335 protein-coding genes, 1 tRNA gene and 1 other RNA gene (1 of these 337 cut by a window edge) are annotated in these 433,073 nt (G+C 40.3%); 131 read left to right on the top strand and 206 right to left on the bottom strand.

Annotated features, from left to right (window positions below; translation table 11 throughout):
- The 6 genes from KF872_03210 to KF872_03185 form a co-directional block, all read right to left on the bottom strand.
- A partial coding sequence (locus KF872_03210; protein MBX2902541.1) for an Ig-like domain-containing protein occupies positions 1–3,043 on the bottom strand: 3,043 nt, incomplete at its 3' end.
- A 377-nt stretch (positions 3,044–3,420) separates the two neighbouring features.
- Positions 3,421–6,777, bottom strand: a complete 3,357-nt coding sequence (locus tag KF872_03205; GenBank protein ID MBX2902540.1) for an efflux RND transporter permease subunit — start codon at positions 6,775–6,777, stop codon at positions 3,421–3,423.
- Between the two features lie 64 nt (positions 6,778–6,841).
- Entirely contained in the window at positions 6,842–7,993 is a 1,152-nt protein-coding gene (locus tag KF872_03200) for an efflux RND transporter periplasmic adaptor subunit (protein MBX2902539.1), read from the bottom strand.
- 65 nt (positions 7,994–8,058) lie between these two features.
- A complete protein-coding gene (locus tag KF872_03195) occupies positions 8,059–9,510 on the bottom strand; it encodes a TolC family protein (GenBank protein ID MBX2902538.1) in 1,452 nt (483 codons plus the stop codon).
- A gap of 67 nt (positions 9,511–9,577) precedes the next feature.
- On the bottom strand, positions 9,578–10,204 hold the full coding sequence (locus KF872_03190; GenBank protein ID MBX2902537.1) for a TetR/AcrR family transcriptional regulator: 627 nt from the start codon (positions 10,202–10,204) through the stop codon (positions 9,578–9,580).
- A 177-nt stretch (positions 10,205–10,381) separates the two neighbouring features.
- A complete protein-coding gene (locus KF872_03185; GenBank protein MBX2902536.1) occupies positions 10,382–12,307 on the bottom strand; it encodes a T9SS type A sorting domain-containing protein in 1,926 nt (641 codons plus the stop codon).
- 673 nt (positions 12,308–12,980) lie between these two features.
- Here KF872_03185 and KF872_03180 point away from each other — a divergent pair.
- From KF872_03180 to aceA, 11 genes are all read left to right on the top strand, one after another.
- Positions 12,981–14,489: a hypothetical protein gene (locus tag KF872_03180; GenBank protein MBX2902535.1), complete on the top strand. Its 1,509-nt coding sequence runs from the start codon at positions 12,981–12,983 to the stop codon at positions 14,487–14,489.
- A 316-nt stretch (positions 14,490–14,805) separates the two neighbouring features.
- On the top strand, positions 14,806–16,215 hold the full coding sequence (locus KF872_03175; GenBank protein ID MBX2902534.1) for a hypothetical protein: 1,410 nt from the start codon (positions 14,806–14,808) through the stop codon (positions 16,213–16,215).
- A 493-nt stretch (positions 16,216–16,708) separates the two neighbouring features.
- Positions 16,709–19,177, top strand: coding sequence for a tail fiber domain-containing protein (locus tag KF872_03170; GenBank protein MBX2902533.1), 2,469 nt, complete (start codon positions 16,709–16,711; stop codon positions 19,175–19,177).
- A gap of 701 nt (positions 19,178–19,878) precedes the next feature.
- Complete coding sequence (locus KF872_03165) at positions 19,879–23,364, top strand: tail fiber domain-containing protein (protein MBX2902532.1); 3,486 nt, start codon at positions 19,879–19,881, stop codon at positions 23,362–23,364.
- Between the two features lie 297 nt (positions 23,365–23,661).
- The gene (locus KF872_03160; protein ID MBX2902531.1) at positions 23,662–26,322 is read left to right on the top strand and encodes a hypothetical protein; all 2,661 of its coding nucleotides are present in this window, start codon (positions 23,662–23,664) and stop codon (positions 26,320–26,322) included.
- A gap of 287 nt (positions 26,323–26,609) precedes the next feature.
- Positions 26,610–27,029, top strand: a complete 420-nt coding sequence (locus tag KF872_03155) for a hypothetical protein (GenBank protein MBX2902530.1) — start codon at positions 26,610–26,612, stop codon at positions 27,027–27,029.
- 103 nt (positions 27,030–27,132) lie between these two features.
- Positions 27,133–28,584, top strand: coding sequence for a hypothetical protein (locus KF872_03150; GenBank protein MBX2902529.1), 1,452 nt, complete (start codon positions 27,133–27,135; stop codon positions 28,582–28,584).
- Positions 28,585–28,606: 22 nt separating this feature from the next.
- Complete coding sequence (locus KF872_03145; protein MBX2902528.1) at positions 28,607–29,284, top strand: DUF4412 domain-containing protein; 678 nt, start codon at positions 28,607–28,609, stop codon at positions 29,282–29,284.
- Between the two features lie 5 nt (positions 29,285–29,289).
- The gene (cysQ, locus tag KF872_03140; protein MBX2902527.1) at positions 29,290–30,081 is read left to right on the top strand and encodes a 3'(2'),5'-bisphosphate nucleotidase CysQ; all 792 of its coding nucleotides are present in this window, start codon (positions 29,290–29,292) and stop codon (positions 30,079–30,081) included.
- A gap of 113 nt (positions 30,082–30,194) precedes the next feature.
- Complete coding sequence (gene aceB, locus KF872_03135; GenBank protein MBX2902526.1) at positions 30,195–31,769, top strand: malate synthase A; 1,575 nt, start codon at positions 30,195–30,197, stop codon at positions 31,767–31,769.
- 62 nt (positions 31,770–31,831) lie between these two features.
- Positions 31,832–33,112: an isocitrate lyase gene (aceA, locus tag KF872_03130; GenBank protein ID MBX2902525.1), complete on the top strand. Its 1,281-nt coding sequence runs from the start codon at positions 31,832–31,834 to the stop codon at positions 33,110–33,112.
- 159 nt (positions 33,113–33,271) lie between these two features.
- On the opposite strand, the gene rpsD is transcribed toward aceA, so the two are convergent.
- The 7 genes from rpsD to rpsC are packed head-to-tail and all read right to left on the bottom strand — an operon-like array spanning position 33,272 to position 36,341.
- Positions 33,272–33,877: a 30S ribosomal protein S4 gene (gene rpsD, locus KF872_03125; GenBank protein MBX2902524.1), complete on the bottom strand. Its 606-nt coding sequence runs from the start codon at positions 33,875–33,877 to the stop codon at positions 33,272–33,274.
- Positions 33,878–33,899: 22 nt separating this feature from the next.
- Complete coding sequence (rplX, locus tag KF872_03120; protein ID MBX2902523.1) at positions 33,900–34,202, bottom strand: 50S ribosomal protein L24; 303 nt, start codon at positions 34,200–34,202, stop codon at positions 33,900–33,902.
- A 25-nt stretch (positions 34,203–34,227) separates the two neighbouring features.
- Entirely contained in the window at positions 34,228–34,596 is a 369-nt protein-coding gene (gene rplN / locus KF872_03115; protein MBX2902522.1) for a 50S ribosomal protein L14, read from the bottom strand.
- A gap of 34 nt (positions 34,597–34,630) precedes the next feature.
- Positions 34,631–34,885, bottom strand: coding sequence for a 30S ribosomal protein S17 (gene rpsQ / locus KF872_03110; protein MBX2902521.1), 255 nt, complete (start codon positions 34,883–34,885; stop codon positions 34,631–34,633).
- 8 nt (positions 34,886–34,893) lie between these two features.
- On the bottom strand, positions 34,894–35,103 hold the full coding sequence (gene rpmC / locus KF872_03105) for a 50S ribosomal protein L29 (GenBank protein MBX2902520.1): 210 nt from the start codon (positions 35,101–35,103) through the stop codon (positions 34,894–34,896).
- Between the two features lie 27 nt (positions 35,104–35,130).
- Entirely contained in the window at positions 35,131–35,568 is a 438-nt protein-coding gene (rplP, locus tag KF872_03100; protein ID MBX2902519.1) for a 50S ribosomal protein L16, read from the bottom strand.
- A gap of 23 nt (positions 35,569–35,591) precedes the next feature.
- On the bottom strand, positions 35,592–36,341 hold the full coding sequence (gene rpsC / locus KF872_03095; GenBank protein MBX2902518.1) for a 30S ribosomal protein S3: 750 nt from the start codon (positions 36,339–36,341) through the stop codon (positions 35,592–35,594).
- 158 nt (positions 36,342–36,499) lie between these two features.
- On the opposite strand from rpsC, the gene KF872_03090 reads away from it, so the two are divergent.
- From KF872_03090 to KF872_03075, 4 genes are all read left to right on the top strand, one after another.
- Positions 36,500–37,423, top strand: a complete 924-nt coding sequence (locus tag KF872_03090) for a hypothetical protein (GenBank protein ID MBX2902517.1) — start codon at positions 36,500–36,502, stop codon at positions 37,421–37,423.
- Positions 37,424–37,448: 25 nt separating this feature from the next.
- Complete coding sequence (rfbA, locus tag KF872_03085; protein MBX2902516.1) at positions 37,449–38,309, top strand: glucose-1-phosphate thymidylyltransferase RfbA; 861 nt, start codon at positions 37,449–37,451, stop codon at positions 38,307–38,309.
- A gap of 18 nt (positions 38,310–38,327) precedes the next feature.
- The gene (locus KF872_03080; GenBank protein MBX2902515.1) at positions 38,328–39,263 is read left to right on the top strand and encodes an NAD-dependent epimerase/dehydratase family protein; all 936 of its coding nucleotides are present in this window, start codon (positions 38,328–38,330) and stop codon (positions 39,261–39,263) included.
- 227 nt (positions 39,264–39,490) lie between these two features.
- Complete coding sequence (locus KF872_03075) at positions 39,491–40,489, top strand: PorP/SprF family type IX secretion system membrane protein (protein ID MBX2902514.1); 999 nt, start codon at positions 39,491–39,493, stop codon at positions 40,487–40,489.
- 6 nt (positions 40,490–40,495) lie between these two features.
- Here the strand turns inward: KF872_03075 and KF872_03070 are convergent, their stop codons facing one another.
- A complete protein-coding gene (locus KF872_03070) occupies positions 40,496–43,453 on the bottom strand; it encodes a M1 family metallopeptidase (GenBank protein MBX2902513.1) in 2,958 nt (985 codons plus the stop codon).
- Between the two features lie 206 nt (positions 43,454–43,659).
- A complete protein-coding gene (locus KF872_03065) occupies positions 43,660–43,866 on the bottom strand; it encodes a hypothetical protein (GenBank protein MBX2902512.1) in 207 nt (68 codons plus the stop codon).
- 97 nt (positions 43,867–43,963) lie between these two features.
- Between KF872_03065 and KF872_03060 the strand changes: the two genes are divergently transcribed.
- From KF872_03060 to KF872_03045, 4 genes are all read left to right on the top strand, one after another.
- Positions 43,964–46,420, top strand: a complete 2,457-nt coding sequence (locus KF872_03060) for a PIG-L family deacetylase (protein MBX2902511.1) — start codon at positions 43,964–43,966, stop codon at positions 46,418–46,420.
- Between the two features lie 11 nt (positions 46,421–46,431).
- Positions 46,432–47,112: a tRNA (5-methylaminomethyl-2-thiouridine)(34)-methyltransferase MnmD gene (gene mnmD / locus KF872_03055; protein ID MBX2902510.1), complete on the top strand. Its 681-nt coding sequence runs from the start codon at positions 46,432–46,434 to the stop codon at positions 47,110–47,112.
- Positions 47,113–47,188: 76 nt separating this feature from the next.
- Positions 47,189–47,782: a YceI family protein gene (locus tag KF872_03050; protein ID MBX2902509.1), complete on the top strand. Its 594-nt coding sequence runs from the start codon at positions 47,189–47,191 to the stop codon at positions 47,780–47,782.
- Positions 47,779–48,924 carry an FAD-binding oxidoreductase gene (locus KF872_03045; protein MBX2902508.1) on the top strand — a complete coding sequence of 382 codons (1,146 nt, stop codon included), beginning with the start codon at positions 47,779–47,781 and terminating at the stop codon, positions 48,922–48,924. The genes KF872_03050 and KF872_03045 overlap by 4 nt, the downstream gene beginning before the upstream one ends.
- 9 nt (positions 48,925–48,933) lie before the next feature.
- Here KF872_03045 and ligA read toward each other — a convergent pair whose 3' ends face one another.
- Positions 48,934–51,033, bottom strand: coding sequence for an NAD-dependent DNA ligase LigA (ligA, locus tag KF872_03040; GenBank protein ID MBX2902507.1), 2,100 nt, complete (start codon positions 51,031–51,033; stop codon positions 48,934–48,936).
- 48 nt (positions 51,034–51,081) lie between these two features.
- Entirely contained in the window at positions 51,082–52,581 is a 1,500-nt protein-coding gene (locus tag KF872_03035; protein ID MBX2902506.1) for a LysM peptidoglycan-binding domain-containing protein, read from the bottom strand.
- A gap of 67 nt (positions 52,582–52,648) precedes the next feature.
- On the opposite strand from KF872_03035, the gene KF872_03030 reads away from it, so the two are divergent.
- The 3 genes from KF872_03030 to KF872_03020 all read left to right on the top strand — a co-directional run bounded on the left by KF872_03030 (position 52,649) and on the right by KF872_03020 (position 55,314).
- Entirely contained in the window at positions 52,649–53,995 is a 1,347-nt protein-coding gene (locus KF872_03030) for a nodulation protein NfeD (GenBank protein ID MBX2902505.1), read from the top strand.
- A gap of 19 nt (positions 53,996–54,014) precedes the next feature.
- Entirely contained in the window at positions 54,015–54,740 is a 726-nt protein-coding gene (gene kdsB / locus KF872_03025) for a 3-deoxy-manno-octulosonate cytidylyltransferase (GenBank protein MBX2902504.1), read from the top strand.
- A 64-nt stretch (positions 54,741–54,804) separates the two neighbouring features.
- Positions 54,805–55,314: a hypothetical protein gene (locus KF872_03020; protein MBX2902503.1), complete on the top strand. Its 510-nt coding sequence runs from the start codon at positions 54,805–54,807 to the stop codon at positions 55,312–55,314.
- Positions 55,315–55,322: 8 nt separating this feature from the next.
- Here the strand turns inward: KF872_03020 and KF872_03015 are convergent, their stop codons facing one another.
- On the bottom strand, positions 55,323–56,678 hold the full coding sequence (locus tag KF872_03015) for an RNA methyltransferase (GenBank protein MBX2902502.1): 1,356 nt from the start codon (positions 56,676–56,678) through the stop codon (positions 55,323–55,325).
- 45 nt (positions 56,679–56,723) lie between these two features.
- Here KF872_03015 and KF872_03010 point away from each other — a divergent pair, with 45 nt between their 5' ends.
- Positions 56,724–57,248 (top strand): flavodoxin, encoded by a 525-nt coding sequence (locus tag KF872_03010; protein ID MBX2902501.1) that lies wholly within the window; start codon positions 56,724–56,726, stop codon positions 57,246–57,248.
- A 6-nt stretch (positions 57,249–57,254) separates the two neighbouring features.
- On the opposite strand, the gene KF872_03005 is transcribed toward KF872_03010, so the two are convergent.
- From KF872_03005 to KF872_02920, 18 genes are all read right to left on the bottom strand, one after another.
- Positions 57,255–58,376 carry a glycosyltransferase gene (locus KF872_03005; GenBank protein MBX2902500.1) on the bottom strand — a complete coding sequence of 374 codons (1,122 nt, stop codon included), beginning with the start codon at positions 58,374–58,376 and terminating at the stop codon, positions 57,255–57,257.
- 3 nt (positions 58,377–58,379) lie between these two features.
- Positions 58,380–59,450 carry a glycosyltransferase gene (locus tag KF872_03000; GenBank protein ID MBX2902499.1) on the bottom strand — a complete coding sequence of 357 codons (1,071 nt, stop codon included), beginning with the start codon at positions 59,448–59,450 and terminating at the stop codon, positions 58,380–58,382.
- The gene (locus KF872_02995) at positions 59,440–60,423 is read right to left on the bottom strand and encodes a glycosyltransferase family 2 protein (GenBank protein MBX2902498.1); all 984 of its coding nucleotides are present in this window, start codon (positions 60,421–60,423) and stop codon (positions 59,440–59,442) included. The genes KF872_03000 and KF872_02995 overlap by 11 nt, the downstream gene beginning before the upstream one ends.
- A complete protein-coding gene (locus KF872_02990; GenBank protein MBX2902497.1) occupies positions 60,423–61,448 on the bottom strand; it encodes a polysaccharide deacetylase family protein in 1,026 nt (341 codons plus the stop codon). Before KF872_02990 ends, KF872_02995 begins: the two co-directional genes overlap by 1 nt.
- Positions 61,449–61,450: 2 nt before the next feature.
- The gene (locus KF872_02985) at positions 61,451–62,395 is read right to left on the bottom strand and encodes a hypothetical protein (protein MBX2902496.1); all 945 of its coding nucleotides are present in this window, start codon (positions 62,393–62,395) and stop codon (positions 61,451–61,453) included.
- 2 nt (positions 62,396–62,397) lie between these two features.
- Complete coding sequence (locus KF872_02980; protein MBX2902495.1) at positions 62,398–63,450, bottom strand: acyltransferase; 1,053 nt, start codon at positions 63,448–63,450, stop codon at positions 62,398–62,400.
- On the bottom strand, positions 63,450–64,262 hold the full coding sequence (locus KF872_02975) for a glycosyltransferase family 2 protein (protein MBX2902494.1): 813 nt from the start codon (positions 64,260–64,262) through the stop codon (positions 63,450–63,452). Before KF872_02975 ends, KF872_02980 begins: the two co-directional genes overlap by 1 nt.
- 11 nt (positions 64,263–64,273) lie before the next feature.
- On the bottom strand, positions 64,274–65,407 hold the full coding sequence (locus KF872_02970; GenBank protein MBX2902493.1) for a glycosyltransferase family 4 protein: 1,134 nt from the start codon (positions 65,405–65,407) through the stop codon (positions 64,274–64,276).
- Positions 65,389–67,254: an asparagine synthase (glutamine-hydrolyzing) gene (gene asnB, locus KF872_02965; protein MBX2902492.1), complete on the bottom strand. Its 1,866-nt coding sequence runs from the start codon at positions 67,252–67,254 to the stop codon at positions 65,389–65,391. The genes KF872_02970 and asnB overlap by 19 nt, the downstream gene beginning before the upstream one ends.
- A 9-nt stretch (positions 67,255–67,263) precedes the next feature.
- Positions 67,264–68,397 (bottom strand): glycosyltransferase family 4 protein, encoded by a 1,134-nt coding sequence (locus KF872_02960; protein MBX2902491.1) that lies wholly within the window; start codon positions 68,395–68,397, stop codon positions 67,264–67,266.
- Between the two features lies 1 nt (position 68,398).
- Positions 68,399–69,688, bottom strand: a complete 1,290-nt coding sequence (locus KF872_02955) for an ABC transporter ATP-binding protein (GenBank protein ID MBX2902490.1) — start codon at positions 69,686–69,688, stop codon at positions 68,399–68,401.
- Between the two features lie 6 nt (positions 69,689–69,694).
- Complete coding sequence (locus KF872_02950; GenBank protein ID MBX2902489.1) at positions 69,695–70,537, bottom strand: ABC transporter permease; 843 nt, start codon at positions 70,535–70,537, stop codon at positions 69,695–69,697.
- A gap of 139 nt (positions 70,538–70,676) precedes the next feature.
- Positions 70,677–71,048 (bottom strand): hypothetical protein, encoded by a 372-nt coding sequence (locus KF872_02945; protein ID MBX2902488.1) that lies wholly within the window; start codon positions 71,046–71,048, stop codon positions 70,677–70,679.
- 9 nt (positions 71,049–71,057) lie between these two features.
- On the bottom strand, positions 71,058–72,920 hold the full coding sequence (locus KF872_02940) for a carbamoyltransferase (GenBank protein ID MBX2902487.1): 1,863 nt from the start codon (positions 72,918–72,920) through the stop codon (positions 71,058–71,060).
- A 21-nt stretch (positions 72,921–72,941) separates the two neighbouring features.
- Positions 72,942–74,099: a dTDP-4-amino-4,6-dideoxygalactose transaminase gene (rffA, locus tag KF872_02935; protein ID MBX2902486.1), complete on the bottom strand. Its 1,158-nt coding sequence runs from the start codon at positions 74,097–74,099 to the stop codon at positions 72,942–72,944.
- An 81-nt stretch (positions 74,100–74,180) separates the two neighbouring features.
- Positions 74,181–77,834 carry a HAMP domain-containing histidine kinase gene (locus KF872_02930; protein ID MBX2902485.1) on the bottom strand — a complete coding sequence of 1,218 codons (3,654 nt, stop codon included), beginning with the start codon at positions 77,832–77,834 and terminating at the stop codon, positions 74,181–74,183.
- Between the two features lie 56 nt (positions 77,835–77,890).
- Positions 77,891–80,041: a hypothetical protein gene (locus tag KF872_02925; GenBank protein ID MBX2902484.1), complete on the bottom strand. Its 2,151-nt coding sequence runs from the start codon at positions 80,039–80,041 to the stop codon at positions 77,891–77,893.
- On the bottom strand, positions 80,023–80,403 hold the full coding sequence (locus KF872_02920) for a hypothetical protein (GenBank protein MBX2902483.1): 381 nt from the start codon (positions 80,401–80,403) through the stop codon (positions 80,023–80,025). Before KF872_02920 ends, KF872_02925 begins: the two co-directional genes overlap by 19 nt.
- Positions 80,404–80,474: 71 nt before the next feature.
- Between KF872_02920 and hutH the strand changes: the two genes are divergently transcribed.
- Positions 80,475–81,959: a histidine ammonia-lyase gene (gene hutH, locus KF872_02915; protein MBX2902482.1), complete on the top strand. Its 1,485-nt coding sequence runs from the start codon at positions 80,475–80,477 to the stop codon at positions 81,957–81,959.
- 32 nt (positions 81,960–81,991) lie between these two features.
- The gene (locus KF872_02910) at positions 81,992–83,674 is read left to right on the top strand and encodes a 1-acyl-sn-glycerol-3-phosphate acyltransferase (GenBank protein ID MBX2902481.1); all 1,683 of its coding nucleotides are present in this window, start codon (positions 81,992–81,994) and stop codon (positions 83,672–83,674) included.
- On the opposite strand, the gene KF872_02905 is transcribed toward KF872_02910, so the two are convergent.
- The 5 genes from KF872_02905 to dusB are packed head-to-tail and all read right to left on the bottom strand — an operon-like array spanning position 83,675 to position 87,778.
- A complete protein-coding gene (locus KF872_02905) occupies positions 83,675–84,787 on the bottom strand; it encodes a pyridoxal phosphate-dependent aminotransferase (protein ID MBX2902480.1) in 1,113 nt (370 codons plus the stop codon). It lies immediately after the preceding gene.
- 4 nt (positions 84,788–84,791) lie between these two features.
- Positions 84,792–84,986: a CcmD family protein gene (locus KF872_02900; GenBank protein MBX2902479.1), complete on the bottom strand. Its 195-nt coding sequence runs from the start codon at positions 84,984–84,986 to the stop codon at positions 84,792–84,794.
- 2 nt (positions 84,987–84,988) lie between these two features.
- Positions 84,989–86,053 (bottom strand): cytochrome c biogenesis protein CcsA, encoded by a 1,065-nt coding sequence (gene ccsA, locus KF872_02895; protein MBX2902478.1) that lies wholly within the window; start codon positions 86,051–86,053, stop codon positions 84,989–84,991.
- Between the two features lie 6 nt (positions 86,054–86,059).
- Positions 86,060–86,728 carry a heme exporter protein CcmB gene (locus KF872_02890; protein ID MBX2902477.1) on the bottom strand — a complete coding sequence of 223 codons (669 nt, stop codon included), beginning with the start codon at positions 86,726–86,728 and terminating at the stop codon, positions 86,060–86,062.
- 9 nt (positions 86,729–86,737) lie between these two features.
- Positions 86,738–87,778: a tRNA dihydrouridine synthase DusB gene (gene dusB / locus KF872_02885; GenBank protein MBX2902476.1), complete on the bottom strand. Its 1,041-nt coding sequence runs from the start codon at positions 87,776–87,778 to the stop codon at positions 86,738–86,740.
- Positions 87,779–87,880: 102 nt separating this feature from the next.
- Between dusB and KF872_02880 the strand changes: the two genes are divergently transcribed.
- From KF872_02880 to KF872_02845, 8 genes are all read left to right on the top strand, one after another.
- A complete protein-coding gene (locus KF872_02880) occupies positions 87,881–89,545 on the top strand; it encodes a hypothetical protein (GenBank protein MBX2902475.1) in 1,665 nt (554 codons plus the stop codon).
- Between the two features lie 82 nt (positions 89,546–89,627).
- Entirely contained in the window at positions 89,628–90,833 is a 1,206-nt protein-coding gene (hflX, locus tag KF872_02875; protein MBX2902474.1) for a GTPase HflX, read from the top strand.
- A 24-nt stretch (positions 90,834–90,857) separates the two neighbouring features.
- Positions 90,858–92,978 carry a S8 family peptidase gene (locus tag KF872_02870; GenBank protein MBX2902473.1) on the top strand — a complete coding sequence of 707 codons (2,121 nt, stop codon included), beginning with the start codon at positions 90,858–90,860 and terminating at the stop codon, positions 92,976–92,978.
- A gap of 135 nt (positions 92,979–93,113) precedes the next feature.
- Entirely contained in the window at positions 93,114–94,475 is a 1,362-nt protein-coding gene (locus tag KF872_02865; GenBank protein MBX2902472.1) for an alginate export family protein, read from the top strand.
- Between the two features lie 29 nt (positions 94,476–94,504).
- Positions 94,505–95,551: a nitrite reductase, copper-containing gene (gene nirK / locus KF872_02860; protein ID MBX2902471.1), complete on the top strand. Its 1,047-nt coding sequence runs from the start codon at positions 94,505–94,507 to the stop codon at positions 95,549–95,551.
- Positions 95,552–95,569: 18 nt separating this feature from the next.
- Positions 95,570–96,397 carry a formylglycine-generating enzyme family protein gene (locus tag KF872_02855; protein ID MBX2902470.1) on the top strand — a complete coding sequence of 276 codons (828 nt, stop codon included), beginning with the start codon at positions 95,570–95,572 and terminating at the stop codon, positions 96,395–96,397.
- A gap of 5 nt (positions 96,398–96,402) precedes the next feature.
- Positions 96,403–96,978: an SCO family protein gene (locus tag KF872_02850; protein MBX2902469.1), complete on the top strand. Its 576-nt coding sequence runs from the start codon at positions 96,403–96,405 to the stop codon at positions 96,976–96,978.
- Positions 96,979–97,012: 34 nt separating this feature from the next.
- Positions 97,013–97,459, top strand: a complete 447-nt coding sequence (locus KF872_02845; GenBank protein ID MBX2902468.1) for an Rrf2 family transcriptional regulator — start codon at positions 97,013–97,015, stop codon at positions 97,457–97,459.
- A 21-nt stretch (positions 97,460–97,480) separates the two neighbouring features.
- Here KF872_02845 and KF872_02840 read toward each other — a convergent pair whose 3' ends face one another.
- A complete protein-coding gene (locus tag KF872_02840) occupies positions 97,481–98,605 on the bottom strand; it encodes a glycosyltransferase family 4 protein (protein ID MBX2902467.1) in 1,125 nt (374 codons plus the stop codon).
- Between the two features lie 76 nt (positions 98,606–98,681).
- On the opposite strand from KF872_02840, the gene rnpB reads away from it, so the two are divergent.
- Positions 98,682–99,045: RNase P RNA component class A (rnpB, locus tag KF872_02835), an RNA gene on the top strand.
- Here the strand turns inward: rnpB and KF872_02830 are convergent.
- Together KF872_02830 and KF872_02825 are read right to left on the bottom strand one after the other, a co-directional pair.
- A complete protein-coding gene (locus KF872_02830; GenBank protein MBX2902466.1) occupies positions 99,046–99,918 on the bottom strand; it encodes a bifunctional 5,10-methylene-tetrahydrofolate dehydrogenase/5,10-methylene-tetrahydrofolate cyclohydrolase in 873 nt (290 codons plus the stop codon).
- A gap of 73 nt (positions 99,919–99,991) precedes the next feature.
- Positions 99,992–101,632: a T9SS type A sorting domain-containing protein gene (locus KF872_02825; GenBank protein ID MBX2902465.1), complete on the bottom strand. Its 1,641-nt coding sequence runs from the start codon at positions 101,630–101,632 to the stop codon at positions 99,992–99,994.
- Positions 101,633–101,828: 196 nt separating this feature from the next.
- Between KF872_02825 and KF872_02820 the strand changes: the two genes are divergently transcribed.
- The 5 genes from KF872_02820 (at position 101,829) to ybeY (ending at position 105,163) form a co-directional block, all read left to right on the top strand.
- A complete protein-coding gene (locus tag KF872_02820; protein ID MBX2902464.1) occupies positions 101,829–102,248 on the top strand; it encodes a nucleoside-diphosphate kinase in 420 nt (139 codons plus the stop codon).
- A 126-nt stretch (positions 102,249–102,374) separates the two neighbouring features.
- A complete protein-coding gene (locus KF872_02815) occupies positions 102,375–103,325 on the top strand; it encodes a hypothetical protein (GenBank protein ID MBX2902463.1) in 951 nt (316 codons plus the stop codon).
- Complete coding sequence (prmC, locus tag KF872_02810; GenBank protein ID MBX2902462.1) at positions 103,322–104,188, top strand: peptide chain release factor N(5)-glutamine methyltransferase; 867 nt, start codon at positions 103,322–103,324, stop codon at positions 104,186–104,188. Before KF872_02815 ends, prmC begins: the two co-directional genes overlap by 4 nt.
- 144 nt (positions 104,189–104,332) lie before the next feature.
- A complete protein-coding gene (locus KF872_02805) occupies positions 104,333–104,734 on the top strand; it encodes an ATP-binding protein (GenBank protein MBX2902461.1) in 402 nt (133 codons plus the stop codon).
- 3 nt (positions 104,735–104,737) lie between these two features.
- Complete coding sequence (ybeY, locus tag KF872_02800; protein MBX2902460.1) at positions 104,738–105,163, top strand: rRNA maturation RNase YbeY; 426 nt, start codon at positions 104,738–104,740, stop codon at positions 105,161–105,163.
- A 13-nt stretch (positions 105,164–105,176) separates the two neighbouring features.
- Here the strand turns inward: ybeY and KF872_02795 are convergent, their stop codons facing one another.
- Together KF872_02795 and KF872_02790 are read right to left on the bottom strand one after the other, a co-directional pair.
- Entirely contained in the window at positions 105,177–105,917 is a 741-nt protein-coding gene (locus KF872_02795; GenBank protein ID MBX2902459.1) for an energy transducer TonB, read from the bottom strand.
- Positions 105,918–105,960: 43 nt separating this feature from the next.
- The gene (locus KF872_02790; GenBank protein MBX2902458.1) at positions 105,961–106,416 is read right to left on the bottom strand and encodes a hypothetical protein; all 456 of its coding nucleotides are present in this window, start codon (positions 106,414–106,416) and stop codon (positions 105,961–105,963) included.
- A gap of 147 nt (positions 106,417–106,563) precedes the next feature.
- Between KF872_02790 and KF872_02785 the strand changes: the two genes are divergently transcribed.
- A complete protein-coding gene (locus KF872_02785) occupies positions 106,564–108,216 on the top strand; it encodes an amino acid permease (GenBank protein MBX2902457.1) in 1,653 nt (550 codons plus the stop codon).
- Positions 108,217–108,232: 16 nt separating this feature from the next.
- Here KF872_02785 and KF872_02780 read toward each other — a convergent pair whose 3' ends face one another.
- Positions 108,233–109,771: an N-6 DNA methylase gene (locus tag KF872_02780; protein MBX2902456.1), complete on the bottom strand. Its 1,539-nt coding sequence runs from the start codon at positions 109,769–109,771 to the stop codon at positions 108,233–108,235.
- 98 nt (positions 109,772–109,869) lie between these two features.
- Positions 109,870–110,865 carry a DsbA family protein gene (locus tag KF872_02775; GenBank protein ID MBX2902455.1) on the bottom strand — a complete coding sequence of 332 codons (996 nt, stop codon included), beginning with the start codon at positions 110,863–110,865 and terminating at the stop codon, positions 109,870–109,872.
- A gap of 106 nt (positions 110,866–110,971) precedes the next feature.
- On the opposite strand from KF872_02775, the gene KF872_02770 reads away from it, so the two are divergent.
- Complete coding sequence (locus KF872_02770; protein MBX2902454.1) at positions 110,972–111,283, top strand: helix-turn-helix transcriptional regulator; 312 nt, start codon at positions 110,972–110,974, stop codon at positions 111,281–111,283.
- A gap of 112 nt (positions 111,284–111,395) precedes the next feature.
- Positions 111,396–111,803: an EVE domain-containing protein gene (locus KF872_02765; protein ID MBX2902453.1), complete on the top strand. Its 408-nt coding sequence runs from the start codon at positions 111,396–111,398 to the stop codon at positions 111,801–111,803.
- A gap of 23 nt (positions 111,804–111,826) precedes the next feature.
- Here KF872_02765 and KF872_02760 read toward each other — a convergent pair whose 3' ends face one another.
- From KF872_02760 to KF872_02750, 3 genes are read right to left on the bottom strand one after another with little or no spacing between them, the layout of a single operon-like run.
- Positions 111,827–112,156: a nucleotide pyrophosphohydrolase gene (locus tag KF872_02760; GenBank protein MBX2902452.1), complete on the bottom strand. Its 330-nt coding sequence runs from the start codon at positions 112,154–112,156 to the stop codon at positions 111,827–111,829.
- 30 nt (positions 112,157–112,186) lie between these two features.
- Positions 112,187–114,259 carry a tetratricopeptide repeat protein gene (locus KF872_02755; GenBank protein ID MBX2902451.1) on the bottom strand — a complete coding sequence of 691 codons (2,073 nt, stop codon included), beginning with the start codon at positions 114,257–114,259 and terminating at the stop codon, positions 112,187–112,189.
- A 50-nt stretch (positions 114,260–114,309) separates the two neighbouring features.
- Positions 114,310–116,805: a bifunctional UDP-N-acetylmuramoyl-tripeptide:D-alanyl-D-alanine ligase/alanine racemase gene (locus KF872_02750; GenBank protein MBX2902450.1), complete on the bottom strand. Its 2,496-nt coding sequence runs from the start codon at positions 116,803–116,805 to the stop codon at positions 114,310–114,312.
- 240 nt (positions 116,806–117,045) lie between these two features.
- Between KF872_02750 and KF872_02745 the strand changes: the two genes are divergently transcribed.
- Both KF872_02745 and KF872_02740 read left to right on the top strand, forming a co-directional pair.
- Positions 117,046–118,989 (top strand): KUP/HAK/KT family potassium transporter, encoded by a 1,944-nt coding sequence (locus tag KF872_02745; protein MBX2902449.1) that lies wholly within the window; start codon positions 117,046–117,048, stop codon positions 118,987–118,989.
- A gap of 10 nt (positions 118,990–118,999) precedes the next feature.
- Positions 119,000–120,466 carry a beta-N-acetylhexosaminidase gene (locus KF872_02740; GenBank protein MBX2902448.1) on the top strand — a complete coding sequence of 489 codons (1,467 nt, stop codon included), beginning with the start codon at positions 119,000–119,002 and terminating at the stop codon, positions 120,464–120,466.
- A 5-nt stretch (positions 120,467–120,471) separates the two neighbouring features.
- On the opposite strand, the gene KF872_02735 is transcribed toward KF872_02740, so the two are convergent.
- Complete coding sequence (locus KF872_02735) at positions 120,472–121,872, bottom strand: hypothetical protein (GenBank protein MBX2902447.1); 1,401 nt, start codon at positions 121,870–121,872, stop codon at positions 120,472–120,474.
- A gap of 181 nt (positions 121,873–122,053) precedes the next feature.
- The gene (locus KF872_02730) at positions 122,054–125,059 is read right to left on the bottom strand and encodes a PCMD domain-containing protein (GenBank protein MBX2902446.1); all 3,006 of its coding nucleotides are present in this window, start codon (positions 125,057–125,059) and stop codon (positions 122,054–122,056) included.
- A gap of 207 nt (positions 125,060–125,266) precedes the next feature.
- On the opposite strand from KF872_02730, the gene KF872_02725 reads away from it, so the two are divergent.
- From KF872_02725 to KF872_02690, 8 genes are all read left to right on the top strand, one after another.
- Positions 125,267–126,250: an aldo/keto reductase gene (locus KF872_02725; protein ID MBX2902445.1), complete on the top strand. Its 984-nt coding sequence runs from the start codon at positions 125,267–125,269 to the stop codon at positions 126,248–126,250.
- Positions 126,251–126,328: 78 nt separating this feature from the next.
- Positions 126,329–128,020 carry a T9SS type A sorting domain-containing protein gene (locus tag KF872_02720; protein ID MBX2902444.1) on the top strand — a complete coding sequence of 564 codons (1,692 nt, stop codon included), beginning with the start codon at positions 126,329–126,331 and terminating at the stop codon, positions 128,018–128,020.
- A 74-nt stretch (positions 128,021–128,094) separates the two neighbouring features.
- Positions 128,095–129,558, top strand: coding sequence for a putative Ig domain-containing protein (locus tag KF872_02715; GenBank protein ID MBX2902443.1), 1,464 nt, complete (start codon positions 128,095–128,097; stop codon positions 129,556–129,558).
- A 17-nt stretch (positions 129,559–129,575) separates the two neighbouring features.
- On the top strand, positions 129,576–130,109 hold the full coding sequence (locus tag KF872_02710) for a TlpA family protein disulfide reductase (protein MBX2902442.1): 534 nt from the start codon (positions 129,576–129,578) through the stop codon (positions 130,107–130,109).
- A gap of 61 nt (positions 130,110–130,170) precedes the next feature.
- Positions 130,171–130,851 carry a rhomboid family intramembrane serine protease gene (locus tag KF872_02705; protein MBX2902441.1) on the top strand — a complete coding sequence of 227 codons (681 nt, stop codon included), beginning with the start codon at positions 130,171–130,173 and terminating at the stop codon, positions 130,849–130,851.
- Between the two features lie 56 nt (positions 130,852–130,907).
- Positions 130,908–131,915, top strand: a complete 1,008-nt coding sequence (locus KF872_02700; GenBank protein MBX2902440.1) for a hypothetical protein — start codon at positions 130,908–130,910, stop codon at positions 131,913–131,915.
- Positions 131,912–133,663, top strand: a complete 1,752-nt coding sequence (locus KF872_02695) for a tetratricopeptide repeat protein (protein ID MBX2902439.1) — start codon at positions 131,912–131,914, stop codon at positions 133,661–133,663. The genes KF872_02700 and KF872_02695 overlap by 4 nt, the downstream gene beginning before the upstream one ends.
- A gap of 17 nt (positions 133,664–133,680) precedes the next feature.
- Positions 133,681–134,199 carry a gamma carbonic anhydrase family protein gene (locus KF872_02690; GenBank protein MBX2902438.1) on the top strand — a complete coding sequence of 173 codons (519 nt, stop codon included), beginning with the start codon at positions 133,681–133,683 and terminating at the stop codon, positions 134,197–134,199.
- A gap of 16 nt (positions 134,200–134,215) precedes the next feature.
- Here KF872_02690 and KF872_02685 read toward each other — a convergent pair whose 3' ends face one another.
- Positions 134,216–142,321 (bottom strand): T9SS type A sorting domain-containing protein, encoded by an 8,106-nt coding sequence (locus KF872_02685; protein ID MBX2902437.1) that lies wholly within the window; start codon positions 142,319–142,321, stop codon positions 134,216–134,218.
- Positions 142,322–142,446: 125 nt separating this feature from the next.
- Between KF872_02685 and KF872_02680 the strand changes: the two genes are divergently transcribed.
- Both KF872_02680 and KF872_02675 read left to right on the top strand, forming a co-directional pair.
- A complete protein-coding gene (locus tag KF872_02680; protein MBX2902436.1) occupies positions 142,447–144,063 on the top strand; it encodes a tetratricopeptide repeat protein in 1,617 nt (538 codons plus the stop codon).
- A gap of 141 nt (positions 144,064–144,204) precedes the next feature.
- Positions 144,205–145,452: a carboxylesterase family protein gene (locus tag KF872_02675; protein ID MBX2902435.1), complete on the top strand. Its 1,248-nt coding sequence runs from the start codon at positions 144,205–144,207 to the stop codon at positions 145,450–145,452.
- Between the two features lie 53 nt (positions 145,453–145,505).
- Here the strand turns inward: KF872_02675 and KF872_02670 are convergent, their stop codons facing one another.
- Genes KF872_02670 through sufB form a run of 4 tightly spaced genes read right to left on the bottom strand, consistent with a single transcriptional unit; the run spans position 145,506 to position 150,295 of the window.
- Positions 145,506–146,732 (bottom strand): cysteine desulfurase, encoded by a 1,227-nt coding sequence (locus KF872_02670; protein ID MBX2902434.1) that lies wholly within the window; start codon positions 146,730–146,732, stop codon positions 145,506–145,508.
- Between the two features lie 7 nt (positions 146,733–146,739).
- A complete protein-coding gene (gene sufD / locus KF872_02665) occupies positions 146,740–148,017 on the bottom strand; it encodes a Fe-S cluster assembly protein SufD (GenBank protein MBX2902433.1) in 1,278 nt (425 codons plus the stop codon).
- A 19-nt stretch (positions 148,018–148,036) separates the two neighbouring features.
- Positions 148,037–148,798 carry a Fe-S cluster assembly ATPase SufC gene (gene sufC, locus KF872_02660; GenBank protein MBX2902432.1) on the bottom strand — a complete coding sequence of 254 codons (762 nt, stop codon included), beginning with the start codon at positions 148,796–148,798 and terminating at the stop codon, positions 148,037–148,039.
- 48 nt (positions 148,799–148,846) lie between these two features.
- Positions 148,847–150,295, bottom strand: a complete 1,449-nt coding sequence (sufB, locus tag KF872_02655) for a Fe-S cluster assembly protein SufB (protein ID MBX2902431.1) — start codon at positions 150,293–150,295, stop codon at positions 148,847–148,849.
- Between the two features lie 173 nt (positions 150,296–150,468).
- Here sufB and metK point away from each other — a divergent pair, with 173 nt between their 5' ends.
- On the top strand, positions 150,469–151,731 hold the full coding sequence (gene metK, locus KF872_02650) for a methionine adenosyltransferase (GenBank protein ID MBX2902430.1): 1,263 nt from the start codon (positions 150,469–150,471) through the stop codon (positions 151,729–151,731).
- A gap of 84 nt (positions 151,732–151,815) precedes the next feature.
- Here the strand turns inward: metK and KF872_02645 are convergent, their stop codons facing one another.
- From KF872_02645 to KF872_02635, 3 genes are read right to left on the bottom strand one after another with little or no spacing between them, the layout of a single operon-like run.
- Positions 151,816–154,857, bottom strand: a complete 3,042-nt coding sequence (locus KF872_02645; protein ID MBX2902429.1) for a M4 family metallopeptidase — start codon at positions 154,855–154,857, stop codon at positions 151,816–151,818.
- Between the two features lie 5 nt (positions 154,858–154,862).
- Positions 154,863–155,306, bottom strand: a complete 444-nt coding sequence (locus tag KF872_02640) for a hypothetical protein (protein MBX2902428.1) — start codon at positions 155,304–155,306, stop codon at positions 154,863–154,865.
- Between the two features lie 58 nt (positions 155,307–155,364).
- The gene (locus KF872_02635) at positions 155,365–156,504 is read right to left on the bottom strand and encodes a cystathionine gamma-synthase (protein MBX2902427.1); all 1,140 of its coding nucleotides are present in this window, start codon (positions 156,502–156,504) and stop codon (positions 155,365–155,367) included.
- Positions 156,505–156,892: 388 nt separating this feature from the next.
- Here KF872_02635 and KF872_02630 point away from each other — a divergent pair, with 388 nt between their 5' ends.
- Positions 156,893–158,185, top strand: a complete 1,293-nt coding sequence (locus KF872_02630; protein MBX2902426.1) for an aminopeptidase P N-terminal domain-containing protein — start codon at positions 156,893–156,895, stop codon at positions 158,183–158,185.
- 80 nt (positions 158,186–158,265) lie between these two features.
- On the opposite strand, the gene KF872_02625 is transcribed toward KF872_02630, so the two are convergent.
- The 4 genes from KF872_02625 to KF872_02610 form a co-directional block, all read right to left on the bottom strand.
- Positions 158,266–159,987, bottom strand: a complete 1,722-nt coding sequence (locus KF872_02625) for an OmpA family protein (protein MBX2902425.1) — start codon at positions 159,985–159,987, stop codon at positions 158,266–158,268.
- A 95-nt stretch (positions 159,988–160,082) separates the two neighbouring features.
- Positions 160,083–164,405, bottom strand: a complete 4,323-nt coding sequence (locus KF872_02620; GenBank protein ID MBX2902424.1) for a hypothetical protein — start codon at positions 164,403–164,405, stop codon at positions 160,083–160,085.
- A 34-nt stretch (positions 164,406–164,439) separates the two neighbouring features.
- Complete coding sequence (locus KF872_02615) at positions 164,440–168,249, bottom strand: carboxypeptidase regulatory-like domain-containing protein (protein ID MBX2902423.1); 3,810 nt, start codon at positions 168,247–168,249, stop codon at positions 164,440–164,442.
- A gap of 173 nt (positions 168,250–168,422) precedes the next feature.
- Complete coding sequence (locus tag KF872_02610) at positions 168,423–170,555, bottom strand: SurA N-terminal domain-containing protein (GenBank protein MBX2902422.1); 2,133 nt, start codon at positions 170,553–170,555, stop codon at positions 168,423–168,425.
- A gap of 247 nt (positions 170,556–170,802) precedes the next feature.
- Between KF872_02610 and KF872_02605 the strand changes: the two genes are divergently transcribed.
- Entirely contained in the window at positions 170,803–171,360 is a 558-nt protein-coding gene (locus KF872_02605; GenBank protein ID MBX2902421.1) for a nucleotide exchange factor GrpE, read from the top strand.
- Between the two features lie 38 nt (positions 171,361–171,398).
- A complete protein-coding gene (gene dnaJ, locus KF872_02600) occupies positions 171,399–172,574 on the top strand; it encodes a molecular chaperone DnaJ (GenBank protein MBX2902420.1) in 1,176 nt (391 codons plus the stop codon).
- 22 nt (positions 172,575–172,596) lie between these two features.
- Here dnaJ and KF872_02595 read toward each other — a convergent pair whose 3' ends face one another.
- The gene (locus KF872_02595; GenBank protein ID MBX2902419.1) at positions 172,597–173,118 is read right to left on the bottom strand and encodes an SRPBCC family protein; all 522 of its coding nucleotides are present in this window, start codon (positions 173,116–173,118) and stop codon (positions 172,597–172,599) included.
- A gap of 24 nt (positions 173,119–173,142) precedes the next feature.
- Positions 173,143–174,792 carry a CTP synthase gene (locus tag KF872_02590; protein ID MBX2902418.1) on the bottom strand — a complete coding sequence of 550 codons (1,650 nt, stop codon included), beginning with the start codon at positions 174,790–174,792 and terminating at the stop codon, positions 173,143–173,145.
- Between the two features lie 131 nt (positions 174,793–174,923).
- Here KF872_02590 and KF872_02585 point away from each other — a divergent pair, with 131 nt between their 5' ends.
- Positions 174,924–176,525, top strand: coding sequence for an SBBP repeat-containing protein (locus tag KF872_02585; GenBank protein ID MBX2902417.1), 1,602 nt, complete (start codon positions 174,924–174,926; stop codon positions 176,523–176,525).
- 13 nt (positions 176,526–176,538) lie between these two features.
- Here the strand turns inward: KF872_02585 and KF872_02580 are convergent, their stop codons facing one another.
- From KF872_02580 to KF872_02565, 4 genes are all read right to left on the bottom strand, one after another.
- Positions 176,539–177,897 carry a glutamine synthetase gene (locus KF872_02580; protein ID MBX2902416.1) on the bottom strand — a complete coding sequence of 453 codons (1,359 nt, stop codon included), beginning with the start codon at positions 177,895–177,897 and terminating at the stop codon, positions 176,539–176,541.
- 132 nt (positions 177,898–178,029) lie between these two features.
- The gene (locus tag KF872_02575; protein ID MBX2902415.1) at positions 178,030–178,833 is read right to left on the bottom strand and encodes a tetratricopeptide repeat protein; all 804 of its coding nucleotides are present in this window, start codon (positions 178,831–178,833) and stop codon (positions 178,030–178,032) included.
- Between the two features lie 6 nt (positions 178,834–178,839).
- A complete protein-coding gene (locus tag KF872_02570; GenBank protein MBX2902414.1) occupies positions 178,840–180,651 on the bottom strand; it encodes a hypothetical protein in 1,812 nt (603 codons plus the stop codon).
- 64 nt (positions 180,652–180,715) lie between these two features.
- Complete coding sequence (locus KF872_02565; protein MBX2902413.1) at positions 180,716–181,762, bottom strand: sensor histidine kinase; 1,047 nt, start codon at positions 181,760–181,762, stop codon at positions 180,716–180,718.
- A 248-nt stretch (positions 181,763–182,010) separates the two neighbouring features.
- Between KF872_02565 and dnaK the strand changes: the two genes are divergently transcribed.
- Together dnaK and KF872_02555 are read left to right on the top strand one after the other, a co-directional pair.
- Positions 182,011–183,909, top strand: a complete 1,899-nt coding sequence (gene dnaK, locus KF872_02560; GenBank protein ID MBX2902412.1) for a molecular chaperone DnaK — start codon at positions 182,011–182,013, stop codon at positions 183,907–183,909.
- 160 nt (positions 183,910–184,069) lie between these two features.
- Positions 184,070–187,117: a T9SS type A sorting domain-containing protein gene (locus KF872_02555; GenBank protein ID MBX2902411.1), complete on the top strand. Its 3,048-nt coding sequence runs from the start codon at positions 184,070–184,072 to the stop codon at positions 187,115–187,117.
- Positions 187,118–187,230: 113 nt separating this feature from the next.
- Here KF872_02555 and KF872_02550 read toward each other — a convergent pair whose 3' ends face one another.
- The 4 genes from KF872_02550 to KF872_02535 are packed head-to-tail and all read right to left on the bottom strand — an operon-like array spanning position 187,231 to position 192,105.
- Positions 187,231–187,566: a translation initiation factor gene (locus KF872_02550; GenBank protein ID MBX2902410.1), complete on the bottom strand. Its 336-nt coding sequence runs from the start codon at positions 187,564–187,566 to the stop codon at positions 187,231–187,233.
- Positions 187,567–187,583: 17 nt separating this feature from the next.
- On the bottom strand, positions 187,584–188,348 hold the full coding sequence (gene rlmB / locus KF872_02545) for a 23S rRNA (guanosine(2251)-2'-O)-methyltransferase RlmB (protein MBX2902409.1): 765 nt from the start codon (positions 188,346–188,348) through the stop codon (positions 187,584–187,586).
- 1 nt (position 188,349) lies between these two features.
- Positions 188,350–190,596, bottom strand: a complete 2,247-nt coding sequence (locus tag KF872_02540) for a patatin-like phospholipase family protein (GenBank protein MBX2902408.1) — start codon at positions 190,594–190,596, stop codon at positions 188,350–188,352.
- 45 nt (positions 190,597–190,641) lie between these two features.
- Positions 190,642–192,105, bottom strand: coding sequence for an OmpA family protein (locus KF872_02535; protein MBX2902407.1), 1,464 nt, complete (start codon positions 192,103–192,105; stop codon positions 190,642–190,644).
- A gap of 178 nt (positions 192,106–192,283) precedes the next feature.
- Between KF872_02535 and KF872_02530 the strand changes: the two genes are divergently transcribed.
- The 10 genes from KF872_02530 (at position 192,284) to KF872_02485 (ending at position 205,097) form a co-directional block, all read left to right on the top strand.
- Positions 192,284–193,333 (top strand): COX15/CtaA family protein, encoded by a 1,050-nt coding sequence (locus tag KF872_02530; protein MBX2902406.1) that lies wholly within the window; start codon positions 192,284–192,286, stop codon positions 193,331–193,333.
- Positions 193,334–193,464: 131 nt separating this feature from the next.
- Positions 193,465–198,843, top strand: coding sequence for an alpha-2-macroglobulin family protein (locus tag KF872_02525; protein MBX2902405.1), 5,379 nt, complete (start codon positions 193,465–193,467; stop codon positions 198,841–198,843).
- Positions 198,844–198,968: 125 nt separating this feature from the next.
- Positions 198,969–199,316 carry an RNA-binding protein gene (locus KF872_02520; GenBank protein ID MBX2902404.1) on the top strand — a complete coding sequence of 116 codons (348 nt, stop codon included), beginning with the start codon at positions 198,969–198,971 and terminating at the stop codon, positions 199,314–199,316.
- Positions 199,317–199,482: 166 nt separating this feature from the next.
- Positions 199,483–200,763 carry a dihydroorotase gene (locus KF872_02515; GenBank protein ID MBX2902403.1) on the top strand — a complete coding sequence of 427 codons (1,281 nt, stop codon included), beginning with the start codon at positions 199,483–199,485 and terminating at the stop codon, positions 200,761–200,763.
- A 10-nt stretch (positions 200,764–200,773) separates the two neighbouring features.
- Positions 200,774–201,304, top strand: a complete 531-nt coding sequence (locus tag KF872_02510) for a DUF4199 domain-containing protein (protein ID MBX2902402.1) — start codon at positions 200,774–200,776, stop codon at positions 201,302–201,304.
- A complete protein-coding gene (locus KF872_02505) occupies positions 201,304–202,251 on the top strand; it encodes a glycosyltransferase family 2 protein (protein ID MBX2902401.1) in 948 nt (315 codons plus the stop codon). Before KF872_02510 ends, KF872_02505 begins: the two co-directional genes overlap by 1 nt.
- Before the next feature lie 141 nt (positions 202,252–202,392).
- The gene (locus tag KF872_02500) at positions 202,393–203,136 is read left to right on the top strand and encodes an ABC transporter permease (GenBank protein MBX2902400.1); all 744 of its coding nucleotides are present in this window, start codon (positions 202,393–202,395) and stop codon (positions 203,134–203,136) included.
- A complete protein-coding gene (locus KF872_02495; protein MBX2902399.1) occupies positions 203,133–203,891 on the top strand; it encodes an ATP-binding cassette domain-containing protein in 759 nt (252 codons plus the stop codon). The genes KF872_02500 and KF872_02495 overlap by 4 nt, the downstream gene beginning before the upstream one ends.
- 63 nt (positions 203,892–203,954) lie before the next feature.
- Positions 203,955–204,839 (top strand): succinate--CoA ligase subunit alpha, encoded by an 885-nt coding sequence (sucD, locus tag KF872_02490; protein MBX2902398.1) that lies wholly within the window; start codon positions 203,955–203,957, stop codon positions 204,837–204,839.
- Positions 204,840–204,908: 69 nt separating this feature from the next.
- Complete coding sequence (locus KF872_02485) at positions 204,909–205,097, top strand: hypothetical protein (protein ID MBX2902397.1); 189 nt, start codon at positions 204,909–204,911, stop codon at positions 205,095–205,097.
- Between the two features lie 72 nt (positions 205,098–205,169).
- On the opposite strand, the gene KF872_02480 is transcribed toward KF872_02485, so the two are convergent.
- The 14 genes from KF872_02480 to KF872_02415 all read right to left on the bottom strand — a co-directional run bounded on the left by KF872_02480 (position 205,170) and on the right by KF872_02415 (position 217,646).
- The gene (locus KF872_02480; protein MBX2902396.1) at positions 205,170–205,967 is read right to left on the bottom strand and encodes an amidohydrolase; all 798 of its coding nucleotides are present in this window, start codon (positions 205,965–205,967) and stop codon (positions 205,170–205,172) included.
- A gap of 8 nt (positions 205,968–205,975) precedes the next feature.
- Positions 205,976–206,542: a peptide deformylase gene (gene def, locus KF872_02475; protein MBX2902395.1), complete on the bottom strand. Its 567-nt coding sequence runs from the start codon at positions 206,540–206,542 to the stop codon at positions 205,976–205,978.
- A gap of 7 nt (positions 206,543–206,549) precedes the next feature.
- Positions 206,550–208,121: a tetratricopeptide repeat protein gene (locus KF872_02470; GenBank protein ID MBX2902394.1), complete on the bottom strand. Its 1,572-nt coding sequence runs from the start codon at positions 208,119–208,121 to the stop codon at positions 206,550–206,552.
- A gap of 91 nt (positions 208,122–208,212) precedes the next feature.
- Positions 208,213–208,881, bottom strand: a complete 669-nt coding sequence (locus KF872_02465) for a hypothetical protein (GenBank protein MBX2902393.1) — start codon at positions 208,879–208,881, stop codon at positions 208,213–208,215.
- A gap of 67 nt (positions 208,882–208,948) precedes the next feature.
- On the bottom strand, positions 208,949–209,443 hold the full coding sequence (locus KF872_02460; protein ID MBX2902392.1) for a hypothetical protein: 495 nt from the start codon (positions 209,441–209,443) through the stop codon (positions 208,949–208,951).
- Positions 209,444–210,010, bottom strand: coding sequence for an archaeosortase/exosortase family protein (locus KF872_02455; GenBank protein ID MBX2902391.1), 567 nt, complete (start codon positions 210,008–210,010; stop codon positions 209,444–209,446). It lies immediately after the preceding gene.
- A gap of 1 nt (position 210,011) precedes the next feature.
- Positions 210,012–210,413 carry a polymer-forming cytoskeletal protein gene (locus KF872_02450; protein MBX2902390.1) on the bottom strand — a complete coding sequence of 134 codons (402 nt, stop codon included), beginning with the start codon at positions 210,411–210,413 and terminating at the stop codon, positions 210,012–210,014.
- A gap of 21 nt (positions 210,414–210,434) precedes the next feature.
- The gene (locus KF872_02445) at positions 210,435–211,304 is read right to left on the bottom strand and encodes a M23 family metallopeptidase (protein MBX2902389.1); all 870 of its coding nucleotides are present in this window, start codon (positions 211,302–211,304) and stop codon (positions 210,435–210,437) included.
- Between the two features lie 134 nt (positions 211,305–211,438).
- The gene (locus KF872_02440; protein MBX2902388.1) at positions 211,439–213,091 is read right to left on the bottom strand and encodes a thioredoxin family protein; all 1,653 of its coding nucleotides are present in this window, start codon (positions 213,089–213,091) and stop codon (positions 211,439–211,441) included.
- 495 nt (positions 213,092–213,586) lie between these two features.
- A complete protein-coding gene (gene rpiB / locus KF872_02435; protein ID MBX2902387.1) occupies positions 213,587–214,024 on the bottom strand; it encodes a ribose 5-phosphate isomerase B in 438 nt (145 codons plus the stop codon).
- A 4-nt stretch (positions 214,025–214,028) separates the two neighbouring features.
- Positions 214,029–214,838, bottom strand: coding sequence for a twin-arginine translocase subunit TatC (tatC, locus tag KF872_02430; GenBank protein MBX2902386.1), 810 nt, complete (start codon positions 214,836–214,838; stop codon positions 214,029–214,031).
- Positions 214,839–214,971: 133 nt separating this feature from the next.
- Entirely contained in the window at positions 214,972–215,265 is a 294-nt protein-coding gene (locus tag KF872_02425; protein MBX2902385.1) for a hypothetical protein, read from the bottom strand.
- Positions 215,266–215,291: 26 nt separating this feature from the next.
- Entirely contained in the window at positions 215,292–215,951 is a 660-nt protein-coding gene (locus KF872_02420) for a phosphatidylserine decarboxylase family protein (protein MBX2902384.1), read from the bottom strand.
- Positions 215,952–216,053: 102 nt separating this feature from the next.
- Complete coding sequence (locus KF872_02415; protein ID MBX2902383.1) at positions 216,054–217,646, bottom strand: ABC transporter substrate-binding protein; 1,593 nt, start codon at positions 217,644–217,646, stop codon at positions 216,054–216,056.
- 56 nt (positions 217,647–217,702) lie between these two features.
- Between KF872_02415 and KF872_02410 the strand changes: the two genes are divergently transcribed.
- The 3 genes from KF872_02410 (at position 217,703) to KF872_02400 (ending at position 221,372) form a co-directional block, all read left to right on the top strand.
- Positions 217,703–218,998: an oligosaccharide flippase family protein gene (locus KF872_02410; protein ID MBX2902382.1), complete on the top strand. Its 1,296-nt coding sequence runs from the start codon at positions 217,703–217,705 to the stop codon at positions 218,996–218,998.
- A 48-nt stretch (positions 218,999–219,046) separates the two neighbouring features.
- Entirely contained in the window at positions 219,047–219,949 is a 903-nt protein-coding gene (locus KF872_02405; GenBank protein MBX2902381.1) for a hypothetical protein, read from the top strand.
- A 199-nt stretch (positions 219,950–220,148) separates the two neighbouring features.
- The gene (locus KF872_02400) at positions 220,149–221,372 is read left to right on the top strand and encodes an MFS transporter (protein ID MBX2902380.1); all 1,224 of its coding nucleotides are present in this window, start codon (positions 220,149–220,151) and stop codon (positions 221,370–221,372) included.
- 10 nt (positions 221,373–221,382) lie between these two features.
- Here the strand turns inward: KF872_02400 and KF872_02395 are convergent, their stop codons facing one another.
- Genes KF872_02395 through KF872_02375 form a run of 5 tightly spaced genes read right to left on the bottom strand, consistent with a single transcriptional unit; the run spans position 221,383 to position 224,267 of the window.
- A complete protein-coding gene (locus tag KF872_02395) occupies positions 221,383–221,715 on the bottom strand; it encodes a hypothetical protein (protein MBX2902379.1) in 333 nt (110 codons plus the stop codon).
- An 11-nt stretch (positions 221,716–221,726) separates the two neighbouring features.
- Complete coding sequence (gene rsmI / locus KF872_02390; GenBank protein ID MBX2902378.1) at positions 221,727–222,395, bottom strand: 16S rRNA (cytidine(1402)-2'-O)-methyltransferase; 669 nt, start codon at positions 222,393–222,395, stop codon at positions 221,727–221,729.
- 41 nt (positions 222,396–222,436) lie between these two features.
- On the bottom strand, positions 222,437–222,691 hold the full coding sequence (gene purS / locus KF872_02385) for a phosphoribosylformylglycinamidine synthase subunit PurS (GenBank protein MBX2902377.1): 255 nt from the start codon (positions 222,689–222,691) through the stop codon (positions 222,437–222,439).
- On the bottom strand, positions 222,688–223,398 hold the full coding sequence (locus tag KF872_02380) for a CDP-alcohol phosphatidyltransferase family protein (protein MBX2902376.1): 711 nt from the start codon (positions 223,396–223,398) through the stop codon (positions 222,688–222,690). Before KF872_02380 ends, purS begins: the two co-directional genes overlap by 4 nt.
- 17 nt (positions 223,399–223,415) lie before the next feature.
- Positions 223,416–224,267, bottom strand: coding sequence for a hypothetical protein (locus KF872_02375; protein ID MBX2902375.1), 852 nt, complete (start codon positions 224,265–224,267; stop codon positions 223,416–223,418).
- Positions 224,268–224,366: 99 nt separating this feature from the next.
- Here KF872_02375 and KF872_02370 point away from each other — a divergent pair, with 99 nt between their 5' ends.
- The 3 genes from KF872_02370 (at position 224,367) to folP (ending at position 227,248) form a co-directional block, all read left to right on the top strand.
- Positions 224,367–225,908 (top strand): glycine--tRNA ligase, encoded by a 1,542-nt coding sequence (locus tag KF872_02370; GenBank protein ID MBX2902374.1) that lies wholly within the window; start codon positions 224,367–224,369, stop codon positions 225,906–225,908.
- Between the two features lie 96 nt (positions 225,909–226,004).
- Positions 226,005–226,400: a hypothetical protein gene (locus KF872_02365; GenBank protein MBX2902373.1), complete on the top strand. Its 396-nt coding sequence runs from the start codon at positions 226,005–226,007 to the stop codon at positions 226,398–226,400.
- A 14-nt stretch (positions 226,401–226,414) separates the two neighbouring features.
- The gene (gene folP / locus KF872_02360; protein ID MBX2902372.1) at positions 226,415–227,248 is read left to right on the top strand and encodes a dihydropteroate synthase; all 834 of its coding nucleotides are present in this window, start codon (positions 226,415–226,417) and stop codon (positions 227,246–227,248) included.
- On the opposite strand, the gene KF872_02355 is transcribed toward folP, so the two are convergent.
- On the bottom strand, positions 227,235–228,683 hold the full coding sequence (locus KF872_02355; protein MBX2902371.1) for an NAD(P)/FAD-dependent oxidoreductase: 1,449 nt from the start codon (positions 228,681–228,683) through the stop codon (positions 227,235–227,237). The genes folP and KF872_02355 overlap by 14 nt on opposite strands.
- 60 nt (positions 228,684–228,743) lie before the next feature.
- Between KF872_02355 and KF872_02350 the strand changes: the two genes are divergently transcribed.
- Together KF872_02350 and KF872_02345 are read left to right on the top strand one after the other, a co-directional pair.
- Entirely contained in the window at positions 228,744–229,376 is a 633-nt protein-coding gene (locus tag KF872_02350) for a thioredoxin family protein (protein MBX2902370.1), read from the top strand.
- Positions 229,373–230,332 carry a D-alanine--D-alanine ligase gene (locus tag KF872_02345; protein ID MBX2902369.1) on the top strand — a complete coding sequence of 320 codons (960 nt, stop codon included), beginning with the start codon at positions 229,373–229,375 and terminating at the stop codon, positions 230,330–230,332. Before KF872_02350 ends, KF872_02345 begins: the two co-directional genes overlap by 4 nt.
- Before the next feature lie 3 nt (positions 230,333–230,335).
- On the opposite strand, the gene KF872_02340 is transcribed toward KF872_02345, so the two are convergent.
- Together KF872_02340 and KF872_02335 are read right to left on the bottom strand one after the other, a co-directional pair.
- Positions 230,336–231,115, bottom strand: a complete 780-nt coding sequence (locus KF872_02340) for an enoyl-CoA hydratase/isomerase family protein (GenBank protein ID MBX2902368.1) — start codon at positions 231,113–231,115, stop codon at positions 230,336–230,338.
- Positions 231,116–231,133: 18 nt separating this feature from the next.
- Positions 231,134–232,039: an AEC family transporter gene (locus KF872_02335; GenBank protein MBX2902367.1), complete on the bottom strand. Its 906-nt coding sequence runs from the start codon at positions 232,037–232,039 to the stop codon at positions 231,134–231,136.
- A 117-nt stretch (positions 232,040–232,156) separates the two neighbouring features.
- Here KF872_02335 and KF872_02330 point away from each other — a divergent pair, with 117 nt between their 5' ends.
- Together KF872_02330 and KF872_02325 are read left to right on the top strand one after the other, a co-directional pair.
- Positions 232,157–233,104 (top strand): CPBP family intramembrane metalloprotease, encoded by a 948-nt coding sequence (locus KF872_02330; protein MBX2902366.1) that lies wholly within the window; start codon positions 232,157–232,159, stop codon positions 233,102–233,104.
- Positions 233,101–234,042, top strand: coding sequence for a CDP-archaeol synthase (locus tag KF872_02325; GenBank protein ID MBX2902365.1), 942 nt, complete (start codon positions 233,101–233,103; stop codon positions 234,040–234,042). The genes KF872_02330 and KF872_02325 overlap by 4 nt, the downstream gene beginning before the upstream one ends.
- Before the next feature lie 2 nt (positions 234,043–234,044).
- Here the strand turns inward: KF872_02325 and KF872_02320 are convergent, their stop codons facing one another.
- Together KF872_02320 and KF872_02315 are read right to left on the bottom strand one after the other, a co-directional pair.
- Positions 234,045–235,052, bottom strand: coding sequence for an o-succinylbenzoate synthase (locus KF872_02320; GenBank protein MBX2902364.1), 1,008 nt, complete (start codon positions 235,050–235,052; stop codon positions 234,045–234,047).
- A gap of 71 nt (positions 235,053–235,123) precedes the next feature.
- A complete protein-coding gene (locus tag KF872_02315) occupies positions 235,124–237,004 on the bottom strand; it encodes a T9SS type A sorting domain-containing protein (protein ID MBX2902363.1) in 1,881 nt (626 codons plus the stop codon).
- Positions 237,005–237,125: 121 nt separating this feature from the next.
- Between KF872_02315 and KF872_02310 the strand changes: the two genes are divergently transcribed.
- Entirely contained in the window at positions 237,126–237,845 is a 720-nt protein-coding gene (locus tag KF872_02310; protein ID MBX2902362.1) for an SDR family NAD(P)-dependent oxidoreductase, read from the top strand.
- 123 nt (positions 237,846–237,968) lie between these two features.
- Positions 237,969–239,588 carry a phosphoenolpyruvate carboxykinase (ATP) gene (pckA, locus tag KF872_02305; GenBank protein MBX2902361.1) on the top strand — a complete coding sequence of 540 codons (1,620 nt, stop codon included), beginning with the start codon at positions 237,969–237,971 and terminating at the stop codon, positions 239,586–239,588.
- A 3-nt stretch (positions 239,589–239,591) separates the two neighbouring features.
- Here the strand turns inward: pckA and KF872_02300 are convergent, their stop codons facing one another.
- The 13 genes from KF872_02300 to recF all read right to left on the bottom strand — a co-directional run bounded on the left by KF872_02300 (position 239,592) and on the right by recF (position 260,398).
- Positions 239,592–240,194, bottom strand: coding sequence for a ribonuclease HII (locus KF872_02300; protein ID MBX2902360.1), 603 nt, complete (start codon positions 240,192–240,194; stop codon positions 239,592–239,594).
- A gap of 53 nt (positions 240,195–240,247) precedes the next feature.
- Positions 240,248–242,293, bottom strand: a complete 2,046-nt coding sequence (locus KF872_02295; protein ID MBX2902359.1) for an OmpA family protein — start codon at positions 242,291–242,293, stop codon at positions 240,248–240,250.
- 77 nt (positions 242,294–242,370) lie between these two features.
- Positions 242,371–243,450 (bottom strand): PorP/SprF family type IX secretion system membrane protein, encoded by a 1,080-nt coding sequence (locus KF872_02290; GenBank protein MBX2902358.1) that lies wholly within the window; start codon positions 243,448–243,450, stop codon positions 242,371–242,373.
- 70 nt (positions 243,451–243,520) lie between these two features.
- Positions 243,521–248,107 (bottom strand): gliding motility-associated C-terminal domain-containing protein, encoded by a 4,587-nt coding sequence (locus tag KF872_02285; GenBank protein ID MBX2902357.1) that lies wholly within the window; start codon positions 248,105–248,107, stop codon positions 243,521–243,523.
- A 28-nt stretch (positions 248,108–248,135) separates the two neighbouring features.
- Positions 248,136–248,534: a hypothetical protein gene (locus tag KF872_02280; protein ID MBX2902356.1), complete on the bottom strand. Its 399-nt coding sequence runs from the start codon at positions 248,532–248,534 to the stop codon at positions 248,136–248,138.
- Between the two features lie 201 nt (positions 248,535–248,735).
- Positions 248,736–249,401, bottom strand: coding sequence for a zinc metallopeptidase (locus tag KF872_02275; protein ID MBX2902355.1), 666 nt, complete (start codon positions 249,399–249,401; stop codon positions 248,736–248,738).
- A gap of 116 nt (positions 249,402–249,517) precedes the next feature.
- Positions 249,518–249,919 carry a hypothetical protein gene (locus KF872_02270; GenBank protein ID MBX2902354.1) on the bottom strand — a complete coding sequence of 134 codons (402 nt, stop codon included), beginning with the start codon at positions 249,917–249,919 and terminating at the stop codon, positions 249,518–249,520.
- Positions 249,920–250,126: 207 nt separating this feature from the next.
- Positions 250,127–250,648 (bottom strand): ATP-binding protein, encoded by a 522-nt coding sequence (locus tag KF872_02265; protein MBX2902353.1) that lies wholly within the window; start codon positions 250,646–250,648, stop codon positions 250,127–250,129.
- A gap of 4 nt (positions 250,649–250,652) precedes the next feature.
- On the bottom strand, positions 250,653–253,184 hold the full coding sequence (locus KF872_02260) for a penicillin acylase family protein (protein ID MBX2902352.1): 2,532 nt from the start codon (positions 253,182–253,184) through the stop codon (positions 250,653–250,655).
- 21 nt (positions 253,185–253,205) lie between these two features.
- Positions 253,206–254,432 carry a M48 family metallopeptidase gene (locus KF872_02255; GenBank protein MBX2902351.1) on the bottom strand — a complete coding sequence of 409 codons (1,227 nt, stop codon included), beginning with the start codon at positions 254,430–254,432 and terminating at the stop codon, positions 253,206–253,208.
- Between the two features lie 42 nt (positions 254,433–254,474).
- Positions 254,475–256,097 (bottom strand): hypothetical protein, encoded by a 1,623-nt coding sequence (locus tag KF872_02250; protein ID MBX2902350.1) that lies wholly within the window; start codon positions 256,095–256,097, stop codon positions 254,475–254,477.
- A 6-nt stretch (positions 256,098–256,103) separates the two neighbouring features.
- Complete coding sequence (locus tag KF872_02245) at positions 256,104–259,196, bottom strand: tetratricopeptide repeat protein (GenBank protein ID MBX2902349.1); 3,093 nt, start codon at positions 259,194–259,196, stop codon at positions 256,104–256,106.
- A 137-nt stretch (positions 259,197–259,333) separates the two neighbouring features.
- Entirely contained in the window at positions 259,334–260,398 is a 1,065-nt protein-coding gene (gene recF / locus KF872_02240; protein ID MBX2902348.1) for a DNA replication and repair protein RecF, read from the bottom strand.
- Between the two features lie 35 nt (positions 260,399–260,433).
- Between recF and KF872_02235 the strand changes: the two genes are divergently transcribed.
- Both KF872_02235 and KF872_02230 read left to right on the top strand, forming a co-directional pair.
- Positions 260,434–262,407, top strand: a complete 1,974-nt coding sequence (locus KF872_02235) for a thioredoxin domain-containing protein (protein ID MBX2902347.1) — start codon at positions 260,434–260,436, stop codon at positions 262,405–262,407.
- A 16-nt stretch (positions 262,408–262,423) separates the two neighbouring features.
- Positions 262,424–263,356 (top strand): phosphoribosylaminoimidazolesuccinocarboxamide synthase, encoded by a 933-nt coding sequence (locus KF872_02230; protein MBX2902346.1) that lies wholly within the window; start codon positions 262,424–262,426, stop codon positions 263,354–263,356.
- Here the strand turns inward: KF872_02230 and corA are convergent, their stop codons facing one another.
- On the bottom strand, positions 263,357–264,337 hold the full coding sequence (gene corA, locus KF872_02225; GenBank protein MBX2902345.1) for a magnesium/cobalt transporter CorA: 981 nt from the start codon (positions 264,335–264,337) through the stop codon (positions 263,357–263,359).
- 25 nt (positions 264,338–264,362) lie between these two features.
- Between corA and KF872_02220 the strand changes: the two genes are divergently transcribed.
- Positions 264,363–265,163: an RNA methyltransferase gene (locus KF872_02220; GenBank protein ID MBX2902344.1), complete on the top strand. Its 801-nt coding sequence runs from the start codon at positions 264,363–264,365 to the stop codon at positions 265,161–265,163.
- Positions 265,164–265,206: 43 nt separating this feature from the next.
- Here the strand turns inward: KF872_02220 and KF872_02215 are convergent, their stop codons facing one another.
- The 5 genes from KF872_02215 to KF872_02195 all read right to left on the bottom strand — a co-directional run bounded on the left by KF872_02215 (position 265,207) and on the right by KF872_02195 (position 273,059).
- Positions 265,207–267,474, bottom strand: a complete 2,268-nt coding sequence (locus KF872_02215) for an aconitate hydratase (protein MBX2902343.1) — start codon at positions 267,472–267,474, stop codon at positions 265,207–265,209.
- A gap of 199 nt (positions 267,475–267,673) precedes the next feature.
- Positions 267,674–270,220, bottom strand: a complete 2,547-nt coding sequence (locus KF872_02210) for a DUF5011 domain-containing protein (GenBank protein ID MBX2902342.1) — start codon at positions 270,218–270,220, stop codon at positions 267,674–267,676.
- A gap of 81 nt (positions 270,221–270,301) precedes the next feature.
- Positions 270,302–270,778, bottom strand: coding sequence for a hypothetical protein (locus KF872_02205; GenBank protein ID MBX2902341.1), 477 nt, complete (start codon positions 270,776–270,778; stop codon positions 270,302–270,304).
- 2 nt (positions 270,779–270,780) lie between these two features.
- On the bottom strand, positions 270,781–272,655 hold the full coding sequence (gene yidC, locus KF872_02200) for a membrane protein insertase YidC (protein MBX2902340.1): 1,875 nt from the start codon (positions 272,653–272,655) through the stop codon (positions 270,781–270,783).
- Between the two features lie 203 nt (positions 272,656–272,858).
- Positions 272,859–273,059, bottom strand: coding sequence for a hypothetical protein (locus KF872_02195; GenBank protein ID MBX2902339.1), 201 nt, complete (start codon positions 273,057–273,059; stop codon positions 272,859–272,861).
- A gap of 117 nt (positions 273,060–273,176) precedes the next feature.
- Between KF872_02195 and KF872_02190 the strand changes: the two genes are divergently transcribed.
- Together KF872_02190 and KF872_02185 are read left to right on the top strand one after the other, a co-directional pair.
- Positions 273,177–274,457: an HlyC/CorC family transporter gene (locus KF872_02190; GenBank protein ID MBX2902338.1), complete on the top strand. Its 1,281-nt coding sequence runs from the start codon at positions 273,177–273,179 to the stop codon at positions 274,455–274,457.
- A 90-nt stretch (positions 274,458–274,547) separates the two neighbouring features.
- Positions 274,548–275,876, top strand: coding sequence for a hypothetical protein (locus KF872_02185; protein ID MBX2902337.1), 1,329 nt, complete (start codon positions 274,548–274,550; stop codon positions 275,874–275,876).
- 83 nt (positions 275,877–275,959) lie between these two features.
- Here the strand turns inward: KF872_02185 and KF872_02180 are convergent, their stop codons facing one another.
- A complete protein-coding gene (locus tag KF872_02180; GenBank protein ID MBX2902336.1) occupies positions 275,960–276,745 on the bottom strand; it encodes a 3'-5' exonuclease in 786 nt (261 codons plus the stop codon).
- Positions 276,746–276,864: 119 nt separating this feature from the next.
- On the opposite strand from KF872_02180, the gene KF872_02175 reads away from it, so the two are divergent.
- On the top strand, positions 276,865–278,601 hold the full coding sequence (locus tag KF872_02175) for a Na+:solute symporter (GenBank protein ID MBX2902335.1): 1,737 nt from the start codon (positions 276,865–276,867) through the stop codon (positions 278,599–278,601).
- A gap of 6 nt (positions 278,602–278,607) precedes the next feature.
- Here the strand turns inward: KF872_02175 and KF872_02170 are convergent, their stop codons facing one another.
- Positions 278,608–279,846: a M20/M25/M40 family metallo-hydrolase gene (locus KF872_02170; protein ID MBX2902334.1), complete on the bottom strand. Its 1,239-nt coding sequence runs from the start codon at positions 279,844–279,846 to the stop codon at positions 278,608–278,610.
- Positions 279,847–279,864: 18 nt separating this feature from the next.
- The gene (locus tag KF872_02165) at positions 279,865–280,911 is read right to left on the bottom strand and encodes a PD40 domain-containing protein (GenBank protein ID MBX2902333.1); all 1,047 of its coding nucleotides are present in this window, start codon (positions 280,909–280,911) and stop codon (positions 279,865–279,867) included.
- A gap of 157 nt (positions 280,912–281,068) precedes the next feature.
- Here KF872_02165 and KF872_02160 point away from each other — a divergent pair, with 157 nt between their 5' ends.
- Positions 281,069–281,404, top strand: coding sequence for a MerR family transcriptional regulator (locus KF872_02160; protein ID MBX2902332.1), 336 nt, complete (start codon positions 281,069–281,071; stop codon positions 281,402–281,404).
- Between the two features lie 138 nt (positions 281,405–281,542).
- Entirely contained in the window at positions 281,543–282,502 is a 960-nt protein-coding gene (locus KF872_02155; GenBank protein ID MBX2902331.1) for an arginase, read from the top strand.
- Between the two features lie 11 nt (positions 282,503–282,513).
- Here the strand turns inward: KF872_02155 and KF872_02150 are convergent, their stop codons facing one another.
- From KF872_02150 to KF872_02125, 6 genes are all read right to left on the bottom strand, one after another.
- On the bottom strand, positions 282,514–283,869 hold the full coding sequence (locus KF872_02150; protein ID MBX2902330.1) for an efflux RND transporter periplasmic adaptor subunit: 1,356 nt from the start codon (positions 283,867–283,869) through the stop codon (positions 282,514–282,516).
- Between the two features lie 18 nt (positions 283,870–283,887).
- A complete protein-coding gene (locus KF872_02145) occupies positions 283,888–285,282 on the bottom strand; it encodes a TolC family protein (protein ID MBX2902329.1) in 1,395 nt (464 codons plus the stop codon).
- 152 nt (positions 285,283–285,434) lie between these two features.
- Positions 285,435–285,716 (bottom strand): acylphosphatase, encoded by a 282-nt coding sequence (locus KF872_02140; protein MBX2902328.1) that lies wholly within the window; start codon positions 285,714–285,716, stop codon positions 285,435–285,437.
- A gap of 2 nt (positions 285,717–285,718) precedes the next feature.
- Positions 285,719–286,123 (bottom strand): hypothetical protein, encoded by a 405-nt coding sequence (locus tag KF872_02135; GenBank protein ID MBX2902327.1) that lies wholly within the window; start codon positions 286,121–286,123, stop codon positions 285,719–285,721.
- The gene (locus KF872_02130) at positions 286,124–286,738 is read right to left on the bottom strand and encodes an ATP-dependent Clp protease proteolytic subunit (GenBank protein ID MBX2902326.1); all 615 of its coding nucleotides are present in this window, start codon (positions 286,736–286,738) and stop codon (positions 286,124–286,126) included.
- A gap of 133 nt (positions 286,739–286,871) precedes the next feature.
- Positions 286,872–288,992 carry a penicillin acylase family protein gene (locus KF872_02125; GenBank protein ID MBX2902325.1) on the bottom strand — a complete coding sequence of 707 codons (2,121 nt, stop codon included), beginning with the start codon at positions 288,990–288,992 and terminating at the stop codon, positions 286,872–286,874.
- 144 nt (positions 288,993–289,136) lie between these two features.
- Here KF872_02125 and recN point away from each other — a divergent pair, with 144 nt between their 5' ends.
- The 3 genes from recN to KF872_02110 are packed head-to-tail and all read left to right on the top strand — an operon-like array spanning position 289,137 to position 292,663.
- A complete protein-coding gene (gene recN / locus KF872_02120; protein ID MBX2902324.1) occupies positions 289,137–290,798 on the top strand; it encodes a DNA repair protein RecN in 1,662 nt (553 codons plus the stop codon).
- 6 nt (positions 290,799–290,804) lie between these two features.
- Entirely contained in the window at positions 290,805–291,899 is a 1,095-nt protein-coding gene (locus KF872_02115; GenBank protein ID MBX2902323.1) for a Nif3-like dinuclear metal center hexameric protein, read from the top strand.
- Positions 291,900–291,904: 5 nt separating this feature from the next.
- Positions 291,905–292,663 carry a hypothetical protein gene (locus KF872_02110; GenBank protein ID MBX2902322.1) on the top strand — a complete coding sequence of 253 codons (759 nt, stop codon included), beginning with the start codon at positions 291,905–291,907 and terminating at the stop codon, positions 292,661–292,663.
- Positions 292,664–292,742: 79 nt separating this feature from the next.
- Here KF872_02110 and KF872_02105 read toward each other — a convergent pair whose 3' ends face one another.
- Both KF872_02105 and KF872_02100 read right to left on the bottom strand, forming a co-directional pair.
- Positions 292,743–294,977 (bottom strand): S8 family peptidase, encoded by a 2,235-nt coding sequence (locus tag KF872_02105; protein ID MBX2902321.1) that lies wholly within the window; start codon positions 294,975–294,977, stop codon positions 292,743–292,745.
- A 64-nt stretch (positions 294,978–295,041) separates the two neighbouring features.
- A complete protein-coding gene (locus tag KF872_02100) occupies positions 295,042–295,833 on the bottom strand; it encodes a hypothetical protein (GenBank protein MBX2902320.1) in 792 nt (263 codons plus the stop codon).
- A gap of 229 nt (positions 295,834–296,062) precedes the next feature.
- Between KF872_02100 and KF872_02095 the strand changes: the two genes are divergently transcribed.
- Positions 296,063–296,935 carry a sulfite exporter TauE/SafE family protein gene (locus tag KF872_02095; GenBank protein ID MBX2902319.1) on the top strand — a complete coding sequence of 291 codons (873 nt, stop codon included), beginning with the start codon at positions 296,063–296,065 and terminating at the stop codon, positions 296,933–296,935.
- An 87-nt stretch (positions 296,936–297,022) separates the two neighbouring features.
- Positions 297,023–299,842 (top strand): T9SS type A sorting domain-containing protein, encoded by a 2,820-nt coding sequence (locus KF872_02090; GenBank protein MBX2902318.1) that lies wholly within the window; start codon positions 297,023–297,025, stop codon positions 299,840–299,842.
- A 271-nt stretch (positions 299,843–300,113) separates the two neighbouring features.
- On the opposite strand, the gene KF872_02085 is transcribed toward KF872_02090, so the two are convergent.
- The 6 genes from KF872_02085 to aroB form a co-directional block, all read right to left on the bottom strand.
- Entirely contained in the window at positions 300,114–300,857 is a 744-nt protein-coding gene (locus KF872_02085) for a hypothetical protein (GenBank protein ID MBX2902317.1), read from the bottom strand.
- A 335-nt stretch (positions 300,858–301,192) separates the two neighbouring features.
- Positions 301,193–301,960, bottom strand: a complete 768-nt coding sequence (locus tag KF872_02080; GenBank protein ID MBX2902316.1) for an MBL fold metallo-hydrolase — start codon at positions 301,958–301,960, stop codon at positions 301,193–301,195.
- Between the two features lie 22 nt (positions 301,961–301,982).
- Positions 301,983–302,432 (bottom strand): GNAT family N-acetyltransferase, encoded by a 450-nt coding sequence (locus KF872_02075; protein ID MBX2902315.1) that lies wholly within the window; start codon positions 302,430–302,432, stop codon positions 301,983–301,985.
- A gap of 34 nt (positions 302,433–302,466) precedes the next feature.
- On the bottom strand, positions 302,467–305,898 hold the full coding sequence (locus tag KF872_02070) for a lamin tail domain-containing protein (protein MBX2902314.1): 3,432 nt from the start codon (positions 305,896–305,898) through the stop codon (positions 302,467–302,469).
- A gap of 66 nt (positions 305,899–305,964) precedes the next feature.
- Positions 305,965–307,182, bottom strand: a complete 1,218-nt coding sequence (locus tag KF872_02065) for a hypothetical protein (GenBank protein ID MBX2902313.1) — start codon at positions 307,180–307,182, stop codon at positions 305,965–305,967.
- Positions 307,169–308,233: a 3-dehydroquinate synthase gene (aroB, locus tag KF872_02060; GenBank protein ID MBX2902312.1), complete on the bottom strand. Its 1,065-nt coding sequence runs from the start codon at positions 308,231–308,233 to the stop codon at positions 307,169–307,171. Before aroB ends, KF872_02065 begins: the two co-directional genes overlap by 14 nt.
- 154 nt (positions 308,234–308,387) lie before the next feature.
- Between aroB and purD the strand changes: the two genes are divergently transcribed.
- Positions 308,388–309,656 carry a phosphoribosylamine--glycine ligase gene (gene purD, locus KF872_02055; protein ID MBX2902311.1) on the top strand — a complete coding sequence of 423 codons (1,269 nt, stop codon included), beginning with the start codon at positions 308,388–308,390 and terminating at the stop codon, positions 309,654–309,656.
- Between the two features lie 65 nt (positions 309,657–309,721).
- Here the strand turns inward: purD and KF872_02050 are convergent, their stop codons facing one another.
- Positions 309,722–310,951: a right-handed parallel beta-helix repeat-containing protein gene (locus KF872_02050; GenBank protein MBX2902310.1), complete on the bottom strand. Its 1,230-nt coding sequence runs from the start codon at positions 310,949–310,951 to the stop codon at positions 309,722–309,724.
- A gap of 82 nt (positions 310,952–311,033) precedes the next feature.
- Positions 311,034–311,660 carry an endonuclease III gene (gene nth, locus KF872_02045; protein MBX2902309.1) on the bottom strand — a complete coding sequence of 209 codons (627 nt, stop codon included), beginning with the start codon at positions 311,658–311,660 and terminating at the stop codon, positions 311,034–311,036.
- Positions 311,661–311,771: 111 nt separating this feature from the next.
- Here nth and hppD point away from each other — a divergent pair, with 111 nt between their 5' ends.
- Positions 311,772–312,902: a 4-hydroxyphenylpyruvate dioxygenase gene (gene hppD / locus KF872_02040; protein ID MBX2902308.1), complete on the top strand. Its 1,131-nt coding sequence runs from the start codon at positions 311,772–311,774 to the stop codon at positions 312,900–312,902.
- Between the two features lie 46 nt (positions 312,903–312,948).
- Complete coding sequence (locus KF872_02035; protein MBX2902307.1) at positions 312,949–313,728, top strand: 2OG-Fe(II) oxygenase; 780 nt, start codon at positions 312,949–312,951, stop codon at positions 313,726–313,728.
- Here KF872_02035 and KF872_02030 read toward each other — a convergent pair.
- On the bottom strand, positions 313,725–314,309 hold the full coding sequence (locus KF872_02030) for an HNH endonuclease (protein ID MBX2902306.1): 585 nt from the start codon (positions 314,307–314,309) through the stop codon (positions 313,725–313,727). The genes KF872_02035 and KF872_02030 overlap by 4 nt on opposite strands.
- A 201-nt stretch (positions 314,310–314,510) precedes the next feature.
- On the opposite strand from KF872_02030, the gene KF872_02025 reads away from it, so the two are divergent.
- Positions 314,511–315,329, top strand: coding sequence for a PASTA domain-containing protein (locus KF872_02025; protein ID MBX2902305.1), 819 nt, complete (start codon positions 314,511–314,513; stop codon positions 315,327–315,329).
- Here the strand turns inward: KF872_02025 and KF872_02020 are convergent, their stop codons facing one another.
- Together KF872_02020 and lpxB are read right to left on the bottom strand one after the other, a co-directional pair.
- The gene (locus tag KF872_02020) at positions 315,330–315,944 is read right to left on the bottom strand and encodes a rhomboid family intramembrane serine protease (GenBank protein MBX2902304.1); all 615 of its coding nucleotides are present in this window, start codon (positions 315,942–315,944) and stop codon (positions 315,330–315,332) included.
- The gene (gene lpxB / locus KF872_02015; protein MBX2902303.1) at positions 315,941–317,026 is read right to left on the bottom strand and encodes a lipid-A-disaccharide synthase; all 1,086 of its coding nucleotides are present in this window, start codon (positions 317,024–317,026) and stop codon (positions 315,941–315,943) included. The genes KF872_02020 and lpxB overlap by 4 nt, the downstream gene beginning before the upstream one ends.
- 64 nt (positions 317,027–317,090) lie before the next feature.
- Here lpxB and KF872_02010 point away from each other — a divergent pair, with 64 nt between their 5' ends.
- Positions 317,091–318,662 carry an FGGY-family carbohydrate kinase gene (locus KF872_02010; GenBank protein ID MBX2902302.1) on the top strand — a complete coding sequence of 524 codons (1,572 nt, stop codon included), beginning with the start codon at positions 317,091–317,093 and terminating at the stop codon, positions 318,660–318,662.
- 7 nt (positions 318,663–318,669) lie between these two features.
- On the opposite strand, the gene KF872_02005 is transcribed toward KF872_02010, so the two are convergent.
- The 4 genes from KF872_02005 to KF872_01990 all read right to left on the bottom strand — a co-directional run bounded on the left by KF872_02005 (position 318,670) and on the right by KF872_01990 (position 321,603).
- Entirely contained in the window at positions 318,670–319,722 is a 1,053-nt protein-coding gene (locus KF872_02005; protein ID MBX2902301.1) for a fatty acid desaturase, read from the bottom strand.
- Between the two features lie 93 nt (positions 319,723–319,815).
- Complete coding sequence (locus KF872_02000) at positions 319,816–320,196, bottom strand: group III truncated hemoglobin (protein MBX2902300.1); 381 nt, start codon at positions 320,194–320,196, stop codon at positions 319,816–319,818.
- Positions 320,197–320,207: 11 nt separating this feature from the next.
- Positions 320,208–320,861, bottom strand: coding sequence for a DUF4956 domain-containing protein (locus KF872_01995; GenBank protein ID MBX2902299.1), 654 nt, complete (start codon positions 320,859–320,861; stop codon positions 320,208–320,210).
- A complete protein-coding gene (locus tag KF872_01990; GenBank protein ID MBX2902298.1) occupies positions 320,854–321,603 on the bottom strand; it encodes a polyphosphate polymerase domain-containing protein in 750 nt (249 codons plus the stop codon). Before KF872_01990 ends, KF872_01995 begins: the two co-directional genes overlap by 8 nt.
- Positions 321,604–321,699: 96 nt before the next feature.
- Here KF872_01990 and KF872_01985 point away from each other — a divergent pair, with 96 nt between their 5' ends.
- From KF872_01985 to KF872_01975, 3 genes are read left to right on the top strand one after another with little or no spacing between them, the layout of a single operon-like run.
- Positions 321,700–325,248: a gliding motility-associated C-terminal domain-containing protein gene (locus KF872_01985; protein MBX2902297.1), complete on the top strand. Its 3,549-nt coding sequence runs from the start codon at positions 321,700–321,702 to the stop codon at positions 325,246–325,248.
- 6 nt (positions 325,249–325,254) lie between these two features.
- Complete coding sequence (locus KF872_01980) at positions 325,255–326,382, top strand: PorP/SprF family type IX secretion system membrane protein (protein ID MBX2902296.1); 1,128 nt, start codon at positions 325,255–325,257, stop codon at positions 326,380–326,382.
- A gap of 32 nt (positions 326,383–326,414) precedes the next feature.
- The gene (locus KF872_01975) at positions 326,415–328,499 is read left to right on the top strand and encodes a PD40 domain-containing protein (protein ID MBX2902295.1); all 2,085 of its coding nucleotides are present in this window, start codon (positions 326,415–326,417) and stop codon (positions 328,497–328,499) included.
- A gap of 4 nt (positions 328,500–328,503) precedes the next feature.
- Here KF872_01975 and KF872_01970 read toward each other — a convergent pair whose 3' ends face one another.
- Entirely contained in the window at positions 328,504–329,523 is a 1,020-nt protein-coding gene (locus KF872_01970; protein MBX2902294.1) for a tetratricopeptide repeat protein, read from the bottom strand.
- Positions 329,524–329,546: 23 nt separating this feature from the next.
- Positions 329,547–330,575: a UDP-N-acetylmuramate dehydrogenase gene (murB, locus tag KF872_01965; GenBank protein ID MBX2902293.1), complete on the bottom strand. Its 1,029-nt coding sequence runs from the start codon at positions 330,573–330,575 to the stop codon at positions 329,547–329,549.
- 75 nt (positions 330,576–330,650) lie between these two features.
- Here murB and KF872_01960 point away from each other — a divergent pair, with 75 nt between their 5' ends.
- Genes KF872_01960 through KF872_01935 form a run of 6 tightly spaced genes read left to right on the top strand, consistent with a single transcriptional unit; the run spans position 330,651 to position 340,350 of the window.
- On the top strand, positions 330,651–334,325 hold the full coding sequence (locus tag KF872_01960; protein MBX2902292.1) for a 1-acyl-sn-glycerol-3-phosphate acyltransferase: 3,675 nt from the start codon (positions 330,651–330,653) through the stop codon (positions 334,323–334,325).
- On the top strand, positions 334,322–335,362 hold the full coding sequence (locus tag KF872_01955) for an SGNH/GDSL hydrolase family protein (GenBank protein ID MBX2902291.1): 1,041 nt from the start codon (positions 334,322–334,324) through the stop codon (positions 335,360–335,362). Before KF872_01960 ends, KF872_01955 begins: the two co-directional genes overlap by 4 nt.
- 27 nt (positions 335,363–335,389) lie before the next feature.
- A complete protein-coding gene (mltG, locus tag KF872_01950; GenBank protein ID MBX2902290.1) occupies positions 335,390–336,433 on the top strand; it encodes an endolytic transglycosylase MltG in 1,044 nt (347 codons plus the stop codon).
- Positions 336,434–336,491: 58 nt separating this feature from the next.
- Positions 336,492–336,770: a YHS domain-containing protein gene (locus KF872_01945; GenBank protein MBX2902289.1), complete on the top strand. Its 279-nt coding sequence runs from the start codon at positions 336,492–336,494 to the stop codon at positions 336,768–336,770.
- 6 nt (positions 336,771–336,776) lie between these two features.
- Positions 336,777–337,778, top strand: a complete 1,002-nt coding sequence (locus tag KF872_01940) for a ketoacyl-ACP synthase III (protein ID MBX2902288.1) — start codon at positions 336,777–336,779, stop codon at positions 337,776–337,778.
- Positions 337,779–337,782: 4 nt separating this feature from the next.
- Positions 337,783–340,350: a TonB-dependent receptor plug domain-containing protein gene (locus KF872_01935; protein MBX2902287.1), complete on the top strand. Its 2,568-nt coding sequence runs from the start codon at positions 337,783–337,785 to the stop codon at positions 340,348–340,350.
- Between the two features lie 31 nt (positions 340,351–340,381).
- On the opposite strand, the gene KF872_01930 is transcribed toward KF872_01935, so the two are convergent.
- Entirely contained in the window at positions 340,382–341,386 is a 1,005-nt protein-coding gene (locus KF872_01930) for an aminotransferase class I/II-fold pyridoxal phosphate-dependent enzyme (protein ID MBX2902286.1), read from the bottom strand.
- A gap of 193 nt (positions 341,387–341,579) precedes the next feature.
- Between KF872_01930 and KF872_01925 the strand changes: the two genes are divergently transcribed.
- Together KF872_01925 and KF872_01920 are read left to right on the top strand one after the other, a co-directional pair.
- Positions 341,580–343,400 carry a hypothetical protein gene (locus KF872_01925; protein MBX2902285.1) on the top strand — a complete coding sequence of 607 codons (1,821 nt, stop codon included), beginning with the start codon at positions 341,580–341,582 and terminating at the stop codon, positions 343,398–343,400.
- 80 nt (positions 343,401–343,480) lie between these two features.
- The gene (locus KF872_01920) at positions 343,481–344,542 is read left to right on the top strand and encodes a flippase-like domain-containing protein (GenBank protein MBX2902284.1); all 1,062 of its coding nucleotides are present in this window, start codon (positions 343,481–343,483) and stop codon (positions 344,540–344,542) included.
- A 10-nt stretch (positions 344,543–344,552) separates the two neighbouring features.
- On the opposite strand, the gene KF872_01915 is transcribed toward KF872_01920, so the two are convergent.
- The 4 genes from KF872_01915 to KF872_01900 form a co-directional block, all read right to left on the bottom strand.
- Entirely contained in the window at positions 344,553–345,557 is a 1,005-nt protein-coding gene (locus tag KF872_01915) for an SDR family NAD(P)-dependent oxidoreductase (GenBank protein ID MBX2902283.1), read from the bottom strand.
- 36 nt (positions 345,558–345,593) lie between these two features.
- Positions 345,594–346,592, bottom strand: a complete 999-nt coding sequence (locus KF872_01910) for an MCE family protein (protein MBX2902282.1) — start codon at positions 346,590–346,592, stop codon at positions 345,594–345,596.
- 40 nt (positions 346,593–346,632) lie between these two features.
- Positions 346,633–348,684 (bottom strand): BatA domain-containing protein, encoded by a 2,052-nt coding sequence (locus tag KF872_01905; GenBank protein ID MBX2902281.1) that lies wholly within the window; start codon positions 348,682–348,684, stop codon positions 346,633–346,635.
- A 44-nt stretch (positions 348,685–348,728) separates the two neighbouring features.
- Positions 348,729–348,802: transfer RNA gene (locus tag KF872_01900), tRNA-Pro, on the bottom strand.
- A 363-nt stretch (positions 348,803–349,165) separates the two neighbouring features.
- Between KF872_01900 and KF872_01895 the strand changes: the two genes are divergently transcribed.
- From KF872_01895 to KF872_01880, 4 genes are all read left to right on the top strand, one after another.
- Positions 349,166–350,443 carry an insulinase family protein gene (locus KF872_01895; protein ID MBX2902280.1) on the top strand — a complete coding sequence of 426 codons (1,278 nt, stop codon included), beginning with the start codon at positions 349,166–349,168 and terminating at the stop codon, positions 350,441–350,443.
- 736 nt (positions 350,444–351,179) lie between these two features.
- Positions 351,180–351,923, top strand: a complete 744-nt coding sequence (locus KF872_01890; protein MBX2902279.1) for an electron transfer flavoprotein subunit beta/FixA family protein — start codon at positions 351,180–351,182, stop codon at positions 351,921–351,923.
- A gap of 61 nt (positions 351,924–351,984) precedes the next feature.
- Positions 351,985–352,962, top strand: a complete 978-nt coding sequence (locus KF872_01885) for an electron transfer flavoprotein subunit alpha/FixB family protein (protein MBX2902278.1) — start codon at positions 351,985–351,987, stop codon at positions 352,960–352,962.
- Between the two features lie 145 nt (positions 352,963–353,107).
- A complete protein-coding gene (locus tag KF872_01880) occupies positions 353,108–353,704 on the top strand; it encodes a bifunctional nuclease family protein (protein MBX2902277.1) in 597 nt (198 codons plus the stop codon).
- Between the two features lie 11 nt (positions 353,705–353,715).
- Here KF872_01880 and KF872_01875 read toward each other — a convergent pair whose 3' ends face one another.
- Positions 353,716–355,209: a hypothetical protein gene (locus KF872_01875; protein MBX2902276.1), complete on the bottom strand. Its 1,494-nt coding sequence runs from the start codon at positions 355,207–355,209 to the stop codon at positions 353,716–353,718.
- Between the two features lie 17 nt (positions 355,210–355,226).
- Positions 355,227–356,645, bottom strand: a complete 1,419-nt coding sequence (locus KF872_01870) for a hypothetical protein (protein ID MBX2902275.1) — start codon at positions 356,643–356,645, stop codon at positions 355,227–355,229.
- A gap of 127 nt (positions 356,646–356,772) precedes the next feature.
- Between KF872_01870 and proS the strand changes: the two genes are divergently transcribed.
- Positions 356,773–358,248 carry a proline--tRNA ligase gene (gene proS / locus KF872_01865; GenBank protein ID MBX2902274.1) on the top strand — a complete coding sequence of 492 codons (1,476 nt, stop codon included), beginning with the start codon at positions 356,773–356,775 and terminating at the stop codon, positions 358,246–358,248.
- A gap of 166 nt (positions 358,249–358,414) precedes the next feature.
- Positions 358,415–358,996, top strand: coding sequence for a MarC family protein (locus KF872_01860; GenBank protein ID MBX2902273.1), 582 nt, complete (start codon positions 358,415–358,417; stop codon positions 358,994–358,996).
- Positions 358,997–359,073: 77 nt separating this feature from the next.
- On the opposite strand, the gene KF872_01855 is transcribed toward KF872_01860, so the two are convergent.
- From KF872_01855 to KF872_01835, 5 genes are all read right to left on the bottom strand, one after another.
- Complete coding sequence (locus tag KF872_01855; GenBank protein ID MBX2902272.1) at positions 359,074–359,394, bottom strand: hypothetical protein; 321 nt, start codon at positions 359,392–359,394, stop codon at positions 359,074–359,076.
- Between the two features lie 250 nt (positions 359,395–359,644).
- Entirely contained in the window at positions 359,645–360,400 is a 756-nt protein-coding gene (locus tag KF872_01850) for a shikimate dehydrogenase (GenBank protein ID MBX2902271.1), read from the bottom strand.
- Positions 360,397–361,257 (bottom strand): pantoate--beta-alanine ligase, encoded by an 861-nt coding sequence (gene panC / locus KF872_01845; protein ID MBX2902270.1) that lies wholly within the window; start codon positions 361,255–361,257, stop codon positions 360,397–360,399. The genes KF872_01850 and panC overlap by 4 nt, the downstream gene beginning before the upstream one ends.
- Positions 361,257–362,573, bottom strand: a complete 1,317-nt coding sequence (locus tag KF872_01840) for an oligopeptide:H+ symporter (protein MBX2902269.1) — start codon at positions 362,571–362,573, stop codon at positions 361,257–361,259. Before KF872_01840 ends, panC begins: the two co-directional genes overlap by 1 nt.
- A gap of 95 nt (positions 362,574–362,668) precedes the next feature.
- Positions 362,669–364,699: a tetratricopeptide repeat protein gene (locus tag KF872_01835; protein MBX2902268.1), complete on the bottom strand. Its 2,031-nt coding sequence runs from the start codon at positions 364,697–364,699 to the stop codon at positions 362,669–362,671.
- Between the two features lie 123 nt (positions 364,700–364,822).
- On the opposite strand from KF872_01835, the gene KF872_01830 reads away from it, so the two are divergent.
- A complete protein-coding gene (locus KF872_01830; GenBank protein MBX2902267.1) occupies positions 364,823–365,893 on the top strand; it encodes a hypothetical protein in 1,071 nt (356 codons plus the stop codon).
- A 2-nt stretch (positions 365,894–365,895) separates the two neighbouring features.
- Here KF872_01830 and KF872_01825 read toward each other — a convergent pair whose 3' ends face one another.
- From KF872_01825 to nhaA, 25 genes are all read right to left on the bottom strand, one after another.
- The gene (locus tag KF872_01825; GenBank protein ID MBX2902266.1) at positions 365,896–367,065 is read right to left on the bottom strand and encodes an FtsW/RodA/SpoVE family cell cycle protein; all 1,170 of its coding nucleotides are present in this window, start codon (positions 367,063–367,065) and stop codon (positions 365,896–365,898) included.
- Positions 367,066–367,104: 39 nt separating this feature from the next.
- On the bottom strand, positions 367,105–368,442 hold the full coding sequence (murD, locus tag KF872_01820) for a UDP-N-acetylmuramoyl-L-alanine--D-glutamate ligase (GenBank protein MBX2902265.1): 1,338 nt from the start codon (positions 368,440–368,442) through the stop codon (positions 367,105–367,107).
- Positions 368,443–368,448: 6 nt separating this feature from the next.
- Complete coding sequence (gene mraY / locus KF872_01815) at positions 368,449–369,702, bottom strand: phospho-N-acetylmuramoyl-pentapeptide-transferase (protein MBX2902264.1); 1,254 nt, start codon at positions 369,700–369,702, stop codon at positions 368,449–368,451.
- Positions 369,703–369,751: 49 nt separating this feature from the next.
- Positions 369,752–371,218, bottom strand: a complete 1,467-nt coding sequence (locus tag KF872_01810) for a UDP-N-acetylmuramoyl-L-alanyl-D-glutamate--2,6-diaminopimelate ligase (protein ID MBX2902263.1) — start codon at positions 371,216–371,218, stop codon at positions 369,752–369,754.
- Positions 371,219–371,222: 4 nt separating this feature from the next.
- Positions 371,223–373,322 (bottom strand): transpeptidase family protein, encoded by a 2,100-nt coding sequence (locus KF872_01805; GenBank protein ID MBX2902262.1) that lies wholly within the window; start codon positions 373,320–373,322, stop codon positions 371,223–371,225.
- Positions 373,323–373,355: 33 nt separating this feature from the next.
- Entirely contained in the window at positions 373,356–373,694 is a 339-nt protein-coding gene (locus KF872_01800; GenBank protein ID MBX2902261.1) for a hypothetical protein, read from the bottom strand.
- A 2-nt stretch (positions 373,695–373,696) separates the two neighbouring features.
- Positions 373,697–374,644 carry a 16S rRNA (cytosine(1402)-N(4))-methyltransferase RsmH gene (gene rsmH, locus KF872_01795; protein MBX2902260.1) on the bottom strand — a complete coding sequence of 316 codons (948 nt, stop codon included), beginning with the start codon at positions 374,642–374,644 and terminating at the stop codon, positions 373,697–373,699.
- Positions 374,622–375,089, bottom strand: a complete 468-nt coding sequence (locus KF872_01790) for a hypothetical protein (protein ID MBX2902259.1) — start codon at positions 375,087–375,089, stop codon at positions 374,622–374,624. Before KF872_01790 ends, rsmH begins: the two co-directional genes overlap by 23 nt.
- Before the next feature lie 422 nt (positions 375,090–375,511).
- The gene (arsC, locus tag KF872_01785) at positions 375,512–375,859 is read right to left on the bottom strand and encodes an arsenate reductase (glutaredoxin) (GenBank protein ID MBX2902258.1); all 348 of its coding nucleotides are present in this window, start codon (positions 375,857–375,859) and stop codon (positions 375,512–375,514) included.
- Between the two features lie 114 nt (positions 375,860–375,973).
- The gene (locus KF872_01780) at positions 375,974–376,681 is read right to left on the bottom strand and encodes a sulfite exporter TauE/SafE family protein (GenBank protein ID MBX2902257.1); all 708 of its coding nucleotides are present in this window, start codon (positions 376,679–376,681) and stop codon (positions 375,974–375,976) included.
- 1 nt (position 376,682) lies between these two features.
- The gene (locus KF872_01775; protein ID MBX2902256.1) at positions 376,683–377,129 is read right to left on the bottom strand and encodes a FixH family protein; all 447 of its coding nucleotides are present in this window, start codon (positions 377,127–377,129) and stop codon (positions 376,683–376,685) included.
- 28 nt (positions 377,130–377,157) lie between these two features.
- Complete coding sequence (gene ccoG / locus KF872_01770) at positions 377,158–378,549, bottom strand: cytochrome c oxidase accessory protein CcoG (GenBank protein ID MBX2902255.1); 1,392 nt, start codon at positions 378,547–378,549, stop codon at positions 377,158–377,160.
- A gap of 69 nt (positions 378,550–378,618) precedes the next feature.
- Complete coding sequence (locus KF872_01765) at positions 378,619–379,737, bottom strand: c-type cytochrome (GenBank protein MBX2902254.1); 1,119 nt, start codon at positions 379,735–379,737, stop codon at positions 378,619–378,621.
- Positions 379,738–379,769: 32 nt separating this feature from the next.
- A complete protein-coding gene (locus tag KF872_01760; protein MBX2902253.1) occupies positions 379,770–379,937 on the bottom strand; it encodes a CcoQ/FixQ family Cbb3-type cytochrome c oxidase assembly chaperone in 168 nt (55 codons plus the stop codon).
- 25 nt (positions 379,938–379,962) lie between these two features.
- Positions 379,963–382,110, bottom strand: a complete 2,148-nt coding sequence (ccoN, locus tag KF872_01755; protein MBX2902252.1) for a cytochrome-c oxidase, cbb3-type subunit I — start codon at positions 382,108–382,110, stop codon at positions 379,963–379,965.
- 3 nt (positions 382,111–382,113) lie between these two features.
- Positions 382,114–382,287: a cbb3-type cytochrome oxidase assembly protein CcoS gene (ccoS, locus tag KF872_01750; protein ID MBX2902251.1), complete on the bottom strand. Its 174-nt coding sequence runs from the start codon at positions 382,285–382,287 to the stop codon at positions 382,114–382,116.
- A 392-nt stretch (positions 382,288–382,679) separates the two neighbouring features.
- The gene (gene idi, locus KF872_01745) at positions 382,680–383,237 is read right to left on the bottom strand and encodes an isopentenyl-diphosphate Delta-isomerase (GenBank protein MBX2902250.1); all 558 of its coding nucleotides are present in this window, start codon (positions 383,235–383,237) and stop codon (positions 382,680–382,682) included.
- Positions 383,238–383,278: 41 nt separating this feature from the next.
- On the bottom strand, positions 383,279–383,800 hold the full coding sequence (locus tag KF872_01740; GenBank protein ID MBX2902249.1) for a gamma carbonic anhydrase family protein: 522 nt from the start codon (positions 383,798–383,800) through the stop codon (positions 383,279–383,281).
- A 1-nt stretch (position 383,801) separates the two neighbouring features.
- Positions 383,802–384,149: a hypothetical protein gene (locus KF872_01735; GenBank protein ID MBX2902248.1), complete on the bottom strand. Its 348-nt coding sequence runs from the start codon at positions 384,147–384,149 to the stop codon at positions 383,802–383,804.
- Between the two features lie 7 nt (positions 384,150–384,156).
- A complete protein-coding gene (locus KF872_01730; GenBank protein ID MBX2902247.1) occupies positions 384,157–385,350 on the bottom strand; it encodes a pyridoxal phosphate-dependent aminotransferase in 1,194 nt (397 codons plus the stop codon).
- A 39-nt stretch (positions 385,351–385,389) separates the two neighbouring features.
- Entirely contained in the window at positions 385,390–386,376 is a 987-nt protein-coding gene (locus KF872_01725; GenBank protein MBX2902246.1) for a bifunctional phosphoglucose/phosphomannose isomerase, read from the bottom strand.
- An 82-nt stretch (positions 386,377–386,458) separates the two neighbouring features.
- Entirely contained in the window at positions 386,459–390,292 is a 3,834-nt protein-coding gene (locus KF872_01720) for a gliding motility-associated C-terminal domain-containing protein (protein MBX2902245.1), read from the bottom strand.
- Positions 390,293–390,435: 143 nt separating this feature from the next.
- Positions 390,436–391,482, bottom strand: coding sequence for a PorP/SprF family type IX secretion system membrane protein (locus KF872_01715; protein ID MBX2902244.1), 1,047 nt, complete (start codon positions 391,480–391,482; stop codon positions 390,436–390,438).
- 58 nt (positions 391,483–391,540) lie between these two features.
- A complete protein-coding gene (locus KF872_01710) occupies positions 391,541–392,476 on the bottom strand; it encodes a hypothetical protein (GenBank protein ID MBX2902243.1) in 936 nt (311 codons plus the stop codon).
- Positions 392,477–392,498: 22 nt separating this feature from the next.
- A complete protein-coding gene (gene nhaA, locus KF872_01705) occupies positions 392,499–393,698 on the bottom strand; it encodes a Na+/H+ antiporter NhaA (GenBank protein ID MBX2902242.1) in 1,200 nt (399 codons plus the stop codon).
- 56 nt (positions 393,699–393,754) lie between these two features.
- Between nhaA and KF872_01700 the strand changes: the two genes are divergently transcribed.
- Entirely contained in the window at positions 393,755–395,158 is a 1,404-nt protein-coding gene (locus tag KF872_01700) for a hypothetical protein (GenBank protein ID MBX2902241.1), read from the top strand.
- Here KF872_01700 and KF872_01695 read toward each other — a convergent pair.
- From KF872_01695 to KF872_01645, 11 genes are all read right to left on the bottom strand, one after another.
- The gene (locus KF872_01695; protein ID MBX2902240.1) at positions 395,127–396,557 is read right to left on the bottom strand and encodes an L-serine ammonia-lyase; all 1,431 of its coding nucleotides are present in this window, start codon (positions 396,555–396,557) and stop codon (positions 395,127–395,129) included. The genes KF872_01700 and KF872_01695 overlap by 32 nt on opposite strands.
- Positions 396,558–396,678: 121 nt before the next feature.
- Positions 396,679–397,266, bottom strand: a complete 588-nt coding sequence (locus tag KF872_01690; GenBank protein ID MBX2902239.1) for a GNAT family N-acetyltransferase — start codon at positions 397,264–397,266, stop codon at positions 396,679–396,681.
- 10 nt (positions 397,267–397,276) lie between these two features.
- Positions 397,277–397,630, bottom strand: a complete 354-nt coding sequence (locus KF872_01685; GenBank protein ID MBX2902238.1) for a nuclear transport factor 2 family protein — start codon at positions 397,628–397,630, stop codon at positions 397,277–397,279.
- Positions 397,631–397,635: 5 nt separating this feature from the next.
- On the bottom strand, positions 397,636–398,154 hold the full coding sequence (locus tag KF872_01680; GenBank protein ID MBX2902237.1) for a DinB family protein: 519 nt from the start codon (positions 398,152–398,154) through the stop codon (positions 397,636–397,638).
- Positions 398,155–398,167: 13 nt separating this feature from the next.
- Positions 398,168–398,758, bottom strand: a complete 591-nt coding sequence (locus KF872_01675; protein MBX2902236.1) for a DUF1572 domain-containing protein — start codon at positions 398,756–398,758, stop codon at positions 398,168–398,170.
- A 5-nt stretch (positions 398,759–398,763) separates the two neighbouring features.
- Positions 398,764–399,279: a YbhB/YbcL family Raf kinase inhibitor-like protein gene (locus KF872_01670; protein ID MBX2902235.1), complete on the bottom strand. Its 516-nt coding sequence runs from the start codon at positions 399,277–399,279 to the stop codon at positions 398,764–398,766.
- A 20-nt stretch (positions 399,280–399,299) separates the two neighbouring features.
- Positions 399,300–399,794, bottom strand: a complete 495-nt coding sequence (locus KF872_01665) for an acyl-CoA thioesterase (protein MBX2902234.1) — start codon at positions 399,792–399,794, stop codon at positions 399,300–399,302.
- Positions 399,795–399,807: 13 nt separating this feature from the next.
- Positions 399,808–401,088 (bottom strand): acetyl-CoA C-acetyltransferase, encoded by a 1,281-nt coding sequence (locus KF872_01660; GenBank protein ID MBX2902233.1) that lies wholly within the window; start codon positions 401,086–401,088, stop codon positions 399,808–399,810.
- Positions 401,085–401,594 carry a DinB family protein gene (locus KF872_01655; GenBank protein MBX2902232.1) on the bottom strand — a complete coding sequence of 170 codons (510 nt, stop codon included), beginning with the start codon at positions 401,592–401,594 and terminating at the stop codon, positions 401,085–401,087. Before KF872_01655 ends, KF872_01660 begins: the two co-directional genes overlap by 4 nt.
- A 49-nt stretch (positions 401,595–401,643) precedes the next feature.
- On the bottom strand, positions 401,644–402,246 hold the full coding sequence (locus KF872_01650; protein MBX2902231.1) for a TetR/AcrR family transcriptional regulator: 603 nt from the start codon (positions 402,244–402,246) through the stop codon (positions 401,644–401,646).
- Between the two features lie 81 nt (positions 402,247–402,327).
- Positions 402,328–403,287, bottom strand: coding sequence for an AAA family ATPase (locus KF872_01645; protein ID MBX2902230.1), 960 nt, complete (start codon positions 403,285–403,287; stop codon positions 402,328–402,330).
- A gap of 91 nt (positions 403,288–403,378) precedes the next feature.
- Here KF872_01645 and KF872_01640 point away from each other — a divergent pair, with 91 nt between their 5' ends.
- Both KF872_01640 and KF872_01635 read left to right on the top strand, forming a co-directional pair.
- Positions 403,379–403,951: a DUF3109 family protein gene (locus KF872_01640; GenBank protein MBX2902229.1), complete on the top strand. Its 573-nt coding sequence runs from the start codon at positions 403,379–403,381 to the stop codon at positions 403,949–403,951.
- Entirely contained in the window at positions 403,952–406,159 is a 2,208-nt protein-coding gene (locus tag KF872_01635) for a transglycosylase domain-containing protein (protein MBX2902228.1), read from the top strand.
- 9 nt (positions 406,160–406,168) lie between these two features.
- On the opposite strand, the gene KF872_01630 is transcribed toward KF872_01635, so the two are convergent.
- The 5 genes from KF872_01630 to mdh form a co-directional block, all read right to left on the bottom strand.
- Complete coding sequence (locus tag KF872_01630; protein ID MBX2902227.1) at positions 406,169–407,983, bottom strand: WG repeat-containing protein; 1,815 nt, start codon at positions 407,981–407,983, stop codon at positions 406,169–406,171.
- 9 nt (positions 407,984–407,992) lie between these two features.
- Positions 407,993–409,549, bottom strand: coding sequence for a CoA transferase (locus tag KF872_01625; GenBank protein MBX2902226.1), 1,557 nt, complete (start codon positions 409,547–409,549; stop codon positions 407,993–407,995).
- Positions 409,550–410,263, bottom strand: coding sequence for a DnaJ domain-containing protein (locus KF872_01620; protein MBX2902225.1), 714 nt, complete (start codon positions 410,261–410,263; stop codon positions 409,550–409,552).
- Positions 410,260–411,048 carry a prolipoprotein diacylglyceryl transferase gene (gene lgt / locus KF872_01615; GenBank protein ID MBX2902224.1) on the bottom strand — a complete coding sequence of 263 codons (789 nt, stop codon included), beginning with the start codon at positions 411,046–411,048 and terminating at the stop codon, positions 410,260–410,262. Before lgt ends, KF872_01620 begins: the two co-directional genes overlap by 4 nt.
- A gap of 106 nt (positions 411,049–411,154) precedes the next feature.
- On the bottom strand, positions 411,155–412,090 hold the full coding sequence (mdh, locus tag KF872_01610; protein ID MBX2902223.1) for a malate dehydrogenase: 936 nt from the start codon (positions 412,088–412,090) through the stop codon (positions 411,155–411,157).
- 143 nt (positions 412,091–412,233) lie between these two features.
- Between mdh and KF872_01605 the strand changes: the two genes are divergently transcribed.
- Entirely contained in the window at positions 412,234–413,823 is a 1,590-nt protein-coding gene (locus KF872_01605) for a HAMP domain-containing histidine kinase (protein ID MBX2902222.1), read from the top strand.
- On the opposite strand, the gene KF872_01600 is transcribed toward KF872_01605, so the two are convergent.
- Together KF872_01600 and KF872_01595 are read right to left on the bottom strand one after the other, a co-directional pair.
- A complete protein-coding gene (locus KF872_01600; GenBank protein MBX2902221.1) occupies positions 413,824–414,621 on the bottom strand; it encodes a DUF2797 domain-containing protein in 798 nt (265 codons plus the stop codon).
- Positions 414,622–414,653: 32 nt separating this feature from the next.
- A complete protein-coding gene (locus KF872_01595; protein ID MBX2902220.1) occupies positions 414,654–415,439 on the bottom strand; it encodes a PorT family protein in 786 nt (261 codons plus the stop codon).
- 19 nt (positions 415,440–415,458) lie between these two features.
- Between KF872_01595 and KF872_01590 the strand changes: the two genes are divergently transcribed.
- The 4 genes from KF872_01590 (at position 415,459) to KF872_01575 (ending at position 423,234) form a co-directional block, all read left to right on the top strand.
- Positions 415,459–416,232: a class I SAM-dependent methyltransferase gene (locus tag KF872_01590; GenBank protein ID MBX2902219.1), complete on the top strand. Its 774-nt coding sequence runs from the start codon at positions 415,459–415,461 to the stop codon at positions 416,230–416,232.
- Between the two features lie 181 nt (positions 416,233–416,413).
- Positions 416,414–421,009 carry a PKD domain-containing protein gene (locus KF872_01585; GenBank protein ID MBX2902218.1) on the top strand — a complete coding sequence of 1,532 codons (4,596 nt, stop codon included), beginning with the start codon at positions 416,414–416,416 and terminating at the stop codon, positions 421,007–421,009.
- A gap of 264 nt (positions 421,010–421,273) precedes the next feature.
- The gene (locus KF872_01580) at positions 421,274–421,864 is read left to right on the top strand and encodes a sigma-70 family RNA polymerase sigma factor (protein ID MBX2902217.1); all 591 of its coding nucleotides are present in this window, start codon (positions 421,274–421,276) and stop codon (positions 421,862–421,864) included.
- A 74-nt stretch (positions 421,865–421,938) separates the two neighbouring features.
- Complete coding sequence (locus tag KF872_01575) at positions 421,939–423,234, top strand: FAD-binding protein (GenBank protein ID MBX2902216.1); 1,296 nt, start codon at positions 421,939–421,941, stop codon at positions 423,232–423,234.
- An 11-nt stretch (positions 423,235–423,245) separates the two neighbouring features.
- Here KF872_01575 and KF872_01570 read toward each other — a convergent pair whose 3' ends face one another.
- The 3 genes from KF872_01570 to KF872_01560 are packed head-to-tail and all read right to left on the bottom strand — an operon-like array spanning position 423,246 to position 427,617.
- Positions 423,246–424,430: a hypothetical protein gene (locus tag KF872_01570; GenBank protein MBX2902215.1), complete on the bottom strand. Its 1,185-nt coding sequence runs from the start codon at positions 424,428–424,430 to the stop codon at positions 423,246–423,248.
- Positions 424,408–425,016 (bottom strand): sigma-70 family RNA polymerase sigma factor, encoded by a 609-nt coding sequence (locus tag KF872_01565; GenBank protein ID MBX2902214.1) that lies wholly within the window; start codon positions 425,014–425,016, stop codon positions 424,408–424,410. Before KF872_01565 ends, KF872_01570 begins: the two co-directional genes overlap by 23 nt.
- On the bottom strand, positions 425,017–427,617 hold the full coding sequence (locus KF872_01560) for a M1 family metallopeptidase (protein ID MBX2902213.1): 2,601 nt from the start codon (positions 427,615–427,617) through the stop codon (positions 425,017–425,019).
- Positions 427,618–427,807: 190 nt separating this feature from the next.
- Here KF872_01560 and KF872_01555 point away from each other — a divergent pair, with 190 nt between their 5' ends.
- The 4 genes from KF872_01555 to KF872_01540 all read left to right on the top strand — a co-directional run bounded on the left by KF872_01555 (position 427,808) and on the right by KF872_01540 (position 431,633).
- Positions 427,808–429,583 (top strand): ABC transporter ATP-binding protein, encoded by a 1,776-nt coding sequence (locus KF872_01555; protein ID MBX2902212.1) that lies wholly within the window; start codon positions 427,808–427,810, stop codon positions 429,581–429,583.
- A gap of 120 nt (positions 429,584–429,703) precedes the next feature.
- On the top strand, positions 429,704–430,012 hold the full coding sequence (gene rplU / locus KF872_01550) for a 50S ribosomal protein L21 (GenBank protein ID MBX2902211.1): 309 nt from the start codon (positions 429,704–429,706) through the stop codon (positions 430,010–430,012).
- A 31-nt stretch (positions 430,013–430,043) separates the two neighbouring features.
- Positions 430,044–430,310 carry a 50S ribosomal protein L27 gene (gene rpmA, locus KF872_01545; GenBank protein ID MBX2902210.1) on the top strand — a complete coding sequence of 89 codons (267 nt, stop codon included), beginning with the start codon at positions 430,044–430,046 and terminating at the stop codon, positions 430,308–430,310.
- 72 nt (positions 430,311–430,382) lie between these two features.
- Positions 430,383–431,633 carry an MFS transporter gene (locus tag KF872_01540; protein ID MBX2902209.1) on the top strand — a complete coding sequence of 417 codons (1,251 nt, stop codon included), beginning with the start codon at positions 430,383–430,385 and terminating at the stop codon, positions 431,631–431,633.
- Positions 431,634–431,705: 72 nt separating this feature from the next.
- On the opposite strand, the gene KF872_01535 is transcribed toward KF872_01540, so the two are convergent.
- Positions 431,706–432,968, bottom strand: a complete 1,263-nt coding sequence (locus KF872_01535) for a TolC family protein (GenBank protein ID MBX2902208.1) — start codon at positions 432,966–432,968, stop codon at positions 431,706–431,708.
- An 11-nt stretch (positions 432,969–432,979) separates the two neighbouring features.
- Positions 432,980–433,073: the final stretch of a DHA2 family efflux MFS transporter permease subunit gene (locus KF872_01530; protein ID MBX2902207.1), read on the bottom strand. The gene runs 1,472 nt beyond the window's last position; 94 of the gene's 1,566 nt are visible here — the last part of the coding sequence; its start codon lies off the right edge, out of view; it ends in the stop codon at positions 432,980–432,982.

The raw sequence follows: 433,073 nt of genomic DNA, 5'->3' as shown, positions 1-433,073 counted from the left end.
ACCACAACTCGCTAAACTCAGATACGTTCAATTCTGCATAATGGAAAGTAGAACCGGTTGTACCAAAAATTGTATCGAAACCATTTTGCTTAATTAGCATTGGATTGGTGATGTTGCCTACATTAAATACTCGGTAATAAGCACTATTGGTTGAGTTATTCAAATAATCGCCATCCTCATTACCCAACAAAGCATAATCTGAATACTTGGTTAAGTACAAAGCATTCATACTGGTAATATCATCATCTTCGGTGCATCTGTTACCCGATACATTGTTAGCAGCAGTATTGGCAACCAAAGTATCAAAATCGTCTTGGCTAAAGTATAAGCGCAGCGATACATCGGTTGGATTGCCACCTCCATCTTGAAATTTTACACTTGGATCTGAATAAGAGCCAGATTTCACTACAAAGTGCCTGCGCATGGCAGCAGCCGGAGTACCTACACAAACTGCACCGCTATTAGGCACTGTTGGCGAAGTAGCTTCTCTATAAGACTCTACTGTTACTGTTCCTAAATCTACACCATTATCTTTCACAGAAGCTATTACTTCACTTGCAGAAAACTGCTTTCTAATGTGTACCCACTCGTTGAAGCCTTTTAATATACATTGCCCCGCTGCATTTCCTGCACTACCAGTGTTAGGCAATGTATTTGGCAGCGATGCATTGGCACTCAATGTTGATACAGCCATGCAGCCATTGGCATCGGTAACTGCAAAGTTATGACTTCCGGTTCCCATTGGCACTCTAAATATCTTTAACACATCACCAGGAGAAGCAAACACTACAACTGAACCTCCGGTGCTATCTGCTACAGAATATGGACCAGAACCCAATGTCGCAGTAGTGTAAACATAATCCCACTCACCGCCACTTGCTGTACCTGCACAATCTTCCATAGTGCTCGTAAGCGATGGTGTTGGCAATATTGTTATATCAACCTCATCCATTCCTGTTGTACAGCCGGAACCACTTACATTATACTCAACTTTATACCTGTATATTTTATTAAGTGAACCACTAGGGTTGGTAAGAGGAGCTGTTTTAAATGTATCGTTGGTAGCGCCACTAATAAGAGTGTATGAACTAGTACCAAAATCATACTCATACCATTGGTAACTTGGAGAACCACCTCCACCTCCACTTACAGAAGTTTCTAGTACAAACTCATCGTTAGTACAACCAACAGAATCTCCACCGCGTGGTATAATATAAGCAACCGGAGCTGCATTTACGGTGATGGTACCTGTGGCAGTTGCACTCCCACAACCTGTTGGCGTTATGGTATAATTAAAGGTACCGCTTGCTGTTGGTGTACCGCTTATCGTTATTGTATTGGATGCATAGCTCGCTGCTACGCCTGCCGGCAAACCAGCTGAACTTCCTATTCCGGTTACTCCTGTTGTTGTATGGGTTACACTCGTCATTGATGTATTGATACATACGGTTGGTGAAGATGACGCTGTGCCTACTGTACGATCAGGTGTTACGGTATATGACGCACTTGATGTCTTAGTGCCGCCACAGCCGCCTGTTACGGTATATACTATATTACATGTGCCCGCGCCTACTGCTGTTACTAATCCTGTGCTTGGGTTTACCGTGGCTACGGAGCCATTGCTGCTGCTCCATGCGCCTATGCCTCCTCCCAATACTACACCTGATACTGTATAGGTGGTTGTGCCGCCTATACATTGTGGGCTTGTGCCGGCTGTTACTGTGCCTGCATTGGCTGTTGGTGTTACGGTATATGGTTTACTTGCTGTCTTAGTGCCGCCACAACCGCCTGTTACGGTATATACTATATTACATGTGCCCGCGCCTACTGCTGTTACTAATCCTGTGCTTGGGTTTACCGTGGCTACGGAGCCATTGCTGCTGCTCCATGCGCCACTGCCTCCGCCCAACTCTACACCAGATACTGTATAGGTGGTTGAGCCGCCTATACATTGTGGGGTTGTGCCTGCGGTTACTGTACCTGCACTGGCCGCTGGTAATCCCGTTATGGTAAAACTAGCAGTAGTACCTCCATAAGAGCGCAAATTAGGTTGAACCAATTGCCAAGTAGAAGGTTGGGAGCAGTCGGCCCATCCTTTTCTACGTACAAACGGCCCTGCACCAGAAGTAGCTCCGGCAGAAATTGTAGGAACTGAAGCCGGACCTCCACCATAATCCTGCCCAATGGTAGTATAGCCGGTATTACTATAAATAAACTCTAACTCGCCAATAGCTTTTGCACAATCACAACTCCCTGCTGCCGTGCGGTAATAATATGTAAAGTTACCACATGAACCTGCAGAGCAATTGCCGGCACCATAAGTTGCCTCACAAGCCGCCAATGCTATTTGCTGGTTGGTAGCTCCCGGATTCCACCAAAAGTAACCTCCATCGCCACGAGCATACTGGGTAGCATGAGTAACAGTAGTAGTTCCCAAGGCTGCCGCAGCACCGCTTGCCGGGCCGGCAGTTCTCGTGAGCGGATAATTACAATTACCCGAAACAGAATACGATGCTGCGCTACCTGCGCAAACTGTAATATTAGATGAATTATTTATTGTTGGTGATGCCTGCGAATTTACTCTATACTGCAATGTTGCAGAACCGGAATGCCATGTTGGCGGGCAACTTGAGTTGTAATAAAATACAATTAGCCCCCATCCACCTCCACTGGGGCTATTGATAGTAGAGGTTATATTGGCTGTGCCTCCGGTTCCACTTAATCTTGGCTGCCAAACAGACCCGGTAAATTCAAAATAAGTCCATACAGTACTGCCACTCACAAAACCGCCACTTGCAGTAAAAGTATAGTTGGTACCATACACACAATCCCACTGGTTATAGCAGGTACTTGCCAAATTTGAACTCCTTATGGTAGTATTACTGCACGAAGTAAGTGCTCCATGATATTGAGCAGCACCACTACTCCAACTAGCATTCCAACATTGTGCATACACTTCAGAGAAACCTGCAAGTATCTGCAACAAGCATACAAGGATTGCCATCCTTACAGTAGCAATTGAACGAGTAGAAATTTTCATCATAATTTTAATTTAGGTTCAGAACTAAAACTAATATAACTAAAACTGTGCCAAATTATACAAATATCAATTTTTAACAAAAAAAAATTGGAAATACATAAAAAACAAAGGAAACTAGCAATTTATACAATTGTTGAAAGAGGCGTTAAGTTAATACTGAAAAAAGAAACTGTTTTAAAAATTACACACTTTTTGTGCATTTTTCTACACGTTTTACGCAATTCTGAAACAATTGTTTCATTCCATTTAGTAAGACGTTTTACTTAGCTTGCATTTAAAGTAATAAGATTAAACCTCCTAAACTATCCAAAGAAACAAAAACCCCTAAGATGTAAAAATACACCTTAGGGGTTTCTTTAACAAGACATGCCTATAAATGGTTATGCTTTCTTTGCAAAGCGTTCACGCAAGTTATAGCCCAAAATATACATACAAGGCACTACCAATAAGGTTAAGAATGTGGCAACTACTAGGCCATACACCATTGTCCAAGCTAATGGACCCCAGAAAGAAACATTATCGCCACCGATATAAAATTTAGGATCGAACTCACTAAACAGTGTAGCAAAATCCATATTTAAACCTATTGCTAACGGAATTAAGCCAAGTATTGCAGCCGATGCTGTAAGAATTACGGGTGTCATTCTGGTAGCGCCACCTTCAACTACTGCTTCAATAACGCTATAACCGCGCTGCCTCAACTCATCAATAAATTCTATAAGCAAAATACCATTTCGTATTACAATACCGGCAAGCGAGAATACACCTACTCCCGTCATTACCACACTAAACGGCATTCTAAAGATGGTGAATCCTAAGGCAACACCAATAAGTGAGAACAATACAGTTGAGCCAATAATAATTGGCTTAGCTACACTATTAAACTGTGTAACCAATATTAAAAACATAAGTGCTAAAGCTCCCCCGAAAGCTACACCTAAAAATCTTCCGGTTTCTTGTTGCTGTTCTTGCTCCCCGGTAAGTTTAATTTCGTAGCCTTCCGGAATATCCATATTGGCAACCAGTTCTTCAATTTGCGGTACAATTTCATTGGCAGAAAAACCTTCGGTAACATCGCTGGAAACAGTAATTACACGTTTTTGATTTTTACGGTTAATAGTACTGATGGAGTTATCGTATTTCAATTTAGCCAATGATGCTACCGGAATTTGCTTAAATTGCCCCATTGTCATATCAAAGAATGAGATGTTTATATTCATCAATTCTTCTGCTTTTTGACGGTACTTTTCTTCTAAGCGAATCATAATAGGCGCATCTTCGTTATCATCACGAAACTTACTTGCTTCTTTTCCAAAGAGTGCTGTTCTAATTTCTACGGCTATTTGTGCCAACGAAATACCTTCGCGCTGTGCTTTTTCACGGTCTATTTCAAGAATAATTTCCGGTTTGCTTATTTGCAAATCGCTTTTCAGTTCATCAATTCCCTCTACTCCTGCTTTTTCTATAGTAGCTTTTACTTGTTTGCTCAGTGGCTCCAATACTTCAAAATCATCACCTGAAATTTCAATATTTATTGGCTTACCCACCGGTGGACCATTGCGCTCAGGCTCTACCGAAATAGTGGCGCCTTCCACTCCTCTTTTCTTAAACTCTTCGCGAATTGCTTTTAACCATTTGGAGGTGTGCGGATCGCTGCGCTCGGCATATTTCTTAAATGCTACTGTTACCTTCGATTTGTTTGGTGTTGGCACTCTATCGGGATTTTGCGGATCGCCAGCACCTAAACCTACATTGGTAATTACCGAAGTTACATCGGGATTATTTTCACCAATTACATCGTACACACGCTTTTCGATGCCCATTGTAATGCTATCGGTAACAATGGCATCGGTACCTTGCGGCAACAACACATATACATACACAAAGTTTGGCTCTCCACTTGGGAAAAATTGAATTACGGGCTTTGAAGCTATGAATGCTACCCAACTTAACACAAGTGCAATTAAAGTACCAAGCAATACTGCTACCGGTCTTTTTCCTTCAATTAAAACATGCAGTAACGATTTATATGCAGCAATAAAGCGTGGCCATATTTTAGTTTGCCAAGCAATAATGCTATGGTGAATTACAAAATGGTATAGCAATATCAACAGTATAAAAAATACCGATAAATTACCCAAACCGAAATGCTGGGTTGCATAGCCAATAAGTGCTACTACTGCCAACACTATTATTATTCTGTAGTAATCTTTCAATCTAGATGGTGCGCTGTGGTCGTCTTTCTTCATGAATGAAGCTGCAAAAACAGGGTTCATTACAAAGGCTACAAAGAGTGAAGCACCTAAAGTAAGAATAAGTGTAACCGGTAGGTTTTTCATAAACTTACCTACAATACCCGGCCAAAACAACAATGGAAAGAAAGGTGCCAATGTAGTAAGCGTACCTGCTAAAACAGGAATAAATACCTCTCCTGCTGCATACTTAGCGGCTTGTTCAATTTTAAACTCATACTTATTAAAAATACGGTGGGTATTTTCAATTACCACAATGGCATCGTCCACAATAATACCGAGTGCCAGCAATAGCGAGAACAGTACCATCACATTCATGGTCATACCTAAGCCCGGCATTAAAATAAAGGCTACTAAACAAGAAAGTGGCACACTTAAACCCACAAATACGGCATTGGTAAAGCCCATGAAAAACATGAGTACAAACACCACAAAAATAAATCCGAGAATTACGGTATTTAATAAGTCGTGTAATTGAATTCTGGTATTATCGGAAGTATCGCCTGTAACTTTTACGTGCAAACCTTGCGGAAAGCGGTTGGCCTTATAGTCGTCTATTATTTCATAAATTTGGTCGGTAGCATGAATTAGGTTTTCGCCACTTCGCTTAATTACATTCAGGGTAACTACGGGTTTATGATCTAAACGTGCAAAATCTTGTCTTTCTTTAAACCCATCTTCAATTTTCGCAAAGTCTTTTAGAAACACGGTATTGCCCATAAACGAGCGGATAACAATGTCTTCCAATAGTTTTGGGTCGCGAAATTCTCCACGCACACGTATGTTTCTGCGCAATTCACCTACGCGTACTTCGCCTCCACTTATATTCATATTTTCGCGCTTCACTGCATTTTCTATATCCATGAAGGTGATACCTGCGGCTGTCATCTTATACAAATCCACGTTTATTTGTATTTCGCGCGTTAGTCCGCCCACAATATCTACACGAGTTATTTCTTTTAGCGACTCAATTTTATCTTGCAAGTCTTCGCCATACTTTTTAATTTGATCCAACGGTAAATCGCCCGCCAAGTTGATATTCATAATTGGCAATTCAGAAATATCAAACTCCTGAATTTGAGGGTCGTTATCTAAATCGGTAGGCAAATCTTTTTTCCCTTTATCTACTGCATCGCTTACTTTTTGCTTACATACAGTTGGGTCTAAATTGGTATTAAACTCTGCTATAATCAAGGAGAAATCGCTAATGGAATTGCTGGTGATTTTCTTTACGCCATTTATAGATTTCAATTGCTTCTCTAATGGCTTTGTAATAAGGTTTTCTATATCCTGAGGAGTTGCTCCGGGATAAATAGTTGCCACCGAAATGGTTGGCACCACTACATCGGGGAATAGTTCTTTTGGCAAACCTTGGTAGGTGCTAAAGCCAATTAAAGATATAATGATGGTGAATACATACACCGCAGTGCGGTTATTGATACACCAACTGGTAAAACTCAGTTCTTTTAAGCGCTCGGTATTCATTAGTTTTCTTTTTGGAGAGTGTATTTATTTGGCACTCAAGGTGTGCAAGTAGTTCTTGAAAAAATTAAAATGCTATTGGTTGCCCATCTACTACTTCGCTAAAGCCGAATGTAATGATGCGATCGCCCGCATTTAATCCATTGGTAATTACGGTTTGCCCGTTGTATTCACTGCCGGTTTTAACGGCCTTTTTACGTGCTACGGTTTTGCCGCTTTCCTCCGCTGCTACCAATACATAAATACCTTCGGCTGAGCGCTGCACCACATTAGAAGGAACTACTAAAACATCCTTCAACACTTCATCGTTAATTAAAAGTTTGGCAAGCATATTTGCAGCTAATTCGCCATTGGCATTGCTTAATCCTGTTTCAACATTAAAGGTTCTTCCGGTTGGGTTTACCACTTGCCCTGCATAAGAGATTTTTGAAGCTACTGTTTTGCTTAAATCGGGGAAAAACACATTTACAATATCTCCCTGGCGCACCCTGCCAATATAGGCATCGCTTAGCTTAGCTTTAAGTGTAAGTTTAGATGTATTGATAATTCTAATTCCCGGCATTGCCTGGCTTGGCGCTGCCATATCGCCCAGTTTAAGGCGCACTTCATCTACGGTGCCGTTTATGGGAGATTTTACTTTGGTCATTTCCAATTGGGCTACTTGAGCTTTCAATTGCTTTTCCATTGTTTCTTTTTGAGTTTTGGCTTGGAGGTATTGAATTTCGCTGCCTATATTTTGTTCCCACAGGCGTTTTTGCTTTTCATACGCGGTAGTAGCTAAATCTAGGCCTGTTTGCAAGGCTTCTACACCTCTTTCGTAAGCGCTGCCATCGGTAGTGGCAAGTACTTGGCCTTTGGTTACTCTATCTCCAGGTTTTACATATATTGCCGTAACGATGCCTGGCATTTGGTTTATTGCCAATACGTTTTCATCGGCATCTACGGTTCCTTGTACTTCAATAAAGTGCTTAAATTCCGATGGTTTTAGTGTATCGGCTTTTACCAATTTCACTTTTTGTTCGGCATGGAATGAGGTATCTAATTTTGAAATTTCTTTTTCGAGGGCAGCAACTTTTGTTTGCAATTCTTTAAGCTGTGTTTTTGCTTCGCTCAATTGCTTTTTCTTCCCTGCAAGACCTTTTGCTTCGCCTCCGCCACAAGCAGAAACTACAATTGAAAGAACCAGTGCTGCAGCTACAATAGTGTGTATTTTTTTCATTTATTGAATGCGTTTAAGATGAATGTTTTTTTGTATTGAAAGAGTGCTTTTGTTTTTATCACTTCTTATTTTCCTATGGCTTTATCTAAATCTGCTTTAGTATTTAGCAAGTTCAATTGGGCTTGTATAAACTTCAACTGGCTTTGAATAAGCTCTTGCTGTGCCTGTACTAATTCAAAGCTATTGCCAATACCTTCTTTAAATTTTACATTGGTTTTAGTATATATTTTTCGACTTAACTCCACACTCTTTTTGGAGTATTGCTCTTCGTTTAATGCTTGCACAAAGAATGCCTGCGCGCTTTCGAATTGCAAGGCGCTTGCTTGCTTAAACTTTTCGAAATCGTTTTTATGTTTTTGCTCGTCCACTTTTGCTTGCTGTACGCTTGCCATTTTGTTACCACTATCGAAAATTGGGATGTTTAATTTTAAGCCTACAATGCCGGATTCGAACCAACTACTGCGTTTGCGCACATCTCCATCGGGGAAGGTAGTTTCGCTCGACTTAAAGAAATCTCCGAACTTATTTACTTGTGCTTGCCATCCATAGTTTAAGAATGCTACCAATGAAGGGAAATGACCGCTTCTGCGCTGCTGCACATCGTAATGGCGAACACGCGTTGCTACATCGAGCAATTGATATTCTATTCTTTTTCCCGGGTCGAAACTTGCTACAATACTTGGATCCATTTTAGCACGCAAATCGTCTATTTTATCGGTGAGTATAATGTCATCGGTAAGATTCAAACCCATCTGAAATTTTAGGTTGGCCACGGCTACTTGTGCTAATTTATCAGTAGTGTTTATTTGGCTTTCTAGATTACTAAGGGCTAATTCTAACCGGTTTACATCTAGCTCTTCGGTTAAGCCTTCTTTATATATTTTACGGGTATCGTTGGTTAGTTTTTCTACCAATACTTTTACTTCGTTTAAATACTGCTTGCTTTCGTTTGCAGCTTGTGCTTGGTAGTATGCTTTCATTACATTATAGCGCACATCTTGGTCGCTCATATCTTTTTGCAGACGTGCCACTTTCATAAAATCGCGGGTAGCCTTCAAGCCAATAAAATACCGTCCATCTAGCAACAGCTGGCTAATGGTGAGTCCGGTTGAAATATTGTGCGGAAGAACAAAACTTATTTTTGCGTCTTTACTGTTTACAGCATAATCGTACAGTATTTTTCTAATAACCGGATCGGATTGAGATAGGTATCCAAACACTTGTGTGGTGGGGCTATTGGGGTCGTTAAACAACTTCTCTGCTGCGGGAAAAATTGGCTGCTTAAAGTAGTAGGTATAATCTACATTGGCAGAAATTGTAGGCAATCCAACTGATTTTATCTCCCAGTTTCTCCATTTTGCTTTATTTATTTCTAAGGCTGCATTTTGGGCATCGTAGTTATTTTTTATTGCGTACTGTATGGCATCTTGCAGTGAAAATGCCTTTACAAATTCGGGCTGTTGTGCAATGGCAATTGCACTCCATAAAACAGCAGTAAGCACAGATAAAAGTTTCATCGGCATATTTTGATGTTGAGTAGTCGGTTTTTTACAAATTATATTTTGTTGAGGCATAAGATTTTTCTCAAAATGAATTACATGGATGTTTTTGCAACTCTTCTAAACCTTTAGTAGTAACTATTGAGCGTAAATGATATTGAATGTATTCTTGCAGTACCGATACAAAAGTATAATACTTAGAAGGGAATAATATTTGGTCGGAAATAATACTAACGGAACCAATGTAAAATTTCACTACCATATCTATTTTAAAGTTATTGTGGTAGTATCCATCTTTTATGCCGTTTTTAATATTGCTTTGTATAAAATCGAAGAAATAACTCTGCCGATAGTGGTGATAAATTTGCCAGCTTTCGGGATAGTATTTTTGCATATCAAAAAGCACCTGCGGGTTTAGCTCTTTAGTTTGCTGCAATACATGCGCCATTACCAATATCATTTCTTCTATTGGATTCACAGCCTTGGCTCTTATTTCTTCACTTATCTTCTTCTCATTGTTTATATAGCGCTCAATTACTTCTAAAACCAATTCAGACTTGTCACGCACGAGTACGTAAATTGTTTTCTTACTCATGCCCATTTTTTGGGCAATTTCATCCATTGTAAGGCTTTTTATTCCCTGTTTTACAAACATCTGGCGCGCTTGCTCCAACAGGTTTTCCCGTAATTCTACACTCACATTCCTTCTCATAGGGGCGCGAATGTAGAACATGAGCACCTAAAAAAGCAAGAAAAGCTCCTAAGTTTTACTTAAAACGAAAGATTAGATACTTAAAATGAAAAAAAGCAAGTTAGAATGAAACCTAACTTGCTTTTATACGTACAATATACTAAGTATGAAAATTACTTTTTACTCAACTTGTTTTGTTTAGTGTGTGGTTACAACCAATCGTCTGGTGGTAAAGAAAGTTTCGTTGCGCAAAGAAACAATGTAATTTCCGGCAGCCAATAGCGATGCATCTACAATAAAAGGTGTTTGAACTCCCGCAGGCAATTCAATAATTGAAGATTGCAATTCTTGCCCGAGAGGATTAGTCATAGACACGCTTAAACGAATATCTGTAGGCGAAGTAATGAATAATCTAGAAGAACCTTGTGCAGGATTGGGTACAAATTGACTGATAACAATGTTTTCGCTTCCGGTAATGGCAGCAGAAACAATATTGGTAAGTTCGGAAGTTCCATCAAAATCTACTTGGTTTAAACGGTAGTAATAAGTGATATTAGGCAATACATTCTTATCGTTATAAAGATAGTTGTTTACTTCGGTAGTAGTACCGTTTCCTTTCACTTCGCCCACTTTTACAAAATTAACACCATCTTCACTTCTAAGCACTTCAAACTTATTGTTGTTTAACTCTGTAGCAGTAGCCCAAGTTACACGTATAAATTCATTATTTACAGGAAATGCTTTTAATGAAATCAATTCTACAGGTAACTGATTAGATGAACTTCCACCAATTTGGAAGTGAGAAAAATCTTGGTATGGCCCACCCGGAATACCTGCACTCGTGCTGTTGTAACAAGCATTCATATTACCATTAAATAGCGTGAAAGATTCTAAGTTAGCATCGGCACTACCAACACCGGGCGTATATGGCGACCAGTCTCCGATTGGCTTATTTTCAACATCATCAGAATATTTTAACAAGCGAATATTATTACCGCTGCTAATCAATCCTGCGCTATATGCATCTAAACCATTTGGGAAAGATTTAATTACATACTTGTAGTAGCCATTATTGTTTTGGTCTGCAGTAAAACTCCAGTAACCGTGATTGGCAACAAAGGTATCGAATACAAACCATTGAGGATTGCCTCCATTGCAGCTATAACTGCTTGAATAGTGGCTGTAATTCACTCTTCCTATTGAGCTATCCGGCACATTCACAAATAATGAACGCACTTTACGAGAACCACTTGGAGGTAATGAATTAAAGTTAAGCATGGCTCCGTTGTTTCCTTTATCCAACGTACCTACCGGAAATGCGTAATCAACTCCTGTGCTTCCAATTTCGCGCGATAGACCGCCTATGCCCACACCTTGTTCGCCACGTGTTTCTACAATTTTAAGCGCATCAGCCCCATTTACTACAAATGCAGAGTAGTTTACTATTGCGTTTGTACTTGGGTTTGCCACGTATAATTCATAATCTTTTCCATTTCTGTAAGTTTTAATTCTACCGTACTTACCGCCTCTTTGGTAGCCTCCGTTTACCGCCATTGCCGCAGCTTTGTTTTCATCGTAAGTAGCCGAAGTAATACCCGGTTGAGCCGGATCCCAAACTATTGACCCGCGCACACGTGCATTTGAAGCTAAAACCACGCTAATACCGGCTTGGTCTATATCTTTATCAATACCTAAATTAAAGAAAGAAGCTTCCGGCTGGTCAAAATAGCCCTTAATTGTTTGTGGATTATATCCTCCGGAAAATACCACCATTCGCTCCTTAATTTCAGTATTAGGGATGGAATAGCTTACGCCTCTTACAGTATCAAACTTGGGGTTTCCATAGCTTTTACCATCTATAGTATCGCCAGAAAATAAATCTCCGGTTAATGAAATTACGCCATCATTGTAAATAGCTGCTTCTCCCGATACGGTAGAGTCGCCACGAAGTACCAAGTCGCCATATTCACCGTTATCAGGATCATCGCCAATATACAGCAATGCACCCGGCTGAATGTAAATAGTATCCGAAGAATTATACAAGGTGTAATTAGGAGTAAGAGCTTGACTAAAAACTGAGAAAGTAAATAAGCTCGCAATTAAAAATAGTATAGTGTTTTTCATGCAATAAAAGATTCTACAACTTGATGTACCAAACCGCGTGCCAAAAGTACAATTTCATTTTCAATAAATTAATTTTAGCGAAAATAAAATATGAGAATACAGTGTGAAAAAATATGAAAACACTACTCACTAATGAGCAAAACTTAAAAACAAATTGATTCTAAGCACTTTAAACAGATAGAACAATTAGAATATTTGTAAAACTCACAAACTAAAAAACCACTATTCTACCTAACAACCTGCTTTAAAAATACTACACCATACGTCTAGTTTTTTTATCACCCTTTATACAATACTGCCTAGTTCAGTATGCTTATTTACCATTAAAGTCTTTAGAACAATCCTTCTATTGGAGTTTACACCTCTTTCTTTCCGCATAAGTAGCCAATAACCACTATCTTAAACTTTACAATAGTAATTTAACATAAACCATATATGAAATTTAAAAAAACCGAAACCATCTGTTTAGTTTTCCGTAATACATTATCTCTTTATTCGTATGAATGTTGTTCTAACAATTATTTCATAATTTTTTATACGTACATACTTTTAACAATATATAGATCTATTTTTATTTACATTTGCATAAATTTAATTTAACAATAATATTATTTAAAAACAAAACATGAAGCAAAATCTCCTTAGCCCTGCTATATTATTAACTTTTTCTTTTATGGTTTTTTCACTTATTTTGCCTGCTCAAAGCGGCAGAGTGGGGATTGGAGAAAGTAACCCTGGTAGTAAAGGCTCTATTAAAGGAAATCTTTCGGTAGGTACTAATTATTCTAGTATTGCAGCTCCCACCAATGGGGCTATTATTGAAGGGCAAGTTGGAATTGGCGCTTCTACACCTGACGCAAGTTCCGCTTTAGACATTAGTTCCAACACAAAAGGTATTTTAATTCCACGGATGACAACCTCCGAAAGAACAAGCATTAGTAGTCCTGCAACAGGCTTGTTGGTGTACGATATAAGTCTTAACCAGTTTTGGTATTTTGATGGTTCATCTTGGGTTGCCGCAATTGGTCCTAAAGGAGATACTGGTGCTACAGGCGCTAATGGCGCTGCGGGTTCGCAAGGACCAACTGGTGCTACAGGCGCTAATGGCGCTACGGGTTCGCAAGGACCAACTGGTGCTACAGGCGCTAATGGCGCTGCGGGTTCGCAAGGACCAACTGGTGCTACAGGCGCTAATGGCGCTGCGGGTTCGCAAGGGCCAACTGGTGCTACAGGATTTTTACAAAACGGCACCGCTGCCGGACAAACCCCTTTTTGGAATGGCTCTTCTTGGGTAATTAACGATAATATTTACAACAATGGAGGTAATGTGGGGATTGGTACAGCGGCTTCTCCTTCTGCCAAATTAGAAATATATAACGGATCTTTAGGACAAACTTCTGGAAACATACAAGAAATGTTGCGTCTATCAACAACTAATTCCAACGGTAGTTACTTAGATTTTAGACAAATACGCACATCTGCGGGCACCAATTGGAACTCTGCAGGTACTCGGATCCAACAAAAGATTGATGCAACATGGATGGGGTATATGCAGTTTAACGGAACCGGTAACGATGGAGGTGTTTCTTTTGGAACAGGCACTACCACCACTGCTCCCGGAAATGTACCGGAGCGGATGAGTATAGCCAGCAATGGCAATGTAAAAGTAAACAGTCTTGCAGGCTCTGGTACTCGTTATGTAACCGCAGATGTGAATGGCATCTTAGGGGCAACTACCGCTCTGCCGTATGGCAGTAATATGTACTATGCCAAAGGAACTACAGATATTAGCATAAACACAACCACTTATACAGATATGACAAACATGTCTATTACATTTACACCACAACATAGCGTGGTATTTGTATCGTTTAGTGCAGGTGGTGAATGCGATGGCTATGTATATGGATTATTTAGACTATTGAAAGATGGAGTAAGCCAAGGTGGTAGTTTAAGCATTGCATCTGATTATGACTTTGACAATTACTATGGAGAAAGTATTATTACCGGATGGAATGCACACATGACCCAATTCCCTGTATCGGTAACTCCGGGCGTTTCTACCACTATAAAGATACAATGGATGCGCGAAGGATTTACTACTAGCTTTGGAACTACTATCCGTAATTATTGTAATACCGAAAAAGACAAGTCGCACAGAAGTTTAGTAATTATGGACTAGTTATTTTAGTACTCAAGTAATTACATCTCATGTAACTATTTACCAATCTAAATAGTTATATAACCATGGGGTTATCCTAAACAAAAAATAGGATAAGCCTGTTAAAAAGTGTTGCTTCATTGCTCCCCAAAAATGCCTCACAATTTTCCACCTTCTACTGCAACCATTGGTATTGCTTTTCGTAAGAGCAGCGGTGAAGTATATATCGAAAGTATATATGAGATAAATCACCTACCATTCAATTGGTGTCCTTCTTTCATTTTATACTTTTGCGCACGCAAAAAACAAACAGTTATTTTTCACAAAGTGTTAAATCATGTACAAGCACTATATCCTTTCTACAGCCCTACTGCTAATGGGCTTATTCGGCAATATATCTTCTTCCTCTGCACAAAGTGGCAGAGTGGGAATTGGAGAAAGTAACCCTGGTAGTAAAGGCTCTATCAAAGGAAACCTTTCAGTAGGTACTAATTATTCTAGTATTGCAGCTCCCACCAATGGGGCTATTATTGAAGGGCAAGTTGGAATTGGCGCTTCTACACCTGACGCAAGTTCTGCTTTAGAAATTAGTTCAAACACAAAAGGTATTTTAATTCCACGGATGACAACCTCCGAAAGAACAAGCATTAGTAGTCCTGCAACAGGCTTGTTGGTGTACGATATAAGTCTTAACCAGTTTTGGTATTTTGATGGTTCATCTTGGGTTGCCGCAATTGGCCCTAAAGGAGATACGGGTGCTACAGGAGCAGCCGGAGCTACAGGCACACAAGGAGTTAAAGGCGACACGGGAGCAGCCGGAGCTACAGGCGCACAGGGAATTAAAGGCGACACGGGAGCAGCCGGAGCTACAGGCGCACAGGGAGCAACAGGATTTCTACAAAACGGCACCGCTGCCGGACAAACCCCTTTTTGGAATGGCTCTTCTTGGGTAATTAACGATAATATTTACAACAATGGAGGTAATGTGGGGATTGGTACGGCCAACCCTCTATCGAGATTGAGAATAAGTGGTGGCGGACTGGGTATTAGTGGTTCAGATCAGGCTATATCTGCAACACATGGCGCCCAAAATTCTATCCAAATCAGTTCAGATACTTACTATGGTGGTGTTCATAATGAACACTCGGGTTTTTTGATGTACTCAACTATGCCTGGAGGCTGGGGCAGTTCTATGTTGCATTTTGCAGGCTCTACCGATTGGGGGCAGTATAATACCGGCACCCCTGCTATGGTTATAAGTCAGTCAGGAACAGGTCTGAGTACCACTACACCAACTGCCCAATTAGATGTGCAAGGCAGCAGAACAATACGGCAAGGCAACCTTACAACTTATGTGAGAACTTTGGATAACAGCAATGTTAACGGAACGACCACTTTTAATCTGTTCAGGCAGTTTCACGACCAAGCAAATTGGAGTGTGGGAGGGGTGCTAATAGAGGTATTTGTAACCCAATATCAGCAAAATTTATTTGACTATTCAATGTACCTTGCTCGGTATGGATATTCGGGTAACACTGCTGATGTGTTAGATAAAATTCCCGCTACAGGATATAATTTCTCATTATCATGGGGTAGTGTTGGCACAATAAGTGGGAATATTAAATACAGAGATTTTCGTATTTCCCTGTATAATTATCGAACTGCAACGGTAAGAATTACGACAGGGTTACCTATTACTACCGATATTAACAGTTCTACTCAAAACAGAATTTATTTATATCCGTAAATATGCCAACTGTGTGTTGCTACTGTATTTGTTATCTGTAGGATTTCTTGAATAGAACTATGCACTAACAAAGAGCTAAGCAATTGCACAGAATCCACATAAGCGAAAATTGGGTAAAGACTAAATGTTTAAACTTATATAAACATCATAGCCATAAGTACTTACTTCACTACTACATGTTTCTGACTTCAATTCTATTCACTTATGCACATTAAAAACTTCACTGCCTAAAGATATCTTATTGTTACGGTAGAAATCATGTGTTCAATTAGTTTGTTTTGAGTTTACAATTAAGAAACAATCCAGAACCCGCCTTTTACTGTAACCCATAACTAAGTTCTTCGTAATAGCATAAAACCTTCATTATGCCATTCGGCTATTACAAAAATACCTACCTTCTCCTAATACTATTTTTTGGCATATATTTTGTGTTTACTATTTTTACGGGCTTAATAAGCCTTACTAAATCTATATCGTATTAAAACATACATACATGAAAAAGAATTACTTTCTTCCTTCCACCTTACTGTTAGTGCTACTAAGTACTTCACTATTTGTTGCTGCTCAAAGCGGCAGAGTGGGAATAGGCACTTCTAATCCCGAACAGAAATTAGACGTAGCAGGAAGCGCCAAAGCAAACGATAAAGTTATTGGTACACGCGGCTTTGTGGCTGGCAGTGTTACTACCGATACGGCAAAAGCAGTGTTTTCTACCGATATTACAAATAAGGGTTTCTATATTCCAAGATTAACTACTACACAAAAAAACAGCTTAGGATTAACTCTTAACGCTACCAACAAAGGTTTATTGGTTTTTGATACCACTTTAAACCGAACCGATTTTTGGGACGGTACTGCTTGGAAAGCAGTGGGTGATGGTGCCGGTGGACCACCTTCTGGTGCTGCCGGTGGTGATTTAACAGGAAACTATCCTACACCTTCTATTGCCAATAATGCCGTAAACTCAACTAAAATTGTAGATAACAGTATTACAGGGAACGATATTCAAAACAATACTATTGACCTTACTTCTAAAGTAAATAATGTATTGCCCGTAGCAAATGGCGGTACAGGTGTAAACACCGTAACCGGTATTATACAAGGCAATGGTGGAGCGCCTGTAACTGGTGTAGCTGCTTCTGCAGGCAATCAAGTTCTTAGAAGAAACAATGCTAACACAGCTTATGAATTTGCACAAGTACAATACAGCGATGTTGCCGGAACACCAAGTGCATTACCGCCAAGCGGAGCAGCAGGAGGCGATTTAACAGGAAGCTATCCTACACCTTCTATTGCCAATAATGCCGTAAACTCAACTAAAATTGCTGATGGAACTATTATAGCTGCAGACCTTAATCAAATGGGTGCCGGAACAGGGCAAGTCCTTCAATGGAATGGCTCAGCATGGGTACCTACTACACCTTCTGCCGGAACGGTAACTAGTGTAAGCGGCACTGCTCCGATTGCTTCGTCTGGAGGTAATACTCCTACTATCAGCATTACTCCCGCTACAGGAAGTGCAGCAGGAAGCATGAGCGCAACCGACAAAGCAAAACTAGATGCTGCTACAGCAGCTAATAATGCAAACACAGTGGTAATGCGCGATGCATCCGGCAATTTTAGTGCAGGAGTGGTAAGTGCTAATTTAGATGGTCAATGGCAACGCATTGATGACCGTACTATTGCACCTTCTGACATCAATAGTGGTTATGCAAAATTTGGATTTACCTCATGGGCAAATAACAACAGCAGCCCTTATGCCGATTTCTTGCATTTGCGCTCTTACACCGATGCTACGGGAGGCAACGATAACTTAGTTATGTTCCGTAAAGACCAAATTGGCATGCGCATTTACCAACAAGCATGGAACAGCGCTACTCCTTATAGCAGCTATAAAGATGTTGCCTTCCAACAAGATATAGATGGCAGCTTTATTAAAAACCAGACCGCACAGCAAACTGGCGCAAACTTCAATATTAGCGGCACGGGAACCGTGGGTACTTTATCTTTTACTGCTCCAACTGGAGACCCTTCTCCATACATCACCGCACGTACCGTTCCTGCAGGACAGGGTAATGCCAATGAAAAAACAGAGCTAATTTTGTTTCATACCAATGATGGAACAAATAGCTCTGGACCCGATCAGATTACCTTGCGTGCACCTGCTTTAAGTTTTCAAACCTATAATGATGCTGCTGTGAGCGATATAAACAATAACGCAGGCTACAACGAAAGAATGTATATAACACCAACCGGAAACGTAGGGATTGGAACTACCAACCCTACCTATAAATTGCATGTGGCTGGGATAGGAAGTGGCAATGGGGTTTTAATTGGAAACTACAATGATCAGTTAGGCTGGAATGGCAGCGGGGGCAAACCCTTTTACGCCATTCGTTTTGCTGGCTATAGAGACGTAGTAAGTAATTTTACGGGAGCGATGATTTCAGCGGTTAGATCTAATCTATGCTGCAGCGGATTGTCTCAATCTATGAATTTGAGTTTCTTTGTACAGCCTTATACAGCTACTGTAAGTGGTGATGGAAATTTGTATGAAGCAGCTAGGATGGATTACGCAGGCATAATAGCAACCGATTACTACTATTTCTCTGATAAGCGACTGAAATCAAATGTGGAACCTATTCAATATGGATTGAGTGATTTGCTAAAGATGAACCCAGTAAGTTATTCTATGGCTCACCCTCGCACTTTTAATGTAAACGATGGATTAAAAGATGCTACTACGGAAAAATCATTCGGATTTATTGCACAAGATTTGAATAATGTGGCACCTGAATTAGTAAATAAACCTCAAGACCCCAACAGCTATTGGAGTGTAAGCTATGGCAAACTTACTCCTATATTAGTAAAATCCATACAGGAACAACAGAAGATGATAGAAGCATTACAAAAGCAAAACGAGATATTCAAACAAGAAATTGAGGAACTGAAGAAAAAGTAATTTTTTATTCATAGTACATAGTTGTAAAAGTGTTTGTAGCCATTCAATCTCAAACACACTTATCCTACTTTAATCATTTATCAAAAAATACTTTTCCATCCAATGGTCGGTTGCTATCGATAACTGACCATTGGGTGGATGAACGACTGCCCCCAAACCTGCGCTATGGTTTGATTGCACAAGAAATACAAAAAGTATTGCCAGAGTTAATTAGTGTAGGTACTGATTCTATGCAAACTTCAGGTGTGAACTATATGGATATTATTCCTAATTCTTACCCTTGCAGTACAAGAACAACAACGTGAAATCAATTCACTAAAGAGTTCAACTTCTAATAAAAACACAACCGAAATGATGCACTGAAAGCCAAAATTGAAGCGTTAGAGAAACAAGTAGAAGGGCTATTAAAACAAGGTACAAAATAAAATATTTTATACAATTAGCTTAGCACTTACCCTTACTAATGGCTATTTTAGATTGTTTAATTAGCTATACATCTACCGTCTAAAATAATCTGCACCATGCTATAACAGCAACCTGTATTATCGCACATAAACTATCTCAGAAATTCAACAACATATTTTACCATCAAGTAATTCCGACTCAAATCATAATACTATTTTTTGGCATATATCTTGTGTTTATTATCTTCACGTACATATTTAGCCTACTAAATATGCTCTGATTTAAATAATACACACATGAAAAAGAACTACTTCTATTCCTCAATTTTACTGCTAGTGCTGCTAAGTACTTCACTATTTGTTGCTGCTCAAAGCGGCAGAGTGGGGATTGGTACTTCTAATCCCGAACAGAAGTTAGACGTAGCAGGAAGCGCCAAAGCAAACGATAAAGTTATTGGCACACGAGGCTTTGTTGCCGGCAGTGTTACTACCGATACGGCAAAAGCTGTGTTTTCTACCGATATTACAAATAAAGGTTTCTATATTCCTAGATTAACTACTACACAAAAAAACACATTAGGAGGTTCTCTTACTCTTTCCAATAAAGGCTTATTGGTTTTTGATACCGATTCAAACCGGACTGATTTTTGGGACGGCACTGCTTGGAAAGCCATAGGCGATGGAGTCGGTGGATCACCTTCGGGCGCTGCCGGTGGCGATTTAACAGGCAGCTATCCTGCACCTTCTATTGCCAACAATGCCGTAAACTCAGCTAAAATTGCTGATGGAACTATTGTTGCAGCAGACCTTAATCAAATGGGTGCCGGAACAGGGCAAGTACTCCAATGGAATGGTTCAGCATGGGTACCTACTACACCTTCTGCCGGAACAGTAACTAGTGTAAGCGCCAGCAACGGACTAAACTCAAGCGGAGGTAGCACACCCGATATTAAATTGGGCGGTACTTTAGCTAACAATACCGATGTAGCGCTGAATGGAAATAAACTTACCTTCAGCGGAACTGGTAACAGCTCACTTTCGGTAGGTACAGGTATCGGCTCTACTACCGCTCGTCTTTATGCCGAAAGCGGCAGCAGTTCTTATGATGCTATAAGAGGAACCAATACTGCCTCATCAGGGTCTAATACTTTTGCTGCCATACGTGGAAACTTAACCATAGGTGCCGCGCCTGTTACCAATATTGCCTTCCATTCAACTACCGATAAAACTTTTGGAGTGTATAGTACCGGTGGAGATTACAGTGCATGGTTTGCCAAAGGAGTTGGAATTGGTTCTAACCAACCAACTACAACTGCTGATTTAGAGGTAAGAAATATTGCAGGCTCTAATCCTGCGAACTTTCTTCTTCGGCAAACAGCTTCCAATACAACTGCCGGAACAGTGTTAGCTAATATAAACGTAGGAGATAACTACAATACTTCGCCTCAAGCGCAAATTCAAGTATTGCGCGATGCTGCGTCTTCCGGCTCTACAGATTTGCCTACCGCTATTACCTTATCTACCACAGCCGATGGCACATCAACACTAACCGAACAAATGAGAATTGATAATGCCGGAAATGTGGGTATTAAAACGCCTTCACCAACTTCTGCATTAGATGTAAATGGCAATGTGAGAATAAGAGGCGGCAGTCCCGCAGCCGGAAAAGTATTGGTATCTACCGATGCTAATGGGAATGCAACATGGTCCGACCAAGCCATTAGTGCTTCAGCAAATGCCTCTACCGGTGGCATAGGATGGAAAAGAATTGCCCATATTGATGGAATCAATGGAAGAGGGTTTGGAACTGTTACACTCTATACATCCGGAGGTTCCTACACTCCCACCATGACAACTTTAGACTGGTTTAAAGATTGGGGTACAGTAGGAGGCATAGAAATTACATCACAAAGTACATCTGCTTATTGGTCCGATGCAAGAGTTACTTATGATGGATCGGCAAATGCCTATATTGAAGTAAATTTCACCACAGATGTTTCTTCTCTATCCTTGTTATCATCAAGCTATGGATACCACACAGCCACACTGTATTCCGGCACCCTCCCAACAGGTGGAGGCACAGTAACGGCTACTGCAAAAATTGGCAGAATGAATATTGGCGAAAACGATCTTTTTGTGGATTACGGAGGCAATGTGGGTATAGGTACATCTACTCCTGCAGCCAATTTAGAATCGTATAGCAACACCAACTGGAGTAGCGGATGGCGAAACAACTTACGCCTAAGCAGTGCCGATTATCCGGCATTGCGTTTCTTTTCTACTAGTTCCAATAAAACATCTATGATCGGGAATAATGGAGATGGCAGTCTTTGGTTTGGCATAAATGGAACCGGAGATGCCAGCGGAGGAGGCTGGGGCATGGTAATGCTGCCTGATGGAAAGGTGGGTGTTGGTATTACAGCTCCTACCGTACGGCTTCATGCAGATTGGCCAACCTATAACCAAGAAGCCATGCGAGTAAGCTATGCCAACAATGCACATTCCGGTGGTTTGGGTGTGGAGGCATACTCCACTTATTGGGGATTGGGGATATTTCAAGATGGAGTAATGACTGCCAATTTTGAAAATGGAGGTATGGCTATTGGTCCTAGTTATGCACAATTAAATGCCCCTACCAATGGGCTTGCAATACAGGGAAATGTAGGTATTGGCACCAATAACCCAGCTAGCAATTTAGATATATCTTCTACCAACGGTTCTCCAATGTACCTTCGAAGCTCTGCTGCTGAAAGCGATATCACTTATGAAGTACCCTCAGGCGCATGGCAAGTTGGATCTAATGCAAGCGGCAACGGAACAAGCGGCAACCAGTTTTATGTGTGGGATAACAATGGTGCCGGATATGTAACGACCTTTCAACGCGGAAGTGGTAATGTAGGCATAGGAAGCACCGCGCCAGGAGAACGACTAGATGTAAACGGAAACATTCGTGCAGCAGGTTCCGTTTATGCCGGCTATACCGGAAGCTATGCACAAACGTACCTGCATCAATGGGGTTTGGGTGGCAATGGCGATATTTACGTAGAACCAGCCTCGGGAAAAACACTCTACCTTACCGATTCATGGAGCCAAACAGGACAACTAAATATCCAATTTGGCAGTACCTATTTTGCCTCCGGCAATGTAGGGATTGGTGTTAGTCCCAATTACAAGTTAGATGTGGCCGGCAATATTGTTAATTCAGTACCAACAAATGGCTATTTGGCACTTACCGGAGACTTACCCGGCTATGCAAACAATATATACCCTACACTTAAAACCAATGGCAGCTATATGTATGTTTCTATTGGTGGCGTTTATTCCGCATATGTTAGTGCTGGAGGTACATGGACGGCTGTATCATCACGTAAAAAGAAAGAAAATATAGAAACTATAGACAAACAAGATATACTCAAACGCATCAATACACTCGAGTTAAAGAAGTGGAACTACAAATGTGAATCCCCCGATATAAAACATATAGGTCCTTTTGCAGAAGATTTTCACCAACAGTTTGGCTTAAATGGCACTAACGATTCAATGATTTCTTATACCGATCCGGCAGGTGTAGCTTTGGTGGGAATCCAAGCCTTAACCGCTACTCAAAATACTCATGCCAAACAAATCGAAGAACTTAATGCTAAAATACAAACTATAGAAAAAGGAGCCGGGCATTTAACGCAACAAAGTTATTCTGCCGACAATATTGAAATGCTACAACTAAAGAAAGAAATAGCTGAACTAAGAGCAATGCTTGAAAAGTATATTTCTAAACAGAAATGAGTCCTATTATTGGAATTAAGTACCTCACCTACCTAAAGATATCTTACAGTTACAGCAAAACTCATGTATTCAATTAGTTTATCTTGAGTTTACAATAAGGAACAATCCAGAACTTACCTTTTACTGTAACCCATAACTAAGTTCTTCGTAATAGCATAAAACCTTCATTATGCCATTCGGCTATTACAAAAATACCTGCCCTCTCCTAATACTATTTTTTGGCATATATTTTGTGTTTACTATTTTTACGGGCTTAATCAGCCTTACTAAATCTATATCGTATTAAAACATACATACATGAAAAAGAATTACTTTCTTCCTTCCACCTTACTGTTAGTGCTACTAAGTACTTCACTATTTGTTGCTGCTCAAAGCGGCAGAGTGGGGATTGGCACTTCTAATCCAGAACAGAAATTAGACGTAGCAGGAAGCGCCAAAGCAAACGATAAAGTTATTGGCACACGCGGCTTTGTTGCCGGTAGTGTTACTACCGATACGGCAAAAGCTGTGTTTTCTACCGACATTACAAATAAAGGTTTCTATATTCCAAGATTAACTACTGCACAAAAAAATACATTAGGGGGTTCTCTTACTCTTTCCAATAAAGGTTTATTGGTTTTTGATACAGATTCAAACCGAACCGATTTCTGGGACGGTATTGCCTGGAAAGCAGTGGGTTATGGTACCGGTGGAGCTCCTTCTGGTGCTGCCGGAGGCGATTTAACAGGCAGCTATCCTACACCTTCTATTGCCAACAATGCCGTAAACTCAGCTAAAATTGTAGATAACAGTATTACAGGGAACGATATTCAAAACAATACTATTGACCTTACTTCTAAAGTAAATAATGTATTGCCCGTAGCAAATGGCGGTACAGGTGTAAACACCGTAACCGGTATTATACAAGGCAATGGTGGAGCGCCTGTAACTGGTGTAGCTGCTTCTGCAGGCAATCAAGTTCTTAGAAGAAACAATGCTAACACAGCTTATGAATTTGCACAAGTACAATACAGCGATGTTGCCGGAACACCAAGTGCATTACCGCCAAGCGGAGCAGCAGGAGGCGATTTAACAGGAAGCTATCCTACACCTTCTATTGCCAATAATGCCGTAAACTCAACTAAAATTGCTGATGGAACTATTATAGCTGCAGACCTTAATCAAATGGGTGCCGGAACAGGGCAAGTCCTTCAATGGAATGGCTCAGCATGGGTACCTACTACACCTTCTGCCGGAACGGTAACTAGTGTAAGCGGCACTGCTCCGATTGCTTCGTCTGGAGGTAATACTCCTACTATCAGCATTACTCCCGCTACAGGAAGTGCAGCAGGAAGCATGAGCGCAACCGACAAAGCAAAACTAGATGCTGCTACAGCAGCTAATAATGCAAACACAGTGGTAATGCGCGATGCATCCGGCAATTTTAGTGCAGGAGTGGTAAGTGCTAATTTAGATGGTCAATGGCAACGCATTGATGACCGTACTATTGCACCTTCTGACATCAATAGTGGTTATGCAAAATTTGGATTTACCTCATGGGCAAATAACAACAGCAGCCCTTATGCCGATTTCTTGCATTTGCGCTCTTACACCGATGCTACGGGAGGCAACGATAACTTAGTTATGTTCCGTAAAGACCAAATTGGCATGCGCATTTACCAACAAGCATGGAACAGCGCTACTCCTTATAGCAGCTATAAAGATGTTGCCTTCCAACAAGATATAGATGGCAGCTTTATTAAAAACCAAAATTCATTAGCCCAAAGTGCCAATTTTTGGATAAATGGCAATGGCAGATATGATGTGGACAAAGGGCCGTATTGGGCGGCAAATACAGATGAAGGGTTTATCCGTTTCCATTCTACCGGTGATGCCGCAGGTGAATCTTGGTTGGAAATAGGAACTAACGATAATGGAGACGAGCCTATTACTTTTACCCAATCCAGCAGTGAGAGAATGCGCATACATACCAATGGCTTTGTGGGTATTGGTACTACTTCCCCGGCTTACCGTTTAGATGTAACCGGTGATGTACGCGCCAGTAGAGAAGTGATTGGAACCTTAGGTAGTGGCTCAGGTCAGTTTAGAGCTGTAGCAGGTAATTTTGGTTCGTTTATACGTAACGATGGCACAGACACTTACATACCTTTGCTTACTGCATCAGGCGATCAATATGGCTCATGGAATACTTTACGCCCTATAAGGGTAAACAATACCAATGGTGATGTATTTATTGCTAACAGTGCGGTAACTTTTGCGCACAGTAATGGCGCAACTACCTTAAGCAATTTAGCGGGTACAGGTAACAGAGAGGTGTATGCAGAAGCCAGTGGTTTGCTTAAAGCAGGCAGAGCTCTAGGCTCGGTAGTTTCGTTTAACTCAAGCATGAAACCAAGCCCCGATGATTTAGCTAATAGCAATACCGTTTCTGGAGATGATGTTTCTACCTTAGTAAATTTAGGATTCAACTTTACTATAGAAGGTACTACATATACACAGGTAACCATTAGTAGCAATGGCTGGGTGGCGTTTGGCGATGCAACAGCCATATCCGCTGCTTCTAGTCGCTCTAACTTACCTCTTCCAACAGCTACTTTTTCTATGCCCGTAATTTGTGCTTACTGGGATGACCTGGTAACTGAAGACGATCATATTGATGTAGAATTATTGGGCACAGCAGGAGGTCGTATCTTCATTATACAAGGTGAAGAATATGTTTACGGCAATTCGGGAAATGACGTAAATTGGCAGGTTGTAATACATGAATCGGGGCTTATTACCGTAAAGTATTTTCCTGATATAGCTCCAGCATCTTGCGGGCAGTCGGCTACTATAGGATACCAAGGCGTGGGAGGCAGTTCTGCAAAAGCATACATGGTTTCGTGCAATGCACGGGTAATAGACGATAACCAAGAACACGACCAAAGCTGGTCAGTTTACATACCGCAAGCCCAATAATTTATTGGATAGGATTCTGTGCTAACAAAAAGTTTTTCCTCCCCCGCAGCATCTCCGCTTGCGGGACTCTGCGCAACAGCAATGTGGCATAAACACATTACACAAGCTAAAAACCCTTACAAGTAAAAAAAATCATTTTCATTCACTTTCAACCAAAACTCCGAATATCACTTCATCAAAGAAGAATCTACTGGTAAAATACTTCATTATGCTAATAATACTAACAATATACTTTAGGATTTTAGCTTGCAGAAAATTGGCGAGGAAGCAGCATTTTAGCACTAAAGTTGAATAGAATTACAACTGTTCAAATTTTTGCATTAAAAGAAGATAAAGCCACTATTGAAAAAGCTAAGAAAAAAGTGATGGAATTGTCCGCTATACCCGACTCTACCATGCCATTTAAAGGCGATAAAAATTCAGAGTTTGCTATAAGCTATGAACGAGATGTACGCTTGCTTCCTTCCTTTACAATAACCTCTGTTATAGAAAATATACCAATAAATAAGTTTAGCGATTTATTGCAGGTACCGGGTTTCTTTTCTAAGGTAATGTATTATGTAGTAGATAGAGTGAGCACTAAAACAAAATCTTTTGACTCTGTGAAAGAAGACTGCTTCAACAAAGTAAAAGAAGAAAAAATACAGCGTGAAATGGTTCAACTATACAAGATAGCCACTAATTCTTTCCCTACTCCCATTAAATAGTTAAACTGCTGTATCTACTTATTTTTAGGTACGTTTGCACCTCTCTAAAATTCCCTCCTGGTTTTATATTTTTCGTTTTATTATTGTAGATATTTCTTTGCCTATGCGCTTTATTATTTTACTGCTGCTTAGTTTAGTATTGCAAAGTAGCATTGCTCAAGTGGGCATCAATATTCTAATTCCCGATAGCAGTGCTGTGCTGCAATTAGAATCTACCAAAAAAGGATTAGGGCTTACGCGGCTTACTTCTACCCAGCGCGATTCCATAAAAAATCCATTAAGAGGCTTAACTATCTTCAATGCACAGGATAGTGTAATTGAATATTGGAATGGAGATTGCTGGTTACGCACCTACGAAAGAAACTGCTATGAATGCCGCATCAATGTTTCCAATCCTAAGCCTATTGATACATTAGATAGAATAGTTGCAGATTCTGTTTTTACCAATATTGCCGTAAACCAATTAAATGGCAACCAGCAAACTACCGTTACATTTATTGCCACACCACCGCAAGGTGTTTCTGTTTACTTTGAAGGCAACAATATTTTAGATTCCAGCGGCACGGTAAAATTAGTTGTAAAGGCAGGAATCTTTGCACAATCCGGCACTTTTACAGTAATAGTACAAGCCATTTGCGATAACGAAATTAAGTTTACTACCTATACCGTTTACATTGCGCCATGTGTAGAGATAGATGTATTTACAGACCAAAGCACCTACGATTTACAAGCACGCAACAGCACACTACTTCCTGCAGGGTCTTTAAAATGTGTAATCTTTAGAGTAAACCAAGGCGCCATTTTACACAGCGATAGCGCAACCGCTCCAACTTATACTACCGGAAATTTAAACCCCAACTCTTTAGTTGGGATATTAAACAATGGGGGATTTCTCGGGCGTGGCGGCAATGGTGGTTTTGGCGGTAATTTCAACCAGTTTCCTCCGGGCAATCCCGGGCAAGATGGAGGTAATGCACTTAACCTTACTACCCGCACCATCATCCAAAATAATGGTATTATTTATGGAGGTGGTGGCGGTGGCGGCTCCGTAGGCGTTTCTTTCTCTTTTAACGTTCCTGTAATTGGTACTGTAACCATGGGCGTAGGCATGGGCGGTGGCGGTGGCAGCGAATCGGGCAAAGGCGGTTCTGCTACCAACAATGGCGGTTTAACCATTGGCTTATTCCAATCCGGGCAAGATGCCACTGCAGGCAATAACTCCATACCTGGCAACGGAGGGGCAGCTGCATTGCCCATTTCTATTCCAATAAGTATTGCTACCATCAATATTATTCCAAGTGGCGGAGGTGGTAATGGCGGAGGCTTTGCACAAGCCGGTCAACCGGGTTTTATTGATATTGCCATTCAGGCATGTGTAAGCATTCCAATTATTGGAACTACCTGTTTTAATATTCCATTAGGCGGTATAGTTCCCGTTTATGGTCCCGCAGGCGGCAATCCCGGCATGGCTATTAAGCGCAACAACCACTCCTTACAAGGCTTGCCCGATGGCACCTATAATTCTTCATTCATAAAAGGAATTATTGGACCTTAATTTATTTTTAAAAAAACTGTTTATGAATATGTATTTCCACATAAAACAACTTTCCGTTCTCAGTTTTTTACTGGCGGCATTGCTATTGAACAGCGCTGCGCAAGGCTATTCTATACAAATGAAATATACAGACAATGCCATTCAAAATATGCAAATGGAATTAGTTTGGCAGATTGATAAAAACAACTGCAAACTACAACTCAAAAATAAGTTTGAAGGCAAGAATGTTTCATCGCTCTTTTTTACCGATAGGGCAAACAATACCATAAAAATGATGGATGAAAATCCTGAAAACGGGAAGAAGATATTTTACACCATTAGCACAACTTCTTTAAAACCCGATGCCCGATTCGACTATAAACGTGGAAAAGCTGTGCTTACTTCCGAAGGTAAAACTATAGCTGGCATACCTTGCAAAAAAGTAATTTTCAATACCGAAAAGTTCAACTGCGAATTTTGGCTGGCAGAGTCGCTGCCGGATGTGAAACCTTGGGCTAGTTTTTTCCAATCCTATCCCGAACTAAATGGCATTGCAGAAAGTGAACTTTCCGGCTTTCCATTGGCATCTACCATAAAAGACGCAGCAGGCAATGTAATCGTTACCTTAGAAGCAACCAACGTACAAAAAACACCACTTACCGAAGCAGACTTTAAAGTTCCCTCAACCTATATTGATGCATCTACCTTGCAACGTAAGTAATAACGATGTTGCCCAACTATAAAGAAATAAATACCGAACTATTAGTGCAAATTGCAGCTAATGCCGCACAAGCCATTCTTGAAATATATAAAACTTCGTTTGAAGTAGAGCACAAAGAAGACAACAGTCCGCTTACCGAAGCCGATAAACATTCGCACCAAGTTATTGAAACAGCACTGCTGAAACACTACGCCCACCTTCCTGTTTTATCTGAAGAATCTAAAGAAATACCCTATAGCACCCGCCAGCATTGGCAACGCTTTTGGTTGGTAGATCCATTAGACGGCACCAAAGAATTTATTAACCATAATGGCGATTTTACAGTAAACATTGCGCTAATCGAAAATCAAAAACCAGTGGTTGGCATCGTGTATATTCCGGTTACATCTTGCTGCTATGTTGGCATTTCGGGCGTTGGCGCCTTCAAAATAGACAAAGGAAAAGAGCCTCTTAAACTCAAAAAAGCAACACCATTAATCCACCAAAGTTCAATCTTACTTAAAATAGTGGGCAGCCGATCGCACCTTTCCAACGAAACTATTGATTTTGTAAACGAACTAAAGGCGAGTGGAAAACACGTAGTATTTGTATCGCGCGGCAGCTCGCTAAAACTCTGCATGGTTGCCGAAGGCGAAGCCGATATTTATCCGCGCTTTGCACCCACTATGGAATGGGACACAGCCGCGGCACAAGTAATAGTGGAAGCCGTAGGCAAGCAAGTAGTGGACTTTAACACCAAACAACCATTAAAGTATAACAAAGAAAACCTATTAAATCCATGGTTTTTGGCACAATAACCGCTAGCGAATTTAGCGAAAATCCCTTATTAGCGAATTTTCGCTTGCATCTTTCGGTTTTACTTCCCATTTTTGCGGCTCCATAAAAAAACATCAACGAAACACTTACAAAAATGGCACTTGAAATAAACGCAGCAATTACGCCAGAATACACATCTATACTTACTCCGGAGGCATTGGCATTTGTAGAAAAACTTCAAAAAAACTTCAATAAAAGAAGATTAGAATTATTAGCAGCACGCCAAGTACGCCAAAAAGAAATAGACGGAGGCAAACTACCCGATTTCTTACCCGAAACAAAAGCCATTCGCGAAGGAGAATGGACTGCTGCACCAATTCCTGCCGATTTACAAGACCGCAGAGTAGAAATTACAGGTCCGGTAGATAGAAAAATGATAATAAATGCACTCAATAGCGGTGCCAAAATGTTTATGGCAGATTTTGAAGACTCAAACTCACCATTTTGGAGCAACAATATTGAAGGCCAAATAAACCTGCGCGATGCCAACAAAAGAACCATCTCCTTTAAAAACGAAAATGGAAAAGAATATAAATTAAACGAGCAAATTGCCACACTCCTTGTACGTCCGCGTGGCTGGCATTTAAATGAAAAACACGTAACCGTAGATGGAGAAGTAATGAGTGGCTCATTGTTCGATTTTGGCTTATATTTCTTTCACAACGTAAAACAACTATTGGCAAATGGCAGCGGTCCATACTTCTACCTTCCAAAAATGGAAAGCCATTTAGAAGCCCGCCTTTGGAACGATGTTTTTGTATTTGCACAAAACGAACTCAACATACCGCAAGGCACCATAAAAGCAACCGTTCTAATTGAAACCATTCTTGCCACCTTCGAACTACACGAAATTATTTATGAACTCCGCGAACACATGGCAGGACTTAACTGCGGAAGATGGGATTACATCTTCAGCTATATCAAGCGCCTCCGTAATGCAGCCGGCTTTGTATTGCCGGATCGCGGTCAGGTAACCATGGCAGTTCCATTTATGGCTTCATACAGCAAGCTTGTTATCCAAACCTGCCACAAAAGAAAAGTACATGCCATGGGCGGCATGAGTGCCTTTATTCCAATTAAAAACGATGAAGCAGCCAATAATGCAGCAATAGAAAAAGTACGCCAAGATAAACTGCGCGAAGTAACCAACGGCCACGATGGCACTTGGGTTGCCCACCCTGGCCTAGTTAAAGTAGCCATGGATATCTTCAACGAACACATGCCTACAGCAAACAACTACCACATTACCCGCAACGGAGAAGTTTACACCTCAAAAGACCTATTGGAAGTGCCAACAGGAACTATTACCGAAGCAGGCTTACGCATGAATATAAACGTAGGCATTTTATATATTGAAAGTTGGTTACGCGGAGTAGGTGCAGCAGCCATACACAACTTAATGGAAGATGCCGCCACAGCCGAAATTTCGCGCACACAAGTATGGCAATGGATTAAAAACGGCAGCAAACTCGATGATGGCAGAACCATTACCTACGAATTGTTTAAACAATTACTACCAAGCGAATTAGAAAATGTGAAAGCATACGTTGGCGAAGCCGCATTTAATACACCAACCATGCAACGTGCCATTGCCATGTTCGATGAACTGGTAAACCAAGGCGATTATGTAGAATTTTTAACCCTTCCTGCCTACGAAGAAATAGACTAAATGACTACTCATAAAGAAACTTCACTTCATTAAAAAACAAAAACAATCAATTTACAAAACAAATGGCAACAAAAGTAGAAAGAGCGCTCGCGCTTAAAAAAGAATGGGAAACCAACCCACGTTGGAAAAACGTTACTCGCCCATACACAGCCGAAGAAGTAATCAATATTGCAGGCTCTGTACAAGTTGAGTATTCATTAGCTCGCAACGGAGCAGAAAAACTATGGAATCGCCTACACACCGATTCTTGGGTAGCAGGACTTGGAGCCCTTACCGGAAACCAAGCTGTGCAAGAAGTAGCAGCAGGTATGAAAGCCATTTACCTTTCGGGGTGGCAAGTAGCTGCCGATGCCAATTTAGGCAGCGAAATGTATCCGGATCAATCACTTTATCCTGCAAACTCAGTTCCTGCCGTAGTAAAACGCATCAACAATGCCTTAATGCGCAGAGACCAAATTGAATACATGGATGGAGAGCCACAACGCGATTGGATGGTGCCAATCGTAGCCGATGCCGAAGCCGGATTTGGAGGCAACCTCAACGCCTTTGAGCTAATGAAAGGTATGATTGAAGCAGGTGCTGCCGGTGTACACTGGGAAGACCAATTAGCCTCTGCAAAAAAATGCGGACACTTAGGCGGTAAAGTATTGGTTCCCACACAAGAAGCTATCAACAAATTAGTTGCCGCACGTTTGGCAGCCGATGTATGCAATGTACCAACCTTAGTAATTGCTAGAACCGATGCCGAAGCAGCCAACCTTATTACTTCAGATATAGACCCTCGCGATAGCAAATTCATTACCGGCAAACGTACGTCAGAAGGCTACTACTATGTAAAAAATGGCTTAGAGCAAGGTATTGACCGTGGTCTTTCATACGCCTCTTATGCAGATTTAATTTGGATGGAAACAGGAAACCCAGATTTAGGTTTAGCACGCGAATTTGCACAAGGCATCCACGCTAAATATCCGGGCAAAATGTTGGCATACAACTGTTCGCCTTCATTTAACTGGGCAAAATTTATGGACGAAAAGCAAATGCTTACCTTCCGTGAAGATATTGCTGCAATGGGCTACAAATTCCAATTCATTACATTGGCAGGTTTCCACGCATTGAACTCTTCTATGTTTGAACTTTCTAAAAACTATGTAGAGCGCGGCATGGCAGGTTTTAGCCAAATGCAGCAACGTGAATTTGCTATGGAAAAGGACGGCTTTAAAGCTATTAAACACCAATCTTTTGTAGGAACAGGTTACTTCGATGCAGTTCAAAACGTTGTGCAGCAAGGTCAATCTTCTACTACAGCTTTAGCAGGCTCTACCGAGGCAGAACAATTCCACTAAGCAATTTATTATTGCCTTAGGCAATAAATAATCAAACAAAGCCCTTCAGCAGAAATTGTTGAAGGGCTTTTCTTTTTCCCATCTTTTCGGTTTGTTCCAATATATAATAAAAAAGGCCGCCCTAAGGCAGCCTCCGTTCTGAACAAAAGAGTTTTTATATTATTTTGAGTATAACTCTACAATTAACTGTTCATTGATATTTTCCGGAATTTGATCTCTTTCAGGAAAATCAACAAATGTACCTTCCACTGCCTTTTCGTCCATTACCAACCAATTGAACTTTTTAGAGCGACCACTCATTGCATTTTGTACAATTTCTAAATTTTTGCTACGCTCACGAAGCGCAACTTTATCGCCCGGTTTTAATTGGAAAGAAGCAATGTTAACTACTTCACCATTTACTGTAATATGCTTATGCGAAACCAACTGGCGAGCCTGCATTCTGCTGGCTGCAAATCCAAGGCGGTAAACAGTATTATCTAAGCGAGCTTCTAAGAATTTCAACAAGTTTTCACCTGTTACACCTTTTTTGCGTACAGCTTTATCGAATACTTTGCGGAATTGGCGCTCCAATAAACCATAAGTATATTTAGCTTTTTGCTTTTCACTAAGCTGCAAAGAGTATTCACTCTTTGTTTTACGTTTCTTAGAAAGTCCATGCTGACCTGGAGGGTAGCTTCTCTTTTCAAAATTTTTATCAAATCCGAAAATTGCTTCTCCGAATTTACGGGCAATCTTTGTTTTTGGTCCGGTATAGCGAGCCATTGTATATCTTTTTTACTGTTGTTTAATCTAAAACTTTTCCTGTTTTTTTGCTAACGCGTACTGTTTTTCCGCCTTCTTCTTTTCTACCAACGCGAGTTGGTTTTCCATCGCTCAATAAGGCAACATTAGAAATATGCACAGAGCCTTCGCTCTTTACAATACCTCCATTTGGATTTTGTGCATTCGGTTTAGCGTGTTTTGTTTGAAGGTTTACGCCTTCTATAAACACACGTTGTTTTTTACGGTCAATTTCGGTAATTCTACCCTGTTTTCCCTTATCGTCTCCGGCAAGCACTTGAACTGTGTCGCCTTTTTTTACATGCAATTTCATATTCTTAAACGGCTAAAATTTATAATACTTCAGGAGCTAATGAAATAATTTTCATATAACCTTTATCGCGCAATTCGCGGGCAACCGGTCCGAAAATACGGGTACCACGTGGTTCATCTTGGTTATTCAGCAGTACTACTGCATTATCATCAAAACGAATATAAGAACCATCTTTTCTGCGCAAATGCTTAGATGTTCTAACTACTACAGCTTTACTTTTGGCGCTTTTCTTTACACCACCGGTTGGTAACGCTTTTTTTACGGTTACTACCACTTTGTCTCCAATTCCGGCATAGCGTCTTTTGGTGCCTCCAAGTACTCTAATAATAAGTACTTCTTTGGCTCCGCTGTTGTCGGCTACTATTGCACGGCTTTCCTGTTGTAACATTTTTTCAGCTTAATTTATTGGTTAACAGATTATGTTATTTTGCTCTTTCTACCACTTCTACCAAACGCCAGCGCTTAGTTTTACTTAATGGGCGGGTTTCCATAATTTTTACGGTATCTCCGGCTTTTGCATCATTTTTTTCATCGTGTGCTTTAAACTTCTTTGTTTGCTTTACAAACTTTCCGTAAATAGGGTGTTTCACACGTTTTTCAATAGCTACAGTAATGGTTTTGTCCATTTTATCGCTAGTTACGATGCCCACACGTTCTTTTCTGAGATTGCGTTCCATTTTTATGCTTAGGCTTTTTTCCTTTTATTGAATTCAGTTAAAAGACGGGCAATATTTCTGCGTTTTGCAGTAATGCCTGCCGGATTATCCAAAGTGGTAATAGCGTGCGAAAACTTAGCACGTTGCAATGCTTGCTTTTCCTCGCTTACTTTAGCAGCCAAATCTTCAACAACGTATTGAGTAACGTCTTTTTGGCTTAATTTTTTATTCACTCCCATGACTTAAATTATTATAGTTTTCGTGAATTATTTTTCTGCACTTGCTATTTCTACAGCATCGTGTGCGGTTATAAATTTTGTTTTAACCGGTAATTTTTGTGCGGCAAGGCGCATAGCTTCTACAGCTACTTCGCGTGAAACGCCATCGCACTCAAATAAGATAGTTCCAGGTTTTACAACGGCAGCCCAACCTTCTGGGTTACCTTTACCTTTACCCATCCTTACCTCTAAAGGCTTGCGAGTAATTACTTTATCGGGGAAAATACGAATCCATACTTTTCCCTCACGCTTCATAAAACGAGTTACGGCAACACGAGCCGCTTCTATTTGCTTATTGGTAACATGAGCAGACTCTAAGCTTTTTAAAGCATAAGTTCCAAAAGATATTGAGAACCCGCGAGAAGCAACCCCTTTGTTGCGACCCTTCTGCAGTTTGCGATATTTTGTTCTTTTAGGTAATAACATGATGTTGTTATGATGTTATGTTCTTAATTCTGTTTTCTTTCTCCACGTCCGCGACCACCACCTGCACCGGCACCACCTCTGCGTGGTTGTCTGCGCTCTTCTCTTCCTCCTTCGTTATTTGCTGCGGCAGCAAGCGAAAGATCGCGTTTACCATATACTTCTCCACGGCAAACCCATACTTTTATGCCCAACTTTCCGTAAACGGTTAATGCTTCGCAAAGAGCATAGTCTATATCTGCTCTCCATGTATGTAAAGGCACTCTTCCTTGTTTATATTCTTCGCTACGTGCAATCTCTGCACCTCCAATTCTACCGCTTACACGCACTTTAATTCCTTCTGCGCCCATTCTCATTGCCGAAGCAATTGCCATTTTAACTGCTCTGCGGTAATTAATTCTAGCTTCCAACTGCTTAGCAATAGTTTCGCCTACAATTGCAGCTTCTAATTCCGGCCTGCGAATTTCAGAGATATTTATTTGTACATCTCTGCCTGTAATAGCCTTAATTTCTTCTTTAATTCTATCTACTTCATTGCCACCACGACCAATAATGATACCCGGACGCGAGGTGTGGATAGTTACAGTTACGCGGTTTAAAGTTCTTTCGATAGTAATCTTAGAGATACCACCTTTGTTAATACGAGCTTTCAGGTAAGTACGAATTTTTTCGTCTTCAATCAACTTCTGAGAAGCGTCTTTTCCTGCGTACCAATTGCTATCCCATCCGCGGACGATGCCAAGTCTATTGGCTATTGGACTGGTTTTCTGACCCATGAATTATTATTTTTTTGTGTTTTTTCTACAAAAAGGGCTGCAAAGATAGTATTTGCCAGTTGTGATGCAAGGGGTAAGCTAAAAAATTTCTTTTTGCACATTCTTTCCTTTATGGAAGTGTTTGTTTTTTTTGCACTTCAATTAAAACAAACTATCTGATGCGTAACGTATTAGCAATTATTTTCCTCCTATTTTTTAAGGTTGCATTTGTTCAAGAAACAACTCCCAATCAAGGTGTAGAATTTACTATTGAGCCAAAACCCATGAGTAAAGGCACTCAACCTGCATTTATATTTAACCTACCCGGAGCCAAGTTAAAAGAAATTGAAACGCTTTGGGGCAAATATGTGGCAAGGGGTTCAAAAGAAAAAGTTCAAAACAATAAAGGTGAATGGACAATTATTGGAGCCGTAGATCGCAATATTTCACCTTCTCCTTTCTTTTTATATGCTACCATGTTAGAAACTATTGAAGGTGTACGCTTAACCGCGTTTTTTGCAGAGCAAGATGTATTTTTAGCTCCGGGCACTACCACCGATGAAAAAATACTTGCCATTAAAAAATACTTGAACGACTTTGCCAATTTGGTGAAAATAGAACAAGTAAAAGCCGAATTAGAAACAGAACAAAAAGTATTAAAAGGAATGGAAGGCAACATGAAAACTTTCCAAAAAGAATTTGACAAGAGCGAAAAAAGCATTGCCGAAAGCAAAAGAAAGATTGAAAAGAACGAAGCCGAAATTAGAAGAACCGACCGCGAAATAGAACTTAAAAATGGGCAAATTGCACAACAAAAAGATGTAATTTTAAAATTAACCAATGCTTTGGGCGATGAAAAGAAAGTAGCTCAGAAAACTTTGAAAGGTTTAGAAAAAGACAAATCGAACCTATACAAACAAAAAGAAAAAATGGCAAAGGAAATTGACGAATGCAAAGCCAGCATAAGAAATGAAGAGCGTGCACAAGACAAAACCACAGGGCAAAAGAAAGCCGCACAAACCGAAATAGATAAGCAAGAAAGTAAAATAAAAAGCATTCAAGAAAAGTTAGCTGCCATACCCGATCCGGGAATTAAACTGTAACAGCTACTTATATACTATATAAAACATGAAAGGAATTATTCTAGCAGGCGGCAGCGGCACACGGCTTTATCCCATTACTTATGCCATAAGCAAACAAGTAATGCCCATTTACGATAAGCCAATGATATACTACCCGCTGAGCGTACTCATGAAAGCCGGCATAAACGAAATACTTATTATTTCTACACCACATGATTTGCCCAACTTTGAACGTTTACTGGGCGATGGAAAAAAATACGGCTGCAGGTTTGAATACAGAGTACAAGAAGTACCCAACGGCTTGGCACAAGCATTTGTAATTGGAGATACTTTTATAGAAAACGATAAGGCAGCGCTTATTTTAGGCGACAATATCTTTTATGGTTCCTCACTAGATAATCTTCTAAAATCCAAAGTAAATCCTGAGGGCGGTGTGGTATTTGCCTACCATGTAAGCGATCCGGAGCGCTATGGCGTAGTAGAATTCAATAAAGAAGGAAAAGCCATTTCTATTGAAGAAAAACCCAAGCAGCCTAAAAGCAATTATGCCGTACCCGGCTTATACTTTTACGACAACCATGTGGTAGAAATTGCAAAAGCACTGCAACCCAGCGCCCGTGGCGAATACGAAATTACCGATGTAAACAAAGTATATTTAGAGCAAAATAAACTATCGGTTGGTATTTTAGACCGCGGCACCGCTTGGCTAGATACAGGCACTTTCGATTCACTTATGCAGGCTTCGCAGTTTGTACAAGTAATTGAACAAAGACAAGGCTTAAAAGTAGGCTGTATTGAAGAAGAAGCATGGCGGCAGGGATTTATTTCTACTCAAGCATTGCGCACCTTGGCAGAGCCATTACTCAAAAGCGGTTACGGAAAATACTTAATGGAAATTTCAGCATAATTCTAAACAGATAAAAAAATGATAAAAATTTTAGTTACCGGGGGAGCAGGATTTGTGGGCAGTTGCTTAGTAGATAAACTTATTGAAAACCCCGATAACTTTGTGGTAATCGTAGATAACCTTTCTACCGGAAACCGCTCCAGACTACCGGAATCCAATACCGGAAATTGGAAATTCATAAAATGCAATTGCAATGAATACCGCGACATAAGTGCGGTAATGACCAGCTATAAATTCGATTATGTTTTTCACTACGCAGCAGTAGTGGGCGTAAAACGAACTTTAGATAATCCCGTAAGCGTGCTCAACGATATTCAAGGGATAAAATATATCCTTGATTTATGTAAAAACACCGGAGTGAGAAGAGTATTTTTCTCATCTTCATCAGAAGTATATGGCGAACCAATAGAGCATCCGCAAAACGAAATGACCACTCCGCTCAATTCGCGCCTGCCTTATGCCGTAGTAAAAAACGTAGGTGAAGCATTTTTGCGCAGCTACCAACAAGAATTTGGATTAGACTATACCATTTTCCGGTTCTTTAATACTTACGGTCCTAAACAAAGTACCGATTTTGTTATGAGTCGCTTTATTAAAGCTGCCGTAAACAATCAACCTATTACCATTTATGGCGATGGTACCCAAACCAGAACATTCTGCTATAAAGAAGATAATATTGAAGCTTGTGTAAACGCCTTTTACCATAACAAGCACATTAACGATACCGTAAATATTGGAAGCGATATTGAACTTCCGGTTATTGAACTTGCACAAACCATCCTTGAAATTACAGGCTCGTCATCTGGCTTAATACACCTACCTCCATTGGTAGAAGGTGATATGACAAGGCGCAAACCAGATATTTCAAAAATGCGCGCCTTGCTTGGTCGCCCAATGACTTCACTTAAAGATGGCATAAAAAAAACAGTAGAAAGCGGTAAATACAACTACTAAAATGGAACTACCTTTTAATCTTACTTTAAAGGGAAAAACGACAAAAATTTGCCGTAAAAAGAAATGCTGCAAAAAATATAAAAAAGATAAACGCTGTAAGGAATGTCCTAAGCGTTAACTGCTACTATTTTTTAGATCCGACCATACATATAGTTTGTTATTTACCGAAATAGACCACCATTATTTTTACTTCCTCACATTTTTACATTCGCGCTCTATTTATTGTCATGCGTATCGGTCTTATACTTTTATTCGTACTTAGTACACTGTGTGCCAAAACACAAGATGTTGCATTCTCGCAAATACATGCCATGCCCCTGCACCTAAACCCCGCCATGACAGGTTTTTTTGATGGTGATATACGCGCAGCAGCAATTTACCGAAATCAATTTTTCACCGTACATTCTAAATACGGCAGCAGCATGATGCAAACAGTAGGCGCAGCAGTGGATGGCGCTTTCTTAAAAGGAAAATACAAGCGAAATTACATGGGCGCAGGCCTATGCGTTTACAACGACTGGGCTGGCGATTTAAGCTTTAGAACCACCAATGCCACCATGAACCTTGCTTATTCAAAGGGATTTGGAAGAGGCAATGTGCGCCACTCTATTGCACTAGGCTTGCAAGGTGAACTTAGAATGTATGGTATCCAAACCGGGAAAGCAGTATTTTCTGATGGTATTCCCGAAAATATTTCTGCCAATACCATTTCTTTTGATGCAGGTGTTGGATTACGCTACCATATTGCCTTCCGCAGCAGGCTAAGTTGGTATATAGCAGGAGCATACAAGCATATTTTACAACCCAAGGAGCGGTTTGCAACAATAGGCAGCAATGTAAAAGCAAACATTACGGCACACACAGGTGCAGTAATAGACATTACACCAAGATTCAACTTATTGCCATCTGCCATGTTTATATATCAAGGAGGGCTATGGCAAGTAAATGCCGGCACTTATGCTCAATATATTTTCGATGCTTTTAGCGATGAAAGAAACGGCATTGCATTTGGCTTATTTACCCGCTTTGCCAATCCTGCACCCGATGCACTCATTGCCAGTGCGCGCTTAGATTACAAGGGATTTCAAGCCGTGGTGGGTTATGATTTTAATATAAGCCAGTTGCGCAAAGCTACGCACTTTCAAGGCTCAATAGAGGTAGGCGTTTCATACATTGTGCAATTGCAAAAAAATAAACGCGACAAGGCTCCCTGCGTAAAATTTTAGTTACTCCTACCCTACTATTCTTTTCACCCAATCTATGGGTTTTCCGAGATTAAACTTGGCGGTAAAACTTATGCGTTGAAAAAAACGCTTGTAGCCAAATATCTGCTCTTGATTGTCTTTAATATTCTTAGTGGTGGCAACCGGAATATGAATTTCCAGTATGTTTTTCCAACCGATGGAAAAGCCTACTTCGGCAGCAAAATCAAACTTGTTTTGCTCGTTTAAAATTACTGCGGTAGAAGCCCAAGGATACACAGGAACAGGAATGGGCAAAGCTGAAGAAAAATTAGCACTCAATAGAAAGTTGCGGGTGGCACCAAAAGTAGTAAGCGACCTAAATGCACCTTGCGTATATGCCACTTGCCTTCCAAGGTATTTATCGAAACCATTGCGGTCTATAAATGTTTCATCAAACATGTAATCGCGCTGCAACCAATAAATATTATTCTGCAATGTATTCATGCTTAAATAAAGCCTACCGAGTGGTGCCGAAATATCATTCTTAGGTTTAAAATACACGGGATTTCCTGCTGCGAAAATTCTAATATCGAAGCCCTTATTCTTTTGCTTATAGCTAATTCTAAAATTGGCTTCGGCACGTAACTGCATAAAGTAATCGCTTTGCTGCATTTGCACTTGCACATCAAAAGGGTGCAGGGTAGTTTTCCTTTCAAACCTATATGTAACCTCATTTACGTAATAGTGCTGTGTTCGGCTAATAATGCTCTTCATTTGCTTAAATGAATAATCGAGCCAGATATTGGTACTGCGCAACTTTAAGAAATGTGTATTGGGGCTTCGTGCATGTTTCTTTTTAAATTCTATGGCTATGGTTGGCTCTAACTTATTAAACTGCTTGGCATCGGGAAACAACAAATAACTGTATCGCTTTCCATTGATACCAAAAGCTATGTGTTGTATATTCCCTTCTTCAGGAAATAAATTATAGCTCATTTTGAAGCCCCCAATAACAGTTTTAGCAGCCACACTGTAAGCAGGTGCAATTAGGTATTGAAACTTTGAGGTAGGCAATATTGGATTGTAAAAGGCAATACCAATCTCACTTTTATCGTAGTTATTCCAGCCATACCAAGGCGCAAAACATATTTGAGTTCGCTCCGGATTTTCTATACTCTGCAAAAACTGCAGGCGCAGTGGGGGCACGCGTTTAGCAATTCTATTGGGATAATAGTAATTGTTTTTGCGGTTAATATCGAGCGAAATCATGGATGAGTCGTTCACTATTTTTTTTCCATCAAAAACAGTTGGCAATGCAGGCACTGCCGATAATTTGCTTTTAAGTGTAGCTTCTACTCTACCATCATTTTGCAATGTGGCGTGCCGCACTACTACATCGTTTTTTTTTGTGGAACCCAGCAATGTATCGAACCACCACGAAAGATTTTGTGCACTTACTTCTTCAAATACAGTTTTAAAATCTATTGGCTGCGGATGCTTAAACTGCCAACGTTCAAAATAGGTTTGCATAGCTTTATCGAATGTGGCTTCGCCTAGATGCGTTTTAAGATACTCCAGCAATACAGCAGTTTTCATATACACCATAATGCCTGTATTCATGGATGTAAATTCATAAGCCGGCAATGTGGCAGCTTGGTCGCGGTTTTCGCGTGCTTGCAGCAAGTATGCCAAGTAGTTTAAATCAGCTTGTTTCCAACGTTTGAGATCCAGCATTCCGGCAAGTTTTGTTTTTCCAAATACACCAAACAGAGGCTGATTGGGATACTTTCTTTTCATGTATATGCGCTCGTAATAGCTGTTGATGCCCTCATCCATCCACGGATTTTTCCGTTCATTGCTGCCCAAGATTCCATAGAACCAATTATGCCCAACCTCATGTGTAATTACTTCATCTAAACTAGAGGCACTGCCTGCATTTCCAATTACGGTGATAGTGGGATATTCCATACCGCCTCCGGCTTCGAGTGCGCCTTCTACTGCTGTAACTACACTGTAAGGATATTCGCCCACCTTTGCGCTATAATGCAATACAGCATCTTTTAAATACTTGGTAGCATTTTTCCAAAGCGGCAAACGCTGCTTTAAAAACATAGCAGTACAAACTACTTTTCTCTTGCTTACGGGAAGCTCTACCGTATCGCGATATATGCGATAACGCTTATCGGCAAACCATGCAAAATCATGCACTTTATTTTGCACGAACCGAATGGTTTTTGTTTTGCTATCCGATGGAGGAAACGCATCGGCAATACTGCGCTTTTTTCGCCCTGTTGGCGGCACTAAGGTATCGCTTTTAAAAACTGCAATAAGTGAATCTATCCACTGATGTTCCGAAATTGTTTGCAGTTCTCCGGTGGCGGCTACCACATAATTTTTGGGCACGGTAATACGTACATCAAACGAGCCGTATTCACTGTAAAATTCGCCCATATCTAAGTATGGCATAGCATTCCATCCGCTTATATCAAACACCGCAGGCTTGGGATACCATTGCGAAATTTGATACGATTGACCTTCGTGTCCGAGACGCGAAAATGTTTTTGGCAATTGCACAAAAAACGGAGTGCTGATGGTGATACTCTCGCCCGGTTGCAATGGTTGGTTAAGTGTGAGCAACGCAATATCAATATGCTTTTTATCGAAAGTCCACTTTACGGCTTCAGCATTTACTTTAAAATCTATTTTGCCGATGTATCCCTTTTGGTGTGGCTTGCTAAACCTAAAATCGGTTCTGCCATTTTCTAACAGCTGCTTTGCAAACGCAGTGGAATTATCTTTGTATGCATTGGGCCATAAGTGCATCCAAATTTCGTGCAGTGTTGTAGGTGAATTATTTTTATAGTGAATGGTGATAAAACCGTTGAGCGTATGCGCAGAATCGTTTAGCGTAACGTCAATATCGTAGTTTACTTCCTGCTGCCAGTAGTTTTGGCTATATGTATTTACTGTGGCAAAAAATATAAAAAGAGTGAGAAGTTGCTTCATTGAAAACGAAGAAAAAAGGTTTCTTAAACTAAGCATTAAAATAAGCGATAAATATTGAGTTGCATCCAATTGTTTTCCATATTCCAACTCAACATACTCTTTTTTGAACCAACTCTACCAACAATTGCAAGTAGAAACAAGCTTGAAATTATGGCATAAAAAAAGCGGTGATAAACACCGCTTTCGTAATAACACACAGCTATTATTTATTTCTTTTGCCATGTTCCTCCATCGGCAGCACATTGAGCCTCTGCTTGCGAATACTCATCTACTCCCAAAGCAGAAAGTGTAGTATTTTTACAAACAGCATCGCTTGTAGAACCATTTGGGTACTTACAGAATCCACACTTTTTACAAGAAGGGGCTGCGGCTAAGGTTGCTATGGCAGCAATTGCAAAGAATAACTTTTTCATGACAATTAAAATTTGGTTAATGAATTATGAAACAAAAATAATCTTTTTTGCTTCGATACTCTTTTTCGAGTAAGAAATAACCCAAAAAAGGATTCAAATGAAAAAAACAATCGCTACAATTTGGCTGCAAATCATTGTTCTAGGAGGTGTATTTGCCACATCCACTTCCGCTGAAATCTTTCACCAATTGCAATCGCTACCAGTTTGCGGAAGTGTGTTATACTTTGCTGCACATCCCGATGATGAAAACACACGACTCATTAGCTACCTTACCAAAGAACTACACTTACGCACTGCTTACCTTTCGCTTACGCGTGGCGATGGCGGACAAAATTTAATTGGCAACGAGCAAGCCGAAGCCCTGGGTTTAATTCGCACACACGAACTTTTGCAAGCTCGAAATATTGACGGTGGCAAGCAATTTTTCAGCCGTGCATTCGATTTTGGATTCTCAAAAAATCCAGAAGAAACATTTCACTTTTGGAATAAAGAGCAAGTGTTGGCAGATGCCGTTTGGGTGATACGAAAATTTCAACCCGATGTAATAATTTGCCGTTTCCCAACCACCGGAGAAGGCGGACACGGACACCACACAGCCTCTGCTATTATAGCCGAAGAAGCATTTAAAGCTGCAGCAGATTCAACACGCTTTCCCGAACAATTAAAGGATGTAACTACTTGGCAAACCAAACGATTACTCTGGAACACCTTCAACTTTGGAGGAAGGAATACTACTTCGCCCGACCAATTTCAAATAGACGTAGGAGGATACAATACACTATTGGGGAAAAGTTATGGAGAAATAGCAGCCGAAAGCCGCAGCTGCCATAGCAGCCAAGCCTTTGGCACTGCCAAAAACAGAAACTCACAAAAAGAATTCTTGAAAACCATTTTAGGAGATGCGCCAAAGCAACACCTTACCGATGGCATAGATATTTCATTCAATAGATTTGGCAGTTCGGCATTGCCTAACATGATACACGAAATTATTGCGCACTACGATTTCAAAAATCCGGCTATGTCAATTCCTGCCCTCATAAAATTATATGAAGCAATAGAGCAGCAGCCAAGCATAAGTGCAGCATGGAAAACAGAAAAGCTATACCAAATAAAGCAACTTATTGTTGCTTGCAGTGGTGTGTATATGGAAGCCATTTGCGCTAAACAATATGCAGCATTGGACGATACACTAAAGGTTACAACAAACGTAGTAAACAGAAGCGCAGAAAAAATAGTATTCAAAAATTTTTACTCCACAGGTGCTGCCATTTTACGCGACAGTGTGCTCCCGCTGAGCGAAACCACCAGCGCCACCAGCATGTTGCTGCTAAGCAAAACCGCTGATGTTTCGCAACCATACTGGTTGCAACAACAACGCACTTCCGGTATGTTTACAGTAGCTACCCCAACACTTATTGGCAATGCGCTCAGCGCACCTGCATCGGCAGTTACGCTCACTCTAAATATTGGTGGCAAAGACTTCAATTTTGACCTACCAGTACAATTCAAAAAGTTAGATCCCTCCAAAGGTGAAGTTTACCAGCCTTTATACATTACACCACCTGCAACTGTAAACTTTTCGCAAGAAGTTTTTATTACTACAGGTTTACAGAAAGAGGTAACTGTAAATGTGCGTGCATTTGCAAAAAACATTACAGGCGAAGTGCAATTACTTTTGCCACAAGGTTGGGAAAGCTCTCCCGGCAAACACGCATTTGCATTTGAAAAAGAAGGCGATGAAACTATGTTTAAGTTTACCCTGCAAGCTACAAATAGCAAAGTAAACGATAGCGTTTTTACCATAGGTGCACAGCTAAACATAAATGGTACTCTATATAAAAACAGCTTTGAAGAAATTAAATATTCACACATCCCCACATGTATTTTACTGAATAATTGCACAGCCAAACTCGCTGCCATCAATGTAAAAAACACCGCAAAAAGAGTTGGCTACATTGCAGGTGCAGGCGATAAAGTTCCCGAGCAACTCAAAGAAATTGGCGTAACCGTAACCACTATAAACACCACAGAATTTCAAAAAACAGACCTATCGAAATTTGATGCAATTGTTACAGGAGTGCGCGCTTACAATACCGATGCACATCTAAGAAATATCTATCCCGCACTTATGACTTATGTAAAAAACGGAGGCACGCTTTTAGTTCAATACAACACCAACCAAAATCTTGTTACCAACGAAATAGGACCTTACCCATTTAAAATTTCGCGCGATAGAGTAACCGATGAAAACAGCGCTGTAACTTTCTTACAACCTAAAGATTCATTACTCAATTACCCTAACAAAATATCAGAAAAAGATTTTAAAGGATGGATACAAGAACGCGGGCTATACTTTCCGAGCGATATAAGCAGCCAATACAAAACGCTCTTAAGTATGAACGATGAAGGCGAAGCACCACTTAATAATGCTATTATCTATTGCCGCTACGGGAAAGGAAAATTTGTGTACACAGGGCTTTCATTCTTTAGAGAACTGCCCGCAGGTGTACCCGGAGCATTTCGCCTGCTTGCCAATTTAATATCGAAGCCATAAACTTTTTACACATGCCCACCAATGTAGAAATTATTACTACCAAGGATGGCTCTCACACCTTGTTTTCTCCACACTTCAACGAAATTTACCATTCGAGGCACGGTGCCATTGCAGAAAGTAACCATGTGTTTATATCAAACGGTTTACAACAAGTTGCAACAACGCCCATACACCTATTTGAAGTAGGATTCGGCACAGGGCTAAATGCTTTGCTTGCGTGGGAATTTGCCATGCAGAATAAAATTGAAACGGCTTACCACGGTATAGAATTATACCCAATAAGTAACGAAACCGCGCAAGCACTAAACTATCCGCAAGCATTAAACAACAACAAAGAAGCTACTACCGTTTTTGCACAAATGCATGCCTGCGAATGGGAAAAGCAACATACCTTTTCAAACTATTTTTCTTTCAAAAAAGAACATGGAAATATTCAAGAAGCCAATCTTCCCAAGCACTATTTCGACATTGTATTTTTTGATGCATTTGCGCCAGCCGCACAGCAAGAATTATGGCACTTAGCCATATTCTCAAAACTATATGACACACTCAAAAACAACGGTATACTAGTTACTTATTGCAGCAAAGGCATTGTGCGCAGAACCATGCTGCAAGCGGGCTTTGAGGTAGAAAAAGCGCCAGGCCCACCGGGGAAAAGAGAAATGTTACGCGCTGTTAAAAAACAACGCTAAATCCGAAAAGATGTAAAGAGATTCCTAGCGATTCGCAGCTAATACTATTTTCAATTTCAAAAATAAACAACAAGTAATGAAGCAATTATTTTCAGTATTATTAGTTACCATCAGCGCATTGGTACAAGCACAAATTTTTGATGCAGATATTAAAAACTCAACTGTGGGTTGGGTTGGGAAAAAAATTACTAGCCAACACAATGGCACGGTGCAATTAAAAGCGGGATTCTTAGGTTTCAAAAATGGCAAGCTAGAAGCAGGAAAGTTTGAAATAGACCTAAACACCATTACCTGCAAAGACATTAGCGACCCACAAAAAAATGCCGACTTTGTAGAGCATCTTAAAAACGATGATTTTTTTAGTGTAAATAAATTCCCATTAGCGGTATTAACCATTACCCGCGTGGTGCCTAAAGCCGGAGCAGCAAAAGGACAACCTAATTACACTTTCTTCGGCAACCTTTCTATAAAAGGGAAAAACAACCCTGTTGAATTTCCTGCTACAGTAGAAGTAAATGGCAAAACTCTTACAGGCAAGGCAAAATTTTCTATCAACAGAACCAAGTGGGACATTACCTACAAATCCGGCACATTTTTCCCATCGTTGGCCGATAAAGCTATTTCAGACGATATTGATTTTGAAGTAAACATTAAAGCTGCGACTAAGTGATTTCCTATTGGGAAAAACAATCGCTGTTGCAAATAGATGTTGCCATTATAGGCAGCGGCATTACTGGTTTAAGTGCGGCAATTTCGCTAAAAGAAAAATTGCCGCACCTCTCAGTTGCCATTTTTGAACGTGGAGTTTTACCATCCGGAGCCAGTACGCGCAATGCAGGTTTTGCCTGCATTGGAAGCGTGGGTGAAATTGTTAGCGATTTAAAATTGCTAAGTACCAAAGAGGCTTTGCAATTGATAGAAATGCGTTTTAAAGGCCTACAACTCCTTAGACAACGTTTAGGCGATGCCAAAATTCAATATCGCGAAAACGGAAGTTTTGAACTGCTCCATACAAATGAATTGTATTTAGCAAACGAAATAGAAGTGCTAAACAAACTACTCCACAGCATCACTAACCAAACCACATTTTCCATTGCATCTACACGCCTTATTGAACAGTTTGGCTTTAACCAATCTTGCTTTGCAGGCATTATACAAAACCATTGCGAAGGCGAATTGCACACCGGAGAAATGATGAAACATTTACACTTGCTCGCCATCGAAAAAGGGGTGCAGTTATACACAGGCTGCGAAGTAAAACACATAGAAGATACCGGAGTTTGCACCAATATAAATGTAGCAAGAAACATTGCCGATGCTACAGTTTCGTTTACTGCAAAAAGAGCTATTGTAGCTACCAATGCATTTACATCATCACTCTTCCCCACCGAAGAAGCAACGCCCGGCAGAGGAATTGTGCTTATTACCAAGCCCATAAAAACACTTCCATTCAAAGGCATTTTTCATTTTAATGAAGGCTATTATTATTTCCGAGAAATAGATAACCGCGTACTATTGGGCGGAGGTAGAAACGAAGATTTTATTGAAGAAACTACTACTTCATTTAATATCAATGAACACATTTACAACTTGCTGTTGCAAAAATTAAGTACCCATATTCTTCCTAATCAACCTTTTGAAATAGACATGCAATGGAGCGGCATTATGGCATTTGGCGCAACTAAAAAACCAAACTTAAAGTGGCTTTCTACCAATACTTTTGGTGCATTTAAAATGGGAGGAATGGGTGTGGCTATAGGAAGTTTAGCAGGAGAAATTGCAGCCGAAAACATTGCAACATCTTTGCAATAAACAATCGGCCTATTCAATCATTTTCAAGAAACTATCTTCATCTATTACTTGAATTGAACTTATCTTTTTAGCCTTCTCTAATTTACTGCCGGCATCTGCGCCAGCCACTAAAAAATGTAGATTGGCAGATACACCACTCAATAGCTTCCCTCCGTTTTCTTCTACCAACTGCTTGGCTCTATCGCGGGTAAAACGCTGCAAAGTGCCGGTAAACAAGAATGTTTTTCCTTCCAGTTTATTGTTCTTTGCCAAAGTGTCTTCCGCCCTGTTTACGGTGTTTACACCAATAGCTTTTAAATGCTCCAATAGTGCGATATTAGAAGCATTGTCAAAAAAGTTGCGAATACTCTTTGCCACCTTTGGACCAATACCTTCTATGCCGGTAAGCCATGCTATGTCTGCCGATGCAAGACTGAATATATCTGCCACATGTGCGGCAATATCTTTAGATGTAGAAACGCCCACATGCCTTATGCCCAAAGCATTTATCAATCGCCAAAGCGGACGATTTTTAGCAGCCTCTACTCCTACTTTTAAATTCTCCACCGATTTTTCGCCCCAGCCTTCCAACGCCAATATTTCTTGATAGGGCAAAGCGTAAATATCTTCTATGTTCCGAATAAATTTTCGCTCAATAAAATCTATTACAATACATCTTCCCAAACCTTCAATATCCATTGCATCTTTACTTACAAAGTGAATAGCCCGCTCTTCGGTTTGTGCAGGGCAATCTACATTGTCGCAACGCCATACGGCCTCCTCTTCCGGCTTTACCAAAAGTGTTTGGCACGATGGGCAATTTCGAGGAAATTCAATGGCTGTTTCTGCGCCCGTTCGCAATGGTTCTACCACCCCCACAATGTAGGGAATAACTTCTCCGGCTCGCTCCACAATTACGGTATCGTTTACACGAATATCTTTCTCTGTAATAAAATCTTCGTTGTGCAGCGAAACAGATGAAATAGTAACACCCGCCAAAGGTACAGGCTCTATTTTGGCCACAGGCGTTACAGCACCCGTGCGCCCAACCTGAAACTCCACCTTTAGCAGTTTACTTTGTGCTCGCTTAGCTGCAAACTTAAATGCAATTGCCCAACGCGGATGATGTGAAGTACTGCCGCATAAATTCTGCTGTGTGAGTGAATTTACCTTCACCACCATACCATCGGTGTCTATATTAAAAGTATTGCGTTTTTCGTTCCAGAGGTGTAGAAAATCCGAAATTTCTTGAACGGAATCACAACATTTTAATTCATGTAAAGGAGTAATAAAACCACAGGCATTTAGTATTTCTATACAATGAAAATGGCTCTCTAACTTAGACAAAAGTAAGTTATTCCCGTGCGTATCTTCTGCAAAAGAAATGTGATATAAAATAGCTTCTAATTTTCGTGCCCGCACCTCTTCAGGATTTTTTAAACGCAGCGATCCTGCAGCTGTATTTCGCGGATTCTGAAATACTTTTTCGCCTGCTGCCTGGCGTGCTGCATTCATTTTTTCAAACACATCTCGCTTAATAACAACTTCGCCTCTTATTTCAACTTTTGAAATTCCGTGTGCCAAAAAATTTGCCGAAAGCGGAATACTTGCCAATGCTTTGGCATTGTTGGTAATGTCTTCTCCAAGGGAGCCATCGCCACGTGTTGCGGCTCGTACCAAGCGGTTATTCTCATATACCAATGCAATACTTGCGCCATCAAACTTAGGCTCTACGCAATACTGCACTTCTGCAGAAGCCACCAATTCTTTTACCCGCCTATCGAATTCAAGTAAGTCGCCCTCGCTGTAACTATTATCCAGCGAAAGCATAGAGGTGAGATGTGTTACAGTTTCAAAATTTTCGGTTAGGCCACGCGCCACTCTTTGTGTTGGGCTATCATCGGTAACAAGTTCCGGATGTTGCTTTTCAGCTTGCTTTAATTGCGCAAACAAAGTATCGTAATCAAAATCCGAAATGCGCTGTTCACTCAATACATAATAACACCAATCGTGAAATTTGATAACACGCCTTAAATCTTCTACATGCTGCTCTACAGTTTTTATTGCTTGATTTTGCAGCAATAATTGAGAGAGTTGCATTAAATTTTGTTGCGCTTCGGCAGAGTACATACAAATGATTTTTGGCGAAGGAAACAGAAAAATAAGAAAAGAAAAGTGCTATTGATTTTTTGTAAGCGTGCTTACCTCTGCTAAAAATTCGCCATCCAACACATCTAACTTCGAAGCCAACTTTGCAGATATGGTGAGTATAGCATCGCTACTGCTGCCGCCAATTACTTTTACATAAGTAGAGCGTTTGCTCATTAAGTTTGTAATTTTTATTACCGTACCCGGTTCGCAACTGCTGGAGTAAGCAAGGTACTCATTTCCGATAATGGCATCGGAAAGTGCCGCTACGCCTCTCTGCTTCTTAACTTTATAGTTTTGGCTACCCAATTTATGCTGAAACGATACTGCATATTCATCTGCAAAACTCAATACAGGCTTGGCTGAAAGAATTGGCTTTTCAATCTCCTTAGTTGCATCTACAACTACAGCATCGGTAACAATGGGTGCTGCACTTACTTCCTTTTCAACAACAACTGCTTGAGGAACTTCCTTTTTCTCCTCTTCCGCAGTTTCTTTTGCAGCAGTACTTACGGTTGCAAGCTCCGGTTCTTTTTGTGCCGCTGTGTTTGGTGGCGTAGCTTCCGGCTTTATGGCAGCAGCCATATCTAACCTTGCCTGCTCTTCATCTACCTTTTGGGTATGTTTCTCTTTATTGCTTTTTGTACTCTTTACAATGGGAGGTGCAGGAGTTTCTTCTTTTACCTCATTGGTTTTTACTTCACTTTTTGCCACTTCTTTTGCAATATCAATTACCACAGCATTTGCAGGAATTTTATCTTCATGTACTTCGGTATTGATAGGTGCTTCGGTTCGGTTTGTTACTGTTAGCTTTTGCCCTAGCGTTATATCTGTAGAAGCAAGGTTATTCAATGCTTTCAACTCGCTAGATTTCATACCGTATCGCTTTGTGATATTGTAATACGTATCGCCCTGCTTTACTATGTGAACCGCAGCATTTTTATCTGAAATTATTGCCGGAGCGCTATCTTTTTTCTTCTCTACAACAACTTCGCGTTTGGCATCTTCTGCCGCAGTGTTGGTCATAGTTACCAAAGGCGACACTTCTTTGCTTGCAGGCTTGCTGTTTTCTTCTCCCACAATTGCGGTTGCAGGCAAGATAAGGCGCTGGTTTTCTGCAATAATTGTATTGGGTAAATTATTGGTAGAAATTAAATCGTAAGCTAGTATTTTATACTTCTTGCATATTGTATAAAAACTTTCTTCCCTCTGTACGATATGAATCCATTGATCGCCCTGTTTTATGGGATTAACGGCCATAGCAGGTGCTTTAGTAGGTGCCGTAACCTTTTGAGGGCTAACACTACTTTGCGGAACAGCCGCCTGCACTCTAGGAATACAAACTTTTTGCCCTATGCGCAATGTTGGGTCTTTTCCCAATTCAGGATTTACAGCCAGAATTTCCGATACTTTTACTTTGTACTTTACAGATATGCGATACAGCGTTTCTCCTGTTTGCACTTCGTGTTCAAAACAAACAGGCGGTAAGGCGTTTAAAGCATTTACCCAAACAAGAAAAACTAACAACAAGATATTTTGTACTCGCAACATCAATTTGTTTTATAGCATTACAAATGTAGTTTTACAAAAAGGAGTTATGAAATTCATACAAGCGCTCTTAACAACCATTGTTTTTTTGCTGTGTAGTTCATTGCACACCCATGCCGAAGATATCGTTTACAAATTCAATATCAACAGCGAAATTTCACCATCGGTTACTCGATTGGTAGAAAGCGCATTGCAACAAGCACAAAGCAGACATGCTGCTTACATTCTAATTGAGTTAGATACTTATGGCGGCTTAGTGGATGATGCCGATAAAATTAGAACCATGTTGCTGCGCACTAAAATTCCCACATTGGTTTTCATAAAAAACAATGCAGCTAGTGCAGGCGCACTGATTTCTATTGCGTGCGATAGTATTTACATGGCATCCGGTGCCACTATTGGCGCAGCCAGTGTGGTAAACCAAAATGGAGAAGTAATGCCCGAAAAATACCAAAGTTATATGCGTAAAAAAATGCGTGCCACTGCCGAAGAAACAGGCAGAAATCCTTTAATAGCCGAAGGTATGACCGATGAAAACTTAGCTATTGATGGCATTAAAGAAAAGGGAAAAATAGTTACGCTTACCACCGATGAAGCTCTAAAACTAGGCTTTTGCAATGCCAAAACAGAAAACATTACAGAGATAATAAAACGCCTACCCGGTTCACCGGAATTGGTAAATCACCAATCGAGCATGGTGGAGCGTGCCACTATTTGGCTAGTAAACCCAGCTATTTCAGGTGTGTTGCTGCTGCTCATTTTTGGCGGTTTATACTTTGAATTTAAAGCCCCCGGCACTCTGTTTCCTATTGGCGTGAGCACACTTGCCGCCATGCTTTACTTTGCTCCGCTATATTTAGAAGGCTTAGCAGCCAATTGGGAAATACTTGCTTTTATTATAGGCATAGCATTATTGCTGGCAGAAATTTTTGTAATTCCGGGTTTTGGAGTAGCTGGCATTACGGGCATTTTGCTCACTATTGGCGGTTTATCTTTAGCCATGCTGCGCAATGTAGATTTCGATTTTTCTGCAGTTTCTACCGATGAGGCCGGGCGTTCATTTTTTATGGTAGTAGCTGCCATGCTTACGCCACTCATACTATTGGTTGCTTTTGGAAAGCAGCTTTTCAACTCGCCATTCTTCGAAAAACTAGCACCGAAAGACAACCTTTCTTCGCACAAAGGTTTTTCGGTAAAGGAAAACACACTACCTTCTCTTATTGGCACAGTTGGCAATACCATTACCGATCTTCGCCCGGCAGGAAAGGCAATGTTTGACCACACACGGCACGAAGTAATTTCTGAAGGTGACTTTATTGCCGTTGGCACCAAAGTAAAAGTGCTGCGCATTCAAGGAAACTACTTGGTTGTAACTAAAATAGACGAAGCATCATAGAACCTATTCAATACATTTTATGAAAACAATAGGCATTATTCCATCGCGGTACCAATCTAGCCGCTTACCGGGCAAGCCCTTGGCGCTCATTGCCGGAAAGCCCATGATTCAAAGAGTATATGAACAATGCCTGCAATCTAACTTAGACGAAGTGCTGGTAGCTACCGATGATGAACGCATTTTTAATACAGTTCAACAATTCGGAGGCAAAGTGGTACTCACCCAGCCACAACACAAAAATGGCACCGAAAGAATTGCAGAAGCCGCTCTGCATTCCAATGCCGATGTGGTTGTGAATATACAAGGCGATGAGCCGTTTATTCATCCCGAACAAATAAACACTGTACTTCAATCTTTTACCAACAATACCACACCAATTGCCACACTCGCCAAGTTTTCTGCCGATAAAATTTTGTTTGAAACCGACAGCATTGTAAAAGTTGTTTTCAACAAACAGCACCACGCACTTTTATTTAGCCGAAGTGCCATTCCTTTTCATAGAGGCAACGAAGTATTTGGCTTCTATAAACACATTGGTATTTATGGTTTTAAACGAACAACCTTACTGGAATTAGTGCAACTGCCCGCTTCGCCTTTAGAAATAAAAGAAAGCCTAGAACAGCTGCGCTGGTTAGAAAACGGATACACCATAAAAGTGGCACTCACCACCGAAGAAAGTATAGCCGTAGATACACCCGAAGATTTATTGAAAGCTGAGCAATATGCCGCTAAGCATCACCTATAAAATATTAAAGCCGTTAAAAACATTTCTGCTTTCCAAAAGTTGAAATAGTATTGCATGGTATTTTATGAAAAAACTTATTTCGCTTTTAGGCTTGGTGCTATTGTTGCATAGCAGTTGCAGCTATTCCGACACTTGGGAAGTTGTGAATGTAAACAATGAATTTTCGGCAGATATTCCTTCGTGGATGGACAAAACCGATGAACTTAAAGACGGTGCTCCGCTGCAATACAGAAACAGGTTTCGCAATGTATATTTTTTGGTAATAAAAGATAAGCAAGATTCGTTGCCAGCATTTCCGGTATATGCTGCTCAAAATATTTCGGTATTAAAAAGAGCCGTAGAGCATCCCATAGTTTCAGATTCAGCAACCGCAGAATTGGGCGGCTTAGTTGGTGTGCATGCAGAGGTAATGGGCAATATGGGTGAAGAAAAAATATTTTATACACACTACTCGCTGCAAGGAAAAAACGGCTATAACTATCAAGTTTGTATTTGGACAAGAGGCGAAGAGCGCAAACTGCGCTACAACGAAGAAATGCACCGCATGATTCAATCGTTTAAGTTGCTGCAATAATTCATAGCTTACACATCCATTCTTATTTTCCACTCTTTGGGATAATGATTATTTAGTCGGGTGCCGGTGCTTTTTGCCCAACCAAGGCAAGTATTCCCAAACACTACAGCCAGCCAGCCTTTGGGCGCTTCTATGTGCATACTTTCGTTCTTCAAAAATTTTAAAGCATCGCTTTTAGAAAGTTCTATTTGTGGCAAGTGTGTATTCCTATTCACAGAAATTGCTGCGGCATGGTTCAGTTGAATATCTTTTCCTTTTTCTTCGCCAACGGCAGTTCCTGCTTGTTTTATGTTCAAAAACTTTTCGGCAGTAAGCAACTTTTGCCATGCACTTTCTTCTATAAAAGTGTATTGGTTTTTAAACTGAAACCACTTAAAACGCTCAGCATTTTCTATAATGCTACTCAACGCAGCAGGCACTTGCTTATAGGTAAACGCCTGCACTTGTTTTTTGTAGTTTTTTATATCAAAAGATGGAGCAGTAAACGGCTTCTTTTTCCTTACACATGCTATGTAAAACCCCTCGCCCTTTACTTTATGCGGATAAAATCTGTAGCCATGTTCCGCAACCACTACACCCTCCGGAATAGCAGCCTTTATTCGTATTTCTTCCATTCCCTTTTCTTCGCAAAGCCATTTAATTTTTTCTTCGTTTTCGGCCTTTTCAAAAGTGCAGGTTGAATAAATAAGTATGCCGTTTTCCTTTAGTGAACCCACTATATTTTCAAGAATTTCTGCCTGCCGAAGGCTGCATATTTCTACATTTTTCTCGCTCCACTCTTCTATGGCACGTGCATCTTTCCTAAACATACCTTCACCGCTACATGGCGCATCTATCAGCACTACATCAAAGAAATTTTGCAGCGGCAAAAAATCGCCTGCCTCGTTCTGCGTAACAATTACATTGGCTGTTCCCCACTTGGTTATATTTTCGCACAAAACAGCATTGCGCTTCGGTATTACTTCATTACAAAAAACCGTAGATTCTTGGTGGAGCAATGCCACTAAATGAGTAGATTTTCCTCCCGGTGCAGCACACAAATCTAAAGCGGTAACTGCGGCATCGTTTGCAATATTTTCTTTTACAAATTGTTCAAGAAACATTGAACTTGCTTCCTGCACATAATAGTTTCCTGCATGAAAATGCGGATCGGCCGTAAACAACGGGCGCTCTGCAAGGTAATTTCCGGTTGCACACCACAAAATTGGCGTAGCATTTTCCCATTCCTTTTTCGGCTTTAGCGGATTCTGACGTACCGACACGGGCGATACTTCGCCTAAAGCATCGAAAAAAAGTGGACTTTCCTCTCCAATTAACGCTTCAATAGTATTTTTAAAGCCCTTAGGCAAATTTTGTGTTTTCAACTGTTAATTATCATTTACATTCGCAGCCGCAAAAAAAGAAATATTATGGCGAAGATTGGATTGTTCTACGGAACCGACACAGGAAATACCGAGCGCGTTGCAAAACGTTTAAAAGAAGTATTGGAAACTAAAATTGGAGCCGGAGAAGTAGAAGTAAAAGAAATTTACAAAAAAACTGCTGCCGATATGCAAGCCTACAACCTACTGGTGCTGGGTATGCCTACTTGGTACGATGGCGAATTGCAAGGCGATTGGGAAGAGTTTATTCCCGAAATGAAGAAAGTAGATTTTAGCGGAAAAAAAGTGGCGTTTTATGGCTTAGGCGACCAATACGGCTATGCCTCTTACTTTTGCGATGCCTTAGGATTATTTGCAGAAATTGCCGAGCAAGGCGGAGCAGAATTGGTAGGTTTTTGGCCGATAGCCGGATTTGAACACGATTTTAGCAAAGCACAACGTGGCGATAAATTTGTAGGCCTGTGCTTAGATGTAGATAACCAAGATGAACTTACCGAAGGCCGCTTACAGCAATGGAGCGCTCAAATTCTTACCGAAATGAACTTAAACTAACTACTACTATTTTTGGTATAGTTGCAACAGCTTATCTGTGTAGCTTGCAATATCGTGTTGGCGAGCATATGCCACTGCATAGTCGCTCATTTTTCTATATAATACTTTATCGGCTGCAAGTTTCAATATAGCAGTTGCAAATATTTCGGGATTTTGCTCCGTAAGCAAATACCCATTTTCTCCTTCTTCGATAATATCGCGGTTTCCGCCCCCATCTAACGATACTATCGGCAAACCTGCAGCCATAGCCTCTAGCAACACCAAGCCAAAAGGCTCGTAAGTAGCACTATGAACATATATACTTGCTTCGCTTAAATACTGCGGCACATTGGCAACATTTCCGGGTAGCGAAATATATTGTTCCAAGCCCAACTTATTTACCTTTTCCTGTACGGCTTTCCGCAAAATACCATCGCCCAACATGGTAAGTTTTACTGCTATATTTTTCTTCACCAAACAATGCACCACATCTACCAAAAACTGCTGATTTTTTTTGGCAACAAAACTTCCCACATTTACAAGGTGCAAAGGTGTGCATTCTTTAACGCTGCATACCGCATTAAAAGCGTGAAACCGAATGGCATTGTGCAGTAAAAAAATGCGATCCCTAAACTGCAATGGCAAATTAGAAAGAAAATAATCTTGCGTGTGTTTTGATATGGCAATAAACGAATTACTGCATTTACTGTACGCCTTTAGCAACAACCTACGCTCGTAATAATCCGTAAATGCTACCTTGCTTGTAAGCACATCCCACGAAAAACTTTTCAGCTGCTTCATATTATCGTGGCAATGCGAAAACCACTTTGCATTGCCATACGCCACATGGCGCGAAACCATTTCGGCTTCAAACAAATGCGAGTGGATAACATCGGGCTTAAAATCGCGTATAAACTGCGCAAGCGCTTCTATTTCCACTACTGCCTTTCCGCGCAGCGATGGAATATATTTTGATGGAATAACGCGGTAATCTATTGCTTTTGTAAAATCGCTGTATTCATTGTGTGGATTCAATGCCACCAATACTGCCTTTACACCACTTCTACTCGAAAGTTCTGTGCAAATATCCAATGCCAGGCGCTCTGCACCTCCTTTGCTAAGATTGGGAACAATATGGAGAATGCGCATGGGTTATTCTTCTAAAAATGTTTTGAGTTTAATATCTGCCATAGCATTTAATTCGGCAACATACTCTATGCCTCTTTTACTTATGGCGCTGTAATTATTCAGCACACTTTCTATTTGCTGTTTTATTGCCACTACATTATCGTAATCGCGCACCACTAAATGTGTCTCTAAAAAACTATCGCCATCAAAAATTCCGCTATTGGCAGTGGTAAGGCAAGGCGTTCCAACTGCAAGACTTTCGGTAGCTACCAAGCCCCAGCTTTCGCTGAAAGAGAGATACAGGTTTATGTCCATTTCTTGCAACCGCACCAAAAATTGACTGTGGCTCAACATACCGCTTTCGCCAATAATTCTGCTTGAAGGCAGGTACGAAAAATCGTTTTTATTCATTACATGCACCTTGCTTTCGGGCAGCAGCAGTGCCGCCAGCACCTGCGTGTGTAAATTCTTATTAAAAGTATTGCTACCAAAAACGCCCACCTTCAATTGGTGTAGTACAGGTGCTTGCTTTGCCACGGCATCGGGAGCAACATAATTCTTAACCATATACTCGCCTGCGTGCACGCCATAAATTTGTTTGAAAGCTGCGGCTAAACCTTTTTTATTAAACCCCACTTTGTACAGTATTTTACTACGCACCAAATTGGCTGCCAACTGAATATTATTGCGCTGCACTTCGCTGCTATACTCCGAAGCAGGGCCGGCAAAAAGCAAGTATAATTTTGTAGTTGTGTTTGCCTTGTTTATACTCCTAAAAAGCAATTCAAAATATGGAGGAAAACCGTTGAACACAACTTTATCGAAATTCATTTCTCCAATTTTGCTTCCCAATTTTTCGAGCAGCCGTGGGGTGAGTAAACTATTGGAATACTGCTGTGGCAACACTACTAAATTTTGAGGAAAAAGCATTTGCGCTGCCTGCTTTATTCCCATCCAGTGCTGCTGTGTATTTTGCGGGCAAACAGCCACAACAGCACTCTTATTTCGGGCATCTGCAAATGCTGCAACAGTTTCTTCAAATGCTTTTGCGGCATTTTTTTCAAACCTAATTTTTTGCAATACTCTATTTATCATACACCAGCATTTTACCCGATTTAGAAGTTTCCTTTTTAAATGAAGTGGCTACAACCTTTGAATAATGGCGCAGCAAATACATTGTGTGCTTACGCTCCTCAATAGCTGCGCTGTGCTTTTGCTTGCGCTGCTCCAGCCAATTATCTAACCAAAGATTGCACAACCAAAGTAACACATAAGCATGGTAATAAAGGGCATTGTATGTTTTAAAAACAAACAACAATTCAGAAATGAGTATTTGAAAATTTTTGCGTTCACTGCTTTTAGAACTTCCTGAATCTTTATGCAAAATATGAGTATCGGCAAAGTAATACTGCTTAAAACCTAAGCGATTAAGCCGCACACACCATTCCACATCTTCGTAGTACAAAAAGAAATCTTCGTCTAACCACAAACTGGCAGTGCTCAACTGCTGCTTATTAAACATTAAAAATGCTCCGCTCAAATGCTCCGCAAAATGGCTGGTAGCATACCATTCTGCCGTGTACGCTACAGGGCGGCTTGCACCAAAAATTTTAATCCACAAAGGATTTTTCTGCAACAACGCAGTAATATTTTTATAGGTACTGTGCACGCTTGGTAATACGGCTCCTTCAAACGATTTTATTTGGCAGCCCAGCAATCCTATTCTACATTCTTTTTCGAGTTGCTTAAACTTATTATAGCAAAACGACACAGCATCGTCTTGCAGCAACGTATCGGAGTTTATTATTAAAACATAATTATAGGAAGCTGCGCGTACTCCGGCATTATTTCCACGTGCAAAACCCGCATTGTAGCTATTGTTTATCCACTTCACAAACGGAAATGCCTCTGTAATATATGCCTGCGAATTATCTTGCGAACAATTATCTACCACTATTATTTCATACGCAACGCCTTTCGTAAATGCAACCAGCGAACGAATAGCATGGTGGAGCAAATCCGGAGTTTTGTAATTTACAAAAACAATACTTACACCTTCGGTTTGCATTAGTCGGTTACTATTTTTTTAAAGCCATTAAAAGAAAAATGAAGGGTGCCATCGGCAATAAACTTAAGGCGCTCCGCTCCGGTTGCTTCACCAATAGGATAGCGAGGAATGGCATGTAATGCAGTTGCATTGCCACTAAAGATATTTCCTTGCCTTCCGGTTACACTCATGCTAAAACCTGCTTGCGCTGCCAACTCAAATTCTCGCACACTACACTCGTTTTTAGAGCCAAACGGATATGCAAAATGCTGTACCGGAAGTTGAATATTAGCTTCTAATTCTTGCTTAGAATGTACCATCTCCTGCAAAGCATCTTCGGCTGTAAACTTTGCAAGCGGCACATGGTTTTGCGTGTGTGCGCCAATGGTACAAAGCGAATCGGACGATAACTCTTGTATTTCTTTCCAACTTAATGCCGCGCACGGTGGCGGTTGCTCATAGTGCTTAAATACCTGCTCTATCTTTTCGTTCATTACAACTACACTTTTTGAATCAAGAATAAAGTACCGAATGGCATTATAGGCATTCATTCTTGCTTCGCTCGAATGCAGGCTGTATGCAAACTCTTGCGCCTGATACGAAAATTGTATCTGCGTATGTGCAAACACTAGTTGCATAAGCGTTTCGGCCCAATTGAAAGCAGTTTTATTGGGAAAGCAATTGGTAACATAAATGGTGAAGGGCGCTTGTTGCTTTTTAAAAACAGGGTAAGCATATTCTAAGTTATCCTTCCAGCCGTCATCTAAAGTAATAACGGCAAAAGGCTTGCTATTGTGCTGTTTTAAACGTTCCGGCACTTCATTTACTGCAATAATTTCAAACCCAAATTGGCGGATAGATTGCAGCAACCATTCTAAATACTCGGGCGAAACAGACATTCCGGATTTATCGGCACTCGATGCCGGCAAAACCCTGTGCAGGCAAATAATAAAACCTTTACCCGCAAAAAAAGGCCTAGATAAAATACCATTGCTCTTTACAAATGCCCCAAGTGTTTTTTGATAAATGAAATTTGCTGCACTCATTGCTACATATCTAAAACAAAAATTTCGGAATACAAGGTGTCGTAGTCTTCGCTGCCAAGTTCGGCCGAATAAAACATTTGGCGGGAATGCAAAAAGCTACTCGTTAAGAAATACTTGGGTTGGTACTTATCTGTAAACTCCTTGCGCATACAAAAGCAGCTGTATGCTTTATATGCTTTAAAAAATGCAGCAGCAAACGCGGCAATATGCTGCATTAAAAATTTGTAATCGGAACAATAATGAATTTCCGGGCAAACCATAATGGTGTCTAACAAACTAAATCGTGCAATTTTCCGACACAGCAAATCTATATAACCAATTACCTTAGCAGTAATAAACTTACGCCTTTGGCCACTTCTATTTTTCACTACCAGCAGCACACTTTTTTCACCAACAGAAAACAGCAACACCTTACAATTATAGGCAGTGTGTGTTTGTGCTATTGCAAGTTCGGCCGTGGTGAGCCTATGCGCCATTGCTTGCCAATTTGAAGTAACAACAGCAGGCGCAGCAGTATAAAACGGAAGTTTCCAAAACACCGTTCGGTAATCGCTTACACACTTAAAGCCGTTAGATTCATACATTTTGTAAAGGCTCGGAATAGGAGTTATGGCTGTGAGCATAAAATTGCCCAACGATTGCAAATACTGCACTATGCGATGTGTAAGTTTTTGCCCCCTATACTTTTCGTCAATTACAAGGCTGGTGAGGTTGCAAAACACTACTGTGTTTCCATTAAAATTTCTTTCGCTGAATATTAAACCCAAGTAGGCAATTACAGCACCATTGTCTTCAATTTTTACTCCGCAAAAATCTATTGAAACTTTCCAGTGAATTTTAAACAACTGCCTTTTCTGCTCATCGGAAAATGCCGATTGAAATTTTTCCAACAAAGGTAAAATGGTTGAATAATCTTCCGGATATACTTTTTTAAACTCCAATGCCATACTTACCTAACCATATTTTTGAATGCCAAAAAACGCTTCTCTACCAAATGCCATGAAGCATAAGCCAAAGGAAAAGTAATACCTACCGAAAGCAAGAAAAATGGAACTATACCAATTTGTGCGCCCAATACATGTACAATAGTTTGCTGCACAGGAAATGCATAGATGTAGAACCCGTAAGAAAAATCGCCATACTTACCAAAATTATTGGTGGTGCTTTTAATAAAAGCCAGCGTAAATATTGCATAAGGAACTAGCAGGTAAGTAAAAATGCGGAGCACACTTTCCTGCTTAAAGAAAGCCACTGCAATATACAGCAATAATATAGCTGCAAGCACCTTTAAATTGAAGTTTATTTTCTCCCTAAACAAGAAAACAAGTGTGCCCGTAAGGAAGTAAAAACTCCATTCAAAGAAGTAAGTAATATTTAATCCCAATAACCAAGATGCACTGTAGCTATACACAAAGTAATTGCTGCCAACATATATTCTAATTGCCAGCATAAACAACCATAAAACAGCTATTACATTTTTACGCTGCAATATGCCAAGCAAATACGCAACTATTACTACTAAGTACATTGTAAACTCGTAAGCAAGTGTCCACAAAGAGCCATTTACGGCAGTATTAGAATTGTTTTCAAACACTCCCGGAAGATGTAAATACAAACGATACAGCGATATAGAAACAAGATGCAGATATGTATCGGGGCGTGTAAAATAACTGTGCCAGGGGAGATTGGTTACCACTGCTCCCAATACAAAAGTAGAACACAACAGCACCACCAGTAAACCCGGAAAAATACGCAGCACTCTTCGCCACAAATAGCCTTTCCATGTTTTTGAGGCAAATGCACTTTGCGAAATAAGATAACCACTTATTACAAAAAATACAGCCACGCCAAGATGGCTAAACTGTAATGTACCCAAAGTTAGTTGCCACAACCAATCGTGCTCCGATTTACCCAAAAGCGCATACGAATGTGTAACTATAACCATAATAGCTGCCACCAAGCGTATAATATCAAAATTGTTTTCGGAGCGTACTGCTGCCATTACTTAAATAGTTTTTTAATAATTCGCAATGGTGCTATTAGCATATTTCCTAAGCGATAGGCGGTGCTTTTAGGCAAGTTCTTATTTTCGTGATATAGCAATTCGTATTGCTTAGCTAAAGTAACCGCATGTTTTTTCCAAACATATTCCTTTAGCGCCTCCAAATTTTTATTGGCAACCTGAAAAGTACGCGAAGCCTCGCTTACACGTATCTTAAAAAAAGTATGGTTCACATAATAAAATTGCCAATTGGCTTCGTATAGCTTTATCCAAAATTCCCAATCCTCTAAACCCTTCTTGCTCATCCATTCATCCAGTCCTTCTACTTGTTCGTAGGCAGTTCTTCTTATTACAGAGCAAAAAGCAATGGTATTGTAAAGCAGTATTTGGCGTGGGTTAAAATTGGTTTGAATTATCAATTCGTTCTTTGCTCCAAATAATTGATTATTTCCATACACCACAGCAATACTTTCATTAGATTCTAATATGGGTATCGCTTTTTCTAATGTATCGGGAAGTATTAAATCATCACCATCTAACGGCACAATATATTTGCCCTTGCACTGCTTTACTGCCAAGTTTCGCGCTACACTCGGCCCTGCATTTTCAATACTCACTTGCTGAACATTGGCCGGCAAATTCTTTAATGCTTCAAGCGTGGCGGCATCGGTAGAGCCATCGTTAATTACCCAAACTTCAATATGGGCATACTGCTGATTAAGTGCAGACATTACCGTTTCCACAATCAAATTGCCTTGATTGTAGCAAGGAATAATAAAGGAAACCAAAGGAAGTGTGGAGCTGCTATTCATTTACAATAAACCTATACAATTAAACTCAAAAATTGCTCAATCATTTTTGGGGTTGAAAATTCCGGCAGCACCGTTTGTTGCAATTTCGCTGCCGTTTGTTGCCTCAAGTTCTCCGATTGCAGCAGCATCAATGCTTTTTCGGCAAAGTCATTTTCATCTTTTACGTGAAACAAAAAAGGATATTCCTTTCCGGTAACATCTGCAATGGCTTCGATATTGGTTGCCAATACCGGCAAACCATAATTGATATATTCTAAAACACTGTTGGGGCAACCTTCCGAAGTGCTTGACAAAACGCCCAGATGCGCCATTTTTAATACTGCTCCAACCTCACGAATGGAGTTTACGAACTTTATGTTTTCACACAACTGCAAATCAAATGCCAGCGCTTTTGTATCTCTGCCATTGTAAGAATCTGCATTGCCAACAAACAGCATTTTTATATTGGGAATTTTATGCCGCAGCAAATCTACTCCGCGCACAACGGTAGAAGCATCTTTTTCGGGAAAGAAATTAGCCACCATTACCATCACCATATCTGTAGAATCAATTCCAATATCTTGCGGCAGCAAATTGGTATTTGAGTGCGCTTGTTGCTTTATACCGTTGTGAATGATTGCTACACGCTCCTTAGCTATACCAAATCTTTCAGCAATAAATTTTTTCCCGGGGTTAGAATTAGAAACAAAGGTAAGCCTGCTTACGGGTATCAACTTCTCAACCTTGCGAATCGGCACATGCGTATCCACACTTCGCTGATTCCAAAAACATTGCCTTACACCTGCAAAGCGAAAAACTATTGCACTTAAAAAATTGCACCACCATGTAAAAGGTATAATCACATTTACTTGATGCGCCTTCAAAAATCCTTTAAAACTCCAACAGGCAGCCCACATCGAAGCTCTTCCGGCAAATACATCCATGCCAAAGGGAAGTGTTGTATATGCAATTTGGGAGGCTTCTAATTCTTGTAAAAGAGTTTCTTCACCTTGCTTTAGTTTAAACCCGCACACCAATACTTCAAACCCGTGTTGCTTTAAACCTTTAGCCAGCAACAGCCCTTGAGTTTCGGCACCTCCACGCGTGAGAAACGGCAAAAAAACAAGTATTTTCTTTCGCTGCTGCATTATTGTAGGTTTAGCCATTCATCTAAAAATAGCAATTGCCACACCACCTGCTCGGTTCCTATATGTCGCTCGTATTCGCGTTTATTTATCAGCAAATCAATGCCACTTTCGGTAAAATACTCTGATAGGCGTGAATTTTTATTGCAAAGCCGCGCTCTTATTTCCGGGAAAAGTTTTCCATTATTTACATCTAACCAATGTTGCAAGGGCATGCCAAATCCGGCTTTTCTGCGATGAATAAAATTATCGGGAAACGATGTTGCCAATAAGCTTTTCAGCAAAAATTTTTCTTGTGGTTGGTTTCCATGCTGCATATTCAGCATTACTTCGGGTGGAATAGTAGCCGCAAATTCAAACACATCTTTATCAATAATAGGCGTGCGCACTTCCAAACTATTCATCATGCTGGCAGCATCTACCTTGGTAAGCACATCGTACACCATATAACTCTTTTGGTCGGTGTGCTTTGCCTTGTTCAATTTAGAAGTATAGGCAAGCGACTTAAATTCATTTTCTATTTCTAACCAGCGTGTTTGAATGCTTGAATGAAATTCGCTGCGCCATAGCTGCTGGCGTACCGGATGTTTTAAATACTCGGTAAAGCGCAAAAAGCTATAAACATTTGGCGTGGGGCGCAACGGAGCATATCGCTGCGGAAAAAGTTTGTGCGCCATAGGAAGCAATGCAGCTTTCCATGCAGGCACAGCCAACTTTCTATCTAAATATTTCAACCATTCGGCATAGCGCGGATAACCTAAAAAGCATTCATCGCCTCCATCGCCAGAAAGCACCATTGGCACATGTTTACGCGCCATTTTGCTCACATAATAAGTGGGCACTGCCGAGCTATCGGCATAAGGTTCGCCATAGTGCTTTACCAGTTGCGGCAAAATTCCCAAGGCATCGGCTTTCACGGTTTCGTGGTGATGCTCTACACCCAAAATTTTGGCGGCTTGCTGCGCGTATGGCAACTCATTAAAGTCTTGTTCTTCAAAAGATATGGTGAACGTTTTAACCGGAGTACTGAGTAGTTCGCTCATGTACTTTACCACCAGTGTAGAATCAATACCACCCGAAAGAAAAGCTCCAAACGGCACATCGGAAACTAAATGCGCTTGTACACTTTGCTTAATTACTTCACCCGTGCGCTCAATCCATTCATGAGAGCTACGTTTGTAATTGGGCTTAAATTCAAGTTTCCAAAAACATTCGTTGCTTACAATACTGCCATTAAAATCTACTTCCATGCAATGAGCCGGAAGCAACTTTTTCACCTTTTTGTAAATTGAATAGGGAGCAGGGATATACGAAAGCCACAAGTAATAATCGAGTGAAGCAAGTTCTATACTTTGATCGAACTGCGGAATAGTTTTGAGTGCTTGAATTTCGGAAGCAAAGGCAAATACATGGTTGTTTTGATAAAATACCAATGGCTTAATACCAAGTGGGTCGCGTGCCAAAAAACAGGTTTGCTTTCTAAAATCGGCAATACAAAAAGCAAACATACCACGAAAGCGCTTTACACATTCCTTCCCCCATTTTTGGTAGGCATAAAGAATTACCTCTGTATCGGAATCTGTATTAAAGGTAAAACCCGAATGGCGCAGTTCTGCCTTTAGTTCCTTGTAGTTGTAAATTTCTCCGTTGAAAGTAATTGCCAAATTTTTATCGGCCGAAAGCATGGGTTGCTTACCAAGGCTTGGGTCTATAATAGAAAGACGTGTATGAACTAAAGAAACTGTGCTGTGTGTATAAGAACCATTACCATCGGGTCCGCGATGCTGAAGCGAATCTGCCATTTTTTGCAGCACCGCTTGGGTATGCAAATGCTGATTGGTAGAAATAATACCTGCTATACCACACATCCCTTTTACCTATTTTTTTGACACTTCCTTTTGCATAATATCGTAATGCACACGGCACATTTCATCTAAGCGAAAATGCTGCTCTATGCGTTCCTTATTGCGTTTGCCAACTTGCTGCTGCAGCGATTTATCTAAAGCCAATGCCACCACTTTAGCAGCTAAATCTTGTGCATCCTTTGGCTTTGCAAGGCAATCGTTGTTTTCATTACCCAAAGCTTCTCGAATACCCGGAATATCGGTACCCACCACAGGCAAACCCCAGCGCATGGCTTCGAGCAAAGAGTTAGGCAAACCTTCGGTATGTGAACTTAGTATATGAATATCGGATGCCAAATTTAAGCCCGAAATATCTTGCACATTACCTAAGAACTTTACATACGGATACAAGCCACTTTCTATTACCTGCGCTAATAAATGCGGAGTGGCATCGCCAAATATGCCCGCAAAAAGTATAATAGGTTGTATGCCTTTTGCCACTAATGTTTCTACCACTATTTTCCATGCCTTAATGGCGGTATCGTGGTCTTTGCGCAAAGCAATATGTGCAACCATTAAGGCTACAAAATCATTCTCTGCCAAGCCGAGTTTTTTGCGCCAGTCGCTTTTAGTATAAAGCGGCTGCACCATTTCGGGGCCGTTGAGCACTACCATTACTTTTTCTGCCGGCACATGTAATTCTTTCTTTAAAAATTCGGCTCCATTAGTAGAGTTAGATATAAAATACGGAGTGCTCTCCAAGGCAATTTTATCGGCCTTTTTACTAAACGGATAACCTGCTGCTTCTATACCTTGTTGCCCCCAAATAAATGTTTTTGCAGTAGTATGTTTCCAAACCAAACCGAGTAGCAAATTAGGTTGGTTGGTATAACCCATCAACACATCGGGCTTAAATTCATTGAATAACTTTGAGTATTCCCAAATTTGTTTGGGATAAAGAAAGCGTGCCAAACCGCGGAAATAACCAATAACGCGGGTTTTAAGTTTGTAGCGATCGCATAGTATTTTGGCAGAGCCATCTCCGGGCATAAACGCCCAAATTTCTACAGTTTCGCCTTTGGTATTCTGCAACCATTCTGCAAAAAGCAATGCTTGCTTTTCGGCACCTCCAAGGCTAAAGGCATCTAATAAAATTAGAACTCTCATCTTAATTATTGGGTTTCAAACTCCAGTTGTTTTTTACAAGTAATGTTCCTGTGGGCGGTAGTTTTCCGGTACCAAAAAAATTGCCGGATTCTACCTCCAATTTTCCGCCATAATGCACGTGATCGAAAACTTCCTGAAGGTCGCTCACAAAGAAGTGCAGGTAATAAACTCCCGGCTGTATCGGAAGGCTTTCGAAACTGCAAGCCACCGTTCCTTCTTTTACGGTATCATCTATTTTAAACTCTATCCCGTTTGCCACCGAATTCGACATGTGAAACACATTCTTATCCATATCATCGCTTGCGCGGATAGAAAAGTGAAGTGTGTTTATGTGGTTGGGTTTATTCACTTTAAAATTCAATATAATTTTGCCGCTTTGCCCTGCAAGAAAACTATCTATATGCTCACCATGTTCGTTTTGAAATTCGTAGCTTGTTATTTCTACGTTCTTATTGCCTTCGCGGTTTTGATGTTCGCGCAAATCGTAAGAGCTTTCTTGATTTCTGAAACTATTGAGGTAAGTGGTAATTACGCGCGAAGTTTCACCAAATTCTTTTACGGTTCCGTGTTGCATCAGCATGGCTTTATTGCACAATTCCTGCACTGCGCCCATATTGTGGCTCACAAACAAAACGGTGCGTCCTTCTTTTTTCGACACATCGTTCATTTTGCCTAAGCATTTCTTTTGGAATTCTACATCGCCCACTGCCAGCACTTCATCTACAATTAAAATTTCGGGTTCTAAATGTGCAGCAACTGCAAATGCCAAGCGCACATACATACCCGAAGAATAGCGCTTCACCGGAGTATCTATATAGCGCTCTACACCCGAAAAATCTACAATTTCATCGAACTTGCGTGTAATTTCGGCACGGGTCATACCTAAAATTGCACCGTTTAAATAAATATTATCTCTTCCGGTTAATTCGGGGTGAAAACCTGTGCCAACCTCCAGCAAACTGGCAATTCTTCCTTTGGCCTTTAATGAACCGGTGGTTGGAGTTGTAACGCGTGAAAGAATTTTAAGCAGAGTTGATTTCCCTGCTCCGTTTTTTCCAATTACGCCCAACACATCTCCTTTTTCTATTTCAAAATTCACATCGCGCAAAGCCCACACATGCGATGAATTTCCCTTAACCGTGCGATCATTTTCTTCGGCAAGTGCCAGTAAATCGTCTTTACCCAACAACCCTTTCCAAAAGCGCTGCAAATCTTCGGCAAGCGTTCCCGCTCCGGTAACTCCCAGCCTATACATTTTAGAAACGCCATCAACCTTTAATACTATACTCATTTCAACTTATACCGTATCAATAAAAGATTTTTCCATACGGTTGTAAACTATTAAGCCGGCAGCAAACAATACTACCGAAGAAAGCAACGCAGGAAAAAGAATTTGTAAATTAAATGCACCCATACCTGTAAAGCCAAATCGCGTACCTTCAATTACCGCACACATTGGATTGTAAAGCATGATGGCCTTTATTTTTTCGGGCACCGAACTAAGTGGATAAATTACCGGAGTGGCATACATAAAAAGCTGCACTCCAAATCCGGTAAGAAACTGAATATCGCGATACTTTATAGAAAGCGAAGTAATAATCATGCCTATACCAAGGCAACTGATTATCATAATTACAATAAGCAGTGGAAAAAACAGTAAACTGCTATTGGGCGCAACTTGGTAGGTTGAATTAAAATAGTAATAGCCTACCGCTGCTACATACAGCAATAATTGCGCAGAAAACTTTATGAGGTTTGCTATTGCCATAGACAATGGCAGTATTAAACGAGGGAAATAGACTTTCCCAAATATGTTTGCATTGCTAACAAAAGTATTGGAAGTGGCGGTAAGGCTGGTTGAAAAGTATTGCCACATTACCACTCCGCCCAAATAAAACAATATGCTTGGGCTGCCATCGGTAGGCAGCTGAGCCACACGCCCAAACACCACAATAAAAATTGCAGTTGTAAGCAGCGGCTGAATAAAAAACCAAAGCGGGCCTAACACCGTTTGCTTATAGGTTGCTACTACATCGCGCTTCACAAACATATACATGAGGTCGCGATAGCGCCACATTTCTTTAAAATTGAGTGAAAGCCAACTTTGCTTGGCATGTATTTCAATATCCCACTTATTCACCGCAACTATTTATTTTAAAATCTACCATATACTTCTCTATTAAAAAAAGACTGCCAATATCCCTTTTCTTTTGCAGCATTCCAACTATAATTATCATCTGTTTTTAAACCCACCTCTGTTTATTACTTACGCCATTACCTTACCAAACTTGCTCCAAATCTTTGCTTTGGTAAGTATGGTTGCGAGTATGATAATAAGAATCGGGCTGGCGTTTAGGCTGCATGCTGTTGTTTCCCATCAGCTTTGCCAACAGCGCAAACGGAAGTAAAAAAACATAAAATACTATGGACAGCACTACCTTACTCATTACCCAACCCATGCCCTCTGCCAACTTCATCCACGCCCAATGAATTTTTTCAGAAAGAAAATCTGAAAACATACCTACCAATCCTATTAGTACTCCGGCATACAACATCCAATTGGGATGCGATTTTGAGAGTAAATACCACACCACAAACGCTACACAAAGTGTAAGCATTGTTTCTTTTTGTTTCACTTTTGAATTATCCATGTTGTACGCTTAATCTAATGTAAATTCATTCTTCCACGTTTCCTTTTCTTGCCATTCCGGCTGCTCCGTCTTTTTAAACAAATAATCGCCCACCACCAAATAATCCATTTCGGTGCGCATAAAACACCGATAGGCATCTTCGGGCGTGCACACAGGTGGTTCTCCACGCACATTAAAACTGGTATTTACCATTACACCACAGCCTGTTTTTTGCTTAAATGTATCTAGCAACTGCCAATAGCGCGGGTTGGTTTCTTTATGTATGGTTTGTACGCGAGCGCTAAAATCTATATGTGTAATGGCAGGCAAATCGCTACGCTGCACATAAAGCCGTTCCAATAAAGGGAGCGAATTATAGCCTTCGGGCATTTTGTTTCTTCTACTTTCTTTTACAGGTGCTACTATAAGCATATAAGGCGAATTGCTCTGCAAATCGAAATACTCGGTACAATCTTCTGCCTTTACCGAAGGAGCAAATGGACGAAAGCCTTCGCGATATTTAATTTTAAGGTTTAGCTTTTTCTGCATTTCGGGATTGCGGGCATCGCCTAAAATAGTGCGGTTGCCAAGTGCCCTTGGGCCAAACTCCATTCTGCCTTGTACCCAACCAACCACATTGCCGCCATTGATTAAATCGGCTGTTGTGGCAGCAAGTGCATCAAACGATTCGAACTTTTTTGCTACGGCATTGTACTTTTGGATAGTGTGCTCCGTATCTATATTTGAAAATTCGGGACCTAAATAAGCTCCTTTCATTTCATCTTGTGCAGTACAATCTTTGCGCTCCTTACCAAAATAAATAAAGTAAGCTGCCAATGCTGCGCCTAAGGCTCCGCCTGCATCGCCTGCAGCAGGTTGAATAAATATATTTTTGAAAATACCTGAGCGCAACAGCTTGCCATTTGCCACACAATTTAAAGCTACTCCGCCTGCCATACACAATGCATCGCATCCGGTAAGGCGCTTTGCTTCTTGTGCCATTTTTTGCACTACTTCTTCGGTAACTACTTGAATTGCATAGCCCAAGTTGCAGTGATGCTGCTGTAATTCATCGGTTTCTGCCCTGCGTTTAAAGCCAAACAGCGCTTCCCACTTGGCATCGTGCACCATACGCAAACCGGTGGCATAATTAAAGTACGATTGATCTAACCATATTGATCCATCTTCTTTTATATCTACCAGTTTGGTTTTAATGGTATTGATATACGCTGCCACTTCGGGCGCATTGGGATTGCCATAAGGTGCTAAGCCCATTAGCTTATACTCTCCACTATTTACCTTAAACCCAAGAAAATAAGTAAAGGCTGAATAGAGTAAGCCCAACGAATGTGGGAATCTAAGCTCTTTTAGTATAGTAAGCTGCTTGCCTTTGCCATGGCAAATAGAAGCAGTGGCCCATTCGCCAACGCCATCAATGGTAAGCACTGCAGCTTCTTTATATGGCGAAGCATAAAATGCACTAGCTGCATGAGAAAGGTGATGCTCCGGAAACAGAAATTTTACTTTCCCTTTTTTATAGCCCTTTATTTTTGAAAGCTCTTCGTGCATTACACGTTTCAAAAACATTTTTTCTTTAAGCCACACGGGAATTGCCGTAACAAATGATTCTATTCCCTTGGGAGCAAAACCATAATACGTTTCGAGCAGGCGCTCAAACTTCAGCAAAGGTTTATCGTAAAAAACAATAGCATCGAAACTCCCAATATCTATACCCGATTGCTTTATGCAAAATTCAATAGCATTTATAGGGAAAGATTCATCGTGTTTTTTGCGCGTAAAACGCTCTTCCTGTGCGGCACAAATTATTTCCCCTTCCTTAATTACTGCGGCTGCAGAATCATGGTAGAAAGCGGAAATCCCTAATATTTTCACAAAACAAATATAGGCAAAAGATTAGCTTTCTTTACCCCAAAACGCACCAATCTCCGACACTACCAATGCCACCGACTCGCTGCTAAGTTCGTAATACAATGGCAGGCGCAATAAACACTCTTTGTACCGAATGCTATTGGGCAAATGTGGCGGCTGGTTTTGCTTTACATAAAACGGACTGGTATGGAGCGACTGGTAATGAAATGCTGCATAAATTCCTTTCTGCTTTAAATGCGCCACCAAAGCACTACGCTCCGCTTCCGTATTACATACTATGTAAAAAATATGGGCATTATTGGTAGCATAGTTGGGAATAAAAGGCAAAGAAATTTTTCCTTGTTGGGCAAGCGGTAAAAGTGCATCGTAATACTGTTGCCAAATTTGTATGCGCTTTTGCTGTATAGCGCTTATTTTTTCTAATTGTGCACATAAAAATGCAGCAATAATTTCGGATGGAAGAAAGGATGAACCAATATCTACCCAATCGTATTTTTCTACTTCACCTCTAAAAAATGCCGTGCGGTTTGTTCCCTTTTCGCGAATAACTTCTGCCCGTTTAATAAACTTTTCATCGTTAACTACCAGCATTCCTCCTTCGCCCGAAGTAATATTTTTTGTTTCGTGAAATGAGAAGGCAGCCAAATGCCCCAAAGTACCTAGTGCCTGCGGAACTTTTCCGATAGGTTTATAGTAACTATCTATGGCCTGTGCAGCATCTTCTACTACATACAATTGATGCTGCTGCGCTATGGCTGTAATTGCATTCATATTGCAAGCCACACCTGCGTAATGCACCACTATTATTGCCTTTGTTCGAGGCGTAATAAGTGCTTCTAAAGTTGTTTCATCTATGTTAGGCTCGCTGGGTTTTGAGTCGGCAAAAACGATGTTGGCACCGCGCAACACAAAAGCATTTACGGTAGATACAAATGTGTAAGACGGAGCAATAACTTCATCGCCCGGTTGAATATCTAAAAGTATGGCCGCCATTTCCAGCGCATCGGTGCAAGAAGTGGTAAGCAGAGCTTTTTTAAAGCTATAATGCTGCTCAAAATAGCGTTGGCACAACTTGGTAAAAACGCCATCACCGGAAATTTGCCCCCGCTCAACTGCCTGCTTAATATAGCTCAGTTCGTTACCTGCAATAAATGGTTTGTTGAAAGGTATTTGATAGTTCATACGGCAATTCGGCATAAAAGTAAATTTCATTCCGAAGGCATTCAAATTTAATTTACGAGCAGGGTAAATGCTGCACAACAACTATTTCATTTTAGGCAACACTACAAAAAATGAAGTGCCTTGCCCTACCACACTTTCAAACCAAATAGCACCTCCTGCACCCTCTATAATTTGCAGCGCAATAGCAAGCCCCAAGCCTGTGCCGCTCGATTTTGTGGTAAAGTTTGGAACAAACACTTTTGAGTAATTTTCTTCCGAAATACCGATGCCATTATCTATCACTTTTACCTGAATCATTTCGTGCTGCTCGCTTATGGCAATGTCTATTGTTGGGCCTTGCGATTCAGGCACTGATTGTATGCCATTCTTTACCAAATTATTAAACACACTCAGCAATTGGTTTTTATCGGCAAACACCATTGGTTTTTCTACACTAGTGGTAAAGCTAACCGATACATTTTCTTCCTTGCCAAACAACTCGCAAATACCCTGCAGCATTATATTCAAATCTACGGCTTCGTTTTCGCCTTTAGGCATCTTGGCAAACGATGAAAACGAAGTTGCAATTGCAGATAAGTTATCTATTTGCTCTACCAATGTTTGTGTAACTTTTGCTGCCAATTCATGTACGCGCGGGTTTTTCTCGTCTATAGCTTTTTGCAGGTATTGGATACTCAACTTCATGGGAGTAAGCGGGTTTTTAATCTCATGGGCAATTTGCTTTGCCATCTCGCGCCATGCGCTTTCCCTTTCTGTGCGCGCCAATTGTTCTGCACTGTTTTCCAGTTCCCTAATCATTCTGTTATACTGCCGTACCAATACGCCAATTTCATCTCTACTATTCCACTCAATTAGCTCGTTGCGCTTACCTAAATTTACAATCTGCATTTTTTCTGCAATAAAATTAAGCGGGCGCGTAACCGATTTTGAGATGAAATATGAAACCACAATTGCTCCAATCAATAGAAACACATACACATTTAGAAGAGCAATTAAGAAGGAACTTATTTCATCATCGGCAGTTAGGCTACTCTCAAAATACGGAAAAGCAAGAAACCCAACCAACGCTGTACCATGCTGCAACTTGTAGTAAGAGCAACGATAACTAAGCGCGCCTATTTGTTCGCTTATGTTTATTTGATTCTCGTTTGAATTTCGCAGATGAATAAAGGCTTCCGGATTTATCTTTTTGGATATAATTCCGCGCTCAAACAATGGAGCTTGCGATGTATATACCAAGTTGCCGGAATCATCGAAAAAATTCACATCGGCATTATTGGCAAAAGAATTTTTTTCTAACTCGGGAACAATAACTTTCTCAACTGCAAGCCACTGAAACGAAGCAATACGGCTTAAGCTAAAATTCAAAGCATTCACTATTGCCTTTTCTTTAATAACCGCTTTCTCGCTTAAATAACCATTATACTGTTCCGAAAAAAATGTAATGGTAATATAGCCAATGGCTATAAAAGATGTTACTATAATAAAGAACATGGCATAGTTTAATCTTGCCTTAAACGACTGGTAAAAAAATCTAAGAAAGGCTTCCTTACTAAGGAAAATTTTGTAATCACTTGCTGCAAGCTGCACCAATAAAATAAACAACAAAAAGAAAGTAAATATGTATGAAAGCAATGCAATTGGCTCAAACAAACTTTCTTGTTTTACGGTAACGATTACCTTCTTCTGGTTCTCACCTTTTAGGATATTGTGTTCCCAATTATCTACATCAATAAACTGCTCACGCTCACCCTTAAAATCGAATGTATTTTTCCAAAAAAGCGGGTAGCTGTAGTCGCCACGCTGCACCAATAATTTATTGCCTCTATACACTGCATAACTAAAACCTTCTTCGCTTACTTTATCTGCCATATAATTATCTGCCAGCAAGCGATTGTAAAGGTTTTCCGTTTCATAAATTCTTGGCTTCAACTCAATGGCAAAAGGTGTGGCACTATGCTGAAAAAGCAAAGCTACATAGCTTCCATAACCCGATGAATCTGTTACGAATTTCAACGAACTAAAACGCGACTTGGATGTGCCATACTTTTGTACGCTCCATGTATATTCATTGGCACTAAGCGTATCGCTGAAGTACACCGAAGCGTTGTATTTATTCAAATACTTCGTCAAATATTCCGACAGCAACTTTTCTTTAATAAAGCCTTCATTTTCCTTACTATGTGTAAGCGATGCTGCAATTACTGTATCGGCTTCTATTGCTTTTCGTGTAGCTTCAAAATTACTTTCAGTAAAATAATCGCGCTCTTGCAACAAGGTTTCTGCAACTAGCTTTCTAAGATTGCGTTCCCGTACTTCAAATAAATTTTCAAACAAATAGGTAGCCAGCACACTGTACATACCTACTATAATCAACAGGCTAGAGATACGCTTTAAAGTAAACGATTCTTGATATACAAACATGAAGATAAACAACCAGGCAGTTGTCCATAAAGCCGCAGCAATGTATATTTCAGCAATATGTAGCAACACAAAAACAGCGCTAAAAACCACAGCCAAAACCAAACCAAACACTACAAAAAATGAAACCGGAAGGGCAATGCCATTTATCAGTTTTATGGCTTTGCTGCTAATCAGAAAATGTGTAAACATCAACAGTGCCACACATAGCAGCCCTACAAAACTATAGATGCTTAGATTCAATAGATTAAACAACTGAAAAGAAATTGCCGAATCCAGCACCAATGTTTTGATGGCATAAGCAATAAACATTGAAAAACCATACACCGAAAGCATCAATAAAAACTGATAAAAACAGCGCTTCCACTTCGCATTGCCTGCTGTGTAAGCAAACCCTAACCTGGTGGTGTAGAAACTAACCATCCATAAAACAAAACCACTCAGCAGCAGCAAATCAAAAAGCGATAAAAAAGTAAATCCGGAGGAATACAATTCCGGCTGAAAAAACTCATGAAGAAAATAACTGAAATTTTGCTTCAATCCATATAAAAGCGCATAAAAACTCATAAATCCAAACACTGCCAAGGCTACAGATGCAGCAACCCCTTTAGTAGTAAAAACCCAAGCAACCAAACGATGAAAATATATGCCAACACCAAGAATAATGAGCAAGAACAACACTATAGAAAAATGGTCTGCACTGCTTTCGCTATCAGCATTTACCTTTTGGATAAAAAACAATGTAGTGCCATCCGGTGCTTTTACTGCACGCGCTGCGGTATTGGCAATTGTGTCTTCTTTTGCCCCAATATTTATCTCTGAGTAACTGAGTTTATAGAGCGGATAAAAACTATTTTTAAGTACCGTACTTTGTGGATTGAAATCAAATTTAAGTGGCAGCAATCCGAGCATTAGCTGCTGTGCCGATATGTTTTTTTTAAAAACAATGTACCAGCCATTTTGCAATTTCTGCAACGAAACATTACGTAATGTTGAAAAATCACCAAATGGTATGGCGCTGTTTTTAGTCCAAAATACAAGGCTGTCGCTTCTATAAAAAAACAAACCAAAATGCTGCTGCTCCAGATTATTCAGCAGTTTAAAATTGCTCTTACCGCTAAAACATTCATTTACCAGTGGTGCATTATCGGCTATAGATTCAAACAATTTATACTGGGTTGCAATTACATCAGAGATGCTCTCTGCCGCACCATCAATGCGCTTTGGCAATGGCTGAAACACCAAAAACAACACCAACAGCAATGGCAAAGCCAAATGCCGCAAATGCCTAAGATTAAAACTTTGATTACTCATACATGCCTATGCAGTAAAATCTAATGTAAAAGGAAAAAAGTAAAACGAAAGAAAACTTACTTTACCAAACCAATAATTCTTGCAATGTTCCAGATATTCATAAACAACGGGCGATACTGGTTTTTCTTTGCCTGCTGTTCTTCTCTATTCCAAAAGTGCAGATTCGATACCGGATACAAATAACCAAAGTGGTATGCTGTGTAATCCCATCGCTTACGTGCAATTAAATCTGTTGAATACCTATACTTTCTTTCACGATTATCTACCAACTGCATACAGTGGTTTCTAATGGCTGCCGCTTGCAACAACAAAGAATCGGCCGCAAACTTTTCCTTTGTAATGGCTGCCATTCTTTTTGCCATTATATATTGCAAAGTATAGTATCTGTGATAGGCTCGCCATGCAGTAATTTCAAGCCCGTCAATTATTTCGGCATTTAGATTTGCAGTATCTAACATAGCAGGCTGCTTGCGTCTTGCTGCCATTGCCAACTGCAAACCTTTTTCGGCAAATGAGCGAAGCTGAGGAACAACGGTAGCTTTTAGCTGTTCTATTTGTGCAAGCGAAGCCTTATTGCGAATATATTTATAGCTCCAATCTGGGCGCGGGTGATACTCGTTTGCTACTTTCTTTATTGCAATTTCATCGGTAATAGTCATAGCCGTAAGCCACTGCATTAAAGTGCTGTCTTTTAAATACTGTTGCTGCAACTGCAAAGTAGAATCGAATATCGTATGTATAGCAGAATCGGTTAAACGATGTGCATACATAGTAGCAGCGCGCTCTTGCAACTTGCCATTTGTAGTGTGCTTCCAACTCCATTGTGCTATGCTCCAATCTACTAACCAATAGCCCCACTCCCAGCCCGAAGAAAAAGTTATATGCCCGGGAATATTGTAATGTACGCAAGTATCAATATCGGCAAGTCGTGCCTGCAAATAAGGCAAAAGCAGCATAGGCACAGAATTGTCAAACGTAATCCAGTAGGCGCTTTCAGGGTAGTACCAAGTTTCGCGCTGCTTATGCTCCTCTAGCATAAAACTTAAAATATGGCGCAGATTTTCGTTCTCATACACAGGAGCTTTTTCTTCGCTCATAGTGTAAAACATAACGGTGTGAGCCAATACGCCCCGCTGCTTATCTATATCGGTAACAACAGTAGTATTTGCGGTATGTTTCTTACTTCCAAGTTCGTTTTCATGCTTTACTACATGCTGCCTTCCCATTAACTTGGTGGTAGAGTTATTTTGCAACCATTCAAGGATATATTGCCTCAACTGCTCTTTCTTCTTTTTGTTGCCTCCAATAAATTCTGCAGTAGAAAATTCCATATTTATGAAATCCCACTTAGCTTGGTTCAGCCATTCCAAATTAGCAGCAATTTGCTTCTTCTTATTAACTGAACTACCATACAGTTGAAATGTTTTTTGCTGAATCATGTGCAGCGAAACATCTACCGCAGCTAATAAACCACGCTGATGTACATAATTTGTAATAGCAGTAGCATGCGGAATCCATTCCTTTTTATTTACACTGCGCAACAAGCAAAACTCGAAATAGTTTTGGCCATTACGTGCCAACCAATCTATATATGCCTTTACATCGTTCAAAGCATTGGGCATATTTCCATTGTGCAACTGCTCGGTAAGCTCCAATGGATGTTGGGTATGTAAGTGAAATCCTTTTTTATCAAACAATGGCTCCGCTTTCCACACAAACGCTTCTTTCAACGGCCACTCCTTAAAATGCGGCACAATAGTTTGCCGAGGATGCAAAAACTTAAAATCAAGTTTTTCTTGCAACAATCCATACATGCCAAAACTTACACCCTGAAACGAAGAAGCATTCAACATCAATTGATAACGCCCCTTGCGATCTATGGCGTGTTGCCATTCGTACTGGTGTGCAGGAACATGCTTATACGGAAAGGTGGCTGCTTGCGAAAAACGAGTTGGAGCAGCAGCCATAGAATCGGTTACAAACGGCAAAAAAATATTCACCTTAGTGGTTTTGCCATTTACTGTAACCTTACAGTTACAAGCATCTTGCAAAAGGTTTTTAAAATCTACTACCGTAATGGCTGTAATAGAAGTATCTAACAACACCTGCGGCACAATAATATTGATACCCAACGTACTTTCTGCAACCGCAAAGCGCACATACAACAGTAAGAAACCAAGAATAAAAATTAGTTTTCTTGCACCCATTCTTCTGCAAGTTCGAGTTCTATAAAATACTTAGCATCTATACCCCTGTTTTGAGCAATCATTTCACCAAATTTATGTACCTCAACATGTGTTGGATATAAATCATAGAACGCAACCTTTATACCAAAATAAAATGGCACACATTCCGTAATTACTCTAAACATATCTACCTGATTCAACTTTTCCGGATTGTTTGAAACAATCATTACACGCTCCACCTTATCCGCTTTTGCGGTAACTGCCACTTCAGTTAATATCTGCTTAAAAACCTCTACCGATGCCGACTCCGATGTATAAGTTGCTTTAAGATAACCATGCAACAACTCAAATACAATCGCAAATTCTTTATTTGTAATCTCCACGCGGCATATTTACAATTTCTGTGGTGAATCAAAAATTTTCAACACGTTTGATTTTTACTTTTGCTGAAATTATGAAAGAAATAACCAACAGGGAACTTACCATTAAAGATTTGAAAACATTTCTTCAACAACCCAAAGAATCTATACATGTATCGGAAGAAAGTTTAAAAAAAGTAGCCGCCAACCGCGCTTTCTTAGAGCAAAAACTACAAGAAAAAAACGCTACCTACTATGGCATCAACACCGGATTTGGCGCATTATACGATGTTGCCATCAACGAAAACCAATTAGAGCAATTACAACAAAACCTTGTAATGAGCCACGCTTGCGGCATGGGCGATGAAGTGCGCAGCGAAGTGGTGAGGCTAATGATGCTTCTAAAAATAAAAGGGCTATCGTTAGGCCACTCTGGCATTAGCACAGAAGTAATCCAATTGCTTACTGCCATGCTCAACAACGATATCTTACCCGTAGTGTGGGAAGTTGGTTCATTAGGAGCATCGGGCGATTTGGCACCACTGGCTCACCTTTCGCTTCCTCTATTAGGCTTGGGTACTGTACGTTACCGAGGCGAAAAAATGGAGGCATCTCAAGCACTTAAACTGGCAGGACTTTCGCCCATAAAACTCAAAGCAAAAGAAGGGCTTGCCCTGCTCAACGGTACACAGTTTATGAGTTCGTGGGGCTGCTTTTCTATTATTGAAAGCGAGCGCGTAGAAAAACTAGCCGACCTTACGGCAGCCATTTCGGTAGATGCATTCAATGCGTCTTTAGCACCGTTTCATCCCGCCATACAGCGTGTGCGCAATCATAAAGGACAAATAGAAAGTGCCAAAAATGTATTGGACTTTTTATCCGGCAGCACCATTGCAAGCCAAGCAAAAGAGCACTTGCAAGATCCCTATTCTTTCCGCTGCGTACCTCAAGTACATGGTGCCGTAAAGTTTGCCGTTTCGCAAGTAAAAGAAGTGTTTGAAAAAGAGATAAATGCCGTAACCGACAATCCACTAGTTTTTCACGAAGAAAACCTCATTATATCCGGTGGAAATTTTCATGGAGAACCATTAGCCATTGCACTGGATTATTTAAGCATTGCCATGAGCGAGCTTGCCAGCATTAGCGAGCGAAGAACATTCCAACTCATTTCGGGCAAAAGAGGCTTACCAAAATTCTTGATAGAAAAGAGTGGATTAAACTCCGGTTTAATGATTCCGCAATATACCGCAGCCAGTATTGTAAGCATGAATAAACAATTAGCAACTCCGGCTTCGGTAGATACCATTACTTCCAGCGATGGACAAGAAGACCACGTAAGCATGGGCGCAAATGCAGCGGTAAAATGCTACAAGATTGTTTACAATATCGAAAAAGTATTGGCAATAGAATTTATGACTGCCATGCAAGCGCTCGAATTTAGAAAACCACTTACATCTTCGCCACTTATTGAAGAAATAAAAACAAAATATAGAACCATAGTGCCGCCACTCACTGAGGATAGAATTTTATATAACGACATTCAAGTAACCGTTGATTTTATGCGCACTATTCAACTCTAATAATAGTTTCGCTACATTGCATGCAATACAAAATGGAACAGCAGCAAAATATTTCCAGTAAATTTCCACTGCCTTATGTACTAGAAAACATAAGAGAATGGCCTATTTACAAACTAAGTGAAGACCGAGACAGCTTTATGAACGAAGTGAAAAACACCACACTTCAAAAGCTCTACGAACGCTTCCACAGCAACGATTTACTTAAAGAAGAATTAACCAAAGTACTATACCAAGAAAGAGTTCGCCTCACCGAAAAACCGTGGAAAGCAGACCCGCCCGATGAAAGAGCATTTTGGGCAAGTGTAAAAAGTAAGTTCATGAAACTTTCTGAACAAGATTCAGCTATTACACCCCACCAACTTACCGAAGAAATTCTAGACCGATATATAGAAGAAATTACCGGAAATTTTGAAGTAAACTCCTTTCAATTTGCGCGAACAGTATTACCGCAGTTTTTTAGCAGAGTACTTAATGCCGCACCCGGCAAGTGGTTTAAATCTATTAGGCAAGGTGCCAGAACCATTCACGAAAAAATACCAATTACAGGCGATGTAGAACTCATACGAAAACTATCGCAAAAAGGAACCATTGTAGTAGTGCCCACACACTTTAGCAATATGGATTCTATTATGATTGGTTGGGTGCTAAATGAATTGGGCTTGCCGGCTTTTACATACGGTGCGGGCTTAAACCTATTTAGCATAAAACTGCTGGCATACTTTATGGAAAGGCTAGGCGCATACAAAGTAGATAGAAGGAAAAAAAATACTTTCTACCTCGAAACGCTTAAAACATACTCCACCGTTGCATTACAGCGAGGCGCACACAGCATTTTCTTTCCGGGAGGCACACGCTCACGCTCCGGAATGCTCGAAAAAAGATTAAAACTCGGTTTACTTGGCACAGCCGTAGAATGCCAAAAAAATCATTTCAAAAATTTTCACCAAGATGTAGCACCCAAAATATTTGTGGTACCTATGGTAATCAACTACCATTTTGTTTTAGAAGCATCCAGCCTTATCAACGATTACCTGAAAGAAATGGGGCAGCATCGCTTTTTACGAGAAAACGATGAGTACTCCACTTCCTTTAAAATGGTGCGTTTTATATTAAAATTTCTTTCGGCAAGTTCCTCGCTTACCATCTCTTTCGGTAAAGTATTAGATGTATTTGGAAACGAAGTAGATAGCGAGGGCAACAGCTTTAACCACCTCGGTAAACCAATAGATATTAAACGCTATTTTATTACCAATGGCGAAATGACCGAAGATGCACAACGTGATGAAGAATATACCAAAATTTTAGGCGAAAAAATCGTAGAACAATACTGGCGCGCCAATACCGTACTCACCAGTCATTTGGTTTGCTTCACCCTCTTCGAACTCATAAAAAAGCAATACAAGGATGTAGATTTGTTTACCCTGCTGCGCACTCCCGAAGATGAAATTGCTATTCCTGAAGGCACGTTCTTAGAAGCCCTCAGCAATTTAAAAGAACAACTTAAGAATATGGCTACCGCAGGCGAAATACAAATTTCGCCTGAAATACGCTGGAACGTAGATAAAATTCTAGAACACGGCATGCGCAACGTGAATTTATACCATGTTTCTAATCCAATAAAACGAACTGGAAGCACCTTTGGCAGCGAAGATTTAAAACTATTGTACTACTACCACAACAGGTTGGATGGCTACAACCTGCACCAATGGATATAATTATACCTTCCGTGCTTTTTGCACACTGGCAGTTAATGCGTGTAACCCTTCTTTAAGTTCGGCTGGGGTGAGCCAAGCATAGCCAATGCGCATGTAGTGTTTTGGCATTTCAAACCAATGCCCCGGCCCCACAAATGTGCCGTATTCTTTATTCAAAATGTGGTAGAATTTATCTATATCCACACGCTCGTGATGCCTTATTCTTGGAAAGCAAACTACACCACCTGCGGGCTGCACCCATTCAAACTCTTGCTGGCTGGCGTACCAATTGCAGAGTATTTCGAACTTGGCTGCTATATCTCGCTTTATACTGCCAAATACCTCTTCTTTCTTCAGTAAAAACCTATAAGCCACTTCTTCATCCAACACAGAACCTGTAATGTGTATTTGCTCCTTAGCAGCTAGCAGTTTTTCTAACAATGCCTTATCTCTTGCCACAATCCAACCCAATCTAATTCCCGGCAACCCAAAACTCTTAGAACACGATGAAACTGAAATTACTTTCTCGGAAAAATCGGTAGCAAGCGGCAATAATTCGCCATGCACCAAATCGCGGTAAGTTTCATCTACCAATAAATAGCAGTTGCTTTTTTCTGCCAACATTGCCAATTGCCTCAACTCATCGGCTGTAAGGCACACACCTGTTGGGTTGTGCGGATGCGTAACCGAAATATATTTGGTGGTAGGTGAAATTACCTTTTCCACTTCGCTGATGTTTATCTTAAAGCCTTCTTCAAACTTTAAATCTATGTAATGTATAGCAGCGCCTATTGCCTTGGGTGTTTCGATATTGGTGGCATAATTGGGGCGAACCACAATTATTTCGCTGCCTGCATCGAGCAAAGTAGTTGCCACCATAAACAATGCCGCAGAAGCACCCACGGTAAGCAATACATTATCTGCATGTATATTTTTTCCTTCGGCCGCAATGAGTTCCCGCAGCAAACTATGCCCGCGATGATTGCCGTAGCAAAGCAGCACTTCTTTCAACTCCAGAAGTTCAAGGTTTATCAGTTGATCGCTGTAAGAACTTTCGGTAAGGTTAATTTTAATGTTGCCATAGCCCATTTCTTCAGGCGATTCAACCTCTATGGGCATTCTTACATATTGCATAGTGCTATCTTTTTTCTAACGCTTTTATGCGCTTTTCAAGCGAAAAAAGAAATGCCAATAAGCCTAGCAGAATTAGCAGCAGCACGGCTACTGCCACATACATTTTTTGATTGCTGCGCATAAAACTTTCATTACCTCCCTGAGCAAAGGTTGAAAGTGCTGTAAACACAAGAGCCGTAAACAAAGCTGTGTTTTTCATATTTAATCGTTTTGCTTTTTCAATAAATATATTCTTGCCACAATGCCGGAAACCCAAATCCCCAATAGAATCCATGCAATTACTGCCGGATAAAAAACCATGCGCAAATGGCTGTCTAAATCATACTTGCTAAATGCCGGATTGCCACCGTTGCCCGGATGCAGCGAATCGGTTTCGGGCAGGCGCGGCACAATAAAAATAAAGAGGATAAAAATTACCGAAGCAAAAATGCTGTAAACTGCCGCTAAGCGGGCGCGCTTAATTTCATCGTTTACCGAGCCGCGCAGAATAGTATATGCCAAATAAATCATAATACCAATTGCTGCACCATTCAACTTGGGATCATTTGGCCAAGGCTCGCCCCAAGTGTACGTGGCCCAAACCATTCCGGTAAAAATTCCCAACAAACCAAATACCAATGCCACATTGCCAAATGCTGCTGCCAACGCATCGTTTTGCAAATTTCCTGTTTGCAGATAGCGTATGCTAAAAAAGGTTGAAAGCAAAATCAACACCAGCATAGAAAACCACATGGGCACATGGTAAAATGTATTGCGGATACTCTCGTATAATATCTCGCGAAACGGAAACACAAATGCAGCACCTTTATTATTACTAACCTCCACCACACAATCTAATGTTTGTGGCAAAGTAGTATCGGCAGTTGCCACACTGCGCTGTATAAGCGTAAGCCCTTCACGCAGCGATATAGTGCCATCTTGGTCGTTGTTTACCACAATATCATAATTATTATCGCTCAAAGAATCGCTCAGTGCTTTGCTCATACCAAACTGAACACGTAAATGGGTAGCGTTCACCACTTCTACCTGCCTTACACAGTAGTATTCTTGCGCAGCCTTAAACCACACCTGCGTATTATTTTCTTTTGAAAAATGAGTATTGTAACCCACTACATCAAACGTATAAAGCGTATCGGCTTTAAACACAAAAGGTGCTATGGAAGTAATGCCGGGACCCAGCGGAATAAGCATTCCCGATAGAAGAATATAAACGAGTAGAATGCTGCAAAGCCACTTCCACCACATTTGTTTTAAAAAGTTAATCATGCTATTTCAATCGCGCCAAATATACGGGAACAACACATAAGTGAAAGCCCCTATTAAACAATCCAACACCAACAATAACAAAAGATTCTTTATTGCCTCACCGGAAAGTGCAGGCTCAAAACTTGCCAACGATAATTTGGCAATAAAAGCCAACATAGGAATAATAAGTGGCAAACCAAGTATTGCCGTGAGTGTGGCGGCATTTTTAGTTCCCATAGCCACTGCGCCTACCGTAGTAAAAATAATAGAATAGCCTCCACAACTAAGTGCAATGGTTGCCAAAAAGAGTTCAAAATTTTGAAGCTCGAAACCCACCATTGCATAAAAGGTAACAAACCCAAGCAGCGAAAGCAATACAGCGAACAAAAAATTGAAAACGAGTTTTGAAACTATAAACTGCTCCGGTGCTATTGCCCAACGGTAGTAAAACATGCGGCCTTCCGGTTCTTTCTGAAAGGAACTTACTACGGCATTCACTACACTAAACAGCACCGTTAGCCAAAACAATGCCATAAGCGCTGTTTCTTGCGTTTTAGAAACTTCCGAAAACTGAATTAAAAACTTTACCAACAGCACACACGATAGTTCATATACCAATAAACCGGCTATCATGTATTTGTTGCGAATTTCCTTTAGCAACTCTATATGCAATAATGAAAACAATGTTGGGTTCACGTTGCTGCTTTAATCAACTCCGGCATAATTTGCCTCTATGGGTGTTTTAATAGTTTTCATCATATTCGGATGTTGTGTGTAGTATGCTTTCAGTTCTTCCATTATTGCTTCAATCTCTTGTACGGCACCGGAAGTAACCAAGCGGCTTCTAAACAATTTTATATTCTCGAAACCTTTAAAATAAGAACCATAATGTCGTCTCATTTCCAATATACCCAACTTTTCACCTTTCCATTGTACCGAGCGGTGCAAATGGGTTAATGCAGCATTTAGCCGCTCCTCCAAAGTAGGAGGCGCCAAATGGGTTCCTGTTTTGAAAAAATGTTTTATTTCTCTAAAAATCCACGGATAACCAATGGCAGCTCGCCCAATCATTACGCCATCGGCTCCATAAGTGCGCAGCATTTCTAATGCGCGCTCCGGAGTATCTACATCACCGTTTCCAAAAATAGGAATATGAATACGCGGATTTTCTTTCACCTTAGTTATCCAACTCCAATCTGCTCTTCCGGTGTACATTTGGTGGCGCGTACGGCAATGGATAGAAAGTGCTTGAACACCCACATCTTGCAGCCTTTCGGCAACTTCCACAATGCGAATGCTACTCTCGTTCCAACCCAAACGCGTTTTTACGGTAACAGGCAGCGCAGTAGATTTCACAATCCGCTCCGTAAGTTTTATCATTTTATCAATATCGCGTAAAATGCCGGAACCTGCATTCTTACAAACCACATTCTTAACCGGGCATCCGTAATTTATATCCAACACTTCAGGCTTCGATTGCTCCACAATTTCGGCACTGCGTGCCATTGCATCTTCTTCACCGCCAAAAATTTGAATACCCACAGGGCGTTCATCCTCAAAAATATCTAACTTCTTTAAGCTTTTTTCGGCATCGCGTACCAAGCCATCGGCAGAAATAAACTCCGTGTACAGCATATCCGCTCCGTGTTGCTTACACAAATGCCTGAATGGCGGATCGCTTACATCTTCCATTGGCGCCAGCAGTAAAGGATTTTCCGGTAAATTTAGCTTGCCGATAGTTATCATGCACCTGCAAAGATAAAAGCCTTACTCAAATACCCACACCAAGAATAGGAAAGTGTGCTTTATGCCTCCTTGCTTCTTCCCGAAACTTTTACTTTTGCCGCAATGATTGTACTTCTACTAATTATTTTGAGCTGTGTATTTGGAACGGCTGTGCAAGCACAAGGCTTCTTTTCCGGCTCATTCCAATCCAATACCAATTTCTTTATTCGCGATAGCGCTATTGGTGCTGCCAACCTGCCGCATTACGACAACTTTAAAGTAGGAACCGATGCATGGCTCAACCTTAGCTACAACAACGAAAAATACGGCCTTGAAGTAGGCGCTCGGCTCGATTTTTTGTACAACACCATTTTGTGGGTACCCACCAATCCGCAAACCAATGGTGGATTAGGCATAGTATATATTAAAAAGAAAGTAAAAGACGTAACCATTACAGGTGGCTACTTTTACGACCAAATTGCTTCAGGAATTATTTATAGAAGTTGGGAAGAGCGACCGCTCGGCATTGATAATGCTTTGCTTGGCGCAAGAGTACAATACGATTTTAAGGATTATCTAAAGGTGAAAGCATTTACCGGAGTACAAAAAAACCGCTTCACCATTTACAAGCAACTCCTTACAGGATTTAATGCCGAAGGCAACGTAAGTATAAAAGATAAAGTACGACTGCAACCCGGAGTTGGCTTTTTAAATCGATCTATGGATAGAGAAAGTATGGATTTACTAGTAAGCAGAATCGAAACCTTAGACTCTGCGCAGCGCTTTGTACCTAAGTTTAATGTATATGCACTTACTTTTTACAACACACTTACTGCAGGAAATTTTTCGTGGTATATAGAAGGTGCTTTTAAAACCCGCGAAGCCGTGCGCGGATACAACGATATTCTATACAATAAACCCGGTAATATAATTTACACCACGCTTAATTATTCGCAAAAAGGATTGGGCATTACTTTTGCCTTTAAGCGTACCGAATATTTCTCGATGCGCATCTCGCCAAACGACTATAATGCACAAGGTATTTTCCAAGGCTTAATGAACTTTCTTCCTCCGGTGAGCAAACAGCACTCTATGCGCTTGCCCGCACGCTATTTTGCACCCTCGCAAGACCAACAAGAATTGGCATTTGGAGCAGATATAACATATTCTCCCAACAAAAAAATGTCGTTCAACTTTAATGGCTCCTATATCCGCGATTTCATAAAAGGAACTCCTGTGGTAGAAGCAAAGCTAAAGGATACCGATACCATGCTCACTCCCGTGCGCAACTACTTTGCAGAAGGCTTTGTGAGCGGCATTTTTAAACCCATGAGAACGCTGGAAGTTGAGGTTGGCTTTCAATACGTACGCTACAATCGCCTGCTATATTTAAACGAAGGAAACGTAACCGTAGATGCCTACTCGCCATTTGCAGAAGTAAGCTACCGTTTCAACAAAAAAATGAGTGTGCGTATGGAAGTGCAATACCAACACGTGGCAAAAGATTTTGGGCAATGGATTTACGGTTTGCTCGAATTTAATGTGGCACCGCGCTGGAGCGTAGCAGTAAGCGATATGTGGAACTTTAAACCCAACCCTGAAAACCCTGTTCCTTCTGCCCGCAAAGGCAACCATTACTACTCTGCATTCTTAGCATTCACACATCATGCCCACCGCTTTAGTATCAACTATGTAAAACAAGTAGAAGGTATTGTTTGCACCGGTGGTGTGTGCCGTTTTGAACCTGCTTTTAGTGGTGTGAAGGTGGCTATTACTTCTACTTTTTAAAACAAGCACCACCGTAAGTTTTACTCCACAAAACACTACTGTGCCCAACCACCGAACTTTCGTACATTCGCCTTTGTAACGCATGGGAACATTTCAGATAGATAATACCATTAAAGAGCAGGAAAAAGCTGTACTCATAGGCCTGGTAAGTAAAGAACAAGACGAAGAAACTACTAAAGAATATTTAGATGAATTGGAGTTCTTGGCAGAAACAGCAGGAGCCATTACGGTTAAGCGCTTTTGGCAAAAACTACCACACCCCGATGTGGCAACTTACCTCGGTAAAGGCAAAATGGAAGAAGTAGCCAATTATGCAAAAGAAAACGGTATTGATTTAATACTTATAGACGATGAAGTTTCGCCTTCACAATTGCGCAATATCGAAAAAGCCACCAAATGCAAAGTGCTTGACCGAAGCATGCTTATACTCGATATTTTTGCCCAACGTGCCAGAACCCTGCAAGCCAAAACACAAGTAGAATTAGCACAACTGCAATACATGCTACCTCGCTTAAAAGGATTATGGTCGCACCTCGACCGCGTAAAAGGCGGTATTGGCATGAAAGGTGCCGGAGAAAAAGAAATTGAAACCGACCGCAGGATTGCACAAACTAGAATTGCACTCTTAAAAAAGCAACTCAAAGAAATAGACAAACAAAATGAAACCCGCAGAAAACACCGCAGCGAAATGATTCGCGTGGCACTGGTGGGCTACACCAATGTGGGCAAAAGCACCCTAATGAATTTACTTGCAAAAGAGCAAGTATTTGCCGAAAACAAACTCTTTGCAACCTTAGATACCACCGTTAGAAAAGTAGTTTTTAACACCGTACCTTTTTTGCTGAGCGACACCGTTGGTTTTATTAGAAAACTACCGCACCACTTGGTAGAAAGTTTTAAAAGCACTTTAGACGAAACCCTCGAAGCCGATATTCTACTGCATGTGGTAGATATTTCGCACCAAGCTTTTCAAGACCAAATAAATGTGGTAAACGGTATTTTAGAAGAATTGAAAGCCAACGATAAACCCACCATTATTGTCTTCAATAAAATGGATTTATACGAACAAAAACAGTTCGATGAATTTTTACCGCAAGACATAAAGAAAAGTTTGTTGCAAGAATTAGAGCAAAGCTGGATGGCAAAAACAAACGACAATGCCATCTTTGTGAGCGCCACCTCTAACCGCAACACAGCCGAACTGCGCGAAAAAATTTTCAGAAAAGTAAAAGAACTGTATTTGGAACGCTATCCGTACAAAGCCGGCTACTGGACCGAATACTTTTAGTACTAAACTATTAAATATTGAGCAATGGCAAGCATTCTAGCAACACGCTATTTACTTAAGCAGTTGGGCAGCAAGGCAATCTATCTTGTATTGCTCTTTGCATCCTTCACGCTTTCCACCACCGCACAAAACAACGAATACGCCATTACCAACCAATGTATTCTTCAATTAAAACCCAATACTACTATTGAAGACTTCTTGCAAAACACTTCAGACATTGTATTGAAAGAAACACTCTCTGGCAGCATGAAAATTTTTCTTCTCGAAAAAAAAATCGGACATTTTAGTACAGAAGAATTAGCAGCCATAGCACAGAGCAAGCAAGTAATAGCCGCACAATACAACCACGATGTAACCCGCAGAAGTTTTATTCCCAACGATCCATATTTTACCCAGCAATGGAATATGCTCAACACAGGGCAGCTAAATGGCAAACCCGGTACCGACATAAATGCAACCAAAGCATGGGAAATAAACACTTCGCCACTTACTAAAACAGGCGATACTTTAGTAGTAGCCGTATTTGATGAATACTTTGATCTTACTCAACAAGACCTTAACTTTTTTGTAAACAGAAACGAAATTCCCAACAATGGAATAGACGATGATGGTAATGGATTTATAGACGATTACAACGGCTGGAATGCATACAACAATACAGGCGATGTGGTTGGCAGCGGAGGCAGCAATCACTCTACCGGAATTTCGGGTGTAATTGGCGCTTATACCAACAACACTATTGGAGTATCGGGAGTGGTAAGCGGTGTAAAAATTCTACCGGTTGGCGCATCTTCTACACAAGAATCGGTTGTAATAAAAGGCTACGATTATGTAATTGAAATGCGTAAACTTTGGAATCAAACAAACGGTATTAAAGGTGCTTTTGTGGTAGCAGGAAATTCTTCTTTCGGAGTAGATAAAGGTAATCCTATCAACTTTCCCATTTGGTGCGCCTTATACGATACAATGGGCAAATTAGGAATACTGAATGCAGCCGCAACTACCAATCAGGCTTTGGATGTAGATGCCCAAGGCGATATTCCAACCACCTGCCCAAGCAAATGGCTTATTAGTGTAAATGGATTTTCTGCCAGCGAATATCGCTATGGAGGATATGGTTTAAATAATATAGATGTGGCAGCTCCGGCTACCAGTATTATTTCAACTTTTGTTGGAAACAACTATGGTTCGCAATCGGGCACATCGCTTGCCTGCCCGCATGTTGCAGGAACCATAGCTGCAATGTATGCAGAGGCTTGCCCTGCTTTTATCAACCAATATTTAGCAGCACCCGACTCTTTATCGCTTTACATAAAAGATTGGATGCTTAATGCCGTTACACAATCTGCTCCATTCCGCAATAAATCTACTTCCGATGGACGTTTAAACTTGTATCAGGCAATACTCAATACTCATAATTTTGATTGTAACAATTGTAATGCAGCACCATCAACACAAATTATTCCCATTCGTTGCAAAGGTGAAAACAATGGAGCGATTAGTATTGCTTTACAAAACAGCAACAGTTTTTCGGTAGAGTGGAGCGATGGCGATACTGCACGATACCGCACAGATTTAAAACCCGGACTCTACCGCATTTCTATTACAGATGCCAATAACTGCACTAGCGAAAGTGTAGTTATTATGCAAGAACCCGACACGCTCTTTATCAGCAATGTTTCAATTGTGCCGCCTATTAATGGCACCGGAAATATTGTAGTAACTGCCAATGGAGGTGGCGATAGCTTACGCTATTCGCTAGATGGAAGCACCTGGCAACTGCTCAATATTTTCACCATTTTGCAAGTTGGAAACTATGTGGTGTATGTACAAAATGAAAGTGGCTGTATTGTTTCGCAAAATGTGGTGGTAAATCATGTTGAAAATACACCCAACGCTTACATTGTAAACATGGCACCCAATCCAACTAACCAACTACTACAGCTTACTTATTGGGCAACACAGCCACAGCAAGAACAATGGACAATTGTGGATGTTGCCGGCAAGCAAATCCTTCAGCTCAACACAACGGTTGCCGCTGGCTTAAACACCATACCCATTGCAACAGAAACACTTGCCAATGGCCTGTATTTTTTAAAAAGCAGTTCCGCAGGTTTGCTTTCAAAATTTATGGTATTGCACTAAATATATTAAACAATATTTCAATATACTTTACGCTTACAACCCAACTGTTAATAAGTGCAAAATAATCAAGGATAAATTTGTCCTTATTTCATTAACATCTACTCTTGCAGTACACATTCTTGATAGTATTTCTTTATGAATACGCATCTAAATATCAAAAGTACAGTACTGCTGTTTTTGATATTTTGCCTCCAACAAAATATCGCAGCACAAAGCGATTCTGTGCAAACTTTGCCAACAAAACAGCACCAAGTTACCTTTGCGGCACAAGTAAGACCTCGCGCAGAGATAAGGTACGGCAATTTTCAACCAATGCCTGCAAATCAAAAGATTGCAGCACTCATAAGCCAGCGCACCAGGCTATCATTTAACTACCAATATAAGCAACTGCTATCGCTACAAATTACACCGCAAAGCGTAACCATTTGGGGGCAAGAAAATCTAACGCAAGGCACTGTAACTAAAAATAGTTTAGCATTATTTGAAGCATGGTTTAAACTCTATGCAGGTTCTGCTGCATCCTTTACTGTTGGTCGCCAAGTAATCTCGCTAGACGATGAACGATTCTTTGGAGAACTAGACTGGGCGCAAGGTGCAAGAGCACACGATGCAGTGTCTTTTCAGTTTGAAAAACCCCAAGGCGCACTCCGCGTGTATGCCGCATACAATCAAAACTACAAAGCCATTTATGGCAACAACCTCAGTAACGTATCGGGCAACCTGTTTTCGCCAATAGATGCGGCTCCTTACAAGTGGATGCAAACCGCGTGGGGAAGATACAATGTTCATACACAACATGCCATTAGTGCATTGGTTACCAACTTAGGTTTTCAAGATGCAAAAGATGCAGCCGACTCTGCAAAAACATACTTCACACAAGTATTGGGGCTTAACTATTTCTACACCGGAGCACATTGGCAATTTACAGCATCAGGCTACTACCAAATGGGCAAAAATCTGCAAGGAAAAAATACCAGCGCATACTTAGCAGCTATCAACTTAAACAGAAAAATAGGGAAACAATGGAATATAGGAATTGGTGGCGACCTAGTGAGCGGCAACGATGTTGGCACCGGAAATTCAAGCATCAATAAAGCATTTGTGCCTTTCTTTGGCACCAACCACAAGTTTTATGGCTCTATGGATTATTACTATGCAGGCAATGCACATAAAAATTCGGGTTTAGTAGATGCCTATTTTAAAACAAACTACCATCCAAGTAAAAAAGTATCGCTGGCATTGGCCTTCCACCAATTTACATCGCCCAATAAACTAGAAGATGCTGGCAAAACATTAGCATCAAATTTAGGACAAGAAATAGATTTAGACTGCGCTTACAACATTCACAAATTTGTAAAACTAATTGGAGGCTATTCCATGTATGTGGCTACACCTTCCACCAACTTTCTAAAAAACGTAACACCATCAAACCCTTTGCAGCATTGGGTTTGGTTAAGCATAAATGTAAATGCCAACTTTTTAAACATGAAATTCTAATTTAATTCGTAACCAAAAAAAAGTATGTTATGCAAACCAAAGTATTATTAATGTCGGGGCTGCTCATAGCAATTGCCCTAAGTTCTTGCCAAAGCAATTCAAACTCCAATACAGCCCAATCTGGCACTGCGGGTCCGGCAGCCATTGATATGGTGGCAGAAGGAACACCGGAAGTTGCTGAAGTTACAGGAGCGCCCAATGTACCTGCTCCGGTTGGAAACAGAGGCCCCAAAAAGTGGATTGTAAATTTGGAAACAACTGAAACCGAAGGTGAAATTGCCGATGGCAAAAAATATACCTTTTGGACATTTAACCACACCGTACCCGGAAGTTTTATCCGTGTGCGCGAAGGCGATGAAGTAGAGCTTCACTTAAAAAATGATGCCAACAGTATCTTGCCTCACAATATTGATTTACACGCAGTAACCGGCCCCGGAGGTGGAGCAGAGCCAACTTCGGCAGTGCCGGGCAAAGAAGCCGTTTTTACCTTTAAAGCCCTTAATCCGGGATTATATGTGTACCACTGTGCAGCACCTCCTGTACCTATGCACATTGCCAATGGTATGTATGGTCTTATTTTGGTAGAACCTGCCGGAGGACTTAAAAAAGTAGATAGAGAATACTATATCATGCAAGGCGAATTTTATACAAAAGCCCGTGCCAATGGTGTGCTTGAATTCGATAACGACAAAGGCAATACAGAAATTCCGGATTATGTATTGTTCAACGGTAAAAAAGGCTCATTGCTTGGTAAAAATATGTTGGAAGCTAAAGTAGGTGAAACTGTTCGCCTATTTATAGGAAACGGAGGTCCCAACCTTATTTCTTCTTTCCATGTAATTGGTGAAATATTCGACAATGTATATCTAGAAGGAGGAAGCACCGTATCGCACAATATCCAAACTACCGTTATTCCTGCAGGTGGATCCGCCATTGTGGAATTTAAAGTAGAAGTGCCGGGCGAATACGTATTGGTAGATCACTCTATTTCACGAGCTTTCAACAAAGGTGCCATTGGCAAACTAAAAGTAACCGGAGCAGAAAACCCTAAGGTTTACAAAAAAGGAGCCATGTAACCCAAGCATAACACATCCATGAAAACGGTTCATCTAATTACAAATATTTTGTTCTTTTGTTTGGTAAGCTCCTCCTGCCAAAAGCAGGAGGCAGCTTCTACTGCTGAAAAAAGCACTTCGCTAACTCCTATTACAAGCCATACAAAAATGGTGAAAGTAGATGGCGGCAACTATCAGCCATTCTATGGTACCGATAGCAGCTTAGTAAAAGTTGAACCGTTTTTAATAGATGAAACACCCGTTACCAACGCAGAATTTTTACTCTTTGTAAAAGCAAATCCGCAATGGCAACGCTCACAAGCAAAACAACTCTTTGCCGATACCGCCTACCTGCGCGATTGGCAGTCCGATACCTTACTTCCCAAAAATGCCTTACCCGATGCACCCGTTACATACGTATCGTGGTTTGCAGCTAAAGCATACGCAACTGCCGTAGGCAAACGCTTGCCCACCTTAGACGAATGGGAATTTATTGCTATGGCAGACCAAACATCAATAAATGCACGGCAAAAAAAATCGTACTCCGATGCCATCGTAAATTTATACCTCATAAAAAATCGTCAGTACAACGCAATAAAACAATCGCCTCCAAACTACTGGGGGATCTACAATGTATTTGATTTAGTTTGGGAATGGACAGATGATTTTAACTCCGTACTTATTACAAACGATTCGCGCTCCGGAGACTTCGGCAATAAAAACTTAGTGTGTGCCGGCAGTGCCACCAGCGCTACCGATGTAATGAACTATGCAGCATTTATGCGCTTTAGCCTGCGCAGTAACCTCAAAGCCAATTACACCATCAGCAGTTTAGGTTTTAGATGTGCCAAAAATATTTCAAACTAGGTATTATGAAACAGTTACTTCTCATAATCATCAGCATCAGTTTGCTGTTTTCGTGCAACCGCACTACGCCCCAGAAAGCATTGCCATCCGATTCAATTTTCCACCTTCAATCTAACTGGCAAAACCAATATGGCGACACACTAAAATTGAATAAACTCAGAGGCAAAACATTGGTGGTAGTAATGATATACACAAGCTGCAAAGCTGCATGTCCATTACTAATTGCCGATATGAAACAAATAGAAAAACAAATAGACCCAAGCAACTTAAATAAAGTATCGCTTGTGCTGGTTTCTATAGACCCCGAAACCGATACACCCGAACACCTCAAAGAGTTTGCACAATCCAATAAAATGGATGCTGCACACTGGATATTTCTACGCGGCAACGATGTTGCCACTAAAGAATTTGCCAATGTACTTTCTATGAAATACAAAAAAATATCGCCCATAGATTTTTCGCACTCCAACATTATTAGTGTGTTTAACTCCGAGGGCGAATTGGTAAGCCAAGAAGAAGGTACCAACATCAATACCGAAAAAGTTGCCAAACAGGTAAATAGTATTGCAAAAACAAATTGAATTAGTAGCACATAGAAATTGTAACCGCAACTGCATGTTTTCAAAATCCACCGAATACGCTTTACGAGCAACGATTTATATTGCCATAAAATCGTCTGAAGAAAACAAAGTAGGCATTCAAGAAATAGCCGAAGGCATTGGCGCGCCCAAAGCATTTGTGGCTAAAGTTTTACAGCAACTTACCAAAAAAGAAAAAAGCATAATTGTATCTATGCCTGGCCGCTCCGGTGGATTTTACATTACAGAAGAGCAAAAGAAAAAATCAATATACAGCGTAATTGAAGCAATGGACGAAACCAACGTAATTACCGATTGTGTACTCGGCTTACCACATTGTAGCGATGAGCATCCATGTTCCATGCACAAAACATACAAAGGCATAAAAATTGAACTGCTGAATATGTTTAAACAAAAATCTATCAATGATATTGTAAACTCCAAAGACCGCTTAATTCCAATAAACCTTACTTATCCTAAGTAACTTTTGGCAATTATATTTTACTTACAAACTGCTATACAACTGCATAGTTTTCTTCGCCATTTCAGTTGCCGAAAATTGTTGCAATTGCAATTTTCCGTTTGCAATAAACGCAGCCCGTTTTGCACTATGCTCTAACAATGTTTCCATAGCTGCAAGCATATCTGAAACACTACTTGAATCAATATAAAAAGCACCATTGCCTCCGGTTTCCTCAAATACCTTTCCGTGCGAAGTTATTACCGGCACACCGCTGGCAAATGCCTCCAAAATTGGTAAACCAAAACCTTCGCTCAACGAAGGATACAGCACCATTTTGGCAGCACTGTATAATGCCGGCATATCGGTTGTTGCAATATTCTTCTTTACAATAATTTTGTTTTGCAATCCCGCAAGCGCAACTTCTCTAAGCACCTGCTTTTCTTTATTGCCTCCACCTCCGGTAAACAGTAAGAATAAGTGATTATGCTTCTTTACCAAAGAAGCAAATGCTGCAATAGAAAGTGCATGATTTTTACGACCTAAAAAACTTCCGGGCTGTAAAATAAAGTGCTCCGGCAGTTCATATTTTTCTCTTACTAACTGTATGGCTTCTTTACTGCTATGGTTGCAAAAAACATCGTTGATAGCATGAGGAATTACTTCTATTTTCTTTTCCGGCACTTGCAAAAAGCGCATTAAGTCTTCCTTCGTTTGCGTGCTGTTTACCGTTATTTTATCGGCATTCTTGGCAGCATATTTTGTTTTCAAGGCATAAAAAAAACGGTCGAATGCGGGAAAATCCTTTGGGTGTTTTAAATACAACACATCGTGAATAGTTACCACATTCTTGCAAAAAAAACGATGTGCATTCAATGGTAATTCGTTTGATAAACCATGAAAAATTTCAACCTTATGTTGTGCAAGTTGCTGTGCCAAACCCCACGAACGCCAATAGGCAGGCACAAGTTTGTGTTTACTGAGTTGTGGCAACACAATAGTAGCACCTGGTGTAAATACTTCATATAAAGCCTCTTGCACCTTGGGGGTAAAAAGGAAATAATCATTTTCCGGAAAACCCTTTTCTAATGCAGCAATAAGCGTACGGCTGTAGTTTCCTAAACCCGTAGTATTATTAAACGCTCGCTTAGCATCAAATGCAATTCGCATACAGCAAATAAGAACCGAAAAAAGGAAACAGTAAAAAGAAAGTGTAAACGGAATGCTATAATGTTATTTTTGCAGGGTTGCACACCGCTCTGCCGCCTCAATTTTGGGGGAGGAAAGTCCGGACAACACAGAGTACCGTGCCACCTAACGGATGGTTTCTGCTCATGCAGAAAAGATAGTGCCACAGAAAATAACTACCCAACGGCTTGCCGGAGGGAAAAGGTGAAAATGTGCGGTAAGAGCGCACGTTCTGCCTCTGTAAATTGGCAGGAGGGTAAACCTCACGGGTTGAAAGCTCATGTACACTTGCGCTAGAGGGTTACTCGCCCGATGCAAGGGGGTTGAGTGCTACAGGTTTTGCGTGAGCAAAATCGCAGATAAATGGCAGAGATTTGCACAAAATGCAAATACAGAATCCGGCTTATAGGTGTGCAACTTTTTTATTTCCCTTTTGCTGCTTGCAAGGTATTGAGCAATAGCGAAACCACCGTCATTGGCCCCACTCCGCCCGGCACAGGTGTAATATAGCTGCATTTGGGCGCTACCTCGCTAAATTTTACATCGCCCTTTAAGCTAAAACCCGATTTTTTGGTAGCATCTGCAACACGCGTAGTACCTACATCTATTACCACTGCTCCTTCTTTTACCATATCTGCCGTAAGAAACTCCGGTTTACCGAGTGCTGCAATAATTATATCGGCTTGCAATGTGCGCTCTTTTAAATTTTTTGTTCTGCTATGGCAAACCGTTACAGTAGCATTGCCGGTATTGCTTTGGTTGCTCAACAATATACTTGCCGGGCGCCCCACAATATTGCTCCTGCCAATTACCACCACTTCTTTTCCCGATGTTTCTATATTGTAATGCTCCAATAGTTTGGTAATTCCCAATGGAGTAGCACTTACAAACGTTGGCAAACCTAAAGTTAGCTTTCCCACATTTACCGGATGAAATCCATCTACATCTTTTTCCGGCTTTACGGCAAGCAGCACCTTATCGGCATCAATATGCTTGGGCAGCGGAAGTTGCACTATAAACCCATCTATTTCAGGATTATTATTCAACTTCTCTACTTCTTTCAGCAAGAACTCCTCTGTGATGTTATCTTCAAAATGAAGCAAGGTAGATTGAAACCCAACCTGCTCGCATGCCTTTACTTTATGCCCTACATAGGTGAGGCTTCCGCCATCGTTTCCCACCAAAATTGCTGCTAAATGTGGCGCTCTTTTTCCGCCATCAACCAGTATTTTCACCTCTGCTGCAATTGAATTTTTAATAGAATCGGCAACACCTTTACCATCAATAAGTTTCATGTGGCGAATATAAAAATTACAAGTACATGCCGCCTAAGCAGCTATAAACACTTGTAGTATAATGGTATTGCAACTATTGCTTCACAAACTTTTTACTTAATGTACCCGATGCTGTTTTTACCGAAACAAAATATACGCCTGTTCCCAATGCTGTAATATCAACTGGCGCATTGTTAAGCAATTGTTGGTGCAGTACTTTTCTTCCAAGCATATCGCTTATTTCTACAGTTTCTACGGTAGCTGCATTGGTAGTTACATATAGCATATTGCCTGCCGGATTAGGATAAATATTTAAAACTGCATTGCTATAAATTTCTTTTAAGCCTACAGTTGGATTATTATAGGTAAGGTTTAAAACAGGAGCCAGTTCCGGATTGCTTCCGTCATAGAATACCACTTTTCCACCTGTGGCGGTAGGTGCACTAACTACGAATTGAGTGGACGCATTTTTATTAATGTATGGGAAAAGTGAAGCCGGAATATCTAAGCGAATCCAGTGATTATTGCCACCATTAGAACCAAACAAACAAGGCGTTCCGGCAGCATTGCCGCTATCTGTAAAATCTGCTGCTTCTACTATTGCCGAAGCTCCAAAGTTTCCGCTTTTTACTTTTACCTCTAAATTATTGCCAATAGGATTGGTACCGCTCAAACTCTTCCTTCTTAAAAATATACTTGCCTTAGAAAGTGTAGTATCTGCCATATCGGTAGTGTTAAACGAAAGTACCATTGCAAACTTTTCGCCTGCATCTTCTCCCATTACCAAACTATCTGCCACAGTTCCTGCAGAGGAAACAGTACCCGAATTGCCATTTCCTTCAGGCAAATAGTACTTATCGTCCATTAAATATTTATGGTAAAATTTTTGTGTGTGATACTCAATTAAATCTAAAAATCCTTGGGGCGAAAGGTGAAAACAATCTTTGGTAATTAAATAATCGCGCATAGAATTTTTAGGCGATGGATAATTGGGATCTCCTTCCGGTAGTGGAACAGAAAATGCAGGATAAGTTCCGCTCGGAGCAACGCCCAGCGGTTGCAACTGCCCAAATGTATATTGCATTAAGCCCGTAGCTTTTACAAAGTCCACTTGCGGATCTGTTTGAGCAAAACTATCAACAGCATCAGAAAAGTCGTTTAGCAAACTATTGATGGTAATAAAATCCGGATTTTCCATTTTTTGCCAAGTACCATTAAATGGATGATTGTTTCCCAAACCCGAGGTTGGAATTACTTCTCCAAAATTTGGATAGCAATAGCCGCTCCAAAAAATTTTAATTCCCGGGCGACAACTCTTAATAAAATCTATTACCTGAATAAGGCGAGCAGAAACATCTTGCTTCAACGAATCTGTTTTGCTTTGCGAATAACTCACTTTCCAACTCCCCAAAATATCGTTGCCTCCAATGCTTAAATGCACTACTTCAATAGAAGGATTATCGTTCAACAACTTTCTAATTTCATTTTGCTTCGTTGCTGTAAGAAAATCATCTGTTTCAGCACCATTTTCTGCTACCGTAGAATTACTCACAAACTTAAACCCCGAATGTCCCCACTTCGTCAATGCATTATTGATAGTGCCATCCACACTCATAAAAAACGCCCAACTATCGCCCACCAACAAAACTTTGGGAATTTGTGTTTCGGTACATTGCGAATAAACAGTGGTAGAAAATAAGCTCAGTGCCATTGCAAAAGCTACAATCTGCTTCATAATTTGCTTGTGTTTGATTTTTTTAAAGGTGCTGAAAATAGCGATTTTTTATTCTCCCAGACCACATTAACATATTAAAGAGTCTTACAATTTCCTAAGATGGTTTCAACAAAAAAATCACTTAAAGTATGTAAAGGGTTTCCTTTTCTCGTTTTTCACCTTACTTTTGCCGCGCTTTTAAAAAAACATATAAAAAATGGCTTCAAACATTACACTTACCATGATAAAACCCGATGCGGTTGCAGATGGTTTTACCGGAAAAATATTAGACCAAATTATTGCTGCCGGTTACAAAATTCAAGCAATGAAACTTACACGTCTTTCTAAAGAAAAAGCGGAAGAGTTTTATGCTATTCACAAAGAACGTCCGTTTTTTGGAGAATTGGTTGCCTTTATGACCGAAGGTCCAATTGTGGCTGCTGTTCTTGAAAAAGAAAACGCAGTAGAAGATTTTAGAAAACTAATTGGAGCCACCAATCCTGCCAACGCAGAAGAAGGAACAATTAGAAAACTATATGCTAAAAATATTGAGCGCAATGCTATACACGGTAGCGACAGCAATGAGAATGCAGCTATTGAAGCAGCATTCCACTTTAGCGGAGTAGAGCGCTTCTAAACGCAACATACAACCTACGAAAACAAAGGGCTGCTATTATTGGCAGCCTTTTTAGTTTCAGTTCAACTCCCAACGCAAGCAAACGCTTTATAGAATTTCTCTATTCTTAAGGTAAACCCTATATTTGTGCCAAACGGACAAACCCATTCGCTGATGAACCCTGAGCGGAACCAAACCTTAACTAATATTGCCCTGCAATGTAAATCCTTATTAGGGCTGAATTTTGATGTGCTGCTGCAACCACTATTGGAGCAGTATAGGAAAGCTATTGAAAACTCCCAAACAGATGAAGCTGCCCAAGCAGCCTTTTCAGTTACACAAACACTTTTTAACCAGCAACAATTTGAACTGCAGCAACAATGCAGTTTATTCTTTATTCAAGATTTAAACACTCAAAAACTCAGTATTTATACCGGTGAAATTTACAGACTCTTAGCTTTAAACTATACACTAAGCAAGCAGCACGAAGCAGCAGAAAAAACATATACCGAAGCCTTCGCGCACCTAACACTTGCACCTACCGAAGACCAGCGCCTAAAATGGAAAATTTTTGGATCGCTTTGGTATAATCGAGCTTCGCCTGCCCGCTCGCAAGAGAGCAAAGAAAAACTGGTGGTGTACACGCGTAATGCACTCCACTTTTTTGAGCACTTAAACGATGTAGATGGAATGTCGCTTTGCTTAAACCGCTTAGCACTTTTATTACCCGAAAACCAATACACCGAAAAATTTGAACTCCTCCGCAGAATTTTATCTATCAATAGCGGCCCCAAGGGAAACAAAAGAAATATTACCATGGCGCGCTTTAATATTGGCTTTTGCACCTACCTTTCGGGAGAAGAAAACCTCGGTATTGCATACATGACAGAGGCAATATCGCTTATAGAGCAACACCTTACTAAGCGCCATGTAGGAATGGCTCATCTTCAAATGGCAAATGCATTTTTAAAACACCATAAAAAAGCACAAGCAATAGAGGCTTGCCAAAAAGCACTGCAAATTTTCAAAAATGTTGATATTGCATTCCATATTGCCGAAGCAGAAAGTATGCTACAAAAAATAGAATCGCTGCCATGAGTGTTGCCGATATTTTAAAAATCTACCGCGAACAATTACGCCTCATATACAATACCGCAGAAACCAGAAATATTACCAACATGGTAATGGAAGCAGTACTAAAACTCAATACCTTACAATTGGAAATGAGCCGCTACCAACTGCTTACTACTCACCAGCAAACACTACTGCATAATTACTTGCAGCGATTGATGCAGCACGAGCCCGTGCAGTATGTTTTAGGCAAAGCCGATTTTATGGGAATACAGTTAAATGTAAATAGCGCCACCCTTATTCCTCGGCCCGAAACAGAAGAACTGGTACACTGGGCAGCACAATGCTGCGGCAAACAATTTAAAGGCACCATTTTAGATATTGGTACCGGCAGCGGTTGCATAGCCATTGGCTTAAAAAAACTATTACCCACAGCCTCTGTTTTTGCCTGCGACATAAGCAATGCCGCATTGGAAATAGCAACCCAAAATGCACATATTCAGCATACAGAAATCACCTTCTTTCAATTGGATATTTTAAGCAGCAGCACACCTCCGCTAAATTTTGATGTAATAGTTAGCAACCCACCCTATATTCCCGAAAATGAACAACACCAAATGGCAAAAAATGTGGTGAATTTTGAACCCCACAGCGCCTTGTTTACACCCAATGCACAAGCACTCATTTTCTATGAACAAATTATTGCAAAATGTGCCGCAGGCATGCTGCAAAAAAATGGCAAACTTTTTTTTGAAACCCACTACCAACATGCCGAAGCGGTAAAACTGCTGATGGAAAATACCGGATTTGAATCCACTGAAATAAAAACCGATTTTTTCGGTAAAAACAGAATGGTGAGCGGCCAATGGAACAGCACCTTCCGGCACTAAACAAAATCGAATTACACTTCCAATTCAAGTCCGGTGAACGTCTTTCAAAAATATGTTAGCAAACAAAATTTTGCCATTTCAACTTGTAATTTATATTAGCATTGTGCAACAAAGCATAAACAATTCCGAATAATACCGATAAGCATGGTAAAGAAATTAGAATTCGCATCAGACATTCAGAATATAGCATTAGTAGAAAACTTTGTAGAAGAATTGCGTGCTGCCTATAACTTTGGCGATGACGCGTATGGAAATATTTTGGTGTGCCTTACCGAAGCTGCCAACAATGCCATTTTACACGGCAATAAAAACGATGCCTCAAAAAAGGTAGCTATTGCTGCCGAGCACGATGATAAACACAGCATTGTTTCGTTTACCATAAAAGACGAAGGTCCGGGTTTTGACTACAACAACCTACCCGACCCAACCAGCCCCGAAAACCTTGAAAAAACAAGCGGAAGAGGCGTGTTCTTAATTATGCAACTGGCCGATATGGTTATCTTTTCCGATAATGGCGCCACTTGCGAAATGCAGTTTAAAGTATAAACGGTGCCTGTATCTTTTCATACTGCCGATGTAGCATTTTCCATAAAAAACAAGTTACTGCTCAAGCAGTTCATACAGGAGCAATTCTTACTCAAAACCAATAAAAAAATTTCGTTATCGGTAGTGCTGTGCAGCGATGATTATTTGCTCGAAATAAACAAGCAATTCCTTCAACACGATTACTATACCGATATTATTACCTTCCCTTTAGAAGAAACCCCGCGCAAAACAGTGGCAGAAATATACATTAGCCTGCACCGCGTATGGGACAATGCAAAAAAACATCACCAAAGTTTTGACGATGAGTTTTACCGCGTTCTTTTCCACGGAGTAATTCATTTAGCCGGATTAAAAGATAAAACTAAAGCAGAAAAAAAAGCCATGACTAATGAAGAAAACGCATGGCTAACTTCATTTGCAAACCAATAACCTTTAGTAGGTTTTACTTAGTACTGCTTACCTTGGCAACAAATGTTTTCATCAACTCATCCTTAAAGTTGATTTTGTTTTCAGCCAATTCTGAGTTGAAAGAATAAATAGCAGCAGCAACCGCTTCTTCTAACTTAGTGTTACCACCTTTTAGTGCCTTTACTCTGCCCACCCAACCATCTGGATACATACCAAACCTAATTTCTACCACGCCATTAAACGAAGCATCGCTAATTTGCGCAGGCAAGCGCTGCAGTAAATAATCTTGCATTACACCTGCCAAGCGCGAAAGCGCCTGAGGAGAGCCCTCTCCTTTATTCTCGGGCGTTACCTGCACCTCCACACCCATGAGTTTTTTGGCGTCCATGCGTTGATTACCCGAAACATCAATATTGAAAGAAACATTGCACGCTACTGGTTTTCCTGCGTGTATGGCAGGTGCCCAACGTGGCATATTGGTTATCAACTGCACCACCTCCGCATCTACCTGTGGATTGATGCTTCCATGTAAATGCACATTACCTACTTTCCCTGTTTCTAAAATTGCGGCATGAACCTCCATAACTCCTCCGGCAGTTAATCCTTTTCTGCTTAATGAATTTTGCAGCGTATCGCGCAAATAATACACTAAAGATTTATCGCCACCCGGAAACTCCGGATAACTTTCGGCACTGGTACATTGGAAACTAAACACTTGCGCACTAGCAGCAAAAGAGGCTACTGCAAAGAATATTAGAATAGAAATCTTCTTCATAGAAATGGTTGAATGAAATAATCGGAAATGGTTTAACAACTTGCTAAAATTTGCGCTCAAATATAATAGAACCTATAAATGCTTCGCGCACATTTAATTGATAGCCGCTACCTTCATCTACCGGGCTTTCCAAACTTACCGAGGTAGCAGCCCTCATTCGTTCGTTGTGCAAAATTTCTTCTGCAGTAAGCTGGCGCTCATAAAGCGGCTCGGTGGCACTTCCCTCTTCAAAGGCAGCAGGTATATTTTCTCTTAGCAGTATTTCTCTTTTAGGTTTTGCTACAGGTTTAGGCTGCCTTGGCTTAGCAGGTTGGGGTTGAGTAGTTTGCAACTCACGTTTCACCTGCTCCATTGCTTCATCAAAAGTAGTGCGTGCCTTTTTGGGTGCAGCCGTAGGCTGTGCCGTTTTGGTAGGAGCTTTTTCATTTGCCTTCTTAATAGAAGTATAAATGAAATAGCCAATTCCAATGATGATGTAAATAATTACTTTGCCTTCCACGGTTTGAAAATAAGAAAGTTTCTATATCGAAAAACCTTTCTTTCTAATCTAAAGCCATGCCGGTACAATACCATGAACTGCTCTATCTTTCCAATATCTATAATCCTTGCACACACTTCCATATAATTTTATTTTTTTCACCGCCACATGAGTTACTTATTCAGAAAAAAATCGGTTGAAAAAGTATTGGCAGATGTTGCTTTAGGCAATAGCGATGCCGCACACAGCAATTCAAGCTTAAAACGTACGCTTAGCGTACGCGACCTTACTGCATTGGGTATAGCTGCCATAGTGGGTGCAGGTATATTTTCTACTATTGGGAAAGCAAGTTTCGATGGAGGTCCCGGCATTGTATTCTTATTTATTTTTGTAGCCATAGCCTGCGGCTTTTCGGCACTCTGCTATGCCGAGTTTGCCAGCATGGTTCCCGTTAGCGGTAGTGCATACACCTACGCCTACGTGGCTTTTGGCGAAATTGTTGCGTGGATAATAGGCTGGGATTTACTCATGGAATACGCCATTGGCAACATTGCTGTTGCTATTTCGTGGAGCGATTACTTTACAACACTCTTGGCAGGTTTGGGCTTTACAATTCCCGCTTACTTAACTATGGATTTTTGGACGGCACAAGCCATGCTTTCGCCCGAAGCAATTGCGGCATGGACAAATGCTCCTACCCTATTGGGCATTAAAATTATTTGCGATTTACCGGCTTTTTTTATTGTGGTTCTTATTACTTATATCACTTACATAGGCATACAGGAGTCGCGCAATAGCGCCAATGCAATGGTAGCTTTGAAACTTGCTGTAATCTTTATTGTGATAGTGGTAGGCGCCTTTTATGTAAAGCCCGAAAACTGGTCGCCATTTTTACCCAACGGCATTGCCGGAGTACTACGTGGCACTGCGGCTGTATTCTTTGCCTACATTGGATTTGACGCTATTTCTACCACTGCCGAAGAAGCTAAAAACCCACAACGCGATTTGCCGCGCAGCATGATTTATTCTCTCATTATTTGTACCGTTATTTATGTTGCTATAGCATTGGTACTCACGGGCATGGTAAACTATACGCAATTAGATGTAGGCGATCCACTTGCGTTTGTTTTTCAAAAAATAAACATGAGTTGGCTGGCCGGTATTATTGCAGTAAGTGCTGTTATTGCTACGGCTAGTGTAATGTTGGTTTTCCAAGTTGGGCAACCAAGAATTTGGTTGAGCATGAGCCGCGATGGATTGCTGCCAAAGGTATTTTCAAAGATTCATCCAAAATACCAAACACCATCTTTTAGCACTTTACTCACCGGTGTGGTGGTGGCCATCCCTGCCTTGTTCTTAAACATGAATGTGGTAATTGATTTAACCAGCGTGGGCACACTCTTTGCTTTTGTAATTGTGAGTGGCGGCATATTGAAATTACAACTGATGCCCAACCGCCCTAAGTCGAGTTTTAAAGTGCCGTATATCAACGGAAAATACATACTACCAATTTTATTTATAGTTGGTGCTGCTGTGTGGTGGATGTATTACAGCCAAAGTTTTATGGCAACAGATTTTTCTACCTGGGCAGGCATACGCCATATTATTCCTTACGTTGTGTTTGCACTGCTATGGTTCATAGTAGCGGTATTGGCTTTCTTAAAAAACCTTTCGCTTATTCCATCGTTGGGCTTACTGAGTTGCAGTTATTTATTATGCGAAAGCGGCACCAGCAATTGGGAACGCTTTTTAATTTGGCTGGTTGCCGGATTGGTAGTTTATTTTCTATACGGCAAAAAGAAAAGCAAACTGGCTGTATAAGGCAATAATAATATTGCTACACAAATTCCATCATTTTTTTCATTCGCCCGGGCTGCGCCCAATTGCATGTTCCCTGCATACGGAGCGATGCTAAATAATCTTGAATAAGCGGATTGCTTAGCTTGGTATGAATTTCTTTTGCTTTAGCGAGTGTGGAAGTACCAATAAAAGCATTGAGCGATTGGTTGCCTTGCCAGGCGCCTAAATCGCTATTAGGATATAAAATTTGGGGACTGAAAACATTATCGCCAAAGGCTTTCCACATTACTTTGTACGGTGCAAAACTATATTCGCCAATACCAAGCAATGCCCACCAAAAACCCTTCTTAATCCATGTGTTGATGAGTACACCCTTTCTGTTTTCAAGATGACTTTTGTGCCTTAATAAATATGAGCAAAGACCTTCATCGCGCTGCAATTCTTCCCAATCTATTGGCTTACCATTTTCTTGATGCGGAATAAGAATCACCTTTTCCGGCTGTGGATTTTTTTGTAAAAGAGTGGAGGCTACAGCAAGCGGAAAAACATACTTTGCACTAACCGTAACCACTTCACCCAACTTGCTTTGTAGCTCTACTTTATTTTGCCCAATGGTTTTAAAATGAGTAAAAAAGAAAATATCGTTTGCGCCACATGTATTTACACCTTGACGCGGTTGAAATTGTTTTTCCAGTATTATTTTTTGGAACCCGGTAAGCCGTTTCTCTGTTTCTTTATTATCAAACACAGTAAGTGGATCGGTTGAATTAAAAAGAGGCTTTGCCTGATGCAGATGCCACTTTCCATTTTCCAGCACATGGTATTTTATGGGAAAGGTTTGTAAACTGTTTCTGCTGAATTGTGCAACTCCGTACCTCCCAAGTATGTTTTCAAATATAGGCGTGCCATTAAAATCCATGATAGCATCCACACAAAAATCTACGCCTTTTACCTTGTAATGCCTGAATCCACTATTGGCGCCATCGTTTTGAAAGATAGAGAGTGGCAAAAAGAAAACAGCCTTGCCGCTCTCTTTTAAGTTTCCATGCAACACCTTCATGAGTATTAAAGTTGCAATATCTGTTCGTGCATTACCAAGTAGGAGATCTCTTGAATTGGCTACAAGCCTATATTCAATAAAAAGGTGTTTAATGGTTTCTTTGTATGCATCATTCAAGTCGGCAAAATTTACCCAAGGAGGATTACCCACCAAGAAATCGGCTTTAATATCCTCTTGCTGAAAAAGAATATCTCCATGCCTATAATTCGCTTGAGGAAATTGTATTGAATAGGTAGTTTCTATACGATTAAAAAAACGTTGTACAAAATCCGGATTCAACTCTACACCAAAAAGTCTTGTAAGTTTTTCCTGAGAAAGTTCAATGCCTTTTTCGCGTGCAAGCAAAAGGAATGCTTCAATAAAAACGCCCTCTCCTGCTGTGGGATCGAGTATAGTTGCCCCTTGCAGCCAAGCTTCAAAAAAATGTTTTTCAACTATTTTCTTTGCCCATACCATCGGTGTAAAAACAGCGCCAAATCGCTTACTGTAATCATCGATTGAATTTAAAATGTTCATAGTTGTTTTTGGGGAAATATACGTCATGCAAATGTAGCATTTACCACCTGAACGCGCAGTACATCTTCAATGGCAAGCACTACAAATACAAAACATTACTAGCGAGTGCTCTTATATTTCCACATAGCACCATTCTTGGTGGTTCGCTTTTCTAACTTCCCTTTTTCAACAAGTTCATTTAGGAATGCTTCGCTTTCTTTGCGGGCAGTGCCGGAGAGTTCCGAGTATTCTTTTGCAGTAAGAGAATGATACTTTAAAAAAAGCGATTCCCAATTTTTATCGTATGCTGTTTTAGATGCCGATGGATTTAATTTCTGCACTGCTGATTCATAGAATGTATAAGGTTTTGATCCATACACCATCTCTTTAAGACCTGCATTATTGGTAAAGAAAATAGTGGGAAAACCTCTTACTCCAAACTGCCTGGCCATATCTAAATCCTCCTTAAAAAGTGTTGTTGCTTTGCCTTCAAAATCGGTTTTAAGCTGAGCTGCATTTAAACCAACTTGCAGGGCTGCACTTTCTATGTGTTCCCATCTGGTTATATTTTTCTTTTGCAGAAAAAGCATTTCTCTTATTGCTCGAAGGAATAAAACCGCCTTGGCATTGTCTTGCATTTGTGCGGCCTTAAACGCAATAGATGGCGGATAAGAAGAATGTAAAGGATCTTCTAACCACACATCGCCATCAATAGGCATATCGTAATATGTACTTACTTCGTCCCAATGGTGTGCCACATCGCTTGGTTTACTTATTCCTCCGCTGTTGTAGCTCCAATCGGGCAGCAAGCCACCCATTCTGTATTCAATTTCTATACTGCTGCCATATTCTAATTTAAGCTTGCGCAATTGCGGCTCTATTGCCCAGCACGAAGAGCAGATAGGGTCTGTAAAATATACCATCTTCACAGGCTTTTCTGAGTGTATAGTTTCAACTTTTGTATTGGCTGCACTGTCGGGTATTCCGCAAACACCTTCAACCGGATTGCATAAAAGCGGATTGTTTTTTCCTTCCATTTTCTTCTTTTTTTGAGCATGGCTACAAACACTTCCAAGCATGATGATGGCTACAAAAAGTACTATTCTTATTCTCATTTTTTGGCAATTCAAGTAGTTGCTTTACTTTTTGGAAAGTCTGTTAATGCTTACTTTTATGCAAAGTTGCTCTATATAAAATTCACATACAATAAGTCAGAAATTTATGACCACCAAAAAACAAAACGAAACTGCCGAAACCTGCCCTGCACAAGGACTTTTAAAATTGCTTTCGGGTAAGTGGAAACCGGAAATTTTCCGCTTGGCGGTAGAGCAGCCTTTGCGCTTCAACAGTTTGCTTAGAACTATTAAAGATTCTAACAAGCAATCTTTATCGGTAGCATTAAAAGAATTGGAAGAAGCCGATTTAATAGAAAGGATTGTTGTAAACCAAAAACCATTGCACGTAGAATATTCTTTAACCGAAAAGGGAAAGTCGTTAATCCCTATTTTCAAACAACTAGAAATTGCACTTTAAACTTTAGAATTACTAAAGTAGTATTGTACAATACCACAAAATAAATAGTATTACACAGTATAGTATTTAAACCTAAACAGTATTCATCATCATTCAGTTAAAATAAACAAACATGGCGTATTGGCTCATAAAATCCGAACCCGGCACTTACTCTATTGACCAAATGAAAAAAGACAAACAAACCTTTTGGAGTGGTGTTCGCAATTACCAAGCACGCAACAATTTAAGAGCGATGAAAAAGGGCGACTTGTGTTTGTTTTACCACAGTGTTACGGCACCTTCTGTTGTTGGTTTAGTAGAAGTAGTTAAAGAAGCGTACCAAGACCCAACTACCGAAGAAATAGCTTGGGTAGCAGTGGATGTTTTATATAAAGAAACCTTTAAAAATCCGATAACACTTGAAACCGTAAAACAAACAAAGGCTTTGGCAGAAATGGCACTGCTTAAGAGCAGCAGGCTGAGTGTGCAGCCTGTAAAAAAAGAAGAGTTTGAATTGATTCTTGCAATAGCAAAGCAATAGCCAATACGTGTGCGGTATTCCGTTTAGCCTTTCAACTTTTCGTTGTTTTTGTGGCGCTCCGAATCGCGATTGGTTTTCTTCTCCATATTTTTGTGGAAAGCATCTGTAAGGTTTACACCTGTTTGGTTGGCAAGGCAAATGAGTACCCACAACACATCTGCCATTTCATCGGCCAACGCACTGTTTTTATCGCTTTCTTTAAAAGACTGCTCACCATACTTTCGCGCCATTATTCGGGCAAGCTCACCTACTTCTTCCATTAAAATAGCGGTATTGGTTAGCTCACTAAAGTATCGAACCCCTACAGTTTTTATCCAGTTATCTACTTGCTGCTGTGCTTCATCAATAGTCATTTCAACAATGTTTAGTTTGGTAAAGCACTACTATCTTCCACCTAATTGGCGGTAGATATTCATGTAATAATCTGCTTGATTTTTATTGCCCATTTTTTCGTAGCAAGCAGCCAGCACTTGGTAAGCTCCGGCAAAATATGGTTGCGTATTCACCAAGTTAGTAAGCACGTTTGCAGCAGTGGTGGCATCGCCTTTATAGAAGTATGCCAAGCCCAAATAATAAGCAGCATTGGTATTATCAGGATACACCTGCAAGGCTGCATTCAAGGAACGAATTGCATCGTCCCATCGGCTTACATTAAGATATGCCAATCCAAGATTTGTCCATACAGCTTCGTTTCGTTGGTACTTTTTAGCATAGCCTTCCAATAAGGAAATAGCTCCGTTCATATCGCCTTGTTGTAAAGCCTTGCTACCCAAGAAATCGTTTCTATCGGTATGTTTTACCACACATGCAATCGGGCAATCATCAACCTTCACCACAAATGCACTCTGCTCGGGAGGGAAAGCATTGGCTTGCAAAATTGTTCTATCAATAAACCTGTTATAGAAAATAAAATAGTCGGCATCCTTATCAATTCGTTCGCCATAGCGCGTATAATTGGTTGCAACCGTTGGCGTATCGTTGATAAAATACTGATAAGTAGGATCTGCAGCATTCGTAAAAATGGTTGTTTTTTTCTCTGCCGTGCCCTTATAGTTCTGTGCTTTTATCCAATCTGCACATTGCTTCACGGAGTTCATGTAATAATCTAATTCATAATTGCCATAAGCACCTTGCATGCCGCCAACTATTTCATTAAAATAAACATACTGGTTAGGATGGTTTGCTACTATATGCCTGATGGGCAACAACAATAACAATGCAGTGCCTCCAATTACAACAAATTTGCCTGCTTTAGGCAGTTTATTTATGAAATAATCTACTGCAATTGCAGCCAACATCACCAAACTTGGATACACAAAAAAGAGGTGGCGCATGGTGTCGTACAATGCACTTTTTTTATAGATAACATAAGCAATTGGAAACACCAGTGTAAAAAACAAGAACCCAATAAACAACTGCTTACCTGCTTGTTTGTAGTACTTCACAACTGCCAATGAAGCCAACAGTGCCAATAAAATTACAATTGGCGTACTTATTAAAAACCATTTAGGAATATAATACCAAGGTACTTCGGTACTGCCCATATATTTCCCTTCAAACAATATGCGAATGTTTACAGGAAACTTACTCATATACTCTAAAGTGAATAGCGGATTGGCAAAAGGTTTTACTAAACCAAACGGCCAAAACAACAAGGAGCTGAAATACGCCAACGGCACGGCCAATAGCACCCATTTAAAACTCGGCATCACAATGCGCTTAAAGCCTTCGGCAGAAAACAACTCGCTCAACTTATGAAATTGTAAAAAGTACAATCCATAAAAGAGTAAAAAATAAGGAATAAGCAACAAACCGCCTATTCTTATCCCCATTGCCACGCCAATACTTAAACCTAAGCCCACCGCCAGTTTCCAATTGGGGCTTTGTATATTTTTCCAAAACTTAATCATGAAAAAGTATGCCAACACATAACCCATTGCCAGCGGAATATCTTTTGGATTATTCATGCTTTCGCCTAAAAACCGTGGCGAACAAGCCATAAACACAAGCGCTATTATACCGGCTTGCCAGCCTGCAATTTCCACCACTACCAAGCCCGTAAAAACCATTGCCAGCCAACCTAAAATTGAGTTCCAACCGTGGCGAACACGCCATTCATCACTGTCTTTAAAAACCTTAGTTGCCAATACAGAAGCCGTACCATCGTAAAATCCACCATACAAACGCATAAGAGAATCAATAGCGCCATATTGCGTAGTAGCAGTAGTATCTTTACCCAGTGTAAGGTAAAAATCCATTACATGGTGTCCGTAAACGCGGTGGTAATTTTCATCGCCCGTAATACCATAATCTTTACTTACCCACCACATTGTAATACCCAATGCAAGTGCCAAACCCAAGAATATTTTTTTACCTAATGCCTCCGGCAGAAACGATTCCAGTGGTTGAAAAATAGTTTTATGTGCAGTAGGTTTTGCAGTATGTTGTTTTGCCATGCGAAAAAGTGAATAGATACAAACGTAAAAAAACTAACTAACCAATAAAACTACTCTTGAAAATACACGCGTTTTACGCGCTGTGATATACCGGTAAAAATCTCGTACGGAATAGTTTGTGCAGCTGCTGCCATCTGCTGAACAGGGAGTGCAGCGCCAAACACAATTACTTCATCGCCTTCCTGTGCCTCCGGAATATCTGTAATATTCAACATAGCCATATCCATACAAATCCTTCCAATTACGGGTGCTAGTTTCCCACTCACCAACATGGCGTAGTTGCCATTTCCCAATTTGCGGCTCAATCCATCGGCATAACCAATGGCAACAGTAGCAATAGTTATATCTTGTGTTGCCTTTTCTGTTCTTCCATAGCCAACAGATTCTCCTTTCTTTAAATGCTTTATTTGTGAAATAGTTGTTTTTAGTGTACTTACAGGCATTAGCTTTTTTTGCATTGTAGCATTTTCATCAACACCATACAAGCCAATTCCCAAGCGCACCATATCAAACTGTGCTGCAGTGTGGCGGCTTATGCCACTCGAATTCAAAATATGCAGCAATGGCTTATATGGAAGTGCTGCAACTATTCTTCCCGCATTCTTTTTAAAGCGCTCTATTTGCTGCTTTGTAAACGCATCTTCATCCGGGTTTTCGCTAGCAGCTAAGTGCGAAAATATTGAAGCCACTCTCAACTGCTTTTGTGTACTCAGTTTGTGGAGCAGCAATTCAATTTCATCTTCATTAAAACCCAACCGATTCATACCTGTTTCTAACTCAATGTGCACAGGAAAAGGCTCGCTACTCTTAGATTGAACCAGTTCCAACGTTTCTAAAAATGTATCGAAAATTCGATGGTTATACAAATCCGGCTCAAGCTTGTGCAGCATCATAGATTCAAAACTTCGCTGCTCGGGATTCATTACCATCATGGGAAGTGTAATGCCATTTCTACGCAACTCAATTCCCTCATCGGTATATGCCACAGCCAAATAATCTACCCTGCTAAATTGCAGCACATTGGCAACTTCGTAGCTACCACTGCCATAGGCAAAAGCTTTTACCATGCACATTACCTTTGTACCTTTCTTCAATACACTTTGGTAGGCTTTTAAATTATGCGAGAGTGCATTCAGGTTAATTTCAAGTACTGTTTCGTGTGCCTTCTTTTCAAGCAGTTTCGATATTACCTCAAAGCGAAATTTTCGGGCGGCCTTTAATAGAATTATTTCGTGTTGAAAAAGAGACATATCGAAGGACTTCAAAAACATTTCTGTATTGGCATAAAATGCCGTCTGCACTTCAGGATTTTTTTCAAACAATTTCCGCTGCCTTGTAAGCGCTGTACCTACACCAATAAATCTGGTAATTTTTGATTCTGAAATAAGCTTGGCTACTTGCTCATAAAGTTCAAACTCACCTTCGCCACTTTGCAAAATATCGGAAAGAATAAGTGTGTGCTTGGGTTGCTGTGTTTGCTGATTCAAAAAATCTACTGCAATTTTTAAAGAGCCAATATCTGAATTGTAGCTATCGTTTACTATTTGGCAGTTGTTGATTCCTTCCTTCATTTCCAAGCGCATAGAAATACGCGTGAGTTTCTTCATGCGCTCTGCAATGGCATCCATATCTACTTCGAGCAACAGCATTACGGCAGCGCAGTGCAGTGCATTTTCCACAGATGCTTTATCGGAAAAAGGAATTTCAAAATCGAAATTGCGTTTGTTGTAATAGCACGAAATAAAGGTGGAATGCTTGGCATGCAATACACTGGTAACTTTTAAATCGGCATCGGAATGTATGCTCCACGAAAAAGTTTTGATGCCATTGTTTAACGCATTCACTTCGGCAATAGCAGCATTTACTTCGGCATGGTCTTTACAATACACCAAAACATTGCTGTGCATAAACAACTTTAACTTCTCTTTTGTTTTATGCCTTTTATTTAAAAATCCTTCGCTGTGAGCATCGCCAATATTGGTAAATACGCCAATGTTGGGCTTTATTATTTTTTCGAGTTTATCCATTTCGCCCGGCTCCGAAATACCCGCTTCTATAAGTGCCAAATTGTGGCTGTTACTCATTTGCCAGAGCGAAAGCGGAACGCCAATTTGAGAATTGAAACTCTTGGGGCTGCGCACTATATTAAAATTGGGGTGCAGTAATTGATAGAGCCATTCCTTTACAATGGTTTTTCCATTACTGCCTGTAATGCCAACTACCGGATACTCGAACTTTAACCGATGGTAAGCTGCTATTTTTTGCAATGCTTCCACCACGTCTTTTACTTGCAAAAAATGCGCTTGCTCAAACGGTTCTACTTCTACTTTTTTGCTTACCACAAATACCCTCACGCCTTTTGCATACAGCTCCGATATGTATTCGTGTCCATCTAAGCGTGTTCCCGCAATGGCAAAAAATAATGAATCTTGTGCCGAAACTATTTTACGGCTATCGGTTATTAAATATTTTATTTCAGTTTCAGAAGCACCTTGTTGGAGGACTTTTGCCTTTGTAACGGCAACAATTTGAGCAATAGAGAGCATAGATGCCAAACGTAAACAAGCTAATTGGAAATAAAAAATACATGCTCAATACTTTCAATTTTTCATAAAAAAACAACTGTAATTGCTTGACTTAGCACCCCCGCACTATTTACTTACACCTACAAATTGTATTACTAAACAAACTGTGGATAGATTTTTTAAGTCTTTCCGACATACATATTCATTGTAGAATATACATTTGTATTTACATAGTTGCAGCTAAACAATAAAAATACATACATGTCATCTGACAATAGGCACCACGCCCTTTCAGCAGCAGGAGTTCTAATTACTTTAGGGATTATTTTTGGCGACATTGGCACTTCGCCCATTTACGTACTCAACGCTATTTACAGCGGACATCAAATTACCAAAGAATTAGTATTGGGGAGCATGAGTTGTGTTGTATGGACGCTCATACTGCTTACTACTGTAAAGTATGTTTGGTTAGCACTAAATGCCGACAACAAAGGCGAAGGTGGCATTTTTGCGCTATATGCATTGGTGCGCAGATACAAAGTAAAATGGACTATTATTCCTGCTATAATTGGCTGTGCCACCATGATTGCCGATGGTTTTATTACACCGCCTATCACTATTTCTTCGGCAATTGAGGGCTTGCGCTTAATTAATCCCGATATTCCAACCGTTCCTATTGTTATTATTATACTTATTGGGCTTTTTGTTTTTCAGCAATTCGGCACTAAAGTAGTGGGTGGCATTTTTGGACCGGTAATGCTTATTTGGTTTAGTATGATTGGCATACTCGGCATCATTCAAATTGTAAAGTATCCGCAAATTATAGAAGCACTCAACCCATATTATGCCATTAATTTACTTACGCATTATCCTGGAGGTTTTTGGTTTTTGGGAGCCGTGTTTTTATGTACTACCGGAGGCGAAGCGCTCTACAGCGATTTGGGTCATTGTGGTAAACAAAACATAAGAGTTTCGTGGGGCTTTGTGCTTACCTGTTTGCTGCTATGCTATTTTGGGCAAGGCGCACTTATTTTAATTACGCAAGAAGGAAGTATGTATAGCGGCTCAAGCCCATTTTATGCCCTCATGCCCAAATGGTTTATTCCTATTGGAATTACCATTACCACACTTGCCACCATTACAGCCAGCCAGGCTTTAATTTCGGGCACTTTCTCGTTGGTAAATGAAGCTATGAAGCTAAAACTATGGCCTAATTTAAAAGTACTTTATCCTACCACGCACCAAGGGCAAATGTATTTGCCTTTTATGAACTGGTTTTTGCTTGCCGGCTGTATTGTAGTAGTGCTGTTATTCCGAGAGTCTTCCAACATGGAAGCCGCCTACGGACTTGCAATTACCATTGACATGCTTATGACTACCATATTGCTTACCTACCTTATGCGTGTTCAACGCAGAGCATTGTGGTTGGTAGTTGGAATTCCTTTAATTTTCTTACCGTTAGAAGGAGCCTTCTTCACTTCTAATCTTATTAAATTTTACCACGGAGGCTGGTTTGCCGTAATGATTGCCGCTGCACTCTTTTTGGTAATGTGGGTATTGTACCAAGCACGCTTACTGCGTAAAAAACATACGGAGTTTGTAGAAATAAAAAACTACATCCCAATGCTAAAAGATTTAATGCAAGACGATAGTTTACCTAAAGAGGCCAATAACTTGGTATATATGGCTATGGCCAACGACAAGAGCCATATAGATTCAAACATTATTTATTCCATTTTTAGAAAGCGTCCTAAACGTGCCGATACTTATTGGTTTGTGCATGTTGATATTACCAATGAGCCTTATGGCGTTACCTATTTTGTAGATACACTTATTCCCAAACGCTGCTTTTTTATTGGGCTTAAATTTGGCTTTAAAATAGAGCATAAGGTTAATCTTATGTTTTCTAAAATTGTAGAAGACATGGTAAAAAGCGGTGAAGTAGATGCCGTTAGCCACTATCCGAGTTTACGTAAATACGGCTTCCCGGCCGATTTTAAATTTATACTACTCAACTCACATGTAGCCAGCGATGACAATCTTTCGCCTTACGAGCAATTTATTGTAAGAAGCTATCGCTTCATTAAATCTATTTCGCTAAGCACTGCCGAAGATTTTGGGTTAGATGTTACCAATATGGAAGAAGAAATGGTACCTATAAAAATTGCCCCATCTAGTGTAATTCAATTAGAACGTATCCGCTAATCCACTGCTTATGCGCATTTTGGCATGGCTCTCTGTTCTTGTATTCTTTGCAAAAGTTGCAAAAACCCAACACGCCATTATTCCTGCGCCACTTTCGTACAAAGAAAACAACACATCATTTTTACTTAATGAACAAGTAAGCATTGTAGGCTATGATGAGAGTTTTTTTATCCAACAAAAAATAGAAGCTATTACGCACATACTACCGCGTGGCGAAAACACTAAAAGAGTAATTCTCTTCTCCCTGCAATCCACCGATTCAAACAGCCAGAGCTATTGGCTTAAAGTTACAGCAGATACCGTTTTTATTTCAGCCTCCTGTAAAGCCGCTCAACTGTATGCGCTACACACATTGCTGCAAAATTTCAATTCAAAAAACAACACCTTTATCGGCTGCGAAGTAATAGACAAGCCACTTTTCCCATACCGCGCCATGCACTTGGATGTAAGTCGCCATTTCTTCAACAAAACAATTGTGAAGCAATACATTGCCTTGTTGGCTTCTTTAAAGATGAATACGCTGCACCTCCATTTAACCGATGACCAAGGTTGGCGTATTGAAATAAAACAATACCCGCTCCTTACCCAAATTGGTGCTTGGCGAAAAGAGAAAGATGGCAGCAACTACGGTGGCTTTTTTACACAAGATGATCTTAGAGAAATTGTATCCTACGCTACGCTAAACGGTGTAGAAATTATACCGGAAATTGAAATGCCCGGGCACGCCTCTGCAGCAATCGCAGCATATCCATTTTTAAGTTGCCATCGAAACGCTATTGAAGTTCCAAATACTTGGGGCATAAAAAACGATATACTTTGCCCAACCGATTCTACGCTTCAATTTTTCAAGAATGTATTAAACGAAGTATGTGAAATTTTCCCATCTAAATTTATTCATATCGGTGGCGATGAGGTTCCTAAAACCCAATGGCAGCAGAGTCTATTCGTGCAGCAACTTATGCAAGAAAAAAAACTGAAAAATTACACCGCAGTACATGCTTACATAATTCAAGAAATTGAAAAACACCTTACTCAAAAAGGGAAAAGAATAATAGCATGGGGCGAAGTAATGCGTGGTTATGTTTCCGATAGTGTAGTAGTTATGAGTTGGAAGAGCAAAGCCGCAGGAAATAAAGCTACCAAGTTGGGAAAGCAAGCAATTATGGCACCGCGTTTATATTGCTATTTCGATTATCCGCAAAACATTCAAGATAAAAAGAATGGTAAATGGATGGTGTACACTCCGCTTAAAAAAACTTATTGTTTTACGCCATACAGCAAACATCTTTCACCACAGGCAAGGCAGTTTATTATTGGTGGCGAAGCTGCCGTATGGACAGAACACATTGCTACCGAGCAGCAACTTTTGCATCAAATAATGCCGCGTTTAGCTGCCATAAGCGAAGCGCTGTGGAGCCACCAAAAAGATTTTAAAGACTTTGAAAGACGCCTACAACTGCTATTGAATCCGCAGTAAATCTGCTACAATTCCTTCTTCAACAATTCCAAAACGGCTGTTCCTTCGCGCACAAAAACAGGAAACTCCTCGTAAGGAAAAGTTAGCGCTACCGAAGTACCGCCATCATATACTTTTGTATTGTCGAACAAATAAACCCAACGACCGTCTGGCGGCAACTGAATTGTAACATTATTTGCCGGAACCTGCATAATTGGCTGCACAAACACATCTTTCCCTAATTGATAGCGGTAAGTAGTTCTATCTAAAAACGTGTACATAGATTTTTTGTAACGCCATGCACTATCAGCAGTGCTTTGCAAATAAGGAATCATAGCATGGTGTAGCTTAGCAAATTTTCTATATACATTTAATGCAGTAGCACTAAACTTCCACGGGCGGTGCTCTCCACCTCCACCATTTTCCATAATAGAGCAAAATGCACCAAACTGTGCCCATCTAATAAAAATATCCTCTGTTCTTCCGAGCGGCAAAGAACCATCGGAGCGGTAGCCGCCAATATCGGAGCCAAACGATAAATAACCATAGCCTGCGCTTAAATACATATTATCCAATGCTACTTTTAAGCCATTGTAATCTGGGTCTTGATCGCCAACCCAACCTGCCCAGCAATTTGCCTTATCGCTGAAAGAAAAATTTTCGGCATTAGAAAGTTGTACACCCTGCAAGCCTAGATAAGTATCTACAGGCCGTGTGGTATTTACCCTGTCTATACCTAAACGCTCTCGGGTATAATCGTGAAAGAAATTGTAATACTTCCGTGAATAATCTATCCTGCTCGGAACAGCGCCCAACCCGCGCGAATAGGGATTCTTGCCAAATAGCATATTAAAATCAGAGCCATCTACTTTCCAACCATCAATACCAATTGCCAATATTGAATCCACTTTTCCTTTCCACCAATTTACAGCCTCCGGATTGTAAAAATCTATGGGGCTTCCATTTCCTTTCCACCAACTGGCAACAAATGGTGTGGTGTCTGCCGCACTTTTAGTTAAGAAATAGCCTTTTGCAGCAGCCTCGCTATACATAGGTTGTGCATCTACATTTATTACACCGGTAATCCAAAGAAACATACGCACCCCTTTAGAGTGAAAATAATCCACCATTCCTTTGGGATCGGGATACAATGTTTTGTCCCACGAAAAAGTATTATAGCCTGTTTCCCACGGACTATCAACTATAATTGCACCTACCGGAATATCATTTGCCAAGTAATCATCTACCAACTGTTGGGCGCTTTGTTGCGTACCTTCATCTTCCCAAACCCAATGCTTAAAAATCCATTCGGGCCAAGGAGTTGTTTGCGCTGTTTTAATGGGCGAATCGGCAGGATTAAATTTATCTTTTTTACAAGCGCCCAACCCAAACAAACTCAGTAATAATACAAATGATATGTGTTTCATTTTCTAAAGAATATCAGGTGAAGTTAATCGGCTACAATTGTTTTCAAAAAAAAGTATTGCAACATTTTTCAATTTGAATTCCAAAGTTTTTAAGTGTAAACCACTCCTCAAAAAAAATCCCGAAGCAACCTGTAACGGCACTTCGGGATAAGCATACCAAGTTCCAATGGATGAAACGAACTTAGTTCTTTAGCAATTTTACCTGACGGGTTTTGCCCATAGAAATTACCTGCAACACATATATGCCTTGAGGTAACGAGGCGCATTCAACCTTATTTAAACCAGCAGTAATGTTGGCAATATGTAATACTTCGGCTCCTGCCGTATTGAATAATTTTAGCGAAGCATCTTCTATACCACTCCAATCTACATTTAAGTTTTCAGTATTGAACCAAGCGCTCATTTTTACCATCAAAGCATCGTGAATAGCATTAGGCTCTTCTACCAAATAAACCACTTCGGCAGACTGAACAGTATCGTTGCTCGCATTAACCGAACGGCAAATCACATAAGCAGTTCCCGCTCCCAAAAACACCGGGTTTACAGTTGCTCCGGTTTCTTTAGGACTAAAAGAATTATAGAAAGAACCTCCGATGAAAGACACCAACCACTCACGCGAAACGGCAGTGTGTGTTTCATTGGCTGTAAGTGTAGGCGCAGCAACATTCACTACTGCATGTTGCGTATCGCTGGGCGTTATTGTTACCTCAAAAGGAATAACGGCAAATGCAGTACCGGGTGTTCCGGTTGCCACAGGATTACTCGAAACCACACGAATTTTGTAGCCGTTTCCACCTGTTGTGTTGTTAGGAATTGTAATTGCAATAGGTGCTACAGTGGTTCCGCTTAAAGTACCTACTGCCACCGCATTAGCAAAACTACCGGCAGCATCTGAAAGCTCTGCCGTAAACTCATTGTTTTGCCCAAAAATAATATCGGAAGTAAAAGTAACCGTTCCACTTGCAGTAGCCTTAGGCGAAACATAAAACGGTGCATTGTTCACAGCAGTAGTAACCAGTTGCGAACCATTGGTTACTTCTATTTCCACCGCATTTGATGTAACAGAATCGCCATATTGGTTAAACGATGTACATACCACAAAATAAGTTCCCGGCAAAGCAAAATTAGGCATATAGCTTGCGCCAGTTACTGCTGGTGTAAATGATTGAAATGGCCCCGAAGCAGTGTTACCAAATTTCCACTTACGCGAAGTTGCATTCTGCGATTCGGTTACAGCCAATAAGTTTCCACTTGTATTGTACTGTATAGTTTGCTTAGCCGCAGAAGATACAGAGTTTGCAAACTGATCAATTTGCAAATCGGTACCATTATCGTTTCCGAAAACCGCAGGATTGCTGCCCACTACGCGTATGCGGTATTGAAGCCCGCTTGGTGTAGTATTAGCAACAACTGCATTGATAGTACCTCCTGTGGTAGCAGTAACACTTCCAATGGTTACAGGATTGTTGAAACTTCCATTAGCATCGCTCAACTCTGCGGTAAACACATTGCCTGAATTAAAACTGCCTCCTGTAACGGTATAAACAACTGCTACATTTTTATTGGGGGCGTTAGGGCTAAAATCTATTGGAAAACCACTCACAGATGTAATAGCCAACGTAACACTATTCACCGAAATTTGAACTTCGTTACTAGTAACGGTAACTCCGCTTATCACGCTTTGGCACACCACATAATAATTACCTGAAGAGGCAAATTGCGGAGTATAAGTAGTTCCTGTTTGGGCAGTTCCAAACGATTGATAGTTACTGCCGGAAGTAGTAGTATATTTCCACTCGCGCGAAGTGGCAGCGGCCGATTCGGTAACGGTTAATACATTTCCAGCAGCATTGGTTAATAAACTTTGAGGCGAAGCCGGAGCTATACTGTTGCTCACTACGTTCACTTGCACTTCATTGCTGCGCACTACAGTACCACCCGGATAGGTAGTTTCGCATACTATGTAATAGGTTCCTGCCGAAGCAAAATTAGGAGTATGCTGCGTAGCAGTACTTGCCACTGCAAACGATTGATAATTGCTACCGGAAGTAGTAGTGTACTTCCACTCGCGCGAAGCAGCTCCTGCGGTTTCCGTAACCGAAAGTTGATTACCATTGGCAGTCACCGCAATTGTTTGTACTGTGCTTGGCGCTACCGAAGTTGCAACCAACACAATGGTGGCGGTGCCTGTATCTGATTTCACTGCCGGACTACTTGAAACCACCCGAATTTTATAGCCACTTCCGGCTGCTGTACCTGCAGGAATAGTGCCGTTTATGGTTCCCGAAGCCACACCTGCCAAAGTGCCCAAACTTACAGGCGAAGCAAAACTGCCTGCAGCATTGCTCAACTGTGCTGTAAAAGTATTGCCAGCATTGTATGAGCCTGAAGCTGTATATGGAACACTTACCGATGCACCCACCGAAGCAGAAACATAAAATGTACCATAGTTTTTGCTGCCCGAAAGTGCCAGTGTAGGGTTGTAAATAACTGAAAACTCATCTAACCAAACTGTACTTCCTTGTGTTCCTCCGGTAGCATCGCCACTAGGCGTACTTGTAATTAAAATATATTGCGGAGTAGTACTTTTTCTATATACAAAAGGAACGGCAACCCTTACCCATCCTGTTTGTGCTGCATTAGAACCTGTCCAAAGTGCTCTGGCAACAATATTATTAGTATCTAACGGGTGATTATTGCCCACCGGAATTTCGGGAACCTGGCAAGTACTTTCGTGTAATCTCGCTTCTACCCTAGGATAATCTGAGCCTTGAGGTGCATACCTATACCAAAAAACAAAGCTATCGGGTTTGCCAATAAATGGCATATTAAAACTGGAGTTATTGGTTACTGTTTCTATATATCCTTCTGCCTTAGAAGTAGTTTTTGCCATTAGCCGGCCTGTAGTAAGCGCGCCATTTGCCACATTACCCAATACAATTCCCGAAACCAACTTGGCACAATAGGCACCTCCGTTTAAAGTACTGGTATCGCGCCAGCAAGTTTGGGGAACCGAACCGCCCCAAGTGCCGCCTGCTGTTTTTCCTGAATTCCAATTGCTGGGTTCTGCACTTGAAGAGCTGGGGCTATCCCAACTTTCCATAGAACCGTTCACAACGGTTGTTTGGGCGGCTACGCCTATCCATGCAGAAAAAGCCAATAAAAAGGTTGTAAATTTCTTTACCATGCTGATTTTATTTTGTGGCTGCAAAGTTGAACTTTATATGTATGCCATCCGGTGAAAAAAGTCCATTGTTGAAAAAATGGACGCGTCCAAACCTTCATTTTAGCCTCAAAATCGAATAAAAATGAACAATTCAACGCTTTTTAAGTTTTCAACAATTAAAATGATATTACGTTTGTTAGCATTCGCTGCATTCAAAAAAAACAAACAATGGAATATAGAAGACTGGGCAATAGCGGCCTGCAAATAAGTGCACTTTCATTCGGCACATGGGTAACTTTTGGGCAACAGATAAGCGATGATGTTGCTAAAGAATTGATGATAACCGCCTACGAAGCCGGCATCAATTTTTTCGACAATGCCGAAACCTATGCCAACGGAAAGAGTGAAATTGTAATGGGCAACATCCTTCGCCAACTCAATTGGGATAGAAGCACCTACCTCGTTTCCAGCAAAGTTTTTTGGGGCGGCCAGCTACCCAACCAAAAAGGCTTAATGCGCAAACATGTTGTAGAAGCATGCCATGCTGCACTAAAGCGCTTGCAAGTAGAATACCTCGATTTATTTTTTTGCCACCGCCCCGATATACACACGCCCATTGCCGAAACTGTTTGGGTAATGAATGATTTAATAAGGCAAGGAAAAATACTCTACTGGGGCACCAGCGAATGGACGGCCCAGCAAATTACCGAAGCTCATTATTGGGCAGAGCGCTATAAACTTATTGGCCCCACTATGGAACAACCACAATACAACCTTTTCCACCGCGAAAACCTCGAGAAAAACTACCTGCCGCTGTTCAAAACCTTTGGATTGGGAACTACCATTTGGAGTCCACTAGCAGCGGGATTGCTTACCGGTAAATACATAAATAATTTACAACGCTCCGATACACGCCTGAATTTAGACAGCATGCACGTGCAAAAAGAAAAAGCCTTGGGCAACACCGAAAAGTTAGAGAAGGTGCTGCAACTCTATAATCTTGCCAACGAAATTGGTATTTCGCTCACCCACCTATCACTGGCTTGGTGCCTTAAAAACCCCAATGTTAGCAGTATTATTTTAGGTGCCAGTAAAGTGCAGCAACTGCAAGAAAACATTCAATGCTTTCAAGCGCTACCACAACTTACACCTACCGTATTAGAACAAATTGAATCCATTGTAGGCAACAAACCCCTACTCACGGAATATTAGTTTTCAACTTTTAACCTTTTGTAAATATTTTTTTACATTCGTAACCTTCATCTAAAAAAGAAAACAACAACGTTCAAAATGAAACAGGTTTACCTGCTGGCGGCAGGCATTATATCAGCCGCAACACTCAGTGCCCAAAACACTTTTACCCAGGTACATCATATTTTAAACACTAAATGTTCTAACAATACGTGCCACAGCGCTTCTTCGTCAGAAACATTGAAGTTTGATGGAAGCGAAAGCGATGTGTACACTTCCATTTTAAACCAAACTCCGGAAAATAGCACGGCAAAAGCAAAGTTAGATCGCTTGGTTTTTGTTAACCAACCGTACGAGAGTTTCTTGTTGCGCAAAGCATCTAAAGACTTCGATTCCGATTTAGATTTAGAGCAAGGCGAAGGCGACATCATGTTAGATATCAACGGACAAGGGCTTTCTAAAAAAGAATTGGAGCTTATCCGCCAATGGATTATGAACGGAGCTAAAAAAACCGGCAAAACCGTTGATACATCTGTTATTAACCAATACTACGATGACCCCTACTACAACTTTTTACAAAAACCGGCTAAACCAGCCAATGGAGCCGGAAAAAGAGTGCGTTGTGGCCCTATATTTTTACCTAAATCCGGTCCCGCTCAAGAATTCGAAATGCTTCTAAAATACGAACTAAACCTTCCGTATTTAGCTGAAATAACCAAAATAGATGGCTTTATGAACAACGAAAGCCACCACTTTCTACTATTCAAATACATAGATTCTGCCAGTGCCGCCAAAGAACCCGATGGCATTAGAGTAGTAAGCCTTACTGGCGGAGTAACCTCTTTTGATGGCAATAAACTCTTAACCGGAGCTTGGCAAGATGATGAAGAAATTGATTTGCCTCAAGGAACTGCTCTCTTTTGGAATCAAAAAGCATGGCTCGATTTAAACTACCACATTAAAAACTATGGCAACCAGCATGTTTTACCTTGCGATTTTTATTTCAATATTTATTACAACCAGCGCCAGCCAAATACTATTGAAATGAAAAGTAAACTCGTAAACAGCGTTACACTTGGCGAACTTGGCAGTGGAGGCAATGCCGGATTTTTACCTGCAAATTCAGGAGCTGTAACCCGCTATATGAACGACCCCGACAATGGCAAAAATGAATTACGCTACTTGTGGATGTTTAATTCTCACACCCATAAGTTTGGTATAGATTACGATTTATTTGAGTACGACAAAACCAAACCAAATAAACTTGGCACCCAGCTTTACGAAGGCTTTTGGAACTATAAAATGAACTACGACATGGGACAATACCTTTGGGATCACCCACCAATAAAATATTGGCCCAATTTTTATCTAGTAGATATGAAAAACGGCTTGCGTGCAAAAGCAATATTTAATAATACCAGCAGCAATGTTATTCGATTTGGCTTTACTACCGAAGATGAAATGCTTTTGTATTACTACATGTACACCAACCAATTACCGCAGGGCACGGTGGGAGTAAGTGCTATTGCCGATAAAATTGCTACAGTAGCCGTACTTCCAAACCCGGCATCATCAGAAAGTGTGGTATTGGTTGAAGCTAAAGAAAGTGTGCAAACAACTGTTACCATTACCGATATTGCCGGAAAACAAATTGCAACACTCTTTAATGGCGTTACCGAAATAGGCAGCAACAGCTACCAATTGCCTGCTAATCTTTCTAAAGGCATTTACTTTGCAAACGTAGCTGCCAACGGAAGTTCTGTAAGCAAAAAATTTGTGGTAACACAGTAAACCCACAGCAAAAAATTACTTTTGAAGCCCAACCAAATGTGTTGGGCTTTTTTTATTGCACTAATTACTTCTGTATGAAATTATTCGTAATTCAGTTGAAATATATCAGACTCCTATTCTTGCTGCCACTATACACACTCTTGTACACCTCTGCAACAGCTCAGCCTGTTTTCCACGGACCAAAAATAATTGGCAGTTATCCCTCCACTCCATTTATACATACCATTGCCGCCACAGGCGAAAAGCCAATCATTTTTCATGCGCAAAGTCTGCCCAACGGCTTACAACTAGATAGCAACACAGGTATTATTTCAGGCACAGCACCCCAAAAAGGCATTTACAAGGTAAAAGTTGCCGCTACCGATAAAAATGGCACCACCACACAAACAATAGAATTAAACATTGGAGAAAAATTAGCCCTAACGCCACCTATGGGTTGGAATAGTTGGAACGTGTTTGCCCAAGATGTAGATGAAAATATAGTTATGGAAATAGCCGATGCTATGGTAAGCACCGGAATGCGCGATGCCGGCTACGAATACATCAACATTGATGACTATTGGCATGCAGACCAAAGAGAGCCCAACGGCAAACCCAAAGTAGATGAAAAAAAATTCCCGCACGGCATGAAATACGTTGCCGATTATGTTCACAGCAAAGGCCTGAAACTCGGCATATATTCTTGTGCTGCCGAATATACCTGCGGTAAAGAATTTGGCAGCTACGGTTTTGAAGAAATAGATGCTGCCACCTATGCCGAATGGGGTATAGATTTGCTAAAATACGATTACTGCTTTGCACCTTGGTCGCAAAAAGAAGCCATAAAACGCTATACAAAAATGGGAGAAGCACTCAAAAAAAGTGGCAGAAGCATTGTATTTAGCGTATGCGAATGGGGACTTCGCAAACCATGGAAATGGGCATCGCAAGCCCAAGGCAGCTATTGGCGTACTACACCCGATATTTTCGACAAATGGGGAGGAACTCACTTTTGGCAATATGGCGTTATGCAAATCCTGCGTCACCAAATAGGCTTAGAAAAATACGCTGCTCCTGGTGCATGGAACGATCCCGATATGCTTATTGTAGGCAACTACGGCACCGGCAATGCCACTTCGGCAAAAGGAAAATTTAAAGGACTTACCGATACGCAATACGAAAGCCATTTTGCCATTTGGTGCATGCTCAACGCTCCACTCCTCACCAGTTGCGATTTACGCAAAATGAATACCGCCACGCAAAACATACTGCTCCATTCCAATTTAATTGCTTTAAACCAAGATGTTGCAGGCAAGCAAGCCACTTTAGTATCAAAGAAAAATGGAATTTGGATTTACAAAAAAGAACTTTCCGATGGTGCAGCCTATGCATTCTTCAATACCGGAAACAAAACAAAAAAACTTACCGTACCGGAAACCATCCAAAAAGAATTGCAATCAAACACGCGTGCCATTCTTAATTTTAGCGAACAACAAAATCTCTCGCAACCAATTATTTTAGCACCCTATCAAACCATTGTAATAAAAAAACATCTATAAAACTTCAATTTACATTTATGATAAAAAGAGTTCTTACCATCATTGCTGTAATAAGCAGCATTTTTATTTATGCCCAAGGCAAGGAAAAAACACTTTCCGAAAAAATTTTAGGCGAAAAAACATTGCCATCGCTCACACTAAATGATGTAAATGGCAAACGAGTAACCGTAAGCGACTATGCCAAAACCGGACAAATTACCGTAGTAAGTTTTTGGGCAACATGGTGTGTACCTTGCAAAAAAGAACTGGGCAACATCAGCGAACTTTACGAAGAATGGCAGCAAAAATACAACATGAAACTAGTAGCAGTTTCTATTGACGATTCGCGCAGCAGCAGCAAAGTAAAACCATACACCGATAGCCAACGTTGGGAGTACGATATTCTTTTAGACCCCAATCAAGATCTTAAGCGTGAACTTAATATACAAAGCATTCCATTTACCATATTGCTCAATAAAAAAGGGAAAATAGTTTACACCCACACTGGCTATGTAGATGGCGATGAACTTGTGCTGGAAGAAGAAATTAAAAAATTTGCTCAAGAAGAATAAAGCGAAAGCCAACAAAAGCAAAACCATATAGCCAATAGCGCGGTAATTTTATTTTCGCTGCATGTTTCATATAGACACGCGTAGTGTTGTAATCAACCTTATTATTCTAAACGTATTGTTCTTTGCAGCAACACTGTTTAGCGAAATGTTCTTAGGCATTCACCTCAGCCGCACCTTAGGTTTGTTTTATTTTGGATCGCCTGAGTTTAAACCTATTCAGCTATTCACCCACATGTTTATGCACGGAGGTTTCCTGCATATTTTCTCCAATATGTATGCCTTGTTTTTATTTGGCACTGTATTAGAGCGCGTGTGGGGACCTCAGAGGTTTTTGCTCTTTTATTTCCTTACCGGATTTGGAGCAGAATTACTGCACTTGGGCGTACAAGCATGGCAGGTATATAACTTTACAGGCAGTATTTTTGCTACCGATACCAATCTGAATCAATTCTATACGCTTCAAGAAATTTACTTTATACCTACCGTTGGTGCCAGCGGAGCCGTGTTTGGCGTATTGGCAGCCTTTGGCATGTTGTTTCCCAACACAGAGCTTATGTTGCTATTTCCGCCAATACCTCTAAAAGCAAAAGTGTTTGTAGTACTCTATATTATTTGGGAACTCTACCGCGGCATTGCTATGCAGGCTGGCGACAACATTGCACACTTTGCACACTTAGGTGGCGCACTCATGGGTTTCTTACTTGTAAAATATTGGAATCGCGACAATCGCTTTCTGTTTTAGTTTCATTTTTCCAATAAAATTTTCTATTTACATCCATTAAATCTTTAAAAAACAAAATGAATATTATTATTCCGATGGCAGGCTGGGGTACACGCCTGCGTCCGCACTCACTCACCATTCCTAAACCAATGCTACCCGTTGCCGGAAAACCAATTGTGCAACGTTTGGTAGAAGATCTCATAAAAACCGTTCCCGAAAAAGTTGAAAATGTAGTATTCATCATTAGGCGCGATTTTGGCACAGCCATAGAAAACCAGATACAGCAAATTGGCCAATCTTTGGGCACCAATTACCACATTGCATACCAAGACGAAGCACTCGGCACAGCCCATGCTGTTTTATGCGCACAAGATTTTTTACAAGGAAAAACTATTGTTGCTTTTGCCGACACACTCTTTCGCTTCAATAACCAATTAGATACCGCACAAGAAGGCATTATTTGGGTACAAAAAGTAGAAGACCCTCGTCCATTTGGCGTAGTTAAACTAAACAGCGAAGGCGTGATAACCGATTTTGTTGAGAAGCCACAAGAGTTTGTGAGCGACCTCGCCATCATTGGCATTTATTATTTTAAAGACGGAGCTTACCTGCGCAACGAACTGCAATTTTTAATTGATAACAACATTATGCAGAAAGGTGAATACCAACTCACCCACGCGCTGGAGAACATGAAACAAAAAGGCACTCCATTTAAACCGGGCGAAGTAAGCGAATGGCTAGATTGCGGTAATAAAACAGCCACCGTAGATACCAACCAGCGCTACTTAGAATTCATTAAAAATGAAAAATTAGTTAGCGAACAAGCTGTTATAGAAAACAGCACCATTATACCTCCCTGCTATATTGCAGAAGGAGCAAAAATTGTAAACAGTGTTGTAGGGCCACATGTTTCTATTGGTAAAAATTCGGTGATAGAAAACTGTATTGTAAAGAATAGCATTGTGCAATCACAATCTTCTTTAAAAAATTATTTACTTCACAACAGTATGGTGGGAAACCACGTTAATTTACAAGGCACATTTGCCGATTTCAGCATTGGCGATTACACAGCAATAACAGAATGAATTTCCGCTTCTTAATCTCAATATCTCTTACGGTGGCTTTTTTACTTTCAAACGGAAGCACCGCAACTTTTTTGCCCCAAAAAGATAAAACCAAAAAGAAGAAAAAGAAAGAAGCAGTTCAAAGCAATGCTAACGATGCGCAAACCGAGCGCCTCTTTATAGATGCCGAAAAGGCAAAAATGATTGAAGATTACGAAAGTGCACTCCGCCAGTTTAAAGAAGTAATTGCACTCGACAGCAAAAATGCCGATGCACACTTTCAATTAGCACAATTATACTTTGGAAGCGGGCAAGTGCAAGCAGCACGCGAAGCCGCAGAAACCGCAGTACAGCTAGACCAAAGCAATATTTTTTACAAAGATTTTTTGGCAGGAATTTTATCGCGCACTTCGCCCAAAGATGCTATTCCTCTTTACAAAGAACTCATAAAACAAAACCCCAACGAACCAGACTTTTATATGAATTTGGCATTTCTACAAATTCAACATAAGCAACCACTAGATGCCATAAAAACATACGATCAGTTTGAAAGCATTTTTGGACTAGACGAAGAAATTGTAACACGCAAAAAGAGCTTATACCTCTCCGTTAACCAATTCGAAAAAGCAATGGGCGAATTAAAAAAGTTAGAAGATGCCTACCCCGATGAACCTAACTTTATACTCATGCAGGCAGATTTATACACTGCCAACAACATGCGCGAAAAAGCAAACACACTCTACAAAAAAGTATTGGAACTAGACCCCGAAAACCCACAAGCCCTTTTAGCTGTGGCCGATTACAGTACCAAAAACGGAGACTCCACCGCAAGGCGCGAAACACTGAAAAAATTATTCTCTAACCCATCGCTGAATATAGATGCCAAAGTAAAAATGCTCTTTCCTTACATACAGTACTTTGATGTAAAAAAAGACAACCGAAAAGAAGCCCTGCAATTGGCAGACATCTTAGCTGCCACACACCCAAAAGAAGCCAAAGCACATGCCATTCGTGGCGATTTATACAACTTAGATAATCAAATAGATACAGCACTGGCTGCCTATTTGCGCTCGTTAGATTTACAAAAAGATGTATTTAATGTATGGCAGCAACTCTTCTTTATTTACAACCAAAAACAAGATTGGAAAAAACTCAAAGAAGTTACCACTTACTCCCTTGAATACTTTCCAAACCAAGCCATTACTTTTCTTTTTAAAGGCATGGCCGAAAACCATTTTAAAGAATACGACCAAGCATTAAAAAGCTATGGCAAAGGCGAAAAAATGAGCGTAGAAAACAATAAACTCCGTGCTCAATTTCTGTCTAATATTGGCGATGTGCTGCACAACTTAACACGCAACGAAGAATCGGACAGCTGCTTCGACAAAGCCATAAAATTAGACCCGGATAACGCTACCGTACTCAATAATTACAGCTACTATTTAGCCCTGCGCAAAACCAATTTAGAGAAAGCAAAGCAAATGAGCGCTTATGCTAACAAACTACAAGAAAACAACGACTCGTTTTTAGACACCTATGCTTGGATTCTTTTTGTAATGGGCGACTACAAAGCTGCCAAAGAATGGCAAGAAAAAGCATTGAAAAATGAAGGCGAAAACAGCGCTACTATCTTAGAGCATTATGGCGACATACTTTCAAAATTAGGCGATACCCAAAAGGCTGTAGAGTATTGGAATAAAGCAAAAGAAGCCGGTAGCGACTCTACCACTTTAGACAAAAAAATTGCCGCTCAAAAATTTATTGATTAACCTTCTTTTAAGCATAAATGAACAACGGATATTACCAAACACTCCTTTCTAAAGTAAAGAAAGGAGCAAACGTATTTATTGCACACAATGCAGTTGTAATCGGAGATATAGAACTAGGCGACAATGTTAGCATTTGGTATGGTGCAGTACTGCGTGCCGATATGGATAAAATGATTATTGGCGCACGTACCAATATTCAAGAAGGCTGTATCTTTCATGTAGATCCGGGAAAACCTATCAACGTTGGAAGTGGAAATATTATAGGGCATGGAGCCATACTGCACGGATGCACCATTGGCAACCACAACTTAATTGGAATGCGGGCTACCGTAATGAACGGTGCAACTATTGGAAATGGCTGCGTTATTGGTGCTCATGCTTTGGTAACCGAAAATATGGTTGTACCGAACTATTCGATGGTGTTGGGTTCTCCGGGTAAAATCGTAAAACAACTTCCTGCCGAAATAATTTACCGAATTAAAGAAGGTGAAGATGAATATGTTCACGAAGCCATGAAGTATTTAACAGCTTCGTGAACATATTTTTTTTGCGCTATCGCGCTACTACAAACCGAATAGTTTTTATGCCACTTTGCTGTTTGATATGTAAGAAATAAACAGCATCACTTAAATGCTCTAATGAAAACTGTTTTGAACCAGATAGCATTTCAGTAGGAATTACTATTCTTCCTTGCATATCTGTTGCATATACTTCATGCAGTTCACTATTTGAAAACATTAGTGTAAAATTCCCATTGTTAGGATTAGGATACAAAGCCACCTGCGCTCCTCCTTCAAAATCAAACACACTCAACCCAATAATATTTACTGCTGCACTGGTATCGCTACAACCACTTGCATTAGTAACTACAACACTGTAATCTCCATTTTGCAAGGCTGTATAACTTTGGCTTGTAGCGCCAGTTATGGCAACATTATTCAGCAACCACTGGTAGCTTGCAAATGCCTGCGTAGTTAATATAGTTCCGTTTTGAACAACAACAGGTTGCGGTAAAGTATCAATGGTAAGTTGAACTATAAAGATGCTATCGCAACCGGATACAGCCTGTAAAGTATCGTAATACAAACCCGATGTATCCCAAACAAACTGCCCACTTGGCGACACATAACTACCACAAGCCGTAGCAGTTAAGTTTGTAACCGAAGTGTGATTCAATGTAAGATGAATGGTTAAGAAAGTATCGCATCCAATAGCGCTGTAAAGCGTATCGAAATAAGTGCCGGAAGTAAACCAACTATACTTGCGGCTTGGCGAAACAACACTATCGCAAGCTGCCTGCTGTATGTTTTGTGTAAAGTTTACAGCCGTACAACTATTTTGGTAAGCACCTCTATCGGGCATAGAGCCACGCGCTGCTCCGGTAATAGCCAATGCTGGCGCGCCCGATGCTGTTCCGGTTTTAATGGCAGGACTTCCGCTCTTTAATGCAAAGCCATCATCAAAAGTCATCCACTGCTGGTCGAATCCTTTTGGATGAATAGAATCTACTAAAAGAGGTATTTGGTACAAGTTGTTTCCGCTGTCTATCAACAATGCAGGCAATCCGCCTTGGAATAAACTGAACGAAGAGCGAGCCATAGCATTTTCGTTCGTTACCTGCTTGGTGTTTGCCACACCGGAGCCAGCGGTATTTCCCCAAACAATACAATTCTTAAATGTTGTATTGTTGGTTCCGCCTGTTCCTAAGTTATACACGGCACCACCTTTTGCACCTGCGCTATTGCCTGCAAAAGTACTGTTAGTAAACATGGCTGTTGCATTACTGCCACCGGAAACGCTCGTATAAACTGCACCGCCATCTAACAAAGCATTGTTTTCTGCAAACACACAGTTTACAAAAGAAGGACGCGCTGCTCCTTGGGTAGAAGCACTGTTTATTACCGCACCGCCAATGCGTGCGCTATTATTACTAAATACGCAATTCGATATTGTAGGGCTACTGTTGTTACCGGCACCAGATGCAACATTATACAATCCTCCACCTTGGTTGAATGGCGCTATGGTGCTATCTGCTTTTCCATCTACAATAATTACACCATCAATACTGCAAGCAGCACCCACATTTTTAAAAGACAACACATGAAAACTATTGTCAGTATTCACAGAGCCATCATTAATATTTCCACTTAAAATAGTATTGAATACGCCTAAATCTCTCGCCACAGAATCATTTCCCGAAAAGCCTCCAAGCAAATGAATATTGTTTCGCAACATACGGAAGCTGAGTTTTCTGTCTTCTCCCTCTTTGTAACCCGTTGGATAATAAGTTCCACCCGCTACTAAAATTGAATCAATAGAAGAGCAATAATTAGCAATATCCAATGCTTCATTCAGCGTTTTAAAAGCTGTTGCCCACGAAGCTCCATCACCACTTCCGGGCACATTAGCATTCACATACAATACACTTTTATTGTACTGTGCCATGCTATCGCAAAAAGTAAGTTCAGCACTTTCGTAAGCACCCATATCTACCGTGCCGTTTTGCAAGCGATTGAGTCCACTCACATCGGTAGTAATAGCTGTTGCCAGCGCATTACTTCCATTATTTACAAATGCAGAATAGTAAGTAGCTGTTAAACCATCATCGGCTGTAAACCAACGTCCATCAAAGCCTTCGGGCGCATGCTCGTTGTTAAACTTAGGGTTTATGCCCAAAATATTTCCCTGCCCCGTTTGCTCACTTTCTGCCATAGTGTAAGCAACCGTAGCTGTAGATGATTGGTTGAATAATTCCGCTGAAGTATTGTTCCACAAAACGCTATTGCTTATAGAAAAATTAGAGTTTGCCACATTGGCAATAAGTGCTCCATTGGCTGCTGTATTGTTGTAGCAAGTAATTTGGCGCATATCAATTACAGCACTGCTATCGTAAATTGCAGCGCCCGAAGAAGACGATTGATTACCTACAAAAACTGTATTGTAAAACTTACAAGAAGATTTCACATTCGCTACAGCACCACCATTAGCAGCTTGGTTATCTTGAAACACCAAATGATTAAAAACAGCAGCAGAAGCCGTATTCCGCAAACCTCCACCATTCCGTGAAGTATTACCATTTTTAATCACAAATCCATCTAACAAAGTACTGTTATCTGTGCTATCATTCTTCACTACCGCAGCATTGTTTCCTTTTAAAACACTATTGTAGCCATCGCTCAAACTGCGCTGCGCCAATAAACTTTCAACTGCCTTAAAACCGCCAAACACCTTCACCTTATTTTTTAAATTGAATGAAGTACCTGAAGAATCAGGCGTGTAAATACCTTGTGCCACCCACACACTATCTCCGGGTTTTGCAGCATTTACACCATCTTGAAACTTAGGGAAAGCTTTTGCCCACGATGTTCCATCGGGTTCTATACTATCTTGTGCAGCACTTACATACCAATGAGTAACCACCGCCTCGCTTTCGTAAGCGCCCGGATCTACTTTGCCGTGCTGAATTCTCGTGCTGCCAATAATATCCTTGGAATATTTTACTACCGTATTATCTCCTGAGTTAATAAGCTGCGAAGTAGGTTTCAATTTTAAACCATCATCTGCCGTAAACCACAAACCATCGGGTCCTAGAGGGTTAGCCGCATTAGAAAACTGTGGATTGATTGACTCTGCATTTCCCGTTATCGTATTAAAATCGGAACACAAGAAACTACTATCGCCATAGGTTGCATTATTCCTCCAGAAAATATTATTTGCTAAGAGCGAAGCCGCATTTGGATTGGCTTGAACAGATACGCCACCTCCATTAGCATTAGATGAGTTACTGAAGAATGTATTGTTGCTTACATTAAACAAACCGGTGGCAACATACAAAGCACCGCCTTGTCCTTTTGCACTATTAAAAGCAAACAAGTTGTTAGAAATATCGGTAAAAGATGTTGTGGATAAAAACGTAGAACTTACCGCTCCTCCAACGCTATTTACAGAGGTATCGCGCACAAAAACATTTCCCACTAAGCGAAGCGTATCGGTTGCCATATCGGCACTTACCGCACTGCCTCCTTGGTAAGAAGTATTCATATCGTACACCGAATGCTCAGAAATAAATTTGCCACTGTTTATATATACCGCACCACCTGAACCGGCTGCGTAGTTGTAAACAAATCGGCAATTGTTTACATGCACCAACGAGTTAATGCTGTATAGTGCGCTGCCCTGTGTGCGCCTAAATAATTTTCCATTGAATGTGTAGCTACCAACAACCGATGCATATCCGTTGGTAAATGTAATGCCATCAATTAGGGTTGTATCGCTTACGCCTGCTGCTACGCGCATAATGTGGTTGCTGTTATCGGTTCGTGCAGGTGTATTGATTGCACCACTTAGCACTACTGTGTTGGCAGCAACATCGCGAGTACCACCACCATTAGGATAGCCACCATATATTTTTACAGGACGGCTTATTTCAAACGCTATACTTTGGTCTGCAGTAGAATTTACATCGCCCGATGTGTAATAAGTACCCTTGGCGATTAAGATAGAATCTACCGATGAACATAGATTTGCCATTTTTAAAGCATCATTCAAATAGCGGAAAGCAGTTGCCCAAGTTAATCCATTGCCATTGAGTGTATCTACTTCTGCATCTACATATAGTTTTGTAGCATTCAAGCAACCAAAACTTTCGTATGCGCCTGCATCTACTTGCAGTTGCTTTATGCGCTCTTCACCTGTAATATCGCTTTTTACTTCTGCGGGAATAAGGGTATTGTTTCCATAGTTTATGGCGCTGCTGCCCGACTGTAATGCAAAACCATCATCGGCAGTCATAATTAAACCATCGGCACCTACGGGATTAGTAATATCAACTAAATCGTTGTTGTTTGTACCCATGTAGTTATTGCTTCCAATAACCGTTCCGCCTACATTCAATACACTTCCATTGGCTGTAGTATTATTGAGCAACAAGTTGTTGTTTAATTCCAGCACTGCCGAGCCTACTACAGGAGGTACCACGTAGGCTTCACCAAATCCTGGAGCATTAAATGCATACCCTACGTTGTTTACACCTGTGCAATTATAGAGCCTTGCTTTTACATCTATGTTGTTGCTGCCTCCTTTTTGAATATATATTGCACCTCCGCGCAGAGCCGTGTTATTGTAAAAAATACATTGTATAAAATCCATTGTACAATTAGCCAAGTTAGAGCTTATCATTACACCGCCACCATTGCTTGATGCCGAATTATCTCTAATAACACACCCATTGATTACGGGATGCGATTCCGCCACAAAACTATTGAGTTCATATATACCGCCACCACCTTTGTATGTATAATTACTTGGATGGTCGGCATTGCCTCCTTCTATAATTAAACCATCTAAACGCGGGCTTGCAGAATTAAATGTAACCACATGGTAAGCGTTATCGGATTTATCATTCTTTGTGCCTAGATCGCCACTAAGTATAGTTGGGTGTGCGGGAATATTGCGCTGTGATAATTGTGTTTCATTCCCGGCAAAACCGCCATACACCGCATTAGAACCTTTTACATAAAAAGTATTGAATCTTCCATTGCTGTTGCCATTCAGATCGCGGCTAGGATAGTATGTTCCTTCTTTCACCCACACGTCTTTTAAAAAACCGCTACTAAAAAATGCATCGTCTAAACCATCTTGCAAACTATTGTATGCAGTTGCCCAACTTTGCCCATTGCCACCATTAGGCGCATCCCAAGCCACGTAAACCAGAGGGCTGCACTCGTAAGCACCCATATCTATAGTATCTTGCACAACACGTATTCCTTGGTTTATATCAATGGGTTCTGTGTTGTATGCTTTTTCACCTCGGTTTCTGCAAGGGCTGCTTGGGTTTAGCGATAAGTTAATTAAATTGAACTGCGGATTGGTATCAATATTGTTTCCCAAATTATTGCCAAAAGAAGTATTCCAGTTAGCACTTCCACCACTTCCGTGAATGTTGCTGAATGCCGTATTCAACACTCCTGTATTAGTAACTTCATTCAACACATTATTGCTGCTATCGGCATAAAAAATACTATTGCGAATAGTAGCCGCTCCCTGATTAAACAGTGCTCCACCGGAAGTGGTAGCTTTGTTTCGTGTAAATGTGCAGTTAGTTAAATTCAACTTAGAAAAAGAAGTAGAAGCATAAACAGCACCACCTATATCTCCCGTGTTTTGAGTAAATACACAGTTCGTAAAATTCTGATTGGCATTTGAACTGGTGCTTTCCACATAAACAGCGCCACCTTTTGAACTTGCTGTGTTTTTGCTAAACATACAGTTTACAAAATCAATGCTATTGGCATTGTTGGTGTTTTGATGTTGAGCATACACAGCACTACCCGATGTGCCCATATTATTTTTAAAAGTGCAATTTCTAAAAGTGTTAGTATAAGCAGCAGTTCCTATAGAAGGTTGCTGAAAAAACACAGCTCCACCACCGGAACCCAAACCGGCACTGGCATTTCCATCGCTCAGTACAAAACCATCTAATAATGTATTGTTGCTGTTTATTGTAACAATATGGTAGCTATTATCGTTGGTAGATGCAATGTTTCCAATTTCGCCCGAAAGCACAGTAGCAAACGTAGCAGGCTTACGGTTATTAAACACATCGCCTCCCGAAGGAAAGCCACCATACAATTTGTAGTTTTCGGGAATTACAAAGGAAGCATTGCGATTACCTGTCGTAACGTTGTTTCCTCTATCGGGATAGTAAGTTCCTTGAGCTATATAAATTGCTCTATCGGCTTCGCACCCTGGTTTGAGTGCATCTTGTAAATTCTTAAACGCATTAGACCAAGAACTCCCATCGTTGTTTCCCGTAGCCGAAGCATCTACATAAAGTACAGGATAAGATTGCGCTATTATATTAAAGGTAACAGTTCCTACACTACTGCTATTCCCATCGCTATCTGTGTAATAAAATGAAACCGTTTGCGAAGTTCCTGCATGTGCACACGTAAATGTAGTAGGTGTAAAATGAATAACTACACCGCCATTGCAACCATCATAGCCTTCGGGCAAATCTGCGGCTGTTACAGTATAAGGCTCCTTGGTAACATCAATAGTAAATGGATCTTTATAGTTGGGTAAAAACGGATTGGGTGGAATAATTGGTATTGCTATCGGATGTGAGGTATCTTTAACAACAACCATGATTGTTTTAATGGTTTGGTTGCCTGCAAAATCGGCAACCGTTACCGTTACAGGTTGCGTGGTACCTACATCGCTGCATGTAAATTTTGCTTTACTGAATGTAATGGTATTCACAGAATCGTTATCAGAGCAATCATCAACGATTGTAGCGCGGCTAAGTTGAGCAGATGAATACAATACACCAAAAGTACTCTGCGGTATATAAATAGTAACAGTATCAATAGACACAACCGGAGGTGTGGTATCTGCAATAGTACGATACATAAAATAACCGCTCTTAGGAGTAGCTGTAGAGCCTCCGTTAACAATAGATGTATTTACTAAATAATCAGACAAAGCACTCAAACCCCCGTTACCTCCTGAGTTTCCGGCACCGCTGTAATGTGCCGTAGCTGTTATCTGCTGTAAGCTTCCCGTTCCGCCACCTCCGCTAGTTAAACCGGAAGTGTAGGAAAGTGCATAAGTATAAAAGTCTGTATTAGGCACACCTGCTCCGCCACCGCTAAAACCCGCTCCACCACGTCCACCATCGTTGGTAATGCTAAAGTTTGATGTTGGAGAAAAATAACCGCCAGCAGGCGATCCATTTGTTTCAGGAAAAGTAAAAGTAGAAACACCGCCACTTTGACCAAAAGTAACCGACTGCAATATTTTGTTAGATACACCCAATGCAACGGATTTAGTAAAATTAAATACATTGTGCACATAAGAGCCTGCCTTCCGCATCTTATCAAAGTTATCACAGCAAACAGGGTCGTTTAAGACAGCTGCGTCTGTTCTCATTCTGCTACCTCCGGCACCTACTGTCATTAGCTCTGCTCCCGACCCATCAGTCAACTTTTCATAATGAAAATCATAGCTATAATCAACTAAAGTAGTGTTAGATCTTTCTAAACCCATAGCTGCCTTACCGTTGGAAACATTAGCATTTGTGGCAAACCCACCGCCACCGCCTGCTGCCGCAGCTATTTTATTCCCACCCCAAAATAGCGAGCGCCATGTTTTATGCAGCGAAGCACTGTTGGCATTAGGAGATAGCCATGCCATACCGGTAGAGCCTCCGCCACCGGCACTGCAATACAAATACTTATCATAAGTACGGCTCTCACCTTTTTTGCCAAAGGTTACTAAAAACGGGCGCTTCCACATATTCAAACCCGACAAATCCACTTGATAATACAACTGTGCCCCTTTTCCGCCCTCTGCAAAATTATTGATAGCACCACTCTTAAAACGGGCGGTTCCTCCATCGGCTCCAAACAATTTAAATTCCACACCTACAACACCCATGCCTCTTCCGGGCATCTTGAATAATTGTGTTTCTATCAAATCAATATTATTGGGCTGTTGCGGATTTACGGTTACCCAATTACCATTGGTATTACTTAGTTTTACTCCACTTACATCATAAAATGCAGGTAGCGATAAACCCTGAGCATGAGCGCATTGCAACAATGCAAAGCAAGCAACCCACATGCAATAACTACGTAGTGTATAAACCTTATGAAACATATTGTGCATTTGTATTTTTTTGTGCAGCAAATCTGTAGCAACGCTCACTTTTTAGCATTACTACTAATTTACTACCGTATTGCAAGCCATAGTATTTAAAGATATGTTTGCTTTAATTCAATACCATGGCAGTTAAATTCTCGTCTTTCTATAAAGCACTCGAAACTTTTTGGAGCAGCAATAATTCCGATTCGGAAAAGCAGTATCAATCATTTCAAAATTTTAAAAAAGCAACTGCAAAAACACCTATTGGGAAAAGCGAAAAAACACTACTCGAGATTACTGCTGTATTGCTGCTCCGCCAAGCTAATCGTGTGCAAGAAGCCAACAATTTAGAGGCAAAACACAAAAAGGCTTTTAACCGCATTACACAACCACTATTTAAACACAGATGGAAACGCCTTCAACTTATTGAATCCTTTAAAACCGGCAACCAAACTGCAAATATAGAAGACGTACAAAGGCTCATTGATGAAGCACAAAAAAACAACTGGATAGAAGAACTACTGCGTGCACTTTTCTTAAAACACATGGTAGAAAAACTAACAGGGCAATTTACACTTGCATTAGAAACAGCACAACAAGTTAAACTACTCGCTACTGAACACGAACACCAGTTCTATTTACAACAAAGTGCTTGGGCAGTACCGCACATCTACTATTATTTCGGTGAAAAAAAATTAGCCTTTGAAGAATGTTTGCGCATTAAACATTTATTCACCACAGATTTTTCGCAACAGCAAAACAAAGGATTTTATGTACTGTTGGCAGATTGCTATGCCTTCTTTAAACACTATCGCGAAGCGCTCTCTATTTACGAACAATTACAGGCTTTTTTAGAACAAACAACAGAGCCGGATAATGTAAGCTACATTACTATCCTCATCAATACATCGCATGTTTTACAACAGCAAAAAAATATAGCAAAAGCCGAAAGCCAACTAAAAACGGCAGCCAAAATTGCAGCACAAATAAACTTGCCAATGTATCAACTTACAGCACTCATTGGCTTGGCAGATATTTACCTTCAAACAAAGCAATATCAAGCCATGCAGAAAGCATTGGCTGTGGCTTCTCCATTGGCAACAAAAGCCAATGTGGCTATGTATAAAATTAAACTATTGGAACTAAAAAGCGCCCACGCAAAGGCTACAGGAAAATACAAAGAGGCATTAGCACTTGCAGAAAAACACCACCACGAATTTGAAGTATGGAAACAATTAGAAACAGACGAAAAATTAAAAAACCTTGAAACCAAACAGCAATTAGAGTTACAACAACTAAAAGAACAAACCATGAAAAAAGAACTGGAACTTTTAGCTCAAAATCTGCAAGCAAGCCATGCACACATAGAGCAGAAAGATAAACTCATAAAACAGTTTGCGGCATATTTTAATGAGTTGGAACAAACCAACATTCGCAGACGTGAAATATTTGTAAAACTGCGCGAAATGGTACGCACCACCGAACAAGCACAACAAGTAGAACGCACCAATTACTCCTCTAAGTTTAATGATACCCACCAGGCCGCCATGTATAAACTAATAGAGAAATTCCCTACCATCACCAATGCAGAAGCCGGCACAGCCGTTATGCTTACCAAAGGCCTAAGCAATAAAGACATTTCATCTCTCACACTCACTTCTGTTCGCAACATTGAAAAACACCGTTTAAATCTTCGCAAAAAAATGAAACTGAAAAGAAGCGATGATTTAATACAATCTATTCTAAAAACCATTTAAGCATTATCTTGTTCACTGCAATCCTACACATCATATTTTTTTTGACAGAAACACCTCCATAAAATATATAAATTCACCATACTAAATGGAGTGTGTATGCTTTTAATTTTACAAAAAATAATTACCAAAAATACAATGCTCATGGCAGCAGTTGTATTGCTTTACTTTACTCCACAAGCCCAGCAGCAGTATTGCAATAGCGGCACACGCTTTTCTGAAATACCTATATTTACCGATTCCGATATTGCTTTCGATAGTGCAGTAGTTTATGGTAAGGCATACAACTTTCAAGGCGATAGCCAAACATTGATACTGCATGTTTTTTCGCCTAAAACAAGCGTAGATACCTTTCAAAAAAGACCTTTAATAGTATTGGTACACGGTGGAGGATTTAGCGGAGGAAGTTTAAAAGGTTTAAATACCGATTGTATTGAATTTGCCAAACGCGGCTTTGTTGCAGCAACCATCGAGTATCGCTTGGGCTGGAATCGCGGCACTACTACCTGTAATGGCGATCCCGTATCGCAACGCCAGGCACTTTACAGAGGCTTGCAAGATGAACATGCAGCCATTCGATTTCTTGCCGCCAATGCCGCTACCTACCACATTGATACTGCATGGATTTTTGCAGGTGGCAACAGTGCGGGAGCTTTTGCCTCAGCCAATATGGCTTTCTTAAAACAACAAGATATTGACTCTATGTATCCCGATTTAAAACAAACATTGGGCAACATCAATTCTTCAGGAAATAACTTAACCAATTCATTCACTTTAAAAGGTCTTTTCCACAACTGGGGAAGTGTGGTAAACATAGAAGGCATCACAGCCGCCAATGCAATTCCATTAGTGGGCTTTGCGGGTGATTTAGATAATATTTCTCCCATAGATTCCGGCTACTGGGCAGGCTGCACCAACTTTATAAAAATGTGGGGTTCCAGAGCTATTTACAACAAACTTACTGCACTTGGCGTATGCGCAGAGCTTACTGTAAAACAAGGTGGCGGGCATGGGGTTTGGAAAGACACTCCCGAACAAAATCTATTTAGAATACAACGTGCAACTTGTTTCTTTAAAAGCCTGTTTTGCGGTAATTGCTCCTCAAATTACTACACCGATAGCATTGCAGCAAACTGTTCTTTAACGTCTTCGATTGCTAAGCAAAATACGGTTCGTACAAACAAGGTATATCCCAATCCATTTACCGACAAAATAGAGTATCGCACCGAAAAAGAGAACCATTGTGAGTTTGCATTATATAGCACCATTGGTGAAATTATATGGCAAGGCACACACATTGAACAGCAAGATTTTTCGGCTCTTACACCCGGTTCTTACTTTTTACAAATAAGTAATGAAACAGAAAAAGAAACCATAAAACTAATAAAGTAAATAGCTTGCTTACTCCTACATTATCTTCCTAAAAATTGTATTGAAACAATACGCTATGAAAGTATGGCAACTGCCTTTTGGAGTGCTGCAACAAACACATCTATTTCCTCGGTAGTATTGTAGAAAGCAAACGATGCACGGCACGTTCCTTCAATACCCAAACGCTGCATGAGCGGCTGGCAGCAATGATGCCCCGTTCGAATAGCAATACCTTGTTTATCCAACAAAGTTCCAATATCGTATGGGTGAATATCGTTTACCAAAAATGAAATAACAGAACACTTTTCTTTGGCGGTACCCACTATGCGCAAGCCATCTATTTGTGTTAATGCACGAGTACCGTATTGCAGCAATTCTTCCTCTTGCGCAGCAATAAAATCCATACCCATTTGCTGCATAAAACGAATAGCTTCGCCTAAAACAATACCACCTTCTATATGCGGTGTTCCCGCCTCAAACTTATATGGAAGTTTATTATAGGTAGTTTTCTCAAAACTCACACTGTCTATCATTTCACCGCCTCCCATATATGGCGGCATAGCTTCTAAAATTGCCTTCTTACCATACAAAACACCAATACCGGTTGGTGCAAATGTTTTATGGCCGCTAAAGGCAAGAAAATCGGCATCTAGTGCCTTTACATCTACCCTTTTATGCGGCAACGCCTGTGCGCCATCCACAAAAACAACAGCGCCCACTTCGTGCGCCTTTGCTATAATATGCTGCACCGGATTAACGGTTCCAAGCGCATTTGAAACATAGCCAACAGCCACTATCTTAGTTCTTGCAGAAAGCAACTTCTCGTATGCCTCTACATCTAACTCTCCCGAATCGAAAATGGGAATAACCCTTAGCTGAGCACCTTTTTCGTTGCACAACATTTGCCACGGCACAATATTGCTATGATGCTCCATGGTACTAACAATAACTTCATCTCCGGCTTGTACATTAACTCTACCATAAGTTTGCGCCACTAAATTCACAGCTTCGGTAGTGCCTCTCACAAAGTTTATTTCTTCAACAACTGCATTCAAATGCTGCGCAATGGCAGCACGCGAATTTTCGTATGCCTCGGTAGCAAAATTTGCCATGTAATGTGCGCCACGGTGAATGTTACTATTGTACGCTGCATAGTATTGCTGAATGGCATTCAACACAACTAAAGGCTTTTGCGATGTTGCAGCATTATCGAAATAAATAAGTGGTTTGCCATTTACCTGCCGGTGCAACAATGGAAATTGCGCACGTATATCTGATATTGAATTCACGCTCGCTTGCATTATGGTTTTACCAATTCAGTTTCAACTCTTCTTTTAACTTATCGCAAAGAAATTGGCGCAATGGTTTGGTATTTATATGCTCTACTACCTCATGCACAAAAGCATAGGTAAGCAACTGCTTAGCAAGCTCTTTGGGAATGCCGCGTGCTTGCAAATAAAACATTGCACTTTCATCTAACTGCCCAATAGCGGCCCCGTGAGAACACTTTACATCATCGGCAAAAATTTCTAACTGCGGTTTGCTGTTTATACTTGCTTCACTCGAAAGTAACAATGCTTTACTCGATTGAAAAGCATTCGTTTTTTGAGCATCGGGTTTCACAAATATTTTGCCGTTAAAAACTCCGGTTGATTCATCGTTTAATACTCCTTTATACAGTTGATTACTGGTACAATTGGGAGCAATGTGATCTACCAAAATATGGCTGTCTATATGTGCAGTTTCTTTTCCAAAATATAAACCGCTTAAATCGGCATGAGCGTTTTCTCCCAACAATCTAGCAGAAATATTGTTTCGAATTACATCTGCTTCAAATGTTATGGTAGACGCATTAAAAGTGGCATCGCGCTCTATTTGTGCTTCGAGGGTATGAATGCCTTTTACGAGTTTTGTTTCCAACTGTAATTTTACTACGCCAAGTTGTGCATTTTTACCCACAAACATTTCCGAAACATGGTTGTACTGCACTGTAATATTGCTGGCATTGCGAAAATCTTCAGCTATTTGCAGCGATGATCCATCTTCTAACACCACCAAATTTCTTGTTTGTATAAATGCATTTGCATCGGTAGCCGTAAAGAAGTAATGTAGGTAAATAGGCTCTTCTATCACCACGTTTCTATGCACATGAATAAATGCGCCATCGGTTACAAACGCAGTATTTAATGCCGCAAAATGTTCTTCGTTGAAATGAACAGCCTTACCGAAATATTTCTCTGCAACAGTATTTGAAGTGCTGAATGCTTCTTTCAAATTCATTACTTGCAAACCTTCAATTTCCGGTACAATACTTAGTTCCTGCTGAAAAACTCCATTTAGAAAAACTAACCTGAAGGCATAAGGCGGCAAACTGGAGATATAGCTTTTTACCGCTGTATTCACGGCAGATTCTAAAGGCGTAAGAATAAACTCTTTACTGAGTTTTGTTTTTATGTTGGTGTATTTCCATTCTTCGTGCCTCGAAGTTGGGATACCCAATTTTTCAAAAGCGGCAAACGCATCGGTTCTTATTTTTTCCGATTGGCTTTGCTGTATGCTTTTAAATTGTTGCTCTATTGTTTCCATAACCACTGCTAAACATTCATTAAACAAATTCGCCTACTTCTTCTTTAATCCAATCGTAGCCTTTTTCTTCCAATTTTAATGCGAGTTCTTTATTGCCGCTCTTTACAATTTTGCCACCATACATTACGTGTACAAAATCGGGAATTATGTAATTAAGCAAGCGTTGGTAGTGTGTAATAACCAAAAACGCATTATCGCTGCTGCGCAGCTTATTTACACCGTTGGCTACAATGCGCAACGCATCTATATCTAAACCGGAATCTGTTTCGTCTAAAACTGCGAGTTTAGGCTCCAGCATTGCCATTTGGAAAATTTCATTGCGCTTTTTCTCTCCTCCGCTAAATCCTTCATTTAATGAACGAGAAGTAAACTCTTTGCTTAGCTCTACTATGGCGCGTTTTTCGCTCATTAATTTCAAAAAATCTTTGGCATCCATTGGCTCTAAGCCGAGGTGTTTGCGCTTGGCATTTACGGCTGCTTTCATAAAATTGGTGGTGCTTATTCCCGGAATTTCTACCGGATATTGAAATGCCAAAAACACTCCTTCGCGAGCACGCTCATCGGGACTCATTTCCAATAGGTTTTTGCCGAGGTAATAAATTTCGCCCGAAGTAACTTCGTATTCTTCTTTGCCTGCCAAAACCGATGCCAACGTAGATTTCCCTGTTCCGTTTGGTCCCATAATGGCATGTATTTCACCCTTATTTATTTGCAGGTTAAAATCCTTCAGAATTTCTTTTTGCCCTATGCGAACATTCAAATTTTTTATTTCTAACAACATAGCTATATAGTTTTATTTACTACCGCAGTAGCATTTGTAAATTAATGTTTATCCTACGCTTCCTTCTAAACTGATGCTTAATAATTTTTGAGCCTCTACTGCAAACTCCATTGGTAATTGCTTAAACACTTCCTTGCAATAACCGTTTACTATCATGTTTACGGCCTCTTCATCGCTTAGCCCGCGCTGGTTGCAATAAAAGAGTAAGTCTTCTCCAATTTTAGAGGTGGTGGCTTCGTGCTCTACTTTGCTTGAATTATTCTTTACTTCAAGATATGGAAATGTGTGCGCTCCACATTTATCGCCAATCAATAAACTATCGCACTGGCTGAAGTTGTAAGCATTATCTGCCGTGCCTTGTACTTGTACTAAACCGCGATAAGAGTTTTGCGATTTTCCTGCACTAATACCTTTGCTTACAATACGGCTGCGTGTATTTTTCCCGATGTGAATCATTTTGGTACCTGTATCGGCTTGTTGAAAATTATTGGTAACTGCTACCGAATAAAATTCTCCAATGGAGTTATCGCCTTTTAAAATACAACTCGGATATTTCCATGTAATGGCGCTACCGGTTTCCATTTGAGTCCAACTTATCTTAGAATTAACGCCTTTGCATAATCCGCGCTTTGTAACAAAATTATACACGCCTCCTTTGCCTTCTTTATCGCCCGGATACCAGTTTTGAACCGTTGAATATTTTATTTCGGCATTGTCCATAGCCACTAATTCAACCACTGCTGCATGCAATTGGTTTTCATCGCGCGTGGGCGCTGTGCAACCTTCTAAATAACTTACATAACTGCTATCTTCGGCAATAATGAGCGTGCGTTCAAATTGCCCTGTATTTTCTGCATTTATTCTAAAATAAGTAGAAAGTTCCATTGGGCAGCGAACGCCTTTGGGGATATACACAAAACTACCATCGCTAAAAACAGCACTGTTTAATGCTGCATAAAAGTTATCGCGTACGGGCACTACAGTCCCTAAGTATTGTTTTATTAAATCTGCATGCTCGCGAATGGCTTCAGACATGGAACAAAAAATGATTCCCTTCTCTTTGAGTGCTTCGCGGAAAGTGGTAACCACACTCTCGCTATCCATTACATAATCTACGGCAACACCTGCCAATATTTTTTGCTCCTGAATGGGAATACCCAACTTATCGTAAGTGGCGCGAATTTCCGGATCTATATCATCTAAACTCTTAATTTCTTTCTTCTTTTTAGGAGCAGCATAGTAGATAATACTTTGAAAATCCACTTCCGGAAAATGTACATTCTGCCATTGCGGCTGCTTCATTTTTTGCCAAGCCTTAAATGCCTGTAAGCGCCATTCGAGCATCCATTCCGGCTCATTTTTTTTGGCAGAAATAAACCGAACAATATCTTCGTTTAAACCCTTTGGTGCAAACTCTTGCTCTATGTTTGTGGTAAACCCATATTTATAGTCGGAATCTATATGCTCTTGTAAAACGTCATCTTGCTGATTGCTCATAACCTTGCTTTATGATTTTCAGAAATAATGCAAATGTAATGCTAAACGACTGCAATTTAGACGAAATCTAAACAAAATAATTTCTACCCCTTACTTTTACCAACTGTTAAGAATAAAATGAAAGCATGTTTTCTACATATTTTACTTTATTCGCCACGCTAAAAGGAATAAACATGCCATATCTATTTACATCAGAATCGGTGTCGGAAGGGCACCCAGACAAAGTTGCAGACCAAATATCCGATGCGCTTATTGATAACTTTTTGGCCTACGATCCAAGTTCAAAAGTAGCTTGCGAAACATTAGTAACTACCGGGCAAGTAGTATTGGCAGGCGAAGTAAAATCTAGTGCATATTTAGATGTGCAAGAAATTGCACGTCAGGTAATACGCGAAATTGGATACACCAAGGCAGAATACATGTTTGAAGCAAACTCCTGCGGTGTATTTTCTGCCATCCACGAGCAATCGCCCGATATTAACCAAGGCGTAGAAAGAAAAAAACCTGAAGAGCAAGGCGCAGGCGATCAAGGAATGATGTTTGGCTATGCCAGCCGCGAAACCGATAACTTTATGCCGCTGCCGTTAGAGCTATCGCATTTACTACTAAAAGAATTGGCTGCATTAAGAAGAGAAAATAAGCAAATAAAATATCTCCGCCCCGATGCCAAAAGCCAAGTAACTATTAAGTACGATGACAACAACCGACCGTTAGAAATAGACACCATCGTTATTTCTACCCAGCATGACGATTTTGGAACCGATGCCGTAATGCTCAAAAAAATTAAGGAAGATGTAATCAATATCCTTGTTCCGCGCATTAAGAAAAAATTGCCTAAACGTATTCAGGCACTCTTTACCGATAAAATTAAATACCATGTAAACCCAACGGGCAAATTCGTAATTGGTGGCCCGCATGGCGATACAGGTTTAACCGGAAGAAAAATTATTGTAGATACCTACGGAGGAAAAGGTGCACACGGTGGTGGCGCTTTCAGCGGAAAAGATCCATCTAAAGTAGATCGCTCTGCGGCCTATGCTACCCGCCACATTGCCAAACACTTGGTAGCAGCCGGAGTATGCGATGAAGCACTGGTGCAAGTTGCTTACGCCATTGGTGTTGCTAAACCTGTTGGCTTGTTTGTAAACACCTATGGCACCGCCAAAGTAAACCTTACCGATGGGCAAATTGCCGACAAAATTTTACAATTACCTGAGTTTGATTTAAGACCTTACTTTATTGAAAAACGCTTTAATCTGCGCACACCTATTTATCGCGAAACCGCAGCTTACGGACACGTTGGTCGCGAAACAAAAGAAGTCGTAAAAGTGTTTAACAAAGGCAAGAAAAACGAGACAAAAGTAAAAGTGAAACTATTCCCTTGGGAAGAACTAAACGCCTTAGCTGTTGTGAAAAAAGCTTTTGGTTTAAAATAAATAGTTTCCCAATTTTCTTACATAAAAAAAGAGGCTGTCCTTTTGAGACAGCCTCTTTTTTTTATGCCGAATGTATTAAAGGCATTACTTAGCTTTCACCAATCTGGCACTGCTTACACCCGCACTTGTGCGAATTTTCAACACATAATTTCCCGCAGCAACATCTGCAATATTGAATCTTACAAACTTAGTATCCATTGGCCTAAAGGAGCTTTCCCAAATAATCTCTCCGATAGAATTGCAAAGAGCGGCAGTTCCGCCTCCGGAAAAATCTGCACCGCTTACATTCACAATATCTTCAACCGGATTAGGATAAACCACCAATTTACTCTCCTCAGCCTCGTTTATAGCGGAAGGCAGCTGCCTGGTTCCGGTAGAGAATAGCGTTGGATAAAACGCATCGGTGAGTTTTCCCTGTGCGCTACCCGAGCTGGTAATTTTATCGTTGCCTACATTCACATAAGCAATAACATAAGCATCATTATTATCCTTTCCGGTAAAGGCTACCATGCCATCGGTTTTAGAATACGATGGCGTGCCATAAGTAAGATTCTGAGGATAAATTACACCCACATTCCCTGTTTCCATATTGCAACCAAGCACACTTAATTCTTGTGCATTCACATCTTCGAAATCAAATGCAATAATGTAAGGCGAATTCTTAGAGAATGTAGCATTACCAATGTTAATCCCCGACTCTAATGAATTAAACACCTTAAAAATAGTACCTGCACCCCAACTGTTATTTGCTTTACTCCAAGTATTTATGATGCCCATATCCCAATAATCAATATAGCCACCACCTGAATTACTCAATTTATTGTAAGCATCGTACAGCACATATTCGCCTGTGTAATCCCACTCAATGGCATCGGAATATAAAACGCCACCTACTGCTGCACCGCCCGTGGTTGGGTTATACAATCTAAATTTAGCCCACTGCTGTTTACCAAAATCATATACATAAATAGAAGTATCCTGAAACTTAGATACCGCAGCAACACGTTGCCCGTCTTTAGATACAGCAGCGTTAGACCACGATGCATCGTTGGTAAGTTGTGTTTGAGTATAAGGGCTTGATAACAGCACCGAGTAAATATTATTATCGGTACCTACAAATACTGCAACAGAACCATTATCGGTAACCGATGCTTTCTTATTTAATGGAACTTGCGAAAGTGGTTGAAAGGTTGAGAAATTTACATCAGACAAATAGAACGTATTTGGATCGCCTTGAGAGTTGGAACCATACACAATAAACTCAGTTCCTGGATTGGTGGGTAAATTAGTTGGGGTACCGCTTCCGCTTCCGTCAAAAATACCCACAGTATCAAACGCCTGCTTAGCTGTATTTACTTCGGTAGAATTAGCACCATGTATATCGGTAGCAGCTTTTACTACTGCTAATCTTAAATCGATAAATTTCGATGTTTTAGTAAGGTATTGAGAAAGTGCTTTGTAATAAATTTGCTCTGCTTTTTCTTTTCCTATTGCATTGGCAATAATGTAAAAAGCCCTGTTTACAATACCGCTATTGATGTGTACACCACCATTATCTTGTGTACCTGTGTATTTTTCATTCATGTGGTTGGGCTGCCATCCTCTATCATTTAAGCTGCTTCCTCCATTGTGTGGGTCTGCCATGTTGCGCAATGCTCCTCCGGCAAAAACACCCGGTTTTACCACATCTTCACCCATCATCCAATCATCTCTATCAACCATACACCCAAATATATCGCTGAACGATTCGTTTAATGCACCCGATTCATCTTTATATTCTAATCCGGCAGTTTCTTGTGTAACACCATGTGCCAACTCATGCCCACCAACATCTAAACCGCGAGGCAAAGGCAAAAACGAATTTCTTCCATTGCCATAAAACATGTACTGGCCGGACCAGTACGCATTATCTAAACCACCACCATCGTCATCTGCCACATTTATGAAAGAAACAATATCGCCTCCTTTATTATCGAAAGATTTACGGTTAAATGTACTCTTAAAATAATCATAAGTAGCATTGGCTATACTGTGTGCAGAAACACCTGTGGCATTCCAGCCGGTGTTGTTATTGGTAGTTATATCTTTATACGAAGTGCTTTGCTGCGTGCCGTTCTGGAAATCTAATGTAACTATGGTTCCTTTTCCTGCACCCGGTTTAGAGTTTTGTGAACCGGTGTACATGTCTTTCGATGCATTGATAAGATAGTAGATATTATCTTGAAATACATGGATAGTTTTAGATTGACCCATTAAATCTGTTGCCGTAGCCGTAGTAGCTCCCGCACCGCAATTGTGATTGTATTTATCAATTACGGCTCCGGTAAGTGCGTTAACAAAATACTCCCAACGCTTTAAGATATTGGGCTGGGTTGTAATATGCCATGCTAAAGTAAACTCATTCAGTCTTTCGCTCGAAGGCAGCAACACCAATGTACTTTTGTACGAAGCCAACGAAACGTATGCCGCGAAATCGTGTACTTTCTTTTCATTTACATAATAATCTGTAAGTGCTGCTGCTTGTGCTCCATCCATCAATACCATTGGCTTTAAGGCTGTATTGGCAGGTGTGGGGCGTGTTCTTCCATTCCAATATACAGAGCCGTCTGTATCAAAATGCAACCAACACTGTGCACCATATACTTCAATATCATTTAGCTTTTGCTGCAACTTTAAATGTGCGCGTTGCTGCTTGTCGTTTTCAAAATAAATTGGCTCAAACTCTGCCGAAGCATCCTTTACACCTAATGCTACAGACATTTGTGCCAATAGTCGCTGAGCTTCTGCTTTTACCTTAGTTTCACTGCTTAAATCTGTAATAGAAAGTTCATGTTTTATACCTTCTATTTCCATAGGCATCCCGGTATTGGGTTCGCGGTTAATTCGCCACTTTTCTTGTAAATTTTGTTTTTGCAAATTTAGCGATGGCATTGGTTTAAATGGCGTAGAATTAAGCATACTCGGCTGCTTAACTGGCTGTGCCGTAGGGTCTATAAATGTATAGTTGAATGTAGGTTCAAACTTACCTTGTTCCTTTTTCTTTTTTTCGGTAAAAGAATTTTCAGAACTCATTGCCATTACAGAAAGCAACAGCAATAAAACAGTTGGTGTGTAAATTTTCTTCATACCATTTATTTTTTGATGAGTAATAAAAGTTGTTGGTGAAAATTATTTATATCGGAATTTACGGTTGTATTTCCATCGCTCCAAAGCAGTTTAATAGTCTTATTGGGTAAAGTTACCTGAAGCTCTTTGTACATATTACCCGGCTCATTTACATCTGCTGCCGGAAACGACAGTAATGCTGCACTTTTAAAGAGTGCGGCTGCTGCCTTTTTACTTACTTTCGATAAAGCTGTATAGTTACTGCTCAAGCCGTCTTGGCTAAAAAGTTGTCCGTTTTCTAACAGCACATACATGTTTGAAACTCCGGTAAAACCACCGCCTTTACCAAACTTAATTGAATTACCTTTCCATTCTGCGGGCGATGCCACCTCTTTTTGAGATGCACATGAAGTAATGATTGCGAATAACAACAGCGTTATCCAACAAACGAACGGCCTTTGAGTATCCATAGCCAGAGAGATTTATCCAAATATAACTTTTATTGGATAAACAAAAAATTTATCAAGGCTACTTTAATGCTTGCTCTATATCGGCCAATAAGTCTTCTACATCTTCTACACCCACACTAAATCGAAGCAAGTTATCCGTTACACCTACTTTCTCTCTTTCGGCTTTGGGCACCGAAGCGTGTGTCATGGTAACCGGATGGTTTACTAAGCTTTCTACTCCTCCCAAAGATTCGGCTAATGAAAATACTTGGAACGAAGAGGCAACTTTAAAAGTTTCATCTAACGAAGCATCCTTTAGCGTAATCGAAATCATACCGCCAAAATCGCGCATTTGCTTTTTTGCAATTGCATGATTTGGATGGTCTTCTAAACCAGGGTAATACACCTTTTCTATTCGTGGATGTTGTCGTAGATAGGCTGCTATCTTCTTCCCATTCTCGCAATGGCGCTGCATACGCAGATGCAAGGTTTTTATACCGCGCAATACTAAAAACGAATCCATTGGCCCCGGCACAGCACCGCACGAATTATGAATAAATGCCAATCGCTGATGCAAGTCATCGCTATTGGTAATAAGCGCGCCCATTATTACATCGCTATGGCCACCAAGATACTTGGTAACGGAGTGCATTACAATATCAGCGCCCAAATCGAGTGGATTTTGTAAGTAAGGAGAAGCAAAAGTGTTATCAGCAACAAAAATAAAACCGTGTTGTTTTGCAATAGCGGCACAACCTTCAATATCTATAATTCGCATGGTAGGGTTGGTAGGTGTTTCCACCCAAAGCAATTTTGTATTAGCATTTACAAAAGATAAAATATTTTCCGGCTTACTTAAATCTACATAGTGAAATTTTATTCCGAAATGCGCATACACCATTTCAAACATGCGGTAAGTGCCACCATATAAATCATTACCTGTGATTACTTCGTCTCCGGGGCGTAGCAATTTTACTACTGCATCTGTAGCTCCCATACCGCTGCTAAAACATAAACAGTGTTTACCATTTTCTAATGCTGCAATATTTTTTTCCAAAGCCATGCGGGTAGGGTTTTTCCCCCTGGCATAAGCATAGCCTTTGTGCTTACCCGGGCTTTCTTGCACAAAAGTAGATGTTTGGAAAATAGGTGTCATAATAGCCCCTGTGCTTGGGTCTGGCTCTAAGCCGGCATGTATTGCCTTGGTACCAAATTTCATTGCTCTTACTATTTTATAAAAGCAAGAATAAACCATTGAGGTGGTTATGAAAAATGAAACTATAAACAGCTAAAAACTAAATGGAAAGGATACCGAAGTGCTTACCGGAATTGCAAAATAAAAAACACCGGCACAAGAGAAACCCTCCTAAAACTCTTGCCCGGTGCTGTTGGTGTATCTTTAAGTAAGATGCTTTCTTTTACTGTATTTGCCTGCAAATTGTTTCACACTTAACAAAAAAATTATACCAATAATGGTAATACTGCCATTACCAACCAACTTACAACAACTAAGGCAACAATTAGCCTTAAATAGTTTTCAGAAATAGTGGTTGGGGAATTCATACTCTTTCATACGCAAATAAAATCCAGAATGTTACCTTAGCACCATGCGTTACGATGTAATTAACAATGAACTCTTTCAACTCAATAGAAAGAACCTTTCAAAACAATTAAAGAAAAACAGTATTGCATTTATTGGCAGCAACGTGCCCATGCCCGACAGTGCCGATGCATACTATAAATGGAGGCAAAACCCCGATCTATTTTACCTTACGGGAATTGACCAAGAAGAATCTTTTGTATTGCTTTTTCCTGATGCTCCGGTAGAAGAATTGCGTGAGATATTATTTATCCGCCCAACCAATGAACTGCTTGAAACTTGGGAAGGAAAAAAACTTACTAAAGAGCAAGCCCGCACTATTTCAGGCATTAAAGAAGTGCGCTGGAGCAGCGATGTATTTCCAACATTATTTTCGCTCATGCACTTGGCAGATCATGTATATCTTAATACCAATGAGCACGATCGCGCCTCATGGAAAGTAGAAACATACGAAGCTGTATTGGTACAAAAAATTCGCCACGCGTTTCCGCTACACCGCTATGAACGCTTAGCTCCCATTATGGCAGAATTGCGCACCAAAAAATCCACCTTAGAAGTTGGCTTGCTAAACCGCGCCATAGATATTACACATAAGGGCTTCTTGCGTACACTTCAGTTTGTAAAGCCTGGCGTATGGGAATACGAAATTGAAGCCGAACTTACGCACGAGTACCTCTCCAACCGCGCTACACGACACGCTTACGAGCCAATTGTGGCAACGGGAGAGAATGCCTGCTTTTTACACTACAATGCCAATAACACTCAATGCAAAAGCGGAGAATTATTGCTAATGGATTGTGCCGCAGAATATGCAAACTACTGCTCAGATTTAACACGTACTATTCCTGTAAACGGCAAATTTTCTAAACGGCAAAAGGAAGTTTACAACGCTGTTTTGAGCGTACATAAACAGGCAGTACAACTAATGAAACCCGGCATTCAACTATTTGAATTCAACAAACAAATAGGTGAAATCATGGAAGGTGAACTTATTAAACTAAAACTCCTGAAGCCAACCGATGTAAAAAAACAAGACAAGAAAAATCCTCTGTACAAAAAGTACTTCCCACACGGTACAGCACATTTCTTAGGATTAAATACACACGATGTTGGAAGTCGCTATCATAAAATTCCGGCAGGTGCGGTACTTACCTGTGAGCCGGGTATTTACATCAGAGAAGAAAAAATTGGAATTAGAATTGAAAACAACATTTTAGTTACCAAAGACAAGCCTATCGACCTTATGGCTAACATCCCTATAGAAGCAGACGAGATTGAAGCTATTATGAACAAAAAATAATGCTATTAAAACCTTGTTGCCTCCAACAAAAAGAGGCTGTTCAAATGAACAGCCTCTCTTATTTTAACTATCGCTATTGCTTAGTGTTCTAAGAATATTTCTACTCTTCTATTAGTTTGACGATTAGCCGCAGTAGTATTTGGAACTTTTGGTTTATCGGGCCCAAAAGCCTCCGTTTTTATACGGAAATCATCTATACCTTTAGAGATAAAGTATTGTTTAACTGCTGTAACTCTATCTTGCGACAGCTTTACATTTTTATCGCGAGCACCAACATTATCGGTATGGCCACTCAGCCTAATAATAGCATCTGGATGCTTTCTTAACTTAGCAACTAAGTAATCTAAATACTGATACGAAGAAGGTTTTACGGTTGAAGCACCTGTTTCAAACTCAAGGTTATCGTAATCATCAAACACTTCAATTTTCTTACCATCTACTTCTTCAATATGCGATTTTGCACCAAAGAAAAGTGTATCTATTTTTATTACTTCAACCTGCTTTACTTTTACAATAGTATCAGCCGGTTTGTTTTTAGCGGCTTCCAACTCTAGCAATAATTGTGCATTTACTTTGTTGATAGAATCAACTTTGGCATCAGCCTCCGCTTGAATTTCATCCTTTGATTTTCTTGAAGAAGCCTTTTTCTTAGTTTCCTTTTTAGAGGATTTATCTTCATCATAAGCAGCTTTAGCAGATGGAATTTCTCCTTTTTCTTCTTTGTCTTTACCGCCCAAATTAAAGTGTAATCCCAAACTGTGGGTTCCCATATAAGGATCGGTAGATCTAAAAGAGTAATCAAGTCCTAATCTTGGCCCTGTTCCATCTTTTTTAAATGGAGCTTCTACCGTCATACCGGCAGAAAAACCGGTGTAAGCACTTTGGCGTGTTGAAGCCTTACCAATACCCGCTTCGCCACGGTAACCTCCGCGCAACATAAAGATATCTCTGTAAGAAAACTCTATACCACCACCATAGTAATCGTTACCAAAGGCATTAGAAGTAAAGTTAGCAGCAAAAGTTACACGATAATTTTGAGTTTCTTCTCCGGGAGCCAATACTACTTTATCGCCCAACAACAAATCATAGGCCGCACCAATGTTTAATTGAACCGGCAAGTCGAACTTTTGAGATTTTCTATCGAATGCCAATTGGTAGTTTCCACTTTCTGCATTTCCTTGAAAAGAAAAACCATCACCACGGAATGTCATTGGAGTGCCTACGTTTCTAAGTGCAACACCAAAGTGGATATTTTTCTTTTTTCCTGTAACATACTGCAAACCCGCATCTACCGAAAAGCCAAAAGCATTGATATTGTCTATTCCTTCATTGATTAAACGAACAGTTACACCACCATAGATGCTGCGTGAAAAAACACGTGCATACGTTAAACCTATATTGATAAAACGCGGTGTGTAGGTTCCAATACCGCCTTGTGGATTTTCTACTGTTGTGCGAATAATTTGCCCAAAGTTAAGTGCCTGTACGTGTAATGAAAATACATTGCGCTTTACTTGCTGTGCAATACCCGCTTGGATTACTCCCAAACCGGAACCTTGCATCCACAAAGAATATGCAATTTGAATATCTGTTTTACGAACAAACGCTAAACCTGCCGGGTTTATTCGTTCGGCCTCTATACCGCGAACTCTGGCACTGTTCATTCCCCACATACCAGTTGAACGCGCCCAGCCATTCATTACTAATTCGTTGGCACCACTTTCTCCGCGTCTATCGGGGTTACCAGCAAAAGCACTTGTTGCCGCGCCAACCACCAACACTAAGTATAAAATTTTCTTCATTGCCTTTCTTTTTGCTTTGTCTTTTTTATCTCCAAACATCGGCAACTAATTCGTAACCGATGCTGCTTAAGTTATGGTTTTCTAAACAATAGAATTTAGAAGTTTGAAATATCCGGTGGACGCATACCCACAAATACTTTTTGGGTGCGCTCTCCTAGTCCATCTGCTTTAATGTGAACAATGTACACACCACTACTTACCGGTACGCCTTTATCATTCTTCAAATCCCAATCTAATGAACTGTCTAAATTGATATCGCCATCTGTTAAAGCTGCACCATCGCTAATATCTACTTTAGCATTGGTAGCCGGATTTACATCAATAGCTCTTGTATATCTTCTAATAAAAGTACCATCAATACTAAAAATGCTTACAGTGCATTTATTAGGAAGATTGATAATTTTTATGCGTGTATCGAACTGTGTAGTTTCGTACTGCGAGTAGGCTAAATAAGGATTGGGTACAATTCTTATTAAATCTAATGCGTTTTTAGCTACGGCTGTTTGACCACGCTTTACACCTAAACCTGCAGTGCTAAATTGGTAACGAGGCAATGCTCTTTTTAAAGTTGGGTCGCCAGTAGCTACTGTAATAAAATCGTGCAATGGACGCTCTACGCGCAATTTTACTTTTACTACATCCGGTGGTACATTATGTACAGAACCATTTTGCTTAAACTGTATTCCTTCTTTTAAGTAAGGGATGCTAGTGTAAATTAAACTTCTGTGCAACTCTTGGATAGCTGTGCTGGTAATAGCAGTTGTTGAAGGCACATTGTAATAATTCAATAGAATATCTTGTGCTTCTTTTCCTTCATCGTAACGAGAATTCATTACATAAATAAAGTGTTTACCACCAAAGAATGGCAACTGAGGAATTGCTCCGCCTAAGTTTATTGGAGACAATACAGATGAAGTTGGATTCCACAACATATCGGCACCATTTTGCTCCGGATTATCAGATGCCTCGCCAAAAGCAATATTCAATCTTTCTCCGGTTTCTACATTGATTGCATATCCAGGGAACCATGAGCGACCTGTGTCTTCCACAAAATCGCCATTGTTATTAAATTCAAATGCTATTGAACCGTCTTTATTACGAGAGAATGCTCTGCGAATTTGACCTTTGCGTGGAGCTTTGCCATTGGGTGCAATATCTGCTCCGGCATTGGTTCCGGTTTGCTCTCCGGTTTCAAATACCACGCAGCGTGTCCATTTAGAGGTATCGGGTGTTACAACCACATCTACACTTATCAATTCATCTAAGTTGTTTTGAGGTGCCGGATGACCCAAGTTGCTGTTTTTGCAATCGGTGCTACCTTGCGATGCCGAATAGCCTGCCGAATTTTGATAGTTTCTCCACTTAAATCCAGGGCCATAGGTAAATGCAGGACCTTTCTCTGTTCCACTAGAATAGGTTAAACAAGATGTAGTATTCTCCTGAGCGAAATTTGAAGTTAAGCAATATGGTGCCCAAGTAGAATTTACCATTTTATCAAAAATCCCTTTTCTATCGGTATAGGCAGTATCGGTAATTCCTGCACGGTAACGATTAGGCTCCCATGCCAATGAAACATCTACCGGCAAAAATCCTGAACGAATCCAATTCAATACAGATTTATCGCCCTCGTCTTTCACAAAGAGTAACCAAGGGTTTACCGCATCTACATGCTCAATACTACTAGTTAGGAAATCGTAAATATCTTTACTATTTGAGTAATTAGTGTACACTGCAACCGGATTTCCAAAAGTTAATGAAAAACCATAATCTACTCTTTCATTATTGATAACTCCCGCAATAAACTGCTCATACGGACGTGAGAATCTTTCATCGAAAGTGGTGGTGGCCGGCCCTACACCATAAGAAATACGTTTGCGTTTTGAATATGGAATATTTTCAGCCTCTATTGTTTCTTCAATGTTTCCATTAGCGCCATAGCGAAGTAACTCCCAGGTAATTAAGGTATCTACCAATGTAGCCGAGTCCACTCTTAGAAGTACACCAAAATCATCATATATATTGCTGTATGTATTCACAGAATCGGTACTCATTTTAAAGCGAACCTCCCAGTTGGCTTCAAATATTTTCATTGGATCGGTTACTTTAAACTTAATTGGGTCTTTTCCTTTTTCATATACCAAAGTATCGGTATAAGCAGCAGGTGATTTTACTATTTTCTCAATTGTAGCCTCCGTCAAATCAATAATGTTTCCACCATTGCCAGCACCTTCAATTCTTTTTACTTCAACACCTTGTCCGTAAGTAGCATTCAATACTGTGCCGCTAGAAGCAACTTCCGGCTTATGAGGAATGCCGGAATACACTTTAAAGTTCTTTCTACCTACCTTGTAAGGTTCTGCCTGTGTAGAATCTATACGTGCATAATCGAATGTGGCATAATTGTTATACGCGTATGCTATGGCAGTATAGTAGTAAGTTTTGTGGTTTACCAATTTATTTTGATCCACAGATTGGGCAAATTTATCGGTAGTGATTCTAAAAGAAGATGTAATACCTTTATCTGTTCCATCGCCTTCCGGTACTTTTTCAACCGGAATATATAAGTTTAAAGATTGGTCTAACAGAAAGTTTACAATCTTACCTACACCATCTTTAATATCTACTTGCGCTATTAACTGCGCTTTGTCTGGATCTTCTAAATCTGTAGCAGAAACTCTTGAATCGGTAACTTGGTACAGTTTATATCCTTGAAAAGCATACTTAGTTCTGTTAGAGGTATCGCCAGGGAATAATACACTTGCGGTAGGAATTACCTCTTTGTAACCTTGAGCAAAGTTATTGCTGCCCGGTAGGTTCACTAAGTTTACAATAAGCTCGCGGTCTAATTCTCTAATTTCTAGAGTTGGAGCATCGGGACCGTTTGTAATTCTGAATTTTTGATTGAATAAGCCTTGCGCCTTATCAGCAGCAGGACGAATAAGCGAAAGCGGAGGACAAGAACCAACTCCTGTTCCCGGAGGGCGAACAAATACCACGCCTATGGTTACATCCTGAGTAACACCTGTGTTTAACAAGAAAGGACCTGAAGTTTGAACCATCCTACGGTCGCCTTTAGCATTGGCGCCATTTACTTGGTTATTACATTCACTCCATTTTGAAGGATCTGAAGGATCGCCTGGGAAGCAAAAATTCGTTACTGTTGTTCCACCATATCCTGTTCCGCCTTCGGTAAACAAAGTCCCATCTAACCAGCGAGACGTCATATAGTTTCTATACTCTACTGCAGAACTAGGGTCTCTTCTGGCACCCGAAGTTTCATTGTTGAAATATACGAAACTGGTAAGTCCCAATTCTTTGCCGTTCAAATCTTTTGGTCCCTCAAAAAATACGATACCGCCCATTGGAAGTTGTGAGCCATAACCGCCCACACCATTGGCTGCCTCATCAAAGTTATCGGCATTGTAAACAAAGGCCAATCTTCTTGACACATCACAACCTACGTAATCATCGGCAGCATTACCTAAATCCGGATCACTCCACTGCGAAATATATGATTGCTGTAATGATAAAGAAGATTTATTGGTGATGTTATACCGATAGAAAGTCATGTTATTGATTTCATCAGTTGTTTTAAATGCAAACGCTAATGAGTTGATTTGAACACCAATAGCTTGTCCATTTGATTCTGAGTGGATATTTCCGGCATCGTTCATTACCCAATACACCATTTGGTCGGCATAAGCACCCAAAGTATCGGGAGCAGGATATGCGCTTGAATAAATAGTTGGGTAATCGCCTTTTGTTGGGTCGTAAATACCATCTCCATTGGCATCTCTGAACGGAGCTAATACGCTACTCATATCGTAACCCTCTGATTCCAATACTGGATTACCTTTTCCCGGCCAACGCAATACATCAGTAGGAATTGAAGACTGAGGCAACGGATTACCGCCTGCTAACTCATAAGCTTGAATTACAGTTTCAATATCTTTTCCATACACGCTAAAGTGCTTATCCCACTTTACACAAGTACTTTTTGAAGTTTCACCATTCGTGTTTAATGGTCCTGCAAAAAAATCATCTCCGCTTGCTCTATAGCGCTGTGCTGCTACCTTTAAGTTGTTTCCGGCATCAACTCCCGAAATCCATATTGCCCCTGCATACAACATGTTAAGCGATGATGTATATGAAGGCGGATTAGACTTAGGTACTTCATAGCGTGCTGCTTGCGCACCTCTATCCCACCACATATCGCCACCGTTCATCAACTTACAGCGAACGTTGTTTATATCCAAATCGAATGTAGAAACCGGAGTTGCACAATCGTTTACATCTGTTTTGTAAAATGCCTCCGTCTTCTTTTGAGCTTTTTGGCTCTTAAAGTTCACATCTACATTTGCTAGTAGCGCGGCAGGAGCCATTGTTGCCAAAAGCATTAAAGAGGTTACATTTTTCATACTTTTCTTCATTTAAAAAAGTTAGCTGTTTGTATTAAAAACCAAATTGAAGTCCTAAGAATATTCTGCGAGGTAAGCTATAGTAATCTGGTTGGTTGATAAATGCACGATACAAGTCGTTATATGATTGAGCATTGTACGCTGCATTTTTAGCACCATCGCTTACAGTTGAACTTAAATAGCCATCATCGTTTGCATTGCCTGTGTAGCGATACACATTAACTACGTTGGCTGTATTCAACAAGTTCTGGATTTGCAGGTAAATTTGGAAGTTCAAATTGCGTTGCAACTCTTTGTCTTTGCTCTTATTTACAGTAACATCAAATCCTTTGAAGATTTTAAAATCCACTCTAAAAGTCCAAGGTAAACGAGAGCCGTTTATTGAACCTTGCGAAAGTCTTTTAGGTGTGCTAAGTAAACCTTCAGGAGTTACATTGGATTGAGAAGTAAATGGAGTTCCTGAACGCGCGCGGATATTGAAGTTTACACCGGTATTTGCCAAAATCTGGTAGCCACTCTTGCTTACCGGACCATCGTAATCTCTGCCCGATGCAAAGCTATAATCCAAAATTACATTTATCATGTGGCGTGCATCAAAACTCAGCGGGCTAATGGTTCTTAAATTATCGTAGCCACCAGTTGCCAAACTTCTTTGAGTAGCATCATCGGAACCGGTACCCTCTGCAAACTGCATGGTGTAATTTGCAGAGGCTCTAAAGTTTTTAATTCTTCTCAAATCTAAGTCTAACTTAAAGCCTTTTACAGTTCCAAAGTCTATATTATCAAAGGTTAAATAGCTTTGAGGGAATGCAAAGTTGAAGTACTTGATTTGCACTTGGTCTCTAAACTCACGGTAGTAAGCAGAAATGGTAAGTGCTGCAAAATTGGTGAGCTTCTGTTTAAAGCCTAACTCAAAATCAATGGTTCTTTCCGGTTTTAAGTTCGGGTTGTTGATGGCCGAACCTGTATTATCGTTAAAGTATAAATAATCCGTAGGTTGAAGAATATTTCTGTTACCTCTTGGTCTTTGGCTCAACACATCGTAGTGCGCAAAGAAGAGTGCATTCTCTGCAATATTGAAAGAAAACTGCAAACGAGGCATTACAATATATTTTGCCTTATACTTTTCAAAAGAGCCTGAAGGATCGAAGCGCTTAGTATCTTTGATTATTGTTTTCAACCCGTTGATATCAATAGTATTTCCGGCATTATCTTTTAGCTTGCCTAACTGCTCCAAGTATGGAGTAATTGCACCAGACGAAGAGTTTGCAGCTACGGTAGCACCGGTTGCCAACTCATTTCCATAAGCATCGTACCATTTTCTGCCTTCGCGATAGCCGGCAATTCCATCCGATGGTTTATCGGAGTTTTTAAGATAAACGTACGCATCGCTGGCAATGTTCGATGGGTGAGTAAATTCGCCCTTAGTTTCGCCAACTGTTTTAATTTCATAGAGTGAATACTCGTCTTTTAAAACATACTGGTTAGCATCGTATCTATCTACACGCAGACCTACGTTAAAGGTAAGGTCGCGGAAATAAAACTTATCGGAAATATATCCTGCGGCATAAAACGGACGGAAGGCATCAATTTGTCGCAATGGATTTCCATTAGCATCTGTTTTAGTAAAGAAATCAAAGAACTTAGGGCGCTCGGTAAGCACTTTTCCATAAGGATCGAAACCTCTGTAAAACACATACGAGTTATTATCGTTCAAAAGTTCTTCGGCACTAAACATAGACACATCAAAAAAACTTGGATCTAAGCCATCAATATTCACATATTTATCTTTGCCAACCCCCAGTTTAGCACGCACATTCTTATCGAAATTCGTTTGTAAACTGTCTTTATAGCTCTGCTTAAATATCACCGTATCTAAATCGCCCGGAGTAATACCAAGGTCTTTCATCTCTTGGTAAGTAAAGGTTTTTCCGGGATAGTTATTCAATACAAAATACGGGGTTGAAAAATCTAAACCTGCAATATGCTTATTCATTAGCTGGCGCGACAAGAACCATATTTCCAATGGAGAAAACTGGTAGCGTCTTTGAACACGCTGCTCCACTTCTACTCCCATTTCAAGTGTATGCTTATTTCTATCGCCAGAGCCAGGTTTCAATAAGTCTAATGTTACCTCTGCTCTGCCGCGGTATTGTTCATCGTAATTATCGTAGCCGTAACCATTGTACTGGCGACCGGTATTGTACCAAACATTGTAAGCCAAATCTGCACGCTGCCCGTTTATGAGTGCTTTGTTTGATTGAATTTCTGAAAGTGAAACAGCTTTTCCTCCCAATTCAAAAAACTGTTCAGTATATCTTGAACCATAAGGATTAAGAGTACCAGGCGTAAATACTAAAGAAGTATCTTTAAAATCCTGCTGCACAATCATGTTGCTAAATGTTTTCACATTGCCACCATCTACCACTTGGAAGGTATCGGCAGTTTCGCGAAACACAGGACCTCTAAAGGTTTCAAATTTTCCGATATATCCATAATTGAATGGATTTGAACCATGCGATTCATCTTCAAAATACTTTATATTTTTTTCATAGTCGAACTGCAAGGTATAACCTACGCTCTGTACTACCTTAGAACCCTTTTTTGCCGAAGCATTTTCTGCATTTGTTTGCCCCGGAGTAAAGAGTTGCGAAATTCTACCATAAACCCTCCAGTTGTTTTCTGTTCTGCGTGGGTTGTTTTCGTAGTTTAGAAGTGTATATCTATCTACCCATTCATGGTAACGCTTAAAAGTATAAGTTCCACCAACCGATAAATTCAAATTTTTATACGGTTTAATATCTATTCTACCTACTGCGCGATAGTTTACTTCATCGTTATTAGGTTTAGCTGCAACCTTATACATGTCTTTCATGGTTAGGTTTTCACCAGCTAGGTTAAAGCCTGTTTCGCCCGGGTTTTTAATGAGCGGATATTGGCGCATAGAGTCTAACTTTTCAGGACGCACTTTCCATACTCCAACTGCAGAAGGATCTCTATCTTTTTGTTGCAAATACTCAAATGCCAACGAAAATCCTAGAATAGGTTTCTTATCTTTCTTAGATTTAACGATGGGACCGTTTACAGTAACGTTGGCAAGGTTATAGCCAAACTTATCTAAGTATTGAGAAGTTAAAAACTCCACTCCTCCGGAAATTTTATCGGCAGGCCCGCTGGTGGTAATATTTACGATACCACCGGTAGCATCTCCAAAACGAGCCGGAATACCGCCTGCTAATACGCTCAATTCTTGCACAGCATTTTGAGGAATTACAGGTGTTCCTATTACTTTTACACCATCAATATAATACTCGGTTGCATCTTCGCGCGCACCGCCAATATTTAAGCCTTTTCCGGCATCGGATTGGAATACACCGGAAGCTGTAGCCGCTACGTCTGTAATATTACGCGTTCCTAATTTAGCAATATCATCTTTTGTAACCGTGGCTCCGCCCGTAGTTTTAGCAGGGTCTATTAACGGTACTTTATATGCCTCTACAATTACCTCGTTCAACATTTGATCCGAAGGCTTCATTTTTACATCTAAGAATGTGGCCTTACCGGAGTACACCACAATATCTTCTTTAATTACGGTGGCATAACCCATCAACTGGAATTTGAGGTTATACTTTCCTGCATCTAATGGCTTAATGGAGTAGTTTCCATCAAAATCTACCTGAGCACCGGAACCTTTTATGTTGCCGCTCTTATCTACTAAAACTACTACTGCACCAATAGCACCTTCGCCATTTTCATCTCTCACTTTACCGCTAATTTCTCCGGCTTGTGAAAATGCTGCTACTGCTAACACCAATGCGCTGAATAAGGAATAAAATTTCTTCATCTTTTTTAAATGATGCGTTTACAAAAGCGGTCAAAAATAAGAAAGTAGCATTACAAAGCTAACAGATGTTAATTGGGTTTTCCAAATGTCGATATCTGATATGACAAAATTTTGACGAAACCCTGCTTCAGCCACTATTTTTCTTGTATAATTCAATTCTATCTACTCAAAAATTAAAAGAAATCAAAACGGAAATCTTCTACAGTAGCCAGTTTTTTCTGAGCTTCCTGCACTCGGCTTCCTTTGTTTTGAATTTGTGCTTTCAAGGTTTGTGTGAAACTAGTGAAATCGGTTGCTTTAGGTGCAGCCGTTTTGTTGGTAACTTGAATGGCATACACTCCGGAACTTCCTTTTATTGGCAACACTACTTTATTAACGGCTGCTCCCAATGCTGCACCAACAACAGTTGGCTCAAACAAAGAACCATTTAAACTTGGATTGGCAAAAGTAGCACCACTTACCGCTACTGCTTCTTTTTGCAATTTAGAAGCTACAGCATCAATATTAGCCCCATTGGTATCTTCTAATTTCTTAGCCAAAAGCTCTGCTTTTTTATCGCGGATATAATCAAACTTCACGCGATCTTTTACTGCATCCAACTCCGGCAAACCTTTGGCAGAAACGGCACTCAAATAAGCAACCACATACTTTTTATCTACTCCCATAATGCTGGAAACCTCTCCCTTTTTAGCATTGAAAGCCCAACGCACTACTTCGCGGGCATTGCCTAAGCCATATACATTAAAATCGTTTTTATGTACATTATCGGCAGTGCGAACACTTAACTTTTGTGCTGCTGCTTTAAACTTCTCTTCTGTTTGATTTTCAGAAGCAAACTTGCTGGCTGCCGCGTAGATATTTCTTTCTGTTTCAGGGCTTGGCACAATAGATTTAGTAAAATATGCCACTTGAACACCCTGTTTGCTTGGCTTATCTTCAGTAACAGCAAAAATTATCAGTTCGCTTTGTGTGGCTGTTTGATATACTTTACCCTTCTGTGCTTTATAGAAAATCAAATCGTTATAGTGAGCAGGCTTTACATTGCGTTTTACCCAGCCTATATCGCCACCTTTTGCTTTTGCCTCTGCATTATCGCTATAATTAAATGCTAACTGTGCAAAATTTCCTTTTAAAGAATCTAATAATGTAAATACACTATCGAACAACTTGCGTTTGGCATCGGCTTCGGCTTGAGTTTTTACATTAGCAAAAGAGAACACAATTTCGCTTACACGCGCTGAATCGCTTAGCAATTTGCGATCTGTAACTTTTGCATATTTATACTTACCGCCTTCTACGTAAGGTCCAACAACACTGCGAACAGGTGTATTAAACAAAGTATCTGCAATTGGAGAGGTTGCCAACGCCTCTTTTTCTGAATACACAATACTAAAAGGGTCTTCGCTATATAGCTTCACAAAAACAGAATCGTCTGAAGTATTGACTCCTGAGGTAAAATCAGGTAGCTTTTCATTCAAGTATTCTAAAGCCGAAGCAGTATCGTGCGCAGATGGGTCTATATTAAAAGTAACATATTCAAAACGTCTTGTTTCATCTTCTTGCTCATACTTCTTTGCATTCTTCTTCATATAGCTTTTCAACTCATCATCGGTAGGTTTTATTTCTTCGTCTTTTACATCGCTATATGGCAACTGCACATATTTAAAATCGGCTGTAGCCAGTTGGTTATCGTAAGCATTTTCTGCCATCCAAGTAGGCACACTCAAGCCTTTGGTAATAAGGTTAGCATACTTCTGGCGCAACTGGTCTTTCTTCAACTCCTTCTCGAAGTTAGTCCACATTTTTCTTTTTGTTCCCGGCTCTGTTCCCTGCTCATCGTTATCCAATCCTTGCAAGAATAAACGCACTTGTGCAGCATCGAAGCCTCCTTGCGAATTCCCAAAACTTTGAAGAATATATGGATGCGGACTATTTCCAATCGTTATTTCAGCCAACTCTTCCGGAGTTACGGTTAAACCCAATTTACCATTATTGGCTTCAGAAATTTTATCGTTCACCACTTCGTCCCAAACTTGATTGCGAAGCATATTGCGTTGCTCATCGGTAACTTGGCCTTGTGCACCCATTCTATTTTGCAGATTGGTAACAGCATCATCTACCTTACGCATAAAATCGGTGTAAAGAATCTTGTCTCCGTTTACTTTTCCCACAGTATCTTTTCTTCCACCGCGCAAAACGCTGGTATTACTATTTAATGCATCCATGAGCAAAAAACCCACGATACTCAAGCCTATAACGGCCACTAACAAACCCGAACGCTTACGTATTGAACCAATAACTGCCATAACTAAATGGTATAATTTTTCTAAAGTTCTTTAAAAAGAGGGCGCAAAGAAATAAAAACACATGAAATTGAGAAGAAAAAAGAAAACGATTATCAACATAAGAAAATAAGAAGCAAAATATAGCCCGCTAAAAATATACATAAACTATTGTGAATCTTTACGCACAAAACAAAAAGGCTGACAACTTGTCGCGCAATACCAATTGGCAGGCTTTTTGAGTTACTATTGCCAAAATTTAAGATTGAACATGGAACAGCAACCTGAAAACATTGAAACAGTGGAAAATACCAACCATACAGAAGCAGCGCAAACTACAGACACCAACAATAGCACACCTTCGGTAGAAAATACTCAAGAAGAAGTATTGCAATTAAAACAGCAAGTAGAAGAATTGAAAGACAAATACATTCGCCTATATGCCGATTTCGACAATGCCAAAAAACGCCACGCTCGCGAACAATTGGAATTGATACAAACTGCAGGCAAAGGAGTTATCCAAGATTTATTGCCGGTTTTAGATGATTTTGAAAGAGCTTTGAAAACATTAGAAACCGCCACCGAAGTAGCCGCAGCAAAAGAAGGCATACAACTTATTCACCATAAACTTGCCGCCACTTTAACAGCAAAAGGTTTGCAACCAATGGAATCTTTGCATAAAGAGTTTAACATAAACGAACACGAAGCTCTGACAGAAATTCCTGCCCCAACAGCCGAATTAGCAGGCAAAGTGGTAGATGAAATTCAAAAAGGTTATCTCCTAAACGGAAAAATTATTCGCTTTGCCAAAGTAGTGGTGGGCAAATAAGCTATAAATGTAACAGCAGGAAAAATTGATATAAAGCGATGAAAAAAGATTATTACGACATTTTAGAAGTAACCAAAAGCGCCTCGGCAGACGAAATAAAAAAGGCCTACCGAAAAATTGCCTTAAAATATCACCCCGATAGAAACCAAGACAATAAAGAAGCCGAAGAAAAATTCAAAGAAGCCGCAGTTGCCTACGAAGTACTCAGCGACCCGGAAAAACGTAAACGCTACGACCAATTTGGACATGCCGGAGTAGATGGACAAGGTGGCGGACACTACCAAAATGCAGAAGATGTGTTTCGCAACTTTGGAGACATTTTTGGTGGCGGTGGCGGTGGTGGTTTCGATCCGTTCGAAGCCTTTTTTGGCGGTGGCGGGCGCGGCAATACGCGATCTAGAACCAAAGGTAGAAAAGGTGCCAACCTTCGTATAAAAGTAAAACTAAGTTTACACGATATTGCCTTTGGAGTTCAAAAAAACATAAAAGTAAAGAAGCATCTAATTTGCCACACATGTAATGGCAGCGGAGCAAAAGATGCCTCTTCTATTGGTAAATGTAACCACTGCGGAGGCAGCGGTGTAGTGCGTAAAGTATCGAACACCATTTTAGGGCAAATGCAAACAAGTACCACTTGCCCAGTGTGTAACGGCAGCGGAGAAAGCATTACCAAAAAATGTGGTTCGTGCAACGGTCTTGGCACAGAATATGGCGAAGATGCTTTGCAATTAGATATTCCGGCAGGCTTGCAAGATGGCATGCAACTTTCTGTTAGCGGAAAAGGAAACGCTGGCGAAAATGGAGGTCCTGCAGGCGATTTATTAGTACAAGTTGAAGTAGAAAACGATACCCAGTTAGAAATAGAAGGCCAAAATTTAATTTACAACCTTACGGTAAATTTTGCCGATGCTGTATTAGGTACACAAGTTGAAGTACCAACTATTGAAGGTAAAGCAAAATTTAAAGTTCCTGCCGGAACACCTTCTGGTAAAATTTTTAGGTTAAACGGCAAAGGTCTTCCATCGGTAAATAGCTACGGACGTGGAGATCAGCTAATTGTACTCAACATTTATTCACCCCAACACATTTCTGCCGAAGAGCGCAAACTCTTAGAAAAAATAAAAGAGTCGCCTAATTTTTCACCTAAGCCGGGAGAACAAACAGAGCGCGGATTCTTTGAAAGAATGCGCGGATTTTTTGGCAACGAAGCATAAACTTAAGCAACTTTGCAATTGCTTAATTATTGGCTTCTGCTGCAGCCTTCAGTTGCAACAAACCTTGCTCTATATCCTTGCTCATGGCTTTTTCCATAAGCAACCCAAAAGGGCGCTCAAAAAAAGAGAGGTTGCCCGATTGTATCCACCGCACTTCGCAATTTTTCGGAGCAGTTTCTTCAAACTTAAATTCCATGTAAATGGGCTTGCCAATACGCTTGGTAAAGGTTTCTATTTTTATGTAACTATAAGGCGTAAAATCAACTATTTTATTACTACCTCCACCACCATCAACATTGCTTTCCCATTGCATTTCTGCACCAACATGTGTTTCAGGCCCCTTAAATGTTATATGAATGCTCGTATCGCTCCACGGACTCCAATATTGCCAATTTCTAAAACTTGCAACTGCAGCAAAGGGCACCTCTTTTGAACGCGCAACAGCAACCTTTCTTTCAAATAAAAAGTAAGAAGGCAAAAAGGCGCAAACACACGCATACAGTGTAATTACGCAACTTAAATAGATAAGTACCTTCTTAAACATAACGCATTTAAGATTCTATCTGTTTTAAGCTACTGCCTCGCTTGCTCCCGAAAGGCGTTTTTCTTTACCCTTTTGCTTGTAATCCATAGCAGCCTTTACTAGGCCTTTAAACACGGGATGTGGATTTTCAACCGTACTTTTTAGCTCGGGGTGAAATTGCACGCCAATAAAGAATGGATGCGAAGGTACTTCAACAATTTCTACCAATCCATTATCGGGGTTGGTGCCAGTGGCTTGCATGCCTGCGGCTTTAAATTGTTCTAAATACGCATTATTAAATTCGTAGCGGTGGCGGTGGCGTTCACTTATGTTTGAACTTCCATAAAGCTGCTGTGCCAAACTATTGTTGGCTAAAGTACATTTGTAAGAACCCAAACGCATGGTTCCACCTTTATCTACAATCTGCTTTTGTTCTTCCATCATGGAAATAACAGGATGCTTGGTATCTGCACTCATTTCGGTTGAATGGGCATCGGTTAATCCTAACACATTGCGGGCAAACTCTATAACTGCACACTGCATACCCAAGCAAATTCCAAAAAACGGAATATTGTTTTCGCGCACATATCTTATAGCGGCAATTTTCCCTTCTATTCCACGCATACCAAAGCCGGGCGCAACCAACACGCCATCCAAGCCACCTAAAAGTGTATGCACATTGTGTTCATCAATATCTTCTGAATGCACGCTTTCTATATGAACGGTACATTCATTGGCAACTCCCGCATGAATAAATGACTCATGAATTGATTTATATGCGTCTTGGAGTTCAATATATTTTCCTACCAAACCAATTTTAACTTCTTGCTTTGGGTGTTTTAGTTTATACAGAAAATCTTTCCACTTATCAAGATTGCAAGTAGTATTATTTGCTAAGCGCAACTTACTCAATACAATGGTATCTAAATTCTCTTTTTGAAATTCAAGCGGCACTGCATAAATAGAATCTACATCTAGAGCCTGGATTACCGCATCGCGACTCACGTTGCAAAACAAAGCCAACTTCTTTTTAATATCCGGACTCATTTCAATTTCGGTTCTGCAAACCAAAATGTCGGGCTGCAAACCAAGTGCCTGCAATTCCTTAACACTGTGCTGTGTAGGTTTGGTTTTTAGTTCCTTTGCGCTCTTTAAATAAGGCAAGAGCGTAAGGTGGCAAATTAAAGTATCGCCTTCGGGCAGCTCCCATTCCAACTGGCGCACACTTTCAATATAAGGTTGCGCCTCAATATCACCTACCGTGCCGCCAATTTCGGTGATAACTATGTCGTAATCGCCACTTTGCCCCAACAGCAACATGCAGCGTTTAATTTCATCGGTAATATGCGGAATTACTTGTACTGTTTTCCCTAAGTAAGCGCCCTGCCTTTCTTTGGTGATAACAGAGAGGTAGATTCTCCCCGTAGTTACATTATTTGCTTGCGAAGTGGGCACATTTAGAAAACGCTCGTAATGCCCAAGATCCAAATCTGTTTCGGCACCATCTTCTGTAACATAGCATTCGCCATGCTCATAAGGATTGAGCGTTCCCGGATCTACGTTAATATAAGGATCGAATTTTTGAATAGTAACTCTATAGCCACGCGATTGCAATAGCTTTGCCAACGAAGCGGCAAAAATTCCTTTACCAAGCGATGAAGTAACTCCACCGGTTACAAAAATATATTTAGCCATAATTTTTACGGGAAATGCGCTGCAAAGGTAACTTTAAAGTAGCAGAGGAAGCAGAGCAAAAGATAAAAAAACAACAAAATGATTTTGCTATATTTGACACCCCGCAAAACTGTAACTACATAAAAAAGTTAATGCAAATTAAGCTACACCACACACTTTGGGCTATAGTTTGCGTAGTGTTTTTCAATACTGCCTCCTCTCAAAATTTCAATTGGGCTTATGCTGCCGGAGGTATGGGCAACGATGTGGGAACATCAATTGCTACCGATGCCAATGGCAATGTATATGTTTCAGGCAATGTTTCCGGAGGTGGCTACTTCGGCAACCAATATGTTTCGGGTACTGTTTTTGAAGTTTTTCTTGCTAAATACGATGCTGCCGGCAATGTGCTTTGGGCTAAAAGCTATGGTGGCTTAAAAAACGAAAAAGCATATTCTATAAGTATTACAGCTGATGCAGTTTATGTATGCGGCTATTTTGAAGACACTGCCACCTTTGGCAATACCACACTTGTTGCCCTTGGCAATTACGATGTATTTGTAATGAAAACCGATTTAAACGGCAACGAAATTTGGACAAAACAAGCAGGAGGCTTAAACGATGATATTGCTTTTGGCATTACTGCCGATGCCAACGATAATGTGTATGTATGCGGCACCTATAAAACGAAACTAACCATAGGAAATCTTGAGTTGCAAACCACCAACCCATTTACCGAGAGTTTTATTTTCAGTTTAGATAAAAACGGAAACACACGGTGGGCTAAAACATCTAAAGGCAACAATAACAATTCTGCTTTTGGCATAGCGTGGAATAAACACCAGGCAATTACCGTTGCGGGATTTTTGGGCAGTAATTTTTCATTGGATTCTACTACGATTGTTTCGCAAACTTCTAGCTACGATGCCTTTGTGGCAAGTTTCGATTTAGATGGAAATCTTAGATGGCTATCGCAAACCGGTAGTGCAGCCGAAGACCAAGCTATGGCCGTAACCTGCGACACTGCAGGCAATTCTTATGTAACCGGATACATTGGCGGTACCGCTACTATTGCCAATACAGCTTTGCCTTTTTATGGCTGGAACGATATTTTTATTGCCAAACTCAACAACGATGGACAATTCTTATGGGCAAGGCATGGTGGTGGAGCTAAGCTAGATTTAGGCACGAGCATTACCGTAGATGAGGAGAGCAACGTGTATATAGCAGGTATGTTTGAAAACAGCATCACCTTTGGCAGCACCCAACTTACCGATGCCGATCGCGGTGTTTTTTTAGCGAGTTATACTACCGATGGCAACTTTAGATTTGCACAAGCAGCTGGCGATGTGCAAACCGATGCAGCATTAGGCATAGCTGTAAAAAACAGTACGGCTTTTATTACCGGTTACTATTTATTTAAATGTAAGTTCGGGAATTTCGCAATGCCTTATGCTGACTTCTTCAATATCTTTATTGCAGCATACAGTGTTCCAAAGGTACTTTCGGTAAGCGACCATTGGGAGTCCGACATTCGCTTTTTCCCCAATCCTGCAAGCGATGTGCTATACATTTCAACTTCGGAAACAACACAGTTGTCTATTATAGATATTCAAGGAAAGGAATTGCTAAATACCACCCTTACAAATGGTACGCAAGCTGTTTCAACCACAGCGTTCCCTGCCGGAATTTTATTACTTAAATTCAATTCGGGCAATGGACTAAGCGGCACAGCAAAACTCATAAAGGAGTAACGCGTGTGTGCTGCTAGATAATTTCGAAATACCTTTTTATTTCCCAATCGGTAACTACTTTGCTATACTGCCTCCACTCCCATTCACGGCTGGCAGTAAAGTGTTCCACAAACTCTTTTCCGAAAAGTTCGGTTGCAAGTTTGCTTTCTTTCATTGCTTGTGTTGCCTCCCAAAGATTGCGTGGCAATGTGCCATTGCTTGTATCGCGATAGCCGTTTCCTACCGATGCGGGCTGCAATAATTTCAACTTGTTTTTAACACCATATAAACCGGCTGCTAAGCAAGCTGCCATTGCTAAATATGGGTTGCTGTCGCTGCCCACCACTCTTGTTTCTAAACGAGCCGATTTACTGCCACAAGGCAATGCGCGCAAAGCTACGGTGCGGTTATCTACACTCCATGTTACGGTGGTTGGTGCCCAAGCACCTTCTACCAGGCGCTTATATGAATTTACGGTTGGGGCAAACATGGGCAATATAAAGGGCAAACAATGCAATTGGCCTGCAATGTAGCTCTTCATGGTATCGCTCATTTTTTGTTTATCTTTTTCATCGTAAAAGAGATTCTTTTTAGATGCCTTATCCCACAAACTTTGGTGAACATGCCCGCTGCATCCCGGCAAATTTTCGTTCCACTTTGCCATAAAACTTGCCATAATTCCATGCTTGTATGCAATTTCTTTTACGGCAGATTTAAATAAAACGGCTCTATCGGCCGACTCTTCGATTAAACCGTAACGAATAGCCGCTTCGTAAGTACCCGGGCCGGTTTCTGTGTGCAGCCCTTCTATCGGCACATTAAATTTGCGTAGCAATTCAAACAAGTCTGTAAAAAATTCATTCTTTAACGAACTTCTTAAAATTGAATATCCAAACATTCCCGGAGTGAGCGGTGTTGGGTTGCTATAGCCTTTTTCGTGAAAAGACTCGGGCGTTTCGGCAAAGTTAAACCATTCAAATTCTTGGCTAAAATAGGCTGTAAAACCTGCCTTATCTGCTTGTTGCTTTACTTTATGTAATAATTGCCTTGGGCATACTTGTATTGGCTCGCTTTTTTCATTTACAAATGAACCGAGGAAAAATGGCACATCCATTTCCCACGGAATGGTTCTAAAGGAAGCTAAATCTACCTTTACCAATGCATCGGGGTAACCTGTATGCCAACCTGTAAACCGCACATTATCGTAAGCCACATCGTTGCTATCCCAACCAAAAACTACATCGCAAAAACCGAAAGAACTTTCGGCAATTGAAAGAAATTTTTCTGTGCTCACGTACTTCCCACGCAAAATGCCGTCTATATCGGTTATTGCCAATTTTACTTTTTGAAGCGGATGCTGCTTTACGTATTCGATAATCTGCTTGGTTGTCATGAAAATATTTTGATTGAACGTTGTGCTTGCAATTTTACTTTTTTCTCAATGCTGCTGTAAAGAAATTTCAATTTTCATCTAATACAAATCTGTACGCTGCTTTCTGAATTTTGCCAGCATTCAAAAATGTACTTAGTTGTATTTTCCTGCCTTACCGTCTTTTGCCCACTGCAAATTATTTTTTGCCAGGTTGTAATCGGGCTGAAGTTTCAGCGCCTCTTCGCAATATGGCAGTGCCTTTTCCCACTGCTTTATTTCGCAATATGACGCACATAAATTATTCAACAGCAATACGTCTTTTGAATGTTGTGCCAATCCTTTTTCAAACGTAGCAATGGCTTGTTTAAACTCTTTGCGCTGATAATAATACAAGCCCAATTCAATAAACTCACCTTTGGCAGCGTTCCCTTGCACTTTCTGCTGCAATGCTGCAATATGCTTTATTTTAGCTTCAGAAAAAGCTATGTTATTTTTTGCCAGTGTGTTGGCTGTATCCTTTTCCAATGCCTTTTTACCGAAATAGATGGCTTCTTCATAGTGTCCCAAGTTATTATAGGCTGCGCAAATATTATTCAATGCAACAGTATTATTTGTATCGGCTTGTATGATTTGCATGTTTACGGCAATAGATTCCACAAACTTTCCATTATTGAAATATGCTAATCCCAAGTTTATGAAATTATGGATATTGGGCTGCTTCTCAACGGCTTGAATTGCCACTGCTAATTGCTCTTGCGGACTCAACTGCTGCACGGTTGCCTCGGCAGTACTCTTAGACTCCGGCTTGCTTTTCTTAATAAATAAAAATGCTGCAATTCCTATACTGACTACTACCACTGCCAATAAAACAACAATGGTAAAATTAAAACCGGACTTAGGCGCTTCTTGTGAGATACTTAATTCGTGCTCCAATGAATTTTTATTTGGCTCTTCCATATACAATTACAGTGTGTATTTTTTAACTAAATCGAGTTCAAAAGAATTGAAAGATTTTTTGAGTTCAAATGGAGGTGGCAATAGCTCAAATACAGTTCCGGCTGTATTGGGCAAAGTGGCAAATGGCTTTACAAATTCACTCTGCAAAAGCATTGGAGAAAAATTTATGCTCACCAACTTATGTCCGCGAGGGAAATCGTCATCATAAATAGAAAGCGAAGGCAGATTTTCAAAAAACAGCAAATCCACCTTATTGAATTTATTATATGCCAAAAACCACGCCAATACAGCAGGATTTTGAATCTGCTCCAAATCTTTTAAAAAATCTATTCGCTGGTGAAAACGCGAAGCAGGATGCGAAAAGTGGGCATTGTTATTCAAAAAATAATGCACAGGAACTAAGGCATTTATGTATTGCCTATCGCTTATCATTACTTTATTCTTAAATGGCAACACGGCAGCCTTATTTTCTTGCAATGTAAAGGCAGTGTATTGGCTCATGGCTTGGTAGTACGAGTGGTATCTCAACTCCAAAAAGCTATTGCAACCTAAAAGCAACAGCAACAAAAACACCACCAACGGCAATTGCTTGGCTACGGTTCCATTCCATTTAATACAAGAAAAAATACCGTAGAAAAATCCCAAAGCACATGTAGCATCAATCAAGTAATGCAGTTTATTGGCAACCAGTGGCTTTTTAAGATACAGTGTAAAGAAACCCAACGTAAACCAAAATGCCATTACTGCCAACAATTTTAGCAACACAGCCATTACCGTATCGTTTCTAAAAATGAAAATAAATAGCACTCCGCTCAGCATTACCAATTGCACCAAAGGCGGCTTTTGATCTAAAAAACTATAGCGCACCATATCGCCACTCAACCACATGTTTTGCAGCGACACCACACCGTACTTCAAAAAATCCATCATAAGCGGCATCCAATAAAAACTACTGAAAACCGCAGCACACAACAACACAAAGAATGTTTGCTTCCTGCTTTTCCAAAATTGCTGTATGCCATTTTGTTTCAACTCCCACAAAAAACTCACAAACAGATAAACCGCTGCAACAAAAAACCAATAGTAATACGAAGCAAAAATGGCAGCTCCAATAATGCCGCCAACCAATACACTAAGCCAACTAAAGGCATCTTTTTTCTCAATAAACACAAGCCACCATGCCAAAAAAAGCACCGATGTAATAAACTCGTAAGGTTTAAAAAGATTATCTACCGGAAAGTTCAAAAATATAAAAAACACAAACCCAACTGCCGGCAGCGCCCCCACACTTTGGCGTAACACTAGAAACAAAGGTATGCTTACAACACAGTAAATAAAATAGTATCCCAACTGTACGGCCTTGCAAGAATCCATACCAAGCGCAGCAGCCATTTTCCCCACAATAAAATGATACAACGCAGGATAAGAAGAAGAAAGACCGAAATAATTAAAATCGGTAAGCGTATTAAAATACTTGTATTTAGTAACCATTGCCGCGCTGAAATACGCATCGCCCACCAAGCCATTTAACCCAACATTACTAGAATGAAACAGCGCATACAGCATACTAAAACTCACTAAGACAAATACATTCAGCAGCATCCATTCTTTGCTTATCCACGACTGATATTTATGCTCAAAAAACAAAGCTCCGGCAATTAAAAAAAGCCCAACTCCACACATAAACCGCGGAAAAATATCTAACACCAAATCGCCCAAAAGACTGCTATCTATTGGCAGTTTAGATACAATAAAACACAACAGAAAAGTATAGCCCAGCAATAACCAAGGTGCTATCTTCTTTAAATTCAAATTCATAAAATACTGCGAAACTTTCTACGAAACTAAAAAAAGCTGAAACTTACATTAACACCGCTTTCAACTATCGGCTACGCCTAAGTGTAAATCCAAAAGTAGTACCAATACCAATGGTGCTGCGCACATGTAATTTTTCGCCATGCGCCTCTACAATATGTTTTACAATAGACAAACCCAAACCCGTACCTCCGCCATCGCGCGAGCGTGCTTTATCTACTCTATAAAAACGCTCAAACAACCGCCCCAAATGCTGCTGTTCAATACCGGGGCCATTATCACTTATCTCTACCAGTAATTTATCTTCCATTACATAAAATCCGGCAAATACATAACCATGTTCGCGTCCGTATTTTATGGCATTGGTAATAAGATTAAACAACACTTGCGAAATCCTGCTTTTATCGGCTTCTACAAAAAATGCTTGATCGCATTCTTCCTTAAACTGAAAACGAATATCATTTTGCTGTGCCTGCATTTTTAAGCTATCAAAAACATCTTTGGTAAGTTGGTGAATATCGAAGCGATCTATATACAACTCCAACTCCCCACCTTCGTACTGCGAAATAAGCAGCAGATCTTCAACAATATTTCCCAACCTATCGGCATTTTTGGCAGCGCGCTCCACATAATCGCGTGCAATTTTTGCATCCTCTAATCCACCATCGAGCAACGTTTCCAAATAACCCTGTATATTAAAGATGGGTGTTTTAAGCTCGTGCGATACATTGCCTAAAAAATCTCTCCTATACTTTTCCATCTTTTTCAACTCCTCAATTTCGGCACTTTTCTTTAAGCTAAATTCAATTACCTGCGCCTTTACATCATCTAAAATATTAGGCGATTCCAGCTTTTCGCGCAGTACATCTTTTCCTGTTTTTAGATCGTTTATTATCTTGTAAATCAATTTTACTCTTCGGTAAATAAATTCTTCTACCGTAAAGTAAACCAGCGGAAAAGCAATTACAAATGCTATTACCGGAATAAACCCTATGAGGTAGATGGGCATTTCTTTATTGGCCGAAAAACGAATAAACGCCAGTACCAACATTAACAAAAACGCCAGCACCGTAGATACCAGCAAAGCAACACTTTTTTGAGTAGCATTCTTCATACACAATCTTTACGCATACCCCGATTGCAACGGGTTTGTTTTTATTGGCAATGATGCAAAAAAGCAAAAACATCCACCACTGCTCATACAAAATTCCGAGTAAGAATGCACACAAACTGCCTTACTGTCATATCGTAAATGGCAGAAATGCCGAAACCGCAACTTTTAACCTGCCACAAATGGCAGAAAAATGCAATGGCACGCACCTTGATAAATGAAAAGCAACTTAAACGAAAAAAATAAACAACATGGGAAAAATAATAGGAATAGACCTTGGAACAACCAACAGTTGCGTAAGCGTAATGGAAGGCGCAGACCCAATTGTAATCGCTAACGATGAAGGTCGCAGAACCACACCTTCTATTATTGGCTTTTTAGCTAATGGCGAACGTAAAGTAGGCGATCCGGCAAAACGCCAAGCAATTACAAACCCCACTAAAACCATTCAATCTATTAAGCGTTTTATGGGAAGAAGATACAGCGAATGCGCCAACGAAGTTTCGCACTTCCCCTATAAAATAGTGAAAGGCGATAACGATACCGTGCGCGTAGATATTGACGGTCGCCTCTTTACTCCGCAAGAAATTTCGGCAATGGTATTGCAGAAAATGAAAAAAACAGCCGAAGATTATTTAGGCCAGCCCGTTACCGAAGCCGTAATTACTGTACCGGCTTACTTTAACGACAGCCAACGCCAAGCCACCAAAGAAGCAGGCGAAATTGCAGGACTCACCGTGCGCAGAATACTAAACGAGCCTACGGCTGCCGCTTTAGCTTACGGTTTAGACAAAAAAGGAAAAGATATAAAGATTGCCGTGTACGACTTGGGTGGCGGTACCTTCGATATTTCTATTCTTGAACTAGGCGGAGGCGTATTCGAAGTAAAATCTACCAATGGTGATACCAACCTTGGAGGCGATGATTTCGACCACGTAATTATTGAATGGCTTGCCGAAGAATTTAAACGCGAAGAAAATGTGGATTTGCGCAAAGACCCAATGGCATTACAACGCTTAAAAGAATCTGCCGAAAAAGCCAAAATAGAATTAAGTGCTTCGCAAGAAACCGAAATAAATCTACCATACATTACCGCAATAGATGGAGTGCCTAAGCACTTGGTTCGCAAACTTACCCGCTCAAAATTCGAGCAACTTTCAGACGATTTGGTACAAAGAACCTTAGAGCCTTGCCGCCAATCTCTTAAAGATGCAGGTTACACAGCCAGCGATATTGACGATGTAATTTTAGTAGGCGGTTCAACCCGTATTCCTAAAATTCAAGAAGTAGTTGAAAAATTCTTCGGCAAAAAACCATCTAAGGGTGTAAACCCCGATGAAGTAGTAGCCGTAGGAGCAGCCATACAAGGCGGTATTCTAAGTGGAGACGTAAAAGACGATATCGTTTTAGTGGATGTAACACCACTTTCGCTCGGCTTAGAAACCTACGGAGGCGTGTTCACAAAACTAATAGAAGCCAATGCCACCATCCCTACCAAAAAATCGCAAGTATTTACAACCGCTGCCGATAACCAACCTTCGGTAGAAATTCACGTACTGCAAGGCGAAAGAGCTATGGCAAAAGACAACCGCACCATAGGCAGATTCCACCTTGGCGATATTCCGGTAGCACCGCGCGGTGTGCCGCAAATTGAAGTTACCTTTGATATAGACAGCAATGGCATTATTCATGTAAGTGCGAAAGACAAAGGCACCGGAAAAGAGCAAAGCATCCGCATTGAAGCATCTACAGGTTTAAGCAAAGAAGAAATTGAAAAAATGCGCAACGAAGCTAAAGCCAACGAAGCTGCCGATAAGGAAGCCCGCGAAAAAGCTGAAAAGAAAAATGCTGCAGATAGCCTTGCTTTCCAAACCGAAAAGCAACTAAAAGAATATGGCGATAAAATTCCTGCCGATAAAAAAGTAGCAATCGAAACTGCACTGGAAGAATTAAAAACAGCCTTGCAAAGCGAGAATATGGCAGCCATTGAACCTGCAACTGAAAAATTGAATACTGCTTGGCAAGCCGCTTCGCAAGATATTTACGCAGCACAGCAACAAGCCCCAGGCAACGAAAATACCCAAGGGCAAGATACCAGCCAAGACACCGTAAGCGATGTTGAATACGAAGAAGTAAAAGACAATAAATAATCTTTACCAATCTACATCGTAAATACACAGCAAAACCCGGGCAAATGCTCGGGTTTTGCTTTTTAATACTATCACAAAAAAATAATTACTACTGCATGAAACATTTTGGAACATTCTTTCGGTATAAGACCTAGAGCACATGAACCTAATCCTGAACCACATGAAACTACTAAACACAAAATGGATAGTGTATGCTATCTGGGTATTGCTGGGCATGAGCGCCCACAGTGCTTCGGCAGCCAACTACTACTGGGTAGGCGGCAGCGGAGATTGGAGTGAACTTTCGCATTGGGCGGCTGTTTCTAATGGTAGTGGCAATGCTTTTTCTGCTCCTCCCACCGCTAGTGATATAGTAATTTTCAATCGCTATTCATTTACAGGTTCGGCTCAAAAAGTAACCGTTAATTCCGCAGCAAATTGTGGTACCATAGATTTTACCGATGCAGTTTATACCTATAAAACCAGCAACAATGCACCTACTTTTGAATTAAACAATCACTTAACCGTAACAGGCGATTTTATTGCTCCCGCTGCCATGAAAATTGCCAATAAAAGTTGTCTTATTTTCCAAGGAACAGGCTTAAAGTCTATCAATATTCTAAGCAGTATTTCCGGCTCGGGCAGCATAAAATTCCAAGACCAAAATGGTAGATGGCAACTCATAAACAACCTAACAGCTGTTTCCAACGATGTTTACTTAACTAAAGGTACATTTAACACTGCCGGAAAAACACTTACCATACGCAGGTTCATTTCAAACTCAGGCGAACCTCGCACGCTGCAATTAAGCAGTTCTAAGGTGCAGTTGCGCTGTGTTTCTTTATCATCAAACGGTTTTTGGGATATTGCAGACCCTAGCAACATGATACTAAACAGCGGCAGCAGCGAAATTGAATTCTATGCAGCCTCTAACAACATAAAAGTAACCATGAAAGGCGGCAATCTTACTTACAATAAGATTAAGCTAAACATGGCAAACTCATCGCCTACTAGCACCAGCTCGGTAAGCAACCTTACTATTACTGGCGACAATACTATTGGCACACTTAATGTTACTAAAGGAAATCTTCTTTTAACCGGCAGTAATACATTTACATCGAGTGTTAGTTTAGCTGCAAAAGCAAGACACCGCTTTACATACGGCACTACACAGTATTTAGAATCTACCACCGCACTAAATGCACCTGCAACACAAGCTAATCCAATTTATCTTCAAAGCACTTCCACTTCTAACTATGCCAGTTTTTCAAAAACGAGCGGCATAGTGTGTACCGATTATGTGTATATCAATGGAATTAGAGCTATTGGTGGCGCATCGTGGAATTCTGCAAGTAGTAATTTCAATCAATCGCCACAACAGAATTTAGGCTGGAATTTTGGAGTTTCCAGTTCACTTATTAGTGCTACTATTTTGGGTGGAACCAAATGCAAACTACTTCCATTTCAACTAAAACTAACCTTTAGTGGTACTACTTATCCTGTTACAGTTTTGTTGCAAAATACCAATACCGGGGAGGTTGATACTATTAGCGATATTCTAACATCTACTTACTTCCACACAGTTAATCCTGCAACTACCACTACTTACAGTGTATTGCAGTTATCTAGTAGTGGTTGCTATACCACTACTGCCAACTTTACTAATGTGCAAGCTGTGGTAGAAATACCTACTTATGGCAGAGATGCAAGATGGCTCGGCAGAATAAGCGCTAATTGGTACGATTGCTATAACTGGAGCAACTTTGCAGTTCCTGAAGACACGGTAAACACTACTATTGAACCCAATAAAGATTCCATTCAGCCCGTTATTTCGGGAGGCTCTGCCAATACACAACGCTTAGAAATTGCTTACGATGCAGACTTAACTTTAATTGGTGCAAATACATTATTGAATGTATATGGCAGCTTTGTAAACAACGGTCGTTTTAATCCTAACGATGCCAAAGTTTCGTTTATTGGCAATGATGTGAGCATTGTAAGTGGTGGCAACTATAACAACTTAACCATCAATAATACCACACCGGGAGGTCTTCAAATTCAAGATACAGTAGTAGTTTCGGGCACGCTTACCTTAAACAATGGTATCTTAAAAACCAATGGGAATTTGGTATCAATTACCAATCCATCTACAACTGCCATCACAAATTTCGGTAGCGACAACTACATAAACGGAGCATTAGAAAGAACCATTGGCGATACAGGCACGTACTCATTTCCTGTTGGCGATGATGTAATTTATGCACTATGTGAAATTCGTCCAAGAGGTGGCACCGGAGGCGTAACTAAAATCAAAGTTCAATTCATAAACAAACCGGGAACCGATGAAGGCTTAAACCTGCAGTTTGGCGATGTAAACATCAATAGTGTTCACCCGGCAGGTATTTGGCTAATTGAGCCCGACCAACAACCAAATTTTGGCACAGGCGGCATTAGCGGAGATTATGAACTGATATTTGATGTAAGCAGTTTCTCGGGCTTAGAAAATTACAACTTCTATATCCTAACCAGGCACGACACCTCTAGTTCTGCTAGCGATTGGACAGTTGCCGGAACCCAATCCGGTGCTACCGTACAAGATGGCAAGATTGTGGTATCAGGCATTACGCACTTTTCGCAATGGGGCATTGGCTCAGGTGGTGGTGCATTGCCTGTAAAGATGACCGAATTCAGAGCCATACCGGTGGATCAAAAATACATTCAACTAAAATGGACTACTGAAACAGAAATAAACAACCACGGTTTTATGGTGGAACGCAGCACCGATGGCAAAGAGTTTGCAACCATTGGTTTTGTACCCGGAAACGGCAATACTACCGAAACACAACACTACATCTATAACGACAAAAATGTAGAGCTAAAAAAACGCTACTACTATCGCTTAAAACAAATAGACTTTGATGAAACTTTTGAACACTCAAAAATAGTGAGTGCAGAATTGGGGCAAGAAACACAAGCTATAAGAATTGGAGAGTTTATACCAAATCCGGCAAGCAATATCGCTACAGTTGATATAAGCATAGACACCGATGAAGAAGCAGAATTTGAGCTTAAAAACACTGCAGGGCAGGTTGTACGCAAAGGCACGGTTCAACTTAAAGCAGGAAGCAACAACTGTAGTTTTAATGTGCAAGATTTACCTTCTGGCAGTTATTTAGTAACTATTACCACTAAAGAAAAAATTTACACAAGAAGACTAATTGTAAAATAACAAAAACGAACTAAGCGGGGCTGGGTTTTTAGAGAGGGTTTCCCACCCCGTTTTTATATTACAAGCAGAGTGCCGAGGTTTTTAGAGAGGGTTTCCTCGCACTCTGTCTTTTTTCAACCTCCTTTCTTTTTAGCTTGTAACCCTTTAGCAGCCAGCAGTTGTAATACTTTCTCGCGATGATCGCCCTGCAAAATAATTTCGCCATCTTTAGTGCTGCCACCCACACCACATTTAGTTTTCAACTCTTTTCCTAGCAATTGTAAATCTTCCTCTACAGCTATATAATTTTCAATTACAGTTGCCACTTTTCCACCCTTCAACCTATCTAAACGCACATATAATTTTTGCTGCGAAGTCGGCAATGTGGTTTCCATTTCAGCCTCAGGTTCAAACACAAAATCCGGATTGGTACTATATACTATCCCTCTTCTATCGCTTTTGTTTTTCATTTTAAACAAGGTTTAAACTATTGCTTTGCCTCGCGCTGCTGCATGGCTTCATAAAGTGTAATACCCGCAGAAACGCTCACATTCAAAGAGTCGAAATTATCTTTCATCGGAATTGCAAATGTGCCATCGCATTGCCTGAGCACCACAGTGCTAATGCCTTTGCCTTCATCGCCCAGCACTACGGCACACGGTATCGAAAAATCGCATTCTTGAATGGGTGTTTCGGCATCCTCAGATGCTGCAAAAATTTTTATACCATGTGCCTTTAATAGTTTTAATGCCATAGAAATATTCTCTACCCTGCACAGCGGAATTTGCTCCAAGGCGCCTGCGCTACGTTTTATACCTTCTGGATTTACAGGAGCACTTCCGGCAGAGGGCATTACCAAAGCATGGGCTCCAAAACACAGTGCAGAGCGGGCTATGGCACCTAAATTTCCCACATCGGTAATACCATCAAATACTACTAGCAGCGGAGTGCTGTTGCTTTGCTCTAAAGACGAAAGTAATTCTTCAATAGTAAGCACCTTGCCCATTGCTGCCAAAGCCACTACACCTTGATGGTTTACATATCTTTCTTTAGAAAACTTCTTCGCTGCAAAATCTAGCTTTTCTTTAGGCACATATTGTACCTGCACGCCTGCTTTGCGTGCCTCGGCTGCTATGGCTTCTAAATCTTCGCTCTTTAAGCCACTTTGCAACATTACTTTTGCAAATGCTTTGCCGGCACGCAGCAACTCTGCTACCGGCTTCCGACCAACAATACAGTATGATTCTTCCATATTAATTTGCTAATGCTCTTTTTAATTTTTCAAATGAGCGGGAGTTGTTTCCCAACTCTAGGGCGTGCAATATCTCTTTTTTCTCGCGAGCTGTTAAACGTAAACTCATGCTTGCCTTTTCTGTTTTCTTTTCAGGAATGTATTCAAACAAAATAAACTGCACCTTTCCGCCCAGTTCTTCGTTGATGTAAGCTAACTTTTGATCGTTATTAAAATCCTGTACATTCTCTAAGTTCGTATAAAGTGAACCAATTGGTTGAAAAACTTCTTGAAGAAATGTTTTCTGCTTTGTTTCTTCCGGCTCATCGTCTTTTTGCGAATCACGCGTTTGCACTATCACCACACCACTGGTATTTTGGTTAATCCAATCTTTAAAATTGATAAGAAATTTCATTACCGATACTATACCGAAATTATCGCGGGCGCCACCGTCAATTACATAAGTAGGAGGATCGCTCGGCAAAATGGTAGAAGGTAGAATAAATGGGAACGAAGCACTCATGCGCATGGCAGAAAGCACATCTAACTGAAAACCGCGCTGCTTGGCAAAAAAACTTCCAAAGTCTATGGCATCGATGCTTAAATCTAAGCCGGCACTGCGTTTATTATACGGCCGCATTAAAAATCTAACAGGATGCGCACTCATATAAAATATACGAGAATCGGAAGTAGAAGCGGTATGAAACAGCATTACCGGAATTTGTGCACTTTTTTCAGCCGCTCTATAATCTATAAGCGTTTTCTTAAAATCCATGCCTGTATTATTGGCAAAGTAACGTTCAAAAATATAGCCCCTATCGCGGAAATAAATTTGGTCTCTCAACTTAAATTTATGAATAGGAAAAAGCAAATCGTTGCTAAGAATGTTTACACCCATTGGGTTCAGCAAATCCAGCGATAAGTGTTCAAAATACTTCTTATCGGTGAGGTTTATTACTTCACCATTCATTTTCCGATAATACAACTCTCTGTAAAAAGCCAATGCAAATGTGCCTCCACTGGCACCATTTATCATAAACGTTTTCTTTAGCAAGGAACCATCCAGCAAGCTATCAGCCTTTTGCAGAAAGGCCATTGTAAAAGCTCCTGCCCGCAAACCTCCTCCACTGGCTGTAATAAACACAAGTTTAGGCTTAGCGGCACTACCCTGCTTAGTATTTTTCTTTTTCCAATTATTTAAAATTTGGATGAAATACTTTTTATCGCTGTGAATATTTTCTTCGGAAGCTAAGCTGCGGAGCGTATCTAAAGTATATGAAGCCGGTGGCACCTTGTAATTCAATCCGTGAGCGCGGCTCTGGTAGCCCAATATATCGTACTTAGTAAGTTCATTTACGCCAATAAAGGTGATAATAATTAAAAATGTGCCCCAGCCTCCGGCCCAAAACACAAATACACCCATAATAGAAATGAGTATAGATGATAGTAAAAACGAACTGGCAGAAGTGGGTATTTGAAAAAATGGATTCTCTACCCAAAAGCCAATACCTACCAACAATGCAAGCACTCCCAACTGTGCCACTAGTGCATTGATGTGATGCTGGCGAAACACCAGTTTATTTAAATTATCCTCGTAGTGCTCTACCGAGCGCGTATGGCGAATAGCAAGCGTGCTAGATAAAAAAGAATCTACCCGCCATTTTGAGTTTAACTCCAACTCTTCGTTTTGCTCCAAACGCTTAAAAAGTCTTTTCCTGCGCAGTTCCATTTTATAGGAAGAAGCAACCCCTTTAGCAGTTTTGTTTGCTAACTGAAAATAAATAGAAGTAAGCACTAAAATGAAAACAAAACCTGCAAAAAAGCCTACAATATCTATTCCTACCTGCTCCCAACTTTGAAACTCAAAATACTTTTGAACGCGAATAATACTCCACACATAACCAATTAAAAACACTGCAGGCAAAATGGAATTATTGATAAAAAAAACCGATAGTGGTTTTTCTAGGCTTGCCAAAAACTGGAATCTATGCGAATGCAGCATGTAGCTCACAATATTCCAGGTAACAAACATAACGCCAAAGCCCATGCCCACGAGGGCAAAGCTCAAATAGCCTACCGTACCAAGGTATTCCGGCACCAAAAACAAATACGGCACACCAAAACTTACACCTAGTTTACCTACAATAATGGCAAATAGAAATCCCCAAATCAATAGCAATAACTGATGCTTGCGCAATGCCAACACCAGCAACTGCACCGGAAAAAACCGCCAAATGCTCCTCAAGAAATCGTTGATGGCGTGAAACATCTTCGCACCCAAAATAAAAATTTTCGAGCGGGCTGGTTATATTTTTTACTTCCAAAAAAATTCTACGCGCCTATTTAAAATCAATTTATGCTCCGGGCAGTTAGCGGCCGGAGTACAATCGTTTACAGGAGTTGTATTGCCTAACAATTTTGCCTCTATGCGTGCACCATCTATTCCATTTTGTGCGAAAAATTGACGTGTGGCTTGCAATCGGGTTTGGCAAAGCATATCTACATTTTGTTCATCTTTTCCTGCATGAATATTTACCACTACTTTTTTCCCTGCATTTGCCTTTAGCTCTGCTACAATTGGTTTCAATTTTGCTTTAGAAAAGTCTGTGATAAACGATGCATTTTTTACAAAGTAAATGGTAGCAACAGGAACTTGTATCGGAACGGCAACAACTGTTTCGGCTGGGGGAGCAACCACCTTTTTCTCTTTTACCAAATCCTTATGAGATACAACCGATGGTACTACACTTGTATTATTGTTAGGCTGCTTACGCGCTGCCGATTTTTCAGCTTTAGCTTCCTTTTCAACTTGTGGTTCTTTTTCTTTAGCTGCTGCCTTTACATTCTTATCTGCAACAATTGCTTCTTTAGACTTCTGTGCCTTCTCTACTTTCCCCTTCTTTTCCCTGCGTACTTTTTCCTTCTTTTCTTTTACCTCTTTTTGTTTTTTCTGCTTTACCGTGTCTTGTGTGGGAACTTCTTCTACCGATTCTTTCTTGTTAGGTTTTACTGTACTTTTCTCCTTCTTTATCTCTAATTTTTCTAAACTGGCATCAACAGTTTTTATTGGAGAGCCATCGGGATTTAACGTAGCTTTTACTTCTACCACAGCCTTTGATGCGGGCTTATTCTCCGGCTGAACGTATTCAGTTCGGTTGGTGAGCTTTTCTGCCGGGCGCAGCAGAATATCTAAATTGTAATCGAGCGGCTGGTTAAATCCAAGTGTTGATACAAAAAACACAGTGTCTTCATATCTATTTACAATGCCGGGAGAACGTTTATCTATGCTCACTCGGTAATTGGTTTCGTACCTGAGCTTCAAATTATATGCTCCATCTTTTTCGGTAAGAAAGTGTGTTTCCTCACGTGTTTGTATATCCTTCAACACCACATCGGCACGTTCTATCGGCATGCCCGTTTTCATGCTACGCACTTTGCCAACCAAGCGCAAACCATCTCGCTTCATTACAAATAATGCATTGGAAATTTGTGGCTTGCCTTTTTTATCGGTTTGAAACTCTACCGACACATCTTTGCAACCCGGATAGCTTACCTTAATAGAATAGAAGGTATTCTTAGCAGTTTTAATGGCAAAGCTACCATCAAAATCTGAAGTTATTTTCAGCACCTCGGCAGCATTTGCCAAAACAGAAACTTCTGCCTGAAATACCGGTATTTTTCCAGTACTATCCTCGCTCACTTTACCTTTGAATATTCCTTGCGCAAGACTTAGCTGTATCCACCATACGCACCATAATAAACTAAGAACTTTCTTCATACCCATAGTTCACCTTGCAGTAAAAGATTATTTATTAAGGTTGGGAACATAAGCAATTTTCCCGCATAAATGCAAATGTTCAAAACAATTAAGGCTTTAAGAATTGTTTAAGCTATTTAACTGAAATAAAAACAAGTTGCGCCTGCTATTTTTACCTTCGCACTCCTAAACTTCTGTTATGACTGAAACTGCTAGAAAATGGGTAGCCGCATGGCTTTTTGCAGGTTGTGCAATGGTATTTTTTCAAGTAATAGTTGGTGGCGTAACAAGGCTTACCGAATCGGGTTTATCTATCACCGAATGGAAGCCCGTAAAAGGCATTGTACCACCTTTAAACGAAACTGAATGGCAGCAAGAGTTTGAACTGTATAAAAACATAACTCAATTTAAAACCATTAACCAAGATATGGCGCTAAGCGAATTCAAGTGGATATATTTCTGGGAATACTTCCATCGTTTTTGGGCGCGCTTTATGGGCTTTGCATTCATCATTCCTTTCTCATTTTTTGTTTGGAAAAAATGGTTAGACAAAGCCTTCTTTAAACGCATTGGCATACTTTTCTTATGGGGCGGACTTATTGGAGTGTATGGTTGGATTATGGTTCGCAGCGGGCTAACAGGTATGTACGTGCCACCCATACATTTAAGCATTCATTTATTGCTGGCACTCAGTCTTTTTGCATACTTGGTTTGGTTAGCAATATATGTGCAGAATCGAAACAAAGCTGCATTATATCAACTAAGTAATTCAACTAAAAACCTTACCATACTGCTTACCGTTTTGGTATTTATCCAAATTGTATTAGGCGGTATTTTAAGCGGTATGCGCGCAGGTTTGGCGTATCCTACTTGGCCATTGATGCTGGGTGAATTCTTTCCATCGGCACTTGTAACCGAAAAAGTTTCTTGGAGTGGCTTTTTCCAATACAATGCCACCGATTTTTGGGGAAGAACTTTTATACAATTTACACACAGAATTACAGCCTACAGCATTTGGGTACTATCTGTTTACATGGTATTTGCAGAAGCAAAAAAAAGCAGTTGGAATCAACTGCCAATTGGAATCAAAAGCTTATTGCTTACTGTAACTTTACAAGCGGCTATTGGAATCATTACCGTACTCAATTGCACCGGAAAAATCCCTGTATTTTGGGGCGTGGCTCACCAAGCGGGCGCCATGATTTTATTAGCCAATGTAAGCCTGCTTTGGTATTACAGAAAACCATAATGTAGCACCTTTGCGGCATTCCACTTTTTACTTGTTTAATAAGCAGCCTCATATAAAAAACACACTACCGTTACTGAAATAAAATTATTTACCTTCCGTTTTACATTCGCTTTCCTTTCAAACTTCATTTTATGCGCCTTAATTTTCCGACTTCCCTTGCGGCAATTGTGCTGCTCTTTATTGCTGCATGCAACAACTCAAACAGAGTTACACTTATAGCCACCAACTGCACCGAAGAAGTTCCATTGCGCACCAATCTCACGTTCTCCTTTAGTAAAGATGTGGTAAGCGACAGCCTCTTGCAAGCCGGAGGATGGCTCAAAGAAGATTACATAAAATTTTCACCCAATATAGAAGGCAGTTACCGCTGGGAAAACAACAACACCTTAGTGTTTTCACCTGCAAACGGGTTACCGCCTGCCACCACATTCACGGCAGAAATTACCGATGCCGTTTGCAAATTTTCAAAGTATAAATTGGGGCGTATTGCTAAGCTAAACTTCTATACTTCACCACAACATATTGAAAACTTTACAGCTCAATGGACTGTAACCAATAGCGCCACCCGCGAAATTGGTATTCAGGCAGATGTTGTCTTTACCCACGGTCAAAATATAAACGGCTTAGAAAAATTTATTTCAGCTAAAGTAAATGGAATAGAAACTCCTTTTACTTTAACTCCTACCGATAATACACAACAATTTTCTCTCTTCATAAAGGGAATAAAACCTTTAGATAAAGAGTATAATCTCCATATCTCAATAAAAAAAGGCTTACTTCCCATTGGCGGAAAAAACGAAACCAAAGAAGTACTAAATGCCAACTATACCCTTGCCTCGCCATTTGTATTAAACATCAGTAACGTAGAGGCAGCCCACGATGGCGCAGAAGGAACTATTCAAGTTTATACATCACAAAAAATACTTGGCAACCAACTTAAATCATTCATAAGCATCAATCCTCCGGTGGCGTTTAATGCACAAGTTACCGATGCGGGTATACTCATTTCATCGCCCGATTTTGATGCCACCAAAACATTTGAACTCACCATTGCCAAAGGGCTAAAAGGCATTATTGGCGGAGAATTGAAAGAGAATTATTTAAACAACATAGGCTTTGGTGCACTAGAGCCATCTATTTCTTTTTCAGATAAAACTGCAGGCTACCTTAGTGCAAAAGGCAATAAAAATTTAATGGTGAATATTGTAAATGTCCCTGCCGTAAAAATCACCATCCGCAAAGTATATGAAAGCAATATAATGGCAGCACTCAGCAACGGTGTTTCAAACGATTATTACAGCGACTACGAATACAACGATGGCTCTTTTTCTGCATCGGATATTGTGTATGAAGAAGAAATAGCCACAACTCGCCTACCCAAAAAAGGAGAATTGCGTGTATTGAATTTCAACTTTAAAGACAAACTCCCAGAATTCAAAGGACTATACCACATTATGTTGCGCTCCACTGCCGATTACTGGATAAACGACAGCCGCCTTATTTCTGTAAGCGACCTTGGGCTTATGGCACGCCAAACCGAAAACACGGTTGTAGTATTTGCCAACTCTCTAAAATCTGCCAACGCCCTTGGCAGGGTAGAATGCCAAGTGTTTGGAAAAAACAACCAACTTATTGGCTCCGGTATTACCGACAATAATGGCAATGCCGTAATTCAATTGAAAAAATTCGATGCTCCAGGATTTGCACCTGCGCTTATTACAGCAAAAACATCTACCGATTTCAACTATCTAAGTTTGCGCGATTCGCGCATAGAAACTTCCCGTTTTGATGTGGGAGGAAAAATACTTTCATCTTCGGGCTTCGATGCATTTATTTATGGCGAGCGCGATATGTATCGCCCGGGAGAAACCGTGAATTTATCGGCAATTATACGCACTGCCAATTGGCAACCCGCAGGCGAAATTCCTGTGAAAATGAGTTTTAAATTACCCAACGGACAAGTACTAAAATCGCAGAAAAAAACACTAAACAAACAAGGCTCGTTTGAAGTAGCCTACGAACTTCCCGCCAATGCCATTACGGGCAGTTATCTGTTTGAACTCTTTACACCAAACGATGTGCTTCTCGCTAGCAAAAGTATATTGGTAGAAGAATTTATGCCCGATAAAATTCGTGTAATTTCAAAGTTGGCACAAACAGAACTTACAGAAAAAGACACTATAAAACTGCAAGTAGAAGCACAAAACTTCTTTGGAACACCGGCAGCAGAACGCAACTACGAAGTTGAACTTCAATACAACTTCCAAACATTCAACCCTAAAAAATTCCCCAACTACGATTTTTCGCTTTCCAATTTAGAAGAGTACTTCCAAAGCATTACAAGACAAGGCATCACCAATAATTCCGGCAGCTTTAGCGAAGTATTTGAAATGCCAACCAATATAACCAACCAAGGCATTGTAAAAGCCAATTTATTCACTACCGTTTTTGATGAAACAGGACGCCCCGTAAATCGTTTTAACACTGCCGATATATTCACACAAAAAGTATTTCTTGGCATTCAACAAAACAACTACAACTATCAACCACTCAACCAAAATATTCGCTTTGGTTTAGTGGCACTACTTGCAAATGAAACCGCAACCACTTCGCAAGCCAGAGTTCAAGTTATTAAACACGAATACAAAACCGTACTAACCAAAAGCTGGGATTACTTTCGCTACGAAAGTCAAGTGGACGATAAAATTCTTACCGACCAAACCATTACTATATCCGGTCAAAACACCGTCTTTAATTTCATACCAAAAACCCCTGGCGATTACGAAATTAGAGTATCGCTGCCCGGAGCAAACAGCTATGTGCAGCAACAGTTTTATAGCTACGGAAATTGGGGAAACAGCACTTCTAACTTTGAAGTAAACAAAGAGGGAAACATTGACATTGCTCTCGATAAAGAAAACTACCAAACCGGAGAGCAGGCAAAACTACTTTTCAAAACACCATTTAACGGAAAAATGCTGGTAACAGTAGAGCGCGATGATGTAATGGAAAAGTTTTATCTAAACGTAGAAAACAGAACTGCCACAGCGTCAATTCAACTAAAGAAAGCACACCTGCCCAATGCGTATATTACCGCTACACTTTTTAAAGCACATACCGAAAGCACCATGCCGCTTACCGTTGCACACGGCTTTAAAAACATAAGCGTGTCAGAGCCTGCCAGAAAAATAAATGTTCAAATCCAAGCCCCCGAAAAAGTTAGAAGCCACACACGCCAAAACATCACTGTAAAGGGCGCCCCCAACTCGCTTGTTACCTTAGCGGTAGTAGATGAAGGTATATTGCAAATAACCAATTACAAAACTCCCGACCCATTCGATTTCTTCTATAGCAAACGTGCATTAAATGTAATTGGTTACGATTTTTACGCCCGCCTTTTCCCCGAAATTAAAAGCCCGCTCCGCAGTGTTGGTGGCGATGGTTTCGATTTAAGTAAACGCACCAACCCCATTAGCAATAAACGCGTAAAACTAGTGCGTTACTGGAGTGGCATACAATCTACCAACAGCAATGGCACTGCTACTTTCGAGGTAAACATACCACAGTTTAGTGGCGAGTTGCGCCTCATGGCAGTAAACTATGTAAACGAAAAATTTGGTGCAGCAGAATCATTTATAAAAGTGGCCGATCCTGTAGTGCTCAGCACCGGATTACCACGCTTTTTATCTCCGGGCGATGAAGCCGATGTGTCGCTTACATTAAGCAACACCACCGCCAAACCAATGAATATAAAAATTGCAGTAGCAACCGAAGGTCCTTTGGCATATCAAGGTATTGAAAATACTGAACTATATATTCCTGCCAATTCCGAAAGCAAAACATCGTTTAAACTCCTTGCCAAAAACAGTATTGGCGAAGCCAAAGTAAAAGTAAGTGCAACCTCCGGAAGCGAAAAATTTAGCGATGAAACAGACATTACCGTGCGCCCCACCGCCTCTTTACAAAAAATTTCAGGCAATGGAATAATTGCCGCAGGACAAAACCAATCTCTTACGCTTGGCAATGCCGATTTTATGAACGGAACCGAATCTTACACACTAACGCTCAGCAATTCACCCTTAGCAGCCTTTGGTAAAAACCTAACCGAACTCATACACTATCCATACGGATGTACCGAGCAAATTACCGCTGCCGCCTTTCCTCAAATATACTTCTCTGAACTAAGCGAAGCCATTGGCAGCAACCAGCAGAGCAATAAATCTGCCGCTTACAATGTAACCGAAGCCATCAAAAAAATTAAAATGCGCCAACTCTATAGTGGAGGTATCACCCTTTGGGATAATCAACCAAGCGAACATTGGTGGGCAAGTGCCTTTGCTGCACATTTTCTTATCGAAGCAAAACAAAACGGATACTCCGTAGATGAACATCTTTTGAATCCACTTCTTCAATTCTTAGAATCCAAATTGCGCAATAAAGAAATGTACAAATACTTCTTCAACCGAGGCAACTCCAAAATGGTTGCCGCGCCTGAAATTCCATACAGCCTTTATGTACTTTCCTTAGCCGGGAAAACGCCCAAAAGCTCCATGAATTATTACAAAGCAAATCCTCATCTGCTCACCACCGAAGGCAAATTTTTATTGGCTGCAGCTTTCGCTCTTGGAGGCGATAAATCCAAGCTAAATGAACTGCTACCACAAAATTTTTCAGAGGAAATTTCCGACAAAGATGTAAGCAACAACTTCTCCAGCGATTTGCGCAACCAAGCATTGGCATTAAATGTGCTTATTGATGTACAACCGCAAAACCTTCAGATTCCCGTATTAGCAAAACAAATTGCCCAAGAGTTCAATACAAGAAAATACCTAAGCACACAAGAACTTTCGTTTGGCATTACGGCCTTAGGTAAGTTAGCAAAAAAAGATGCTGCTGGCAATATACATGCCACTATAAAATCGGCAGGCAAATTGATAGGAGAAGTAAAAAATAATTCAATTAAAATTTCACCTGCACAGCTAAAAACAAACCAAGTTGAAATTGAAACAAAAGGAACCGGAAAACTCTATTACTTCTGGGAAAGCAGTGGCATTTCTAAATCCGGAAAAGTAAAAGAAGAAGACAACTTCTTAAAAGTACGCAGAACCTTTTACGACAGATATGGTCGAGCAATTACCAATTTTAATTTCAAACAAAACGATTTGGTAATAGTTGCAATTTCGCTCGAAAATGCCTTTGGCAGAAGCATTGAAAACGTTGTAATAACAGATATGCTGCCTGCAGGGTTTGAAATTGAAAATCCCCGCACCAAAGAAATACCCGGCACCAACTGGATAAAAAATGAGAACTATGCTACCTACACCGATATACGCGATGACCGTATTCACTTTTTTGTAGATGCCGATAAAACAAAGCAAACTTATTACTATGCCGTGCGTGCCGTTAGCCCCGGCACCTATCAATTAGGAACATTAAGTGCCGATGCCATGTATGCCGGAGAATACCACTCTTATAGCGGCAGCGGCATAATAAAAGTACTTAATAAATAATTTTTTACCAAAATGCTACAAAATTCCAAAAAGAATTACTTTCGTGTCGAATTTGTCTTTAAGTCTTTATTCGGTATTCGTATTTGAATGGACTAAGCACAGTATTCAGTATTAAATTTTAGTCCATGAACATTTACGTAAGTAACATTAACTTCCGCGCCACCGAAGACGGTCTGCGTGAGGCTTTCGAGCGCTTCGGCACCGTAAGCAGTGTAAAAATTATTACCGACAAACAAACAGGAAGAAGCCGTGGCTTCGGCTTTGTTGAAATGCCTAACGAAGAAGAAGGCACACAAGCAATTGCCCAGCTAAACGGTGTTGATTTCTTTGAAAGACAACTTTCTGTGAAACAAGCCGAAGATCGCCCTGAAGGCGGAAGTCGCGGTGGTTTCAATAAAGGCGGAGGCTTTAATCGCGGTGGAGGCGGCTTTAACAAAGGCGGCAACCGTGGCGGTTACGAAAAACGCTGGTAAATAATTATTTCATCTTTTAAGAGGCTGTTCCAAAAGAGCAGCCTCTTTCTTTTATACCACTTTATAGTATTTCTACAATTAGAAATACACTATTCTACCCACGAAGAAAAACTTCATGCAAAAAATTGCCTTTCATTTATATTTTTGAGTTCCGGTAAACAACTTCATGAACATTCTTATTCGATCCGCAAAGATTATTGACACCGGCTCTAAGCACCACAACACCGTTAAAGATGTTTTTATTCAAAACGGTATTATCTCAAAAATTGGTAGCAACCTCAAGCCTTCCGGTAAATACACCGAGATAAAATTTAAAGGATTACATCTTAGCACCGGATGGGTAGATTTAAACAGCTTTTTTGCTGACCCAGGTTTTGAACCGAAAGAAAATATAGAAAGCGGCTGCCGCGCTGCCGCCACAGGAGGTTTTACACACGTTTGTACCATGCCCAATACTGCACCTGCGCTGCATAGCAAAAGCATGATAGAGTATGTGCGCACCAAAGCACAAGGAAATATTGTAACCGTATTGCCGGTAGGAGCACTTACACAAAATTGCGAAGGCAAAGAACTGGCCGAATTATACGACATGTATAATTCCGGAGCAGTAGCTTTTTCTGATGGGCTACATCCTTCACCCAATGCAGGTTTATTGGAGCGTGCTTTAGATTATATAAAAGCCTTCAACGGAGTAGTTTTTATGCACCCCGAAGACAAAAGCATCTCCAAAAACGGAGCTATGCACGAAGGCGTTACAAGTACTTTACTTGGCTTACCTGCCATGCCTGCATTTGCAGAAGAATTAGCAGTAGCGCGCGATTTGTTTATATTGGAATACACCCAATCCAGACTCCACTTTTTAGACATATCACTCAAAAAATCTACAGAACTTATACGGGCTGCCAAAAAGAAAAAACTACAAGTAACAGCATCAGTAAATGCACATCATTTAGCAGCTACCGATGAAGCTATAGGCAACTACAACACTTTGTTTAAAACCAATCCGCCCTTGCGCACCCAAAGCGATATTGATGCACTCATAAAAGCTATTCAAGACAACACGATTGATACTATTACATCGCAACATCTACCACACGAAAACGATTGCAAAAAACTGGAATTCGATAAGGCAGACTTTGGCATCATTGGATTAGAAACATCTTTTGCCCTTGCCAATACAGCATTGCACACAAAAGTAACTACCGAGCAAATAATACGCCTATTTTCCGAAAACCCACGCAAAATTGCAGGTATTCCAACGCATACAATTCAAGAAGAAAGCAAAGCCGACCTTACCCTGTTTTCTCCCGATTTTAAATGGATTTTTACCGAACAGCATATTGCCTCTACTTCTAAAAACACCCCGTTTATTGGCAAGCAACTTGTTGGTAAATCATTAGGCGTTATCAATAATGGGCAAATATTTTTAGCACCCGAACTCAGATAATTTTCAAACCATGAAATATACCACATCACTTAAATTCGGCATTATGAGCGGTTTGCTTATGATAGTAATTTACATGCTGTTTTACCTACTCGATGCTACCATACTCGCATCGTTTTTTATGCTATCAATTTATTTAATTCCCTTATTCTTTATGATATATGGCGGTATTACCTACCGCAAAGAAAACAACGGCTACAAAAGCTATGGCGAAGCATTCTTAGTATTGTTTATTATTGCCATCACAAGTTCGCTTATTATTGATTGGTTTGGCTATGCACTTTTTAAAGTAATAGACCCCGGCTTGGTTGAAATAATTAAAGAAGCAACCATCGAAAAATCGGCAGCCATGTACGAGAAAATGAATTTGCCCGAAGACCAAATCGAAAAACAATTAAAAATACTGAAATACACCGACTTTTCACCCACTCTAAAAACACAAGCCATGAGGCTTGCAGGCTCCTTAGTAGTAAGCCTTATTCTTTCATCGCTCATTGCTTTGTTTGTGAGAAGAAACGAAAACACCAATAACAACATTGCCTGATGGATATTTCAGTAGTTGTACCTTTGTTGAACGAAGAAGAATCGCTGCCGGAATTAACGCAGTGGATTGAACGCATTATGAGCCAGCACCACTTTACCTACGAAGTAATTCTAGTAGATGATGGCAGTAAAGACAATTCTTGGAAAGTAATTACACAACTGGCACAGGCAAACCCCAATCTTAAAGGCATAAAATTTAAAAGAAACTACGGCAAGAGCGCTGCCTTGTATAAAGGCTTTGAAGCTGCACAAGGCAATGTAGTAATTACAATGGATGCCGATTTACAAGACTCTCCCGATGAAATTCCCGAACTTTACAACCTAATTACAAAAGAAAACTTCGACCTTGTTAGCGGTTGGAAACAAAAACGTTTCGACAACACACTCACCAAAAACATCCCCAGCAAACTCTACAATTGGACAACCCGAAAAGTAAGCGGCATTCAACTGCATGATATGAACTGCGGCTTAAAAGCATATAAAAACGAAGTAGTAAAAAGCATTGAAGTTTATGGTGAAATGCACCGCTACATTCCAGTACTTGCCAAACGTGCAGGCTACTCCAAAATAGGCGAAAAAACAGTGCAACATCAAGCCCGCAAATACGGCACTACCAAATTTGGAATCGAGCGCTTCCTTTATGGACTATTAGATCTGCTAAGCGTTACCTTCATAACCCAATTTGCAAAGCGCCCCATGCACCTATTTGGTGGTCTGGGCATACTAAGTTTCTTTATTGGTTTTTGCGTATTGCTGTACCTCTCTATTGCAAAATTTGCATTTGCAGCATATAGAATGACAGAGCGACCTATCTTTTACCTCGGTTTAATTTCTATAATCGTAGGCGTACAACTTTTCTTGGCCGGTTTTTTAGCAGAACTTATCTCGCGCAGTGCCTCCAATAGAAACGAATACGATATTTCCCAAAGAATAGGCATTACAGAATAACTTTTCTAAACAAACAATACCCTACACCCTACTACGCATTCAGCCCTTAGCTACACATTGCCAAAGCAGAAACACTATTGTTGATACAATCTTAGAATCTGCGCTGTTTGAACTTCAAAATTTATGTAGATTTGATTTTCGATGGATAAAATTTTTCAACCCTTAGGTGATTATTTGCTACTCATACGCGCATCATTTGCGCGCCCCGAAAAAACCAAAATGTATTGGCTCGAAGCCATGCGCCAATGCTACTCTATAGGTATTGGTTCATTGCCAATTATTGCTATTATTTCACTGTTTATGGGTGCTGTAACATCTGTTCAGTTCTCGTACCAATTGCGCAGCATTAGCTTAGTGCCCATGTGGTGGATGGGCTCCATTGTGCGCAAGAGCATGATATTAGAATTAGCCCCTACCCTTTCAGCACTTCTTTTAGCAGGAAAAGTAGGCTCAAACATCGCTTCAGAGTTAGGAACCATGCGTATAAGCGAACAAATTGACGCATACGAAATTATGGGTGTAAATACCCGCTCCTATCTTATTGGCCCCAAAATTATTGCAGCCTTTTTTATGTTTCCTATGTTGGTAATTATTAGTGTATTTTTAGGAATTACCGGAGGCTGGCTGGCTGGCGTGCTTGGCAATTTCTACACTACCAGCGAATATGTACGCGGTGTACAAGATGCCATGAAAAGCTACGATGTATTTATCATGTTCATTAAATCCATTTTGTTTGCATTTATTATTTCCTCCATTTCGTGTTTTAAAGGCTATACTGTACAAGGAGGTGCTGTAGAAATTGGAGTTGCCAGCACGCAAGCAGTAGTGCAAAGCAGTGTTGTAGTTATTGTTGTTAACTTCTTAGTTGCCTTTTTACTGTTATGATAGAAATGCAAAACGTAAAGAAAAACTTTGGCACACAGCAAGTTTTGCGTGGTGTGAGTACAGTTTTTGAAGCAGGAAAATGCAACCTCATTATAGGGAAATCCGGTTCCGGAAAAACCGTAACGTTAAAATGTTTGGTAGGGCTGTTTGAGCCCGATGAAGGAAGCATCCTTTACAGCAACCGCGATATAACCAAAATGGATTTTGACGAAAAGAAAAAAATCCGCCAAGAATTTGGAATGCTTTTCCAAGGAACCGCACTCTTCGATTCAATGACCGTGGAAGACAACATCCGTTTTCCTTTAGATATGTTTACAGATATGGCAGACAGCGAAAAGGCCGATCGCGTAAACTTTTGCCTCCATAGAGTAAACATGAGCGGAACCAACAAGAAATACCCGGGCGAACTTTCTGGTGGCATGAAAAAACGTGTTGGCATTGCACGCGCCATTGTAAATAACCCCAAATACTTATTCTGCGATGAACCCAACTCCGGCTTAGACCCCAAAACCGCACTAGTAATAGACCATCTTATCAAAGAAATTACAGAAGAATACAAAATGACTACTGTAATCAATACCCACGATATGAACAGCGTAATGGGCATAGGCGATAAAGTAGTTTTTTTACACGAAGGATTAAAGTACTGGGAAGGCAATAACAAAGAAATACTACAAATAACCTCCGGAGAACTTTTTGATTTTATATTCGCTTCCGATTTTCTGAAAGATTTGAGAAGAAGAGCACAGTATTAAACTATAAAACTTAAATTTCAGCAAACAACATTGAATAAAATTTAGCAATCTAACGTTTTCATTATGAGTGTATTAGTAAACAAAAATTCAAGAGTAGTAGTACAAGGTTTTACAGGAAAAGAAGGCACCTTCCACGCCACCCAAATGATTGAATACGGCACCAACGTTATTGGAGGAGTTACTCCGGGCAAAGGTGGTACCAAACATATTGAAAAGCCCGTATTTAATACCGTATGGGATGCCAGAAAACAAGAAGGCGCAAACGTAAGCATAATATTTGTTCCACCTGCATTTGCTGCCGATGCCATTATGGAATCTGCCGATGCCGGAATTGAGCTAATTGTAGCCATTACCGAAGGCATTCCCGTACAAGACATGGTGAAAGTTAAAAACTTTTTAAGCACTAGAAATTCTAGACTAATTGGCCCAAACTGCCCTGGCATTATTACACCAAACGAAGCTAAAGTTGGTATTATGCCCGGTTTTGTTTTCAAAAAAGGTAATGTAGGCATCGTTTCAAAATCCGGCACACTCACTTACGAAGCTGCCGACCAAGTTGCCAAAGCCGGACTAGGCGTTACCACCGCCATTGGTATTGGAGGCGACCCAATTATTGGTACCACCACCAAAGAGGCCGTTGAATTATTCATGAACGATCCAGAAACAGAAGCCATTGTTATGATTGGCGAAATTGGTGGCAGCTTAGAAGCCGATGCCGCTCGTTGGATTCAAGAAAATGGCAATAAAAAGCCGGTAATAGGTTTCATTGCAGGCCAAACTGCACCTGCCGGAAGAAGAATGGGACATGCCGGAGCCATTATTGGTGGAGCAGAAGATACTGCTGCTGCTAAAATGGAAATTATGCGTCAATGTGGATTAACCGTAGTAGCCTCACCCGCAGAAATAGGAGAAACGGTAGCCAATGTTTTAAAATCTGTAACAGTTTAACTACAATTCCACATTTGGAATTTGAAAAAAAAAATTATTATTGTATCCAATTAGAAATAATACACTTCTATGAAATACAAAATCTTAGCCTCTTTGGCTCTTACATTTGTTAGTGTTTCTGTATTGTTTGCACAAGGTCCGGGAGGACCTCCGCCTCCAGTAGCAACACCTATTGATGGTGGGGCATTATTGCTATTGGGTGCCGGAGCTGTTTATGGTGCAAAAAAAATTAGAGAAGCAAAGAGCAAAACCGCTTAACTTTATATCTTTAGGTTTATATTAAGGAGGTTGTTTTAAAAAAACAGCCTCTTTTTTTTGTCCAATACCAAACTAATCTAGCTTACTTTCAATTGTTGAACTTATCATAAAAGTATCGGCATCTTGTAGAAAGGGAAGTTTAGCTCTAACATCTTTTATGGTTGATGCCTGCAATACTACCATAGTAACACATTCCTTATCTTCGATATTAGCACTCAACATATCGCCCAATGGCGAAAAAAGAGCCGAGTCGCCAGCATGCTCTACGTTACTTCCATCGCAGCCAATTCGATTCACGCCAATTACATAGCACTGATTTTCTATTGCACGAGCAGGCAACAATGCTTTCCAAGCCAAGCTACGCTTCTGAGGCCAACTTGCCACATATAGCAACACATCATATAAACTTTGGTTGCGACTCCATGCAGGAAATCTTAAATCGTAGCAAATCATTGGGCAAATTTTCCAACCCTTATATTCAATTACCAGCTTTTGGGTTCCTGCGGTGTAATACAATTGCTCCTTACTAAGCGAAAAGAGATGACGTTTATCGTAAACTGCAATACTTCCGGCAGGCGTTACCCATACAAAACGATTAAAAAACGAGCCATTTTCCACCATCATTAAGCTCCCACATAATACCGATTTCTTTTTGGCAGCCATATCCTTCATCCATGTTACCGCACTCCCATCCATTGACTCTGCCAATGCGGTATTCATAGAAAATCCTGTAGAAAACATCTCCGGTAGTACTATAACATCCACCGGTGGCACATCGGCAAGCAGCGCAGTAAAATGTTGTAAATTGGCAGCTATATCTTCCCAAGCCAGCGTTGTTTGCACTAAGGCTACTTTTAATTCAGCCTGCATACAATAAACTACTTTTTAGGAAAGCGCATTTTGTAATCTACGTTCACCTTCCCTTTAGAAATATTTTCTAGTTTACCTTTAAGCAATGTTCTTTTCAAAGGTTTCAAATGGTCTATGAACAGCTTTCCTTCAATATGGTCGTACTCATGCTGAATTACACGTGCAGTGAGTTTATGAAAGGTCTTTTCGTGAAAATTAAAATCGCGATCGTAATACTGAATGGCAATTGTATCTAAGCGGGTTACATTTTCTCTTATACCCGGCAAACTCAGGCAACCTTCTTCAAACACCCATTCCTTTCCGGTTTCATCAAACAACTTAGGGTTAATAAATACTTCTCTTAAGCCCTCCGGATTAGGAGTATCGTCATCATCATCGGTCATTCTAATGCTATCTATTACAAACAGCCTAATAGATTTATTTATCTGTGGAGCTGCTAAGCCTACGCCTTTGGCATGCTCCATTGTTTCAAACATATCGTCTATCAACTTCTGGAGATCTGGATAATTTTTATCTATATCTACGCCTCTTTTACGAAGTATCGGTTCGCCATAAGCTACAATTGGCAGTATCATTATTTTATTACTTCATCATTTTTAAAAGTTCCAAAGCATCCTTATCTGCCGGGTCTAACTCCAATGCTTTATTAAAATTAGCTTTTGCAGTTGCCACATCATTTTTAGATGCATAGTAAGAACCTAAATAGATATACGACTCAATCAGTCCTTTTTTGTTTTTGGTTGGGTCTGCACCAAACTTATCTACAAACAACTGATAGTAAGGCATTGCCAAAAACTTAGGACTGGCAGCATCGTCCATAAATGCTGCATTTTTACCACGCCATAAATATCCTTCGGGTGTAGAAGGTGTTCTCTCAATAAATTGAGCAAAAGTAGTATCGGCATTCACATAGTCTTTATTAAAGAAATATGCTCTTCCAAGATTGAAAATATCTAATGCTGCCAACGAACCACACTTTGTAAACTTAGCATTGTACTGTGTAACTGCTTCGGGATAGCGTTTTGCAAAATACAGTGCCTTTGCAAACTCACCCAACAAATCGCAGTTATCTGGCTCATTCTGTAAAGCTGTGGTAAAGTAGCTAATAGCCTGAGCAGTATCTCCGGCTAGCGATGCCAATTTTGCAGAATATACATAATCTATCGGCTTTACTTTTTTATCGTTTAGCGCCCAAAATTTTTGTGAGGCTTCGTATCCATCTTTGTACCTCTTCAACTCGTAATTTGCAAAAGCTGTCATTCTGTAATAAACATAGTTGTTTGGCTCTGCTGCTAATGCCTTTTGGGCTTCAGTTATTACATTTTCATAATCTTTTGTTTGGAAAAGAAAAGCAATGTATTTAGTTCTTGCCTCAGCATCTTCACTATTTAGCTCTACATACTTCTTAAACATAGGCGCTACTTTATCGTACTGCTTGCTGAGGTAGTAAGTTTCGCCCAACTCTTTGTATGCAATGGCAAAATTGGGGTCAACTTGAATGGCGCTTTCGTAAGCCGTAATAGCATCGGGATAAATTTTACCGGCACGGTTTACGCGAGCAACTTTCAATAATGCTAAAGCATTTTTAGGATCTAAATCGCGTGCAGACTCATATTTGCTAAGTGCTTTACCGCCTTCGTTGCTATCTAAATAAGCATCGCCTAATGCAATTAAATAATTACCATTTTTAGGACTTAAACGAACTGCTTCTTCAAATGCTTTTACAGCTTCCGGCAAATTCCTTTCGGGAGCAGAATAGTAAGCATCGCCTACTTGGTAGTGTATCTCGGCATTTTTAAATCTGGTAGTTTGCAAAGCACGATCAAAGGCTGTTTTGGCTTCTTCTTTCTTATTGCTTAGTAGTGCTAATCTTCCGGCTGCGGTACTGGCAATTGCGGCTTTTGCATCGGTTGCTACTGCTGCATTATAGAATATTTTTGCAGAATCTTTATCATCATCTTTCAAGTAAGCATTACCTAAGTAGTAGTTTACTGCACTTTTATCACTGGCAGGATCTACCAACATCTTTTTTAATAGCGATTTTGCTTTGAAAAAGTTTTCGCTTTCAATTTCTTTTTGTGCGTCTTGAATGGTTTGTGCGCTGGCAGAATATGCTAAAAATGCACAAGCCGCTACATAAAACGTTTTTTTCATTTCTTAAATGTTATTGAATAATGCCAATACGACTGAGTTGGCGAAAATAAGTTTACAGCGCTTAAAACAGCGTTAAAATTTATTTAGAATTTTACTGAACGGTAATTATTTTATCTCCCGAATGGTACTCTGTTTGCAAAATACCTCCGGCAGGTGTGGCTTCTGCGGCTGCTACTCGCTTAATGCGCGTAACCGACACCGGCACATTACCTACAGGAACAGCCGCTACATCTTGTGCACTTAATACAAATTCAGCGCTTCCAAGCGTTGCATTCTCAAATGTAGCATCTGCAATTTTAAGTACTACTTTTTCGTTTGCTGCCACGGCTCCGGTAAAAGGAACGGTAGCGCCATTTGCCTTTACAAACGAGTTGAAACTAGTACCAATTCCAATAGAGGTTGGCAGTGATAAAGTATTAACGTATGCTTGAGTTTTGGCCACATACTCAAAATATACCGACACTCCTATTTCTTTACCTTTGAAGTCGCGGTAGAAATACAAACTATTATCGTTGAACTTTACATCTTGAGTAGAATTCTTAAAACGTACTTCGGCAGATGCAGAGCGCTGCAAATTCAGCTTTCTGCCATTTTCGTTAAACTCATAAAACTCTGCTTGTGCACGAGTTGTGTTACCAGAAGCTTGGTAAATTAACTTGTAAAGTGCAAAGGTAGTTTCACGTTCACCGTGAATACCAGATTCGCTACTGCAGGACACCAATCCTAACGATACTAAAAAGGCAAAATATATTTTTTTCATATGCTTAGTTTACAAATTTAAAAACCTATTTCAGTTATTAAAATTAAGAAACCAATTCGGTTGCTTTTTACGTTTGCATCCGAGTGGTAAATCTAACTTTAGCTACTTTCCAATAAGAACCTACAAAACGAAGATTCAACAGCATAAAACCCAACAAAGCACAAAGTCCACTTAATAAAATTTCTTTATACAAATACTGCAATAGTGTTGTGTGTTCGTGTGTGGTAAGTGGCTTTAGTGGCATTCCGAAATAGCCAATATCAAAATAATCAATTGTTTGTAACAGCATTTCGTAGCGGTTCAGTACATACACCCACAATACAAAATTCATAGTAAAAAACACAAAGCGCACCCACTTGTTTTTCAAAAAAAATAATGAATTAAAAAATAGAAAATAACGAATAGTTGTAATACCTGCCACTATAAAAAACGCATTTTCTATCAGGTAACCGTAGTTTATTTTTTCTGTAACCGGCTTTAACACGGCTATGCAAACCACCGCAGTAATAACCCACCATACCAACTCTTGTAACAACTGAACAAAAACTACTTTCTTTTCCATTTACTGCATTGCCTGTTTGGCATTTTTAAAAGCTAACTTTTCCATCCAAAAAACTACCAAAGCAAAAATAAGCCCATAGGTAATTACAACATAAACATAAGTATGTGCCAGTTTAAAAAATTGCTCGTAATGCAACTGTACCAACACAAGGGCAAGCACTCTAAAAATATTGATAATAAAGATAAGTAGCAAGCCAAGCGGAATAAACCAAAGTTTATCGCGCCAATTGGTTCCAAATGCAATTATTAAACCGGTATAAATGTAAAATGCCGCTACGCCCACACACAAATTGGCAATAATAATTCCTCTTGCACCATCGGGAATTACCACCCTGCCATACTGCTTGTGGCTATAGCCCAACAAGGTTAAAATTACTGATGTGGCTTCGGCAAGCCGCTTTGCAATAAAATCGTACATGCCTTCCCAAGCACCAAACAAAAAATTGGGATCGGCTTCGCCCAAATGCTTTAACACACGCCATGAACCATACACTAGTGCAATTTTCAACATAAAGAAAAATGCATCTTTCCAGTTGCCCCAAAAGTTTGAAATGGAAGGCGAAAGCATGTTATAGTGCTTTAGAAAGCGCTTCCTGATTACGATTTACCTGCAAATTACCCATGCTGCACTTTCCTGAAAAACGCGCACCTTCTTCTACCACCAATTTTTTTAATTGAATATCGCCTGTTACCAATGCAGACTTGGTAAGTATCAACAAATCCGATACAAAAATATTGCCATTTACTTTTCCTTCTATGGTAGCATTTTGGCAAAAAATATCGCCATCTACGGCTCCTGTAATGCCTACTACCACTTTTGCTTTAGAGGTAAGTGCACCTTTAACTTCACCATCTATTCTTATATCGCCATCGGAATTAACGCTACCTTCAATTTGCGTGCCTTGCCCAAACATGGTCATGGCTTTTTGAATGGATAGCTTGTCTTGGTTGGCTTCTTTTTTTGCAAACATTTTCAAATTAGGTTTAGTTCTCTAAAACGGGATAATTGCTTTGGGGTTTATTGGTTTTCCGTTCTTCCAAACTTCGAGATGAAGGTGCGGACCACTGGTAAGTTCTCCAGTATTACCAACAATACCAATTACTTCACCTGCTCGTACAAATGTACCCGTTTTCTTCGAAATATTTCCCAAATGCTTGTAAAAACTCACCAAATTATCTTTATGCTGAATGGCAATAGTATTGCCCCCCTCTAAACTAAATGCTGCACTTACAATGGTACCGTCTAAAATGGCCTTAACCGGTTCATCTTTGGGCGTAACAATATCGAGTGCAAAATGCCCTTGCTCGGCATTAAAATCGTCTGTAATAAACCCGTTTACGGGAAGCATAAAATGTATTTGCTTTAGCTCTTCCAACTCCTCGTTTACCGAAGTAGCATTATAGCTAAGCGAAAAACTTTCCTCCTCTTCCACTATTTTCCGCAACTCAGCTTCGGCTTTAGATGGTTGTTTTAGATTTACTTCCCCCTGTGCTGCAGTTTTAGGCTGCGCTATAGGAATTCCGGTATCTACTTTTCCTTCTATTACATCATTCATATTCTTCAACCACAACTCTCGCGATAAAAAAGCTTCTTCTAGCGAATCAGCTTTAAACTGCAATTGCAATATTTGGCTGCGGTAATTGTAATCGCCAAAGCCCGGAATAAAATACTTTAATGGCGTGTAAATAATTGCTGCACTAGTGAGTGCCACTAGCACAACGGCAACTGTGCTTAAAAAAACAAAGGCGTTATTTCTAGTAAGTGTAAGGGCAAATTTTTCTTCAAAAGTTTCATCGTTCAGCACCACAAATCGGTAACGATTTTTGAGCGATGTATTTTTATTGGTGCGTTGCTTTGCCATTTCTTCGCTATGCTTACTCTTTTGCTTTATGGCAAACCTACATAAATTTTGGTGTAAGCTACTATAAGTTTTTTAACTCAAGCGCTATTCATATAACTTTTTACATCAACTGTTTAGCCTCCTACGCCCAACACCTATTTACTTGCTACCGCCTGCATTTCTACCATTTTCATAGCATCTAAACCACAATCTAAAAAGCGGATATATTCTTGCTTTTCGGGCGTGTAGCCAACCGGAGGTGTAAGCAACTTTTCGTTGGGCGAAATAAGCACATAATAAGGCTGTGTATTGCTATTGAAATAAGTAGCCTGCATATCGCTCCATTTATTGCCTACGGTTTTAATTTTTTTACCACTGAATTTACTGATGTATTGTTCGTTTTCAGGCAATGGTTTTCTATCGTCCACATACAAGCTTACCAATACAAATTTTTCTTTAAGCCTTGCAAAAACTTCTGGATCTGTCCATACATTTTCTTCCATTTTCCTGCAGTTTACACATGCCCAGCCTGTAAAATCAATCATTACCGGTTTGCCTTCTTTTTTTCCGAGTGCCAATGCTTCTTCGTAATCCATTACCGGATGGATTTTAATTTCCTGCTTAGTTAACGAATAGAATTTAGGAGGCGGGAAGCCGCTAAAAGCCTTCAACTCGTTTCCAAACAATCCGGTAGTTGTGTACAATACAAACACTAAAGAAACTCCGGCAAACGCCAAACGCGTTTTACTAATTGCTTGATGAGGATGATCGTGCGGGAAACGAATTTTGCCGATTAAATAAAGGAACATAGCAAAACCCAACACTATCCAAATGGCCAAAAACACTTCGTATTTCAGTATGCCCCAGTGCATTACCAAATCTGCATTCGACAAGAATTTAATAGCAAAAATAAGCTCCAAAAATCCCAGCACTACTTTTACGGTTGTCATCCAACCACCACTTTTGGGCAGCGATTTTAAAAGGCGTGGAAAGAATGCAAACAAACCAAAGGGCAGCGCCAACGCCAATCCAAAAGAAGTCATTCCGGCAACCAAATTTGCCTTACCACCACTAGAAGTAAGTGCGCCCACCAACAATGAGCCCAATATAGGCCCTGTGCATGAAAACGATACAATGGCAAGCGTTACCGCCATAAAAAAGATACCGATAATACCGCCTACATTAGATGCGGAATCTACCTTATTGGCAATAAAACTTGGCAAACTAATTTCGTAATACCCAAAAAACGAGAAAGCAAAAATTACAAAGATTACGAAGAAGAAAATATTGAGTGGTGCTCCGGTAGAAATTTCGTTTAGCGTATCGGGCGAAATATCGAAAATTAAAAAAGGAACACTTATTAAAAAGTATATAAATACAATACTAAAGGCATAAAACATGGCCTCTACTTTTCCGCGCGATGGGTTTTCGCTGCGCTTAGTAAAAAACGAAACGGTAAGCGGAATCATAGGAAACACACAAGGTGTAAGCAATGCCAATAAGCCTGCTAAAAAGCCAAGCACCATAATTTGCCACAATGTTTGGTTATGGGTTTCGGTAATGGCGGTTCCACATTGCTTTACCGGACTGCCAAAACGTTCCGAAGCTGCAGAAACCTCTACATTAGATGTAATGGGAGCCGCAGCTGATAGCGAATCCGGCAATGTCATTACTGCTTCTTCTGCCTGTGCTGCGGGGGTACCCTTTTCAGGCTCTACCACAGCAACCTCATTCTTTCCCCCAACCTTTAAATCGAATTCAAACTCTTTGGTATCGGGTGGCAGGCAGCGTGCTTCATCGCAAACCATATACTCCAAACTACCCTTCAACACAGTATTTTTCAACACTTTTACCTTTTGGGTAAACACTGCACGATCGTCAAACTTCTTTACATTGATACCAAAAAAAGGATCCATGCCCTCTATTACCTTATCGCCTTTTTCTGATGGCTTGCCCAACAATTCTACGTTACCATTTTTTTCAAACATAAAAGAAGTTGGCACCGGCCCACCTTCGCCTACAAACTGCGAATAGGTATGCCAGCCCTTTTCTATTACGGCCGTAAACACTAAATTGTATTCATTGTTTTGTAGTGATTCTGCTTTCCAACTCCATTTTACGGGGTCTTGTATTTGAGCAATGGCACTAATGGCAATCAGGTAAAATGAAAATAGGAATGAAAGGTGCTTTAACTTCATAAAGTACTTTATTTTTCGCAAAACAATTTCACGAAGGTAAAGGTTAGTAACGAGAAGCTATGTCTTAAAAGTTACAATAAGGTTGTGAATAAATGTAAACAACCTTTAGCAACAAGGTATTTTATTCACTCTATTTTGGTGGCGCCCGCCTTCAAATGCCGTTGAAAGAAAAGTTTCAGTTAGTTTTTTTGCATCTTCCAATGAAATAAAACGTGCAGGCAGGCAAAGGATATTGGCATTATTGTGCTGCCTTGCCAAAGCCGCCAATTCATTATTCCAAGCAATGGCTGCGCGAATTTTTTGGTGTTTATTGGCAGTAATTGCCACTCCGTTGGCGCTGCCGCAAATCAATATACCAAATGTGTGTGTATTGGTTTCTATCGCTTGTGCTACGGGATGCACAAAATCCGGATAATCGCAACTTTCGCTGCTATACGGGCCAAAGTCTTTTACTTCAAAACCTGCTTCGGAAAGAAACTGCAACAGCTCCTTTTTATATTCAAAACCTGCGTGGTCTCCGCCAAGTGCAATGGATGTTTTCATAACGCTAATCTGCAATTCTTTTTTCAACTCTTGCTGCTGCAATTATGCTCAGCTCAAACAAGAAATACATTGGAATGGCTACCAACATTTGTGTAAACACATCGGGCGAAGGTGTAATTACTGCCGCTACAATTAAAATAACTACTACCGAATGCCTCCTAAAACTACGCATGGTTTGTGCACTAAGCAACCCGATTCGCGCCAGCGCTATGGCAATCATAGGCAATTCAAAAATAAGCCCAATTCCTAAGCTCATCATTGTAAAAAATGAAATGTAGTTATCTAGAGTAATTCGGTTGTCTATTTGTTCACTCACTACATAATTAAATGCAAAATTTACCGAGAAAGGAATAATTACAAAGTAACTGAATGCTATACCAAGAAAGAAAAACAGCGAGCATCCAATTATTACTTTTCCGGCATTGCGGGCTTCGCTTTCTGTAAGAGCCGGGCGAATAAAACGCCACACTTCGAATATCACATACGGGAATGCCACAATAAAGCCAAGCACAAAAGCTGTTTTTAACTGCGTAATGAACTGGCCAAATAATTCGGTATTCATCAATTGCATTTTCATGCCGCCAATACAAAGCGAATCGGGCAAATGAAATTTATGCGCTAAGGAACACAGTACTTTGTATGTAATAAAACCGTCTTTGGCAGGCCCAAAGAGCAGTGTATCGAATACAAAATCGTTTTTAACTAAAAAAAGTACGGCAAAGATAAGTATGGCCACAACCGAGCGCATTAAATGCCAACGCAGCACTTCGAGGTGATCGAAAAACCCCATTTCATCATTTTCATTTTCTGCCATAAAGCAGCGCGAAAGTAATGATGTACAGCAAAGTTTTTGTACAAAAAAGCCCACCAAATAAATTTTGGCAGGCTTTATTTTGATTGTCCGTGTTATTTGAACCTACTCGGCAAGCAACTCACCGAATTATCGGCTATTTTGAATGATTGTGGTCGTGTGGATGACCTCCGTGGCTGCAACCCGGCTTAGCTTCGCCAGCAGGCTGAGTAGATGCTGAATGAGTGCATTCTTTTTTGGCACCTCCTTTTGCACAACATGCCGGTGTGGCACTGCCTGCAGCAGCTGCATCTTTAGAACAACCGCCTTTAGCTTGCATTTGAGCACAACATGCTTTCTTCTTAGACTTCTTTTTTCCGCCATCGTGGCTGTATGCAGCAATAGAAAATGCTAACATAGAGAAGAAAATAACTGAAAATACTGATTTCATACTTCGATTTTTAATGGTTAAAAAAATTATTGCGGCAACGTACCTATAACCGTTAGCCCTCCTTTTACTTTTTGCTTTAAATCTACTTCTATTTGAGTGCCAATTGGCAAAAACAAATCTACGCGCGAACCAAACTTAATAAAGCCCAACTCTGCGCCTTGGTTTACTTCATCGCCTTCGTTTAAATACCAACGTATTTTACGAGCCAATTTACCTGCAATTTGCCTTATTAAAATTTCTATTCCGTCTTCGTTTTCAATTACTACTGTATTGCGCTCGTTCTTTTCAGAACTTTTTGGGTGCCATGCCACCAAGTATTTTCCCGGATGATACTTTTGATAAGTAACAGTTCCGGCAAGCGGTGTTCTATTTACATGCACATTGGCAGGACTCATAAAAATACTTACTTGCACTCTGCGGTCGTTGAAATACTCTTTTTCTTCTACTTCTTCTACCACTACAATTTTACCATCGGCAGGTGCTATTACTTTGTTGTCGGATATTACCAATTCGCGGTGCGGTATTCTAAAGAAATAAGCAAATGCGCCCAATATCAAAAGCGATAGAAAGCCTGTAATCCAATAGGTAACATTATCGCGCAGGATAAATGCTACTAGTGCATTTATTACAAGCAAAATCAAACCGGTAACAAGAAGTATTCTATGCCCTTCTCTGTGTATCGTGATTTTTCTTTTCATTATTCTAATTTCTATAATGCGAATGTAATAGAGTTTCCTTAACTATTACAAAACATAAAGTTATTAAGCGTTTTTATACAAAATAAGTGTCTATAATTTCACCCTGCGCAAATCGAGTAAATTTTGTGCATTAGGGCTTATGCCGGAAATACCGGGTTGCATAAACCGCAACACTTCATCGTAGTAAAGCGGCACCACCGGAGCCTCTTCAATAATTATGGAATCTAGTTTGCGGTAAACTTCAAAACGCTGTGCCTCGTTTGAAATCGAAAAAGTAGATTCATACAAGGTGTTAAAGGCAGCATTATTAAACCGAGTATAATTAGGAGGTGCAGCATTCTTCCCGTAAAACACTGCAAAATAGTTTTCGGCATCCGGGTAATCTGCCAACCACGAACCTCTAAACCAAAGCACTTTACCTTGGCTCATCCACTCGCGTAGCATGGCTGGCTGTGCCATTTCTACTTTCACCTTTAATCCTATCGCATCTAACTGTTTGGCTATTAAAACAGCCATATCCTTGTAAGTTTCGTTGCTATAAAGTTTAAGTTCCTCGCCTTTATATCCCGATCTTTTAAGATGAGCTTTTGCTTGCTCCACATCGAATGCATACCCCTTTAAATCTTGGGAAAAAGATGGCAAACCGAATGGAGAAAAACCTTGCACTGCCGGCTTGCCCACTCCATTTCGCAGGTATTGAATCAATTCCTTTTTATTGATACCATAGTTGATGGCTTTCCGCAAATCTTTATTTGTAAATGGATTGGAGGTTGAATTTTCCTGTGTAAAAAAACCTAAGTATTCAGTATTCAGGTACGGGCTTTTTTGCAACACCATTTTCCCTTCCCAACTTTTTTTGAGCGAGCCGTCTTCTTCCAACACTTCATCAATATAGGCAGCATCTATTCCCGATATAAAATCTATTTGCTTTTGCTTAAACGATAGAAACTCTGTTTTTTTATTGTCAATAAAACTCACCTTTATACCATCAATATACGGAAGTGAGTTTCCTGCAGCATCGCGCTCAAAGTAAGCTTCATTTTTAAGCATAACCAATGCATTTCCTTCTTCCCATTTTTTAAATTTAAATGGGCCTGTACCCACCGGATTTGAACGGAATTTTTCCTTATACTTTTCTACCGCCTCTTTAGGAATAACGCTGCAATACTGCATAGAAAGAATGCCAAGTATAGCCGGAAACTTTTGTGCTAATGTTACTTGAAAAACAGAATCGTTTACCGCTAAAAATGGAGTATCGGATGCCACTTTTCCATTAAAAATCCAAGCGCCTGGCGAAGCTACTTTTTCATCAATAATTCTATTGAAACTATATACTACATCTTGTGCCGTTACGCGCCTGCCCTTGCCGCCAACAAAACACTCATTGTTATGAAAAAAAACATCGCTTCTTAAATAAAACGTATAACGCAACCCATCCGCAGAAACTTGCCAATGCTGTGCAATAGCAGGCACAATGTTTAAATTTGAGTCTAATGCCACCAAACTATTGTAAAGTTGGTTGCACGCCCAAATGGTTGCTTGGTCTTTAGAAAATGCCGGATCGAGCGAACTAATACCCGAAGACTGATTGTAGCGAAATACTTTTAAATCCTTTTTGACAGTATTGTCGCCACAACCCCCAAAAAAGGCAGCTAATGCATAAAGCAGAATAAATCGAATCATTAATGCTAAGGTAAGTAAAGTCTTTTCTTACGGTTCAATGAATTTTTACTTTGTTTGTGTATAAGGTTTTACGATTGAAACTTTCCCTACATAAATTTTCGCTTTCAGGTATTTCGGCATTGCAGCTTTTTCAACTTATGCGCTTTGGCACTACTTTTTTGTGTGCCATACTGTTGGTAAAGTTGGGAGCCGCACCTGTGCAAATTGCCGAGTACGAAACTTTCTTATGGCTAAGTGGCATGTTTACTTTTTTTTGGGTTGGTGGCAGCGTAAATGCAATGCTTTCTATTGCTAAAAACGCTTCCCAAAAATCTACTTTTTTAAACGCGGCTGCATGGTTGCTTTTGCAAGCCATTGTTGCTGCTGCCATTGTAATTTTAATTTCAAGCGGCAATAGCCAGATTAAAGTTGCTGCTGCCACTTTTATAGTGCTAAACACAGTTTCGTTTCTAAACGAATACCTGCTTTTCTCCCAACATAAAAACAAACAACTACTCATGTACGCCATTGCAGTTTCGCTCCTGCAACTGGCAGCAGTAGTGTTACCTTTTGTATTTTCCTCCCAGATATACTTTTCCATTATTGGCTTAATAGCGGTGGCAGCCATAAAGCTATTGTTGCTATTGCTCCTATTGAAGCAAGCAGCGGTCTTTCAATTTTCTATTGCCGAAGTAAAGATGTTGGCAGTTCTTTCTGCGCCTCTTTCGTTGGGTATTTTGGTGAGCGGATCGGCAGAGTATGTAGATGGCTTTCTAGTAAAATATTTCTTTAACGATGCTGCTTTTGCATTGTTCAGATATGGCTCGCGCGAGTTGCCGCTCTCACTTATTCTTGCAAATACGCTAAGTACATTGCTCATTGTTACCGTGGCTCAAAACAAAGAAACCGGATTAGCGGAATTAAAAAGAAAATCGCTGCAATTGGCTCACCTTCTTTTCCCTGCAAGCATCGTGCTAATGCTTTTTACCAAGCCACTTTTATCGCTTTTATACAGTAACACTTACACCGAAGCGTCAGGTATTTTTAGAATTATGTTGCTATTGGTAATTCCACGCTTATTGTTTCCGCAAACGGTAATTACTGCACTAAAACTAAACCGCTACATTTTACTATCTGCCACCATTGAACTGTTGCTCAATATTGCATGCAGCTTATTGCTTCTTCAATTTTTGGGTATAGAAGGCATTGTTTACGGCACACTCATTGCTTACACTTTCGACAAGTTGTTTTTAGCAATCGTTTTAAAGAAAAAAGCATCCATTTCAATATATCAATATGTGGCATTAAAGCCTTTTTTGCTATACAGTATTTTACTGGTAATTGCCTTTATTGCGGCAGAAATATTCTTGTAACATTTAGTTTCAAATTGCCGTACAACAGAGCGAACCTTTGAAACACCAATGAACAAAAAATACTCATCCCCAGGATTAGTGTTTGCCGGCATAATGGCATCACTTCTTTTTGGCAGCGTACAGGCTGCAACCTATAAAACTGTAATACACGGAAAATTTTCAGACGAAAAAATATGGGAGCCATCTTATCCCGGAAACGTAATTAAAGCAGGCGACTCCATCATTATTTCTTCGCAGGTAGTACTAAACACACCCATAGCAATAGAGGGCGTTTTGCTGATTGAAAAAGGAGCAGGATTACAAGGCAATAAAGAACTTGCAGTAAGCAAAAGCGGAGTACTAAACAATAAAGGAAACACGGTTGTAAAGCGCTTGTATAATGCCGGAAAAATAAACAACGAATTGATGCTCGAAGCTATGCTTGAAGTAGAAAACTCCGGCATAATACACAACACTTCCACTACTTTTGCAGGCAGCACGCTTCTAAATCGCGGAGGTGTTTTGGAAGGAAACAAAGGCAGTTATTTTTCTAATAATTCTGTGATTGCATCGCCCAATTCTGTGTATGGAAAAGACATTCAAGTTTTGCAGGCTTCATTTACCAATCCGATTGCACAAATAGACGAAGTAATTTACTGCAATGCGTCCTTAAGTGTATTTGCAGGCAGCAGCGACAAAGTATTGGTAGAAGCTACCGGAGCATCGCTACAAAACCTGCAATCGGTAGTTCTTGAAAAAAGCATTGACGGCAAAACATTTTATAGAGTGGCTGAACAAAAAACAACAAATACCACTGTACTTTTAGAAGATAGAATTGCTATGGAAAACACACTGTGGTACCGCCTCTCGGGCTTTGATGCCGATGGAAAAAAATATGCTTTTCCGGAAGCTATGGTAAAAATATCAGACAAGAGTGAAACATTATCTATGCTCAACCGTATAGATTACTAAAACCTCAACACAAACCTTCCAAGTGTGTTGCTCTGATGTCGAAGTAATTTGACAAAAACCTGTCCTGTAAGGCAGGTTTTTTTTATTTAAGCCATAGTTTACGGTGTTGTAATTTGCTAATTCCTTTCTACAAGCATCTTGCATAAGCACACATTTATTCTTTTTGCAAACGCTTATTGATGCTAGGATAGCAACAAACATGAAAACACTGTTTACCAGATACCTTTCTATTCCCCGTCATATAATTTACTTAATGGTTGCCGATATTTTTCTGCAACTCATTAATGCTGCCTTCACTTTATTGCTAAACTATTTAATGCTGGAACACGGCTTTAAAGATTTTGAAATAGCCAGCATGGTAGGGAATCGCTACCTTACTGTTTTACTATGCTCTGTACCTTTAGCACTATTGGTAAAAGGCAAACAACTTCGACCATTTATGCTTGCCGGGTCTATACTTTCGCCCATAATAGCACTATTGCTCATTTGGGGCATCCACACCCACAACTCAGAATTGATTCGTTTGCTTATGTCGCTTTGGGGCATTTCGTTTTCGCTGCTTCAAATTTTAGTAATGCCATATATACTTTTAAACGGAAGTAAAGAACACGAAACAGAGAGCATTGCACTATTTTTTGCGGCAGGCAACTTCACCACCATACTTGCCGGCATTTTCAGCTTTATGCTGCCATTATTTTCATCTTATTTTTCTACGGAAAAACAGTTGATTATATATTCACTCATTTCTTTTTGCGGAGTATTTTTTGTATTAAAGCTTCCGCAAAAAGAAAACTTAGGAACTAAAATTCCGGTTAGCAATATTCACCATGATTACGATTGGAATTTAATTGCCGAAGCCGCCATTCCTACATTTTTAATTGCCTTTGGAGCTGGCTTCACTATTCCTGTTATCAATCTGTTCTTTTACGATGTGCACCACATGAATGCTGCCAACTTTTCGCTTATGAATTCGTTTTCATTTTCGTTGGTGGCTGTTTCCGGCTTACTCGTACCAGAAATAAAAAGACGGTTCGGTTACAAAATCGCCATTACTATGGTGCAGTCTATTGCAGTGGTTTTACTATTTATTATGGCCACCACCGAATGGTACAGCGCCAGTTTTATTGGCGTAGCAATTGCAGCAGCAACCTTTGTTTTAAGGCAACCACTTATGAATATGGCAGGCCCAATGACCGGAGAATTAACCATGAAATATGTAGGAGAACGAAACCGCGAAATGATTTCTGCCATTAATGCCTCCATTTGGAGTGGATGTTGGTTTGCAAGCGCTAAAATTTTCTCTATTCTTCGCGAAGCCGGCATTACCTATTCCAACATTATTCTTATTACGGTTGGTTTCTACATTTTTGGAGTAGTTTGGTATCACCGCCTCATAAAAAAGGTTCAAACTTCAGAACTATAATCTATGCCATCTACAGTTTGGAAGGGCGTGTAAAGTATGTAATTGCAACACTCAACGGCATTACTACTATTACCAAAAAACAAATGAAATTAAAACCTCCCATACAAATGCTTTGGTAAAAGCAATTTACATGATAGCACCACGGATATACAGCTGCCAACACGCCTGTAAACAGCAACCACTTGCCACCGCGCCACATGCTCAAGCAACACCAGGCATACGAAAAAATATGCACCCAATGCGACCATACTGCCTCCTCGGTAAATGGACGTACTAAACCTATTATATGAACTACAATGGCTATAAAAAAGAAAACAGTCAATAGTATTTTTAAGATTTTCATAGCAGCTACTATTACTTCCCTCCCACTACTACTACAAATTCGCCACGTGGTTCGTGCGCTTTAAAATAAGCCAACACCTCTTCAACCGTGCCTCGCACAGTTTCTTCAAATTTTTTACTCAACTCCCTACTTATACTCAACTTGCGCTCCGGCTCTACAAACTTTTTTAATTCTTCCAGCAATTTTACAATACGGTAAGGCGACTCATACACAATAACCGTTCTATCTTCGTTTGCTATTTTCTTTACAGCAGTTTCTCTGCCTTTTTTGTGAGGCAAAAAACCCATAAACACAAACTCATCGGCAGGCAAACCCGAAACCACCAAAGCAGGTACAAATGCAGTTGCTCCGGGCAAGCATTCTACTTCAATACCTTCCTTTATGCAATTGCGTACCAAAAGAAAACCAGGATCGGAAATGGCAGGTGTGCCGCCATCGCTTACTAATGCAATTTTTTGTCCTGCACGAATTTTCTCCACTACATTTTCTACTGTTTTATGCTCATTAAAAGCATGATGCGAATACATTGGCTTTTGTATCTCGAAATGAGTGAGTAGTTTGTGTGTTTGCCGTGTATCTTCTGCCAAAATCAGGTCGGCCTCTCTTAATACACGCAGCGCCCGAAGTGTAATATCTTCCAGATTTCCAATTGGTGTTGGCACTATGGTAAGTTTAAACATGGCAGTAGCGCTATGTGGCTTGTATTGCTGCAACAGCAATCTTAATTTTCGGCAAACAACTCAAAAGTATAGCCTTCCATTATTGGATTGGTGAGCATTTTTTTGCAGGCTTCTTCTACGCGTTGTTTAGCAACTTCTTCGCTGGCGGCAGAAAGCTTTATTGTAATATGCTTTCCCACGCGCACATCTGCCACTTCACTAAAGTTCATTTTGTGCAAACCATTGGCTACAGCTTTCCCTTGTGGGTCTAATAATTCTTTGTGTGGCATTACGTTAATCTCGGCTCTGAAGTTCATTTTTTAATTATAGGTTGAATAATTGATAATAGCACATACAAAACAATACTTGCAGGTACGGCTGCAAATTTAATAGTTGCCGCCAACAATAGTACCAAAACTATAAACACTACTTGAATTTCATTCCCTTTTACACCGTTTTTAAAGTTTACCTTAAAGGAAAACATTGGAATTTCGGCAACCATTAAAAAGCAGAGCAGCGCGGTTATTCCATATAAAAAAATAGGATCGAAGACAACGGCCGCCAGATTGAAACTATTGTTTAAAAACACCAACAACACGCCCACCACAAACACCGTGGCAGCAGGAGTTGCCAACCCAATAAATCCACTTGTTTGCCGTGTATCTATATTGAATTTAGCAAGGCGCAATGCCGCAAACAGCGCTACAAAAAATGCCGGAGCCGCAGCGGAAAACACATATATATCCGATAAACTCTTGGTTTCCCAATACTGATATAGCAAGTGAAAAATTACAGCACCGGGCAGCACTCCAAAACTCACCACATCGGCTAAAGAATCTAGCTCCTTTCCAATGCCGGGAGGCGTTTTAAGCGCACGCGCTGCCATACCGTCAAAAAAATCGGCAACTAAAGAAACTGCCACACAAAACGGCACCCACTCTATTCTAAACGAAAACACAAATACCAATGCCACACAACCACTAAACAAGTTGATGAGTGTAAGCAGGTTGGGGATATTAAACATAAACACAAATTAAATGATTAGCGAACATCAACCACAGTCTTCTTTTTCTTAGGAATAAAGCCATAGCTGGCACTCAACTGCGGAGTAAATCCAAGCACAGGATGGTAGCTACTGCCAGCATCTAAACGAAAGCCTTTTACCGCAGTACCCAACCCAAACGAAAAACTAAATGGAGTTGTTTGCACGCCCGCCCGAATATTTAAGTATTTAATTGGCCTGTACTCAACTCCGCCCTTAAACTGCGGCTTATGCTGAATATCCTGTTGATACTCCACCGCAATTAAAACCTTAGGCGAAGGTTCATAACCCAATCCAACCTTTACAATGGTGGGCAAACGTTCATTAAAAACCCTATCTATTTTGTACGGAATAGGATTATACACATGCGCACCGAAAGTAAGCACCTTCCAAGGGCGGTATTGAAAACCCGCCTCTAACGTAAAGATGCTTTTCTGCCCGTTTTCGGCAATAAAAAACCGCATATAATCAAACTGAATGCCCATACTAAATTTTGAACCAAACCTCCGCGCATACGCCAAACCAATCTTAGTTTCGTTATACAAACCATAACCATAATAATTAACGCTTAAACCAAATGCCCCAACCTTAGGCACAAAAGGCACAGCCACAGCTGCATTAAAATTATTTGTTTTGGCAGATACAAACTTCCTATCTGTATAAACTCCAAATGCCACCTCATTCATAAAAGCCAAACCGGCCTGATTAGTAGTGGTGCTAAATACATCGCTTAATGTAATAGAGGCATCTCCAATGGCTGTAGCGCGCGCTCCGGCAGTAAAATTATCGCCACCGGCAAAAGCCGCTATACTCAACAATATAAATGAAACAATTGAAAAAAAATGCTTCATAAGCCAATGCAATAAAAGAAACTTAAACCGAATTAAGAAAACATCGCACAGCCGCTCATAAATTTCGCAGCAAAAGGTATTTCTATATCTTCGCCCGCCATGAGTAAAGAAAATACACCAAACCTGTTTCAGGAAATTATATCGCACTGCAAAGAATATGGATTTATCTTCCCTTCATCAGAAATATACGAAGGCTTAGGAGCCGTTTACGATTACGGACAAAACGGCATTGAACTAAAGAACAACCTGCAACAATACTGGTGGAAAAGCATGGTGCAACTAAACGAAAACATAGTTGGTATAGATGCTGCCATTTTTATGCACCCAAAAACATGGAAAGCCAGCGGCCACGTTGATGCTTTCATGGATCCGCTTATAGATAACAAAGACAGTAAAAAGCGCTACCGTGCCGATGTGCTCATAGAAGATGCCATGGCAAAAATTGAAGAGAAGATTGAAAAAGAAATAGAGAAGGCAGCAAAAAAATTTGGTGAAAGTTTTAACCAAGAAATGTTTGTGCAAACCAATCCAAACGTATTGCGCAACAAAGAGAAATTAAACGCCATCGAAACCCGTTTCAAAACAGCCTTAGAAGAAAACAACCTCGCAGAACTCAGGCAAATAATTGTAGATCTCGAAATTGCCTGCCCCATCAGCGGTTCCAAAAATTGGACAGAAGTTCGCCAATTTAACCTTATGTTTTCCACCGAAGTTGGCAGCGTTGCCGATGAAGCCGGGACCATATACCTACGTCCCGAAACCGCACAAGGCATTTTTGTAAACTTCTTAAATGTTTTAAACACTTCGCGCCAGCGCATTCCGTTTGGAATTGCACAAATAGGCAAGGCATTTAGAAATGAAATTGTAGCACGCCAGTTTATTTTCCGCACCCGCGAATTTGAACAAATGGAAATGCAATTTTTTGTGCGCCCCGGCACCGAAATGGAATGGTATAATAAATGGAAAGAAAGCCGCATGAAATGGCACAAAAGCCTTGGTTTCCCTGAAAGCAAACTCAAGTTTTACGACCATCTTAAATTAGCACACTACGCCAATGCTGCCGTAGATATTCAGTTCGAATTTCCATTTGGCATAAAAGAAATAGAAGGCATACACTCCCGCACAGATTTCGACCTTAAAAACCACCAAGAACTCAGCGGCAAAAAACTACAATACTTCGATCCGGAACTCAACCAAAGTTATGTTCCATACGTTGTAGAAACATCGGTAGGTTTAAACAGAACCTTCTTAGCTTTAATTTGCAACAGCTACGAAAATCAAAAATTAGAAGACGGCAGCGAACGTACCGTACTACGCCTTCCCGCCTTCTTAGCACCTACCAAAATTGCCATCCTTCCTTTGGTAAAAAAAGATGGACTACCGGAAAAAGCACGCGAAATTTTTGATGTGCTAAAATTCGACCACAAGTGTTTTTACGATGAAAAAGATTCTATCGGCAAACGCTACCGCAGGCAAGACGCCTTAGGCACACCTTTCTGCATTACCGTAGATCACCAAACACTAGAAGACAACACCGTTACCTTGCGCGACCGCGATACCATGCAGCAAGAGCGCATTAACATCGAACGCCTACAGCAAATTGTTAGCAATAAGGTAGATTGGCGCAATGGGTTGAAATAATTATTGCCCACTGCTATTGCAGCATCATTATTTTGTAGTTGCCCATCTTAAAAATAGTGTAGCAATTACTTACCTTCACTTGCACAATTTACTTTTATGAAACACCTTCTTTTCATTTCAATTATTAGTGCATTGATATTTGGGTGCAGCCAAGCGAGTGCACAAACTTCGCAAGTAGATGTAAACAACAAAGGCGCAGCCGTAAGCAACAAAAAAGGAAATGGCGCTTCGCTCACCAAAAATGGAACCACCGTAACCGGAAGCAATGGAGGCAAAGCCATTACCAATAGCAGTGGCGCTTCTGCAACCAATGCGCGAGGCGGTGGCGTAAGTGCACAAAAAGGAAAAGTTGAAGCCAAAAGCGCATCCGGCAGAGGCGTAGAAGCTAACAACAAAGGACTAGATGTGAAAGGAAAAAACGGAGGCTTAGAGATTGAAAAAGGAAAGTTTGAAATTAAAAGCAAGAAGGTAAACATTAAACTCGGAAAGTAATTACAAAACGCCACATGCCTCTTTCCATTAACTGCAAAGGAAAAATACTACCGCTCGAAAAACCATTAGTAATGGGCGTTTTAAATGTTACGCCCGATTCATTTTACGATGGTGGCAAACACCAAACAATTAGCGGCATTGCTGCACAAGCAACTAAGATGCTACACGAAGGCGCTGCCATTATTGATATTGGCGGCATGAGCAGCAAACCCGGCAATGCCATTATTGCTGTTCAAGAAGAACTAAACCGCATACTGCCCGCCATAGAAACTGTACTTACAATTGATGCCAACACTATAATTTCAATAGATACTTTACACGCAGCAGTTGCTGCAAAAGCCATTGAATACGGAGCAGCCATCGTAAACGATATTTCTGCCGGCAAATACGACCCGCAAATGCTGCCAACCGTGGCTGATTTAAAAACTCCCTTTATTGCAATGCACATGCAAGGAGTTCCCGAAAACATGATGCAGCACACCAACTACAACAATATACTAACCGAAGTAATAGAGTATTTTGTTGAACGCATCAACACATTCAAACAACACCATATTGCAGATGTAATTATTGATGTTGGGTTCGGCTTTAGTAAAACGCAAGAACAAAACTATTTCTTACTTAAAAACATGCACGCACTAAGCATTTTGGAAAAGCCTGTATTAGCAGGGCTTTCGCGCAAAAGCATGGCATACAAACTACTGCACACTTCGCCAATAGAGGCACTTAACGCTACTACAGCTTTAAACATGCTGGCGCTTACACAAGGTGCAAAGATTTTGCGTGTACACGATGTAAAAGAGGCGGTAGAAACTATTAAAATTTGGAACGCCTTCAATGCTGAATAAAATTGTATTCATTCCAGTCTATTTTCAAAATCCTTTTACGGAATTTAAATGTAAAATCCGTCCATAATGTTGCATTCTTTCCGCTTGGAGTTAAATACCAACTCCTACAACCGGTATTCCAAACCGTGTGCCTAAACTGTTTATATACTTCCGAAATAAATTTATCCTGCACCTCCGGTTTCACCTCCATGCTTTTGTATGCCGATGTGCGCATTCTTTTCAACACTTCAAGCATATAACTCACTTGCGATTCTATCATATAAATCATGCTATTGTGCCCCAATCCGGTGTTGGGCCCCATCAATAAAAACAGATTGGGAAACCCTGCCACTACCGTACCCAAATACGCTTGCGGAGTATCGCTCCACACATCGTTTATACGCACACCATTTTTACCTTTTATGGTTAAAAACTTAAAGCTATTGGTTACATAAAAACCGGTGCCGCAAATAATGGCATCTACTGGCTGCTCCGCATTATTACCATACACAATGGCGTTTTCATTTATGGCGTTTATTTTCTCCGTTATTACTGTTACGTTGGGCTGGGTGAGTGCCTGTAAATAGTTATTAGAAAGCAGCACGCGCTTACATCCAAAGGTAAAGGTTGGAGTTAGTTTCTTTCTTAATGCTTCATCTTTCACCACTCGTTTTAAATAAAGCAATGCTAGCTTTTCAGCAGCCTTCATCAACTTCGGATACTGCACAAATCCCACTGCCTGCAATTCATTCAACCAATAAATTGAATTTCGGTAAAGCTTTCGCACAAATGAAAAATTCCTATACAACCATTGTCGCGCCTCACTAATTTCCCCATCGGGCTTTGGCAATATCCAAGGTGCAGTGCGCTGAAAGAGCAACAACTGCTTTACCTTCGGCACAATTTCTGGAACAAACTGAATGGCGCTGGCTCCGGTGCCAATTACAGCAACGGTTTTACCCTTTAAATCATAGTGGTGATTCCATTGCGCAGAATGAAACAAAGTGCCGCCAAACGCTTCTATCCCTGCAATTTGAGGCAATTGTGGAATATGCAACGCACCATTTCCCAGAACTAAAAAATTGGCAACAGCACTAGCTCCTTCGCTGTTTGAAATTTGCCAAGCATGTGCATCATCGTCATAAACGGCCGATTTTAACTCCCAGTTGAAAACAATATGGCGCTGCAGTTGGTACTTTTCTACACAGCGTTTTAAATAGGCTAAAATTTCTGCCTGCCCGGAAAATACGCGCGACCAATTGGCATTCGGTTCAAACGAAAAGGAATATAAATGACTTTTTACATCGCAAGCTGCCCCAGGATAAGTATTATCGCGCCAAGTACCTCCAATTTCACTTGCCTTTTCGTACAAAACAAAATTATCAAACCCTGCTTCCTTTAGCTTTATGGCCGCACAAATTCCCGAAAATCCGGTACCTACAATTGCAATCTTCATTGGCTAAAAATCTTATTATTTGCCAAAACAAATTGGTTTAATTTCACACTACTATGTAAAATGCAACTTTGCTCACAAAACAGCATTATGATTACCAACGCTCAATTAGAACACGCCATTAGCTTTAAGCAATACATGGACTTGGCGCAAGAAATAATAAACAGCACTACGCCTCCCGCACCGTACAACGAACCCAAAATGTTTAAGTACGCTTCAGACAATGTTGAACGCATGAAACGCCTTGTAAACAATATTGCTATTGAACAAAAACTATACAACTTACTGAGTAATAACCAACAAAAAATGATTTGGGTAGTGCTCACCGAACCATGGTGTGGCGATGCCTCACAAATAGTTCCGGCATTGGCTGCATTTGCCGATATTTCCGAACATATCTCCTTCAAAATTTTACTGCGCGATAGCAACTTAGAGGTAATGGATGCCTACCTTACCAATGGTGGCAGAAGTATTCCAAAACTAATTTGCCTTAATGCAGAAACCGGTGAAGAATTAGGCACGTGGGGACCTCGCCCGCAAAGCATTCAAAAAATTGTAATGGAACAAAAGAATGACACCACCACTTCTTTTGGCGAAAAAGTACGACAAATTCACGCATGGTACGAGGAAAACAAAACCCGCGACATTCAACTTGAATTCATAGAATTGTTGAAACAATGGAACAACATACAATGAAAAATATAGCAGTAGTTACAGGCGGCAGTGCAGCAGAGCGCAGCATCTCTTTAAAAAGTGCAGATGTGGTTTGCAAGCATTTAGACAAAACCAAATTTATTCCATACAAAGTTGTAATAAATGAACACGAGTGGATAGTAGAAAGCAATGGAAGTACTGTAGGCTCTATTGATAAGAACAATTTTGAAGCAACAGTAAATGGAAACAAAGTGGTGTTCGATAAAGTTTTTGTAGCACTGCACGGCACGCCTGCCGAAGACGGCAAACTACAAGGCTACTTCGACCTGCTAAACATCCCATACAACTGCTGCGGGGTGCTGCAAGCAGCGCTTACTTTCGATAAGTATCGTTGTAAAGAATACCTTCAAAATTACAATGTAAAAACAGCGCGTTCAAAAGTTTTTAGAGCAGGCGAAAGTTCTGATTTTGAAATTTCTTTTGGTTATCCGGCATTTGTGAAACCCAATAAAAACGGAAGCAGCTATGGAGCTTCAAAAATAGATAACCACACCCAGCTGCACAGCGCCATTCAAGAAGCATTTAAGTACGACAACGAAGTAATTGTAGAAGAGTATTTAAAAGGAACAGAAGTAACTTGTGGTGTAATTCAAATAAACGGAAAAGCAACAGCACTGCCGCTTACAGAGATTAGAAGCAAAAATAACTTCTTTGATTTTCAAGCGAAATACGAAGGTGCCAGCCAAGAAATTACACCCGCAGAAATTTCGGAAGAACTTACCCAAAACATACAACAAACATCTGTTGCCATTTACAATGCTTTAGGTATGAAAGGCATGTGCCGTATCGATTTTATTATTAAAGAAAATACACACTATATGCTTGAAGTAAATAGTGTTCCCGGATTATCTGAAGAGAGTTTAATACCACAGCAGGCACGCGCATTCGGACTGTCGCTACCAGAACTTTTTAGTTTGAGTTTAGATAACACTCACTAAAATTTACTTGCCTTTAAAATCAGGATTTCGCTTCTCTACAAAAGCAGCCATTCCTTCTTTTTGGTCTTCGCTTGCAAAAGTTAGGTAGAAATTCTTACGCTCAAAAAGCAATCCTTCATCCAGCGAATTATTAAAAGCAGCATTCACCGATTCTTTTGCCAATTTTATTGCAACAGGCGATTTTGCAGCAACTTCTCGCGCCAATTTCAGCGTTTCATCTAACAACACTTCTGCGGGCACTACTCGGTTTACCAAGCCATACTGCAAGGCCTCCTCAGCAGTTAAAAATCGTGCCCCTAACACTACTTCCATTGCAATTGCCTTTCCAACAGCTCTGGTTAAACGTTGTGTACCTCCGGCTCCTGGCATAGTGCCAATTCTAATTTCGGGCTGTCCAAAACGTGCAGTTTCCGAAGCTATTATCATATCGCAGGTCATAGCCAACTCGCAACCGCCACCCAATGCAAAACCACTTACTGCTGCAATAATGGGTTTCTTAGTTTTTTTAATTTGATCCCATGTGCTAAACTGATCTATGTTCAACATATCTATGGCAGTAGCATTCGCCATTTGCTTTATATCGGCACCTGCTGCAAATACCTTTTCGCCTCCGGTAAGAATTATTACTCGTACCGAATCGTCTTCATCCAACAGCTTTAGCGTATCTCTAATTTCTATCATCAACTCACGGTTCAGCGCATTCAACTCTTTGGGGCGATTCAATTCTATTAGTGCTACAAATTTTTCAACCTGTGGATTTACTTTAATAAACTGTAAACTCATGTTTCATTTTTTTCAAACCTAAAAAACAAATTCTAACAACACATACCAAACTGCAAGTGTTACAAACGAAAGTGGAATACCTATTCCTATCAACGCATTGGAAAGTTTAGGATTCAGTTGATGGTTGATTGCTAAAATACTTCCCGAAACCATTGGTGCCATTGCGGCTTGCAATACACTTACCTTCATTACCAACGATACTTCTTTCTTCAATAAATAAAATGAAATAAAAATAACAGTTGGCGCTATGAACAATTTAAACACCAAGCCCCAAAGTAATTCTGTTTTTAAGGCAGCATCGAAACTAAAATCCAACTGCATGCCAACAGAGAGCAATGCCAATGGAGTAAGCAGCGAAGCCAATACCGACAATGGAATATCTATCGGCTGCGGCACTTTTAATCCCAAACGCAACATAACTACAGATAGAATAAAAATCCAAAATGGTGGAAACGAAAAAATCTTCTTTGCTATTGGAATAAAATTGGCGTTGCCCGAAGAAAAATAAGCTGCAGTAAATACGCCTAAAGTACTCAGCACTAAAAACGAACCCGGCTGATCGGTCATAATAGCAATACTTAATCCTTCATCGCCATAAAGGGCCTCTATTACCGGGAATCCAACAAATGTGCTATTAAACAAACCACAGCATAAAATTAAACTCCCTAATGTAGCTGCATCAAAATGCAATAACCGCTGCAATACAAAAAAGAATACGGCAGCCAAAATATATACAATCCAAGCTACCGATATCGGCATCCACAAGTCGTTGCTAAACTGCAATTCCGGTATATTCAGCAAAGCCACCGCAGATAAGCAAAAGTTTATTACAATAAAGTTTAACCGGGCAGAAAAATCAGGCTTTACAATCTTATATGTTGTGAGCAGTCTGCCTACCGTTAAGTACACAAAAATTAGCAACAAATTTATCACTCCGCAAAACTAAAAAGGCTGGCAACATTATTTGCTGCGAATAAGCAACGAGCTTTATATTTCATTTTTATTTGCTCAAACCCTGCCGAAACCTTACGTTTGGCGGCAATGTTTCAGCAACCACCACTGCGGTATTTGCCGCCTTTCTTAAAATTTCTTTCTCTCTTTTCTTTAATGCTGCTTAGCACGCAGATAATGTTTTTTGCTGCCGCTTATGTGATACACCAATATTTTGGAGTGCAAAACTCCGAAGCCTTTTCTGGCGATCTTGCATTGCAGGCAAGCAACCCAATGGCAGCATTAGTAATGCAAGCTATTGGCACCGGCTTAGGCGCATTTTTACTTCCATCGCTTATGTTTAGTGTGTTGGCGTATGGCGATATTGGCAAGCCGCTAAAACTCAATCGCTATCCATCGCCTACTCAATTAGCACTTACCATTGGGGTTATTATTGCAAGTGGCATTTTTATTGCCTTATTGGTAGATATAAACAAACTTATTCCGCTGCCCGAATCGCTTGCATCGCTAAAAGACTTCCAACAAAAATACGACAACTTGCTCCATGCTTTTTTTACTGGTGTAACTCCGGTGCGCTTACTGCTTTTAACCCTTGTGCTTGCCATAATGCCCGCCATTGGCGAAGAACTTTTTTTTAGAGGTGCAGTTATGAAAATATTTGCTGAAACACGCTTAGGTATTCATGGCGCAGTCTTTTTTTCTGCTTTGGCATTTGCACTAATGCACTTTGAATTTTACAACACCTTTGCCATTTTGTTTATGGGCATCATGCTTGGCTATATCTATGTTTTCACTCAAAGTATTTGGGCAAGTATTGCAGCGCATTTCGTCAATAATTTCACACAAGTATTTTTGAAATATTTATTTGCCACTGGTGTTATTTCTACCGATGTTACCACCATGGAGCATTTGCCTTTGTACCAAACTATTGGAGCGGGTGCCATTACCGCTTTGCTGCTTTGGTTGCTTTGGAAAAATAAAACAACAATTACTGAAGAATCTTTAGATTTAGAACCATCAAACAATTCCAACCAATGATAAAAGGTTTTGTAACCCGCTCGCTGAGTGCTTTTGTATTTGTTGCTGTAATGGCAGGCGGCATTTTATGGAATGCATGGAGCTTTGGTGCGGTAATGCTGTTGGTATTGATTGGCACACTGAGCGAATTTTACAACATCACAAAAGATAAACGCTCCGAGTTTTCACCTTATGCCACTACAAAAAGTAGAAACTTTGTAATTGGCATTAGCCTTATGTTGTTATTTATTACGTTTTTTACCAATGGCGGTTTTAAAGATTTCACCTCCGGTGAAGGCTTAATTGCCAAGCTACTCAACTCACTGCTAAGCCGTAAGTTTACCTTTGCAGATATTGCTGTTTTTTTTCCTGCAATTACCATGCTTATTCTTATTCACGAATTGTTTTCTAAGGCAGAAAAACCATTTACCAATATAGCATGGAACATACTTGCCATAGTGTATATTACACTACCAATACTGCTTAGCTTTCAGATATTTTTTGAGAGTGGAAAGTGGATTCTGTTTGCCATAATTGGTTTGGTTTGGATAAATGATGCCATGGCTTACAGTTGCGGCATACTCTTTGGCAAAACAAAAATGTTTGAACGCCTAAGTCCTAAAAAAACCATCGAAGGTTTAATAGGCGGCATACTTTTAACAGCCGTTGCTGCTTGGTTTTTCATTAAGCTGCCTATTCCTGAGTTGCAAGTATTTTCGCAAACGCAATGGGTAATTTTAGCAGTAGTAATGTCTGCCGCTGCAGTATTGGGCGATTTAGTTGAGTCGCTTTTAAAACGTAGTTTGCAAATCAAAGATTCGGGCAGCATACTTCCCGGCCATGGTGGTTTTTTAGATCGCTTCGATGCATTTTTAGTAGCTATTCCTTTTGCCGTTTTGGTAATATGGATTATGCAGCAAATTGGCTATATACTAACGCTAATCGAGTATTTGGGATAGCATTATGGCCGATTCCACAATGCGCCATTTTTAATATACAATTTACTGGCTGTGTTATTTAAGTATAAACTACCGGTACCTAAGCCTTGTGGCAATAAATTATGCTTCTCCGCAACCCACATAGCAATTGCATTTAAACCAACATTGCTCTCTAATGCCGAAGTTGCCCACCATTGGATATGCTGTGCTTCTGCAAGGGTAATCCACTCATTACATACAGCTAAACCACCCAATAAACTTGGTTTAAGTATTATGTAATCGGGTTTAATTTGAGAAAGCAATGCTCTACGCAGTTCAAGCGTGTACACGCCTATCAATTCCTCATCTAGGGCAATAGGTATAAGTTGTGCTGCTACAACTTCGCGCATTAGCTGCCACTGCTTGGGTTGTATTGGTTGCTCAATCGAATGAATATCGAAAGCAGAAAGCGTTTTCAACTTTTCAAATACATCTGTTGCTTTAAAGGCACCGTTGGCATCTAAGCGTATTTCTATTTGTGTTGGAGCGTATTGTTTTCTTATCCCTTCAATTAAGTTGCATTCGGTAGCAAAGTCCAATGCGCCTACTTTCATTTTAATACAGTTAAAACCTGCATTTATTTTTTCCTCTATCTGCTGTTGTAGAAAAGATGCGCTCCCCATCCAAACCAAACCATTTATTGGAATGCCTTTTTTACCTAATGAAAATTCATTTCTAAAGAGCATTTCGTTTGATACACTTAAGGAAAGCAGTGCTGTTTCTAATCCAAAACAGATAGAAGGAAACGATTGCTGTAACTGGTTTATATGCTGTATAAAGAACTCCGGCTTAGTACATACTTCTTTTAGTTTCGCCTCGTAGTCTAAAAGATTGTCGCAACTTAATCCTTCAATAAAACTGCATTCACCAACACCTGTTTTCCCATCATCTTCCAATGTTATGAAATAACCATTTTTTACCGCCATGGCTCCGCGCGAAGTGAGTATAGGCTGCTTAAACTTCAATGTATATTTTTCAAAACTTGCTTTCACGGCTGCATAAATAAAAAAGGGCTAAGCAATAATAATGCTTAACCCCTTTTTTATAGTTATAGCTTAAAACACTACTTGGCAATCATAAAGCGTTTGGTTGCGCTTTGTCCATTCATGTTTATGTGAAATACATAATTTCCTGCTGCAAATTCTTTCAAATCAAATAATTTTTTAAAGCTATTGCCGCTGCGTTCTACTTGCTCTTTCACTAACATTTGTCCTATGTTATTGTAAATGCTAACCTCCATTACATTGGCTTCGCTCGATGCTACATACAGTGTAACCAAACCATTGCTTGGATTTGGCATTACTTGTACCAAGTTGCTGAAATCTTTTATTTCATCAACTCCCGATACCACAAAGGCTACCACATTACTGGTATCTAAGCAGCCACTTGAATTAGTGAACACACAAGAATAGTTTCCATCTACCGGAGGATCGAAAGTTACAGAAGTGGCGTTAGCAATTGGAAACCCATCTAACAACCATTGGTAAGTATACCCGGCTTCTGCTACTAAAGTTGTATTATTTAACTGATAAATTCCCGAGAACTCAATAAAGCCCGGGATTGGAGGCATTTGGCGCACACGTATATTTTCGGTCTTTCTAATACATCCTGTAACGGTATCAGAAATCTCAACTCTAATAGTAGAAATCGTATCTATTACAATATATGGATCGCCTAAAATTGTGTAGAAAGAATCTACTTCTAATGGAATTACCGAAGTATCGTTTTTAATCCAAGTATAACGATAGCCATCGTAAACAGAAAGTACAACATCTATATTTCCACATAAAACTGTATCAGGAATATAGGTAATTGCTGTTGCCGGTGGCAATGGGTTTACAATAACTGTATCGGTATAAGAGTAAACGGTATCTAGCTCTTTACCAACATAAATATTTCCGGTAACTCCTCCGCCATAAGGAGATTGGGTTGAGAAAGTATAAGTACCCGGTGCTGTGATAGTTACAGTTGCAGTGCCTCCATCATCATTAGCACTGGTAGGATCGTAGTCTTCAAAACGAATTACGCTGGAAGTGCTGGTCAATGTATATTTCTTGCCACTTACCAATAAATCGCTCGTTGACCATTTTGCATTTCTTGTATCGCTTTTTGAATTACCTTTAATGGTAGTGCTGCCACTGGTAAAAAAGAACTGTGGATCCGGAGAACCGGTGCAGCCTACTACCGGATAATTTGGCTCTTCAATATCTCCACAAAACCAATCACCAGCCACGGTAGCTGTTACGCTATCTAAAGTCAAATTATAGAATTTGGTGTTTAATGTAACAGGATATACGCCAGGTTGCGCATAAACTACTTTTGCAGGCTTCTTCACCGAATCGGTAGCGCCATTGCCAAAATCCCACTCGAATTCTGTTTGCTTAGGAGCTTGAGCCACATATAAACCCTCAAAATCTACACCCAATGTATCGCAGCCCACATTAGTGTTATACGAGAAAAACGGATTGCCTCCGCCACAATTTTTCACTACCAATGGAAGCGTGAAAGATTGAGTTCTAGTGGTAGAAATTGGTGAAGATACATTTGCATTTACAGTAACGGTAATAAAGAAAGTTCCAAACACCGTTGGAGTACCGCAAATTTTTATACATCCCCTTATTTCCGGAGCCGTAACTGTGTACAAACCACTTGGCTTATCTAATTCCCAACTTAAACCTGCAGGCACATTGGTAATACTTAATAATTGAATGCTTGAAAGTGTAACTGCAGTTCCTTGATAATCTAAATCTTTTGGAACATAAAAAGTTAAGTTTTCACTGTATGGGCTATTAAAGCAAGCATCGGGCAAGGCAGGTGGGCAAATAGTTACATCTCTTGTTTTAGAACAAGTGTTATCTATTGTGCATCCAGGGCAACCCGATTGAGCATACGTAGCTGCTGCGAAAGCAACAGAAATGAATAGGAATAAAATTTTCTTTAACATATTTTCGTTTGTATAAGTGCCAAAACTAATCATTCACATAAAAGATGCAACATTTTAAAATACAGTTGGCTATTTTAAACTTATTGCCTGCCATGTATGAAAATTTTATTATTTCACTTCTATGAAAAAAGTAATTATAGTTGGTGCATCTACGGGCATTGGAAGCGAACTCGCTAAAAAGTTTGCGCAAGAAGGCTGGCAAATTGGAATTACTGCACGCAGAGAAAACCTACTGCAAGCGCTAGCAGCAGAATTTCCTTCGGTTAAGTGGCATATTAAAGCAATGGATACCTCCAACCACGATGCTGCACGCAATATATTACAGCATCTTATTACCGAAATGAATGGAGTAGATATATTTATCTACAATGCAGGAATTGGTGAAAGCAGCAGTAAATGGGAAAAAGAAAACAACATGCACCAAGTAAATGCCATTGGCTTTGCAGCGCTGGCAAACTTCATGTTTAAGTATTTCAAAGAAGGAAAACTAACAGGGCAAATTGTAGGCATATCCAGCGTGGCCTCACAAAGAGGTACTAAAACATCTATTGGCTATGCCGCCACCAAAGCCTTTATGAGTACATACATGCAAGGACAAAGGCAAGCAGCCGGCAGCAAAAAACTACCAATTACTATTACAGATATTAGACCCGGCTATATTGAAACACCTATGACCGAAGGACAAAAAGGAATGTTTTGGGTAGCCAAAAGTAACCATGCAGCAACACTCATTTACAAAGCAATTATCAGTAAAAAAAACGTTGCATATATTCCCGGCAAATGGCGTTTTGCGGCTTGGGTTGTGCGCAACATCCCTGAATTTATCTGGAATAGAATGTAAAACCCTTTACAATTTCACTTTTGTAACACTTCACTCCTATTTTTTTTACAACACCAATAATGAAAAAAATTAAATTTGCCCACTATTCACAAATACATCTAATTATTAAAAAATAATTGAACTATGGGGAAGGTACACGGCTTCAAAAATCCAAACCAAACACTTGAAAACCTTGGAATTACAAACACCACCAACGAATACTGGAACCTCACACACGAAGAACTAATTGAAGAAACCATATTGCGCCAGCAAGGGCAACTAAACGATACCGGAGCCTTAGCCGTAGATACTGGCGAATTCACAGGGCGCTCTCCTAAAGATAAATTCTTAGTAAAAGACGCCTATACCGAAAACACCGTAGATTGGGGCAATGTAAATATTCCAGTTTCACCCGAAGTTTTTGAAAAACTATACGCAAAAGTTACTGCATACTTTAACGGAAAAGACATATTTGTACGCGATTGCTATGCTTGTGCTAAAGATGAATATCGCACTAATGTTCGTGTTATTACAGAGTTTCCTTGGGCAAATATGTTTGCCGGAAACATGTTTCTACGTCCTGCCAAAGAAGAGTTGCAAACCATGCAGCCCGATTGGGTTGTGATACAAGCTCCCGGCTTAAAAGCCAATGGTACAGAAGACGGCATTCGCCAACACAATTTCTCCATCATCAATTTCACTAAAAAGATTGCCATCATTGGAGGCTCGGCCTACACAGGCGAAATAAAAAAGGGAATTTTCAGCGTACTTAATTTTGTACTGCCACACGAACACAAAGTATTAGCAATGCACTGTTCTGCCAACGTTGGAAAAGAAGGTGATGTGGCATTATTTTTCGGTCTTTCAGGTACTGGAAAAACAACTTTAAGTGCAGACCCTAACCGCCCGCTTATTGGCGATGATGAACACGGATGGGACAACAACTCTGTATTTAACTTTGAAGGAGGATGCTATGCAAAGTGTATTGACCTTAGTGCCGAGCGCGAACCAGATATTTATGGAGCTATAAAACACGGAGCCATCTTAGAAAATATTGGATTTGTTCCGGGAACAAGAACTGTAGATTATACAGCTATGCCGCGTACCGAAAACACACGCGTTAGCTATCCACTTCATTTCATAGGAAACGCTTTACCAAAATCTGTTGCGGGCGAGCCTAAAAATATTTTCTTTTTAACCTACGATGCCTTTGGAGTATTACCTCCAATTTCGCGCCTTACCGTAGGGCAAGCTATGTATTATTTCCTTTCCGGCTTCACCTCTAAGGTTGCCGGAACAGAAGTAGGAGTTACTGAACCACAAACAACTTTCTCTGCCTGCTTTGGTGCCGCATTTTTACCATTGCACCCAACAAAATATGCTGAACTGTTAGGCACTAAATTGCAAGAAAAGAGCGATATTAAAGTATGGCTTCTAAATACCGGATTTACCGGAGGCGGTTTTGGTGTTGGGAAACGCATGAGTTTATCGCATACGCGTGCATTGGTTACGGCAGCATTAACCGGAAAACTAAATGATGTAACCTATGAATTACATCCCGTTTTCGGCTTGCAGTTTCCAACCTCTTGTGAAGGACTTCCTTCTGAAGTGCTTAACCCAAGAGCCACTTGGCAAAACAAAGAAGCCTACGATGCCAAAGCAGCTGAACTAGCTAAAGCATTTGCCAATAACTTTAAGAAGTTTGAAGACAAAGCCAGCGATGAAATTAAATCTGCTGCACCTAAAGTTTTAACAGAAGCGTAACTGCTATAACAAGCGCAACTGAGATTTTACTATAAAACTCCTCCTGTGGTGAGGAGTTTGTCCATATTTCTGAATGGCTATTCTATGTAACTCCGTAGCATAGCCTTTATTTTGGCGCCATTGATACAAAGGAAACTGTTCATGTAAGTTCTCCATATATGCATCTCTAGCAGTTTTAGCTAAAATAGACGCTGCCGCAATACTCAAATACTTACTATCACCTTTTACAACAGTTTGGTGTGCTACGTTTTTATATGGCTTAAACCTATTGCCATCAACAATAATAAATGCCGGTTGTATAGACAACTGCCCCAGAGCTAAGTGCATTGCCAGAATGGAAGCATTCAATATATTTACCTTATCTATTGTTTTTTCATCTACAAATGCAATTGCATAAGCCAATGCATCTTGCTGAATTACTTCTTTTAAATGCGCTCTTACACCTGCATTTAACTGTTTTGAATCATTTAACTCAGCATTAACATATCCCTCAGGAAAAATAACTGCGGCAGCAACCACAGGCCCTGCAAGGCAGCCGCGCCCTGCTTCATCGCAACCAGCCTCCGGCAACACTGCTTGATAATTACTTAATAGCACTTCTCCCATTCCTTTAAACAAAAAAGGGCTGCTTTCGCAACCCTTTCTATCAATTTATTTTTTTACTTCTTTTTAGTAGTTCCTTTTGTAAATCCAGGCCCTGTTTTCACTTCCGGCACTACTTCGCCACCTACTTCAAACTCCGGTGCATCTTGTGGTTGATCTACAATAATTTTGAACTCCACTCTTCTGTTCTTAGCTCTTCCTTCCGGATCATCTGCTCCATCAGGTAATTCGTTTGGCACAGCAGGTTGTCTTTTTCCAAAAGTTTTCACTACGATTCTTTCCTTAGCTAAACCTTTTTTAATCATGTATTTCTTAACCTCTTCGGCACGCTTTACAGATAACTTATCGTTATACTCATCGCTACCTTTAGAGTCGGTATGTCCTTGAACTTCCACTAACCAACCAGGGTTTTGAGTAAGCAAGCCTAATACAGAGTCAATTTTTACACTGTAGAAAGCAATTACATTGCTCTTATCGAATTGGAAGTAAACGTTCTCGATTTTAACTTTCTTCTTAATTATCGGATCGATAAAGAATACTCTGGTTATAGTATCGCGATCTTCATCTTCGCTTACAGTAAAATTATCTACAGATGGCCAAAATCCTTCTTTTGTACCATTTATTTTATAGGTTGTTTCACGTTTTAAAGGTAAAATAAATGGCTCTGCTCCGGTAACTGCACTAGTTTGGATTTCAAAATTCTTACCATCAACTTTATACAATGAAGCTTCTACGCCTGTAATAGGAGTTTGAGCCGGATCATCGCGTTTTACGTAAGTACCTTTTAAGAATACATCGCCACGAATGGTTACTCCCCAAATATCGTCACAACAAGTAGCACCACGCTGAGAAGTAGTTCCTTCACGGTTAGAAACCATAAATCCTTTGTTAGCCTTCTCATCCAAAGCATAGTACAAATCGTCTGCACCAGAGTTAGTTGGAATACCTAAGTTTCTAACCTCCCCAAAATTGCCGGGAGTTCCAACAGCCTTAAATACATCTAAGCCTCCCATTCCCGGATGTCCGGTGGAAGAGAAATACAATGTATTTGTTTTGGCATTGTAATAAGGAGTTAAGTCATCTCCTGCAGTATTTATTTCATTTCCTAAACGTTGAGGAGTTTCAAAAGTACCATCGCTATTTAGTTTTGCATAGTACAAATCGAAATCGCCACCTTTTCCGCGGTTGCTAGCAAAATATAGAATGGAATTTCCGTCTTTATCTTTACCCCAAGCCGGTTGTGTAGTGCTAAACTCTTCTTTGTTCAATGCCTTCAACTCTTCTGCATTGCTCCAATCATTTCCTTCCTTCACAGATTTGTAAAGCTTACATTGCATTACTTTCAGTGGAGTTTGATCGCACTTGGTAAAAACTATTGTATTCTCATCGGCAGAAAACACCGCATTTCCAACGTGTGTTTTAGGATCATTTGGTGGAGAAGGCAATTCAGTTTCGTTTGCCCACGCACCACCTTGCTTTTCTGCAACAAAAATACTAGTATAGTAGTTATGTGTAGCTACATCGATATTAACTGCTGTATCAGATTTTAATGCAGAATATACTACTCTACCTCCTTTTAATGGTTTTGGAGAAAAATCCTGTAATGGATTATTTACAACTCCTTGTTCGTGTGTAACTTTAATTTTGGTTGGTGATGCCAATAATGAAATAGCGGTATCGCAACCAGAAATATCAGACTTTGCTAAACTTTTCAATTGAGGAAAATCCTTAGAATCTTTCATTTTCAAGAACTCTTGAAACTTCTTTTTAGCCTCTTCATATTTACCATTTGCTTTCAACATTAAAGCGTAGTAGTAGTTATCCTCCGGATACATTTCCGGGTCTTTATCTAATACTTGTTTGTAGTACTGTTCTGCTTTTTTGTAATCGCGTAAGTAGCGATTCAAATCTGCTAATTGGTGTACACGTTTTAATTTATTCGGTTTTGCCTTTACAACATCCTCTAAATATTCGGCAGCGTTGTAGTAGCTTCCATCCTTAATTTTAGCCTTGGCAATGCGATACTTTTTAGCAGTGCCTGCTTTTGGATACTTCTCAACTTTCGGTGCAGAAGGTGTTTCGCTCTGAGCGAAAATCAACATCGGAAATAATGCGAGAATTAAAAATCTCATGTCAGGTTTAGTTTATCTGAAATTGTTACAGAAAATATTTACAAAAATTAGAAACGAGGGTTGAATAACCAGTTGTACTCTTTCGGAGTAGATTGCTTAAAGATATAAGACAACGACAACTCGAAAGCATTTGGTGCACGACCACTTGTGGCGGCAGCAACATCTTTCTTAAGTGGCCCCAAGCCAATATCATAGGCAAACCCTAAGCGTACTCTTTTGAACTCAATTCCTGCTTTAGGAATAATAGCAGAAGTAAGCGTACTGCTAACTCCTGTATTTAAACGACTCCACAATCCTAAGAATAAAGTTGCTTTATCTTCAGGCTTGTTTATGAAGTGTATGCCTGCGGTTAAACCAAATGTTCCTTCATGAGCCTTAGCCTGAGTTTGGAACAAATAGCCCGGCAACAACACTACGCGTTTAATATCGAATTGGAAACCGCCATGTACTTGAAAGCGCATTGGCAATTTAGCATTCTTGCTTGAATTCAAATACTGCTCAGATGGGCGAGTTAAATTCATAGCTGAAAAGCCCATTGAATAGCTCATATTCTTAATTAAACGCAGACTGATATTCAATCCTGCATTCAAGTTGAACTTTGTAAGGTTTGTAGAGCTAATACCTTCACCTTCAAGACTTTTATCGTATGACAAATCAGGCAAAAATCCCGATCCGAACTGAAAGTTTCCTGAGTTTAAGTTCTTTAAATACACTCCTCCTTGCAAACCAATACCAATTGTTACTCTATTTTTAGCCAAAGCTTGCTGCCAAGCTATGCTAGCCATTATTTGGTTGGTGCTGAAAGTTTTTTCATTTTGTTGGTCATTTGTAAAATGCAACCCAACACCCAATTTACTGCCTTCAATCTTGGTACCTTCAAACTTATCATCTAAAAGTGCAAAATCTACGCCTACAGAAGGTGTTGAAAAGAAAGGGCGAACATTAGCCACTCCCAACCACTGGTTGCGGTATATTCCTGTAATTCGGAATAAACCATCAAAATCTCCAGTAGAGGCAGGATTCAACGTTAATGGCGCAGCATAAAACTGCGAAAAGTGAATGTCCTGCGAAAAGCTTGTAAGTACGGCTGCTGAAAACGCCAATGCGGATAGTAATCTACGCGTCATTACGGTTTAGTTTTTATTTAATTTTTCTTACGGGGCGCTATATTAGGCATAATTTTTTATTCCTAACAAATTATTTAATTAAGGTTAAAGGATTTTGAACAACTTTCTTGTCGAACTTAGTTGGGTCGCTAGCATTAGGCACTTTAACCTCCGAAACAAAATAATAAGTACCATTAGGTTGCTGGCTACCTTTAAAAGTGCCATCCCATCCTGTATTAGGCTGTGTGAAATCGCAATTCTCACACTCATATACTAACTGCGACCAGTTGTTGTACACTCTCAGGTAAGAGAATGCAGCAGTTGAACCGGCAGGCAAGTAAGGTGCGAAGAAATCGTTCTTCCCATCACCATTTGGCGAGAAAACACTAGGGAAAGCATACGTTCCGGGAAGCACTACTGAAAGCCTTACCGTATCAAATGCTTCACAACCATTTTTAGTATCGTAGATTCTCAACAAATATGTAATAGTAGAATCCGGCTGTGCTGTAGTACTGCTAGCTGTTGAGTCTAACAAGAAGGCAGCAGGAGTCCATGTATAGCTAAAGTCACCAGTATAAGAGATACTATCTGCCAACACGGTAGTGTTCTGGCCTTTTATCAAATCATATTTATTGGCACTGGCTACGCCTTTTAAACAACGAATATCTACGCGCACTGTATCTGTGCTCGTACATCCATACTGTGAAGTTACAACTACTACATAATCTCCTGAAGTAGAAACTGTTATTGCACCTGTTTTTTCACCATTGCTCCAAAGGAATGAATCCAACGCATCTGTGCTACCGCTATTTAATACAATAGAGGTATCACAAGAGCAAGTATTTACATCGGCACCTAATGTGGCAGCAGGATTGCTGGCAGTTAAAATGTTTATGGAGGCGGTAGTTGCACATCCATTATCACTTGCTGTTACAGTATAAGTTCCTGCAACTGGAGCTGTAGTGGTATTTCCGGTGTATGTATTATTATCGTTCGGCTTAGTCCATGTATAAGTAATTCCTTGTAAACTTCCGGCATCTAACAAAGACTCTTCTCCGGAACAGATGCGCTGTGGAGATGCAATAAGTGTAACTACCGGAGGATTGGTAACTTTCACCTCAACAACATTTGAATACTGGCGACATCCAAATGTATCTAAGGCAGAATAAGAATAATTACCTGCTGTATTTACATTGATATTATTGGTTTGAGCTCCGGTATTCCACAAGTATCCTGTATAGCCTGCTTCAGTAGTAAGGTTTGCCGTTTGCCCTCCGCACAAAGTAGTGTCGTTATAGGCTTTCAATTGAAGCGCTTCTACAACTTGCACACTAATTGTATCTGAGTTAAACATACACTTACCATCTGAAAGTACCACATAATAACTACCTGTAGTCTTTACATAAATAGTTGGGCTTGTTTGCCCACCCGGGCTCCATTGATATGAAGTGTATCCACCTCCGCTTGGCACTAAATGAAGTGAATCGCTATAGCAAATAGCAGTATCATTTCCTAAAGATACTGCTCCGTTACTTTTCACAAATACATGTACAGAATCTACCACTCTACAACCGGCAGTGTCCGATGCTACAACAACGAAGGTGGTTGGTGCCGTAGGGGTTGCTGTTGTTACGGTAGCATTAGGAGCCGATAATACATTAGCGGGTTGCCATGCTATATTAGAAGCTGCTCCATTAAAGGTTAAAGTACTGCTTTCTCCCGGGCATAATGTATCTCCAACAACAGAAAGCGAGTATGGGAACACCTTAGTATCTACTACCACCGTATCGTGTGTTACACAACCATTAGAGAAAAGAGCTGCAACAGCATAGGTTGTTTTTCCAGTTGGTGTGGCATATACTGTATCGCCAAATTCCGAACTGAGCGTACTAGTAGGACTCCATTGGAATGTAACAAAACCCGCACCTTGTATATTGGGAATAAACTTCCAACCTTCATCTGTTGTTAAAGAGAAGTTGGCGGCATTTCTTCCGGTTGGTGTAGTACCTACAGTTCCCGTGCTGTTTTCAACACCAATCACTTTGTTTCCGGCAAAGTTGAATGTTTTAACATGAACCTCTGCCAAATTGATGGTTTCAAACAATTGTATTTGAAAACTTACAGTATTGCCGGTTCCTTGTGCCAATACATTATCCCATTCAATTACAAATGTTCTGTAAGGATAGGTTCCGGTTACAAACGTAGATACAGTTCCGCTTCCACCACCATTGGCGTTTGCATTTAAATCGTACCACAAACCTGCAATGGTATTATTGGGTGTTCCGGTTGCCGGCATGGCCACCGCAGTAGCTCCCGAACCTGAGAAAGGAGAGAATGTAACAAATCCATTTTCGTTTACAACAAAGGAGTCAAAATCTGCACAAAAGAATTTGAATGTAAATGGCAGGTTAATTACAGCATTTCTATTATGCCCTGTTGATGCTGATGAAAACGGCACATTGTTTTTTGCACTAGAAGTTAAATAATTATGAGCAGTTGGCGCAACCGTATAGTTAGCCACACACACAGGCTGTGCTTGATTTAAAACTTGTGCAGTTAACAAAGCCGGACTATTGTTGCAAACAATAAAATCACCTACCGCTTTAATGGCAACAGCTGTATCTACCATTATCTGTATAGTGGTGTCGCCAGAGCAAGTACCATCTGTTACATTTAATTTGTATGAAATATTGTTATTGATTGTAGCAAAAGGGTGCTGAGCCGTATCGCTGCTTAATCCTTGAGCCGGAGTCCACTGCATAGACAAGTTCCCTAAAGGCAATTCTCCATATACAAACTTCAAATTAGGACGAAGACTTGTAGAAGCCTCCCAAGCTAAAGAACAACCAATAGCATTGTCTTGATCGGCATAATGGGTAGCACCTGTAAAGGCAGTGCTATATTGCACATAGTCCCAACCAGTCCACGTAGTGTTATCGTAACAAACTTCAATAATGATATTCGATTGCCCATCCCAATTAAAAGGAATGCTAAGTGGGATATTATTCCATGAGTTGGCAGTGGTAGTATAGTTGCTGGTGTGAACAACATACATATTTTGCGTAACCCAAGTACTAGCAGGAAGTTGCGTTAAGGCAGTACCACCCATTTTTACAGTTAAGTTAGTAAATGGAGTAGTACCACTTCCCTTAGTAGTAACATAAAATTGAATATCAGTAATTACACCCGCATTCATGCCTGCGTTTTGCATTTCACTGGCTAAATAGATGTATTGCACACGCCCATCGTGCCAAAAGGAACGAAAAGGAGTTGGACTCGAAGAACTAGATAGTGTTCCAGTACCAACCTGCGGGAATGGAAATGGAAAATTACAATTAGGGCAAGCATTTCCCGGATCTTGGCTTGGACCGGTTTGGATTGGTACAATTTCTGAAGTTAACTGAATGGTGGTACCCGGGCATACATAATTGGCACTTGGTGTAACTTTAACTTTAGGGCCAAAGCCTTGCACATCTATGGTAATACTGTCTTTCATTGCGCAACCATCTTTAGACACTACCAATACATTATATTGAGTAGCAGTAGTTGGCCTAACAATAGTAACAGAATCGCTAGGGCTGGTAACATTGGTTACCGGAGTCCAAGAATAGGTAAACGGACCTTCAGAAGAAGGTGTAGTTGCCACGCTAAGAGTAGAACTTTCGTTTAAGCAAATTGTAGTTTTGGTAGCACTCACTGCTGTGGTAAAACCACCTACAACCGTTACGCGTATTGTATCTGAGTATTTACATAACTGAGGAGGAACGTTGCTGGCAACTATATAATCAGTAGTTTGTGTAGGTGCAACAGTAATGGTAGCACCATTAGGCGAAGTAGATAAAATTCCAGCTTGCGGTGTCCATGTAAACTGGGTACCGCCAACAGCCGTAATAGTAAGCGGTCCCGCACTTGCACAGTAAATCATATCCCCCGGCAAGCGAGTTTCGCGTGAAGGAACGGTAATAGTATCTTTCGAAACACAGATATTGTTATCTTTCACCTCTACTGCATAATCTCCACCTGCCAAATTTGCAAAAACATTGCTTGTTTGAAAGGGACTGCCATTTAAGGAATATGAATATGGCGGGGTGGCACCAGTTGCCATAATGGTTACCGAACCATCCTGCAGACCGCAAGAAGCGGAATCAATTGTATAAGTAAGAGGAAAAGTACTACCGTTTTGACCTCCGCTACCCGGAGCCGGTGTGATATTGGAGAACGAATAGTTTCCGGTTGCACCTGCAAAACCGTCAATCATAATATAATAAATCTGCCCTACCACAAAACTGCTAGAAGACAAGGTAGTTGGAGTAGTAAATCCATTGCTATTACAAGCCAACACAGTGGGTGTAATACAATCGTTGGTACTAAATATCCAAGCCTGCAATCCACCCGAAACAGTTCCGGGATTTATGGTAAAAGACATACTGGTAGCCGTTGCTTGAAAAGCAAAGAACTGGTTATTCTCTATAGAAGCGCCACAACTGGCGGTATTAGACAACGTGGTTACCAACGCAGTTGAGGTTACCACACCGTTTACTGTTGAATAATTGTAAGGCAACGGAGTACAGCCATTAAAAATAATGGTATTGAATGAGCCGAAATTGGGGCATCCTATTTGGCTATAGCCGCTCACCGCCAGCAATAAACCAACAACAATGGAATATAGTTTTTTCATCCCTAAAGAGTTTTTAACTTCCTAATTATTATTTCTGTGATTTTGCAATTCTGTTTCTTTCTAAGGCTTTTTGCTCTATATCGTATGCCTCAACCGATTTTTGTTCAGACACCAATGAAATAGGCCTAAATCCATTACTTTTCAATAAAGCGACAATACTTTCGCCTGTAATTTGTGGGCGCGTAATAACTGTTGCCACTTTCGTTTTATTATCCAATTCCACATGAAAGATATTGATATCGGTATAAAGTACTTTGTACAGTGCTTTTAAATCTGCATCGCCTTTAGATTCCGGAAGTTTAAATGTGTGATAAACAACCTGCATACTTCCAAAAGCGTATGTTCCGGTATTTAACATATTACCTGCTGCACTCACAGCAAATTGTGCTCCAATAAAAAGCAACATTGCTAAACAAAGTTTTTTCATTAGCTACTTGATTTACAACTAAAAATAATATTATGTAATTTGCCGCAAAGTTAATTATTTGGCAATATCTATTTCATGTTTCTTTTAGAATATAAATAAGATACAATTGAAAATTTAAGTACAAAAAGCTGATAGCCAATAAAAAACACAAAAAAAGCCGATACTATATCGGCTTTAAGAATATCAAATAGTATAGGCTAATTATCTTCTTCGCGAAAACATAGCAACATAATACAACAAAGTGGCAAGTGAACCAATGGCTGCAACCACATAAGTCATGGCGGCCCATTTTAAGGCATCGTAAGCCAAATCGTGCTCTTGCGAGGTGGTTAAGCCGGAACTTTCTAACCAATTTAATGCCCTTTTAGATGCATCAAACTCTACCGGCAAGGTAACAAACGAAAAAATGGTAGTGAGTGCAAACAATGCAATACCTGCCACCAAAAGCCACGGAAATACATTTAGCACAAGCACACCTGCCAATAAAATCCATTGCACGTATTTAGAAGCAAAACTTACAGCAGGAACCAACGAAGATCGCATTCCCAACCAAGCATAAGCACGAGCATGTTGCACAGCGTGCCCGCACTCGTGTGCTGCTACCGCAGCAGCAGCAACACTCCTTCCATGATAAACATCGGGAGAAAGATTTACCGTTTTATCGGTTGGATTGTAATGGTCTGTTAAATGCCCTTCAACACAAGTAATTTTTACATCTGAAATACCATTGTCGCGTAGCATTTTAGAAGCTATTTCTGCTCCGGAAAGGTTTCCACGAAAGGCAACTTGCGAATACTCGCTAAACTTACTTTTTAAACGCCAACTTACTAAAGCACTTACAGCAAATACTGCAATTAAAATGAACATCATAATTTTCCTGTTTTTGTTCTTACTGAGCAATAATAATGCCCAAATGATTTATCTGACAAAATTACACGAACAAAAACATGACTTATTGTAAAAGAGATGTTAAAGCCTAACTCTTAGTCTGTTTTTTTGAAGAAGATGGCAAACTTATGGCTTTCAATAGTTTTTAACTCGTAGAATAAACTACCGGAACTGCTTACCTTTTTGTAAGTACCATCTGCCATCAATGCAAATCGCATTTCGGCAAGCGTAATATTTCTATTATCCACTACTTTTAATGCAATTTGCTGCTCGGTGGTATTCAATCCCGATTTCATTCTTGATATTTCCATCAAGTTTTCGGTGTCTATTTTCTTTACATCGCCAATAAAGTTATTGTTGTAAACCACGTGAATTTCGGTAGGAAAATCTTTCTGAGACGATAAGAAATATACATTGAATGGGGTGCTGTTAGTCTTGTAACACGCAGATAGGGCAAACATGGCAATAGCCGCAATTGCCGGGGCAAAAAGTTTCATAGTTTTCATAGGTACTTGGTAATACGAATTCATTATTTTTTTGTTTCTCTCTTTAATATTTTACCGATGGTAAAGTTTAAGGAACAGGTTCTTAAGAAAGATTAAAACCATTTCTTTTTCCTTAAAACGGGGCGCGAAAGAAGCAACTTTTGGCTTATGCAATAGCCAAAAAAACCAAATAGATTTTAACGGAGGTTAAATGCCTGTTTAACAAGAAAGTGAATTCAATACGGCTGCGGCACTATCTGCTCTTTGAGTTTCGCTACCGCTAATAATTGTATAGGGCTTATTGAATTGTTTCAACACAACTTTAAAAGCATTAAAGAGTTGCACTCGATTCAATTCGTTTTCGCGAAGCGTATCCGGCTCCCAAGGCAAATCTATATCCATTAGTAAAAAGTGTGTATAGCTTCTTTGCTCTATTTGCTGTGTTAGCCAAACGGGAATTGGCAGTTTGTAAAAATCGAGCCACACCTTAATGCAAATCATTTCGGTATCGCAAAACAACCATTTATTGGCAAAGGGCAGCAACTCATCCTCCTTTTGAAGTTGCAAACGCGCTATATGCAGCACATCGTTGTACGTCCATTTACTACCAATTTCTTCTAAATAGATACGCGCCATTTCCGGCACAAACACTGTGGCAAATCTTTGGGAAAGTTCTCTTGCCAAGGTTGATTTTCCGGTACTTTCTGTACCCACAATTGCTATGCGCTGTACGGTTGCCAATATACTACGGGTAATATGTTTCTTGAAACAACTTGCGAGGCTCTTCATTAAAAAATGCTGCCAAATAATGTTCGCCCTTTGCCCAAGTATTCACCATATTATCATAAAACTTACTGGCAGGATTTCCGCTCTGCCCGCCCGGATAAACGGTATAAGCTTTCTTTTCACCAAAGTCTATCACCATGCGCCAGCTTGGCCCATTGGTAGAATTGGTAGCATTTATTACTCCAAGGTTTCCACCATTGTACACATTCAAACTACTAAATGCATCTAGCTTGGCCAAGTGTTCTATTTTAGTGGCTTTGTATTTTCCCCAATCTAAATTTTGGGTGGAAGCCAATTTATGCGGCACATCGGTACCGTAAGGTTCATGCACTTCTACAAATTCATTCTTACGCAAACTTTCCGCAATTACTTTAAACGATTGCAACACAATATCGGTTCTTGTTTCTTTTTCAGGAGTAGCTGCAATATCGTAAAAAATGGAGGTGCTATCTTTTTTGAGCATATCTACAATGGTATAGAAAGTAGGCTGCTTGAGTGCCGTTTTAGGATCGAGCATTTCATCGAATAACATCCTGCGCAATTCATTCCACCAAATTTCAAAATACACAGGTGCAAGCGCATTGGGTTCAGCATAAAAATTCCATTGCTGCAATACCGCCAACACTTTCTTCTCTTCACTATTTAACTGCGTAGTATCTAGCAAACCAATGAGTACCGGCTGAGCTTCGGCAGGCAATAAGAAGTAATTATTGTTCTGCATTTTCTTCATATCATCTGCAGTAACATGGCTCATGCTGCGGAGCAAATTATTTATTACTCGGTTTCTATAATTTTCGTACACACCAACACCCGGATAGTAATACTCATAAGCTGCAGTAGTTGGATGCTGGTTAGCACTGCTTACAAAACCGCGTGCAGGATTCTTTTCAGTTGGATTTTTTTCGTTTGGAATAAATGAGGTCCAATCGTTTTTTGATTCCGCAGTAGAAATATATTTCCCTTGTTCAGAAGCACGATCTCGCACAGGAAACTTCCCCTGCTGTGTGATAGCAATATCGCCAGCGGCAGAAGCAAATACAAAATTCTGAGATGGGCAGGTAAAATATTGTAATGCTGCACGGTAATCATCGTAATTCTTACCGCGATTCATTAAGTAAAAAGTTTTAAACTCGTTGGAAGCCAGGTGTGCCGTCCATTTCATGGCAAGGTTTTGCTTTATTGGTGCATCGCCAAAATTCCTATCGTACACTACGGGGCCAAACTTTGTAAAAACGATAGTATCTATAAAATCGGGCTGCCCATTTACTTTAAAGGTTTCGATTTTAAATGTAGTTGGTTGCCATGCGCCATCTAATTTGTAAGCAGTTCTACTATTGTTGTTGAACTCTATTTTATACCAATCGCGCACATCGCGGCCACCGTTGGTTACGCCCCATGCTATGCTATCGTTGCAACCAATAATTACCGCAGGTGCTCCGGGCAAGGTAGCTCCATACACATTAGTGGTTGGGGACGATAAGTGCATTTCGTACCAAATGGATGGCAATGACAATTTCAAGTGTGGGTCGTTGCACAAAATTGGTTTACCGGTGGCTGTTTTACTACCATGCACAGCCCAGTTATTAGACGCCATTGCATTTTCATCTTGTATAGTGGTTGCCGGATATGAAAATGAAGGTTCTGCAAAAGATGCTTTACCGGAATGCAATTTTCTGTTTGAAGGCGGTAACACATCACTCTCCAACGGCCGGGTTTTAGCGCTTGGTGCTGATGCTTGCTTTATGCTGCCACCAATGCTTTGCTCAATTGCTTCGTCTGAAATTATTGGATCTTCATTTTCTATAAAATCGGGATATAGTTTTTGAAACTCATCTTTTCCAAATTTTTCTACAAATGCAGTATTCTGAATATCGTATTCATACACACTAAGCATATTTGCCATGTTCTTTAGCAAGAGTGCCACTTTCTTTGGCTTCCATGCTTCAGGTTCATAACCCAACAGCTTATATTCTATGGGCAATTCTTTTTTAGATAGCGATTGAATGTAAGCATTAACACCGTTGCAATAAGCGGTTATCAGGCGTTTACTTTCCTCATCTTTAGCAATAAAATCTTCAGAATTTTCTGCGCCAAATACCATGCCTATTCTACGCATAGTGCGGTCGCTTTCCAATCCCTTTTCTCCAATAATTTCGCTCACGCGACCTGCTGCTGCATGGGTTGCAATTTCCATTTGCCAAAGTCGGTGCTTAGCGGTAACAAAGCCTTGCATAAAATACAAATCTTCGTCATTCTCTGCCCGAATATGCGGCACCAACCGCTCATCGTACAACACACTTACCTTTCCTTTCAAGCCCTTTAATTGAATACTGGCATCCTTGAAATTTTCACTTGTTTCTACATTTTGCCATATACCATAATTGGGATTTAGCAGCTTACCCAGCGCGGGCAGCGGACCGAGTTTACTATTAAAACTCACTATCAACACCAATGTAATAATTGCCGAAACTGCGGCTCCTATTTTCTTCATACTTCCATAATTAAAAGATTATTACTGCATGGCTTTCATTCGCTGCAACAAGGTTGGATGAGAATAATGCAGAAAAATAAATGCAGGGTGCGGCTGAGGGTTTCCCAAATTATTTACCGTCAACTTTTTGAGTGCCGAAATGAGTGGCTCTGCTGCAAAAGTTTCCTTGGCATACGCATCGGCCTCGTACTCATTTTTACGCGAATAAATGTGCATTAAAATTCCCGTAAGCAAGCTCACCGGACTAAACAATAGCGAAAACGTAATGAGCGATAAATGAAAATTGTTTTTTGCAGCACCCAACACTTCAGCCATTAGCGGACTAGTAGAAAGCCAACCAAAAACAAAAAACATTACACCTATTTGCGCCACACTCAACACCATACTTTTTTGCACGTGTTTCTTTTTGTAGTGCCCCACTTCGTGTGCCAAAACTGCTGTTATTTCTTCCTGCGACAAATCGTTGATAAGCGTATCGTACAGCACAATATTTTTTTGATTTCCCAAGCCGCTAAAGAAAGCATTGGCTTTAGAACTTCGCTTACTGCCGTCTATTACAAAGATATTGGTGAGCGGAAAGTTCACCTTTGCAGCATAGCGCTCTATGGCGCTACGTAAATCGCCTGCGCCTAAAGGCGAAAGTTTATTAAACACAGGCAGCAATACCGAAGTATAAAAAGCCGCCAACAACACCATGAAAACACTTACAATTATCCAGCCTGCAATCCAAAATCCATTGCCCAACCACTGGTGCAAATACGTAAGCAGAGCAATAATGCCACCGCCAATAATTATGCTTAACAAAATTGTTTTAAAAGTATCGGCAAAGAAAGTTGCCCAAGTAGTTTTGTTGAATCCAAACTGCTGCTCAATTACAAAGGTGCTATACAGCGAAAACGGCAACTGAATCAAAAAATTTGCACCACCAATAATGCCGAAAAACACCAATGCTTGCACTACAATATTGGCAGAAATGTTAGCACTTATACTATCTATCCACGCAAAGCCTTTTACCCACAAAAATGCCACAATTACAATGAGTGAAACAAAGCCCGAAACTGTTTTGAGCTTGGCATTTGCCTTTGCATATTGCCTTGCTTTAGCGAACTTTTCGGCATTATATAAATCTGCCAACTCAACAGGAATTGGTTTATCCCATGTTTTTAAATTCAATAAATCAATTGCCTTAGTTACAATAAACTCCAGCAGTATAAATGCAATAATTGCATATAAAATTATAGTTGCCATCGCTGGCGAATGTAAAATAGATTAAGAACTGCTGCTAACTTTCTAAAATGAAAACTTAACGCCTACCACACCATTTATCCCTAAACTTTGGTAGCCATACCAACGCTGGTATTTTTGATGTGCAATATTGTTGAGGTCTAAGAAAAACGAAAGGTACTTCTTAAAGATATATTCAGCACTCAGGTTTATATCGCCCGTTGCCTTAATTGCAGCAGCCGAGCCATCGGCAAGTTTAGCATTAGACTGTGCCAACACAAACAACTGAAGTCCTAAAACAAACTTTTCCTTTAAGTTATAGCTTGCGCGCAAACTCATATCTAAAGCAGGTTCATGCCATGCTTTCTGCTCTGTTTTCATTTTAAAAATATGGTAATCAATATTAAACAGCAACTGTAGATTATTCAACCAATTATAGCCGGCTTCGGCATGGATTGTAAAAATGCTGGCATTATCGTGTATTACCTTAAAGCGTTTCATATCATTGGTATCGTTTACCAACAAAGGCATATTCCACACATACTTGTAATGAAACCTTGCATTGTAAGAAAAACCATTGGTGGTTCCTTTTAATCCTGCCTGCAAATCGCTCCTACGTGTATTGGTTAAGTTCAACGAGCTGCTTACAAAATTATTGAGCATGGCAAATTGGGCAAAAGAGTTTTTATGGAAAACCCAATCCCAATTTACAAAAGCAATAATTGCGTGTTGATACAATCTTTTCTCGGCAGCTATCTGCACCAGCGGATACACCTTTTTGCCATCTATTGCCAATCCGGCTTTTGCCTTTAAGAACCAGTCATCGTTGTCGAAAAAATAACCGAGTTTGAACTGAAAAATGTTTCGTTGCAGCGCAGCAGTATCGCGATAGTTAGAAATATCAAAGTCAAAATCGGCTTCGGCATGGTGCAATTTTGCAAAGGCGCGTTCCAAATTAGTGGTTCCGCCTACTAGCCATTCATTGCTTTTACCTTTGGTTTCCATGAAATAATTGAAACGTATATCCTGCCTAAAATTCAACTTTGCATTGTTCTCTACCGCATTCTTGATGAATACATTTCCATCGAAACTCCTTAGCTGCTGCAATACATTTTTTCGCGTTGTAGAAGAATCTGCAAAGGCATAAAAATGATTTCGGATATTATGAAAACTAAATGCCGTACCCACTTCTACTTTGCCCGGAGTGCCACTCAAATAAAAGCCTACTTTATCGTTGCTAAAACGCTGCAATTTATTGGTAAAGCTGGCTGCTGAAAGATGATTGTAATGCAAGCCAAACTTTAAGTTTTTCACCTTGCGCTCATTGTACTCTAATTGTGCTACCGGCATCCACGGTAAACCAAAACCAAGTTTAATATACGACTGGTTTCTGCGCTCAATTTTTTCTTTGCTCAACGCTATAGGCTTTAAGGGATTGGGCTGAAAGTAGCCTGTTTTAAAATCACGTTGAGGCAAGCGATAAGAGTAGGTTTGCTTGGTGGTTTCCAACTCCGGAATTTCAGGACTTACTGTTATTTTATCGGCATCGTTTAAAGTAGATTGGTATTGCTTAATTACAATTACTTCATCGTTGGTACCGCTCTGCGCCATAGATACAAACGAAAACAGCAGTACCATTGCGGTGCCTATACTTTTTACACTAAGCGTTTTTACTATTCTACTACTCATCCTTATTTATTTTACGTCAGAAGGATTTTCCATCAATAAACTATCTGCCGGAATCTCTTGATATAGTTTAGACTTGTTTAATTCATTTTCGCGCAAAGCATCTAATTTTTGCTGTGCCTCACTTTTTAATGCGGCATCTCCATTATAGTTCAAAACAATACTTTCTAAAGTTGCTTTTGCTTGAAACGAGTTATCGAGTGCCACATAATTATCTGCCATTAGTATGAATGTTTTAACCACCCAAAACTCATAAGCAGAGAACTTGTTTTTCAATTTAATACAACTATCTAACGAAGCCTTGTATTGCTGCTTATCGTATGCGATTTTGCAAGTATAGTACTTACACTCTGCAGCTTTTTCACTCACGGCTGCTGCAGCTACTTTATTTAGCAGTGGTAGCGCTTTATCGTATTCGTTTAGGCGGTACAGCGCACGTCCTTTCATATAACTAATCTCTACCACATCGCTTTCTTTCAATTGATTGTTTTGCAAAACCACATCGGCATATTCGATAATTTTTGCATCGTAGTTCAATTTATCGGCACTCTTTAATAACCCCAACTGAGCTGAATATGTATTAGCCGGATTGGAGGCTGCCTGCAACAATTTTTCGTACAGAGCAAAAGCTTCTGCATAATCTTTCAATTCAAAATATGCAATACCCGATGCTTTCAACAATGCACGCTCATAAAACTTAGTGGGCTTATTTTCTTCAAGCGCTTTGAAATCTTTAAATGCTTGTTGAAAATTTTTATCACGCAGGTAGCACTCTGCTCGGGCAAAAAGTGCTTCGCTCACAAAATACCCGGTAGGAAATGTGTTGATGTAGTTAGAAAGCAAGGTAAGTGCCCGGCTATATTCACCATTGTTATAGGCAGTTTCGGCAGCTTGCCATGTTAGCGAATCTTTTTGCCCCGAAGTGATACTTCCAAAACCCGATGCCATTGCTACGTACTCATCGGTTTTGCCAATTTCTACCGCAATTTCTTTTATAGCTACCAACGCCTCTTTTGCCTCTATAGATTTGGGAAATTGATTTACCACTTTCTTGTATGCTTCGAATGCTTCTTGTTTTTTACCTTTATTGTATGCCACCAATGCAATTTTCAAATATGCCTTAGGCACTAAAACGCTTGAAGGAAAGCGGTTTAATATTTGCTCATAAGCAGTTTGAGCGGCATCGTAATTAGCATTCTCTAAGTGCGTTTCACCAATTTCGTTGTAGGCTTGATCTCTAAACTTACTGGAGGGGAAGCGAATCATAAGCGATTCAAGCGTGCGAACTTTTTCGGCACTTTTATTCATCAATCCATATAAAATTCCTTTTTGAAAAAGTGCATACTCTGCACTTTGCCAGTTCTTGTTTTCTATGGTAGCATAAGCATCTAAAGCGCTATTATACTGCTGTGTTACAAATGCACAATCGGCAAAGCGCAAGTAAGCATCGGGCAACAATTTCTCCTTTTGAAGCACTGTAAGCTCACTGCTATTTTCACTAATAGCTCGCTCGAATGCAGCAGCAGCATACTTGTATTGCTTTTCTTTAAAAAATGAGTAACCTATGTTGTAATGAACAAGAAACGGGAAAAACGAATTATCGTACTTAGCATTAAACTCTAAACTCTTTGCAAAGTTAGATGCTGCACCTGCATAGTTTTTTTGTTGATATTGCGCTTCGCCTTTTACGAATAATGCTCTTGCTGTAATATTTTTATCGGCAGTAATTCCTAAACTTTTATTGCATAATGCTTCTGCCTCTGCGGGTTTAGCATCGTTGAGCAATTGTATTGCCCTAAAGTAAGTAAGCTTTTGGTATGTTTCATTCAACTTAGGACTCCTTAGATTCATCCCTTCTATAAGTTCATAAGCGGCCTCATAGTTTTTAGTTTGAAACAGTGCTGTTGCCAATAGTTCGTTTGCCTCTTCGTAGTAAGCACTTCCTGCATTGTTTTCAATAAAGTTTTTAAGCGTATTCACCGCTTCGCTATAGCCGCCTGTTTCAACCAATAGTTTTCCATAATTAAAGGTTGCCGTTGTTTGAATTTCCTTATCGAAACTCATAGCTGCAGCACTTTGAAAAGCGGTGAGTGCTTGTGCTTTTTTATTGGTTTTTAAATAGCAATCTGCCAAGGCATAGGTAGCATTTTGCCCAAGCGTATCATTCAATAAATTTAGTTGTACAAAATTTTCTATGGCGCGTTTATAGTCGCCTGTTTTGTACTGCGCATAACCTAACTGATACAATTCGTGCTTATTGGCCTTGCTTTGCTTAGAAAGATATGCATCTAATAATGGCAATGCTTTTGCATATTCCGAAAGTTGAAAATATGCTTGCCCCAATAAAAAGTTCAATTCCGGCTTATACATTACGCCACTATCGTTCACTTTAGTGGGAATGTACTCCACCACTTTTTTATACGCCTGTTGAGCATAGTAGATTTGAGCAATGTAATACGGTATTACACCTGCATACATCTTAGAATCTTGTATTTTTAAAAAACTATTGAGGGCTGCATCAAAATCTTTTGTATAAAAACAAATGAAGGCGTAGTAATAGTTTGCCGGATAGAAATACTTTTCTTCGGCAGTAAGCAATGAATGAAAAAGTGGCTTGGCCTCTTCAAACTTCTTTTTGGCAAAATAACTGTAACCCAGCATAAATCTGTAGTTATCGAGCTGCTCCGGCAACAAGTCTTGCTCTTTCACTTTTGCCAAATGCTCTATGGCATTGCTATACTTCTTTTCTTGAAAGGCTAACTTTCCTGCATAGTAGTAGATAAGTTTTCGCTTATCGGTTTCGTGAAATCGCAGCATGTAATTATTTAAACACTGCTCTGCATCTTTATCGTTGTTTTCTACTGCACATGCCGCAATGTAGAAGTGTAGATTTTGCAACAAAACATCAGGATTACTTGCGTTTGAAAAGGGCTGAAGCAGTGCATCTTCAAACGCATTGCGCGAAGACGTAAAGTTTTTTTCGTTCCATAATTCCAATCCTTTTTGATATGATTTCCACGCATCGGAATACACCAATGTTTGCTGCGCAAATGCGTTTTGCAACAAAATGAATAAAAAAAATACCTGCGCCAATGCCTTCATATACACTTTAAGTAACGAAACAAAGTTAGATTTAGGTATATGCTGAATTCAAATGCAATTTCAACAGCTATATAATGTTGTCCTTTTGAGTAGAAAACAAACACCTAAATACCACTATTCCGTAACAGGTACGGTATTTATATTTCCTGTATATCTATAAACTCAATTCCCTCAAAATCATTTGCCTTGGTGTGCGACAACAACACCTGTGCCGTATCTGGCGAATTAAAAAAATCGAGTAAATTCTTGCTTCTAAGTTTGTCTAACTTATCAAAAACATCATCTACCAACAATAAAGGAGCGAAACCTTTCTGCTGTTTTATATATAAAAACATGGCGAGTTTATATGCCAACATAAAACTCTTTTGCTGCCCTTGGCTGCCAAAACGTTTAACAGGATACCCTTGCAACAGCAGTTCCACATCATCTTTATGAATACCCATTTCGGTGCGCTCCAACACTATATCTTTCTGCACATTAGCTTGCAATAATTCCTTAAAGCTTTTTTGCTGCAACTGGCTTACATAATTCAATACAGCTTCGGACGGTGTGCCACTTATTTGCGCATATATTTTTGCAAAACATGCCCTTATTACTTCCATTGCTGCCGCTCTCTTTCTAAAAATTTCTTCTCCACTACTTACCAACTGTTCATTGTAAATACCCAAAAGGCTGTAATCTACTTTACCTGTTTCGCCAAACTGCTTTAGTGCAGCATTGCGCTGAGCCAGCACTTTGTTGTACAGCAATAATACATTCAAATAATCGGCATCTGTTTGAGACAAAGTTCCATCTAAAACCTTGCGCCTTTCTTCGCTGCCTCCTGTAATAATTTCAGCATCGGCAGGGCAAATCATCACACAAGGAAATTGCCCAATATGTTCGCTCAACTTCACATAAGGCTTATCATTTACTAAAAACTCTTTTTTTCGGCCGCCCAAGTATTTACAAACCAATTTTACGGGCAACTGTGCAACCTCCACACTACTTTCTAAACGAAAAAAATCGGCACCGTGTTTTACATTCTGCTTATCATCTGCAAAAAGATAACTCTTAGTTAGGCATAGATAATAAACAGCATCGAGCAGGTTGGTTTTCCCTACTCCGTTATTACCCACTATGCAAGTAATTTTTTTACGAAACGAAAAACTACTTTCACTGTGATTTCTAAAATTCAGCAATTTAATTCCGCTCAGAAACACGGTGCAGAATTATTCATTTCTTGTAAGAAAACAATATGCAACATACCAACGCACTTATTCACGAAAGCAGCCCCTACCTTTTGCAACATGCCCACAATCCGGTAAACTGGTTTGCATGGAATGAAAAAACTTGGCAAAAAGCCCATGCAGAAAATAAACTTGCAATTGTAAGCATAGGCTACAGCGCCTGCCATTGGTGCCATGTTATGGAGCACGAAAGTTTTGAAGACACAGAAGTGGCAGCACTCATGAATGCACATTTTGTAAGTATAAAAGTAGATAGAGAAGAGCGCCCCGATATAGATCAAATTTATATGGAAGCTGCGCAACTTATTAGTGGCAGAGGCGGGTGGCCACTCAATGCCATTTGCCTTCCCGATGGCAGACCTGTGTATGCCGGCACATACTTCCCAAAACAAAACTGGATGCAAATACTACAGTTCTTTGAATATGAGTTCAAGCACAACTTAAACAAAATGCAAGAACAGGCAGAAAACCTTACTTACGGCATTTCGGCAAGTGAAAATTTCCTTCCAAAAGAAGTTCCCGTTTTTACAAATGAGTACAACAACAAAGCCGCACAAAGTCTTTTAAATACACAAGATTTTACATTTGGCGGCCGAGTAGGCGCACCCAAATTTCCAATGCCCATCAACTACATATTTCTGCTACAACACCATTATTTCACACAAAGCAACATTACGCTACAAGCCATCACCACTACATTAAATAATATGCTCGCAGGCGGTATTTACGACCAAATTGGTGGCGGCTTTGCCCGCTATTCGGTAGATGCACAATGGCAAATTCCACACTTTGAAAAAATGCTCTACGATAATGCACAATTGGTTTCGCTCTATGCACAAGCATTTCAACTTACCAAAAACAACAATTATGAACGCATTGTAAACGAAACCCTTGCTTTTGTAGCGCGGGAACTAACAGGAAAATACAGCAACTTCTATGCTGCATTAGATGCCGACAGCGATGGAGAAGAAGGCAAATTTTATGTTTGGAACTACAAAGAATTGCAGCAACTACTCGGTGCTGAGTTTGAGGCATTTCAAGAAATTTATTCTATTACTGAAAATGGAAATTTTGAAGGGCAAAACCATCTACAACTACGGCATACCAACACGCCACACACCAAGCAAATAAATCGGTGGAAGCAAATACTACTTACCGAAAGAAACAAACGTAACCGACCTGCATTAGACGATAAAACACTTACTGCATGGAATGCACTTATGCTCAAGGGCTACTTAGATGCTTATGCTGCCACCGGAATAGAAAGCTACTTAAACACCGCCATACAAAACGGGAACTTTATACTGCAACATCAACATATTGGCAGTGGCGCACTTCTACGATGCTTCAAAAACAATAAAAGCAATATTCATGGATTTTTAGACGATTATGCGTTTAGCATAGATGCCTTTCTATCGCTCTACGAAACAACTTTTGAAACATCATGGCTCGCAGCTTCACTTCAACTTTGCCACTACTGCTTAGAGCATTTTTACGACCATGCCAAACAAATATTTTACTACACCGACCAAGCCGGAGAAACACTCATAGCTAGAAAAACCGAAACTTCCGACAATGTAATTCCCGCCTCTAACTCCGCTATGGCGAAAAACTTATACAAGTTAGGGCTAATGACTGAAAACCAAGATTACATCAACATTGCCAAGCAAACCACACAACACTTTATCGAAGCCATTACTACCCATGCTTCTTTTTATGCCAATTGGGCAATACTGCTGCGCTGGCTTACCAACGAGCCTTACATTATTGCCATCACCGGCAACCAAGCTACCGATATAAAAAGACAATTTGGGCAGCATTACCTTCCCCACTGCTTTTTTGTGGGTGGAAAAACCAACTTAATTCCTGCACTACAAAACAAACCAACAAGCGAAAAAACGCTTATCTACATTTGTAAAAACCGCACTTGTGGGCTTCCTGCACACCATGTGGAAGAAGCATTGCAACAAATTCAATCTTGAATTGCATCTTCGCCCCATGCAAACAATTTCTACTACCAATTTTAGCTTTCCTAATCAGTTAGATGTATATCACGGAAAAGTGCGCGATGTATATTTTTTTAAAGATACTTTGGCAGTAATTGCCACCGATAGAATTTCGGCATTCGACCATATTCTGCCCAAACCAATTCCGTATAAAGGGCAAGTGCTAAACCTAATTGCAGCACACTTTTTAAACGCCACAAAAGATATTTGCCCCAACTGGTTACAAAAAATGCCGCATCCCAATGTAAGCATTGGTTTAAGATGCGAACCTGTTCGTATAGAAATGGTAGTACGCGGCTACTTGGCAGGCCATGCTGCGCGCACCTATGCTGCAGGAGGCAGGGTGCTTTGCGGTGTTACACTGCCCGAAGGCTTAAAAGAAAACGATAAACTCACCACACCTATAATTACACCTTCTACCAAAGCGGTTGAAGGGCACGATGAAGATATTTCGCGCGAAGAGATATTGGCACGCAATCTGGTAGCAGAAAGCATTTATACTACTATGGAAAAATACGCCTTGCAGTTGTTTGAACGCGGCTCGCAAATGGCATTACAGCAAGGACTTATTTTAGTGGATACTAAATATGAATTTGGTGTATATAATGGCGAAGTGTATTTAATAGATGAAATCCACACACCGGATTCTTCGCGCTATTTCTATGCCGAAGGCTATGCTCAAAAGCAGGCAAATGGAGAGCCGCAGCAGCAACTTTCAAAAGAGTTTGTGCGCCAATGGCTAATAGAAAATAACTTTCAAGGAAAAGAAGGACAAACCATGCCTTTTATGCCCGATACTTTTGTGAACGAAATTTCGGAGCGCTATATTCAACTACACGATTTAGTAACCGGCAATACCTTTCAAAAAAGCGAATCGAAAAACTTGCTCCACGAAATAGAACAAGCCGCTTTAACTTGCTTATAGTTAAAACCATTTCTTTTTTTTGAACGTAATGTAAAGCGCCAAACAAAGCACTGCCATTACGCCCCAAACAAGGTAATAACCATACTCCCAACGCAATTCGGGCATTACATCAAAGTTCATTCCATACACACCCACAATAAATGTAAGTGGAATAAAAAACGATGAAATTACGGTAAGCGTTTTCATTACTTCATTCATTTTGTTACTCATCATGCTGTGGTACAAATCCATTAAACTAGTGAGTATATCGCGATACGTTTCAACCGAATCGTTTACCCTAAAGCTATGATCGAGTAAATCGCGCAAGTACGGTCGGTTTTCGGCTTCAAAAAAAGCAACCTCATTCCTATCTAAATTACTAAGCAATTCACGTACCGGCACCGTATGTTTTTTAAACAAAATAAGTGAGCGTTTTACATGCTGTAGCTGAACTAAATGCTGCTTTACTGCATGTCCAATTATTCTTTCTTCCAGCACCTCAATTTCGGAACTAAAATCTTCCAACACCTCAAAATAGCTATCTATCACCGCATCCAACAACGAATACAATAAAAAATCTTCGCCCTTTTGCCTAATTACACCCTGCTTGCGTGCAAGCCTGTTTTTCACTTCATCAAAAACCGCATTATCCTGCTCCACTACCGAAATCAGCAAATTATCTTTCAATACAAAACTAATCTGCTGTGAAGAAAGCTTTAGCTGCTGCTCCTTAAACAATCGCAATGTAATGTAAAGGTATGTGCCATACGACTCCACTTTAGGACGCTGGCGCGTATGCAAAATATCTTCTACCACCAAAGGGTGAATTTGATACCTGGCAGCCAAAGCCGTAAGAATATCCTTTTGCTCGGCACCAGTAATGTGCAGCCAATACACACTATCGGAAGCATTCAATTGGGTACACGTTTCAATATCTGCCGCTTTCTTTTCAATAAAAGAATCAGCATTGTAACTAATAAAAGAAATGTTTCCGGCTACCATGAAATAAATTGCAATTTAGCCGCAAATGAAGGAGGTTATTACGAGTGTGCAAAATCCTTTGGTAAAAAGGATAAAACGCCTAAGCGAAAAAGCGGCTGCCAGAAAAGAAGAGCAGCGCTTTATTATTGAAGGCATTCGCGAATGTTCGTTGCTGCAGCAAAGTGCTTACGGCATAGAAATGCTTATTATTTGCGAAGAAATTTTTACGCCCAGCAGCGATTATCCGATTGCACCAACAGAACGTATAAAATATATATCGAAGCAAGTGTATGAAGCAATTGCTTATAGAGGCAGCAGCGAAGGCATTATGGCACTTGCCATTCCGCACCATTTCCGGTTACATGAAATTGCTTTAAGAACCAACCCATTGCTATTAGTAATTGCCGCAGTAGAAAAACCGGGGAACTTAGGTGCCATGCTGCGTACAGCCGATGCTACAGGAGCCGATGCCGTAATTATTTGCGATGAAAAAACCGATATTTTCAACCCCAATGTAATTAGAAGTAGCTTGGGCACATTTTTTACCAACAATGTTATTGTAGCCTCTTGGGACAAAACCGCTGCTTTCTTTAAAGCAAATAATATTACAAGTTTTGCAGCGCACCTCAATGCTACTAAAAATTGCTACGAGTGCAATTTTACCAATGGCACAGCCATAGTAGTAGGCAGCGAAGCCACCGGACTAAACCAAGCCATAACCGATACTTGCAGCGAGCATTTAAAAATTCCCATGCTCGGCAAAATAGATTCACTTAATGTAAGTGTAAGCGCTGCCGTATTGCTATATGAAGCCGTAAGGCAACGCACAAAAAAAGTAGGAGCTTAATTTTCACTAAGCTCCTACTTTGTAATCCATATCGGTTTCGATATTACTTTCCTACGCTGGCACGAATAATGTTTAATGCAGCTCCGGCTTTAAACCATTCAATTTGTTGAGCATTGTAAGTATGTGCTACTTCAAAACTTTCGGTAGTGCCATCTTGGTGTTTTAATTGCACGGTAAGGTTTTTACCGGGAGCAAAAGCAGTTAAACCAAGTATTGCCACTTCGTCATTTTCCTGAATTTTGTTGTAGTCTTCTTTATTTACAAAGGTTAGCGCTAACATACCTTGTTTTTTAAGGTTTGTTTCGTGGATACGTGCAAATGATTTTACCAATACGGCACGAACGCCTAAGAAGCGTGGTTCCATTGCAGCATGTTCGCGGCTAGAGCCTTCACCATAGTTTTCATCGCCAACCACAATTGATCCAATGCCTGCCGCTTTGTATGCACGCTGCACTTTAGGTACCTCAGCATATTCACCAGTAAGTTGATTTTTAACGCTGTTGGGTTTCTCATTAAAGAAATTGATAGCGCCAATGAGTAAGTTATTGCTAATGTTATCTAAGTGTCCACGATATTTTAACCAAGGTCCGGCCATAGAAATATGGTCTGTAGTGCATTTTCCTTTGGCTTTAATCAAGAGTTTCAATCCGGTTAAATCGCTGCCTTCCCATGCTTTAAACGGCTCTAGCAATTGCAAGCGATCGCTGCTTGGATTTACCACTACTTGTACGTTGCTACCATCTTCTGCCGGAGCTATGTAACCAGCATCTTCTACTGCAAATCCTTTTGTTGGCAATTCATCGCCTGTTGGTGGATCTAGCTTTACGGTTTCACCTTTTTCGTTTACCAAAGTATCGGTAAGTGGATTAAAGGTTAAGCTACCCGCAATTGCCAATGCAGTAGTTAATTCCGGAGAGGCAACAAATGCAAAGGTATTTGGGTTGCCATCTTGGCGCGCAGCAAAGTTTCTATTAAAAGAGTGTACAATGGTATTTTTCTCTTTTTTATCGGCTCCGGCACGTGCCCACATACCAATACAAGGGCCGCAAGCATTTGCATAAACCTCTGCGCCTATTTTATTGAAAGTTTCAATAAAACCATCGCGCTCAATGGTATAGCGAATTTGCTCTGAACCTGGTGTAATGCTAAACTCAGCTTTTGCTTTCAAATCTTTTTCTGCTACTTGCTTAGCCAATGAAACTGCACGTGAAATATCTTCGTACGAAGAGTTGGTACAACTTCCGATTAAGCCCACTTTTACTTCGGTTGGCCAACCGTTTGCGGCTGCTACTTCTTTCATTTTTGAAACCGGTGTAGCTAAGTCTGGTGTAAATGGTCCGTTTATATGCGGCTCTAATTCATTTAGGTTAATTTCAATTACTTCATCAAAATACTTTTCAGGTTGTGCATATACTTCTGCATCGCCAGTTAAATGTTCTTTTACGGCATCTGCTGCTGCTGCCACATCGGCACGTCCTGTTGCTACTAAATAGCGGCTCATGCTTTCATCGTAACCAAAGGTAGAAGTCGTTGCACCAATTTCGGCACCCATGTTGCAGATAGTTCCTTTTCCTGTGCAACTCATAGCCACAGCGCCTTCGCCAAAGTATTCTACTACGGATCCTGTGCCACCTTTTACGGTAAGAATGCCTGCAACTTTAAGAATTACATCTTTAGCAGATGCCCATCCGCTTAACTTTCCTGTAAGTTTTACGCCAATGAGTTTAGGCATTTTTAGTTCCCATGCCAAGCCTGCCATTACATCGCAAGCATCGGCACCGCCAACACCAATGGCAATCATTCCTAAGCCACCTGCATTTACGGTATGGCTATCGGTTCCTATCATCATACCACCCGGGAAAGCATAATTTTCTAATACAATTTGGTGAATAATACCTGCACCCGGTTTCCAAAAACCAATACCGTATTTATTTGAAACTGAAGCTAAAAAATCATACACTTCTTTATTACCGGAAACTGCGGCAGAAAGGTCTGTTTTAGAACCATCTTTGGCGGTAATAAGGTGGTCGCAATGCACGGTTGAAGGCACGGCTACTTTTGGGCGACCGGCTTGCATAAATTGCAATAACGCCATTTGTGCCGTTGCATCTTGCATGGCAACGCGATCCGGAGCAAAATCTACATAGCTCTTTCCGCGTTGAAATTCTTCAAGCCCTTGCGATTGGTGCAAGTGCGCGTAAAGAATTTTTTCGGTAAGTGTTAAAGGACGGTTGAGCAGTTTGCGAGCTGCTTCTACGCGCGAAGGAAAATTTGCATATACCTTCTTAATCATTTCAATGTCGAATGCCATTTTACTATTTAAGATTTTTAGTTACAATGAAAAATTGAGCCGCAAATGTAGTAGGTTTTAGAATAAGAAAAATATCATTTAGCGAATTTTCGCTGCTAAGTGCAAGTTTATATTCATTCTAAAAAAGGAATGTGCAAATTCCATAAAACAAAAAAGCCGGCTCTACTGAACCGGCTTCCTCTGTAAATTTAAAAAGCGCTTACTTTACAATTGAAATTGCTCTTACTGCAGTTGCAGTTGCAGCTTCAATTTTAACCAAGTAGCTACCGGCAGGCAAGTTAGCACCGTTGATAGCAATGGTTTCGTTTCCATTCACCACTTTTGTAATGGAAGGCAATACTACACCGCCCAAAGTATTCATTACTGTAATGGTTGCTTTTTCGTTTTCTAATCCGGCAACGCTTACATATACTTGACCATTAGATGGATTTGGATAAACATTCAATGCTTGGTTAAAGATAACTTCGTTGATACCAACGGTAACTTCAAAACAGATAGTAGTATCGTCTGAACCAAATGAATTGCTCACGGTTAATTTAATACACTTTTGGCCGCTTGAAGTATAAGTTACTACCGGGTTTTTAGCATAAGAAGTTGCCGGAGAAGCTCCCACACCAAAATTCCAAGTCCAAGATGTTGGAGTGTAATCTGATTTATCTTCTAAGGTTAAACGCTTTCCGTTACCTACTACCACTTCAGCTTTTTTGATAAAGTTGGCAATAGGATCTCTACCTACAACTACAGTTCTGTATGCAGTATCGGCATTTCCTGAGTTATCTGTAGCGATATAAGTAACTACGTAAGAGCCGGTTGTGTTAGGATCTACGTTTCCAGATACTACCGGAGCAACCGTTCCATCTACACAATCGAAAGCGGTAGCGCCTTGTTCATTGTAAGTAGAATTAAGCAATACTACTACAGTATCGTTTCCATTTAAGGTAATAATTGGAGGAAGGCTATCGCCTAACACTACTGTAAACTCTGCATCGGTAAATTGCAAATCGTTGATATAATGGAAGCGAGCAGGGTTAGTTCCATATTTGCTATTAAAATTAGATTGATTGTAATCTACTTCAGAAAGCACTGTTGGAATTTTGTAGGTAGTACCGCTTTGAATTACTTGTGGAGAAACTGCAGGGAACATAGCCCCACCTAACGAACCAACTTTGTTTCCACCAAAGCGAGCATCGCCATCGGTAAAGTTTTTGGTAGCAGTAAGTTTTTGAGAAGCTACATCTAAGCCTCTACCAAACAAGTTTGGAGAAATATTTTTTAAGAAATTATCAGTTGGGTCTGGGTTTTCACCTTGTACCACATCTGTATCTAACCAAGTAAAGAATATTTTGTTTCCATCTGTTGAACGAGACGTGTTGATACGAGATTCCAATGTAATGGCAGCACCACCCGGTTCATCCAAGAATGTAGCACCAGGAATACCTGAAATAACTTCTTCAACAAAAATTGCTTTCCATTCGCAACCTGTTCCGGCATTGGCATCAAAAGTTACATCATACAATCCGATTCCACCATTTGGGTAGTAGCTGTAAGCACTGGTATCGCCAGCTTGGTCTGTAACAGCAGCACTTAATGCTAAGGTAGCATAGTGTGGGTTTCCAAGACCATCTACAATTAAATCGCTGGTATTGATAGTGGTAGCTACTTTAGACAAATCAGGATTCAAATCGAATTGAATTTGTTGCAAAGAAGTTAGATCCACATAAATTGGAGCGCCCCAAGTGTTTCCACCATCGGTAGTTTTATAGAATACCGGATCGTAAGTATATTTTCCATCGTCTAAGAAATCGCCTTTTAATGCAATCCAACCTGTTTGTCCATCCGGGCTAAATGCAATATCAAAATCGGAAATTAAGGTGTTGTAAACTCCGGAACCATCCACATCTACTACTCTTGCGTGGTGTGCCATGCTGGTAGTAGTCCAATCAATATTGCGTGTAGTTGGATTCCAAACACCTTTCATAATCAATAATGAATCGCGGTAGTTGATTGTTCCGCCAGTGTTTACATCTGTTTCTACTCTAAAGTTTAAACCTAAGTTCCAAAACACACCATTTGCACTCATTTTAAATCCTTCAGAAACGCCTACAAATCCACCATTTACTAAATCTGCAGACTCAGTGAAAGTAGTAGCATTAGCGTCTAAGCGACCTACACCGCGAAATTCGCCATCCCACTCATCGTTAGTACCGCTTCCACCATTATAGTCGAGCCAAGTACCTGTGTATGCTAAATATGCGCTATCGGCCACTAAAGTTCCGTTAGGTCTAAAAATAGCTCCTTGAGGGAAACGACCAGATGGTACGCCTACATAAGTACCTGATGGATTTAATGGACCATTATCCGTTGTCCATGTAGCACCATTATCTTTTGAAACATCAAATACAAACTGACCCTTGTTTTTTGCACCGGTAGCGTTTAAACCGCGGTGTACAAACACCACTGAGCTAACAGAATCATCGGCATATAAAGGCTTAGTACCCTCGTTTAGTACCGTGTATAAATTTCCGGCAGCACCAATTTGCACCGCATTAACTGCTCGTCCTGCAGCACCTTTTCCGGTGGGAGCAGTTGGAGCAACTAAGCGAGGAGAGTGGTTATTGAATGGAACTCCATCGCGTGAATAATTTTTTTCGAGAACGCTAAGGTCCTTTTTAATGGCTCGCAAGTCTTGTGCATCCATTGATGATGCTACGGCCACAAGCGCCAACGGCAGTAAAAGTTTCTTCATTTTGTAAAGAGAAGTTTGTTTTTAAAATTACAAGGAAACGAAAATAGTATTTTTGGTAAAACGCTAAAAAGAGATTGTTAATTATTGCCCCTCCGGAGTGTTACTTTTACTTAAAAACGGTGTTTTTAACTTTTCAAGTTCTGCTATCCACTCTTTAACTGCAGCGGGGGCGTTCCCTCCTTTTATTTCAATTTTCTTTTCCTTTCCACCTGTATTGATTGTTAATATAACCGATGGAATATCTTGTGGCACCGGCACTCCCACAGGGTAAAATTCCTTACAAGTATCTAGCGCTAAGGTTTCATACTTTTTCTTTAATGCCTTCTGCTCGGCAGCGGCAATTACGGCTTCCTGTTTACCTAATGGCGTGGTGTGCACCAATCCATTGTACACCACCTTCTTTGCGTACACTTCTATGGTGTAAGATGGGCAAGTGCCAAAACAAGCTGTCCTAAACAGGGTAAATATCGGCTTCTCATTACCTGCTTGCACAGTTGCTGTTTTGCATTGCTGCAATCCAATAAACGAGAGCAATAACAAAGTGAAAAACCTAACCATAATTATTTTCTTTTTTGATTCTGTGCTGCTTGCTTCTGCATTTCCTCTAATTTCTTCTGAAATGCAGATTTAGGCTTAGGATTCTTCTTGTTTTCTTCAATTTGGCGATGAAGTTTTTCTTCGTCAATAAAGAACTTTTGAATTACCCATTGCTGCCCCATTCCAATAACGTTTTGCAACAAGTAATAGTACGTTAATGCCGCAGGGAAGCTATTAAATAAAAACATCAGCATTACCGGCATAATATATGGCAGGTACTGCATACCCGGCTGCTGCTGCCCCATTTGGTTTACATTCTTATTCATTACTGCCTGAAATATGGAAGTAATGGTCATGAGTACGGTAAACAAACTGATGTGCTGGCCGATAAGTGGCAATGCGCTGCTAAACGTAACAATAGCATCGTAGGAACTCAAATCTGTAGCCCACAAAAATGGCTGCTGACGTAACTCTATAGAGGCCGGGAAGAAATAATACATTGCCATAAGGATGGGCATTTGCAATAACATTGGCAGGCAACCGCCAAACGGACTTACGCCAGCACGCTGATACAACTTCATTTGTTCTTGCCCCAAGCGTGTTTGGTCATCGCCATATTTTTCGCGCAATTCTGTTAGCTCCGGCTGTAGTAGTTTCATAGAAGCAGCACTCTTATACGACTTATAGGTGAGCGGATGCAGCACCACCTTTAAAAATATGGTCATAATAAGGATAATTATACCATAGTTTAATCCGGTTGAATCAAAAATACCGAATACCCAAATAATGAATTTGGTAATATATTTTATCCAAGCAAACAGGAAGAAATCGGGACCTAACTTTAATATCTCCTGAAACTCAAATCCAATGGCAGAAAGGGTTTCGTAATAGTTTGGCCCTGCATAAATGCTGAAGGCATACTGTACATTATCGGCACTTTTAAACGGAATGGTAAAATTGGCGTTGTACTTTTTTACGTATCCGGTTTCTTCGTTCACATGTGCAGTTTTAAGCACTGCGCTTTTAAACTCTCCTTTGGCACTAATAATGGTAGTATTAAAAAACTGTTGCTTAAACGAAATCCACTCTAGTGGCGTACTAATATTTTGCTCTTCGTTCCCATCGTCTTTTAAGTGATTTACATCGCTGCCTTTATGGCGAAAATACACAGCAGAGTAGCGTCTTTCGGTTGGCAAATCTTTTTCTAATGAAGGCAGTGTGCTATTCCATGTTCCGCTAATAAAGGTGTTGTTTGCGGCAATAACATCCTTTAGATTATTGAGTGCAAAATGATAATCTATTAAGTAATCGTTTCCTTTTAAAGTAAAACGCTGCTCCACATAACCTGCACCTGCCTTAGCTCTTAAAGCAAATGTTTTCTCTTCGGCTCCTTTAATGGCAAAAGCCTCTCCGGTAGGTTCAAAATACAAATCGGCCGTATTTACAATTTGGTTATTGCCTGTTGCAAACTGATATGAGAACTGAGTGTTTTTTTCATTAAAAAGTACCAAAGGCTTTCCATTCCAAGTTTTGTACTTCTTCAGTTCAATGCTTTCAATAAAACCACCCTTGGTATTAAAGGTTATTTTTTGCACTTCGTTTTCTATGGTAATTTTCTTGCTTTCGCCTGTGGCAGATAAAGCAAAAGCGCCAAAGGCACTTTCTTTTTGTGCCAGTACCGCAGAATCGGTTAGCACTTCACCTGCGGGAGTATTGGTAGTCGTAATAGACTGCACCGGCTGAGCCGCAGTTTTTAATTGCTCTTTACTTTGAATTTGGGCTGTTTTTGATTTTTCAGCTTCCTTATTCTCATTTCTCTTTTTGCCCGTATAAACAAAAAAAGCCATCAACAGCACTCCAATTAGAAGTGTTCCGATGAGTGTATTACGATTTTCCATTTCCGGTTTGCAGACGTTTAAGCTCTGTTTCTATTTTCCCAAACGGGAGCGCGAAGATAGATTTTTCGGAAAATTGAACGCAGAGTTTTGCTTTCTTATGTTGAAAACAACTACCAATGGGGATTCCACACTATATCTCTTTCAAAAAAAATTTCTGCCCAAGGGCAACTTGAGCAAAAAGATGACCATTGTCTTCTTAATGGCTATTTTGCATCGCAGGTGTAACCCGCAGCAACGTATGCATCTATTGTTTTTTGAAAAGTAACCTTATCGCCTTCAAAGTTATTGCGGCAAATTTCTTTTACATCGGTTACGGCTTTAGTACTCAAATCGCACCGATAGCATTTATTACAAGCCGAAACGCTTAACAACACAACCGCAAATAACAAGTAGATAACTTTCATTTCTATAAATTTAATAGGCAAACAATTCCCCGGTAAAAGTTCCCGAGTTTATTTTCGCGGTAAAACTAAAAATTGAATTGCAAAAAGCAATTTCGATATTAAAACTAATTTCGTTCCGTGGAATGGCTTACAATATTTATTATCCTATTTCTTATTGCCTTTTTTTCGGGCATTGAAATTGCATTTGTTTCGGCAAACAAGTTACGCATTGAGTTATTGAAAGAAAAGGGCGATACCGCAGCCGCCATTATGGCACGCTTTAACCGCGAGCCTGCAAAATTTATCAGCACACTGCTTATTGGCCTCAACATTGGATTGGTAGCGTTTGGCAGTGTGGCAGCCGACATTTTTAATCCCGAAAATTTCAGCATACTGCCGCAAGGCGAAATTGCACTTATGATAACACAAACACTCATTACCACATTTATAGTATTGGTGTTTGGCGAACTTATTCCCAAAATTCTTTTCCGTGTAAATTCCGACTCCACCTTACTATTTTTCGCCTATCCGGTATATGCTGTATATGTGGTATTGAAACCACTTACCAATTTGTTCCATTGGCTATCGCGAAAAATTATAGGTACATTTTTAGACAACCAGCACAGCGAAGGTAAAACCGAATTCACCGAAGAGGACTTAGAATACTTAGTAAAAGAAAGTGCTGCCGGTGAAGAAAAAGAAGCCGATGAAACCGATGAACTCAACAGCGAAATGTTTGAAAAAGCACTCTACCTTCGCGAAGTAAAAGTGCGTAACTGCATGGTGCCCCGCACCGAAATTGCCGCAGTGGAATTAGAAGCCGGCATAGAAGGTGTTCGCAAAAAAATTATTGAATCCAAGCACTCCAGAATTTTTGTTTTTGATGGTGTAATAGACAAGATTTTGGGCTACGTGCACCATTTCGACCTGCTTAAACAATCTGCCGATTTAAAAAGCATTTTGTGGCAACCATTGGTAGTACCCGCAACTATGAACGCCCGCGATTTGCTTACAGCCTTTACCAAACAAAAAAAGAATATCGCCTGGGTAGTAGATGAATATGGCGGCACTGCAGGCATAGTTACACTCGAAGATGTAATCGAAGAAATATTTGGCGAAATTGAAGACGAACACGACAACGAAAACTTTACCGAAAAACAAGTAAACGAACACACTTTCATATTTTCGGCACGGTTAGAAGTAGATTATCTTAATGAAGAATATGCACTCAACCTACCCGAAGGCGAATACGAAACCTTAGGTGGCTACATTGTGCAGGCGTACGAAAATATCCCCGAGCAGGGCGAAGAATTTCAACTTGAAAACTTCGGCATTAAAATTCTAAAAGCCACCAACCGCAGAATAGATTTGGTAGAACTCAGCAAAATTTCTGCTGCAGAAAAAATAGAAACAAACTAAACATCAACACCTTGGTAAAAATATTTTTTAACAAAAGGTTTCCTTATTACCGAGTTTAGTTATTTATTCGCCCAAAATAAATCTCTTAGTATGAAATACGGCATAAAGAACATCTTAATGGCGGCTTTTTGCGGCTTGGCACTAACTGTAACCGCACAAAATAAAGACCTCGACAAAGGCAAGGAAATAGTAACCAAAGCAATGGCAGAAAAAGACAATGCTAAACGCGGAGAACTAATTACAAAAGCCCGCCAATTACTTATGAAAGGCGGATTAAAATCGCCCGAAATCGCAGAGCTTTTAGGCAATGCTTATTTAGAAAAGAAAGATTTTACCAATGCCGCCAATTCATTTGGCGCAGCCAGCAAAGAAGCCCGCAAGGTTGGTTTCAAGAAATTGGCATACCTACAATTAGAAGACGCTTTTACTGCAGCCGATGCCAAAACCGAAACCAAAACCCTCCGCGCTGCTATGAGTTTTTTCACCAAAGCCGATGCCTTTAAAGAAGGTGCCCGCGCAGCAGGCGATAAATACTACGACAAAGGCAATACCGATAAAGCATTGGAATACTACCTGCAAGCCGAAGCAAAAGATAAAATAGAAAAAGTAGCTTCTGACTACAAAGCTAAAGGCGAAGACATTAAAGCTGCTGAAACCTACCTGCAAGTAAAGAACGAAGCAGGCTACCAAGCAGCTGGCGATATTTACTTCAGTAAAAAGAACTACGAAAAAGCATTTGATGCATACTACACAGGCAACATCACTTCCGGCTTGAAAAAATATGCCGATGAATTAGCATCGCAAGGAAAAGCCGAAGAGGCGCAACAAATGTATGTAAAGGTAGCAGAAGCCTATATCAATAAAGACGACAAAGCCACTGTAATTAAAATGGCAGAAGAGCAAGTAAAGAAAAGCAACTTCTCACTAGCAGCTACTTTCTTCGACAAAGCAGGCGAAGATGTAAAAGCCAGCAAATACAATGCTTACATGAAATTGATGAGCTTTGAATTTGATGAGGCAAAAACTATGCTAGAAGCCAACGGAGAAGCATCTTTAGCCAAAGCCGTTACCGCCAACATGAAGTTTTTAACGCCACTTGCCAACTGTGGCTTCAACTTAGATGAAATGAAAAGAGGTGAGCCAAAAGTTGATGTTGAAACTGATGAAAACGGCAACAAAGTACCTTTAAAGGCTGATGTAAAAGCATTAGAAGATTACTACAAAAACGTAAAAGGAACTATTACCGATGAGTTGTATAAAGTAAGTTCATACGTTACTAAAATTACCGACCCTGAATTAAAAAACCTTATGCGCTTGCGCTTTTTACGCTTTAAAGCTGCCGGCAGTATCTTAAATCCAGAAACTATGGGTATAAAGTTGCAAAAGCCACAAGTGTCTTTTAAAGATGCTATGCTTTAATATAGTTAATACTACTTACTATACAATTAAAAAGGGCTATCAAAATTGATAGCCCTTTTTAATTGTTGATAGAAACAAACCTCTTATCTCAATTGCTGCTTCAGCTCCTTCAACATTTGTTTGGTATGCAATGCAAAATCGCCATTCATCATCCAGCTGTAATAGCCCGGGTCTTGCCTTAACACTTCTTCTACGCTTTTACCTTTATATTTTCCAAAATTGAAAACGGGCTTCCCATTTTCATAAATAAATCTTCTGCCGCTGTCTATAAAACGCTCATCGTTGCTAAGTTGGTGCAACTGAATTACATCGTTGGGCAAATCGCTATAACGCTGCAATTGCCCCAGCAAAACTTCGTAAGTGGCACGCGTATCGGCCTCTGCACTATGAGCATTCTCCAATGCTTTACCGCAATAAAATCTATAGGCACTTTCAAGGTTTCGTTTCTCGAACTGCACATAAATTTTATGAACATCTACCAAACTTCTATTATCAATACTAAACGATAGACCCGCTCTAATAAATTCTTCCATAATAAGTGGCAAATCGAATTTGTTACTATTAAAACCTGCGAGATCGGCATCGTTCATTAAATCAAAAATTTCGGTTGCTTTCTCTTGAAAAAACGGAGCCGTTATTACATCTTCATCGTAAATACCGTGTACCATACTTGCTTCGTGCGGAATAGGCATTCCGGGATTAAAGCGATAGTTGTATGTATGTTCGGTTCCATCCGGCAATACTTTTATTAAGCACAAATCTACAATGCGATCTTTCACCACATCTACTCCGGTGCTTTCAATATCAAAAAAAACGATGGGCTTCTTCAAGTTCAGCTTTACGGAAGAAAATAAATTAGCGTTGCTCATACTTTGTATTTGTGAAGTGCAATAATGTTTCTTTTTATTCATCAATGCCGAAAGTGTTTGTGGATAACGTGTTTCGCTGCGTACAAGAATAACTTCATTTTTAAATTACAAATTACTGTATGCAATTTACAATTCTAGACTGGGCAGTGGTGGCGTTTTTCTTTATAGTAACCATTGTAATTGGGTTGCGATTTTCAAAAGATGCCGGCAAAAGTTTAAGCGATTTCTTTTTGGGTGGAAGAAAATTATCGTGGTGGATTGCGGGCACCAGTATGGTAGCAACTACCTTTGCTGCCGATACACCACTTTTAGTAGCAGGCATTGTTGGCAACAATGGTATTTCGGGGAACTGGCTGTGGTGGAATATGCTTTTGGGCGGCATGCTCACTACATTCTTTTTTGCAAAACTCTGGCGCAGAAGCGGTGTGCTTACCGAGCCTGAGCTTATAGAGTTGCGCTATGGTGGAAAACCTGCTGCTTTCTTGCGCGGTTTTAAAGCAGTGTATTTAGGATTGTTTATGAACGTTATCATTATCGGCTGGGTAAACCTCGCCATGATGAAAATATTGCAAGGCATTTTTGGAATAACCGAAACTGCTTCGCTGGGTTATGTGGCAATTGCAATGGCATTTGTGGCGCTATACTCTGCCGTAAGCGGACTAATGGGCGTGGCCATTACAGATGCCATTCAGTTTGTGGTGGCTATGCTTGGTTGTATTGTGCTGGCAATTATGGTAGTAAACAGCGAGCAAGTTGGCGGTATAGAAAACTTAAAACGCCAACTACCCGATGGCAGTTTAAACTTTTTTCCCAGCTTGGGTGAACACGATAATAAGAGTGCCGTACTTACAATTGGCGTTGGGGCTTTTTTTGCAAGAATTGGAGTGCAATGGTGGAGTAGCTGGTATCCGGGAGCCGAGCCTGGCGGAGGCGGCTATGTAGCACAAAGAATGATGAGCTGCCGCAGCGAAAAAGATGCTATTGGAGCTACACTATTCTTTCAAATTGCACATTATGCGTTGCGCCCTTGGCCTTGGATTCTAGTGGGATTAAGCGCATTGGTTGTGTATCCGCAACTTGCCGCAAACGAGAAAGAACTAGGCTTTGTTTATGCCATGCGCGACTTTCTTCCTCCCGGTTTAAAAGGTTTACTATTAGCTGCTTTTTTTGCCGCATACATGAGCACTATTTCAACTCAATTAAACTGGGGAGCCGGCTACTTAATAAACGATTTGTACAAACGTTTTATATCGCCCTGGGCAGAAGAGCAGCAATTGGTAAAAGCCTCGCGTATTGCCACCATACTGCTAATGATTTTAGGAATTGGTGTTACCACGCAATTAAAAACAATTGAAAATGCGTGGAGTTTCGTAATTGAATGTGGTGCAGGTTTAGGCTTGGTTCTTATTCTTCGTTGGTATTGGTGGCGTATAAATGCATGGAGTGAAATTGTGGCCACAGTTGCGCCCTTTATTGGTTATGGCAGTGCTTTACTACTTGGCATGGAGTTTCCACAAAGTTTTTTCTTAACCGTTGGTTTTACTACTGTGGCTTGGCTCGTTGCTACTTTTGCAACCAAGCCTGAAAAGGAACTTACGCTGCGCACTTTTTATGAGCGAGTACAACCCACTGGCTTCTGGGGCATCCTTTCAAAAAGCGGGAAGAATAATTACAACAACTTCCGACTGCTTATCAGCTGGATTAGCGCCACTATATTGGTTTATGCTATTTTAATGTTGTTTGGGAAACTTATTTTACACGAATGGAAAGAAGCCGCCTACCTAAGTATAGCGGCCATTACAAGTTTGTTGGTATTGCTAAAGTATTTTCAACACGAAACAGTAAAAGAACCTTAGCACTTGCTAAAATTCAATAGTAGCAGTTTTGGTTTGTGTACCACGTTTATATTCAATTGCAGTTTTATCGCCTTTGTTGAATTTAGATAAGGCTTTCATGTAATCGTAGATATTTTCCACCGATTGGTCGCCTATTTTAGTTACCACATCGCCATCGTTTAAACCGGCTTTAGCAGCAGGTTTATCTTTGTGAACGGCATCTATACGCAATCCCTTTCCTTGAAATCCATAATCGGGCATTACGCCTAAAGTTACTTTAAAACTTGTTTTAGCACCATCGCTCTTGGCTCTTGTTTCATAAAATTTCAACTTAGGTTGTTGCATTAAAAATGATGTAACTTTTATCATGTAATTCAACACTTGTGCTTCGCCTCCAAAATTTATTTTATCTACATCATCGGTAGATTTATGGTAATCGCTGTGCTGCCCTGTAAAGAAGTGCAGCACCGGAATTTTCTTTAAATAAAAAGAAGTTTGATCCGATGGGCCAACGCCAGATGAGTCTAACACCAATTGAAACCCAAAGGTGTTTAACTGCTTTAATGTAGGCTCAAACACATCGGATGTTCCCGTACCAAAAACCATTAGCTTCTTAGTAGAATCTACCAAGCGCCCTACCATATCCATATTGAACATAAAGTTTACCTGAGCAAGGCTAATGGTGGGATTTGCAGTAAAATATTTTGAACCAATTAAGCCTGCTTCTTCCGCAGAAAAACAAATAAACAGGAAGTTCACTGGTTCCTTTTCGCCATTAGTTGTAAAATGGCGTGCCAGCTCCAACACTCCTGCCGTTCCCGAAGCATTATCATCGGCTCCATTGTGTATTTTTCCTTGAGCCTCTTTCTCTAACGATGAACTTCTACCGTCTATTCCTAAATGGTCGTAATGTGCTCCAATTACAACTGTACTTGGAGCATTATTATCTAAATACGCTATTACATTTTTTCCTTTATACAACTTGCCTTTATGCGCTACTGTATCGTGTGGATTCAAAGATTGCCTATACGTAAACTCCTGAAAATACCCCTTAGTTCCTTTCGGCTCTAAACCATAAGTTTTAAACAAGTTGGCAATGTAATTGGCAGCTTTCTTTTCACCTCCGGTACCGGGCGCTCTTCCCTTAAGCTCATCGCTGGCCAAATAAGTAATGTGCTGCTTAAGATTTTCAACACTTACCGTTTGTGCGCTCAATTGTAGTGCCACGCACAAACTTCCTAAAAATGTAATTACTTTATATTTCATACTCCTTTATGCTTTATTTTAATCTTCCCAATCGGCAATAAACAAATTGGTATCTCGCGTACCGCCATTGTTTCTATTGCTACTCCAAACCAACTTTTTACCATCGGGCGAAAACATTGGAAATGCATTAAAGATACTTTCGGTGGTAATGGTTTCTAACCCTGTTCCATCATCGTTTATCATATACAATTGAAAATCGTACCCACGCTCCGATTTATGGTTTGAAGAAAATATAATCTTCTTTCCCGAAGGGTGAAAAAATGGCGCCCAGTTTGCTTTTCCAAGCGCAGTTACCTGCTTTAAATTGCTGCCATCAACATTGCAGGTATAGATTTCCATATTAGTGGGAGCCACCAAATTTTGAGCCAACAAATCTTTGTATTCCTTTATTTCCTCTGCCGTTTTAGGACGCGAAGATCTAAACACCAAGCGCTTGCTATCTGGCGAAAAAAACGCACCGCCATCGTAGCCCAATCCAAATGTAATCTGCTTTACATTTCTACCATCTATATCCATTACATACAAATCTAAATCGCCATTGCGGGTAGATGTAAATACGATTTTTTTACCATCGGGAGAAACAGTTGCCTCGGCATCGTAGCCAATATGATTGGTTAGCTGCTTGGTTATAGTGCCACTTTTATCGGCAACAAAAATATCGAACTCCGGATATATTGCCCACAAGTACTTCTTATCGGCACGGGCAGGAGGTGGTGGAGGACATTCATTGCTGCTTACATGTGTAGAAGCATACAAAATATGCTTGCCATCGGGCATGTAATAAGAGCAAGTAGTGCGACCTTTTCCGGTACTCACCAAAGGCGGACGGTAAGCTGAATCGCCAGACGCCTTTGCTATATCAATATCATAAATTTGGTCGCATGCCACCCTCCATTTCGGGTTGGTAATTTGGCACGAAAGAAACTTACCATCGGGACTGAAATACGCTTCGGCATTATCGCCACCAAAAGTAAGCTGCTTGATGTTCTTCAAATGTTTCGACTCTGTATTTTGAGCATTTGCTACTTGCACCAATAATGCTGCGGCTATCCATATAAATTTCATGCCGCGAAAAGAAAAAGTTTATACTTCCAATTGTCATAGAAATGTAAGAAGTAAAGAAACTATATACCGCCAAAAAACTATTTTCGATGCAATATTCACTTTAATCACTAAAAGAAAGCAACATTGCAAACCTTCACAACGCAGCATAAATAGTAACATGGCCTACCGCGAAAAAGAAATAGAGCGCTTATATTACAGCATTGGCGAAGTAGCAGAAATGCTACAGGTAACAGCTTCGCAAATTCGCTATTGGGAAACCGAATTTAGCCTACTAAAACCGCGTAAAGACAGGAAAGGAAACCGCCTTTTTACTAAAGAAGATATTCAAACCATAAAACTCATTCACCACTTACTGCGCGAAAAAGGATTAACCATTGAAGGCGCAAAAGCACACCTAAAAACCAGCACTGTACTCACTAAAAAGAATTTCAAAGTAATTGACGAACTAAAAGAAGTAAAGAAGTTTTTGGAAGAATTGCGCGACCAGTTGTAAACTTTCATTTCTCAATAAACCTTTTACTTTCGCCAACGGACAGATATTTTTAGCAACCAAGCCAACTGGGTTTTATTTTTCTATTTAAAACCATAATTCACTTTTAGGCTAAGGTTTGCCTCACGAAACAAACAAGTAATGGCAAAGGCAAAAAACATAAGAATACTCGAAAACAAAAGCGAAGTAGGCGCAGGAACCAGAGGTGCAAGCTTGGGTGTAGATGCCATAAAAATTGCAGCTCACGATTTTAGAAGTTCCTTCTTTAAAAACCATCGCAGCCTTGCAATTCCAGACGATAATGCAGCGCTCTTTACAGGCTTCGATAGCCGCTATGCCAAACGCATTCGCAGCGTATTAAAAATGCATGAACGCACCGGAGCAGCCGTGCGCGACACCTTGCGCGATGGTCGCTTTCCCATTATAATTTCGGGCGACCACAGCAATGCCAGCAGCACCATTGCCGGTATAAAAATGGCGTATCCCGATTCGCGCATTGGTGTAATTTGGATTGATGCACATGCCGACCTCCACTCTCCTTTCACCACACCTTCGGGCAATATGCACGGCATGCCTCTAGCCATTGCATTAGGAGAAGACAACATAGAAAATAAAGTAAACGACCTTGATTACGAAACCATAGAACTGTGGGAGATGCTCAAAAATGTTGGCGGCATTTCGCCCAAAATTGAATATCGCGATTTGCTTTTTATGACCCTGCGCGATTTCGAAGAACAAGAAGCCTACTTGCTAAAACAACACAAAGTAAAGAATTTTACTACCAATGATATCCGCAAAACAGGTGTTACAAAAGTATGCAGAGAGGCTATTAAATACCTTGCACATTGCGATAAAATTTATATTTCGTTTGATGTAGATAGCTTAGACCCTACCGTAAGCCGCGGCACCGGAACGCCTGTAAAAGGAGGCATAAATGAACGCGAGGCTGCCGATATAATCTTAGATTTATTACAAAATGAGCGAGTTTGCTGCCTTGAATTTACAGAGGTGAATCCAACTTTGGATAGTGAAAACGTAATGGCAGAAACTGTGTTTGAAATTCTGCAAAAAGTAGTGCGCCAGTTAGAGTTAAACACTTAAACGCAAGCATTTTATTCTCTGCCCTCGCCTTCGCTAAAGAGTTCTTTTTCAGAAACCACTTTTACTAGATCGCCATCTTTTAAATCTTTAGAGATGGCTTTAAAAGGAGCTTTTACCACAACCCAGTTTTCCTTTAAGCCTTCTTCAATTTCAATGTATTCTGCATCTTGAATACCTGTAGCAACTTGCACGGCTCTTACACTTTTACCATCGGTAACAAATACTATTTCCGATACTTTTTTCTTCTGCTGCAAAGCATCATCACCTTTAGTTTCGGCATCGCTTAATCGCCTGCTCTTAGCAGTTTCATCTTCTCTAATAGTTACTGCCTGAATAGGCACTGCTAACACATCGGTTTTAGAGGCCGTTTTAATATCTACCGTAGCGCTCATACCGGGGCGAAAAGGATAGCGCACACCGCGTTTCAAATCAATCAATTCATGGTATGAATCTTTCAGCAATTTTAACTTTACCACAAAATTGGTAGCCTGAGAAGCAAGGATAGATGTGGCCGTAGAACTATATGCCACTTGTGTAACAACTGCCTTGAATTTTTTCCCTAAATAAGCATCTACTTCCACATCGGCAGTGTCGTTTACATGTACGCGCAGCACATCGTTTTCGTTTACATCTACTTGCGCCAACATATTGTCTAAATCGGCAATGCGGATAATTTCGGTACCAGCCATTTGGGCTGTACCAACCACACGCTCACCCAATTTTACATTCACTAAACTTACGATACCGCTCATGGGTGCGTAGATTTTAGTTTTAAGTAAATTGTCTTTTGCTTGCTTTACCTGCGCCTCGGCACTTGCAATATTAAAACCTGCAGCATTTACTTGCTCTTCTGCCGTTTTAAAAGCAGCCTCTGCTTGCTCTAGCTGCAACTTAAAACTTTCAAACTCCGCATCGGAAATTACTTTTTGGTCGTGCAATGCCTTATTGCGATTAAATGTTGTTTTGGCTTGATTATACTGTGCTTTTGCCTGAATTAAATTCGCCTTAGAGCTACTGCGCGATGCTTTAATTTGGTTTAATCCGGCTTCGGACTGGGTAACAATAGCTTCGTAAATTGCAGGATTTATTACTGCAAGCAAGGCACCTTTTTGAACCGAGTCTCCTTCTTTTACATTTAGCTGAATAACCTCGCCACTCACTTCAGAACTTAGTTTCACCTCGCTCAACGGCACTAATTTTCCGCTTGCTGTAACCGTTTCTATAATAGTATGCTTTTCTACTTTTTCAACCGCAACCTTCTTTCCGGCATTGCCTCCAATCCAGCCCATGCGCTTTGCGGCAACTGCCAAAACCAGCAACAATGCTACTGCTGCACCGAGCCATATAAGCGTTTTGTTGTTTTTCATTTTCTAAGAAATAAAGGTTTAATCCAACGTAATTTTTTTACCCTGATAAAAGTCTAACACCTTTTGCCTAAACACAAAAGTGTATTTAGATTGCAACATTTGCGATTCTGCCACCAGCATATTGGTGCGGGTTCTTTCAAAATCGAATTGCGAAACCATGCCATTATTAAAACGAAGTTTTGTAGCTTCAAAAGATTGACGTGCGGCATCGAAACTTTTTTGATTAGCATTAAAAGATTCAGCTGCTGCACGTGCGTTGGTGTATGCCTCGGTAACTTGTTGATTCAACTGGTTCTTTTTGCTCTCTAAATCTAATTGCCGCGATTGTAGTTGAATCCGTGAAATTTGCTCGTTGGTAAAGCGCTGACCTTTTCCAGAAATTGGGATATTTAATGAAATACCGCCCACTTTCCTCAAACTTTGGTTAAGTTGCTCATGCAAAGGAACCAGCTTGTAATCTTTAGGAATTACCTGCGGAAAAATACCGCCAATATAAGTTGTATCGTAAGCAGTAGGCCGCTTATTCTGGTCGGAAAAATTGCTACCTAAACTTCCAAAAATTGAAAGTGTAGGACTAAATGCACCACGAGCTATTTTCACTGAATACTGTGCACTTTGAATACGCGCTTCTGCCGCTTTTATTGAAGGTTGGGCAGCTAGGGCACTCTTAAAAATTGAAGTAACCGATTGCCCGGGATCCATAGACAATGTGTTGGCTTTTATCTCCGGCACCTCCAATTCAAAACCACTTTCTGCCGGAAGAAGCAATAGGTTTTTCAGCACCACAGTTGCTATGTCTATTTGATTTTTTGCGCTTACAATATCGGCTTCGTTTCGTGCTTTTTGTGCTTGCAGTTCCAGCAATGCCGACTCCGGAAGAGAGCCGCTCTGCACGCGCTTATCGGTAACAGCAACTTGCTCTAATGTAAGCTGCAATTGCTTTTCTGCCACCTTTAAAATTTCCTTAGCTAGAATTACATTTAAAAAGGAAGAAGTAACCGAAAGTACAGCATTATTCTTTACATCCTCAGCATCGAAGGCCGCAGCGGCCAAATCGCTTTTCGATTTTTTTATACCATGAATTTGCTGTAACCCTGTAAAAATTGGCATAGAAGCCTGTATGTTTCCGGTAACGGTTTGCAAACTTCCCTGCACTACCGAATAGGTAAATGCATTTACTGAATTTCCTACACTCACATTGTAATTAACGGCTGCATCTATGGTTGGCAAAAAAGTAGAAAGATAACTTTGCGTTAATTGCTTTTGCGAAATTTCTTTTTGCAGTTGCGCTTGCTTTACATTTATGTTGTTATCTAATGCGTATTGTACGCACTTTTCTAAAGTCCAACTTTGGGCCTGCTGGCTAAAAGGCAGCAATAACAATAACAACAGTAGCAGTAGAATGACTCTCACAAATTATTTTAGATACATTGATTTCATACAAAAATAAACGCTTGTGTGAAATGCTTAAATTATTTTCAACATAAGAAATACAGAGTGTAGCAGTATAAAATAAACTAAACCACAAGGCACAGTTTTCTTAATCCCAAACAGTTTGCAAAACCTTATGTATAGAGAATTTCGAAGGCTATGAAGTATTTTACCGGAGCCTCCTCCACCACCATATTTTGCACTTGCGAAAGCGGGCTTCCCTGCTTCACGCTTTCTAAGAATATTTCCATTACCGAACTTTCTGCTTCGGCCTCTATGTAAACATTGCCTTCTTGAGTATTCCTTACCCAGCCTTTTACACCCAATATGGCAGCGCGCTCTTGTGTGAACTTTCTAAACCAAACACCTTGAACTTTTCCGCTTACCGTAATATTGCGGTGAATAATTTCTACCATTCTTAACTTACGGGATTAAGCGAAATGCTGAATATTTTATACTGGTTTAAATCGCGCTCGTAATAAAATTTATCTAAGGCCTCATACATATTTATAGCCCGGAAATAAGAGGTATAGAGTTTATTTTCTCCCACTTTCATCCACTGAATTGTCATACTATTTTCGTGGTGATAATGGTCTTGAATATACTCCACCATTTTGCGCAACGCATCGGTTTTATCGGTACCATCGGTACTGTGAAACAAAAATGATTGCTCGTGTTTGGGATTAATAGTAACCATATCGAGGCGCACAGTTTCGTTTCGCTGCTTGAAATTAAACACAATGTTTTCTTGCGGCATTCCAAGCAATCCGGCAATATCGCCTTGCAGGCGGGCTATTTCAACATGTTGGTCTTTCTGCAACATTTAAAACGAATTTGCAAATCCATCTACAATACCATATTCCAACGCCTCTTGTGCATTCATCCAGTGGTCGCGATCAAAATCTTTCATTATTTTTTCAAAAGGTTTGCCGCAATTGTCTGCAAGAATTTTGGCACTCAACTCTTTCGTTTTCTGAATTTCTTTGGCTGTAATCTCAATATCGGTTGCTTGTCCGTACATACCACCCAGCGAAGGTTGATGAATCATCACCCTTCCATTTGGGAAAATAAGGCGCTTCCCTTTTACACCTCCGCTCAACAAAATGGAACCCATAGAAGCAGCTAAGCCCATACAGATAGTATGTACGGGAGAAGAAATAAGTTTCATTGTATCGTAAATAACCATTCCGCTGGTTACTACGCCTCCGGGAGAATTTATATAAAAGAATATATCTTTTCCGGGATCGTTTGCCTCTAAGAAAAGTAACCTGTTTACAACCTTTTCGGCAGATTCATCGTGAACGGGACCCCACAAAAACACTTTGCGTTGTTCGAGAAATTTATTGTCGAACTTCATTAAGCCTCCTGCAAATTTTTCCATTGCTTCATCGGCTTTGCCCGGTTTTTCAGGCTCTTCGTTTAAAATGCTCTTCATCATTGTTTTAAAAATAGGTTTCAAACCTACACGATTTTTTGTTTTCCAAAAATTTAATGCAACATACTACACAACTGCGTTTCTACAAAAGTAAACGGGCAATGTTTATTACACCTATCACGTTCTTTGTCTATTATTATTTTGGGTGATAAATTTTTATTGCCTCTTTTAAGATTATGTCCTTATCTAAACTCATTTGTTTGAGGCGCACATCGCGAAACAATTCTATTTGATCGTTGTAATGCGGGCTAGTTTCCCGCAATGAATTTCCGGTAGGCAGCAGCGATTGCATGGCTTCTACACCATGATTCCCGAACTTGGCAAACATGGTATAGGTATCGCCATGAGTTGGCACCAAATATGTTTTGCCGTTAATTACTTTTTGCACAGGATATGTTGGAGAAAGCACATCGGGAAATCCATTCATTGGCACCATTTTTCCTGCGCGATAGTTTACATGTATATCGCCCCAGCGCACCAACTCAGAACCAAACTTTTCTTTAAGAAATGCTAATCCTTTACGTAATGTTTCTACGGTTTCATCTTCGGTAATAGAGAATCCCGAAACAAAACTGGCATCGCTGCGGCCACGCTTGTCAAATAAAACTTGCATAAAAGCACCCACTACTGCCGTGCCATAAGAATTGGTATCGCACACTAAATTCCAACTCTTTAAAGTTCTAATAGCCGTTGCAAATTCGGGATACATAACGGTGTCCAGATTAAATAAAGGCTGCAAGGAGCGATACAATGGCGACTCTTTGGATATGGCATAGTTGAACTTTATTTCACGCAAATCGCTGAAATCAAACTTTTCTTTTGCCAATAGTGCTTTCCTCAATTGTATGGCTCTATTATTATTGCCGGGGCGCTCATCTACCAAATAGCGCGGATAGCGATTGGGGTTATCGTTTTGCCCTTCGCAAGTGGCATCGAATGGTGTATTATTAGTATTCATTACAAACCCGCAAGCCGGATTTATTACATGTGGTAAACTATCGTTGGGCAATAACTTTGTCCATAAATTTTGAGAGGTGTTTCCGGGCATAATACCGTGCCAATCCATTTTCAAATTCCTATCGGGAATTTCGCCATTGCTTAAATAAAATATATTATTCTTTTCATCGGCATACACTATATTGAACAATGCCAAAGCATTATTGCGCAATGCTTTCCAATAAGATTCATAGCTATCGGCCTTATTCATTTCGTAGAGTTGCTGTGGCGTTTTTATAGTTTGGTTTGCACCAAAGCGTATAGCATAAAAATTATTGCCCTTATCGCTTTTTACTGTAGCGCCATATTTACTCCAATAGGTTGTTTTCTTTACAGCCACCTGCAAGCCTTTCACTTTTACCTTGAGCCACACAGGGCGTTTTTCTAACTTTACCCAAGCACCATCAAACTCATAGTAATACTTCTTTTGGGGATGCATTTTCAACTTAAATACATCTGCCTTTTTCATGTAATTCCAAGTCATTCCCCAACCTAAGTGTTTATTTACACCCATTGCCAGCGAACTGCTTCCATGAAACATTGGTCCTGAAATATTCAAACCTTCTTCGCTGCACAGATGAGCTTCGTAAAAACTCAACTGACCTTCCATAAACATGTGTGGATTTATACACAAATACGTTTTACCGTCTGTGGTCTTAGATGCCGCCAAAGCAAAAGCGTTTGAGCCAACGGTACCCAGTGAATTATTGCTATCGAAAATAACTTTTTCGCCATCATACTTCCCACTTACAGCATCGCCAACTTTATCGCCTGCGGTACTCATAAAACTCATAATGGTAACATACGCAACCAACACATCTTTCTCATTTATGGGAAATGCTTTCTTAATGCGCACATCTTCGGGATGCGCAGCCGCATAAGCATTGATACCCTGCGTAAAGCCACTTAAATACTTCCTGAATGCCGGAGACAAATCGCTTTCAAACCTTTCGTTTACCAACTGCCTGGCTCCAATTGCATGCACAAAAAAATCGGCTTTAGCGCCACTTACACCTCCCGATCTTCCCATAAATCCTTTAGAGGTATAAAGCAAATCTTGCGCCACATGAAAAGCATCTTCGGAATTTGCCCATGCCAAACCATATGCCACATCGGCATCAGTTTTTCCAAAAATATGTGGCACACCAAAACTATCGCGGGCAATAGTTACATTTTCGGGATTTACAATATATGCCGATTGAGCTCCAACTTGCCCTACGGCAAACAATAGGGAGAAGAAAAAAATAAGTGCGTACTGCATTGTAAAAAATAAGTGCGCAAGAAAAGATTAGTTTCGGCTTTATGCAACATAGCATCGGTTAATTTTTCTGTATTTAATTACGCCTTCACTCACGAGTATTCTTCAATACCATTTGTTTTACTTTTTTTGCTTCGTTGCTTTGTTATGCTCAAAAGTATCTCTATCCAAAATTACGCCATTATTGACGAGCTTGAAATAAACTTCGGCAGTGGATTAAACACCATGACCGGAGAAACCGGAGCCGGCAAATCCATTATTTTAGGCGCACTTGCGTTGGTTTTGGGCGAAAGAGCCGATACTAAAGCACTCTTTAACCAACAGCAAAAATGTACGGTAGAAGCTGTTTTCGGCAAGCCTTCCCCCACGCTGGAACAACTGCTCGCAGCCAACGAATTAGATTGCGAACCCGAAACCGTTTTGCGAAGAGAAATTAACGCATCGGGTAAAAGCAGGGCATTTGTAAACGATACGCCCGTTACACTTCAAGTATTAAAAAACATAGGTGAACAATTAGTAAACCTCCATTCGCAGCACGAAACTCTTTCGCTTGCCGAAAGCGGTTTTCAAATGGAAATGCTTGACACTTTAGCACAAAACAAGCCACTGCTTTCTTCCTACACTGCGCAATATTTTCAACACAAAAAAGATGTTGCACAGTTGGAAAATTTGCAGGCGCAACTCCGGCAGGCTACTGCCGAAAACGACTTTTTTTCATTTCAGTTACATGAATTAAACGAAGCCAAAATTGAAGCAGGCGAACAGCTTCAACTAGAAGAAGAACAAAGCACTTTAAGCAATGCCGAAAACATAAAAATTGCCATTCAAAAAGTGGCAGGCTTTATAGACGAACAAGAAATATCCATCATCGGTTTGCTATCGGAAAGTATCAATGAGCTAAAGCCCGTAAAATCATTCAACAAACAACTGGCAGAACTAAGCGAGCGCCTCCACAGCACCGTCATAGAACTCAAAGATATTTTCCGTGAATTAGAAAATCTTTCCGATGATATTTCCATACAGCCGGAACGCTTAGCAACTATAAATGAGCGACTGCTTTTGCTTCATAAACTGTGCAAAAAACATCAAGTAGAAAATGCCGACAACCTATTGGAAATAGCCCTTCAACTACAAGAAAAAAACACCCAAAACACCCAACTCGAAAGCAATATTGCCGCACTGCAAAAAACTATAAAAACCAGCGAAGAAAAACTATTACAAACCGCACAATTACTACATACCAACAGAACCAATGCCGCACCCTCTTTTTCAAAACAAGTAAAAGAACTACTGCAAAAAGTAGGAATGCCCAATGCCACTTTTTTAGTAGAAGTAAATTTCACCCAACATCAACAACTTTCCCCAACAGGATTTTCCGAAGTACAACTTCTATTTTCTGCCAATAAAGGCATAGCACCACAAGCATTAAAAAATGTGGCATCGGGAGGTGAACTCTCACGACTTATGCTATGCATAAAATCTGTTTTAGCCGAAGCAGCAACGCTTCCTACCATGATTTTTGATGAAATAGATACCGGAATTTCCGGTGAAGTAGCCAAGCGCGTTGGCGAACTAATGAAGCAACTTAGCCAACACCATCAGCTAATTTGCATTACGCATCTTCCACAAATTGCCACAGCCGGAAAACAGCATTTCCATATTTACAAAGAACTGCAAGGCGAGCGCACACACACACGCATAAAGCAGCTCAACTCCGAAGAGCGATTGCACGAAGTAGCCAAAATGCTTAGTGGTGAAAATATCACACCCGCAGCACTTGCCAATGCCAAAGAACTCATAGAAAATTAACCAAACATGAAACTGCAAGAAATAATCGCACATCTCGAAAGTATTGCACCACTGGCATGGCAAGAAAGCTACGATAACTGCGGCCTACTTACCGGCAGCCCCGCCATGGAAATTAACGCTGCACTCATTACCCTCGACTGCACCGAAGCAGTAGTAGATGAAGCCATTGCACTCGGAGCCAACCTTATTGTGGCACACCATCCCATTATATTTTCGGGTCTAAAAAAAATTACAGGTAAAAACTATGTAGAGCGCGTTGTCATTAAAGCTATTCAACACAGTATTGCCATTTATGCCATACACACTAATCTTGACAATGTAAGCAATGGTGTAAATGCCGAAATCTGCAAACGATTAGGCTTGCAACACTGCCAAATACTGCAACCCAAAGCAAACCTCCTAAAAAAGCTAGTAACCTTTATTCCTGTTGAAAATTTTGAAACCGTAACCCAAGCCATATTCGCAGCCGGAGCCGGCCATATAGGCAACTACAGCGAAACCGGATTCTCCCAACAAGGCACAGGCACCTTTAAAGGAAATACACTTTCAAACCCAACCATTGGAACTGCAGGCAAAAAAGAAAGCGTATCTGAAATGCGGTTCGAAACAATTTTTCCTGCACACCTAGAGCATTCAATTATTACAGCACTCACCCAAGCCCATCCTTACGAAGAAGTGGCTTACGACTTATATTCACTTACCAACACATTGGCACACACCGGCAGCGGCATGGTGGGCATACTCCCCGCGCCACTTTCTGAAAGCGAATTTCTTTCCTTCTTAAAAGAAAAAATGTACGCAAACTGCATTCGCCACACCAATTTGTTAAAAAGAAAAGTGCAAAAAATTGCCGTTTGCGGAGGTTCAGGTAGCTTTTTACTCAAACACGCTATAGCCGCCCAAGCCGATTTTTATGTAACTTCCGACTTTAAATACCATGAATTTTTTGATGCCGAAAACCGCATTGTTATTGCAGATATTGGCCATTACGAAAGCGAACAATTCACAAAAGATTTGTTGATTTCTTTATTAAATGAAAAATTTCCTACATTCGCGCTCCATTTAAGCCGAATTAACACTAATCCGGTAAATTATTTTTAAAAAATATGGCAAAAGCAACCGCTGTAAAAGAAGTTTCTGTTGAAGAACGCCTACACCAACTGTGGGAATTACAACAAATTGATACGCAAGTAGATAAAATTCAAATCTTAAAAGGGGAATTGCCCGCAGAAGTGCGCGACCTCGAAGATGAAATAGAAGGTTTGAACAAACGCCTTAGCAATATCAATGATGAAATTGCCGAGTTGGATCAAGAAGCGCAAAACCGTAAAAACGCCAAATCTATGGCGAAAGAACTTATTACGCGTTACGAAAAACAACAAGACAACGTAAAAAACAATCGCGAATTTGAAGCACTCAGCAAAGAAATTGAGTTGCAAAAACTCGAAATTCAATTGAGCGATAAAAAAGTAGGCGATGCCAATGCCAAAATTGAAGTAAAAAAAGGTTTGCTGGAAGAAACCGAAAAGCAAATTAAAACGCGCGATAAGGATCTAAAAAACAAAAAGAAAGAACTCGATAAAATTGTAGAAGAGACTGAAAAAGAAGAGCAAGAGTTACTTTCTAAATCAGAAAAGGCTGCCAAAAAAGTAGATGAGCGTTTGCTAAAAGGTTACACCAGAATTCGCAAAGCTTACCGCAATGGATTAGCAGTAGTAGCTGTAATGCGCGATGCTTGTGGCGGCTGCTTTACCAAAATACCTCCTCAACGCCAAATGGAAATTCGCCAACGTAAACGCATTATTACTTGCGAACATTGTGGCAGAATTTTAGTGGACTTTACCACCAAAGATGCTGATAACTAAAACAAGAAAAAGTATAAAAAGAGAAGGCTGCCAATGGCAGCCTTCTCTTTTTATACAATATAATTCTTTTATACAAGAACTATTGCTTTGCCAGTTTAATTACAGATTCCTGTCCAGCAGCCTTTACTTTTACAACATACAATCCATTGCTTGCATTGTGCATTTGCAACGGCAAAGTATTGCTACCAGCCACCATCTCAAATACACTGGCATGCACTTGCTGCATATTGGAATTATACACCGTTACCTCCGCCTTTCCACCATTTATGCTTTCTAATTGAATTTTATAGCTTCCGCTTGTCGAAGGATTGGGATACAACATACATTGTAACACCGAAGGTTCGTGAACAATACCCACCGTAATCAATGTTTTCTTTATGGCACCATAAGCATTCACTTTTCCGAAGCCCCAAGTATTGCTTCCTGCCGAAGGAATAGTACCCGTAAAATTATCGGCAATAGCTGTTTCGGCAAGAATTTGCATTACACTTTCGGGCGTTAGATTAGGATTTATTTCCAGCATTAAAGCCACAATACCACTCACCGCGGGACCAGCCATGGAAGTGCCTCCCAGTGCAGCAAACGGATACTTTACTCCATTCATAGCAGAAGTATAAACACTCGTTACCGAAGTATAAGAAGCTCCGGTTGCCATAAACTCGCTATCTACCGAACTCACAGCCGAAGACACAATCATACCCGGAGCAGCAATATCCGGCTTGGTTCTGCCATCTGCAGTGGGGCCTTTACTGCTAAAAGCAGCAATATTGCCGCGTGTATAACCCGAATATGTTTGCTTATTTCCATTCACATTCGTGAACGAGTTTTTAGTATTATATGCCGCTACTGCTATAGCTCTTCGGGTAGAAACCATATCGCTTACCACCATTTCTGCATCACCATTCACAGCCCAACCGTAACCCGATTTTGCAAAAGAACCATAGTGTCCGCTGGTTTTAACCACAATGCCTTGCCACATATTGATAGAACCATCGTAACCCTCTACCGTTAAAGCAAGCTTATTAGTTGTTTTAGAAAAGAGCTGAACAAGTGCATGTGGCTTTTGGTTAAATTCCTTTTGTGTAGTAGATACCGTTACAAAACAAGTATCGCCATCGGAACCAATTAAACTGAAGGAATGCACATTATCGTCTAAACAAACTAAAGCAGTACTGTCGTACTTTGTACTGCCATTCCATAAACCGAATCTAATACAGAATGTATGGGAAGAATCGCCCCAAATATCTACCTGGTTTTTCTTTTCTGTAAGCGATGAAGGAAAAGTAACGATAGTTGAAACTGCCGTGTCCAACAATTCAAATGTCTTTCCCAAATGGATAATATTATTGTTATTGTTTCCTCCCGATAGCACAAAAATTTTACCAGCGCCTACCAAGTTATCGCAAGCTTTGCTAAACAAAGAATTGCCATCGTGCGGGCCTAAAGGGCAACCCCAACTTAAATTTGCAACAGCAGGTTTGCCCACACTTGCAGCATAATTAAAGGTGTAATTTATGCCATCCAACATATCGCTCATACCGGTAGAAAGCCAATACTGAGGTGTGGGATAAATGGCTACAAAAACCAAATCGCTATTGTATGCAATGCCCCTAAACTCTTTATTAGTAGCATCGCCTCCAAATCCTGAACCTCCTGCAATACCAGCCACATGCGTACCGTGTGAACCATCGCTCACATCAAAGCCCTTAGCGAGAATCGCAGCAGAATCTGCCAATTCATTACCATACGAAAATCCGGCAGGTGGCACACCACTGCTCTTTTGTTCCCACACTTTTTTCACCCTGTAATTGCTATATGCCGTATCGTAAAAAACCGGATGCGAATAATCGAAACCCGCATCTATAACACCCACCACCACGTTTTTTCCGGTGTAGGGCATTGGCAAATCGTATCCGCCATGAACAGAATCTACTTTAGTTGCTTTACGCACCGAGTCTAACTGCATCAACATTGGTTGATCTACATCTATAAATTTCACACCTGCTGTTTGCGTAAATTTTTCAAACCGCTCAACCGGAACACGTACGGTATAAATATTCCCGGTTTTAGTGCCAACTCTTACGCCAATAGACTCAAAACTTGCAGGATTAAAATTGTTTTCTACTTCCACCAATCCGGAAACATACACGCTTCCCCGATTATCTTGCTTATATACAAAGCCATCAAAAAAAACTTTTCCTTCTTCTTTCTTTAACTTATGTAAGAGCAATTTGGTTCCGGCCGATAAACCAGGCTGCGCCTGTATTTGAAGGCTCCACCATACTCCAACACATATACATACTAAATATTTCATGTACAATGATTAAAAAAAATAATGAAAGCTATTAGAGTGCCGCTAAACAATATGTTTAAAGCGCTTAAAACAAATTGATAAAACCTAATTGCGCTACCCAACCACTTCGGTAAGGAGAATATGTGCTGTTGGTTGCTTTGTGCAGCACGTTGTAAGAAATCATAATCGGAAAAAAGAAATTCTTGCTCTGCAATAAATTATAGCCCACACCAATAAGTAATGCCGGTACCGTTTCTTTTATGCGTGGGTATTCAACACCCTTCAGCACCACGTTTGGAGGTGCAGAATAAACGGGACGCCAATTATTCATATCATCAATTTCTAATTGAAGTACTTCAAATTTGGCACGTGCAAAAAAACCTTTCCATATATTGTATTGCGCAAAAATTCCACCGCCATAGGTATGAAAATTCGGCTTTCCGGTTACTACCGTAAAACCATCGCTATATTGCAGACTGTAGCGCGTGTAATAATAAGTTATACCTCCTCCTAAATACAGACCATTGCTACTGCCCGATTTAGATTTTTTGGGTTGCCAGACTCTATATCCCACATAAGGAGAAAGTCCTATATTAAACTGGTTGCTACCAAGCGACAGAATGAAATTTGGCTCGATAATAAACTTGCTTAAATCTACTTTTTTCTTTTGCGAGAAAGGTTTAAACTCTTCATCTTTTTTATCGGGTGCAGTATTCCCCGGCACATCATTTTGCTGTGTATTGCTTGTTGGATTTGGTGGAGTATCGCTGCTCTTTTGCACCTTTTTAAATTTAGGTGAAGGCGGTAGCACCTCATCTTCCTGTGCATTTACAGCAAGTATCCACAAGCACCCAAACAACACCAACCAATATTTCATATAATGAATTTGCAACAAAACGTTTATGTACATCCCAAAATTGCGTATTATTTCTGAAAACTGATAAACAAAACGAATAAAGCGTTGCCTGCGTTGCTCTATCATAAGAAATTTTATGATATACTATTGGGTTGCCTGCCTCCACCTTTCCTGCCTAAAAAAACATAAAAGAGAACTGCTTGCAGCGCCAAATCTTTTAAGAAATTACCAAAAGCATATTTTCATTTGAATGAAGTTAAATACAACTTCCGGTTATGTATGGGCAACTATTGCTTTTGTGGCGTTGATTGCCGGATTGGCTGCCATGTTTTTCATTTCCGATACAGCGCAAAATGGATATAATAAACTAGCTGCCGTTTTCTTTCAAAAAGAATTATTGCTATACATCTTAATTGGATTTTCTGCCCAACTTATTGATGGCTCTTTGGGGATGGCGTATGGTATTTCTTCCAATACTTTTTTATTGAGTACGGGCGTATCTCCGGCTGCTGCCAGCGCGGCTGTACATATTGCAGAGGTATTCACGAGTGGCGCATCTGCTGTTTCGCATTTATCGCTACGCAATATTCACAAGCGCCTTTTTATGGCTTTACTGCTGCCCGGCATTGCAGGTGGAGCAGCAGGTGCATTTCTTCTTAGTAGTTTTAATGGTGCATATCTTAAACCATTCGTAAGTATTTACTTGCTGCTTATGGGATTGGCAATTTTAAAGAAGGCTTTTGCTCCAAAAACTACACGCACCAAAATAAAACGCATTGGCTTACTTGCGTTTGCCGGAGGCTTCTTAGATGCACTTGGAGGGGGAGGTTGGGGGCCGATTGTAAATGCAACATTACTGAGCAAGGGTAAACATCCGCGACTCATCATTGGCACCGTAAATTCAGTAGAATTTTTTATTGCATTTGTAAGCTCAGCAGTATTTACAACCTTGCTGGGGCTACACAATGTACTTATTATACTTGGTTTAATTGTAGGTGGAATACTAGCTGCACCTTTGGGTGCTCTTGCCGTAGGAAAAATTTCACCCAAAGTTCTTTTAATTATAGTGGGATTACTTGTAAGTATTATGAGCGCCAAAACACTTATGGAAACCATCTCCTAAATTCAAGTGTATATTGAATTTTTTCTTGCAACTCCAACAAAATGGAATAAGTTTGTTGAAACAAAATTCTTTTTAAACATCGCTTGTATGAAAAAACTCTACTTACTGGCTATACTTGCCTTAGGCATGTTTGCCACGAATGCACAGCAGTTAAATTCCGGTTACAAAAGTGCACCGGGGCTGCAAAAACTAACCAACTCTTTACCCAAACAAAGAGTAAACAGAGTAGATGCCTCTCGCGCTTCTACCAATGCTGTAATCAGCTATTTTGACGACAACTTTAACGATTACTATGCAGATACTTTGGGCAAGACTTTTGACCTAGGTTATTCCAGAGTGAATTTACGCTACGCCAATAATGCAAATGAAACCTACAAATATGCTGTTGTACTTTTTGATTCTTTGTTGAACATTCAACCTACTTATCCATCGGTTAGCTTAGGTTCCTATACAGGTAAAACTGTGAGAGTAGATAGTATTGAAGTGATTTATTTTCATAACAGAACACTTACAACCAAGCCTGATACGCTTAAAGTATCGGTATTTGATATCACTCAAGCGTCTATAACAGGTTCAGGAGCAGCGGCTAACTTAACTACCGTAGATTTGTGGTCGCAAACACTGAATGCAACCGGCACCAACAACTTCAACGCTTTAGGCAATTTGGTTTTCAACGGAGGCTACTCAAAAGTATTCCCTGTAAATGCAACTTTACCAGCAGGCAAGCCATTTGGTGTTAGAGTAGATTACCAAGGCGATACTGCAAATAAATTCAACTTAATTAAGGGATACAGAGATGATTGTGGAGGTGCTTGTATATACCGCAATTCTACTGTAGAGGGCAACAGCTTAGGCTACATGAACTTTACTTCAGGGAATACTAACCTTTCTGGGTTTTCAACTTTGGGTAACGATTGCGATGCTAACAGCTCTATTGAAGCGGCTACTTGCGAAATCCTTTATGGTGATTTTTGGATTATTGCATACGTAACTGTTAGCACTCCTACTCCTCCTACCGTAGTTACCAACGCAGCCAGCAGCATTACTCAAGCCACTGCAACCCTAAACGGCTCTGTAAATGCCAACGGTGTAAACTCACAAACTTACTTCGATTGGGGTTTAACAACTTCGTACGGCAATACTGTTGCCGGAACACCTTCAAGCGTAAGTGGAACAACTGCAACTGCTATTTCAACAGGCTTAACCGGCTTACAAGCAAACACTACTTACCATTTCCGTGCTAGAGCAGTAAGCGCAGACGGCACTACTAATGGACAAGATTTAACCTTTACTACCTTAGCTTCTAGCGGAGGCACTTGTACACCAACTCCGGGCGGAACAGGTTTTTCACCAACATCTGCCAATATTCCTTGTGCTACTAATGGGCAATCTTTCACACAAGATATTTCTTTTGCAGTACCTGCAACCATTGCCGGATTTGCTGTAACCAGCGCAACCGTTGATAGCATCAGAAATGTACCTACCGGCTTAACTGCTACCTTAAACCAAAGCCCTGCGGTTTATACCGGAGGTTCTAGCGGTTGCTACAGAATTACAGGCACGCCAAACGCAGCTTGCGGACAATACAAAATACTATTCTATGTTACTATTACCGGAGCATTTGGAACACAGCAAGGTGAACTTTCTGCTTTAGCTAATACCTTTAGCGTTCCCGGTTTTGAACCAACTTTTATTCGTGTAGTAAACTCGGGCGTAACTTGCCCTGCAGTAGACACTTCACAAACTGCTAACTATGCATCTATTAACTGTGCTGCTGCAAGTATTACTGTAAGCATGTCTAAAACAGATGTACATTGCAACACTAAAGGAACTGCAACTGCTACACCAAGTGGCGGCACCAACTACTCTTACGCATGGAGCAATGGTGGGAACACAGCCACTATTACCGGCTTAAACCCCGGAACATATATTGTAACAGTTACTGAAACCAATACAGGTGCAACTGTCGTAGATAGCGTAACTGTAAACAACGTTGCCAGCACGCTTACAGCTACTGCAACTGCAGGTACTCAACCAGGTTGCGGACAATCTAATGGTTCTGCAAGCGTTACCGCCAACGGAGGCACCGCTACTTATACTTATAACTGGAATAGCACTCCTGCGCAAACTTCATCAACTGCCACAGGTTTAAGTGCAGGCAACTACACTGTTACCGTTACCGATATCAATGGTTGCACAGCTACTGCCAACGTAACTTTATCTAATCCCGGAGCACCTACTGCCTCTGTTACCGGTAACAACACTATTTGTGCTGGCGATACTGCTTTCTTAAAAGCTACAGGAGGTACCACTTATGCTTGGTCTAATGGATTAGGCTCTACTGCCAATGTAATTGCTACACCAAGCACCACTACTACTTATGTAGTTACCGTAAGCAATGCCAATGGTTGCAGTGCTTCTACTACATTTACAGTTTCTGTAAATCCATTGCCAACTCCAACCATTACTGTATCCGGCACTACTTTAAGCACCGGAACTTTCAGTACTTACCAATGGAAATTGAACAACAACAACATTGCAAATGCAACTTCACAAACTTACACTGCTACCCAAAACGGAAACTACACCGTAGAAGTAACAGATGCTAATGGATGTAAAGGAACTAGTGCTGCACAAAATGTTACAGGTGTAGGCATTAAAGAAGCCAACAATTCATTTGCTGTAACATTGATGCCTAATCCAAACAGTGGCACATTTAAACTGGAGTTAAACGACAACAATACTTACGATGTAACTATCAGCAATTTAATTGGTGAAATCATCATGACAGCTAAAGTTCAAAAAGAACATACCTTTGTTATGAATGAAGCACCAAAAGGAATTTACTTAGTAAACATCCGTAAAGAAGCAGCTTCTAAAACATTGAAGTTTACTTTAATTAAGTAATAGCTTTTTTGAATTAAAGAGAAGGCTGTCCGCTATAAACGGACAGCCTTTTTTTATTGTAAGAAATAATTAAAATTTCCTCGCAAACAAAGTTCGATACGAGCTACGCCTATCGGTTTGCGGCTTGGCGAAGGTGGCGATTTTACCACAAATGTTGATGCGGAGAACAAATGTTTGATTAACCACAAAACTGTCTGCGGAGCATTGAACCGCCACTTTTGCCAAACCGCTGTTAGCGGTAGTGGTTCTCTTTTCGTCCATGTGCCTATCGTTAAATTTGTCCACCAAAGTTGTTTTTAATTTCAGGAAATTCTGCCAAGCAAGGTTTAATCCGTTCATAAACTACTTGGTCTGTAAAGTCTTTGCATTCATTATGTGTTGCTAGACACAAATAGTAATTGACATTGTCCTTTTGAGCAAATACAATCCACTCACCAGTATGCTTTTGGGGTTTTCTGAATTTACTTTCGTATAAAATTTTTGTCAAGAGAACTGTTAATGATTTCTTTTGAGCAATCTCTTTTGGGAAGTCATTTAATAGTCCAGTGAAAATTTCTTCAAGTAATATGTTTTGAAAAGACACCTCATCATCTTTGCCATATTTTTCTTTCCAACAGTTCACCATATTTTGTGCAATAAAAGTGTTGGAGTTATGATGAATGTGTTTTAATCCAGCAAGAGTTCCATTTTTATTAAATGGCCTTACATTCATTTTGTGTCCTTGGTCAACAAGTTCAATTATGTCAAGGATTGTAGGAAAATGGTAGTGATGTATTTCATTGCCAAATTTTTCAAATATCTGTAAGCTGTGTCTTGTTAACTGATGAACTAATACAGAACTACACTTGCCAAATTTCACTTTTACCTTTAGTCGCTGTTCTACATCTTCTTTTGCTTTTTGAAAAACATCTGGTGAGATTACACTTTGCTCAAGATGGTCTTCTATAAATACACCGTTTACTATGTGTTTATTTATAATTTCTGAGACTGGTGTCGTTATTGGAATGAAACTCATATTGTTTATGCAGATTCTGTATAAATATATGTTGGCTCCGTTTTTTTAATCCGAAATACCAACGCTTTCTTTCTATGTTGTCTAACGCTAAAAGCAGTTCAATATATTCCTGTGTCTTTGAAAGTGATTCAAATTTTAAATTTTTCCCTTTAAGATTTCCTAAATCACCATAAATACCATGGTGTGCTGTTTGATGTTTTGTCTCCGCCTTTTTGTCGAGCGGTATATGCAAACACAATTATTACCGCTAAAATTATCACAACGTAAATCATCTATTCTCTTTTTCGTTTGTCAAAAGTCCGTTTGGTTTATGTACGGTCACCCTACCATTACCACTATCTCTCTACAGTATAACAATTGAACTCTTCAATATCATGATACCCAAACACACTAATTTCCGGATGCGCCTCTACAAGTGCACGTATTTGATTGAGCGTAGCCACACGCAATGTATTATTATCGGCACGCATTGCAGCCAACTCGCTTACCGGATGCATACTGTCCAATAATTCTACCCGCATGTAATAAGCATCGGCAACATAAAGCAACCATTTACCATCTACTTGCAGTGCAACTCCACAGTGCCCCAATGTATGTCCGAAAAGAGGAATAAGGAACAGCTCTGTTTTTAAAGATACGTTTACCTTACGCGCCTCGAAGCCAAACCATTTGTGGGTAGTTTCTCCATAAGTTCTAATAATGGGATTATGCGCTAATGGTATTCGTAGATACCTTGGATGGTTGGCATTATAGCTCTCCAACTCTTCTTTTCCCAAATGCACAATTGCATCAGGAAAATCTGCAAGCCCGCCAATATGATCATTATCTAAATGCGAGATAACACAATCTGTTACATCTTTAGGATTTAAACCCAACTGTTCAATTTGCCTAATTGCAGTTTGTGCTTCACAGAATCTGTATCCAACCAATTCTATAAGTTCTTTACCTATTCGTACCTCCGGCTGTTGCACATCTAAAAGACCAATTCCTGTATCTATTAAAACCAGTTTATCTTCTTCCTTCAACAATAGGCAGTGCCCGCAAACATTGCTATTGATGGGCGACACGATTGTAACACAGTTTAGGTGATACACTATTGGCATACGTTTCCTCTCAATTTATAGTTCACAATTTTTTCTCAAAGCATCTACTGTTTTCAACTAAAGCATATTGCCCATAATTGGCAATTGCAGTATATCCGTTCTTAGTATATAAACCTATGGCATCACTCATTTCGCTCCCGGTTTCTAAGATACAAGTATGGCAGCCCAATTCTTTCGCCCACGCTTCTAATTCCCGCAGCATTGCTGTTGCCACACCTTTACCACGCATTGCCTCTATTACATACATTCTTTTCAACTCAAAAACGCCTGTGTTGTATGCCTTTATAGCTCCGCAACCAACACCTTTGCCATTATGAAAAACAACTACCACATTTTGCAGTGAGTCAATTTTATTGTACTGAGCAAAAAACTCATTGGCATCGCCATTTCTCTTTGCTAAATATCTATCGAGCTCAACAACTAGGTTTCTAAAATTATCGTTGCTTGAATTGGTTCTAAGAACTGACAACATAATATCATTCTATATTGGAAAAACTGAATTACATCTAATCTAAGCGAGCACCCAACACCACATTCTTCTTGAAACGCTTGGTTTTCCCTTGCAGGTTGAATACCTCTACAAACACCGTATAAATTCCGGTACGGGCTTTTCCACCATCGTTGTTAGTGCCATCCCACTGAAATTCTCCTGTGGCGCTCAGCGTTTCTGTCTTCACTAAGTATTTTACTTCTCTTCCAATTGCATCAAAAATTCTAATAGAGGCCTGATATCCCGGCTCTGTAAAACGATACTTTACTAAAGTGAAATCTTTGTAGCCATCGTTATCGGGCGAAAAAACTTCAGGCTCCACTGCAATAGCATCATCGCTAATGCCGGTAGTATAAAACTGAGAGTTCAAATAAGTAGGCGTACCAAAACCAATATCGCCTGCGGCTGAATGCCAATTGCCTCTATCGTTAGTTGGCTGATTATAGTTGATGCGCTCCAACGACACGCCATCCTTTTCATCCAATAAAGCATAGTGCCACTGAGCGGCATAACATAAGCTATCAATCACAATTCCGGCAGTACTTTTTAATACACAAATACCTGCATCGTCAGGAAAATTAGGCAACTTCTTCAACAGCAATAACTGCTGAGGATTTTTCACATTATACTGAGCTTTCACCATGTCGGTATTGGTAGTAAATACTGCATACTCATCGGGAAACAACAAAAAAGTATCGGGCAAGGTATCGCTCTTTTCAAGAACATTTTCCGGATTAGAAACTTCGCGTTCTTCCACTACCAACTTAGCTATATCCAACACTTTTTGAGAGCGGTTATAAAGTTCCACATAATCTACACCTGCCGTTGCCGGATTAAAGAGCATTTCATTTATTACAATATCGTTGGGCGCTATGGAATCTGCCAGCGCAAAACGCGCAGTATCATTTATACCCATACCATTTCCTGCACAATCGCCTAGCCCGTTTACTTTTATAGAATAGGTTATTCCTCGCAAAAATGGCTGCGAAAATTTGAGTAATACACGATTAAACAGGTGCGGCATTACCTCCACGCTTTGCGGCTTTCCTATATTGCCACTCACCGTATAAAAATTTGCATTTACCACAGCAGCGCTATCTAGGCTTTTATTGAACGTAATGCCGAGTACGGTGTCTGAAAGAAGTGCTGCTCTAACAATATTCAACAAAGCCGAATCATTCTTTGTAGCAGCAATTGAATTTTTTGAACCCGGAGTGCCACCGGAAGCACTTACGGAAGCGCTCCAATTGGCAGCACCACTACACCAATTATTGGCATCTATCATTTCAAGACTCCAGCCGCCATTCTTCTTGGAATCAGTACCGTACCAAGTATCGGCATATTCCACTGCATGTATAAATACACCCGTATTATCTTTCAAAAAAACAGCATCTCCTGTATTGTTCAACGAAGGGAAACTCGACACTCCAATTGGATACGTAAATGCCGAAAAATCGCCCGCTGCCGTTACACTACACAACAACAAATAAGCATCGGGCATAAGCAACACATCGGGCAACAGTGCTGCAGACGAAGCGCCAATTTTTCCCAGTTGCCAATTTTTAAGAGAAATTGCTTTACTGCTGCGATTGTAAAGTTCTATATATTCTCTGTTGGGCAATTCTACTACCGGATCGGGATCTGCCATTATCTCTGTAATCAACACATCGTACCGCGCTGCCCGTTGCGGAAAAGCAAGCGTAAAAGTAGATGGCTGTAAACCAAGCGACACACAATTTTTCACTCCCGAAACAGTGAGTTTATAGATTGTAGAAGTATCGAAATTTTGGTTGAAATAAAGCACCACCGCATTCTTTACTACCGAATCGAAATAAACATACTGCGGATTGCCCATGCCATTATCTACGTTGTAATTGGCAACAGTGGTTGCCGAAGCCGCATCGCAAACTTCAGTAAAAGAAACAGCTATTGCATTTAAGGCTGCAAAACGCACATTCCCTGCACGAAACTCCAAATCCAAAGTAGCATCATAAACAGCATTCTGCCTGCCCGGAGTGCCACCGCTTGCATCGGTTGATGCCATCCAATTTCCATCGGCAGCGCAAGGATTTAATGGATTGCGCAATTCTAGAGTATAACCGCCCTGCTTCTTATTGTCATCGCCATACCAGCTATCGCTGTACACTATCGAATGAATTACGTTTCCATTTGGATTCTTTAATGTAAGAGAGTCTTTATCGTTGTTAAGCGATGGCAATGAATTTACGGAAACAACTATTGCTCCCATTGCGCTAAACTGCAGAGCAGAATCTTTATGAACAATTACCGCAAAACTATCTTTAGGTATCGTAACTGAAGGCAGAACAATAGTAGTAGAAGCATCTGAAAAAGTCCAACTGCCTAAATCTATTGGAAACGAACTTCTATTATGCAACTCCACAAACTCTACTCCCGGCAAACCAACTTTAGGATCCGGATCTGCCATTATTTCATTTATAAGTACATCATACAATTGAGGCACAAAAAAGTTAAAAGCAAGTTGCTGCGGCAGCATTGTGTTTCCTACCATATCTGCAATGCCATTTATACTTATGCTATAATTATTGCCACTCACCAAAGGCGAAGACAAGGTAAGATGCACCATACGCTTATCCACACCATCTAATACTGCACTTTGCGGCACACCAATACCATTATTCACTTGATAATTAGCTGCGCTCTGCGCATCTGCAAGCGATACCTGCTCCGAGAACAACACATCTAACTGCGTGGCATTCACTACGCTTACATTCACAACCACCGGCTTGGTGGTATCGCCAACAATGTGCCTTATTTCTATATCATCAAATACATACTTATCGAATCGCGATGCCGTGCTATAGCGTGCATAAAAACCAAAATGCGCAGTGGCATTCCATGAATTATCGGTAAAAGTTCCGTATAGCGTATAATTGCTTCCTCCGGTTTTATCGGCATACACTTTCCACACGCCCGCACTGCTTCTTGTAATATAGCACTTAACATTGGCCGAAACAGCGCTACTGCCAATAACTTCAGCATTGCCTGTAAACACCAATGCTGCTGTATTTCCTGTTTGTTTGAAAATCTTAATGGTATCGTTGCTGCCCGTTTCGCCCAACTGAAGATAATACCCATTGAGCGAACTGCGAAGGTTGCTGCTATCGCTCGCTAAATATACACGCACATAATTGGTAGAACTTGGATTAAACCCAAGATTGATGCTAAAACTAAACTCTACCGAATCGAATAAACTATTAGGCGTAGAAAGCGCCAATGTATCGCCACTTGCGCTATTTCCATTGCTTTGCAATGCTAAACCGCCATTCACCAAAAACTTAGAAGCTGTTCCCGACCATGCAGGATTTGCAGTAAAATCTCCATCGCTGAAATTTTCAAACACTTGGGCGTGCAACAGCGAAAAAGAAAAAAGTAAAATAGGGATAAGCAGGTAGTGCAGCAGCTTCATTTTCCGAATATAGCAGAACAGTACCAAATAGCAAGATTCTTGCAGTAGCAAATATTGCCTACTACATTAGCTATACAGCAATGCCCACTGTTTCCAAAAATCGGGATACGATTTTTCTACTACTTCCGGCTCTTCTATTTCCACCATTCCCAATGCTGCTAAAGGAGCAAAACTCATTGCCATACGGTGATCTTTATAGGTACAAATTGGCTCTTGCGGCTGCGCAAACTCACCTTGCAGCTCATACATATCGCTATCGGTTTGCACCAGCGCCACACCACACTTCTTCAACTCTGCCTGCATGGCTTCTATTCGGTTGGTTTCTTTAATAGCCAAGGTAGAAAGACCGCTAAACCGCGCCTGTATGTTTTTGGCAGCACAAAGCACCATAAACGTTTGTGCCAAATCTGGATGTGCCATAAAATTCAAGTTCACCGAAACTGTTTTTGGGAAACTAAACCCTGTATTTTCTATTGAAAGACCATTGGGCAACTGCTCGGCATGCACACCAAACATACTGAGCAATTTTGCCGCCTGTGCATCGCCCTGCAACGATTTCAGTTGCACATGCTTCAACAGCATTTTACTATTGGGAAGCAGTGCTACCAAAGCTATCCAGTAGTAAGCATTCGACCAATCTGCCTCGACATTGAAATTTACCGGTGCAAATAAAGCAGGCGCTATGGTAATGCTATTCGCATTCATAGTTATGTTTACCTTGCATTGCTTCAACATATAATGCGTAAGTTGTAAATATGGCTCCGATACTGCCGCACCTTTCCACCTAATAGTTAATCCTGCCGGCAACACAGGCGCTATCATCATAAGTGCAGAAATAAATTGACTGCTTACCGAAGCATCTATCTCAACTTCACTTCTTAGTGCGCTGCTATTTTCTATTGGCAGAATTTGCAGCGGAGGAAATCCATCCTTCTCCAGATACCGAACAGAAAAACCTATGGCACATAGCGCATCTACCAATGGTTTCACGGGTCGGCTCTTCATTCTTTCGGTTCCCGTAATAATGGATTTTCTATTTACAGCACAGCAATAAGCGGTTAAAAACCTAAGTGTAGTTCCTGCGTCTTGTGCATCTAAAACTTCGCTATTGCTACTGAGCAATTCCCATAAAATTTTTGTGTCGCGCGCTTCCGATAAATGCTGTACCGTAATTTTTTCACCACTCAATTTATGAAGAATTAAAGCACGATTGCTCATGCTTTTACTAGATGGAATTTCTACCGAAAAACGGAATGGCAGCGTATTAACTTTATGCAACAGCATACAACTCGTTGTAATTTTTAAATGCATTTAAAATTACCGCCTCTTCTACCTCGCAATTAAAAAGGCAATTACCAATGCGATTTGGAAGCGCAAAAAGCGGCACCGCATCTCGGTTCTTCTTATCATGTTTCATTGCTTGCAAGACTTGGGCTGGATTTGCTATTGCAGGGCGGTTATGAAAAATTTCTATCAACACTTCCACTATTCGTTCTGCCTCTGCTTGCTGAATAATCTTTAGTTCCTGCGCCATGAGTGTTTCCATTAGCATACCAATAGCCACTGCTTCTCCGTGTAGCAGATAATTCTTTTCTTGCAGAAACAAAGTTTCTACTGCATGCCCAACCGTGTGCCCGAAATTGAGTATTTTCCGAATGCCCTTTTCGTATGGGTCGCGCGCCACCACCGATTGTTTTATGGCAATAGCTTTCTGTAGCAATGGTTTCCAATTTGCCTCTTCTATAATTACAGCCTTACACTTCCAAACTTCGTGAAACGAAGAAGCATCGGCAATAATGTAATGTTTAATTACCTCTGCAAAACCGCTTAGCAACTCGCGTTGCGGCAATGTTTTTAAAAATGCAGGATACACTATTACAGATTCCGGCAGCGCGAATGCACCAAGCATATTTTTGAAATCTAAAAAATCAATTCCCGTTTTGCCGCCATGTGCTGCATCGGCCATTGCCAGCAAGGTAGTTGGCACTTGCACAAACGAAATTCCACGCATGTAAGTAGCAGCCGCAAAACCACCTATATCGCACACCACACCGCCACCAATATTTACCAACACACTATTTCTATCGGCAAAACCCGCAGCCAATGCCTGCCAAACCTTGGTAAGTGTTTCAATATTTTTATGCTGCTCACCGGCAGGAATTACAATGGTGTGTACTTCGCCTTGCTTTTCTATTTCAGGCAGGCAATAGCGCACGGTGTTTTCATCGGTTAATACAAAAATCTTCTTCGATTTTGAAAAAAGACCGGAGTGCATACTTTCTGCAAAAATTACCGGAGATTGCTGCATACGTTTATTTACTGTAATAGTGCACACAAAATTACTGCAACGAAATAAACTATTTTAAAGAAACCCCACTGGCTACATTTATACCAAGACAAGGCACAGCAACAATACAAAGTACTGTAAAATATACTGAAGAATACTTGTTCATTGCCTTGCTTCTTCCATATTTGCACAAAACAACTACATGAATATTTTACTCTTAGGTTCCGGTGGAAGAGAACATGCTTTTGCTTGGAAAATTACACAGAGTCCACTTTGTCATAAATTATTTATTGCTCCCGGCAACCCCGGCACAGCAAGTTGCGGTACTAATGTAAACATTGGAATAAACGACTTTGCCGCACAAGAAAAATTCTGTTTAGAAAACAATATTTCGCTTATTGTAGTTGGCCCCGAAGAACCATTGGTAAATGGCGTGTACGATTACTTCCAACAGAAATATCCCGATGGAAAAATTTCGGTAATTGGCCCTTCTAAAACAGCAGCTCAATTAGAAGGCAGCAAGTCTTTCGCAAAAGAATTTATGCTTAGGCACCATATTCCTACAGCAGCTTATCGCGAATTCAACAGCCAAACTTTAGAAGAAGGCATTCAATATATTGCAACACAACAGCCCCCAATTGTTTTAAAAGCCGATGGATTGGCTGCCGGAAAAGGTGTGGTTATTTGCAGCACTATTGCAGAGGCGCAGAACGAATTGCGCGACATGATTGGCAACGAACGTTTCGGAAAGGCAAGCGCCACCGTAGTAATCGAACAATTTCTTTCGGGCATTGAGTTTTCTGTATTTGTACTTACTGATGGCAACAGCTATAAAATTTTACCCGAAGCCAAAGATTACAAACGCATTGGCGAAGCCGATACGGGCTTAAACACCGGAGGTATGGGCGCCATTTCGCCTGTACCATTCTTAGATAGCGAACTAATGCAAAAGGTAGAGTTGCAAGTTATTAAACCCACTATTGCAGGTTTAAAACAAGAAAACATTACCTACAAAGGGTTCATTTATTTTGGATTGATAAAAGTAGAAAACAACCCATTTGTAATTGAATACAATTGCCGCATGGGCGATCCCGAAACAGAGATTGTAATGCCCCGCCTAAAAAGCGATTTAGTACCACTATTGCAAGCCACTGCAAATGAAAGTTTACAGAAAGAAAAAATTGAAATAGACAACCGTGCTGCGGCAACCGTTATTGTTGCTTCGGGCGGCTATCCTGGCGATTACCCCAAAGGACTGCCTATACACTTACCTACTAAAAGTGCATCTATTATTTTCCATGCAGGCACCAAACAAACTGAAAGCGAATTGGTAACAAATGGAGGCCGCGTACTAGCCGTTACTTCTTTAGAAACACATCTTAAAGATGCTGTAAAAACCTCGCTTACTACCATTCAAGAAATACAGTTTGAGGGCATGTATTATAGGCGCGATATTGGTTGGGAATTTTAAAACCCTTTATCCGTGCAAAGTAATCGGCAATGCACTAAACTGCGCGGATAACAAAACATCTGTTTTTAGTGTGCCGCCAATTTAACCTCGTGCAAAGGCTCTAATGAGCAATCTACTTTGCTTACATCTTTGCTCATACCTTTGCCTTTATTGGCAATATCTAAATTTACAAACTCCACATTGCCGTTATTGCGAACACAAATTTTATACTCCGGCTTTATATTTCCATAACTATCAAAATACTTTGAATTTACAGAACCATCATACACTATTTCCGGAACCTTATCACCAAACATTGCCGTAAACAATTGCCCAAATGCCACACTGCCATCAGGCTTTCCGCTACCGCGTTCTATCTTGTTATCGTATATGTTTATACCTCCACAAAATGGATCGTAAATTGAATCTTTATACGGCTTTTGAAGTGAACCATAAGCAACTATTCCCACACTAATAGAATTGTTTCCCTTTATCTCGTTATTGTAAACATGGCAATCGTTAGTAGCCATAACAATAATGCCTGTACCCGCAGGAATTTCTGCCACCACAGTTCCTTTCACTCCAAAATTTTTCACATTATTATTTATCATGCGGTTGTTAAACACCCTGCATCTGCTCCCGTTTTTTACGGGCAGCTCCGGCAGGTCAAAAATTAAAATACCTCCGGTATTGTTTTCGCATAAGTTATCAAACACATCGGCATCAATACTGTTTTCAATTTCAATTCCGGCAACATTATCGTGCACATGGCAATTTCTTACAATAATATTTTTAGACTGTCCAACATATGCACCCGCATCGCTACTACCAAAAATTTCGCAATTTTCTACCAGCACATTGGTGCACCCAACCGGATAAATACCATACGAACCGTTTTGTGTGGAATGCTGTGCCGTCCAACCCACTTTCAAATTTCTGAATGTAACTCCGGTAGCATCCTGCACCTTAATACAATCGCCCTTGGCATCCATTATGGTAAAATCTTCCATCAACACATTGTTGGATGTAACGCGAATTCCTTCTGCACCATCTTTTTGCCCTTTAAAACTTAAAATAGTTTTATCTTTTCCTTTGCCGCGTATTGTAACATTATTCAATCCATCTAAAATTAACGGCCGCTGGATAGTGAATGTACCCTCCGGCAACTCAATAATATCGCCATCCTTAGCATTGGCAAAGTTTTCGAGCAACTGAGTTTCAAACGCAGTGTTATCGGCAGAAGTCGGAGCACCCGAATTGCAAGAAACCATTGCCACAACAGCAATAAGGCACAAGAAAAACAGTTTAATTTTCATGGATAATTTTTTAGAAGTAGCGAAAATAACTTTCTGCAATAGAATTTATCAATTCTTATTTGCACGGTGCTTTCCATTTAAACTACACTCTGCCATCTACTGCAAAACATATAGGGCAATCTTCTTTTTTATGACCGCGTGCAGGACAATATTCCCTACCGTAAAAAATAATTTGCAAGTGCAGTTTATTCCACAATTTTTCAGCAAATAGCCGCTTGGCATCGTGCTCTGTTTGCATTACATTTTTCCCATTGGATAACTTCCACCTATACATTAAACGATGAATGTGCGTATCTACCGGAAATGCAGGCACACCAAATGCTTGGCTCATTACCACACTTGCAGTTTTATGCCCCACGCCCGGCAGCGCCTCCAATGCTTCAAAAGAATTGGGTACTTGCCCCGCGTGTTTTTCGAGCAGTAAGTGCGAGAGTTCAAAAATAGCCTTCGACTTGGTTGGCGACAGTCCGCATGGCTTAATAATTTCGCGAATTTCTTCCACTTCCAACTTAATCATTTGTGCCGGAGTGCTGGCGCGGGCAAATAAATATGGCGTTACCTCATTTACCCGCTTATCGGTACACTGAGCCGATAGCAACACCGCTATCAGCAAAGTGTAGGCATCGCTATGATCGAGCGGTATCGGAGTTTTGGGATACAACTCCTCTAATTTTTCAACAATAAAATTTACGCGTTCTTGCTTTGTCATTGGTGCCCAAATCACATAATTTTATAGCAAAACAAAGTAGCAAATTTTGCACGTACCGCATCCTTCTTTATTGCTTGTAATTATTACCTTCGCCAAGCAAAACAATATATTATGAACAGCGAAACTTTAGAACAAAAATCGACTGCCACCACTGTAGATTTTTTACCGCTCAACGGAACCGACCATATTGAATTCTACGTGGGCAATGCCAAGCAAAGTGCCTACTATTACCAAAGTGCATGGGGTTATGAATTGGTAGCCTATGCAGGCCCCGAAACCGGAGTGCGCGACCGCGCCAGCTACGTATTGCAACAAGGCAAAATTCGCTTAGTGCTAACCTCTGCCCTTTCGCCCGAACATGAAATTTCAAAACACCATTTGCTGCATGGCGATGGCGTAAAAGTTATTGCACTTTGGGTTGATGATGCGCGCAAAAGTTTTGAAGAAACTGTGAAACGTGGCGCCAAACCTGTATTTGAACCCCTTGTACTAAAAGATGAATTTGGCGAAGCCGTAGTAAGTGCCATTGCCACTTATGGCGAAACTGTTCACAAATTTATTGAACGCAAAAACTACAAAGGCGCTTTCCTTCCGGGCTTTCAACCTAAAACAAGTTCAGTGCCAACCAAATCGGTTGGATTAAAACATATTGACCATTGTGTAGGAAATGTGGAATTAGGAAAAATGAACGAGTGGGTAAAATTTTATGAAGATGTTTTGGGCTTTAAACTCCTACTTACTTTTGACGATAAAGATATTTCTACCGAGTACTCTGCACTTATGAGTAAAGTAGTAAGCAATGGCTCCGGTTATGTAAAATTTCCAATTAACGAACCTGCCGATGGCAAAAAGAAATCGCAAATAGAAGAGTACATAGACTTTTACAAAGGCGCAGGTTTACAACATATTGCTGTTGCCACCGATGATATTATTGCCACTGTATCTGAATTGCGCAAACGTGGTGTAGAATTTTTATACGTACCCGATAATTATTACGAAGAAGTGTGGCAACGTGTTGGCGCCATTAAAGAAGACACAGACGCCATTCGCCACTTAAACATATTGGTAGATAGAGACGATGAAGGATATTTACTTCAGTTATTCTCTAAACCGGTGCAAGACCGCCCAACTGTTTTTTATGAAATTATACAACGCTGTGGTGCCAAAAGTTTTGGCAAAGGAAATTTCAAAGCCTTGTTTGAATCTATTGAAAGAGAACAAGAACTGAGAGGAAACCTATAACCTTTCTTTTAGCCAAAACACGCCTCGTTTACAGCCACCAACTACTATGCACACATACATCAACTTTACTTTACTAAATAGCCAAAAGGCTTCTATAGAAAGAGATTTCAATTCTAAGAAGCCTTTTAGGTATGTGGTTATTGAAAACTTTTTTGCACCCGAAAAAGCCGAAGAAATCTTAGCCTGCTACCCTTCTGTAAATGAAGGCACATGGGATACCACCACCTACATCAATCAAAAAAACAAATTCCAATCTGCCATTGCAGCACATCCGGTGCTTAAGGCAGTTTTTGCAGAGTTAAACAGCCAGGAGTTATGCCACTACCTTACCCAAATTAGCCATACCGAAACGCCATTACTGCCCGATGAACAATTGTTTGGTGCAGGGCTGCACCAATCTGTTGCAGGAGCTTTTTTAAATGTACATATAGATTACAACATACATCCCAAAACAGCCTATCATAGGCGGCTAAATCTCTTAGTGTACATGAATAAAAACTGGCAACCACAATATGAAGGACATTTAGAGCTATGGGATTTTACCAATGGCAAAAAGGAACTATTAGAAAAAATTGCTCCTGAATTTAACCGCTGTGTAATTTTTGAAACCAATGAAATTTCGTATCACGGGCACCCCAAACCACTAAATACACCTAAGGGCGAAAGCAGAAAATCGCTGGCAGTTTATTACTACACGCCTACCCGCCCACAAACAGAAATTGCGCCTAACCACAACACACGTTTTGTAAACACCGAAGGAATATCGGGGCAATTCAAAAAATTACTATCGGGCGTTAAAGCATTATGGGAGCGCTTGGCAAACTAAACTTGAATATGCCCCCAGTTCTCGCCACTTTTAATGCGTGTAATTTGCATATCCGAAACACCAAACTGCTTTGCAATTATTTTTAACCGAGTTTTTCGGTTAGGATTTGCCAACATTTTCTTGATACGAATTACATCTGTAGATGTAAGCTTGGCGCCTTTATGTCCATCAAAACGCACCTTACCGCGCTCCGCCAACACCTTTGGGTTTTTACTATTCAACTCGTTCATACCTTGCTGTGTTACCCATTGCAAATTATCTACACGGTTGTTTAGTTTATTGTAATCCAAATGCGCTACAAACTTATGCTCCTCACTCGGTTTATCTAAAAATGTTTCTGCAACTACTTTATGAATTAAAAACCCATGATATATCGGTTTTTTATGCCCTTCGGGCTGTGAACGCATTCTTAAAATAGGATAGCCCTCTTGTATGCTGCCTCTAATTATTGTGCCTTTCTCTATACTATCTGTGTACGACATTAACCGCCCCCACGAAGAAACCGCATACTTTTTTTTAAATAAAAACTGGTTGATACTATGCGCTTCGCGCCAAACTTCTCGTGCTAATAGATTTTCCATTATTTACTTCTATGAGGGGAACTTCAAAATGGCTCAGTGTAGAAAATCTTAACGTGCTGCAAAAGTACATATTCTCGCCACTAAATTTCACAAAAAAACTATTACAATACAGGCACACTGCTTTGCTGCACAATTTTCAGTTCACAATAGATGGTTAATTTTTTCCTTCTTCAACTCACATTTTTTTCTCACGTTTGATGAGTGAATAAAAACTTCGCTAAAATTATAGCCATCAACATTGGCATTGCTATTGGCATTGCAGGTCTTTTGCTTGCAATTGTATCATGGAGTTTAAGCTCTTACACTCGCCACGGGCAACAAATTTCCGTTCCAGATTTAAGAGGCGCAAGCATTGAAAAAGCACAAGAAACATTGGCTGCACTCCACCTTACTTTAGTAGTAATGGATTCTGCCTATAATGTAGAAAAGCCCCTAAACTCTATATTGGAACAAAGTCCTAAACCCGGAGCAAAAGTAAAGGAACACCGAAAAATTTATTTGGTAGTAAATGCTAGCAAAGTGCCTAGTGTAGAAGTACCCGATTTAGCAGGAAAATCGTCTTTAAAATATGCCAAACTACAATTGCAAAGTGTAGGCCTGGTGGCGGGCAACACCATTTACCGCCCCGACCCGCACCTTAATGCAGTAATTGGCTTAGAAGTAAAAGGCCGCCCGGTAGGGAAAGGAAGCAGAGTTCCTAAAGGAACGGTAGTAGATATTTTGCTGGGAGATGGTATTGGTGGCGAAGAAATTAAAGTACCATACCTATTGGGATTAACATTGCAAGAAGCCATTTTTATATTGCAAGGAAAAGGGCTAAACACTGGTGCTGTGGTATTAAAAAGCGGCACCACCGATAGCCTTTCTGCATTAGTATATAAGCAAGTACCGGAGGGCGGAGTAAATAAGAAAATACGTATTGGCGAGCCTATAGATTTGTTTGTTGCAGACGAGCTACCCGATGATTTAATTATAGATCCACTTCTTTACAACGAAGAAGATTCTTTGGAGGTTCAATAGTTATCTATCGAAAAAATGTTCTTGCTCAGGTGTATCATCTTCGAGGTCGTACTCTAATGGCAAATCCTTTTTTCTATAAATGAATGCAATTATTATGCCGCTTACGGCTCCCCAAATATGGCTTTGCCAACTCACTCCTTCTTTTGGAAAAAAACCAATAGCCATACTGCCATAAAGTAAGCCAACCAAAATGGCAATAGCCGATGATGCCTTATCTTTTCTAATAATGCCCAATGCAATTAAGAATGCCGCAACACCATAAATAATGCCACTAATACCAATATGGTAGCCATCGGGAAAAGTAAACGCCCACACCAACGAACCACTTACAATATGTACAAACAAAAGTACTTGAAAGGCTATGGTAGGATAAGCATTCAGCAACACTACCAAGAGCAAAAAAATGGCTGTTGTATTTGATGCCAAATGTTCAAAACTACCATGCAAAAACGGAGCAAAAACAATACCTTTTAAACCCGAAATATGTTGTGGCAAAATACCCCAATTGCCCCAATCGCTTCCACTCCACCACTCATATCCTTTTACAATCCAAAGTACCGATATAAGTGCTATTGAAAAAACAATACTCCGCCAAAATGTTTTCGATTCACTCATTTTTTATGCACCAATGCTAATATAGCTGCTGCAGCATTTTCAGAAGCACCTTTGCCTCCTAAAGTAGCATACAGCAACTCATAATCCTGTAACATTACTTCACGAATATCGGGCTGCAAAATTCTTTGCAACTCACTTTTAGCTTGCATTTCGCTGGCTTGGTGTTGAATAAGCTCCGTTACTACTTTTTTACCACACACCAAATTCACAATAGAAATAAAAGGGACTTTAACCAGCATTCTTCCGATAATGTATGAGAACCAACTCCCTCGATAGCATACAACCTGTGGCACCCGAAGCAAAGCAGCTTCCATAGTTGCAGTACCGGAAGTAACCAATGCCGCCTGCGCCTGCTGCAACACACTGTAAGTAGCATCCATTACCAATTTACAATTACTTCCTTCCAAATAGTGCTTGTAATAGGCTTCGCCATGAATACTCATTCCGGCTACACAAAATTCATATTCAGGAAAATGCTTGCTTACTTTTACATATAAAGGCAACATCTTTTCTATTTCCTGTTTGCGGCTACCGGGCAGTAATGCTATTGTTTTCGATATGGCTTGCTTGCTTGAGCTTGCATCTATTACATCTAACAGCGGATGCCCAACAAAAGTTGCATCTAGCTCCCACTTCTTAAAGAAATCTATTTCAAACGGGAAAATAACCAGCAACCTATCTACATACTTCTTGAGCAGTTTGGTACGGTTTTCTTTCCATGCCCACACCTGCGGAGCTATGTACCACACTATTTTAAAATTCCTTTCCTTTAAAAAAGGTAGCAGCCTGAAATTAAATCCGGGATAATCTATAAGCACCACCACATCGGGCTGCCAAGCCGCAATGTCTTTCTTACAAAATTCTATATTGCCAAGAATGGTAGAAAGGTTCTTAATCACTTCCCAAAAACCCATAAATGCTAGATCTCTTATATGTTTTACCACTTCGCCTCCGGCAGCCTGCATATTATTGCCACCCCAAACCCGGCACTGCGCCTGCGAATCGCCTGCTCGAATTGCCTTTATTAAGTTGCCTCCGTGCAAATCGCCCGATGCTTCACCTGCTATGATGTAATACTTCACCCTTTTTTCTTTTTGTAAGAATAAAGAAGAAAAATTTTACTTCGCTTCACAACGCATATTTTATATGGCATCTTCTTTAGTTCTTACCGTAGATTTGGGCACTTCGGGACCAAAGGTTTCAGTATTTAATGAAAAAGCAGAACTCATAGACAGCGAATTTGCTCCCACCCAACTTATTATTACGCCCGATGGAGGAGCAGAGCAAGATCCGGCAGATTGGCTCCATGCCATTTTTAGTGCCTACAACACCATTGCTGCGCGTGCCAAATTCAATCCAAAAGAAATAGAAACATTCAACATCACCTCGCAGTGGAGCGGAACCGTAGCTATTGATGCAAACGGCAAACCACTTATGAATGGCATTATTTGGATGGATGCACGTGGTGCAGAATACGCAGGTAAATTAACCGATGGCTTTTTGAAAATAGATGGATATGATGTTTTTAAAATTCTAAAATGGATACGCATTACAGGTGGCGCACCTACCAAATCGGGCAAAGACAGCATTGCTCATATTTTATACTTAAAACACAAGCGCCCCGATGTGTACAACAATGCCCGCTACTTCTTAGAGCCCAAAGATTATTTAAACTACTATTTTACAGGAAGAGCAGCAGCATCGTTTGATAGTATTACCCTGCATTGGATTACCGACAATAGAAACATCAACAACATACACTACCACGATGGTTTAATACAACAAACAGGAGTTGAAAAATCTAAATTGCCAGAGTTGGTATCCACCAATACTATTATTGGAGAAATGCACTCGCATCTTGCAGAAAAAATGGGGTTGGCACGGCACGTAAAAGTTGTGAGCGGCTCTCCCGATACGCATTCTGCAGCCATTGGCTCGGGAGCCGTAAAAGACTATGAAGGGCATATCTATGTAGGCACTTCGGGCTGGTTGCTCACCCATGTTCCATTTAAGAAAACAGATTTGCTTCACAATGTGGCAACCATTCCGAGTTCGTTGCCGGGGCGCTACCTACTTATCAATGAACAAGAAACATCAGGTGCTTGCCTTAACTTTTTAAAGAACAATATCTTATTCCCACAAGATGAATTAAGCGAACACACAGCGCCATCTAATTTTTACCAATTGGCAGACCAAGAGGTATTGAAAGTACCTGCAGGCAGTAATGGCGTAATGTTTACACCTTGGCTAAACGGAGAGCGCAGCCCGATAGACGACCACAAAACCCGCGCATCGTTCTTAAATCTGGGACTCAAAAACACCCGTGGCGACATGGTGCGTGCAGTGTACGAAGGTGTTGCAAACAACAACCGCTGGCTAATGATTTATGCCGAAAAACTAATTCAAAAACCATTTGAATCGTTGCGTATTATTGGAGGAGGAGCCAACTCCAATATCTGGTGTCAAATTATGGCAGACACTATGAACCGCGAAATTTTACAGGTAGAAGATCCAATTGCAGCCAACTCGCGTGGCAGTGCTTTACTAGCGCTCACTGCTACCGGAAAAATGGATATTGATGATATTGGAAAAGCCGTAAAGGTAAAACGCACCTTTACGCCCAATCCGCAAAACCGCCAGTTATACGATGAACGTTTTGAAATTTATCAAAGTATCTACAGCAAGCAAAAAAGTATTTTTAAACGATTGAACAAGTAGCAAAACACTACTGTTGGGCTGCTGCTTTATGCTTCTTTTTATTGGCACTGTATTCGCTAAACGAAATCATTTTTTGCCGTTGCGCATCCCACAAATTCGCTTGAACTGTTTTCAAACTTTTCAAAAATGTAATAGTGTTTGTATGCTTCTCAAAAACAGGATTTTCGGCATGGCAGCGGGCTAGATTATAGTTGGGAATTGTTGGGCTTAAATGATGAATATGGTGATAACCAATATTTCCGGTAAGCCAATGAAATACCCGTGGCAACTTGTAATAAGTACTGCCACGCATAGCTGCAACCACATAATTCCAGTTCTCTTTTTTACTCTTGTAAATATGCTCGTATTGGTGCTGTATGTAAAAAAACCAAAGTGCATAGGTGCCGAAGAAAAATAAGTTCACAAATTGAACCACCAAAAATTTACCCGGCCCCAGCAAGTAAGCAAACAGTGTATAAAGCGCGATAAAAAAGATATTACTGATAAGTACATTGCGTCTTACTTGTTTAAAATAATCCGTTTTTAAAAACGCAAACCGATTGTAAATAACCACATAAATAAAACCGCCAATTGTAAACAAGTACAAAGGATTGCGGTAAATGCGGTACCATATTCTTTTTGCCAACGGTAATGCGGCATACGCCTCCGTAGTAAGACATTCTATATCACCCACATCGCTAAACTCCAACTGCCCATTATGCGCATGGTGAAAGCTATGATTTTTGGCCCAATACTTATACGGAATTAAAGTGCAAATACTGCACAAAGTGCCTATAATATCGTTGGCCTTGCGGCTGCGCGTAAAAGAGCTATGACCACAATCGTGCTGAATAATAAAAATTCTACCTAAAATAAAACCATTTAGTATAGCAACAGCAAGCGATAGCCATACCGATTTATCGAATAAATAAATTTGCAAACCAAGCAATGCTACATAAAACACAAAACTATTTGCTAACTGAATGGTAGCTTGCTTAATGCTTGGAATTTGATATTTCTTAATGATGCTGTTCCAATTATGCAGGTCTTTTAGTAACTGTTCTTTATTAAATGAATTCACTGTTTTGCTTTAAAGAGGTGCAATAATAATGAACTTGAATAAAGTTGCACTTGTACTAATTGTAAAAATCCGCCAACCAAGCTAAGTTCTACACTACAAGGTTGCTTGAATTTTATAGAGCATCATTTTAGCCACATTGCGGGCGCGCTCTTTGGCCTCTTCTGCCTTAGTACCTTCAAAAAGTTCATCTACCGTTTCAGTAAATAATTGTAGCCATTCATTAAACTCCTTTTCGGTAAGCGGAGCCATTTTACTCAATGCAATATGCGTGTGCATAGGATTTCCGTAAAAAGTTCTTTCGCCCAGCAACACACCCGCCCAAAACGAATACATTTTAGGTAAATGATGCGCCCAATTTACTTGTGCAATATCATTAAAGATATAGCCCAGCAAAGCACTTTGCTCTACCTTAGCGTAAAATGAATTTACGAGCAGTTCTACATCTGCCCGTGTTGTAATATCGTGCTTATTCATACTAAAAAAAATTACGCATCGTTGCCCATTCCTCTGGAAGATGCTTCGTTTTCGCTACTACTGTAAAACACATTCAAATGAGCCGAATCGCGCAAAAAATCTATACTTATTATTTCAACTTTTGTAACAGGCAATCCGGTACGCAAACGAAGGTCTGCCAATAGTTCCCCTCGTTTCTCAGGTCTTATCAATTCAATTTTTTCGTAGGTAATCTCTTTGAAGTTTTCGTGTGCCAGTCGAATCTTATTTTCCAGCACATATACAAATGCAGCAATAAGCGTATTGGCAAAAAGCAATGTGAAAAGTTCGGTTTCTATATTCGTTAATGCATTGATAATTCCAACGGTTACGGCAATAAACAAATACGCCATTTCTCTAACCGGAATACGCACCGTTTGAAATCGGAGCATGGTAAAAATGGCAAACAAGCCAAATGCAAAACCAATTTTTAAAACCGCACTGCTCAACAAAAAACAAATAAGAAAATTAACGAGATTGAAGAGGTAAAAAGTGAATAGAAAATCTTTGTTGCGATAATTGGGATAATAGATATAGCGAATAATAACAGTAATAGCCGCAAAGTTTAAAAACAAACGAATTAAAAAATCTACAAATGAATTTCCTGCTGCCGCGCCTAACTGTTCTGCCAATTGAATGCTATCCATTTTCTATTTTTTTCAACTGTAAAATAGTAGGTTTAAAAAGATTGTGCTTTACACTACTTTCCAACAGTGCCACACCAATGGCGTATTTGCTGAACGGATGCTGCACCAAATGCAGTTGATGCACCAATGCCCTTACTGCCTCCGATGGCTTTGCCTGTAAATGCTTTACTTCCATTACCATTACATTGCCAAAATTTATTTGCCCGGTAGCATTATGAAAAAGCAACGAAGTATCGAATGTAATTCGCTCATCGAGGTTGTTTCCTGCCAGCGATATTCTTGAAAAATCGGTTGAAAGTTTTCGTTCCAAACCGCGAATAGCCTTACCTGTTTGCCGAATTAGATTCCATTCTTCTTCACCGATTTCAAACATCATTTTTTGTTGTGGCAACCTCAACTTTCCGGTTCTCATTCCTTTAAGTTTGTGCTTTATTTCAAAAAACACTTCACCGCTGGAACCATACTTGCGCACGCGCACTTTCATTCTATTCGGCTTATCGTTATGATGATCGTAATAGAGTTTAAAATCGGGCGTATCAAAATAAAGTGTTTCGTAATCGTGCACCCTTTGCCCGTTAATTTCCAATACCGAAAAATATGGTTGCAGCCCCTGCAGCAAGGCAGGCAAGCATTTTATGTTCAATAGAAACTTAGTATCGAACCTTTGCACCGTAAGCGATGCACCGGTTTCGTGCAACGCCACCGGAGAAAAAGATTGTAGTACGGACTGAATACCTTCCAAAACAAAAATTATTTTGTGAATATAACTCTTTTATAGCCGCCATTTGCACAAAACCCCCGTCTTTTGTTACAAAACAATTTTTAGCTTTACACGAACATGCAAATAAAGACTTGGAGTATTTTGTTTTTGTTGGCAGCATTAGCCTTTGTAAGCACACAGGCACATGAATGCGGCAATTGTAAAAACCTACAATTTATTGCTAATAAAAACCAATGGAACCAGCAAGTACAGTACAAAGCCAACGTACCATTTGGTGCTGTTTTCTTAGAAAAGAACGGCTACACCTTTGCCAAAGTGAAGGAAGAACAATTTATGCTGCTAAGGCATAATTACCACCACGAGCATCAATACAAACCCGCCTTTCCCGACTCGTTGAACTGCCATGCCATTAAAGTTCGCTTTCTGGGTAGCAATCCCGCAGCTACTATTATTGGAGCAGATTCCCTGCAAGAATACTTCAATTACTTTTTAGGAAAAGATAAAAGCAAGTGGGCAAGCCGCGTTCCGGGCTTTGGCACCATTGAGTATAGAAATATTTATGAAGGTATTCACCTAAAAATATATTCAGAAGGCAACCACATGAAATCCGATTGGATTGTGCCTGCAGGTTACACCTCCAAAACAATTCCCATTCGCCTAAAATACGAAGGGCAAAATGCAATGGCACTTCAAAACGGAGCCTTGGTACTTACCACTTCTGTTGGCGATATCGCAGAAGCCAAACCGTATTCATACCAAATTATTAAAGGAAGAAAAGTAGAAGTACCCTGCCGCTTTGCACTCGAAAAAAATGAAGTTTATTTCGAATTTCCGGAAGACTTTAACCACCAATACGATTTGGTGATAGATCCCGCTTTAATATTTTCTACTTACAGCGGCTCCACCGCAGACAATTTTGGTTATACTGCCACTTACGACAGTAAAGGTGAAGCCTACACAGCAGGCAGCGTATTTGGCTTAGGCTATCCGGTTACGGCAGGAGCCTACCAAGTTAGCTGGGCAGGAGGCAGTGGCGCAGGCTCACTCAGCGGCTGCGATATTGGTATTAGCAAATACAATGCCACCGGAACCCAACGGCTTTATTCAACTTACCTAGGTGGCAAAAGCGATGAATTGCCCCACAGTTTAATTGTAAATACCAACGATGAACTTTTTCTTTTCGGCACCACCAGTTCAGATAATTTTCCGGTAACACCCAATGCTTACGACACTACTTTTAACGGAGGCCCCGACCCCGGAGCATTTGGCGGGCTGGGCGTACATTACTCCACCGGTTCCGATATTGTAATTTCCCGCTTTAGCTCCGATGGCACACAGCTCTTAGCTTCTACTTTTGTGGGTGGTACCGACAACGATGGCTTAAACATAAGCCCCACCAACTTATTAAGATACAACTATGCCGATGAAGTTCGTGGCGAAATAGATATAGACAAGCAAGACAATATTTATTTGGCAACCTGTACTCGCTCTACCGATTTCCCTGTTACCTCCGGAGTATTTCAAGAGCAAAATGGTGGTGGTTTAGATGGCATTATCATTAAAATGAACAACAACCTTTCTACCATGATTTGGTGCTCGTACTTAGGTGGCGAAGATGACGATGCTATTTATTCTCTTTCGCTAGACAGAAACGATGATTTATTTGTGTGTGGCGGCACGCGCTCTATTAGTTCATTTCCGGTTACTGCCACAGGCGTAGTGCAAAACACCAATGGTGGCGGAAGAGCAGATGGCTTTGTAACCTTAATAGACAAATCCGGCTTATCTATTCAAAAATCTACCTTTTGGGGCTCTGCAGAATACGACCAAGTTTATTTTGTTGAAAACGACAGGCTAAACAACGTTTACATTATGGGACAAACCGAAGCAAAGGGAAATTTCTTTGTAAACAATGCCGGTTATAGCAACCCCAATAGCGGCTTATTCATAACTAAGTTAGACCATGAATTGGAGCTGATACTTTGGAGTACCGTAATTGGTGCCGGCAGAGGCCGACCCGACATTTCACCAACTGCCTTTTTAGTGGATTTGTGTTCGAAAGTATATATCACCGGTTGGGGTTCCAACATTGGCAATCAGCTTTCTACAAACGGCTTGCCTATTACCTCAAATGCATTTAGCTCCACTACCGACAATAACGACTTTTACATGGCGGTATTGAATGACGATGCTTCAGGTTTATTCTATGCCACTTACTTTGGAAGTCCCTCGGCTGCCGACCACGTAGATGGAGGCACTTCGCGCTATAGTAAGAAAGGAATTTTATACCAAAGTGTTTGCGCGGGCTGTGGTGGCGTTAGCGATTTTCCCACTACTCCCGGTGCTGTATCTAGAACCAACAACAGCCCCAACTGCAACAATGCAGTGTATAAATTCGACTTTAACATTCCACTTGCCTTTGCCGATTTTGAAGTGCCGGAGCCGCCTTGCCAACTGCCCTATACTGCCACATTCAATAATACCAGCGATGTATTAGGCGATGCAGAATACGAATGGACTTTCAGCAACGGATTCACCACTACCGACAGCAATGCCACTTATACGTTTACACAACCCGGTTTATACACTATTAAACTAGTAGCTAAAGACACCACTACATGCAACGGAACAGATTCTATAGAGAAACAAATTCTAATCTTAAACAATTCCACTTCCACACTTCCCGAAATTACAATCTGTAAATCTGCCATTACTCAAATTGGAATTCCACCCGGCAGTACCAATGTAACGTACGAATGGAAATACGATGCCTCACTAAACGAAACCGATGTTTCTAACCCATACGCATCTCCGGATTCTACCACTACTTACACGCTCTTTGTACACAAAGGAAATTGCACCGACACCATACACCAAACAGTAGTAGTATTTAGCGATGCAGTGGCCATACAGGCAAGTGTTGCTACTTGCCCCGGAGACTCGGTGCGCTTACTAGCCACCAATGCAAAACCGGGGCAAACACTCACCTACGCTTGGATCCCTCCAGATCTTATACTTTCGGGGCAAGGTACTGCTACACCGCTGGTAAGCCCTCCGCGCGATACTACTTTTAGTGTATTAGTTACCAACCAACTGGGCTGCACTTTTACGGGCAATGTATTGGTAGATATTATTTCTAAACTACCATCGCTCAGCGCCATTGCCAAACCATATACCATTGGCTATGCCGACACTTCTCAACTGGCATTGATTGCCGATGGCGTAGCCACATTTTACTGGCAATACGATTCTACTTTGAGCGACTCTGCTTCGCCAGAACCATTGGCATTTCCTTTGGAAACTACCGTGTATAAAGTTTTTGCCGAAGATAGCAACGGATGCAAAGTGAGCGACACGGTAATTGTGTATGTATTTAAAACACCTTGCAAAAATGGAGGTGTGTATTTACCCAATGCCTTTACGCCCAATGGCGATGGCAAAAACGATATACTCTATGTAAGAAGTTTACGCGCTACCGAAGTTTACTTAGCCATTTACGACCGCTGGGGGCAACTCATGTTTGAAACTGCAGACCAAACCAAAGGTTGGGATGGCACATTTGGAGGTAAACCATTAGATAGTGGCGTATTTGGTTTTTACCTAAAAGTACGGTGCGATGACGGTGAATTAGTAGAAAAAAAAGGCAACATTAGTTTACTGAAGTAATGCAACATGAAGCAAACAACAAGTAACCAGATATTGAGGCGCCCAACACTACCATTTAAGAAAGCTATTTTCTTTTTGGCGGCATTGCATGCCGGATTGTGCATTACGGCACTTCATGCGCAATCGCTTCATTTCTCGCAGTTTGGCTTTAATCCACTTTACACCTCTAGCGCCTATACCAATTTAATGGATGGCGATTATCGTTTCAACTTAGTATATAGAAACCAATGGGCAAATGTGCCTGTAAACTACAACACGGTAAGCGCCTCTGCCGAAATGAATTTTTTCCAATTCGAAAAAGGAACACGCCTTGGTGGTGGTTTACAATTTCAATACGATAAGGCAGGCGATTCGCGCTTTACCTTTATGCAGGCAGCGCTGCCGCTAAGTGCAGTAATACGTCTGCACCGCCAGCATTTTGTTTCGCTTGGTGTGTCTCCGGGTTTTGTTTACCGCAGTTTCGATACGCGAAATCTATATTTCGACAATCAATTTTCGGGCGATGCTTTTGATTCTACTTTAGCACCCAACGAGAGTTTTCCCCGCACGGCTTCGTTTGCATTCGATATGGGCTTGGGCATTGCCTACCAGTTTGTAAAAAACCAACGCAACGGCTTCCAAATTGGCTTTCAATACAGCCACATCAACCAACCCAAACTTTCATTCTTTAAAGATGGCGATGTGCGCATGGGAAGCGTTATTTCCATACACCTGAAGGGATCTGCAAAATTGAGTGAGCGCTTTGATCTTGTGCCTGAATATTTTTATAGATTTCAAGCAGCCAGTGTTTTTTTAGGCGATGTAAATTTACAGGAACACACCATTGGCATGTTTCTTAGAAGCTATATTGATTACTCACCCAAACGCAGGGTAGCCCTTAATACCGGCCTATACTGCCGCATAAACCCACGCAGAAATATCGTGGCAGTGAGCAATAAAAGAGTAGATGCCATTTATCCGCTTATTGGTTTAGAATACAATACCTTAAAGGTAAATGCCACCTACGATATAAATCTTTCATCGTTTACGGCAGCAACCAAAAACAATGGAGGTGTTGAAATAAGCATAATTTACGAACTATCGCGCGTAAAAAAACTACGCAAAACAGGCACGCAATGTCCCGTATTTCTATAAGTTTTGTTTGAAGAAAGGAGGGTAACAACTACATGAAACAAATTATACTATCGCTGAAAAAATCTCTATTGCATTACCGCCACACATTATCTATTCTACATACTAAAAGCTTGGCGTACGGGCTGGTGTGCTTACTATTGGCAATACCCACCACAATCCTTTCACAAACTATTGAACAACTCTATAAAGCAGCAAACGAAAGTTTAAAAAATGGCGAGTACTATGCCGCTGCCAAATACTTTAAACAAGCCGTAGAAAAAGATGATGCACAACCCGAAATATGGTACGGATTTGCCGAAGCATCTAGGCTTTTCAACGATTACACCAATGCTGCAAAAGGCTATGAACAAGCCCTAAAAACCGATAAAGAAAACAGCTTTCCACTCTGCAACTTTTGGCTGGGGAATATGCTTATTAACCAAGGTGCGTACGAAGCTGCCAAGCAACACCTCACTACCTTTCAACACAAATACCGCAAAAAAGATTTTTACGCACTAAAGGTTCAACAACTTATAGAAAGTTGTGCATGGGCATTGGCAAACGACTCTGTAAAACCTATAGAAATCACGCATTTGCCCGATAGTATAAACTCCACTTTTTCTGAACTAAATCCATTTATTTCTACCGATGGAAAACTCTACTACTCTTCTACCAAACCTGTGAAAGGCAAAACATTTAGAACACAAATAATTTCGGCAGAAACAGGCGAGAGCTTTTTACCCGGCATTACTGAAACATCGGCCAAGCATATTGCCAACGGCTTTTTTTCTTTGAGCAGCAGCTACGGAAAAGAAGTTTTTTTTACACAATGCCATACCGAAAGCGGCACTACACGATGTAAAATTTTTGTTTCAACCTTTACAAACAATCAATGGGGCACAGCCAAAGAACTACCTGTAAACATTAACCTATTGGGCTACACCGCCACACATCCCAATATATGGAACGAACCCGATGGAAAACAGTGGCTGCTATTTGCTTCTAACCGCCCTGGCACTAAAGGCAAAATGGACATTTGGATTAGTAAACGATTAAATGCCACCGAATGGGATTATCCACAAAATGCAGGAAGCAATATCAATTCTATTGACGATGAGGTAACTCCTTTTGCCGATACCGATGCCAAGCAACTTTATTTTGCATCGCAATGGCACTACGGCTACGGTGCTTTCGATGTTTTTGCTGCGCCTGTACATTCCTTATCTAAAGCCGAATTTGGGAAGCCCATCAATTTGGGCAAGCCCATCAATTCTCCTGCCAACGAACTTTACTATGCTGTGTACGATTCTGTTGCTTTCTTTTCGAGCAATCGCTTAGGCTCCAAGTTTATTGAAGCAGAAACCTGCTGCAACGATATTTATGCAGCATCGCAAAAAAGCAGCATTGCAAAAGACACAGTTCGCACCCAAGACACATTGGTTGCGGCTACTTTGCAACCACTCGTAACAGAGCCTGCAATTACCGACACGGTTGCTACTGCTCATGTAAACACAACTCCCGACAGCACCTTAAAATTAGCAACAACACCTACCGAAACGCACAACTCTTCGGCAAATAACAGTTTGCTTTACACACACGTAACACTCTACTTTCACAACGATGAACCCAATCCAAAAACACTGGCAGACACTACCGATGTAAGTTACCTTACTGCATACGAGTCGTACATAAACAAACAACAGGAGTATTACAAAAACAATTGGCAAGGTGCAGAAAAACATACCAATCAGGCTCTTCAAACTTGGTTTAGAGACACAGTAGAAGCAAGTTTTGCAAAGCTCGTTTCGGTAGCCTCGCAAATAAATAAGCAACTCAACAGTGGTAAAAAAATTACTGTAAAAATTTCGGGATATTGCTCACCTCTACACTACAACGAATACAATATACACCTCGGCAACCGCAGATCTGCCAGTGTATTCAATTTCTTTCAGCAATACAACAACGGCAGCTTACTTCCGTTCATCACCAATGGAAATTTAGTATTGGAACGCATTACGCACGGAGAAGAAACAGCGCCTAAAAATATTAGCGATGCATTAACCGATTTGCGCAATAGTGTTTACAGTCTTGCTGCTGCCCGCGAAAGAAGAGTAGAACTCTCCATTAGTGCCGAATAATTTCCTACTTCAATTTATTGAGCGCGTCTTGTGCAGGCTTGTAAGTGGGCTTAATATTCAATGCGTTTGTATAGTGCATTTTAGCTTCATCCTTTTTGCCCATAGCTTCGCGGCACACACCTTTTTTGTAATGCGCCTCAGCATACGTTGGGTTTACCTTTATAGCCAACGAAAACATTTTATCGGCCTCTATAATGGAATCTTGCATTAGATAACAAACTCCGAGAGCATAAAGCGCCTCATCGTTCTGGTGATTTATCTCAACTATTTGCCTAAAAATTTGTTCGGCATCGGCATACTGCTTATTTTCTATAAGCATGTATCCCTTTGAATATAGCGCCTCTTCACTCTTAGGTTTTACTTTAATGGCATTATCTAAATATTTTTGTGCCAGCGCCTTATTATTTTTAGCTGCGAGCAATAGATTCAATTGAATATACGCATCGTAAAAATTTGGATCTTGCTCTACTGCTGTTTGAAAAGCACTTACAGCTTTGGTAGTATCGCCCATTTCTTTAAAAGTTACTCCCCGCAAAAAATGAATGGTTGGATTAAACTTATCTACACTAAGTGCTTTGGCATATAGCAACTGTGCGCGATCGTAATCGTGCATAATAAAACGATACTTTCCCATCATAGCATATATTTCGGCATCGGCAGAATCCATTTTAGCAGCACGCTCAAGGAAAGCAATGGCACGCAAAGGGTCGCCACTTTTGGTAATAAGTTCTGCTACATATTTGTAATACGGCACATAGTTGGAATCTAACATCATTGCCCTGCGCATGTCTTTTATGGCATTTCCATAATCTTCGTTGGCCTCGTAAATAGTGGCACGTTTTACATACAAATCCGGCTGAAGCGAGTCTAACGCTATTAACTTAGTAATGCCGCCAACTGTTGCCGAATCTAGTGTATCTACCTTAGGAGCAACAACTGTTGTAGATGGCTTCTTCTCAAAAAACTGGCAACTACTGAGCAATAATACCCACAATGCCGATATAGAAAAAAATTGCTTTTTCATAATGCAATGTTAGCCTTTCGCGCTTAATAAACGTTTACTTCCGGTTCAATTGTTATTCCAAATTTTTCTAAAACACTTTGCTGAATATCTTGTGCACACTGCCACACTTCGGCTCCGGTAGCATTTCCATAATTAACCAAAACCAATGCCTGCTTGGCATGAGAACCTGTATTGCCAACACGCTTACCTTTCCAACCGCATTGCTCAATTAACCAACCTGCAGGGATTTTAATATTGCCATGCTCTGCCGGAAAAGAAGGTACAAGCGGATATTGCAGTTTGATATTTTCAAACAGCGCCTGCTTTATCACAGGATTTTTAAAGAAGCTGCCTGCATTGCCTAGTTCCTTTGGATCGGGCAATTTAGCTTGGCGAATGGCTGTAACGGCATTGCTTACTGCCTGCAACGAAAGTTCCTGCACCTGCATGTCTTCCAATCTTTGTTTTATATCTCCATACGATGTTTTAAATGTGTAATATGGAAACACATTCAAATTTTTAAGCCTAAGCGTAACCGATGTAATTACAAATTGATTTTTAAATTCGCGTTTAAACACGCTCTCTCTATAACCAAATCCACAATCGGCAGTTTTAAATTTCTTTACAACACCCGATTTTACCTCCATTGCCTCCAGCTCCTCAAACACATCTTTTAATTCTACGCCATAAGCGCCAATATTCTGCATTGGTGCAGCACCCACACAACCCGGAATAAGCGAAAGGTTTTCTATACCGCCCAAATTCCGCTCAATGCAATACAAAACCAAACTGTGCCACAATTCTCCGGCTCCGGCTTTCACCAAAGTATATTCATTTTCCTGCCCTACTACTTCAATTCCCTTCAATGTATTTTGAAGCACAATACCATCCCAATTTTGCGTAAACAGCACATTGCTGCCACCGCCCAATACCAGCATTTTCCATGCCTGCTCACGTACCACCTGCAATAAATGGCGCAGCTCTGCCTCGGTACTAAACGCTGCAAAATGTGCCGCCTGCACATTCATGGCAAACGTATTGAAGTTTAAGAGAGAATAGTTTTCAAAAATCATTGCGTAAAAATACACCTCGCCATTTTGTGGAGAAGGTTTCTTTTCAACAAGCAAAAAGTTTTGAAAATTGCAGCCATGCAGGAACTTCCAGTGCGTGTGTTCGATTTTTTTAGAAGCAAAAAATGGGTGCCGATTCTGTTATCGGTTTGCTTGTTTGCGATATTTGGCTGGCTGGCGGCTCGAATAAATATTGAAAACGATATTTCTAAACTTATTCCGGGCAATTCTTCGCTCCAGAAAATAAATGAATTGCAGGCAGCAAGCGGCCTCTACGATAAAATTGTTTTTAAGATAAAAACAAACAGTGCCAATACCGATACGCTTATTGCAGCTGCCGATGCATTGGAGCAAAAGTTGCAAACAGCCTTACCAAACCACATTAAAGAACTAAAGCTGCACATAGATGAATCTGCCATTTTTGATGTTCAAGAAACCGTATCTAAGCACCTTCCGGTTTTTTTAGACAGCAGCGACTATACGCAATTCGACTCTTTACTTGCCGGCAATAATTTAGAGGAAAAATTAAAAACCAATGCCCATTTACTCAACACCATTTCGGGTATTGGTGCTAAAAAATTCTTTTCAAACGATCCTCTAGGCATGGCGCTTACGCCACTCCAACGCATGCAATCGCTGCAAGTAGATGAAAGAATTGAGCTATACGAAGGTTACTTGTTTACAGACGAACAAAAAAGCATACTTCTATTCTTAACCCTAACCGACAGCGCACAAAAAAAACATGCCGATAGCATTGCAATTCAACTGCAACAAATTGAAGATGATTTGGAAGCCAATTATCCATATGCACAGGTATTTATGTTTGGCGGATTGCTGGTAGCCAACGGCAATAAAGTACAGCTACAGCGCGATACTAAACTTACATTATCGCTCACCATTGCCGGAATTCTATTGCTTACGTTAGCTTTTTTCAGGCGCAAGCGAATTCCTGTTTTAATGCTGCTTCCTGCGGCTTTCGGCTTGGTATTTTCGCTAGGAATAATTTATATTTTACAAGGAAACATTTCAGGTATTTCGCTGGCAGCAGGCTCAATTGTATTGGGTATTGCCATTAACTATTCGCTACACTACTTTACGCAGTTAAGTTTTTTGAAAGACATCCGGCAAACCATAAGCGAATTATGGGTACCGCTTACACTGGGAAGTTTTACCACCGTAGCTTCCTTCTTAGCGCTTACTTTAATGGCTTCGCCCATACTACACGATTTCGGATTGCTGGCAGGCTTAAGTTTGTGCGGAGCTGCTCTTTTTACATTGTTCTTGCTTCCTCAATTTTCTCCGCCAACCGTTGGAACATTACAATTCAAAAACGCAACCTTCTTTTCCTTAAACCCACGAGTTAGCAAGCACTTAAACGCTATTGCATTCTTAACGGTGATAGTGTTCACAGCTTTGCTTTACACTCAAATTTCAAAGGTGAAATTTGTAAGCGAGCTAAACGACCTCAACTACACCAATCAAAAACTACAATCGGCAGAAAAAGAGATTTTGTGGCTACAAAACGACACTTCTAAAACAATTTTTATTGCCACAACTGCTACCAATTTACAAACAGCCCTGCAGCAAAACGAAGCCCTGTTGCAGCAGTTGAAAAAAAACACTGCCACAGGCAGAATTGTCAAGTATGCTTCGTTTAGCAATGTGTTGCCATCGCAGGCAGTACAACAACACAGAATAACTTTTTGGAACAACTATTGGACAGAACACAAAAAAAATCTTCTGCTAACCAAGGTAGAAAGTGCTTTGCAAAAGGCCGGATTCAATGAAAATGTATTTCTGCATTTCAAACAAAACTTCTTTAACTCAAGCACCGAACTAAATGCAAGCGAACAACAACAGTTGCTTACAATCTTTGGCAATGGCTTAGTTTCACAAACCTCTAAAAACGCTACCATCTTTAGTAGTGTAACGATTGAAAAAACTAAAAGAGATGAAGTATATACTACCATACAGCAATTGCCCGGCATTATCTTACTCGATAAACAAATTATTTCCAATGCACTTGTAGAAGTACTCTACTCCGATTTTAATTCAATTTTAGCTTACACTATTTTTATTGTAAGCATTGCATTGGTGCTAGGCTATGGCAGAATTGAACTCGCTGTTATTACGTTTATTCCCATGTTGCTTTCATGGATTTGGATATTGGGAATAATGGGATTTTTAGGTATTCATTTCAACCTCATCAATATTGTTATCTCCACATTCATTTTTGGCTTGGGCGATGATTTCAGCATATTTATTTCCGATGGCTTAATTGGCAAATACAAAAATGGGAAGCCCCATTTACAAACACACAGAATCTCTATTTTACTCTGTGCTTTAGCCACTTTGCTTGGCTTAGGTGTATTGTATTTTGGCAAGCATCCGGCATTAAAATCAATTGCTGCAGTTTCAATTATTGGCATTCTAAGCGTATTTATTATTGGGCAAATTGTACAGCCTTTTTTATTCAACTACTTTATACAAAGCAGAAAAGAAAAAAAATTAGCACCGTGGACATTGCGCACACTGTTACTCGCCATTGGTGCATTTACCTACTTTACATTTACGGCATTGCTGCTTACGCTTATTGGTTTTGTACTGCTGTATGCTTTGCCATTTATTTCGCAGCAAAAACGAAAATTATGGTACCACCACATACTTCGATTCTTTGTAAAATCGCTGGTATATCTTATGGCAAATGTGCGGAAAGTACATATTGATAAACACAATATGGATTTTTCAAAACCTGCGGTAATTATTGCCAACCACAGTTCGTTCTTAGATATTTTGGTAATAGCCATGCAACATCCAAAACTTATTTTGCTCACCAATAAGTGGGTATTTTATTCTCCTGTATTTGGCAAGGTGGTGCAACTGGCAGACTATTATCCGGTAATGGAAGGTGTAGATCCCGCTATCGAGAAATTTGAAAAAATAGTAGCGCAAGGTTATTCCATTGCTGTGTTTCCCGAAGGCACGCGCACACCCGATGGCAAACTAAAACGCTTTCATAAAGGCGCATTTTTTCTTGCAGAAAAGCTCCATTTAGATATTGCACCATTGGTGCTACATGGCATTCACCACACCATGCAAAAGGGCGACTTTATGTTGTTTGACGGCACCATGACTATGAAATTTTTACCACGAATTACTCCGCAAGACACTTCTTATGGAAACGGCTATGCAGAGCGGGCAAAAAACATTTCAAAACTTTTTAAAAGTAATTTGGCAACACTAAAAAACCAAATTGAAACACCTGCTTACTTTGCACAAAAATTAGTCTCAAATTATTACTATAAAGGTTCTGCCATAGAAAGAGCCGCCAAAAAATTCACACAAAAAACACCACTAATAAACATACTCCACTCCCACTTGCCGCAACAGGGAAGTATTGTTGAACTACATTCCGGCTACGGCTTTTTTACCTTCATGCTTTACTTACTCGAAAGCAGCAGAAACATCACTTCCGTAGAAAGCAACGAAGAGCAACGAAGCATTGCCGCCAATTGCTATATGGCTAATGAGCAACTCTCTTTTCTTCCAAATATAAACGCAGTACAAAATAGGCATTTCGATGCGGTTCTTGCTCACGGAAAAGATGCTCTACAAAATCTTGCAGCCATTAAATACACCTATGCTTTATTGCTGCTGCCCGAACAAGAGGCAAGTACGTTTACTAGCAGTAAAACTTGGGAAAACATTGGTTCCTTTAACGGTACTACTGTACTAAAATCCATGAGTAAATGAAAATAATACGCATTGCAAAATGGTTGCTGTTCCAGGCAATACTTCTAATAATTCTTTTGGGAATTATAGAAACAGCATTGCGTGTAAAAGGATTTATGCCCGGCAATATTCAACCGGCATGGAGCAATTTTAAAACGGTAGATTCGCTTATAGAAATCCCTCACTTTATTTCAGATTCCAATGGACTTTTAATTGCCAACCGCAATTACTTTAAGCATATAAACAATTGGGGATTTAGATTCAACAAAGAACAACTCCAACTTTCTTCAAAAAAGAAGATAATGCTTATTGGCGACAGCTTTACATGGGGCATGAGCGCAGAACCGCAAGACAGTTGTTTTGCAGACATACTCAACAAAAATGAGGCACTAAACATTTTCAACTTTGGCATTCCAATTGCCGATCCGCTGCAATACCAAACTATTGCTTCTATTTATGCAGACAGTATACATCCCGATATGGTAGTGGTGGTTTTTTATACCGGAAACGATGTAATGCTACACGATAGAGATATCCGTCTTTCGCCATTCTATTACTATACCAATGCCGGAGCACTATTGGCATTAGATGGCAACAAATTTTTACCATCGGCAGAAGCTGCCTATAAGTACTATGCTTTTGAAAAATACCGTATTACTAAACCCGACAACCTATTTGAAAAAATTGCCACCCGCAGTGCCTTGGCCGCGCGGCTGCTTGCCATATCGCTACAATGGAAAGAAAAAAACGATAAAGACAATGCCATAAAAAGCATGAGCATTTCAAAAAAATATCTCTATGCCATACAGCAGCAGTGCCTTAAACGAAACATTCCATTTGTAATTGCACTTATTCCAGAATATAAAGAATTGGCATTTTACCGTACACCTTTCAAAGCAAAATACAAGGCGCTCCTGCAAGATAAAACTTTAGGGCAACACTGTTTTGTGCCTAATTTAAACAGCAGCATGTATTATCCTTATCCCGATGCACACTTTAATAACCAAGGACACCGCGCATTTGCCGACTTTTTGCAAAAAATTCTTTTGCAACCATAAAATCTGTGCATATAATTGTTCGCTTTTATGGCAAAGAAAAAAGGTACATCCTTCCTACTATATTTTATTTCAATTGCACTTATTGTTGCAATCCTTGGCAGCTTGTATGTTGCTTATGTTGTTTTGGCCAAGCCCAATATTGCAGTAAAAAAACGCACCCACATTTATATCCCAACCGATTCTACTTATACTTTTTTGCTAACGCAGTTACAAGAAAAAGAAGTATTGAAAGATGTATGGAGTTTTGAAATTATAGCACAACTAAAAGAACTTCCTTACAAAATTAAATCGGGGCATTATGTAATTGCACCCGGCATGAACAATCGCCAAATTGTGAACCTCTTTCGAGGAGGACTACAAGAACCCGTAAAACTGGTTATATACAACATAAGAACCAAAGAAGAATTTAGCGGATTAGTAGGCAGAACCATCGAAGCCGACTCTATGAAAGTACTGGAAACACTCAACTCCGATTCCTTCTGCAAAACTTTTCAATTAGATACAGCCAATATCTTATCGCACTTTATTGTAGATAATTACGAACTATGGTGGAATACACCTCTGGAGAAATTCTGGAAAAAAATGGATGCCGCCCATCAAGCATTTTGGAATCAAGACAGACTACAAAAAGCAAAGGCATTAAACATGAGTGAAAAAGAAATAGTTACCCTTGCATCTATCGTTGAAAAGGAAGCTATTTTCCACAAAGAAATGCCCACCATTGCAGGCGTTTACCTCAATCGCCTAAAAATTGGAATGCCCTTGCAAGCCGACCCAACTTTAGTATTTGCACTACGCGATTTTAATGCCCGCAGGGTATTGAATTATCATAAGGATTTCGACAGCCCATACAACACTTACAAAAATACCGGATTGCCTCCGGGACCTATTTGTATGCCGCGTCAAAACAGCATAGATGCCGTATTAAATGCAGAGCAGCACCAGTACTTATATTTTTGTGCCAACCCCGACATGAGCGGCTATTCTATTTTCAGTAAAACCTACGAAGAACAAATGAAAGTAGCCGCACAATACAGAAAGAAATTAAATGCCATGAATATCCACAAATAGCATTGCATTACCTACACAAGCACTTTTAGCTTACATTAGCCTTTCAATAAAAAGTATTATGAAGTATTTATTAAGCACCGCCTCAGCTATATTTTTACTGAGTGCCTGCAACAACAACACCGCCACCCAAGTTGCCGAAGAGGAAACCAACAGCAAACCGCAATTAACAGTAGCCATGCTTTCTACACCTCACGATTATGTTTGCGGAATGGATTTGGAGAAAGACGAATTTGTTGCCGATACCACTTTATACAATGGTAAAATATATGGATTCTGTGCACACGAATGCAAAGTAGAGTTCGCAAAAAATCCGGAACAATACCTTACACAAAACTAAAGCAATATGCCTTTCAGTAAAATTACCGGGTTAGGCTTTTATGTGCCCGAAACCATAGTTACCAATAACGATTTGGCAGCGTTGATGGACACCACCAACGAATGGATAATTGAGCGCACAGGCATTCAGGAAAGAAGATTTTTTACAGCAGGAAAAGATAGCGTTTCCAACATGGCAGCCCGCGCTGCAAAGATAGCATTAGAGCGTGCAGGAAAAACACCTCAAGATGTGGATGCTATTGTTTTTGCAACCCTTACTCCAGATTATTATTTCCCCGGTTCCGGAGTGCTGTTACAGCGCGAATTAGGGCTATCGCGTATTCCATGCTTCGATATTCGTTCGCAATGCGGTGGCTTTATTTATGCACTTTCTGTTGCCGACCAATACATAAAATCGGGAATGTTTAAAACCGTTTTAGTAGCAGGCAGCGAAATTCAAAGCAACGTAATGGAAATAAGCGACCGCGGCAGAACCATGAGTGTAATTTTTGGCGATGGTGCCGGAGTTTGCGTAGTAGAAGCCCATCAAGAAAAAGGGAAAGGCATCCTTTCTACGCACTTGCACAGCGATGGTAATTTTGCAGAAGAACTATGCTGCAAGCTACCAAGTTCTAGTTTGGCAGATAGAGGACTTTCTGCCGATGCACAGCAAGCGGGCACTTTACTTCCTTACATGAATGGGAAATTGGTATTTCAATATGCAGTAAAATATTTCCCCGAAGTAATTCGCGAAGCCTTAACCCACAACCAACTTACAGAAAACGATCTAGATTTATTTATTCCGCACCAGGCCAATGCCCGCATTACAGAATATGTGCGCAAAGAAATGAACATGCCTGCAGAAAAAGTAATCAGCAATATTCACAAATACGGCAACACCACCGCAGCATCTATTCCAATTGCACTTACCGAGGCTTGGCAAGATGGTAAAGTAAAAGAAGGCAATCTGATAGCATTAGCAGCCTTCGGCAGTGGATTTATGTGGGGCAGTGCTTTAATACGGTGGTAATTGAATGACAGAAAGAAACACTAAAACAATTCTCTTTTCGTTTCCTTTGCCAATGTTTGTAAGCCGGAGTTTTTATTTTCTCTCCTTTCTATTTTTTACTGCTATTGCCACTGCACAGGAAACCGCCACCGTAAAAGGCGTAGTAACCACTCCCGATGGCAAAGGAGCCATTGTGAGCATTGTGGTTGAAGAAAACCAACGATTCTATACCAACTCCAACGACAAAGGCGAATACGAGTTGACTGTTCCTTCGGGCAACACTATTACACTCGTATTCTCATCGCTCAACACACTTACCGTTCGCCAAAAAATTACACCCAAAAAAGATGAAGTACTACAGCTGAATGCCGATGTACAAAGCAAGGTTAAAGAAATTAAAGCGGTTGAAATTATAGACCAACGCAAAAGGCAAGAAACAAGCACTACCGACATCAATGTAAAACAACAACTATTACCATCGGTAAACGAAAGTATTGAAGCCTATTTGGTAGCGCAAGCGCTTGGTGTGCAAAAAAACAATGAACTCAGCAGCGCTTACAGTGTGCGCGGTGGCAACTTCGATGAAAACTTAGTATATGTAAACGATTTTGAAGTCTATCGCCCATTCTTAATACGCAGCGGACAGCAAGAGGGCTTAAGTTTTGCCAACCCCAACATGGTGCAAAATATTCGTTTCACATCCGGTGGCTTCCAAGCCCGCTATGGCGATAAAATGAGCAGTGTAATGGATGTAACCTACAAGCGTCCTAAAAAACTTGGAGGTTCATTCAGCGCTAGTTTACTAGGCTTTGGCGGTCATTTAGAAGGTGTGTTCGATAAAAAACAACGCTTCTCTTTCATTGTGGGTGTGCGCCAACGTTTAAGCCAATACATTTTAAAAAGCTTGGAAACCTCAGGGCAATACAGCCCCAACTTTTTAGATGTACAGGGCTTTTTCAATTTTCAATGGAACGAAAAATGGAGCACCGAAATAATTACCCAATACTCGCGCAATAGTTTCGACTTTAAACCCGTTTCGCGCGAAACCACTTTTGGATTTATTACTGATGTAAAACGCCTAACCGTATATTACGAAGGTCAAGAAGCAGACCGCTACCAAACCTTCATGAATGGTATTTCACTAAACTACCAACCCAACGAAAATCTTCGTTTAAAACTACTCGGTTCTGCTTATCTCAACAACGAAAAAGAAGCCTTCGACATTTTAGGTGAATACTATTTAAGCCAAGTAGAAACCGATTTTAGTAAAGAAAGTTTTGGCGAAAATTTATACAGCTTAGGCGTTGGTGGATTACACAGTTGGGCACGCAACGAACTGCGTAGCGAAGTTTATGTGGCAGCCCACCGCGGCAGTTGGTTTAAAAACAACCACAACCTGCAATGGGGAGTAGATTACAAACGCGAATTTATTCAAGATAAAATTAGCGAATGGGATAGGCTTGATAGTGCTGGCTATTCACTGCCGCCATTTCCATTTACCACCGATGGCGAAAATGTTCGATTAAACTACATGCTTAAAGGCTCCACCACCTTAAAATCGAATCGCTTTAGTGCATTTATTCAAGATACATGGCGCTTTGGCGATTCTGTAAAGTACAGTTTAAACTATGGAGTGCGGTATTCCTATTGGGATTTAAATAAAGAGTGGCTCACCATTTCGCCTCGCGTTCAATTTTCTGTAAAGCCCAAAACAAAAGCAGATATCATCATCAATGTTTCCGGTGGCTTATACTACCAGCCGCCTTTCTACCGCGAAATGCGCAATATAAAAGGCGTTGTAAACACCAACCTACGTGCGCAAAAATCTGCACATGCCGTTGCCGGATTCAACTATGCCTTTAAAGCATGGAAACGGCCATTTAGCTTTGTAACCGAAGTTTACTACAAGTACTTGTGGGACTTGGTTCCTTACGATTTCAACAATGTGCTTATTCGCTATCAAGGGCAAAATTCATCTAAAGGCTATGCTGCCGGAATAGACCTCCGCTTAAACGGAGAATTAGCCGAAGGCGATGAATCGTGGATTAGTTTAAGTTTTATGAAAACTGCCGAAAACATTGCCAACGACCAATACATGGCATATTACGACAGTACCGGAAGAGAGATTTCCAATTCACGCACTTACCGCGATCAAATTACAGACTCTGCCATGGTAGATGTTGGCTCCATTCCTCGCCCTACCGACCAATTGGTAAATTTTGCACTCTTTTTTCAAGACCATATTCCCAGATTCAAATTCATAAAAGTACACTTGAATTTATTGATTGGTACTGGCTTGCCATTTAGCCCTCCGGGTAGCAGCAGGTATAGAAATGCACTGCGCATTCCTCCTTACAGAAGATTCGACATCGGCTTTAGCGGACAACTCTGGAGCAATGAATGGGCAAAGAAGAAAAACACCTTTGGCTCTTGGCTGAAAAATGTTTGGCTCTCGGTTGAAGTATGGAATGTATTGGGCATTTCAAACACCGTATCGTACATTTGGGTACGCGATGTTTCTAACAATCAATATGCCGTACCAAACTACCTCACCAGCAGAAGAATAAACGCCAAACTTGTGGTTAATTTCTAGCAGTACGCTACTGCCATTAGCACAAAACAGTTTATACTTTACGAAGTACTTCGCATACCTTTTCTACCGCTGGTGGCAAAACATCTAAATGTGTAACAAACCGAACATGAGTAGGCGAAAACGGCTGAACTCTTATGTTGTAATCCAATAGCTGCTGTGCAAATCGTATAGAATCTTCCACTTCGCAAATTACAATATTCGATGCTGCGGGCAATACCGATTTTACTTTTGAGCACTGCTGCAATGCCCTGGCAATTAACTGCGCATGTTGGTGATCTTCGTGCAAGCGTGCCACATGGTTATCTAAGGCATACACACAAGCTGCAGCCAAATAACCACTTTGCCGCATACCTCCACCCAATGCCTTGCGAATTTTTCTACAGCGCTTAATAAAATCTCCTTTCCCTGCCAGCAATGAACCTGCCGGTGCTCCTAGCCCTTTTGAAATACAAACCGATATGCTATCGAATATTCCATGCAATGCAGTAGTATCTTGCCTAAGTGTGGTAAGTGCATTAAAAATACGTGCCCCATCGCAATGATATTGTAAACTATGCTGGCGGCACACGCTGCCAATGGCACTAAGTGTTTCTATTGGATAAACTGCGCCACCACCTTTATTTACTGTATTCTCTACACACACCAAACGCGTATTGGGATGCCAATCGAAATCGGGCAAAACAAGTGCTTCCACTTCCTGTGGCTGCATAACACCGTTTACTCCGTTTGCAAGCCGCACGCTCACACCCGAAAGCATTGCCCACGCACCTGTTTCGTAATTATAGATATGCGAAAGCTTATCGCAAATTACTTCATCTAAAGGTTGTGTATGCGCCTTTATTGCAGCTTGGTTTGCCATAGTGCCCGAAGGAAAAAACAAAGCAGCTTCCATTCCAAACAAGGCTGCCGTTTTTTGCTCCAATTGCTGCACGGTAAGATTTTCACCAAACACATCATCTCCCGCATCCGCTGCAAACATAGCTTCCAACATTCCGGGCGTAGGTTTGGTTAAGGTATCGCTTCGCAAGTCTATTATCATACACTAAATGAAAAAATAATTTATTGAAATCCCATTTCTAATTTCCTTTCCTAGCAAGTCAATTTTTAGTTATGTTCATTTTATGTTTTAAAATTCACCCCGTTTTTAAAACAAAATCCAAACAATTTTTGTGATAAAATTTGCTGAATTGTTGCAGCAACAGTTCAGCATTTATATCGTAAAGTAAAAAGTGCGCAGTTGCATTCTACCGCTTGTTGTTCCTATTGTTTTACTCATAAGCAGCAACTTATGTGCACAAGAGAATATTGCTAAAAAAGATACCACAACACACAAAAAAACTGCCAAGCAAAAAGCAGAAAAAATCTTGAACAAAACGCTGCACATTATTTCGCTACTCAACTACAGCGACCGAACTTTCGACCGAACTTTTAGTGGCATAGAAGCCTACAAATCATATGAGGGCAAAGAAATTGAAAGAATTGATGTAGATATTTTACCACCATTTGGAGTAAGTATTGAAAAGCCCACCACCACACAATTTACCAAGTTCCAAAAGTTTGCCAACCGTATTCAGTTCAACACTAAAGAAAGAATAGTTCGCAACGATTTACTTTTTAACGAAGGCGAAAAACTCATTGCTCAAAAGTTTACCGACACCGAAAAAAACATGTGGCACGATGGCATTTACAAGGATTTAAGAATACTGGTGCTACCCTCCGAAGACACTTCCAAAGTAATTGTAAAAGTTACCGTACAGCAGCGCTGGAGTTGGAGTGTAAGCACCAGCGCTCGATTTGACCAAGCAGTACTAGGTATAGAATTCAAAAATATTGGCGGCTTCCCGCAGCGCCTTACACAACAAGTAGCAGCCAATTACAGAAAAGATAATCCCTATTCCATTTATGGAGAATATGAATACATAAACATTAGAAGAAGCAGAATAAACGTGTATGGAGAATATATTTACCAGCTTTTAGAAAAAGGAGCCAAGGTAGAGGTTAGCCGCAACTTCTACAGCTCCGAATCGCGCTGGGCAGCCCACTTTTTCACCGGCTTGTATCGCAACGAAGCTGTGGTTCCCAACTTGCTTGCCGATGCAATTCCGGGAAGAACCTTCTATAACTTCCAAGATATTTGGGCTGCATACGCATTGCCTTTAGCAGCACAAGATAAAAAGGGCGATATTCGGAAAATTGTTTTTGCAGCGCGTTACTACAGGCAAAACTATACCCAACGCCCATTCTCCATTAGCAACGATGGTTCTATTCGGTTCTTAAACAGGCATTATGTTTTAGGCAGCATAGGTTATGCCACATGGAATTATTTTCAAGATAGAGAAGTGTTTCTTAATGGCGGCTCAGAATACTTTCCGTTGGGCTTAAACTTTTCGCTCACATTTGGCACCGACTACGATGAAAAATATGGCGCACGCTTTTACCACAACTTTAGAGCAAGCTATGCGGCAGCCATTCCAAAACTATTCTACTTCACTACAGGAGTTAGCATTGGCAGCTATTTTAATGGTAATGAATTTCAACAAAAACTCTTCCGCTATCAGTTCCGTATGTTTACTAACAAAGTGCATTTCGGCAAGAAAATTTTCTTCCGCCAATTTTTGCATTTTAGAGCAAACATAGGCTACGACCGTCCTAAAGATCGCCTGCTGATACTAAATGATAACAACGGTATGCGCGGAGTATTTACCAGCCAGTTTTCTGCTTCTAAAATTTATAGCCTCACCCTAGAATCTGTGCTATACGGCAACTTTAAAGTATTAGGCTTTACAGGTTCTGTAGCGGTGTTTGCAGATTTGGGATGGCTGCAAAACGAACAACCGCACCAAATAAAAGCTATACAAGGTATTGGAGCTTCGCTGCGATTGCGCAACTTATCGTTTGGTATTGGCTATTTCGACTTTTCGATAGTGTTTTACCCACACCTACTGCAAACCACACAAAAACCTTACGCTGCAATGCTCACACCAGAGATGCTGAAAGGAATTTACCAAGAGAATTTATTTGAGTATAAATCTTTAGAACCGGAATACTAAATAGCGCTCACATTGCACCATATTGCTTCTATGCAAATTGCTGCAACAAAAAGTAATCTTTCCTTATTTTTACTGTGTACATGAACGAAGAAAGCAGCTCAGAAAAACTTCCGCTAAACCTCAAAAATATTTGGATTCCCGTGCTGCTGAGTGTTGGTGTTTCTATCTATTTAATTGCAGGCAACTTACAACTTTCCACCTTAAAAAGCATTACGCTTTCTCAGCAGTTATTGGTTGGATTATTCTTTGCATTGCTTACCGTTTCGCTGCGCGACTTGGCGTATATGTATCGTATAAAAACTATCACCGGCAACAAAATGAATTGGTGGGTAAGTTTACAAGTAATACTACTATGGGAATTTGGGAGTGCAGTTACTCCGGGTGCGGTTGGCGGCATTGCATTGGCATTATTTATCTTGCGCAAAGAAGGTATTAGTTACGGCCAAACCATAGGCACCATTTTACTGGCAACTATTCTTGATAACATTGCCTTTGTACTTGTTTTTACAATACTGTTTTTCTTACATGGCAGTGCCATGTTTAATGTAGATGCGCTCTGCCCCGACCTCGAAGGACATCCTATTTTACAAGGACTTCGGTCTCTCTCAAAAGGCGCATGGTTAGTATATATTGGGCAAATTGCCATTACTTCATTTCTAATTATAGGCCTATTGCTCAGCCCCGCCACAGCACAAAAATTTATCTACAAAATTAGCCGCATACAATTCTTAAACCGCTTTGAAAAAAGCCTGCGCACACTTGCCGATGATTTGGTAATTACCGCACATACTTTTAAAACATCGAGCCTTACCTTTTGGATAAAAATTTCGGCAGCCACCCTAATTACTTGGCTAAGCCGCTATGCATTAGCCAATGCGCTATTCATGGCATTTAGCCAAACTGAGTTAAATCACTGGGCAATTTTTGCACGCCAATATGTGTTATGGACTTTCTTGCTCATTCCCTCTACACCCGGAGCCAGCGGCTTGGCAGAGCTTAGTTTTATTGCTCTCAATTGCGAGTTTATGCCCGGTGGACTTTCTGCCGCCATTGCCACTGTTTGGCGCTTATTCAGCTACTACAACTATATTATTGCAGGCATATTAGTGTTGCCCAAATGGTTGAAACGGGTAAACAACTAACTTAAACCAATTATGCCAACACGGCAAAACGTAAACCCTGCTGCGTACTGGTATTAAAGGCGGTTGCCGTATCTTTAATGGTGTCTTCAATTGGTCTGAAGCGAAATGAAAACGCCTCTGTAAACCGTGCATTGCTATACTTAAAGTTAGTGGAGGCTATCAAATATTTCTCTGCCGTAAGCAGCGGTTTTTTATTAAAAACTACCGAAGCAATTCCTGAAAACAATATAACTGCATTGGCTATTACCGAACCCAAGCAGAAAGGAGGTGGTGTTACCTGCATTGCTTCAGCAACTTTTTCCATCAATGTTTTAAACGAAAGATTTTCGGCACTAATAATGTATTGAGTTCCGTTAGCAGCTTCATCCATTAAAATTTCCAATGCTTTGGCAGCATCGCGCACATCTACAAATCCATTTGAGCCAGCCGAATAAAACGGCAAACCTTTTTTGAGTTGAAGAAAGATACTGTTTGGCTCCATGTGCCACCATCCACCACCCAAAATAGTGGATGGATTTGCCACTACCACATTCAGTCCTTCGGCCTGTGCCCGCCATGCTTCGCGCTCGCCAAAATGTTTGCTTCTAAAATAATGTGCCACACCTTCGCTTTCGCTATAATCAGATTTTTCTGTAATTGTTTTTTCCGGTGTATGAAATCCAAACGCAGCTACAGAACTTACGTGTACTACCTTTTTCACGCCATTGGTTAAGGCTGCATTCATAACGTTGGCTGTGCCTTCTACATTTGTTTTATAGAGTGCGGTTCTATCTTTCTTAGAAAATGAAATGAGCGCTGCACAATGAAACACTCTATCGGCTTGCTTCATAGCAGTATCTAGTGCATCTATATCATTTAAATCGCCATCTACCCAGTGCACTTTTGCAGCCGCATCGCCTAATAGCGCCATACTGGAAGTGCTGCGCCTGAGTGCTATTACTTGCTCTCCTCTACCAACTAAATTACGAACCAATTGTGAACCCAATAAACCGGTGGCTCCCGTAATAAAAATCATAACTGTAAACCTACACGGTTTTAGGAAATAGACTACTTATTTTTTGGCTTTAGCGGCCTTTTTTTCTTGCTTCTTTAAATAAGCATCATCGCGTTTTTTGCCGCCAAAGAGCGATACATTAACATAGCGATACGGATTGGCTTTTACATCCTTTAGCAATACATCTAAACTCTTTACGGTAGAATCCAAATCGGCATATAACTTATCGTCTTTAATAAGTTTACCAACGGTTCCTTTGCCGTTGTTTATATCGCCAACAATGCCTTGCAATTCAGCAATGGCGTTGCGGGCATTTAAAATAGTTCCTTTTAAATCTGCTGCGGCAACCGAATCGCTTATCTCGGCAACATTTTTAAGTAGTCGAGAAATATCGGTATTGCTTTTTTGCAGATTTCCGGTAATACCTTCAATATTTTTAAGTGAATTTTGAATACTTCCATTGGCGGCCAACACTTCAAACTCTTTGGTAATTTTTTCGATGTGCGCCAACGATTTATTCAAATTTGCTACAGCATCACGAATACTGGCATCCTCACCAGATTTAAACATAGAATTTATCTCGCGCAGTGTAATTTCCATTTCACCCAATACACCGCCTACTTTTGCCATTACGGGATTCAGTTTTTCAGAAATTCCTCCTAGTAAATCGCTTTGATATGCAGATTGAACCGTGTCGAGATTATCCAATATTTTGGGTGATTTCCCAAGCTCAATATCCAATACTTTTCCGCCCAAAAAATCGGTTGAAAGAATGACGGCACGCGAATCCGCAGGGAGTGGAATATCGTCATCTACCGTAAACTCAACTGTAATTTTTCCGTTAGAAGGATTGTACTTCATATCCGAAACCAAACCTATCTTGTAGCCATTCACTACCACTTGATTTGATTTATACAATCCATCTACTTTATCGTAAACAGCATAGTATTTATTCTTGGCAATAAACAAGTTTTCGCCTTTTAAAAAGTAAAATCCTAAAATGAAAATGACAACGGTGATTACACTGAAGATGCCGACTTTGGTTGCGTTATTCACGGGCAGTTTTATTAAATCGAATTAAATCAAAAATAAAGGTTTAGGTGGCTTTAGCAAATTGTTCTGTTTTCCAAAAGCGCAAAAGCAAGGTTTCTATTAACAAAAAGAACAATGCTGCCAATAAAAAATAGCGCCATAGTGGCTTTGCATGTACTGCATCTGCCAGCTTTTTCCCCGAAGCGGTAAAAGCACCTGAAAGAATGTTTACATTGGTTGCATATTCATATGTTTTCTTTAAGTCGGCTGTGGTTGAAAACTGCATATTGCTTTCTGCCCTATTGTAATTAGCGGCTAAAATTGCAAGCGCGCTATCATTTCCTGCTTGCAGCAATTTATAGAACCCTCCGGTTTTAATTTCATCTCCGGGCGAAACAAGCGTAGTACTATTTGACGTAAACTGCTGCGGAATAATTTCTGTGTTTTCCCCTTTCAGTTTAAACACGTTTTCTTTTCCGGCTACTGCTCCAATGCTACATGCAGTGCGATTTCCAATAGTAAACACCCAAGAAGTATTTACATTTCCTAATACTGCCATTTTAAAAAGCATAGGTGCAAAAATTGCACTTACTGGCAACTCGCTTGCCTGCGCATCGGCAGCTACTGCGCTTACATACAGGTTCCCATTGCCATTTGTAAAGCGAGCTACCAACAAATCGCCCTCTTTGGTTTTAAGAATATCTTCACGGGTGGTAGAAATAGCACGGCTAAAAACAACATACTTATTCACTGCCGGATAGCGCATATTTTCCGGAGTTTTTTCAAACACATCTCTAAATATATTCTGCAATAAATTGATGTTTGCCGCAGTGGTTGGCGCTTCAGAAACGCCATCTATTTGTAATGCTCCATTGCTCAATAAAAACTTGTTGTAACTATCTTTCTCGGCATCAAATGGAGGAAACACCACTACAGTTCCGCCTTCTGCAATATAATGGCTTAGCTGCGCAGCCAACTCCGTTGAAATAACTTTTACGTTGCATAGTGCTACAAGTGCAAATTGCTCCATGTTAGTAATGGGCTTGCCCACAAGTGCTTCTTCTAAAACAAACTGATGGCTCTTTCCAAAAACAGCATGTATGTACTTATTGCTTTCATATTCGCTCAGGCTTAATACACGCCATGTTGCCACGGCATTAAAACTCAAATAAAAAGTATTATCAAACGCTACTGCATCTTCGCCTATCGACAACTGAACTTCATTCCAGCCTTCTTTTTCGGCCGCAAAACTAACTGTATCTATCACCGAACTTCCAGCCTCAATATTTAATGTTATCGTAGATTTTAACTGCCCATTCAACATAAGTGAGAGTGCGATATTTTCAGCATTCTCTGTGCCATAATTTCTCACCTTTACGGCAAGTGCAATATTTTTTCCTACCATTTGAAATGGCTCTGTAAAAAAGCAGGTGTCTATGGCTATATTAGACGATGTCGGAGCTTCTAACGGAACCAAATTCAACGTAAACATTGAATCTTGAAAAGCACCATTACCAAGCATGCTTTGCTGAAAATCGGAAATTAAAAACGCTGTTTTTTTACTGCCACCCTCTAATGCCAACACTTCACTTTGGCGCTTAGCAATGGCATCTATACTTTTAGATGAAGATGAAAATGAAACCTCATCTATGGCTGCCAATAATTCATCTTTACTCAATAAACGATTTTCGCTCCCGCTGAAATTATTGGTAAGCAATTGAAAGCGGTCTTGCTCATCAAAATTCTTAGCAATTTCTACCGCCAACTGCTTAGCCTTATCGAGCAGCGTAAAATTTTCACTCAGGCGGTTCATAGAAAAAGAATTGTCTATAAAAATGCTGATATAGTTTTTGCCGGAAGCAGATTGCGCCTTGCTTGCAGCTATAAAAGGCTGGGCAAATGCCATAATGAGTGCGCTCCACGCCAATAACCTGCACGCTAATACCAACAAGTGTTTCAGCCTATTACGCGAGGTGCTTTCTTGCTGTACTGCTTTTAAAAATCGCACATTACTAAAAAAAATAGTCTTATACCTTCTAAAACGAAAAAGATGGATGATGACCGGAATTGCCAGCAACAAAAATGCCCATAAGAACGAAGGATACAGCAGTTGCATATTTTAAAAAATGGAAGCCGCATTAGCGGCTTCCGTACTTACCGTCTGGGTGACTGGATTCGAACCAGCGACCACTTGCACCCCATGCAAGTGCGCTACCAGGCTGCGCCACACCCAGAAAAAAAGTTGGCATTCAGCTTGCTTACGCTTACTCTAAAAACAAATTCTTTTACACTTTGCCTCGTGCAATTTTTAGAACCTGCATGTCGTGGTGAGTTTCTCCCAAGAACGATTCGACAAACATATACATTCAGCACATTTTTTCTAACAGCATTTAAAGAAATTCAGAAATTTATGAAACTGCATTCCGCCAATTTGCACCTAGTCAAGTCTTTATTATTAGATGCCCTTACTCGGCACTGCACCAAATGCTTTTTTACTCAAATGCCTTTCATCCAACATATCAACTCCGATCTTCAAATCTTTTAGCAGCCATTCTTCATTAAAAAAATGATTTTCGCACTGCAAAACAAATGCAACCATGAGTGAAATAAACCGTGCAGAAGCACCTGCTATTAGTGCAATAGAAACCGTATCGCTGCCCGCTATTGAGTATATTACTTTAGATAACGGCATTAAAGTATATGCCATTCCTTCAGACAATTGCGATGTAGTTAAATTTGAACTGGTTTTTAAAGCCGGCAAATGGTTCGAAGAAAAAAACCTGGTTGCCGATTTCACATCGCGCATGTTGCGCGAGGGCACCACAAGCAAAAGTGGAAAAGCACTGGCCGACTTCTTTGATTTTTATGGTTCTAACTTTAACACCTCCGCAGGCGCAGAAGTAGCATCAATGAGCATTTATTGCTTAAGCAAACACCTGCAACAGCAATTGCCCACTATGTTTGAAGTGCTTACTGAAAGCATTTTTCCTGAAAATGAATTACACACTATTATCTCCAACCGAAAACAGAGGCTTGCAGTAGAATTAGAGAAAAACGATTTTTTATCGAATCGCCAGTTTGTACAAGCTGTTTGGGGGGCGCAACATCCTTTCGGAAGAGTAACGCAAATGCAAGATTTCGATGCGCTTTCTTGTAGCGATTTAAAGAATTTCTCAACACAATTTTACAATGCATCTAATTGCTTTATGATGCTGGCGGGCAATTACAGCCAAGCCATGCTTGAAGATATAAACCGCATTTTCGGACAAAACAATTGGAAGGGAACACCCGCCCAAGAAAAAACATATAAGATTGAGAGCAGCGTGCAAAAAACCATCCACCTCGAAAAAGCAGAAAGTGTGCAAAGCGCCATTCAAGTGGGTAATATTTCTCTACATAAAAAGCATCCTGATTTTATTCGCTTCATGGTAGCCAACACCATTTTTGGCGGCTATTTCGGATCGCACCTCATGGCTAATATTCGCGAAGAAAAAGGATATACCTACGGCATTCATTCTTCTCTTATTTCATATCCGCACGGTTCTTACCTAGATATCTCCAGCGAAGTAGGCAAAGAAGTTCGTTTGGCAACACTACATGAAATAGAAAAAGAAGTAAACATTATGCGAAACGAACCGGTAGATGATGAAGAATTAGAAACCGTAAAAAACTACATGAGTGGCAGAATTTTAAGAGGAGTAGATGGAGCCATCCGCTTTTCTGAAACACTCAAAGGTCTGCTGCTGCACGAGCAAGATGCTACACATATTCACCACTTGCTTAAAACCGTGCGTAACACAACTGCCGAAGATATCTTACAAGTATCGCAGCAGTATCTAAACTTCGATGACATGTATAAAGAAAGTGTGGGATAAGTAACATTGGATGCATTTGCGGTTAATATGTTTCCACTACTTGTAACAGAAGTATCAATTGAATGAACCCCCAAATCAATAGTAACAATACTATCACAATTGGCACTATTGGGCATAACATCAATTACGGTTTGTGATGTTGTATATATTGCTCCACTTGGAGCAATATAGCTACCACAAGCAGATTCAGTTATTAAACTAAAGGTACTTTGGCAACCTATATAATCATTAGGTTCAAGAATGGTGATTGAATCTGAAATAAAATTAATCATCCATATTGTACCGGGGAATATAGCAGAATCACCTTGAGTTGTTACGTCTAAAGGATCGTCTGCTCCAAAATTTGCAACAACAACTTATGCAGACCTATCACGAAACTGTCTATAAGTATTTTGCAAAAATGATAAGCCGCCTAATACACCTGAGGCAATACGATAAAAAGGCAAAACAAAAATGGCATTCAGCCCTAACGCAAATGAACATAATTGCCGAAAAGAATGACTCTTATCCAAAAGCCGCCTCACAGCCTAATCAATTTTCTTTTAGAAAAAATTAGCACAAAACTTCACATGAGCAAAACTATACAGCAAACCATGAATATCAGCGGGTTGTGCCCACTCATTCCGCATTGATTTTCAACAAAAATCACTTGCATTAAATTAGCGTTTTGATAGTATAAGGTTTCGGTTATTTTCGCACCACTTAAAAAAATTACATAACCAAATTTTCAATAAACATGAAGATTCTAGTTCCAATTACGAAAGTACCGGATACCACATCCAAAATTGCTTTCACCGACAACAGTACAAAATTCAGCAACGATGGCGTTACATTCATTATGAACCCAACCGATGAATGGTATGCACTTACACGCGCCATTGAATTAAAAGAAGCAAATGCCGACAGCGAAGTAGTAGTAATTAACGTAGGCGCACCAGACAACGAGCAAATTATTCGCAAAGCTTTGGCAATTGGTGCCGACCGCGCTGTGCGTGTAGATGCCGAGCCTACCGATGCCTTCTTTGTAGCTTCACAAATTGCAGCATACGCCCAAACAGAAAAATTCGACCTTATTGTTACCGGAAAAGAAACTATTGATTTCAACAGTTTTCAAGTAGGCGGCATGGTAGCAGAATTGCTAGACCTTCCTGCTGTAGCACTTGCAAGCAAACTCGAAGTTGCCGGAAACACCGCCACCGTTACACGCGAAATTGAAGGCGGCACAGAAACCGTAGAAGCCTCATTGCCATTGGTAGTTTGCGCTTCTAAAGATTTGGCACAAGCACGTATTCCAAACATGAAAGGAATTATGGCTGCCAGAACAAAACCATTACAAGTAGTTCCTGCTACCGCAGTTGAAAACAGAACAAACATTGTATCGTTTGCATTACCTGAAAAAGCAAAACAAGCTAAAATGGTAAGCCCGGATAATGTGGCAGAATTAGTGCGTTTACTCCACGAAGAAGCCAAAGTAATCTAAATAAAGGAGCAAAAAACTAAAGAGAAAAAACAGCATTATTCAATACAATAAATTTTTAAAGATGGCCATCTTAACATTCGTAGAAGTATCAGAAGGAAAAATAAAAAAAGCATCACTTGAAGCAGCAAGCTATGCATCTAAAGTTGCAGAAACCACCGGCACAGAATCGGTAGCACTAATTTTAGGCGAAGCATCTGCCGATGAAGCAGCATCACTCGGAAAAGTAGGCGTAAAAAAAGTACTCCACACAGCCGATGCTAGATTCAACGCTTTCGACTCTAAACTATTTGCAAAAGCTACTGCAGAAGCAGCCGAAAAAACCGGAGCAGATTTAGTGGTACTTTCGTTTAACCAAAACGGTAAACTTTTAGGACCACGCATAGCCGTACGCACAGGCGCTGGCTACGTACCAGGAGCAGCAGAATTACCTACTTTCGAAGGAGGAAAATTAACTGCCAAGAAAAATGTATTCTCTGGCAAAGCAGCTGCCAACTACCAAATTGCAACTGCAAAAAAAGTAGTAGCACTCACTCCAAACTCATTCCCAATTGCTAAAGGAGAAGGAGCCGCAGCCGTAGAAGCATTTACACCAAATGTTACCGATGCAGATTTCAGCATTAAAGTAAAAGGTGTAGATAAAGTTACAGGCACCATACCATTAACCGAAGCCGAAATTGTAGTAAGCGGAGGCCGCGGATTAAAAGGTCCTGAAAACTGGTGGATGGTAGAAAATTTAGCAACAGAATTAGGAGCAGCCACAGCTTGCTCTCGCCCTGTTGCCGATGTAGATTGGAGACCGCACCACGAACACGTTGGGCAAACAGGTATCACCGTTCGCCCCAACCTATATTTTGCCATTGGCATTTCCGGAGCTATACAGCACTTAGCCGGAGTAAACCAAAGCAAAGTAATTGTGGTAATAAACAACGATCCCGAAGCACCATTCTTTAAAGCAGCAGACTACGGTATTGTAGGCGATGCTTTTGAAGTAATGCCTAAGCTAATTGAAGAAATTAAAAAATTTAAAGCAGCACACTAAGCATCTACATAAACACTACAAAACCACACAGTTTAAGCCATTAGCTGTGTGGTTTTTTTATTTGGCAAGTTCGTAAAACTCAATTAGTTTGCACCTACTTTCAAAAAAAAACTGAACAACAGTACTTGAACACACGAAACCTAGCATGAACAAAATTGAATTGGAAATATTGGCACTCTCACACAGCGTAACACAATCTCACTCCTTTGCCGTAATCCTAGGCGAAGTAGGCGGTTCACGTAGGCTACCAATTGTAATTGGCGGTTTTGAAGCCCAAGCCATAGCCGTAGCACTAGATAATATGCGCCCCTCTAGACCACTCACACACGACCTCATGAAAATGGTATGCGACACTTTCGATATTACATTAGAGCAAGTACACATCAATAAATTGCAAGAGGGCGTTTTTTACAGCAACTTGGTATGTAAACAAAATGGAGAAACTTACGAAATAGACTCACGCACCTCCGATGCCTTAGCACTTGCCGTACGCTTTAGTTGCCCCATTTTTGTTGAAGAAAATATTTTACGCGAAGCCGGAGTAGAAGCCGATCCAAACGAAGAAGCCTCCGTAGAAAAAGAAATTGCCGAATTGGCACAGCAGCCCGTACCTTCCGGCAGCAGCAACTTTAGTGGCATGACCGATGATGAGCTCACACGCCAACTCACAGCAGCCATTGAAGGCGAAGACTACGAAAAAGCCGCCCGCATACGAGATGAAATGACCAAGCGCAAAAAGTAAAATTTCACCGCTTAGCTTTTTGTAAATCTCCAACCAAGTGTAAGAAGCACTTGGTGTAATCTATTCACTGTTTTTACAGAAGGCTCATGGCCATCGCCAGATTGATAAGGCTGCGAGTAAGTATTATACTGCAACAACTGGTAACCTAAATCTGCAAAAAACTTTTTGCCCCTATAACCCAAGCCTGCACCAATTACATGCCTTTGCTCATTGTAACCTATTGCGCCAACACCAGTCTTAAATGGTGTACTTTGCCAAGCATATCCGGCACGCACTCTAAACCAACGCACCGCACCTTCTGCCCCAACCCGCACCGTATGCGCAAAACCATACTTGTTTTTCACCACCGTATTTATTGAAGTATTCATGGCATCGTAGCCCGAAAAATTATGCTTAATGGCTCCAAAATTTTGAAACTCATAATCTACCGAAACAAAACCATACTGCTTAAAATAAAAACTATTACTCACCACGCCCTTCATAGGCTGGTTCAACTTATAGCGAAACGGAGCAAAAGTGGCATCTGTTGAATACTCTTGACTATTGTAATGCTCTATAATCGAAGCATAATAATTTTCATCTACTCTAAACCATGTGGGCGAATGAAAAGCCAAACCGCCTCTATACCAAGCCACCGGACGCACAATAAAACCCAACTTCAAATTAAAACCTACTCCACTGCTTCGGTACTGTTGCTTAAAAGTATAGTCGCTAAAGTAAACAATAGAATCTGCTGCATCGCGCTCCCCAAACTCATTGATGGCGGTGTACGATAAAAAAGGAATTCCGGCATCAAAAGCAAAAAAAAACTTCTCGTTAATATTAAAGCCCACCGCCACATTCACCTCATCCAAAGCACCGCTTTCTTTTATACTCCCCGACTGCGACAATGGCGCATGCATATACGTAACATACTGTCCCGAAACAGAATCTTTAAAAACACTCTCGTTATTAAACGCTAAAACAGCAGCCGTGCTTGCATTGCCATAGGCTGGTTGCGCTCCATTCAACCCATTCAACTCCCCCAACCACGAATCGGCAAACACATTATTTTGGTTGAATCCATCGTACAATACATTTCGGTTGAAAGAAGAAAGACGATTATAGGTAACAGCAAAGTTTACAAACTTCAAATTAGACGAAGAAAACGAAACTTTTCCCTTTTGCTTAATGGCACCTGCAAACACAAATCCGCCATTATTAAATGCAAAAGCACTTTTAGTCCCCAATCGCTCCTGCCCTAAAAAATTGCTATTGGTATTAGACGCACTAATACCAACTCCCAACGAAACCTCTGAAGCACGATACAATGCAATTCCGGCAGGATTACCCAAAAGAGAAGAAAGATCTGCACCCACAGAACCAAAAGCTCCGGCCACTCCCATACTGCGAGCTGTGCCGCCTGTTTGCAAGCGCCCATACTTGAGCGCATCGGCATCATACACTTGTGCAAATACTTCGGCAAGCCAAAAACTGCCGAAGATAAATATCCAAACCTTCTTCATGCTTGCTGTTGCTTAAATTAAGGGTGTCTTCTCATTCCGCCTCCAAAGTTGCGTTGCTGTACAGGTTCACTTCGCTCCATTCGTTGCGGCTGCATTTGGCGATTTCCATTATCAAAACGTTCAAAACTACGCTGCTCCATTTGGCGCGGTTCAAAGTTACGTTGTGGCTGTACGTGTTGTGGTTCAACATTGCGCTGCGGCTCTATTTGGCGCGGTTCAAAGTTGCGTTGTGGACGTTGAACCGGTTCAAAATTTCGTTCCATTCTGTCGCGCGTATCCGGTGCCACTCGCGATGGCTGCTCACTTGGAATAACGCTATTGGGCTGCTCACGCTGTACATTGTTCCAACGGTTATTCAACCTATCTTTGTTGCCATTATTTCTCTCTATATTATTCCAACCTGGCGAACTTTCAGGCTGTATATTATCGGGCTTTGGTCGCGGTGTGGCTTCCATAGTTCCCGGAGTATTGTTTCTATTGGGAGTTTCGGTAACGGCAGGTGTGTTTTTCCAACCATCACGTGGCACTTGTGGCGTTTCTATTGGCTTTGCCACTGTGTTGTTTACCGGAGGCTTGGGCTGAGCAGAAGTAGCAGGGCTGTGTCCGCTTGTAGTTCCCGGCTTCAACACTCCTTCTCTCGGAGTATTTTCATCTGTTTTACCATATTTTCCGGGCAATGAATTGCTGCCGGAGTTAGCAGATGTTTGCTGGAATCGAGGTCCTGAAGCATCGTAAGTTTTTCCATACATGCCTCCATACCAATTTCCGTACATACCATCGTTGTAGCCATTGTAATAACCATTTTGATACCCATTATAGTATCCATTGTAATAGCCATTATTCCAACCATAATAATTTCCACCGTATCGGTGCCATGGGTTATAGCAGTTGTAGTTATTCCATCCATATCCATTCCAACCGTAGTTATTCCATCCATAATTATTCCAACCCCACGAATCATATATTACCACATAAGGTCCTGGACGCCACCAGTTCCAACTTGGCATAATGTTTACATAAATGTTGCTTCCCCAGTACATTGGGTTGCCGCTATAAAAAAACAAATCGGTGTACCAAGGATCCCAAAATCCGGTTCCCCACGAGGGCGTGTAATATCTTCTTAAACGCGAGGTATAGTAATAATCGTTATCGTCATAATAATACGTGGTGGTTGCAGCCGGAGTAGTATATCCATCGTTTTTATAGGAGCGCGATGCTGTTGTTCCATCATCGTATTTATATGGATCTGTATTACTTGGCAAAGAATTGTTGCTACTACTGTTTTGTGGAGTAGAATTTTCGTACTGCTGCTGGTAATTAGCGCTTGAACTTTGTTTGGTGCCCTTATCGTTATTGGGATTGTAATACACATCATCTTGGGCATGCACCTGCAAAAGTGAAACAGCAATAATGGCAACAAGAATATTCTTTTTCATACCCTTTATTTTTGGTTCTTGACAAATTTAGCTTACAAGGGTTTAAAGCATTAGGGTTTTTATATTTTCGCAACCTCTTTTAACATTAACATTCAGCTGTAAAGCAATTCAACAAACAATAACGCACATGGCAAAAGATATTGCAACCCGCGAGAAAGATTATTCACAGTGGTACAACGATTTAGTAATTAAGGGCGGACTGGCAGATTACAGCAGCGTACGCGGCTGCATGGTAATTAAACCATATGGCTTTTCTATTTGGGAAAAAATGCACGATGCCTTAGATGCCATGTTTAAAGAAACCGGACACGTAAATGCATATTTTCCACTTTTTATTCCTAAGAGTTTTTTGAGTAAGGAAGCTGCGCATGTAGAAGGTTTTGCCAAGGAGTGTGCGGTGGTAACCCACTATCGCTTAAAAAACGATCCAAACGGCAAAGGTGTAATTGTGGATCCCGAAGCCAAACTCGAAGAAGAACTAATTGTACGCCCAACTTCAGAAACCATTATCTGGAATTCCTACAAAAATTGGATTCAAAGCTATCGCGATTTACCATTGCTTATTAACCAATGGGCCAATGTGGTGCGTTGGGAAATGCGCACGCGCTTATTTCTGCGTACAGCAGAATTTTTATGGCAAGAAGGCCATACCGCGCACAGCACTCCTAAAGAAGCAATAGAAGAAACCGAACGTATGTTGGAAGTATATGCCAAATTTGCCGAAGAGTGGATGGCACTTCCTGTAATTAAAGGAAAGAAAACCGCCAACGAGCGTTTTGCTGGCGCAGAAGACACGTACTGTATTGAAGCCATGATGCAAGACGGGCAGGCACTACAAGCCGGCACATCGCACTTTTTAGGACAAAATTTTGCGAAAGCTTTTGACGTACAATTCTTAAATAAGGAAGGTAAGCAAGAATTTGTTTGGGCCACTTCGTGGGGTGTTTCTACCCGTTTAATTGGCGCCCTTATTATGGCACACAGCGATGACGATGGCTTGGTGCTTCCTCCCAAATTAGCACCACTGCAAGTGGTAATAGTTCCTATTCACAAAGGAGAAGAAGATTTAAAAAAGATTTACGATAAGGTTGAACCACTTTTAAAAGAGTTGAAAGCAAAAGGCATTAGCGTAAAATTTGATGATGATGAAACCAAGCGCCCCGGCTTTAAATTTGCCGAATATGAATTGCGCGGTGTGCCCGTGCGCTTGGCAATGGGCATGCGCGACTTAGAGAACGGAACAGTAGAAATTGCAAGGCGCGATACCAAAGAAAAATCTTCGCAACCATTTGAAGGTATTGGCACTTATATTGAAAACCTGCTACACGAAATTCAACAAAACATTTTCAATAAAGCCAAGCATTTTCGCGACAGCAATATTCGCGAAGTAAATACATGGGAAGAATTTAAAGATGCTATTGAAAACAAGCAAGGCTTTTTAAGTGCCCACTGGGATGGCACTCCTGAAACAGAAGAAAAAATTAAGGAACTTACCAAAGCTACCATCCGCTGTATTCCGCTCAACAACAAACAAGATCAAGGAGTTTGCGTATTTAGCGGCAAACCATCTAAAGAGCGTGTAATTTTTGCAAGAGCATACTAAACGTATTGGAGGCAGAGAATATCTGCCTCTTTTATTAAAGCTGAATCCACTCAACTTCCTGAAATACGCTTGCCGTTGGTAATTTGTTTTGAAAACATTTTACCACTAATCTATTTATTTGAGAAAATTTAAAAGCCTGCACCTAAAACCTTCTTAGCTTTGCAGCATGTTTTCTATTGCAGATATTGTATCTATTTCATTCTCGTTGTTTGCCGTAATTGATATTGTAGGGAATATTCCGGTGGTATTGGGTTTAAAACGCAGGGAACTTCACTTTCATCCGGGCATTGCCACCGCATTTGCCGGTTGCCTTATGATTGTATTTTTATTTGCAGGTGAAGCCTTGCTAAAACTCATGGGAGTGGATGTGCAATCGTTTGCCATTGCAGGATCTATTGTAATTTTCATTATTGGTATAGAAATGATTTTGGGCCGCAGTTTCTTTAAAACCGACCCCGAAGTAGGCAAGAGCGGCAGCATTGTTCCGCTCGGGTTTCCGCTTATTGCAGGTGCAGGCACGCTTACTACTATTATTTCGCTGCGCTCTGTGTATTCTGTTCAGAATATGGTAGTAGGTATTCTTATTAACTTGGTAATTGTGTATGCCGTTTTAATAAGTATAGATTGGATTGAAAAACGATTGAGCCAAAACACGCTCAACGCCATGAATAAGTTTTTTGGCGTAATACTTACTGCCATTGCTGTGCGTATCTTTACCAATGCAGTATTGAGTATTATTAAACTGTAATTACCCAAAACGAAAAAAGCGAGCCATTCGACCCGCTTTTTTTCATTCTGTATTACCCTAAAAATTAAACTAAAATCTTACTTCTGTTCGTCTCTCAATTGCTCGAGTGTTTTTAAGAACAAATCGCCATAACCTCCGGTAATGTTGGCGCCATCTTTAAAGAACAAATCGCCATAGCCTCCAGTGATGGTCAGTTTTGCTAATTCTTTTTGCTCAGCATCCGATAAGTTTTTAAAGAAAAGATCGCCATAACCTCCGGTGATGGTTATCTCATCAAATTTCTTTTGCTCTTCGGCAGTTAAATCTTTGTAGAAAAGATCGCCATAACCTCCGGTAATGTTAGCGCCATCGCCTCCACCTAATGCGAACGAGATAAGGATTGCAAATAATAGTTCCATAATTCAGATTTTTTTTGTGCCCTGTAAACAATATCGTTTACATGATGCAAACATAGGTTGCCAAATACCCCTTGTGTTTTACACATCAAGCATATTGTTGAGTTTATTATTTCACCAGTTAAAAACAAAAACAATTGATAATCAATATATTATTGGTTTTAAAACCTGCACATTCAAGATAATTGAATGTAACCTTTTTTAGTGTATTGCCGTAGAAGTAAGGTTATTTAATTGGCAAACACTGCATTGGCTAATGCTTGGCAAGATGCACTACACAAGTACTATTGCTCCAAATTTCCCACGACTTTTCGGCCTGCAAATGCAACATCTCTAAACCGTTTACAACAACAGCACCTTGCTGCGCAGCTGCTTGCAAGAATGCGGTTTGAGCCGGATTGTAAACAAGATCAAACACTATGTGTTTTGCCGATAAACCACTATATGGAATGGCAGGCTTGGCTACTATGTTAGGAAACATGCCCAGCGGTGTAGTATTGATAATAATTGGATGCGCTTCTATTAACTCCAAAGAAAGGGCACTGTAAGTAAGGCAACCGTGCATACTGCTTCTCGAAACGTGTTGAAATGGAATACCTAGTTGCTTCAATACAAACTGTACGGCTTTGGCACTGCCGCCCGTACCTAAAATAAGTGCTGTACTATGATGTGGTTTTAAATATGGTTGAATACTACCGGCAAAGCCAAATACATCGGTATTAAACGCGTGCACTTCATTACCAATTATTTTAAGACAATTGGCGGCACCAATTGCTGCTACTTCATCAGAGAGATGTGTGCAGTATGCCAGCACTTGCTCTTTGTAAGGAATAGTAACATTTAAGCCATTGAGTTGCTCTTGCAATAGCAGAGCAGGCAATTTATCTATTGCTTCTATTGGAAACAATTCATAGGAGGCGTTGGTAATCTGTTCGCGCTGAAATTTTTCTTCAAAATACTTTTTTGAAAAAGAATGTGCCAGCGGAAATCCTACCAAACCTACTTTCATGGGATTACCACATTATCTATTAAACGTACTCCGCCAACATTAGCTGCCACCAAAGCTACCAACGGCTGCTCCGATATTTTCTTTTGCGGCTGCAGTGTAAGTGCGTTGCGCACTTCAAAATACTCAATATCAATTGCAGGATAGGCTTGCAGCTTGGCTTTTGCGGCTGCCGTAATGGTGGCTATAGGAATATACTCGCCTGCCTTTTTTAATGCAGCAATTTTTCTGCGTGTATAAAACAATGCTTTACTGAGCTGTACCGCTACTGCTCGCGATGCTTTATTTAGCCGTACATTGCGCGAACTCATGGCAAGCCCGTCTGCCTCGCGTTTGGTTGCACACTTAATAAGTTCAATGTGTAGTTTCCTCTTTTTAATAAGTGCGCCAACAATAAGCGCTTGCTGGTAATCCTTTAGTCCCATGAATAATTTCTGTGGCTCTACAATGCGGAGCAAGCGCTCTACTACTTGTGCCATTCCTGCAAAATGCCCCGGCCTAAATTCTCCTTCCAAAGTATTGGCAACAAATCCAAAATCTATTGCGTTTTTCTGCTCCGTTCCCTCCGGATAAATCTCCTCTACACTGGGTAAAAAAAGTGCATCGCATTTTACCTTTTTAAGTAATGCCATATCCTTATTTACAGTAATGGGATACTGGGCAAAATCGTTGGCATTATTAAACTGGGTTGGATTTACAAATATGCTTACCACCACATAATTTTTGTTGCGCTTGGCTTGCTTTACTAAACTCAAATGCCCTTCGTGCAAAGCGCCCATTGTGGGAACAAAACTTATAGTTTTACCTTGTAAGGAAGCAAGTTCTTTCTTCCATGCTTCAACAGTTTTAAAAACTTTCATTATTCGGAATCTGCTTTAAAAACTTTTACTGCTACAAAATAAAGTATGGTATTTGCAGCCATCATACCTGCAAACAAAATAAAATAGGAAGCCCCTGAGAAACCGCTAAAAAAACCACCGGAGTGAATACTGTTATTAATAAACGACACTAAAATATTTCCAAGAAAAACCGTGAAAAACCAAAGCGACATTACAGTGCTTTTCATATCTTTTGGCGAGCGTGCAAATGCAAATTCTAAACCTGTAATAGACACCATAATTTCTGAGGCTGTGAGAATGGTATAAGCCAATAATTGCCATGCAATATTCAATTTCACACCTGCATCAAGCTGCTGCTGAATCCACGCTGTAAGCAAGAATGTAACAGCAACCAACACAAATCCCCAACCAATCTTTCGAACTGCAGTTACCCGTACTCCCAGTTTTTCTAACAATGGATATACCACTACCGAAAACAATGGAATAAACACCAAAATAAGAATAGCATTTACCACTTGAATTTGCTCGCTAAGCCAAGTAATACCCATAAAATTCAAATCCATCTTAGCGGCTTGCAACACCCACTCAGATCCGTTTTGATCCCACAATGCCCAGTACAACGGTATGAATGCAAACACCACCAGCACTTTAGAGAGTATGGTAACCGTTTCCTTAAATGTTCGTGAACTACCTGTGGTAGATGGCGGCACCATTTTATATTGCCTCTTTCCTGCCAAAAAAATGAGTAATGCCACCAGCATAAGCAAGCCCGGCACACCAAAAGCTATTGCTCCGCCATAGCGGTGTTTCAATACAGGAATAATAAGCATGGAGAAGAAAGCGCCTAAGTTAATAGCAAAGTAAAACACATCGTATAGCTTGCTTATGTTCTTATCTTCAGGATTATCGAACTGGTCGCCCACCATTACGCTCACATTCGGTTTTACGCCTCCGGAACCAATGGCAATGAGCATTAAGCCAACAATAAACCATTGGTAATTACTTTCAAAAACGGCTAAAAACAAGTGCCCAATAATGTATATAATACTTAGGTAAACAATTGTTTTATAGCGACCCAAAAACTTATCGGCAAGTATGCCTCCCAAAATACAACAGCCATAAGATATGGCTGTAAAAAGATGTGTAATTTCATTTGAGCGCGCTTCGGCACCTGCCTGCGTGGCAGGGTTATTTTCCGGATTAAAAAAGTTGCTTACCAGAAAGGTGGCAAGGATTGCTTTCATGCCATAAAAGCTAAAACGCTCTGCTAATTCTGTACCAACAATATAAGGAGCCGACTTTGGGAAAAGACTCCATTTAGTTGCTTTGTTAAACATTATTCAAAAGTAATAATTGGCAAATACGGCAGCTCCTTTTTTTGTGGTACCGCTACACTCAGCTGCGCAACGTATGCCAGCAAAACAATGTGCTACTACTTTAGGTTATGCTTTGCCCACAATAAATTGTTTTTTGCCAAAGCATAATCGGGTTTCAACTTAAGTGCTTCCTCGCAAGCCGCAGCACCCGCCTTAAAATTGCCGAGTGCATTGTGCGCAGAGCATATATTATTCCAAGCCTCTGCATAATCGGGCTTTAATGCCAATGCTTTTTCGGCAGCGGTAATACATAAATCGTATTTCTCTGCTTGATAATAACTTAAACTTAAATTCAAATAACCTTCGGCAGTAGGCTTTTCTTGCAATGAAGTTTCTAATACCTCTGCCCTGCTTTTTCCTGTTTCGGCCATAGCCAGATAATCGGTTGCTTTTTTATCGCTTGGCAAAATTTTTAAAGTTTCGGTGCAGATGCTTTTCAACTCTTCTAAGCGTTTGGTTTCGTATAAGGCATCCATCAATAGATAACGGGCATCTACCTGTGCACTACTCATTTTAAGGCACTGCTGCAAATAACCAATAGCTTCTTCTTTACTTCCTTTGCGATACAAATACTTGCCATAGTAATAGTAGTTATTCGGATAGCTTTTTCCATACTCCAAACCTTTCTGATAGTAATATCCGGCTTCGTCTATTTTTCCGGTAGATTCTTTTGCAATAGCCATATTTATATACAAATACGAATAGTATGGCCACAACTCTAATCCGCGTTTAAAGTACTGTTCTGCTCCAGCATAATCGCCCCGTGCCATAAGTGCCAATCCGTAATTCATGAGTCCTCTTCCATTGAGCGGGCTTTTTTCCGTTACATCTTTCCACAATGTTTCTTCGGTAAGCCATACTTTGTTGCGCTCATAAGTGCCATAAGCATAGGCTGAAAAAAGCAATAAAGAACCCAACACTATTGCATTTACCGGAATACGCTTCCACACATTTTCTAACACCAAATAAAGTGCCCAAGTAAGTGCCAATGCTGTGCCTACATGCGGATAAAACTGACGGTGGTCGTTCATTACTTCAGCCAATGGCACAAAAGTGGTTGGCACCAAGGCAAATAAAAACCACAAAATACCAAATGTAATAGGGCGTTGTTTTGGGTTTTTAGAAGTAATAAATACCGTAAACACCAAGAGTATAAGAAATACAAAACCTACCAACGCACCTACATCGCTCAACGATTTAAAAGTACTCCAATCGGTATCGGCACTCAACTGCATGGGCAATAAAAACATAGCCACATAATGCAAATAGATATACGGTTGTGTAATTATATATTCAAATAACGAACTGCCGCCCGGCTCAAACATGCCTGCTTCCATTTTCTTAATAAAGAAATATACAGCCACAAAAACTGCCATCGAAGGCAATGCTACTTTCCACAATTTATTCCACTGCCATTTGCCTACTGCCAATAAACTCTGCTCTTGCTCAAACAACAGGTGATAAGCCATTAGCATGGGTCCAAACATAATTGCCGTTGGCTTGGCCAAAGCACCAATAAGTATTGGAATTAAATACAAATAATACTTGCGTGCAGAAGCAGCATACTGGTAAACCACAAATGCTAATACCACAAAAAAAGTAGAAAGCGAATCGGAGCGCGAAATAACATAGTTAATAGTTTCTGCCATTACCGGATTAAGCGCATACCATGCAACGGCAAATAATGCCACAAAAGCATTGGGCGTTCCGCGCGAAACCGTATCCAATATTTTTTTGAAAAAAAACCACATTAAAACAGCCTGCAGCAAAAAGAAAATAAAGGTAGAAACATGATACCAAAACGGATCGTAACCATTGGCAGAAAACACCTCGCCAAGTTTGTAGTCTATGGCAAGCGAAGTAGTTACCAACGGGCGATAAGAACCATGCGATGGAATAGAACTAAAGGTGGTGCAATCCTTAAAAAATAGTGGAATATTTTGAATATGCCGCACGTACAAATTGTTCTGTACCGTATGCGAATCATCGAAATGAAATCCATTATGCCAATGATTGCTATAGGCAAATACCAACATAAAAAACACTATTGCCACAAGGCTTGCAAAAAGGGCTCGGCTTTTACTCATAAAAAGAAAAATCCAAAAATAAGTTTTGCCGCATAAGTTGCGAACCCTTATATAAAATGCTGTGAAAAACAATATGAAGCAGAATAAAAATTCAATTAGGTTTGAAGCACAAAAAAAGGAAGTATGAAACCTATTGCAACAACAACATGGAAGAGTCCATCAAACATTGCCATCATAAAATATTGGGGAAAGAAAAAAAATCAAATACCCGAAAACCCATCACTTAGCTTTACACTGAGCGAATGCTTTACCGAAACATCGGTATCTTTAGTTTCTAAAGAAAACAAGAGCGATGAACTGCAATTGCAATTCTACTTCGACAAAAAAGAAAATATTGCATTCCGTTTAAGACTACTCAACTTTTTCACCTCCATACAAAACGATTTTAAGTTTTTAAAAGATTATGGTTTAGTAATATACTCTGCCAACTCCTTTCCTCATTCATCGGGTATTGCATCTTCGGCATCATCGTATAGCGCACTTGCAGCCGCTTTGTGCGACTTAGAAATACAGTTAAAAACAAAAAAGAAAACAACCGAAAAGCAATTGCTAAGCGATAGCAAGTGGATGAAAAAAGTATCACTTTTTTCGAGGTTAGGTTCAGGAAGTGCCTGCCGCTCTCCGTTTGCATATGCATCGGTTTGGGGCGAAAGCGCGGTAGTAAAAACCTCTTCAAACGATTTTGGTATTGGCGCAGAAAATTTACTGCACAAAGAATTTAAAACCCTGCGCGATAGCATTTTAATTGCTAGCAGCAACGAAAAAAAAGTATCGAGCCGTGTAGGCCATTCGCTTATGAAAGGCAATCCATTTGCCAAGGCACGCTACAAACAAGCCAACGATAATCTTAAGAATTTACTGCCTGCCTTAAAAAGTGGCGATTGGGAAACCTTTGGCGCTATTGCAGAAAATGAAGCCATGACATTGCATGCACTCATGATGTGTTCCAATCCATCGTTTATACTCATGAATGCACACACCTTGAGCATGATAGAAAGCATCCGCAACTTCCGCGAAAGCAGCAAAGTGCCGGTTTACTTTACATTAGATGCAGGTCCCAACGTACACTTGCTGTACCCTGCCGCATATCAGAAAAAAGTATTGGAATTTGCCGATTACGAACTTTCGGGCTTATGCGAAAACGGTAAAATAATTCACGACTTTGCAGGAAAAGGAATTAAGAAAATAAAGTAGCATTAGGCAGCCATCTCCAAAGACTCTTCGCCATTTTGAAGTTCTACATTACGACTTACGCTTAAGATAATTCCAAAGGCAATGCTGGTGAATATGGCGCTGCTGCCACCCATGCTTACCAACGGGAGCGTAACGCCCGTTACCGGAACTAAATTTACTACTACAGCCATGTTTATCATTGCCTGAATTACCAATGCAATGCCTAAACCCACAGCCAAAAATGCACCAAATGCCTTAGGAGCTTTTAATACAATACGAATACAGCGGTATAGAAAAAAAAGATACAGCATTAGAATAATTGCCCCGCCAAGCAATCCATATTCCTCAATAATTATGGCGTAAATAAAATCTGAATAAGGGTGTGGCAAAAAGTTCTTTTGGTCGCTGCCGCCTGCATTTAAGTTCACCAAGCCGCCTTTGGCAATGGCAATTTTAGATTGCAGCACTTGGTACTCTTCTTCCACATTTCCGGAGCGGTCAAAAAAATTCTCTACACGGTGTTTCCAAGTAGCAGTTCGCCCAACCAACATGCTTTGCGGCATCACAAATAAAATTGCAAAAAACAATACCATTATTAAAGTTCCCGCACCCGCCAAAAGCGCGATATGCCTTAAAGCAACCCGACCTATAAACATTACAAAAATACTTGTAAACACCACAATCAATGCCGTAGAAAGATTATCCGGCACAATAAGTAAAGCCGTAACTATAATAGGTAACAATATCGGCAAAAACGACTCTTTAAAATCATCTATATTTTCTTGCTTTAAACTTAGCTGCCGCGCCAAATACATAATAAGAGCCAGCTTTGCCAAGTCTGAAGTTTGGAAGGTAAGCCCCACCAACGGAATAGTAATCCAACGATTGGCATTGTTTAATTCTGTACCAAAAAACATGGTATAAAGCAATAACGGAATAGATACCAACCAAAGAATTTGCGCCAACCTCGAATAGTAGCGATAATCCACCAAGTGTGTAATAAACATTAACCCAAACCCAATAGCAACATAAAAAAACTGTTTCATTACATAATACTCTGTATTGCCTCCCTGCAAGCGAAAAGCCAAAGTACTGGTGGAACTATAGATACCCAACATAGAAACTCCGATGAGTAAAAATACCACCAACCAAATTAAACGGTCGCCCTGAAAATGTTTGAATATGCTGCTCATAACAATTCAATTCGTTAATTCAACAACGAAACTGAAACCTTAAAGCTTAATTACTTCTTCTTTAAACTTCATTCCTCTGTCTTCAAAATTTTGAAATAAATCGAACGAAGCACAAGCAGGAGAAAGCAACACCACATCGCCCGGAGCGCCCAGTTGGTATGCCATTCTTACGGCATCGTGTATATTATTTGTATTCACAATTACATCCACGGCTTTACCAAAAGCACTGTGTAGCTTTGTATTGTCTTCGCCCAAACAAACCAATGCTTTTACTTTTTTTTGAACTAGAGGAGTTAACACCGAATAATCATTGCCTTTATCTACACCACCAGCAATCCAAATAATTGGTTTACTCATGGTTTCGAGTGCATACCAAGTGCTGTTTACATTGGTTGCTTTAGAGTCGTTAATAAACTCTACACCACGTACTTTAGTTACAGTCTCTAATCTATGCTCTAACGATTTAAAATCGCTCAGGCTCTTCCTGATTTCGTCTTTACGCAGCCCGTAAATATTTGCTACAATCCCCGCTGCTAATGAATTGTAAGTGTTGTGTCGGCCTTTAATGCCAAGTTCAGAATTGCTCATGGTGAACTGAGTTTGGTTTATGTTAATGAATAAAGTTTCGTTTTCTACATAGCCGCCTTGCTTGTATTTTTTTTCAAGGCTAAAAGGAATTTTTTGTGCCTTGGTTGGGTAGCGATCCATGTTTTGCATGGTAATTTCATCATCGGCACAGTAGATAAAATAATCGCTTTCGTTTTGCCACTTACCTATTTTGAATTTTGCGGCCACATAGTTATCGAGTTCGTAGTTATAGCGGTCTAAGTGATCCGGTGTTATATTGGTAAGCACCGCCACATTAGGACGAAAAGTTTCAATATCGTCTAATTGAAAACTTGAAATTTCCAGTACATAGTATTCAAAATTTTCTGTGGCAACTTGCCATGCAAAACTCCTGCCTATATTGCCACCTAAGCCCACATTTAAACCTGCATTGCGCAGAATATGATAGGTTAAAGCCGTAGTGGTTGTTTTGCCGTTGCTGCCTGTAATACCAATAATTTCGGCATTGGTAAATGGTGCAGCAAATTCCATTTCGCTTACTATGCGCACTCCGGCTGCCTTCAACTCTTTTACGATAGGTGTTTTATGTGCAATGCCCGGGCTTTTCATTACTACATCGGCATTTAAAATTTTATGTGCCGTGTGTGTATTGCTTTCGTATGCAATGCCATATTCATTCAACACTTTTATGTACTTCGGCTTTATTTCGCCACCATCGCTTAAAAACACTTCGTATCCCTGCTTCATACCAAGTATTGCAGTACCAACTCCGCTTTCGCCACCACCAAGAACTACTAAACGCTTAGCCACTTCTTTCTATCTAATTTTTAGTGTTACAATACTTAATACTGCCAGCATAATGCCCACAATCCAAAAACGGCTTACAATCTTGCTTTCATGGATTCCCATTTTTTGAAAGTGGTGGTGAATCGGACTCATTAAAAAGATTCTTCTGCCTTCGCCATATTTCTTCTTGGTGTATTTAAAGTAGCTTACTTGCAGCATTACACTAATTGTTTCAACAAAAAACACTCCGCACATTAAAGGCAGCAGCAATTCTTTGCGCACGCAAAGCGCCATAGTGGCAATAATACCGCCCAGTGCCAGCGAGCCTGTGTCGCCCATAAACACTTGTGCCGGATATGCATTGTACCATAAAAAACCAACACAAGCTCCAATAAATGCGGCACAAAAAATTACCAATTCTCCCACGTTGGGTATGTACATTATATCTAAGTAATCGGCAAAAATTATATTGCCCGAAACGTATGCAAACACTAATAATGTGGCACCAATAATGGAAGAAGTACCTGCTGCCAAACCATCTATACCATCGGTAAGATTAGCGGCATTGCTTACTGCCGTAATAATGAAAATAACGATAGGAATAAACACCAACCATGTGTATTTGCTCCAATCTGCATGTATAACGCCTAAAATTCTCTCGTAATCGAATTCTTGGTTTTTAATAAACGGCAAGGTGGTAACGCTCGATTTCTCTGTTGTCATAAAATGCGTTACACCTTTATCGTCTGTAATTTTGCTTATTTCATTGCTATCGTACTTATATACTTCGCCCGCAGGAATTTCTTCCTTAATTACCACATTGCCATTAAAGTACAATACCGTGCCTACAATAATGCCAAGCCCTACCTGTCCTACTATTTTAAAGCGACCAGCAAGCCCCTTTTTATCTTTCTTGAATACTTTAATGTAATCGTCTAAAAAGCCTATAAATCCTAACCAAACAGTGGTAATAAGCAACAGTATAATGTACACGCTGCCAATTTTGGCAAACAGCAATGTAGGCACCAGTATGGCTCCGAGTATAATTAAACCGCCCATGGTTGGCGTGCCTTTTTTAGAATTTTCGCCTTCCAAGCCAAGTTCACGAATGGTTTCGCCAATTTGCTTTTTACGCAAGAAGGCAATAATGTTTTTACCGTACACGAGCGATATTACCAAGCTCAAAAGCAATGCCATAGCCGCCCGGAAGGAGATGAAGTTAAACAACCCCGCTCCCGGAAAATCATACTGAACATCAAGCCATTTAAAAAGATAGTATAACATCTTAGTACTGATTATTGAGTATTGAATAATGCTACTTTGTTACCGCTGCTTACTTTTCTAATTCTAAAAATGTATCTACCAACACCTGCTTATCGTCAAAATCATATTTTACGCCTTTTATTTCCTGATACTTCTCGTGTCCTTTTCCTGCAATCAGAATAATATCGTTGGGCATTGCCAAACTGCATGCCGTGCGTATTGCTTCTCTTCTATCTGCAATGGTGATTACCTTTTTGCGCTCGGGAGCCTGCACGCCCGCATTCATTTCATTAAGAATTTCCTGCGGATCTTCGTTGCGTGGGTTATCTGATGTAAAAATGGCTTTATCGGAAAGTTTGCTTGCCAGCATGGCCATTAACGGACGCTTTGCTGCATCGCGATTGCCGCCACAACCTACTACCGAAATAAACTGCTCGTTGCCATTGCGCACGGCATTGATGGTGTGCAATATATTTTTGAGCGCATCGGGCGTGTGTGCGTAATCTATTATACCTACTATTTTTCCATTGGGCGAAACCACTTGCTCAAACCTGCCTGCAGGAGGTGTGAGTGCAGAGAGAATGCGCAATACCTCTTCCTTTTCTGCGCCCAACAAAATGGCTGCAGCATATACCAGCACTAAATTATATGCATTGAACTCTCCGATTAAGCGCACATGAACTTCTTGTCCGCCAATTTCTAATTGCAATCCTGTGATATTGTTATCAATAATTTTGCCTTTAAAATCCGAAGGTGTTTTGAGTGAATATGTAAACTTCTTTGCCTTTGTATTTTGCAACATTACGGAGCCATTTCTATCATCGGCATTGGTAATTGCAAAGGCATCCTCATTCAATTCATCGAAGAATTTTTTCTTGGCTTTAATATAGTTATCGAAGGTTTTATGATAATCTAAATGATCGTGTGTAATGTTGGTAAAAGCCGCACCTGCAAAGCGCAAGCCTGCAATTCTATTTTGGTGCGCAGCATGTGAACTTACTTCCATAAAGCAATGTGTACAACCTGCTTCCACCATTTGAGCAAGCAACGCATTTAAACCAATGGCATCGGGTGTGGTGTGTGTAGAGGCAATAACCGTTTCGTTAATTTGATTTTGAACGGTAGAAAGCAAGCCTACGCTTTTCCCCAACTGCTTAAACAACCTGAAAAGCAAAGTAGCCACCGAAGTTTTGCCATTGGTTCCCGTAACACCAAACAACTGCAATTTGCGCGAAGGATGATGGAAGAAATTGGCAGCCATTACACCCAACACACTACTGCTTTCTGCCACCACCACATAGCTTACCTGTGGTTGAAGCTGTGCAGGCAGTTTTTCGCACACAATGGCAACTGCACCTGCAAGCTCGCACTGTGCAATAAAGTTATGCCCATCAACTACTGTACCCGAAACTGCTACAAAGCAATCGCCTTTGCCCACTTGGCGCGAATCTGAACGCAAAGCACCCACCTGCACACTATCGCTACCGATAATTTGCTGAATATTGATGCCCACCAAGAGTTCTTTTAGTTGTTTCACTACTTTATGAAAGTTCTATTACTATTTGAGTTCCTTTTACAATTGGTTCTCCTGCTTTTATACTCTGCGATTTCACTATACCTTTCCCCACAACATTTACTTGTAAGCCCAATGTTTCCAACAAATACAAGGCATCCTTTAAGCCCATTCCGGTTACTTCCGGCACCACACTGGGTTTTACATCCATTTGTTGAATACGCACCTCGGAACCATTGCTTGCCAGCCTTGCCCACTCGCTTTCGTGTATCGGCAATTTCTTTCCCCACAAAGCGTATAAGGCAGCCATTTCTTCGCTATTGCCTTTGGTAATTACAGGCAATTGCTTTTGCGCTATCAACTGCTGAATTGGCTTTTGCATTTGCAGCGATTTTGAATACACCTTATCGGCTACTTCCTTAAATATTGTTCCCGCAACTTTATTGCCATAATAGCCATTTTGCGATGGCGAATTGATTACCACAATCATAGAATACATAGGATTTTCTGCCGGAAAGTATCCGCAAAATGAGGCTTGATATACCGCTACTTTGTAACCCTCTTTTCCTTGTGCAATTTTTGCGGTTCCGGTTTTACCTGCCACTTTCAAATAGTCGGTTTTTAGATTGGTGGCAGTACCATTTTCCACCACACCTTCGAGCATTAGCCGCAATGCCGCAATAGTTTTAGGACTTAGCAATTTATCATTCAATACTACTGTGCCAAAAGAATCTATAGTTCTATCGTAAGCAGTAATTTTTTCAACTATAGAAGGCTTTACCATAACACCGTTATTGGCAATAGCATTGTAAAACGACAGTGTGTGTAAAGCAGTAATTTGCATTTCGTAACCATGTGCCAAGAACGGAACAGAGGTTGCTTGCCATTTTTTGTAATTGCGCAAAAGCGGTTCGCCTGCGCCTTCAATTTCAATATCTATTTTCTTGGTGAAACCAAACTTATCTAAGTAGTTGTAGAACTTCTGCTTTCCCGCAACATTGTTGTAATACTTATCTGCCAAAGTAGCTATGGCCACATTAGAAGAAATTTCGATGGTACGCTTTAAATCCATTACCGGAGTTGTAGGCACATCGTGGTCACGGATGCGCAAACCATAAAATACAGCAGAGCCATCGCCCAAATTAACTTTGGTAGCATTGGTAACCAATCCATCTTCCATTAAAGCTGCCACCGTTGCAATTTTAAAAGTTGAACCCGGTGCCTCAGTTTCTGCAAAAGCATAATTCTTACGCTCTTTGTATGTAGAATCTTTGCCCCTGCCTAGATTAGCAACAGCACGAATTTTCCCGGTTTTACACTCCATTAAAATTACACAGCCATGCTCGGCACCATGGTGAATAAGCGCACGGTGCAAGGCATCTTCTGCCACATCCTGAAACTCAATATCAATAGTGGTATGTACGTCTTTTCCGGGTTGCGGCTGCACATTTTCTGGCGACTCTAAAGGAATGCGCAAACCGCCCGAAATTTTCTGTGCCAAGGTGGTTCCTGCATTACCGGTGAGTATGGTATCGAACTTCTTTTCTAAGCCTACTCCCACCTTTTCTTTAGCTGTTTTTTTATAGTAGCCTATGGTTCTTTCTGCCAACCAGCCAAATGGCATTAAACGCTCTCTGCGCTCATCAAATACCATTCCGCTGGCATACTGCCCGCTGCGCACCAAAGGCCAGCGCTCCATTTCTATACGCACATTGTATGGAATATTGCGCTGCAACACAAAATAGCTTTTGCCTTTTTTGCGCATTTTCCAAATATCTCTTTTGTATTGCTCGGCAGTTTTTCCTGCAAATTTTGAGCTTAGCAACAATGCAAAAGAGTCTATGTGTTTTCTAAACAACTCATCGTTGCGCATACTGGTTCTTACATCAAATCCCAAGTCGAAAACCGGCAAAGTGGTGGCGAGCAAACGGCCATCGCTGGCATAGATATTGCCACGCTCGGCAGGCAATTTAATTTTAGAAATGGTGAAAGAATCGGCAAGGCTGCGGTAGTATTTTCCCTGATAAGTTTGAATATAAAAAGCACGTGCAATAATAGCAGCACCCACCAGGCATATTGCAAGAAAGCCTATGCGCACACGAACTACTATTTGCTGCCTTTTATTCATTCTGTTTATTCCTAAATATTCTTACTGCCTTTATTACTCTGCTACAATATTGGGAGGCACACGCAACGGCTTAATTCCCTGCTCTACCACCAACCCTGCTACGGAACTTTGCTTGCTCTGCTTCATCATTTCCGATGAAGTAGAAAGGTGTTCCCAACGCAACTGCCGCACCTCTTTTTCTTTTTGGGCAATACTTCTTTCGTAGTATTCCGCCAAGTGATTATTGGCTATGTGCAACACGCCCAAGGCAATTAAAAACATAATAAAAGGCAAGTGGGTAAACAATTGCATAAACCCCAATTCACTGGCGGTATTTGCCTTGCTCCAAAATGCTTTAAGCCCTTTATTTTCCTGCTTTTCGGCTGTGTCCATTTTTATCTTTTAATTGCCACACGCAGTTTTGCGCTGCGTGCTCTTGAGTTTCTTGATAGCTCTTCGCTGCTTGCCTCTATAGGCTTTTTTGTTACCACATCAAACACACGGTGTATATTTCCAAAATCGTCTTTCTCGTGCTCGCCTTCAAAATTGCCACTGCGCATAAAGTTTTTTACCAACCTATCTTCTAGTGAATGAAAGGTGATAACCGCCAACACCCCACCGGGTTTTAGCACCAAAGTGCTCTGCTGCAATAGTTCTTTTAATGCTCCCAGTTCATCGTTTACTTCTATGCGCAACGCCTGAAAAACCTGCGCCCAATAGCGGTGCTTATCTCCCTTCATTACTGCTTCGCACACACCCAACAAATCGCTGATGGTTTTAAACGGCTTGTGTAAACGCTCTTCAACAATTTTTGCTGCGAGCGTTTTTGCATTGCGCACTTCGCCCAGCTCGCCAAAAATTTGTTGCAACTGCGCGGCAGAAGCTGTATTTAGCACGGTTGCCGCAGTTTGCCCTCCCGCTGCATTCATACGCATATCCAGCGCTCCATCAAACCTGTAGCTAAAACCCCTTTCTGCAGTATCAAACTGAAAAGAACTCACACCCAAATCAGCCAGAATACCATCTACTTTTGCTATCCCCTCTGCTCGCAGAAAACGTTGTAAATGCCTGAAATTTTGCGGAATAAAAGTCAACCTTTCATCTCCGGGCAAATTCTGCTGCGCATCAGCATCTTGGTCAAAAGCAATCAATCTGCCATCGGCATCCAAGTGCTTCAAAATTTCGCGCGAATGCCCTCCTCCACCAAATGTAGCATCTACATACACGCCCGACACGCCAATTTGCAATGCCTCTACACACTCATGTAAAAGAACGGGAACATGATATGCACCTTCGTTGCCCGAATGCGCTTCACGCTCATTATTTTTTTCTTTCCAACTCATTTAAATAGTTAGATACTTCAATACTATATTGATGCATGTTGGCCAGGTTATTTGCCACAAACTCATTGAACCTGTTTGCTTCCCAAATTTGAATGCAATCGAGCTCACCTTTCAAAATTACTTCGCGGGTATTATTGATATACCCCATTAAGCTTTTGGGAATTAAAAAACGATCGGCACTATCTAATGCCATATCAGAAATTCCAATAGTATAAGTACTGTAAAACGCGCGCTGTACCGGATTGTAGCGATCCAACTTGCGCAACTTTTCTTCTTCCTGTTCCCAAGTTGCAAGCGGATAAATCTCTAAACAGTCGTCTAAGCCTTTTTTTAGAATGAAACAACCTTTGTCTTCGGCAGGAAACTGCGCCTTAAACGACACAGGCATTTTAATACGCCCCTTGTCGTCTATTGTGCAATTAAACTGTCCTCTGAATGTGCTCATTTGTGAAATACAGAACGAAAATAACACTTGTATCCACTTTATACCACTTTATGACACATTTCTGGACACAAAAGTTTTCAACAATTTTAAGAAATAGGGCGAAAGCCGCGTAGAATATAAATTTTACACCAGAATTAAACTTCAAAAAAGTATGTGGAAAAGTAGTTTTAAAGGAAATCAACAGCTATAAAAACACGTTTTCAACAAAAACAAGTACTTTATGAACCTGTTTCAACATCGTAAAAACTCATCTCACTTTCCTTTTTCACAAATCACAATGGCAAGGAGACTAAACATTGCTTAAAAACGGCATTTCTGTGTAATAAAGTGGGATTAAAATTTTACTACAAGCAAAAACTACCAGATGCTGCATATTGAGGCATGCAACTCCGGCTACAAAGTAGTACTATATGTAATAAAACTCAGTTCAATAGTTCTTTAATAAGCGATGGCGGTCGCCCAACCACAGCTTTATTGCCTCTTACCACAATAGGTCGTTCTAAAAGAACCGGATGCTCCACAATTGCTTGAATCCACTGGCTGCGACTGAGTTCTTTGCCGGAAAATTTTTCTTTAAAAATGCTTTCGTTCTTGCGGATAACATCTAAAGGTGCTGCCTTGAGCAAGGAAAGTAGATGATCTATTTCTTCAAAAGTAAGTGGGGTTGCCAAATAATTGCGTACTTCTACCGATGCACCCATTTCTTCTAAAATACACAACCCCTCTCTGCTCTTAGAACAGCGTGCATTGTGGTAAATAATTGTTTTCATACACCATTCTTTTTAAAACTGCAACAAGGCATTGATAATGCAAGCTGCTTAGATGTCTAATAATTTTCTCTGCCTACTAAGCAGCACTTTCTTTTACTTGTGCTAAGGTATGTTTTAATGGCAAATAGCAGTGCTTCCTTCCGGCAGGCTCACCAACTTAGGGCTAAGGTATGGAATACCTAAATTTAAACCACGCAGAATAAGCAATACTGCAATAAATGAAATAAACACAGGTACAGCTTTGCGCATTCGATTGCGCCACTGAATGCTTATTTTCTGTGCCGATAAGTTTACAGCCAACATAAGCGGAAAGGTTCCCAAACCAAATGCCATCATAAACAAGCTGCCTTTTACCGGATTGCCCGTTGCTAAAGCACCTGCCAGCGCAGCATATACCAAACCGCATGGTAAAAGACCATTGAGCACTCCAATAAAATACAGCGATGAAAAATTCTTTTGCCTAAACAGCGCAGATAGCGCATTCTTTACATACCTGATTAGTGGTTGTAAGAAGTTTACTTGCTCTACCTTAACCTTATAGCGCTGCGGCATAAGCACATACAGCAACAACAATACACCCAACACCACCGAAAAGTATTGCTGAAAACCAATCCAAAATAAACCTGCACCTGCAAACCCTACCAACCAGCCAAAAATACCGTAGGTAGTAGCTCTACCTATATTATAGAGCAGTGCGCCAATTACTTTTTCGAAGCGGTTATAGCCACCCAACGGCAGTGCCAATGCAATAGGACCGCACATGCCCACACAGTGAAATGCGCCCAATAATCCCAACAAAAATGCAGTAGCTGCAAATTCCATATTACTGGAGTTTAATAGTAGTTTCTGTATAGTAGGCTATGTTATTGGCCTGCCACTCTATCTGCATTTGATATACCCCGGCTTCTAGTTTTTCGGAGACCAAAACACATTTGCCGTCTGCATCGGCAGCAGCTGAAATGGTTACATCTTTTGTACTATTATTTGCTTTGTAAAACAGCACTTTTGCAGTAGCATTTTCTCCGGCTTCGCTTGGAAAAGAGAGCACTACTTGCTTGCCGTTTACTTCCCATGCCAAAGGTGTTTGTAACTTACGTGAATTTTCTATTTGGTTAATGCGCTCTTGGTATTTCAACTCCTGAGCATAGTAATCGGGAGTTACCAACTCTACTTTATTTTGTGTGGATTTATATGCCATAAACAATACCAGTAAAGCAAAGCTCGTATAAGCGGCAGCTATTCCCCAACCCCAATTAAATTTCTTCAGCATAGCAATTGTACTTTAGTTTAGAAAAACATCAACTTCCGGGAGCTAAGAATGTAGTTTTTACTACATCTATTTTTTCGTTCCCGGAGTACACACCTATTCTAATTTTATTGTTTCGTTTCTTTAGTTTATCTCTATCTATATAAATAATAAAAATACCATTTCCCATTGCTTCTTTAGGCAGCACCAAGCTCTTTCCCATTACTTTAACAGTTCCTTTAATTTCGGGATCTTCTAACTTTAATGTAATAGGAATATCTTTTCTGGTTTTATTTACCATAGTAATGTTATAGATATTGCTTATTTGGTTATTGGGCTGCTCCTGATACAGCATTCCCTGCGCTCGCATTACATTGGTTTGAATATCTTTTCGTGAAAAAAGCAATACACCTAAAATTACCAAGAGCAGTACCAATACTGCGGTATAAGCCTTTGTGCGTATGGTGAACTTTGTTTTCTCGCCTTTGGCAATATTACTTTCAGAGGCATATTTTATTAAGCCTATGGGGCGATTAAACTTGGTCATAATAGCATCGCACGCATCTATACATGCGGTGCAGTTTACACATTCAAGCTGTGTGCCGTTGCGAATATCTATACCTGTTGGACATACTTTTACACATTCAAAACAATCTACACAATCGCCCACTTGCTCTTCTTCATCTCTATGTTTCTTGAATTTTGAACGAGGCTCGCCACGTACATAATCATAAGCAACCACTATGGAATTAGGGTCGAGCATTACACCTTGTAGCCTTCCATAAGGGCACACAATAATGCACGCCTGCTCGCGAAACCACCAAAACACGAAAAAGAAAACGCCCGCAAACATTACAAGCGGAATAAAAACCGAGAGGTGCAGAAATATACCTTCGCGCACATACAGCATTACTCTATCCATGCCAACTAAATACGCCAGAAAGTAATTGGCAATTATGAACGATAGCGAAAAGAATACAATAAATTTTATGGAGCGCTTAGCTATTTTTTCTTGGTTCCACGGCATTTTAGACAAGGCTCTTTGTTTATCGGCATCGCCTTCTATCCAATACTCTATTTTGCGAAAAACCATTTCCATAAAAATGGTTTGCGGGCAAACCCAACCACAAAACACCCTGCCAAACACTACCGTAAACAACACTATAAACACCAAGAAGGTGAGCATAGTAAAACCAAAAATAAAGAAGTCCTGCGGCCAAAATATTTGCCCAAACAGAATAAACTTTTGCTCTAAAATATTGAAGAGAAACAGCGGCTCACCATTTACCTTTACCCACGGCAGCGTAAAAAACACTATTAGGTATAATACTGTAACAATAGTTCGGGCATTGTAAAACTTTCCTTTGGGGTGCTTAGGAAAAATCCAATTACGCTTACCTTCACTGGTTACTGTGCCAATACTGTCGCGAAAGGCATCGTTCATTTCGCTCATAGTTTTCTTCTTTAAACATGGAATAAAGCAGTAGTGTGTAAGCCGGAAAATAAAAAGTCCTTATGAAGCAGCTTTGGCATCTGCCGCAGTTTCTTTATACACATCACCTTCCGGAGCCTTAGCATTGGGCGGATTGGTGCCGTGTATAGATTTTATATAGCTCGATACATTGCGAATATCTACCGGAGATAAATCATCCTTCCAACTTTTCATACCTTTTGCCACCACACCGTATTTCACTGTCTTAAATATATCTTTCACTGAGCCACCATGCAGCCAGTTATCGTCAGTTAAGTTAGGTCCTGCAATTCCTTCGCCCAACTTGCCGTGGCAAGTAGCGCAATTGCTTTCAAAAATGCTTTTCCCACTTTTGATGCCGCCCTCGTCTGCCATTGTTACATTGTTTTCATCTACATCCATTGCAGCTGTTTTTAAGTAGGCTTCAACCTCAGCTTTACCTTGCTCTACGGCAGCTATGTATTCATCTTGGCTGGTAGGGCCTCCAAATACATGATAGTAGCCCAAGTAAGCAAAAGACCAAACTATGGTTATGTAAAATCCGTACTTCCACCATGGTGGTAAATCATTATCTAATTCTCTTATACCATCGTAATCGTGATCGAGCAAAATATCGGCTTCTTTTTCAATAGCCACCGATGCGTTGAAGCGATTGAGAAAATCTGGCAATTGCAGACCTACAGATTTCTTGGTTTCTTTTTCATCGGAGAGTAATGCTACAAAGCTTAAAATTTTCTTTACCAGCAGCACTATTACCAAAAACTCTGCAACCAACACTGCAGTTGCTAAAAGTACGTTTATATCGCCAAACAGCGATGAAGTTGCAGCTTTGGCTACCGGAGCAGCAGCCTCAGTTGCGGCTTCCTCAGCAGAGGCAGAAAAACCTGCTAACAATAGCAACATAGATGCCACTGCTTTAGACTTCTTTACGCTCATTTTTGCCAATACTACCAGCACATTTCCCAACACCGCAATGGCAAGCAGCAATATAGCCATAGCTGCTATTACCAACCACCACACCCAATTTGAATTACCAGATGCGGCAGTTGCAAGCTCCTTAGCCGGCTCTGCTGCCTGCGCGGTTGCCTGCCCTGCAAAGGCAGCTACCGATATTGCCAATGCAGCACCTTTAAATAAATACGCTTTATATATAGGTTTCATATTAAATGCTTTACTTTTTTTGAAATAGAAAATCAATTGTTTAAAGGAATTTCTTCGAGTTCCTTGATGTACTTTTTATCGGCACGCAATGCAAACCACAGCATTGCAGCAAAAACCAATACAAAAATCACCAACGATATATCGGGGAAAATATCTATACCCGAAATTCCTGTTGCATACTTTTTAATGAATGAAAACATACGATATGGTTTTGCTGTACGTAAATTAGTTTGCTCTTAATTCTTTAGGAATAGTAAAGGTAGATTCGCCTTTAATGTCTTTACCCAACCGTTGCAGATAAGCAATCATGGCAATGATTTCTTTCTTCTCGGATGTGGTAATGCCATTCCGTTTTAAATCTTCCTGAATTTTCCTTGCCTGTTTCAGCAATTCATCGTTTGCCACATTTTCGTAACCTGCCGGGTATGGCACTCCGAGCTTCTTCATCACCTCTATTTTCTTTTTGGTAGTACTCATATCCAAATCGTTGTCTAACAAATGCGGATAAGGAGGCATAATAGATTTATCGGATACCGAGCGTGGATCGTCCATGTGATTGTAGTGCCAACTGTTTGGCAAATTGCGTGTACCTACTCTTGCCAAATCGGGTCCTGTGCGTTTAGAACCCCATTGGAAAGGATGGTCGTACACGAACTCTCCGGCCTTTGAGTATTCACCGTAGCGTGCTACTTCTTCGCGGAAAGGGCGCACCATTTGCGAGTGGCACACATAGCAACCTTCGCGCACATAAATATCTCTTCCCTGTAACTCAAGCGGAGTATATGGTTTTACACTTGCAATAGTGGGCACATTCGATTGTATTAAGAAAGTTGGCATAAACTCTATTATACCGCCAATAGCTACAACAATAAATGAGAACACCAATAACTGAATTGGCCTGCGCTCTATCCAACGGTGCCAATGTTCATTACTGTGAGTAGTAAACTCTTTTGATAATGCAGGTGCTTCGGCAGGTTCATTTGCTTCAAACGCACCTTGCTGAATGGTTTTTATTAAATTATATACACCAATGGCAGCACCAGTAAGGTACAAAGCACCACCCACCGCACGCAAATAGTACATAGGCATTACGGCATTTAATGTATCTAAGAAGTTAGGATACATCAACACACCTTCCGGCTTAAACTGGCGTAGTAGCGCCCATTGAGTCCAGCCGCTCCAATACAGCGGCACTGCATAAAACAGAATACCTAATGTGCCTAACCAGAAATGGATATTGGCGAGCCTGCGTGAGAACAATTCTGTTCTAAACAACTTAGGAATTAACCAAAATAAAATACCGAATGTTAAGAAACCATTCCAACCCAAAGCACCAACGTGTACGTGAGCAATTGTCCAATCGGTATAGTGCGAAATAGCGTTTACACTTTTAATAGAAAGCAATGGACCCTCGAAGGTAGCCATACCGTAAGCCGTAACAGCTACAACATAGAATTTCAAAACCACATCATCGCGCACTTTATCCCAAACACCACGCAGGGTAAGCAACCCATTTAGCATACCGCCCCAACTTGGAGCAATAAGCATAATAGAGAACACCGTACCGAGCGACTGTGCCCAATCGGGCAAAGCAGTATATAACAAATGGTGCGGCCCTGCCCAAATATATAGGAATATAAGTGCCCAAAAGTGAATGATAGAAAGGCGATACGAATAAACCGGACGACCTGCTGCTTTGGGTAAGAAATAATACATTAAACCTAAGTAAGGCGTAGTGAGGAAAAATGCTACTGCATTGTGTCCATACCACCACTGTACCAACGCATCTTGTACTCCTGCGTAAATTGGATAGCTCTTAAACAAATCTACCGGAATAGCCAAGGAGTTTACAATATGCAATAGTGCAACTGTAATCCAAGTAGCAATGTAAAACCAAATAGCCACATACAAATGGCGCTCTCTACGAGTTAAAATAGTACCAAAAATATTGATACCGAAAAGCACCCAAATAATGGTGATTAGAATATCTATTGGCCACTCCAACTCCGCATACTCTTTACTGGAAGTAATACCAAAAACCAACGTAACAGCTGCCAGCACAATAATGAGTTGCCAACCCCAAAAGTGAATGGCGCTCAGCGTATCGCTCCACATGCGGGCTTTACACAAGCGCTGCAACGAATAATAAACACCCATAAAAATACCATTGCCCACAAATGCAAAAATTACTGCATTGGTATGCAATGGCCGCAACCTTCCAAAGGTTAAATACTCCGGGAAATTAAGCTCCGGAAACACTAACTGGAGTGCCACAATAAGACCCACCAGCAAACCCACTAGCCCCCAAATAAATGTTGCATAGGCAAAGTTTCTGACCGAACGATTGTCGTAACTAAATTGTTGAATTTCCATAAACTACTGTTGTTTCTTTTGGATTGAAGTATGATTGGTTTCGTCTTCAAAAAGAATCCTAACCGATGGTGTATAATCATCATCGAACTGACCGTTCTTTACGCTAAAAATGAAGGCTATTAAAAAGCCCAGCGCAAATACTAAACTCACCCCAATTAATATGAACAATACACTCACTGCTTAGTCTTTTTTCTGAAAGAACAAATGTATGCCCACTTGCTATAGGTGCTTATGACACAGTATAGCCTTCAATATGATATTTATCAGGTTTTCAGAACGCCTGTTTCTGTTATATTTTACGCATAGCAGCAACCATTCCATTATTCCAAACAAGCAAAAAATTGACTGCTAAATTGATTGCTGCATCTTTGCCGCTTAAGTTATCAAAGTAAAACTAAACAATATATTTACCCAATACAAACCGGCTTCAAATTCGAGCTATAAATGCTGTACAACCTAAGGCGTATTAGCAATGGGAATCCTATTGGTTGTTGTAATCATTATTTATCCAAACGAAAATCACTTTAGATATCGCTGGCTTACTAATCATTGTTGCTTGGAGGAACGCACTAAATAATACCTCTCTGCTTAAATTCCTGCAATATAATTTTAAACCAAAATGAATAGGTTTCTGGGTGCTGTGCCACATCTTCCAGCAAGTTGTTTACAGTTACCCAACGCACATCGGCAATTTCATCTTTATTGAATTGAAAACGCTCGTTGTACGTACCTGTATAAACCATATCGTATTCGTGTTCAATTAAACCCGAAATATCGTCTGTAGCTTTATATATAAAATGGAAAGCTTCTTGTAATGGTGTAGAAAAACCCAATTCTTCTTGAAGCCTGCGCTGTGCAGCGGCACTAAAACTTTCGCCTGCTCGTGGATGGCTGCAACAAGTATTGCTCCATATTCCCGGCCAATGATATTTTGTAAATGCCCGTTGGGTTATGAGCATTTCGCCCTTGCTATTAAAAATAATAATGCTGATTGCTTTATGTAGTAATCCTTTTTCGTGGGCTTCCAACTTAGGCATTAGACCCAATTCTGTACACTGTTCATCTACCAGCACCACTTGTTCTTCTTGTTGTAAATCTTCCACCTTTTCAATCTTTAATTCGTACAAACTGCGAAAGCAAGAAACAAATTTCTTTTTCAATTAGCAACTTATGCCTGCTCTTTGAACCAAGCCGCATACATGGCATAGTTTTTACTGATGCGCGCTATTAGATGCTGAAAATTCTTTTCATCTACCTGCTTTAGTGGTTTGGCAGGTATGCCGGCATATATCCAACCGCCTTTTACAATGGTTTTTTCGCTCACTACTGCACCTGCTGCAACAATGGCATTCTCCTCCACTACTGCATTATCCATTACTATGGCGCCCATGCCAACAAGTGAATTCTGAAGCACAGTGCAACCATGTACTATAGCGCGATGGCCAATGCTCACATTATCGCCAATTTGGGTTGGCGCTTGCTGGTATGTGCCGTGAATGATGGCTCCGTCTTGTATATTTACGTTGTTTCCTACTTTAATATAATGCACATCGCCCCGCACTACTGCATTAAACCACACGCTGCAATTGTTGCCCATCGTTACTTCGCCCACAATGGTTGCATTGGGTGCTAACCAGCAGTTTTCGCCCAGTATTGGTGTGTGCCCGCGCACAGGTAAAATTAGTGCCATGCTATTTAAACTTTATGGTTGTTTTCTTTATACCTAACTTCTTTGCATCAGTTTTTGAAACATGAATACACTTTAACTGGAGCGGTGTACCTATCATGCGGATATGCGGTGGAATTTCCCCAACGCGCCCTGTAAAGGTAACCTGTAAACCATTTTGTTTCCAAGTATCGGGTAGCTGCGTGGTGGTGTAGCGTTTACTATCGTTTCCATTTATGGTTATTACCACAGCTCCTTCCTCAAACAACTGTATGGCACCCTTTTGATTCTTTATGGTATGTAGCCATTTATAATCCTGCGCTGCTGCAAGTGCTGTAATAAAGAGTGATACTGAAAGCAATATGCCTTTCATAGCAAAGTTACAGTGTTGCATAGGCTTTAAGCCCTTCTTTTAAACAATCTATTGCATCGCTTAAATCGCTATTGTTTAGTACATACGCAATACGCACTTCGTTTTTACCACTAGCAGTATTGCTATAGAAGCCCGATGCCGGAGCCATCATTACAGTTGAATTATTATGCGAAAATTTTTCGAGCATCCATTGGCAAAAATCATCGGCATTGGCAATAGGCAATGCAGCTACGCAGTAGAATGCTCCACCCGGATTGGGGCACTTTACACCTTCTATGGTATTCAATTTTTCTACCAATAAGTTTCTGCGTTGCGAATATTCATTTACTACATTTTGGTAATATGCAGGTGGCAAATCGAACAAAGCTGCGCCTGCCAACTGCCCAAGCGATGGCGGGCTAAGCCTTGCCTGACCAAACTTTAAAGCTACAGCTAACAATTCTTGATTGCGGGTTACAAGCGCTCCAATACGCGCCCCACAAGCCGAAAAGCGTTTGCTTATAGAATCTATAACCACCACATGCTGTTCTAAACCCGATAAGTTTAATGCCGAAAAATGTTGCTTCCCTTCGTACACAAACTCTCGATAAACTTCATCGGCAATTAAAAACAAATCGTGTTGCAGGCATAAGTTGCGCAAGGTTTGCAACTCGGCTTCGCTGTATAAATAACCGGTAGGGTTATTGGGATTGCAAATAAGTATGGCCTTTGTTTTAGGCGTAATAAGCGCTTCAAAAGAAGCTATTTCGGGAAGTGCAAAACCATTTTCTATTGAAGTGGGAATGGGCACTACTTTTATACCGCCTACCTGTGCAAAACCAATATAATTGGCATACATTGGTTCGGGAATAATAATTTCATCGCCTTCATCCATAATACTCATCATGGTAAACAATAGGGCTTCGCTGCCGCCATTGGTTATCATAAAGTTTTCGGGTGCAACATCAATGCCAATTGCATTGTAATACTTAGAAAACTGCCTTTTGTAAACCGGATAGCCATCGCTGGGTGCATAAGAGAGCACCTTCATGTCTAAATCTTTTAGCTCGTCCCAAAACTGTTCCGGAGTTTCGATATCGGGTTGTCCTATATTGAGGTGAAAAACCTTTACTCCACGCTTTTTAGCAGCTTCGGCATAAGGAGCTAATTTCCTAATGGGCGATGGCGGCATAGCGTTTCCTTTTATTGAAAGTTTCGGCATATCTACTTTAGTATTTATGATATTAAAAACGGTGGTGCCTTAATCTATAGCAGCCAAATGTGCTTTGAGTTTGTTTAGCACCTCAATTTCCATAGGATCGTACTGTTGCTGCTCGGCAAGGTAAAACGAAATCCAATCGGTTAAATGTGTGTGATAAAAGTATTGTTCGAAAGATGAATTGCCTTTGGCAAAGAGTTCAACAACCGCTGCTCCTGTTTGTGCAATTACTTCTTTACTGAAAGCAATGCGGTGTTTATTGCGAGCATTTTCCCAATTGCTTCTAAATACCACCACCGAAATTTCGCCCTTGGCTCCGCGCCATGCTACTAATTCGTTGTGATTCATCTCGGGAAATACATTTGCCCAGCAAAGCGATTTTGAATTTTCGTTGAACTGCTGCTTAGCCCGTACTACCAAACTGTGAAATCCTTGATCGGCAAACAATGCAAAGAGTTTATTTTTTAACTGCAATGCTGTGTTTTTAGCTAGCTCCTGTATGTTTTTTTGTTCCGTGGTAAGTAATGTGGCTGCTTGCTGCACCTTAGTTTTAAAGGTTGAAGATATAAGCCCATATTGCTCCAATAGTGCCAATTGAAAAACTACAGAATAGCCAAAGCCGCAGCGAGGTGGCATTCCCGAAGGAATAAGCAAATAGTCCCAACCGTAATGCTCTGCCAGTTCCTTTAATTTTCCACCACTGGTAATACAAATAGCAGTGAGTCCTTTTTCCTTCACGGCCTTTGCCACAGCAACGGTTTCTTCGGTATTACCGGAGTAAGACGAAAGTATAATGAGCGTTTCTTTCCCTGCAAAATGAGGCAGTACATAACTGTTGTTTACCACCAAAGGCACGTTCAATTCATCGGCAACCAATTCAATTACAGCATGACCTCCAATACCGGAGCCACCCAAGCCGCTTACAACAATATTGCTTATTGCAGGTAGTTTCTTCTTTAGATTTACGGCATTTGCCAATGCTACAGCATCTACTAACTGGCGGGGAAAACTTTCAATTAAATCAAACATACTTTTTATGAAATCGCAGTAGCAAACCTAATCGAAATTTCATTAGATAAAACAGTATAAAAATAAGTTAGCAATAGCGGGCTTATCGTACCAATGTTACAGTCCCCTGTTTTTGTAACTTTTGATTATCGAGAAATGTAAATTCTACTACATAAGTATAAACTCCGGGCGACTGTGCTACATTTCTATAAGTACCATCCCAACCTTTGTACATAGAGTCTGCATCAAACACTTTTTCGCCCCATCGGTTAAATACGGTAAGCCGTATATCGCGCACATTGTTGCCATATACATAAAACACATCGTTAATACCATCACCATTGGGTGAAAACATATTGGGCACAAGTACTTCGCCATGAGGTCCTACTTCTACAGTGAATGAAGCCTCTGCCGTACAAAACTTTCTTCCATCCGGAGAGTCTTTAAGGTATAATGTGTAAGTAGTTTCAGTAAATGGAGACACCATTGGATTCGGGCAATCAACACAACTTAAACCGTTGGTAGGTGCCCAACTATATGTTATATTATTTCTACCATTGTGCTTAACACTAATGGTGGCGCTTTCGCCCAAATCAATTTTTAATAGTACCGGAGCTATTTGTGCCTCTAACTTTTCAGGTTGCGGCACCGTAGCTACTAAAGTAGTTTCGCATCCGTTTTTATTTTTCACCATAATGGTATAATCACCATGTCCTAATTTTTCAAAACGACCAAGCGAGGTATAATCAGAGCCAAGCATAGCATATAAGTAGGGTTCATTTACAGGAATAATTGGCGTAATAATTATTCTGCCATCGCGGTAAACATCTCCAAAGCAAGTGGTACTGTCTGCTTGTATATAAAAATCATCTGGTGTGGCAGGCTGAACAACGGCTTCGGTACTAGTAAGGCAATTGTTGATATCGCGTACACTTACCGTATAGTTTCCATCGGGGATATTTTCAAAAAGACCTGTTGTATTGCTTTGTTGCAAACCATTTCCTGATATGGTAAAAGAATATGCCGTTCCTACTCCACCAAGTGCAGAAAGCGAAATAGAACCATCGGAAGTATAGGTGCATTTTTCCGGAGTGGTAGCTGCAAATAATTTAAGCGAATCTTCTTCGCCAACAGCAAATGGCTGAGTGGTTGTGCATCCATTCATATCGCTTACTGTGAGTGTATAACTTCCGGCAAACAAATTGGTTGCCGAGCTACCATATCCGGTGCCTCCGCTCCAAACATAGGTGTATGGTGGAGTGCCGCCCTGTACAATAGTATTGGCTGTTCCGCTTGCTTGCCCAAAGCAAAGAGCCTTGGTGGTGGCAAGTGTAACATTTATGGGCGTAGGCTGTTCTACAACTGCTGCAAATGTAGTAGTACAACTATTGGCATCTGTAATAGTAACAATGTAATTGCCTGCAGTTAAATTTGTTGCCACGGAATCTGTCTGCGAATTATTCCACACATAGGAAAAACCTCCAACTCCCCCTATTGCTGATATGGATATAACTCCATCACCTCCATTAAAGCACGAAACACTATCAACCTGATATGAAACAACATAAATAGAATCCGGAGCACCAATAACTACTGTAGTTGTATCAAGACAATTGTTGGCATCGGTTACGGTAACAGATTGTGTTCCGGCCGGAAGGTTTATGGCCGTACTGCCGGTTTCGCCATTGCTCCAAGTATAGGTTATGGTGCCATTAGCTCCTGTAACGGAAGTAGTGGCTGTAGCATCGGTACTATTAAAGCAAGAAACATTGGTGCTGGATGTAATGCTCACATCTATTCCCGGAGCCTGCGTAACTGTGGCAGAAGCTGTATCAGTACAGCCTTTACTATCAGTAACTGTTACAGTGTAGAAATCCGGAGTTAAGCCGCTAATAACTTGCGAATGGAAGGCTTGTCCATCACTTGGGCGAACCCAACTGTAAACATACATAGGCGTACCACCAATAACATTTGCCGATATTGTTCCAACACCACCATTACAGCCAATATTGGTAACGTTAAGTGCTGTAATCTCTAGCAAATTGGGCTCTGTAACTACATAGGCAGCAGTATCGGCACAGCCTTTTTGGTCGGTAGCAACTACTGCATAATTGCCTGCTGTAAGTGCCGTAGCTGTATTGGTTGCTAACTGTCCGTTACTCCAATTACAGGTAATAACACCTGTTCCACCAGAAGGTGAAACAGTTATAGAAGCATCACTTCCTCCATTGCAACTTACATTTGTAACAATACCATTGGCAATTACAACGGCCGTAGGTTCTGTGATATTATAGGTGGCAGTTGCCGTACAGCCTGCACCATCATTTACCGTAACAGAATATGCTCCTTCCGGCAAATTTGAAATTGTAACCCCACTAGCAGCATTACTCCAGGTGTAGGTATAATTTCCGCTACCACCGGTGGCTCCGGCTGTAATACTTCCATCGCTGCCTTTATTGCACGAAACATTAGCAATAATGGGTGAAGTAAGCGCTACATTATTGTTTCCAACTTGAAGTGTTAATGTTCCACTGGCTATTGCGGTACAGCCCTCACTATCGGTTACGGTTACAGTATAAGTGCCTGCGGCAATGTTTTTTAATGAAGAATCTGTTTGTGCAGAGCCGCTCCACTTATAGGTATAAGGTCTATTGCCTCCTGATACTTCAGCAATAAGTGTTCCTGTTCCTACGCCTGAGCAAGTAGTTTGTGTATCGTTCGGTACATTTACCGTCATTACCGGAGGCTCGGTAATAGTTACAGTATTAGAAATGTTACAACCCGAACCATCTTGTGCCGTAAAAGTGTAAGTACCCGGAGCTAAATTAGTAATGGTGGTTTGATTAGGTGCTGTATTCCAGCCATAGGAAACCGGAGCTAAGCCGCCTTTTACGTGAGCATAAGCAGCACCATTGGCAGCACCATTACACGTTACATTTTTAGAAGAATCAATTATTGCTTGAAACTGTAAGTTGGGTGTTACGGTTACCGTACTAGTTTCTACCACTGGAGTTCCATTATTGCAGGGCTGATAGGTTGCGCGTGCCGTATAAGTGGTTGCCGCTGTTGGGCAAACATTTATAGTAGTTCCTGTGCCTATTACATTGCCTCCTTGCAGCCAGTCGATATTTACAATAGATGTGCCGTTAGGTGTAAAACGCCAAGCCTTCTTATTGGTGCTCCAAACAGAGTTGTTGTAACTAGATGCTATGTATGCTTTTGTACCTGTTTCATCTTGAATACCTAAAGTTGCCAAACCATCATTCCAACCGGTGCAAGCACTTTTATTGTCCACATACACTTCAATAGCATTGGTAGTTTCATAAATGGCAATTTGATGGGTTGCTTTAGGTATATTCCAACAAGAACCTACTAAAAAAATATCATCGTACATAGGCACATTGTACCATGATATGATAAACATACGGCATGGGGCACTCCCAATTATTTGGTACTTAATAGTGCCGCCCATAGAAGGGTCGATATCATGGTAAACTCCCATAATAACATTGGTGTACATATTAGTTGTAGGAAATGTACCGCTACTCGTAGTGTTCCATACACAGCCATTTCCGGCATTGGATACATCGAACGATATAAGTCCATTGGCACCTACTACCACTTGCGTATATGATTTCCCGAAAAAGCAAAAGGTAAAAGGTAAGCTAATAGCCGGAGACCAAATATCATCTTGATTTACCAAAATACTTGTGCCGGCAGTATAACTAAAAGGTGTGTATGGTATGGAACTTACGGCATAAGTATTGGTGCCACCGGTATTAAAATAAGTAGCCGTTAAATTGGTACACGAAGTTCCACATTGCAGTGTTTGGTTAGGTCCGGCATTTACCGCAGGGCAACCGGGTTGAGCATAACTTACAACAGTAAAACTCCATATTACTGCCAACACGAATACTTTCAAAAAAATACTTTTCATTATCCGTAACATACTAAGTTTATTCCACAATTACATTAGAAGTTCCTTTATCTTCTTTTCAAAACTCCAAATTTGTTTCTTACAAAACAGTAATTCACCATCAATAAAGGGAGATTTTGTGTGCACGGTCAGAAAAAAAACAATTAGAACACCGGACAATAATTAGAATACTGAACAGGACCTGTTTTTTCCTTTTTGAATACATAAACAATGCCCACTTCAGCTGCACCTTGAGCACGCGTGGCGGTGCGCAATCCGCTAAAATTAAAATCGTAACTTACACCTAAACGCACATTGTAAAATTCCATTCCAAAACCGCCAATTACCGCATCAGGATTCCCTGGGCTAAAGCGTGTGGCTATTGAGCCAAAGAAGCCCAACTCATCGGTATAATCATAATTAAATCCTAAACCTGTTTGGTACGACTGTGCCGCATTCTGAATCATGAAAAGGAAAGTGGGTGCAAAGCTGAAGTCCATTCTTCTGCTGGTAAAAATTTCCATACCGCCATGTACAATATGGCGAATTTGAATTCTGTTTTTGGTATCGCTTAAAAAAGATTCGCGCGGGCGCGATACGTTGTTGGCAGCATAGCCAATGTAATACCTAAACTTTGTTTTTGGGTGCGATGCCCATAATGCGCCCACATTTACAGTTGGGTAAATGATAGATGTATTGGCAATAGGGCTTTCTTGGTTCGAAAGATTCTCGTTCCAATATCCAATTGCTTGGTCGAACTGCGATTCAAACACTAAGTTATTCAAGTTGATTGCCTTATTGGTAACTCCAGCCTGCAATCCAAATGAGATTCGGCTTCTTCCATATCTATCTACCGCTTTGTGGTATGCAATAGAAGCCAATGCCGTAGTAGTAGTAAGTACACCATTGCCCGCTCTATCGTGGTACACATTCAATCCAAAACCAAAGCCATCGTTTCTTAACCTTTCCCGTAGAATTGGCATATCGAAAGAGCCTTGTATGGTTTGGTATGGTGCCTTTAAATTAGAAGTTGGAATTAAAAACCATTGGTTGCGATAATTTGCCGCTGCGCGAAACACTCCGTTTATATTGGCAGTTAATGCAGGATTCAAATAGATGGGTGCCGCATAGTATTGCGAAAAATGCACGTCTTGCGCGCGCACCAAAGCTATAGAAAACAAAACTATTATGAGGGCGTAGAAGTGCTTCATGTTATTGCTGATAAAAGTCTAAATATAGAAGTGTAAAATTAAAACTTCAAAATGTTTTTTACAGAAGATAGGTTTGCCCCTTCAATGGTTGTAAAAAGGTATCAAAAAGTGTGTGGTGATAGTTCCAAAAATTCTGCGATTTGGCACCAAAACCTCTGTAAAAACGCCCAATGCTTTCTACCGAAGACCCTTCAAAATCAAGTACCACATCGGAATTACTGTGTTCGCGAATCAACTCATCCAATATAAAACTCATGGCTCCGGTTTCGCGCGATTCTTTAAAGGTGATGGGAGCTAAATTAAATATCCTATTTTTGTATCTTAAAAAGAATGCCAATGCCACCGGAGGGTTGCCTTCTACAGAATAAGCTGCTACCATTTTTCCCATCCCCCGTTTTACGCTTTCTTTTATTAATTGCTCCAACGCAATGGTATGTTTTCTTGCATAGCCTTTTATGCCCACGGCAGAGTACTTTTCGTAGTAGCCTGCAAATAAATAAGCATCGGTAAATGGTGCGGTATAAACATGGTGCAACTTGGTTTTTGTAAGATTGCGCTGCGTATTTTTCGAATATCCTTCTTTAATTTTTTCGTATTCCTGATTAAGTGGCAACACAAAATTTTGCCGAATAGAAAATAGCTTAGAACTCTCTGCAATACTATTGTAATGCAGGTTTACATCGCTGTATAAAAACTTGCGTTGCAAAAAGCGCAGGCAGGTGGCTTCAAACATGGGGTGGTCATCATCTGTGAACACACCCAACTGCTGGCAAAAAAACGGATTATATACTACAGTAATGGCAAACTTCTTCTTCCAAACAATTGGAAAAACTGCCTCGTAATCGCGCAACACCAATGCCGACCAATTTTCGGCAACGCAATCTAAATACCATGTAAGAGCATAAGGCAATTCACTATTTCTATCAATACAAGCATTCCACTTTTCATCATTGATATGTTTGCGTTTCAATAAGCGATATTGTGATTGTGCCATACAACTAAAAATCGGTTAAAAACTATGTGCGAAGTGCGTCTTCTTCTTTCAATACTCTCTTTATCAAAAACAAACCTGCAATTGCTGCTGCAGATGAAGAAAGCAAAATTGCCAGCTTAGAAGCGTTAATCATATTAGCATCTTCAAACGCCAGCATACTCACAAAAATTGACATGGTAAAGCCGATTCCTCCCAACACGGCTACCGACAACACTTGCTTAATATTAGTGCGCCCGTCTAAGGTAGAGAATCCCGTTTTAACTGCCAACCACACAAACAATGTAATGCCAACCGGCTTACCAACCATTAAGCCCAGTGCAATACCTAAAGACATTGGCGAAGCTAAATCGTGAAACATTTCGGGAGTGAAAGTGATGAGCGTATTGCTGAATGCAAATAATGGCAGAATTAAAAAATTTACAGGCACATGCACTTCGTGTCCAATACGAACCAATGTGGAATTGGCACTGTCGTTTTTATCGTAAGGAATCATCATAGCATGGATTACTCCTGCAATGGTAGCATGAATGCCCGATTGAAAAACAGCATACCACAACAAAACACCCGGAACAATGTACCATACAAAACGCTTTACACCTGCATAATTCATTAAACCCATCCACAGCGTAATGCCACCTGCTGCCAACAAATAATTCAGATGCAGCTCCTTTGCATAAAAAATTGCAATTACCACAATGGCTCCTAAATCATCTACCACTGCCAGCGATGTAAGCAATAACTTTAATGCAAATGGAACTCTATTGCCCGCCAGCAACAACACTGCCAATGCAAAAGCAATATCGGTAGCCATTGGAACACCCCAACCATGTGCCGTTGCAGGATTATTAAAATTGAATACCGCATAAATCAATGCAGGCACAATCATTCCACCTAAAGCGGCTGCTACCGGCAACGATGCTTTTTTAAAGGAAGACAATGCGCCATCTATCAACTCCCGCTTTATCTCCAGCCCAACCATAAAAAAGAATATCGCCATTAAGCCATCGTTTACCCAAGCATGCAGCGATAGCTGAAAATTAAAAGTACCTACATGAATGCCAGCATCGGTATGCCATACTTTTTCTATCAACTCATGTACAGGTAAATTACCCAATACCAACGCAAGGATGGTAGCGCCAATAATTAAAAATCCGGCACTCTGCTGATGGCTGATAAACTCCTGTAATGTTTTATCTATCTGCTGTTTTAACCTACGAATCATCTTACTATACAAGCGCGAACTAACACATTTTTAAGGAAACTCCCGCACCCGGAAGCGTGCAGCACACATACAGCCATAATAAGGCTTACTATTTTATTGAAAATATTGCAGTAGTTCCTTTGCATACTACATTTGCCATGTTGAACATTTTACAATTCATTCTTTTTGCTGCCTATGTTGTGTTGCTTGCTACTGTAGTGTGGAAAGTAAAATGGTTTGCACTCAACTTTGTTTCAAAAAAAATATTGCTCCTTGCTTTTTTGTTGAAAGTATCTGCAGGCATGGCACTCACCTTGCTTTATACTTACTATTATACCAACAAGCAAGATGCCGATATCTACAAATACTTTGAAGACGGCATAACCTTACAGGGAATCTTTTTCCACTCGCCTAAACTCTTTTTTAAGCTATTATTTGAAATAAATATAGAAACGCCCGAAGTGTTGGCAGCTATAAAAAATTTCAATCATTGGGATCCCAAAGTGCGCAGCATGGTGTATAACGACAGCAGGTTTATTATTAAGTTGAATGCCTGTATAGCTTTCTTTTCCGGCAAGAGTATTTTCATCCATTCTCTATTCGGCTCGTTTATTGGATTCGCAGGAATTGTTGCCATTATTAAATCGGTAGAGAAAATACTGCCTACATTCAACTTCACTGCCTTACTGCTACTCTTTTTCCCTTCGGTAGTTTTTTGGACAAGTGCTTTACTAAAAGAAACCGTACTTACGCTAGCATTCGGCTTTTTTATATGGAACGCTACACAAATTGCTACTACATTCAACCGAAAGCACCTAGTGTTTGCCGCCATATTATTTTTACTGTTGGCACTTTTAAAGGTGTATGTACTGCTTTGCTTAATTCCACCCGCAGCAGCATTCTTATTTACCCGAAAACAAACATCGCTCTGGCGAATTACGGTAACTTACATAGCTGTAATTTCTTTGCTTGTGGCATTGGCATTTGCGGTAGATGCGTTGCTGCTACACAACAACGTAGCATTGGGTATTGCTCAAAAACAACACGATATGCAACGCCTTGCCATATACATGCAATCGGGCAGTTTCATCTATGTTCCATCGGTTGATGGCAACAACACCTTCTCCTTCTTAGTATCTGGTATTTATGGCATTTTCAATGTATTGCTGCAACCTTTTATTTGGAGCAGTACTTCTCCTTTGCTGCTGGTATCTGCCATTGAAAATATTTTACTACTGGTATTGATTATTGCTTCGCTAGCTTTTATACCTCAATTAAGTGCACACGAATGGCGACTGAGTTTAGCTTGCATTGCATTTGCATTATTGCTGTTTGCTATTATTGGCATTACCACACCGGTAGTTGGTTCTATAGTTCGCTATCGCGTACCGGGGCTACTGCTTTTGCTTATTCCTTTAAGTACAGGGCTAACCCAAATAACTGCAGCAATCAGCACTCGGGTAGGTTCAACGGAATTGTAATTGCAAGCCCACCATCGGCAGTTTCTTTATACTTATGGCTCATATCAAGTGCTGTTTCCCACATGGTTTTAATAACTGCATCTAAACTCACCTTAGCACGCTCTGCATCGCTTTGCAATGCCAGCTGCGCAGCAGTTATTGCTTTAATGGCTCCCATAGTATTTCGTTCAATACATGGAATTTGTACTAATCCGCCAATTGGATCGCAGGTTAAACCAAGATGGTGCTCCATGGCAATTTCTGCTGCTTGCAATACTTGATGTGGCGAACCACCCAACTGCTCGGTTAATGCGCCTGCTGCCATAGCGCTGCTTACCCCTATTTCTGCTTGGCAACCGCCCATGGCTGCCGAAATAGTAGAGCCTTTTTTAAACAGTGCTCCAATTTCGGAAGCCGTAAGTATAAAATTTACAACGGCATCTTCACCATGCTGCTCTTTGTCCTTCACAAAAAGAAGATAATACATCAACACGGCAGGAATTACGCCCGCAGCACCATTGGTAGGTGCAGTTACTACTCTTCCAAACGAAGCATTCTCTTCGTTTACTGCCAATGCAAAGCAACTCACCCAATTTAAAGTATTCTGAAACGAAGGATGAATAGACTCTATGGCTTGCATCCATTGCTCCTTGGTTGTAAACTGTGTGTTTCTTTCTTGCAGCAATTTTTGGTTCAATGCTGCGGCTCTGCGGGCAACATGTAAGCCTCCCGGCAGTGTTCCTGCTGTGGTGCAACCTCTATACATGCAATCGCTCATTACATTCCATATATTCAACACACTATCCTTAGTTTGCGTATCGCTGCGCCAGGCTCGCTCATTCTCCCGCACCATTTGCGAAATACTGATACCTGCTCGCATACAGTTTGTAAGCAATTCATCGGCATCATTCACTTCATATTTTAAGCGCACTCCGTTCTGCTGCATTGCTTCTTCTCCTTCTTCGGTAATAAACCCGCCACCTACTGAAAAAAAAGTTTTCTCTACACACGACCCATCTGCAAAATATGCTTTGAAAGTAAGTGCATTCGGATGCCCCGGATGAATTTCTTTCTTAGCAAACATCAATTGAGTTTCATAATGAAATGGAACTTGCACCAAGCCTTTCAACAAAATTTCCCTTTTATCTTTTATGGCATTTATGGTTGGTGTAATCGAATCTACATTAAACGTTACGGGATCGGCTCCGCTCAATCCAAGCAATACGGCAATATCTGTTCCGTGTCCTTTTCCTGTTTTGGCAAGCGAACCCATCAACATAATTTCTACTGCTTGAATATTTGTAAGTTGCTTATCTATTTCTTTCAAGAAGCGCTCTGCAGCACGCCACGGTCCAAGTGTGTGTGAACTCGAAGGGCCTACACCAATCTTAAACATATCTAACACACTAATTGCTTCCATGCATCTTATTTTCAAAAAGCAAGATAGAACAAAAGCAGAAATGCAACAACCTCAGCCAACCTGCCTCCAATACCTACCCATCAAAAATTTAATATGCTAAACATCTACTAAATACACTCAATTACATCAATAGTTTTAGGAGATCTACCTTAACCATTCCCCACTCTATATCCAAAATACTGTAATAGGCAGAATTCCGATTTGCTCCATTATATCTTATCATATCATTTCGCAAGATGCCTTCAAATTTTCCGCCAATTTTTTCGATAGCTTTTCGAGAACGGATGTTGTTTTCATCTGTTTTAAGCTGAACTCGTTTTGTGTTTAACTCCTCAAAACAATATGTAAGTAGCAATAACTTGCATTCTAAGTTAATTGAAGTTCCCCAATAGTCAGGATGTAGCCATGTCCAACCAATTTCAAGTTTTTTATGTTCGGCTTGAATGTCTAGAAATCGTGTGCTACCAATTAATTTCATGTTATCGTTTTTTACAATCACAAAAGGGTATTGCGTTCCCTTTTCTCTCTCAATCAAACTTCTTTCTAAACTTTCTCTAAGTATAATTGGATTACTGCCATCTATGGTGTAATACTTCCAAATTTCTTTATTGCCTGCCAGGTCTATCAACTCATCAAAGTGATTATGCTCTAGAGGTTTTAACGTAATCAGCCCTCCTTTTAACATCAAAGGGTGTTTAATCCAATTCATTCATCTTGTTTTATGCGTAATTGCAAAATACTTCAACTGCTTTTCCATGTTCGTTCAATTTAAAAACTTCAGCTGCTTTTCTACCATTTACTGAGGTATAATGAATAACCAATGAATCTATTCCAACAAAGACATCATGAAATATAAAGTGTAAATCCGGATAACTTTTTAATCCGATTTCAAAATACTTTTTCAACTCATCTTTATTGGTTATTACGCCTGTTTCATTAAACTTTAGCAGAGGAATAAAGGGCGAATGAAATTCAATATTATCAGCATAATGAGATAATATCTCGCTTAAATCGTGCTTGTTCCAAGCTTCAATCCAATCTTGTGAAAATTTTTCTACTTTAATCTTATCCATATTTTTCAATTTAATATTCTTAAATACTGTTTGAAACTACCCACGAGTTCCACATTTTGCTTTGCTATAATTCTAGCTATCTGTCCAAGATGCGTCATATCATGTGTTACCCAAGTTGATATAAGCTCCTGTAAAGTTACTTTCCCTAGCACAGGATGAATACCAACTTTTTGAAAATCGGCTTGGCTAAATTCAAATTGTCGAATTTCTGCTAATCCAGAATCTCTAAGATTTCTGAACATAATCAACAACTCTTTTAAAGAATACTTTTGGGCAATACTGAAATGTGCCTGCATATCTATTGGAATAAAAACAGTGTTAGGACTTTTCAGAATTATTCTTATTCGAGGTAACCAGTCTGTTTCTTCACATACAATTAAATGAGCTACTACTTCCTTTACGGACCATGTGTTTTCACCCTCATTCGAATTGACCCAATCTTCACTCACTTGGTGAAGCAAAGCTGCAACAGAATCAGGAGTGTTATCTAAAATTTCTAATGATTTGTTTAATGCGAATTTCATAACTATAAGTCAATTATTGTTTATTAGGTTTTCTTGCATCATCTTTATGGATTAGAAACTCATCAGTGAAATGCCCACGTTCTTTAGGTTTTGAGAATTTTTCAGCATTGTAATTATTGGATTTGCCTTTAGGTATGGAAAGTGAATTCCATTTTTCAGCACACATTTTACCAATAAAAACAATTTGACCTACGTGATATGGATAATGAGCTAATTGCCTATTGATAGCCTCCAGAACAGTGTGTCCTTGATTACGGATGTATATAATTTTTTCAAGATCATCATCTTTCAATGATTTCAGTACATCCATAAACACTTTCCATCCTTCATTCCACTTGTCTATCATTTCCTGTTTTGAATTTATATCATTGTCAAACTCTGCATCTCGGTTTCGCCATTCCTTTTCTCCATCAGTTGTAAGAAAATCTGTCCAACGGCTCATCATATTTCCCCATAGATGCTTTACAATAGTTGCTACGCTATTGCTGTCATCATTGTATTGCCAAAACAGTTTTTCATCAGGAATTTGAGCAAAAGTTTTTTCAGCTAACATTTTATAGTATTCAAATTGCTTGATTACGCTTTCTAAATAATTTGTATTCATAATATTTATCTTTTATAGTAAATAATAAGTGAAGACTTTCCAATGAGGTTTTGCTCCAACATAAACCCAACTAAAGCCGGATTTGCCGATGCGTCTAAACCGAGTTTTTCAGTTTTCAAAGCATATACTGTTATTACATACCGATGAGCTTTGCTTCCTTCTGGCGGACACGGTCCTCCATAACCAGGTATTTTAAAATCTGTCACACTTTGAACGCTGCCTGCAGGAGCAAGGTTTAGTGATAAATTTCCTACTCCCGATTTCAATTCCTTCGTGTTTGCTGGAATATCAAAAATCAGCCAATGCCACCAACCGCTGCCTGTTGGAGCATCCGGATCATACATAGTAACAGCATAACTTTTCGTTTCGATTGGTGGATTTTCCCAGTAAAGTTGTGGCGACACATTTCTACCAATGCAGTCAAAACCGTTGAATACTTCTTTTTCGGTTGCTTGCCCACCAAGTTCATTACTCTTTAGAGTGAATGTTTGAGCATTTGCGGAAAGTTTCGCAATTATCATTGTTATTGCAACAATCTTTTTCATGACATCTTCTTTAAATTTTTAAATGATTGTACGCGCTCATCAAAAGAGCATGATTGCTCTAATGGGTTTACTATCTCTTCAAATAATTGAAGCAATTCACCGGAATGTTTTTCACTCTTCTGTGCTTTAATGTTAAAGTGAACCAGCTTTGCCCACATTACACATTTTAAATTTGCCTTATGCTCGTCCCACATTACAGCTTCAACCAATAAACTGTATTCACTGTAGTGAATCAATTTTGATTCAATCGTTACGGTTTCCATCCAAGATGCGGGCAGGAAATAGGAGATTTGTGTTTGGGCTGCAACCCAACCAATACCATGTTTGTATGCTAATTCAGAAGCATTAAAGTCATATTGATCGAGCAATTGTTCTGTTCTTGCTCCCATAATATAGTCTATATACTTTGAGTTGTTTAAATGATTAAAAGGGTCACAATCTTGATATTGAATTCGTGTTTTGCTTTCTAATATTTTTGGTAAATTTTTCATGCTTGTTGTTGTTTTATTTTTCTAAAATCATTGTTACACCTTGCCCACGAGCTGCGCATACAGAGATAAAGCCCCTTCCTGAACCTTTCTGATGAAGGAGTTTTGCCATGGTGGCAATTATTCTGCAACCTGTTGCAGCAAACGGATGTGCTGCAGCCAAACTGCTTCCGTTTACATTGAGTTTACTTTTATTAATAGTGCCAAGTGGATTCCCTAATCCTATTTCTCTACTGAGTTCTTCACTTTCATAGATTTTAAGTGTGGCCAAAACTTGAGCAGCAAAAGCTTCATGTATTTCATAAAAATCAAAGTCTTGCAATTGTAAGTTTGCCTTTCGCAACATTCTGTCGGCAGCCAAAACAGGAGCCATTAGCAAATTGTGTTTATTGTTCACATATTCAATGGCTGCTACCTCAGCAAATGTGATGTATGCCAATACAGGTAAATTATGTTTTGTAGCCCAATCTTCACTTGCAAGCAATACAGCAGATGCACCATCAGAAAGTGGCGTAGAATTTCCTGCCGTAAGCGTTCCACTTTGCTTATCAAACGCGGGCTTTAGTTTTGATAGTTTCTCTAAACTTGTATCTCTACGTAAATTATTATCTGTACTTAAACCCATGAATGGCGTTATCATATCTGCCATAAATCCCTCGTCATAAGCATTTGCCAATTTTTGATGACTTGCCAATGCAAATGCGTCTTGTTCTTCTCTTGTAATGCCATAATACTTTGCTGAATATTCTGTATGTCCGCCCATTGATAATCCTGTTTTGGGTTCATCATTTACGGGTGTAACAGGTTTGAAATCTTTTGGGCGAAGCGATAAGAACAATTTTAATCGCTCCACATTGTTTTTCGCTCTCTTTGCTGCAAGCAATGTGTTTTTTAATTTTATTCCATGCTCTAATGGAACATTGCTTGTAGAATCCACACCGCAAGCAATACCCGAATCAATTTGCCCTAATGCAATTTTATTGGCTATGTAAATAGCTGCTTCAATTCCAGTTGCACATGCTTGTTGAATATCACAAGCGGGTGTTGCGGGATGGAGTGAAGTGTTCATCACACTTTCGCGAATCAAATTTCCTTCTGTTCCGCTTTTAATTACAGAACCGCCAGCTACTTCGCCTAGTAACTCGCCATGTAATTGGTATTTGCTTATTAGCCCGTTTAAAGTAGCAATTAGCATATCGCTATTACTTGCATTGGTATATGCCGTATTTTGCCTAGCAAAAGGAATACGATTATATCCTACAACTGCTACCCGATTTATTGGTTTATTGTTGTTCATAATAATTGTTTTTTGCTGATTTGAATAACTTCCTCTTCTCGAAGTCCAATAACCGGAGGAGATTCTACACCCAATAAATTCAAGTAGATACACATGGCACCTCTATGATGCACTTCATGTACAATCATTGAGCGAAGAAAATTTCCAAGTTGAATTTCTTTCCCATCTAACGACAGCATCTTTTGTTTTAGTTGCTCATCGGGAATGGATTGCAGAATTTCTATTGATTGTTGATGCATTACTTTGAAAAAGTGAAAAACATCATCATAGCCCATGGCAAACTCTTTTCCACATCCTTTATACTTAGGTTTATTACCTAATGCTACCTCTGCAAAAACATTTCTTTCTATTAAGACAATATGCCTTATTAAATCGCCTAGTGTAAATTTCCCAGGTTTGTAACTCCAGTCCAGTTTATCTTCTGGAATAGCCTGAATCACATTATTCGTTTGCTGCCGAGTTTTCTCCAAATAATTGAGAAATTGTTTCATTGATATTATCTCCATAACATTTGCTTCAAAATATACCGTTCGGTATTTTATTGGTTAAAAAAATTTATCTTTTCATATCGACAATTAAACGTTCTAAATAAGCCATTGCAACCTTTAAATCACTTGCCTTGCCATATACCTTTGCCTGCAAAATGGCTCCCTCAATTAGAGACATTATTATTATTGCCATTTCTGTAGAGTTTGTTTCTGCTTTTATCTCACCTCTCTGTATTCCTCTATTAATCTGATTTTCTATTGAGCCTTTCCAAAATTGCAATGCATTAACTGCTTTTGCTCTCAATGCAGGATGTGTATCGTCTGCCTCAGTTGAAGTGTTTAGTATTGGACAACCAGATTTCAAAAATGGAATCTTTAAAAAATCCTTATACACATTAGGATAAACTAAAAGTCTATCAATTGAATTATCTACAGACAATATTCGTTCACGGATATACATTGTTACTTTATTAAAGTTATAGTCAAAAGCAGCTAATGCCACATCGTCTTTATTCTGAAAATTTCCATAGATACTACCTTTAGTAAGTCCTGTCGCACTCTCCAAGTCAGAAAGCGAAGTTCCAGCAAAGCCCTTCTCATTGAAAATAGGGGCAGTCTTCTCGATAATAAACTGCTTTGTTCGCTCAGATTTAGACACTAACTTTTCCATGAGAATACAAAAATAAAAAAAATATACCAATTGGTATATTTTTTATCACTTCTTTAAAATACATCTTCTTACCTCCTGCTTTTAAAGCAATCCGGCAATTATTTTTTCTATTGTAAGTCCTTCTGCCTCGGCCTTATAGTTTTTAAATACCCTATGGCGCAGCACAGGCAATGCTACCGCTTGCACATCTTCTATATCGGGCGAATATTTTCCTCTGGTAGCAGCATGGCACTTGGCACCCAGCACCAAATACTGCGATGCACGCGGCCCTGCCCCCCAAGCAATGTAATTCTTAACTGTATCGGTAGCACGGCTGCTTTCCGGACGTGTTTTATTTACCAGTGCTACTGCATACTCCAATACATTATCGGCAATAGGCATTTTACGCACCAACTGCTGGAAGTAAACAATTTCATTAGCCGAAAGTAATTTGCTCAATGCCGTTTTACTGGGCGAAGTAGTTTGCTTCACCACTTGCACTTCTTCTTCAAACGAAGGATAATCCAACGTAATGCTAAACATAAAGCGATCTAACTGCGCTTCGGGCAAAGGATAAGTACCTTCTTGCTCAATTGGGTTTTGAGTAGCCAATACAAAAAAAGGACTCGGCAACAAGTGCCTGCTTCCCGAAACCGTAACACTGCGTTCTTGCATACTCTCTAGCAATGCAGATTGTGTTTTAGGCGGAGTTCTGTTTATTTCATCAGCCAATACAATGTTGGCAAACACCGGACCGCGATTAAATTTAAACTGCCTTGTTTCATCTAAAATTTCGGAGCCAACAATATCGCTCGGCATTAAATCTGGAGTAAACTGTATTCTATTAAAAGATAAATCCAACACCTGCGAAATAGTTTGAACCGTAAGTGTTTTTGCCAAACCCGGCACACCAATCAGCAGGCTGTGTCCATCGCAAAAAATAGAAACAAGCACATGGTGAACCACATCGTGTTGCCCCACAATTACCTTTCCTATTTCTGTTTTCAACGACTTATACTTAGCACTAAAGGCATCTAAAGCCTCCACATCACTATTATACATTGAGTTTATATTTTGAGTGTGCGCTAAAATAAACTTTCAACATAAAGAAACAGCAAGAATTAAACGCTATTTATTTTTCTTCGCACTTGTTATGCTTTCCATAGAAAACACCTTAGTAAGTTTAGATGTAATTGAAGAACAGTTTGTGTGCGACCTTCGCGCCTGCAAAGGTGCGTGTTGCGTACAAGGCGATTATGGCGCTCCGCTTACCGAAGAAGAACTTCCCATACTCGAAAAAATCTACGAAGCAGTAAAACCATACCTAACACCAGAAGGCGCTTTCACCATAGAAAAAGAAGGTAAACATGTGTATATTGAAGAAGAAGAAAAGTACGCCACTCCACTACGCCACGATGGCGCTTGTGCTTACACCATTTTTGAAAACGGCACTGCATTTTGTGGCATAGAAAGAGCTTGGAAAGACGGAAAAATAGATTTTCAAAAACCAATCTCATGCCACCTTTACCCAATTAGAATTACCCAACACAAACACTACGAAGCCGTAAACTATGAACGGTGGAGCATTTGCAAAGCAGCCTGCAAAAACGGCAAACAACTTAAAGTTCCCGTTTACCGATTTTTGAAAGACGCCATCATACGCAAGTATGGCGAACACTATTACCGCGCCTTAGAAGATTACGCTCAATTTGCCAACAACAAGTAAATGAAGAAAGATTTCAAAACCGTTTTTATCTATACCCAAATTTGTTTTTGGAGTCTTGTCCTTTTCCTCGTGTTGTTTTTTATTGGTGTAAACTATGGCTTGCTAGGCGAAATGCCCGACTTAGACGAAATTCAAAACCCTAGAAACGATATTTCAACCACGGTATATTCCAGCGACTACGAGGTACTTGGCACTTACTTTACCGAAAACAGAGTAGAAATAAGCTACGATGAACTTTCGCCATTCTTAGTTCAGGCATTGGTAGCCACCGAAGACAAACGCTTTTATACCCACAGCGGTATAGACCTAAAAGGGCTTTTCCGCGCCATTATTAAAACAGGCATACTCGGCCAAGATGCCGGAGGAGGCAGCACCATTTCACAACAATTGGCAAAGAACTTATTCAATAAAAAAGTACATCGCAATCCAATAAAAAGAACCCTGCAAAAAATAGAAGAATGGGTACTGGCAGCAAAACTGGAACGCACTTTTTCTAAAGATGAAATCATAAGCATTTACTTAAACACCATTGGCTTTGGCTATAATTCTTACGGTATTAAAACCGCAGCCTTCACCTATTTTTACAAAAAGCCGAAAGAACTAAATGTAGAAGAAGCAGCTATGCTTATTGGTATGCTCAACGGGCCCTCGCTCTACAATCCGCAAAAACGCCCTGAGCTAGCAAAGGAGCGCAGAGATTTGGTATTAAAACGCATGTACGAAGCAAAGTATGTGAGTGAAAAACAATGGAAAGACTATACCGCCAAACCTATAAAACTCAACTTCCACAATCCCGATTTCCGCGAAGGAACTGCTACCTACTTTAGAGAATACCTTCGACAAGAATTAAAAAACTGGTGCGAAAAAAATCCTAAACCCGATGGCACCAAATGGGATGTTTACAAAGACGGATTAAAGGTTTACACCACCATAGATTCACGTATGCAGCACTATGCCGAAGAAGCTGCCAAAACACATTTAGCATACCTGCAAAGCACCTTCTTTAAAGAATGGAAAGACCGTGAACCGTGGAAAAAAGGACTGCGTGCCAAACCGGATTTGCCCGAAAAACTAATGAAGCAAAGCGAGCGCTACCAAATGCTGAAAGAGCAAGGAAAAAGCGAAGCGCAAATACTCAAGATATTCAATAAAAAAATTGAAATGCGTGTATTTGCTTACGATGGCGACAATGGCAGTTTTTCTAAAGACACTGTAATGTCGCCCCTCGATTCCATTAAATACTATTTGCAAATGGTGCAAATTGGATTCATGGCCGTAAACCCAAAGAACGGAGAAATAAAAGCGTGGATTGGCGGCCCTAACATTACTTACTTTCAACTTGACCACGTAAAGAAAACTACCAAGCGGCAAGTAGGCTCCACCATAAAACCATTTCAATACGCCATTGCCATAGAGCGCGGCTACCATCCATGCACACCCATTCCATACGAAGCACCACAGTTTGATGGCGTAGATGCCACATGGAATCCATCGGCAACCAAAAACTGGGAAGAAGGCAGCCTTGTTCCCATGCAAGAAGGGCTGGCATATTCCGACAACCGCATTACAGCACAACTTATGAAAGAGTTTGGCCCCGATGCCTTAGTTCAGTTTTGCAAGACATTAGGTATAGAAAGCAAGTTAGAAGCTGTGCCGGCATTATGCTTGGGTGTAAGCGATATTTCATTGTTTGAAATGGCGCGCGCCTATACTGCATTTGCCAACAATGGCACACTAAGCGAACCATATTTCATTAAAAGAATTGAAGACAAAAAAGGAAACAAACTGGCTGAATTTTATCCTAAACAAAAGGAAGTGTTGGATGAAAAAACAGTGTGGGTAACCAATGGCATGATGAAACAAGTGGTAAATAAAGGAACCGCAGCTCGGTTACGCTCGCGCTTTGGTTTACACATGCCCATTGCCGGAAAAACGGGGACTACACAAAGCAATGCCGATGCCTGGTTTGTTGGCTTTACTCCTGAAATTCTTTCTATTTGTTGGATTGGCTTTGAACAACCCGCAGTACATTTTCTTTCTACCGCCACCGGGCAAGGTTCTTCGGCAGCGTTACCTATCGTGGGCGATTTTCTAAGAAGGAGCTTTAACGACCGCAGCCTAAAACTTGGAAGAAGCGATTTTGCATTGCCAGCCGACACTTCCTTTCATGAAGTTTTTGATTGCGACACCACCACTATAGAGCAATAAGTTGCCCGCTTATTTCCTTTTCCGTTTACCGCTTTTTTTAGGCGTAGCAGCCACCAATTTTTCCGCCACTCTTCCGGTGCTGTCTATCTTAAATCTTTGATATACAAAAATCCCTTTTTTTCCTTTTACACGCTCGCGAACGGCAACAACGGCATAGCCTTTTTCAAAATCGTTTGCCTCTGCATAACTCGGTGCTATTACCCAATTAAAACTATGGTTGATGTAGCCCCAAGTGGAATCGTTTTCGGTTACCGCACAAAGTGCCGATGAAAACACCGATGTTTGCGCATAATAGGTAGCGTTCAAGCGCGTACCGTTGGTATCTATAAAAGCCCAACCACTATCGGTTTTTACAGCCGCTACACCTTCTTTAAATGCAAGTGCATCCTTGTATTTAAAATCAATAGCTACTCGCCCTCTTCTATCTAAAAAGCCGTACTTCTCACCAACAGCTGCTGCATAGAATCCCTCGCTCACATCATCCACCTCTGTGTAAATTGCGGGTACAATAAACTTACCTCGTTTATCTACAACTCCGTACATACAAGAATCTTCGCTACAATTACCTATACCAACCACGGCTCTTCCATCTACAAAATCGCCTGCATAGTTAAAGAACGAAGCAAAAGCTGTATCACCTTTCTTATTGATATAATAGTAATAGCAGTTACCATCGCAATCTTCTTTAGTTACTGCTGCCAATCCATCGTAAAAATCATTTGCCTCCGTAAACTGAACAGGAATCAATTCTTCACCTGTGGCAGCATTTATATACCCAAACTTTTCATCGCGCTTTAGCGTTTTATATTCAACCTTTGAGCGCTCTATATCTTGCTGCACTTCACTCATAAATGGGTAGTTAGGATAGTGTTGTACAAAACTATCGAACTCCTGTGTGGTGGCGTGTACCGTTTCTAACAAGTAAAGTTCGCGCCATGCTGTAAAAATATTTCTATTGGTTGGATATAAGCGCAAAAAGTCTTTATACAAATCGGCTTCACCCTCTTTAGTAAACAACACATAAATACTATCCTGCACTCTGCCAATAGAAGGATGATTAGGATAGCTGCGTTGAAATTTTACATACGCATCTAAAGTATTCTCGTGTAAAGTTTTTTCTAAACCGCGCTGCTCAAATTCGCTTTTTGCTTCTTCGAAATACGCACCTTTAGGATACTGCTCCATATACTTTTTATACGATTCTGGCTTACCATCGGCAGTAATGCTTTTGTACAACAACTGCTCGTATAGCATGGTAGCTTGTGGAGCTTCTTTAGCAGCACCATAGGTATCTAAGAAAACTTTAAGCGCTTCGTGTGTATTTGCTTTTTGGGCAGCCTCGTATGCCAACGCATTGCGTTTATCGGTTGCTTGTTCCAACAAATTTTTATCGCTGTAAACAGCAATAAAGTGATTATACTTTTCGATACTGTTTACCTTTACTGTTTCATAAAAGGCATCTTTTTGAATTTGCTGATACAGCTCTTGCACCGTAAAATCTCGCACGCCAAACTCAAGATACTTTTTGGTGTTTTTATCATCGGGAGGCAATGGCAACTTCATAAATGCTCGCTTAGCAAAAACAAAAGCAGAATCTAAATTATAGTCCTTAAAATCTTTTGCTTTAAACACTCTTGCCAAACCAAAATTGGCAGCTACATTATCAGGCGATTTCTTCAACTCATCGGTAAAATTTGCAATGGCTTCTTCATAAACACCGGTATTCAACAATTTGTATCCTTTCTTTAAATCGCCTGCTGTGGCTGTGCTGCACCATAGAGCTATTGCCATTATCCATACAACACCAAGTTTATGTATCATCATACTACAATACTATTTTACAATTCCTTTTGCTGCTAATTCTTTAATATTTTTTTCATCTACACCTATGGCAGAAAGTACGGCAGCCGTATCTTCGCCCAATATAGGTGCCGACCAAAACTTACTAAAATCCGACTGCCCAAACTCTACCGGATGCCTCAAAATTTGCAACTTTTTATCGGGCGTAATTTCTGTTTCTATAAACATTTTTTGTTGGGAAAAATATGGCGACTGCAATACTTCACTTACATCATTTACGGGAGAAACACATACATCTGCTTCTGCAAAAATTTGTAGCCACTCCCCTCTGTTTTTAGAATAGAAAAGCGTTGAAACTTCTTGCTTCAATAATACCATCTCCTCCTTGGAAGCAATAATCTTTTCCTGCCATTCGGGCTTATGTACCATTCGGCAAAACGCACTCCAAAACTTAGGCTCTAAGGCTCCCAAAGCAATATATTTTTTATCGGCACACTGGTAAATATTATAATTGGCAATGCTGCCAGCCAATTCAAAATTTTCGGCAGTAAGTGGCTGCTGCTGTAGCTGCTGTGCCGCCAAAGGAAGCACCATTAAAGGCAATACGCAATCTGCCATTGCTACATTTATATATGTTCCTTTTCCATCTTTGGTTCGTTGAAAAAGTGCCGTTGTAATAGCATTCATTGCCATATAAGCACCACCCGCCACATCAGCTGCCTGAAAACCCGGCAATGTTGGCTTCGTGCCTGTAATAAATGGCAAACCGCTCTCTGCAATGTAGTTCATATCGTGTCCGGCAGCTTTAGCACGAAAAGAAGTGGCGCCATATCCCGTAATGGAAACATAAATCAATTGGGGATTTATGGCACTAAGTGTTTCAAAATCCAATCCGAATTTTTTCATTACACCCGGTCTAAACTGCTCTACCAATACATCTGCAGTTTTAATAAGCTTCAATAAACAGGCTCTTCCTTCTTGGGTTAAAAAATTGATAGCAATGCTTTTTTTATTTGCATTCAACGATAAATAGTATGCAGAAACTCCGGCTACCTGCGGCTCAAAACTTCTGATGTAATCCGGATTGTCCGGATCTTCTATCTTAATAACCTCTGCTCCTTGTTGTGCTAAAAACATAGTGGCAATTGGGCCGGGCAAAAGCCTTGTAAAATCCACAATCTTCACCCCACTCAGCGGACCTGCCAACATTGGCCTTTCTACATTTTTTAGTTTGGCTTCTTCGTGCAGCAGCTTGCTTTCATGCACCTTTTCAAAACGCCTGAAGCACTTGGTAAAACGAAGCATGGTTGCCACATTACTCACTTTTACTTTCCCTGAAACCAATGCCCATTGCGGGTTTAGCGCACCTGTTTCTAATGCCGCATAATTTTCGGCAGATGCTACCACTTCGCAATCCGGCTCAAAATGCAAACCTACACTTACCGTACACTGCTGCGCAGCTATACGAATTGTATATTGCAATGGCGCAGCGCCACTTAAGTTAAGGTGCACTACTGCATTGTAACCTTCACATTTTTCTTTCCTAAACCTACTGGGAATACTTTCAATAATCTCTTTTGCTGTTACCACTTATGCGCTAAATTTTTCTTTCAGTAATTGCTGATATGCTTCGCGTAATTGCTGAAGTTTTAACTCTGCTTGCTTACGTTGTTTCTCTGTATAATTCGGATTTTTATCGGGATGCAATTGCAGCACCAACTGCCTGTATGCCGTTACCAACTCTGCCTTGGTTGCGGTTTCTTTCAATTCAAACAAATCGAAAAGTGATTGAACTTTGGGCTGCCACTCTGCCAACAGTTTTTTGAATACCACATCGTTTATATTCAGCAATCCGGCTATATAAAATAGGAGTTTACGCTCCTTCTCCGAAAGTTGATTATCGCATATTGCAATGGCAAAAGCCCAGCGCAAAGTTTGTATGGCTACAGTTTCGCTTTGGTATATTCTAATATAGCCGCAAGATTTTTCGAGTTCATAAGTGTGTGCCATACAATGATGAAACACCTGCATTTTATCTTCTATAAATTGCTCGCCATTAGTGGCTATCAATTGCTGACGTACAAACTCAACTTCTTGTAACGTTGCTTTCCCATCGGCTTTAATAACGTGTGTTGCAATTACAAGCAAACAAGCCTCCAACTCGCTTACATTGCTGCCGGAATCAACAGCTTCGGCTTCTGGTGTATCGTTTAGTAAATTACCTGCGGCAAAACCTAATAGACCGCCAATAGGTCCACCAACCATCCACCCTAATCCTGCACCAATCCATTTCCCGTAACTCATCTTGTATTTTTTAATTTGCCGCTAAAGGTTAAGCCAAACATAACTAAACCAAGTGCAATTAAAGGTAAACTAAGTGTTTGAGTACTGCTTAAGCCCAATATACCACTCGCTTCCGGCTCCTTAGTAAACTCCAACAACAAACGGGTAGAAAAAATAACGGTTAAGAAAACACTCAGGTAAATTCCGGGCATTTTGTTTTCGATTCTTCTATACAACAATAATTGAAGCAATAGAATAAGTGCATAAGCAATAGATTCGTATAATACAGTTGGATGACGCGGAATGGCATCTACTTGTACAAAAATAAATGCCCACGACACATCGGTTGCCCTACCAACCAATTCACTATTCATAAGGTTGCCCAAGCGTATTAAAACACCTGCAATAATTGAAGCAATAGCCGTGCGCTCCATGAGCCACAAATAGCCATATTCCGGATAGCGTTTACTAAAAATCCACATTCCGGCAAACACACCTGCTACGCCTCCGTGGCTGGCTAAGCCGCCCCTCCACACCATAAAAATTTCTATTGGGTTTTGTAGATACCGCTCCGGTTCATAAAAAATTGCTTGTGCCAAACGAGCGCCTACCAATGCGGCAGAAAAAACATAAATCATTAGGTCTGCCATTTTCTCGGGATCTTTGCCCTCGCGCTTACAAAACCACTGTGCTAAAGCAAAGCAAAGTAAAATTGCTGTGCCCCAGCTTAAGCCGTACCACTTCACGGCAAAAGTTCCAATGGAAATAGCATCGGGACTGGGATTCCAAACAATGTAATTGAGCATGTGGCGAAAGTGTGTAAAAGTTTTGTGCCTTCAAATTACAGCATAAAAAAAGCGAAAACAGATTGCTCCGTTTCCGCTCCCTTTGTTCCGTTCTATACTATCTTTATTATAGCGTGAGTGTGCTTAATACGCTGTTCATATTACGTACTGCATCTGCACTCTTATTGAATGCTTCTTGTTCAGCAGTATTCAATTTGTAATCTACGATTTTCTCCCATCCGTTTTTGCCAAGCACTACCGGCACGCCCAAGCAAATATCTTTTTGCCCGTATTCGCCATCTAATGCCACACAGCATGGATACACTTTTTTCTCGTTGCGCACAATGCTTTCTACTAATGCTGCAACGGCTGCTCCCGGAGCATACCAAGCCGAAGTGCCAATGAGTTTGGTTAATGTAGCGCCACCAACCATAGTAGCAGCTGCTACTTCATTTAATGCTTCTTCGCTTAATAAATTGCTTACAGGCAAACCGTTTAATGTAGCTAAACGCGTTAAAGGGATCATGGTTGTATCGCCATGTCCGCCAATTACTACTCCGTGCAAATCGTTTGGAGAGCAGTTTAAAGCATTGCTTAAATTAAATTTAAAGCGAGAGCTATCTAAAATTCCACCCATACCAATTACTCTGTTTTTGGGCAAGCCACTGCTTTTGAGCGCCAAGTAGGTCATGGTATCCATCGGATTGCTCACAATTACAATAATGGCATTTGGAGAATGTTTTAAAATATTTTCAGTAACCCCTTTCACAATGGAGGCATTGGTGCCAATCAGTTCTTCTCGCGTCATTCCCGGCTTGCGCGGAATGCCCGAAGTAATTACAGCCACATCGGTTCCTGCGGTTGCAGCGTAATCGTTGGTTACACCTTTCACCTTAGTATCGAACCCAACTAAAGTAGCCGTTTGCATCATATCCATAGCCTTGCCCTCTGCAAAACCTTCTTTGATGTCAACTAAAATCAATTCCTCTGCAAGCTCTTTTCTTGCAATGTTGTCTGCCGCTGTTGCACCCACAGCACCGGCACCTACTACTGTTATTTTCATTATTAAATTTTTTAAATGTGTTGCGAAGCTAAGCGTAAAAATGAATTTGCAAATAGATAAATCACCTTCCTATTTGCAACTAAAGTTAAATAGAAGCTATTGTTTGCAACGGTTCGTGCATATTTGTTGCGAAAATATTTACCATGAAAATTAAATGGATTCCGGTTATTGGCTTAGCCATAGTGTTGGCGCTTGGCGGCTTAATGTACATTCAATTTACTTGGGTAAAACAAAGCTACGCTGTGCGTGAAGAAAAATTCGACCAAGGCGTAATGGTAGCACTCAATGCCGTTACCCAACAGCTAGAGCGCAACGAAGCCGTACTCTACTTTTCGCAAACAGGCTTGCCCGACTTGGGAAAATCAATGGCCACTATCTACGATACCATTCAATCTATAAAAACGCTAAACCCAAAATTTACACTTATTGATTCTGTAGGTCAGCATGCTATGAAGTTTGGATTTACAGATACTTCCGGCACCTTCATAAGTAAGTTTTATGGCAGCATAGAAGTGTTGCAAGACCACGCTAAAGGTTTACATGCCATTAGCCAAAGAGAACTTAAAAAAACACAAACCCCGGAGGAGCGCGAAAAAGAATTGATTGAATATCAATTTAGGAAATACAACCGTATGTTTCACGACTTGGCCATGCAGTTTATGCTCGAAGACAAATGCTTAGACGACAAACTCAACCAATCTTTAGTGGAACTACTACTAAAAACAGAGTTTGCAAAAGAGGGAATAGACAGCAGTTTCCAATATGCCGTATTCGATAATTTTATGGATAAAAAACTATTTGGAACCTTAAAGAAAGTAAACAAAGAGCAGTTTTCCAGCTACTATTCCGTGCCGCTTTTCCCAAACGATTTTTACGAAAATTCAGGAATACTCATCATCAACTTTCCCAACAAAAAGAGTTTTATTTTTAAAAGTATGTGGCTGATGCTCAGTGCATCGCTGGCGTTCATTCTAATTATTGTGGCTTCGTTTGGCGGAGCATTCTACATTATTTTCTACCAAAAAAAATTAGATGAACTCAAAACCGATTTCATCAATAATATGACGCATGAATTTAAAACTCCCGTATCTACCATATCGCTGGCTAGCCAAATGCTGCTAAATGAGCGCGTGCAAGAAAACAAAGAAAAGATAAGCAACTACGCACATATTATTGAAGAAGAAAACAAACGCCTAAGCGGCCATATTGAAAACGTATTGCAGGTAGCGCGTTTAGACCGTGGCGATTTTAAGTTGAAAAAGGAACAAGTAAACATACACCAACTACTAAACGATATTACCGATTCGCTAACCCTGCGACTGCAAAACGAAAATGGACTATTGGTAAAGCGTTTTGGAGCAGCAGAATGTGAAATTGAAGGCGATAAATTTCACCTCACCAACGCCCTCTTTAACTTGTTTGATAATGCCATTAAATATCGAAGAGATGCCGATCCGGAAATAGAAATAAATACGCGCAGTTCCAAGCATGGAATTTTTATTACCATAAAAGACAACGGCATTGGTATTTCTAAAGAAAATTTAAAACGCATATTCGAGAAATTTTACCGTGTACCAACCGGTAATATCCACAATGTAAAAGGATTTGGTTTAGGCTTGAGCTATGTAAAAATTATTATGTCTGCTCACGGTGGCGATATTTCTGTAGATAGCGAGCTAGGCAAAGGCAGTAGTTTTGAAATTTACTTGCCTTTTAAAAACGAAGCAGCATAGCTATGCAATCAACTCCACTTCGTAGCCGCTGTGCTTTCTTATATTCATTACGGTTCCGCCTTCAAATAAAAAGTACTGGCCTCGAATACCATCAAGCACCAACTTCAATTCATTCACTTTGTCGAACCCCACGCTTTTTACTTTTGTAGGATAGGTTTTCACCGGATACTCTAGTGCCAAAATTTCATTATCGGCACTTACAAATTGCCTTAATTCTTCGGGTAGCAATGCTGCTGCCTTTTGTTTCTCTTCTAATAAATTTTTATCGCCAGCACCAACATTCATCAGCATTTTACTCCAATGGGTTTTATCACTGAAGTATTGCTTTAAATACACTTCTATTTCACCTGCTTTTTGGCGATAAGGTGTTTCTGCCAAGATAATGGCAGCTGCAGCACCTTGGTCTATCCAGCGGGTTGGCACTTGCGTGCCGCGCGTTACGCCCACTTTTACTTCGCTGGTAAGCGCCAAGTACACATAGTGTGGCTGGTTGTGGTGGCGCTCTTCCCACTCCGGATCGCGCCCTTCGTGCAGGTGTGCGCGGCAAAGTTCCGGCCGCACAATACACTCGGCATTTTCCGGTGCGTTAGCAAAGCACGGATAGCACATACCTTCGCCAAAACTCTTTTTTGTTTTTCTGCCGCAAATGGTACAATAAATGTTGCCTGTCCATTTCAGCAATATTTCTTTACCCACCAATTCATTCACCGCCACATCATCTGCTCCCAATGGCAAATGGTATTGAACCGGATGTACAAAGCGGGTAGGCATTTTATCTAACACTCCAAGTGCACGCATATTTTATATTTTGTGTATGCAATAATCAACCGCTAATAAAAATGTCGCGGTGCAAAAACATAATGAAAACCAACATTTAAGCCGGTATAGAAATTATACGATTTCTGATACGTTAAATCATTCTTGCTAAACCAATCTATCTGGCGCATTTTATCGCCATTTACATCTACCACGCCACAATAATTGTGCAATCCAATATTTAAAAACCAATACCTGCCAAACCAAATATCTACACCAAAATTGACGGCAATACCAATATCGTACTTTCTAAATTTTTCGTTGAAAGAAAAGTTTAACGAATCGTTTACATAACTATGTCCGGCAATGGTAACTTTTTCGCTACCGCCAATTTGTGCGCCAAAGGCAGGCCCCAAACTCACATAAAACTTTGCCAACTTATCGCCATAGGCAAATTTTCCCAACACCGGAATTTGAATATAATTGAAATCTATATTGCGCTTAACTTTTACACGCCTATCGCCTTTAGTTCCAAATGTACCTTGCGGAATAGTTGCCGGACCATACATATCGTCTTCGTAATGCTGCCCCGCCCGTAGATACAAGATATGGGTTTCTATGCCCCATTTTTCATCAAAAAAATATCCAAAGTTAATACCGGCAGTTCCACCGGGTGTAAATAAATATGCCAGCTCCGATTGCCGCACCACTTGCTGTTTAAATGGAGCCAACGTGCCATAATTATTTTGATTCAAAATAAAAGATGCATTGGCAGCACCAGTAATGCCCAAATGAAAGTTCTTGTACTGCGCAAAAACAAGCGCAGGAAGCAATAATGTAATTAGGAAGAAATGTTTCACATTCGCAAACTTAATGTTAATGAAAGAATTTCTGCATCGTGTATTTTCTTATACGCATTATTTGGTAAAAGCTAAAACCAAATACTATTTGCATTCGCCCTTTGTGTACCAGTTTTATTTACATGTTTTGGGGTTGAAAAACACCACTGAAAATATTGAACACCTACGACAACAACTTTTAAACAACACCACCCAAATTACTTTTACAGATTTGGGAAACAATGGTACGCAACGCACCCGCACAGTTTCTACAATAGTACAGCATAGCAGCATTACACCCAAATACGGCAATGTACTCCTCAATGCCGTTCGATACTTTCAGCCCTCTACAGTTTTAGAACTTGGAACCAATTTGGGAATAAGCACCTGCTATTTGGCACAGGGCAATAAGGAATCTACCGTATATACCATCGAAGGCAGTAAGGCGTTAAGTTCTGTGGCACAAAAGAACACAGCAGCAGCAGGTATAAAAAACGTACAGTTCATAACCGGAAACTTCAATGAAGTTTTACCGGAAGTACTATCATCCATAAAAAAAGTAGATTTTGTATTCTTTGATGGAAACCATAAAAAAGCACCTACGCTGCAATACTTTGAACAATGCCTGAATTTTGCTCACGAAAACACTGTTTTCGTTTTTGATGATATCTACTGGAGCCAAGAAATGAGCAGCGCTTGGAACGAGATAAAAGCACATCCAAAAGTTACACTCAGCATCCACATCTACCGTATGGGATTTGTTTTTTTCAACAAACAAAAACTGGCGAAAGAGCACTTTAGCTTACTTTTTTAAACCGAAAAATTATTTTTGAAACAATTGTTCTGAATTTCTACACTAAAACTGGAACCATAGAAAACAAAACATATTTGAAGATTAAATAGAATTTTTTATCATTAACTTTTACAACTACCGACCTACGCCACAACAAACTATTGTAACAAGATTGTCGTCTATTTGAATATTGAAGAAAAGCATGAGGAGTTTACATTTTATTGCCATACTACTTACATCGTTTATATTTAAACAATTAGAAGCCCAACCCATTGCCAGTTTTACCGCAGATAGGTTTAGCGGTTGTGCCGGGCAGTTTCAGGTATCGTTTACCAATACTTCTACCGGAGCCACCAGCTATGTATGGCACTTGGGCGATGGCGACTCTACCAACGATGTAAATCCATCAAAAATTTATTTAGATCCGGGTACAAAAACTATTATACTTATTGCATTTAATGGTATTTCAAGCGATACAGCCACAGCAATCGTTCAATCTTTTCGTTCCCCCATTCCTCAGTTTACACTTAATAAAGATACTGCTTGTACCAACAGCCCTGTTTGTACCAACCAAAGCATTACTTTAGGAGATGCGCCTATAGCCAGTGCGTTATGGGATTTTGGTCAATTACCGGTATATTCTACATTAAACGATACTTGTTTTTATTATGCCACTGCGGGTAAATATCAAGTAACCAGAATTTTAGTAGATAGCAATGGTTGCCAAGGCACCTTAGTAAAACCCGGCATTATTGTGGTACGCCAACCACCTAATGCAGCATTTACAGTATCGCAAACCAGTTCATGCAGCGCACCCTTGTGCGTTCAGTTTACAAACAACTCTTCTCACCCTCAAAATATACCTATCGGTTATGTGTGGGATTTTGGAGATAATACCACTTCTACTACGCCATCGCCTCCTCAAAAATGCTACAATGCAGGTTCATACAACATAGTACTGAGAGCAAACGATTCCAAAGGCTGTTTTTCTACCGATTCTGTAAGAGTAAATGTAACCAACATCAATGCAAATTTTACACTAAGCACCAATAATGTTTGCCGTGGCGATACGCTTTCGCTTACCAATACATCCACAGCATCTGGCGGCACACCTACTTGCAGTTGGAATTTTGGCGACAACCGTTTTAGCACCGACTGCGATCCAAAGCATGTTTATACCCAAAACGGAACCTACAGAATAAAACTCACCATAACATTGAATGGCTGCACCGATACTATTTCAAAATTAGTAGCAGTTTCCAGCCCAATTTCACCTATTGATTTTACCGGTACACCACTCCAAAAATGTACACCTCCTTTAACTGTAAACTTTACGGGAAGTGCGCCCGGAGCCACCAGTGTGCAATACAATTGGGGGCAAAACAATAACACCTGCCCCACGCTCAACTGCTCTTATACTTACACGCAATTAGGCTGTTACGATGTTAGCCTCAGTGCTACCAACTCGGCAGGCTGTGTTTCAAAAGTTACTAAGCAAAATTATGTGTGTGTAAAATCTTTCGATGCCGATATTGCTGTGGATTCAACTTCGGGTTGTGCGCCACTAAAACTTACGTTTTCAAATGCCACTAATGTTGGAGCTACTATTGTAGATTGCAAATGGAGCATGGGTAACAATACCGTTTACTCAACAGATTGCAACAATCCTGTTACTTATACTTTTCAAACACCCGGCACTTACAATGTTTGGCTTCGGGTTCAAACTGCCGATGGTTGCTTTGATACCGCTTTCACCACTATTACGGTTACCACACCTCCTGTTGCCGACTTTGTAGCCACTCCACTACAAGCCTGCTTAAAAGTTCCTGTAAACTTCACCTGCTTATGTAGTGGAGGAAGCACTTACCAATGGGATTTTGGCCCGGGAAACAGCACCCAAAAAAACCCTGGTTACACTTATGACCAATCCGGGCCACATACTGTTACGCTTACGGTAAAAAATGGTCGTTGTGCCACTACGGTAAAAAAAGTGCAATACATTACCTCTTTAGTTCCTAAGGCCGATTTTACATATAAAACCACTTGTGGCAATCCATTAAAAGTTGATTTTACTTCTACCTCAGAAGGTGCCGACTCACTTTGGTGGCAGTTCCATACAGGGTTCCCGCAAACACCACACGATACTGCTAAAACTAAAAGCTACACCTACCTTGCGGTTGGAAGTTATTCTGTAACGCTGTATGTATTTAACATACAAACCGGATGTATTGATTCTATCACCAAAGTGGTAAACTTACTCAGCCAATCTAAATCATTTGGCGTAAGTAAAAGAATGGCATGTGTAGGTGAATCGCTCACCTTTAGCGACTCTACCAATTTTGGTTCAAAATGGTTTTGGTACTTTGGCGATGGCGACACCAGCAGCAAAAGAAATCCAATAAAAAAATATGCTGCACCGGGCAAATACACTGTAAAACTGGTAATAAACAACGGCTTGCCATGCAACGACTCTATCATCAAAACAAACTATATCACCATCAATAAACCAACCGCTTCGTTTACCACCACCCCACCAAGCGGCTGCCGCCCGCTTACCGTAGATGTTAGCAGTACCAGCACCGGAAATTCAGCTCCGGTTACCAAGTGGAATTGGCGGTTCTTTCCAAACGGCAATGGAAGCAATATAAATTCAACTACCGGAGATACTACTTGGACTTATAGCACAGGTGCAGTAAATTTCAGTATAAGACTAATAGTAACCGACTCTGTTGGTTGTAAAGACACTGCCACTAGAACCGTTGCACAAACAGTAATAAACCCCAATTTCACCCTTCCAATTTCTACCTGCTCCGGCAAAGTAGATACTTTTAAAAATACCACTCCGGGTTCAGGTTCTTACAATTTCATTTGGGTTTTTGGCGATGGCGATTCGCTCCGTAGATCTACCAGCGCTCCGGTAACTCATACCTATGCCGTATCCGACACGTATTATGTAAAGCTAATTGCTATACATAAAACCAATGGTTGTGTAGGCGAAACCGTAAAGGAATATATAGTAAACTCCTTAGGCTTGGGATTTTATAGTAATGCCATTACATCTGCCTGCCCTCCCTTTGCCACCCAATTTGTCAATACTTCACAAGATACTGCAGGTGTAACCTTTACTTGGCATTATGGCGATGGCACCACAGAAACCAACAATGGTAATCCCACAAAAGTTTATTTCTTTCCCGGCAATTACGATGTTGCATTAGTGGGCGAAAAAGGCGGCTGTAAAGATTCGTTGGCAAAAGTAGAATACATAAAAATCTTAGGCCCTCGCTTAGAAAACATCCAATTCAGTCCACCGTATGGGTGCCGTCCGCTCACAGTATTCTTTTCAGGGAAAATTTACGAAACAAAGAGCGCTGTTATACAATGGCGGGTGGGCGATATTCAAAATATACCAATAGTATATGGCGATACCGTTTACTTTAATGGTCCGCACCAATACTTAGATCCACAATACGATACGGGCTACGTGAAACCTGTTTTACTATTAGAAGATAATAAAGGATGTAAGGTAACCTATCCGTTGGGCGATTCTGTATATGTAGATGAGTATCCAATTCTTAACCAACGCGACACTTCTGTTTGTATTGGTGCCGTAGTAGAATACGATTTACCCGATGGTGATTTCTTTAAATGGGAACCTGCCGATTATTTAAGTTGCGATACTTGTAAATTTGTAGTTGCCAATGCACCGGATACCACTACATACACTATTACTGCTACCACCATTTGGGGCTGTGAAACTAAAGATACCATAACGCTCAATGTAGAAGACTTGCCTAAACTACACATACAACCCGATAGTTTTTTAAGGCTATGCACAGGCGAATCGGCAATTTTATGTGCCGGAGATGTTTACAATGCTCTATGGTCGCCACCTACCAACATTAGTTCACCTACTGCTATATGCCCAACAGTATATGCCAACGATACCACAACGTGGATTGTGTATAGCGAAAACCGCTTAGGCAACCGACCGGGCTGTTTTGTTTACGATACAATAACCTTATACCCAATTGACACTGTAAAAGTTGATTTTATTCAAGATACTTCTATTTGTGCAGGGGAATCTATAAAACTCAATATTACGGTGCGCGAAGCTTCATACAACGACACTGCATTCTTTTGGTATCCCACAACCTATTTAGATAATCCTAACCAGCAAGACCCTATTGCCACACCTCCATTTACAATGGATTTTACCGTAATAATTAAAAGCCCATTATGCGTTCCCGATTCGCATACATTTAATGTGGTGGTAAATCCTTTACCGGATGTAGAACTCTATCGAGATACCGTAGTAGCAGTATCTTCAGAAATTGAATTAGGAGCGCTTTCTCTAGATGCCGTTCAATACAATTGGGAATCAATAGACCCACTTAGCTGCAATGATTGTGCCGCACCAACACTTACAGCTAATTACACACAATGGATTAAAGTAACGGTAGCCAACCAATATGGCTGCACAGCTATAGATTCAGCATACATTAAAGTACTTCCTTGCCAACCGGATTTTATTTTCATACCAACTGTGTTTACACCTAATGGCGATGATTTAAATGACAAACTCTTTGTGCGTGGAAAGGCTTTAAAAAAACTTACCTCCTTTATTGTTACCAACCGATGGGGCAACGTAATGTTTTCTACCAATAATATTAAAGAAGGCTGGGATGGAACTTTCCGAGGGCAAATGTGTCCAACCGATGCGTATGTTTGGTATGTAAAAGGAATTTGTACCAACGACCAAGAAGTTGAAAAGAAAGGAACCATTACTTTAGTTCGATAAACTATACTGCATTTTTTTCAATGAAGATTTGGAACTTTCGCTGAAAAGATTAACTTCGTGTAACATTTTTTTGAAAAGAAAGTAAACACAACTATACCATTCGCCTATTCAATATATCTACACTAAATAAAATCGTACTTAGTTTTTAAATCGAGTTTCGATTTTACGAATGGCTTTCATTTTTATTTTTCAAACTACAAAAAACAACGCTACTGCCTATTGCATTGAGTTCTACATTTTGTTCACTTAAAAAACAGAACACGTATGAATGCTCATGCTTTAAGCGACCACGCGCTGCTGCAACAATATCAAAATGGTAAAGAAGCAGCTTTAGAAACACTTATTTTGCGCCACAAAGACAAAGTCTTTACCGCCATTTTTGTAATGGTGCGCGATAAGTATCTTGCCGAAGATATTTTTCAAGAAGTCTTTATTAAAGCCATCAATAAACTGCGTAGCGGCAACTACAACGAAGAAGGAAAATTTGCCCCTTGGTTGCTAAGAATTGCTCACAACCATTGCATAGATTACTTTCGAAAAACAAAAAATGCACCCGGCATTACCGTAACAACCAGCACCGGTGAAGATATATTTAAATACATTGGTGTGGAAGACAAACCCAAACACGATTTTGAGGAAATTGAATCTAAAGAGAATAAACTTAAAAGTTTACTAGAACAATTGCCTTCAGATCAACGCGAAGTAATTGTGCTCCGCCACTTTTACGATTTCAGTTTTAAAGAAATTGCAGCCTACACCAATGTAAGCATCAATACATCTTTAGGCAGAATGCGCTATGCACTTATTAACCTTCGCAAAATTATTGAGCGCGATAAGGTAGAAGTAACTTGGTAGGCACATTTTCTATTACAATACAAAAAGCCATTCCTATTTTGGGAATGGTTTTTTTATGAACTTCATTACCGCATATGAAAAAAACATCACCATCAATTGCCTTCAAAAACTGGGCAGGCAATATTCAATTTACAGCTCCACTATTTGCGCAACCACATACCGAAACCGAAATAATTGAACTCGTAAAACAACATAAAAACATAAGAATAGCAAGCAGTGCGCACTCTTGGAGCAACCACTTTAGCACCCAAGAGCTTTTACTAAACTTAGATTATTACCAACAAGTAATTGCACTCGATACTGCTGCCCAAACCATTACCGTACAAAGCGGCATAAAACTCTGGCAACTAAATGCTTTCTTAGATAAACACCAATTGGCACTTTCCAATTTAGGTTCCATAGATAAACAATCTATTGCAGGAGTAATGAGTACCGGCACACATGGCACGGGAAAACAATTCCAATGCTTGGCATCGCAAGTACTCCGGTTTTCAATCATTGCAGCCGATGGTACTAAACACATTTTCACCAAAGACTCCGATGAATTTAATGCAGCTATCATCAACCTTGGCACATTAGGAATTATCTCTGAGGTTACGCTTCAACTTTGCAGTGCTTTTAATCTGAAAGAACATACATACACCTCTCCGTTTCATACCGTAATAGAAAACTTAGACCAACTGCTGGAGCAATACCACCACTTTAAAATTTGGTGGTTGCCGCCCTCTAAAAATGTAGTAGTATTCACCTACCAAAGAACCCAAGATGCTGTAAACGACTCCCGCTTTCGTCAAATTTTTAAAGATGAAATTGTATCGGTAATAGGTTATAGAACCTTGGTATTTATTGGGAACTTAGTTCCCTCACTTCGCCCGCGCATTAATGCACTTTTAACTTCGCAGTTTGATAACCCTCTACATAGAATTGAAAAAAGCTTTAAAGTATTTCGTGTGCCGGAGCCACCAAAACACAGAGAAACAGAGTGGGCTTTCGATTTAAAAGATGCCAAAGAAATTCTTACCAACTACCAAAAACTATTTAGCGAAACCTCGCATACCTTTAATTTTATTCAAGAAATACGGTTTACACAAGCCGATAATTTCTGGCTCAGCGAATGTTACCAACGCAATACCATTTGGATTGGAGCTTACAACCATTATGATTCGCAATGGGAAAATATTTTACACGATTTTGAAACTTTCGCTCAACAACACTCCGGCAGACCGCACTGGGGAAAAGAGTTTACGGTAAACAAACAGTATCTTGAAAAACAATACGAAAAATTACCTGATTTTATACAACTTAAACAGAGATTAGACCCCGAAGGAAAATTTAGCAATGAACTGATGCAGCAACTCTTTGGAGTATAAAAAGCTATTGGTTATTTTTCTATTTCTTCCAGTTTGTTTACGGCTCTGTCTTTAAAGCTACTATTACCCGATTGCAACTCATGCAATAGCTTTTTTGCTTCTTCTTTCTTACCTTTTTTAAGTAAAATTTGGGCTTTATACCACTTAGAGCCATCAGCGTGCTTAGCACCTTTTACCAGCAATTTATCGAAACTTTTAAGTGCCTTGTTGTTGTCGCCATTTATGAACTGGCTTATACCTTCAAAGTATATAGCATCTAAATTTGATGGATCCTTATCTACAATTTTATTGAACTTTTTTGCAGCTGCCTTGTAATCTCTGCTATTAAAACTTTCCATGGCATCATCCATATTATCGGGCAGTTTTTCGGCTGAAGCACCACTTGCGCTGTTTTGAATTGGTGATACTACAGCTTGGCTTTCTTGCTTGCTTGCATCTGCTGCTACCACAGGTTTGGCTGGATCTATCGGTGTTTGTTTGGCTTTTGCAGATGTTTCTTTTGCTGTTTTCTCTGCCAATTTTGTTGCCTGCATTCTTGCATCGGCTTTCTTTGCTTCAGTTCCCGAAACAGTACTTATAGCAGGTGGGGCGGTGGGTGCGGCAATTGCTATTTGCTTGCTTTGCACAGCCTTGGCAGCCATACTGGTTTCGCTTGTTTCGGCAGCCATATCGGCTTCTTCCTGTATATTCTCTACAACCGGAGCTGCCACCGCAAGCGAATCTTGAGCTGGCGCAATAGTATCTGGTACTACGGTAGGTTCTTGGGTTTCGTTAAATAATGGAGTTGCCTCTGTAGCTTGTGGCAACGACTCTTCTTTACTTAATGCAACTTGGTTTGCTTGCTTATTAAAGTAGTTTGTAATTAAGAATGCAAAACCAATAAGCCCCACTATTAAAACTGCTGCGGCCGCATAACGTGCAATACCATAAAACGAAACGGTTGCAACTTGCTTAGTAGCACCTGTTTTTTCCTCTACTTGCTGTGAGATGGTTGCGAATGTGGTTTTTAATGTATTGGGATTGGCAGCTTGCAGCCCTCCCATAGCTTCGTGCGCAAAAGGATCGTCTGCCAGAAGTTGTTCAAACTGTGCAGTGAGTTCGGGTGATAGTTCGCCCTTCAGATAAGCCAACATGGCTTCTTCTGTTATCACTCCTTGTTGTGTGAGTGGCATGTTATTTCTTTTTTGCCCGCTCATGTTTTTCTATGATAATGTTCTTTAAATTTCTCTTTCCGTTTTGAATATAGCTCTTTACTTCATTTAATGAGAAGCCGGTGAGTTCGCTAATTTCTTGATACGAATTGCCTTTTAGGTAAAACAATTCGATACATTTTTTTTGTTCATCGCGCAATTCTCCTATGCTTTCATTTAAGTGTGTTAAGAACCATTCTTTTTCTTCTGCTGCTTCAAGATGCAATTCCAACTGATTTTCCACATCAAAGCTGGTTTCATTCTGTACTTCTTGCTTGTATTCTTGCTGGCGCTTAGTAGCTGTGGTATTGCTTCTAAACTGCATCATACAATGGTTTTTCACTACGGTATGCAACCAGGGTTTAAATACCGCAATATGATGTTTCTTTAAATCGGTAATTAGTTTTTCAAAAATTTGCATTACTGCATCTTTTGCAGTGGCTTCATTTTTAAAATGCTTTAAGCACACACCATATACCAAATGTGTATAGCGGTGGTATAATTCTCCCACATACGCCAAGTCGTAAGAGTTTCGGTAGCGGTGTACCAACTCTTCATCGCTGAGATTGCTATATGGTGTGTGGCGGCTCACTTAGTTTTTCTTTTCTTCTTCTGTTTTTTTATTGATAGCGCTTATGGCCTCGTTGGCTGCTGTAATAATAGTGTCGTAATCGGCTGCCAATCCACTAGCTGCATCCGAATTTAGGGCTTTCTTCTTTTCTTCAAACTGCTTTACAATTCGCTTTATGGCTCCTTTCCCTGCAGATGCCAGCAACTTAGTTTCAGTACCAAGCGCTTGCAGTTTCAAGGTTTCCACTCCGCTTAGAATGGTTGATTTATTCATGTTAAAAAGATAGTGGGCATAGTGATACATGAGTGGATATTTCCCATATCCTTTTACGGTAGTAAATTTCTTTAAAAAGAAGTTGTTGTATTTTTCGGAAGTGGAGGCAGCATAAATGGCGCAAACGGCATCGTTTAAATCATACGAAGCTTCTCCTTCAAATGGTTTTGCCAACTGCATAGCCATAGCTGTATCTATTGCATTGATTGCCTTTAGTGCTTCGGACTGAGTGGCGTAAGAACTATCGCTTAAACACTTAATGAAAGTTTCAAGCAAATCTCTATTCTTTATTTTTGAAATCTTTTGCACCGCAGCGGTGCGTACGTTGGGGTGCTTATCGCTCAATGCCATGCTTTTAACTTTGGCAACAATTTCGGGTGCAGAATCTGCATTGAATTTAATATGCTCTACTGCATATTTTCTAATAAAATAAAATGAATCGCTCAATGCGGCAATAAGGGTGCTTTTGGCATTTACATTTTCGTTTTGCGCATCTTTTAGTTTTTGCAGTGCTTCCATTTTAGCTGTAAAAAGTGGATGCTTTTGGTATTGAAACACATACTCATCTAAACGCTTGTTTTCTTTTTTTCCACAGAGCAGTACCCTATCGGCATCGGCATCAATTAAATCGGGAATAGCCTTTGAATAAAATTTAAAAGTATCGCGGGCGTGCTTTAGAGTTACCGGATAAGTAGTTGTAGCAGTGCCATTCCAAAGTTGAATTTTAAATGGCAGTTCGTATATAAACTCCTTATCGGTATTGTGCTTTTGTTCTGCAATCACATACGCAGTATCTTTTTCATAAGCGTACGTAAAGTTGAGTTTGGGATGTCCATTATTTAAAAACCATTGGTTGAAAAACCAATTCATATCGCGCCCTGTTACTGCTTCAAAAGCCATGCGCAACTGATGAATTTCTACCGATTGAAATGCGTAAGTTTTTAAATACAATTCCAACGATTTAAAAAATGCTTCATCGCCAACAATATGGCGCAACATGTGCAGCACATGCCCTCCTTTTTCGTAGCTGTGGCGATCAAACATTTCTTCTCTGTCATCGTAATAAAAGCGGATGAGATCTACATTTTTATTTTGCGACTCATCTATGTAGCGCTTTAAATTTTGCTGTAGCATCCTATCTGCTTCCATTTGTCCGTACTTATGTTCGGCCCACAAGTATTCGCCATAGTTGGCAAAAGATTCGTTTAATGGCAAATTGCTCCAACTTTCGCACGTAACTAAATCGCCAAACCATTGGTGAAAAAGTTCGTGTGCCACAACATCTTCAAAATTCAAATCCATCAATTCGCGCTTATTGCGCTGCACAAATTCACCAAAAAGTGAAGCCGAAGTATTTTCCATAGCTCCGCTTACATAATCGCGCACTATTACCTGCGAATACTTCTGCCACGGATAGGTATAATTCAAACGTTTCGAGAAGAACTCCATCATTTCTGGCGTATTGCCAAAAATATCTTTGGCATAAGCAGCATATTCCGGTTCCACGTAGTAATCTACCGCAATATTTCGCCACTTGTCTTTTATTACTGCAAACTCACCAACTGTAATCATAAACAAGTATGGAGCATGCGGCAAATCCATTACCCACGTATCTGTTTTCAAACCATTACCCAAGTCTTTAGTAGCAGTAAGAATACCATTGGAAAGTGTGGTATATTTCTTTTCGCAGGTAATAGCAATTTCATCGGTACAACGCTGGTTGGTAGCTTCAATAGTTGGAAACCAACAAGAACTTGCTTCGGTTTCACCTTGTGTCCAAAGCTGTATGGGCTTTCCAGCTTCTTTGCCCGATGGGTTGATAAAGTATAAACCTTTATCGCTGGAAATAGCTACGGAGCCTCCGGCTTTGCGCTCATCCGGTTTTGAAACATAATCTATAAAAACTCGCAGCGTATCTTTTGCTGTATAGAATTTGCCGAGTGGTATTCTTATCTGCTGGCTATCGTACGAGTATGCCATCGGCTTGGGGAGTGCATTTCTTTCTAAAAGAGCTACTTCGATTATTGCCATGCCTTTAGCATCGAGTACCAAAGTATCGGCCGGATAAAAATGCGGTTTCAGCGTAAGCGTTGCCTTGCCCGGCAAATATTTCTTTTCCCAATCTACTTGAACTTCCAGTTTGGTATGCAACAAGTTAAACACCATTGGATACGATGCACGGTAGGTTCTTTCTTTCTGAAAATTAAGCGTTATTTCCTCTAAAGTATCCTCCTCCATTACTCCAACATACGCTTGTGGCTGCTTTATACTCTGCTTAGAAGTATTACAGGCAGATACCATTACCACAGCAGTAAAAGCGCCTAAAAACAAAAATTTAAAATTCATCATCAATATTCAATGTTCTAAAGTATTAAGCATGGCAGAAATAAACGAAAAAACACCGTTTGGTTTCTTAACAAAATATTCTAAAGTGTGCTAATTGGAAAACACACTATACCTAGCAGTTGGGAAGTACATTTAGAAGTTTGTAGCGGTATTTTATGTAAATTAAATTACGTTTGCCCATCTTAATTAGAACATGAGCAAACTTCTTTTAGACGTAAAGAATTTAGTTACCGAGTTTAAAACAGATAGCGGTATTGTAAAAGCTGTGAACGATGTTTCGTTTACACTAAACAAAGGCGAAACCATTGGAATAGTAGGCGAATCGGGATCCGGCAAGAGCGTAACTTCCCTATCTATTATGCGCCTAATACCTAACCCTCCGGGTAGAATTGCAAGCGGGCAAATACTATACAACACGCGCGATGGCAAACAGGTAGATTTAGCACAAATTGCCGATAAAGACATGCGCCACTATCGCGGCAACGAAATTGCCATGATTTTTCAAGAACCCATGACTTCGCTCAATCCCGTTTTTACTTGTGGCGACCAGGTAATGGAGGCTATTTTACTACACCAAAAAGTAAACAAGCAGCAAGCAAAAGACATTACCCTAAAAATGTTTGAAAAAGTGCGCTTGCCCAATCCGCAACGTATTTTAGATGCCTACCCACACCAACTTTCGGGCGGGCAAAAACAACGTGTAATGATTGCTATGGCAATGAGTTGCAACCCATCCATACTTATAGCCGATGAGCCAACTACCGCACTAGACGTAACGGTGCAAAAAACCATTCTCGATTTAATGTACCAACTTAAGCACGAAATAGACAGTGCTATTATGTTCATAACCCACGACCTCGGAGTAATTGCCGAAATTGCCGACAGGGTTTTAGTAATGTACAAAGGAAGAATTGTAGAGCAAGGAACCGTATTAGAGATATTCAGCAACCCGCAACACCCCTACACCCGCAGTTTATTGGCATGCCGCCCGCCACTGGGCAAGCGCCTAAGCAAACTACCTACCGTAGTAGATTTTATGCGCGAAAAAGAAGACGGCTCCATTGAAGAACTAAACACCTCAGTAGAAGATGCCATTAAGGCAGTAGTAATCGATCCTAAAGTAACCGATGAACGCAGAGAAAAACTCTTGAAACAAGAGCCGGTTTTAAGAGTTGAAAATTTAAAAACATGGTTTCCCGTAAAAAAAGATTTTATGGGCAATACCGTGGAATATGTAAAAGCGGTAGATGATGTTTCGTTTGATGTGTATCCGGGAGAAACCTTAGGCCTGGTAGGCGAAAGCGGTTGCGGAAAAACAACCTTAGGACGCACCATTCTTAGATTGGCACCTGCCACTTCCGGCAAAATTATTTTTGATGGAAAAGACCTGCTCTCGCTTTCCAACAAAGAAATGATGGATGTGCGCAAAAACCTTCAAATTATATTCCAAGACCCATATTCTTCGCTCAACCCACGCATTACCATTGGCGATGCCATTATGGAACCCATGAGCGTACACGGTATTTACAGCAACGAAAAAGAGCGAAAAGAAAAAGTAGTTGAACTGCTCGGAAAAGTAAATATGAAGCCTGAATTCTTTTACCGCTACCCACACGAATTTTCCGGAGGTCAGCGCCAAAGAATTTGTATAGCCCGTGCCTTGGCACTCAATCCCAAATTTATTATTTGCGATGAATCTGTGAGTGCATTAGACGTGTCGGTACAAGCACAAGTACTCAATTTGCTTATTCAGTTACGAGAAGAATTTAAGTTTACCTATATTTTTATTTCGCACGATTTAAGCGTGGTGAAATTTATGAGCGACCGCATGGTTGTAATGAATAAAGGGAAAATTGAAGAAATGGGTTCCAGCGATGAAATTTACAACAATCCGCAGAAGGAATATACCCAAAAACTTATTTCAGCAATTCCAAAAGGAGAACTGGAAGATATTAGAAAACGTTTTTAATTGACAGCTTAATAAAATCGGCAAATCGCATATTTTCTGAATTTCTAAACGAAAAAAACAACCAACGTTTGGAAAAACAAAAGAAAAGGATACCTTTGCCACCCCAAAAATTTTGGAATCATGTACGCAATAGTTGAAATTCAGGGACAACAATTTAAAGTAGAAGCCGGTAAAAAGGTTTATGTGCACCGCTTAGAAGGAAAAGAGGGCGATAGCGTTTCTTTTGACAAAGTGTTGCTAACCCAAAATGGCTCAAATGTTTCTGTTGGTGCTCCAACCGTAAACGGAGTAAAAGTAAATGCTAAGATTCTTAGCCATGTAAAAGATGACAAAGTAACCATTTTTAAGAAAAAACGCAGAAAAGGCTACAAACTCACTAAAGGTCATCGCCAGTCGCTTACTCAAATTTCAATTGAAAGCATAGGATAATTAAATTTCTAAACCATAAAAAGATACAGAAATGGCTCATAAGAAAGGTGAAGGTAAGGTAAAGAACGGAAGAGAATCGCATAGCAAACGCTTGGGAATTAAAATCTTTGGTGGTGATGTTGCCGCTCCCGGAAATATTATTGTAAGACAAAGAGGCACCGCTTACCACCCGGGAAAAGGTGTTGATATTGGAAAAGATCACACTATTTTTGCTATTACCGAAGGTGTAGTAACCTTTAAAAAGGGTAAAAACGATAGAAGATTTGTACACGTGCTTCCGGTAGTTGCCGAAGCATAATTTGCAACTTATTCTTTAACTTATAGAAAAGCCTTTCGAATACCGAGAGGCTTTTTTTATTGAAAACAACTGATGCCTAAAAAAAAGATATCGCCTCTTTTAGCTGTATTTATTACCGTTTTTATAGATATGCTGGGTGTGGGAATCATTATTCCAATTTTTGCACCACTTATTATTAGAAACGAACATGGCATGATTGCGCCAGAAATTACAGAGGCGCAGCGCAATGTTATCTATGGTGTATTGGCAGCTTCCTTTGCTGCAGCTCAGTTTTTTGGCGCACCAATTTTAGGTGCACTTGCCGATAAAAAAGGCAGAAAACGTATTTTACAAATAAGCATTGCCGGCACTTTTATTGGTTATGTATGCTTTGCAATAGCTATTCATTTTAAGTTGCTGTGGCTGCTGTTTATTGCGCGTATTTTACCCGGCTTTATGGGCGGCAATATTGCCATTGTATTGGCTGCACTCGCAGATATTAGCGAACCAAAAGACCGTGCTAAAAACTTTGGCTTAGTTGGCACTGCATTCGGCTTAGGTTTTATCTTAGGTCCATTTATTGGCGGTGTGCTGGCAGCACCCAATGCCTGGTTCCCATGGTTCAATTTTGCTACGCCACTTTGGTTTACTGCATTTCTTTCGGTAGTAAATTTTTACTATGTGGCTAAGCAATTCCCCGAAACATTTAAACCAGCAAGCAACCGCCATGTGAGCTTATGGTTGGGCATACAAAATTTAAAACGTGCATTCCAACTAAAAGAAATGCGCGTTATTTTACTCACCATCTTCTTTCAAACTTTTGGCTTTAGTTTCTTTATGCAATTCTTTCAGGTTTATCTGATTAAGCAATTCGACTTTTCGCAAAAAGATATTGGAATGCTCTTTGGGTATATTGGCATTTGGATTGCCTTTACACAAGGTGTGGTTACTCGTTTTTTAGCATCGAGATTGGCTCCGCCAAGCGTGCTGCGCATAAGTTTACTAATGATGGCGAGCGCTTTGGTTCTAATTGTTTTCCCTAACCAATGGAAATGGCAATTGCTTATTCAACCATTTATTGCATTGGCACAGGGTATTACGCAACCCAACATTACAAGTATTGTTTCGCAGCTTAGTTCTAAAGAAACACAGGGCGAAATTCTAGGTATTCAGCAATCGGTACAGAGTGTGGCGTTTGCCTTGCCTCCACTTATAGCAGGTGTTTTAGTTAGCTATAACGCGGCACTTCCTATTTTGGCTGCTAGCCTTTTTGCGCTTATAGCGTGGCTGATTTTTGTAATAGGTTTCCAGAAAAAAAATAGTGGGAATACATCGGCTGTGTAGATTGACCGCTAGGTGCAAGTGTAACAAACAACCGTGTTGATACTAAACAACCGACCTAATCTATATAAACCGCTACTGCCCTTCCCAAAAGCGCACTCCGGCAATACGGTTCATTTCTAATTTATTCAATGCCAGTTGGTATTCTAGCTGAATAAGCGAAAAGCGTGCATCTTCGGCACTAATGCGTGCATTTTCTAAATCGAGCCAGGTGAGAGTTCCGTTTTTGTAGCGCGACTGAGCCAAGTTGAAAGCAGCTTCGGCTTGCTTTACAATAGCAGCGGTATTTTGAAGGCGCGTTTGGTTAGCATTAAAATCGGCCTGTGCCTGCAGCACATCTTTGTTGGCAGCTTGCTGTGCATACAGTAAATTTTGCTTTGCCGTTTCTATGGCAAGTTTTGCCATTTTGCGCTGCGCCAGTGCTTTGCCTGCATCATAAATGGGAATATTTAAGCCTGCGCCTACAACATAGTTAAAGCGCATCTCTTTTATATTGGGCAGGTAGGTATTTTTCCAACCGGCATTTCCGTTGGCAAAAAGGTTGGGCAAAAAATTAGAAATAGAAGTTTTGTAATCTACCTGCGCGGCATGTAGTCTGCTATTTGCCAATGCTATATCCATGTTTCCGGAAGTGGCATTGCTTGCTGCATCTTTCCCCGATTCAAATGAAGTTGCGGTTACTTGCGCTTGTTCATTGCCTGTATAGAATTTCAATAGATTCAGCTGCTTTTCTAATTGGTTCAGTAAATCCACCTTTTTGTTTTCTGCAACCTTTACGCGCACATCGGCATTCACTAAATCGTAGCTAAGCGCATCTCCGTTTTTTATTTTATTTTCTACCAGTTTATAGTTGTCGTATGCCAATTTTATTTGGGCATCTTGCAATGCAATATTCTTTTGCAGCAGCACTATATTATTATACAATACTGCAACTTGGTATGCCAAACCCAGCTCGCTTGCTTTGAGATTTTCTTTAACTTGTGCTTGCTCTTCTTTTGCTCTTTGCACACTGGCATTGGTTCGTCCAAAATCCCAAATAGTTTGGTTTACAGATAAGTAGGTATTGTAATTATGATTAGGTTGAAATTGAATTTCGTTTCCCAAAAAATTTGCCTTGCTCACCGGAGCCACATAGTTGTAACTTCCGTTGATAGCGATATTAGGCTGGTAGCCGCTCTTTGCCAATTGTATTTTAGCATCTGCCAATGCTACATTTCCCTTCAATTCTTTTATTTTAGGATAGTTGGTTACTGCACTTCCTATAAGCTCGTTTAAGGTTTGCGCATTGCCTAAGCAGACAAGCATCATGAACATAAAGAGTGAACTATACTTTTTCATTTCAATATTATTTAATGGCTCTCTTCGGCAACTTTTGCAGCCTGCTCCTGAGATATTGATTTATTTTTTAGTAAAACTATTAGCGGCAATACGGCAACGAAAAAT

Source organism: Chitinophagales bacterium (assembly GCA_019638515.1).
Lineage (GTDB): Bacteria > Bacteroidota > Bacteroidia > Chitinophagales > LD1 > UBA7692.
The sequence above is the reverse complement of the archived record's forward strand: the minus strand, read 5'-3'. Positions and strand labels throughout refer to the sequence as shown.

What these genes read in the sequence shown, in the direction of transcription:
- KF872_01655 (MBX2902232.1), bottom strand. Translation starts at nt 401,594, where the DNA reads ATGGAGATAATATCAATGAAACAATTTCTCAATTATTTGGAGAAAACT.
- KF872_02220 (MBX2902344.1), top strand. Translation starts at nt 264,363, where the DNA reads ATGAAGGAGGTTATTACGAGTGTGCAAAATCCTTTGGTAAAAAGGATA.
- sufB (MBX2902431.1), bottom strand. Translation starts at nt 150,295, where the DNA reads ATGAGCAATCAGCAAGATGACGTTTTACAAGAGCATATAGATTCCGAC.
- KF872_01730 (MBX2902247.1), bottom strand. Translation starts at nt 385,350, where the DNA reads ATGCCGAAACTTTCAATAAAAGGAAACGCTATGCCGCCATCGCCCATT.
- KF872_02135 (MBX2902327.1), bottom strand. Translation starts at nt 286,123, where the DNA reads ATGTTGCAGAAAGACCAACATGTTGAAATAGCCCGCCTGCAAGGCGAT.
- KF872_02615 (MBX2902423.1), bottom strand. Translation starts at nt 168,249, where the DNA reads ATGAAGAAATTTTATTCCTTATTCAGCGCATTGGTGTTAGCAGTAGCA.
- KF872_02575 (MBX2902415.1), bottom strand. Translation starts at nt 178,833, where the DNA reads ATGGAAGAGCCAAATAAAAATTCATTGGAGCACGAATTAAGTATCTCA.
- rplU (MBX2902211.1), top strand. Translation starts at nt 429,704, where the DNA reads ATGTACGCAATAGTTGAAATTCAGGGACAACAATTTAAAGTAGAAGCC.
- KF872_02610 (MBX2902422.1), bottom strand. Translation starts at nt 170,555, where the DNA reads ATGGCAGTTATTGGTTCAATACGTAAGCGTTCGGGTTTGTTAGTGGCC.
- corA (MBX2902345.1), bottom strand. Translation starts at nt 264,337, where the DNA reads ATGGTAGCCGGAAACATTTCTTTTATTAGTTACAATGCTGATTCTTTT.
- KF872_02930 (MBX2902485.1), bottom strand. Translation starts at nt 77,834, where the DNA reads ATGAGTAATCAAAGTTTTAATCTTAGGCATTTGCGGCATTTGGCTTTG.
- KF872_02725 (MBX2902445.1), top strand. Translation starts at nt 125,267, where the DNA reads ATGGAATATAGAAGACTGGGCAATAGCGGCCTGCAAATAAGTGCACTT.
- KF872_01590 (MBX2902219.1), top strand. Translation starts at nt 415,459, where the DNA reads ATGAAAGAATTTCTGCATCGTGTATTTTCTTATACGCATTATTTGGTA.
- KF872_02585 (MBX2902417.1), top strand. Translation starts at nt 174,924, where the DNA reads ATGCAAATTAAGCTACACCACACACTTTGGGCTATAGTTTGCGTAGTG.
- KF872_01665 (MBX2902234.1), bottom strand. Translation starts at nt 399,794, where the DNA reads ATGAAAAATTTACCAAAAATATTAGAAAGCAAAACACGAATTCAATAT.
- KF872_02760 (MBX2902452.1), bottom strand. Translation starts at nt 112,156, where the DNA reads ATGACTATTGATGAAGCACAGCAGCAAGTAGATAACTGGATAAAAACT.
- KF872_03020 (MBX2902503.1), top strand. Translation starts at nt 54,805, where the DNA reads ATGAAAAAACTTATTTCGCTTTTAGGCTTGGTGCTATTGTTGCATAGC.
- KF872_02840 (MBX2902467.1), bottom strand. Translation starts at nt 98,605, where the DNA reads ATGCGAATTGCATTTGATGCTAAGCGAGCGTTTAATAATACTACGGGT.
- KF872_02085 (MBX2902317.1), bottom strand. Translation starts at nt 300,857, where the DNA reads ATGAGTTTCATTCCAATAACGACACCAGTCTCAGAAATTATAAATAAA.
- KF872_02180 (MBX2902336.1), bottom strand. Translation starts at nt 276,745, where the DNA reads ATGAGCAACGCTAATTTATTTTCTTCCGTAAAGCTGAACTTGAAGAAG.
- KF872_02995 (MBX2902498.1), bottom strand. Translation starts at nt 60,423, where the DNA reads ATGCAAACCGAAGGTGTAAGTATTGTTTTTGTAAATTACAAAACTCCG.
- prmC (MBX2902462.1), top strand. Translation starts at nt 103,322, where the DNA reads ATGAGTGTTGCCGATATTTTAAAAATCTACCGCGAACAATTACGCCTC.
- KF872_01575 (MBX2902216.1), top strand. Translation starts at nt 421,939, where the DNA reads ATGAAAAAAACATCACCATCAATTGCCTTCAAAAACTGGGCAGGCAAT.
- KF872_02755 (MBX2902451.1), bottom strand. Translation starts at nt 114,259, where the DNA reads ATGGCAAAACAACATACTGCAAAACCTACTGCACATAAAACTATTTTT.
- KF872_02115 (MBX2902323.1), top strand. Translation starts at nt 290,805, where the DNA reads ATGAAACTGCAAGAAATAATCGCACATCTCGAAAGTATTGCACCACTG.
- KF872_02765 (MBX2902453.1), top strand. Translation starts at nt 111,396, where the DNA reads ATGGCGTATTGGCTCATAAAATCCGAACCCGGCACTTACTCTATTGAC.
- KF872_02970 (MBX2902493.1), bottom strand. Translation starts at nt 65,407, where the DNA reads ATGGCTAAACCTACAATAATGCAGCAGCGAAAGAAAATACTTGTTTTT.
- KF872_02720 (MBX2902444.1), top strand. Translation starts at nt 126,329, where the DNA reads ATGAAACAGGTTTACCTGCTGGCGGCAGGCATTATATCAGCCGCAACA.
- KF872_02495 (MBX2902399.1), top strand. Translation starts at nt 203,133, where the DNA reads ATGATAGAAATGCAAAACGTAAAGAAAAACTTTGGCACACAGCAAGTT.
- sufC (MBX2902432.1), bottom strand. Translation starts at nt 148,798, where the DNA reads ATGTTGTTAGAAATAAAAAATTTGAATGTTCGCATAGGGCAAAAAGAA.
- KF872_02750 (MBX2902450.1), bottom strand. Translation starts at nt 116,805, where the DNA reads ATGCTCTCTATTGCTCAAATTGTTGCCGTTACAAAGGCAAAAGTCCTC.
- KF872_01945 (MBX2902289.1), top strand. Translation starts at nt 336,492, where the DNA reads ATGAAGTATTTATTAAGCACCGCCTCAGCTATATTTTTACTGAGTGCC.
- KF872_02460 (MBX2902392.1), bottom strand. Translation starts at nt 209,443, where the DNA reads ATGGAAAAGAAAGTAGTTTTTGTTCAGTTGTTACAAGAGTTGGTATGG.
- KF872_02535 (MBX2902407.1), bottom strand. Translation starts at nt 192,105, where the DNA reads ATGAAGAAAGTTCTTAGTTTATTATGGTGCGTATGGTGGATACAGCTA.
- KF872_03160 (MBX2902531.1), top strand. Translation starts at nt 23,662, where the DNA reads ATGAAAAAGAATTACTTTCTTCCTTCCACCTTACTGTTAGTGCTACTA.
- KF872_03200 (MBX2902539.1), bottom strand. Translation starts at nt 7,993, where the DNA reads ATGAAAAAAATACACACTATTGTAGCTGCAGCACTGGTTCTTTCAATT.
- KF872_01955 (MBX2902291.1), top strand. Translation starts at nt 334,322, where the DNA reads ATGAAAATAATACGCATTGCAAAATGGTTGCTGTTCCAGGCAATACTT.
- KF872_02625 (MBX2902425.1), bottom strand. Translation starts at nt 159,987, where the DNA reads ATGAAGAAAATTTTATACTTAGTGTTGGTGGTTGGCGCGGCAACAAGT.
- KF872_01850 (MBX2902271.1), bottom strand. Translation starts at nt 360,400, where the DNA reads ATGAAAGTAGGTTTGGTAGGATTTCCGCTGGCACATTCTTTTTCAAAA.
- KF872_03205 (MBX2902540.1), bottom strand. Translation starts at nt 6,777, where the DNA reads ATGAATACCGAGCGCTTAAAAGAACTGAGTTTTACCAGTTGGTGTATC.
- KF872_02110 (MBX2902322.1), top strand. Translation starts at nt 291,905, where the DNA reads ATGGCAAAAGCAACCGCTGTAAAAGAAGTTTCTGTTGAAGAACGCCTA.
- KF872_01580 (MBX2902217.1), top strand. Translation starts at nt 421,274, where the DNA reads ATGAATGCTCATGCTTTAAGCGACCACGCGCTGCTGCAACAATATCAA.
- kdsB (MBX2902504.1), top strand. Translation starts at nt 54,015, where the DNA reads ATGAAAACAATAGGCATTATTCCATCGCGGTACCAATCTAGCCGCTTA.
- aceA (MBX2902525.1), top strand. Translation starts at nt 31,832, where the DNA reads ATGGCAACAAAAGTAGAAAGAGCGCTCGCGCTTAAAAAAGAATGGGAA.
- KF872_01825 (MBX2902266.1), bottom strand. Translation starts at nt 367,065, where the DNA reads ATGAGCAGCATATTCAAACATTTTCAGGGCGACCGTTTAATTTGGTTG.
- KF872_02690 (MBX2902438.1), top strand. Translation starts at nt 133,681, where the DNA reads ATGAACAACGGATATTACCAAACACTCCTTTCTAAAGTAAAGAAAGGA.
- KF872_02770 (MBX2902454.1), top strand. Translation starts at nt 110,972, where the DNA reads ATGACCACCAAAAAACAAAACGAAACTGCCGAAACCTGCCCTGCACAA.
- KF872_01835 (MBX2902268.1), bottom strand. Translation starts at nt 364,699, where the DNA reads ATGAGTAAAAGCCGAGCCCTTTTTGCAAGCCTTGTGGCAATAGTGTTT.
- KF872_03170 (MBX2902533.1), top strand. Translation starts at nt 16,709, where the DNA reads ATGAAAAAGAATTACTTTCTTCCTTCCACCTTACTGTTAGTGCTACTA.
- KF872_01535 (MBX2902208.1), bottom strand. Translation starts at nt 432,968, where the DNA reads ATGAAAAAGTATAGTTCACTCTTTATGTTCATGATGCTTGTCTGCTTA.
- rpsQ (MBX2902521.1), bottom strand. Translation starts at nt 34,885, where the DNA reads ATGGAACGCAATCTCAGAAAAGAACGTGTGGGCATCGTAACTAGCGAT.
- ccoG (MBX2902255.1), bottom strand. Translation starts at nt 378,549, where the DNA reads ATGAACGATGCCTTTCGCGACAGTATTGGCACAGTAACCAGTGAAGGT.
- KF872_01840 (MBX2902269.1), bottom strand. Translation starts at nt 362,573, where the DNA reads ATGTTTAACAAAGCAACTAAATGGAGTCTTTTCCCAAAGTCGGCTCCT.
- KF872_02825 (MBX2902465.1), bottom strand. Translation starts at nt 101,632, where the DNA reads ATGAAGCAGATTGTAGCTTTTGCAATGGCACTGAGCTTATTTTCTACC.
- KF872_02780 (MBX2902456.1), bottom strand. Translation starts at nt 109,771, where the DNA reads ATGAACATTTTAAATTCAATCGATGATTACAGTAAGCGATTTGGCGCT.
- ligA (MBX2902507.1), bottom strand. Translation starts at nt 51,033, where the DNA reads ATGTACTCTGCCGAAGCGCAACAAAATTTAATGCAACTCTCTCAATTA.
- KF872_02675 (MBX2902435.1), top strand. Translation starts at nt 144,205, where the DNA reads ATGGCAGCAGTTGTATTGCTTTACTTTACTCCACAAGCCCAGCAGCAG.
- KF872_03175 (MBX2902534.1), top strand. Translation starts at nt 14,806, where the DNA reads ATGTACAAGCACTATATCCTTTCTACAGCCCTACTGCTAATGGGCTTA.
- KF872_02905 (MBX2902480.1), bottom strand. Translation starts at nt 84,787, where the DNA reads ATGCAATATGTAAGAATGCCCATAGAGGTTGAATCGCCTGAAGAAATG.
- KF872_02275 (MBX2902355.1), bottom strand. Translation starts at nt 249,401, where the DNA reads ATGTTCATTTTAATTGCAGTATTTGCTGTAAGTGCTTTAGTAAGTTGG.
- KF872_02455 (MBX2902391.1), bottom strand. Translation starts at nt 210,010, where the DNA reads ATGCTTTCGCCTTCCATTTCAAACTTTTGGGGCAACTGGAAAGATGCA.
- KF872_01710 (MBX2902243.1), bottom strand. Translation starts at nt 392,476, where the DNA reads ATGGCACAATCACAATATCGCTTATTGAAACGCAAACATATCAATGAT.
- mdh (MBX2902223.1), bottom strand. Translation starts at nt 412,090, where the DNA reads ATGAAAATAACAGTAGTAGGTGCCGGTGCTGTGGGTGCAACAGCGGCA.
- KF872_01645 (MBX2902230.1), bottom strand. Translation starts at nt 403,287, where the DNA reads ATGTATAATAGTGATGTGGAGGCTTTAGATGCCTTTAGTGCTAAGTAT.
- arsC (MBX2902258.1), bottom strand. Translation starts at nt 375,859, where the DNA reads ATGAAAACAATTATTTACCACAATGCACGCTGTTCTAAGAGCAGAGAG.
- KF872_03005 (MBX2902500.1), bottom strand. Translation starts at nt 58,376, where the DNA reads ATGCGCATTCTCCATATTGTTCCCAATCTTAGCAAAGGAGGTGCAGAG.
- nirK (MBX2902471.1), top strand. Translation starts at nt 94,505, where the DNA reads ATGCAAACCAAAGTATTATTAATGTCGGGGCTGCTCATAGCAATTGCC.
- KF872_02670 (MBX2902434.1), bottom strand. Translation starts at nt 146,732, where the DNA reads ATGCAAGCGAGCGTGAATTCAATATCAGATATACGTGCGCAATTTCCA.
- KF872_01890 (MBX2902279.1), top strand. Translation starts at nt 351,180, where the DNA reads ATGAAGATTCTAGTTCCAATTACGAAAGTACCGGATACCACATCCAAA.
- mnmD (MBX2902510.1), top strand. Translation starts at nt 46,432, where the DNA reads ATGCCCACCAATGTAGAAATTATTACTACCAAGGATGGCTCTCACACC.
- KF872_02065 (MBX2902313.1), bottom strand. Translation starts at nt 307,182, where the DNA reads ATGCTGTTGCATAAAGTTAATACGCTGCCATTCCGTTTTTCGGTAGAA.
- KF872_01695 (MBX2902240.1), bottom strand. Translation starts at nt 396,557, where the DNA reads ATGGAAGCAATTAGTGTGTTAGATATGTTTAAGATTGGTGTAGGCCCT.
- KF872_02805 (MBX2902461.1), top strand. Translation starts at nt 104,333, where the DNA reads ATGGTAAAGAAATTAGAATTCGCATCAGACATTCAGAATATAGCATTA.
- KF872_02730 (MBX2902446.1), bottom strand. Translation starts at nt 125,059, where the DNA reads ATGGTAAAGAAATTTACAACCTTTTTATTGGCTTTTTCTGCATGGATA.
- KF872_02050 (MBX2902310.1), bottom strand. Translation starts at nt 310,951, where the DNA reads ATGAAAATTAAACTGTTTTTCTTGTGCCTTATTGCTGTTGTGGCAATG.
- rffA (MBX2902486.1), bottom strand. Translation starts at nt 74,099, where the DNA reads ATGAACTATCAAATACCTTTCAACAAACCATTTATTGCAGGTAACGAA.
- KF872_02530 (MBX2902406.1), top strand. Translation starts at nt 192,284, where the DNA reads ATGACTGAAACTGCTAGAAAATGGGTAGCCGCATGGCTTTTTGCAGGT.
- KF872_02230 (MBX2902346.1), top strand. Translation starts at nt 262,424, where the DNA reads ATGCAAACAATTTCTACTACCAATTTTAGCTTTCCTAATCAGTTAGAT.
- rpiB (MBX2902387.1), bottom strand. Translation starts at nt 214,024, where the DNA reads ATGAAAACATCCATTGCACTTGGCGGAGACCACGCAGGTTTTGAATAT.
- KF872_02290 (MBX2902358.1), bottom strand. Translation starts at nt 243,450, where the DNA reads ATGACGCGTAGATTACTATCCGCATTGGCGTTTTCAGCAGCCGTACTT.
- KF872_02185 (MBX2902337.1), top strand. Translation starts at nt 274,548, where the DNA reads ATGAAATACGGCATAAAGAACATCTTAATGGCGGCTTTTTGCGGCTTG.
- KF872_02745 (MBX2902449.1), top strand. Translation starts at nt 117,046, where the DNA reads ATGTCATCTGACAATAGGCACCACGCCCTTTCAGCAGCAGGAGTTCTA.
- KF872_01905 (MBX2902281.1), bottom strand. Translation starts at nt 348,684, where the DNA reads ATGCAACTGCTGTATCCTTCGTTCTTATGGGCATTTTTGTTGCTGGCA.
- KF872_02380 (MBX2902376.1), bottom strand. Translation starts at nt 223,398, where the DNA reads ATGTTTAATATCCCCAACCTGCTTACACTCATCAACTTGTTTAGTGGT.
- KF872_01685 (MBX2902238.1), bottom strand. Translation starts at nt 397,630, where the DNA reads ATGGATAAGATTAAAGTAGAAAAATTTTCACAAGATTGGATTGAAGCT.
- KF872_02030 (MBX2902306.1), bottom strand. Translation starts at nt 314,309, where the DNA reads ATGGAAAATCTATTAGCACGAGAAGTTTGGCGCGAAGCGCATAGTATC.
- mltG (MBX2902290.1), top strand. Translation starts at nt 335,390, where the DNA reads ATGGCAAAGAAAAAAGGTACATCCTTCCTACTATATTTTATTTCAATT.
- KF872_03180 (MBX2902535.1), top strand. Translation starts at nt 12,981, where the DNA reads ATGGTTTTTTCACTTATTTTGCCTGCTCAAAGCGGCAGAGTGGGGATT.
- KF872_01765 (MBX2902254.1), bottom strand. Translation starts at nt 379,737, where the DNA reads ATGAAACCTATATATAAAGCGTATTTATTTAAAGGTGCTGCATTGGCA.
- yidC (MBX2902340.1), bottom strand. Translation starts at nt 272,655, where the DNA reads ATGGAAAATCGTAATACACTCATCGGAACACTTCTAATTGGAGTGCTG.
- KF872_02140 (MBX2902328.1), bottom strand. Translation starts at nt 285,716, where the DNA reads ATGGTAGAAATTATTCACCGCAATATTACGGTAAGCGGAAAAGTTCAA.
- dusB (MBX2902476.1), bottom strand. Translation starts at nt 87,778, where the DNA reads ATGATAACTATCGGCAAGCTAAATTTACCGGAAAATCCTTTACTGCTG.
- KF872_02280 (MBX2902356.1), bottom strand. Translation starts at nt 248,534, where the DNA reads ATGAAAAAACTTTGTTTAGCAATGTTGCTTTTTATTGGAGCACAATTT.
- KF872_02450 (MBX2902390.1), bottom strand. Translation starts at nt 210,413, where the DNA reads ATGTTTGCAAAAAAAGAAGCCAACCAAGACAAGCTATCCATTCAAAAA.
- KF872_02205 (MBX2902341.1), bottom strand. Translation starts at nt 270,778, where the DNA reads ATGGTTAGGTTTTTCACTTTGTTATTGCTCTCGTTTATTGGATTGCAG.
- KF872_02000 (MBX2902300.1), bottom strand. Translation starts at nt 320,196, where the DNA reads ATGAATAAGCACGATATTACAACACGGGCAGATGTAGAACTGCTCGTA.
- purD (MBX2902311.1), top strand. Translation starts at nt 308,388, where the DNA reads ATGAATATTTTACTCTTAGGTTCCGGTGGAAGAGAACATGCTTTTGCT.
- KF872_01860 (MBX2902273.1), top strand. Translation starts at nt 358,415, where the DNA reads ATGTTTTCTATTGCAGATATTGTATCTATTTCATTCTCGTTGTTTGCC.
- KF872_03165 (MBX2902532.1), top strand. Translation starts at nt 19,879, where the DNA reads ATGAAAAAGAACTACTTCTATTCCTCAATTTTACTGCTAGTGCTGCTA.
- KF872_01920 (MBX2902284.1), top strand. Translation starts at nt 343,481, where the DNA reads ATGAACGAAGAAAGCAGCTCAGAAAAACTTCCGCTAAACCTCAAAAAT.
- KF872_02785 (MBX2902457.1), top strand. Translation starts at nt 106,564, where the DNA reads ATGAGTTACTTATTCAGAAAAAAATCGGTTGAAAAAGTATTGGCAGAT.
- KF872_02160 (MBX2902332.1), top strand. Translation starts at nt 281,069, where the DNA reads ATGGCCTACCGCGAAAAAGAAATAGAGCGCTTATATTACAGCATTGGC.
- KF872_02260 (MBX2902352.1), bottom strand. Translation starts at nt 253,184, where the DNA reads ATGAAGAAAATAGGAGCCGCAGTTTCGGCAATTATTACATTGGTGTTG.
- KF872_01870 (MBX2902275.1), bottom strand. Translation starts at nt 356,645, where the DNA reads ATGAAAAAGAATATTCTTGTTGCCATTATTGCTGTTTCACTTTTGCAG.
- KF872_02395 (MBX2902379.1), bottom strand. Translation starts at nt 221,715, where the DNA reads ATGAAAATCTTAAAAATACTATTGACTGTTTTCTTTTTTATAGCCATT.
- KF872_03050 (MBX2902509.1), top strand. Translation starts at nt 47,189, where the DNA reads ATGAAGCAATTATTTTCAGTATTATTAGTTACCATCAGCGCATTGGTA.
- KF872_02680 (MBX2902436.1), top strand. Translation starts at nt 142,447, where the DNA reads ATGGCAGTTAAATTCTCGTCTTTCTATAAAGCACTCGAAACTTTTTGG.
- KF872_02035 (MBX2902307.1), top strand. Translation starts at nt 312,949, where the DNA reads ATGCACACATACATCAACTTTACTTTACTAAATAGCCAAAAGGCTTCT.
- KF872_02170 (MBX2902334.1), bottom strand. Translation starts at nt 279,846, where the DNA reads ATGAAATATAAAGTAATTACATTTTTAGGAAGTTTGTGCGTGGCACTA.
- KF872_01960 (MBX2902292.1), top strand. Translation starts at nt 330,651, where the DNA reads ATGCAGGAACTTCCAGTGCGTGTGTTCGATTTTTTTAGAAGCAAAAAA.
- rplN (MBX2902522.1), bottom strand. Translation starts at nt 34,596, where the DNA reads ATGTTACAACAGGAAAGCCGTGCAATAGTAGCCGACAACAGCGGAGCC.
- KF872_02735 (MBX2902447.1), bottom strand. Translation starts at nt 121,872, where the DNA reads ATGAAACACATATCATTTGTATTATTACTGAGTTTGTTTGGGTTGGGC.
- KF872_02165 (MBX2902333.1), bottom strand. Translation starts at nt 280,911, where the DNA reads ATGAAATTTATATGGATAGCCGCAGCATTATTGGTGCAAGTAGCAAAT.
- KF872_02580 (MBX2902416.1), bottom strand. Translation starts at nt 177,897, where the DNA reads ATGACAACCAAGCAGATTATCGAATACGTAAAGCAGCATCCGCTTCAA.
- KF872_02470 (MBX2902394.1), bottom strand. Translation starts at nt 208,121, where the DNA reads ATGAAAAAAACGTTTTATGTAGCGGCTTGTGCATTTTTAGCATATTCT.
- KF872_01830 (MBX2902267.1), top strand. Translation starts at nt 364,823, where the DNA reads ATGAAACCTATTGCAACAACAACATGGAAGAGTCCATCAAACATTGCC.
- KF872_01630 (MBX2902227.1), bottom strand. Translation starts at nt 407,983, where the DNA reads ATGATGATACATAAACTTGGTGTTGTATGGATAATGGCAATAGCTCTA.
- KF872_02445 (MBX2902389.1), bottom strand. Translation starts at nt 211,304, where the DNA reads ATGGCAAAGCAACGCACCAATAAAAATACATCGCTCAAAAATCGTTAC.
- KF872_02640 (MBX2902428.1), bottom strand. Translation starts at nt 155,306, where the DNA reads ATGGATACTCAAAGGCCGTTCGTTTGTTGGATAACGCTGTTGTTATTC.
- KF872_03060 (MBX2902511.1), top strand. Translation starts at nt 43,964, where the DNA reads ATGAAAAAAACAATCGCTACAATTTGGCTGCAAATCATTGTTCTAGGA.
- KF872_01725 (MBX2902246.1), bottom strand. Translation starts at nt 386,376, where the DNA reads ATGTTTGATTTAATTGAAAGTTTTCCCCGCCAGTTAGTAGATGCTGTA.
- KF872_02100 (MBX2902320.1), bottom strand. Translation starts at nt 295,833, where the DNA reads ATGAAATATTGGTTGGTGTTGTTTGGGTGCTTGTGGATACTTGCTGTA.
- KF872_03080 (MBX2902515.1), top strand. Translation starts at nt 38,328, where the DNA reads ATGATAAAAATTTTAGTTACCGGGGGAGCAGGATTTGTGGGCAGTTGC.
- murB (MBX2902293.1), bottom strand. Translation starts at nt 330,575, where the DNA reads ATGATTTTTGAAAACTATTCTCTCTTAAACTTCAATACGTTTGCCATG.
- KF872_01675 (MBX2902236.1), bottom strand. Translation starts at nt 398,758, where the DNA reads ATGAATACAAATTATTTAGAAAGCGTAATCAAGCAATTTGAATACTAT.
- rsmI (MBX2902378.1), bottom strand. Translation starts at nt 222,395, where the DNA reads ATGTTTAAACTTACCATAGTGCCAACACCAATTGGAAATCTGGAAGAT.
- KF872_02210 (MBX2902342.1), bottom strand. Translation starts at nt 270,220, where the DNA reads ATGAAGAAACTTTTACTGCCGTTGGCGCTTGTGGCCGTAGCATCATCA.
- KF872_01805 (MBX2902262.1), bottom strand. Translation starts at nt 373,322, where the DNA reads ATGAATAAAAGGCAGCAAATAGTAGTTCGTGTGCGCATAGGCTTTCTT.
- KF872_02175 (MBX2902335.1), top strand. Translation starts at nt 276,865, where the DNA reads ATGCAATTTACAATTCTAGACTGGGCAGTGGTGGCGTTTTTCTTTATA.
- KF872_02590 (MBX2902418.1), bottom strand. Translation starts at nt 174,792, where the DNA reads ATGGCTAAATATATTTTTGTAACCGGTGGAGTTACTTCATCGCTTGGT.
- KF872_01875 (MBX2902276.1), bottom strand. Translation starts at nt 355,209, where the DNA reads ATGAAGAAGGTTTGGATATTTATCTTCGGCAGTTTTTGGCTTGCCGAA.
- KF872_02715 (MBX2902443.1), top strand. Translation starts at nt 128,095, where the DNA reads ATGAAATTATTCGTAATTCAGTTGAAATATATCAGACTCCTATTCTTG.
- KF872_02630 (MBX2902426.1), top strand. Translation starts at nt 156,893, where the DNA reads ATGCGTTACGATGTAATTAACAATGAACTCTTTCAACTCAATAGAAAG.
- KF872_02270 (MBX2902354.1), bottom strand. Translation starts at nt 249,919, where the DNA reads ATGAAACTTTTTGCCCCGGCAATTGCGGCTATTGCCATGTTTGCCCTA.
- KF872_02955 (MBX2902490.1), bottom strand. Translation starts at nt 69,688, where the DNA reads ATGAGTATAGTATTAAAGGTTGATGGCGTTTCTAAAATGTATAGGCTG.
- KF872_03070 (MBX2902513.1), bottom strand. Translation starts at nt 43,453, where the DNA reads ATGAAGCAACTTCTCACTCTTTTTATATTTTTTGCCACAGTAAATACA.
- proS (MBX2902274.1), top strand. Translation starts at nt 356,773, where the DNA reads ATGGCAAAAGATATTGCAACCCGCGAGAAAGATTATTCACAGTGGTAC.
- mraY (MBX2902264.1), bottom strand. Translation starts at nt 369,702, where the DNA reads ATGTTATACTATCTTTTTAAATGGCTTGATGTTCAGTATGATTTTCCG.
- KF872_01570 (MBX2902215.1), bottom strand. Translation starts at nt 424,430, where the DNA reads ATGAGCGGGCAAAAAAGAAATAACATGCCACTCACACAACAAGGAGTG.
- KF872_01980 (MBX2902296.1), top strand. Translation starts at nt 325,255, where the DNA reads ATGAAGCAAACAACAAGTAACCAGATATTGAGGCGCCCAACACTACCA.
- KF872_01560 (MBX2902213.1), bottom strand. Translation starts at nt 427,617, where the DNA reads ATGATGAATTTTAAATTTTTGTTTTTAGGCGCTTTTACTGCTGTGGTA.
- KF872_01895 (MBX2902280.1), top strand. Translation starts at nt 349,166, where the DNA reads ATGAGTGAAATAAACCGTGCAGAAGCACCTGCTATTAGTGCAATAGAA.
- cysQ (MBX2902527.1), top strand. Translation starts at nt 29,290, where the DNA reads ATGTTGCCCAACTATAAAGAAATAAATACCGAACTATTAGTGCAAATT.
- rpsD (MBX2902524.1), bottom strand. Translation starts at nt 33,877, where the DNA reads ATGGCTCGCTATACCGGACCAAAAACAAAGATTGCCCGTAAATTCGGA.
- panC (MBX2902270.1), bottom strand. Translation starts at nt 361,257, where the DNA reads ATGAAAGTTTTTAAAACTGTTGAAGCATGGAAGAAAGAACTTGCTTCC.
- KF872_02855 (MBX2902470.1), top strand. Translation starts at nt 95,570, where the DNA reads ATGAAAACGGTTCATCTAATTACAAATATTTTGTTCTTTTGTTTGGTA.
- dnaK (MBX2902412.1), top strand. Translation starts at nt 182,011, where the DNA reads ATGGGAAAAATAATAGGAATAGACCTTGGAACAACCAACAGTTGCGTA.
- lgt (MBX2902224.1), bottom strand. Translation starts at nt 411,048, where the DNA reads ATGCTCAATTACATTGTTTGGAATCCCAGTCCCGATGCTATTTCCATT.
- KF872_03075 (MBX2902514.1), top strand. Translation starts at nt 39,491, where the DNA reads ATGCGTATCGGTCTTATACTTTTATTCGTACTTAGTACACTGTGTGCC.
- rfbA (MBX2902516.1), top strand. Translation starts at nt 37,449, where the DNA reads ATGAAAGGAATTATTCTAGCAGGCGGCAGCGGCACACGGCTTTATCCC.
- KF872_02310 (MBX2902362.1), top strand. Translation starts at nt 237,126, where the DNA reads ATGAAAAAAGTAATTATAGTTGGTGCATCTACGGGCATTGGAAGCGAA.
- nhaA (MBX2902242.1), bottom strand. Translation starts at nt 393,698, where the DNA reads ATGATTCGTAGGTTAAAACAGCAGATAGATAAAACATTACAGGAGTTT.
- KF872_01985 (MBX2902297.1), top strand. Translation starts at nt 321,700, where the DNA reads ATGCAAATAAAGACTTGGAGTATTTTGTTTTTGTTGGCAGCATTAGCC.
- KF872_01885 (MBX2902278.1), top strand. Translation starts at nt 351,985, where the DNA reads ATGGCCATCTTAACATTCGTAGAAGTATCAGAAGGAAAAATAAAAAAA.
- metK (MBX2902430.1), top strand. Translation starts at nt 150,469, where the DNA reads ATGCCATATCTATTTACATCAGAATCGGTGTCGGAAGGGCACCCAGAC.
- KF872_01735 (MBX2902248.1), bottom strand. Translation starts at nt 384,149, where the DNA reads ATGAAAGGCATATTGCTTTCAGTATCACTCTTTATTACAGCACTTGCA.
- aceB (MBX2902526.1), top strand. Translation starts at nt 30,195, where the DNA reads ATGGCACTTGAAATAAACGCAGCAATTACGCCAGAATACACATCTATA.
- KF872_02440 (MBX2902388.1), bottom strand. Translation starts at nt 213,091, where the DNA reads ATGGTTTGCGATGAAGCACGCTGCCTGCCACCCGATACCAAAGAGTTT.
- hppD (MBX2902308.1), top strand. Translation starts at nt 311,772, where the DNA reads ATGAACAGCGAAACTTTAGAACAAAAATCGACTGCCACCACTGTAGAT.
- asnB (MBX2902492.1), bottom strand. Translation starts at nt 67,254, where the DNA reads ATGTGTGGTATAGCAGGTATTATTTCTACCAATCAGCATTTGCATACC.
- KF872_02010 (MBX2902302.1), top strand. Translation starts at nt 317,091, where the DNA reads ATGGCATCTTCTTTAGTTCTTACCGTAGATTTGGGCACTTCGGGACCA.
- KF872_02425 (MBX2902385.1), bottom strand. Translation starts at nt 215,265, where the DNA reads ATGAAATCAGTATTTTCAGTTATTTTCTTCTCTATGTTAGCATTTTCT.
- KF872_02125 (MBX2902325.1), bottom strand. Translation starts at nt 288,992, where the DNA reads ATGCAGTACGCACTTATTTTTTTCTTCTCCCTATTGTTTGCCGTAGGG.
- KF872_02500 (MBX2902400.1), top strand. Translation starts at nt 202,393, where the DNA reads ATGGATAAAATTTTTCAACCCTTAGGTGATTATTTGCTACTCATACGC.
- KF872_02095 (MBX2902319.1), top strand. Translation starts at nt 296,063, where the DNA reads ATGAAGTTAAATACAACTTCCGGTTATGTATGGGCAACTATTGCTTTT.
- KF872_02570 (MBX2902414.1), bottom strand. Translation starts at nt 180,651, where the DNA reads ATGAATTTGAATTTAAAGAAGATAGCACCTTGGTTATTGCTGGGCTAT.
- KF872_01635 (MBX2902228.1), top strand. Translation starts at nt 403,952, where the DNA reads ATGAAGAAAGATTTCAAAACCGTTTTTATCTATACCCAAATTTGTTTT.
- KF872_02740 (MBX2902448.1), top strand. Translation starts at nt 119,000, where the DNA reads ATGCGCATTTTGGCATGGCTCTCTGTTCTTGTATTCTTTGCAAAAGTT.
- KF872_02985 (MBX2902496.1), bottom strand. Translation starts at nt 62,395, where the DNA reads ATGGCATTGGAGTTTAAAAAAGTATATCCGGAAGATTATTCAACCATT.
- KF872_01620 (MBX2902225.1), bottom strand. Translation starts at nt 410,263, where the DNA reads ATGAGTTACGGGAAATGGATTGGTGCAGGATTAGGGTGGATGGTTGGT.
- KF872_01940 (MBX2902288.1), top strand. Translation starts at nt 336,777, where the DNA reads ATGCCTTTCAGTAAAATTACCGGGTTAGGCTTTTATGTGCCCGAAACC.
- KF872_02340 (MBX2902368.1), bottom strand. Translation starts at nt 231,115, where the DNA reads ATGAGTTTACAGTTTATTAAAGTAAATCCACAGGTTGAAAAATTTGTA.
- KF872_03145 (MBX2902528.1), top strand. Translation starts at nt 28,607, where the DNA reads ATGAATATGTATTTCCACATAAAACAACTTTCCGTTCTCAGTTTTTTA.
- KF872_02980 (MBX2902495.1), bottom strand. Translation starts at nt 63,450, where the DNA reads ATGGCAGCAGTACGCTCCGAAAACAATTTTGATATTATACGCTTGGTG.
- KF872_01740 (MBX2902249.1), bottom strand. Translation starts at nt 383,800, where the DNA reads ATGGCACTAATTTTACCTGTGCGCGGGCACACACCAATACTGGGCGAA.
- KF872_02540 (MBX2902408.1), bottom strand. Translation starts at nt 190,596, where the DNA reads ATGTTTCACGCCATCAACGATTTCTTGAGGAGCATTTGGCGGTTTTTT.
- nth (MBX2902309.1), bottom strand. Translation starts at nt 311,660, where the DNA reads ATGACAAAGCAAGAACGCGTAAATTTTATTGTTGAAAAATTAGAGGAG.
- KF872_01600 (MBX2902221.1), bottom strand. Translation starts at nt 414,621, where the DNA reads ATGCGTGCACTTGGAGTGTTAGATAAAATGCCTACCCGCTTTGTACAT.
- KF872_02215 (MBX2902343.1), bottom strand. Translation starts at nt 267,474, where the DNA reads ATGGCATTCGACATTGAAATGATTAAGAAGGTATATGCAAATTTTCCT.
- def (MBX2902395.1), bottom strand. Translation starts at nt 206,542, where the DNA reads ATGATACTGCCAATTGTAGCTTATGGCGAACCGATACTTCGTAAAAGA.
- KF872_01680 (MBX2902237.1), bottom strand. Translation starts at nt 398,154, where the DNA reads ATGAAATTCGCATTAAACAAATCATTAGAAATTTTAGATAACACTCCT.
- KF872_02505 (MBX2902401.1), top strand. Translation starts at nt 201,304, where the DNA reads ATGGATATTTCAGTAGTTGTACCTTTGTTGAACGAAGAAGAATCGCTG.
- KF872_02020 (MBX2902304.1), bottom strand. Translation starts at nt 315,944, where the DNA reads ATGAGTGAATCGAAAACATTTTGGCGGAGTATTGTTTTTTCAATAGCA.
- KF872_01855 (MBX2902272.1), bottom strand. Translation starts at nt 359,394, where the DNA reads ATGGAACTATTATTTGCAATCCTTATCTCGTTCGCATTAGGTGGAGGC.
- ccoN (MBX2902252.1), bottom strand. Translation starts at nt 382,110, where the DNA reads ATGGAAATTCAACAATTTAGTTACGACAATCGTTCGGTCAGAAACTTT.
- KF872_02595 (MBX2902419.1), bottom strand. Translation starts at nt 173,118, where the DNA reads ATGTTTAAGAAGGTACTTATCTATTTAAGTTGCGTAATTACACTGTAT.
- KF872_02295 (MBX2902359.1), bottom strand. Translation starts at nt 242,293, where the DNA reads ATGTTGATTTTCGCTCAGAGCGAAACACCTTCTGCACCGAAAGTTGAG.
- KF872_01640 (MBX2902229.1), top strand. Translation starts at nt 403,379, where the DNA reads ATGCTTTCCATAGAAAACACCTTAGTAAGTTTAGATGTAATTGAAGAA.
- KF872_02880 (MBX2902475.1), top strand. Translation starts at nt 87,881, where the DNA reads ATGATTGTACTTCTACTAATTATTTTGAGCTGTGTATTTGGAACGGCT.
- KF872_02695 (MBX2902439.1), top strand. Translation starts at nt 131,912, where the DNA reads ATGAATTTCCGCTTCTTAATCTCAATATCTCTTACGGTGGCTTTTTTA.
- KF872_02845 (MBX2902468.1), top strand. Translation starts at nt 97,013, where the DNA reads ATGTTTTCAAAATCCACCGAATACGCTTTACGAGCAACGATTTATATT.
- KF872_02080 (MBX2902316.1), bottom strand. Translation starts at nt 301,960, where the DNA reads ATGCCAATAGTGTATCACCTAAACTGTGTTACAATCGTGTCGCCCATC.
- KF872_02400 (MBX2902380.1), top strand. Translation starts at nt 220,149, where the DNA reads ATGAAAACACTGTTTACCAGATACCTTTCTATTCCCCGTCATATAATT.
- rlmB (MBX2902409.1), bottom strand. Translation starts at nt 188,348, where the DNA reads ATGGAAGAATCATACTGTATTGTTGGTCGGAAGCCGGTAGCAGAGTTG.
- KF872_02345 (MBX2902369.1), top strand. Translation starts at nt 229,373, where the DNA reads ATGAAAAATATAGCAGTAGTTACAGGCGGCAGTGCAGCAGAGCGCAGC.
- recN (MBX2902324.1), top strand. Translation starts at nt 289,137, where the DNA reads ATGCTCAAAAGTATCTCTATCCAAAATTACGCCATTATTGACGAGCTT.
- KF872_02515 (MBX2902403.1), top strand. Translation starts at nt 199,483, where the DNA reads ATGAACATTCTTATTCGATCCGCAAAGATTATTGACACCGGCTCTAAG.
- KF872_01650 (MBX2902231.1), bottom strand. Translation starts at nt 402,246, where the DNA reads ATGGAAAAGTTAGTGTCTAAATCTGAGCGAACAAAGCAGTTTATTATC.
- KF872_02070 (MBX2902314.1), bottom strand. Translation starts at nt 305,898, where the DNA reads ATGAAGCTGCTGCACTACCTGCTTATCCCTATTTTACTTTTTTCTTTT.
- KF872_01800 (MBX2902261.1), bottom strand. Translation starts at nt 373,694, where the DNA reads ATGGACACAGCCGAAAAGCAGGAAAATAAAGGGCTTAAAGCATTTTGG.
- KF872_02325 (MBX2902365.1), top strand. Translation starts at nt 233,101, where the DNA reads ATGATAAAAGGTTTTGTAACCCGCTCGCTGAGTGCTTTTGTATTTGTT.
- KF872_02245 (MBX2902349.1), bottom strand. Translation starts at nt 259,196, where the DNA reads ATGAAGGCATTGGCGCAGGTATTTTTTTTATTCATTTTGTTGCAAAAC.
- KF872_03010 (MBX2902501.1), top strand. Translation starts at nt 56,724, where the DNA reads ATGGCGAAGATTGGATTGTTCTACGGAACCGACACAGGAAATACCGAG.
- KF872_02510 (MBX2902402.1), top strand. Translation starts at nt 200,774, where the DNA reads ATGAAATATACCACATCACTTAAATTCGGCATTATGAGCGGTTTGCTT.
- purS (MBX2902377.1), bottom strand. Translation starts at nt 222,691, where the DNA reads ATGAACTTCAGAGCCGAGATTAACGTAATGCCACACAAAGAATTATTA.
- KF872_02870 (MBX2902473.1), top strand. Translation starts at nt 90,858, where the DNA reads ATGGCAAGCATTCTAGCAACACGCTATTTACTTAAGCAGTTGGGCAGC.
- KF872_02150 (MBX2902330.1), bottom strand. Translation starts at nt 283,869, where the DNA reads ATGAAAAACAACAAAACGCTTATATGGCTCGGTGCAGCAGTAGCATTG.
- KF872_02865 (MBX2902472.1), top strand. Translation starts at nt 93,114, where the DNA reads ATGAATACGCATCTAAATATCAAAAGTACAGTACTGCTGTTTTTGATA.
- KF872_01790 (MBX2902259.1), bottom strand. Translation starts at nt 375,089, where the DNA reads ATGAGCACATTCAGAGGACAGTTTAATTGCACAATAGACGACAAGGGG.
- KF872_02830 (MBX2902466.1), bottom strand. Translation starts at nt 99,918, where the DNA reads ATGAAACTTATTGATGGTAAAGGTGTTGCCGATTCTATTAAAAATTCA.
- KF872_02525 (MBX2902405.1), top strand. Translation starts at nt 193,465, where the DNA reads ATGCGCCTTAATTTTCCGACTTCCCTTGCGGCAATTGTGCTGCTCTTT.
- ccsA (MBX2902478.1), bottom strand. Translation starts at nt 86,053, where the DNA reads ATGATTAACTTTTTAAAACAAATGTGGTGGAAGTGGCTTTGCAGCATT.
- KF872_02605 (MBX2902421.1), top strand. Translation starts at nt 170,803, where the DNA reads ATGGAACAGCAACCTGAAAACATTGAAACAGTGGAAAATACCAACCAT.
- sufD (MBX2902433.1), bottom strand. Translation starts at nt 148,017, where the DNA reads ATGGAAACAATAGAGCAACAATTTAAAAGCATACAGCAAAGCCAATCG.
- KF872_01555 (MBX2902212.1), top strand. Translation starts at nt 427,808, where the DNA reads ATGAGCAAACTTCTTTTAGACGTAAAGAATTTAGTTACCGAGTTTAAA.
- KF872_01670 (MBX2902235.1), bottom strand. Translation starts at nt 399,279, where the DNA reads ATGATAATTGCGAAACTTTCCGCAAATGCTCAAACATTCACTCTAAAG.
- KF872_01540 (MBX2902209.1), top strand. Translation starts at nt 430,383, where the DNA reads ATGCCTAAAAAAAAGATATCGCCTCTTTTAGCTGTATTTATTACCGTT.
- KF872_02130 (MBX2902326.1), bottom strand. Translation starts at nt 286,738, where the DNA reads ATGATGAAGAGCATTTTAAACGAAGAGCCTGAAAAACCGGGCAAAGCC.
- KF872_03065 (MBX2902512.1), bottom strand. Translation starts at nt 43,866, where the DNA reads ATGAAAAAGTTATTCTTTGCAATTGCTGCCATAGCAACCTTAGCCGCA.
- rplP (MBX2902519.1), bottom strand. Translation starts at nt 35,568, where the DNA reads ATGTTATTACCTAAAAGAACAAAATATCGCAAACTGCAGAAGGGTCGC.
- KF872_02250 (MBX2902350.1), bottom strand. Translation starts at nt 256,097, where the DNA reads ATGAGTAGTAGAATAGTAAAAACGCTTAGTGTAAAAAGTATAGGCACC.
- KF872_02620 (MBX2902424.1), bottom strand. Translation starts at nt 164,405, where the DNA reads ATGAAAAATGTAACCTCTTTAATGCTTTTGGCAACAATGGCTCCTGCC.
- KF872_02645 (MBX2902429.1), bottom strand. Translation starts at nt 154,857, where the DNA reads ATGAAGAAAATTTACACACCAACTGTTTTATTGCTGTTGCTTTCTGTA.
- KF872_01975 (MBX2902295.1), top strand. Translation starts at nt 326,415, where the DNA reads ATGAAACAAATTATACTATCGCTGAAAAAATCTCTATTGCATTACCGC.
- KF872_02195 (MBX2902339.1), bottom strand. Translation starts at nt 273,059, where the DNA reads ATGAAAGTTATCTACTTGTTATTTGCGGTTGTGTTGTTAAGCGTTTCG.
- KF872_01660 (MBX2902233.1), bottom strand. Translation starts at nt 401,088, where the DNA reads ATGAACAACAATAAACCAATAAATCGGGTAGCAGTTGTAGGATATAAT.
- KF872_02415 (MBX2902383.1), bottom strand. Translation starts at nt 217,646, where the DNA reads ATGATTCGATTTATTCTGCTTTATGCATTAGCTGCCTTTTTTGGGGGT.
- KF872_02565 (MBX2902413.1), bottom strand. Translation starts at nt 181,762, where the DNA reads ATGAAGAATGCTACTCAAAAAAGTGTTGCTTTGCTGGTATCTACGGTG.
- KF872_02850 (MBX2902469.1), top strand. Translation starts at nt 96,403, where the DNA reads ATGAAACAGTTACTTCTCATAATCATCAGCATCAGTTTGCTGTTTTCG.
- KF872_03030 (MBX2902505.1), top strand. Translation starts at nt 52,649, where the DNA reads ATGAAATTCATACAAGCGCTCTTAACAACCATTGTTTTTTTGCTGTGT.
- KF872_01995 (MBX2902299.1), bottom strand. Translation starts at nt 320,861, where the DNA reads ATGGATAGCATTCAATTGGCAGAACAGTTAGGCGCGGCAGCAGGAAAT.
- KF872_03195 (MBX2902538.1), bottom strand. Translation starts at nt 9,510, where the DNA reads ATGAAACTTTTATCTGTGCTTACTGCTGTTTTATGGAGTGCAATTGCC.
- KF872_02775 (MBX2902455.1), bottom strand. Translation starts at nt 110,865, where the DNA reads ATGAGAATAAGAATAGTACTTTTTGTAGCCATCATCATGCTTGGAAGT.
- KF872_01970 (MBX2902294.1), bottom strand. Translation starts at nt 329,523, where the DNA reads ATGAAAAAGCAATTTTTTTCTATATCGGCATTGTGGGTATTATTGCTC.
- KF872_02350 (MBX2902370.1), top strand. Translation starts at nt 228,744, where the DNA reads ATGCAACTTTGCTCACAAAACAGCATTATGATTACCAACGCTCAATTA.
- KF872_02355 (MBX2902371.1), bottom strand. Translation starts at nt 228,683, where the DNA reads ATGAAGATTGCAATTGTAGGTACCGGATTTTCGGGAATTTGTGCGGCC.
- KF872_02910 (MBX2902481.1), top strand. Translation starts at nt 81,992, where the DNA reads ATGGAACAGCAGCAAAATATTTCCAGTAAATTTCCACTGCCTTATGTA.
- KF872_02685 (MBX2902437.1), bottom strand. Translation starts at nt 142,321, where the DNA reads ATGTTTCATAAGGTTTATACACTACGTAGTTATTGCATGTGGGTTGCT.
- KF872_02550 (MBX2902410.1), bottom strand. Translation starts at nt 187,566, where the DNA reads ATGAAAAACAAAAGCGATAGAAGAGGGATAGTATATAGTACCAATCCG.
- KF872_01715 (MBX2902244.1), bottom strand. Translation starts at nt 391,482, where the DNA reads ATGAAGCACTTCTACGCCCTCATAATAGTTTTGTTTTCTATAGCTTTG.
- sucD (MBX2902398.1), top strand. Translation starts at nt 203,955, where the DNA reads ATGAGTGTATTAGTAAACAAAAATTCAAGAGTAGTAGTACAAGGTTTT.
- KF872_02405 (MBX2902381.1), top strand. Translation starts at nt 219,047, where the DNA reads ATGAACAAAAAATACTCATCCCCAGGATTAGTGTTTGCCGGCATAATG.
- KF872_03150 (MBX2902529.1), top strand. Translation starts at nt 27,133, where the DNA reads ATGCGCTTTATTATTTTACTGCTGCTTAGTTTAGTATTGCAAAGTAGC.
- KF872_02105 (MBX2902321.1), bottom strand. Translation starts at nt 294,977, where the DNA reads ATGAAATATTTAGTATGTATATGTGTTGGAGTATGGTGGAGCCTTCAA.
- KF872_02155 (MBX2902331.1), top strand. Translation starts at nt 281,543, where the DNA reads ATGGCAAAGGCAAAAAACATAAGAATACTCGAAAACAAAAGCGAAGTA.
- KF872_02635 (MBX2902427.1), bottom strand. Translation starts at nt 156,504, where the DNA reads ATGAAATTTGGTACCAAGGCAATACATGCCGGCTTAGAGCCAGACCCA.
- KF872_01690 (MBX2902239.1), bottom strand. Translation starts at nt 397,266, where the DNA reads ATGAATTGGATTAAACACCCTTTGATGTTAAAAGGAGGGCTGATTACG.
- KF872_02300 (MBX2902360.1), bottom strand. Translation starts at nt 240,194, where the DNA reads ATGGGAGAAGTGCTATTAAGTAATTATCAAGCAGTGTTGCCGGAGGCT.
- tatC (MBX2902386.1), bottom strand. Translation starts at nt 214,838, where the DNA reads ATGGCAGAAAATGAAAATGATGAAATGGGGTTTTTCGATCACCTCGAA.
- KF872_02375 (MBX2902375.1), bottom strand. Translation starts at nt 224,267, where the DNA reads ATGAAGCATTTTTTTTCAATTGTTTCATTTATATTGTTGAGTATAGCG.
- KF872_01780 (MBX2902257.1), bottom strand. Translation starts at nt 376,681, where the DNA reads ATGGAATTTGCAGCTACTGCATTTTTGTTGGGATTATTGGGCGCATTT.
- KF872_02480 (MBX2902396.1), bottom strand. Translation starts at nt 205,967, where the DNA reads ATGCAGGCTGAATTAAAAGTAGCCTTAGTGCAAACAACGCTGGCTTGG.
- KF872_01935 (MBX2902287.1), top strand. Translation starts at nt 337,783, where the DNA reads ATGACAGAAAGAAACACTAAAACAATTCTCTTTTCGTTTCCTTTGCCA.
- KF872_02945 (MBX2902488.1), bottom strand. Translation starts at nt 71,048, where the DNA reads ATGGATAATTCAAAAGTGAAACAAAAAGAAACAATGCTTACACTTTGT.
- KF872_02990 (MBX2902497.1), bottom strand. Translation starts at nt 61,448, where the DNA reads ATGAGTGCAGCAAATTTCATTTATCAAAAAACACTTGGGGCATTTGTA.
- KF872_03000 (MBX2902499.1), bottom strand. Translation starts at nt 59,450, where the DNA reads ATGATAAATAGAGTATTGCAAAAAATTAGGTTTGAAAAAAATGCCGCA.
- KF872_01760 (MBX2902253.1), bottom strand. Translation starts at nt 379,937, where the DNA reads ATGTTTTCATTCATTAAAAAGTATGCAACAGGAATTTCGGGTATAGAT.
- KF872_02795 (MBX2902459.1), bottom strand. Translation starts at nt 105,917, where the DNA reads ATGAAGAAGATTTCTATTCTAATATTCTTTGCAGTAGCCTCTTTTGCT.
- rsmH (MBX2902260.1), bottom strand. Translation starts at nt 374,644, where the DNA reads ATGAGTTGGAAAGAAAAAAATAATGAGCGTGAAGCGCATTCGGGCAAC.
- KF872_01880 (MBX2902277.1), top strand. Translation starts at nt 353,108, where the DNA reads ATGAACAAAATTGAATTGGAAATATTGGCACTCTCACACAGCGTAACA.
- dnaJ (MBX2902420.1), top strand. Translation starts at nt 171,399, where the DNA reads ATGAAAAAAGATTATTACGACATTTTAGAAGTAACCAAAAGCGCCTCG.
- KF872_01720 (MBX2902245.1), bottom strand. Translation starts at nt 390,292, where the DNA reads ATGAAAAGTATTTTTTTGAAAGTATTCGTGTTGGCAGTAATATGGAGT.
- KF872_03190 (MBX2902537.1), bottom strand. Translation starts at nt 10,204, where the DNA reads ATGAGAAGGAATGTGAGTGTAGAATTACGGGAAAACCTGTTGGAGCAA.
- KF872_02520 (MBX2902404.1), top strand. Translation starts at nt 198,969, where the DNA reads ATGAACATTTACGTAAGTAACATTAACTTCCGCGCCACCGAAGACGGT.
- KF872_02820 (MBX2902464.1), top strand. Translation starts at nt 101,829, where the DNA reads ATGGCTTCAAACATTACACTTACCATGATAAAACCCGATGCGGTTGCA.
- KF872_02975 (MBX2902494.1), bottom strand. Translation starts at nt 64,262, where the DNA reads ATGAATAGCAGCTCCACACTTCCTTTGGTTTCCTTTATTATTCCTTGC.
- KF872_02075 (MBX2902315.1), bottom strand. Translation starts at nt 302,432, where the DNA reads ATGTTGTCAGTTCTTAGAACCAATTCAAGCAACGATAATTTTAGAAAC.
- KF872_02465 (MBX2902393.1), bottom strand. Translation starts at nt 208,881, where the DNA reads ATGAAAAAAATATATTTTGCCTTTTTAGTATCGTTAGGATTGGTGTCC.
- KF872_01775 (MBX2902256.1), bottom strand. Translation starts at nt 377,129, where the DNA reads ATGCTGAAGAAATTTAATTGGGGTTGGGGAATAGCTGCCGCTTATACG.
- KF872_02710 (MBX2902442.1), top strand. Translation starts at nt 129,576, where the DNA reads ATGATAAAAAGAGTTCTTACCATCATTGCTGTAATAAGCAGCATTTTT.
- KF872_02485 (MBX2902397.1), top strand. Translation starts at nt 204,909, where the DNA reads ATGAAATACAAAATCTTAGCCTCTTTGGCTCTTACATTTGTTAGTGTT.
- KF872_01605 (MBX2902222.1), top strand. Translation starts at nt 412,234, where the DNA reads ATGAAAATTAAATGGATTCCGGTTATTGGCTTAGCCATAGTGTTGGCG.
- rpmA (MBX2902210.1), top strand. Translation starts at nt 430,044, where the DNA reads ATGGCTCATAAGAAAGGTGAAGGTAAGGTAAAGAACGGAAGAGAATCG.
- KF872_02700 (MBX2902440.1), top strand. Translation starts at nt 130,908, where the DNA reads ATGAATATTATTATTCCGATGGCAGGCTGGGGTACACGCCTGCGTCCG.
- folP (MBX2902372.1), top strand. Translation starts at nt 226,415, where the DNA reads ATGCCTCTTTCCATTAACTGCAAAGGAAAAATACTACCGCTCGAAAAA.
- KF872_02255 (MBX2902351.1), bottom strand. Translation starts at nt 254,432, where the DNA reads ATGGCAACTATAATTTTATATGCAATTATTGCATTTATACTGCTGGAG.
- KF872_02370 (MBX2902374.1), top strand. Translation starts at nt 224,367, where the DNA reads ATGAGTAAAGAAAATACACCAAACCTGTTTCAGGAAATTATATCGCAC.
- hflX (MBX2902474.1), top strand. Translation starts at nt 89,628, where the DNA reads ATGGGAACATTTCAGATAGATAATACCATTAAAGAGCAGGAAAAAGCT.
- KF872_02960 (MBX2902491.1), bottom strand. Translation starts at nt 68,397, where the DNA reads ATGAGAGTTCTAATTTTATTAGATGCCTTTAGCCTTGGAGGTGCCGAA.
- pckA (MBX2902361.1), top strand. Translation starts at nt 237,969, where the DNA reads ATGGGGAAGGTACACGGCTTCAAAAATCCAAACCAAACACTTGAAAAC.
- KF872_03090 (MBX2902517.1), top strand. Translation starts at nt 36,500, where the DNA reads ATGCGTAACGTATTAGCAATTATTTTCCTCCTATTTTTTAAGGTTGCA.
- KF872_02555 (MBX2902411.1), top strand. Translation starts at nt 184,070, where the DNA reads ATGAAACTACTAAACACAAAATGGATAGTGTATGCTATCTGGGTATTG.
- KF872_01585 (MBX2902218.1), top strand. Translation starts at nt 416,414, where the DNA reads ATGAGGAGTTTACATTTTATTGCCATACTACTTACATCGTTTATATTT.
- rpmC (MBX2902520.1), bottom strand. Translation starts at nt 35,103, where the DNA reads ATGGGAGTGAATAAAAAATTAAGCCAAAAAGACGTTACTCAATACGTT.
- rpsC (MBX2902518.1), bottom strand. Translation starts at nt 36,341, where the DNA reads ATGGGTCAGAAAACCAGTCCAATAGCCAATAGACTTGGCATCGTCCGC.
- KF872_02900 (MBX2902479.1), bottom strand. Translation starts at nt 84,986, where the DNA reads ATGAAAAACACAGCTTTGTTTACGGCTCTTGTGTTTACAGCACTTTCA.
- KF872_02315 (MBX2902363.1), bottom strand. Translation starts at nt 237,004, where the DNA reads ATGTTAAAGAAAATTTTATTCCTATTCATTTCTGTTGCTTTCGCAGCA.
- KF872_02330 (MBX2902366.1), top strand. Translation starts at nt 232,157, where the DNA reads ATGTTTCAGCAACCACCACTGCGGTATTTGCCGCCTTTCTTAAAATTT.
- KF872_02090 (MBX2902318.1), top strand. Translation starts at nt 297,023, where the DNA reads ATGAAAAAACTCTACTTACTGGCTATACTTGCCTTAGGCATGTTTGCC.
- KF872_02235 (MBX2902347.1), top strand. Translation starts at nt 260,434, where the DNA reads ATGCAACATACCAACGCACTTATTCACGAAAGCAGCCCCTACCTTTTG.
- hutH (MBX2902482.1), top strand. Translation starts at nt 80,475, where the DNA reads ATGAAAGAAATAACCAACAGGGAACTTACCATTAAAGATTTGAAAACA.
- KF872_01915 (MBX2902283.1), bottom strand. Translation starts at nt 345,557, where the DNA reads ATGATTTTTATTACGGGAGCCACCGGTTTATTGGGTTCACAATTGGTT.
- KF872_02285 (MBX2902357.1), bottom strand. Translation starts at nt 248,107, where the DNA reads ATGAAAAAACTATATTCCATTGTTGTTGGTTTATTGCTGGCGGTGAGC.
- KF872_03185 (MBX2902536.1), bottom strand. Translation starts at nt 12,307, where the DNA reads ATGAAAAACACTATACTATTTTTAATTGCGAGCTTATTTACTTTCTCA.
- KF872_02705 (MBX2902441.1), top strand. Translation starts at nt 130,171, where the DNA reads ATGTTTCATATAGACACGCGTAGTGTTGTAATCAACCTTATTATTCTA.
- KF872_02365 (MBX2902373.1), top strand. Translation starts at nt 226,005, where the DNA reads ATGAAACACCTTCTTTTCATTTCAATTATTAGTGCATTGATATTTGGG.
- KF872_02925 (MBX2902484.1), bottom strand. Translation starts at nt 80,041, where the DNA reads ATGGGTGCAAGAAAACTAATTTTTATTCTTGGTTTCTTACTGTTGTAT.